Raw genomic sequence first — 461,373 nt, 5'->3', positions numbered from 1 at the left:
CGCAAAATCCTGGAACATGACAGTTACTGGTCGGTGCTGCGCGCCTATGGTTATGCCGGTCTGGTCAGCGGCGGCCCATGGGTGCTTTCCATCCTGAGCATCATGATGATCGGCATCCTCGCGGTCAGCCTCGGCGTGGCCCAGCACGAGGTCAACGCGTTCCAGATCTGCGTTACCTACCTGATGGCCGGATCGCTCATATGGACCGGCGGAATGCAGCTGATGTTCACGCGTTTTGCCGCAGATCGCACCTATGCGGGGGCGCAGGCCGAGGTGCTGCCCAACCTCTTCGGCGTGCTGCTGGTTACCATGGCCGGCGGATTCGCCTGGGCAGCTCCCTTTATTTTCTGGTTCTTTACGGATTCGCTTCTTCAGCAGCTATTGCTGTTGAGCAACTTCATCGTGCTGAGCGGCATGTGGATCACGCTGATTTTCCTCTCGGGCATGAAGGCGTATCGCCGCATCATCGGGAACATGGCTACTGGTTATACCATTGGTATTGCTGTGGCGCTCCTTGCATCGCGATGGGAGCTGAATGGCTTGCTGCTGGGCGTCCTGACCGGCCATAGTTTTCTGCTGTTTTCGTTTTTGCGCCATATCGTGCGCGACTATCCCGGAAAAGATTTGCTCAGATTTGATTTTCTTGAGAAAGGACGAAGCTTTTACAGCCTGTTTCTCATAGGAACCCTTTATTACCTGGCGGTATGGGTCGATAAATTCATATTCTGGTTTGTGCCTTATACTTCCGAGGCGGTCGTGGGGCCGCTGCGGGCTTCCATAATTTACGATCTCCCCATTTTTCTGGCTTATCTTTTCATTCTGCCCGGTATGGCGGTATTCCTGGTCAGCATCGAAGCCGATTTTGCCGACCAGCACGAACGCTTTTACCGCGCTGTTCGGGAAGGCGACACGCTGATGCATATAGAATACCGGCGGGACCGGATGGTTTATGCGGCGAGGCAGGGGATATACGAAATTTTCAAGATACAGGGCCTGACCGTCGTCCTGTGCCTGTTATGGGGGCGCGAACTGTTGCAGGTGGTCGGCATCTCGCCGCTATATATCCACCTGTTTTACATCGACGTCGTCGCGGTCAGCGTGCAGGTGCTGCTGATGGCGATACTCAACGTGCTGTTTTACCTCGACGCCCGCCGCGAGGTGCTTTTCATCACGACGTTTTTCTTTGTCACCAACCTGGGTTTTACTTTCGCCACCCTGCACCTGGGAGCGGAAACTTTCGGCTACGGCTTTGCCGCTTCCGTGACGCTGTCGGCTTTTCTCAGCCTGTTCATTCTTTCGCACAAGTTCAACCGGCTCGAGTACGAGACCTTCATGCTGCAGAATTAGCGACCGGCAAATCACTATTCCCTTCTTGCCATTCCAGAGATTGACTCGCAATCCGGCAGTGCTTGTGTATCCTGCTTTCGAGAAGCTGTAAATTTGCGGGCGGATTAGCGAAGTGTAGTCCCGACCTGGAGAAAGGTCAGCCGGCTCCACGATGAGTCAAGTGCGGCGAAACCATTCTTTCGCTGAAATCCGCCTCCAGGCTTCGCAAAAAAATCCCGGTCGCCATGCCAACCAGGATGAGCAGCCAGGTGGCGGGCTCGGGCACGGCGAAAATATCGAGTTCACCAAATATGCTGAAGGTGAAACGAGGGAAATAGGGTGAGAATCCTGCAACCCGATTGTCGAAAATCGCCTGAACCGCGTGATCTCCGTGGGATTGTGCGCCAATGAAGTGCTGTGGATCACTCCCAAGCAGCGCTCGGAGAAATTCTTGGGGGAGCAGGTAACCGGTATTATTTGCCGTGATATCCGCCCATGTCCTGTTGAGCGTGCTTCCGTCCGGTTGCCTGTCGTTCACGCTCTCAAAAAACGGGCCCGGTTGTATCCCCAGCCAGAGCTGTCCATCGGAAGCCCGCGCATCAGCGTCGGAGGCGGAAGGATCGAAATTCTTGCTGGCGCCTTGTCCCACATACAGATTGAAGAAATCACCCGGCAACAGGCCGAATTCGAGATGGCTGAAATCACTTGAGTGGCCGGTGACGGTAAAGTGAAAATGAGCCGTTATCTCCTTGTTTGCAAGCTGGCTTGAGAAATCAGCGCCGCTCGTGGCGCCGAGGATCCCGGTAACGGATGCCACGCCTTCAAACACTTCTCCAACGTCCGGGCGGTTATTGTTATTTGTATCGTTGAAACGCTCTTGCCCGGTATAACTCAGGCGGGTAACTTCACCAACGGGGAGCATGATAATGGGTGCTGCGAGACAAACGCTGAGCATGCTGCCCAGGACTAATGCGAGAGCACATTTGGCAAACGAGTGATTTCTTCCTGATTTCATGCCACTCCCCAAAAATAACTTCCCGGTCGGACGCCATTTTCCGGAATGCTGTCCGCTGAATGGCTGAGCCTGATTATGCCATGCAGGGGGAAGTGTTTATCCGATCTGTTGACGGAAATTGTTTTCTTCGGGTACCAGGAACGAAAGATTACAGAGGCAAGAGAAATGGAAGCAGTTATTGCCGGAAGCAGGGCCGATGAAGGATCGGAAAATTATTATTTCCAGCGCCATGTTTCCTAGGGAAGCGCTGAACAAATCCTCACTGAGCGCGTTGCTGGTAAAATCGGGATGATCATAAGGCGCGCGACGCAGGTCGTAGCCGGGACTACGATGCCAAGGAGCGCAACGCAGTGAGCGCCCGATTTTACCACAACCCTTATGGGGCGGGGCTTTGCGAGCGGTCTGCCTTGTCAGGCTTCTAGCGAAGGGGATCAACCATTCGCGTCGCCGCCTTTCGCGCATCCCATCCCGCAAAGCCACCGCCGCGCCAGCGGAGATTTATTCAGCGCTTCCCTAGCGACATCGATTTCCCCGGATCCTGGAATAGGGGGGAAGCGGAGAAGCGAGGAAAGACTGGTGCCGCGTTATCGATGCTTCGCCCAGACAGCGCCCCATGCACCTCCGCCGCCACCCCAGTTTTCCACATCCGCGGACCGGACGAGCAACTTTTTATACAAGGGAAAAAGCCGCCGCGAGTCCGTTTTGGTCATGAGGATATCCACACAGTCAGCAAGGAAATAAAGCAGGTAGGAGCCGCTGAAACCGACGATTTTGCGCATTTCGAAAACCCTTCAGATGATTCACGTATTGTCAGGCGACCAACAGGGTACGCATTGGCAAGAAAGAAGGCCCGGAGCAGGATCGCCGCCGCCAGGCCGGATCCCCCTTGTGGAGAGAATGCTGTCGCCTCCCTATCCTCATTGAGGCATAACTCGTGCCAGATGACATATTTCCGCAGTTTCTTGTTTGATTTCAGTACGCTGTGCACGAATTTACTTTCATCGCCTTTCCTTTCTTCACAAATTCATCACAAATTGTAAAGATTTTCGTCAGGCGCACAGGTTGATCACCTTGATGTGAAAGCCAGTTATATCGAGTGCCAGCCGCGCGGGCTGGATCGGCCAGATGATCAGCGCGGCCAGGATGCCAGATATTCTAGGGATGGGCTGGGATTGTGCTTGATCAGCCGATGGACCGGTCCGCCGGTTCATCGGCGACGATGAGGATTTTCATCGGTTCGTCTTGGTCGTCCCTGCCGGTCAACCAGCCGGTTGCGGCGCGCTCTTCCGGGTTTCGCCCGGGGGCGTGCCCGCGCTGCGCACATTGACGAACTTGCTCAAAGTATCGAACCAGAATGGCGCCCCCAGCGACACGGCAAGGACCGAAATCATCAATCCGAATATTTTATAAAATACCCATTTGGCATATTCGGGAGACCATTTGAATTCCATGAACTTGAAATACCGGGGGTCATTCCGATCCAGCGACCACCCTACCGGGAGTTTGACATCCTCCGTGGCTTGCAGCATCCGCTGCAGGCCGACTCCGTCGGTACCCGGTGTGGCCGCTGGGGTTTTTGCCACTTCCTGAGCCGCGGCAGCGAGCGATGCGCGCAGGGCGTTGTCTTTTGAAAGCCATTCCACCAGCATGATGGTGTCTGTATTGGAGACGGCAACCATAATGATGGCCAGGCCGAGCAGCACCCGCTGCGTCCAGCGCTTGTACCAGCCGCCGACACGTTCCATGGCATGGTTGAACCAGCCTTCCAGATTGCGGCGGAAGGCCTCGGCCTGGTGTTCGACGGAGCTTACTTCGCGCCGGGTTTTGTCGATAAGAACCAGCAGCGCTTCCCTGGTATCCCCTTGTGGCAGCCTGTTCAAGCCATCCTGGATATTTTTCAAGGGATCGGGATATTGGGCAGCGAACGTGCGCGCGAAGCCAAGCGCTTCTTTCAAAGTCTCGCCCGCATTCAGGAACAGGGCCATTTCTTTCGGGTTTCTGGCGCAGTCGACGGCAGCGCGCCGGGCATCCAGCATCCGGAGCGCAGCTTTTGCGATCTCGGCATCCTTTTGCGCCTTTGCCGCCAGCGCAGCAAGATCGGCGTCCCCGGGCGAGCCATCGGATGACTGTCGAGCCTGATCATAGGCAGTGCTTACCTGGGTAACGACTGTTTCCAGCGCGCTGCGCGCCTGGTCGCTGGCGGCTTTTGCGCGATCCCGCGTTGCGGCCAGCGCGGCATCGCCCGGTGCTTTCGCCGCGGACTGGCAAGCTTCTTCGTAGTCGTCGTCGGCTTTCTCGGCGCCTGCAAGCAAATCCCCGTATTTATTGGCTATAATTCCCCGCGCGCCGAGGATATCGAGCAAGGCAAGGGAAAAATTGGCTGGCGACATGTAGGATGGTTTGCGGGTCACCTTGTCCGGGTTCGCGGCATGCTGTGAAATGCCGCCTATCAACCCATGGTTGTATAGCTGTTGAGCCAGTCCGGTAAACTGGGGATCATTGAGAAGGTTCTTTATCCCTTCGAAGAGGTTGTCAGACCGTTTGTCCAGGAGTGACGCAATTCCCTCATTGAGCGCCGTGCATACGAGACTGAGAAGCAGATAGATAAATATGACGCCAATTGCGACTTCCAGCACATTCGATCCGAACATGTGTTCCTCCGGCAGGGATATCTCATTGCATCACAATCAAGTTTAGCAGAATACGATGTCCTCGCCGCCCAGGGCGCTATCCGCATAAATCTGCAACTTCGACGAAATGCCACAGTCTCAACAGTGCCGCGGAAATCCGCATTCCTCATCCCTGAAGGCATGAAGAAATTTTTCCCGATGATGGCCATTTGCAGCATCGTGCTTGCGCCAGGCGCCGGGTTTGCCGTGGCAGGAGCGGTCGACGTACCGGATACCATGGCCGAAAGGGTGAAGCCCTGTATTGCCTGCCACGGCTCGGAGGGCGCTGCCGGCAAGGATAGTTTTTATCCACGGCTTGCGGGCAAGCCGAAAGGCTACCTTTTCAACCAGTTGCGCGATTTTCGGGACGGACGCCGCTACTACCGCCCTATGGCTCTCCTGCTGGAAAATCTGTCCGACGAATATCTCATGGAAATGGCCAGTCATTTCGCTGACTTGAAGCAGCCTTATCCTCCACCAGAACCAGCCACCCTCACGCCTGGTGAAGCCGCGCTAGCCCGCGGGTTGATTGAAAATGGAGATCCAGCTCGAAACATTCCTGCATGCGTGGAATGCCATGGAAAGGCGCTGATGGGCACGCCTCCTTTTATCCCCGGCTTGCTGGGGTTGCCGCGCATGTACATGGTGGCACAGTTCGGAGCGTGGCGCAGCGGAGGCTTGCTGCGGGGGCGAAAAGCCGATTGCATGTCCGAAATCGGAAAGCAGCTCACCGTCGAAGAAACCAACGCATTGGCTGCATGGCTCTCGTCCCGCCCTGTGCCCGAGCGCGTTTTTTCCACTGCAATCCTTGCGGCGGAGATGGCGCAACGTTGCGGCGACATCGTTCGATCCAGCGCGGAACGATGAAACGCGGCAGCCTTGCGATCATACTGATGCTTGCCACCGTGCTGGCTATATGGCTGGTGCTGGCGGGGCTGGATTTATCCCGGAGGCCCGCTGATTCAATCTCGGTGCTGCTGGAGGAAAAAGCGGAAACGTCGGCTGCGGATCCCGGCTCGCTGAGGCTGCGTCAGGAACGGGGCAGATACCTGGCGCAACTGGCGAATTGCATGGGATGCCATACTGCGCAGGGCGGGCAGCCCTATGCGGGGGGCAAGGAATTGCCTACGCCGTTTGGCACATTCATTACATCGAACATTACCCCGGACAAACAAACCGGGATCGGGAAGTGGAATGAGCAGGATTTCTGGAAGGCGTTGCATGAAGGCAAATCACGCGACGGCAGGCCGCTTTATCCGGCATTTCCCTACACCGAATACACGAAGATCAGCCGCGAGGATTCCGACGCTATTTTTTCTCATCTTCAATCCCTTGCTCCGGTGGTGCAAGAGAATCCGTCAGGCAGAATCCAGTTCCCGTACAACTTCCAGCCATTGCTCAGCCTCTGGCGTTTCATCTACTTCAAGCCCGGTGTTTACCAAGCGGATTCCGGGCAAAGCGGCGAGTGGAATCGGGGCGCCTACCTGGTGCAGGGACTCGGGCATTGCAGCGCTTGCCATGCGGAGCGCAATCCGTTGGGCGCCGTCGTCGGCGCCGCGGGAGGCGAGACGCTGGGGGGTGGACAAATCATGGGCTCAAACTGGTATGCGCCCTCGTTGACATCCAGTTTCGAGGCTGGCTCCGCTGGCTGGCCGCTCGATGAAATCGCTCGGCTGCTCACTACGGGTGTTTCTTTGAAGGCGGCCACCTCCGGTCCCATGGCGGACGTCGTCAGGCAAAGCCTGCAGCATCTGACAGCAGAGGATGCGCGGGCGATGGCGGTATACTTGAAATCCCTGCCGGAAAGCGCACAGCCGCCATTCCCCCCTCAGACTATCAACGAGCAGGGCAGGGTTTGGCTGGAGCGAGGATCGGCCATTTACGAAAAACACTGCACGGATTGCCATGGGTCATCAGGCGAAGGAGCGCCAGGCATTTATCCGCCGCTGGCGGGCAATCGCGGCGTGGTCATGACTCCGCCTGTCAATGCCATCCGCAGCATACTCATCGGAGGTTATCCTCCCTCCACCTCGGGTAACCCGAGACCCTACGGAATGCCGCCGTTCGCGCAAGTGCTGCGCGACGACGAGGTTGCCATGGTACTGTCATACATACGGACTGCCTGGGGCAATGCCGCTTCTCTCGTCACCAGGGACCAGGTCGACAAAAGCCGGGTGGGGCTGCATTAAGGAGGCGCTGAACGAATCCTCCCTGAGCGGGTTGCTGGAAAAATCGGGATGGCCATAAGACAGGTGCGATACTACCGCCGCGCCAGTGAAGGCCTGTTCAGAGTTTCCCGAGATCAGGGACGCGTTTCAACTGGCCGCGTATCTCGCCGCTTTTATGCTCGCTGCTGTGAACGTTGATGTAGAGGCCGCCCGCCTTGTAAGCATCATATTGCGCATCGGTCAACTTGGCATCAGGCGGGACCGACCATTCGTTATCCCCGGTCTTTTTGAGGGTGATGATATCCGGACCATTTTTTCCGACGGCTCCCTCGTGGATATGGGCGCCGTTGCCCTTGATGCCGTCGGTGGTGATCTTGCCTTTGACGGATTTATCGTCCTCCACCGTAACGCTCCCGCTGCCACTCGCAGAAGTTTGTACCGGCGGCACCTCCTGGTCGCCGCTTAGTTTGACCTGGATTTCGGCTGCGGTGACCCTGCCCGCGAAAGCGGCCAACAGCAATGCCGCCATTGCGTAGCTAGTCAGGGTCACGCGCGATTTCAAAATCGGTCCATTCATTTTTTATTCTCTCCATAAAATTGACTAAAGAAGGCGGAAATCCCGCAGGGTCCACGCTTGCTCCTTTATCGAGCCGTGGATCTAATGATGATGGCAGCATATAGTGCCTGGTTAGGATTTTATCCATCGTGCGGGAGAACCGTCCGTACGGTAGCGTACGTAAGTAAATGCTTATCATTTGCATTGGTAGAAGCAAGAGCATGCCCAGCCGCAAGCCGGATGAGGCTATCGCGCTATTTCAGGGGAATAGATACGCCGTGAGGGATGGAGACGGCGCTGATGCTGTTTTTCGGACTGCCTTCTATCAGCTTGTCCGAATAGGCAAGGTAGACCAGCGTATGGCGTTTCGAGTCGACCACGCGCACGACATGCAGGCGCTTGAACAGGATGGACATGCGTTCGGTAAATACGTCCTCCTGCCGCGGGAGCTTGTCAGCAAAGTGAATGGTATCGCCCACCTGCCGGCAGGCGATGGAAGCCTCCGCCTTGTCTTCCGCGAGCCCAACGGTGCCCGTTACCCCGCCGGTTCGCGCCCTCGAGACATAGCACGTCACGCCATGCACCTTGGGATCGTCATAGGCTTCGACCACGACCCTGTCGTCCTTGCCGAGCCAGCGGAACGCCGTATCGACTTCCCCGATGAGTTCCGCTCTGGCGAGGGGAATGAATGATGCGCCAAGGGAGCAGAGAGCGTAGAGAGCGAGCAGGGCAAAGGTTTTTGGAAAAAAACGAGATTCTTTCATGGTGCGATCCTTTTGCAAGTGTTTGAAAATGACGGATGGCAACGGACTGATGCCCGGTCCCGCTTGTCATGGACGATCGGCGGGGCCATCGAGTGCGGAAATATAACGGATTGCCGTGGCGCTGGGCAGAAAACAGTAGGCCGCTCCCCGGCAAGTGACGAAGCGCGTGAGTCCCGTTAGCGCGGTTGGCCGCTTTTCGCCCTCGACCGGGATCAGGAAAGTACCGCCGGCCCCGTTCTCGCCCGTTGCCATCTGGCCGGCGTGATTGCCGATGACTGGATCGGTGGTATCGCGCAGGCCGGGCGCGAAGCTGCCCTTATTGCCCCATTCCGACATCAAAAATTCGAATTGATCCTTGAGGCTGACGCCGATGAACAGGCCCAGCAGTCCGCGCTCGATGCCGTCGTCCGGACTGGCGGGATCGTAAGGCGGACCGTAGGGCAGGCCGCGGCGAATGATGCGGTGCTTGAGGCCGCCATTTCCCGCCACCGCCGAGCTGCGCGGGTTCATGCGGCGGATATGGGAGCCGAGCGGGCACCGGTAGCCGCGCCGGTCGTCGAATGCATCGGGCACACTCCCGCTCGGAACGTAGTCGAAGCTGTTGCGCTGCTCCAGCGGAATGCGCTCGTCCGGAAAATCCGGAGAAAGAGAGAGCGGGATGCCATTGCGCCAGCGGCCGCACAGCTTGGCGGCGATCAATTCACGGTCAAGCCCCGTTTCCCTCGCGGCCTGCGTGAGGAATTGCTCGAAGCCGTGGCAATCCTGGGCGAGAATTCGAAACGCGACGAAACTGCCATTCCTGCCCAGTTCACCAGGCACTGGCACCGGGTACAGAAAATCCGTGTACTGGCTGGGATATCCCAGCAGGAATGCGCCGGCTGGCGTTTGCGGCAGCATATCCGGCATCGCTGGCGGAAGTCCGCCTTCTATGGTCGGCTGGGCGAAGCCGTCGCGATAGCCGAAGTGCGCGGTATTTCCCGCCAGGCTCCTTCCATCGTGCGCCGAGAGTTCGGATATCACGCCTGTTTCCGCGTACTCGGCACGAAGCCGACTGGCCGCCTGCTCCAGCGCTTCGTCGGTTTGGGCGAAGAGGAACAGCAGGATATGTAAATCGAGACTGGAAAACGCTTCCTCCCAATATTCCGGGCTGCTATTTCCGGTATCGCCTACTCTCTCCGCCCGCGCTGCGGCGCCTTCGACGAACTCTGCCGGAAACGAGGCGAGGGATGCGGCTGGAAGCCCGAGCGCGGCAAGTCCGGCATAAGTCAGCCCTATGTTCAGGCAATACTGCGGCTTGATGTCCCAATCGACGGCAGTGGCGAGCTGCGGCAGTTCGCCGGAACCATTGCCCCCCTCGCGGGCCATTGCCAGTTTGCCGAGGAATCGCCTTGCCGCGGCGGACTGCTCGACTTTCAAAGCCAATACGCGCAGCAGCGGCATGGCATAAGTACGGAGGATGAAACCCTGAATATCAGCGCGGGGAAGATCGGTCATTGCAGGAGGTGTTCCACGATTATTCGATGCCGATTTCAAATCATTCGAGAGCGGCCAGCCGGCCGATGCGAAAGACCACCGCAGTGGCAGTTCAGGTTATTCCGCTGGTCTGGTGGTCCATCTGGCCGCTCATGCCATTGTCAGGTTTCATCCAGCGCTGCCCGGATGTCGAGTACTGTTGCACGCGGATAGGCGCTGTAAAAAGGCTGGATGCATCCCAGGTCATGTGTTTTGACATACTGGTGAAAGGCATCGCGGTTCTGCTGCACGGGCAGCGGCGGCGCCTCATCCATATGCTGGAGCAGCGCATTGAATACATCGCCAATCTCGTCGATGAATTCATTGAGATAATCCTCGAAAGAGCCATCATAAGTGGTGATGATGGCAAGCTTGGTGTTGTTTTCGAGAAAAACGAAGCGTGCGAAATGGACGATCCTGAGCTTGTCCAGGGCAATCCAGATCGGATTTTCTTCCGCCGGGGCCGCCTGGATTTGCTGTATGCGGGTTTCCAGCTTCTGGAAGTCCTCGGGAGATTTGATCCTCATGACCAGGGTGAGCGGATTCTGGACGGTTTTTCCTGTCGGGGATGCTGCGCCTTTCGGAGAGGGCGTGCTGGTATCGCGATGAAATAATCCCATGGGATTTCTCCAAATCCGGGTTGCCCTGCAATGTAATCCTTTGCCCGCCGAGCCGGACGGTGGTATGCGTAAATGCGACTATTGTAGGGTCAGGGAAGAGCCGCTGCAATGCATGAACGCATCGAAAAGAGTGCTTCCGAAGCAGAATCCATCGCATCGGCGGAGCTGAATGCCGCTTTTGCACCAGCATAAGCCGGAAAAAGAAAACCCGCCTTGCGGCGGGTTCAAGGGTTTTCCATTTCTTTTTAGATATTATTGCTTGCGCCTGCGCGTGGCTCCCAGGGCGGCAAGACCCAACCCGACAAGGGCAAGGGTTGCAGGCTCAGGAACCCCGGTATCGGGGTTCTTGGGATCGTAGGTAACATAGTGGCTCAGCCTGCCGATGTTCAGATTGCCTACGCCGCTGGTGAGGTTCTGCACCTGGGAATTGTCCCAGACCAATTTGGTCAGTTCGCCGATATTCTGGAAGAAAAAATGATCGGCCGTGGCGCTGGTGCCGCCAATGCCGAATTTCAGCATAAAAAACCCCGGTTCGGTTGGCGCGACATCTATGTACCAGCCATTCGGCCCATTAGCCACGGCGACAGGACTGGTAATCTTCAGGTCCTGGATCAGATTGCTATTGCCGGCAAACGACTCCATCGCGGCCAGTTCGGTCGCATCCCCCGAGTTGCCCAGAAGCGATTGACCGATCAGGGTATCGACAATGAAGGCGGCTTGCGCTGCCGGCGCGAAGGACAGCGACAGCGCGGCGCTAACGGCCAGTGCGGCGATCCCTCTTGAGAAAGGTATCTTGTTCATATTTGTTTCCTTTTATTTATCCATGTTCCGGTTAAAAGCCGGGTTTCTTGTTATTAGCGGGGTCGCCGCTCGCGTACTGCCGTTTATAAGGTGTTTACCAGATGCTGCTTTTTGCTACGGTTCTGCTTTCTCCCGGATGTTGCTTTTTTGCTGCGTGCTGCTATTCCGCTAGCTGCTACTTTTGCCTCCGCGGCGCTTGACCATATAACCCATCAGGCCCAATCCGGCGAGCAGCATCGCATAGCTCTCCGGCTCCGGTATCGGACTCACTGTCGGAGTCTGGGTTATGGTGAAGGTGTAGGTATTGCCCACGCCGGGATCGAAGGCCTTCAAATGGAAGCTCAGCTGTGTTGTGTCGCCCGCCGCCAGGTTTCCCGTGAAATTGAGGTCGCGCGGTCCCGTCGAGTTGAAGGGAGAGGACTGGCTCATGGATGGGGAATCAAGCGTGAAGCCGCCCAGCGTGGATGAATTGAAGCTGGTGAAAACCACGCCGTTCCCCGATGCGCCCGTGGGCCCGGCAATGCTGAGATGGAAATCCGAAAAGGCTGTTCCCGTGTTGTTGGTGACCGACTCGACCACGTCGTAGGAGCCGCCATTGCCCACCGAATGCGCTACGGTGAACGTCAGCGTGATGGGATTGGCGCTGTCAAAAACCTTGGCAAAGTCAAGTCCCTTGTCGTTGGTGGGGCTTGCCATGACCGAGAACGTGCCGAGGCCGGGTCCGCTTGCGGTAATATCGGTTATGACCGACGACGCGCTTGCAGTGGAAACCGATCCTCCTAACAGGAGGGCGGCTATCATTGTTTTTGAAAACTTGTTCATATCATTCTCCTTGGTCGACCGGCAGGATCTGTCGGGATTTACCGGGTTCACAATATTATCGGCAACGGCTAAACTTTCTCACCCACATGAGCTTATTATTTATGTAAAAACAAGGAATTGAAATGGCACGACAGGTAATGGTTCCATGATCCTATGGGACTATGCATAGGCACTGTCCATGGTAATATTTTGGTTATATGGCTTGTTAGATCCAGGTATATCGAGGTAAAGGAAAGCCCCTGGTTGCGGCAGCGTGGCTTGGGACGGGGATGGGCCTGATTTACCCATGCAGTTTCTGTTCCGTGATCACCGGAGGAGGGCGGCCGCCATTCCCAATGGCTGATCAGGAGAAGGCCAACGGGGAAATATGGCAGGAATAGAGAAGTAACAGAGAAGTAATAGGGAGATTATTCCTTCGCGGACACTGCGGCCTGGCGTGCGGATGGCGATCGGTCGCAGCGCCGACAGGCTAAGAAAGCCAAATTACGGATCGATGAGGGAAGGGGGAAGATGAAATATTCGGCCGGAATAGCTTTGCCAGCCGGATTTACGGTTGCAATCGACGCGCAGGCAGCGCCAAAAATCCGCTACACCGCTACAAGGTTTTGCGCATCCTTGAAAAGACGTGATATCTGTCAGCAGCCCAATGGCGAATTGTCTTAAATTTCCTGGTCCGAATGTCCGAGCGCCAGTTCGGTCCGGTTGCGGCCGGCTTTCTTCGCGCGGTAAAGGGCCTGGTCGGCGGCCGTGATGAGCATGCCCGCATCTTCCCCCTTGTCGCCTCCAATCACCGCCCCCAGGCTTACGGTCATGGGTATCTGCCCGTATCGGCCTTCAACGGGCGCTGCATTGACAGCGTTGCGGATATTTTCGGCGAGCGTGGCGACATGGCTCCACCCGCAGCCCGGCGCAGTGATAAGGAATTCTTCTCCACCGTAACGCCCGATGCGGTCATAAGGGCGAAGCGCGAATTGCATGCGCCGGGCGACTTCCTGCAGCACGGCGTCGCCGGCCGGATGTCCAAAGGTATCGTTGATCCGCTTGAAGTGATCGATGTCTGCGACAATAACGCCCATGGGAGTGGCGTCCCGCGCAGCCTGTTTCAGTTCCATCTGCAGATGATCCAGGATGGCGGCCCGATTCCATACGCCGGTGAGCCGGTCGTGGGTTGCCTGGATATGCAGTTTTTGATGCAGCGCAAGTATGCGGTCGGCAACCCTGAGACGGGCCGCCAGGTGTTCTTCGTCGAAAGGCTTGGTGATGAAATCATCCGCCCCCGCGTTCATGCCCACCAGGTAATTCCCCTTGCTGTCCAGGGCGGTGAGCAGGATGATGTAGGTATATTGCAGACCGGGCTCGGCGCGGATCATCCTGCACAGTTGCAGGCCATCCATGTCCGGCATCATCCAGTCGGAAATGAGCAGCGGGTGCGCTTCGCCGCGCCAGGCTTCCCATGCCTTGTGTCCGTTCTCCACCGCCGTTACCGCGTGCCCCAGCTTTTTGAGCGTGGCGGCGAATAACAGGCGGGACGTAGTATCGTCTTCCGCGATGAGTATTTTCATCCCTGTCGAACTTCCTGGTCGTCGAGCCTGGCAAATTCCCTCTTGACGAGCTCGAATTCGCTTTCGATTTGCGATATCAGAGTCGATCGCATTTCCCACGCCGACGTTTCGGTCATCGGCGCAGCCGCCATCGCTTCCAGTCGCAGGGCTACGCCGGCCATGCGCTGGGCGCCGATAGTGCCGCAGGCGCCTTTGATGGCATGAGCCGTCCTGCGCAGCGCTTCGGAATCGTGTTCCGCCAGCGAATTTTTCAGGATGCGGATGCGCTCGGTCCCATCGCTGATGAAAGACGCGAATATTTGATCCATCAGAGACGGGTCTGTCGCCGCCTGCAGTTCCCGCAGCCGGGTGATCGTGTCGGCATTCAGGATGGCAGCGGCGGGGCGGGCGGGCGCAGCCGATCTTCCTGCCTTCGATTCCGGATCGGGTACATCGGGTACTACGGCAGCGGCGGCAGGCGCTTGGCCGGTGGCCTCCCGCGTTTTTGCCCCCGGGGTTCCGGCACCGTCCTCTGGCATTTCGCTTGTCTGGGATTCTGTATGCCTCGACAGCCATGATTCCAGCACGCGGGCAAAATCTTCCTGTTTCACGGGCTTGCTGAGGTAATCGTTCATTCCTGCCAGGAGGCAGCGCTCACGGTCGCCTTGCATGGCCTGCGCTGTAACCGCGATGATGGGGATCAGGGATTTTTCATCCTTTCTCTGGCGGATCATCGCAGTCGTTTCAAAGCCATCCAGTTCCGGCATTTCGCAGTCCATGAAAACCAGATCGTAAGGGGATGTGTCAATTTTTTGCAGCGCCTGCTGGCCGTTGCCGGCCACATCCACCTTGCAGCCCAGATTTCTCAGCATCATCGTTCCGACGATCTGGTTGGTGATATTGTCTTCTGCCAGCAGAACGCGCATGCCCGCAAAGGGAGCAGGCGTTTCGCCGGCCATTTCCGGCATATGGTGCTTCGGAGCGGGCCGGGGCGGTTTGATGAGATCTGCAGGTCGGAGATTGCAGTGTGCGTCCCAGATGCTCGTCAAAGTGGACAGCAGTTCCGATTGGCGAGCCGGCTTGAGGAGATAGGCTGCAAAACCGATTTTCCTGAGCCTGTCCCTGATATCGTTCTCATGCCCGAGGGAGCTTAACATCACCAGCGGGATATCGTGGAGCAATGGATCGGTCTTGATGGCCTGTCCCAGCATCTCTCCATCCATTTCGGGCATCTGATAATCGAGGATCGCCATTTGATAGGGATCGCCCCCGGCATGGGCTTCCCGCAGCATCCGGAGCGCCTCGATGGCGGAGGCGCAACTCCCTATGCGCATCTTCCAGACGCGCAACTGCTCTTGTAGCACCAGGCGGTTGGCGGAGTTGTCGTCCACTATCAGCACGCGGATGCGCGACAACGACGCGGCGGACTTTGCCACGGGTGGCTGTTTCGCCTGCAAAGGCAGGCGAAGGGTAATCCAGAATGTCGAGCCGATCCCGACGCGGCTTTTGGCGGCGATCGTGCCGCCCATCAGCTTTACCAACTGCTTGCTGATGGCCAGACCCAGGCCGGTTCCCCCGTAGCGGCGCGTGGTCGAACTATCGGCCTGGGTGAATTTATCGAAGAGGCTTTCCAGCTTGTCCGGCGCAATTCCGAGTCCGCTATCTTCCACGCTGATGCGAAGCGATACCTCTTCCGTGGTTTGCGCGTCGGCTTCGACGTCGATAAGCACGTGCCCCTTGTCGGTAAACTTGACGGCGTTGTTGGTCAGGTTTGTCAGCACCTGCCGGATGCGGCCCACGTCGCCGATCATGTAGCGCGGCACGTTTGCCGGATAGCGCACGATCATGTTCACGTCCTTCTTCCTTTGAGGCTGCATGGCAATCATTCCCGCCACCTCTTCGACGACCTGGAGCAGGTCGAAAGGGACGGGGGTAATGACGAGCTTGCCTGCTTCTATCTTGGAGAAATCCAGAATATCGTTGATGATGGTGAGCAGGGTTTCGCCGCTGGCCTGCGCCAGTTGCGCCAGTTCGCGCTGCTGCATGGTCAGCGAGGTGGTCTGCAAAAGCAGGCTGACAGCGCCCAGCACGCCGTTCATGGGCGTGCGGATCTCATGGCTCATATTCGCAAGGAACTCGCTTTTGGCAAGGCTCGCGGCCTCCGCCGCCTTTCGCGCCTTTTGCAATTCCGACTCGATCTGGCGCCGCGCGGTGATGTCCTGCCCGGAAAAATAGAATTCCTGCACATCCCGGGTCGCCGCGATATTCCACAGGACCCAGCGGGAGGAGCCGTTCTGGCACAGCATCTGGCTTTCGAACGATATCGCCGGCGTGCCGGTCGGGAGCTTATCCAGTTCGGAAATGGCTTCCGCGCGGGAACCGATGGAGACAAGACTGATGAACGGGCGGGACAGGAACTCCTCCTGCGAGAAACCAAGACAGTCTTCCCATGCCGGGTTCAACCGCTTGAAGTGGCCATCGAAGCCGGAAATGGCAAGCAGATTACGGGCTTGATTGAAGTAGCGGTCGCGCTCCATCTGGGCTGCATTGAAGGCACGCGACAGGTTGCCGATCTCGTCGCTGGAATCGATGTCGAAACTGGAAACATGGTACGGTTTTCCCACGTTTCTGGTTTCGTATTCGAGCTGGACCAGGTTGCGCACCTTTTGCCGCACCACGCGCGATGACATGGCAAGCCAGACGACGAGCAGGGCAAGCGAAAGGAAAATGGCAAACACATAGAAACTGGTATAACGCTGGGCCACCCGGAGAGCATGGAGGGTGCGGGTATCGAACAACTCGTAGAACTCATTGATCGACCGCATGATGCGAGTCTTCGCAGCATAATAATTTTTTCCATTGAGGATGCTGCGCGCCAGCGCGGGGTCGGGATTTTCCATGATTTCCGTTTCACCATCCTGGTCTTTGTGTTGTCCTTTCATGGCATTGAATGCCGTGCGTTCCAGTTCGACCAGTTCGTTGGAGCGGTTTTCCGCATCGTTGAGTTTTGCAAGCTCATCCGGGGTAAATCCGAGTTCGATTATTTGCCTTCGCAAGGAGATTTTGGTATCCCCGGGAGGTGGCTGGAAATCGGGGTCCCCAATGACGAGATCCCAGTAGCCGCGCTCATAACGAGCGGGACGCGCCGTCTCGCCGTTGCGTATCGCGAGGATCTTCCAGAAATAGCTTTCGAATCGGGGGTCGCCGGTATCGACGTAGGCGCGCGCCATGCGAGTCAAGTCATCGGAGGATTGGCGCAGTTCGTCGGCGACGAGAAAGGAACGATAACGGATATCATGAGCATGATTCAATTGCTTCTGCTCCAGGTAGCGGAGCACAATAAACAGAGCCAGCAGGGAAATCAGAACCCCGGTGACGAGGTAGAAGGTATTGCTCAGTTTCCAGATGGTCATGGTTTTTTTATGTCCGCTGCCGCAGATGCGCGGGGCATGAAGCTTTTGTCGGCCGCAAAGGGGTCATTAAATAGCCAACTTCCATTCCTGCCTAGCTGTAACATCTTACAGTGGGGGCCGGATGTCTTCGGCCATCCGTTGATCTGTCGCGAAGCCGGTCTCCCGAGGATTTGTTCGGCGCCTTCTTAATGGATCGAGGCTGATGGGAGGAGGATCAGAGAATCAAGCTGGGAAGGCTGGCGCCACATGGAGCAGCGTTTCTTAACCTGGCGATCATGGTAGTTGCCACCATCATGATCGCCAGGTTCGATCAACCGGCTAGCGGCTTGCGTGGAGATTTGTTCAGCGCTTTCTGGTATAAACCGCCAATTGAGCGTCGAAAGCCCGCTTGTAGGCAGGCCGCGATTCGCCGCGGGCGACATAGGCGGCGAGGTTCGGATGTTCGTCAAGAATGCCCGATGGATTCAGCCTGAGCAGCACCGACACCATCATCAGGTCGGCTGCGCTGAACGCACCGTCCAGCCAGTCGGCATCACCCAGATAGGTGGAAAGCTGGTCCAGCCGATTTCGGATACGCTCCTTGACTAAAGGCAGGCGTTCCTTGTTCCAGGGCTTGTCTCCCTCCATCAGCCTGGCGGTTCCGAGTTCAAGGATCGGCGGCTCCACCGTATTGACCGCGGCAAACATCCAGGTGATCGCGCGCGCCCGGGCATTGGCATCGACCGGCAGCAGGCCTGCATGGCGTTCCGCGATATGGAATACGATTGCTCCCGTCTCGAACAGGGCAAGATCGCCTTCCTCATAAGTCGGGATCTGGCCGAAAGGATGCAGCGCCAGATGCGCGGGTTCCTTCATCGCACGGAATGAAACAAGGCGAACCTCGTAAGGCTGGCCCGCTTCCTCAAGCGCCCAGCGTACGCGCATATCACGCGCCAGCCCCTTGCCGCCGTCAGGCGATCGTTCAAAGGCAGTAATGGTGATGGTCATCGCGAGGTTTCGAAGGTTAGGGTGGAAAGGCCGGGAATTCGCCAAATACTCAAAATGCCGCTTGATGTCGTATCCAGCCGGGAACCCGGAGCAGCGGTGTGCAAGCGGTTCAGCGCGAAGCCTGCTGGCGCCGGTCACGCTTGCGCCTTTCGGCGTTTCTTCTCTGCTGCATTTGCTCGCGGTGACTGGCAGGTTTTTCGGCCAGATGGGGCCGCGGCGGATGGTCGTCGATACGTTGAATCGATCTCGTCAAGGCGTCGCGGAACTCGCGCGCCTGCTCGATGCTCATGGCGTGCGGCCTCCCTGACAGCGACTCCGCCAGGCTGTCATGTTCCAGTGGCAGATAGGGTAGGCGGACGCACACTATCCCCTCGGAGGAAAGAGTGGTTATTTCCCATCCGATCATCGGGAATGCTAAAAGATCGTCGTGCATGTAACTCTCATGGGCTTGATCAAGGTGCCATTCTAGCGCATATGCCGGATTTTCGGCGGGGTGTCGCCGCTTGGGCGAACCTCCGGAAAAATATCCCCGCGCCGGGTTTGTCCGGTTTTCCCCACGTTCGCGCATCCATATATACTATGGGTAATAATGGAGGGATCATTCATGATAAATCGAATTTTCGCGACAGGCAGTGCTTTTTCCGTTCTGCTCGTCTGTTCCCTGCTGCCGATCAGCGGCATCGCCGCCGACGCGTGCCATTCCATTCTCGCCAATGGATTCTATAGCGAGTATCCGCGACTTGGCCTTCCTCAGCGAGACCGGGCGCTGTATGCGGAGTTGTGTTCTCTGGATTACTCGAAAGCCGAAAGCATAATAAAACGTGCGCAATCGAGCGACCGACTGGTGGGATTGAGGTATGGGCTGATCAATCTGGATGAGGTCGATCCCAATGCGGAACAGAACGGAAAAGCATCGCCTGCTCCACGCGTCAGCGGACAACGGTTCTCGCAATGGCAGAGCGGCTATTGTTCGCAATACTCTGCCGAACCTTCCTCGCAGGCGGCGGAACTTTTCATGCAGCAGGCTGCGAAGGGCAACGCCGGATTGGCGAAATCCGTGGAGGCTTGGTCCGCCTGCATGCGCAAGCAGGAAGGTTTCTCGTGCTGGGCTTCCCCCCACGATTCGCAAGCTGATGAAGTTCTGCTGAATGTCAATTGGACAAAAAGCGTTGCGCAGCCGCGGCAGCCGGAAGTGCGATATTCCTATCTCAACAGGGGCGGAATGTCGAAATTCAAGGGAGCTGAAGCCCGGCGCATTCTGCCGGACGGCTACCGGCTAAGCGCTGGCACGCTCCAGATCCCAGTAACGCGGCCAGACGGCAAGGGAGTTTTTGCGACGTTGACGATAAACCAGGGAGGCAAGGAGCAAAGCTGCAAGGTTTTTCTGACGGACGAGAAGGATTTTCCCCTGCTGGAGCCATTTGTTAACCGGCTGAAGCTCAGGTATCCCGGTTAGGATCTGATCTGTTGACCACCCTGTAGCGAACTCACCACGCAGGTGAGCGTCGAGTATCGCAAAAGTCTTTGTGAATTATGGTTCCAGGCTAAAAAAGAGCGATCAGCAATCGGATTTGGATTCAACGGTCGGCTGGAGCGGGGTGGCCGCTGCGAGGTCCGGCCGCGGTGGAAACAGAGCGGATTTTGGAAATAGCCTGCGTCCGGTTGTATACATCCAGTTTTTTGAAAATGTGCCGGAGATGGTTTTTTACGGTATAGATACTGATTCCCAGAATCGATGCAATCTCGGCGTTGGTCTTGCCCATCCTTACCCAGTGCAGTATCTCGATTTCACGGGCGCTCAGCCCGTGATCCGCAGCCACTTCCTGGTTTTCGCCCGAATCCGCTGAAGGAGCCTGATCGGCCAGTGGCGTGACGCGGCGCATCGCGGTATCCAGATAAGGCATCAGCGTTTCCATGGCCGCGACCGCGGAGTTGTCCAACGCCGCGCGCGAGCTGAACAGGATATACAGGCAATCCTGGCATCCGCGTTCGTCGGTGACGCCATGCACGAGCATGGATTGCATTCCGTCCAAAGCTTTCCCGGACTCGCTTAAGGGGCGGGCATCCTCGAAAGCGAAACCGGATGGTCCGACACCGAGGGTGTAGGGTTTTTTCCCCAGTTCCGCCCAGCAATTGAACAGAGCACGCAGCAGAGCGGAAAGATTTTCTCGTTTGATATGCTGCGTTCTGATGCCCGGTAAGGAGGAAACCAGGTCATGGCGAAAATGGACGGAGCCGAAATCGCCCCAGGCTGCAAGCATGATGTCGTGAGGCAGGTAGTATTGCAGCTCTCCCTGCAGCCAATTCAGCAGATCGGAGTGCCCGTGCACCGCTATTCCTGCGCGAATGATGCGGAAATAGCGTTCCATGTGCTCATCGGAGAGTGTGGAGAGAAAAACCATGTCAGCCCTGATTGATAGTCAATGGTACAAATGGTACGCAAACCACTGCTACTCTAGCAATAATTGTTCCATAAATAAAACCTAGGCGGATCAGTTATTAACAGGTCGATGAAGGTATGCCGGTACTGAATTGTAAAGAAATTCGACCTTCCGTACCCTGATGTATCTTTTCCCGCGAGTTCTTATTCCATTGCCGGCGCGCCCAGGCGGCCGGTGAGATTCTGGATACTTCATCCTGGTTTCGAGCTAAAATTCCGCCCTGAAATCCCATCGATCGCATCTTCGCTTTATTGCAGCTGGCTCGCGATACAAAAATCCGCGGTGCAGGAGATTGTTTCCGGCGGAGGTAAGGACGACGCAGGTCAGCAACCCGATCCTGGAATCGAATCCCATGTGCAAAATTCACGTCGTTTGCGGGACTTTGCTGTTGAACCTGTTTATCGGCAGTTCATCCGCATTGGCGGAAGTCGATACACGAAAGGAAAAGGCCTCTCTCGGCACGATTCAGGATGCGGCTATGGGGGCGACTTCCATGCCGCCCGGCAAATCCGATCCGGTCGAATCTCCCGATAAGAATATACACGTCAAAATCAGGAATGATGGCGAGCAGGTGAAGGTGGATGCGACCTTCGTCGTCCCGGTTTCTCCCCAGCAGGCATGGCTGGTTTTTACCGATTTCGACAACATTCCCAATTTCGTGTCCGGCGTGGTAGCCAGCAAGGTCAACGACCGGTACGGGAACAGGTTGCGAGTATCGCAAAAGGGGGTCACCCGCTATGGCTTCATTGGTTTTTCCTTCGAAACGGTGCGAGAGGTGAATCTGTTACCCTTTCAGAGGATACATGAACGCATGCTGAGCGGAAGCATGCGAAAAATGGAGGAAACGACGCAGTTCCTGCCGGAGGGCAATTACACACGCGTCATCTATCATGCGGATATCATCCCCGGAATGTGGATTCCTCCAGTGGTGGGAAACGTGTTCATCAAGCATGAAGCCCGTGAGCAATTTCAGCAGATCATGAATGAGATCATCAGGCGGAAACAGGCGGGGAGTCTTTAAAAAAGCGTTGAACAAAGGAATCGCCAGCGTTTTTCCAAAGCTGGGCAATTCCGGATCAGTCCGTGGAGACTTGCCGGGAGGCGCGGAGAGTTTATGAAGGCGGCTGTGGAAAGGGCTGAGGCGGAAAGCGGGAAACGGCTCAGCCGGAAGCTCGCGAACCCGGCGCGATAGCCGCTTCCTTTTGCTCATGGAGCGGCTCAGGTTGTGGCTCATCGTTCTGCTCATGAGGCGTTTCGCTGGCGGGATCGCCCCATTTCGCCGGATCCGCTGAATCGCCGGAGCCGGAGGAGGGCGCCTGCGCGGATTTTCCAGCCTCCTGGCCCGCGGGCTCCCCATCCGTGCCGGGTGAGGGGTCGCAATGGTTCTTCCGGAACTGGGAATCCTCTTTTCCGCTGGCCTGCTCTGAATTTCTGCCGGATTGCCTGTGCGTCATGGAGGTGTTGCGCAACGCGCGTGCTTTCATTAGCAGCGAAACGCCCATCCATCCTGCGATCAGCGAAAAGGGGACCACCAGCAGCAGCGGTTGCAGCAGCGCAATCATGGCGAGGACAATGAGCACCACGCCGCCGGATGTCATGATTTTGGCTTCGGCCGCTCCCAGGACCAGGCGGCTGGTAATGGCCGCGCCGACAGTGTTCCCCACGCGGAGCGCGCTGGCCGTGAGGCGGCTCGCGCTTCCGCCACTCCTGCGCAGGCGCCGGCGTTCACGTCCGGCGCCAGTTCCGGCTGGCGATTCCACCGGGCGGACACGATTTTTATCGCCGAGCACTATTTCCGTGGCATTCTCCAGATCCTTCAGGTACATTTCTTCCATCTGCCGCGCGAATTTCACATTTTCCACGGCGACATCCAGTTCCCAGTTGCCAAGCCAGCTCGCCATGTTCAAATTGCTGGAACCGACACGCGCCCAGCGGCCATCAGCCACGGCTGTCTTCGCGTGCAACATCGATCCGTTCCATTCGAATACGCGTACTCCCGCTTCCAGCAGCGGACGGTAGCCGGCACGCGAGATCGGCCGTAAAAAAGTCAGGTCGCCGCTCGATCCCGGGACCAGCAGCCGGACGTCGACGCCATCCATCGCGGCGTGTCTGAGAGCCTGCACATAGCTCGTGCTTCCGACGTAATAGGCATCCGTCAGCCAGAGCGTTTTTTGCGCCAGCACGGTGATCAATTGTTCGAGGCGATACAGGCCCGCGGTACTGGCTACGCTGCCCAATATCCGCAAGTCGACGGGGCCTGCCACAGGGATGGAATCCGGAGCGGGCAATTCATCTTCGGATAATTCCGGCCCCGCTTCCGCCCAGGCGTGGGCGAAAGCTTGTACTACATCGGCGACGACCGGTCCCCATATCTCCACTCCGGTATCGCGCCATGGCGGGATGTTGCGTTCGGGATAGCCTACCCACATTTGGCCGACGCACAAGCCGCTGACGAATGCCACCTGGTTATCCACGCACAGGGATTTGCGATGGAGCCGGCTTATCCACCCGAGAGGGCTATCGAAACGCGGCGGATTGAAGCACCGTACGTCGACGCCCCCTTCCCGCAGTTTCTGCCAGAACCGGGAGGAGGTTTCGGTCAGCGCGCCCAGCCAGTCGTATAGTACCCGTACGCGTACCCCCGATTTGGCTTTCGAAATAAGTGCCTCGGCAAATCGCCAGCCGATGTTGTCGCTGTGAAAGATATAGTTTTCGAAATGGATGGTTTGTTCGGCGGCATGGATGGCGTCCAGCCACGCGGCGTAGTTTTCTCCCGCATCCTTGAGCAGCCGGATATCGTTGCCATGCACCAGAGGAGCGCCCGCCGCGCGCGAAAACGCCTGCGCGGCAAGGATGCGCACCACCGGCATTTCGCGTGCCAATTCCCGGGTTTTCGTCGTTGCTGCCGTAGTTCCTGCTATTTTGTCATCCATGATCGGCGGCCGGGCAGCGGGCAAATGGCTGTGCTCATTGGCGTCCACGGCTGTTTTATTGGTTATTGATTGTTATCGCCTTCGATATTGTTCATTTTACTGCAGGCCCTGGTTCGCCTCCGTACCCGCATTCTTCAGGCCGAGCTTCAATCGGCCACTTCCTCCCCGAACTTGAAATCTACATAGCAGCGCATCGCGGCGGCCAGAGGGGTCAGCCCTTTTTGCCGGTGCCTGCCTGATCGCATGTAGGCCACGCAGTGCTCCGGCCCGGCTTCGATGCCATGGCCGAGGTTTATCCATTCCCGCTCCACGATGGGCCCTCCCTGGGACCAGTCCGATGATGGTTCCCAGCGCACATGTTTTACCAGGCAGTGTCCATCCATCACCTGGATGTCCGCCATATCGTTTGCTTTTGCTACCCAGTAATCCAGTAATTCATCCTTGAGTTCCGAAACCTTCATGTTGCGCTCCGTGGAATCGATTATTATTGTCGGGGGCCGGCGGACCGGCGTTGATGATGATTACAGATTTCTGCTTTCCAGTGTATTGCATCGTGTGATATTACCCGTTTGCAGCCCCTGCCGGAACCAGCGCATGCGCTGATTGCTGGTGCCGTGGGTGAAGCTTTCCGGCACCACTGCGTGCCGGCTCCTGCGCTGCAGGGTATCGTCGCCGATCTGCGCAGCGGCATTCAATGCTTCCTCGATGTCACCCTTTTCGAGCCATCCCTTGGATTGCTGCGAATGATACGCCCAGACTCCGGCAAAACAATCGGCCTGCAACTCGACCCGAACCGATAATGCATTCGCCTGCTCCGGCGACATGCGGGCGCGCGCGTGATTCACCTGTTGCGAAATCCCCATCAGGTTTTGCACATGGTGCCCTACCTCATGTGCGATGACATAAGCCTGCGCGAAGTCTCCCGCCGCGCCCAGCTGGTTTGCCAACGTATCGAAAAACTCGAGATCGAGATAGATTTTCTCGTCTTCCGGGCAGTAGAAGGGTCCCATGGCTGCGCTCCCCCGGCCGCAGGAAGTGAAAGTCGCTCCGCGGAACAGGACGAGTCCCGGTTCGCGGTAGCCGCTTCCCTCCTTTCTCATGATGGTGGTCCAGATATCTTCCGTGTCAGCTAAAACGGTGGATACGAAAGCCGCACGCTCGTCCCCGGGCGGGGGCGCAGGCTGCTCCTGGCGTACCCCGGAGCCGTTTCCAGCCATCATGCTCAGCATGGTGAGCGGATCGATGCCAAAGAGCATTCCGCCAATCAAGGCTGCCAGGAGCGTGCCGATGCCAATGCCGCGACCGCCGAAGCCACCGGAACCGCGGCGGTCCTCCACATTACTGCTTTGCCGGTTGCCCTCCCACTTCATGGGTATCCCTGTGCGTTAGGGAAGCGCTGAATAAATCTCCGCTGGCGCGGCGGTGGCTTTGCGGGATGGGATGCGCGAAAGGCGACGACACGAATGGTTGATCCCCTTCGCCAGGAGCCTGACAAGGCAGACCGCTCGCAAAGCCCCGCCCCATAAGGGTTGCAGTAAAATCGGGTGCTCATCGCGTTGCGCTCCTTGGCATCGTAGTCCCGGCTACGACCTGCGTCGCGCGCCTTGCCTTATGATCATTCCGATTTTACCAGCAACGCGCTCAGCGAGGATTTATTCAGCGCTTCCCTAGCTATGCGAAACACGGACATCGTCCATACGTACTGCGCCATTTTGTTCCCATCCGCCCGCAAGCGACGCTCGGGGATATCAACGAGAACGTATTTAAGTATACTCGTGGTCTGGCATCACCAGTGTATGGCAACGTACAGAGTGGCTGAGGTTCGCCTTGTATGCTTGTGCATGTGCCGCGGGAGAAAGGAACAGGAGTGGTACGGACGAGTTCGGCGGGATGTGCTTTAGAGGGGCTTCAGAGCAGCATATGCGCTGAATGATTCAGATAAATTCACGCGGGAGAATGCGATGAAAACGAAGAAATGGATGGGCTTGGCGGCATTGCTGCTTGTCGTTCCGGCTATATCCGGATGCTGGCTGCTTGCGGCCGGGGGCGCGGGCGCCTATGGCGGATACAAGATGAAGGAAGAAGGCTATACCGTGCAGAACCCGGTGAAGAAGGAAGCGCCGGCCGCCACCGACAAATAGGATGCAGGTGGATCGGGGTTGCCCGAAATGGAATGAGGATCGAGATCAGGATTCCGGTGAGCGGGATTCCGGCTCGCCGGCCTGGTCCGGAATTGGCTGGGCTTGCTTCCAGGTGGCAACCCACGCCTGGAAGGCGTCCGCGGTCATCGGCCGGGCGTAGAAGTACCCCTGGCCTTCCTTGCACAAGGCGCTTTGCAGAAATGCGGCCTGCGCTTCGGTTTCGACGCCTTCCGCGATGATGCGCAAACCGAGGCGAAGCCCCATGGCCACGATTGCCCCGGCTATCGCTTCCGCATCCACATTTCCCGGGAGGTCGTGCACGAAGGATTGATCGATTTTCAAGCGGTCAACCGTGAACTGGCGCAAATAGGACAGGCTGGAATGGCCGGTGCCAAAATCGTCGATGGCCACTTTCACCCCGAGGGTCTCCAGTTCGCGCAGCTTCTCCAGTGTGGATTCCGTTTCTTGCATGATCACGCTTTCGGTCAGTTCGAGCTCGAGGTTGGCCGGGGGCAGGCCGGTATCGGCCAGCACCCGCGCCACGATATGCACGAAGTCGGTCTGGCGGAGCTGTACCGCCGACACGTTGACCGAAACGCAGACATCCAGCAACCCCTGGTCCCGCCACAGCTGGGCTTGCCGGCAGGATTCGCGCAACGCCCATTCTCCCAGGGTGAGAATGATGCCGCTATCTTCGGCAACGGGAATAAAGCGCGCCGGTGAAATGAGCCCGCGCGTGGCGTGGCGCCAGCGCATCAGCACCTCCATGCCGATTATCCGGGAAGTCGCAAGCTCGATCTGCGGCTGGTACACGAGAAATGTCTCGCCGCGTTCCACCGCGCCGCGCAGGTCGTGCTCCAGGCCGAGCCGCTCGATGGCGCGCTGCGTCATGTCGTCCGAGTAGAACTGGTAGCGGTTTCGGCCTCCCTGCTTGGCGGTATACATCGACGCATCGGCGTTGCGCAGCAGGATGGAAGGCTGGGTGCCGTTGTCCGGATAGATGCATATGCCGATGCTTGCCGTCAACAGCAGTTCATGTTCGTCGATACGGTAAGGTTGAGACAATCCAAGGATCAGTTTTTCGGCTACACGGGCAGCGTCGTCCGGCAGTTCTATCTCGCTCAGCAGCACGACAAACTCGTCTCCTCCCACCCGGCTTACCGTATCCACCACGCGCACCGAACCTTGCATGCGCACCGCAACCGCTTTTAGAAGCTTGTCCCCGATATCGTGGCCGAGCGAATCGTTGATGGGCTTGAAGCGGTCGAGATCGACGAACAGCACGGCCAGCCGCCGCGATTGCCGTGCCGCGTGCTGTATGGCGACCTTCATGCGATCCCCCAGCAATACGCGGTTGGGAAGGCCCGTAAGCGGATCGTAGTGCGCCAGATTCATGATACGCTGCTCCGCCGCCTTGCGCTCGGTGATATCGCGCGCAAGAACGATGAACCGCGGTTTCGTTCCCGGGTCGGCATGCCTGCGCGATACGGATAGCTCGAACCACAGCTTGCCTTGCGCGAGATCGAGTTCCAGTTGCTTGCCCGCCGACAACCCCTTTTCCCTGGCTTCCCGCAACGCGGACAAAATGATCTCCACCGCCACGGCCGGAAGCACCTCGGAAATTTTCTTCCCCAGCATGCTTTCGACCGGAATGGCTGGCAGGTCCGTGCGCGCTGAATGGTAGGCATGGCAGGCGCCATCGAGGTCGAGCTCGAACAGCAGGTCGGGTATGGCGTCCAGCGTGGCCTGCAGCTGATTCTGCGCGGCGAGGATTTCGTTCTTCCGGTGTTCCTGCTCGGTGATATCCCTGATCATGGCCACAAAGTAGTCGACGCTGCCGTCATTCCTGCGCACGCACTTGACGTCGGTATTGGTGATGACGATGGTCTTGTCCTTGCGGATGAAGCGCTTATTCAAGGCATAGCCTTCGGATTCTCCGCGCATGACGTTTTCGAATGCGGCAATATCCTTCTCGACGTCGTCCGGATGGGTCAATTCCACCCAGCTCTTTTCCATGAGCTCCTCGCGCGGATAGCCCAGGATTTCGCATAGCTGATCGTTGCATCGCAGCCAGCATTTTGTAACCGGAGAGGTGGTGGCCATCCCGATAAAAGGCATTTCATAAAAATTCTTGAGCAGGCGATCCTGCTCGGTGGTGCGCACCAGCAGCGCCAGACGGTCTGCCTGCTGCTGCTGGCGCCATAGCAGCACCAGCACCAGGCCGACGATGGCCGTGGCGAGCAGGATCACTATGCTTACCCAGTAGATCAGGGTCCATAGCGGCGCCAGCACCTCGCTGCGGTCGATTTTGGAAACGAGATGCCAGCCGGTTCCCGCGATGGGCCCATGGGCGGCGAACACCGGCTCCCCGCGGTAGTCAAGCCCCTGCAGGGTTCCCCGCTGATTTTGCCGTATCGCCGCAATCAGCGCCAGACCTTCCTCCGCGCCCGGCTGTTCGTAGCCTTGGCGCTCCTTCTCTCCCCGATTTGCGGCATGGCGCCTTCTGTTCAGATAAGTAATCGTCCCGCCGTCCTGCCGGACCAGCAGCGTTTCGGCGCTGAGGCTCTTGCCCGGCCATTTCTCGATCAGGGGAAGGAGGAATTTTCTGAGGTTTGCCCGCAGAACGATGACCGTGCCCGCCTTCTTGCTGAATTCGTCGGGAACCAGAGGAGCGACGATATCCAGGCGTGCTTCTCCCTTTTCATCGGAATACATGTCGCTGCTTTGCACCTGTCCGGTTTGCAATGCCGCGGGCACCAGAGCCCGGGCGCGGGCGGACAGAGGACGCTGTTCGCCGAGCGCCAGAGTGGTTTCGTTCTCTTCTGTCCCTTCTGCGAACAACAGCACCGATTCGTATCCATATGCGCGTTGGACCGCGCTCAGCCGGGTGCGCACAAGCTGGCGCAGATGCTTGTCCGCGCGCTTGTGCGGCAGATTGACTATTCGTTCGGCAAGCACCTTGTCGATTCTCAGCGATTCGGCATCACCCCGCCGTTCCTCAAGCCAAAGCTCGATCTGCCCGATTTTGAGATCAGTGATGGTTTGCAGATCCGCGTAGGCTCCCTGTTCCAGTTCCGGTCCATATCCCCTGAAAATTCCCAGGGCAACCAGCGGGGCGACCAATGCAAGCGAAGCGAATATCAGCACCAGTTGATTGAGACGGAAGCGGCCGGCGGCTCCATCCTTCGGGATTAACGCATCGGAAGGTGACTGGCCCAGTCTGAGCAGCAGATAAAACAGCCCGGTGCTGACCGCGATAAGAAGCAGCTCCTTGGCGATATAAGCCTGATTTTGCAGGAGCGGGTCGTATATGGCGTGCGAAATCAGGTAGCCGGCAAGTGCGAGCCAGAGCATCGAAAAAGCGGCGTACAGCAACATGATGGGCCGTGGAGGACGATTCATCTTATAACGGCTGCCGGGCGGAGAACTTTATCGTTGGAATCCAGAAAAGATTTTTTTCGGCAAGGCGAATGATGCGGATCAGCTTCAGAAATTCAGCCGCGCCCCACGAATCCGGTAACCTTGCAGGCTGTCTTCATCCTTGCTGTTTTGCCTGCCGGAAGTGTTATTTGTAAAAATATCCTGTTCATAAACAGTGTGCATGGATACATTTTGCTCCGTCTGCTTCCCGGAAATCGCGGTGAGCGGTCCCGTCCCGGATTTTGAGACGGCTGGGCGGTTATCCCGGCAAGTCCGGCCCATTCTGGAGCCATTTTGAGAAACCCCCGAATTCCGTTGCATTCCGGCCGTCTGTAAATATAGTATGAGCATTATCCTGAATGCGGCAGTTGACCACTCATTTCCAGTTTGAAGCCATGATTCCACAAAGACCCAAGGACCGTCGGAGGCCGCAATGAAATCCGGTATTGTTCTCGCATGCAATATGCTGTGCATGCTGTTCATTTCCCCGCTGCCGCCGGCAATGGCCGCAAACACTTGCTGGAACATTCTCACCAGAGGGTTCCACCATGAATACTCCCGCTCTCGCGTACCGGCAAGAGACCGGGCCATATATGCTGAATTGTGCGCATCGACTTTTCAGATGGCCCGGAATGCGCTTGCGGGAATTCACCAGCCGGGCGATGGCCTTTCTGTCGCCGTTTCGCTCGGGCTGCCCGGTAGCGGGGATGACGAAGAGCCTCCACCCGGGGAGGAGCTGTCCCAGGACCGGTTTCACCAGTGGAAAAGTGTCTATTGCTCGACGACCTCCTACGCCGATGCCTCCCGTGCAGCAGAGTTTTTCATGCAGGAAGCGATATCGGATCCCGCGTCCCCGATACTGGTGGCCTGGCGCGCCTGCATGGAAGACCGGGAAGGGCTTGCCTGCTGGGCGACACCGTCTCCGTCCGGAAACAGGGATATCCTGCTGGGCGTCAACTGGCGAAAGGACGGCAATTCGCAACCCGAGGTGCGGCATTCCTTTCTGTCAAGAAACGCTGTTTCCAATTTCAAGGGCGCGCCTGCCCGGCGGCTCCTGCCCAGGGGGCACAAGCTGGACAACGGAACCCTGAGGATTCCCCTGGCCAGCCTGGATGGCGCCGGAATCGTCGCTAACCTCACCGTGAGCCAGGAAGAAGGAGAATATAGCTGTAATGTTTTCATACCCGGCGAGAGGGATTTTACCCTTCGAGAGCCGTTCGTTGGCCATTAGCGATTTTTCTGTGGATTCCTGCCGCAATTGTCCGGTCTGAAGCCGGAGGAGGCGCAAAGGAATCCGGTTCAGGGCAGATGATTGGCAGGTAATTAGACTGTGCGGACTATAGGGGAAACGTGCGGGATCGAATACAACACTGCAGGCAACGAGCAGCACCCATGGTCTGAAAAGAGGAGGGACAAGAAACCGTTTCCCGCGCTAGCCGAACTTTACCGCGAGCATGGAAATGGATCCGCCGTCGAAGCCTTCGACCGGAAAACTGACTTTTTCCTTGTCGCGGCGTTGCGCGAGGATATAGAGAAAAGGCAGGTAATGCTCGGGGGTTGGCACTGACAGGAGGGCATCCCGTCCCAGCTTTTCGTAGGCAACGAGCGATTCGGCATCCCCCGAGGCCAATGCGCTCCGCACCGTGTTTTCAAAGCGGATAGTCCAGTCGTACGGCTCGGTATTATGCTTGCCCCATGAGTACGTGTGCAGGTTGTGCACGATATTTCCACTGCCGAACAGCAGTACGCCGCGGTCGCGCAAGGGCGCAAGGCGGCGTGCAATGTCGAAGTGCCAGGCAGCGTCGCGGGTTTCATTGATGCTGAGCTGAACCACTGGAATGTCCGCTTCGGGAAAAACGTGCAGTAGCACGGACCAGGTTCCGTGGTCCAGGCCCCAGCCGATATCCATGACTGCGATCGGCCCGAGCAGGTCTGCCACTTCCGCCGCGAGCTGCGGCGAACCCGGCGCGGGATACTGGACCTGGTGAAGCGCCTGGGGAAATCCGCCGAAATCATGAATGGTGCGCGGCGCCGCCATGGAGGTGAGCGCGGTTTCAGGAACATACCAGTGGGCGGATATGCTGAGGATGGCTCTGGGCTTGAAGGGGAGCGAGAGGCCGATGGCTGACCAGCCAGCGGTATAGGCATTGCGGGAGAGCGCGTTCATCGGATTGCCGTGCCCCACGAATATGGCGGGCATGGCAGGCATTGGCGCGGCCGGAGAGGAGCAGGAATCCGAATCGGGCATGAGCTTCAGCAATAGGGATTCGGGGAGGCGATTGCCTTCCTGCTTCTGGTATCGCTCACCGGGTATCGCCCGGGCGCTTGCAAAGGCGTAGCGTCATTACGCCAGGTGGGTGCCAGTTTACAGCTCAAGCGCTTTCCTCAAGAACCGTTCCCGTTTTTCTGCTTCCTTGCGGAATGCTTTTCGTGGTATTCCATGGCTTGCTCCCGTCATTGCCGGCGCTATACTGGAAATAACGGATCATTTTCTGGCGAAAGGCTTCCGATCGGTGATCGGACAGGCCGTGAGGCGCGTAGAGCTGATGTCTGCAGCAAAATTCTCTCATATCGATTCCCCTGATGGATAAGACGTGTTCGAGATGATTTTTCAGATTGCGGCCTGTATCAAACACATCTGAACGTTATCGTGCCGGCCGGGATTTGTCCGGAATTTCAAATACAGCGCGGCATAACCACCTTGATCACTTTAACTCACGTGCTTTACAGCAATATGAAATACCGCTATTTCTCATGGAAAACCATTGTCGTGCGGCCAAGTTTGGTTGTTTGTGCGATACCGAACAGAACCTGCGGCGTCAGGTGGGTTTTATTTGCATTGCATCGGTACTCCATGAATTGTCGCTCTTATACGCTCATTCCCAATGCGGAAATATTGGCATATGATGCGTTAAAGGAAAGACGGTCAGGAGGGTTGCAGGCATTATGAACAGGAATAGAATTATCGAATGATGCGCGCTTGACGGAATGTCTGTCGGTGGGGGCCGGCGGGGCAGATCCGGGTAGGAAGAGAGTGGTGCACGATCCTGAATCGAGGCAAGGGCGGCCTCAGGGATCGGATCGAGAAGGATCGAGAAGTGTCGAGGGTTGAGTCGGTCGAGTGCCGGAATGGATCTTCCGGAGGCCGGGCAATTCCTGTTGGAAAATAAAAAAGCCAGGTGGAATCCATGTACCGGCCGTCGGCATGGCGGTCGGTTAATGACTCGAGACCGCCATGACATAACAGCTACAGCATGAAAATGAGAGTCGATAACCGCTCATCCCGGATGTTTTCGTCCGCCAGTGCCCCCGGAATTCCTGTCAGCCAGCCTTGGTACCGGCCGCGCCGGTTCATCATTTTCCTTTCGGTATTCCTGCCATGCGCGGTGGTCGGCCTGATTTACGACTACTCCCGCCCGGCCATTTACCGCAGTAGCGCCACATTGCTCACTTCCGCGATGACCCCGGTGGATCGGCAAAGCGGCGATCCCGATATCCAGCATGTTGCAATCCAGATGCAGCTGTTGCTGGGGCGCGAACTGGCGGCGGAAACCCTGTTGCGGCTCAAAGCGGCCGACAGGTCGCTGGAAAACCTGACCATCCCGGATATACAGAATTTACTGCAGGTGGAACCTATCCCTGAAACCAACCTCGTCGAAATCCTGGCGGAGGATACAGATCCCAAATTCCTGCCGGTACTGATCAATACCTGGATCGATGTGTACCTCGATGCCCGTGCCGCGGAAGTGAAGGAGCTGACCGGAAATACGGCGCGGATTCTGGAGAGCGAAGTCGATGACCTGGGAAACAAGGTCGAAGCTGCGCGCGAATCACTGGAAATTTTCAGGAAGACACACGACATTTCATCCATCGAAAGGGAGGAAAACGAAGAGCTGGCGCGGCTTAAAGGCTTGAACGAATCCCTCAACAAGGCAAGCGAAGAGGAAGTGAAGGCAAGAGCCAACCTGGATGCGATCAAGTCGGCCATTTCCCGGGGCAAGGCCGTGGTCCCGGATGACGAAAAAGGCAGCCTGCTCGAACTCGAGCTGCGCATGCAGGATCTGCGCGAAAAGCTTGCGGATCTCGATAAGAAATATACCCGCGACTACATCAATCTGCATCCCGAGTTCAAGTTCATCCCCGAGCAGATAAAAGACATGGATAACGCCATTCAACGCAAGCGGCAGGATGGCAAGAACGTGGTATTGACCGATGCGGAAGTCACTTATGCCGCGGCTCGCCAGGCCGTTCGGGAGATTCGTGCCCAACTGGATGAGCATAAGCGGCGGGCCTCCGCATTTACGACCAAGTTCGCGAAACACGATGCGCTGAGAGCCGACCTGGAGAGTCTTGAACAGCTCTACCGGGAAGCCCAGGACCGGTTGATGCAGGTCAAATCGGGCCAAAGGGAAAAATATCCGCAAGTCAATGTCATCAGTCGTGCCTACGAGCCCCGGCATCCGGTGAGCCCCGACTATCGCCATGATGCGTTGCTGGTCCTCGGCGGTTCCCTGCTGCTTGCGCTTTTTGGCGTCTGGATGGCGGAGTTCCTGACGCACAGGAAAGAGGAGCCATCTTCGTCAATCACGGTTGTCGGTCTGCAAGCTTATGCTCCGGCGAAGGCGGAACTTCCGGGTCATTCCCAGTCTGTGGCAAATCAGCTGGACCATAAAGAGCAGGGGGCTGGCAATATGCTTGCCAATCCGTCCAGCCGCGAGTTGTCGAGCCACCACTTGAGGACTTTGCTCAATGCTTCAAATCTCAAGGGAAAACAGCTGATCGCATTGTTGCTGAGCGGCCTGAGCTTCGACGAAGCCGCCTCGCTGCGGCCGGAGCAGATCGACCTGCCGGCGGGGACCATTAGCGTGGACGGACGACGACCACGACTCATTCTCATGAGCCACTTGCTCAGATCTCTGTTCCAGCAATCGGCCAATCGGCCTTGCTGGAATCCGGACGATTCGGGGGTACGCATCGATCTCTCTGCTGCCCTGGTTTGCGCGGCGGTGGACTCAGGCTTGCCGGATCCCCAGCAAATTACCGCCGAGGCAGTCCGGCACAGTTATATCGCCTATCTGGTCCGGCAGGGGTTGCGCTTATCCGATCTCGAACAGGTCATCGGCTACCTGGAACCACCCGCGATGCTGAGCTACAGCGCTTATTCGCCACCGCAGCAAGGACGAAAAATCGGTGAAATAGAGCTGGCTCACCCGGCATTGATGGCTGGATAGCTTTCGCCGCTTGCGCTTCCATCGCTGCCATCGGCGCGATTGCCGATTTCACCGGTTCGCTACCACGCGGTTGCCGGACCCGGGTTTATGGAGGCCGCGCCCATGGCGGGGGGCCTGGCGGAGGCTTCCACCTGCCGTAAAACAGCCGTTCGCTCTGGCGCCGGCAACCTGGCTATTTCCTTCACTTTCTCATAGAACGATCCCAGATTCCCGCCCTGCTGCTGCAGAATCGCCTGAAAGGCGGGCACCAGGCCGGTATAGGTCGAAACTGTCGCCAGATCGGCATTATTGAGTTTGGGCCGGGCGGGCGGAGCCCGAGGGACGGCGGCCCTGGGGGTCTGGAGATTGGCAAGCTTCTCGTCCAGGTCCGCGAAAATGCGCGTTTTGCCCTCGCGCTTATCCGCGTCGCTTTCGCTGGAGGCGAACAATGTCTTTAGCCTGGCCCGGTATTCCAGCAGCGTCGCAGTATAGGCAGCCTTCCTTTTCCGGCCTGCCATGAATACCTCTCGCTGTGCTTCCGTGCCATTTTTGTCCAGCCAGCGGTGGATTCCCTCAAGCTCGACCGCGGTTGCGAAGGATTCATTGAACGCCGTGTCATCGCGCACATGCACCACCTGATGGGCAAGTTCGTGAAAAATCAACTGCCCCAGTTCGGTATCCGAATAACCCAGAAAAGTATTGAGCAGGGGTTCCCTGAACCAGCCCAGGGTTGAGTAGGCACGGACTCCGCCTACCGAAACGTCATAACCTTGCGCCTTGAGCTCCCCGGCAAAGCGCTGCGCTTCGCCCATCGAAAAAAAACCGCGGTAACTGACGCAACCGACCGCCACAAAACACCATTTCTCAGGCTCGATGGAAAGTTCCGGTGCAGCGGAGACGTTCCAGACGGCATAGGGACGCCCCAGATCCGCATAGATGGTAAAGCTCCCATTGTCAGGCAGTTGCAGTTCGCGAACGGCAAATTCACGCAACGAACTGACAGTCGACAAGCTGCGCCTCAGGTTTTCCGCGGTCGCCGGATCGGCGACGATCTCGCTGATGGGGCGGGTGCGTTTCTGTATGGCCAGATGCCCATCCACTGCCTGTGCGTAATAGCCCAGGTTCGCGCATCCGCCGAGCAATATGGCCAAACCGGCGGCGGCAGCGGCGTATCGCCGGCCCGGAGGGTTTCCTGCGGATTTTTCCACTGCCTCGGCTGAGGAGTATTCCCCGGATCTGTTCCGTATCATCCTGAATCCGGAAGTTGAACAGAATGGAGCATGCGGTTTCTGGGGTGCAGGGCAAGGTGCTGTGACGCGGAATGGCCATTCCATTCCAGGGAGTTGCAACGCAGCCATGTGCCGCAAAACCCGCGCAATCCGCCCTGTAGCGAACTCACCATGTAGGTGAACGTCGAATACCGCGGAAAGTCCTTTGTGGATCATGGCTCTAAATCGGAAATGAGTGGTCAGCTGCCGGATTTGGGATCATGGTCTTCCGGTTTCGTTTTCGTGCAGGAAGCGGCCGGTACGCAGGAATGAGCATGCCTGGCGAGCCAGACCGGCCGAGAAAAGCATGCCCGAATGATTCACCTCGAGCACTATACCGTCAGCAATATTCGGCACCTGCGTTTCTTCCACCGTCACCACGCCGTCATTGGGTTTCGGCAGCCGTGATATCAATCGCCCCCCGCCAAGGCTTCTTTGGCCCGCGATAACGCCAATTTCGCATGCCGGGCCGGGACCAGGCGATTTTTGCTCCATCCATTGCAGCATGCTGCGGCCAAGGAAGCGTCTTCCGAGAACAACGCCCGAAATCCTTTGTGCCGCCAGGCTGCCATTGTAAGGGCTGCCTGCCAGTATGATACGTCCGGTTCGCGGTTCCGGGTATTCCGCCAGCATCTGGAGGACCAGAAGGCCGCCGAGGCTGTGTCCGAAGAAGTGGATGCGGGCTGCATCGACCCCTGCAATAAAGCGGGAAAGCAGCAAGGCGTTTTGCGACAGCGTGCTCCGCATCGAGGGATAGGAAAACAGGTGAGGATCGAATCCGCAGCGCCGCAGGCGTCTTCCCAGGGGATGCATTACCCAGCCGGCCATCCATAGCCCATGCACCAGCACGATGCCATCCCGATCGGGACGATCGGGCAACGCCATGGCGCCGTTTGTTTTCTCCGGTTTCCTGGCAGGAGATGGGTCGGGTTTCAAGCCGCGTAAACGCGGCATAGGAGAGTCGGCATGATCTGAAGCACCTTCAGGAGGCGCTGTCAACGGGTGACCCTACCGCGGCCGCGCCAAATCGATGCGTCAGGAAGGAAAGAAATGGAAACGGCAGGAAACGGCAACGCAATGCAAGATGCATATACCGCGATATGCGCGATATGCGCGACGCATCAGTGCCCGCCACTATTTACCGGTTCCGCCGGCAACGGTAACGGGGCCGTGATCGTCGCAGTGCCCGTTGTGCGGATAATGCAGATGGCCATCCACCAGGTAATCGACGTGATTTCCGTGCGGGACGGCTTCGTGACCACAATCCGGCCCATGCTCATGTTCCGGCTGATGCCCGGGACACTGGTGCTCGGGCGTGCAGCGTTCGGGATTGGCTGAAGTGATATCGAGCGCATGCTCATCGACATGTTCGCCATGCACATGATGCATGTGTCCATCATGCAGGTAATCGACATGTCCGGCATGGACGATTCCGGTATGCCCGCACTGCGGGCCATGTGAATGTGAATGGTTTTCGTGCTGTGGCAGGTTACAATCAGACATATTGTTCGTCTCCTTGATTGACTCGGTATTCCCCGATATTCGAGTGATATGCAGACGGAATGACCCGGCAAGTAATCTCCCGGTGCGCCAGCCAGTGTTCGACTCTTGCCTGCCACGATCGTTTGATCGTTTTGCCGGCTGGACAGCAGTTAAAATAATGCCTGGCAAAGCCTCAAGCTTTTCCTGAGGTTGGACCCGTTTCGTGGCGAAAGTTCCTTCGTAGGGACGGCGCATCGTAAACGGCTGGGAGAAGCGTGATCGCTACCCGCTGATAGCGCTGCCAGACTGCTAAAAGATAAAAAATCCATGTAAATGAAAAAAAACGACCCGCAGCCAGTTTTACGAGGAAACCTGATAATGGTAGGATTCGGAAGCATCGGCCAGGCCGTGCTTCCGCTATTGTTCCAGCACTTCCGTATGGATCCCGGGCAGGTAAAGATCATTTCCGCCGACGAGAACGGCAAGGACGTCGCGGGCGCATGGAATCTGGCGATCACGCCTCATGCCCTGACGGAAGAAAATTATCTTGCCCTGCTGGAGCCCAGCTTGAACCAGGGCGATTTCCTGCTGAATCTGTCTGTGGACGTATCGAGCCTTGCGCTTATAGCGCTATGCAGAAGGCGAGGAGTGCTTTATCTGGATACCTGCATCGAGCCCTGGCCCGGAGGCTATACGGACATATCGCTTTCGCCCTCGCTTCGTTCCAATTACGCCCTGCGGGAAAAAGCCCTTTCCCTCGGACGGCACAACGGGGAGTGGCCTACGGCGCTTCTGGCCCATGGAGCAAATCCCGGTCTTGTTTCCACCTTTGTCAAGCAGGCATTGCTCGACATTGCCGCCGATAACGGAGTGGGGATAACCAGGCCCGCCGCCAGCAATGATTGGGCTGAGCTCGCATGCCATCTCGGGATACGGGCAATCCATGTCGCGGAGCGGGATACGCAGGTTTCGAGCCGGCGCAAGCAACAAAATGAATTCGTCAACACCTGGTCGGTCGATGGCTTCGTGGGCGAAAGCCTCCAACCCTCGGAGCTGGGATGGGGCAGCCATGAGCGCCACTGGCCCGAGGACGGCGTCCACCATGAATTCGGCTGCAATGCCGCCATTTATCTCAACCGGCCCGGGGCGGCTACTCGGGTCCGTAGCTGGGTTCCATCCAGTGGTCCTTTCCATGGCTTCCTGATAACCCATGGCGAATCGATTTCCATCGCCAGCTATCTGACATTGAGGCAGAACGGCAGAGTGATTTATCGTCCTACCGTCCATTATGCCTATCACCCTTGCGACGATGCAGTGCTTTCCATTCATGAACTGAGCGGAAGAAACTGGCGTTTACAGTCGAGCGAACGGGTAATGCGGGACGAGATAGCAGCGGGGGCAGACGAGTTGGGCGTACTGCTCATGGGACACGCCAGGGGTGCCTACTGGTACGGTTCCCGGCTATCCATAGAGGAAGCGCGGCAGCTTGCGCCCTACAATAACGCGACAAGCCTTCAGGTCGTGGCCGGGGTGTTGGCTGGCATGGCCTGGGTGCTGGAGAATCCGCGTGCCGGAATCGTAGAGCCGGATGATCTGGACCATGAAGCGATCCTGAAGGCAGCCTTGCCCTATCTGGGAAAAGTGGCCGGAGTCTACACCGGCTGGACTCCGCTTCTCGACAGAGGCTGGCTCTTCAGTGAAGATGTGGATATCGAGGATCCATGGCAATTCAAGAACGTGCGCGTGACATAGCCGTACACAAAGCCGCCGTTCATGGCCGCGCAACCGTCGCGCCAGCGGAGATTTGTTCAGCGTTTCTTCCCAGGCCTGGCTAGGCCTGGCCGATTTTTTCCATCCGGGTTCTCGGCACCGTGGCTTTGCCTCTGCCCTTGCTTCCAGCCAAACTTTCCTTTGTCCTGGACTTCAGATACGTGAACATCTTGTGCATGAATACTTCCGCGCCTTGATCCAGTCTGGCGGAAAACAGGGTGAGGGGATCCTGATGAGGGTGCTTGTTCACGTCTCCTCCTTGTCGGTATGAAGCTGATTGAGCCGGATTACAATCTGTTACAGAGTAAATTTCCGCTCGATGCCAGTAATGCCAGTAATGAGCCATAGTATGGTTAGGCAGTCTCCAGGGGTATTGGTTCAGCAGATTGTTGACGCAGCCTATGCAACGGAAGAAAGAACCTTCCGTGACAATAGTTGCGAGCCTCTCCACCGTAGCGGATGCAGCCACTCGCTTCTTATTGCCCGTCGAACGCTTGTTTGCCTGATTATCGCTATCGTCGTTTTTCAACCTGAATCCGGCAGTCGCCAATATTATAGTCAAATTCCAATTGACAAATTGGCAAATTTTAATTTAAGCTCTGCATTATGTACAGCCACATTTAACCTTACGTATATATATCTGCCTGAAGTTCTGTAAAACATCAACTGAGAGAAATATGGGAGCACGGCTTATCCAATTGCGCCGCAGATACAAGCTTAGCCAGGCCAGGCTGGGAGAACTGTGCGGTGTTTCCAAAGCTGCGGTTTCCCAATGGGAAACCGGCGGCGCCATGCCGGAAATAAAGAAGCTGCTCGAGCTTCGCTTGCACCTCGATTTCTCTCTCGACTGGCTGCTTACCGGAGAAGGAAACCTTCCTTCCCAGGAACCGGCCCATGCTTCCCATCCCGAAGAGCGACGCCATTACCAGAGGCGTGCAATGCACAGGCGCCTGCTCGATCGGCGCTATGGCGACAGGCGCAAAAGCGACGGGACCGGCAACACTTTATAAAATGGGAATGGCATAAGACGCCATTCCTCCTCATCCCTTCAACGAGACCGGCGGCAAAATAACAAGCCCGGCATGGCAATTCTGATTTTCCACATGGGCGGTAACGTACAACTGCCGCCCGCGAAATAACGCGTTTTGGCATGGAGAGAAGTAATGGATGCCTGCTGTCGCAGCTTATCGGGCTCGCGTGCATGGGTTGGCCGATTTCCGGGCGCATTGCCGGGCGGTATAGCGATTCCGGGATTCCTGGCCGTCTTCCTGAGCGCGCCAGGCATTCACCGGCTCAGCTGCCTGCATCCGGGAGGTCCAGGAACGGCTCGCCACCGCCTCTCATGATATTGGCATGGTCATCACCCATTCATGCGGCGCGGCTGGCAAGCGCATCCGCGTTGCCGCCGCCGAAATACTCAAATAGGGAGAAAAGCAATGAGCGATAACTCGTTTGAAGGTTCGCAGGCGTTTAACCGGATTTCGAATGCCTATGAAGATGTGATCCCGAATTCGGGATCGTTGATCCTCAATATACCCATCGTCGATCTCATCGGTAAGCAGGAAGGTATCGGGTTGACTATTCAGCTATCCTACTCCATGGGTGCTTCCGGCAGTCTTGGGCTGCCTGATAACTGGAGCTTTGGCATTCCTTCCCTGGTACCGGGGCAGTCGCTTGAAATCAAGGGCATGCGATACATTATCGACCCCGACTGGACGGATTCGACCGGGTACGCGTCCGGGCTCAAGTATGAAAACAATCACGGGATCGCGTTTGTAAACAATATCGCGGGCGAGCCGCTGCCGTATGGCCAGTACGGTGCCACCTATCAGTTTGCCTTCTCGGACACGGACGGCTCCGCCTATTATTTTGATAGCGCGGGAAAACTGCTGATGAGCGCGGATCGCCACGGTAATTATATTTACTATTCCTACACGAGTAACAACCTGCTCGACTACATAGTAGACAGCTTTGGACAGCAGACCACATTCGGGTACAACCCGAACCAGATCATCGTCACATGCCCGGATGGGCGGGCCACGACGCTTAATTACTCCAGCGCCGGCATCAGCAGCCTGGTCGATCCCCTGGGGCACACGACAAATTTCACCAACAGCTTGCAGGGAAACTTCAATGTCGTCAGCACGATCGACTATCCTTCAGGCAAAACCACCAATGTAGGTTACACGAGTATTGAATTTCAAGACTCGAACAATGCCATTTATGCGATACCGGCTATTTCCGATCTGTATTACATGGATCAGGATAATACGTTGGCGCATTATCAATATGCTTACGGGACGGATACCGGCGGTAATACCTTTACCGGATTGCAGGGAGGCTACACGCTGTCAAGCAGCGCTGACGGCCTGCTGGATAGTAACAATACCCTCTATCAGTATAACGTCGAAGTACGCAGTCTTGATTCGGCCGGTAATATTCTGTCTCTCATCAATACGTTTTATAGCTTTGCCCATGTTCCGGTTCAGCAAAATACCTATGTGATAGATGCCGCCGGCGTGCAGAGCGGCTACTTGCAGGTGAACTCGATCTACGACATTTCACCCGACCGCCACAACCAGCAACCCAATTACCTGAGCCCGAAACAAACCGAACAGCTGTTTTTTCCGGGATCGTTCCCGAATGGGGTACCGCAAAGCAAACGCGCGTTTCAATACGATGATTTCGGAAACACGACATCGAAGCAGTCGAGCTCATACAACCTTTCAACCCAAGCCTACGTAACGGATGTCATCGAGGAGGCCTCGTATTTTACGCAAGCCGGCATGTCGATTTTCACGCTCATCGATACGGTTGCCAAAACGGACAGCATTACTAACCAGGTTATCAAGACCGTCAATACGTTGACTGCCGACTCCAGGGATATTGCGTCGTCGTCGGTAAGTTTCAGTAATGACGGCGGCTCTACGTGGAATGACTGGAAAGTCCGCAATGTTGCGTTCGATGCGTACGGCCGCGAGACTTCGGAAACATTCCGGTGGGTCAAGAAAAATGCGCCGGGAGCGCAGCAGACATCGAGCAGCTATGCCTACGCTTATGACCCTGCAAAATTTACCGTGACAACGACGATCACGGATGCGCTGGGCTTCAACTCCTCGCATGCGGTCAGCACGATGTACGGGAAGAAGGTGGCCGATACATTGCCCTCCGGAGTGACCACGTCATACGCTTACGATCAGCTTGGCCGCATAGTCAGCATGGTCTTGCCGTCGGGTCTGACGACCACCTATGCCTACAAGCTCTTTGGCATAGACGGCGAAAACAGCACCACAACAACAAACCCTCTGGGGTACCTGACCAAATCGGTCTGCGATCCGTTGGGACGGGAGATTGCAACCTGCGACAACGGGAATCCGGTCGATCCGCAGCAACTGAGAATATTGTCCCGGAAGCAGTACGATGTGCTGGGAAATGTGACTGCAGAGACGGATGTGTTCGGCAATACCACCTCCGGCGTCTATAACTCGCTAGGCAAACCGACGCGGTCCATCGATCCGCTGAAGAACCAGACCGACATTGCCTACGATTTTTCTGCCAACACGACAATCACCCGTATCAATGGCATTGCGCAGAAGAAGGTCGTGAATGACAACTGCGGCAGAGCTATCCTGGAAGAGAAATATCCCAATACCAGCAACATTGATCCGGCGTCCCAATACACGCTGAGGCGGGTTTCCACATACGGGGGCTTTGGCAATCTGCTGTCGAAAAGCATCAGCCGTGTTGACGGGACTGTCGCAACCGAACTTTATTCCAACACGTATCGATATGACGCCGAATCTCAACAGATCAGCGATCAGTTCAGCGCACCGGATGGTTCCCAGAGCCTGACGCAAACCGTCTACGATTTGAACAATAAGGAGATAAGCCATACGAAGAAAGTGGCTTACCCGGACAAGAGGACCTATACCGTGCCAAGCGACGTTTGCCAATACGACGCGCTCGGCCAGATGGTCGAGTTGTCCAACAATCTGGATCAGATCGAAGTATATGCCTATAACGGCGACGGTCTTCTGGTAAGCAAAACGCTCTTTGACGGGAGCATTATCAGCTATCAGTACACGGTCGATGGGCAAAAATCCAGGGAATCCTGGACGGAAAACGGCGCAGCTTGCTCCATCGCCTATGCCTACGACGATGGCGGGCGGCTCGTTTCCACGACCGATAAGAATGGCGCCGTGACCAACAGCTACTCCCTCGACAGCGTGCTGACCGGTATCGCCTACCCCGATGGCAAGAAGATTGCCTATACCCTCGACCAATACAGCCGGAAAGTCAGCCAACTGGATGTCTCGGGCGCCACGACGACCTATGCCTACACTGCGCTGAACCAGCTTTCCAGTGTGAAGAATGCCCGGGATTCGCTGACTTACAGTTTCTACGATGACACGAGCAAGAATACGATGCTGGGCGCGCCAAAAAGCGTATTCCTCTCGAACAACTATACCGAAACTTATCAGTACGATGCCCATGACCGAAAAAACGGGACCCGGAAACTGTCGATGGCAGGCACCGTCATACTCGATGAAAGCAATGTCTTCGATGCGCTGAACCAGCTGCGCGCCAGCACGCTGACCTCCACGTTGAGCAGCGACGTCAGCCTTAATCAGCAACGTACCTATTCCTACGATGCATTCAGCCAGCTCTCAAACGACATCATCAGGAATGGTTCCGGCACCGTGGTCAGCGACGATGCATTCCAATACGACGGAAATGCGAACGTCCTGAAAAAAACATCGAACGGCGCGGTGACCAGCTACACGTACAACAGCATCGATCAGCTCACTGCCTACGCGGTCGGGACGGGCAGGCAGCAGACGCAGACTTACGACAAGAACGGCAGGTTGATCATCGATGGTGACGGGAACCGCTATGCCTACGATGTCCGGGGCAAGCTGCTGAGCGCGGAAGGTGCCGGCGAAATCCAGTACACCTACTACGCCAACGAACTGCTGGCAACCCGAGCGAGCCCGGCCTCGACCGTCCGGATGTATTACGACAACGTCCTGCAGGTGGCGAACACCAGTCAAAACGGCGTATCGACGCGGTTTCTGATGGTGGGTTCGAAACGGTACGCGTCTTATAGCGGCAATGCGGCTCCTTACTATTACGGTACCAATCAGCGCCAGGATACGGTGCTGGGATTGTCCCCATCCGGCAACGGCGATGCTTTGATCGGCAGCGCCAGCTATCAAGCCTACGGAGTCCAGACGGACGTGCATCTAGGGTTGGATGCCAGCAATAACTTCGCCTGGAATCAGGAATACGCGGATGCAGACAATGGCCTTGTTTACCTGCGCGCGCGATATTACGACCCCAAAACCATGCGGTTTATTTCCAGGGACAGCAATCGTCTGGATAACCGGTATGCCTTTGGCAATGGGGATCCCGTCAACAATATCGATCCTTCCGGCCACGATGCACTGGAGTATGCGGCATTTGGAGTCTCCGCCGGCCTTGTAGTCGGTGCGATCGGCGTAGCTGCCTATGTAGCCCTAACCTATGGAGCGGCAGTCACCGCGGCAGTGGGCGGAGCGGGGGTAGTGGCATCCGTAGGGGCGGGCGCCCTGGTCGGGGCAGGCGCGTTGGCGCTGGGAGCTGGCGCGGGTACTGTCGGTGCGATAGCGGGAACGGTAACGCTGGCCAGCGCCGCCGTGGCCGCGACCGTAACCGAAGTGTCCATAGGCGCTGCCGTGGGCGCATCCATAGGCGCCGGCTTAGGTGCTTATGTAGGCGCATCGGTAGCAGGAACAGCGGGCATGGCAGCAGGCACGGCTGTAGGTGGTGCAATAGGCGGTTACTTGGGTTCAGCTGCAGGTGAAGCCTTGGGATACGCGGGAGCGACCGTAGCAACTGCGGCGACAGCCGCAACCGAGGCAACATTCGCTGCAGTAACCGCTGCAACGACAATGGCGACAGACGCGGTGGCGGCTGCGGCGGCCGCGGCAGCCGCCGGAGGGGCGGCAGCGGGTGACGCCGCGCTTTCGTTGCTGGGCCTTCTGTTCCTTGTCTGATTCTTAGGTTTTTTGGGATGCATTAAATAACTTGAAAAGGAAATGAACGATGAAAGCAATGAAAATTATGAGTGGTGTCGGGATCTTCGGCTTCACGGCAATGTTCGCGAGCATGGCTCATGCGGGTGCGGGCGCCAATGTTAATGCGTGTATCAATTTGCCGGTCAAGCCGAGTTCGCCCCTGACGGTGAAAGTGTCGGCGGGCGGCTCAGGTACGCATTGCATGAATGATACTGGCAATGACACAACTTTCACGGTCAGCGCCGCCGGCGTAACCTGCAGCTCGGTAGGATATGTCGAGGCCAAAGCTAGCTCCACCAAGGGCGATCTCTGCGCCACCGACAAGTCGACATGGCCATTGAGCTATACCATAGCGAATACGGCCTACAGCGGCTCGACACAAACCTCCTGGAGCGGGGCCGGAAGCACGAACTCCATCAATTTGGACAACCCGTCCAAGGACACCGTTGTCTGCGGGACCAATTCACTCTGCAATTCCACATCCTGGAACTGGAACCACGGAACCCAGGGGCCGCTGTATATCATCTTCCAGCCTCAAGGGCAATGATCCTAAATCCGGCAGTTGATCGCTCATTTTTAGTTTAGAACCATGATTCACCGAGACTTTTCTCGGTACTCGACACTCATCTATCTATATGGTGAGTCGCTACAGGGCGGATTGTGCGATTTTTGCGGCACATGGCAGCGTTGCAACTCCTTGGAATGGAATGGCCATTGCGCGTCGTTGCGCCTTGCCCTGCACCCCAAAAACCGCACACTCCACCCCGTCCAACTGTCGGATTTAGAATAATCGCAAATATCGCTGGGCAGCCTGCAGGACGTTTCCTCCGGCTGCCCGGCGATTGACCGCAAAGAGATAGCAGATAGAAGGCAGATGGGCAGCCGGATTCCACCCAGCGACATGATCATCGCAGGCGCGAGCGGCATTCTTTCGCAGGATGGGAAGCGTGCGCTGGCGTCATCGCCCGTTCTATGCCTGCTCTCCACAGGAATCGGAATGGCGGCCTGGATGGACCAGGAACAGTTGTTCCCCTTGGCATTGCTGCTCCTGTTGCCGATGCTGATTTTTCACGCGCCCAACCGCGCTGGGGCATTCCTCGTCGCATTCGCCTACTATGGAACAGCCACCCGTGCCGTTCCCGGCATTATCTGCTACTTCTTCCCCAATCTTTCCATGGGAGCCAGCCTGTTTCTCTGGGGAGCCCACACGGCGTTGCTGGCACTCCCCTGGGTCATCGCGTTTCCGCCGCATAGGGCAACAGCATGGCGGCGCGCCTTCAGTGTGGCCATGGCACTGTTGATCCTGACCTTTCCTCCCATCGGTCTTTTTCATTGGGGTACCCCGTTGATGGCCTCAGGCCTGCTGTATCCCGGATGGCAATGGATAGGGTTGCTGTTCACAGCGGGCCTGCTTGCGCTGATTGCGGCCAGCGGACGCCGCACGTACGGAATTCATGCCGCCATTGCCGGCGCCGCGATTCTCGCCGTCGTTGCCAATGTTGGCTACCTTGAATCCCGGCCGCCGGCGGATTGGCGGGCGGTGTCGCTGCAGCTGGGCAAGAGCCCCGAACTGTGGTCCGACGAGATGGCGTGGCGGCGCGAGTTCCTGGCCGACAGGGCCATGCGGGATCTCTCGCATGGCGCGAAGGTGATCATTTTTCCGGAATCGATTTCAGGCTCGAACCGGCGCGCGCAATCGGCGATGTGGCATCGCGTTTCCGCGGCGGCAAGAGCGCAGGGCGCGACGGTCCTGGTCGGCGAGGAGACGTGGGACAACGCGCGTACCGGGTTCAAGAATGCCCTGGTTGGATATGGTGCGGAAAAAGATGGCGGCGCCGTCGTTGTCTCGTCCATGGTGCCGATGCCGATTGGAGACTGGAAGTTTGGTTTCGAGGAAGGGGCGGAGACCAATATCTTCGGAAGCGACATCATCGACCTGCACGGAAAAAAAGTCGCCTTCTCCTTATGCTACGAAGACTTCCTGCTCTGGCCTCATCGCGGCTTGCTTGCCGGCCGCGCCGACTTGCTGATCTCGGCGACCAACCAGTGGCCTTCCAGTGGCACCTCGGCGGAAATCGCGCAGGATATTTCCCGCGCGGCGCTCGCCAGAATGGCAGGCGTAGCGTTACTGACCGCAAAAAATCGCTGAGGGTCACCGGATCACGATACCCATGACTGCATCCATTTTGCTCAGGCGTCTGGTCTCGATGCCTTATGCCTTGCTGCTGCCCTTGCTGCCGCTTGCGGTACTGTGCACGCTGGGTTTCCTGTATTCCGGCCCGCACTACCGGATACCCGAGCAAATTCCCTACTGGGTATTCTTCTTCGGATTGCCGCATATCCTGTCCAGCTTTCAGACGATATGCGATGCGGAATACCTTGCGATCTATCGAAAGCAGGCTCTGTTCATATTGTGCCTGTTCTTCCTGCCGTTCGCGCTCCATAAAATAGGCGTGCCTGCTTCAATTATTCTTACCCCTTTTCTTGTCCTCACCGTCCATCATGTCATCGTCCAGCAGTACGGCATCGCCATGTCCGTCGCCCGGTTGCGTCCTTCGATAGCGTCTGCGATCTGCAAGTGGTGCACCATATTGCTCGGCACGGTGGCCTACTTTCAGTGTTATTCCGCAGCCGGTCTCGACGGCAATGAGCATTACGGCATGCTCATGGCTCTGGCGGATGTCCTGATGGCGCCGCTGCTCGCGGCAATTGCCATCTCCGGCGGCTTTCTGGTCTGGCGGGCGCGTGCACAGCGCGCCGGCGCCGCTCTACTGGCGCTCAACATCCTGCTCTTTATTTTTGCGTTGATGCTGATCTTCAGGACGCAATACATGCTGGTCGGGTTGATGCTGGCGCGCATATTGCACGATGCCTCGGGATTCGTGGTCTACATCGGACACGACACTGCCCGCAACCAGATCGAGCGCAAGAATCTGCTATATCGGACCTTTCCCTTTCTGCCGGTCTGGCTTCTCAATCTGGCCTTCGCGCTTGCGATTGCCGCCGGCCTGACCTATCTGTCGAGCCGAATGGCCTTCTTTGGATGGCTGGTGATTGGCATTACGACAGCCCATTACTACATGGAAAGTTTCATCTGGCGAGGCGGCACCCCGCATCGCCAGCATTTCAGACTGTCCGGCGCATGAGATGAAGTAGAACTCCTGGGAATGGAGCGGTGCCGGACGCTTATCCGACTCATCCGCCGGGCATGTTTCCCGCCGCGACGCGACTCGTGCGGCTGATTACTCCAAACTTGGCCGTGAATATCGACGATCCAGGCTTGGCATGCACTTCACCCATGCCAAGCTGGAGGGGTTCAAGTTGCGGGAGTCGCGCAGGGATCGCTGCCCTGGGTGCAATGATGAATCTGGATCTTCAGGCGCTCGAGATCGGTGATGCGTTCCTCGATGCGCGCTATCCACAGTGGTTTCAGAGGTTCCCATTCTTCTTTCGTCGGCTCCCGGTCGGAAGGAAGCATGGCCAGTTGCCCGGCAATTTCCTCAAGCGAGAAGCCGGCGCGCTGCGCCAGCATGATGTAGTTGATTCGCTGCAGCGTTGAACTCTGGTAGCGGCGATGCGAATAGCGGCTCAATCTCCTGGAAGTGATCAGCCCGCAGGTTTCATAGTAGCGTAGCGCCGATGCAGTCACGCCGCTTTGACGGCAGACTTCCTGAATCGTGACCAGTATGTCGGCACTCGTTGACACAATAATTCCCGATAATGCGATAATATTTTCTTTATAGTTCAAGTTGACTTCAACTTCAATATTTTATCATATGGCTGATGAATCGAATGTCCGTTGAATTTTCTGTTCGATTCAGCGCCGGATCTCGAATTCGGCGCTTCGACCCTGGCAGCCTGTCGGACTTAAAGGAAATCGGCCGCAAAAGCGGCTGGCTGGTCTATATTTCACTGCTTTTTCGACCAATAGAACGACTATTGACCTTCAAAATCTTCAAAACTTACTTTCGCTCAGTCACATTTTCGTTTCGATTCTTCAAATCCGACAGGCTGCTAGCCTGGGAATCCATGTGCTCGCACCGCATCATCCGTTTGTTCCAGCCGCTATGCCTAGCCGCACTTCTCGTCCTCCTCATCGCCGGCTGCGGCAAAGGCGGAAAGCCGCCCGACGGCGGTGCGCCCCCGCCCGAGGTCAGCGTAGCGGCGGTCGTGTCGAAGCCAGTGCATCAATGGGATGAGTTTACTGGCCGTGTTGCGGCAATCGACACGGTCGAGCTGCGTCCGCGCGTCTCGGGCTACATCGACCGCATTGCCTTCAAGGAAGGCGACGAGGTCAAGGCCGGCGACCTCTTGTTCGTGATCGATCCGCGTCCATACCGCATCGCGCTCGACAACGCACAGGCGCAGCTCGCACGCGCACGCTCGGCTGCGCAGTTTGCCCATTTGCAGGAAAGGCGGGCGCAACCGCTGATCGAGGAGCAGGCAATTTCGCGCGGGGAGTACGATCAGCGCACAACCAGCCTGACCCAGAGTAACGCCGACGTGCGTGCAGCCGAGGCAGCGGTTGCCACTGCCCGCCTCAATCTCGATTTCACCCATGTGCGCTCGCCCATCGCAGGACGCGTCGGCCGCGCCCTGCTGACTATCGGCAATCTCGCCCAGGCTGACGAGAGTGTGCTGACGACGGTGGTTTCGCAGGATCCGGTCTATGTTTATTTCCAGCCCGATGAGCTGACTTATCTGCGCTACGCGGAACTCGCGCGCAAGGGAGAACGCCCCGGCTCGGCGAATCCGGTGCGTGTAGGCCTCGCCAGCGATACCGGCTATCCTTATGCCGGTACGGTAAATTTTGTCAGCAACCAGGTCGATCCGGCCACTGGCACGATCAGCGTGCGCGCAGTGGTGCCCAATCCCGACCGTGTGTTCACGCCCGGCCTGTATGCGCGTGTACAGCTTCAGGGCAGCGGTGAATTCCACGCGATCCTGATCGACGACAAGGCGGTGATAACCGACCAGGATCGCAAGTACGTCTACGCGCTCGATCCGGAAAACAAGGCGATGCGCAAGGATGTCACGCTCGGCGGCGTGATCGACGGTCTGCGCGTCATAAAATCCGGACTCGAACCCAATGACAAAGTCATCGTGGCCGGTTTGCAGAAGATCTTCTTTCCCGGCGCGCCGGTGAAGCCGAATGAAGTGCCGATGGTTGCACCCCCGGCGGCCCCCGGCAGCGCCGGCGTGCCGGCCGCGACGAGGTAAGAAGACGCAGCAATGGATTTCTCGAAATTCTTTATCGACCGGCCGATCTTCGCGGCCGTGCTGTCGATCGTTATCTTCGTTGCCGGCCTGATCGCGATCCCGCTGCTGCCCATCAGTGAATATCCGAATGTGGTGCCGCCCACGGTAGTGGTGCGCGCGACCTATCCCGGTGCCAATCCCAAGGTAATCGCCGAAACCGTATCGACGCCCCTTGAGGAACAGATCAACGGCGTCGAGAACATGATGTACATGAAGTCGGTTGCCGGCACCGATGGCGTGCTGCAGATGACGATCACCTTCCGCCCGGGCGTCGATCCCGATGTTGCCCAGGTGCAGGTGCAGAACCGCGTCAGCCAGGCTCTGTCGCGCCTGCCCGCCGATGTGGTCAGGCTGGGTGTTACGACACAGAAGCAATCGCCGAGCTTCCTGGTCCTGGTCACCCTGATCTCGCCGGACAGAAAATACGATGCGCTTTACCTGCGCAACTACGTCAATATCAAGATCAAGGACCAGCTCGCACGCGTTCCCGGCGTGGGCCAGGTTCAATTGTTCGGCGGCGGCGACTACGCGATGCGCATCTGGCTCGATCCGAACAAGGCGGCCTCGCGCGACCTGACTGCGGGCGATGTGATGCTCGCAGTGCAGGAGCAGAACATCCAGGTCTCGGCAGGCCAGCTCGGCGCGGAGCCGATGCGGGGCGGCAGCGATTTCCTGATTCCGATCAATGCGCAAGGCCGCCTGCGCACGGTCGAGGAATTTGGCAATATCGTGCTCAAGACGGGGGCGAATGGCGAGGTCGTGCGCCTGGCCGATATTGCGCGCATCGAGCTTGGGGGAGCCGATTACACTCTGCGGGGCGAACTCGATGGCCAGGATGCCGGGGTCATTGGCGTGTTCCAGGCGCCAGGGGCCAATGCCCTCGTGGTGCGCGACGAGGTGATCGCCAAAATGGACGAACTGGCCAGGCAATTTCCACCTGGCATGACCTGGCGTTCCGATTACGACACGACAATCTTCGTGCGCGATTCGATCGACGCGGTGGTGCACACCCTGCTGGAAGCCGTGCTGCTGGTTGTCTTCGTCGTGATCCTGTTTCTTCAGACCTGGCGCGCCTCGATTATTCCGTTGATCGCGGTGCCGGTTTCGGTCGTCGGCACCTTTGCTGCGCTCTATGTGTTCGGCTTCTCGATCAATACGCTGACTCTGTTCGGCCTCGTGCTCGCGATCGGCATCGTCGTCGATGATGCAATCGTCGTGGTCGAGAACGTGGAGCGCAACATCGAGGAGGGCCGTACCCCGCTCGAAGCCGCGCATCAGGCGATGAAGGAGGTTTCCGGCCCGATCGTCGCGATCGCGCTCGTGCTTTGCGCGGTGTTCGTGCCGATGGCATTCCTGACCGGGGTGACCGGCCAGTTCTACAAGCAGTTTGCGGTGACGATCGCGATCTCGACAGTGATCTCCGCAGTCAACTCGCTGACCTTGTCGCCGGCGCTCGCAGCCAAACTGCTCCATTCGCATGCCGTGCCGAAAGACGCGCTCGCGCGGGGCATCGACCGCACCTTCGGCTGGGTATTCGGTCCATTCAATCGTTTCTTCAAAGCCAGCTCCGACAAATATCATGGCTCCGTGGGGCGCATCCTGAGGCGTCGCGGCAGGGTATTCGTGGTCTACGCGCTGCTGCTGGCCGGAACCGGACTGATGTTCAACGCGGTGCCGCGCGGCTTCATCCCGACCCAGGACAAGCTTTACCTGATCGCCGGCGTGAAGCTGCCCGAGGGCGCCTCGCTCGAGCGTACCGACAAGGTCTTGAAAAAAGTGGTCGAAATTGCAAAGAGCACCGATGGCGTTGCCCATGTGCCAGGAATGATCGGCTTGAATCCAACGCAGTTCACCAACACGCCGAACTATGGCGTGGCCTTCCCGATACTGAAACCGTTCAAGGAGCGTCGTCGCAGCGCGAAGGAAATCGCCGACGAGATCCAGGCAAAGATTTCCGCTATCGAGGAAGGCATGGCCTTCGTCCTGATGCCGCCGCCGATCGACGGCATCGGCACCGGCGCGGGCTATTCCCTGTTTGTCGAGGATCGCGCCGGCCTGGGCTACGGCGCGCTGCAGGGCGCGGTCGGCGCGCTGCAGGGCGCGGTGATGCATGATCCGGCCATGGGCTTTCCTTTTTCCGGCTATCAGGCCAATGTGCCGCAGCTCGATGTCGATGTGGATCGCATCAAGGCCAAGGTGCAAGGCGTGGCCCTCACCGAGGTGTTCAGCACGCTGCAGGTCTATCTCGGCTCGGCCTATGCCAACGACTTCAACCTGTTCGGCCGTACCTGGCGCGTCTATGCGCAGGCAGACGGACACTTCCGCAAGACGGTCGAGGATATCACCAATCTGAAGACGCGCAACGTGCGTGGCGAAATGGTGCCGATCGGTTCCGTGGTAAAGATCAACCAGGGTTTCGGTCCTGACCCCGTATTGCGCTACAACGGCTATCCGGCCGCCGACTTCGTCGGCGAAGCGAATCCAAAGCTATTATCCTCGGATCAGGCGATGAGCAGGATCACCGAGATGGCTGGCTCCGTGCTGCCGAACGGTATGAGCTTCGAGTGGACGGACTTGAGTTTCCAGCAAGCTACGCAGGGCAATGCGGCCCTGCTCGTGTTTCCAGTCGCCATCCTGCTGGCCTTCCTTGTGCTTGCCGCGCTGTACGAAAGCTGGGTGCTGCCGCTTGCGGTGATCCTGATTGTGCCGATGTGCATGCTCTCGGCGCTGGCGGGCGTGAAGCTTTTCGGCGGGGACAACAACACCTTCGTGCAGGTAGGCCTGGTGGTGCTGATGGGGCTCGCATGCAAGAATGCCATTCTGATCGTCGAGTTCGCGCGTGAACTGGAGTTTCAAGGCAGGAGTATCGTCGAGGCCGCGCTCGAAGCCTGCCGCCTGCGCCTGCGTCCGATCGTGATGACCTCGGTTGCGTTCATTGCCGGTACGGTTCCGCTTGTTCTCTCAAGCGGAGCCGGAGCCGAAGTGCGCTCCGCCACCGGCATCACCGTATTCTCCGGCATGATTGGCGTGACCCTGTTCGGCCTGTTCCTGACACCCGTGTTCTATGTCGGCCTGCGCATGCTATCGGGACAAAAGCTCGCGCAGCATGGCGCAGGTTCGTTGAAAAGCTCTTAACCATGAAGCCGCCATAACCTCGCATCAGGACCACCGGGGCGAGGCCAGCCGGTTTTTCCGGCCGGTCGCTTCATTTTCGCCCGCATGGTTTGCTCCAATAAAATGAGCTGGCCAGATATCATCAGATATCGCATGCAAGCTTATTTGCCTGTTTTTATTGATCGGTCTGGTAGCGCACTTAAGCGCCATGTGCCATTGCATATCATTAGCGTCGAAGGCGGAACGGTTTCTCCACAATTGCTGTGGATAAGTTTGTTGATAATCCCTGAACAGCAGGGCTAAGTCATCTTTCTGTAACAGGTTTTTTCGACTGGCGTTTTTTTGAACACTTAATATAAATCACTTTTAATCAATTACTTATATGCAGATCGAGCGCTCATGCGGTTCTTCGCCGCGCTTTATGGAATATCTGGAAACCAGGATTTCCGGATGTGGATTATTGGGAAATGTCAATAGTCATTTATTAGTATTTTTAACTCTTTTTTGACCTTGAGGAGGCAGTCATGAGCACGACATGGATCTTGATTGCGGACAGCAGCCGGGCCCGAATTTTTGAAAAAAAAGAGAACGAAAAACATCTGCGGGAAATAAGCGATTTTGTGAATGCCGCCGGCCGCGCTGACGACAGTGAATTGGGTACTGACGAGCGGGGGCGGTTTTACGGGAGAGGGGAGCAATATCAGGGGCATACGGCAGAGCCCGCTGTATCCGCGGTAGAGCATGAGAACGAAATGTTTTCCCATGCCCTGGCTGATTACCTGGACAGCGCGCGCAATGCCCACCGCTACGCCCGCTTGTATCTCATTGCAGGGCCGAAATTCCTGGGGCTGCTGCATGGCAGCCTGAAGGAAGCGGTGCGCGAGCTGGTAGCAGGCGAGCTTGTGAAGGATATTTCCACCAAGGATATCCGGGAGGTGGAGAATTACCTGCACGGGAAACTCGACTATTTTCCTTAAGGAAGCGCTGAATAAATCTCCGCTGGCGCGGCGGTGGGTTTGTGGGATGGGATGCGCGAAAGGCGACGACGCGAATGGTGCGACCGCGCAGGGCGGAGCAGTGTCTTCCGAAAGGAAGATGCGACCCCGTAGCGGGATGCCTGCGCCCCAACAAAACTGTGGTGCGGTCGAAGCATCCCCTCCGCTGCCCGATCCCCGCTCTGCGGGGCCCCTCGGGCGACGCTCCGGGGCGCTCCTTCGCTAGGAGCCTGACAAAGCAGACCACTCGCAAAGCCCCGCCCCATAAGGGTTGCAGCAAAATCGGGCGAGACCGCGCAGGGCGGAGCAGTTTCTTCCAGAGGAAGATGCGACCCCGTAGCGGGCTGCTGGCGCCCCATGTATACTTTGGCGCGCTCTGGCATCCCCGCCGCTGCCCGATCCCCGCTTCGCGGGGCCCCTCGGGCCACGCTCTGGGGAGCCATGGCGTTGCGCTCCTTGGCATCGTAGTCCCAGCTACGACCTTCGTCGCGCGCCTTATGATCATCCCGATTTTACCAGCAACGCGCTCAGCGAGGATTTATTCAGCGCTTCCTTGACTATAAATATCCACTATGCAGGCGCATCCTTGTGGGTGCCGGGGGGCATGGCCGCATCAAGCTTTCTGCACCCAGAACTGATACATGCCGGCAAAGGTATCCGGATTCCCGGTTTCAAATAAATGCCAGTTGTCGAGGTCGGTTTGCGCGCTGTCATCGGGGAACTGCTGCGCATAGCGGGCCATGATATCGGGATCCAGTGAGAAACCGATCAATGACACGCCCAGTTGAGCAAGATATTCCTTGAGCTGGGGGAGCGTATAGCAATTCTCCTGCGCATGAAACAGCAGGTCGCGGCACTCGCTGGTCGTATAAAAATCCCTGGCGGAGAGAACTTGCCGGAATGCGCCTGCATTCCCGGCAGTCATCATTTCCTGGCGGCACCTGCGGATATCTTCCGGCGTCGCATCCTTCGCCTTCCTGCCAAAGCTGGCAAGAAGATTCCTGACAAAGTCTTGCGCAGCTATTTCATTTTTACGGGCAAGCGCGCTGTAGAATCCCAGGCGCATGAATCCACCCGGGCGCAAGAGGCTGAGCAGCTTTCGCCAACCCGCAAGCGGATCGGCAAGATGATGCAGTACACCGATGGATTCGATGAGATCGAAGGTTCGGCCACCTAGGGCGGCAGGGTCGAGTGCCATGATGTCCGCTTGCGCGTAGGCGATATTTTCAAGACTCAATTCATCAGTCTTTCTTTTCGCGTAGCAGAGGCTCGCCAGACTCAGATCGATAGCCAGGACTCTGGCGTTGCGGTAGCGCTGGCCCGTCGCAATGGAATGCTGGCCGGTTCCACAGCCCGCAACCAGGATATCGATCCCGTCATTGGTCTTCTCTCCACCTGGATCACGCGGACTCGTCGGCCCCTTCGGCCCCTTCGGCTCCATCGGCTGGAAGCGCGCAAAGGGGAACCGCTGGCGTAAGTCCTCATCGAGAAAGACCCGCTGGGCGGCGGCCGGCAGCTTCACCCATCTCGGATAGGGATTTTGTTCGTACTGCTGCTGCACCAGGCGAGAACTGTCCGCTATGGATGTGAGGTGCGGGACAAGGGAGCGATTTTTCTGATCTTCCAGCGGTTCGCGCACCTGCTGCGCCAGCAGTGCAGCCATGGCATGCGCGGCTGACGAGCCTGGTGTGTCAGAGGTACTTGAGGAAGCACCGGGGGCGGGGATATCCGGAAAGAGATCGAGAAGCGTTTGGGCTGGAGGCAGGTCGGTCAGGGGGCGGTAGGCGGCAAAAGCGATGAGCCATGGCGCGGGCATCGGCGATTCCGTATCCAGCGCTGCGCCAATGCGTTCCCGTAACAGCTCAGCCTTGTCGCATTCTTCGCTTGTGCATTCAAAAATATATTCGTTGATGAAGCACTGGCGCGCCAGCGCGCAATAAAAAACAAGCGCCCGTTCATTGAAGGCAGCATTGGGCTGTTCGGGATAGATGCTGATCGCCATATCCAGCAGTATGTGCCTTGCCATGGTCAGGAATCGCTCGAGCGCGATATCGCATACCGGCGTATTTTCGAGTAAGCAGCGAAGCAGGATGTCATTGCAAGCCAGGGCCAGGCCCGGCGGCAAGGATGATTGCATGCCTAAGGGTGGGATAACACCGGCCGCATTGCCTGGGTCGCCTGGATGAGGGGAGCTCGCGACGCTGGAAAATTCGGCATCTTCAAAAAGCTCATGGCGCGACAACCTTCCCGGCCAGGCGCAGTTTGCGCGCTGGATAAGGCGCCCGATACCGGGGTCGAGCTTGAGGAGCGACACCGCCGGGTTCGTCAGTTCTGCGGGTCGCCCCCAGGGAGTGGACAGGGCTCGGGCCAGCAAGGGGCGGAGGCCGTCGATTTCCCGAGTGAAGCAAACGTTCTTTATGCACTGGACGAAGCCTTCCGTGGTTTCCGGGTCATCCGTAAGCTGGAGCGCTCGCTGGTAGCTTGCTACCGCTCCTTCCAGATCGCCCAGTTTCCGCAGAAGATTACCCAGGTTTTTGTGCGCTCCAGCATATCGTGGCCTATGGGTGATCGCGGCACGATAGCTGGCAATGGCTTCATCCGTTTTTCCAAGTCCGTTTAGCGCGTTGCCGAGATTGTTGCAGGCTTCGGGAAATGCTGGCTGGCTGGCGAGCGCCTTGCGGTAGTGGACGACGGCATCTTCCCGGTTGCCCGACTCGTTCAGCACATTCCCCAGGTTGTTATGGGCCTCGGCGAAATCAGGCTTGTATCGTAGCGCAGAGCGGTAGCTCGCCGCGGACTCGTGCCGCTTGCCCTGCTGGTACAGGACATTGCCCAGGTTATTGTGCAATTCCGCCAGGTCTGGCTTCAGCGCAAGCGCCCTTCCGTAGCTGGCCACGGCCTCATCGAACCGGCGCTGCTGTATCAGCGCATTGCCCAGATTGGCATGCACTTCCGCAAGATCCGGCTTCAGCGATAGCGCCGTCCGATAGCTCGCGATTGCTGACTCCACTCTCCCGACCAGGCACAGCGCGTTTCCCAGGTTGGCGTGCGCCTCGGCATAAGCCGGTTCACTGGCGATCGACTTTCCGATAAGTTCCAGTGCGGCTTCCAACTGCCCCGACTGCTTTGCTGCCAGCCCCAGGAAGTGAAGTGCACCCGGGTGGCTGGGGGCTACGCGGAGTATCTGGCGGTATATGGTTTCCGCCTGGTGCAAATTTCCCGCCCGATGATACTCGACGGCCATATCCAGCGCCTGCGACAAGGCGGACGCGGAGAAAGCGGCGAGGTCCGCCCCTGTATGCCGGGAAGACCGCAAGGAAGATAGCGCCTGCTGCCTTGCTTCATCCTGCCTCTGGCAGCAGTGTTTGTATTTCCTGCCGCTGTTGCATGGGCACGGGTCGTTGCGCGAGAGCTTCTTCATCGGCGGGTTTCAGCGAATTGATGAAGGATCGTAAAATCCAAATGTTCGGTAACAGGCAGTTTCAGCTTGAGTTTCCTGCCAGCCTGCAAACACAATGCATGTGTCATTCATATGTCATTCATGCCCAGTATTCATATGCAACTCAGGAAAGGAGTATCAGATGAAAAAGTTAAATCTGTTTGTGGCGGTAATCCCGTCGGCCGCGATGGCTGGCTGCATATCGATCGGTTCGAGGGAACCGGATCCCCAGGGACCACCCGGCCCAAAGGAGAAGCGGAAAGCAGCGAGAGAGTGATCGTCGTACCCGAAAAGCAATATTGGGGAAGCGCTGAATAAATCTCCGCTGGCGCAAAGCCCCGTCCCATAAGGGTTGCGGGGAGCCATGGCGTTGCGCTCCTTGGCATCGTAGTCCCGGCTACGACCTGCGTCGCGCGCCTTATGATCATCCCGATTTTACCAGCAACGCGCTCAGCGAGGATTTGTTCAGCGCTTCCTTAGTTCATTTTCCATGTAAACTGTGTCATTCATCATTCATCGGCGGGAGAGGAGCGGATCATGGAGATCGAATGGAAAATCGTTGACGAACATCACCAGGAGGTGTTCGTGGAGCAGCATGTGAGAGGTCTTCTGTGGATTACTTCCGTTGGATTTACCTTCTGGCATGCCTATCCCAACCCTGCCGTGGACCTTTCGCCTGCTAAAAACCTCGGGGAAGCCAAAAGAATTATCGAAGCACTGCTCCGGTCGGCCGGATAGCGGATAAGAACGAGGTTGCGGAATTTCCCAAGAGATGGGATGGCAATTGCGCTCCTGGCATAAAAAGAAAAGCCCGCTGGCAGTTGGGCATATGCCAGCGGGCGGGGTACTTACCAACTGTGGAGGGAAGCAGTACCTTGAGTTGCATGATACTCGCCTAATCCGTATTTTCCATTGGACTGAAGTACGACGCGCACCTTATCATTTACTGGTCGCGAAAGCTTTTGCCATCCGTGCGGCTCATCAATTTTTCGAGCAGCGCATTGCTGGATTTACGAACTGATTCAAGCGCTGCGTGCAGTTCCAGGAGATTCACGCCGATATATTTCTTGCAGTGCGGGCAGGATAGCTTCGGCTCGTATTTCAGACGAGAGATCATCTCATCGAATTTTACCGAACAGTGGGGACACGCGATCGTAATCTTCTCTGAATCCAGATTCAGGGACAAAGCGGCCTCCCACATAATCAAGTTGCTGAGGCAAAAATCTTACCATGATTGGGGATTTCTTTGCACTTTATCGCTGCGTGCTGGCCATTCACGCTAAGGGTCGCGGCAGAGCGCTGAATCAACCGCATCGATTTTCATCTCAAGGTAAAGCCAGCTTGCGCAGGATGAGTGGAGTAAAGCGTAACCCATCATTTTACGGGTTCTGGATAATTTTTGATGGGTTGCGTTTCACCCCACTCATCTGTTCCGGTACTTACTCTTACCCTTGGTTCCCTTCAGTTTCCTCTGGCTTCCGGCCAGATCAGCGAAATTTTTTTGCCCGAGCCTGACCCAATATCCAGTTTGCGATGTAGCGTCACGGCGTTATAAGTGGCATCGAGCGCATATTTGCCTGGAGGAAGCTTTACCAGCAGATAGGGGCCGGCGGAGCCGGTATCGAGAACGATGTTGCCTTTCGCATCCGCTATCCTTACCTGGACATCACTGATATATGCCGCCCGTGGCTGCGCGGCCTGAGCCAGTTCCAGCGTAAGCGGCCATGCCTTGCCCGCCTGCAATATGGCATCCGATTCGTCTTTCCCGATGCCACCGGAAATGAATTCAGTCTGGCTGTACATTTTTGTCGGCGGAAGCGAAGGATTCCCCAGGGGACTTTCTTGTGCGTAGGCCAGGTTCGAAAGTATTGCGCCAATAAGAAGGAAAGGCAGGAGAGAAACTGGAGGCATTTTTTTAGGCATAGAAATCTCGTTCAGTTTGAATCTTTGGATATCGCCCCCAGTCCTGCTTGCACGATTGCCCATCGGTTTTCAGATGGCACGAAAGCATACCGGGGCCGGTGGGCGGCAACCAGCGGACTTGCATCGATGTCACGCCCATCGAGTGGTTCGCAGTTTCCAGAGACGGTTATGGTAAACGATAGCGGAAATCCCGCTAAATGATCCAGAGTCTGATCCAGAGTTGAATTTTTCGATTCAAGTCGAAAAAGGAGATCATCCAGTTGACTTTCCTTTAAAGGATCATTGTCCAGACCGAACAGGTCTATCAATTTCGATTCACGCATATCCTCTCCTTTAATCCAGCTACCCCTGCGACCTTGCCGTGGGACCCAGCGTTTGCGCCCGGCTATTAGCTATTGGTTCTATTGGACCATCCGTCTTTCAGGCAGTTCTGCGACACGGCACCATTCCGGGTTCTTCAATGGTTTTCTTCACTCGGACCTTGCTCCACCCGGTCCCCCCTGTGGGGGCTGGGCGCCGTGATAATTGGCCGGGCTCCCGTCCGCGTTTCGTCTCGGCGATTTCTTTTGGGCTTTTATCCTTGTCGGATTACGCTACGCTAATCCGACCTACTTCTGGCGCTGTTCCAGTCAGGCAAAAAGCAAGGGCGACAGATGGAATGACTGCCCCGGTTTTCTCAAAGGAAAAATGAAATGGAAAAATAGCTCGCATGCCTTTTCCTTGTCTTGATTTTGTAACATTTCATGGAAAGGATAAGTGTTATCCGGGGTTCGGACCGTACGGTACCGCACGTTGCGGAATGTCGAAACTCCTGGATAGGGGGAAGAGAGGCAATGGCAGTAGTCAGCAGTGCAGCAGTATTCGATCCGCCCTCGCAGGCGGTGGCTGCTACCCTTGCCCCTCGGTTACCCGCCTGGCCTGGCGTGCCCTGATTACGGAAAGCCGCCACATCACCGCAAGCAGGCTTCCCAGCGGAGAGTGCATGACTGCAGAAATCGCCCCGACCACCGGCGCGAGCGGAAGCAGCGGAAATGCCTGCTTGGCCAATACGATGGCGAGCCCCGAGTTTTGCATGCCTACTTCGATGGAAATCGTGCGGGCGCTCTGCCGCTGGCAACCCAGCATCCACGCAAAGTAATAGCCCATCAGGAATCCGCCTCCATGCAGCAGCGCAACGGCCAGCAACAGTTGCAAGCCGTGCTCGAGGATGGCTTCGGCATTGGCAGCTATGACGACGGCACAGACGAAGCACACGCCCATGACCGACAGCACGGGCGCAACCGGCATGATGCTCGCCACCAGCCTGGGCGCCCAGCGGTTGATTAAAACACCCAGAATGACCGGAAAGATGACAACCTGCATGGTCTGCTTGAACAGCAGCCAGGCATCCACCGGAACCATCGTTCCCGCCAGAAGCTGGGTCAGCAGTGGCGTGGCGACTACGGCCGCCAGCGTGGAGCAGACGGTCATCACTACCGAAAGTGCGACATCGGCATCTGCAATATACGTCACGAGATTGGAAGCGGTGCCACCGGGACAGCAGCCTACCAGGATCAGCCCCAGGGCGAAGTGGGGTGGAAGGCTCAATCCCTGGGCCACGATCCAGGCCAGCGCCGGCATGATGGAATACTGTGCGATAAAACCGATCAGCACCTCCCGGGGCATGCGGGCAATCCTGCGAAAATCGCCACCGGTGAGCGTCAGCCCCATGCATAGCATGATGAAAGCCAGAAGCAGCACCATCAGCGAGCCCTGGTTCATGCTGGTGAGCCAGGGCGGCCAGCAGAGGGCGACGGCCCCCGAAAGGATCATCCATAAAGGGAACAGAAGGGCCAGCCGCTGCAGCACGACGGCGGTCAGGCTACGGAGTTTTCGGCGCTACCTGCAATCGAGGCGGGACGCGAGAACAGGAGTACATGGTGCTGCGCATGCCGGCTTACCAGCGTGCAGCTGTTCAAGCCTGCATCTTCCGCCATCTGTTTGAGTGTCGACAGGCACTCGGGATAATCATGATCGCGGACATGGATGCATGCCTCTTCCAGTTGATTCGGCGGGACTTCGGTCCAGGTCTCCCGCATGAATTTCAGATAGCCGTCCAGATAGCTTTCGCGATCCTGGCCTTCTTCCCGTACTACATCGACCAGGATCAGGCACCCTTGCCCGGACAATCTGTGACCAGCCGCGTGGAAAAAGCGCTGTTTCTCGTCAGACGATAAATGGTGAATGGCAAATCCCGTGAAAATGACGTCCCAGGTTTCGGAGGCCGACTCGACCATTTCCAGGAGATCGCCATGCGCCAGCACGACCTGGGCCGACAGTCCGGCAAGGTATGTGCGCGCCTCGGCCAGCGCCGTGGGAGATAAATCCACGCCTTCATACGTCGCGGGAGGCGTTTGAGCGAGACAGGGGGCGAGATAGCGCGCATTGCCGCAACCCAGGTCCAGCAGGCGGTACTTTCCTCCATCAGCCCGCCGTGCAAGCAGATCCTTCACTTCGGCATAGATTTCCCGGTGGAACATGTAGTTGTATGCGGTAAGCAGGTCATAAAGCGACCAGGACCGGGTAAAGATGGCTGTGGGCGCCGGTTCAAGAGAGGAATTCATATCTGATTGGTAGGTGGGATAACATCGTTCCGTTCGCCGCAATTGCGCAACCCACCATTCTACCTGCTAAAAAGCCGCTTGTCGGATTGCTGCCGATGTGCAGTTCAGATGGGCAGCTCAATGAGAAGAATTCAGTATGCGGGGCTTGCTGCCACATCCCGAAGAGATCGGTCATACAATCGGGAACACCGATTTCTTTCCTGTCGAAGTACTGATCAGCGTGTTTCGAAATCATGCTCGACGCTACGGGATGATGCGGCTCTTCTGTAGGGTCGTACCACAATCCTGTTTCCGAAAGCGGTCTGTGGAACCATGAATGTCATATGATTTTGCAAAGTGATGGGACCACAGGTTAGCATGTCAATATTCTGTCTGGATCTACCAATATCCCCATAAACACCTAAAATGATGATACCACTACACAGAAAGAGTGATAAAGCAGTTGTCATATCATACATATCCACAATATTTTGATTATGAGCAAGCTTAAAAAAATCAGCGCAAAATTAGGCGCTGAATTTATCTCCTAAATTCAAACCCGCTTCGGCGGGTTTTTTATTGCCTGTTTCTTTCTACCTTGTGCGCGGGCGTTTCGCCACGCCGGATCCGGGGTAGTGGTAAAATCGCGAAGGAGAGAGAAGGAATGGATGAAGAAGAAAACAAGGGGCCAGACAACGGCTATTGGCCGATAACCCGATTTGCCATGCGGTTTGCGTTCTGGACTGTCGTATTTTCCATCATAGGGGCGATAGTCATCGCATTTACCGGATTTCATTTCTCTTTCTAGTGGAGCCATCATCCTGGCATGGCATCAATCGGCATATGGATCGGTATCGCTCTTGCCACACATGGGCTCCAATAGCCTCAATCATTTACTGCGCTCCATCCAGTTTCAAGACTCTGCGCTGTTCGTCACAACGGTTCCGTTTAAAAACCAGGTCCTGTCCCTATGGGGCCTGGCGTACAGATACAGGCAGCAAGAGAGAGAATGATATGGGGGCAATCAACCCCCCATACTCTTGCGGAAAAGCCTTATGAAAAAATATTACTCATATTATTCTCAACATCGTCCCGACAGTCCCAGCCAGCCCGAAAAGCCCGATTATCCGGATAAGCCGATAGATCCCAGGCCATTCGATCCAGATCCGTCTCCGGGATATCCAATCGTGGATCCGGGGGATGAGCCCTTTCTCTGATCTGCAAGCATTGGCCTGGCAAGCCCACGCATAAGAAATAGCTCAAACCGGCGATGCAGGAAAAATTCCTGGAGCGGCAGCGGTGGATCGTGGCGATTCCTGTCCTTGCAGCATGCCTTGCCGGATTCGCGCTGGCCAGCATGTCCGGCAGGAGCAGCGCTGCGGATGCCACCAAGCTGATAATCATCCAGAAAAGCGAACTGGTATTCGATGAGGCAACCCATACCTTTGATACCATGATCATCCTGTCGAACGAAAGATCAACGTCTCTTCTTGAGCCTTTCAAATTGATCGTGTCGATCGACTCCCCCCAGGTATCCCTCATGAATGCGACTGGCACAGCGGGGAACGGCCTTCCTTACATTCAGATTCCCCTGCCGGAGGGCAGCCTGGACCAGGGGCAAGTCGTTCGTGCGCTCCTCAAATTCAGAAATCCCGAACAGGTGAAATTCAACTTGTTGTTCGGGATTGATGCACAGATTCCGAAAACGGATAACCTGCTACCCTATCCAGGTCCTTCAGGCCCAGCGACCTCATTAGGAATCAATTGAAGCGTTCAGGTTTCTGTCTCCCCGGCCAGCTCGCTGCAGTTCCACGGTTCTGGGTCCGCAAAGGGGGCAACGTACCTCCCCCGATACCGTTTTAAATCCCCATCTTTTCTTCTGTCCCGCAGACTCCCGGCGGAAGGGAAAAGCGCGGCCTTTGGTCTGGCGCTCTCCTGAAAACATTTCCATTTAACGAATATTTAACCGTTCCTTTACGACTCTCTTCATCGGCTTGGATATGATCCATTCTTGAATATCCAGATACGCCGTTGTTTTTATTCTGATGAGGACGAAATGCCCGATATTTTCTTCAAAGAACCGGAATCCACATTGCTCGAAACTTCCGGCTTGGAGCCAGCCGTGAGAAATGAGATTCCCGATGATTTTCTGTCAACCGACCTTGCGCCGACCTACTTCAAGGAAATTGGCCAGGGCGTCTTGCCGGGCAGACAGGAAGAAGCCGAGCTTGCCCGGCTCGCCAAGCAAAATGACGATGATGCGCGCCGGAAAATGATGGAGTGCAACCTGAGGCTCGTGGTGAGTATCGCCAAGCTTTACGCCAATCACGGCGTCGCGCTGCCGCATCTTATCAAGGAAGGCAAAATAGGGATGATGCACGCGCTGGACAAATTCGATCCGGAACGTGGCTTTCGTTTCTCCACTTATGCCACCTGGTGGATACGGCAGAACATCGAACGCTGCATCATGAATCAATCGCGCACGATTTGCCTGCCTGTCCATGTCATCAAGGAACTGAACGTTATTCTGCAGGCAGTCCGCCACCTTGAAGCCCATTCAGGCAGGGAGCCTACACCGCAAGATGTGGCCCATCTGTTGGGCCGCCCCCTGGACCATGTGGAGCGCATGCTATCCTTGAACATGAGCATGATGTCGCGGCATACCCTGTTCGATGTGGATCCTTTCCTGTCAGTCGGCGATGTCATGGCCGATGAAAAATCGCCCGGCCCCGATGCGATGCTGGAGCAATCCGGGATCGAAGACCGGGTAAGGGAGTGGCTCAGCCGCTTGAACCACAAGCAGCGCTACATCATCGAGCACCGCTATGGGCTGAATGCCTGCGAAATTCAAACTTTGGGGCAGTTGGGGGCAAACTTCGGGCTTACCCGCGAACAGATACGCCAGATTCAGCTGGAGGCGGCGGAGACATTGCGCGGCATATTAAACCTGAATCCGGCAGCTGATCGCTCACTTCCGGTTTAGAGCTATGATCCACAAAGATTTTCAGCGGTACCCGATAGTCACTGTATGATGAGTTTGCTGCAGGGTGGATTCAGGTTGAATGCGATAGTGTTTCGACGGAGAATATTTTAATTTGATAAAAATGACTCTAATATGGAAACACTGATCGCACCGATTTCCCAGGACTTGCCTGGCGGTCCCAACCTGGAATACGACCCCGATTTCATCGCGCTGGAGCAGGCCAGCCTGGGCAAGCCCGAACGCCAAACCGGTCAGGTAATCGTCCCGGCGGAAGAGCCCGATTGGCCTGATGTTCAGCGCCGCGCTGAATTGCTTCTATCCCGAAGCAAGGACTTGCGCGTCGTCATGTTATTTATCCGCGCCGCGATCCACTGCGAGGGCATGAAGGGGCTTGCCTCCGGCCTGAAGCTGCTGCAAATCCTTCTCGCCGATTATTGGGAGACTATCCATCCCGCCCTCGATCCCGAGGAAGGCGATGATCCGGGGGTGCGCCTCAATGTGCTTGCAGCGCTGTCAAACCCGGATGCACTGCTGCGCGATGTGCGTGGCGTTGCGTTCGCCAGTACGGGAAGCCACGCGCGGCTGTTGGTGCGCGATGTGCTCGTCGCCATGAACAGGCTGCGAGCGGACAATGGTGGAAGCGTGCCGAGCCAGGCGGAAATCGAAGAAATCCTTCGTCTTCCGGAAAACGCGGCTTCCATGCAGGCGTTGCGGGAAGCATTGTCGGCCGTGGATGGAATCCATCTCTTCCTGGGAGTAAAGGTGGGTTATGACCGTGTTCCGGATCTGCAGCCGCTGAAGGATATACTCAAAACCGTGGCGCAACTGGGTCCAGCCGCCGCTTATGTTTCACAGTCGGGAGAAATTTCCCTGGGTACCGAAGGGGTGGCAAAGATGCAGGCTGGCGAGAATAAGGAGCCGATGATGACAATGCCTGGCGAGATTCGCAATCGGGAAGACGCAGTGCGCATGCTTGAGAAAGTATGCGAGTTCATCGAGCGGACCGAACCGGCGAATCCCGCGCCGCTATTCATTCGCCGGGGACAGCGTCTCATGACAAAGAATTTCGTCGAAATCCTGCAGGAACTCGCGCCAGAGAGCCTGAACCAGCTCAAGCAGATCACCGGCGCCGAACCGAAAAAGCCCTGATAGCCCGCGTAGTTATCCGCGCGAAAGGGGCCAGGATCTGTCCGGAAATTTCCGGATATATTCCTTGCGACTGCTTGCGGATACAGTTGCCAGCGTCTACTATCATGTGTATGGCACATTAGAACCAACAGGTTTCCTGGCGAGCTCGCACGGTGGATCATCGGGCATGAGCGCAACCTTAAAACCATCTTCAAGGGGAGGTGCAATCGTGGCACAGAGCAGTCAGAAATTCATCGCACGCAATCGCGCTCCGCGGGTTCAGATCGAATACGATGTCGAACTGTACGGCGCCGAGAAAAAAATCCAGCTTCCATTCGTCATGGGTGTGTTTGCAGATTTGTCGGGCAAACCCACCGAAGCGCTTCCCCCCGTGGCGGATCGCAAATTTCTCGATATCGATGTCGATAATTTCGACGATCGCATGAAGGCAATCAAACCCCGGGTCGCCTTCCAGGTTCCCAATACGCTGACCGGAGAGGGAAACCTCAGCGTCGATATTTCCTTCGAGAGCATGGATGATTTTTCTCCGGCCGCGGTGGCGCGAAAAGTCGATGCCCTGAACAAGCTGCTGCAGGCGCGCCAGCAGCTTTCCAACCTCGTCACTTACATGGACGGCAAAACCGGGGCAGAAGAACTGATAGCCAAGGTGCTGAACGACCCCGCGCTGCTCCAGACCCTTGCCGCGAGCAAAAAACCGGCAGACGAAGCTGGCGCAGCGTGATCCGGCTGATCCGATATAAGAAGACGAGGAGAAAATAATGGCGGAAACGCAACAACAGGCTGCAGAAAGCGAAGTTCCGAAACTCGAGGGAAGCGAGTTTGCCGGGTTATTGCAGAAGGAATTCAGGCCGAAATCCGAGGAGGCGAAGGGTGCGGTCGAGCAGGCGGTGCGCACGCTCGCCGAGCAGGCGCTCGCACAGACTCAGCTCATCGGCCATGACGTCGTCAAGTCCATCGAGGCCATCATCGCCGAACTCGACCGCAAGCTGTCCGAACAGGTGAACCTGGTCATGCATCACCCGGATTTCCAGAAGCTCGAAGGCGCCTGGCGCGGGCTTCACTATCTGATCAACAACACCGAAACCGACGAGATGCTCAAGATACGCTTTATGAATATCTCGAAGAACGACCTGGGCAAAACACTCAAGCGTTACAAGGGCACCAACTGGGATCAAAGTCCCCTGTTCAAGAAAATCTATGAAGCGGAATATGGGCAGTTCGGGGGCGAGCCATTTGGCTGCATGGTGGGCGATTACGCGTTCGACCACAGTCCGCCCGATGTGGAATTGCTCGGCGAAATGTCGAAGATTTCGGCGGCGGCCCACATGCCTTTCATCGCCGGCGCAAGCCCGACCGTCATGCAGATGGATTCCTGGCAGGAGCTGGCCAATCCCCGCGACCTGACAAAGATTTTCACCACGCCCGAATATGCTTCCTGGCGCTCCCTGCGGGAGTCGGAGGACGCCCGCTACCTGGGTCTTGCCATGCCGCGGTTCCTCGCGCGCATTCCATATGGAGCAAAGACGAGCCCGGTGGAAGAGTTCGACTTCGAGGAGGATACCGGGGCGGCCGACCACAACAAGTATACATGGGCCAACGCGGCTTATGCCATGGCCGTCAATATCAACCGCTCTTTCAAGTTTTACGGCTGGTGTTCCCGTATTCGCGGCGTGGAGTCCGGCGGCGCGGTAGAGGGATTGCCGGTGCATACCTTTCCCACGGATGATGGGGGCGTCGATATGAAGTGCCCGACCGAGATCGCGATCAGCGACCGGCGCGAGGCGGAACTGGCGAAAAATGGATTCATGCCGCTGTTGCACCGCAAGAACTCCGATTTTGCCGCCTTCATCGGCGCACAATCGATACAGAAGCCGTTCGAGTACGATGATCCGGATGCGACCGCGAATGCCAATCTTTCCGCCCGGTTGCCGTATCTGTTCGCCTGCTGCCGCTTCGCCCATTATTTGAAGTGCATCGTCCGGGACAAGATCGGCTCCTTCAAGGAGCGGGATGACATGCAGGTATGGCTCCAGAAGTGGATCATGAACTATGTGGACGGCGATCCCGCCCATTCCTCCGAATCCACCAAGGCCCGCAAGCCCCTGGCGGCTGCGGAGGTCGTGGTGGAAGAGGTCGAGGGCAATCCGGGCTATTACACGTCCAAATTTTACCTTCGGCCCCATTATCAGCTCGAAGGCCTGACGGTATCGCTGCGGCTGGTTTCCAAACTGCCATCGGCGAAAGCAGCCTGAGCCTGAGCCAGGCTTATTGCGGCAAGCGGGGAGAGGTGCACAACAAGGAATAGTTTCTTTTACAGGGAGGCAATCATGGCCGTAGACATGTTTCTGAAGCTGGACGATGTGAAAGGCGAATCCTCGGACGACAAACACAAGGATGAAACGGATGTGCTGGCCTGGAGCTGGGGGATGAGCCAGTCAGGCACCACGCATATGGGCACGGGCGGGGGCGCCGGCAAGGTAAGCGTGAATGATTTATCCATCACGAAGTACGTGGACAAGGGCTCTCCCAATCTCATCATTTCCTGCTGCAACGGGAAGCACTACAAGGAGGGCGTCCTGACCGTACGCAAGGCGGGGGAGACGGCGCTCGAGTATCTCAAGATTACGATGAAGGAAGTGCTCATCTCGTCGATCTCCACTGGCGGCAGCGGAGGTGAAGACCGCTTGACCGAAAATGTCACGCTCAATTTCGCGGAATTCAAAGTGGAATACACGCCGCAGAAGGCTGATGGCAGCGGGGATGCCGCGATCGAGGCGGGATGGAAGATTGCAGCGAACGTAAAAGCGTAAGCCGCTGGACAAGGGGCTGGAATGAGCCGGTAGGCCGCTGGGGCTTCTCTCCCCAGGCCGGTTGCAGGATGCGGAATGGAGTATTCATGCGAGCATCCGTCTTTTCCTGAACGCCGGATATCGGCTGCCTGCAGGCTTGCACCTGCTTCCGTGACCCGCACTCCAGCCCATTCATAACCTACCCGTAACCACTCCTCGGATGAAAAGCCATGGCGCTCGGTGATATGTTCCTGAAGATTGAAAGCGCGCGGCAAGGCGCAATCAAGGGCGAGGCGCAGGATGAAAACCACAGGGACGAAATCGATGTAATCGACTGGTCCTGGGGAATGGAGGCGAAAACGGCGCTGAGCGGGGGAGGGGCGAGCCCCAAGGCGACGCTGAGCGAGCTGAATATTGTCAAGCAGGTGGACAGCGCTTCGACCGGACTGATGTCCGCCATGCGCGGCAACGAGCTCATCAGCAAGGCGGTGCTTACGGTGCGCAAGGCAGGTGGGGTGCCGCATGAGTACTGCAAGATCCGGATCGAAAAGGGGCGGATAACGTCCATAGACGTGGATACCAGCAACTTTTCGGCAAGCGGGCAGCTATCGGAAAGGCTCAGCCTGGCTTTTCAGAAAATCAGCGTGGAGTATATTCCGCAGGGCGCCGATGGGAATCCGCGCGGAAGCATGCTGTTCGATGCCGAGATATCCTGATGCAGGACTGCAACCACAAAAGAAACCAGCGATGAGTGCCTCCGCTGCCGAACAGAGTTTGCGCAATGGCGATCCCGCTGGCGCGCTTGCGCAACTCCAGGAAGCGGTTCGGGCGCATCCTTCGGATTCGAAACTGCGGATTTTTCTGTTTCAGCTCCTCGCCCTGATGGGCCAGTGGGAGCGCGCGCTGAATCAGTTGAACGTGGCGGCGGAGCTGGATCCGGCGGCCCTGGCCATGGCCCAGGCTTATCGCGAGGCACTGCGCTGCGAGGTGCTGCGGGCGCAGGTATTTGAAGGCAGAAAATCACCTATGGTCTTTGGCCAGCCGGAGCAATGGCTGGCGCTGCTTATCGAAGCGCTGCTGCTTACAGGGCAGGGCAAACATCGCGAAGCGGGGGCGCTGCGGAACAGGGCATTCGAGGAGGCCAGCGAGACCGATGGCATGCTCGATGGCGAGCGGTTCTCCTGGATCGCCGATGCCGACAGCCGCCTTGGGCCGGTGTGCGAGGCCATCATCAACGGCCGCTATTACTGGGTGCCTTTTTCGCGCTTGTCGCAGGTGATCATCGATGCGCCGGAGGACCTGCGGGACATGGTGTGGATGCCCGCGCATTTCCGGTTCGATAATGGCGGCGAGAGCGTGGCGCTGATTCCCACGCGCTATCCGGGGTCCGAGGCAAGCGAGGACGGGCTGATTCTGCTCGCGCGCAAGACCATCTGGCAGGAAGCCGCCCCGGGCACATATTACGGGTTGGGCCAGCGGCTGCTCGCTACCGATGCTGGTGAAACACCTCTCATGGATGTGCGCAGCATTACCCTGGGGGAGGGTGCGGCCGAACGGGCAAATCCCCACGACAGCAGCTGAAATGGCTGAGTTTACTCCACAGGAGCGGCTTCAGCCCGCGCTGCTCGACCGTCTGGCGGATAACGAGCCGGAAAAAAAACTGGAGGCGCGCGAGGAGCGCGTGATGTCCGCCGCCCGGTTGAGGCAGGCGGTCTTGCGGGATCTGGCGTGGCTGTTCAACACCACCAGGCTGGGCGGCGAAGAGCTGGCTGGTTTTCCGTTCGCGGCGCACTCCGTCATTAATTTCGGGCTTCCTGCGCTGTCTGGTGAAACCGCATCGACGCTGGATATCATCGAGCTGGAGCAATCGATCCGGCAGGCAATAGTTGATTTCGAGCCACGCATCGACCCTGCCAGCCTGCGAGTGGAAGCGGTCGTGACCGACTTGCAGCTGGACCGGCACAACGTTATCAGCGTGCAGATTCGCGGGGATTTGTGGGCTTATCCCGTGCCGCTGGAATTATTGCTCAGGACCGATGTGGATCTGGAAACCGGCCAGGTGGAAATACGCGATCTGGCCCGGTCGGAGCATTAGGGGAATCGCTAGAGGGATTTTGCGCGGCTCCACAGGGACGTTTTGATGATGCCGCCTTGCCCTGCCCAACTGCACGTTGGATCTGCTTGTCGCGCATTCATTTCGAGAAGGTGTTCGCGTCGGCAGAGACCTTGTTCAGAGCTCTCGCGGTCAACAGGCCCTCTTTGATCTGTCGAGTTTTGGGCTAACAGCACTCCTTTTGTAGGATGGGTGGAGCAAAGCGTAACCCATCATTTTCCTGGTGCCGGGTAGATGTTTTTTGATGGGTTGCGTTTCACTCCACCCATCCTACGGTTGCTGAAGGATTCCGAAGGAGGATGGGAATCCCGCAGCGGGCTGTAAGTACCTGTTTCCGGTTTTATCGGTCGGCTAACACGATTATTCACATGGACCCTCGTTTGCTTCGGCACTACAACCGGGAACTCGCCTACCTGCGCGAGATGGGCGCGGAATTCGCGGCCGAATTTCCCAAGATCGCCGGCCGGCTGGGAATGGATGGCATCGAGGTTACCGATCCGTACGTGGAAAGGCTGATGGAAGGGGCGGCATTTCTGGCAGCGCGAGTGCAGTTCAAGCTCGATGCCGAGTTTCCCCGCTTCACGCAGCGCCTGCTCGAAATAGTCTATCCCAACTACCTGGCGCCGACTCCGGCAATGCTGATCGCCCAGCTCCGCCCGCAGCTCGTCGAAACCAATCTTGCTCAAGGCGTTGCCATTCCCGCGGGCAGCGCCATGCGCAGCCAGGTGGGAAAGGATGATCTCACGGCTTGCGAATTCCATACGGCGCAGGAGGTGATGCTATGGCCGCTCGAAATCGTGCATGCGGAGTATTTCAGTTTCGCGCCGGACCTGCCTCTGAACAAGCTGCCGCTGCTGCAGCCGGTAAAAGGCGGGGTGCGCCTCAGGCTTAAAACCACCGCCGGACTGAATTTTTGCCAGTTGGGCATGGAGCGGCTGCGGCTGTTTTTCTCGGGGAGCGACGAGATCGCCTACAAGCTGCATGAGCTGTGCCTGGGCGCGCCACTCGGCGTGGCGGTCGCGCCCGCCGGCCATCCCTGGCCCTGGCATCACTTTCTTCCTCCGCGCATGATCCTGCCCGTGGGTTACGAAGATAAAGATGCGCTGCTTCCCGTCAGCTTGCGCGGTTTTCAGGGATACCGCCTGTTGCAGGAATACTTCGCCTTTCCGCAGCGTTTCCTGTTTATCGATATCGATGGTTTAGGGCCAGCGGTGCGCCAGCACGCAGAGGATGAACTGGAGATCGTCCTGCTGTTTTCGCGCGGCGAAGCGGCGCTGGAGAACGTGGTCGATAGCGGGAATTTTTCACTGTTCTGCACGCCGGCGATCAATCTTTTTCCCAAGCGCGCCGACCGCATCCACCTTTCGGACAATACATACGAATTCCATGTGGTGCCAGACCGTACGCGGCCCGTGGATTTCGAGGTTTTCGAGGTTACCGGCGTCACCGGCTATGGCGCGGGCAGCGACAGCGAGCGCGCTTTTCTCCCGTTTTACGCAGCCTATCATTGGGAAATGCAGGAGAAGCAGGCCTACTTCACCATTCAGCGGGAGCCTCGCCTGCTTCCTGCGGGAAAGAGGCGCACCGGCACTCGCTCCAGCTATATCGGCAGTGAAGTCTTCCTTTCCCTGGTGGACGCGCAGGAGGCGCCGTATTCTGACGATCTCCGGCAACTGGCCGTTACCACGCGATGCACCAACCGCGACCTGCCGCTGCTGATGCCCCTGGGTCAGGGAAAAACGGATTTCACGCTGGATATCGCTGCTCCTCTGGATTCCATTCGCTGCATCAAGGGTCCCTCCAAGCCTTATTCGCCGTTGTGGACCGGCGGCATCGCCTGGCAATTCGTAAGCCATCTTTCGCTCAACTATCTTTCCCTGATGAACAGCAGCGAGCATGAAGGGGCGGCGGCGCTACGCGAAATGCTGGAGCTGTACGCCATGAGTTCCGATGGAGGCATAAAAAAGCAGATCGAGGCGGTGCGAAGGGTATCGGTAAAACCATTGGTGCGGCGGCTTCCCGTTCCCGGGCCCATTACTTTCGGCCGCGGGCTGGAGATCGGGCTGCATCTCGAAGAGCTGGGTTTCCAAGGCGGCGGCGCGTTTCTCTTCGGAAGCGTGATGGAGCGGTTCTTCGCCCGCCATGTCTCGCTCAATTCATTCACGGAAACCGTTCTTTCTTCCGTGGAACGGGCCGAAATAATGCGATGGGAGCCGCGATGCGGAACACGCCCGATCCTTTGACCTATTTTCGCGCGCTTGAAGCGAAGCCGTTCGGTTTCGATTTTTTCCAGGCGCTGCGGCGCATCGACTGCCTGCATCCGCATAAGCCACGACTGGGCGAGGGATTGCGGCCGGTCGACGACGTGATCCGCCTGGGGCAGGAGCCTTCGATGGCGTTCGCACCCGCTTCGCTCGCCTCGTTCCAGTTTCCGGAAAATGGCCGGCCAGCACGGGCGGAAGTCCGTTTTCTGGGTCTTCTGGGCCCCAATGGCCCGCTGCCGCTGCATCTCACGGAATATGCGCGCACCCGGTTGCTGAATTCCGGGGATGCCACCTTCGTGCGGTTTCTGGATATGTTCAATCATCGCTTCCTGTTGCTTTTCTACCGCGCATGGGCCCAGGCGCAGCCGACAGCCAGTCTGGATAGGCCGCGCCACGACCGGTTCACGATCTACGTAGGGGCGCTGGAAGGCATTGCCGGCAGCAGGATGCGGCAGCGCGACGAGATCGGGGATTTCGCAAAATTATTCTTTGCCGGCTGGCTGGGGCGCCAGGTGCGCAATCGCGACGGGATCGCCGCATTGCTTGCTTCCTACTTCCGGGTGGGGGTGGCCGTGGAGGAATTCGTGGGCCACTGGCTGCGCTTGCCGCCCCGCGACCGGACAAGGCTCTGGACGGGGGAGGCTGGCGGCCCGGCAGCGCAACTGGGGGCAGGGGCTGTGCTGGGTTCGCGCGTGTGGGACAGGCAGCATAAATTCCGTATTCATCTGGGCCCGCTCACGCTTAAGCAGTATGAGAGCTTTCTGCCGGGGGGCAAGGCTCTGGACAGGCTGGTGGACTGGATAAGGCAATACTTCTGTTTTGAACTGGAATGGGATGTGCGGCTGGTGCTGGCGCACGACGAAGTGCCAAAGACCAGCCTCGGGCAATTCGGCCGGCTGGGGTGGACCACGTGGCTGGGCACGCGGCCAGCAGCAACCGACGCGAGCGACCTGACGCTGGACGCCGAGCGGCTCGCGTCCCGCAGGCACGAGGGACGCGCAGATTGAGGCGCTCGATGCACCGCGCCGCTGATCCGGGGTTGATCCAGGTTAACGTTGCTGGTCCGGTTTATGGTTCATATAGCCAGATAGCCAGGCAGAAAAACAAGAGAGGGTAGGCAGCATGAGCGAAATCAGCCGCGTGGCATTATTCGGCAAACTGAACAGCCTCGCCTACAAGGCGATCGAGGGAGCCACCGTCTTCTGCAAGCTGCGCGGCAATCCTTATGTCGAGCTGGAACACTGGCTGCAACAGATCCTGGCGAACCAGGATTCGGATCTCCACCGCATCTTCAGGCATTTCGAAATCGACAGTTCCCGGCTTGCAAAGGATCTGACTGATGCGCTCGACCGCTTGCCGCGCGGCGCCACATCCATCTCCGATCTTTCCGAGCGCATCGAGTATGCGGTAGAGCGCGGGTGGGTCTATGGCACCCTGATGTTCGGCGAATCGCAGGTGAGGACCGGGCATCTCCTGGTGGGTATGCTCAAGACTTCCAGCTTGAGGAATGCCTTGTTCGGCATCTCGCGCCAGTTCGATCGCGTGCGTCCGGATACGCTGGCGGATGAGTTCGCCAAAATCGTTGCCGGCTCGCCAGAGGATCAATTGCGTGCCACCGATACCTCAGCCGCCGCACCGGAGGAGGCGAGCGGCGCGCTTGCTCCGGCGCAAATGGGCAGGCAGGATGCGCTCAGGAAGTTTTCTGTGGACCTGATAGCGCGTGCGCGCAAGGGCGAGATCGACCCCGTGACCGGGCGCGATGAGGAAATCCGCCAGATCGTCGATATTCTCATGCGCCGCCGGCAGAATAATCCCATCCTCACCGGGGAAGCGGGTGTGGGCAAGACTGCAGTGGTCGAAGGCTTCGCCCTGCGTATCGCAAAGGGCGACGTGCCTCCGCCGTTAAAGGATGTCTCCCTGCTGACCCTGGATATCGGGCTGCTGCAGGCGGGGGCGAGCATGAAGGGAGAATTCGAAAACCGGCTGCGCCAGGTTATCGACGAGGTGCAGGCTTCGCCCAAACCCATCATCCTGTTCATCGATGAGGCGCACACTCTTATCGGCGCCGGCGGGCCTGCCGGAACCGGGGACGCCGCCAACCTGCTAAAACCTGCTCTTGCGCGAGGCACGCTGCGCACCATCGGCGCCACCACCTGGACGGAATACCGCAAGTATTTCGAAAAAGACCCGGCGCTCACGAGGCGTTTCCAGGTCGTGCAGATACTGGAGCCGTCGGAGGAAAAAGCGATACTTATGGTGCGCGGAGTAGCTTCGACGCTGGAAAAGCATCATCGTGTGCAACTGCTCGACGAGGCGCTGGAAGCTGCCGTCAAGCTGTCCCATCGCTACATCCCCGCGCGCCAGCTTCCGGACAAGGCTGTGAGCCTGCTCGACACCGCATGCGCGCGCGTTGCCATCAGCCAGTATGCCACTCCCGCGGAAGTCGAGGATTGCCAGCGCCGCCTGGAGGCATTGGCGACAGAACTGGAAATCATCGGCCGGGAAGAAGAGGTGGGCTTTAACGCTGGTTCCAGGCGCACCGATGCGGAGCAGAAACAGGTGGCGGAAAAGGCACGCCTGGCCACTCTCGAGGCCCGCTGGCAGGAAGAAAAAGGACTGGTTGACCGCATACTCGAACTGCGCGGAAAGCTGCGCGCAGGCGGTAAGCCGGTGGATGTGAAAGCGCAGGATATTCCCGTTGCGGGTTCGAATACCAGCGGCACCGGTACGCAGGGTACGTTGGCGGAAAATTCCGGCGCCAGCTCCACGGGCACATCCGCAACGGGCGAGAACGCCGGGACCACCCAACTGGCTGAAGGCTCCGGAAGGGAAACAGCGGCGGCGCCTTCAGCCGGAGAGGAAGCTACGTCTGCCGCTTCACCCCAGGCTGGGAGCGCTGATACCGCTGGCGCCGTCAAAGCTGCCGATGCCGCGCTTGCTCCGGAAGAGCGCCAGCAGTTGCTGGCGGAATTGAGCGAACTCCAGCTGAAGCTGGATGCGCTTCAGGGGGAGTCACCCCTCATCATGCCGACGGTGGATGCGCAGGCCGTCTCCTCGGTGGTGGCCGACTGGACCGGCATTCCGGTGGGGCGCATGGTGAAAAACGAGGTGGAAGCCGTGCTCAAGCTGGCGGATACGCTGAACCAGCGCATCATAGGCCAGCGCCATGCGCTGGAGATGATTGCCCGCCGCATCCAGACGTCTCGGGCAAAACTCGATAATCCGAACAAACCCATCGGCGTATTCATGCTTTGCGGCCCTTCCGGCGTGGGGAAGACGGAGACTGCGCTTGCGTTGGCCGAGTCACTTTATGGCGGCGAGCAGAACGTCATCACCATCAACATGAGCGAATTCCAGGAAGCCCATACGGTGTCCACATTGAAGGGTGCGCCGCCGGGCTACGTGGGTTATGGCGAGGGCGGCGTGCTGACCGAAGCGGTGAGACGGAGGCCCTACAGCGTGGTGCTGCTCGACGAAGTGGAAAAAGCGCACCCGGATGTGCACGAGATTTTTTTCCAGGTATTCGACAAAGGCTGGATGGAAGACGGCGAGGGCAGGCACATCAACTTCCGCAACACGATCATCCTGCTTACCACCAACGTCGGCACCGACCTCATCATGGGCATGTGCCGCGATCCCGAGCTGATGCCGGACCCCCAATCGCTGGCGACGGCACTGCGCGCACCGCTGCTCAAGGTCTTTCCCCCGGCCTTGCTCGGTCGGCTGGTGACCATTCCTTATTACCCGCTGAGCGACGAAATGATCGGGGCCATCGCGCGGTTGCAGCTCAGCCGGATCAGCAAGCGCATCCTGGAGAACCACAGGATTCCATTCTCCTACGACGACGACACGGTCAGGCTCATCGTCAGCCGCTGCACCGAACTCGAAAGCGGCGGCCGCATGATCGATGCGATTCTCACCAACACCGTGCTGCCGCGCATCAGCGAGGAGTTTCTCAAGCGCATGGTGGAAGGCAAGCCTGTCGTGCGCGTACAGGTAAGCGTCAAGGATGGGGAGTTCGGGTATGGGTTTGAGTGAAATGCTTTTTTTACTGTAGGTATTATGTGAGCGGAAATTTAATCAGGAATAAGGAGGGGTAAAATGGACGTAGCATCGGGTTGGAGCCTATTTCGTCTCGCGAAAAGCGGCGCTCAGGCGTTAGCTGGCGGAAATCCTCTCGGGTTTAGCATAGGCGCAACACTGTATGTAAAAAAGTGGGTGGACTCAGCCAATGCGGAAGTACTGGACAACGTTAGGAAACGTGAAGGGTGTCCTCACATTATCATGATTCAGGGTTCACCACCCACTCCGACCGCGGCGTTATACGTGGCTCAAGAAGGTGGGGTTGCCTGGCTGACAGATCCGCCAAGCGGAAATGGTTGTAGTGCTTGCAAAAAGACAAACGAGGCACGAAGCGAATCTAAACCCATCAGTATATAAGCTGTACGACTGGATCAAGCAATTGTCTGATCTCCTGGTAAAGCTCTACGAACTACCCGAGCTACCCGATACGCTCGACAACCGGGAAGACGAGGGAATTCATATACGCAGTGCAATGGCTTACGAAAAGCACCAGGTTGTCGACTGGGTGGACAAGCACTTCGGCGGAAGGTGGGCGAGCGAATGCGACGTGGCGTTCAGCAACCGTCCCATCTCATGCCATATCGCGACGGAGCACGGCTTGATCCTGGGTTTTTGCTGCCATGACAGTACCAGCCGGGGCATGGCTGGCCCCCTGGGTGTGCTGGAATCGGCACGCGGGCGAGGCATCGGACGCGGACTGTTGCTCAGCACCCTTCATGCCATGGCTGCGATGGGTTACGCCTACGCCGTGATAGGCGGCGCCGGTTCTGTTGAATTTTATCGGCGTGTTGCCAATGTCATCGAAATCCCCGATTCCAGCCCCGGCATTTATATCGACCGGCTGGCCGAGTAGACGTCGTAGGGTGTGTAAAGCGAAGCGTAACCTACCGCAGAATCGATTAACGATGAGTTTATAGATGGGTGGAGCGGAGCGCAACCCATCAGAATGAAGAAAGGGAAGCTCCGATGATGGGTTGCGCGATGCTCCACCCATCCTACGGCAAACTGCAGGAAGCTGCTACAGATGCCGAATTACGGGATATCTCAGGCGGGTTTGGGCAGAACCATAAGCGAAGTAGCAGCCCAACTATTAAAACAAGGACAGGTAGGATGGGTGTAGCGCAGCGTAACCCATCAAAACCCATCAAAACTCAACTTATTCATCCAGACTCAAACATCAAACATCAAAACATGTCGGAACGATGCACATCATGAAATCATGGCAAACTATCGGCGCAATTTCGTAAAAGGCGGCAGCTATTTCTTTACGGCTGCACTCGCCGATCGCCGCCAGGCCTTGCTCGTGGACCATATCGACGCACTGCGCGAAGCTTTTCGCCAGGTTAAAGCCACCCTCCCGTTTCACCTCGACGCCATGGTGGTTCTCCCGGAACATTTGCATTGCATCTGGACGTTACTGCCCGGCGACGCCGATTATCCTGATCGCTGGCGGCGCATCAAGGCCGCGTTCTCGCGCAGCTTGCCGGACCGCTATCCTTGTTCCTCAAGTCAAATTCGGAAAAATGAACGCGGAATCTGGCAGCGCCGCTACTGGGAGCACACATTGCGCGACGAGGAAGACTATCGCAGGCACGTGGATTACATCCATTACAATCCAGTCAAACATGGGCATGCAGCCCACGTTGCGGATTGGCCGTATTCGACGTTCCGCCGTTATGTTGAAGCCGGCATATATGCCAGCGACTGGGCTGGGGATGGAGAAACCAGGGATCAGGAATTTGGCGAGATTTTAGTTACACCTAATGATGGGTTGCGCCATGCTCCACCCATCCTACGTGAGGGCACAGGATAGCCCTCGGGTACGAATCCAGGATAAAGCTCGGATAGGATGGGTGAAGCGAAAGCGTAACCCATCACAACAATTGACAAATGATGAGCTTGTAGGATGGGTAAAGCTCGGGTAGCGTAACCCATCGAGCATAACAATCAAAAAACCACAGGAAAAAACTGGGAATGGATGTGCATGCTGAAGTCCAGGACGAAGCCCACGGCGAGCGGGAACGCATCTCGGAGCTGAGCCTTCCCGATGCGCTGGCGCTTGCGTTGCAGGTACACCGCCGCGGCCATCTGGTCGAAGCAGAGATACTCTACCGCAAGGTTCTCGCTGCCGCTCCGGACTATGCCGACGCGCATCATTTTCTCGGCGTGCTGCTGCACCAGGGGGGCGACAGCGATGCGGCGATCGATTCCATCCACCGCTCCATCTCGCTGAATCCCGGCGAACCCAATTACTACAATAATCTCGGCAACGTGCTGGTGGAAGCCGAACGGCTGGCCGAGGCGGCGGATGCCTATGAAAAAGTGATACAGCTTGCTCCCGCCCACGCCCATGCATACAACAATCTGGGCGCTTTGTCGAAGGCGCGCGGCCAGTTCGAGGACGCCGCTCGCGCCTACCAGAAAGCCATCGAGCTGAACCCGGATCACGTCGATGCCCATAACAACATGGGCAAGCTCCTCTCCACGCAGGGCAGGACCAAGGAGGCAGTGGCATGGTACTGCAAGGCGATCACGCTGATGCCGCGCCACCCCGATGCCCGCAAGCTGCTGGGCCTTGCCTATTACACACTGGGGGAGACCGGGAAAGCGGCGGAAGTCTACCGGCAGTGGCTCGCGGACGAGCCGGAAAGCCCGGTCGCCATCCACATGCTCTCCGCCTGCTCGGGAGAAAACATTCCGCTTCGGGCGTCGGACAGTTATGTGGAATCCACCTTCGACAACTTTGCGGAAAGCTTCGATGCCAAACTGGGCAAGCTCGCGTATCGCGCGCCCGATCTGGTCGCCGGCGCGCTCGCCAGGGCCTTGCCCGAGCCCGATAGGAATCTCGTTGCGCTGGACGCGGGTTGCGGCACCGGGTTGTGCGGGCCGTTGATAGCGCCGTATGTCAGGCGGTTGACAGGCGTGGATTTATCCGCCGGCATGCTGGCCAAGGCGCGCGGCAGGAACGCCTACGACGAACTGGTGAAGTCAGAATTGACCGACTATCTCCTGGCGCATCCGGCCGCTTTCGATCTCGTCATTTCCGCCGATACGCTGGTGTATTTCGGCTCCCTTCGGGAAGTCCTGGTGGCAGCGCATGGCGCGCTGCGCAGCAACGGCCTGCTGATATTCACGGTTGAAGCCATGCCGGATGAAGCCGTGGTGGACGAAGCCAGCCAAGAAACCGCGAATGGAGCGGGATACCGCATCAATCCCCATGGCCGCTACAGCCACGATGGCGGATACCTGAAGCAGGCGCTCTCATCGGCAGGTTTCGCTACCCTGGGGATGGAGCCGGCTGTGCTGCGCAACGAGGGAGGCAATCCGGTTGCGGGGTTCGTGGTAACAGCTCGCAAACCGGATAAACATTTCGCCTAAAAATGGCGAAACCCCAATTGCTGTGCCACAATAAATATTATGCCTGTGAACTATTCTCTGCTTGGCGCTTACATGGATGGGTAGGATGGGTAGCAACCCATCAAAGCCACATTCGATAACACATCAAGCCATGATCGAATGATGGGTTGCGTTTCACTCCACCCATCCTACTAAAAATGTGTAGAGGCATAATGAACAGCTTACGTAGGAGGATGGGTAGGATGGGTAAAGCGCAGCGGAACCCATCAAAAGCCACCGGAAACCCAGTAGAGGCATGATGAATAATATTTTTTCTCAAGACACGATCTTTCAAGCCAGCTAACGAGACAGGTGAATAGCCAGGACTTTTGAACTAACCACCCCCCTGGGCGCCGACGTGCTGCTGTTTCACCGCCTGTCCGCGCGGGAGGAACTGTCCCGGCTGAGCGATTTCCAGCTCGATGCGCTGAGCATCCGCGGCGATATCAACGTGGACGACATCCTGGGCAAGGATGGGTAGGATGGGTAGGATGGGTAAAGCGCAGCGGAACCCATCAAAGCCGCCGGAAACCCAGTAGAAACATGATGAATAGTTTTTCGCAAGACGCGATCTTTCAAGCCAGCTAACGAAGGCAGGTGAATGGCCAGGACCTTTGAATTAACCACCCCCCTGGGCGCCGATGTGCTGCTGTTCCACCGCCTGTCCGCGCGGGAGGAGCTATCCCGGCTGAGCGATTTCCAGCTTGATGCGCTGAGCACCCGGGGCGATATCAACGTGGATGACATCCTGGGCAAGAACGTCACGGTCAAGGTCGAGCTTGCTGGAGACAAGTCGCGCTATTTCAATGGCTATGTCACGCGCTTTGCCCAGGTGGGAATGCGTGGCCGCTACCACGCCTACCAGGCGACGGTCAGGCCCTGGCTGTGGTTTCTCACGCGCCGCGCGAATTGCCGCATCTTCCAGCAGATGACGGTGCCGGATATCCTGAAGAAGGTATTCAACGACCATCCCGGCCTTGCCGACACCAAGTTCCAGCTTACCACCAGCTACCGCACCTGGGACTATTGCGTGCAATATCGCGAAACGGACTTCAATTTCGTCAGCCGGTTGATGGAGCAGGAAGGCATCTATTATTTCTTTACCTACCAGTTCGGGCGCAATACGCTGGTCATGGCGGATTCATACAGCGCACATTCGGCGCTGCCGGGGTGCGAGCAGCTTCCCTACATCCCGCAGGAGCGCATGACCCGCCCCGAGCAGGAACGCATCAGCGCCTGGAGCTTCGGGAGAGAGATCCAGCCGGGGCGGTATGTCATCGATGACTACGATCCGACCAAGCCCAGCGTGGAATTGCAGTCCAAAACGAGCTTCGCGCGGCAGCATGCGCTGGCGAACTACGAGTTCTACGATTATCCCGGCGAGTACATGGAAAAAAAGGATGGAGAGCAATATGTCCGTACCCGCATCGAGGAACTGCAGGCGCAGTTCGAGCTGGCGCAGGGACAGACCAATGCCCGGGGGCTCAGCACCGGCTACCTGGTCAAGCTGATCGGTCAGCCGCGCGCGGACCAGAACCGCGAATACCTCGTGGTCTCGGCGCAGCACCAGTTGACCTACAGCGAATACGAATCGATGGATGAATCGGGGACTTCTTACGATTGCAGCTTCGCCATGCTCAACAGCCGCCAGCCCTACCGCCCGCAACGCTTGACCCCCAAGCCCTTCGTGCAGGGGCCGCAAACCGCCGTGGTGGTGGGTCCATCGGGCGACGAGATTTATACGGACCAGTACGGCAGGGTGAAAGTCCAGTTCCACTGGGACCGGGAGGGCGAGAAGAACGAAAATAGTTCCTGCTGGATACGGGTATCGCATCCCTGGGCCGGCAAGAATTGGGGCATGATTGCCATTCCGCGCATCGGGCAGGAGGTCATCGTCGATTTCCTCGAAGGCGACCCGGACCAGCCCATTATTACGGGGCGTGTGTATAACGCGGAGCAGATGCCGCCTTACGCGCTTCCGGCGAACATGACGCAAACCGGCATTCTCACCCGCTCCAGCAAGGGCGGCAGCGGAGCCAACGCCAACGAGCTGCGGTTCGAGGACAAGAAAGGCTCGGAACAGGTTTACCTGCACGCCGAGAAGAACCAGGACATCAGCGTCGAGAATGACGAAACCCACTCCGTGGGCCATGACCGCGCCAAGACCATCGATAACGATGAGACCAGCCTCATCAAGCACGACCGCACCGAGACCGTCGGCAACAACGAAACCATCACCATCGGCGTCAACCGGACGGAGAACGTCGGCGCGAACGAAACCATTACCATAGGCGCGAACCGCACCATATCGGTCGGCGCGAGCGAAACCGCATCGGTCGCGCTGCAGCGCACGCACCTGGTGGGCGTGAACGAGACCATCGGGGTGGGGGGTGCGCAGGAAGTCGGCATCGGCGGATTCCAGGCTATCGCCGTGGGTGCCTACCAGACCACGAATGTGGGGGCGTATCAGAGCAACAATATCGGCGCAAACCAGAGTACCAACGTCGGCGCGAATCGGTCGGTATCTGTCGGAGCAAACCAGAGCACGTCTGTGGACGGAAATGCCTCCAGGAGCGTGAAAGGCAACGACTCACTGGGCGTCGATGGCAACCGCAGCGCCGACGTCAAGGGTGATGACAGCGCAAAAATCGGGAAGAACCTGGTGATCGATGCCGGGGATTCGGTGGTGATCAAAACGGGGGACGCCAGCATCAGCATGAAGAAGGATGGAACCATCGTCATCAAGGGCAAGGATATTACCGTGCAGGGGTCGGGCAAGATCAATGTCAAGGCCGACAGCGACATCGTGATGAAGGGCTCCAAGATTCTTCAGAATTAGGAAACCAAGGGCGTATCGGATAGAGGGGGAGAAATGAGCGGAAGGGATGTCATCGAAGCGGAAACAGCGCCAGGGTTGGAGGAAGAGTCCGGTACCGATCTCTTGCGGCCATTGATCGAAGCGGCTCCCCTCAAAGCGCAATCCCCGGAGCCCAGGCAGGATGCCCAAGCGGGCGTCGTAGTCGGTGAGCTGATCGGCATCGCCGAAGGTCGTGTTCCCCTCGTCCTCTATCCGGGCCAGCCCGGCACAGCAGCCCTCAGGGCTCGCACGGTGGTTGATTTGCATGGAGCGCATATTGGCCATTCCATCGTTCTCATGTTCGAAAGTGGCGACCCATCCCTTCCCATTGTCATGGGCGTGCTGCGGGAGGAAGCAGGCTGGCCGCTGGACCAAAAGCCGGGCCAGGTCGAAGTCGATGCGGATGGCGAACGCATGATCGTCAGTGCAAAGGAAGAGCTTGTGCTGCGCTGCGGCAAGGCCAGCATCACGCTGACCAAAGCGGGTAAGGTGCTGATCAAGGGAAGCTATCTTCTGAGCCGATCAAGCGGCGTCAACCGGATCAAGGGCGGTTCCGTGCAGCTAAACTGACCAATAGAGTCTCGTCTATGGAACTCATCAACGCGACACGCATGGTTGCCGGTTATACGATGGGCATGGAACCGTCGGGCCGCGAGTTGCTGGTGGTCGTGGTGAAGGGCACTTTCCGTATTCCCAAACCGGGCGAGGATGTGCGGCTGCACGAGGAACAGTTGCCGCTGATCATGGCGGATACCTTCACTGGCGAGCCGGGTTTTTCCGCGCCGGTATACGAAGTGGATTTTGCTCCGCGCAAGCCGCGCTGCGACATCCTGCTTCTTGGCAGCGCCTATGCTCCCGGAGGCCGTCCAGCGCAAAAAGTGCCCGTCGGCTTGCGGATCGGCAACTGGAAAAAAACCTTCATGGTGGTCGGGAGCCGGCATTGGGAAACAGGCCTTGCCGGAGTTCGCGCCACAACCGCCGAACCTTTTGCCGTTCAGCCTTTTTCGTATGACGTTGCGTTTGGCGGAGTGGACAACCATCATGAGGACCCATCGAAGCATGCCGCCTTCATGCGTAATCCCATTGGTAGAGGTTTTCACAAGCATCTCAGGAGCGAATGGGTGGATGGATCGCCCCTACCAAATACCGAAGAGATCAATCGGCCCGTCGACAAGCTGGACGGCGAATATGAACCCATGGCGTTTGGGCCTGTTGGCCGGGGTTGGGAGCAGCGTTCCTGTTATGCTGGAACCTATGATGACAAATGGCTGGAAGACCATTTCCCGTTCTTGCCGCCGGATTTCGATGAGCAATACTATCAGGCGGCTCCGCTGGACCAGCAATTGCCATTTTCATTCGGTGGACAGGAAGTTTCTTTAGGCAATCTTACGCCGGATGGAATACGCAATTTCATGCTTCCGGCATTCGAAGCGTCCATTAATATTTCCCCCAAAAAGGGTGCACGCGAGGATTATAAGGCGTCACTGGATACCGTTGTGTTTGAGTCCGATCATGAGCGGTTCACCATGACTTGGCGTGTTGTGCGTCCATTGAAAAAAAACATGTTCGAGATAGCGCAAGTGTTGGTTGGCCGGAAGGGCAAGGAGTGGCAGCAGCAGCGTGAGGAAGTGGCTTTCCCAATTCCCTTGTGATAATTCCAGTGCATCAAGAACTACAAGAGCCGATACCCGGATGAGTGCGCCTCTGGCAGTTCTGAGCACTGGTCTTGTCACATCAGTAGGGTTGAGCGCGCCTGCTGCTTGTGCTGCGATTCGCGCAAAGATCAGTAATCCCACAGAGACCCGATTTTTAGATTCCGGCGCGGAATGGATTATGGCGCACCAGGTTGAGTTAGAGCAACCTTGGCGGGGGCTAATCAAGCTTGTGAAGATGGCTACTATGGCGATTGAAGAAGCTTTGAAGGACGTGTCGAGGAGCGATTGGGGAAAAATTCCGCTACTGTTATGTGTTGCGGAGAAAGACCGGCCCGGGCGGATAGACGGGCTGGATGATCTGTTGCTTCTCGACATTCAGAATAAGCTGGGTTTTCGCTTTGGGCCTCAATCGGCTGTGATTACTCAAGGAAGGGTAAGCGTAGCCATTGCGCTGCGTCAGGCGCGTTTTTTGATTTATGAGCAAAAGCTATCGCACGTATTGATTGCTGCCACTGATAGTCTGATCGCGTGGCCCACCCTTGATTACTATGAGCGCCAGGATCGGTTGCTCACGACATTTAATTCTAATGGTTTCATGCCGGGTGAGGGTGCTGGCGCGTTACTTATCGGGCAATCGAGGCCTGGTCAGGCTGAGTTACTGTGTACAGGATTAGGGTTTGGTACTGAGAAAGCGCATATCCAATCGGAGGAGCCGTTACGTGCTGAGGGCCTCACAATCGCAATCAAGGCGGCTCTAGCTGATTCGGGCCGTAAAATACATGATATGGATTTTCGCATAACCGATTTATCAGGCGAGCAGTATTATTTCAAGGAAGTTGCGTTGTCCTTACCCCGTATCCTGCGAAAACGCAGGGAAGAATTTGATCTTTGGCATCCGGCCGAATGTACTGGGGAAACGGGTTCTTTGGTAGGAATATCTATCTTGGCGTTGGCTGATGCTGTTTGCCGCAAAGCGTACACAAAAGGTCCAGCGATCCTTGCACACATGGCCAATGATTACGGCCAGCGCGCTGCGTTGTCATTGGACTTTAAGGCTGCATGATGGGCAACCAAGTTTATGCTAACAAGATGGAAATTTCATGTAAAGCAGCTGATGGTAAGTCAATCTGTGCATTTCCAGATGTTTGTTTTACCCCGCCAGAAAATCCTGCCACACCCCCGGGAGTACCGATACCTTATCCGAATACTGGTTTGGCGTCCGATACAACTGATGGATCATGCACAGTGAAGATTTCCGGTCAGGAGGTGATGCTCAAGAATAAGAGTTATTTCAAGAAAAGCATGGGCGACGAAGCGGGCTGTGCCTCGAAAAAAGGTGTGATTACCAGTAAAAACATGGGAAAGGTGTATTTTAAGAGTTGGTCCATGGATGTAATAGTTGAGGGTGAGAACGTAGTACGTCATATGGATATAACCACGCATAACCATGCGTCAGAAACGGGTCAAACTCCTCCACAGATGCACCTTGACAGTATGGCGGCAGCCCAACCTCCAGAATGTGATGAGTTGAAATCGAAACGTGCATCTGTTAAAAGGAAGATGCCTCAAAGTAAAAAAAGTAAAGCAACGGTTGCAGTTGGAATGATAAAGGGGCCGGGAAGATCCATAAGTATCAAACCGGCTGCTAGCTCGGTCAGGGTTGGGTATAGGTATAACGGAAAATACCGCCAATTTGCGAAAGGGATTAAAAAGGGGGCGGCTTCCAATATACAGACATGCGATAAGCCACCAGAGAGATTTGCCTACCGACGAGGGCAAGGTAGGCCAAAACAAGCTCATGCTGAAGCTAAATTGATCGAGGATTTTTTTAGGGGTTTTAGGGATGGTGGTGGTGGAGGTAAACTTATAATTAGCGTGAGTAACAAGCCGTGCAATGATTGCATGAGACTTATCTACGAAGTTAACAAAGGAAAATCAGGTAATGGGAGTTGCAATAAGATATCGATTTGCATGAATGAATCATGGAGTAAATCGTGATAAATCAGCCGACGTATGTGCCAACTCATCTCCTTAAGAAGTTGCCTCATAAATATGCTTGGGATGATTGGGATCCGTATGAAGTTGTTGGTGAGGTAGACGAGGTTCTCGCGGAAAGACTTCGCAAGTTATCTGAACGGGCAGCGGTGACTTTTGCAATTGGGTGTGCGGAGTGGGTGGTCTATAGTCTCAAAGATCAAATTTCCGACAAAGTTCCTATGGATTACTTAGAGGCGTGCTGGGCTTGGAATATTAGTGACTGCTTTGAGGCTCCGCCAGAGCTTGAGGATGAAGAATGGAAAGGCCCAATCAAGGGAGTGATCAATATGTCATTAATGACGGTGCTTAATTCTATATATGGTGTAGAAGACGAAGATGCGGCCTCGGAATCAGCATATTTAGATAAGATAGTACAGCACGTACTATCTGGTTGCTTACCCTACCTTGAGTGGAAGGATATTGTACTAGATCGATTAGGACGCTACTTTCCCCGCAAACGTCTCAACCCAATAGGCGACTATATTCCTCGGGAAATTCTTGATCCTGAATTTCAGATCAGCGAGAAAGATTTTTCTGTCCTGTTGGAAAGATTGAAAGCTGCCATTAACCCGAGCAATCCTTTTCTAACTCGGCTTGCAGATTAAACCTATTATTAATCCGGCCCTCGGGTAAAAGGGGTCACGGGTAAAAGGGGTCAGGTCTTGTTATTTGCTATAGGTTTTGATAGCCTTTCAACATGTCGAGACCCTTGCGAATCGAGTTTGCCGGTGCACTGTATCACGTGACCTCTCGTGGAGATGGGCGGGAGGATATTTTCCTGGGTGATGAGGATAGGCACCTGTTTCTGGATGTGCTGTCAGAGATCGTTCGGGACTTCAACTGGGCCATTCATGCTTATTGTTTGATGGACAACCACTATCATCTGCTGATCGAAACGCCGGAAGGTAATCTCTCCAGGGGTATGCGGCAATTGAACGGAATCTACACCCAGCGTTTCAACCGCCGGCATGGACGGGTAGGGCATGTATTCCAGGGCCGTTTCAAGGCGATCATCGTGCAGAAGGAATCCTACCTGCTGGAATTGACTCGCTATGTTGTGCTCAATCCGGTCAGAGCCCGTATGGTGCGCACCCCGGACCGATGGTCATGGAGCAGTTATCGTGCGACGGCAGGGCTGGATCCGGCGCCGTCCTGGCTGACGATTGACTGGCTCCTGGCTGCCTTTTCCGAGCATCGTAGCAAGGCCATACGAAATTACATAGATTTCGTAGCCGGTGGAAAAAATCAACCGGGGCCGTGGGAGAAATTGAAGAACCAGATTTTTCTGGGTTCCGATGAATTTGTGGCGAGCCTGCAGCGCACTCTCGGTGCAAATGCTTCCCATCAGGAAATCCCTGCCGCCCAGCGGAGGGTACCGCCGAAGCCGTTAACCCAGATCGCCGGGGAACATGGACGAGACGAGGCGATTCTTGCTGCATACTCCGGCGGGGGTTACAGCTTGAAGGAGATCGGGGACTATTTTGGATTGCATTACTCCCGGGTGAGTCGCATCGTGAAACAGCAGCGATTGGCAATGACAACAAGAAAAAGGGTCGGATACAAAATAAAATAGATGTTTTGATTCGTTCTTGTTATAATTCTTGTCATATATCAACCTCAGGAAGGTACCATGAGAACTACTCTCAATATCGATGATCGGCTTCTGGCAATTGCGAAGCATCGTGCTGTAGAGCAAGAGGTAACATTGACTCGTGTTATCGAGGATGCCTTGCATGATGCCTTTTCCAGAGAAGAAGAAAAAAGCACGAAAATTAAGTTGCTAACGGTAAAGGGACCGGGAGTTAAGCCCGGAATCGATCTGGACCGTACTTCTTCATTGCTCGACACCATGGACGGGCTTTGATGATTTTGATCGATGTGAATGTCCTTGTATATGCGCACAGGGAAGATGTGAGGGACCATCCGGCTTATCGGGAGTGGATTGAATCGGTCATCAATGGCAACATGAAATATGGGTTTTCGGAACTGGTTTTGAGCGGTTTTATCAGGATTGTTACGCATCCCGGAATCTTCGAAACACCCTCATCATTGGCACAGGCGCTGACTTTCGCAAATCAGATCAGGTCTTCGGGCCAGGCGATTTGCATTGCGCCCGGCCCCAAGCACTGGGCATTTTTCTTGCAGTGTGCGAAGGATATAAACGCGACGGGCAATGCCGTAGCCGATGCGTATCACGCTGCTCTGGCGATGGAGTGGAGCTGTCAATGGGTCACCACCGACAAAGGCTTTCGACGATTCAAGGGGCTCAGTGTCAAACATCCGTTGAGGTAGTGAGAAACATTTCACATGCCCAGAAAACTGCGCTTTTATCTGCCGGGTGGGCCTGCCCATGTCATGCAGCGAGGGCGTAATAGAGGGCCGGCATTTTTATCCGAGCAGGATTACCTGGAGTATTTACGGTGTTTGAAGCATGCGGCCAATGATTATGGCTGCAAAGTTCATGCATATGTTTTGATGACGAATCACGTGCATTTGTGGGTGACCCCGGAAACCCGGGAATCCATCGGTGAGCTGTTTCAAGGACTGGAGTGAGACGGAGAATGATGGGATGCGTTTCACTCCACCCATCCTACCCCTACAGAGCTTTCTGAACGTCGTAGCAAGGCCATACGGAGTTACCTATCCTTTCGTCCCACCTCAAGCAGCAGCTCAAGAACCGTTGCGGCTACCGTCAACCACCAGTCTGGTTGAAGAATTGATCAGAACGGCGCGAGAGGGCAAAACGGGAAGCGAGTGAATGAGTGTCGTGCTGGACGGCTCGGCTTTGCTGGGCTTCTTGCATTGAATCATGATGTTGAAATCATGATTCGCCCCCGCACCCAGGCGGGAGTAGGGCATATCGCTGTGCTAGCCGTGCAATAAAGACTCTTTCTCCCGGCGGGTAGCTTTTGAAAAAGGGAACTGATACATATTGGCATATTGATATATCGTTGTGCTATTCTTTGCGCTATATCGATGGAAATCAGGGAGATGCCATGCAAACCGCCCTCAACATGGATGACAGGTTTCTAGCCATGGAATGGGACTGCCAGTGGGTCATCACCGACAAAGGCTTTCGGCAATTTAAGGGGCTCAGTCCAAACATCCATTGAAATAGCGCGGAGCATTTCAAATGCCTAGAAAACAACGCTTTTACCTGCCGGGGGTGCCTGCTCATGTCATGCAGCGAGGGCATAATAGAGAACCGGTATTTTTCTCCGAGCAGGATTACCTGGAATATTTTCGATGTTTAAAGCAGGCGGCCGATACTTATGGCTGTAAAGTTCACGCATACGTTTTGATGACGAACCACGTGCATTTGCTGGTGACTCCGGAAACCAGGGAATCCATTGGTGAGTTGTTTCAGGGATTGGGGCGGCATTATGTGCGTTATGTAAATGAAACCTATAAGCGCCATGGCGGTTTGTGGGAAGGGCGGCATAAGGGGAATATCATCCAGTCCCAAAGTTATCTGTTATCTTGTATGCGTTATATCGAGACGAATCCCGTTAGAGCAGGGGTGGTCGATCATCCCGCGCAATACCGCTGGTCCAGTTATGCAGCCAACGCTTTTGGAATGAGAAATGCTGTTTTGCATCAGCATGATGAATACATCGGCTTGGGGGCATCGCCGCATGTCCGCCAGAAAGCTTATCAGGAATCATTCGTTTGCGACCCCGATTCGGATGTTGTTGGATTATTCAGACAAAGCCTGCAATCCGGGACACCGCTGGGCAATGATCAATTCAAAGCCCGGATAGAGGCTGCCGTTGGGAAGAAAATCGGGTTGATTGGTCCCGGCCGGCCAAGGAAAGAGGAGAAAAAGGGGGCGGATACACGGTTAAACACACTATAAAATAGACGCTTGGATTCCCCTGTGTGTCTTTCCTGACTGCAGGGTGACAATGTTCAGGGGGAACATTTAAAAAATATCAATCAGATCCAGTTTTGCCGTATCGGTAAGAAATACCTTCATTTGCGTTGTCGGGTGCGGCGGGAGCGGATTTCGCCAATAACATCATCAGCCGCTGTCAGCCTCCCATCTTTGGCGTCGTTCAGGCCCTTGCTCTATTTTCTGGTGCAGGACATGATGATAGGCGAAGTATTTGCTATATGGCCTGATTAATCAAGTAGTTGTGAGAGCGATCCATACCAGCGGCAAGCGTGCCGATCTGACTGACCACATCTTTGCTGGTCCGGACGGTAATCGGTTCCGTGGTTTCCATAACTTCCGTGATAAGGATTTTGTAATCTTTAGGGAACGCTGAACAAATCCTCGCTGAGCGCGTTGCTGGTAAAATCGGGATGATCATAAGGCGCGCGACGAAGGTCGTAGCTGGGACTACGATGCCAAGGAGCGCAACGCAGTGAGCGCCCGATTTTACCACAACCCTTATGGGGCGGGTTTTGCGAGCGGTCTGCCTTGTCAGGCTCCTGGCGAAGGGGATCAACCATTCGCGTCGTCACCTTTCGCGCATCCCATCCCGCAAAGCCACCGCCGCGCCAGCGGAGATTTATTCAGCGCTTCCCTAGTAATCATATGTAATCATGGCATAGACTTGGCAACTGCTACCACAAACGTCAGCATTAACAAGATGATCAGGATTTGCCCATGCTGGACAGTCTCCTGAAACCCATACCCCATATTATCCAGCAGCACGCCGAGGAATCCGCGCATTTGCGCCTCATGCGCTCGGTTCTCGTGTCCGCTCCCCACGTCAAGCTCCATCATCTTCGCCGTCTGGATGATCGTCTGGCGGCTCACCTCGACGGATTGGCGGTGGCGGGGGAGTATGGTTCGAGTGTGTGCGAGTCGGCGCTAGGGTCGCCGGGAATGGGTGAGGTGTTCGCGGCAACCGTGCGGGCGATCGAGGAGAAAGACGAGCGGCGGCTGGATAAGCTGTTTGCCTTGGCTATCGCCGTGCCGGCAGCCCAGCCCGGCTTGATTTCTGCTTTTGGCTGGGTATCGGCTTCGCATCTGCAAGGGACCGTTGCCCGGCTTCTTGCCTCGCCGGAACCATTCAAGCGCGGGGCGGGAATCGCCGCCTGCGTGATGCATCGCGTCGATCCGGACGCTTCGCTGAATACGGCAATTACCGATCCTGATGTGCTTCTGCGATCGCGTGCATTGCGCGTGGCGGGCGAGCTGGGGCGGCGTGATCTGCTTGCTGCGTGCATGGCGGCACTGGCCGACGAGGATGCTTCCTGCCGTTTTTGGGCTGCGCATTCAGCGGGTTTGCTGGGCGACCGGGACAAGGCCGTTTACCTCCTGGAAGATTCCGCGCTGCATGGCGGTCCATACCGTATGGGTGCGCTGCAACTGGTGCTCAAGCTGCTGCCGCTGCCGCAAGCGAACGGGCTTCTCAAGATTCTCGCCCGCGACCCGGCGAACCAGCGCCTTCTTGTTCTTGTTCAAGGCGCAGGCATTGCGGGCGATCCTTATTACGTTCCCTGGCTGATCAGGCAGATGGAGGACCTGAAGCTCGCCCGGCTTGCGGGCGAGTCGTTCAGCTTTATCACCGGCCTTGACCTGGCGTATCTCGATCTGGAACGCAAGCCGCCTGAAGACATGGAGTCCGGGCCGAATGACGACCCGGAAGACGATAACGTGGCGATGGACGAGGACGACAGCCTGCCCTGGCCCGATCCGGTAAAAATCCAGGGGTGGTGGGAGGCGAACAGAAGCAGTTTTACTGATGGCCAGCGCTATTTCATGGGGGCATCAGTCACGCGCGAGCATTGCATCCGCATTCTCAAGGAAGGCTACCAGCGGCAGCGGATTGCTGCGGCCCTGTATCTATGCCTGCTCGAACCCGGCACGAAGCTTTTTCCCACCAGTGCTCCTGCCTGGCGGCAGCAGCGCTGGCTGGCGAAGGTGGAATAATTCTAATGACCGCATGCATTCCGTTATTGTCGTACTGTTTGATCTGTATAGCATGTATGGTGAGGCGCGCATTGTCGCGCTCGCTGACCTTGTTAATACTTCCGATACTGCTAAGATTAAAGAAAAATGAATAGTTCCTGTTGATAGGAAAACTAGTGCGGTGAATCGCAATTAATGGTGGTTTTCAATGATGGAAAAAATCTTAGATGTTCCTTATGTGACACAGCCCACAAGCACGACATGTCAATCAACATGCTTAAAAATGTATGGTTTGTATTTAACTGGCCGTCTTCGCTTATCCTCCGTTGTGGAAGCAATGGATATATCTCAAATATGGAAGGAAATTAATGAGAGAAGCGACAGGCCCTCAAAAAATAGAAATTCATACGTAAATATGGCATGGTGGTTAGAAAAATATTTTCCTCCTTACAAATTTCCTATCTTTAATACTCGAGATACTGACCGAGCTATGCGCCACATAGTAGAAAAAATTGATTCTGGATTTCCTGTAATAGTCAGCACCAATCACTCAGGAACATCAGGGCATATAATCCTTGTGTGTGGCTATCGGGGAGCGGAAAAATATCAAAGTACCAACATTAAATTTGTTTGCCATGATCCATATGGAAAATTCAACCCCCAGCTTGGGTCGAAGTTATTTGGGAGTCGTCGCTATCAAGGGGGATCCAGCCTGATGAGTGGAGGGGAATCGGGACCCGGCAAGAAAGTGGTTTACGATTACAGCGGCATTAGACGGATAAGGGCGGATAAACATTCAAATGGCTCATATTTTTTAATTGCCGGCGATGACTAAACTATGTTACTGGCGCGTACGTAGATGGGGCGCATTTGCCCACACATCGTCATGATCCCTTCGATCGTTTATTCCCGGACGGGACTATACAAGTGCTGTGTTGGGTATTCGGTATGAAGCGCTAAGCGCATCATTGAACTGATACAACGTATCAGGGTAATGATGATACGAACTGATGAGTGAGTATAGGGCGGGACGGGGAAACGATGGATTGCGTTTCGCTCTACCTATCCTAGCGGGATCAAACATGTTTTGATGCCCAGTTTACCAGTCTGAGTCCATCGATCCGCTGGAAGTGTTTTGTATTGTTGGTGACCAGCGTCAGGTTATGAGCCATGGCGCAGGATGCGATGATCAGATCGAAGTCATCCAGACGGCTTCCCGCGATTTCCAGTTGTGCCTTGAGCAACCCGAATATTTCTGTTGATTCCAATCCGATAGACAGGATTTCTATCGATTGCTCCAGCACCTTTATCTTCGCCAGGTTGACAGCAACCTTATGGGATTTTCGCGCCCCATAATATAATTCCATTAAGGTGATGACGCTGATGCTGATGGGGTCATTTATATGCTGACGTAGGTTTTCTCGTACGCTCGCGTTACCTTTCATGCTGTAGATGACAGTATCCGTATCAAGTAAAAACATCGATGTTTTCCTTGAATCGCGAAGAATTTTTCCGAGCGTTTTTTATTTCCGTGGCAATCTCCGCCGCACTCTGGTTATCTTCCCAGGATCCTGAAAGTTCCAGAAGTACCTGTGCCGGCATTCTGGCATCCTGGAATCGCTTCTTGTTGGCGATATAGCGCTTTACCAGATACAGGATCTGCTGGCTGACCGATCTGTTTTCCGAAGCCGCAAGTTCCTTGATTTGTGCATAAAGCGCATCGTCGATTCCTTTTATCTGTAAATTCGACATAGCGGTCTCCTCAATTATGGGCTCATGAAATTTTAATAATAGTTCATGAATTCTGCAAGAATGGTGTACGGGCAAATTGTGCCAACTGTGGTGCGGGTTGAGGAAAGGAAGCGGGTGGAGCGAGGAAACGATGGGCTGTGCTTCACTCCACCCATCCTACGAAATCTACTCGATTTTTTAGAGAGCGGTAACCGGTTACGTGCTCAATAGCATTCCAATTCAGAGGTTCCTTGGTTCTATCTGAAAGAAACTCCTCACGTGCTACCGGTTTCTCCAAGTTGACTCTGGTTATTAACTAGACTAAACTTAGTCAGACTTATAACCGCGATCGGTTTCCTGCCATGATAATAATCAATATCCATGAGGCGAAGACTCATCTATCCCGGTTTGTCGAGCAGGCCGCAACGGGGGAAGAAATTATCATTGCCAAGGCTGGCAAACCGATGGCGAGATTGGTACCGTTGCAAGACCCGACATCCCGCAGAAAACTCGGTTTGTTCAAGGGGCAATTGAATGTGCCGGATGATTTCGATGCTCCCCTGGACGATGAGTCAATCGCCCGGTTTGAAAATACCCCGATCGATCCTTCCTGAGTTTGTAAGGTGCGATTCCTGCTTGATACGCATATTCTGCTCTGGTCGCTGGATGCACCGGAGCGCCTGCCTCGTTCGCTGCGGGAGCAACTGGAATCACCGGCAACCGAAGTCTGGTTCAGCGCCGCCAGCATCTGGGAGATTGCCATCAAATCCGCTTTGGGAAAGATCAGTTTTCGTTATCCGCCAGAGCAGATTGCCGAAGCGGCAAGGAAGACCGGGTTCATGGAAATTCCGGTCTCTTCGATGCATGCCGCAGGTGTGGCGCGCCTGGCCATGCATCACCATGATCCATTTGATCGTTTGCTGATAGCCCAGGCATTGGAAATGCCGGCCCGTTTTGTCACAGCAGATGCAGCGTTGGCTGTCTATTCCGGAATGATCGAATTGGTGGAAAAATAAAAGAGATAGCTTCTGGCTTCGGCATTGCTCCCCCACGAGGATCATCAAGAAAAAATGATGGGTTACGTTTCACTTCACCCATCCTACGGCTACTGATATCCCACCCAGTTGATGCAGGAAAAATGATGGGTTACGTTTCACTTCACCCATCCTACACGGTTACCTGGGCTGTTGCCCATCCATCCTTCCTCCTTCGGATATCATCATGTATCATCTGTTTTCCTGCTTCAGTCCTCTTCCGCTCGGGCATGGGCGAATGCGGACCGGGGGTTGGATCAAATTGAATTCCATCGGATACCTGTGGGTTGGATTTAAGCCCATTCATGGTCTATAAACCCGGTATAGGTTACAGAAAATATCTCGCAGCCCTGACCACGGGCTGACTGGATTACCGGGTATCACGGGGGTGAACGACAAAGGTGTGAAATGCATCACCGCATTGCTATGGCGATTTTCATATCGGCCGTCTGCATCATGCAGAAAAGTAGATTATTCAGAGCTGTTGAACGGCGATAACAACGAGGCCAAGGGGAGGCTCGATGCTGGAACAAATCGGTCGCTTCAAGATCATTGAAGAGCTGGGCAGGGGGGGCATGGCGGTCGTTTACAAGGCCTATGATCCCAACATCAACCGCCCGCTCGCGATCAAGGTGCTATTGGAAGAGCGCTGCGCCAACAAGGAGTATCGTTCGCGCTTCCTGGCGGAGGCAAAGGCCGCCGGCCTCCTGTCCCATCCCAACATTGTCACTATCTTCGATATCGGCGAGGTGAACGACCGCCCGTATATCGCCATGGAACTGCTCGAGGGCGAGCCGCTCGACGAGTACATGAAATCCACGCCCCGGCGCTCCCTGCGCGACGATCTGGGCATCGGCATCCAACTGGCAAAGGCGCTGCATTATGCCCACAGCAAGGGCGTGGTCCATCGCGATATCAAGCCCAGCAACATTATCCGGGTCAAGGGCACCAATAACGTGAAAATCACGGATTTCGGCATCGCGCGGGTCGAAGATCCCGAAAGGACCAGGCAGACGCAGATGGGAGAAGTGCTGGGCACGCCCCAGTACATGTCGCCGGAGCAGGCCCTGGGAAAAAATGTTGACGCACGGTCTGATCTTTATTCGGTCGGGGTCGTGCTTTACCAGTTGCTGACGGGAAAAAAACCGTTCGAAGGGAACACCATCGCCACGCTGCTGCTGCAGATCACGACCACGGAACCGCCTCCCATAGATGGACTCGTTCCTGCCTTGCCGAAATCGGTAAAGCTCATCGTCGAGCGGTTGCTCAGGAAGGATCCGGAAAAACGGTTCCAGAGCGGCAACGATCTGGTCGCCGCGCTGATCGATGCCATCGAGGAAATCAGGCAGGACGAAATGCAGCGCGCCCGGCCAAAAATGCTGCCTATCCGGGTCAAATGGACTTTCATCATGATTGCGATCGTCTCCGTCACCATGATCATCGGCACGACCTGGCTGTACAAGCGGCAGTATGCAAGCATCATCCAGCAGGCCACCGAATACGGGAGTTCGCTGGTCCGCTTCATGGCGGCGGAGAGCGCGGAGAAGGTGTACAACGAGGACTGGATCTTTCTGGAAGTGTTCATACAGGACGCGATGGCGGGCCAGCGCTTCGGCTATCTCAGCCTGGTGGACGGCAAGGGCATCGTCAGGGGGAGCAGCAGGCCGGAGCAGATCGGGCAGCCCTATCACAAGATAGAAGGCGGCGAATCGTTCGGCAGCATCGGCGAGGTGGCCATGCAGCGCTATACCGTCTCCACCTCTTCCTCGATGCTGGACTTCGAGGCGCCGATCCTGTTTCGGGAGAAGGATATCGGCCGCATTCACCTTGGCATGCATTGGGACCCCCTGGAAGAACTGAGCAGGCAGATCGTGTTTACCATGCTGCTGCTCATGATCGTGACCGTCGCCGCTGCTTCGGTGGTGGCGTATGCGCTTGCGAGCGCAATGTCCGTTCCCCTGCAAATCCTGAGAAAGTCCCTGGACGAAATGAAAAAAGGCAACTTCGGGTATCGCATTGCGCAATCCAGAAAAGACGAGCTTGGAGAAATCTTCCGGTCTTTCGATGAGATGGCCGACACACTCCAGAAAAACAATGACATTACGATAGACATGAATACTCAAAAAAATAACGATCAGAAAGGGAATACGCATGGCCAGGGCTAGGTTCTTCCTTGCATTTTTTATCGTGGTTTCGCTGGGGGGGTGCGCCAGCCTGCCCCCCGAGTCCCAGGCCACGCTTTCTGTTCTTCGGGGGGAGGAATTCGTGGTGCACCGCGCCGCGCCCGGCGATACCTGGGCTTCGCTGGCCGAGGCTTACCTGAGGGACAGGAACAGGGGGTGGCTGATTGCCGATTTCAATAAAACGGCTGAAATTGCTCCGGGGCAGGAGATCGTCATCCCGCTGGTTCATCCGAATCCAGTCGGAATTTATCCTTCGGGCTACCAGACGGTGACGATTCTTTGCTATCACCGATTTGGCCCCAACAGGGCGAAGATGGCGATAACAGGAGAAGATTTCGATGCGCAGATGGCATACCTGCAGAAGCACGGCTACCGGGTTGTTCCGCTTTCCAGCATTCATGCTTACTTGAAGGGAAAGGAAGTCCTCCCCCAGCGCGCGGTTGTCATCACGATCGACGATGGGTACCGCTCCTCCTACAGCACGGCCTTTCCCATCCTGAAAAAATACAATTTTCCCGCAACCTTGTTTATCTACTCCGATTTCGTCGGTTCGGGTGACGCTTTGGGCTGGAAGGAACTGAAGGAGATGGCCGCATCGGGGCTGGTGGATGTCCAGCCGCACTCCAAGTCCCATGCTTCCATGGTGAAGCGACCGGCGGGCGAAGCGGCGGAAGCGTATCGCAAGAAAGTGGAGGAGGAGATCAGGACTCCCGGCCAGCAGATCAGGAAAATGCTGGGCCTGCCTCTTCATACCTTTGCCTATCCGTTCGGCGACACCAATGATCTCATCATTTCGCAGCTGAAAAGCGCCGGTTATGATGCTGGCGTAACCGTGCAGGCTGGCGGCAATCCGGCTTTCGCTTATCCGTTCCGGCTTCGCCGGACCATGATCTACGGCGACCGGGATATGGGCGCATTCACCAGGAGCCTGCGCGTGTTCACGGCGGAAAACCTCAAATGAGCCCGATATCGCGGCAGTCCGTTTTTCTGTTTCTCATTGCTGTTGGCGCAGCCGGATTGAACGGTTGCGCGCAACCGCCGCAACGCCCGGATGCGAAAGCAGTTTCCGTCGCCGCCGGAAGGGAAAAGCTGGCGCTGGGCCTGCAGGACCGGGGAGAGCTGGCCGAGGCGCTGGTTCAGTGGAAAATCCTTTCAGTCATCGATCCCGGCAATGCCCGCTATGCCAGTCAGGTGGAGACGACAAGGAATCTCATCGAAAGGAAAACCAAGGCCCTTATCCTCGAAGGAGTAGCGAACTCGCGGCAGGGAGCGCGTGAGGCAGCGAGACTGTCTTTCCTGAAAGCGCTGGCGTTGGACCCGAAGAATAAGGAAGCTTTCGATTACCTGCGGCAACCCGCCATGCAACTCCCGGCTGCGGGCGAGAGCAGTGCGCCGAAAGCGGGGGATGGCGCTTGCTGCCAGCCGCGTGGCAAGGTTGCCGGGTCGAGGGAGCGGGCAACGCCATAAAGCCGGGCCATGTTCTGCCGTGCCGAAGCTTGCGTCGGATAGATGGAGCAAAGCGCAATCTATCAAAAAACGTCTATCGGGCACCCGGAAAATGATGGGTTGCGCTTTGCTCCACCCATCCTACAGCCTACTACAGGCTACAGTTGCTTCCGGCTCGCTTCGTGCCTGGGTCAGGATTTTCCGGGAATACCTGAGTTTTACCTGCTTCGTTTCTCCGACTGTTCGCGGTCGATGATCGCCTTTATCTCCGCTCGATTGGATTTTGCCAGCTCATGGCCAGGGTCGATTTCCAGAAGTTTGTCCAGGCTCTGGAGCGCTTCCGAAAAATGCTGGCGCCTGCGCGCGCGAACATAGTCGGTATAATAGGTTTCCACCAGTTGCGGCCGGATTTTTGCTATTGCAGCCCTGGCTCCCGCATGTTCCGGTGCGAGCTTGAGCGCGCGGGTGAACGATGCATAGGCCTGGGACACCTGCCCATCGCTTAGCAACTGGTTGCCTTCCCTGTATGCCTGGTCCGCATAGCGAGCGGAGTTCATATTTTCGCTTTGCCTGTGCAGCCGTTCATTGCCGGGATAGGCTGCGGAGGCTTTTGACAGGATTTTGCCCGCTTCTCCGGCCTGTCCGGTATCGCTCAGTTTCTTCGCGTAAGCCAGGTAGGTTGTAAGCAGGAGGTCATTGTATTCCGCGCTGGCGGCGCCTTCCACATGGGTGCGCTCCAGCAGGTCGATTGCATCCGCGTATCGTTCCTCGCCGTATAACTTCCTGGCTTCTGTCAGCTTCAACTGGGAGATGTCCGCGACTGCCGACTGCTCCGCGGCAGGAATGGGCATTTTGCCCGGTGGTGGTTTTTTGCCGGGTATATTGATGACCTGCCCTGCTTCCAGCCTGTCGGCGCTGCGAATGCCGTTATAGCGGGCGAGCACGTAGAACTTGAGAGGTTCTCCCAGGAAACGCCGGGCGATCCGTGAAAGCGTGTCGCCCGGCTGCACTTTATAGGCAAACTTTTCCTTGCCCAGCATATCGACGGGGTCCACGCCCATCTGGGATAGCAGGATAGCGGCGTTCTTATGTCCGGGCTCCAGCACGAGGGCTTGCTGCAGCAGAGGACGCGCCGCGTCTTCATCGCCGTCCTGGAGGGCATCCAGTCCTCTCAGGAACAATTCCCGGGCCGTGCCCTGCGGCACCTCGACTACCGGGACAGGCACGGGTGCGGGCGCTGGCGGAGCGGGCTGGGGTGCCGGCGTCATGGCGCAACCGCCGAAAACGGCAGATAGTAGAACTATGGCAAATAGTGAAATCGCACGATAAAACCGGCAGCCTCGCATGTCGGACCTCTTGGATATTTCTCTTGGATATTTATCTTGTTATCGGCTTCCCTCGTAATTATAGACGCCTGAAGTCTCCTACAATGCGCCGCCGCGCTATCCGCATCGAGTTTATAACGAAATGAGCAGGCGCATGGCAAAAAATAGCCATTGGCATGACCACTGGCATGACGGAGGGGTGGGTCCTGCCTGAAAGAATGATAGCTACCTATAGTTGCTTCCAGGAGCCGTGCATCTAATCTATAATTTTTAGTGACCTTATGTCTGTGAAAATATTTTTTATCCACCGGTGAATCAAATAGCCGTGGCGCGATAACCGCCAGGAGTTCGGAACTCCCGTTGCCGGCATGCGCGGCCGGATAGCGCTCACTACCTTATTTGGCGAAGGCGGACAAAACTAGGATTGGCGGAGACAGCATAATGACAATTGGCATTCGAATCACCGGTTGCAATGGCATTCCGCCGCCCAGGCCGCTTTTTGCGGAATTTAACGAAATGGGCGGAAATATCGGCCGCGCCGAGAAGAATACCCTGGTTCTGCATGATCCCACGCAGGTCATCTCTCGGATCCATGCTTCCATAGAATTTCGCAACGGCTGTTATTTCATCCGCAATCTTGGCACTGCCATACCGGTTCACCTGAATGGCCAATCCTTGGGAAAAGGGCAGGATGCCGCCATTGACGTTGGTGACGAGATTCGCATCGGGGCGTACGTGATGGAGGTCACGGGCGGCTCCGCCCATGACCTATCCGGTACTGGCGGCCCCGCCGGAGCATGGGGTAACGGACCGGCTCCCGCGCCCGACAGGCACAGGGACGATCCACTAGGCATGTTCGGGGGCTCGTCCCGGCTCGAACCTTCCGGCCGCGATGAGCTATTTGACCCTTTCGGTTTCTCGTCTCAAGGCCAGGATGCTTCTGCCGCAGCCAACGAATCCCGAGGCAGGCATTTCATTCCAGGACTGGCTGATATTCCTGTAGCCGGTCCTCTTGTCTTTCCCCTTATCCCTCCCGATTTTGAACCATTCGGCAAACCCACCGGGGAAGAACTGCAATCGCCTCCTCCGGCTTCCGTGCCATCAAACGCTTTTCCAGAAGATGTCCTGGGCCTCGGGTCCGGTCCCTCGATACTGGAGCAGGACATCGGTAAACTGTTCGGTCTGGGGCCGGAACAGGGCGATGACTTATTTGCCCCCAGCACTCCCATGGCAACAAGGTTTGGATCATTGCCGGGCAACGATTTTCGTGAAAATGCCGATCCGCTTGTTGCTGCGGGTGCCTCGACGGGGCGATCGCCTGGGGTGAATTATGTGCAGCGCGACGATGCTCCCGAATTGAACACGCCGTTTCGTCCGCCCAAAGTCTATCCTGACCCGGCCATGCCCCCGGCTTCATCCATGGAGGGGACGCCGGAAGCGCAAAGTGCAGCCCCGGCGAAACCTGTTTTATCGTGGGAGAGGAGTGCATCAGGTCCGGATTCGGACGGGATCAAAAGCGCGATCATTCTCCCTCCGGCGAGCGGGCGGTCCGAAGTGGAACTGCCGGAAACCGGAATGTCTCCGGGTCCAGGCATCGCAGAAAATTCCGTTCTCCCGGGCAAGCCATCCGGGGCTGAAAAACCGGCACCCATTTCCTCGATAACCCCTCCCACGGATTGCTGCGCAAGTCCGGCAGGGGATGAGGCGGGAAATAGCGGTATTGGCGGCAGTAGCGGCATTGACCATGACAAACTGCTGCGCGCCTTTCTTTCTGGCGCGGGGGTTCCCGATCTTGCCATTCCCGCCGGTCTGACACCCCAGTTCATGGAGATTCTCGGCCAGTTGCTGCGTGAATCCACGCAAGGTACCCTGCATCTGCTGCGCGCACGGACGGTGATCAAACAGGAGGTGCGGGCGGATCTCACCATGATCGCGCCACGGGAAAACAATCCGTTGAAATTCTCCCCCAACGTGGAAGTGGCGCTGGCCCATCTGCTTTCTCCGCACGGACGGGGCTACATGCCGCCCTTGCAGGCGATGAAGGATGCTCACGATGATTTGTGTTCGCACCAACTGGGTTTCATGGCGGGAATGCGGGCGGCGCTGGCAGGCGTGCTGGAACGATTCGACCCCGTGCAGCTGGAGAAACGGATCACGCAGAAAACGGTGATGGATTCCCTTCTTCCAATCAATCGCAAGGCCAAACTCTGGGATCTGTTTGCCGAGAGATACCGGGAAATATCCCAGGAAGCCGAGGAAGACTTCCATCGGCTGTTCGGAAAGGAGTTTCTGCGAGCCTATGAAGCACAGATCGCCAAACTGGAGCAGGACGGCAGGAACAGCAGGAACGGAAATTCCTGATGCTCCCAGGTACGGGGTGAATTGCATGCAGCTCGAAATAACCATACTGTCCAGAACGGGAGGGCGCGAGGTCAACGAGGATGCGTGCGGCTTCTGGTCGGCGCCAGAAGCCTGCTTCTGCGCCTTGTCCGACGGCTTGGGGGGGCATGGCGGCGGCGATGTGGCGTCGAAACTGGTGGTGCAGCATGCGCTCGACTGGTTTCGCGGGACGCCCGAATCCAGCGCCCGGGCAATAAAGGCCTCCCTGGCCGCGGCCAATGCCGCAATCATGCGCGAGCAGCAGCGAAACGCCGCGCTCAGGCAGATGCGGGCCACCGCGGTGATACTTGCCATCGATACCAGGCGCGATACCGCGGTGTGGGGGCATGCGGGGGATTCGCGTCTGTATTGTTTCCGCCAGGGCCGCATCATCGAACAGACGCGGGATCACAGCATGCTGCAGGGGATGGTCGATGCGGGCTATTTGCAGCCGAAGGAATTGCGCGTTTCCTTCAATCGCAGCAAGTTGCTCTCGGCCTTGGGCAACAGCGGGCAATTTGATGCAGATGTCATACCCGTGGCGTTTCCGCTGCTGCCCGGCGATGTTTTTCTATTATGCACCGACGGTTTGTGGGAATACGTGGACGAGGAAGACATGGAGCGGCTGCTCGATGCAGCCCGCACGGCGGAAGCGTGGCTGAAAGCGATGGAGAGCCAGGTGCTGAAGCGCGGAAGCAAGAGGCAGGATGATGATTCCGTTATTGAAGGGCAGGATAATTATTCCGCTATCGCGGTCTGGTGCAGTGCCCCCGGCGCAGCGGCGGCAAGCAGCGAAGCACCCTCGATGACGGAGAGCATTCGCGCATGAGATAGGGATGAGATGGTGGGGGGTGGCGGGCAGCGGGCGCCCGATCATGGCTTCCGGAAAATCGGCGCTGTATACCCCTCGGCAGCCCTTGCCATTTCTGTTCATGATCGATCAGGCGGAGTTGATTAAAGAGCGGTCAACTGCCGGATTCAGGTTCAAGCATCGTGGCAAAATGATTGTCGCCCGGAAGACCGGCAAAACAGCGCAATCGCGTCAACCCACCCTCCGGCGGCACCATCCACCAGAAACTCCTGCCTGTTCCCATATCGGCGAGGAGATTTTCGGCGGCAGTATCGAACAGGTCGCTGAGAGCGTATTCCGTGGAGAGCATCAACGTTTTTGGATTGTCGTCATTGGTTCGCCACCATGTGGCCAGTTCTTCGGCGCCATTGCCCTGTCCTTTCACTGCAGGGGCCGGGAACGGGTTTTCCGCCAGCCTGCGGTCAAGCTCATCGGGTTGTGCATCGTGGTTGAGCATTGCGAGCGCGATTCGTTCCAGTGAGGCGTACCAGGGCTGCGCGGCAAAGACCGCCGCCATCGCGCCGGGACGGGATTCCATCCGCAGTGCGATGGTAAGCGGAAAGTAGCGGCCCACCTTGTCGACGCTGGGCATGAGCACGCCCGCCCACATATCCGCATTCCCGGGCAAGGCCCCGGGCAGTAGCGTGAATCGCCATATCGGTCCCGTAAGGTAGAGATCGAGCCAGCGGTCCTGCAATTGGGCGCGGCTGGCAGCTATCGCATGCTGCAGCCACAAGTCCCATGCATCGATGAAGCCGGCGGGAAGCCGGCGCGAGACGAAGTCTCCCACGCCGGGGATTTTTCCATACCAGCCAGCGGCAAGGGTATTGTCCGCGCCGCTACAGACGCTCGGGGCAGGTGAATCGTTCAAGTTCATTCAGGCGGAACGGGTTCTGAACGCTACTGGTGATGACCTCGAACTGGGCCTTTTTCCCATCGATGCCAAACGTGATCATGAACTTTTCCGGTTGTGAAGTCGGGGTAATCTGCATTCCGTCGAGCATGCGAAATAATGCCCATGGCCCCTCGAACACTTGTCCCGATGCCCCGGCGGCGCTGGGGGGCGAGATCTGGAGGCGCACCTGGGAACTGCCGCGGGGACCGGGCCATTGAATCGTCATCGGCACCTGAGGACCATGGCTGTATTTGACCAGTTGCCCATCGACATCGAGTATGAACTGCGTGATCGTCGCATCCATTCCCACCGGCTTGAAGGTGAGGCTCAACCCCGGTGCCCGTCCCCCGCTGCGGAAAAACACGTCGCGTATTATCTGCGCGCGGTGAAATTCCTGGAGACCTCCTGAAGCCCGTCCCATGCTGGCGTCGCCCATGGAGCGAAAGCGCCAAGGCCGCGCCGACGTATCGACATATTGCGCCAGATTTTTCTGGAAGAATTCATCCAGCATTCCACCCGGCGCGAACAGGCGCGCGAAGTCATCCTGGGTTACATCGCGGGAACTGCGCTTGTCGAACGGATATCTGTCCTTGATGGCTTTCCTGCAGAAATCGCCGATTGCTGCTCCCAGGGACTGATCGAGGTTGGCGCGCGTCGCCCCCAGCGCCTGGCTGACCCCACCGGTGGAGAGGGCCACGAGCATGGAACGTACCGGCTCCGGCATGCGCCCGGCATTGGCCTTGACCCTGGTTGGCACATCGCTGGCCGGAGGAGGGCCACCGCTTTTGAGCGCCACTTCGGTTGCAGTGAGAAGACCGTAAAGTTCGTTGATCTGCGCAGGTATCGCATCGATCGGGGCGGGCTGGCCAGGGGCAGCCGGACGCACCATGGCGCGCAAGTCGCGGAAGCGGTCGTCGACAATGCTTTCCGGCCTCAGGCCCATTGTGGCGGATGTTCCCGTGCCTGTCCTGCCAAAGAGTGTCTCCAGTTTATCACGGGCAATTTTTACCTTGTCGCTGGCCTTGTCGGCCACGGTCTTGTCCTCTTCATCGACGTCGAGGAGGGTGACTTCCCTTACAATGGCGCGCATCAGTGAAACCAGCGGAGAGTCCGCCGCTGAAAGCAACCGTGCCAGCTGGATGCTTTTCTGCAGGTCTTCCGCCGGGGCCAGTCTGATGTCGTTGATGAATTGCGACCAGATCTGCGCATAATCCTCCAGGTACAAGCGGCGCACATCGTCGAGGATGCGGGCTTCCCCCGCCGGGTTGAGCAGCCTGTTGCGATTCTTTTCCTCGATGCCAAGCACCCAGGATTCTTCTTCGGAAAGCTCCCGCGTCACTTCCCTCGCATTTACTGAAAAAACCTTGTAATACCCGTCATGGCTGAACAGGCCGGGCACGCCGTTGGTGAGAGGCTGGCCGCTCGCGCGGGAGAAAACCAGAGCGGCGGAAGGTCCTGCGGCCCGGGCAATGGTGAATTCCGGCATATCGGAACCGGCATGCTGCTGCTTCAATCGATTGTAGATGCGGTGGGCTATCGGGGTTTGGATAACGAGATGGCGCACGTTGGCGATCAGCTGCAGGTTGACCGGGATGGGTGAAGCAACCTGTCCGTGCGCCAGGAGATTATCCAGATGGGCCTCCAGCATCTTGCGCTGCTCCGCGGTAATCTCCTGCGGCAAGGTGGCTTCCCAATCGGCTGTAATGAACGCCTTCAGTTCGGTTGGATCGAAATGGCCGGGCTCGTTGAGCATCAGATAGGCCTTGAGGCCTTCGTACATCAATTCGGGGTTTCCCTGGCCCCCGCTGCTGAGCAGTCGCTCGATCCGCAGTATGATCTGGGGCAAAAACGCATCCTGCAGCAGCTTCCCGTACGCATTGTTCGCCGCCGCGCCCAGCTTTTCTCCCTGGTAGAGGCCAAATTCCATCGACAATGGCACCTTTCCATCCTTACCGGAGGAGGCAGTAGTCAGCTCCCGCACCGATGCCAGGACCGGGAGCAGGCTGATGATGTCCATCCGTTGCAGGACGGGCAGATCCCCGACCTCTTTGAGGATGGGCGGTATCCGGGTTTTTACCTCCGCAATATAGGCCTTGTTGCGGGTATAGCTGACAGTCCAGGCGGCGAGTACGCTGAAGGTGACCAGCAGTGCGATGCTGAATAATCCCCATTGCAATACGTTGCGCCTGCGTTCCCACCGCAGGTTGGTGCCGGCAAGCCCCGCTTCGGCGAAGACTACGTCCTTCAGCAGCCTCGTGAGAAAAAAACTCCTGCCGCTTGGCTTTTGGGGAGGAAGCACTTTTCTGTCGAAATGGAGCGCGCGCCCGAGAGCACCCATGATCCGGTCGATCGGGCTGCCTTCCTGAGTTCCGCTGGTGAAATAGAAGCCGCGCCAAAGCGGCTGCTGCTCATAGCGCGAGGGAGCGAACAACCGGTTCAGAAAATCGCCGAGCAGGGGTTTCAGGCTGCTGAATTGCTGTGGAAAGGCATAGATCAGCGCGCGCTTTTGCATGTCCCTTTCCTGATCCAGCCGATCGACCAGCCGATCGTTCAGCCGCTGCTCCAGGCTTGCGAATTCCGCGTCGAAATTATCGGCCGGCGACGAGAGGGATTTTTTCTCCGTTTTCTCGATATAAGGAAAGGTTGTTCCCCAGACCTGGGCGCGCTCTTCCTTGCCATAATCGCCGAAAAACTCCATGAACCCGGCGAGCAGATCTGTCTTGGTGACGAAAACATAAAGCGGGAAACCGATATTGAACTCCTGGTGCAGCTCCTGAATGCGCTTGCGTATCGCATTTGCCTGCGCTTCCCGCTGCGCCGCATTTTGTTGCAGCAGGTCGGTTACGCTGACCGTCACGATCACGCCGTTGATGGGCCGGCGGGGACGGTATTTCTTCAATAGCTGCAGGAATCCGGTCCAGGCAGCGCTATCCGCTTCCCGGTTGCTCTCCTGGGTGGTATAGCGGCCGGCTGTATCCAGGAGCACGGCCTCGTCGGTGAACCACCAATCGCAATTCCGGGTGCCGCCGATGCCGCGGATTGCTTCCTGGCCGAAGCGCTCGGCAAAAGGGAACTTGAGTCCGGAATTGACCAGCGCAGTGGTTTTTCCCGATCCGGGAGGTCCGATGAAGATATACCAGGGCAGCTCGTAAATATACTGGCGGCGTGTGAGCAACGCGAGCAGGGGATTTTTTCCGGATGCTCCCGCAGGATCGGCCTGTTTCAGCACCGCAACGGCTTCCTCGAAGCGCTTGCGCAACATCGCGACCTCTTCGGCCCCCGCGCCGTCGCTGGCGGGCGGCTGTGATGGCTGATGGCGCAAGAGGCCATCCATGAGGCGCGCGTTCAGTGCTTTCGCCTTGATGGCCTCCCAGACATGTTTTCCAACATACAGAAGAATGGCGAACGCAATGAGCGCCAGCCGGATGCCATCGGGTTCCAGCGGCCGGTATTCCGCTATTGCGATCAGCGGCCCGACAAACCAGATCAACAGGCTGACGGCCGCAAGGCCGAGGAGCGCCAGGGTCCAGCGATTGAACAGGAGATGGACCAGCCTTTTCATCGTGCGGGGCCTGAGAAGTCAAGTGGCTGCATGGGGCTAATGCGCCGGTTTTGCGGTGCGCGGTGCATACAGCGTTATTTCCACACGCCGGTTGCGCGCCCGGCCGGCGGCGCTGTCGTTGGCGGCGATAGGTTCGGCATCGGCCCGGCCTTCCGCCGTGAGGCGGCTGGCAAGCGTTCCTTTTTCCGTGAGAAGCTGCATCACGGATATGGCGCGTTCCTGCGATAAGTGCCAGTTGGAAGGAAAGCGTATCGAACGTATGGGCTGGTCATCCGTATGGCCTGTGATTTTTACCAGCCCAGGGACCGAATTGAGCGCATAGGCAATGCGTTCCAGCACCGGCACGAAGGATGGCGAGATGGTTGCGCTGCCGGGGGCAAACAATCCGTCGCCCCGGAGAGTGACGATGCTGCTCCCATCTTCATCGCGCACCGCCACCAGTCCTTCCCGGATCTCCCTTGCCAGGAATTCCGCCAGGCGTGGCTCGACAGAGGGCAACGGCGCGGGCTTGGGTAGGGGGTTCTTTATCCGGATCGACTCTATCTGGGCAAAGACCGGATCCGAAGCGCTATTGAGAAGGAAGCTGAAGGTCAGATAACCCGCCAGCATCACCAGCCCGCATAACGCCCCCAAAACCCATGCGGGCAGGAGCGCAAGAACCCGTGCGCGCTTGACGGCGGTGGGCTGCCAGCGGGGCGAGAGGTCGCGTTCGTATTCCCCGCGCTCCCTGTCCAGCAGTTGCGCGAGGCGTTCACGCCCCGACTCGAGCTGAGCCTTGCCATTTTCCTGCACGCGATAGCGGCCCTCAAAACCGAGGGAAAGGCAAACATACATGAACTCCAGCAAATCCCGGTTGGCCTTGGGGTTCTCTGCCAGCTTCGCCAGCAGCTGAAAAAATTTCTCCCCGCCCCAGGCTTCGCCGTGAAACATCACCAGCAGGCTGTGGCTGGGCCAGACGCCGCTGCCCCACGGGGTGGAGGCCGCGGTTTCATCCAGGAGCGTGCATAGCGCGTAGCGCGCGCCGATGATCTTTTCCGGCGCGACCCCGGCAGCCCGGGCCTGCATCTCGAATGACTTGATGTTCTGCGCGATGAAGTCCTTGAGGCCGGATGGGTCTGCATACTGCAGGGTTGCCCGCAGTTGCGGCACCAGGTTGAGCAAGGGGTTGGCGGCAGCAATGAGTGGATTCAGCCCGGATGCGGGTATTTTTTCACCGGTTTCCCTTATTGTTGCCGCGGAGCCGGCGCCAGGCCAGCTACTGGTGCTACTGGCGCCTGCGCCAGGTGCGGCCCGTCCTCCGGGCGAAGGCAGGATGACTGTGCTGTCCGGATCTGAAGGTTGAAACGGATCATCCTGGCTCATACAGGGGTCCGTTTCCGGTTCAGAGAGAAAACGTGTGTCATGCTCGAAGGATAGATATCAAGTCAAGGCATGGGTACCCGGGAATGGCTGGTATTTTCAGGTTTCATCCCCTTATCGCCCAGAATTCAAGCTCAAGCCCGGGGAAATCACCGGCGACATGCAGCGCCAGTCCTCCCGACCGTTCGAGCTGCTTCCACATTTCGCCGCCTTGTTCCATCTCGAAGTAATTGAATCCCCGATGGAATGGTATCTGCCGTGGCGCAACAGGCAGGGAGTTGAGCGGAATGCCGGGAAGAGCCAGGTTGACCAGGTCGCGTATGCGTTCCACCGATCCGATTTTCACCTGTGCCGGAAAACGCGTGCGCAGCGCTTCCCCCGGCAACTGGGCGTTGACCGCCAGCACGAAGCGGGCGGTCATGAGCAACCCCTTGTCGGGGATGATTGCGACCCTCACGCCATACTGGCGATCCTGAAGCGGAATGGAAATGGCGCTTTGCTCCAGCACCATGCTCAGCGAACGGCGCAGATCGGCGATGAGCGGAATGAAGCAGCGCGCCAGCGCATCATGCTCATACTCGGGGTACGCGGGCGGCCTGTGCCGGCTGGCGGTGAAGGTGGCGAGATCGCCGGCGAGAGCGAGGCAGGCGCTGAAAAGGCGTTCGGGATGCAGCAACGGATGCGTGGAAAAATGCATGAACAAAGGCTGGTGACGATTTACCGTCTGCAGCAGCAGAAAGTCGGCGATTTCGGCCACGCCCCCGGCCCCTGGCTGGGCAGCCCGGGCTGCGAGCGCTTCCCCGCGCTGATGCAGCAGGCCGCACAATTCGCTCACATATCCACTCAAAGCCGGGTTGCCGCCAGCGTGCAGCATGGGTGGAATGACGTCTTTCTGCAACAACAACTGATTGTCGGCGCGCCGCTCGGTTACCGTCGCCACATCGAGCGTGGTATAGGCGTCGGTCACATCGCGCTTGCGCATCAGGCCCAGGCGCAGCTGTCCCGTCTGCAGAAGCGCGCTGTTATTGGAACCGGAGCTGGAATCGGGAACCTCGCGCTCCTCCACGGAAAAACGGGCGAGGCTTGCGTCCCGGTCTCCATCTGCTTCGGTTTCAGCCATTCCGGCGCGGCGCAAGGGCAGGGCCAATACGATGGGTTCGTTCCGGGCATCGCTGCCCACGTCCAGCGGCAGGGGCGGCGCATCCTCGTGCGGGAAGTCGAATGGTGTCCCGTCCGGGAAGATGCCGCGCGCGGCGGAGAGCTGTATCTTGCCGAGGGCCAATGCGTCGGGATTGAGTTCCAGGTTGCGGAATCCCCAGCAATAACCTGACAACGGAGCGGTCCGGCCTTCCACCATTTTTTCAAAATAGCGGTCCTGCTGTTGAAAGTGTTGTGGCTGGAGGAACAGCCCCTCAGACCAGACAACCTTATTGTTCCACGGCATTGTTATTGCTCCGACGCTCTCTGTTCTCTATGCAGCCCGGATTGCTGCCCAGGATCCGGATTCTTCGCCTTATTTTTCCTGCTGCGCGTTGCCGAGCGGGGGCGGCTTTTTCGACGTGATACCGCAAGGAAACGAACATTCCTGTTCCGCACCCATCAGCACCTTGTTGCCATCCAGCCGGACAATCACCTGGGAGAGTTTGGTTTTCGACGGGAGCGTCAAGGTTGCCCGCCATTGCGAGCGCTCGAGATCGCGAAAGGCCGCAATCGCTGCCAGATGCCGAGTATCAGCGCTCAGCGGCCTGTCGAATTCAAGCGTCTCGCCCGGACGCAACTGGAATACCTCGCTGTTGACAAGCTCGGCACCCAGGGTTTTTTGCTCACTGTCAAAAGTGGAAAAGAAGTCGGCCGCATTGAATGCCGTAACGGATTTGAGTTCGTAAAATTTCAGGATCACTGGCGAAGCCCGGCCATTCATATCCGGATTCACGTTTTGCTGAGCCTGGAGGGTAACCTTGACTATCGTCGGTTTTGGAGTGCTGGCGCAGGCGGCCAGAAAGAGAAGAAATGCAGTGCAAACAGCATGATAAAGAAATGATGACGGCTTCATCTGTTTCCTTTAGGGGCGAATGCCTGCATGTTGGAAAGGCCGATAATCCAGGAAAAGGTAAATCTCGTCGATAGGAGATGAAAGCGTGCAGACTGTTATTTTCCATCCCCAGGTTAAAGCCAGCTTGCGCAGGATGGGTGGAGCAAAGCGTAACCTATCATTTTCCTGGTGTTGGATAGATGTTTTTTGATGGGTTGCGTCTCACTCCACCCATCCTGCAGTCTATTGGCATGACTCCCAGGGAAGCGCTGAACGAATCTTCGCTGACGCAACGGCGCCTTATGCTCATCCCGGTTTTATCAGTAGCGCGTCCAGCGAAGATTCTTCCAGCGCTTCCCCAACTTCCCCAAGTGTTATATTCTCATATTCGCGCTGGCCTGTGTAAGCATGAGTTAGTGCTTTTGAATGCTGCGGTCGCTTCACTCCTGCTTCTGCTGAGCAAGCCAGGCACCATGGCATTCATGGTATTCATGGCATTCGCTGTTTTCAATATAGCACAGGAGTAAAAAAGAACGCGGATAATGGCATCCGGATTTGCCGGATGTGGGATTACAACTTCGCTCCCCATGGGCCAGGCTCGGAAACGATTGGAGATTGCTTTATGAACGTCGTCGAGCAGCGCAAGAGGATCGTTGTTGTAGGTGGCGGCGTGGCAGGCCTTGAGATTGCCACGGTGCTGGGACGGCGGTGGAAGCGCGATCGGCAGGCGCCCTCCATCATGCTGATCGACCGTGACTCGGCCCATATCTGGAAACCGATGCTGCACACGATCGCGGCGGGAACACGTGATATTTCACAGCAGCAGATACCTTATCTCGCCCAGGCCCGGGTTGCCGGGTTCGAGTATCAGCCCGGCGAGATGTGCGGCCTTGACCGGGCGGCGCGCGAAATACGGCTTGCCGCGCTGCACGCCCCCGACGGTCGATTGCTCGTACCTGCAAGGCTGCTTTCCTACGATGCACTGGTGGTGTCGGTTGGCAGCGAAGCCAATGATTTCGGAACACCTGGCGCAAGGGAGCACTGCTTCAAGATAGATTCCCGCCTGCAGGCAGATGGGTTCAATCAGGAAGTGCGTATCCGGATGCTCCAGTGCCTCGCCCAGGATCAGAATCTGTCCATCGCAATCGTGGGTGGCGGCGCGACCGGCGTTGAACTGGCCGCGGAACTGGTGCAGTTGACCGAGGCCGCCGGCGCCTATGGTGCAAAATCCCTGGCATCCCGGATCAGCATCACGCTGATCGAGAGTGGGCCGCGCCTGCTGGCGGCGTTTCCCGAGGATATTTCGCTGGCGACCAAGGCCAGACTTGAGAGCCTGGGTATCAAAGTCATGCTCGGCTCGAAGGTCAGCGCTGTAACCGCGGAAGGTTTCGAACTCGGCGACGGCGGGAAGGTGATGGCTTCCCTGCGCGTGTGGGCGGCGGGCGTGAAGGCGCCCGGTTTTCTTGCGGACCTCGACGGGCTGGAAACGATGCGGAGCAACCAGCTTATAGTCTTGCCATCCTTGCAGACGACGCGAGACTTCGACATCTACGCGATCGGCGATTGCGCGAGCCTCACGCTTCCCGGTGCCAGACGGCCACTGCCGCCGACAGCCCAGGTCGCCCACCAGCAGGCACAGTATCTGATCCGCCATCTTCCCGCCGCCATGCAGCACGGCACTTCGGCTCCGGATTTCACCTACCGGGATTTCGGCTCCCTCGTATCGCTTGCGGAGTATGATGCTTTTGGCTCGCTCGGAAAATTCGGATTGCTCAAGGGAACCACTATCCGGGGAAGATTGGCTCAATTGAGCCACGCAATGCTCTATCGCAGCCATCAGGCCCGGCTGTACGGGTTCTGGCGCGGGGGGCTGGTCTGGCTGGTCGATCTTCTGAATACGCGGTTGCGCTCGACGATCCGTCTCGATTGACCGGACGATCTCACCTCGCACCATCCGGGTATCTCACCTCGCGCCATCCGGGTTCAAGCCGCCAGAGCTGGGGACAGGCCGTCCTGGGTGATCCGTTGCGGGCTAGCGATCTTTGCAGCAAGCTTAAGCGCCTCTGCCCATTTCCAGCATCCGTCCCGCACACCAGCACAGCGATGTACAACGCGTACAACGCATACAACGATGAGGGTCCAGCAATGAGCAGTGAAGCGTTCGTGTCGCCGCGCCCCACGCCAAGCGGGAGAGCGACTGAGATGAGAATGTACGCGCTCTTCCTCTCGGCGATCTCCGTGGCGCTCACGCAAGCGCGATTGACTGGGCGGGTTTCCACACCCGAAACCGCACACGCCACCCTATCCAACCGCCGGATTCAGGATGGAAATTCATTGATGGGATGATCCGATTTTTGCTAGAGTATTGTTATAGGGTATTGTATTGTTACCCGGATTCCGGGAGCCGGTATGCCGGGATTTGTCGAATAGGGCCGCGTCGAAATGACGCTGATGCGCGCGTGCCTGGATGACTTTATTGCAGAAGGTTATCCTGCGCTGGCCTGCGCGGGCGATAGATGCCTTTGTTTGCGAGCGGGTTCCAACAGCTCCGGAATTTGCAGCACCTTGCCTGCTGCTATAGCAGACTATCGTACCCCCCATCAATTCTGCTTGAGATTGCATGGGATTGTCATATTGTTCTTTCCGGAGGAGGTGATATGGGTAAAATAATGCCGCGAGGCGCAGCCTCCGGTTTTCTGCTGCTGGCGACGGTTGGCGCCGGTTTGGCGGCGAACATCGCATGGGCGCAATCCCAGGATTATTCCGGCGCCCCTTTCGCATGGAAGGATGGGGGCCACGCCTATGCCAAAGTCTGCAGCCATTGCCACGAGACCCACGTGGGGCCGGTCATCCGCGGCCGCGATCTTCCGCCGGCCTACATTCGTTCCATTGTGCGCGGCGGACTGCGCGCGATGCCGTCATTCCGCCCTTCGGAAATCGATGACGGCTCACTGGAAAAGCTGGCTGAATATATCTCGAAAAACTGAATCGGCAGCGGGAGACTATTCCATGGACATGTATAGACGCAATCTCATGAAAGGTGTGCTGACCAGTGGCACATTCCTGGCGCTGGGCATTCCTCCGGGCGCATTTGCGGGCGACCCTGGCGAGAGGGCGGAAAGATTTGGGCTGCTGTTGGGAAATACCCGGACGGATGCAGAATTTGCAGCGGGTTTCCGCATGGCGGCCCAATATGTGGCGCGAGGCAGTGGAGAAATCGTGGCCGTCAAAGGAGGGGCGCCCGAAGTAGTGAAATTAAAGGGCGGACTGCTCCGCGATTACGAGATGGCGGCGCGGCTGCTGGAAAAATCCCGTAATACGCGATGGGTCGCCATAATGGATGAGGGTAGCGCGGCGGTTCTCACCGAACTGGTACGCAGCACCGGCGGAAGACTGCTTCTGCTCGGCTCGCACGCGTCTTCCGATGGCGCCTCGATACGGAATCGATCATCAGGCGTTTCCGAGTTCCGCCATGTATGGGCCGCCGCATCCCCTGCCCAGAGCGCGGGAAGCATTCTCGCTTCAAGCCTCGTTGCGGATGAAAGCAGTTTTTCCATCGTGGAGAATTTTTTATCCACGCCGGCACCATCCGGCGCCCCCATGACGGCGTCAAACGGCGTTCCCGGCTTCGTGGGCTATCGTCTGGAGAATGCAGGTGCGGTATCTGGTTCGGAAGCGGATGCGTTCCATCTCCATTGCTCAGGGGTTTCGCTTTCCGACGGATGCGCATCGCTGGGCTGGAACCCGGCGGGCGCATGGCGGCCTGTGTCCCAGCGGGCGCCGGCGCAGGAAGCCGCTGCATTCGCGGCGCAAGGCAAAGGGCAACCGCGATCCGGATGGGTGGAATCGGTAGGATATGCCGTTACGGCTGCGGCGCTGGGAGAGAATGTGATTCAGGAGCCCTGTTGCAGCCGCGCGTTCGTGCACCGATCGGCCATGGGGCCGGGCAAGCGGATGGGCGTGGCCGAGCAGTTTGCCTCATTCGTAATTGATACCTGATTTGATACCTGATGTGACGCCGAGGAGAAAGAATAATGGCCGATAAATACATTGCGCTGCCAAAGGGCGTCCCTGAAAAGCTGTTCGACGCCGCGATAAAGGAATTTCGGAGTGTTCTTGGCGAGGCCGCCGTTCTGACCAGCGCGGCACAACTCGCACCCTACATCAAGACCATGATGCCGGTGCCTGATTCCGAGCATGTGCCGTCCGCGGCGCTGATGGCCACCACTGTCGAGCAGATACAGAAGATCGTGGGAATCTGCAACCAGTACAAGGTGCCATTATGGCCCATCTCGACCGGCAAGAACCTGGGTTATGGAAGTGCCGCGCCAGCCGAGCGCGGGCAGGTGGTGCTCGATCTGAAGCGGATGAATCGGATCCTGGAAGTGAACAAGGATCTGGCCTATGCCCTGGTCGAGCCTGGCGTTACTTATCAGCAGCTCTACGATCATATCGCCGAGCACAAACTGGGCTTGTGGCTGTCGGTACCCGCACCTTCCGCCATCGCAGGCCCCACCGGCAACACCCTGGACCGCGGGGTCGGCTACACGCCCTATGGGGAGCATTTCCTGTTCGCCTGCGGGATGGAGGTCGTGCTGGCCAATGGCGAAGTGCTTCGCACCGGCATGGGATCGCTGCCCAATTCCAACACCTGGCAGGTATTCAAGTGGGGCTACGGCCCCTACCTGGATGGCATCTTTACCCAGTCCAACTACGGCATCGTCACCAAATTCGGCTTCTGGCTCATGCCCGCTCCGCCGGTATACAAGCCGTTCGTCATCCAGTACCAGGATGAGGGCGATATTGTCGAGATCGTGGAAACGATCCGCCCGCTGCGCATCAGCGGCGTCATTCCCAACGCAGCCGTGATCGCACATGCGTTATACGATGCGCCCACCAAGGCGAAGCGCAGCGACTACTATACCGGCCCCGGAGCCATCCCCGACGCAGCAGTGCGCAAGATTTCCAAGGATCACGACCTGGGCATATGGAATATCTATGCGGCCTTGTACGGCACCCAGGAGCAGGTCGACGTGAACTGGAAGATCGTGACGCAGGCGTTCGGCAGGTCAGGCAAGGCCAGGATCCGGACCGAGAAGGAAATGGCGGGCGACCGGGCTTTCGACTATCGGGCCGAAATCATGCGTGGAGGCATGAACCTGGTGGAGTTTTCCTTGTACAACTGGCGCGGCGGCGGGGGTTCCATGTGGTTTGCGCCGGTCTCGCAGGCCCTCGGCAGCGAGACGCTCAAGCAGATGTCGCTGACCAAGCAGATACTTGGCAAGCACGGACTGGATTATTCCGGCGAATTCATCGTCGGCATGCGGGATATGCACCATATCGTCGATGTCCTGTATGACAAGACCAACCCTGAGCAGGTGAAGGCGGCATACCAGTGCTTTGACGAACTGCTGACGACATTTTCAGAGCTGGGATACGGGACTTACCGGGTCAATACTGCATTCATGGACAAGGTCGCCCACACCTATGGGCCGGTGCAGCGCCACGTGCACAAGATGCTCAAGGATGCGCTGGATCCCAACGGCATTCTCGCGCCGGGCAAATCGGGCATACGCTAGAACGCCGATAGATACCCCGAACGAGGATAGGCAGATCGCCGCGACGCGGGGTTTGCCTCCCGATCTTCTCTTCAGCCCTTGCGTTTCGCAGCGGTTTGCCACATGCGCCGCAATAGCAGCACGGGTTCTTTCACAACCCCTTCAAAGGAACAGCAAAAATGAGAGAAATCACGGGAGCGGTAGTTCGCCGGAAGGGCGGGCCATTTGAAGTCGGGAAGCTGACGCTGGAAGACTGCCGTGCAGACGAAGTGCTGGTCAGGGTTGTGGCCACCGGCATGTGCCATACCGACATGGTGGCGCGCGACCAGCTCTATGACGTGCCCCTGCCGGTCGTGCTCGGGCATGAGGGAGCGGGTGTGGTGGAAGAGATCGGGAGCAGCGTAAAAAAGGTGAAGACAGGAGACCATGTGGTGCTCACCTACATGTGGTGCGGACACTGCAAGCCCTGCCTGCGCGGGGATCTGACTTACTGCGAGAATTTTTACCCATTGAATTTTGGCGGTGCGCGCGAGGATGGCAGTACGGCCACGCACGAGACGGGCGGCGGGAAGATTCACGATCATTTCTTCGGGCAGTCATCCTTCGGCACGTTCGCCCTGGTGCATGAGCGCAACGTTATCCGCGTGCCGCGGGATGTCCCGCTGGAACTGCTGGGTCCGCTTGGCTGCGGCATCCAGACCGGCGCGGGCGCAGTCATCAACGCGCTGAAGGTCACGCCCGGCAGCAGTTTTGCGGCTTTCGGGGGCGGGGCAGTGGGGTTGAGCGCGGTCATGGCCGCCCTCGTGGCCGGTGCGACCAAAATCATCGCCGCCGACGTGGTGCCTTCACGGCTGGAACTGGCAAAAGAGCTGGGCGCCACGCATACCGTAAACAGCCGCGAAACCGATCCCGTGGCAGCAGTACGCGAAATTACCGGCGGCGGCGCCGATTTCACGCTGGAATCCAGCGGCAGGCCGGCCGTTCTGCGCCAGGCGATCGACGCGCTGGCTATCGGAGGCACTTGCGGGATTGTTGGCGCCCCCGCGCTGGGTACCGAGGCCAGCTTCGACGTCAATGGCGTGATGACTACTGGAAAGCGCATCATCGGCATTATCGAAGGCGAAAGCAAGCCCGACCTTTTTATTCCGGCTTTGGTCGAGCTTTACCGGCAGGGGAGGTTTCCTTTCGACAAACTGGTGAAATTCTACACGCTGGACCAGATCAACCAGGCAGCGGAAGACAGCGAGAAGGGCGTTACCATCAAGCCCATCATCCGTCTGCAGCCGTAAAGGGAAACAGCCAGAAGGCACGGGGATCGGCCAGCGCCGTCTTCCCCGCAGGGATTTTATGCCACCCCGTTCTCTAATTCCTCTTCAACTTCGGCTTCGATTCAGGCGGTAAGTTTTTTTACCCATTTGGCATAGCGATTCATCCAGCCTTGAAGGAATTTTTTACTGTTCTCATTGGCGATGTTCCCGCCTTCATCGAACAGATCTTCTTTCACCTGGATGAATGTTTCCGGTTGCCCTAGTGCCGGCACATCGAGGAATGCCAACGGTAAATATGATGAATGAGTTCTACCATCCCGCCATCCTTCTGCGGTTGCCCTGGTCCGCTCGTTTAACCAGATGTTTTGCCGTTTGCTGAAAACAATAGGCCGGGATTGCATACATTGGATTCCGGCCGGCAATAACGGAATGTAAGCGGGAATGGGAAATGGCGCTGCTTCATTTTCATGAAAGCTGCACCGAACCGGGTTTGATGCCGGCTTAAAATGGATAAGATGGCTTCGAATGCTGGATGGTTATCCAGTGGTCCCTGGTGAATTCGTTCAGGATCCATTCCCCGCCAAATCTCCCGATGCCGCTGTTTTTCTCCCCGCCGAACGGACCGGTGGTAGTATCGTCCACGGTGCTGTCGTTGATATGGGTCATGCCGGCTTGTACACCCAGCGCGAATCGGAGTCCGCGCTCCTCGTCGCGCGTGAATACGGCGCTCGATAATCCATATTGGGTATCGTTTGCCATCCGCAGCGCCTCGGCTTCTCCGTTCACCTTGATGATGGAAGCGATGGGCCCGAACATTTCCTCCCGGGCAACCTGCATGTCATTCGTGACGTTGACGAAGACGTGCGGCGGCACAACCTGCCCCTCCGGAGCCCCGCCCACCAGTTGATGCGCTCCCGCCGCCCGGGCGCCTTCTATATGGGTAATGTGGGATTTAAGCTGCTTTTGATTGATGACAGGCCCGATCGCGACAGCAGGATCATGCGGGTTGCCATACTTGAGGCCCCTGACATGCTCAACGAAGCGGTCAACGAATTCGTCATGTACCTTTGCATCGACGATGATGCGATTGGTGCTCATGCAGATCTGGCCCTGGTGAAGGTATCTTCCGATCACCGTGGCGCGCACGGCGTGCCCGATATCAGCATCGTCCAGGATGACGCAGGGCGCATTTCCGCCAAGTTCGAGCGCGACGCGCTTCATGCGGGGGCCGCTCATGGCGAGCTGCCCAATATGCTGTCCGACCCGGGTTGAGCCGGTGAAAGAGATGAGGCTCGGAACCGGATGCAAAGTGAAGGCGTCTCCTATGTCTTCCACCGGTCCGATCACGATGTTGAGAAGGCCGGGCGGCAGGCCGGCTTCTTCATAAATTTTCGCGATGAGCAGGCCGCCGGTGACAGGAGTATCCTCGGCGGGCTTGACCACCACGCCATTTCCCAGCGCGAGCGCGGGACCAATGGAACGATGGGACAGATGCATGGGAAAATTCCATGGGCTGATCACGCCGATTACCCCGAGAGGCTGCCGGTAAGCCCGGCTCTCCTTGCCGGCTTCGTCAAGGGGAAGAATGCGACCCTCGACCCGGTGGGGGAACGACGCGGCCTCCAGCATGGTGGCACGAACGAACTGCCACTCCAGTTCAGCCTTGTACCGGATCCCGCCTGCTTCGCGGATCAGCCAGTCCACGATTTCCTCACGACGCGCCTGCATGATCGCGGCGGCGCGCAACATGATTTCGGCGCGCTCGAAAGGAAGGCGCGCTACCCATGCTACCTGGGCTTTTGCGGCGGATTGGTAGGCCTCATCCAGATCGCTTTTATTTCCCATGACGATCTCGGCAAGCGTTTCCCCCGAGTAGGGATCAGTATCCTTCAGGATTTCACCTTGCTTGCCAGGCCGCCAGGCGCCGCCGATGTATTGTCCCTCGAAACCTGAATAGGGCTGGCCGCTGTCGTTTCTCATTCCACCGGATTTCTCTTCCATCATGCCTCGCTGTAGATGATCAAAATAGAACCAATAGACTGCGGACTGCGGTTATCAGGCGAACTCGACCTTCTGCACATTTTCCTTGTATTCGACCATGAGCCAATAATGCAGAGTTGGTACGATAGCATATTCGTGTTTCAGCGGCGCTGACTCAAGCCACACCGTTTGTTTGAGGGTATCACGCCAGATGCGTTTTTATTTCGTAAATAACGCTCTTGCCGGGACTGGCGGCGTAGATGGCAATCGGGGTTATCCACCGCGTCCACACTCTTGCCTTGCACATGAGGCAGCGAGTGCCGCCGCGGATAATCCTATATTCAGAAAGCCCACTTCACAATAACAGATTTTTGTCAAAACAAACGGGACCACTTTTGTTCCTGCGACATTGAGAGTCAGGAGGCGGTAAGTTTTTTTTACGCCTGTTGATTTTCAGTTCATTTAGTATAAAATTTTGTACATAATTATGAGGCTTGAAAAAGAAATCCGGTGGATAGGCTCAGCCTATGATGATCTGCTGGCGTTTCCAGATGACGCTCGGCGAACTGTCGGATTTCAACTGAGCAAGGTACAGGCCGGCTTGGAGCCGGAAGACTGGCGCCCATTCGACAAGATAGAAACTGGTATGCGGGAGATTCGCATTCGGGAGGGCAATGGCATTTACCGTGTGATGTATATCGCCAAATTCGAGGAAGCGATATATGTGCTGCACTGTTTCCAGAAGAAAACGCAGGTGACCAGCAGGCACGACAAGGATATTGCAGAGGCGCGTTATCGTGCCGTAATTAACATGAGAAGAGACGAGAAATGAAGATTGATACCGAGATCCAGCACGTTACCAAACCGGGAGTCAACCTATTTCTGGAATTGGGGTTTGATACGGAAGAAGCTGAGCGGCTGCAGGAAGCCTCGCAGAAACAGATCAATGATACGCGACTGCTCAAGGAACAGCTGATGATGGAGCTGGCGGCGTGGATCTCGCAGCATCACCTTAAGCAGACTGAAGCAGCCAAGATTTTAATGATATCACGCCCGCGCGTATCGGACGTGATCAACAAAAAAACCGGAAAGTTCACCATCGATACACTGGTCGAGATGCTGAGCCGGATCGGGAAGCCAGTGCGGCTGGCGGTAGATTCAAATCTAGGGAAGCGCTGAACAAATCTCCGCTGGCGCGGCGGTGGCTTTGCGGGATGGGATGAGCGAAAGGCGACGACGCGAATGGTGCGACCGCGCAGGGCGGAGCAGTGTCTTCCGAAAGGAAGATGCGACCCCGTAGCGGGCTGCTGGCGCCCCATGTATACTTTGGCGCGCTCTGGCATCCCCGCCGCTGCCCGATCCCCGCTTCGCGGGGCCCTCGGGCCACGCTCTGGGGAGCCATGGCGTTGCGCTCCCTGGCATCGTAGTCCCGGCTACGACCTTCGTCGCGCGCCTTATGATCATCCCGATTTTACCAGCAACGCGCTCAGCGAGGATTTGTTCAGCGCTTCCCTAACTTATCAGTATATGATATATCATATGAATCAACTGCTTAATTACCCTTGGGATCAAATCAGGAATAAATCGTGCAGGGGACAACATTCGAAATAAAATACTCAAATTGCTGTTCAAACGAACGGAATCACTTCTACCGGGTGTACTGTCTACCGGTGGCATCCTTGTTCATAGTGGTGACAATGAGTATTCCACGACTACGGAGGATCTCGATATGGGCAGCTAGGCGGTACGCACCGAATACCGAGAGGGCTTCCAGGGGGGGGCAGGGAGTTATCTGAGAGGAGGTGTTAAAGCGAGAGAGATTCAGGCAAAAGAAAGACCACCGCTAGGGTGGCCTCCTGGGGTGCTGCTGTTTAGGTATTCTTACTACTGGTACCTTCTGAAGTATTCCTTAGGGTCATCCTTTGTATTGGTAGTGTTGGGATTAACACCTGAAGCGCCTAGAGTGAAGCTATGGTTACTTGCTTCATAAGAGGACGGAACACTCTTAGGGGGCGCATAGGTCTTATTTATAGAGTCTTCAGAATGCGGGGTTACGTGGTATTCACCTTTGGAGTCCTGACAAATTATAGAGCCGGGGTCTGGGAAGCAACTGGCAGCAGCTCCTCCTGCAACTAGAAGTAGTACAACGCCTGCTACATATTTGTTGGACTTCATCATGGTGGGGTCTCCTGAAGGGTTGTAAGTCTTCCAATGATAACACTGGTTGTTCAGTATGGAACCAGTAGATTGAGCTTGGTTGTATTTTCCGGATACCGACGACATCATCAAGCTGCCAGTTTTTGCTTCAAGAGCCAAGCCGCGTGATGCTGTGCCGGGTTCTTGTAGCATAACGCGGAGTGGCGGCGTCTCCGGTTATAAAATATCTCGATATAGTCAAACAAATCCCGCTTGGCTTCCTCCCGCGTGGTGTAATCTTCGTGGAACACGCGCTCGTTCTTCAAACTGTTGAAAAAGCTTTCCATCGGCGCGTTGTCCCAGCAATTGCCTTTGCGGCTCATGCTCGCCACCATGTCATATTCGGCCAGCAACGCCTGATAATCACCGCTGTAGTACGATGCCCGAGGTCTCGATCGATGAAGACGATGTGCAGGAGATGGCGTCCCTTTTACGCGATATCGTGACGACCACGGCTGATGAAAAGAAATCGTGACGACCACGGCTGATGAAAAGAAATTGAGGCTATTCTTTTCTTCGTTCATCGACCAGATCGTGGTGAACGATACAGAACTCAGAATTGAGTATAAAGCTGACAAGCTCGTGAACCGTACCGGATTTGACACGGTTCGCACTAAGGCTGGATGGCTCCCCGACCAGGGCTCGAACCTGGGACCTGCGGATTAACAGTCCGTCGCTCTACCGACTGAGCTATCGGGGAATGGGAGAGATGCGAAGAGGTGCATATACTAATGGTTTGGGCTATCCGGGTCAATCGAATAAGGCCGGGAGTCCCGCTTCATCAGCTTTCTGACAAACAAATACGCTCCTTTCTTTCCGGTTTCACTCGTTTCCATTCCTTCATCGATCCGGCGAGCATCTTTGCTACCCATAAGTTTGTACTGTTTGTACCCTACCAGCACGACCCCGCTTCAGGATAGCAAAGCGTTGCGTTAATATATCCGGATTAACGGGGATACAATGCAAAGCGAGTTCTTGATCATCAGCGCCGTGGTGCTGACAGGTTTTATCCTGCTGGCGGTTTTTATTTTCCGGCTGGTGGCGCGCGGAAAAATCATGATGGGCCCTGGAGCGGCGTTGGTCGCTCTGCTGGCGGCGATTCTCCTGGTGCCTTTCGCCATGAATCTTTCCGCCCACTTTCTTTCGAACAAACTGCATGAGACCAGCGTTCCGGAGTCAACCGCGGAGACCGGGGAAGCGAGATGAGGTATCCGCGCATGCATCCGCCTGGCGCTTCAATCGCGAGGACTGCAATCTCTCGGCTATTTCATCCAGCGATATATGCAGCTTCTTGAGTTCGCTCAGCACGACGCTGGCGTTATTGGCATATTCGTGCGGACTATCGGGGCTGCGGGAGCTGCGGGATGGCCAGCTACTTTCCCTGGATGGTCCTTGTTCCGCATGTTGCGCATACGCTGCCAGCAGGGCGGGGAAGATCGACATTATGGTGTTCGGTTCGCCCAGTGCATCCAGGTACCTGGTCTCGCGATAGGCAAGGTTTTCGACGGTAGTGCCCGCCCAGAGCAACCGCTGCTTTTGCGCTCCCATGGCAGCGAGTGCTTCCCAGCGGGGACCGGAAAAAATGGCCTGGAAGCGGCCATAGGCCGCTTTGGCGCTGGCAATAGCAGCCTTGCCAACAAGGCCTCTCAGCGCTTCCCGTTCCAGTGCGCTATAGGTTTTGATGAGGCCGCACTGGTTGAGGTGTGAAGAGATGATGGTATCGATTGCTGTATCGATGGGGGAAAGAAGGAAGCTCGCGATACCGGCAACATGGGCGATGCGTGCAAGGCTGCGAGGACTTGTGTTTTCGCCATCTTCGGGCTCCCTCTCGTTGCAGATATTTGAATTATCACTGGCGGCAAATTTCTCCAGCCCTTCCATTTAACCCAGGGCGGCCTGCTCATATTTCCGCGGAGTAAAAAGCATGGTTGCGTTGACATTGATGCCCTCGGCGACCAACGTGGAGATAGCCGGGATGCCAGCATCCGTGGCGGGAATGGCCAGCAGGAGGTTCTTCCGCGCGATTTTGCTCCATAATCGCCGTGCTTCGGCCAGTGTTGCTTCGGTATCACTGGCAACGGCGGGATCGAGCGGCACCGAGACGTAGCCCTCGCGTCTTCGGGTTCTGATATATGACGGATGAAGGATATCGGCCAGCATTCGGACTTCTGCAATGAAGGCTGTTCTCATTGCATGAAGCGGGTTTCCATGGTTGGGGTCAGGTGTCGCGCGCGCGTCCTGGCCGCCGGGGCAAAGTGCTTCCGCCGTTACGCCGTGCACCTTGCCGCTTTGCACCAGGTTTATCAGTTCGCCGCTGCGAACGAGATCGCGACCGGGATAGTCGAGCCAGATCGATTGCTCTTGTTCCTGTGGTTTGCGTATCATGTGTGATGGCTGATCGGGATTGACGAGGGTATGTTATCAGTGCATCCATGGTACGCTGGTTTCCGGGAAAGCGGCTGCCGAAGCCCGCTGTACTGGAAGCGGTTCTGCCGAGCCACTCATATGACTTTCCTTCTTCCTTGAAAGAACGCATCGAGAAAATCCGGGATCCAATATGTCTCGCCACCTGACGGTCTGGCCGCTGCTGACCGGCACGATCCGCTACGAAAAGACTATTTCAACCCGCAACCGGGGATACGGCGAATACATCGATGCGCCGATTCTCGCCTACCTCATCGAAACGTCCAATGGCCGCATTCTCTATGATGTGGGATGCGATTATCGAAAGGTGGTCGACATGCGCCAGCGCGCAAGATATTTCGACCCGATGCGTCCCGTGGTCGAACCGCCAAGAATGAGCGAAGACCAGCGCATTCCCCATTATCTGGCCCGACTCGGATTGGCGCCCTCCGATATCGACCTCGTGTTTATCGGCCACCTGCATTTCGACCACGCAGGTGGATTGAACGACCTCGCCGGCTGCGAAGTGCATGTCCAGGCCGACGAGCTTGCCGCGGCGCGCACCGGACTCGACCCTACGGTATTCGCCGATGAACTGGCTCACGCGGACAAGTGGCAGGTAAAGACGGGAGAGTATCTCGTTACGCCCGGCGTGCATGCGGTTGCGACTCCCGGCCATACCGCCGGCCACATGTCGCTGCTGGTCGAGCCTGGATATGGGCGAAGAAGCGGAAAGGGAAAGGATCGCGGTGGAACGGCGAATGGAATGGCATCGCCCAGCGCTGTCATCCTGTGTGGCGACGCGGCTGACCTGGGCGAGAATATAGCGGATGAGATTGCGCCGGGCTATTGCTGGCAGGATAACGAAGCGTTGGCGCGGGCGAGCATTCGCAAGCTCAAGTCGCTCGCCCGCGAGGAGAACGCAGAGCTCTGGCCCAACCACGACATGCAGTTTTTCCTGGGTTTGCCGTACTTTCCGGCAGGAAGGGGGCTGGAATAGGAGCAGCCAACGCTGTCTTGGGCTGCCGGCAAAGGAAAGAATGTAGCCTAGGGAAGCGCTGAATAAATCTCTGCTGGCGCGACGGTGGCTTTGCGGGATGGGATGCGCGAAAGGCGACGACGCGAATGGTTGATCCCCTTCGCTAGGAGCCTGACAAGGCAGACTGCTCGCAAAGCCCCGCCCCATAAGGGTTGCGGTAAAATCGGGCGCTCATGGCGTTGCGCTCCTTGGCATCGTAGTCCAAGCTACGACCTGCGTCGCGCGCCTTATGATCATCCCGATTTTACCAGCAACGCGCTCAGCGAGGATTTGTTCAGCGCTTCCCTAGCGCAAGTCCTTGCCTCTCCGGTGCCTCCCGGCGGAAAGTCAAGGACTACTGCTGCGCTTCGTTGAGCCGCACGCCTTACTACTCTGGCTCGACGGCTGCATGGGACCCGGCCAGGGCCGGCAATTCAGTCTTAGGTAATCTCCGGGCGGGAGGCATCCACCACCCTCATCCGTGCGCGGAACGCCAATAGGCCGAGGAATAAAGTGGCGAAAAATGCCCTTGTTTTCATAGGGACATCTCCTTTAAAATCGCTGACCGACATCAATGGATCGCTTTGAATCACACTATCGATTAAGCGTACCATAGATAAGAATACGTATTTTGTCAACTATTTTATGGAGAAAGTGTCATAAGTAAGGCAATGGTTTGAATATTGACCTATAATTATCTTGACACTCCGATTCGCTTCGTATTCCGATAAGGAGAAGGGAAAAATCATATGCTTAAGATGGGTGATCGGCAAAAGCAGTTGCTCAAGCTGTTGCGTGGCAACAAGGCCGGCCTGAGCGTGGATGAGCTCTCCAAAGGACTGGAGATCACGCGCAACGCGGTACGCCAGCATCTTACCTCTCTGGAAGCCGAAGGGCTGGTCGAAGCGGGCAACATGCGGCCTTCCGGCGGGGGACGTCCCCAGCAGCTTTATGTGCTCACCGAGAAGGGCAAGGAATCCTTTCCCCGCCAATATTCCTGGCTGGCGCAACTGGTGGTGGCATCCGTCCAGCGGGAAGAGGGTACGGAAAACATGGGCAAGCGCCTGAACGACATAGGTGTTGGCGTGGCGCAGCAGATACGCATGCAATATCCGAATTTGACCACGCATAAGGAAAAAGTCGAGAAGCTTGCGGAGGTAATGGATCAACTCGGCTACAACGCCCGGAATGTGAGCCAGCCGGGGGGCGAGTCGATGATCGAAGCCGACAATTGTGTATTCCACCGGATGGCGATCAAGGATACCGAGATTTGTCATCTCGACCGGGGCCTGATGGAAACCTTTACCGACAGCAAGATCGAGCACGATGAATGCATGGCGACCGGCGGCAATCTGTGCCGATTCAAATTTACACCAAAGAAGGATTAATATCCTGAACTGGAAATAGCCCCCAGGAAACACGTATCCACCATCCCCTTGCTGCCCCACGTTCTGAGGTCCTGAGGAAGCCTCTATCGCTATCTGGAACGTAGCCCCGGCTATCCTATTCCAGCAGCGAGGATTCCACCAGCACATCGACACCGGCTTCCGGCATGATCGCGCGCGCGGGAATAGGGTTCCCCGCCCGCCAGGCTGCGACCGCCTTGCGTTTCGATTCGCCACTGACAAGAAACATCACTCGCCGTGAACGGCTCAGGCGGGCTGCGCTCAGGGTAATGCGCTGGGGCGGCCGCTTGGGCGAATTGAATACCGGCAGCACATCCGGTGAATCCACCGCTGTCCCCAGTGGATTGCCGGGAAACAGGCTGGCTGTGTGGCCATCCTCGCCCAGGCCCAGCAGCGTCAGATCGAACAGGTCGACCCCGGCCAGGAGCTGCGCATATTCGGCTGCCGCCTTGTCGGCGCGAATATCACCCCGGATTACATGTATCTGTCCTTCCGGGATGGGTACGTGGCTGAGCCAGGCTTCCCCCGCCATGCAGGAATTGAGCTCGGGTTCGGTTGGAGGCATGGAGCGTTCGTCTCCGAAATAGATGTGCCACGCGGACCAGTCGGTCGGGGCTTCCCGCACCCGTTCATAAATACCGCGAGGGGTCTCGCCGCCCGCGAGCACGATATTGAAGCGCCCGCGCTCACTGATCGACGTGGCCGCGCTATCGAGGATGATGCCCAGCGCCGCCTCTTCCAGTGCCGGCCGGTTGGGGACGGAATGCCAGCGGTATTGCTCGGGATGAAGAGCGTTCATGAGCTAAATCCTTACGTTATTCATGTTATTTGTTCTCTTTATTGATCGATTGATTTTTCATCCCCAGATTAAAACCACCAGCTTTGGCCGGACAGTTTTAGCTTTGGTGGGATGAGTGGAGCAACGTGTAATCCATCATCTTCCTGATGCAGGGTAGATATTTTTGATGGGCTGCGTTTCACTCCACCCATACGACAAGATGCAGCCGCTATCGATGATTTCAAAATGAAACCTGATAAGGGTCATTGAGGCGATGAAGGGTCGTTAAGGCGATGCGTATCCGGACTTTCAGTTCGCAACCCTAACCATGGCAAAGCTGCACCTGATCGATCATTGCCGATATCGGAGGCATCAGTATTTTACGCTATTCTGACCGGGCGGTTGGCTCGTTCCGGCTGAAAAAGAGCTGGAAAAAAGCCGCAGGAATATCGCCGTCGCGCCGAATGGCAAGGCAATGAGCGGATGATTGCCAAGGCCAGTTAACAGCCCTGATCAACAGACCCTGATGAACAAGCCCTAATCCGGCTTGGCCGCGAATCTGCCGCTACCGAGGAGTGCGACTGCGAGACTGCCGAGGAGAAAAAGACCCTGTAGTTCGATTGCCCAGCTTCCGTTACTCGTCAGGTCGAATAGCTGGGGCTGGTGTGCCAGGACAATCGCAAATATCATGTTGACGACCACGATGAGGCCGCCCATGCGTGAAAAAATACCCAGAATCATCATGAGCGGGCCGACCACTTCTCCCACATATACGCCGTAGGCCACCGCCGGGGGAAGATCGATGTCCGCGAGCATGTTGCTGATGAAATCGAGGGATTCCGGATGCTGTATCTTATAGATGCCATGCATCAATATCATGACACCTACCGCGATGCGCAATACCAGCTTGCCCAGGGAATCAATGAAAAGCGAATTATGCATGGCTATCTCCTGTTTTCGTTTTTTTCTGAATAAAGATGAACCTGCGAATTTTAGCGCCGGATTACCTGAATGATAATTCTTTCACGATGCGTAAGCAAATGCATGTGTGTCTTGAGGAGGAAAGAATGTGCCGAGGCAATGCAAAAGAAGATTTATCCTGGCATCTCCTGGGTGTTTCGGGAGAAATGAAGGAGGTATTCAGAGTGGAACCCGATCGGGAACAACGTTCAGGCAACGCATATCCGGACTTTCAGTCCGTAACCTCAACTCCCAGCTTTAGCTGGGGGTTGCTGAGTTTGGTCTATTCCGGGGAGGTATCCTTACGATCGGGCGCGTTGGCTGAGCTCAGCTTTTGCGAGCTCAAATCGGGCAGCCGCTGGGCCAGTTTCCGGTGCAGCGCAGCCTGCTTGATGTTCTCGTCCACGGTACGCTCGAGCTTGCGTATCATGGCATCCGTCTGCGCTTGCAGGTCCTGGGCCTGCCTGCCGTACAGATAGCTTCTGTTTTCGTACTGCTCAAGCAACTGCTTTTGCTCGTCCAGCTTTGCCCGCGCTTCCCCTGCAGTATCTTCGTAATACTTCGCGACCATTTCATGATCGCTGCGGGTAGCGATATTTTGCGTGCCGGCACGAACCTCGCCGTTGCCGGCCACGGCGGTTCCGGCCGGACCAAGTCCGCCGAGCAGGCCCAGCAATGATAGCGCTGCCGCAAAGTTTCTTATTCTCACCATCGTACTCCTTTCGCATCCAGATCGAGCCCAACCGTGACGTTGTGAAGTTCTCGTCCGCATGAGGTAAAGAATACGTGAAGAGCACTACTTTGTCAACTTAAGTATGTAAAAAGTGTTGAATTGAATGCCGGGCCTGTCATGGCCCGGCGAAGGCATCCGGTATCCGGTTGGTCAAACCAAAGCTCCGTTACCCGGTCCTGTGCGGAAGGCATGGCATGCCGGATGGAATCATGTCTTTTTCATTTCATGTCCGCCAAACTGATTGCGCAGGGCGGAAAGCAGCTTGTTGGAAAAGGATTCCGCGTCGCGCGATTGCAGTCGCTGCAATAGCGCCAGCGTGATGACGGGCGCGGCAACGTCGAGGTCGATCGCTTCCGCGACAGTCCAGCGGCCCTCGCCGGAGTCGGCCACATAGGGGGCGATGCCTTCGAGGCGAGGATTTTCCGCGAGCGCGGCGGATGTCAAGTCTAGCAGCCAGGACTGCACCACGCTCCCGTCACGCCAGATTTCGGCCACCTGATGTAGGTCGAGGCCGAATTCCTCCTTGCGGCGCAGCAGCGCAAACCCTTCGCCATAAGCCTGCATCATGCCGTACTCGATGCCGTTGTGGATCATCTTGGTGAAATGGCCGGCGCCGGAAGGGCCGACGCGTCCCCAGCCCTTGTCGGGCGCAGGGGCAAGTGTTTCGAAAATGGGGCGAAGCTTTTCTATTACCGCTTCTTCCCCGCCTGCCATGATGCTGTACCCATTTTCAAGACCCCAGACACCACCGCTGGTGCCGGCATCCACATAATGGATCCGGTATGGCTTCAGCATTCGGGCGCGGCGCTGCGTTTCCTTGTAATTCGAGTTGCCGCCATCGATCAGGATGTCATCGGGGGCGAGCAGCGGGAGCAGAGAGGCGATCATCTCATCCACGGGAGCGCCGGCGGGAATCATGAGCCAGATCGCGCTTGGCGGTTCAAGCGCGGCGACAAGCTCTTGCAGGGTCGTCGCCGGGACCATGCCTTTTTCCTCCAGCCGCGAAAGGGTTTTCGTATCGCGGGCAAAGCCGACTACCCTATGGCCGCCCCTCATGAGCCGCTGCGCCATGTTGCCACCCATGCGTCCCAGGCCAACCATGCCGATTTCCATGCTTTTTCTCCCCTTGGTGGAATAGAAACCGAGCGGCCCCCGGTATTCCAGTCTGATTATGGGCCGCGCGTGTAAGTTTTTCCTATGCCACTATCTTCATGCCGGCGCGGGAGCGATCTCCTGCCGCTTGGCCCTGATGGATGCGAGCAGGCTATCGTACGATTTGATAAAGGAATCCACGCCGTCATCCTGCAGTTGGACGGTGATGGCGTCCAGATCGATGCTCAAGTGCTTGAGCCGGGCAATGTCAGCTTCCGCTTGTGCGACATTTTCCATTATGGTTTCACGAGCTTGCCCGTGATCGCGAAATGCCGCTAGTGTTTTGGGCGGCACCGTGTTGACCGACTCGGGGCCAATCAATTGCTCGATATACAGCACGTCGGAGTATGCAGGGTTCTTGGTGCCGGTGCTTCCCCACAGCGGCCGCTGGATGTGCGCGCCCTTGCTGAGCAAGGGCGCGAACTGGTTTCCGTGAAAGATTTCACGAAAACGGTGATAAGCCAGCTTGGCGTTCGCGATGCCTATTTTGCCGCGCAGCCCGAGCGCTTCCGCGGTGCCTATCTTTTCGAGGAGCTTATCCACCGCAGTGTCGATCCGGCTGACAAAGAACGAAGCGACGGAAACGGGCCAGTTGCCGCTTCCACCGGATGGCGTATAGCGGTTAAGCCCATCGATATAAGCCCGCGCCACGGTCGCATAATGATGGAGCGAGAACATCAGGGTAATGTTGACATTGATGCCCTCGCTGATCAATTGCTCGATTGCAGGAATGCCTTCAGGAGTAGCCGGGATTTTTATCATCAGGTTGGGCCGTTGCACCGCTTTCCACAGGCGGCGCGCCTCAGCGATGCTGCCTTTTGTGTCATGCGCGAGATAAGGGGAAACCTCCAGGCTGACAAAGCCGTCGACGCCGCCGGCTTCATCGTAAACCGGGCGAAAGACATCCGCAGCCATGCGAATGTCTTCGATGGCAATTGTTTCGAACAGCGATTTGTCTGTCTGCTCGCTGTTGGCGCTCAATGATTGTCGCAGGGTATCGTCGTAACTGTTGCCGTGCGCGATGGCCTGCTCGAAAATGGTCGGGTTGCTGGTCAGGCCGCGCAAGTGATCTTCGTCCACCAGACGCTGTAATTCGCCGCTATTGATGAGATCACGGCTGATGGAATCGAGCCATATGGATTGGCCGCATTTCAATACTTGTTCCAAGGGATTCATAATCGTCCTCCGTAGCGCTGCGGTTTAACAAGGTAACAAGGTGAACCGCGGCAAAGCCTCTTCCCGCTAATTGTGCGGCCTGCCACGATTCAGATCTTCCTTTCATCCCCCCATGATATTGGAATACTGAGGCTGCAAGCTGCCCAATATGCCTTCGCTTCGATTTCATGCCATCCGCCGATTGCGCCCGCCGGTCGCCCCCGGTGGGGCATGCGCAGGAATATGACATAAGGAATAGAGAAGCATAAAGGCCAGGATGGAAAAAGCAAAGGAAAAAGGAAGCGAGGTACAAGGTATCCTGGTTGCGACAACATTGGTTGTGACAACACAAAGCCGCGAACATTCCATGTGCCGGCAATAAAACTTGCACCTTTCTGACACAGGTCGGAGTATCGCAGGAACTGGGAATGCCACAATCCAACGTCTCCCGTCTGGAGAAAGGATCGGACATGCTGCTTTCTACCTTGCGTCAATATGTTGAAGCGATTGGCGGCAAGCTCAATCTCACCGTTAAGCTGCCAAATGAACCTCCGGTCGAGCTGAACGTATTGAGTGATCTTGTAGATCACAGTCAATCTTGAAAGATTCGCGGCACCAGGCAGGGTAACCCACTGTCGCTTTTGAGGTTAACTGCTGAGTGAAGTCTTCATGTTAAAAACCTTCAGTACGATCCGATGCAGGCTCTTGGAGCCGGGCAATTTTCTCAGCAAGCGCGGAGCGAATGCGCAGCTTGGGCTAGAAACGGTTCTTCCAGTCACGCAGCGCCGCAAAAACGCTGACTGGATCGTTTAACGGTTTATTCATCTTAGCGCTCGCGCTGCTGATCACTTCCGGCTCGTCGCAGCGCAGGAAGGGGTTGGTGGCTTTTTCCAGCCCGATAGTGGAGGGCAGGGTGGGAACGTGCTGCTTCGCCAATGCTTCCACCGCTTTTTCGCGTTCCAGCAATTCCTGATTGCCCGGCTCGACGGTTCGCGCAAAACGGATATTGTTGAGAGTATACTCATGGCCGCAATAGACTTCGGTATCCCTGGGCAGATCCGCGAGCTTTTGCAGCGACGCGACCATTTGGCCCGGGGTGCCCTCGAAGAGTCTTCCGCATCCGCAGGCAAACAGGGTATCGCCACAAAAGAGCATGTTTCCGCCATAATACGCAATATGACCAGCGGTATGGCCGGGGATATCCAGCACACGGAAGCTGAGCGTGAATTCGCGAAGATAAACCACGCCTTCGTCGCTCTCCCTGCCGGCGCACTCGCGCAGCGGATGGGTAACGGTGGGGATGGCTTCCGTGGCCGGCCCATAAACGGGAACAGGAAATTCACGGAGCAACTTTTCGTTGCCTCCGACATGGTCGCGATGGTGATGAGTGTTCAGGATGGCGGCGAGCTGTAATTTTTCGTGGCGCAGATAGTCCAGGATGGGCGAGGCATCGCCGGGATCGACTACCGCGGCGTGGCGGTGATCGCGAATCACCCATATGTAGTTATCGGCAAATGCACGAACCGGAACGATGCGCGGCAAGGTCATGTCAATAAATTATCGAGTCACGCGGGCTGTTTCAATCAGTCAATTAGCTTGGATTCGATGCGGTAAAGCATAGTGTAGCCCATTCTCCATGCGATCCCATATGGATTTTCCCTGCATATCTCTCGCCTTTGGACGATCCCATGCATAAAAAAAATAAACTGGAATGGTTCGAAAGCTGCCTGGGCCAGTATCTGCTGGAGCGGGAGCAGAACTATTTCGACCAGGCGGTGGCGGATGTGTTTGGGTATCATGCCATGCAGATTGGTTTTGCCCAATATGATTTCCTGCGCGCCAATCGCATGCCGCTGCAATTTCGCATAGGGGCGGAGGAAGGCGTCGCCGTGCGCGCGACTCCTGATTTTCTGCCTATCGAAACCAACAGCATCGATCTGGTGCTGATGCCCCATGTCCTCGAATTCAGTGTCAATCCGCACCAGATCCTGCGGGAGGTGCAGCGGGTGCTGATGCCTGAAGGTCACGTCATCGTCTCCGGCTTCAATCCCCACAGCGTCTGGGGCATGCGCGGTTTTTTCGGATCGGCCAGGGGAGGCTATCCATGGCGCGGCAATTTCATTTCGCGCCCGCGGCTGAGAGACTGGCTGACGCTGCTGGATTTCGAGATCACCCGGGACCGCATGTGCTGTTTTGCTCCTCCCTTCAGCCAGGAAAAATGGTTGAAGCGCTTCAGCTTCATGGAAACCATGGGAAATCGGTGGCCGCTTTCGGGAGGGGTTTATTTCTTTACCGCCGTGAAGCGGGTCCATGGGATGCGCGTTATCAAGCCGGAGTGGAAGAAAGTGCGCGCTGCGCGAAAAGGCATGGCCCCTGTCGCCCAGCGGCTGGATGCGCACGATGGCATCCGCCGCCCGCGAAGGGCGGCGCGCCTGAGAATCGTGAAAACAACGGCTCAAGGCGGGGAATGAAGGTGGAACAACCGGCAATGGTGGAAATCTTCACCGACGGCGCCTGCAAGGGCAACCCGGGAATCGGCGGATGGGGCGCGGTGCTGCGATGCGAAGGGCGTACGCGGGAATTGTATGGCGGCGAAAGGCTGACGACCAACAACCGCATGGAGCTGCTGGCGGTGATCCGCGCGCTGGAAGCGCTCACCCGGCCATGCACCGTCAGCCTCCATACCGACTCGCAGTACGTGCACAAGGGTATCAGCGAGTGGATCCATTCCTGGAAAAAGCGGGACTGGCACACTGCGGACAAGAAGCCGGTGAAGAACGACGACTTATGGAAAGAGCTGGATCGTCTGGCGAAGCGCCATGAAATCCAGTGGCATTGGGTACGGGGCCATTCGGGGCATGAGGGCAATGAGCATGCCGACCGCCTCGCCAACCTCGGGGTCCGCTCTGCAATGGAAGGCACGGAAGGCGTGCGCGGCGTGGAACGTGCGAGGGGAACGCCGATCCTGGGGAACGGCTGAAGCTGGACGAGGTTTGCGGCGATTCCCGGCAGATTGAGGGTGGCTGAAGGAACATGCGACAGATATTTATCGATACGGAAACGACCGGCCTGGAGCCCAAACTCGGACATCGCGTGATAGAAATCGCGGCGGTCGAGATGCACAGCCGGGGATTGACCGGCCGCCGTTTTCACTACTATCTGAATCCCGAGCGGGATATCGAGGAAGGCGCGTTGCAGGTGCATGGCCTCGATGCAGAGTTTTTGCAGGATAAGCGCAAGTTCCGTGAAGTGGCGCAAGAGTTTCTCGAATTCATCGCGGGCGCGGAGCTGATCATGCACAATGCAGCGTTCGACGTCGCCTTTCTCGATCACGAGCTGGTGCGGGCCGAACTGCAGCCGCTCGCCGAATATTGCCATTCCGTGACCGATACCCTGAAGATCGCCAAGGAACTGCATCCGGGCAAGAGAAATAATCTCGATGCACTATGCGAGCGCTACGAGGTGGATAATACGCGGCGCACGCTCCATGGCGCCTTGCTCGATGCGGAGCTATTGGCGGAGGTCTATCTTGCCATGACGCGCGGCCAGGACAGCTTGCTGATGGAACTGGAGGCGGCGGAGCCGCTCGACGCCGCGACAGCGCTTGCCCTGCGTGAGGTGAAACTGGCAGTCGTGACAGCGACTGCGGAAGAGCTCGAAGCACACGCGCAGCAGCTGGAGATGATCGAGCGCGAAAGCGGGGGCAAGTGCATCTGGAAGAGGTTGGAACCGGTTGAGCAGACCGCGGGACCGGAAATTGGCTAGCACGCAATAAAAAGAGCATCGCCGCGAGTTGGTGAACGATATCGATGTGCTGAAATTTCTCGGGGCTGTGCCGTGGCAGCGGGTTGGGGTATTTCCGCTATGTTTACTGCTGGCTTTGTGGGGGACGCCGTTGCGGGCGGAAGATGCGATCTCGTTTGCGCCGCATGTCTCGCTTACCGAAAAAGAAGCCATAGCGCTTTTTTACCAGCGTAATCTCGCGCTGATTGCGTCAAGCCTCAATATCGATAACGCGCACGCGGAAGAGATCATTTCAGCGGCAATACCGAATCCGGTATTCAGCCTGACCGTGCATGAACTGAGCCCGAGAATCTGGCGGCCGGAGGCTCGTGGCCAGGCGCTGCCTGCGGTGACGCCGCAGATACAGCAGCTCATCGAGACTGCCGGCAAGCGGCGGTTGCGCATAGAAAGCAGCGAACTGGCCACCGAGGCGGTCAACTTCGATGTGGTCGATGTTGCGCGCGTCCTCACCAATACCGTGCGGCGCAGCTATTATAGTCTTTTGCTCGCACAGAAAACCCTCCAGGTAGCCGGTGATAACCTCGAACGATACCGGGAAATCCTCCGGGTCAATGAACTCAGGCTCAAGCTGGGAGATGTCGCGGCCATCGATTTCATTCGTATCGAGGTCGAAAGCCTGAAGATACAGGGTGACCAGGATCAGGCTCGCGCAGCCCTGGACCAGGCGCGGGCGGATCTGCTGCTGTTACTGGGCTGGCCGGCAAACAGCATGGATATCGCCGCTGTCGAAGCCTGGCCCGAAGCAGCTCCGGAGATCGCGATGGCCGGGCAGGAGCGGCTGGTCGAGCGGGCGCTGGAAAGCCGGCCGGATATGAAAGCCGCAAGGGTGCGCATTGCCCAGGCCAGGAAAATGCTGACCCTGGCGCAGCGGCAGGTCATTCCCGACGTGACTGTCAGCGCGTTCTACGACCACGATGCCGGCAATTTCTTCCCGGATACCGCAGGCGTGGGGATCAGCTTGCCCATTCCGCTGTTTTATCAGCAAAAAGGCGAGATTTCCAAGGCTCGCGTGGGAGTCACCACTACCGAGCTGGCGCTGGCGCAGGCCGAACAGGGGGTAAGGACGGAAGTGCTGAAGGCTTTGGCGGCCTGGCAAAGCGCGGATGCAATAGCGCGGCGTTTTGAAACATCGGTAATCAAGCGGATCGAGAAATTGCGCTCGGCACAGGAGCTTGCCTATCAGAAAGGGGCGATCGGCGTTCTCGATCTGATCGATGCGCAGCGCAGCTACCGGGCGATAATGCTGGATTATTACAATGCCCTGGCCAACCGGAGCAAGGCGTGGGCGGATTTGCTGATGGCCTATGGAGAGGAAACCAGGAATTCGCTGCGTGGCGCGAGACGCCGCGATGGTTAACTGCCTGCACCATGATGCCCGCTGCCATTCCCGCGTGAACCAATGAGTTCGATCCTGGCAAAACGAACGGGGAGGAGCCGGCTCATCGCCCGGTATATTGCCACGGGGTTATTGGGCCTGTCGCTGCTGGCGTGCCAGCGCCAGGATGGCGGACAGGTGCCCGCCGCTCCCATCCACCCCAGGGATGAGGTCGTTCTTCCCTCGGATTCCCCCAAGCGCGACTTCATAAAAGATGTCGCCATCGAACTGGTGCAGCGCCCGATTCTGGACGCCGTGACGGGCAAGATCACTTATGACGAGACCCGGACCGCGCGCGTGTCCTCGCCGATCGCGGGGCGTGTCATTGGCGGCATTGCCGCACTGGGCCAATCCGTCCGGAAGGGCGATGCGCTGGTCGAGCTGGATAGCCCGGAGCTGGGCCAGGCGCAGTCGGACTATGCGAATGCTGCATCAGACCTGAATCTCGCCAGCCGCGCTTTCGACCGCGTGCAGGAGTTGTATGATAATGGCATTTCCTCGCGCAAGGAGCGGGAACAGGCGGAAGATGCGCTGGTGCGCGCGCGCAGCGAGGCGGAACGGGCGCGTCTGAAGCTGGCCAACCTGGGAGCTCGCGCCCGGCGTACCGACAACCGCTTCATCCTGCATGCGCCGCTTTCGGGGATCGTCACCGAGCGCAATATCAATCCCGGCATGGAAATACGCCCCGATCTGGCGGAGCCGCTGTTCGTCATTTCGAACCTGGATCAGCTATGGCTGCAAATGGATATTTTCGAGAAGGATATCGGGCAGATTCGCACTGGCGCGACGGTCACGCTGCGGGTTGCCGCGTACAAGGGAGAAAATTTTTCCGCCACCGTCAATTACATCAGCCAGGTGGTGGATGAAGCCACGCGCACCGTAAAAGTCCGGTGTGTGTTGCCCAATGTGGGGAACAAGCTGTTGCCCGCCATGTTCGCCAGCGTCATGGTACAAAGCGAAGCGAACGATCTGGCCATTGTCGTGCCGCTTACCGCGATATTTCCCGAACATGAATCCGATTGGGTCTATGTGAATATCGGCGATTACCATTATCAGAAGCGACAGGTCACTCTGGGCCCGCGTTTCAGGGACCGGGCGGTGGTTCTGGATGGGTTGAAGCCGGGTGAGCGGTTGGTGGTGGGAGGTGCGCTGCTGTTGCGTACCGAGCAGGATACGGAGCAGCAAAGTGGCGAAAGCGCACGATGATCCATAGAATCATTGCTTTCTGCCTGCAGCAGCGCCTGTTGATCATCAGCACGTCGTTATTGCTGGCCGCCTTCGGCATCGTTTCTTTCGAACGCCTCCCTGTCCAGGCTTTTCCCGATGTCCAGAATGTATTCGTACAGGTGGTGACCCAATACCCAGGCCAGGCTCCGGAAGAAGTGGAGAAACTGATCAGCCTGCCGATCGAGAAAGAAATGAACGGTCTCCCGCATATGATCAATATGCGTTCGGTGTCCATTTTCGGACTGTCCGTGGTCACCCTGATATTCGATGACGATGCCGAGGATTATTTCTCGCGGCAGCAGGTGCTGGAGCGCTTGAAGAGCGTCAGCCTGCCGGGAGACGTCAAGCCCATGCTGGGACCCCTGACGACCGGTATCGGCGAAATTTTCCGATACCGCATCGAGGCTCCTGGCGTCCCCCTGGTGGAACAGCGGGCCCTGCAGGACTGGGAGATCGAGCGGACCCTGCGGTCCGTCCAGGGGGTGGCCGACGTGGTTGCCTTTGGCGGAGGCGTCAAGCAATACCAGGTGCAGGTCGATCCAGTCAGGCTGAGGAATTACAAGCTGACCCTTCCGGACGTTTACCGGGCCATTGCCATGAATAACGCCAATATCGGCGGCGGATACCTGGATTATGGCCATGAGGCGCTGATGGTGCGCGGGACAGGTTTGCTGAAATCCGAAGACGAAATCGGAAATATTGTCGTTGCCAGCCGGGACGATGTTCCGATCTTCGTCAGGAATATTGCCGAGGTGACGATAGGCCCACAGCCACGTATCGGCATTGTCGGCTACAACGAGGCCGATGACGTGGTCCAGGGCATCGTCCTGCTTATCAAGGGCAGGAATGCCATGGAAGTGCTGAATGGCGTAAAGGAAAAAATCGACTACCTCAATAGCCATGGCTTGCCCCGCGGGGTCAGCATCGTGCCGATATACGACCGCACGGAATTGATACAGCACACCGTGCAGACGGTCGAGAAGAACATGGTGGAAGGTGCCGTGCTCATTCTGGTGGTGTTGCTTGTTTTTCTCCGCCGCGTATGGGCCTCGGCGATAGTCATCATCGTCATTCCGCTGTCGCTATTGTTTGCATTCATCATGATCGATGCGATGCATGTCTCCGCCAACCTGATTTCCCTTGGAGCGATCGACTTCGGCATCATCGTGGATAGCGCCGTGGTGCTGGTGGAGGCGATTATGGTGAAGATCACGCTGGCAATGCGGCAGCAGGCACCCGTGGCGCACATGCGCCAATCCATGCTCATGACCACCGTGGAGATGGCGCGGCCCATACTGTTTTCCAAGGCCATTCTGATTATTGCTTTCCTGCCTATTTTTACCTTTCAGCGCGTCGAAGAAAAAATTTTTTCTCCAATGGCCTTTACACTCACGTTTGCCTTGCTCGGTTCACTGCTCATCAGCCTGACCCTGATTCCCGTGCTGCTGAGCTATCTGGTGGGGCCGCGGCTGACCGAATCGCACAACCCCCTCGTGCAGGCCATGGAACAGCGTTACCACGCGCTGCTGGAAGCCGTGCTGCGCCACCCTCGCAGGCTGTTCCTGGGTGCGGGCCTGATGTTGGCTTTGTCTCTGGCTTCCTTTCCGTTGATAGGCACGGAATTCATGCCCAAACTGGACGAGGGCAACGTCTGGCTGACCATTACCCTGCCTACCCCGATTTCCCTGAGCAAGGCCAAGGATCTGGAAAAGGAAGTGCGTGCCCGACTGCTCGAATTCCGCGAGGCGAAGTCGATACTGACGCAATTGGGACGTCCCGAGGATGGTACTGACCCCAAGGGTTTCAACAACCTGGAAGTGCTCATCGATCTCAAGCCGAAGAACACCTGGCGTTATCGCAGCAAGGACGAGCTTGTCGAGGCCATGCAGAGGCGCCTGGAGGCATTTCCCGGGCTGCAGTTCAATTTTTCCCAGGTGATCCAGGATAATGTGGAAGAAGCCATTTCCGGGGTGAAGGGTGAAATTGCCATCAAGATATTTGGCGAAGACCTGGATATTCTTCAGGAGAAAGCCGACCAGATCACGGGTATCCTGCGCTCCATGAAGGGGGCCACCGACGTGGCTGCCGAACAGCAGGCCGGACTGGCGCAACTGGTGATTTCCATCAACCGGGAAAAGGTTGCGCGCCACGGGATCAATGTGGCGGATGTGGAAGATGTGATCGCCATGGCGGTCGGAGGTAAGGCCGCGACGCAAATGCTGGAAGGCGAACGCCGTTTCGACGTTTCGGTACGGCTCATCAGCTCGGCGCGCGATTCGGTTGCGGCCATCGAGGATATCACCGTGCTGTCCGCCAACGGGAGCCGCATTCCGCTGGCCGACCTGGCGGACATCAGCCTGACCCAGGGGGCTTCGCGCATCAGCCGCGAAAACAACATGCGGCGCATCGCGATCAAATGCAATCTGATAGGACGCGACCAGGGGAGTTTCGTGGCTGAGGCGCAGAAAAAGATCGGCCGGCAGGTGCATCTGCAACCGGGCTACAGGATGGTCTGGAGTGGCCAGTTCGAAAATCAGGAACGCGCGATGAAGCGGCTTTACTTTATTGTCCCCGTTAGTTTTATCCTGATTTTCGTGCTACTGTTCTGGGCATTCCGCTCGATCAGGAATGCCTCCCTGATCGTCATGAATGTTCCATTTTCGCTGATAGGGGGATTGGTAGCGCTGCTGCTGACCGGCATCCACCTGAGCGTTTCAGCGGCGGTGGGATTCATTGCGCTGTTCGGCATCGCGGTGCAAAATGGCGTAATCCTGCTATCCCAGATCAATTTACTCAGGCGCGAAGGCGTTCCGCTCGAAGACGCCATCATGCAAGGTTCCGTCAGCCGGCTGCGTCCCGTGGTGATGACGGCCCTGATGGCAATGCTGGGATTGCTGCCCGCGGCGCTATCCACCAGCGTGGGATCGGAAACGGTCAAACCCTTTGCCGTGGTGATCATCGGCGGGCTGGTCACTGCGACGCTGCTGGTCCTGACCATGCTTCCCGCCCTCTACCGTAAATTTGAGAATCCACCCTCCTGAGGCCTCTCGATGAAAGAGATCCGCGCTTATATCGAGCCTTTCATGCTGCTGAAGGTTACGCAGACACTGCTTGAGATACCTGATTTCCCCGGCATGAGCGTGACCGACTGCGAAGGCTTCGGGCGAGTCAAGTTCATCGTTGGCCGGGATTTTTCGCCCTATGTGCCAAAAAAGCGCATAGAGATTTTTGCCTCCGATGATCTGGTGGAGCGCATTGTCAATGAAATCATGGTCGTAGCCAATACGCATCAGCACGGCGCGGGCAAGATATATGTTCTCGATGTGGTCGAAAGCGCGCGTATCAGTACCGGCGAACGAGGGAAGGAGTGTACTTAGGGAAGCGCTGAATAGATCTCCGCTGGCGCGGCGGTGGCTTTGCGGGATGGGGTGCGCGAAAGGCGACGACGCGAATGGTGCGACCGCGCAGGGCAAAGCAGTGTCTTCCGAAAGGAAGATGCGACCCCGTAGCGGGATGCCTGCGCCCCAACAAAACTGTGGTGCGGTCGAAGCATCCCCTCCGCTGCCCGATCCCCGCTCTGCGGGGCCCCTCGGGCGACGCTCCGGGGCGCTCCTTCGCCAGGGGCCTGACAAGGCAGGCCGCTCGCAAAACCCCACCCCATAAGGGTTGTGATAAAATCGGGCGCTCACTGCGTTGCGCTCCTTGGCATCGTAGTCCCGGCTACGACCTGCGTCGCGCGTCTTATGATCATCCCGATTTTACCAGCAACGCGCTCAGCGAGGATTTATTCAGCGCTTCCCTAGGACTCCTTACATTTGCAGGCCCCGGATGAAGTCAATTGCATGACAACCGGATCGTTTTCCGCATGCCGGTTCTTTCCACCCGCGGAGCTGGGGCCATGCCAGATCAGAACCATTCAGAACAATTCGATTTGCCCATCCGTCTTCGCGGCCTTGCGGCCTCCACGCCCGGCGGGAAAAGCTGCTCCGGCCGGTACCGGTCCCACTACCGGCCGGAATAGCGGAGGGCTAAAATGCGAGACATCGAGCGCGGCGAAGCGGTCTTGGCGCACATTGAGGCCGATCCGCGCCACACATTTTTCGAAGCGCTGGCGTATCATGTCCGCCCAGACACCCTCACCGTGCATGCGCCTCCCAAACGAGGCATCGTAATCCTTGCCGCCACGCATTTCGCGCACCCGGTTCATGACACGTTGCGCCCGCTCCGGAAAGTGCGCCTCCAGCCACTGCTGGAATAGCGGGCTGACTTCCCATGGCAGCCGCAATACGACATAGCCAGCGCTGACCGCCCCGGCTTCTGCCGCTGCCGCCAGCACTTTTTCCAGTTCGGGTTCGGTGATAAAGGGAATTACCGGGGCGACGCTGATCCCCACGGGAATCCCTGCATCGGTCAGCGTGCGGATCACGCGCAGGCGGCGTGCCGGCGCTGCGGCACGCGGTTCCAGCGTCCGGGAAATGGAATGGTCCAGCGTGGTGATCGTGACCGCCGCGGCGACCAGCCGCTTTGCCGCCATGTCGCGCAGCAGGTCGATGTCGCGTTCGATCAGCGATGATTTGGTGATCAGCGCGACCGGATGCCCGCACTCGTGCAGCACTTCGAGCACGCGGCGCGTCAGCCGCAGCTCGCGCTCGCAGGGCTGGTAGGCATCGGTATTCACGCCAAGGGCGATCGGTTCGGGAATATAGGATTTTTTGGCCAGTTCCTGCCGCAGGAGCTCCGGGGCATTGATTTTTGCGTAAATTTTGCTCTCGAAATCCAGTCCCGGCGACAGGCCAAGGTAGCTGTGCGTGGGCCGGGCAAAGCAGTAGATGCAGCCATGCTCGCAGCCGCGATAAGGGTTGAGCGAAATGCTGAAAGGTACGTCGGGAGACCGGTTGCGAGTCAATATGGTTTTAGCGCGTTCCTCGATGACTTCTGTCTTCAGAGCTGCGGGCTGTGTATCTTCCTGTTCTCGTCCGCTTGCTCCGCTTGCCCCTGGTTCTGCGTCGCCTCGGGCATGGCTGGGATCACCGGGCGGATGCGCTGCTTCCAGTGCGGACCAGCCGTCATCCACCGCTTCACGTGCCAGCGCCTCATACCGCCCTTGCAGGTTGGAAACGGCACCACGGCCCTTGCGGGCTTTCAGGGGCCGCGGGATGAAGGCTGGGGATTCGATAGTGGGATCGTCGTCAGACATGTCGGGTTCGTTGCTATATATCTGCATTCGTGACGTTACCATGGCAGGCAAGCGAAGGAAACCGGGACCGGGAGCTCAGCTGCCTTCAGCCATTTTCCAGGGAATGTGGCGCAATGGCTGGCTCTCTGGCCGATGCTTGACATTGCGGCGGGTTCACAGCAGGATGATCAAGGAAGCGCTGAGCCAATCCCGGCTGGCGGCGGCTTTGCGGGGTGGGATGCGCGAAAGGCGGCGACGCGCATGATGGGCTCGCGATATGCTACGGTTGATGGGGGAAATCATCATGAAGCTGACAACTTTTGCCGTCCTGTTATTGAGCGCAAGCCTGGCCGGCCAGGCTTGCGCTCAAAACACCTCCTATCCGAAAGATGTCCGTCCAGCGCGTGCTCCGATGGAGCGCCCGCCCGCCGATCCAAGGATCGCAGAACTGGAGATGGTGCTGAAGCAGGTGGACCAGGAGCGGCAGGCGGTGTACCAGCAATTCCAGATGACGCAGGAGTTGCGGCGCAACGAGATACAGGATAACAATCCACAGGTCATCCAGGGGGCAAACATGACCTCGATCATGCCCTACGCCAGCGGCGGCCTGAGCGGCAATCCACCGGTCAGCTACGATGATCAGGTGCGGCTGCTGAGAGAGCGCCAGGAACGCATTCAGCAATATGGCCAGGACTTGAATCGCCTGTATTCACGTTATGCGGAACTGGGCGAGCAGCGGCGGGCTCTGTTCGATCAGCTCATGGAACTGACGAGGAGCAGCGCCGGTGGGCAATAGCTCCGTGTCCCATACGGATTATCCTGAATCCGGCAGCAACTGCAGAATGGGTGGAGTGAAACGCAACCCATCAAAAAACATATACTCAGCGCCAGGAAAATGATGAGTTACGCTTTGCTCCACCCATCCACCCATCCACCCATCCACCCATCCACCCAGGCTAAAGCTGACCGGCTAAGCCGATAGATTTAAAACTTGGAATGGAAAATAAAAAAGCGGGCAACTACCGGATTTGGGATCATGTGCCGCAATCCTGGTCCGGCGATCTCATTCCTTTGGTTTTTCGCCGTTGTTGCCGAGAAACAGCGATTTCAGGTCAAGATGAGGCGGAGGTTCTTCCGGCAGCGGCTCGGGGCTGACTCGTGCAAGCTCTTCCTTGAGCCTGGCCACGCGCTGCTCCAGTTCGGCCTTGTCCGCTTCCAGCTTGTTCACCTTGCGCCGCAATTGAGAACTTGACCACAGCCTTTTGATCATTCCCGGCCAGGAAACCAGCAACGCGATAGCTGCCCCGACCGCCATCGCGAGCAGCAATACCATGGCGAGCGAGCTGTCGAAGCTCCACAGGCCCAGGGTGACGGTCACAGTCATATTGTTCTGCAGAGCAAAGGCCACTGCGGCGATGGCGACGGCGATGCCCAGTATTAACAAAAGCTGCATGCTTGTCCCCCGGCCCTGGTTGTCTTCGTGCTTCCTGTCGCGCATGAGCAATTTCCTGTTTTGGCGGAGCGCGGCTCCTTTCTTAGAATAGAGAATAGCGGACTCCGGCATGCGGATATCCCGCGATGGATCAGGGTACGCCTGCAGGGTCGTATTTGGCAATACTCATGGCTTTCAGATAAGCGATGAGCTCCTCGATGACCTGTTCGCGCCGGGGTATTTCCTTGCCCAGACCCGGCATCGTCGTATTGTACCGGATGCTCTGCGGATTCTCGATCCAGCGCTTCAGGTAGCCAGACTGGATATACTCTGTCACGCTGACCGGAAAATTGAGTTCCGGCCCTTTGGTTCCGCCCTCGCCATTGATGGCGTGGCATGCCGAACAGTATTTCCGGAAATGGACGAACCCGCGTCGCGCCTGTGAGGATGCATCCTGAGGTGGGGTCATTTTCGGGAAGGAATCGCCGGATTTGAGCTCCACAGCCCTGATCTGGTAGGGCATGTCCGATGCGCCGGATTCGAGCAGCGCTTCCGAATTCACGTTGTCCCATACCAGGTAAAGCGGTCCCAGTTGTACCAGTTCGTTGTTTTGCAGCGTATTGACCATCATGAAGGGCCTGCCATCGTCATGCGCGAAAGCCAGGAAGGCTTCGTGTTCGGCAAACTTTGCCACGGGGACGCTGGCCCGGTATCCGTCGCTGGACAGGAATACAATCTCCTTCGCTTCTTTCCACTTATTCCCGAAAACCGCATCGAATACAGACCGGGCCGGAAGCACCCGGTAAACATGTTTCCCGCCTTCGTGCGGTTCGAAGACCTGCAACGAGAGGGGTGGCGCGATAGCCTCCAGGTCGCCGAGCGACAGTACCTTCACGATCTGGCTGTTATCCATGAATTCGATATTCCCGCCATCCTGCACGGAGGCCGGCGCGGATGCGGGAGCAGGCGCGGGCGGGGAGGACTGGGCGGCCTGGGCGGGTAAGCCGTAGAGCAGCAGGAGAATGAGTGGAATTCGCGATATTCCTGTGTTCATGGCATTTCCCTTTTTCCGTTCATTTATCCGTGCCCCTGCATGTCCCGCTTTCCGTAAGCGGAAAGCGCATCCAGAAACGCAACATTGCCCGTTATCGCACGGATGATCAAGCGCAGGCCGCCGGGGCGCCATTTCGGCAAAGCATGCGGATTCAGGCATTCCCCGCAATCGCCATCATCACCATCATCATCACCATCACCATCACCATCACCATCACCACCAGCGCCAGAGATATGTTTTTGTCATAATCCAGGCTCGACAGCGTTCCATGCCCGGTTCAATGATTCAGAGAATACCTTTGAACATGCAGGAGCAATCGAATTGCATTCACATCGCGCCACGGAATAATCTGGTTGGCATTAAAACATGTTTTAATTGGAATAGCGTGATTTCATATGCATGTAACATGAGTATGCGATGCTTGTCATGTGTTCTGATGATTTGGACGGCCTGAACCGGAGTTCGACGCCAAGTCCACACAAAAATCTCTTTTGCATAGAGAACCCTCACCAGGCAGGTTTTATCCTGAAGCCTGCCGACCTCGACGAAACACCACGTTTCGAAATAAAAACAATAGCTTAAAAAACGGATAAGGCGGAAGCTTTCCGTCTCCGCCAGGCTCGGTCCTGGCATAGGGGCCCGTATTGCCGGAACCTTCATGACGACGCCTGCAAAAACCGTATTCGGTGCCTGTCAGGTCTATTATATGACAAATAGATTTATTTGCTGAGGAACGCCTGGTAATTCAATGCATGCTGTTTTTTTATAGAGAGGAAAATCCCATGAATATCAGATATCGCACATTTTTGATCGCAGCCATTGCTGGCCTCCTCGGCGCAACCGGAGCGAGCGCGCAGGAATCCTATTTTGAACGGGAACAAAGGTTGAGAGAAGAGCATGCGAATGGTGGATGGAAGTCTTCAGGGCTGGAGGAAACACGCAGGATAGCGCGCAATTCCACGCATGAGGCGCATGAAGTTTGGGCAGCCGTCGCGGACAACACAGTGTACACGCCAGAAGCGCAACGGATGGCCAAAAGCAATGGGGATACCGGCCATGAAAGCGTGAAACCGGAGGAAACACGCAGGATATCAGGAAGTCCTGCCCAGAAGAATCGGATAACCCCTCCCGATACGCGCGAGTACTCCTATGCCGGCGATGTGACCCCGCACAGGGCGGAGATCCGGGAGCACAAATCATCAAAGGGCCTTTGATCATTGCATCCACCAGGTCCTGTCCGCGTCAGGCCGAAAGCGAGGCATCGAAAACGCAAATCGGCTGCGGCAGGAACATGATCCGGGTTGAAAAGGGTTCGTTAGCGAACAGAAGCCAGCATGGCGCGGTTCCCGTCAGGAAGCCGCCCATGGCGGGTTCTTTCAAGCAGTTGTCATTGATGCATCCATAACACCATCAATACTTTTTATTTTCAATTTTTCAGGGGATTCATATGTTTTCGATTAAAAGAATATTGCGAATGCTTCAACTGGTTGCAGCATGCATCCTGGCGCTATCCACCGGCGCGGGCGGCGCAAATGCCCAGCCGCCACTGCCGCTTTATGATTATCCGACTGTTTACAACAACTATATTCAACCCATAGCCACCGCCATCGATTACCACACCGCCATGATCTATCTGTTCAACTACGAGCGGGACAAATTGATCATCGTGGATCCAGCCAGCATCCACGGCTGGCCGGGGGACGTTCCGCTGCAGCATACGGTGGTCATGCCAGAGGGAAACAGGATATACATCACGTCGGACAATACCCAGGATCATCCATCGTACATCATCGCCCTGAATGTCGACAATATCAACTGGGATGCGGGAACGGCTTCACTGTCGCTGGATTCGTTGATAGCGGCGGATACCCCCAACAAACCCGGCGAACTGCCTTTCGTCCAGCCTACCAACCGTAACCAGGCGGTTCCCAACTGGCTGATCGGGCGAGGCACCCAGATACATGGCCCCACGTTGTTGCCATACTCGGATTTTCTCTATTTCACCGAGTTCACATCGGACAGGGTGCGCGTGGTCAATCATAAAACGAATCAGCTCGCGAGCGTGGATCCTATCGTCATACCGGGATATACGGAGCAGACGCACGGCGTCAATTTCAACAAGTCCGGCACCGTTGGTCTGGGCACGGGCTATTTTTTTGACAACAGCGTGATCGACGTCTACCGGTCCAACAGGGAAACCGGAGAGCTGCACGCCGTCGGCCAGATCATGCTGGGAGATGAGAAGAAGCATGCGGCATTCACCCATTTCGTGTACTGGCTGGACGAGCGCTATGCGGTAACCGCCTCGATGCAATTCGACAAGACTTCCCTTACGCCATCGAGCACCAGTTCCATCATTCCGCCCAGCGTCTGGCTGCTCGATACGCTGGAAGGAACCGCGAAGAAAATCGTCGAGACCGCCTATAGCGCAAACGACAACGGAGTATTCCGCTCGGCATCGGATATTGCCGTTGTGAACGGCAAGCTCTATATCGCAGAAGAGGATACGCTGGACTACACGTTCGCGAATGACGGTTATATATCGATATTTGATCTGACCGATCGCACCAAGCCCAGATTCATAAAGAGGCTCAAGCCGGGATCCGGATTGCCGAACGGCTATACCGTCGCGCACACAATCAGCCCGACTCCGGATAACCGCTATCTGATGGTGGCAAGCTGGGTTTCCGGATATGTGCTCAAAATCGACACCGCGACCGATACCGTCACCAAGGTGTGGGGACCGAGCGACGGCCTTGTGAAGCCGCATGGCATATTCAGCGCGGGCAGCCTTCGCTGATTCTCTCCTTATCTTCATCCGACTCATCCGTTTTTCCTCCGCGGTTAAATCCCGCCGCGGCGGGGATGGGCCGGCTCGGACGGCACCAATCCGGACATTCCATTCAATAGAAAGGGACACAAAGGACTTCAAAAATGAAACATGGAACGATGCGTTGCCTTTTTCACGCCGCTGTCATGCTATCTGTTTTTTTCTTCGCCGAAATCATGGCGGCACCGGTTGTCTTGCAGCGTCCGGTAGCTTTGCGGGCTGAAACGATGGCGCATTTGAAGCAGGTACGCGCGGGCGATGGCAATCAATGGCAACTGCTGGTTTTTGGATTCACGCACTGCAAGGATGTATGTCCCATGTCACTTGCCAATACGGCGATGCTGGTCAACGCCGCCGCGGCTGAGCGAATCAATCTGAATGGGATATTCGTAACCGTGGATCCGGACAGGGATACCGATGCCATCTTGTCCAGATACACGAAAAGCTTCGGCCCCGACATTGGCTATCTTCGCTTCGAAGGCGAGGCGCTGGAGCGCTTCAAGGCCGCGTTCGGCGTGGAGGCTATTTTCTATGCGAAGAATGCCGGCAACCACCTTCATTACCAGGTTGACCACAGCACTTCGGCATTCCTGATCGACCCGGAAGGGAAAATGCGGGTGATATTCGATGTATTGCAGGATGCGCAGAGCATCACCAGGATGATGAAGGAAAACAGGAGCCTCTTCAAATCATGAGATGGGTGCCGGCACTGTTGTTCCTGATTGCTGCCGGGAGTCCATGGGCCATGCAGATCGATGCTGATCCCCGAACCATCATATCGTCCATGGATAAAGCCCTGCTTCCGGAACTTGATATTCTGCGCGTGACAACCGCCATTTCCGGGGATGGTCAGGTGGTATTCCAGGTCAAGACCAGGGGAGAGAGGATAGACGGGGACGATGGCGATTATCTGCTTCTGCAGGTATCCGGAGAACGCGCGCATATTCTCCTTATCCCGATAAACCAGCCGAAGGGAGATGGCCTGATCTACGAGGGGCTGCTCCAGCCAGAAGATCGGAGATTGCCGCAAACATTCGATAAAGCTGACGAAAAGGGACTGCATCCGGGGTTCAGCGCCAAACACATATTGCACGGCGGAGAATTCAGCATCCCTGTCGAGTGGATGGATTTCGGCAGCGATTTCAGTTTCGATGCGTATACCGTCAAGGCGGATATCCGTGGAAATACGCTGACAATTGGTGAAATACATGATTGGGCGAGAAAAGGCCGCGAGGAAAAACGGATTTCCGCCATCGCGCTGCTCAATAAGCTCTGCGCGCCGGGACGGGCTGGACGGTTTCCTTCCGCTGGCGCTCCCTACTCCGGTTCATTTTCCCTGCAACAGAATCCGATCGCGAAATAAGCGTCGTCCCGTTCCCCGAGGCCCGTGCAGCCTGGGATGAGAGCCAAGGGCGGTCAATGCCGGATTCAACTCGACACATGATATGCGAACGGCATTAGTGGGCAAATTCCCTTCACCACCGATTCTTTGGGAGAGACATCATCATGACTGACAGAAGATCGTTGCGGAAACCGATGAAAGAGCACAGGAGATCGACAGATTCGTCAATACGGGGGTTTGGCATGAGCAAGGAAAAAAACCGGTCCCCCGTCCGCGCCTTGATACTGGCAAGCCTGGTCACGGGGATGCTGGCTACTGCTTCCGAAGTCCATGCGCTGAACGGCCTGGGGCATGCGAATACCAAACCCCGGTGGACTATCGATGAAACCAAGTGGTTTACGCTCGGCGCCGGTTTCCGCGGCTCAGGCGTATGGGCGGAAAACCCGGAAACCGGCAATTTTCATAATACCTTCCGGATCGACAACGCCCGCGTCTTTCTCAATGGGCAGATCCATAGGTATATCAAATTCGAAAGCTACACCGACTGTATTTTTTGCAATAACACCCATCCGAACGATAATCCCAGGATGTCCTATAACATCCTGGCCGCGATAGGCAAGGTCGAGATCAACCGTTTCATCAATATCTGGGGCGGGCGCATGCAGATACCCACGGAACGCGGTGAACTGAGCGGTCCATTCCACCAGTCCACCCACGATGCCTTCAAGACGCCTTTTTTTCCACAGGATTTCAGCACAAAATTTGGCAGTGGCGGCGCCGGCCGTTACGGACATGACGATGGCGTCACCTTTTGGGGAAATATCGAGCCTGGCTTCGTGAGGGGTACGCTCGGTTATGCAGGGGGCATATACAGGGGGTTGCAGTCTTCCACTCCCATGCAGAAGGGGCCAAACCAGGGAAACAGCATATCGTGGGCAGGGCGTCTCACTTACAATTTCTGGAACCCGGAAAAAAATCCGGGCTATTACACTCGCGGTACTTATTTTGGCAACGCTGGCGATATCCTTGCACTGGCGGTCGGCGCTTCGTACCAGAAAGAGGGGGCAGGTTCATTCGCGCACCGCAGCGATTTCCTGGGCCTCGTAGGGGATGCGGTGCTTGAAAAAGTCCTTCCCAAAAACATGGGCGTGGCAACGATCAACGCGGAATACAAGCAATTTTATGCCAATTATTCTCCCCTGGCCTTCGCCGACCCGGATTGCTTTTGCATATTCGATGGAAAATCATGGACAGTTACCGGTCTTTATCTAGTTCCTGTCATGATCGGTATCGGCAAACTCCAGCCCTATGGAAGATACACCAGTATTCAACCCGACCATAGCAGCAAACGAGAGGAAATCGAGGGGGGCGTGAATTATGTCATCGATGGCTTCAATGCGCGAATAGCGGCCTATTATCAGCACGGCGATCTTCGCACCAAGGGCGCGGACTATTCGCCCGATGCGGCTGGTGGAAAAGCGGATGTTTTCAAATTTTCCTTCCAGTTGCAGATGTAGCAGGCACATTTTTCGTACCCTTTTCACTTTTTATCATGCAGATGTATTCAGCAGTGTGACATCCCCCCCCACGGCGGCGGTATTGACCGTTATGGTTTTTTCATTGGCAAAGCGTTGCAGGTAATGGGGTCCGCCCGCTTTGGGTCCGGTTCCCGAAAGACCCCGGCCTCCGAACGGCTGAACGCCGACCACGGCGCCAATCATGCTGCGATTGATATAGACGTTGCCTGTTTCCACCTGCTGCGCTATTTTCGCGGCTTCCTGTTGCAGGCGGCTGTGGATTCCGCAGGTGAGGCCGTATCCGGTTCCATTGACCTCCCGGATGATGCGGATACGGTCTTTGGCCGCATAGCGGATGACGTGCAGGATGGGGCCGAACACTTCTCCGGGCAGGCGGGAAATGCAGTCGATTTCATACGCTGCCGGTGCGATATACCATCCCGCCAGCCCTGTTCCCGCGGGCAGGGGCGCCTGCCCGATCAGATTGCCGAAGCCTTTGAGCCGCTCCACATGGCGGGCGAGCGATTCGAGCGCGGCGGCATCGATAACCGGGCCGATGTCGGTCGAGATTCGGCGCGGGTCTCCGATGTGCAGTTCCTGCAATGCGCCGCGCAACAGCTCCATCACCCGGCCGGCGATTTCTTCCTGGACATAAAGCACGCGCAGGGCGGAACAGCGCTGCCCGGCCGAGCCGAAAGCACTGAGCATCACGTCATCCACGACCTGTTCCGGCAGGGCGCTTGAATCCACCAGCATGGCATTCTGGCCGCCAGTCTCAGCGATAAAGGGAACGATGGGGCCGTCTTTTGCCGCCAGCGCCCGATTGATGAGGCGCGCCACTTCCACCGAGCCGGTGAACGCCACGCCATCCACGCCGGCGTGGGCGATGAGTGCCGCGCCGACATGCCCGTTTCCCGGCAGCAGCGCAATGGCGGCGGGCGGAATGCCGGCTTCCAGCAGCAGGCGCACCGCCACGAAGGCGATCACCGGGGTCTGCTCGGCAGGTTTTGCAATGACGCTGTTCCCTGCCATCAGGGCGGCGGCGATCTGGCCTAGAAAAATCGCCAGGGGAAAATTCCATGGGCTGATGCATGCGAAAGTACCGCGCGCCTCCATCACCAGGCGATTCTTTTCGCCCGCGGGACCTGGCAGGGTCAGCCCCGCTTCTTCGAACAGGCGCTTGCCTTCGGCGGCATAGTATCGGCAGAAGTCGGCGGCTTCGCGCACTTCACTAAAGGCATCGAGCAGCGTTTTCCCGCCTTCGTATTGCAGCAGCCCCGCGAGGTGCGGCCCATCGCGTTCGATCAGGTCTGCCGCGCGGCGCAATGCCGCAGCGCGTTCCACGGCAGGCGTTGCCCGCCAGATTCCGCATCCTTCGCGCGCTGCCGCAAACGCCGCCTCGATATCGTCCGGTTCGGAATTCCATACCTGTGCGATTGTTTCCCGCGTATCGCAGGGGCTAAGGTGCTCGTGCCTGGTCTCGCCGGGATGTCCCCAATGCCGGGTTTTTCCGTTGATGAGAGGCGTCACCGTGAGGTTGCGCCATGAAGGGGAGGGTGGGATCTGAGCCAGAAAACCGGTTCTTGCCGTTTCCACAGAAAAATCGATTCCCGCCGAATTCCTGCGCATCGTCCCATACAGATCCCTGGGCAAGGGAATCCGGGAGTTGCGGCGCGGGTGAGCTTTGGCCGCTTTTTCTACCGGATCTTCCAGTGCTGTAAACGCCATGGCCTGTCCGGCTGTATCCCTGCTTTCGCCGATCTGATGCACGAAAGAGGTGTTTGCGCCATTTTCCAGCATGCGGCGGATCAGGTAGGGCAGCAGGTCCTCATATCGGCCCACCGGTGCATAAATGGTGACAGGAACGCCGCAGTCGGCCAGCACCTTTTCATGCAGTGCTTCACCCATGCCGTGCAGACGCTGGAATTCGAAGTCCCATGCCTTCTCGTCATTTTCTGTCCGATCTCTCCCGATTCCCGCCATATCCAGCACGGCAGCGACGGTAAGGGCGTTGTGCGTGCCGAACATCGGGTGGATGCGGTCGCGCAGCGCCAGGAGCTTCTGCGCCGCCGCCAGATAGGAGAGATCGGTGTTGGCCTTGCGCGTAAAGACGGGGTAGTCGGGCAGCCCCGCAACCTGGGCACGCTTGATTTCCGTATCCCAGTAGGCGCCTTTCACCAGGCGCACCCGCATCTTCCGCCCGGCCTCGGCGGCCAGATTGCCTATGGCGTCGATCAGCCGGAAACAGCGCTTGTCGTAAGCCTGTATGGCAAGCCCGAAGCCATTCCACTCCCTCAGGTCCGGCAGCATGGCGACGGCGGAAATGATCTCCCAGGATATTTCCAGCCGCTCCGCCTCTTCGGCATCGACCGTCAGCGAAATATCATATGCCGCAGCCTTGCGGCAGAGTTGGCCCAGCCGCTCCACGATCTCCGGCACGCACCGGTCCCGTTGAGTCCACACGTAACGCGGGTGAAGCGCGGACAGCTTGACCGATATGCCTGGGTTTGCCTTGGTATCCTTTGCCGCACCGATGCTTTCCGCCGCCTCCAGGTACCTTTCGAAATACCTGTCGGCATCCGCGGTGGTACGCGCCCCTTCGCCCAGCATGTCATAAGACAGGTGGTATCCCCGGCGTTCCCATTTTTTTCCAGCGCAAAGTGCGCCGCCGATATCTTCGCCCAGCACGAACTGCTGCCCGATGCGACCGATCGCCTCTTCCATGCCCTTGCGGATCAGGGTGCGTTCGAAATCGCCGGGCGCATCCCTCAGCACCCGCCGCGCCAGGCGCATGCCGATGCCGGCCAGCCTCAACATGCCCCCCGCCTTGCCTCTCGTTTTCCACTTCGCCGCGGCGACCTTTTCCGCGATCAGCGCATCTGCGGTGGCGGCGTCGGGTATCCGCAGCAGGGCCTCGGCCAGGGTCATCAGCGCCAGGCCTTCCGGGCTATTCAGCGGATATTGCGCAAGCACCGTTTCAATATCGCCCAGCCCGCACTTGTGGCCACGAATGTGGTGAATGAAGCTTTCCGACTGAAGCCGCACCCGCTGCACGCGGGCGCCATCCCATCCACCCTGCCTGTCCCATTCAAGGGCGGAAAGCAGGATATCCACGCAGGCGGTTTCGTCATGGAGATGGTCGGCTGCAAAAGGAGGGTGAAATGAGGAATCCATAAGGATTAAGATAGCATTTTCGCAAGGAAGTTACCGTCGAACGCATGTTCGATCATCCGATAATCAGGGGAGTCTGACCATGAGCACAATCAAAGCCGGCAACATCAAGCTGAAACGCGCCTACGAACAACCGGAAGCCGCGGATGGCGCCCGGATACTGGTCGACAGGCTATGGCCGCGCGGGGTGAAAAAAGAGGACGCGGCCATAGACCAGTGGATGAAGGAACTTTCTCCCAGTACGGGGTTGCGCAAATGGTTCGGCCATGACCCCGCCCGCTGGGATGAGTTTCGCGAGCGCTATGCCAAAGAGGTGGATGAGCATGCGGATCAACTGGAGCAGCTTCGCGCCCTGGCGCGCGAAGGCACGGTCACGCTGGTGTATTCGGCACACGACGAAGAACACAACAATGCGGTGGCATTGAGAGACTTGATCCTTGGCGATAAATAAGCCGGGGAGGCCGTGTTAGCACAGCGTAACCCGACGACGGAGAGGGGTGCTCCAGTTTCATTCCTAAATAATATTCAGTATGATATATCGTCATACTAGGAGGTGCGTCATGAGTAAAGCAAAAATAGCCATTACCCTTGAAGAAAAAACTCTGAAGAAAGTGGACCGCCTGATCGGCTTGCATGTTTTTCCAAACCGCAGCCGAGCTATTCAGGAAGCGATGGAAGAGAAGCTTGAACGCCTTGAGAAAAATCGTCTCGCGACGGAATGCGCCAAGCTGGACCCGGTTTTCGAACGGAAGCTCGCTGAGGAAGGTCTTTCCGAGGACCTGGCGGCATGGCCCGAATATTGAGAGGCGAGATTCGCTGGGCCGACCTGAATCCCGTACGTGGCCGGGAACAGGCAGGGCTAAGGCCTGTGCTTATTCTTAGCCAGGATATCTTCAATGAGCGTTCGGGCACTGTTATTGCCGTGGCGCTAACCACCCAAGCTCAGCGAGCAGGGTTTCCGCTAACATTTGAATTGGAAAGTGCTGAAGGGACGAAGAGGTCATGGGTCAAGATCAGCCAAATCAGGACACTGGCCGTCGAACGTATCGGAAAGAAAACGGGGAAAGTCTCTCCCGAACAGCTTGCTCGAATAATCGAGGGGCTGAATGAAATTATTGGTGCGTGATACGAATAGCATTTTTGGTTATGGAGATTTCCGAAGCTTGTTCTAAGTTCGGGCAGATCCATGAGTTAGCGTAGCGTAATCCGACAAAAGGTTTTATAGCCCTGAATTTTCAAGAGTCCTGTTCCAAAGCATACCTGGTTTATGGATGGGTATTACAAGGGAAAGAATGGCACAAATCAAACTATCCCGTTCCAGGGAATTGGCGGCAAACGTAATTTTCGCAGCACTACAAATCCTTAGGGATAAAGGTGGAGAAGCGCCAGGCCGCGTTGTAGTTGCGGAAGTGGAGAAACGCGTTCCGCTCGATGATTGGGCAAGAGCTACTTATGAGAAATCGGGTTATGTGAGATGGCAGTCCATTCTCCATTTCTTCAGTATCGACTGTATCAAAGCCGGGTTTCTCATCAAGAAGAGCGGGGTATGGTATCTGACACCTGAAGGAGAGAATGCTTTACAGCTCGGTCCGGTGGGTCTTCTCGGCGCCGCGAATAGCGCGTACAAAAAGTGGCGGGATGAAAATCAACCGGTGGAATCAAAAGATGGAGATATCACGGTAGCCGAAGAACAACAGGGCCAACAGGAGCAAGAGGCCACCATTCATGAGATCGAGCAGTTAGCCATCGAGGGATTGAAAAAGCAGATCAATCTCAAGAATGCATACGAGTTTCAAGACCTGATTGCTGCATTGTTACGTGGGATGGGCTATTACACGCCTTTTGTAGCGCCGAAAGGCAAGGATGGTGGAGTGGATGTCATAGCATACCGCGATCCACTGGGCACCATGTCGCCGAGGATCAAGGTTCAGATCAAGCATAGGGAGGTTTCCGCAAGCGTGCATGAGGTTCGTCAACTGATGGGATTGCTGCAAAAAGACGGGGACGTGGGAATTTTCGTTTCCTCCAGCGGTTTTACGCCTGATGCGAAGACTACCGCCCGCGGATCGCATGTCCATGTCGAACTCATAGACCTGGATCGCTTCATTACCTTATGGCAAGAGTTTTATGCCAAGCTTACCGATGAAGATAAAAATTTTCTGCCACTCAGGCCGATCTTCTTTTATGCTCCGTCGGTTTAATGTTGCTATTGCGCATCATGGCGCCGATTTCCTCTTCTGTCGAGATCACAATCAATAGCGGATCCAAGTTCGGGTCAAATTAGCGTAATCCGACAAAAATATTCAGGCTCTCCAAAGATTCCCCCGCCTTCTCTCTCAAATCCCGGTAATTTATCACCAGCTTCTCGCAGATAGCAAAATCCCCTGCGTCATAATAATATACAACGTACAATAATTAACAATGTATAATTAATTTCAATTAGTGGTGATCTGAGCGGTCGGGGAAGAAACATGGATGAAACTGCTTTACGGAGCCTTGAAACGGGCGAGGTCGGCCGCCGCGAGCGCAAGCGCCTCAAACTGCTCGACACCCTGGCTGATACGGCATGGGAGCTATTCGAACGCGAGGGTTATGCGGCGGTGACCATGGAACGCATTGCCGAGGCTGCCGATGTGGCGAAAGGTACGCTCTACAAGTACTTCCCCGCAAAGGAGGCGTTATTGCGGCACCGCTTCCATCGTGAACTGGAAAAGAATTCCCCTGCAATCCTGGCTGAGATTGGCCCTCTGCCGGCTTACGCAGATCAGCTGCGGGTTTTCCTGGAACGCAGCGCCGACTGGGCGCAAGCGCATCGCAAATATCTGTTGCCTTATATACAGTTCCGATTGAGTGAACCGCGCAAGCTGGATATCAGCGCGCGCAGCGGCCTGGAAAACATCTTTGGCCGTTTTATCGTTAAAGGGCAGACAGCGGGAGAATTCCGCGCCATACAAGAGCCCGCCATATTGGCCAGTTACCTGGAATTTCTCTACCTCGCGGCACTGCTGCGCTGGCTGCTGCATGAGAATCTCTCGCTGAGGGAGGAATTTTCGCAAATGCTTGATCTGTTCCTGCTCGGGCTGAAGCCAAGGTAGGAGAATGACTATTTCCAGCGAGATGTTCGACTGGGCTGGCGTGTTGAAGGCAGACGCTGCGGCGGTCGGCGGCAAGGCCTGGCAACTGGCGCGGCTCTGGCAACTGGGCCTGCCCGTGCCCGACGGGTTGGTGATCAAGGTGACGGCTCTCCCTCAAGGTGCATTTCAGGGCGGCACTCAAGGCGAGGATATGGCGGATGAGGTTTCAGTGGAGAGGGTGGAAGCGTTGCGCCAGGCGCTGGGTTCCCGCGGCTGGCTGGACCAGCCGTTGGCTGTGCGTTCTTCCGCCTTGGGCGAGGACTCCACCAGGGCTTCATTTGCTGGGATTTACCGTTCCTGCCTGAATGTGCGCGGGTTCGACCAGCTTCGGAAGGCGATTTCCGAAGTATATGCCTCGCTGCATTCTCCCGCCGCGGTGGCGTATCGTCGCAAGCTGAATCCGGACCAGCCCGGCGCGGTGCCGGCAATGGCGGTGATCGTCATGCCGCTGTTGCCGGCAATAGCTTCCGGTATCGCCTTCACCTGTGACCCGGCTAGCGGCCGTGACGACAGGATCGTCATCCATGCACATTGGGGATTGGGGGAATCGCTGGTCGGCGGACAGGCGGCGGGGGATGAATATATATTTGCGCAAGATGCACTCGACGACCACTGGGCACTGCTGGAGCAGGGCAAGGGCGGCAAGCTGGTCAAGGCCCTTGCCCGGCCGGATGGTGGAACGGAAATGGTTGCCACCTCCGCGGCTGAAGCAGGGAATTTCGTGCTTTCCCCTTCACAGGCCTCTCAGTTGGCTGAGCTGGTGCATGACGCCTCGGTGGCATTGGATTTCAGCCATCCTTTTCATGACCTGGAGTGGGTATGGGATGGAGAGTGTTTCTGGCTGACCCAGGCGCGGCCGGTTACGGCAAGGCCCCGCTACACCTATGCCGCGCTGCAGGACCAGCCCGCCTACTGGACGCGCGGAAACACCTGTGAGGTGGTGCCGGACCCATTGTCGGCGATCGACTGGAGCAATTCGCGCAAGCTGGTCAATGGGCTGCTTACACAGGGATACACGATGGCGGAATACCCGGTGCTGCCGGGCGCGCAGCGGGCCGGTCTTTTCGGAGGGCGGCTTTACCTGGAACTTTCCTTGCTGCAGTGGGAATGTTTCGATGCATTGGGCGTGCTTCCCAAAGCGGTGAATGCGCTGGTCGGAGGCCAGCAGCCGGAAATCGCGATACCGCTGCAAACGGTTAGCGACCGGCTGGCGCGCTTGCTGAGATTGATGCGTTATATGCTGCGTTCGCCAGCGCGCCGCCGCAAGGGGATGCAAGCCGTCCAGCGGGCAATGACCCAGGCGGCGCAGTGGCGAACGCAGCCACTTCCTGAAAATGCAGCGGGCCTGAAGGCCGAGATTATTCGCCGGTTTCATGCGGGCAGGGGAGCGGTGGATCTATTTTTCCTGCAGGGTTCGAGTGGCGCGGCGTTGTCCATGCTGGTGGAACATTTGGATAAATGCTTTCCCGGTGAAGGCCATGCGCTGGCGGCCGCCCTGCTGGCCGGCGGCGAGCCGAGCGTCACCGCGCGCCAGGGCTACGACCTGATGGCGCTGGCCCGGCTGCGGTCAAACGTATTGAAGGTATTGCATGAGGGTAGTAATTCCCCTGACTCCCCGGATTCGGGCGCTGACCTGGTGTCTGGGGAAAACCATCGGTTTCAGCGCGCTTACGATGATTTCCTGGAGCGCTACGGCCATCGCGGAATATACGAAACCTATTTTCGCAATCCGCGCTGGCGGGAGATGCCGGAACATCTGGATTCGTTGCTGACGCAGTTGGCCGAGGTCGACGATGGCGCAATGCGGTCACGACAGCAAGCCGCCGTGGAAGAGGCGATGGCGCGGATCAGCAAAGGAGTTCCGTTCTGGAAACGCGCATTTATCCTGCATCTGGCAAAAACCGCACGCGAGGAATGCAATCAGCGGGAGGCTGCCCGCAGCGCTCTCTCCGCCTACATGGAACCGGAACGCCAGGCTTTGCTGGCCGCCGGGCGCTATCTGACGGGGCAAGGGGCGCTGGCGCGGGAAGAGGATATTTTTCAGCTCATGCTCTCGGAAATTCTGCGCGCCCTTGACGGGGATATCCCGGCGACTGGCATTAAAGCCCGCGTGGCGGAGAGAAACAGGCTGTTTGCGCAATGGTCGCGCGAAACGCCGCCGGATCTTGTGGTCGAGGCGCCAGCAAGGCAAGCGGCGCAGGATGCGCCGCAGCCGGTCGATAATGCCGCCAATGCTCGCGATGCCGGCAACGCAGCCTATGTGGACGCAAGCCGTGCACGGCGCTACAAGGGCATACCCACCGGCACCGGCTGTGCCAGGGGCCGGGCGTGTGTCCTGAAGCACCCTTCCCAAGGGCACAAGCTGCAGCCGGGCGATATTCTCGTCGCCCGCTCTACCGACCCCGGATGGACACCACTTTTTCTCAGTGCGGGCGGATTGGTGGTCGAAACCGGTGGCTATCTCTCCCACGGCGCAATCGTCGCACGTGAATTCGCCATTCCGGCGGTGGTCAATCTGCCAGGCATCCTTGCAATACTCAAGGATGGGGACCTGGTGGAGGTCGATGGCAGGAACGGGGAAGTGACATTATTCGGAGAGCAGCAGCTTTTGCCAGCAGTACCTGTTTGAATGTGACATCAAATAGAGCGGTATCCACCATCAGGTAAGGATGGTTTTTGAAATAATCTATTTGCGCCGGGTTAGGCCCCTCACCCAACCCTCTCCCCGAAGGAGAGAGGGCCTCATCCCATTGTTGTTCCGATCCTGTTTTCCGAAGGAGAGAGGGCCTCATCCCATTGTTGTCCCGATCTCTTTTTCCGAAGGGGAGAGGGCTTCATCCGTTGTTGTCCCGGTCCCTTTTTCTGAAGGAAGAGGCTTCATCCGTTGTTGTTCCAATTCTTTCGCCGAAGAGGAAAGGACTTTTTTGCTCCCTCTCCCCCTCGGGGAGAGGGTTGGGGTGAGGGGGAGACTCCATCCAGTTCCAGCAGAATCCGCTCCAGTACGGCTTCGGTCTGTTGCAATACATCATTATTCCAGAAACGCAGTACCCGCAAGTTGCGTTCCGCCAAAAAGGCATTGCGTTTTTCGTCCGCTTGTTGTGTCAGCAAATCGGCATGCTGGCCCCCATCCAGCTCTATGACCAGTCCTGCGTCGATACATATAAAATCGACGATATATTTTGCAATGGGATGTTGCCGGCGAAATTTCCAGCCTGCCATTCGACGATTCCGCAAAAAATGCCACATCCTGGCCTCGGCATCGGTAGGAGCCTGGCGCATTTCCCGGGCGGAGGCTTGCAAGACCCTGGAGCGCTCTTCCTCATGCGGCATTTGTGTTTTTCACCCGGCCCCTCACCCCGGCCCTCTCCCCGAAGGGGAGAGGGAGTAATCGCTTCCCATAGCTTGGCTGTTCACTCACCCGGCCATTTTCCAGAAGCGAGAATACTCCAACTCTACTCCCATCCCGTACGAGTCTGTAATGAATCTTCTTGATCTTCTTCTGACATAAAAAAAGCCCAGGAACCTTGTATTTATTACGTTTCCTGGCTTTTTCTGAACTTCTCTGGACTATCTTTTGGTGGCGGGTAGACACCGACCGCAAGGGTCTTGCGCTTCCCGGCAAATCGGTAATCAAAGCGCCAGTATTTCCCAGCGGTATTGATGAGCAGGTAGAGGCCGCTGCTGTCGGTCAGCTTATATGGCTTGCTGCCTGGCTTGGCGTTGCGTACGGCGGTATCGGTGAGAGGCATGACGGTATCTCTATCTGACGGTATATAACCTACCGCCAAAAATACCGTCACTTAAGACGGTATGTCAAGGAATATTTTGATACGGTGTGATACGAACTATTTCCTGTATCCCTTGTATTTACTTGGTTTTCGCTACGTCCTGATATCTGTTGAAACCTTTATTTGGTGGGCGGTACTGGGATCGAACCAGTGGCTTCCACCGTGTGAAGGTGGCACTCTACCGCTGAGTTAACCGCCCGCTGGGCAAGCCCGTGAATAACGGGAATAACCGCTGGGGAGGCGCAATTAAAGCATGAATTTGCATTTTCGGTCAACGCGGTGGGAAGCAATGGTGTGGCCTGTGTGATCTGCTAAGGACTTATAGTCGCCCGTTGAGTGAGTCCATATTAGAGATCCGCTTGGCGGCAAATGCCAGGGCACTAAAAACCGAGGCACGGAGGGGTCTTGCTTTTTCCCCCTCCGCTCCGTTAGGACAGCCTTATTAAGAAGCGTTGTGGCGACGCCCCATGAAACCCATCAGGCCCAGGCCCGCCATGAATAGTGCATAGGTTTCCGGTTCGGGAACAGGAGATGCTATGTTGATATAGCTCTCGCTGGCATTCCCCGGGTATGCCTGGACGTGCAGGCCAATGCGCAAATCTCCATCCCCGCCATGATTCGGCAATGCAAGCGCGTTGATAACGCTATTGTACGACTGGCCTGGCTTCAGGTTGAAATCGATGGAGAGCCACTCACCCATGCTAACGCCATTATGGGAGACAGGCGCATCGGAATCCGCGAGAAAGCCAGCGGTTGTGACAAAAGTGGGGCTAACCAAATTGCCCCCGGGAAGATTGGGGGGGCTAGCCCCTTGTGAAAAGCTCACTCCCGCTGAAGAGGTGATGGATGCGATTCCAAGAAGCGCGCCGTCATCGAAATAGACGTCCGCCAGGGAAGAACTGGAATTGTTGGTAAAGGTGAAGCGTACTTGATTGCCGCCAAGATCTACTACATCAACCTTCAGATTTGTTTCGCCGTCGGCTTCGGCTCCAGCATTACTATGTGTAATATCTTCGAATAAATAAGATGTTACAGTAGGGGCTGCTCCTGCTATCGACGGGTAGAGAGTCACTGCAAGGGCAAGCAACAAGCCCCGCACTGGCACGGTATGATTCATGACAGGTCTCCAGTAGCTGATTTGTTGTTGGGTATCAATGATGTGCTGGTATTCCGGCTATCTGCCTGAAATAGTTGGCTCAATTCGTCTTGCAGCTTCGGCAGATCCTGGATTTTCCGGCCCCGGCTCGCAGCGGGTGTGGCTTTACGGCACGGTGCGGAGTCTACCCATGGAAAATGACAGGAAATGCTGTGCCAGGCTTCCCAAAGATGAGCTTTTAGGTGCACTTCCAGGGTGTGGATATATGCAATAAGGTCTTGGGCATAAGTGCCGAAAGCTTGCATCCGTGCACCTCCTGGCATTTTTTTCGCATGAATGCTTGCTACAGCTGCTTCAGATTATTGATGAGGGAGCAGAACGAAAGAATCTCGCTACCAGCAGATAGCTCGATCCCTATAAGTCGTTGTGGCGTGTTGACAACGGCTGATATATCGGCGTTGCGGAGGGGCTGGATGCCCGGAGCCGCGGAATACATTCAACCTATTTGATGCCGTTGTGTTATGCAGTCCACGATCATCTTCATATTTCCACCTGATGTGTAGGTTATCGCACAGAAGATTTTCAAAAAAGAGTGCAAGTATGGCCTACACCCCGGAATGAAGAGGTGCAGCGAATTTTTAAATCAAGGAGCTCAGAATGAACAATTTAATGATTCTGACCATAGCTTTAGTGGCGCCTGCCCTGGCAAGCGCGGCTGATAAGCTTACCGATGCCCAGATCGCCGCCATCGTGGTGACCGCCAACCAGATCGATATCGATGCCGGCAGGCTTGCCGAATCGAAATCCACCAACCCGGAAGTCAAGGCTTTTGCCCATCGAATGATCGCCGACCATACCAAGGTTAACAAGCAGGCAACGGATCTGGCGACCAGGCTTAAAATAACCCCCGAAGAATCGACGCTTAGCAGAGCCATGAAATCCGATGCCAAAAGACATATGGACGAGATGGAAAAACTCAACAGCGAGGATTTTGACAAACTGTATCTTAATGACGAATTTTCCTTTCATAATGAAGTAATCGATGCCGTTGACAGCAAGCTTATGCCAAGCGCGGAAAATATCGACCTGAAGTCGCTTCTGGCAAAAGTGCGCCCAGCGCTGATAGCGCATCGCGATCACGCGGACAAATTACTGTCCATCGTTCATCAAATGAACTATAAATAAAAAGTTGACACAATCGATTCAAGACCGCTTCAATACTTTTGCAAAATTCCCTCTTTTATTGGCCGGGAAATCACCCAGAACTGTTTTCCGGCCAATTGTCTCCCCGAATATCCGTTTCAATATCTCCTTGGGCATCTCCCCGATAGCGACCTGGGCGGCTAGCGGTGGCTGACTATGTGCTGCAGCTCAAGCGGAAGATTGACCTCTATATTCACGTATCAGATAAGATTGGCTGTAATTCGCTGTAATATGGCCGGATCAAATGAACCGGGCAGGAACGCCCGGGCTCGCGTAAAATGGCATACTTTGTATACCGCTTCTACGCTAGCATTCCGTTATCCCATGGTTCGTACCCGTTTTGCTCCCAGCCCTACCGGCTACCTCCATATCGGCGGCGCGCGCACCGCGCTATTTTCGTGGGCTTATGCCCGCAGGCATGGCGGCAAGTTCATTTTGCGGATCGAGGATACCGATCTCGAACGTTCCACCGCGCAATCCACCCAGGCGATACTCGACGGCATGGCATGGCTGGGACTGAACTACGATGAGGGACCCTTTTATCAGATGCAGCGGCTGGCGCGCTATCACGACGTGGCGGACCAGTTGCTGCGCGCGGGCAATGCCTATTATTGCTATTGCAGCAAGGAAGAGCTGGACGCCATGCGCGAGCAGCAGCGTGCCGCGGGTCTGAAGCCCCGCTATGACGGACGCTGGCGCGATTCGAAGGAAAAGCCGCCATCAGGCGTGAAGCCGGTGGTGCGGCTGAAGAACCCTTTTGATGGCGTGGCAGCATTCAACGACCTGGTCAAAGGCGAAATCATCGTGGCCAACAGCGAACTGGACGACCTGGTGCTGCTGCGGGCGGATGGCGTGCCGACCTATAATTTCGGCGTGGTCATCGATGACCTGGACATGAATATCACCCACGTGATCCGGGGCGACGACCACGTCAACAATACTCCGCGGCAGATCAATATCCTGAAGGCGCTGGGCGCTCCACTGCCGCACTATGGGCACGTGCCGATGATCCTGGGGGCGGATGGGGAACGCTTGTCGAAGCGCCATGGAGCGGTTTCGGTCATGCAATACCAGGAAGACGGCTATCTGCCGGAGGCGCTCGTCAATTACCTGGCGCGGCTTGGCTGGTCCCATGGGGATGAAGAGGTATTCAGCCGCGAACAACTGGTCGAATGGTTCGATCTATCCGCCATCAACCGCTCGCCGGCCAGGTTCAATCCGGAAAAACTGCAATGGCTCAACCAGCAATATCTCAAGGGCGCCGATGACGAACGCCTGGCTGGGCTGGCCCTGCCTTTTCTGGAGGCTGATGGATGCGATGTCCAGGCTGGACCGGATCTTCCCAGGGTAATCAGTCTGCTCAAGGAACGGGTGGCGACGGTCGCGGAACTGGCTGATGCCGCAGTCTATTTCTTTCGTCCGCTGGATCCTTCGGAAGAGCTGAAGGCGCAGCATTTCACCGCGGAAATCAAGCCGGCGATCCTGGCTCTCAGAGAGAAGCTTGCTCAGGTGGATTGGGATAGCCATGCCATTCACGATGCAATCAAGGCTGCAGCGGTTACCCACGGGCTGAAGCTGCCCAAGGTAGCCATGCCGCTGCGGGTGATGGTGACCGGCGAATCGCAAACGCCTGCCATAAACGCAGTGCTGGAACTGCTCGGCAGGGAAGAGACCCTGAAGCGGATGGATTGCCGTCTCGCGAACTTCCCGGCTTGATCGTTTCCCATACAGCCGCCGCGCAGCTATCGCCGCTTCACATTGACTGAAAATGCGCGACTCCGTATAATTCGGCATCTTTTTTGCCATTTATCTGATGGCATCCGGTGGTAATCTAGTGGTTTAAAGGGGGGTATAGCTCAGCTGGGAGAGCGCTTGCATGGCATGCAAGAGGTCAGCGGTTCGATCCCGCTTACCTCCACCATTTCACTGTCTTAAGAAGTCCTGGCAAGTCCGAAGAAATTCCGAAAGCCTGCATCATGCAGGCTTTTTTATTGGCTTTATGTCCCGGCAAGCCCGATCCGCTTCTGGCCCTGTCACAAGCGGCATATCGCTGGGGCGGTATTTCACTGCCCTGGCTGGCGCATCCTTCCAGTTACGCAGCCGACTCGTTTTTATATTCCTTTTTATGTTAGTGCAGGCCGTTTACAAATTCCGTTACTCAGGTAGCCATTTTTGGTAGAATATGAGCTGCTTCAAGCTGGGGGAGTATAAAAATAATGGCGGCTTGTAAATGAAGATTTCGAGCCGTTCCAGGAGTCTGTCCGATCCTGCTTGCATTCCAGATGGCCCGGTTTGAAGAAATTCCGCAGTCCCCATCGTCTAGTGGCCTAGGACATCACCCTTTCACGGTGAGTACAGGGGTTCGAATCCCCTTGGGGACGCCAGTTCTCTCTAATAGCTTGATTACAAATTTAAATCAAGTAAATCAATAGGTTCAATTCCAAGTGTATCGCTAAACCGTTACACTTGGGGTATGGACTTGCCTCTACAAATTCATGTATTCAACCGCAACGGAACCTATTATTTCCGTAGGCGTATCTCTAAATGTAGTTTCTCACCACGTTGTTCATGTTAAAGCCGAGACGTGAATCGGGGGGAATAGAGTCTTCAGACAGCAGGCCGGGCTCGACAAAAAATTCTAATTCCCCCCATAAGTCAAACCACTCATACCACCCCAAAGCCCGTCCCGAGCGGGTTTACTCCCCTCCCCGTACTCAACCGAGGGCTTTTTTCGCTTGCCAGGTTGCTTGGTTTCGATACCATAGACCTCATGCATCGTTCTCCTATAATTCGCTTACTATGGTGCGCGCTGGGCGCCGCGGTGGGCATTGGTTTGGCGCTATTTCTATCCTCTCCACCAGCCTCACCGCTTTTCTTCGCCTCACTCGGTGGTTCCGCAGTCTTCTTGTTCGGTCTTACCCGCGCTCCCGCAGCGCAGCCCCGCGCCCTGCTCGGAGGGCACCTCGGTGGCGCTCTCATTGGCATTGCCTGCTATCAGCTCTTCGGCGATACGCTGTGGGTTTACATATTGGCTCAGGTTTTAGTCTTGTGGTATATGCTTTTCACCGGAACTGTACATCCTCCCGCGGGAGCCAATCCCATCATCATGATCCACGGCCACTGCAACATTCTGGCGCTTTGGGAGCCCGTTCTCGTCGGCGTGCTGAGCCTTGCCTCGGTGGCAGCTATATGGAGCCGCCTCTATCCCGGCCTCTCGCATTATCCTGTTGCCTGGCTCGACCGATCTCCTCCCTCCTTGTTCTGGGGTGGATGGGATAAGTAGGAAAATCCTACAGATCAGTCGCTAAGCATTCCTCGCGACTAATACCCTTTCCCAACTCTCCCGTGAATCCATCGAGTGGGAGATGGAGGATTTCTGCGAGTATCACCTGACCTGCTAGCTTGGGAGGGCGAGTATCCAGAATGCAAACGGGAGCTTCAGCTCCCGTTTTTGTTGACTCACACTTGTTGATTAAGCGCGTGGCTTGCGACGAATTATCGCGCCTATCATACCCAGCCCTGCCAGCAGCATGGCGTAGGTTTCCGGCTCTGGAATTGGTGAAATACCGATCGAGGGTGAAACACTGATTGAGCCGCTATATAAACCACCAAATGAACCGTTCGCAATCCCGGAGATGCTTATATACATGCTCCCTCCCAGGCTTGGGGCCCATGAAAAGCTGAAGGTGTTGCCTCCGGGAACCAGGAATGATGAAACATTCGCATCGTCGCCGTTGAAAAGAATCCCATCGGCGTTCGAGTATAGCGATATGGAAGAGATTACGGTATTAAAGTTTCCTGCTCCCGGAATACTGAGCGGGAAATTGAGAACACTATAACCTGAGCCACTATTGGGTGGCAGGATGAAGCTGAAAACGTCATTAAAAGGACCGGGGGATAAAACGCTGCCGGTGAATGTTGTTGGTACTGCCGGGTTCACATTACCTAAATCGGTTACGGTAGCGTTGGCACCAGCAGCGCCGGCCAACATCAGGACAAAAGCGATATTCTTATAAAAAGAACTAATCATATCATTACCTTTGATTATTTTTAGGATGAGTCGTAAATTCAGCTAAGTAGATCTGGCTCAAGGCCGTGATTACTCAGCCGGGGGATGTTGCCACATTAGTTCAAGCAAATATTGTTCCAATTATTTCTATTATTTAAAAACAATTTGTTGTAATGTAATTTTTGTGAAACAGGCAGCAAATGTAAGAGTTGATGACATCTTCTCGCTGGATGATTTTCAATAAGGAATTCAAGCTGCAAAAAAGCCCTCTGGCGAGGACAGGGAAGGGGAGAGAAGGAAAAATCCGCCGAAGTGGGTTAAGGGGGCTGTTAGCTTGGTGACCCGCTGAACATCAGTATCCGGAAGAGTGATGGAGCGGATTTAGGGGAAGCGCATCACGTACACCGGGTTTGACGATGATGAGGTGCCCCAGCCAGGTGGAGTTCAATGACGGGCAACTCGATAAGCCGGAATCCACGATGTGGATAAAATTCAGGTCTGTCGGATGGAAAGGGTTTGCCGAAGCGCGACTGGCCAGGGGGACACCAGGCTTTGTGATGGGAGCGAACCCGCATCTGCTGTCCCTGGACAACAGCCCGCATATGCTGCTAATCCTGAAAATGATTCCAGTCAGGACGGCCCCAACGCTCGCGGCCAAGGTGATTCAACTTATCCCAGGAAGACCCCAAGTTCAACTGGGAGAATATTGATGAAACCTGCTGGTATCCTGAACCGGAAATACATTGAATAAATACCTGGGTCATTTCCGCGAAGACAGAAATCCGGTAGCTTGAAAAAGCTCTGGATTCCGGTTCACTGCTGGCATGGCATCCGGAATGACGGGGAAGTCGCTGCAAGGCGAAATGGGTAATTTTTGCAGCCGGAGGTTTCTTCTAAGAACAAGATTGCCTCCGGGATGCACAGCCCGGACGAATCGCAATCGGGCCATACATAATGGAACGGGCATTTTATACCGATTTACTTTTGCGGCGAAAAACAAGAAGATTGGCTGTCATGGTCTGCACAACTTCGCCATTCTGGTTTTTGGTTTCAGCGCGAATTGTGACAATGCCGCGGTCATCATGCGACCGCGAAGGTTTGACCGCGCTGACTTCGCCTTCGATGTGAATGGAGTCATTGGCGCGCACCGGATTGGGCCACGTCACTTCGCCGCCAAGACCAATCGTGCCTTCCCCTATGGGGAAGGCTTCGAGCAGCAACCGCATCGTCATGGCTGCCGTGTGCCATCCGCTGGCGATCAGGCCGCCAAACAGAGTCTGATCCGCCAGGCTGGTGTCAATATGGAAGGGCTGGGGATCGAACTGCCTGGCGAACGCAATGATTTCCCGTTCCCGCACCACGCGCACTTTTCCAGCGAAGCGCAACCCTGTTTTCATGTCGTCCAGATAGCGGGCAGGCGGTGCGTCTTGAGGAAGGACCATTGTCGTTACCTCATTTTCCAGTTTGTTCAGCTTGTTCGACAGGCCGCCATCATGTCGTGCATTGCGCGAACAACTTGAGGCGACGGACCATCCTGGAAAAGCACGGTCTGAATCAGTGCGAACCAAGATGGGTTAAATCCTGGAGTTCCTCGACATTCAGCGTTATTTCACGATTTTCCCGGCGTATTGCAAAACAATCAGAAAAAATCAGGTGGGAGATTGAACTGATGACTGATCATGAAGGGACCTTTTTTCAGGAGATCTGCGCAACTCCAGGTCTTCCTCGTTGCCCGCCACGGTTAATTTGCACCAGGGACAATCTCCGATGATTATCCGCTTGTAGTGGATCAGGCCTGGCATATCACTAGCCTTGGGATATTCGATTCTTGTCGAATAAACTGCTGGAATACTGGCCTTGCAATCAGGGCAAGTCAGAAAAAGTCGTTGAGCATTCATAGTTTGGCAGCTCCACTATGTACGTCATTGATGATGAGCTTACGCGAGTAAGCCATTAGTGCGATGAGCGTAAATCCATTGCATAAGAGATATCGGTCATTCTGGACGCCGCGCGAGCGGTGAGCCGGAATTCAGGATTTTTCAAGCTACTGGATTTCCACCTTCGCGGGAATGGAACGAGGTGCAAGCCGCGCAGCAGAGCATGTTCTGCAGGCAACGAATAACGATAAGCAGCGACGCGCGCGCAAAACAGGTGTTAAGGAAGCGCTGAACAAATTCTCACTGAGCGCGTTGCTGGTAAAATCGGGATGATCATAAGGCGCGCGACGCAGGTCGTAGCTGGGACTACGATGCCAAGGAGCGCAACGCCATGAGCGCCCGATTTTATCGCAACCCGTATGGGGCAGGGCTTTGCGAGCGGTCTGCCTTGTCAGTCTCCTGGCGAAGGGGATCAACCATTCGCGTCGTCGCCTTTCGCGCATCCCATCCCGCAAAAGCTTCCGCCGCGCCAGCGGAGATTTATTCAGCGCTTCCTTAACTACCCATACACAATATAGGATATTTGTTACAAAATTGTGACTCAACATTAACTGCGATTCCTTCTAAAAATTGCCCGATTTTCCGGAAAACCGTCATGAATGTATTCATTATAGATGATCCCATCAACTATGCATTCCGCCCGGAAATCGAAGAGCATGCATGAGATCGGTTTTCAGGCGGCAATCGAGGGAGGCAACCGATCGCCCGGAGAGAAGGAAACGCGACGCGGCCGGATCGTGCATGAAGGATAGCGATTCCGGTAAGCCTGTCCTGCAGATATTATTTTGTCATATATTGCCGTAAATGCCTAAAAACAGGGTATATGCATGCGAATTATCCTGTTTGAAGGCGTTTTAATGCATCAATTCGTACTGTCTGCACCCTTCAACCGGTATTCGTCAAGTATTTCTTGTTTTGTGTTACGGAATTGTTAAAAAAAGGATCCCCGACAAGTTTGGAGTGATGCCCATACAAGTTTTCATAGAAACATGGAGGCAAGAACAGATCTTGTCGCGCATTTGGTGCCGAAATAGCGCAAGATCAAGCCAGAACTACTTATAGAGAAGGACGCGCCGGAGAATCGGGCAAGGCCGTGGAACGGCCGGATCACAAGCTTGATGGACGAGTCAGGTGGTGAGAGAGGTGCAACGGGAGGTCTGAATGGAGAAAAAAATGCCGGGCAGCCTGAGGGAAAGCGGCTGCCCGGACATGCGACGGGGCGATGAAGCCCGTCAAGGGGCATATTCACTATATCGGAGTTGTGTGTAGGAAATATGACGCATTCACACACAGGGGTTCCTTTTCACCGCCAATAATGACTGCCGGACGAGCCTGGGCATCGCACGGTTCAGCGAATGAGATCGGAATGAGACCGGTAGGCCGGCTTCGGATGAAGCACTCCGGGTTCCGTGGCCAAGCCAGCAAATTTTTCGCATCCCTGCCCGGACTTCATGATTTTTCGCACAAGCCTGCAAAGGCGCTTTTATTGTGGAAGGTCATTGCTCATCCTCTGCAATCCGGTATTCGACGATGTCGAATTTGCTCAGATTATTGAAGGTCCAGCAGAAGAGCATGGCTTTCGTACGATAGAGCTTGCGGCCATCCCTGTATTTGACGTCCACCAGCGTTTCTTCCGGTACCGGCATTTCGTTGCCTGTAAACTCGATCCATTCGCTCATGACAATTCTCTATGTAGTAATACCGCTTCCGATACCCCAACACGTGTACAGGGTTTTGGTCCCGCGATCTGCCGGAAACCTAACAATCGTTGCTGAGCGGCTACATGCCGTGGCACAACCTCGCATACCAGATCAGTGGTGCCATTAAGGAGGCGAGTGGTGTAATAAACGCAGTGAAACATGGCGCCGATCACGGACCGGGTACGTTGTCCCGGGAGGACGGCAAAGCGGGATAACTCGGCCAGTTTCCTGCCCTGGTTCCGCAGTAAATCAAGCTCGGCCGAATAGGATTCATCCGCCGATAATCCCCGTGCCCCATCCAGTTTTACCAGCACCGTGCCCACCACGGAACCGTAGAGTTCCGCATCTATAACGACGTCGTTTCCGGTGAGTATGTGATTCGATGTGTATCCCTGCTTCCAGTAGGCAGCGCTTATCAGCCATTGCGAGCGTGCCAGCGATTTGCCGGTGCGAACAATATAGGGGCCGAACCTTGCCTTCACGACTCCATCCCAACTGGTGTATTCATTTCCGCTGCCGGCGCACATTCCAGAACCCGGCCGGCCTCGTTTCCATTGGCATTGCTGGTTATTTTTCATTCCAAGGTATAAAACCAGCTTGCGTAGGATGGGTAGACCAAAGCGTAACCCATCATTTTCCTGGTACTGGATAGATGTTTTTTTGATGGGTTGCGTTTCACTCCACCCATCCTACCGTTGCCACAGTTGTTACAGTTGCTGCCAATGATTTCAAAATGGAACCTGATCAGGACGCGTCGTTCAGGCAACGCGTGTCCGGACTTTCAGTTCACAACCCCAACCCACCAGCTTTAGCTGGTGGTTGTTGAGTCAAGGCTCGGGATGCCGGGCCCGCCAGGTTTTTACGAAATGCTGCAAGGATCACGCAGCCCGCACCTCGATTATCATGTCCTGGTAACACTTATTACGGCCGATAAATACGATTTCATAACCCCTGGATTGAAATTTGTCGATAGTCTCCACGACTTCGCGGGGGCCGCTGCCCGGATGCTTCCGCGGAAATGCAGAGAACCAGTCTGGCCAGGAGCATGACTTCCACTCAGATCTGAAACGCAATGAGATCGAGGCGAAACTGAAAGGGCACTATCAGGGCAGATTGCCGCTGGAGGAATCCATGGTCGGGAATCCGGGATAATGACTGGTGCAGGCCTTATCGAACGTCTGGTACCCGGGCCGCGCGGTATCAGCCGGAGCTTACCGGGAAGAGGGCGCTCAGGGAGCAGGCCCTAAAGCGGTGGAATATGGATGACGAATCCATGGCCGGGCTGAATTGACTGGTGAAGAAAATGTACAGGCGGGTAAAACAGCAAGAAAAAAAAACCGGACAGGCTCATGGGAATGATCTCTGTCCGGTGGATGACGACATTAAGTTCGTCGAAAGGGCATCTTCACTATACAAGCATTATGTGTAGGAAATATGACGTGTTCCCGTTCAGGGATTCCTTCCGGCTGCCGTTAATCTTTTCGGGTTTAATCCTTGCTTCTTGGGGCGAAGGCTGGCTGAAAGCCGGCGATTTGTAAAAGTGCAGTCAATACCCCGCTGCTTGCGGCGGGGTACCTCATTGCCGGGTCATGAACTCATCGGGTGCCGTTCGCTACCTGTATGCCACCTGTACCATGGTACAGGATGTACTTGAGTCCAATAGCTATATGGCATGGCGCGCGTAAGATGACTCCAGGTTCTGTTGATTTCATGTCATCATTCGTGGAGGGGATGTGAGTAAATTTTTTCGTACGACAATTGTATCCGGGATTCTTGGCGCTGCCATATTGCCTGCCCAAGCCGCGCCAATCTATGTGGGGGCTGATTTCTCCGGCACGATCCTGACTACCGGCGGCCTGGCCAATAGCCTGGGCCTGCAGGGGACCAACACATGCAATAGCTGCGCCGCGGGCACCGTGAGCGGGCATGTCCTGTTTGATTCAAGCCTCATACCGGGGAGCGGCACCGGCACGGTCAACATTGCGCTCACCCCTGTCAGCGGCGTTTCAAGCAGCACGATTTTTGATATTGTATTTGGAAGCCAGCCATTGGGATTTGAATTCGGGGACTCGAACGTGTTAAGCGGTCCATCGATACAATTCCAGAACGGCGTGTTCAATGGGTTTTCCTTCGTGGAAGATTTCGTGGTCAACGGAAAGACCTACGAACTCAACATGCAGGGCCCAAGCTGGACTCTGAACTGGTTGAAAAACAATTTCTCCACGGATCTCGTCGCATCGGGATCGGTGATCGTGGGGAACCAGGGGTTGATGCATCAGGCGTATCTTGATCCGGCGCCGTCGCAATTACCCGTAAACGCCGTTCCGGAGCCGGCGAGTATCGCTCTTGTCGCCCTGGGAATCTGGGGCATTGTCATGACCCGCAGGCGCGAAGCGCGTTTACAGGCTGAAAGCACCATCGCGCGCGAGAATGCGAACCAGGATGATAACGACCAGGTTCGTTATCCGGGAGAGGGCACAGGAAAATCCGCTCTTACGACCGCATAGCTTCCGGTTTTAACAATAAGGCGACAAGGTATGGAATTTCGCGCTCGAGGTGTGGGAATTCAGTCTTGGAGGGCCTGTCAACACTTGTTTTGCGCCCAGGAAACCTTCGTCATTCCGGACGCCGCGCCAGCGATGATCCGGAATCCAGGGCCGTTTCAAGCTACTGAATTCCCCTTTTCGCGGCAATATGGAATAGCTGAGGATACCGCCTCCGGTTGTGCACACACTCGTTCACCGCTTATTCCCATTCCACTGAACCTCTCCTATACTTTGCTCCTGGCTCGATTGTCTGAAAAGCGGGTGAATTCCGGATTTATCCGGTCACTATCGATCAATATGGGATCGTTTGTCGGATTTACGAGGCAATCCAGAATCGGGATAAATTCCATGAGTTGCCAGATGCGCCCCTGCCAAATTTTGATCCGGAACCGGAGGTTTGTTCTAGGGAAGCGCTGAATAAATCTCCGCTGGCGCGGCGGTAGCTTTGCGGGATGGGATGCGCGAAAGGCGACGACGCGAATGGTTGACCCCCTTCGCCAGGAGCCTGACAAGGCAGACCGCTCGCAAAACCCCGCCCCATAAGGGTTGTGGTAAAATCGGGCGCTCACTGCGTTGCGCTCCTTGGCATCGTAGTCCCAGCTACGACCTGCGTCGCGCGTCTGTCTTATGATCATCCCGATTTTACCAGCAACGCGCTCAGCGAGGATTTGTTCAGCGCTTCCCTAGACTACCAGCCTGTTCCCGGAAACTGCTCGTGACTATCAGAAATCACACTATCATCTTCATTCTGGTGGCGGGAATTTCCGCTTGCAACTCGGTGCCGCGGGCGCCGAGTATCAAAATGGACGATTTACCGCCTGAGCAGCTCAACGCTGTCCGCGCAGTAAAACTCTACAACCAGGCGAAAATCACGCTGCAGAAATTTGCTATCCTGAAAGGGATCGAAGGTGTTTCCTGCAAGGATTCATTCTGGGGCCGCGCTGCGACAAAAAGGGATGCGATCCTCCAGGCCCAATATGTGGCGCAACAGGCAGGCGCGGATGGAATCATCAATTTGCAATGTGAAATCCCCCGGAATGCCAGCGCCAAATATGATTGTTCGAAGGTGGTGATATGCACTGGCGACGCCATCAAGTTCGTTGCGGGCGAAACCCGTGACCCGCCTGTGCCTGCGCAATGATTCGGTCGATCCATCGCTCTGGTGAAACGGTGTGGAAGGGCGAGAATCCAGTAGCTTGAAAAAACTCTGGATTCCGCCTCGCCGCTGGCGCGGCGTCCGGAATGACGGGGATTTTTTATGCAATGAATTTACGACTCAGCGCTTCGCTGGCCTGTCAGGCTTTAAAGGAAGTAAGCTGCAAAAGCGTCTGGCTGGTCTATATTTCGCCGCTTTTTCGATCAATAGAACGACTTTGGCCTTCAAAATCGTCAAAACCCACCCTCGCCCGGCCACATTTTCGCTTCGATTCTTCAAGCCCGACAGACTGCTGGGAACGGCAAACAAAAAACCCGCCGAAGCGGGTTGGGAGGTACATGAGGGAAGACGGCTTAAAGCTTGTCTGCCGCGTCCTTGACGGCTTCCTTGGCGTCCCCATATTTCTTTTGGGCCTTGCCGGAGATCTGTTTGCCAAGTCCCTTGGCTTCCTGCTCTTTGCTTCCTGTCACCCTTCCAGCTTCTTCCTGGATTTTTCCTGCGATGTCTTTGGCCGTTCCTTTCACTTGATCTTTATTCATTGCTCATCTCCTGTCAAAAAAGTTTAAAGTGGTTTGCCGCATCAGGTAGCTTTCGATACGGCATTGGAAACCAGCTTAATGCTTTTGGGCGGCTCATGCTGTGCGGTATCGCACACTGGTTTTCCCGGCCATAAAACCAGTACAAAAGTGCTATCCGGCTTGCGGCGGAAATGCAAGGCCCGGGTTTTAGGGAAGCGCTGAATAAATCTCCGCTGGCGCGACGGTGGCTTTGCGGGATGGGATGCGCGAAAGGCGACGACGCGAATGGTTGATCCCCTTCGCTAGGAGCCTGACAAGGCAGACCGCTCGCAAAGCCCCGCCCCATAAGGGTTGCAGTAAAATCGGGTGCTCACCGCGTTGCGCTCCTTGGCATCGTAGTCCCGGCTACGACCTGCGTCGCGCGCCTTATGATCATCCCGATTTTACCAGCAACGCGCTCAGCGAGGATTTGTTCAGTGCTTCCCTAGCGCCCTGGTGCTGGCGGCGTGCCACTGGAGGATGATCCGGTGTGGTCGGCAGTATTGGCCCTGTTCGTGCAAGGGACGAGAGGCGCAATTCCCAGGCTGGGTCCGGAGTGCGCTGCCCAGAAAACCTTCGATTCTGGAAAACCCATTAGCTGTTCCTCATACACATAAAACTGTACCGGGCCATCCGGATAATTCGCAAAGGCGTAGTCCACCCGCTCGATCCTGCCGTCCTGCTGCCTCATATATACGACATATTCCGCCATTTTATCGGTCTCTCCGCATTATAGGTGTTATAGGCTTTCGGATACTTGAGGGGTGAGCCGGTTGCTGGAAAGATCGCCCGTGGCCTTGCGCCATAGGCTAGCCACTGTTTTTACGGTAATTTATCGCGACCCCAGACTTACAGACCGATACCGGCATCATTGTTTTCTGCCAGTATAGTGCCAATATAGTGCCAATGATCGGGATTGCAAGTTTCTTCTGGCACTTTCGTATTATCAAAGTGGGATTTTTCTTCCAGCGGCGCTGGCATGGCCGCTGACATGGTTTTTCGGAAGGCGGTTTTCACCCCCCCGCTCGAATAGAATGGGTATCAGAATCAGCCGTTCAGGCATATACTCATTGATGAAAACCACCATGGGGAGCATTCGCGCTTTCCGATATTCAATATCGTGCGCATCCGAACGGAACATCGGGCAGACGTATATTATATTGAGGTCAATGCTATCTAGGCGAGGTGCATTATGAAGAGTTCTTCCATTATCATCCGTGGAGCACGCATGGCCCTGCTTGCCGGCCTGTGCGGTGGAATGGCCGGCGTGGTGTGCGCGCAAATACCGGGGGCCGGGCAATTTGGCAGCCAGGGGCAGGGAGGGGCGCCTGCGGGACAGTTTGAAGATGTGAGAAACGTTCCCATGACCCAGAGAGGTTCCGTGGGGACAGGATATGGGACGGATACCCGGAATAGTCCGGTTGGGCAACGGGATGCGGACAGGGGGCTGACTGGAGGTGGCCAATACCCCTACGATTCGTACGAGCGGCGAAACAGATCCGTTAATCCCCAGCGCGCGTACGGCGGCGCGGGCGGGCAGTATCCCGCCGATCCGAGAAACACTCCCCTTGGGCAAAGCGGCGCCTATGGAAGCCAGGGTGCCTCCAGCACCTACGGCGAGTCCGGCTATGGCGCTTACGGGACGAGCGGCGGTTATGGTGCATATGGTGTAACAGGCACCAATACGAACCAGTCGATAATGGATTCGCTAAATGCGCCTGTCGATCCGTTGCACACATACGGTGGCCCGGCAGCAGGCCAGTATTCATCCGACTCGCGGAATCCGGCAACCGGCTCGCAGGATTTGCAGCAACCCTACCGTCCTTATGGCGGTGCAACGGGAACGGGAAGGGAAGAGAGACAGACCGTGTCGGGGACAAAGCACATGCCCGGGGAACCGAAGCGCATCTACGGTGGTGCCAGGACTTCGGATAATCTTGCGCCCGGCACCGAAAGGGCGGCTATCAGGCAACCTGGGGCGAAAGGAAAGGAGGCAGCCACAACCGCCATGCCTTATCCAGGCGGTGTGGAAAATGCCACTGCCAGAAAAACCGATGTAAAAGGACGGGTGGAGTCGGAGCAGGAATCGGGTTCGCAGCCGGGCTTTGGCAGGCAAACTGATGTGAAGGGGGGAGAGCGCGGGTTTGAGCGCTCGTCCGCTACGAACAGCGCACTGGGAAGGGATCGGGTCCAGCGGGGCGTGAGGCCGGGGACAGGCGGCACGATTCCGCGCAGTGAAATGCCTGAGGAATCCTTGAAAAAACGGGCTCCCGCCAGCGGTGAAGGCGCGGGAGAGGGTACGGGTTCCGTCAGCAACCAGCCGGGCAATGCCCGATAAGGAGTGAAGCGCGCAGGATCCTGGGCGATCAGTCCGGGGATGAGTTGCCTGAGAGGGCGAAACCTACGGTCGGGCCTGACTTCTTTGCCCATACCACCTTCGATTCCGGCCACCCGGTCAACGGTTCCTCATGCAGGAAAGGCCCAAGACGGTCGTCAGGAGAGTCGAAAAATGCATCGGCAACGCGCTTGATCGTGCCATCGGCAGTTCGGAGATAGGGGATATATATGTGCGCCATATGTCCTCCTCGAATCAGCATTGCGAAAAAAGGTTCTACGTAAAAAGAGTCTGAACAAACAGTAGAACAAATCTTTCGCACTGAGTAGGGGGAATGGTCCCATCGTGCCAGGGTTTTAGTTCCATCGTGCTGCTTTGGAGCGAAGGCGGCATCGCGATGGCGTCAGGATATGGGGAAAGACGCCTGGTGCGTGGGCATGGCGAAGCAGGCCGGATTGGCGTGGGCCAACCGTCGGTCCGTCGGCCCTGTCCACCAGCAGAAAGCAGGAACAGAAGCAAGTGCGATACAGACGGCCCGCGTGTGGAGGATGTATGGACGCTCGGCTAATCCAGTCTAGAAAGGCCGCGAAGGGGAGCAATGCCTATGCTGGGGCCGGTTGGCCTTGCCCAGAATACTCTCGCTTCAGGCCATCCGCTCAGCAGTTCCTCGTGCCGGTAAGGAATGAGCGATTCATAACACCAGAAAACAGGATGACTGCTCCTGCGCCGGACAGTTCCTTCCCCGGTGCGGATATAGAGCACGTATCCGGTCATTTCGTTTAAAACATCGGGTGAAGCAGAGTTTGTATTCATCTCTCCCTTGGACAGGCGTAAGGAAGGGAAGAGGGGATGCAGGCGAAATTCCCTTTCTGGATACCATCGGGTTTTTCGGGCGCAAAAGCGAGTGTGGGACGATCGGGATAATTGCGGGCAACCCGCAGCCCGTCAATCGAGGCGTTGTTACCCGGCGAAATGAGAGGCAAGCGGGGCGATGCCCACGGCAGGCCCCGTACTGGTAGCCCACAACACTACTGACTCGGGAAATCCTTCGAGTGGCTCTTCATGGGTGTAGGGAGCCATGGCGCCGTAGGAGTCTTCTGTCGCATGCTGAAACCCGTAGACTACATTCTTCATCCGCATGATATGGCCCCCTTCGGTTCGCACATAAACAATATACCGCGACATTGCATGCTCCTGCTGGTGAATAAAACAAAAGTAGGAGCTTGAATTGTAGCGAGGGTTTGTTGCAGGATTTATACGATAATTCGATAAGCTTATGGTTTTTTCGTATTACAACCGGAAAGAGCGAATGGATCAGGGCTTGCCTGCGCACATCCCTACGCAATCGATGCCACCCTTCGTGGGATCGCAGTTATCTGCCGTGTCATCCACGCAGGCCATGCCCGCGGGACAGGTAATGCTGGTGGTTCCGCCGCAGGACTGTTTTGCTTTGCTGACGGAGACCCCCGCTGCGCAAAGGCCGGGACAGTTGATTCCATCTTTTTCCGGATCGCAGTTGTCTGTGGGGTTGTCGATGCATCTCATCCCGCCAGGGCAGGGAATAGCGCCCGGCCCTCCGCAAGGTGGATGGGAGATTCTGGAGGACTTTGGTGTTGCCGCGCTTTTCTGTCCGGAGGAATTTCCGTTGTCCTGCGCAACAGCAGTCATTCCGCTTGCCAGGACAAAGATGAATGCGGCGAGGGTGATAAGACAGTTTCCGGTTTTCACATCAATTTTCATCGGATTTTCCTCGATTTCGCGGCCAGGAATACAGGAGCCTGCTGGCCGCTTCACAAAATGTGGCGTTGCAGAAAATGCGGTAAGGCATTAGTGTATGTCCAGGGATTATTGGGATGAAAGTATTTTTTCGAGCGGAGTGGAGCAGGGCCGGGGTAGGGCATGGGCGTATATGGCGACGGACAAAGACTGGGATAGCGAAGAGCTGAGAGCGACGGTGGAAGCCTACGTCGAAATGCTGGAGCACGAGCGGGCGGGAAACATTTTCGTAAAGAAGCAGTACTGCAAAAAACTCGCGCGGACGTTTGGCCGGAGCGAAAAAGCATACGAAAACAGGATGCAGAATATCTCATACGTGCTTTCGTTGGTCGGGCGAAGCTGGCTGATGGGCGTCAAGCCCGCCAAAAATGTCGACACCGATATTGCGGCGAGAATCGAGGCATTACTGGAAGAAATCGGAGGATATAGCGATCTGCCCATCGTGGCTTTCGAGATCGCGGCGCGGGAAGGAGCCGGTCAAAAAAATCTTGCCCAGCCGGACGGCATGCCGGTCCCGGAATCGAGGCGGATCAGCGTGACACAATTTCAACGCAATCCCCTGGTCCAGGCCTGGGTTTTGCAGCAGGCGAAAGGAGTTTGCGAAAGCTGCGAAAAACCGGCACCCTTCCGGGGTACTGACGGCCTGCCCTACCTGGAACTTCATTATCTGCAGCCACTGGCGGAAGGGGGTGGCGATACCGTAACCAATGCGGTCGCGCTGTGCCCTAATTGCCATCGCGAAATACATCACGGCGCCAATGCCCAGGCGCTGGTCGCATGGCTATACGACACCGTTGCGCGGTTGATGCGCGGATAACGCAGTCTGCCGGATCCGGTTCAATATTCCTCTCCCTCACCAGTCTTGGATTCCAGTTAAAGATTGCTTTAAACATATTTTTTTCCGGAACTCCGCGGTTAAACCATGGTCCCATGAGGGAAATGGGCTGCAAATTGGAAATGGTAATAGTAAGTGGAAGTGGTAAGCGTTTCCGGCATATCACTTCGTCATGAAGTAATGCGGGATTCGCTATTCCACCGATATTCAACTGGTTGGAGTGACAACAAGAGGAGAATCGATGCGCGCTACTATCGTAATACTGGCTATCGTAGGTTTATCAAGTTTCGTGCTGGACAGGGTGTATGAAGCGGAACCGGCGGAGAACGTGGCAGCGCTATCCGTTCCGATATTCGAGTCCGTGGTTTCCATCGATGAGGATATCGCGCTTGAAACTGGAACAAGCCATGGCGCGGGCCAGAGCGTGACGCATTTGAAGGACATACAGGCGATAGCCGACCTGGGCAGTCTTCTCCTTATCGGCGTGGCGCTAGCCGGACTGATTGCGGGTCCCAGGCGGGAAAGCAGGAAAGCGCGGACTGCACGGCGGATAACATGATGGCGTGCCGCTGATGCGCCGGGGGTCGATCGGACGATCGGTTCCCGTGGCGATGTTCTTCGAAGGTCCTATATACGGGAAATTTCATGGCGATCACCCTGAACCATACCATCGTGCCGGCAAGGGACAAGGTTCAATCGGCAAAATTCTATGCAAGAATCTTCGGCTTCGATTATATCGGCGAATTTTCGCATTTCATCGTGGTCAGGGTAAACGATACGCTATCGCTGGATTTCGATGAGCGTACAGATTTCGAGTCGCACCATTATGCATTCAAGGTATCCGAGACGGAATTCGACGAGATATTCGGGCGCCTGAAAGGGGAGAGCATCAAATATGGCAGCGGCCCTTTCAATTCCGAGAACATGAGCATCAACCATAATGATGGCGGTCGCGGTCTTTATTTCCGCGACCCGGGCGGGCATCTACTGGAAATCCTGACAGTTGACTATGCCATGCCCTGAGTAAAGCGCCAAAGGCAGGAGTGAAGAGCCATCCGGCGCACCGCCAGGCCTGCTATCCTCCAGCAGGGATTTTCGCAATCATCGCAGCGAAGCCATAAGTATCAATGTAAGTCATTGGTTAAATCCATTTTATGGAATACCCATAACGTTTGCATGAGTTTTTAACCACTTTACAAATATGGTTTTGTGTGATATAAAGAATCGTGGGCCAGCGTCACGCATGGCCGAGGCAGTTGGTCGGGTCTGGCGGCAAATGCTTTGGGCCTGTGGGGTTTGTCAGTAATGGATCACGCTGGTTATTCATGTTGTGATACGCCTGATCGAGGAGGTTCAAATGAAAACGCTCAATTCATTCAGTCTGGCATTGCTGCTGGCTATTGGCTCGGCCGCTCCCTTATCCTGGGCCGGGGAACCCAATCCCGATGCGCTTGGAAGCGGGCAGCCCAAAACGCATGCCCCCAGCGACGATGCTTCAGCAGGAGCGCCGCAACGCGAGTGCTAGCCCGGGTTTTCGAGAGTAACGCTCTATGACGTTGGGAGATGGCGCAGCGCAGGTAAGGAGGCAACGCAAGCACCTTGCGTTGCCAGCCGCAAAGATAGGATGGTAACTGGCTACTCGGGGACGCCCGCCCCGGCTTTGACCGGCAAGCGGGCGTTTCTTATTTCCGGTATTTCCCATTTCCATAATCCTGTATTCGAATAATCCCATTCGCCGCTTCAGTTTTTTTATCCGATCATCATTGCCGTTTTTCTGCCATCCGGGTTGCCGCAACGCGATCCGTTTCAGGAACTTAATGGCTCAGTACGGCTCAGACACTTAGTGGCGATACGCGGCAATTTCCGGTTGTCCCGCTTCCTCATATTTATTAGAATCAATACATTCCAGGGAATGTCCTGAATAATTCTTCGCGTGCAAAAACCCGTTCCGGGTTTCCCCTGGCATGATTTGGCATGATTTGGCATGAGTATGGCCGCAACATCGGCACAATTTGCTGCCGATGTGCCGAGTGTCCTGGCAGGGGATGCAGGCGGCTGAAACATAACGAATGGTCCCGCCACTCCGGCAGCACGCAGTACGCGAGAGGGAGTTCCAGTCGGAGCGCTCATGAAAACATCCCTATCCCTATGTATTCTCGGCCTGATTACACTGACCGCTTTCGTGGGCTGCAGCAGCGTTCCACACAAGGCAAAGGTAAAGGCGGTAGCCATACCCACTGGTGCGAAAGTGGACCTGGATAATGTGCAGCAGGTGAAGAAGAATCTGTATGCGCAATATGAGCAGTGGAAAAACACGCGCTACCAGCTCGGCGGATTGAGCCGGGATGGGGTCGATTGCTCAGGTTTCATTTATGTTACGTTCAAGTCCAGGCTGGGGATAATATTGCCGCGCTCGACGGAATTTCAGGCGGAACTGGGCGAAAAGATCGATAAAAGCAAACTGAGAGCGGGCGACCTGGTTTTTTTCCGCACGGGCTGGTCAGTCAGGCATGTGGGTATTTACCTGGAACACGGCAAATTTCTCCATGCCTCTACCAAGTATGGCGTTACCATATCGGGCCTGACCGAGGATTACTGGAAGTCAGCTTACTGGAAGGCGAAGCGACTGGATAGTTAAGGAAGCGCTGGACAAATCCTCGCTGGCGCGATGGTGACGTTGCGGGATGGCTCGCGATTCCTGCTCGCAGATTGGCAACTGCATGGAAAACAGCATGGAAAGTACATCGCAAGGAGCGTTCATAATCATGTGCAAGCAGATGATCGTGGCAGTGATAGGGCTCGGTTTCGCCATCCTGGGGGGCTGCAGGAATACGCCTCCGCTCATGCCCATGCCGCGCACGGCGCAAGCGAGCGCGGCGCCGGCGAAAGCCGAGGTGGGAGAATCCGCAAGGAAGGCCGCGAAGGATTACTCGGTCTGCGTCTGGTCGAACGCGGAAAAGATGAGACTGGGCTCGACCGATGTCCGGCTGGTCGTGGACACGGCGGAGAGCACCTGCAAAAAACGCGCCCAGCAGCTTCAGCTTGCGTTGGCGGCCGATAAGACCGACTCCGCTTTCGCCCGTTCCTACATGGACACCATTGTTGAAAACGCCAAAACCGAGGCAACTGCCCTGGTCCTCAGGGGCAATGCGAAAGACGCAAGGAACAGGGAGGGGAATCTTCTGCAGGAATAGGCAGGCAGCCTACTGCGAGCTTTTTCCCCTGTGGTCCTCGCGAGGCTTCACCGTCAGTACCGGGCAGGGGGCATGGCGGACCACATATTCCGCAATGCTGCCCAGGGTCAAACGATTCCATCCGGTGTAGCCGTGGGTGCCGAGGATGAGCATGCTTGCATGGTGCTCTTCGGCAACGCGAACGATTTCCTTGCCGGTCTGTCCTTCGGCGAAGATGGTTTCGACCTGCATGTCTAGGGATTCCGCCAGATGCTCCAGCATTTTTCTCCCTTCCACCCGGGTTTTTTCGACGCTTGCGTCCACCCACTGCTCGAACCCGGGAGTGAAATAGTAGGGGGAGGGCACCATCCACCCGCTCGGCTCGAACACATGCAGGAGCTTCAGTTCGGCCTTCAGGGAGCGGGCCATCCATACGCCATAGCGCACGGCGTCTTCGGATGCCTCGGAAAAATCGGTGGTGAGAATGATTTTGTGGATAAGCGAGTTCATTAGTCAGGTCTCATTCAAAGGCGCCCGCCGGAATATGCCGATATTCCGGTGCGGATGTCAAGCCGGATGTTCACGGGTTGGGTAGAAATTTCACGGGTCTGGGACAAATTTCAGCACGTTGCCATTGATGCAATAGCGCTTGTAGCTGGGGGGCGGTCCGTCATTGAAAACGTGGCCGAGGTGGATGCCTGAACTTGCGCTGCGCACTTCGACCCGCCGCATGCCATGCGAATTATCCGGATGCAGGGTAACGGCGCCTTCCAGAGGATCGAAGAAGCTGGGCCACCCGGTGCCGCTTTCAAATTTCGCCTTGCTGAGAAAGAGTGTTGCGCCGGTAATGGGATCGACAAACTTGCCTGGCCGCTTTTCATCGAGGTTGGATGCGGTGAAAGGGGGCTCCGTGCCTTGCTGGAAGGCGATCTTGCGCTGCTCCGGCGACAACAGGTGGAAGCCGAGCCATTTCCAGAAATTGGCTTTCTCCCCGTTATAGCCGGTATAGCGCGCAACCTCCCTGCCTTTTTCGAACAGGACGATAGTGGGGGCGGCGAACAGCGGTTTTTCCAGCGCCCAGCCGGCGGGCGCGCTGCTGTTCATGGTGGCGATGACCGGTACGTCGGCTTTCCACTGGTTCAGCACATCCTTGTCGAACTGTTTGCAGAACTCGCAATTCTCCGACTCGAATACCACCAGTTGCCGTACCTGGTTCAAATCGCTTCCGTTCAGGGGTTTGGCCGAAACGCCGGCATCGGATGAGGCTGCCGGCGCCTGGGCGATTTTTTGCGGCGCGGCAGGATATTTCACGCCTGTTCCGCCCAGGCCGCAATATCCGTCCGGGTTCTTTTTCAGGTAATTCTGATGGTATTCCTCGGCGGTGATGTAATTTTTTAGCGGCAGGATCTCGGTGGTGATCTTGCCATATCCCGCATCCGCCATGGCTTTCTGGTAGACGGATCGGGTCGCGAGCGCCGCGTTTTTCTGATCCTCGTCATGATAGTAGACAGCGCTGCGGTAGTTGCTGCCGACATCGTTTCCCTGACGATCGCCTTGGGTGGGATTATGGTTCTCCCAGAACTTGGCCAGCACCGTTTCCAGCGGCACCCGTTGCGGATCGAACACGACCTTGACCACTTCCGCATGGTTGCGCGCCGTGGTCTTGCCCGCGCGCAGCGTTCTTTCGTGGGCGAGGATATCCTGGTAGCCTGCGCCGGCGCGGTCTCCCCCGGCATAGCCGCTTTCCACGTCGACGACGCCGGGAATTTCTCCCATGCGCTTTTCGGCTCCCCAGAAGCAGCCCATGCCCAGTACCACATAATCGGTTTTCTGGTTGCCCGAGGTCACGGTTTTCTCCTTTCCTCCCATTGCATAGGCGGCCATTATAATGCCGGCGCCCGCGAGGGCCGCAACCGTGATTTTCATTATTTTCGTCATCTTTCTGCGCTTCCTTCCTTGAAGCATAGACATTTTTGCCGCGTTTTGGTTGCACGGGCGCGGAGCAATATCGCAGAGCCGCATGCCGTGGCGGGATGATATGATTGATGATGATAGGCAGCGCTCGCTTGCCGGCATCCGGTTTCCAGCCGGATTCCAGGCGCCCCGGTATTTTTCAACACGATTTTGCTTCATGCCATGTCCCTGACCTGGATAGTGATCCTTCCTTTCGCCGGCAGCCTGTGCGCCGCGTTTTTGCCGTCGCACGCGCGTAATGCGGCGGTGTGGCTGGCGGGCCTGGTGGCCGGCGCCTGCGCTGCCCTGACAGCGTCCTTCCATGGCCGGGTGGCGGATGGAGGGGTGGCGCGCGAGGTGGTGCAGTGGGCGCCCAGCCTGGCGCTGGATCTCATATTCCGCATCGATGGCTTCGCGTGGCTGTTCGCGATGCTGGTGACGGTGATGGGGGTCCTGGTCGTAGTATATGCGCGCTATTACATGGCGGCGCAGGACCCGGTTCCGCGCTTCTTCTCTTTTTTCCTGGCATTCATGGGCGCCATGCTCGGGGTCGTCTTATCGGGCAACCTGATCCAGCTGATCGTGTTCTGGGAACTGACCAGCCTGACATCATTCATGCTGATCGCCTACTGGTACCAGCGCATGGATGCGCGCCGCGGCGCGCGCATGGCGTTGACCGTAACGGCAGGCGGGGGGCTGTGCCTGCTGGGGGGCGTGCTGATACTGGGACGCATCACGGGGAGCTACGATCTGGACGTCGTGCTGTCCTCTGGCGATGTGGTGCGCGCGCACCCCTGGTACTTGGGAGCACTGATCCTGATCGGCCTTGGGGCATTGACCAAGAGCGCTCAATTCCCGTTCCACTTCTGGCTGCCGCACGCAATGGCGGCGCCGACGCCAGTATCCGTTTACCTGCACTCGGCTACCATGGTGAAGGCGGGTGTGTTCCTGCTGGTGCGGCTATGGCCAGTGCTTGCCGGCACCGATGCATGGTTCTGGATGATAGGCACCGCCGGCCTGCTTTCGCTGGTGGCAGGCGCCTACATGGCCATATTCCAGCGGGACATGAAAGGCGTGCTGGCCTATTCCACCATCAGCCACCTGGGATTGATCACCCTGCTGCTGGGGCTGAACAGTCCGCTCGCCCTGATAGCGGCCATTTTCCATATCATCAATCATGCGACGTTCAAGGCTTCGCTGTTCATGGCGGCGGGCATGGTCGATCACGAGACCGGCACGCGCGACCTGTCGCGCCTGAGCGGCTTGCGCCACGCGATGCCTATCACCGCCACGCTTGCGCTGGTGGCCGCGGCCTCGATGGCTGGCGTTCCCCTGCTCAACGGCTTCATCTCCAAGGAAATGTTCTTTACGGAAACGATATTCGTCAGCGGCAATCTTGTCACGCGCATTGGCTTGCCCCTGATGGCCGTGGTCTGGGGAACATTCAGTGTCGCGTATTCGCTGCGCTTCATCATGCAGGTGTTTTTCGGCGCTCCCGCGACGGACCTTCCAAGGAAGCCGCACGAGCCGCCGCGCTGGATGCTTTTTCCCAGCGCGGTGCTGGTTATCGCCTGTCTGGTGATCGGCATGCTGCCGGCGCAAACCATCGGCCCCTACCTGGACATGGCGGCGTTGTCCATCCTGGGGGCAGGCATGCCCCAGCATAGCCTTGCCGTGTGGCACGGCTTCAACCTGCCTCTGGCGATGAGTCTCGTGGCCATGGTCGCCGGGGTTTTGCTGTACGGCGCGCTGGGAAGATACCAGCAGGGAACGGGCAGCGTGCCGCTGCTGGACTCTCTGCGCCTGGATGGCAAGCTCATTTTCGAATTCTTGCTGCTGAAAGCCGATTCGCTTGCGTGGGTGGCGATCCGGATGCTATCCACGGAGCGCCTGCAGGTGCAGCTCCTGCTTCTCGTCTGTGCGGCGTTTGCCAGCGCGCTGATACCCTTGTCATACGGAGGGCTGCCGTCGGGCGACATGGCGGTGACGCCACTGGAGCCGGCATTCGCGCTGATGTGGCTGGTGGGCTCGGCCTGCGCGATTGGCGCCGCTTTCCAGGCCAAATATCACCGGCTGGCGGCCCTGAGCCTGTCGGGCGCGGCAGGCCTCGCCACCTGCATGACGTTCGTCTGGTTCTCCGCGCCGGATCTCGCGCTGACGCAGCTCGTTGTCGAAGTGGTGACCGTGGTCCTGCTGCTGCTGGGGCTGCGCTGGCTGCCGCTGCGCCAGAAATCGATCGATGACGAGCTGATTCCGCTACGGGTGCGGGTGCGTGCCCGGACCCGGCGCCTGCGGGATCTGGTTTTGGCGGCGATTGCCGGCGGCGGCCTGGCTCTCCTGAGCTATGCTGTCCTGACGCGGCAGGCGGGGGAAGGCATTTCTCCTTTTTTCATCGAAAACGCTCTTCCGCTTGCCAGCGGCGCCAATGTCGTCAACGTGATCCTGGTGGATTTCAGGGGATTCGACACCCTGGGGGAAATCACCGTGCTGGGCATCGTGGCGCTGACGGTATTCGCGCTGCTGCGGCGGTTCCGCCCCGCGCCGGAGAGCACCGGCCTGCCGGTGCAGCAGCAGGAGCAGGATGGCGAAGACGAAACGTCCTTGCCGGACCCGCATGTATTGCTGCCCCAGGGTCCGATGATGCTGCCGGGAGTGATTGCGCAACTGCTGCTGCCCGTTTCGGGCATGGTGGCGATATTCTTCCTGCTGCGCGGGCACAACGATCCGGGCGGCGGTTTCGTCGCCGGCCTGATCGTGGCGACTGCGGTCATCCTGCAATACCTGGTGGGTGGGACTGCCTGGGCGGAGTCGCGTACCCGGATCTATCCGCAGTACTGGATCGCGCTGGGCCTGCTGTGCGCGGCCGGAACGGGTTTGTCGGCCTTGCTGGCGTCGCGTCCCTTTCTTTCTGCCCTGGCGTGGCATGTGGCGCTGCCAGTGGTGGGCGAGCTGCACCTTTCCACCGTGCTGCTCTTCGACCTGGGAGTTTTCCTGCTGGTGATCGGCGCCGCGGTGCTGATCCTGGTGGCGCTGGCTCACCAATCGCGGCGCGGGCACCGCAAGCACGCAGCGCATGCTTTTGGGATACACGTGGGGGGCGCGGATACGCCATCGGCGAGAACGCGGGAAAATAAGGCGGGCGCGATGCCGGAGGCGAGTGCGGTTCATGCCGGCTCGGGCACACTCAGGGAGAATTTCAGGGAGGATTGATGGAAATCGTTTATGCACTGGCAATTGGTATTCTCACCGGATCAGGCGTATGGCTGCTGCTGCGGCCGCGTACCTTCCAGGTCATCATGGGCCTTTCCCTGCTTTCGTATGCGGTCAACCTGTTCATTTTCGGAATGGGGCGCCTGACGATAGGGCGTGCTCCGATCATCGACACGCTCCAGCAAGCCGACCCGTCTCTTTATGACGATCCCGTGCCGCAGGCGCTGGTGCTGACCGCGATCGTGATCGGCTTTGCCACCACCGCCTTGTTCCTGGTGGTGCTGCTGGCCTCTCGCGGGCTGACAGGGACCGACCATGTGCAGGGGGAAGAGCTGGAACCATGAGCGGTTGGGCGCAGCATCTCCCTCTCTTTCCGATCGTCATTCCGCTGCTGGCCGGCGCAGGCATGCTTTTGTTCGCGGATGCACAGCGCACACCGCGCACCGTCGTGGCGCTGGCGGCGGCGCTGGCCAACCTGCTGTCCGCCATTGCCCTGGTGGACATGGCCGGCGGCGGGATGGCAGACATCTGGCCGGAGGGCATCGCCGTATACCTGCTGGGCGGCTGGCAGGCGCCATTTGGCATCGTACTGGTGGTCGACCGGCTGTCGGCAGTCATGCTGCTGTTGAACGCGGTGCTGGCGCTGGTAACGCTGGTTTACGCGCAGGCGCGCTGGAAGCGGATGGGGCCGCACTTCCAGTCGCTATTCCAATTCATCGTCATGGGGATAAACGGTGCATTCCTGACGGGCGACCTGTTCAACCTGTTTGTGTTCGTGGAAGTGCTGCTGGCCGCGTCCTATGGCCTGGCGCTGCATGGCCTGGGCGTATCCAGGGTCCGGGCTGGCCTGCACTATATTGTCATGAACCTGGCCGGGTCGTTTGTCTTCCTGATCGGCGTTTCGTTGATCTATGGGGCGAGCGGAACGCTGAACATGGCTGATCTCGCGGCGCGGGCGCCCTTCCTGGCCGACGGCGATCGCATTCTGTTTGAAACTGGCGCGGCGATCCTGGGAGTCGCGTTTCTACTCAAGGCGGGTGCCTGGCCGTTGAATTTCTGGCTGCCGCAGACGTATGGCTCGGCCGCGCCGCCGGTGGCAGCCATGTTTTCCATCATGACCAAGGTGGGCGTTTACGCCATGCTGCGCCTGGGGTCGCTCTTGTCTCCTTCCCCTGGTATGCCCGGTCTTCCCGGGGTTCCGGGGATTCCGGCGCCTTTCGGAGAGGAATGGCTGTTCGGAATAGGTATCGCGACGCTGGTTCTGGGCACTGCAGGCACCCTGATTGCCCAACAGCCGCAGCGGCTTGCCGCCTATTGCATCATTGCTTCGTCCGGGACGCTGCTCGCGGTGCTGGGCCTGGGAGGAGCGGAGATCAAGGGTGCCGCGCTGTTTTACCTGATCAGTTCGGTCCTGGGCACGGGAGCGCTTTTCATGCTGAGCGAGATGATCGAGCGGACTCAACCGCCGGGCGAAGCCATTGCGGGAAGCGCGGCGGATCCCCACGAATCCGAAGGTGAAGACGAGCTGTATTCCGACTGGCCGGACGAGGTTGTCGGAATCGTCATTCCCGCGGCAATGGCATTTCTCGGCATGGGCTTTACCGCGTGCACGCTGCTGGTGGCCGGGCTCCCGCCGTTATCGGGGTTTGTCGCGAAATTCCTGCTGCTGGCGGCGGCGCTCGATTCTGTCCAGGGAACGATCGTTCCGGGATTGGTGTGGGTGTTATGGGCGGCGGTGCTGGGGTCGAGCCTGATCGGCGTGATAGCGCTATGCAGGATGGGTATGCGACTGTTCTGGAGCCAAGGCGAAATCGTCACGCCGCAATTGCATCTGATCGAAGCGGCGCCGGTCGCCACGCTATTGCTGCTGAGCGTCGCGCTGACGGTGGGGGCCGGTCCGGCGATGGATTACCTGGGGCTCGCGGGACAATCGCTTTCCTCTCCCCGCGACTATATCGATGCGGTGTTGAGCACCAACCCCCTGTTCTCTCCCGCTTCAAGAGGCGCCGGACAATGAAGCGCTGGCCGCCCCTCACACTGTTTACCGCCGCGCTGTTTGCCTTATGGCTGCTGCTCAACGACACGGTGGCGCCGGGCCAACTTGCGCTGGGCATCATCCTCACCATCGCCATCGCCCTGGGAACCGCCGCCATGCGCCCGCTGCGCGCGCGCCCTCATCACTTGCTGGTGGCGATCAGACTGTTTTTCATCGTGCTGACGGATATCATCCGCTCCAATTTCGCGGTGGCCGGGATTATCCTCAGCCCGCCGGGGCGAGCCGCCACGCCCGGATTCATGACCTTGCCCATAGACCTGCGCGACCCATACGGGCTGGCGCTGCTGGCTTGCATCATCACTGCCACGCCAGGCACCGTCTGGGCGGGTCTGTCTCCGGATGGCTGCCTTCTGAAGATACACGTGCTGGATCTGAAGGATGAGGATGCCTGGATCCGCACTATCAAGCATCGCTACGAACGTCCATTGATGGAGATTTTCGAATGACTGCCTTGCTGCCCTGGGCGCTCTGGTTCGCCCTCATTGCCTTCGCGCTTGCCGCGATATGCGCGGGACTGCGCCTGCTGCGCGGCCCGTCCGCCGAAGACCGCGTGCTGGCGCTGGACACGCTTTATGTCAACAGCATGATGATGGCCCTGGTGCTGGGCATGCAGCTCGGCCTTCGGTTCTATTTCGATATCGCACTGCTGATCGCGCTATTCGGGTTTGTCGGGTCGGCCGCCATGGCGAAGTTCCTGCTGCGCGGAGAGGTGATCGAGCCATGACCGCGCCCGAACTTCCCGCCTGGGCGGATCTGCTGGCCTCATTGCTGGTGGTGGCGGGCAGCCTCCTGGCGCTCATCGGCTCGTTCGGCCTGCTGCGCCTGCGCGAGCTGTTTGCCCGCATACATGCGCCCACCCTGGGCGCCACGCTCGGGCTGGGCTGCATCCTGCTGGCGTCGATGCTGGTGGCTTCCATGCAGGAGCACCGCTTCATCTTCCAGGAAATACTGATCGCGCTGTTCATGGTGGCCACTTCGCCCATCACCGCCATGCTTCTGATGCGCGCGGGAATATATCGCAGGCGGACCGATCGCAAGAAGAAATGAATCCTGCTGCCCGAACCGGCGCGCGGCGCGTTCCTGAAGCGTATCCATCGGACCGTGCTCCGCTCGCATCATGTTTCCACCGGCCGGCACGGCAGTTCTTCGGGCGCGACTTCGCGCGAGCGGGCCATCAACCGGCATGTCTGGCTGGTGAAGGCCTTGTCCATCTCATCCTTCTTGCCGGCGGCGCTGACAGGCACAAAAGACTGGTGAACCGAAATGGGCGCCATGCCGGTGGTCGTCTGCTTCGCCACATCCACGTTTTCCGCGGCGGCAAGACTCCATGCCGCTGCCTGCAAGGGCATGAACAGGCTGGCTGACCGCACCCCGAGGATCAGGTCGAAATCCATCTTCCAGAAGTAGCGGGAAAGCACGAACGGCCCCCGCACGGGATCGGGATAGCGCATCGGAAAGCCGGTGCCCGGCCGGTCGGAGATTCGCACCGTGCCGCTGGCGGAGCCGGTGCTGGCGAGCACGAGACTCCTGTTGTCGATGCTGAAGGAGCTGGTGGCGTCCAGCACATCGCGACAGGGAAGCACCGTGTTGCATCTGCCGTAATCGAGCAACAACTCGCTCCCGTCCTTTTCCGATGTATAGAGCCCGATCCGCTGGTCGCCGGTAAGTAGCTGGTAGAACCCGATGGAATCGCCGCTGAACCCGGTAAGATCGACATCCGCCTCGGCGGCCATGGCGAAGTGGACGCGCGAGAACATGTTGGCGCTTTTCCTGAAGGAAGGCGGCGATACCCCCCCTGTTGACTTGCCGATCTTGATTTTGTTCACATTGGCGGCCACCAGCGCCCCGGTGATATCGGCAGTGACCGTGGGAACGAAAAAGAACAGTTCCACCCGGCGGTTTCGCGCCATGTTTTCCGGCGAGGTTTCGTCGGCCAGCGGAAACTTCGCCCCGAGGCCTGTTATCGTGATGAACGATGCGGGAATGCCCTCGGATTCCAGGAAGGTTTTCACAGCCTGAGCCCGATCCAGCGCTATTTTTTCGTTGCCTGCCTTGCTGCCGCTGGCGCTGGCCGTCCCCTGGATTTTAATACGCAGGTCGGGCCGCGTCGCCGGTGTTTTTCCGCTGCCTGCCAGCAGCCCTTTCCAGCGTGCCGTGTCCTGTTTCAGGCTTAGCCGGTGCTGCTCCCGCAACTGGTTTTCGCCCACGCAGAAATTCCACAGGATGGCTTCTGTGGGTTCCTTCGGGTTGTCCCCTGACTTGAATATCTTTCCCTCGTTCTGCCCGGCCCACCTCGCTTCGTCCGAACTGCTATCCAGGCAGGTATCCTTTCGCTGGATTTTTCCAGCGGCTTGCCCGCCCGTGAAGGTTAATCCGTGCCCCGCGGTTGCCTGACTTGCTTGAGCGGAGGGGATGCGGGCGATCCGGGGGAAGGGTTGAGGAAGCTGATTCCGCAGAGCCGGGCTTTTGGCGGGGTGGTTTTCCATAGGCGATGGCAGCGAAGCCTGCGGGTGGCCGTGGGCGCCCGGCGCATCGGCATTATTCAGAATATCGCCAGTCAGAATATCGCCGGTGGGACCGGTTTCCTGCCCGTGCCGCTCTTTCGCCGCACCGGGAAGTGGTTTGCGCTGGGTGCTGGAAATCCTGCCTCCCGCAGTGATATTTCCTCCCCGTATCATGCGCGCCACGCGCTGGTTGCCGAAAAGGCGCTGCAACTGGAGAACAGCGGAATAGGGTCCGTTGCGGCGCAGCCGCACCAGCGGCAGGCCGCGTGAGGCGGCCTGCGGTCCGGTATTTACCTTGGGTTCAGTCAGAAATTGCGCCGCCATGCTCCGCTCCCTGAGCTGCGTTCTTTGTCTTTATGTCCGGTTGCATTGCGGCACCATTCCGTTCGTTCCGTTACAGGCACTCCCTCTTCTGCTCCCGCAAGTTTAATGATATGCGATTCTTCGAATAATACCAGCACGGATCGCAGCGGGAGGGTGCCATTCCCATGCCAAGCTATGCCAAGCACGGCAGCCGGTACGCGACGAAGATCCAGGCTGATTTCCAGATATTTGCGGGTCCCTGACGATCATATACGGAGGAGCGAGGGAAGGGGTGGAATGAGTGGAATGAGCGGTGGTGGCTTACCCGCTCTCCAGGTGATATCATCCTCCGATTCGCGCCCGCTGCGTCACGCTTATCGCCCCCTGCCGCTTTCCTTCAAAACACCTGCATCTGCTGTTCGGTACCCTTTTTACCCATTTTCCCTTTGCAAGAGGTTGATCCATGCTGCCTTCCATCGAACAACGCCTTTCCCTCGAACTTGCCGCCCGGCCGGAACAGGTTGCCGCCGCCATCGTCCTGCTGGACGAAGGCGCCACGGTGCCGTTCATCGCGCGCTACCGCAAGGAAGCCACTGGCGGCCTGGATGACAGCCAGTTGCGCCTGCTGGAAGAACGGCTGACCTATCTGCGCGAGCTGGAAGACAGGCGCGCCACGGTTATCGCTTCCATCGAGGAACAGGGGAAGATGACGCCCGCACTGCTGGTTTCGCTCCAGCAGGCGGAAGACAAGACGCGGCTGGAAGACCTCTATCTGCCCTACAGGAAAAAACGCCGCACCAAGGCGCAAATCGCGCTGGAAGCGGGGCTGGGGCCGCTGGCGGAGGCCTTGCTGGGCAACCCGCTGCTCCATCCCGAGGAAGAGGCAGGCAAATACCTGAAGCCCGCTTTTACCACGGAACAGGGCGAGAATCCGGGCGTGGAGAATGCCCAGGCCGCGCTGGAGGGCGCGCGCCAGATCCTGATGGAGCGCTTCGCGGAGGACGCGGCGCTGCTGCAATGGCTGCGCGAGTACCTGCTGACGCATGGCGTGGTGGAATCGGGCGTGATCAAGGGGAAGGAAGAGGCGGGAGCCAAGTTCAGCGATTATTTCGCCTATGCGGAAAAGATAGGCACTATACCCTCGCATCGCGCCCTGGCGATGCTGCGCGGCCGCCGCGAGGAAGTGCTGCGCATTGACCTGCGGCTCGAATCCGAGGCGGAAAAACCCAAATGGGATGCGCCGCCCAATCCATGCGAAGCGCATATCGCGGCATATTTCCTTATAAAGGATCAGGGCCGTCCCGCCGATGCTTGGCTGGCGGAGACGGTGCGTTGGACCTGGCGCGTGAAAAGCTTCCCGCACCTGGAGAACGAACTGATGTCCGGATTGCGCAAGCGCGCCGAAACCGAAGCCATCGCCGTTTTCGCGCGCAACCTGAAAGCGCTGCTGCTGGCGGCGCCTGCCGGACCGCGCGCCACCATGGGCCTCGATCCGGGCATGCGCACCGGCGTGAAGGTGGCGGTGGTCGATCCCACCGGCAAGGTCCTCGACACTGCAGTGATTTATCCCCACCAGCCGCGCAACGATTGGGATGGTTCCTTGCACACGCTGGAAAAGCTGGCGGAGAAACATGGGGTATCGCTGATTTCCATCGGCAATGGGACCGCATCGCGCGAAACCGACAAGCTGGCGCGGGACCTCGTCAAGCGGCGGCCGGATCTGCGGCTGACTTCGATCGTGGTTTCGGAAGCAGGCGCCTCGGTTTATTCCGCCTCGAAATTCGCCTCGCAGGAACTGCCGGACATGGATGTCTCGCTGCGCGGCGCGGTTTCCATCGCCCGGCGCCTGCAGGACCCGCTGGCGGAACTGGTGAAGGTCGATCCCAAGTCGATAGGCGTCGGGCAATACCAGCATGACGTGGCGCAGACACAGCTTGCGCGCGCGCTGGATGCGGTGGTGGAGGATTGCGTCAATGCGGTGGGGGTGGACGTGAATACCGCGTCGTTGCCGCTGTTGGAGCGGGTTTCGGGGCTGAACGCCAGCGTGGCGCAAAGCATCATCGCCTACCGCGACAAAAAGGGCATGTTCGCCTCCCGGGCGCACCTGCGCGAGGTGCCGCGCCTGGGCGACAAGACCTTCGAACAGGCGGCCGGCTTCCTGCGCATCATGAACGGGGATAACCCCCTGGATGCTTCGGCCGTGCACCCCGAGTCGTATCCTCTCGTCGAAAAAATCATCGCCGGCCTCAAGCAGGATATCAAGTCGGTCATCGGCAACGGCGGGATATTGAAATCGCTGGACCCCTTGAAATATGCAAACGATAAATATGGCTTGCCTACGGTCACCGATGTTTTACGCGAACTGGAAAAACCCGGTCGCGACCCGCGCCCCGAATTTACTACTGCCGTCTTCAAGGAGGGCGTGAACGAAATGAAGGACCTGCGCCCGGACATGATCCTCGAAGGGGTCGTCACCAATGTCGCCGCCTTCGGCGCTTTCGTCGATATTGGCGTGCATCAGGACGGGCTGGTGCATATTTCGGCTTTGGCAGATAAATTCGTGAAAGACCCGCACACCGTCGTCAAGGTGGGGCAGGTGGTCAAGGTCAAGGTGGTGGAGGTGGACGAGAAGCGCAAGCGCATCGCCCTCACTATGCGGCTGGCGGAGGCGGCAGGGGAACAGGGGCAGCAGATGGGACGGGAACAGCAACAGGGACAGCCGAGGCAGCGCGAGAATTTATCAGCGCAAGGGAACGGGAAAAAGACCTTGCCGCCAACACAGGATCGACAGCTGCAGCAAAAGCAGCAGCAGAAACGGAAGGAAGAGCCCCGACCGGATACCGCCATGGCAGCGGCTTTTGCGAAGTTGAGGGGGTAGTCACCTACATTTTCATGTTGAGAGCATCCTTTTGCATACAGAAGGTACAAATAATTTGTAGTTTATGCAGGATTTAAGAAAAAAATTAGTAGAGTCCACTCTTGAGTGGGAGCGGATATTTGGGGTAGCACCATGCATAACTTCAGCAATTTCCGAATTGGATGCCGCGCTTATTGTAGGCGCATCAGCTGATGAGTATTCCAATTCAATGCAGGGAGTGACGTCAGTCAGAAAAGGCTACGACTTCATATTTAATGGAGCACGTTATCAAGTCAAAGCCAACCGTCCCAGTGGTAAGCCTGGTAGTCCTGTTACACTTGTGGGAAAGGTAAAAAATTATGAGTGGGATTATTTAATTTGGGTTCTTTATAACCCACAATACGAAATTCAAGAGGCGTGGCTTTGGCAGGTTTCCGAATACAAGGCAGCATTCGACCTCATAACTCGTCTATCTCCATCACATTATCGGCAAGGCAAGAGACTTGTTTAAGCCGTAGAAATAGTGTTCTACCAGCACAAACCGGTCTGGTTTCTTCGATAGAAGAGGTGCTTATCAGTTAGCGGACGGAGTGCGCCGCCTTGGCGCGCGACGAGGCATCTGCTCTACCCTTTGCGCCGGTGGTTCCGCAAGACGGCCGGTGACATACTTGTGCAGCACGCTGGCAATAAGCGTCTGATACGGAATACCTTCTTCGAGTGCCTTGACCTGAATATCGCTGAGATCGCCAGACGAAAGACGAATATTCACCCGCCGATCCTTCAGGCCAATGGCGCGCGCCGCTGCCTTGAGCCGTGCAAGCTCTGCTTTGGTTGCAACCGATTCGAGTTTTCCTTTCTCGAACGCATCGAGCATTTCCTGTTCGTACGCATCAATCTTCGGCATCCGATTCACCTTTGCTCAAATAATCACTTGTCGCCTTGCGGCTCGGTATGATGGTTTTAAGGAAGAGACAGTCTTCTTCCTCGGCGAATGGAATCAGGTAGGCACGATACTTTCGAAGGAAATTTCGCGATCCGCTATGAGAAGCTCATTCTTCTCCAAACTCCATCGAAAGGGTTTCATTCAGGCATGTTATGCCGCTGTGTGCCTTTTGTCATCACTTGTTGCTCCGGCGCGTTCTGCTGACCTCATGCCGCAAAGCGCCATTGCCTTTTTCCGTCAACTCCATCCCGTCCGAAAAATTCGTTGCCTGAAAAGCGATTGCATACTGCCGAAAGTTCGTTATAGTAAGGCGAATTGCTTTTCGCGTGATCGCTCCGCGGGATAGGAAGTGGATGAGTGAAGAATCAATGCTGCGAGAGCCGCTTTCCAGCTGCTGTGCGGGATTACCAGGGAGGAAAATAATGACAGACGAGAAAAAATCGTATGACGGCAGCTGTTTTTGCGGAGCGGTGCGATTCACGGTAAGCGGCGAACCGGAGGCGATGGGTTATTGCCACTGCGAGTCGTGCCGGCACTGGTCGGCTGGGCCGGTCAATGCTTTCACTTTGTGGAAACCGGAGGCGGTGCAGATCACGCAAGGGGCGGAAAACATCGGCACCTACAACAAGACGCCTAACAGTTACCGCAAGTGGTGCAAAACCTGCGGAGGCCACGTTTTCAGCGAGCATCCGGGTTGGAAACTAATGGATGTATATGCGGCGGCGATCCCCGGTTTTCCCTACCGCCCGGGCATTCATGTGCACTATCAGGAGACGGTGCTACCCATCAAGGATGGCCTGCCGAAGATGAAGGATCTGCCGAAGGAAATGGGTGGATCGGGAATAACTGTAGAGGAGTGATAGCCAGACAGGTTGGTCGGGAACGCGCAGCGCCGTCCTTCAAATTGCGTTTGTCCAAAAATGAAGAGCCTCTGGAAGGAAATGGGCGGAACAGACGCCTGTTCCGCCGTGTCCGGAAATATCCGGAATGATTGCCGGTTCTGCAAAAACAAAGCCTCCGCGTTCGGCGGAGGCTTTGGGGTCGCGGAAGACAGGAAGGTAGGGGGATAAATCTATTTCCCGGCGAATTTCCTGCGGCGGGCAATGCCACCCACCAGGGCCAACCCGGCCAGCATCAGGGCGTAGGTTTCTGGCTCGGGAATGGCGGAAATCGACTGTGCCGTATAAACCGCGCCCACATTCGCCAGATCCGCGTCACTGACGGCGAAGACAAAAAATTTGTTGTCGCCGGCCACGCCGGGAACGAAATCGTTATCGTTGGCCACGAACAGCGTGTGCATGGTGACGCCATCGATGACTACATCCTGGCCAAAGGCCAGGCCTTCGATCTTGGCGGGAATCTGATCGAATGCGATGCCGCTGGCATGCAGCTTGTCCACGACGTCGAGAAACAGCGTCTTGCTCACCGCCTTGGATGACAAGTCTACGCTCAGGCTGGTGACATCCTGCGCGCCATCGAGGTCGATCTTGAACAACTGCTTGACCGCGGCCGAGGTGCCATCGCCGAGGCCCTTGCCGTCACGCTCGTCGACCAGGAACTGGTGATTGTTCAGGGCGACGATTTCGCTGACGCCGGAACCCGTGGTCAGCTTGTAGGCGTACTCATGCGTGGTTCCGGTGGCGATATCGATGGTGACGATCCTGACATTCTTGTTGGTATCCTGCAGCAGGGGGGCCTGCATGACGCCGACCAGCGTGGTGCCATCGGGAGTGATCGCCAATCCTTCCATGCCCTTGTTCGCGACGCGTCCGGTGGTATTGAAGGGGCTGCCTTCCGAAGCGGTGGTGGGACCCGGCGTGGCGACCGCGAGGTTGGCGGGCAGCGTGAAGGTTTTGATCCGCTCGCCGGTGGCGCGGTCGAACTGGTAGACGTAGGGGCCGTATTCGTCCGAAACGAATACGCTCTTGCCATCGTTGGAAACGCGCACGCCCTCGGGATCGAGGCGCGCATTGCCCGGGTTGGTGGAGGATCCGGGGCCGAACCCGTCCGAACGGCCGGTAAAGTAGTTGGTTCCGTTGATGGCGTTGAGCGTAGGCACACCGCTACCCAGAGTGTGGGTGGCATCGGTTCCCAGGGCGCCGGTGCCATAGGTGAGCGGCGTGGGGCTGGACAGCAGGGTGGTTGCCGTCAGTACAGGGGTCAGCGTGTAGGGCAGCGATCCCGATGGGGCGGCTGTCAGGTTCATCTGGAGCGTCTGGAAGCGGGCGATATAGGAAGTGGTGTCGTCCACCAGTGAATTGTAAGAGGTTGCGTTGGGTCCGCGGTCGGGGGTCGCGAGAAAGGTATTCCCGCCCGCCCAGGCGATGCCTGAGCCCAGGCCGCCCAGTATATTGCCGGCTACGCCGTTTTCCAGTGGCCCCGAAGTCTGGCTCGCAAGGTCGGAGAAGGTTCCGCTCAGGGAACCAATGGCGATGAGATCGATACTGGCGTGTGCAGCCGGCGCCACGAACAGAGAAGCGCAGATGGCGGCAATGAGTTTCTTATTTTTCATGTTGGCACGACTCCTGGCAATGAGTGGATGAGTGGAAGAGGTTGCTTCTATTGTTGCGATCTCTCATTGCAGAGTGATGTCATCGATATGAGTCTTTTCAACTATCCTGGAGCGGTCCAGGTGGAAAATTACGTGCAAGTCTGATAGCCTGATACCATGGATACCACGAATCCCACGGTACGGCCCGAACTCGTCCCTCCCGGCGGCCACAGAAAAGTCCTGCTGCACTCCTGCTGCGCGCCATGCTCCGGAGAAGTCATGGAGGCGATGCTGGTATCGGGCATCGACTACACTATCTTTTTCTACAACCCGAACATCCATCCCCAGCGGGAATATCTGTTGCGCAAGGATGAGAATGTCCGGTTCGCGCAAAAGCATGGTATCGAATTCGTCGATGCCGATTACGATACGGAAAACTGGTTCGCACGCGCCAAAGGCATGGAATGGGAGCCCGAGCGCGGCATGCGCTGCACGATGTGCTTCGATATGCGTTTCGAGCGCACCGCGCTCTACGCGCACGAGAATGATTTTCCCGTCATGACCAGTTCCCTGGGCATTTCGCGCTGGAAGAACATGGATCAGATCAACGATTGCGGCCATCGCGCCGCATCCCGCTATGAAGGGCTGGCTTACTGGGATTACAACTGGAGAAAGGGCGGCGGTTCGGCGCGCATGATCGAAATCAGCAAGCGGGAGGAGTTCTATCAGCAGGAATATTGCGGCTGCGTCTATTCCCTGCGCGACACCAATCGCCACCGCAAAAGCCGGGGCCGTCCACTGATCGAGTTCGGTACCCAGTTTTATGGGTTCTCGCCAGGTAAGGATGAGCCATCGGGAAAGGATGAGCCATCAAAATAGCGGCCTGCCGTGTTTTTTAGCAGCTGCTGAGCCGGATTCAATCGCCTCTATAGGAATAGCTGATTTGTATCAAAATGCGATGTCGCGAAGGAGGAATGCATGAGTGCGCTTCAGGGTAAACGTGCACTGGTTACCGGGGGCAGCCGCGGGATCGGGGCCGCTATCGTCAGGCGCCTCGCAGCTGAAGGCGCCAATGTCGCCCTGACCTATGTCAGCAAGCCGGATCTGGCGGCGGAGACGGTCAAGGCAGCACAGGAATCTGGCGTGAAGGCAGTAGCAATCCAGGTCGATAGCGTGGATGCGGACGCCACGGTGGCCGCCGTGGAGCAGGCGGCAAAGGAGCTTGGGGGTATCGACATTCTGGTGAACAACGCCGGCATCGGAGTGATGGGACCTATCGACAGCTATCGTCTGGAAGATTTCGATCGCACCTGGGCAGTGAACGTGCGCGCCGTGTTTGTCGCTACGCAAGCAGCCTTGCGGCATATGCAGACCGGCGGGCGCATCATCAATATCGGCAGCTGCAATGCCGAGCGCATGCCCTTCGCCGGAGGCGCGGCGTATGCCATGAGCAAGGCCGCGCTTGTCGGGCTGGTGAAGGGGCTGGCCCGCGACCTCGGCACGCGCGGCATCACCATCAACAATATCCAGCCCGGGCCGGTGGATACGGACATGAACCCGGCGGACAGCGCTTTCGGAGAGATGCTGCGGACGCAGGTCATGGCGCTTCCACGCTACGGCACCACGGAAGAGATTGCCGCGATGGTCGCCTATCTTGCCGGGCCAGAAGCGGGTTTCGTCACCGGCGCGAGCCTGACGATCGATGGGGGATTCACCGCCTGACCGCCTCGGGAAGAGGCAGCCGCGCTTTTCCGCCAATCCTGTCTGCGTTTCATCCATAATTCTTCCAAGCCATATCATTCCGTATTCGTCTTGTGGCGCGGCATAGGCGTATTATTCCCTATATACCTTCTCCCATTCTTATGGCATTGATGGAAAACAAATGACAAAAACAGGATTATTGCGCATACCGGCGGTGGGAGCGGTAATCTTCTGTTCCCATCTTGCCGCATCGCCTGATGACCGGAAGGGCGAAACCGTCACCACCGCCATGGATCAGAAGGAGGTGGCCGTCACGATTTATAACGATGATCTCGCCCTGGTGAAGGATGCGCGCCGGGTCGGGCTGGAGCGCGACTTCAACAGGCTGGCCTGGCGGGGGGTTTCAGCGCAGATGCGGCCGGAGACGGCGCTGTTGCGTAATGTCGGCCACCCAGGCGGATTTCGCCTGCAGGAACAGAATTTCGATTTCGATCTGCTCACGCCGGAGAAGCTGCTCGAGAAGAATTTGAACAAGACGGTGACGGTGATTCGAACCAACCCGGCCACCGGCGCGGAGACCAGGGAGGCGGCCACGGTGCTGGCAACCAGCGGCGGGACCGTGCTCAAATTTGCCGATCGCATTGAAACCGGTGTACCCGGCCGCCTGGCATTTTCCGGCGTGCCGGAAAATCTTCGCGACAAGCCGACATTGGTGGTTTCGCTTGTCAATGCGGTTGCGGGTGAACAGGACCTGGAACTTTCCTATCTGACAGGGGGAATGTCCTGGCATGCGGATTATGTGGCGGAACTGAACGAGCGCGACGACCGCCTCGACTTCAGCGGGTGGGTTACATTGACCAATCAGAGCGGCGCGGCCTACCCGAACGCGAGATTGCAGCTGGTGGCGGGCGATCTGAATCGCGTGCGCAGGCAGCCTTACGGACCGCGCGAGCCGATGGCCATGGCGGCAAAAATGGCGGAGGCGGAAGATTTGAGGCAGGAATCGCTGTTCGAATATCATCTTTACACGCTGCAGCGTCCTACTACCTTGTCGGAGAACCAGACCAAGCAGGTCGCCTTGCTCTCGACGACGGGTGTTTCCGTCCGCAAGGAATTCCTGCTGGCAGGCGCAAGCCATTACTACTTCGGCCAGTACGGAGACATCGGCCAGAAGCTGAAAGTCGCGGTATTTGTCGAATTCCGGAATAAGGGGGAGGGGTTGGGGATTCCGCTGCCCAGGGGAGTGGTGCGGGTTTACAAGAAGGATGCTCAGGGCAATGCGCAGTTCGTGGGAGAAGACCGGATCGATCATACCCCGAGGAACGAAACCGTTCGCCTGAGACTGGGAAATGCATTCGATGTGACTGCCGACAGGAAGCAGACGGATTTCCAGCGACTGGCGCCGGAAAGCCGCCATGCCGCAGTATTCGAAACGGCGTACAAACTGGTATTGAAGAATGCCAGGAAAGAAGCGGTGGATGTCGTGGTACGGGAACCGGTTCCGGGTGACTGGACCATGGTATCGGAATCGCAGCCACACACGAAGGCGGCTTCGGGCATCGCCGAATGGAAAATACGCGTACCAGCCGATGGAGAAGCCACGCTGACCTATCGCGTGCGTGCCAGGCAGAGAGGTTAGGGATGGAGGCAGCCACTCCGCGGCCCTGGATGCACCGGCCCTGGGCGTATCTCATACCCCGCAAATAACCCTCTTACCAGAGGTTTTTTACTAAGGGAAACCCTTAGTAAAAAACCAAGGTTTCCCCAATATACTCATGGCGTTGACTGCGATAGGATGTCATCACTTTCATCCTAATGGTATTAATCGCCATCATGAAAAAACAATTTGGGAATCTTCTGGCAGCGATATCGGTAGCGGGTTTACTGGCTTCCGCAACGGTTTCCGTCAACGCCGCGCAACCTGTGGATACCCCGGAAATTCGTGCGGCAGCACAAAACGCGGTAACCCCTGGGGATCATCTCGCCGTAGCCAAGTCCTACGAGGATATGGCCACGCAATTGCAGGCAAAGGCGCAGGAACAGCAAGCCCTGTTGGAGCAATATCAGAACAAGAGCTACATGTACGGCAGGCAGGCGCAGGATTTGCAGTCACACGCGGAAGCGCTGGCCCGGAAATACGAGGCGACTGCCAACGCAACCATGAAAGAAGCTGCCTTGCACCGGCAGATAGCTGGCAAGCTCGAAAGCAACCCTGTTGTTTCCGACGCACAGAAGCTCAACATCGTCAGCGGCTCGTATCAGAGCAATACCACGATACGCTGACCCGCACCTAAAGGCTGACTCTGCAGTGAGCCCCATCCGGCACAGTCGGTTGGGGCTTTTTTATATGTCTCTCGAAAACCTCTTGGCCTGGGCCGGATTCAACTGAATCCGGCGGTTGACCGCTCGGAAAGCCACCGCCGCGCCAGCGGAGATTTATTCAGCGCTTCCCTAATCCACAAAAGCTTTCTCAATACCCGACATTTACCTGTATGGTGAGCTTGAGTAGGTTGGGCGGAGCAGGGTGTAACCCATCATTTTCCTGTCGGGCAGATGTTTTTTGATGAGCTGCATTTCACTCCACCCACCCTTTTATGATTTAAATTTGTTCCGCGTGTCGATTTTCCTTCGCTCATTCGATTATGATCAGGGAATCTCTGAGCAGCCACCGGCTTCTGGGCCGGATGATCCGGAGATTTCTCGAAATCCACCTCCTGGCAATTGAATCTGTCTGGAAAGTTTAAAACTCAAGGAGATACGATAATGCGTTTCATGGTGATGATCAAGGCGGACAAAAACACCGAGGCGGGCGTGATGCCCAGCGAAAAGCTGCTGACAGAAATGGGAAAGTATAACGACGAACTGGTGAAAGCCGGGGTGATGCTTGCCGGCGAGGGGTTGCAGCCAAGCTCCAAGGGCGCGCGAGTGAAATTCTCGGGGAAGAAACGCACCGTCGTCGATGGGCCTTTTACCGAAACCAAGGAGTTGATCGCGGGGTTCTGGATATTCCAGGTCAAATCAAAGGAGGAGGCGATCGAATGGGTCAAGCGCTGCCCCAATCCATTGGAAGGAGACTGCGAAATCGAGATCCGTCAGGTGTTTGAGGCGGCGGATTTCGGCGTCGAATTCACCCCTGAGCTTCGCGAGGCGGAGGAGCGGATGCGCGAACAGATCGCTACGCGGAAACGACCGAAATAAACCCAGGCACGCGTCCCCATCTTTACTCTCTTGAAACCGAAAAGGAGAAACAATATGCAAATCCAGCCTTATCTGTTCTTTGATGGCCGTTGCGAGGAAGCGATCGAATTCTATAAAAATACGCTGGGCGCCGAGGTGGTCATGCTCATGCGCTTCAAGGACAGCCCCGAGCCTCCCGGACCCGATGATTCCTGCAGGCCCGCGCCGGGAACGGAAGACAAGGTGATGCATGCCAGCTTTCGCATCGGCGACAGCACTATCATGGTTTCCGATGGCGAATGCAAGGGGCAGGCTGCTTTCCAGGGTTTTTCACTGTCCCTCACCGTGCCCAACGCGGCGGAGGCGGATCGCTTGTTCGCTGCATTGTCCGAGAGCGGGCAGGTGCAGATGCCCTTGATCGCCACATTTTTCTCTCCGCGCTTCGGCATGGTCGCAGATAAGTTTGGGGTTTCCTGGATGATTTATGTCGAGCCCAAGGCTTGATTTTTCATTCCAAGTTTTGTAGGTCGGATTAACGAAGTGTAATCTGACAACAGAAGGCAAGTGAATGCGGGTAGGCCGATCGTAGAAGGTTTTTATCTCATGCAATGGCAATACCGAAAAACGTAAGCCGTCGTTATCTTGCATGGTTCGTCGGATTACGTTTCACTAATCCGACCTACAAGCTACAAGCTTATGAATTATTGGGCCTCGACTAAACATGATTACCAGTCAATTTTCTTTTCATTTCCCCATTTTTCAGGTCCTGTCCGCACGCCCTTGTGTTCCATCGACGCCCTGAAACGGAAAATAATTCTTCCGTTAAATTCCCCATCCTGCTCAAGGCGAAAAGAAACGATTTTTCCTCCGAAGTGCGAAGATTTGTCTTGACCTTTATGAAGATAAAGATCACCACCCACGAGACGTTCGGCTGTATCTTTGCTAACGGCCCAGTAACCACTCTCCTATTCCCCCGATCCATCAGCAACGCGTTTAATGTAGTCTTGTCGCTCTACCAAATGGAGTGAAGGCATTATGGCTCCTCCCATACTTCAATTTGCAATACAGTATATAGAAGAGCAATTGGTATGAGGAGAGCGGATTAAGCAAGCGATTCTCTCTTATCTACATTCATGTATGTCTTCACTTCGCCCGCCGCTTCACCGCATAGCCATACTGGATGGGCCACGCAGGCTCCTCACCGAGAGCGTGCTGTGCCTTGATGGCCCAGTATGGTTCGCGTAGCAGTTCCCGGCCGATAAAGACCAGGTCCGCTTCGCCGCTGGTGATGATTTCGTCTGCCTGTTGGGGATCTGTGATCAACCCCAGGCCGCCGGTGCGGATCTGGGCTTCTTCCCGGATGCGCCGGGCAAAGGGAATCTGGTAGCCTTTCGATACCGGAATTTTCGCATCCGGTGTTGCTCCGCCGGAAGATACGTCGATCAAGTCCACTCCCCGCGACTGGAGTTCCCGGCAAAGCACGATCGATTGTTCGATATCCCAGCCGCCCTTCGCCCAGTCGGTCGCGGAAATACGCACGAAAAGCGGTAGCTCCTGGGGGATGATTTGCCGCATTCGCCCAGCCAGGCGCAGCAACAGGCGCATGCGGTTTTCCAGGCTGCCGCCGTATTCATCGGTACGCTGGTTGCTGATGGGCGACAGAAATTCGTGCATGAGGTAACCATGGGCGGCATGAAGCTCGATGACCTTGAAACCCGCCCCGAGCGCGCGGCGAGTGGCGGCTTCCCAGGCTGCGATGCAGTGCTCGATATCCTCCGCGGATAGCGGTTGGGGCACCGGATCGCCCGTATCGAAGGGCAAAGGGCTGGGTCCGACGACGGGCCAGCCACCCTCGGCAGCGTTTTTGAGGCTGCGCCCACCATTCCATGGCCTGTCGCAACTGGCCTTGCGCCCGGCGTGCGCAAGCTGGATGCCGGGAACTGCTCCCTGCGATTCCAGGAAGCGCGCGATCCGCGCCAGCGGCTCGATATGCTCGTCCTTCCAGATTCCCATGTCGGCGGGCGAGATGCGCCCCTCAGCCGTAACTGCCGTCGCCTCGACGATGATAAGGCCCGTTCCCCCGATTGCCCGGCTTCCCAGATGAACCAGGTGGAAATCATTGGCAAAGCCATCCTCGGAAGAATACATGCACATCGGCGACATCGCGATGCGGCTGCGAAAGGTAACGCCGCGCAGTGTTAAGGGAGACAACAAGTCCACTTCCGGAATTTCGCGGTCGTGGTCGCTCTGGCATTGCGTCTGGAAGGAAGCGTGGTTTGTACTTTCATCGGCGGCCGGGCCGCTTGCAGAATCAAGGGAAAGGTGGTTGATCCTGTTGGGGTCGTATTGGGACATGGTTTTCTCCTTGGAAATGCCGGAACTGGAATTCCGCCAGGCATGCGCAGCCAGGAATCGCGAGGGATTCCCGGCGGTTACGTCACTATGTCTTACCTCTGCTGTCCTTGCTGCCCTGGTCCGGACGCTCGCTATGCGGAAAATACAAGAATACAGTTTTCCAGTGAGGGTCGGAAGCGCGACGGATATGAGCGGCGCATGAGTTATGAAGGCCTGCCGTCTACCGGCGCCAGCATGTTGGCGTCACGCGCCAGAAAACGGGGATAAGGCGGAGCAATAAGCGGGGAACAGTATGTCTCTCCGGGAGAACCGCCACAGCCCGGATGGAGCTAAATATTCATTTGACAACCTAAGAGGGCTTCAGTAAATTCAACTTTATCCAGAAGAAATTGTTTATTCTCTCTGGATTCCGTTGATTGATTAAATTTTAAATGTTTTGAAACTATCGACGAGTCATCGGATCGTCTATCCGGATTTGCGGCGATGGTTTTTTCTAGGGAGAGAATTATGGGACGATTTGGTCGGATTGCCGTAGCAGCTTCTCTGTTTTTGCTTCCTGTTTCTGTTTTTGCCGCCGGATATGGTCCGGCAGGTTGCGGACTAGGTTCCATGGTTGTAGGGTCGAAGCCAGGTGGCGAGCAAATCTTCGCCGCAACGACGAATGGAACATTCGGGTCCCAAACTTTCGGGATCACGTTCGGCACTTCCAATTGCGGAGATAATGGACTGATAAAGCTGAGCAAGGAGCGGGAAGTCTTTGCGCAGGAGAATTACACCAGCCTGGTCAAGGAAATGGCCCAGGGCGAAGGTGAAAGCCTGAATACCCTGGCCAGTTTGTATCAGTGCTCCACGGCAAGCCACAAGGAATTCGGGGCTCTGGTTCAGGCGAAATTCGATGATCTGGTTGTGAACGAGCAGACAACCTCGACCGAATTGCTCGGCCGTCTTGAAAATCAGTTGGGCAATCATCCCACGCTGGCGAAATCCTGTAATGTGCAGGTATCGGCATTAAACTAAAAAAAGATAAACGGATACGGGCGAAAGTCTGTATCCGTTTCCGTATCGCTGTCCCTATCCCCCTTATTCCCATGGTTACAACGTGCGGTCTGCTTGTCTTGTAGCTGGCTTGCTTTTCTGGTTTTCCTTTTTTCCTGCAACCGCCCATTCCCAACCTGATTCCACCGCTGATTACCTTGCTGAATTGCAACAGCAAGCGAGAAAACAGAAGCTTGCCCACGAACGCGTCTGGCACCTGCTTTTAAAATACGACAAAAGGCCCCTGGCCGGCGTGATCAGCGAAGCCGATGGGATGGAATTTTTCAATTCTCCCCAGGGGAAAATCGATCCGGAAGCGGAGCTGGCGGCCACGCTGGCCAGTTTCTTCGTTCCCTTAGCCAGTATTCCGGAGGGCAAGGAGCATCCGCAGTGCAATTTTCCCGCCCGGTTCAGATGGCTGAACCAGCGGCTGGCGTTCGATTCCCGCCTGAAAGTGCAGACCTGCGAGCGGCTCGACCGCTGGATGGAGTCTCTGGATCCAACCGGGGCGACGCTGGTATTTGCATCCTATTTCATGAATAACCCGGCGTCCATGTTTGGACATACGCTGCTGCGCATCGATAGCCGGAGAACGGGCAGCGGTAATAACCTGATGAATTATGGCGCGAACTACGCGGCGAATCCCGATACGGACAATGCATTTCTCTATGCCTTGAGGGGCCTGATAGGCTCGTTCCAGGGGCGCTTCGCGATATTTCCGTATTACACGAAGGTGCAGGAGTACAACAACTGGGAGAGCCGCGATCTCTGGGAGTATGAGCTCAAGTTCACCGAAGACCAGTTGACCATGATGCTGCTGCATTTGTGGGAATTAGGCGGCACCTATTTTGATTATTATTATTTCCAGGAAAACTGCTCATACCACGTGCTTTCGCTGCTGGAAGTCGCCAACCCCGATTTGCGGCTGAAGGACTCGTTTTTCTTCAGCGTGATTCCGACCGATACCGTAAAAATTGTGATGGCGCAGAAGGGGCTGGTGAAAGATATCGTCTATCGGCCCGCCGTGCTCAGCCAGATGAACCATAAGCGGCTCAAGATGGCCGACGATGAAAAGCGCATGCTGCAAGGCATGATCAAGAAGGATATCTCGCCGGAAAGCGCGGCTTTCAAGGGCCTTTCGATCCGATCCCAGGCGCTCGTGCTGAATGCATACATGGATTACCTGCAGTATCAAAGCATGCAGGAAAAGAGCGACAAGGAAATAAAAATCCCGCTTTCGGTCTTGCGGGCAAGAAGCCGCCTGCCCAATGCGATCGATAACGCTGAGGATGAGCTAAGGGGCGCCATCACGCATTTTTCCAGCCGTCCGGACCATGGCCATGGTACTGATCGCTTCCGGGTGGGAGTGGGACACAATGCCCACGAGCCTTTCATGGAATTCGCCTATCGCCCGGCTTATCATGACCTGATGGCGCGCGATGTGGGATACGACAAGAACTCGGAAATCATTTTCATGGATTTCAAGCTGCGTTATTATCTTGAATCCGAGAGGTTGAGGCTGGATCAGGCAAAATTCCTCTCCATCACGGCGCTGAATCCTTACGATTCCCTGTTTGCCAAGCCTTCATGGCGGGCAGAAGTGAAAATCGACACGCTGAGAGACCGCAAATGCGGTTATTGCAACTCCTTCAATGCCAGCTATGGCCGGGGCGCTTCCTATCGCCCGGAATTTTTTTCGCCGTTGCTACTGTTTTCGTTCATCGACCTGAAAACCGAATTTTCAGGCCACCTGAAGCAGGATTTTCGCCTTGGCGGCGATGCCGAGGTGGGTTTGTACTATGACATAAGCGAGAATTTGAGAATCAAGCTTGCAGGCAGTTACCAGATTTTTCTCCTCGGCGACAGCAAGCGTTTTTTTACTTCTCAATTCATCACCCGCTACGCCCTCTCGCAGGATCTCGATGTGCGGGTGGAATTGAATCGCTACGACCACAACAATGAAGGCGTTTTTTCGGTCAATTATTTTTTTTAATAAAAAACCTGCGCCCGGAATAATGCAAGGGTTGTGAAATGGTTAGTCCTTTTCGACCGCGATGAGCTTGCCATCCTCACCCACTTTGATCTCGATCTTGGAACCGTCTTTTTTTCTTACTTCGGCTTCATAAATCGGCATCTTCTTCCCGTTGATCGTTTCGGTTTCTTTCTCGATCTCTTCTATCTTACCCCCGCCAGCGTTTTCGGTTATCGTCTTCTGCACCGCTGCAGGGACGTCGGACCATTGAACTTTTTCATCGGCAAAAGCTGTCGCGGCAAGCCCTACCGTAATGGAAAAAACCAAACCCGACAGGATGCTCGTCTTCATCTTATCCTCCCGTTATTAAGAAAGTGTGGTTATGTTACCTTCTTCATAGGTAGCGGCATCTGTGCGATAACCTACAAACCGGAAAAGTTTTTTCCTCGGCATTGTTTATCGATGTCATATATTGCGCATGTTTGAAAAATACCTGGAACGATGGCAACTGACGCCGGACGGCGATCCGATCATCACCCGTGGCAGCAGGCTTCTGCCGGTAAGAATGGCGGGTGTGCCCGCGATGGTCAAAATAGCGCTGGATGCGGAGGAAAAATTCGGCGGTGCGCTGATGGCATGGTGGGGTGGGCAGGGAGCCGCGCGCGTATTCGCGCATGAAGAAGATGCGCTGCTCATGGAGCGGGCGGAAGGCCCGTCCTCGTTGCTGGATATGGCGTTGGCCGGACGGGATGATGAGGCCAGCCGGATCGTTTGCGACGTGGCGGCCCGGCTCCATGCACCCAGGTTGCATCCACCCCCGGCCCTGGTTCCACTGGCGCAGTGGTTTCGGGCGCTGCCGCTGGCAGCCGTCAGCAGCAGCGGCAGTGGCGAACACCATGGAAGTTCCGGCAATATTTTCTCGCTATGCGCCGCAATGGCTGCCAGGCTGCTGGAATCGCCGCGGGATGTGGTGGTGCTGCATGGCGACATCCATCACCGCAATATTCTCGATTTCGGGGCACGCGGCTGGCTGGCGATTGATCCCAAGCGCGTGATCGGCGAACGCGGTTTCGATTATGCCAATCTTTTCTGTAATCCGGAGCTGGCGACGGTCAGGGCGCCTGGCCGGCTGACGCGGCAACTGGAAGTGGTGGCAGAGGCGGCCGGACTGGAGCGCAAGCGGCTGTTGCAATGGATAGTGGCGTATGCGGGTTTGTCCGCCGCCTGGTTTCTGGAGGACGGTGATGCGGAGTCGGCAAAAGGCGATCTGGCTGTCGCCGAGCTGGCCTGGGTAGAGCTGGGAGAACTGGGCTGTTGAGCGCGATTCAGGCACGCGGAAGGTGCTGATGGGGCGTTCCAGGAAATGCCGGGATTTTGTTCAGCATTTCCCTAAGGGTTTTCCTTAGTATAAAACCAAGGTTTCCCCAATATACATATTTTTATGCCTAAAGTAGGATAAAGCCATCTTAAATAAATCCGGCTTTACTACTGCCATGAATACTAAATCAGCAAACATCATTGCCACACTGTCGATGTTCGCTCTCCTGGTTTCGGCAAGCCCGATGGCATCGGCTGCCGATCCTACCGATACGCCTCAAATCCGCGCAGCCATTCAAAGCGCCGTAACCCGTGGCGATCACGAGGCCGTGGCAAAACATTATGAAGATGCAGCGATCGAGCTGCAAGCAAAATTGAAGGAAAAAAAGGAGCTGCTGGAGCACTACGAGGATAAGAGCTACCTGTATGGCAGGCAGGCTCAGGATCTGCAGTCGCACACCCAGGCGCTGGTTCGCAAATATGACGAGACCGCCAAGGCGAATATAAGGGAAGCGGCCCTGTATCGGAAACTGGCTGTGCAATTGCCTGAAGATGGCCCCGTGCCAGATACGCAAAACATGACCGCTGCCAGTGAGCACGTGGGGCAGTATTGATCGGGATTTGAATCTGGGTTGAGTGGTGTTAGCGGGCCTGGGGCGATTGCCGTTTCAGGCCCGTTTTACATGTATGGCGATACGCGGAAGATGCGGTTCCCCATGCTTTCCGCTGGAGTACCGTTGAGGTTGGCGGCGAGATAGGATGTCGCCGCATAAGCAACACAGCCATGAAGCTTACTGCTGGCTTGCCCGCGTGAGCGTTACTGGCCTGTCTGCCGCATTGTCGGCCCTGGCCAGTTCTATCGCCTCGTAAAGCTTTGCGAGATTGTCCCTGCTGGTTTTCACGTTGGGATGGTCAGGCCCCAGGCTCTTCTCGAAGGCTTCCAATGCCCGTTTGTAGAATGGTTCCGCCTGGGCATATTGTCCGCGCGTGTGATAGATCAGGGCCAGGTTGTTGAGGCTGGTCGCCATGTTCGAATGATCGGGGCGGGCTGTTTTCTCCAGGATGGCCAGTGAGCGTTCATACAGTGGTTCGGCCTGTGCATATTTCCCCTGCGCGCGGTAGACCTCGGCGAGATTGCTCAGGGCTCTCGCGAGATCGGGATGGTGAAGGCCAAGCGCCTTTTCCCGTAAGGCAAGCACCCGCCGGTACAGCGGCTCGGCTTGCGCGTATTGCCCCTGGTCGTGATAGACCGCTGCAAGATTGTTCAGGCTGATTCCCACGTGGGGATGGTCAGGCGCCAGGTTCGCCTCGTAGATTCCCAGGGCGCGGCGGTAATGCGGCTCAGCCTGCGCATACTGGTTTGCGGTATGGTAGATCAATGCGAGATTGTTGAGGCCGGTGGCTATCTCGGGGTGGTTGGCGCCAAGGGCTTTCTCGCGTATCGCGAGCGAGCGCTCGTACAGCGGCCTGGCCAGCGCATACCGTCCCTGGGTGCAGTAGAGTTCCGCGAGATTGTTCAGGGTCTGGGCCACGTCCGCATGGTTGGGCCGCAGGTTTTTCTCGCGGATATCCAATGCGCGCTTGTAGCGCGATTCGGCCTCGGCTGCGCGTCCGTCGGCGCGGTAAACCTCTGCCAGGCCGTTCAGGCTGGTGGCGACGAGGAGATGGCTGGAGCCAAGAGCCTTCTCGCGAATTGCGAGGGCGCGTTTGTAAAATGGTTCGGCCTGGGCGTACTGCTTCTGGTCGCGGTAGAGCTCCGCGAGATTGTTCAAGCTGGTCGCTACGTTGGGGTGGTCAGCCCCCAGTTTTTTTTCCGCCAGCGCAAGCGATTTCTTTACGGTTGCCACCGCCTGATCGTATTGCCCCTTGTCGTAAAGCGAAATGGCTTCCTTGCTGATCATTTGCCATTTCGAGTCCTCGGCGTGGACTGGATAGACCACATGAAATGCCAGAAGAGCAAACAGCGCGATTCGCGTCATCTTCATAAATTCCGGTCCAAAAAAGTGGAGGGGCGGGGAGGCAAATCCATCCAGAATTACTTCGTTTTATTCGGTTTTTTACAAACGCGATTTTCTCATAAAATTCAGACTTTATGTGTCATCGCATATTCGTTTTTATCCACATTTCCAGCAGGAAAACGGCATGCGGAAGGCAATGCCGATGTCGATATCGGTATCGATCCATGGCGGTATATAATCGCACCGTCTTCATTTCCCCCAAAACTCATGCATCTGTCGGCCGGCATTCCCATTCTACGTATTTTTTCGGAGGAAAAAGCGAGGGAGTTTTATCTTGATTTCATGGGTTTCAGTCTCGAATGGGAGCATCGGTTTGGGGATAACTATCCGTTATACGCCGAGATAAGGCGATCGGACCTGATTCTCCATCTAAGCGAACATCACGGGGATGCTACTCCAGGCTCGACAATTTTTGTGCCGATACAGGAAATTGGTGTGTTTCAAGCTGAACTCCAGGCGAAATCTTATCGTTATGCAAAACCTGGAGTCGAGGCAATGCCGTGGGGCCGGGTCATGGAAATTACCGACCCATTCGGAAATCGACTCCGGTTTTGCGAGCGGTCGAAATAAACTGCGTGGCGCGATCTGCCATCTGGAGCCAGGGCAGAGCTTTTACTGCGCCTTATCGGGTTGCTGCGGACGAGCCGCGTTCAATATTCGATGCCCTTCTTGCGCAGTTCAGCCTTCGCTTCCTCGCTTTTTTCCAGGTCCAGTCCCATGAATTTCAGCACGGCGGGCGTTTTGGTGAATTGCAGGTCGCGATATTCCACCACCTGGATTCGATTGCCCCAGGGATCGAGAAAATCCATCCGGCTGTCCTCCAGCATGGTCGCCCCGGCTGCCTCGGCGAGTTCCCGCACGCGGGAACGATCGTCCACCACGAGGCCAAAATGCCGGCCGTCGTCCGTGCTCTGCTTTCGTCCTTCCATCAGCGCGATGAACTGATCGCCCATGTCGATGAATGCGGAATGCTGGCCGCGGCCCCGCAGCGTGAAAGTGAAGATGCGCCCGTAAAATTCCAGCGCCTCGTCGATGCTTCCCACCTCCAGCGCGATGTGGTTGACGCCGACCAGGTGCGGTCTGGTTTGCTCGTTCATGCCTCCTCCTGTAATCTTTATAGCGGAAACAGGTTTCCACCGGATTTTTTCAGCCCACTGTCAGATTACGCTACGCTAATCTGACCTACCGGCTACCGCCAATCCGGATCTGCCGGCGCGGATCCGGTATCATTCAGAATGATATCACCTTGTGCCGTGGCTCCTTGCGGGCAAACCGCACGTTCACTGACAAATGCCGATTGCTCCGCAGAACAATGATCGGGCGGCGTCCGGCACGACGGATGCCAGGGAGGCGATAGATGCCATCTATTGCATGCATTCGCGCCATGTCTTCGCCACCCTCATTCGCCTGCTCGGGGATTTCGATGTGGCGGAAGAGGCGTTGCATGACGCCTTCAGGGCAGCGCTGGAGCAATGGCCGCGCGATGGAGTTCCGGAGAATCCGCGTGCGTGGCTCGTTTCGACCGGGCGCTTCAAGGCTATCGACGGCCTGCGGCGCCGGGCACGATTCCAGCCTTTGCCTGAAGACATCGAAGAGCATCTCGCCGCCGAGGAGGATGACCCGGATGGCGAGGGGGTCGAGGACGATCGCCTCAGGCTTATCTTTACCTGCTGTCATCCCGCTCTCCCTCCCGATGCTCAGGTAGCGCTCACCTTGCGCGAAGTATGCGGGCTGACAACCGAGGAGATCGCTCGGGCATTCCTTACCGCTGCACCCACGCTTGCCCAGCGTATCGTTCGGGCCAAGGCAAAAATCCGGGATGCCCGTATCCCTTACCAGGTGCCTTCGGCGCCTGAACTGCCGGATCGGGTGGAGAGCGTGCTGCGGGTGATTTATCTGGTTTTCAACGAGGGCTATTCGGCATCGTCCGGAGAATCGCTTACGCGTGCCACCCTTTCGAGCGAGGCGATTCGTCTGGGCAGGCTGCTGGTCGAATTGCTGCCGGAGCCCGAAGCGCTGGGACTGCTTGCACTGATGCTGCTGCAGGAGTCGCGGCACGTGGCGCGCAGTTCCGCGGAAGGCGATCTCATCCTGCTTGAAGACCAGGACCGCTCGCTCTGGAATGCGGAGCATATTGCCGAAGGGGCGGCGCTGGTGGAGCGGGCATTGCTGTCGCGCCGTTTCGGTCCTTACACCTTGCAGGCGGCGATAGCTGCGGTTCACGCCCACGCCGCCCCGGCCTCGGCGACGGACTGGGCGGAGATTGTCGTGATCTACGATATCCTGCTGCGCATCGAGCCATCGCCCGTGGTGGAGTTGAACCGCGCGGTGGCGGTGGCGATGCGGGACGGCCCGGAGGCAGGGCTCGATCTCGTCGATGCGATCCTCGCAAAGGGTGAACTCGATGACTATCATCTGGCGCATTCGGTGCGCGCCGACCTGTGCCGGCGGCTGGGACGGACAACGGAAGCGCGCGCTGCATACGAGCGCGCTTATGCGCTCGCCCGGCAGGAGCCAGAGCGCCGCTTCCTGGAGCGAAGGCTGAACGAACTGGGCGGTTGAGAGGGCTTCCTGCTGGAGGCGTTATCGCGCCTATCGGATGGCAAGGCGACACCGGTTTCCGGGTCAGGGCCCGGAATAACGTCCATCCACGAAATTTTTCCTCTGGATAAAACGGTTCTTGCGGGATAAAGGAAATAAAAAAATGTTCCTTGAATCTATCTCATGTCGAATTCCGCTTTCCCCAAACGACCAGCAGTATTCACTATTTTTTTAAAACTGAAGCCGGAGGTGACAATATGAAGTACCTGTGCCTGATCTGCGCCGAAAAGGTGATGGAACAGATGAGTGCGGCGGCCGCGGAGCAGCATTACGAGGAATATGCGGAATTTACGAGAAATATCAGGGAAAGCGGGCACTTTCTCGGATGCAACCGGCTGCAGCCTCCCGACACGGCAGTCACCGTGCGGGTGCGCAACGGTAAAATCGGTATCACGGATGGGCCTTTTGCGGAGACCAAGGAGCAATTCGGCGGGTATTACCTCATCGAGGCCAGGGATTTGAATGAGGCGATACAGGTGGCCTCGCGCATTCCCGGCGCAAGGATGGGCTGCGTGGAAGTGCGTCCCGTGGCGGAGGACGAACGCACTATCCGCGCGCTCGGCTTTGATCGATGAAGCGTTCCCACTTGCGCGTAGCTAAATGATTCGCCGGCCTCAGGCAGCATCGTGCCAATGGTGCGGACGTAGCGCGCCGTTTCTAATGAAACCGGAGGCAACTGGCGCAGTCTCCCCACCGATAGCAAAAATAGCAATAAAAATTTTCCTCAGCTTGTCGATTCGAGCTCCATTCATTCGATTATCAGTCAGCAATTACCCATTGTCCGGCTGCGCAGCTGTCGGGTTCGTGCGGGAAGAAGGTTTTTCCTCCCTCCAATCTCACCGGGCTATAGCAGCTTGACTTGATCTTGATCTTTGACAGGAGAATGCCATGAATACCAAAACCAGGCCTATACCAGATGGGTATCACACGCTTACCGCATACCTGACTGTCCGCGGTGCGGCGGAAGCTATCGATTTTTACAAAAAAGCCTTTGGCGCGACCGAACTGTTTCGCCTCACCATGCCGGACGGGAAAATAGCTCATGGTGAATTCAGGATCGGCGATTCGATTTTCATGATTTCGGATGAGAATCCCGAATGGGACTCGGCCTCTCCTCAAAAGCTGGGCGGTTCGCCCGTGACCCTGCATCTTTATGTCGAGGATGCGGACCGCACCTTCGCCGATGCTGTCAAGGCGGGAGCCCGCGAAGCGATGCCGGTCGCAAATCAGTTCTGGGGCGATCGCATGGGCAAGGTGGTCGACCCGTTCGGGCATCGTTGGCTCATTGCGACGCATGTGGAGGACGTCGCCTCCTCGGAGCTTCAAAGCAGGATGGATGCTTTTTGTGGCGGGAACAAGCCGTGACCAGCCGTGACGAATTGGGCCACGATATTCACGATGGTCACGATGATTACGATGGGAGGTGATGTGAAATACATGTTGCTGATTTACGGCGATGAGACCGCGCTGAATGAGACTGAAAGGGAGGCGTGCTATGTGGAATCCACCCAGCTCGCATACGCGATTCAGTCGAAAGGGCAGTATGTTGCCGCCAATCCGCTGCATCCGACAGCGATGGCGACCAGCGTGCGGGTGCGGGAAGGCAGGCGGCTGGTGACGGATGGTCCGTTCGCGGAAACCCGCGAACAACTGGGTGGCTATTTCCTGATCGACGCTCCCGATCTCGATGAGGCAATCGGCATTGCCGCCCGTATCCCCATGGCGCGCAAGGGCGTGGTCGAGATCCGGCCAGTGATGGAAATCGCGGGCCTGCCGGGTGACGAAGCCCTGAAACAGAGAGCGGAAAGCATTGCGAGATGATGTATATGACTTAAAGATTTTAATTCGAGGAGACCATATGAAGACGGAACCGCAGAAAGAACATGCCTGGCTGCAGCAACTGGTGGGAGAATGGGTTTATGAAACCGAATGCTCGATGGAGCCGGGCAAGCCAGCGGAAAGATTCTTTGGCGTGGAGACCGTGCGCCCGCTTGGAGACTTCTGGATATTATGCGAGGGCCGGGGCCAGATGCCCGGCGGAGGTGAAGCCACCACATTGATGACCCTGGGTTATGATACCGCGAGGAAGCAGCACGTAGGCACCTGGGTCGGGTCGATGATGGCTCATCTCTGGGTATACGAGGGATCCATGGATGCGGGAGAGCGGGTGCTGACGCTGAGCGCCGAAGGCCCGAACTGCATGGAAGAGGGGAAGATGGGAAAATACCGGGATGTGATCGAGATAAAAGACCGCGATCACCGGTTGCTCACACCCCACATGCTGGGCGACGATGGGGAATGGCGTCCCATGATGACCGTGACCTATCGGCGGAAAAAGGAGAAATGATCCTGAATCCGGCAGTTGGACAGGATGGAGTGGGCGGTTTTTAGCTTGCAGGGCAAGATGCTGCGACGCGGTATGGCTATCCCATTCCAGGGAGTTCCGACGCAGCCATGTGCCGCAAAGTGTTGCGCTGGGGCCTGTTAACACTTGTTTTGCACCCGGATTGCTACGTGCTACGCGGATCGCGTCTCGTTCCGGCTGAAACCAGCTACCATCCTGGGTCATGGGTGCGAAACAAGTGTTAACGGCTCCTAATTCTTGTTGGCTTCCCCAAGCCGCCTGCCAGGGCGGCCCAGGTTTCGGGTATTTCATTCTCTGCGCATTTTCCATTGATTCGGCGCTGGCCTGGTTTTTCTGTTCTTCCCGTTCAAGCAAAGCCTTTTCTCTTTACATTAAAAATAGTGTCGTTTTTCAACGACAGTGCGGCCAGGAGAGGGTTGGATTAAGTTTATGTTTTAACATATTATTTTTCTGGCATGAAAGATGCTCGTAAATATTGGATAAAGTGAGTCGGGAAATAAGGAAATTACAGAGCCCCGTTTATCCAACCGCAAGTGCCCAGGAGAAAAAATGAGGACATTATCCAAAGCCATCATCGCTGCTTTCATTTTGGGTGGTTCTGTTTCTGCTGCGAGTGCTGCGGATGCTATGACTGCCATCACCGCCACAGACCCGCCCGAAGGAACCTTCGATTCAGGTGTCATCAACGGCCATGATAGCGATCATGACAGGACTTTCAGCAGCAGCAATCCCACCCCGTTGACCTTCACAGTTGTCCCCGAGAATGGCATGGGGGAAAATCCATTTTCGTCCAGCGAGAACGCGATCAGCGATACCCGGCGAGTGGGAACAGATTTTCATCATGGCATTATCGAGCCAGACCAGGGACAAGAGGTCGTATTGACGCAACTCGACACGGATGCAACATTTGAGGATCTTGCGCCCGATGATCCCAACGCAAGCAGTCTACAGAATCTCGATCTGACCGGAAATCCCGCACCGGGCAACTCGGCCGACACCACGTTAGGCATAAGCCTATTCGATCCCCGCGCTGGCACTACTTTTGCCGTGGCCCAATACTCGCCATCCCTTGGCCGGATACCCACGCAATACCGATCCCGGCTGCGGGCCTGCTGTTGATGGGGTGGTATCGCCAAATATAAAAAAAAACGTAAAGATGCCTTCGTATTTGAATGCCTTGCTGCAAACGAACTCACTGCTCTGGATCGTCACGGAATTGTTACTGGGGTACTGCTAACTGCTGCGCCACGTGTGTATAAACCTAAATCCGGCAGTTGACCGCTCATTTCCAGTTTAGAGCCATGATCTAAAAAGACTTTTCGCGGTATTCGACGTTCGCCTATATGGCGAGTTCGCTACAGGGCGGATTGCGCGATTTTTGGGGCACATGCTTGCGTTGCAACTCCTTGGAATGGAATGGCCATTCCACGTCGCAGCACCTTGCCCCGCACGCCAAAAACCGCACACTCCATCCTGCCCAACTGCCGGATTCAGGATAAATTTTGTTTCCACTGTTCTGGTTGCTGATAGCGAGCTCGTAATTTGCGCAAGCGGTTGATCGGTAAGTTGGCAGACATAAAAAAAGCCGCGATAAACTCGCGGCTTTTGAGATCTGACAACTAATATTTTCTATTTTTCCGTTCCGCTTACCCCATGCGTTTACGGGATTTGCCGAAGAAGCCCATGAAGGAAAGTCCCAGACCGATCAGCACCAGCGATGCGGGTTCCGGCACTGTGAAAGATTGGTTTCCATCTGCCTGCATGATGAAGTCGGGACCGCTTATGCCATTCACCGCGCCAAGCGTGCCCAGCGTGTTGACAAACTACATGTAACGCTTCTCGACAATATGCGCCGCCTGAATAAATTTCCGCGATGGTTCGGTAGTGGAAGAAGGGGAGGGCGAAAGGCCGTGGTCCGGATAGCGCGGGGCAGAGCCGAATCTGCCGCGGAAAGCGCCGCAATATCGAGCTACAGAATCGGCGATTCCCTGGATTGCTCAGGTAAACAGGCAAACAGGCAACCGAACGCAAGCGTCATTCCGCGCCTGGCGGGATTTACCGGGCTTCCCCCGGGTGTTTTCCATATTGTAGCGTTATAGCTTGCTATGTTTGATATCATAGCGCGTCGTTAAAATATGGAATGGATCAGCTGATGAAATTGAATCAGAAGAAGACAGATTTTTCCTGGGCGCCAGTATTTGCCTGGGTGCCCCTGGTATGCGTGCTTGGTCTTGCTGGCTGCGGCGATGGCGGCGATAAACCCACGGCAAGCAGCACGGGCAGCAGCAGCGGCAGCGGAAAAACCGAGACAGGGCCCGCGACGGGAAGGTTTCTGGATGCGGCGGTAAGCGGGCTGGCTTACGCTGCGTCTTCCGGATCCGGCGTCACAGATGAAAAGGGCATTTTTAAATATAACCACGGCGATACGGTGGAATTCAAGCTCGGCGGTCTCAGCCTGGGGAAGGCAAAAGGCGCCGCTATCGTCACACCGATCGATCTGGCGGGGGCAGATAACGAAAACAGGCTGCAAAACCTGCTCATTCTGCTGCAATCCCTGGATGCGGATGGCGATCCGGCAAACGGCATTTCCATCCCCGCCAGCGCGGCATCCGCTATCACGGCCACGCTCAATCTCGATGGCGATCCTGCTGCATTTGCCGCTTCCCCGGATTTGCAGAAAGCGAGAGAGGCGGGCGGCGTCTCCGGGCCGGTAAAAACGGCCGCGCAGGCAAAGGCCAATTTTCTTTCGCAGGGTATCGGCATGCTCGGCACCCATATATGGATAAAGCAGCATGACGGCACGGCTTCTGTCATACGCCTGTCTCGGGATGGCTCCGGTGAATATCTGGAGGGGGAGGCGACGCCGGACGATTCGTGCGACACCAACCGGGTTTGCGGCGGCAGCCTGGTCAGCAAGGCTGGCGTGGAATATGGCATGGCGCGCCTGTCAGCGGTGGACGGCAGGGGTTTCAAGGTTGCGGTGGAACCCGCGATCGATACCAATCTCCATGCGGGACTGTCGCATCCCCGGCCCAACTGGCGAGTGCGCACCAATGGCTCGGACCTGATTACCTCGGACATTTTCACTGTCCAGAGAAAGCGCGAGCAGAAAAGTCTCTTCGGCGAGCTCTTCCATATCGCCGGCACGCTGGAGATCAGCTCGTCGAAGGAACCCATCAAGACAGAGGTCCGGGAAGTCCGTTTCGAGCCGCTGGAGAACGATCCCAAGGGCCTGATGGGGGCATGGGCAGCCGATCCGGCCGCGATCAAGACCCCGACCTACTTTTTCTTTTCCAACGGGAAATTCATGCTGGTCGATCCCATCGGCGATCCCGCGCGCGAAGGGCATGAAAGCTGCGGCGGACCCGGAGTTGAATTCGCTTCGTACACCTATGATGCGGGCAGCAACGCATTCGGCATCAAATCATTTACTTACGATACTAACGGCTGCGCCGGGTTTTCTGAAAACGAACCGGTTTCGCTCAATATGAGCGCCGATGGCAATACCGCGACGGTGGAGACAAAAAACAAGAGTGGGAAAGGTACGGTCACGCTTTACCGGGTATCGAAATAGCGCGACCTGCGGCGGGTCCTGCGGCCAGCCTCTCCCCGGCGCATCGACGGCGGCCTGCCGCCTCAGGCTGACCTGGCGTGCCGTGCGGAATCGCGCAACTGGCGTACGCGATCGTGGTTTCTTTTTGCGCCGTCGCACTGCTGCTCGAGCAGTGCGCGCAATTCCCCCGGCAGTTCCTCCCGCAGGGCATTTTCATAAGCTACCACGGCTGCGGCCTCGCCGCGTTCACATTCTTCCAGCACGGCCCGATTGTCACGGCTGGTGACTGCGGCCTTGAGGTCCACCCAGGCCCGATGCATCGAGCCCGTTATGGTGCCGCTGGTATCGGGGTTGCCGCCGTGCCGCCTTACTTCGGTGTTCAATTCACGTACCGCCCTTCTGCAGCTTTCGGCGCGGTTGCGGAAATAAAGCTTTAGCGCTTCGTCATCGATGTCAGCCCCGCAGGTTTCGAATCCGTCGGCGCCGTCGCGGGAAATCTCGATCAGTCCATTCAAGGTACTGACAATTTCATCGTTGGTCATTTTCATATTCCTGGAAAAGGCCGGGTTCACATGCTAGACCGTGAAGAGCGGGATGGTCTGTGCGTTGAGGCACATTGGCTGCGTTGCGGCTGAAGAGGTCGCGCCGTCATTTCTTCTATTTTTCGGGTTGGAGGTGCGTTTTTCGGGAATACCTACAACGCATTCTGGGCGAACGATAACGGCAATATCACTTTTGGCGGCCCGCTGGGGACCTATACTCCAAGGCCGTTTCCCATTTCGGGTCAGCCCATGATCGCGCCGTTCTGGGCGGATGTCGATACCAGAAACGGCGGAGCGGTTTACACTGCCTCGCCCGATGCCAATACGCGGGGGATCGTGCCCGAGCCGGAAACCTATGCCATGCTGCTTGCCGGCCTCGGCGTGGTGGGGTTCATCGCGCGCCGAAGCAAGCGCCTGCAACGCTTCGCGTAATCCGTATCATGACGCCATCTGGTACCTTCTGGCGCCGTCAGGAATTCCTTTTACCGGATTTCCTGTTCGGCGCCAGGCGCCAGGTAACTCGTCCCACTTCCTCATCCTCGTAGAGCTGGCGCGCGTAAAGCTCGAATTCATGGTGGCGCATGGCTTCGTGTATTCTTGCCAGCAATCGCAGCGGTATGCGTGCCTTCGCCGGGAACACCACCTCGGGAAATAGCACCGAGCCGCAATAATTGACCGGTATGTGGACCACCCGGCATCCATGGTTCCCGGTCTTGAATTCCAGTGGCATGGGGTGGGGGTGCGCCCGCAGGAGTTCCGCGAATTCGGGGGTCAGTTCGAACACGATTCCGGAACCCGCCGGGAGGCGGGACACGATTTCCAGGCGCATGCGCCGCGCCCTGTCGGGCGCGCCCGACGCCATGAAAGGCAGCGCAACGTAGCCCAGCGGCTCGGCATCCGGCGGCGGCATGTTATCGACCACGTTGAAATTGCGCCAGGTGACATTATTGTTGTTGCGGATGTAGGTGATGAAGTTGTTCCAATCCATCAGGTCACCCGGAGAGGGGCCGGGATCACGCGGTGTGTTGAGTATGCTGATGAAGCAATAATGCCCTGGCGCCGGTATGGCCGCGGCTCCCCAGGTTATGCCGTTCGAGACGGTCAGCAGGTTGCCGTTCGGCACGCTGGGCAGATTGATCGATCCTGCCAGGGTCCAGAGATCGGGTGTGATCAGGGTCGAGGGGGGCGCCCAGTATACGGTGGCGGCCACGTTGGCAGCGGCGGAACCACCCCGGTTGAGCACCCGCACGTAGATGAAGTTATCCTGTCCCGCTTCCGCCTCGTAACCGAGGGCCATGTCGTTTTCGGTGCCGCTGCCGGCGCCGAAAGCACTCTGGGGGTCAGGCACGGCGGCCGGCCGCAGGATGATGTCAGGGCTTGAGGAGATCGAACCGAAATGCGGATCGCCGTTATCGCCGACGAAATCCCGGAGATAAATGTCGGGGGACAGGTTGAGCACGGTGCTGTCGATGATCAGGCGCAGGTTGGGCATGACGCCTATGCGGTCGGTGGCCGGATCCTGGGATGAAGTTCCGTATGAGGGCTCGCCCAGGATCATCCGCATTTGCCAGGGAGCAAGACGGTTGCCGGTTGCGGCTTCCATCAGGCCCTGGACGGCGAGCGCGGCCCCGGCGACGATAGGCGTGGCACTCGAAGTGCCGTTGAACCCGGTCGTATAGAGATTGGTCGCGGTATTGGTGGAGTCGGAAGAAAGGGTGTCGACGTTTTCGCCCCAGCCGTAGCAATCGACGCGGCCGCCATGGCATGAGAAGCCCAGCCGCGCATGCGGCGCGGTGGAACTGGCCGCGCCCACGATGATGGCGCCGGAATCCAGGAAATCCGGGCTGGCGCGGTTGAATATCTGCTGGCCGGCGGGGTTGACGACGGTATCCAGATCGACGCCGCCATTGCCCGCCGCCTCCACCACCACGATGCCCAGTGACGTCGCCAGGCGGATCGCATCGTAAACTGCGGGCTCGATCTCCACCGGCACCAGGCTGTAGCCGAACAGGGTGGTTTGCGCTTCCAGCAGCAGCACATCGCCAAAATTCATCACGGTGATGGCGTCGAGGATAGGTTGCGCGGTGCTGTAGCCGCCGCCCGGCTGGTGCTGGCCAACGCAGCGGACAGAAGCCAGCGCGGGCGTAATGCCAACGCAGCCGACAGTGTTGTCCACCGCCGCAATTTCTCCCAGAACGCCGCTCCCGTGAAAGAAATAGGAATGGTTCAGGCCCGAAATAAGGGTGATGCCGTGTGCTGCGAGATCTTCATGATTGAAGGTCCACCCCCATTCCATATCCACGAGCGCTTGCCCGGCGCCATCGCCTCCGGGAAAATTCCAGGCATACTCGGCATCGATGCCATCGGGGGCGGGGTCCAGATAGCCCTGGTTGCCGCTGCGAGGGTCATCCGCGGCATTGACGAGCGGGGGCTCGACCGGCGGCGGCTCGACGTAGGCGGTGGCAACTGAATCCCATCGGGAAAGTGTCGCGGCCAGTGCCTCGACATCCGTCCCCCTGGGAGGTTCGACGACAAAATAAACATCCAGGTTGGGCGCGCGCGCCGCGGCATCGAATGCCTGCGCGCGCTCGGCGAGAATACGAAGCTGATCGGGCTGCTTCACGGAGAAGAGCGGCGCCAGCGTGATGCCCGGAAACTGCGCCGCGAGTTCGCTCCATGGGCCGGCGCCCAGACTTTCCGCCACCCGGGCGGCATTCTCCCGCGGCAACCGGACATGATCCTTGAATTTGATGACGACGCGGCGGCGGTAGCCTGCAACAGGTTGCCGGCGCGCATCGGAAGGGTTGCTGCTTTCGTTCTCTGTCATGAAGATCTCCCTGATGATTCTCCGATTCTGTATAAATGGCTCGGGTCAATAAAAAATAGCAGGTATGGCCAAAAGCTCAAGGGCTGGGCCGTGTAAAAGCCTGCTTGATTTTCACCATCCTCCTGTATCCGTATTAACACTTGACCGCATTATCATCCTGCCCATGCAGGAGTTAACGATAGCCGAAATCAATCAAAAAAGAAAATGACACTAATTTGACGAATATTTAACCATTCCTTTACGACTTTCCTTTGTGGCTTACCTATCATTCATGAATGCTTATAGATCCTGGCCACCCTGCCGAAATGCCTGAGCTTGGCGATAGTAGGAATCTGACCTATAAAAATTATAGGCAGAGTGAATTTTCCCACAGGAGCTTTGCCTACCGAAGCTTAGTGAAGGAAGGCTGGGGGTGGTGCGTTCCGGCGCGTTCCCCAATAAAAAACATGATCCTGTAACAGTCTTTTACTCTTTTCGAGCAGTCGTTTTCAGCCTTTCATGGGAGGAGAGCATGAAAAAAATTCTTGGCTTTTTATTGATTGGAACTGTCCTGTCGAGCTCGATCGCCTTTGCCGAGGACCGTGCGGTAAATATCAGTATCAGCAGCAAGGGAGTACCGGCTGATGCCTCAGCCATCCAGAAAGTCCGCAAAATCACAGCACAAGCGCTCGCCCAAGGCACGGTCGATACTTTCTATGTTTATAACCCAAGGGTGGATGGGCTTCATTTTATTGAAGGCGGTTTATCGGCATGCGCCGAGGCAGGATTCAACTCGACGCCCCAAAAATTTCAGGCGTTTATTGAGCAATTGCGTTCTGTTCATCCGAAGCGGCTCACTGTCTACAAAGTGGAGCAAGCAGCAAGCTGCAAAGCAATCGAGCCGACTGAACCCCAACGATGTGGAGGATTTGCAGGAAGAAAATGTTCCGAGGAGCAACAGTACTGCGATTTTGGCAGTACAGGCCAATGCGGCGTGGCTGATGGGCAGGGAGTCTGCAAGACCAAGCCTGAATTCTGCCCGGAAATATTCAAGCCGGTTTGCGGTTGCGACGGCAAGACATATGGAAATGCATGCGAGGCAGCCAGAGCCGGCGCTTCCGTCAAACACGAGGGTAAATGCGGCGATGATCAATAGCACAGGAGACTAAAATGAAATTTACGCTGAAGGGACATCATATTGAAATTTCATATACCCCAGGATCCACTCCGGGCCTCACAACATTGACTTATAAGGATGATTCCTTGTCTCGCAGCTTCACGAAGGATGAGGTCCACACTGACTCAACAGCGCTTGGCTCGCTTGTTTCTATTTCCTTGAACCCCAAGATCATGCCCCTTGAGGGAAATACAGGTGGACCGGGAATCACCTTCGCATTTTTACTCCCGGAAGATATCAATGTTCCCCATGGTCAGACAGCAGAGTTCACAACTGCTGCCATACGAGAGGAGCGTCCTGTACTTCACATACAGCCGCCGCCTCCTACAACTTGGCATACGTTCGTCATGCACGGGACAGCGCAAAACATACCCATTCCACTATAGTGGGTTTTTGGAGCAACGTTGCCTGCCCCATCCTCAGGCAAGGCAAAAAAGGAATTGGATGCGTATATATTTTTTAATCAAATACAAAAAGGAGAGTTAAAAATGGCTGCATTTAATGGTTCATGCCAAATCCGGCGCGCCGGAATAAACACAGCCGACGGGCGAGTTAATCTCGACCTTAAAGCTGTCGATGGTACATTCGACTGGAATTGGTTCTTATGTAAACAGGAGTTCAATCACGAAATATTGGAAATCGCACTTGCAGCGATTTCTTCCAACAAGAATGTCTATATGCAAACGAACGATACGGTTGCCTGGAGCGAAATATACTTTTTTGATCTTGAAAAATAAAAAACGCACTCACTGATGGTAAACGATTCAAAGAGCCATGGAGTTTCGCTGGTAATTGAGGGTCACTGGGGTAGCGAGGGCGGTAGATGCTGCGGATCAGCTTCCCGGACTTGAAGATGGCCCGCGAGGCCGTCGATGTCCTGTGCGGATTAGTGCATCGCCCGCGGGCCGCAATGCCATGGCTCATCCCTTGTGACCCAACGTGGCACGATGCCACTGGATTGTATTTCCTTACGCATAAACTATATTGAATTTGAATTGGACTTTATCCCTGGCGCGACGACATGGCGCACAAGTCTTTTGAATTCGAATTTTACTCCGGGAGGGAAGAGCGATGGCTATATCAGATATTAAAAAAATTCGTCTCCTGCCGCCCCTGGCTATCGCGAGGCTTGGTTCTTCTCCCCAGCCGATGGATAACTACGACCTGGAGGATCCGGCCGATATCACGGGTTTCCGAAAGCTGGTACCGGCACCGACCATGGAGATCGTTGATAACAAGATAGCACGGTTAATAAAGCCCGCCAAAGTTCAGTTTCGTGATCAGGAAAACCGCATCAGGCCAGTGTCTCCGTTCCTGGAGATTTGGGCGATCTTCGATGACCAGGACGATTTCGAGCCCTTGACGAAGACGCATCTCTCGGAACTGGGTTTATCCCCCGATGACGTGCGCTGGCGCGTCAATGTCGGCAACCTGAAAGCCTACCGAAGAACGGGCGATGAGAACGACAAAATAATTGCCGATACAGGATTTTTTAGTGACCACGTCCGGCATACGCTTTCGGGCAAGTGTAAGAACTTCAAGCCCAATAAAAATATTCCGTTCGGTACCGTGCAGTACATCGAACAGACCGATGACTTCCCGGAATTCAGACTGCGCTTCGTTCCTGCTTCAGGCAAGGTATATGGGCCAAATTCAAGTGACCCCAATCTTGCCGATGATGTCTATGATCGTGGCCGGGGAGGTTGGGATGATCATATGGATGGCGCTCCCGGTACCCCCGAACCAACAACGCCTGCACAGATTTTTCGCGGTCATGTCAACAGCCAAAGCGGTGAATATATCAGCGATGGATACCTGGATGATGCTTGTGACGGCATCGTTGAATGCTCCATTACAGTGAACGGAAAAACCTTGAACAGCTTTGCCCGCATCTCATCGGGGCCGCCGGATTTTGCTCCGGATAGCTATCCCGTTCGCACCGTGGCCGACGAACTCGAGCAGATCGTGCTGGGACCGAGGGTCCTTGGCGCTGTCGAGCCCGAGGACGTGAAAGGGATCCTGCGCCGGGCTTTGGAGACGGTGCGGCTCATCAATACGGCTGTAATGAATGGCAATCAGGACGTTGGGAACGTGAACAGAAATAACATGGCGGGACAGGACACGGGAAGCGGCAGGGCCCTTGAGCCGATATTCAATCCCGCGCTCACCGACGCAACCACGGTACGCGCGTTCCATGCAGGAGCCTTGACCAGGCTGGCTGTAGGAACACCGCCGAATTTCCTGGATATTGTCCGCAAATACGATGAAGTGGGTAATCTTACGGATAACGGCAGACATAAAATGCCTGCCATGATGCGGGGTAGTGATGGGCAGCACCTCGCATTAACGCGGAGGCAGCGAGACACTATTCGGGCCGCAAGTGAGGCCAGCCCTTCAGTTGGCGGAACGCCTGAAGAAGATATGGCGTCACTCATCAGTTTTTTCCAAAATCGCGCACCGCTGCATAGCGGCATAGATGCGGGTGACGGCAAAAAGCTTAGCGACCTGTTTACCAATCCTGCAGTGCTAATGAACTATCTGATCAGCTCGAACGCCAAGGGATCGCTCGCGGGAGCCCAAGCCGGCCAGCACCTGATCGTTCCGGGAAATCCGGATGCGTCTGCATTCATGCAGTTGATTCGCCGCCCGGGCCATCCAATGCAGGAGCCTTTCTCCCGCGAAATTCCTGGTACCGGACGCACCGGGGCACAGATCGTGGAGCGCTGGATCCGTTCCATTCGCGCCTGACGACTGATTTCCTGTTGTTCTCAACAAACCAGAAAACATATCGGCGGAGGGAAAGATGGAAAAAATAAATCCCAAAAACAAGACAGCACAGCTGAATTACCGTGCTCAAGGAAATCCGCCCAGCACGGTTCCGGATACGGCGATTTCAAATTGCTTCCCGGGTCTTGAATTCGATTTCCGCAATGTCTGGAGACGGCTCTTCGTTGGCATCACCCTGCACGAAGCAAACTTTCTGGTAACGGCGGTGGATGAGGATGCGGATCCCGCTCTGCGTCCGCTGAAAGGCGCTTCATTGATCAGGGTGGATGGAAATAACGTGTGGGCGCCTGTAACTGGCCCGCAGCAGCCAGGCGGCCCCAATGTCGGCCTGGGTTCGACCCACCTCGAGTGGGGGAATGCGCTGGCCGATATAGTCGGGCGCGCTGGCATGCAGGTACGCTGCACTTTTCAGACCGGATCTGGAAATTCAATACAAACCGTGGAGCACAATCTAACGGTCCGCCATCTGTTTGACCAAACAGCGGACGCGGATGGCATCGCGTTAAACCGCGAACTGCTCGAACCTGGCGAACTGACGCAGAGCCTGTGCTCCCCATGGCAGAATGATTATAAAGAATGCGCCTGCTATTACTGGGCCGCAAGCCGTCCCGATTTCGTCAATACCGAACTCAACAATGAGGGAAAGACCGAAGGCCACAACTGGCTCCAGAAGAACCGGAATCCGCAAACTCCCTTGGGTTACACCTTGCGGAGTGGGGACCTGGTAAGTTACGAGGATTTATTCCGCAACTGGGAAAAAGAGCTGAAATTCATAATAGAGGGAAAGGATGAAGACCGCTGATCACCCGCTATCGGCTGACTTCGATGATTCGGATATCGTCAGGGCAGAGGATGTGTTTGTTTTCAGTGCCGGGGCAAGCTCTTATCTGTTTCTGGTCAATGGGTCCCAGATATTTCACATCGATGAAGATGTTGCGGCTGAATTCAGGCACTTCATCGATTCGAAAAACAGCGGGGAAGTCAATGTCCTGTTCAGAAAGTACGGTCTGAATACCAGGGCTTTAATCGACGACAAGCCTCCAGATTCCCTTCCGATACGCTCCTTGTCGCTTGCCATTGCGCAGAAGTGCAATCTGGGTTGCAGCTACTGCTACGCCCAGGAAGGGAGCTTTGGCGGTCCGGCCAAGAACATGACGACTGAGATCGCCATGGCCTCCGTGGAACGCCTCATAGGAGGCGCGGGTCCCGGAGAACGCGTGAATCTGGCTTTCATGGGAGGCGAGCCTCTGATCAATCGCCAGCTTCTGCGCGATGCTACCCGATACGCCACCGGCCTCGCTACCGAGCGAGACGTCAGGATCGGGTTTTCTGTCACGACCAATGGGACCTTGCTCTCTCCTCAGGATGGCGAATTCTTCGAGGAACACGGCTTTGCCGTCACCATCAGCCTGGATGGAATAGGTTCCGATCACGATCAATTGCGGCCGTTCAAGAGCGGCAGAGGCAGCTTTGATCACATCATGCAGCGAATCGATCCCCTGCTGAGAATGCAGCATCGAATGCAGGTTTCAGCAAGAGTGACTGTCACGCCAAGAAATCTCAATCTTCTCGATACGCTTCAATCTTTAATCGACAAGGGGTTTCACAGCGTGGGATTTTCACCCATGCTGGCTGCCCCCAATGGAAAGGAAGAGATGAGCAAAGCGGATCTGCAGCGCATGCTGGCCGAGATGATCAAATGCGGCGAGCGCCTGGAGCAAAGCATACTGCACGGTCGCCGCTTTCCTTTCTCCAACGCTATCAACGCCCTGCGGGAAATCCACCTTGGCACGCATCGTCCCTATCCTTGCGGTGCGGGCGCTGGCTACCTTGGGGTATCCGCAGATGGCGATCTTGCCGCCTGTCACCGCTTTGTAGGCAACCCGAAGGGCGCCATGGGCAATATCCGATCCGGACTGGATGCACAGGCCAGGCAGCGCTGGCTGAGCGAAAGGCATGTGCATCGCCAGCAACCGTGCAATCAATGCTGGGCGCGATATCTGTGTGGTGGCGGTTGCCATCACGAGGTGATCGAGAGAGGGCGTCCTGCTTGCGACTATATTCGGGGATGGCTGGCCTATTGCCTGAAAGTTTATGCTCGCCTGATCGACACCCGGCCGGATTATTTTAGTCCTGCCGTTGCCTCCAGTTCGAATTGATCCCTCTCGCTGGACCATATGAACCACATCCACACGGAAGTTTGCATCGTTGGCGGAGGCCCTGCCGGCGCGTGCACAGCGCTCGAACTGGAAAAGCGTGGCCATGATACCTGCATCATTGAATCGGCTTCGTTTCCCAGGCGCCAGATAGGGGAATCGCTTCCAAGTGGGATACTGCCTCTACTTGAACAGCTTGGAGTGCGCGACCATGTGGAGAATGCCGGGTTTTTTCGTCCCGATTCGGCATTTATTTACTGGGGCAAGCTGCAGGGACGGGTCGCGCGATCTCGCGAAGAACGAGGCTTTCAGGTTGATCGCGGTAAATTTGATCAATTACTGATCAACGCGGCAACCCGAGCCGGGGCAAGACTTCTGCAACCCGCCATGGCGAACCGTCCAATGGAAACACGGGATGGATGGAAAATTCCCGTCAGAATTGCCGATAAAAGCAGCGTCACCATTTTTTCCAAGCATCTGGTTATTGCGACAGGACGAAGACATTACCTTAAAAGATACCGGTGCCGTCTTACATCTCCCCTGCTTGGAATATACGGTTACTGGCGAAACTGCAAGCTGGGAGGTATCGAAAGTCGCGTAGAGGCTGTTTCTGATGGGTGGCTTTGGTGTGCCCCTCTTCCCGGTGGGCTGGTCAATGCGGCAGTTTTTCTCGACCCCAGCTCAGCATTTTTCTCCAATCGGGAGCAAATCAGGCAGCATTATTTAAAGCGCCTGTCAGAATCGAAATCGTTTCGATCTTGTGTCAAAGGTGAGCTGATTGAGTCATTGAAAGCCTGCGATGCCTCCAGTTATGTCATGCGGGAACCCGCTGGCAGCAACTGGATATACGTGGGTGATGCGGCGCTTGGCATCGATCCGTTGTCTTCCCAAGGCGTGCAAACCGCAATCAAAACGGCAATACTTGCCACAGCGGTAATTCATACACAGCTTTGTAAAAGCTCCGGTCATGCGGCGGCATCGAATTTCTACAAGGACAGGCTAACCGAGATTGCTCATCGTCATCGAATCATCACGGAACAGTTTTATTCCGATCAAGCTGCAATTTTTGATACGGAATTCTGGCGCAAAAGGATGGCGCCATCAGCACTTCGCTCCGAGAATCCCCCAACGCCGTCAAGTACGGGATTCAGGCACGTTCCAAATCTTGCTACCTGTCTACGGCTGGCAAGCGGCGCCAGGTTAATCGATCAGCCAGTTCTTGCCGGGGATTTCATAGAGAGCCGCAAGGCCTTGCAATATTCGCATTTTCATCGTCCGATAGCTTTTATCCAGAATATTGAGCTTGCGCCACTCATTCTGCATATAGACGGTCATCGCACCGTCAAAGAAATAATCGCCGGGTGGACCCGTATTATCGGGCTCGAATCCGCTTGCCGAATTCTTGCGTGGCTGCTCGAAGCTGGAGTGGCGAGGCCGGTCGAGGACGGATCTATTCATGAAACGCTAAAAAATTCAGAAAGCATCAGGACGGTGAGCGAGGCAGTCTCAGGAGAGACTGCTCAATATTTCGAGAGTGTAAAGATTCCTGAAACAAGAACGGATTCCTGAATATATTTTGGATTGCCGTAAAACCATCCTGGATAAACCATGTCCTTCATTTCCTCGATCCGCTCCTGCGGAGATAAGCCTGAAGCAGTTGCCCTGAACCTATGCCTGGGGGATAACCGGGATAGTATATCTCCCGGCCTCGATCCGGAGCGTGGCCTGAAGGCTGGCCAGGGGTGGTGGGAAACCCTGCTGCGTGGGGCCAACCGCTGCGAAACGGTCCTATTCATCATTCCCGGCTTGGGAAAAAACGGCTTGTCTTTTTCTGCCGCGGGGTCTCCAAGACCATGCCCAGCATCTTCCTGAGCTATTCACGCGAGGATCTTCCTCTCATCGAGAAACTCGAGGTGCAGCTCCGGAAACATGCCGGGATTTCGATCTGGCGCGACCAGGAAAAGCTGTATGGCGGCCAGAAATGGCCAAAAATCCTCGGAGAGGTTATTGCAGAGCAGGATTTTTTCCTGCTTGCGTGGTCGAAGCGTTCCGCCAGCTCGCACTTTGTGGAATTCGAATGGTGCACCGCCCTCGCGTTGAAAAAGACCATCATTCCCTGCCTGCTGGATAGTACGAAACTCCCGCCCTCTCTTGCCGCAACGCATGCGATTTCCGTAGAAAACATTCCGGATATTGTCGCCGCGGTGACCGGATCCCTCCCCCCACCGGATGCAGCGCGGCAAGCGGAAGTGATCAGCAGGCTCAATCAGATCCAGGACACTCAGCCGGAAGATGTGCTCGCGCATGTAAAAACGGCTTTTCAACAAAAACAGTGGGTCGTGCATGGCAATGTCATCCAGGGCGACCATGTCACGGTAACGTTTGCGGAAGCACAAAAAGAGCCGTCCAAGGGACTGCTGGACAAGTGGCAAACCTGGGCAGGGCTGGCGGTAACCCTGCTTACGGCGATCTCGCTCATGGCCGACCTGCCGGGCAAATTCAATGCTGTTTCTCCAAAGAGTGCTATAGAGAGCGAGGCGGACCAGGAGAATCAGATGCTGGAGCAACCCCTTGAAGGGTCGATTCGCGATGAGGATGATCCCGTCGAAGGCGTAAAAGTGTCGCTGCTCAAGTTCAACCAGACCGTTACCACCGATGCGCTCGGGCAATTCCGCTTCCGGGTCCAAGCCCCCAGGCAGGAAACCGTGACCTTGCTCGCGCAAAAAAGCGGTTATCAATCCTATGAGAATGACTTTACCCTGGGTAATACCGACATCAGTTTCACTCTGAAGAAAAAACCATGAAGTGTCTTGTAATTGTTCCATGCATTATTTTGGGAATGCTGTTTCCTTGCACGCTCCAGGCAAAGGACAGGATGCTTCAGGGGCGGGTCCTGCTGGTTGGCGAGCAGGACGAGTTAAAGCCTGCGGTCGGGCAGGATGTGATGCTGGTGGAATCGGGAGATACCCGGCGCACCACCGAAGGCGGCAGGTTTCGCCTCTTCCTCAGGGACAGCTTCAAGGCTGGCGCAAAGATTACCCTGGCGGTGGAGAGGAAGGATTGGCGCATACAGTATCCGCTGGACGGAGAAGCCCTGGTGCCGGCCGATCTGGAAAGGGATCTCATCGAAGTCCGGCTGCTTCCGGCCGGTTCGAAGAAATTCTGGTCGGCCGACCGCTTTGAAAAGTTTATTGCTGATACCGCCGCGAAGTCCAAGGAGCAGGTGCGCCCTGAAGGCAAACCCCGGGATATAGACTTGAGCCGCTATATCAAGGACTGGGCAGTGAAGTATGGGTTCAGCGCCCAGCAGGCACGGGACGAGATCGAAAAATGGGCAGCCGAGGCGGAACAGGGAAACGATCCGCGTCAGCTTGGCTTTGCGGCCTTTGCCAGGAAGAATTTCGGGGAAGCCGGGAGGCAGTTCCAGGAATCGGGCGAAAACAAGGTCAAGGCGAGTGTGGAAGCTGCCGCGAAAGGCCAGCGGCTGCGGGAAGAGGCGATTCAGGATTTCCATCTGTCTGGGGATGCCAACTACAACGGCTATCTTTTTTCCGATGCGCTGGCTGCGTATCGGAAAGCAGAGCAGCTTGTCTCGAAGGAAAAAGAGCCGCAGCTCTGGGCAGCGATCCGGGTTGACATCGGAACAGCGAACATGGAGATCGGGACACGAGTCCAGGGCTCGGCTATTCATGAACACCTGGCCGAGGCGGCCAGCGCCTATCGCGAAGCCTTGACTATTCTTACCAGGGAACAGCTTCCCCGAGACTGGGCCGTGACGCAGAGCAAGCTGGGAAACGTGCTGCAGGAGCAGGGAATCCGTAGCAGCGGAGAAGCCGGTGCGCGACTGCTGGCCGAGGCGGCCAGCGCCTTTCGCGAAGCCTTGACTATTCAGACTAGGGAACAGCTTCCCCGAGACTGGGCCATCACGCAGAACAACCTGGGCAACATGCTGGCGAAACAGGGCATCCGCACCGAGGGGGAGGCCGGTGCGCGGCTGCTGGTCGAGGCGGCCAGCGCGTATCGCGACGCGTTGACGGTCTACACGAAAGAGCAGCTCCCGCAGAACTGGGCCGGGGCGCAGAACAACCTGGGAGCCGTGCTGCTGGAGCAGGCCATCCGCGCCGGCGGGGAGGCGGGTGCGCGGCTGCTGGCGGAGGCGGCCAGTGCCTATCGCGACGTGCTGCAGGTCTCTACCCGAGAGCAACAGCCGCAACAGTGGGCCGCGACGCAGAACAACCTGGGAAACGTGCTGCAGGAGCAGGGCATTCGCACCGAGGGGGAGGCCGGTGCGCGGCTGCTGGCGGAGGCGGCCAGTGCCTATCGCGACGCCCTAACGGTTCGCACGAAGGAGCAACTGCCGCAAGGCTGGGCCATGACCCAGAACAACCTGGGAGTCGTGCTGCAGGAGCAGGGTAGTCGTACCGGCGGAGAGGCCGGTGCGCGGCTGCTGGCCGAGGCGGCCAGTGCCTATCGCGACGCCCTAACGGTGTATACGAAGGAGCAGCTGCCGCAAGACTGGGCCATGACCCAGAACAACCTGGTAAATGTGTTGACAGACCAAGGCACCCGCGTCGGCGGGGAAGCGGGCACGCGGCTGCTGGCCGAGGCGGCCAACGCGTATCGCGACGCCCTAACGGTGTATACGAAGGAGCAGCTGCCGCAACAGTGGGCCGCGACGCAGAACAACCTGGGACTTGTGCTGCGGGAGCAGGGAATCCGTACCAGCGGGGAAGCGGGCACGCGGCTGCTGGCCGAGGCGGCCAACGCGTATCGCGACGCCCTAACGGTGTATACGAAGGAGCAACTGCCGCAACAGTGGGCCGCGACGCAGGACAACCTGGGAACCGCGCTGCAGGAACAGGGCGTCCGTACCGCGGGGGAGGCCAGCGTGCGGCTGCTGGTCGAGGCGGCCAGCGCGTATCGCGACGCGTTGACGGTCTACACGAAAGAGCAGCTCCCGCAGAACTGGGCCGGGGCGCAGAACAACCTGGGAGCCGTGCTGCTGGAGCAGGGCAGCCGCGCCGGTGGGGAGGCGGGTGCGCGTCTGCTGGTCGAGGCGGCCAGCGCCTATCGCGACGCGTTGACGGTCTACACGAAAGAGCAGCTCCCGCAGAACTGGGCCGGGGCGCAGAACAACCTGGGAAACGTGCTGCGGGAGCAGGGCACGCGCACCGGCGGGGAGAGGGGCGCGCGTCTGCTGAATGAGGCGGCCAGCGCGTATCGCGACGCGTTGACGGTCTACACGAAAGAGCAGCTCCCGCAGAACTGGGCCGGGGCGCAGAACAACCTGGGAAACGTGCTGCGGGAGCAGGGCAGCCGCACCGGCGGAGAGGAGGGCACGCGACTGCTCGGTGAGGCGGCCAGCGCCTATCGCGACGCCCTGTCGGTTCGCACGAAGGAGCATCTGCCGCAAGACTGGGCCATGACGCAGAACAACCTCGCAAGGGTATTCGTGCTTCTGAAGGACTGGCGCGGGGCGGCCGAGGCATACGGCAAGGTATTGACTCTCTACCCGGACCATATCGAGGGATATTCCTCGGCCGTAACCCTGTACCAGGAAATACTGTTTGCCTACCCGGAAGCTTTTGCGCTCAGCCAGCAGTGGCTGGAGCGGCATCCGGACGATGTCTCCGTTCAAGCCAACCTTGCGGAGGCGCACTTCACGACAGGCCGGTTCGGAGAAGCCGAAATGCGCATAGCGTCGCTGCTTGGCAACCCCAAACTGGATCCCTCCATCACTTTCGGCTTGCGAACGTTGCAGGTTGCTACACTGCTGGCGATGAAAAAGCCGGAGCCTGCTTCTTCCGCGCTTGCCGCATTGCGTGATTTCCTCGAAAGCCAGCCTTCCGATTTTGATGTAACCTGGAGCTTCAAGGGCAGCAGGCACTTTATTGAAAACGAACCAAGTCTTGCTGGCTACCGTACCTGGCTGCTCGAGCTATTTTCCGCTGTTGAGGAGAAGGACGCGCAGAAAAGACTGGCAGCGCTGGAGCACGTCCAGGGGCGTCTGGCCGGCGGCCTCGATCGGTAGCTATGAGGTCGATTTCCGTGGTGAAGATTCACTTGATTTCCAAAAAAGCTTGGCTACACTGAATCGACGGCGGACAGTTTGACTCTTGCGGGTACGCCCGCCTCATGAAGTTCGGGGAGGATCGCGCAATGGCGGTGCAGGTTATCGCGAACGACGACCAATACATTCTGAATCACTGCACGCGGTTCCTGACCCGCCGGAATACGGATGCGCGCCACAATTTCGGCCAGTACGATCCTGCCGATCCGCGCGCCCGCATTTGCGAAGCATGGCGCTTTCCCATCATCGACAGCCATGCCCAAATGGATGGCGGGGACGATGGGGACAATTACGCGTTCAACAGGGTCACGTTTGTCTATCGTGCGGGCGAACCCGGCTCATCCGGTGTCGCCGGAGCGGGCGGAACGCCAAGCCAGGTCGGTGTAATCGGTACCTTCGCGAAACTGTACGAGCCTATTGCGCTTTCGCCGGTTCGCTTTCTCGGCGAACCGACCGGCTACTTCGCGGTATCCCTCAGGGTTCCCAAGGGCCAGGCCTACCGCTACAAGTTCATGGTGGATGGCAAGGCCATGCTCGATCCGGTCAACCCCCAGCAGATCCGCGAGCCCAACGGCCACGCATGGTCCCGGTTTTTCACCCATCTCTGCACCCAGCCGCTGTCGTTCGAGAGCTGGGAACTGGCGATACTCGAGCGGCTGGTCGATCACATCATGCCCTTTCGCACCAAGGATGGCCAGGATTTTCTCCAGTTTTTCTACAACCAGCTCGACGCACAGCAAAAAAAGCAGCAGTACCTGTTTTCGTACCGGCTCGACCAGTCGGTCGGGATCGTCAACTTCATGGACAATCTCGTGGCGCGCGAGGAGCGGCATCATCTCATCGACTACAAGATCTGCCTGGAGCTGATCGCGGATATCGTTCGCCAGCGGGCAGCGGATATCGAGCCCGCGAAGGCTCCCAAGGAGATATTCATCGGCCTGTACGGGGAAATGGCATCCGGACAGGTGGCGGGCTGGGATACTTCCCGCTACAACGATCCCACCTATTTCCTGCAGATGCTGCGGCGCCACGCGTTCACCGGCGCCTTTTCCCACCCGAAATACGGCGGCAATGCCAGCGCGCTCGGATGGCGCTACCTTGCCGATCGCTTCAGGAATGGGGGCGGGGAGACGCTCTTCGACTGGGAGCGCGCCATCGAGCAACCCCTGGGAACCAATACCGACTATCACGGATAATCCATGGCTTTGCAGACCGACTTCGACGTGGTGATCATCGGCAGCGGCGCCGGTGGCGCGCCGATAGCGCACGAGCTTGCCCGGCAACAGAAATCGGTGCTCGTCCTGGAGAAAGGGCCGCTTTTCCTTTCCCAGGCGCAAGCCGCGAATGGGCTGAGCGATTTCAAGCGCGACGAGCTTTATGCCTATGGCGCGGAGAAGCGGCTTACCCACGCGGCGGTGGACAACAAGCAGGCGGCTTTTTTCTCCAGCCACGTGGAACCGGATATCAACGACGAGCCGCATATCTACCGCGACGGGAACGGCAGGGACCGGGCCACCATCGAGGGCTATACCGCGCAGGTGATCGGCGGCGGGACGCAGATCTACGGCGGCGTGTCGCTGCGCTTCACGCAGCGCGACCTCACGCTCCAGAGCTTCAATGCCGGGCGGACGGATCTGGCCGCCACCGATCCGGCCGGGGATATCGAGCGCGAAGCCCGCGACTGGCCGGTTTCCTATGCCGAGCTGGAGAAATACTATTGCAAGGCGGAAAAGCTGGTGGGAATCAACGGTGAGCAGGGCAACCAGCTCAAGCCCTTCACGGAGAAGGATACCTACCAGACGCCCCTTGCGCCTAATGCGATCAGCCGCTACGCTCATGACGGCATGGTGTATGTGGGCAGGGGAAAAGGACCTGGCGGGGCGGATGTGTTGCCTTACCGCACCCCGCTTGCCGTCATTACCGAAGACCATGCTCCCAGCGGGCGCAAGATGATCGCGGCGCCGGACGACCTCAAGACCAGCTATCTCAACCGTTTCGGCGACCCCCTCGGTTTCAAGTCGAGCACCTGGAACGCGCTGCTAGCCCCGTTGCGGAATGAGCCCGGCCTCAGCATCCGCACCAACTGCGTCGTGACCCATCTCGTGAGCGATGGCGCCCGCGTGAGCGAGGTGCGCTATATCGACCCTTCGGGCAGCGAGCGGATCGCGCGCGGAAAAGTCGTGGTGGTGGCCTGTTCCGCCATCGAGTCGATCCGTCTGCTCAAGCTCTCCGCCGGGCTCGATCCCACCGGTTTTGGCCGCATTCTGGAACAGCAGAATGACCTGCTGGGAAAATATTTTCTTACCCATGCCTTCGGCGGCGCCAGTTCGACCATGCCGGAACGTTCGGACAAGACGCGCTCGCTGGATGCCGACTGGGCGACAGACTACTGTTCCACCGACGATTTCCTGAAAGCCAGCCATCTCTGGGCGGGCGGCGCGGTTTACAACAACACCTCCGACGAGGCGCTGCCGCTATCGCTGGGGCGCACGCATTCGGCGACGGACCTCGATACGCTGTGGCATGGGTTCGCGAACGATTTCGGCCTCATCGGGCAGGGCATGGTCGATTTCATCGACAACGACATGGGGCGCGGGCTCTCGGTGAGCTTCATGGCGAACCAGGTGCCGCAGAAGGATAACCGCATCGAACTGCACCCCACGGTAAGGGACAAATGGAACCGGCCCGTCGCCTACATCATCAAGAACTGGCACAGCCATGATAAATACCTGATGGATACGCTTGCCCAGGAATGCGCCAATATCCTGCGTGCCGGCGGCAACACCACGCATGACTATCCGATCCGCGGATTCGGCGGGGTATACAACGGCGAAAACGGCATCGCGCGCATTGCCAACCACATCCTGGGCGGCGCGCGCTTCGGCTCGGACCCGCGCGATTCCGTGCTCGACCCGGATTGCCGTGTATGGGGCTTCGATAATTTGTACGTTACCGACGGCGCCTTCATGCCGACTTCCGGCGGGGCGAATCCCACGCTCACGATCGAAGCCAATTCGTTCCGCGTGGCGGACAAGATAGGAGGGCGCTTATGAGCAACGGCATGCCAGGCAGCCTGGGAGGCCAGGCCGGGGGACCGGGCGCGATCGCGACCGCGGAAAAGGCGACGCCGCACGCCGGATCGTTCTCGTCGGCATTTACGGATGTCTATAACGAAATCTTCAAGGTCGTCTTTTTTCCCGACCGCATCTACCATGAACGCTACCTGAACGCGACGCGCAGCCCGCGCTACCGCTACAACGTGCGGGAGGTACGCAGCTACCTGGATATCACCGCGATGAAGAGCCAGGTGTATCTCGACGGCAAGCTCATCGGCAATGTGCTCCGCATCGAATATGGGGCAAGCCGGCTGGTGGAGCAGATCCGGGAGAAGGAGCGTTTCCTCCAGGACGGGCTGGTCATGTGGATACAGCCGCTTCCCGATGGGGTTCCCAACCCGCCGCAGGCCAGGGTGAGGCTGGCATACGACATCTGGACTCATACTTTCCAGGTGGAGATCTGGGAAACGCTGGAGGCGCCGGAGGGGACCAACCATGCCTTTCCGGTGCTGGACCAGATGGGCCGCAACGCCCCGATCACGCGCGTGCCGCAATTCGATGGCGTGATGGCGCAGCTTGGCTCGCTCAACAGCATGCAGCTCGCCTTCCGCGAGGACACCCGCGACCTGCCGTTCGGGTTTCCGATCACGGATGAGGATGCCGCCTGGGACAACGCATTCCTGCGGTCCCACCAGGAGCCGGTCACTTCCGACCCGAGCAGCCCGCGGAATACGATCCTCGACCAGAGCTACCTGCTCGATTTCCAGCGCGGCTGGTACGTGCAGGTACCGGAAATCGTGCCGGTGCGCTACCTGAACGCCATGATGGACAGTTCCGGCAATCCGGATGCGAAGCCCGATAACATCATCGACATGCGCTGGATTTTCCAGCGGGAGTTTGGCGGCTCGATGATCTTCTTCCACCATGTCACGATTCCGCCCGGGCATGTCGAGGGCAATCACCAGCATATCGGATCGGAAGAGCTGTATTACATCGTCGAAGGGGAGGGAGTCGCCTATCTCCGGGTAGGGGACGACCCCGCGACGGACGCGAAGACGCCGCAAGGAGCGGACGTGTATCCCGTCGAAAGCCGGATGACCATGGGCCTGGGGTATTACGACTACCGCCGCCTGCCGGTGAAGCCGGGCAGCGTCATTTTCACCAAGAGCGGCGGGATGCACGGGATACGCAATACCGGAAGCGCCGACCTGAAGTTCGTCGCTTTTCTGTATCACAGTACCTGAAGAGAAGACGTCCTGGCAAGGTGTGGCCCCATCCGGCACTGCGCCGTGCCGGTTCAGGAACCGAAATAAGGGAGAATGGCAATGGAAATTGTGCATGGGGACGCCTGTTTTCGCGTCGAGCCCGGCACGTCGCCGAATTACGACGCGGGAAACTCGCTGGTCAAGCTGATGGGCCTGGTGGAAACGGTGGCATTGGCGGAAAGCCGGGAATACTACGATGCGGATCAGCTTCAATATCTCTTTCCCATCCGTTCGCTCGAACTCTATGGGCCGCAGGGCCAGGATGCGGATGTGCTGGACCCCACCCGGCAGGATAACAAGACCGATTTCCAGAAGCAGAATGTGCGGGATTTCGTCGTCACGGATGCATTCCTGGTGCGGGGCATCGCCGCCGCCGGGGACTGGAGCGGCCCGTTCCTGCGGCTTTCCTATGCCGGGGGTCCGGATTCCGCGCTTGCGGCGGCGGGCGGCTACCCGCTGGGCGAACGGATCGGCCTGTGGCTCAAGGTCGGCGATGCCGCGACGGCGGGCATGCTGCCTGTTCCCTATAACCCGCGGTCGCACCGCTATGAAATCGAATTGTGGGGATATCCGGCGGACGACCTTCGATCCCGGCTCGATGCGAGAGGGCAGGCGGCGCTGGATAGCGGCGAGTTGACGGTGAATCTGGATCTGGTCCATGGCGACGTGGCCAATTTTTCGCGCGCAGCCCTCGAAGGCCGGCTGGTGACCGGCGTTGCGCCCACCGACGCCATGCATCCGGTATTGCCGCTCGCCATCGAGGTGGCCTGGGCCACGGCGGACGGCAAGGCGTGGGATTCGCAAGGCGGGGCCAATTACCGCTATGCATTCAACATGATCAAGCGCGGCTGGGACAATTATCTCGGCGTGGGCGCGAGCCCCAATCCGCATGGCGGCGTCGGTTTTCTGGAATACCGCAATCTTCTTTCCAACTATGGCCGGTATGCGGGAATGAATGAACTTGCCCGAGCGCTGGAACCGTGGATGTTCGATGCGTTCAACAGCAAGCAGCACGCGCAGGCGACGGAGCCTTTCATGGCGGTCAACTATGTCGATCTGCATATCATGAAAGGTGATTGCGGCATCGGCCTGCACCGGCATCGCGATAATTCGGAAATTTTCCTGATGATGCGGGGGCGGGGGTGGATGGTGGTGGGCGACTGGTGCAAGATGCCGGACCGCGAGCGCTGCTTCGAAGTCAGGATCATGCGCTCCGGGGACATGGTGATGCTGCGCGGGGGCAACCTGCACGGGCTCATGAACCCGACCGACGAAGACGCCTTTCTTTCGATGTTCGGCGGCTACGACTGAGCATTGAATCTGAATCCACCCTGTCCAACTGCCGGATTTGGGATAAAGGAGGGAGAAAATCATGCCCGTCTCAACAAGACCCTACATGGGCGCTACCGCGTTCGACGGCGGCGTCACTTTCCGTGTCTGGGCGCCCAATGCGCGCGCGGTCTACGTCGCGGGAGAGTTCAACCAGTGGAGCAAGACCGCATCGCCGCTTTCCAGCGAGGACAACGGCTATTGGTCCACGGATGAAACCACCGCAAAACCCGGGCAGCAGTATAAGTTTGTCGTCGTCAACCGGGATAGCGGGGCGGAATTGTGGAAAAACGACCCGTATGCGCGGGAGTTGACCCAGTCCAACGGGAACAGCATCATCGCGGCGACCGATATGGTCGGGGATGTGCCGGGCTACGGCACGCCTTCGGCAAACGAGGCGGTGATTTACGAGCTTCATGTCGGTTCGTTTCTTTTCGACAGGACGTTCCCGGACCCGCACGGCACTTTCGCCACGCTGATAACCCGGCTCGACTATCTGCGGGACCTGGGCATCAACGTGATCGAAATCATGGCGGCGGGAGAATTCGCCACCGATTTCTCGTGGGGCTACAACCAGGCTTACATGTTCGCCATCGAGCATGCCTACGGAGGCCCCAACGGTTTTCGCGACCTGGTGAGGGAGGCCCACAAGCGCGGCATCGCGGTGCTCTTCGACGTGGTCTACAACCATATCGGGCCGGAGGATTGCGACCTCTGGCAATTCGACGGCTGGAATGAGAACAGCCAGGGCGGGATCTACTTCTACAATGACAACCGCAACCAGACTCCCTGGGGGATGAACCGGCCGGACTATGGCCGTAATGAGGTGCGGCAATATCTTCGCGACAATGCGTTGCGCTGGACCGAACAGCGGTTCGTGGACGGCCTGCGCTGGGATGGAACCGGCTGGATACGGAATATCTTCGGGAGCAATGATTATCCTCCCAACGACATTCCCGATGGCTGGAGCCTGATGCAGTATATCAATAATGAAATCCGCGGGCGGCAGCCCTGGAAGTTCAGCATCGCGGAGGACATGCAGCAGAACGAATGGCTGACACGGGATACGGATGCGGGTGGCGCCGGTTTCACCACGCAATGGGATGCGGGCTTCGTGCATCCGGTGCGCGCAGTCATCGTGCCGGGATATGATGACGGCCGCGACATGGGCACAATGCAGCGGGCGCTGGAGCTGCGCTATAACGGCGACGCATTCCGGCGCGTGATCTACACCGAATCGCACGACGAAGACGCAAACGGCAGCGCGCGGGTGCCGGAAGAAATCTGGCCCGGCAATGCGGACAGCTATTTTTCCCGGAAGCGCTCCACCCTGGGCGCGGCGCTCGTTTTTACGGCACCGGGCATTCCCATGATCTTCCAGGGACAGGAATTTCTCGAAGACCGCTATTTCCGCGACGACGTGGAGCTCGACTGGAGCAAGGCGGTGCGCAACGCGGGCATCGTCGATTTATACCGCGACCTGATCCGCCTGCGCCGCAACTGGTTCAACAACACGCGCGGCCTGCGCGGCCAGGGGATGCATCTCCATCATCGCAATGATGCGGACAAGCTGATCGCGTTTCACCGCTGGGACCAGGGGGGGCCGGGGGACGACGTGGTGGTCATCGCGAACTTTGCCAACAGGAGCTACGATTCGTATTCGATAGGGTTTCCTCGCGAAGGCCTGTGGTGGGTCCGCTTCAATAGCGACTACGCCGGGTACAGCCCGAATTTCGGCAATCAGCGGGGGTACGACACCGTCGCCGGGCCGGGGGGGAGAGACGCCATGCCCTGCACCGGGAATATCGGGATCGGACCTTACAGCGTCCTTATCCTGTCGCAATGACGGGATGCCGGAGGCATGCTGCGGGACACCATCGCGTTGTGCTCCCGATCCGGTACCCTGAACCGGAAATATGATGGGTTACGCGTTGCTCTATCCATTCTTCCACGCAAGCTGGATTCCGGCTCGCCGCTGGCGCGGCGTCCGGGATGGCGAGGTTTTTTATGCAATGAATTTACGATTCACCACCCTAAGGAAGCGCTGAATAAATCCTCGCTGAGCGCGTTGCTGGTAAAATCGGGATGATCATAAGACGCGCGACGCAGGTCGTAGCCGGGACTACGATGCCAAGGAGCGCAACGCAGTGGCTCCCCAGAGCGTGGCCCGAGGGCCCCCGCGAAGCGGGGATCGGGCAGCGGTGGGGATGCTTCGACCGCACCACAGGTTTGTTGGGGCGCAGGCATCCCGCTACGGGGTCGCATCTTCCTTTCGGAAGACACTGCTCCGCCCTGCGCGGTCGCACCATTCGCGTCGTCGCCTTTCGCGCATCCCATCCCGCAAAGCCACCGCCGCGCCAGCGGGGACTTGTTCAGAGCTTCCCTAGCTAGAGCAGTGCGGAAAATCCCCGATACTCAATGACGGTGCACCTCGAAGCAGCGCTTCAAGCGAGCTCCCCTCCAGACGCCCCGTGCATCGGGCCACCATGGTAATGCGTATTGCGCGGTTTCCAACACCCGCACGCTCCAGTCCACATCATCGATAAATCGGAAATGCACCGTGGCCGGTGGATCAAGATGCAGATCTGAGAACGATCCTGTTGTGTAAGGACCTCCTATACGCGCAGAATCAAGTAATTTCCCTTTGTCATCGAGTAGATGAATTGCCAGCATTTCTTCAAACGGTGTGTCGTCAGTTACAAATAAGAGCCAGCCTCTAGCACACCGTACCGCAGCTTTAAGCATACACCCTGAGACAACCGAACCGGTTGGATGGCCCGCTATCCAAACATTACTGCGAGGTCCATCTTTTCCTGTTGAATGAGCACGCAACTCAACCTCATCGGCCAGTCGCATCAATTTTTCCAAAAGAAATCGACCCCCATTGCAGCTGCCGCTCCACCAACGAAAGCACCAATCGTAACGCACACGGGTGCGCCTGGGCCGCATGCCAGACCAGCGAGTGCGCCACCAGCTATCCCGCCCGCAATACCTGCACCAGTGACTGCACCTTCATGCAATGCTGCTGTCACTTTATCATCGGCAGTGGCAACGATATAGACTGAAATGCCTAGTGACAACACGATGAGCCCGCGTCCTGCTCGCGATACCCTGCGCATGGTTCTTGTAAGAATTTCATTGGACTTACCGGATGATTCAACTATAGCCGCGTAGACCCGATTTTGTTGCTCCGTAGTCAGTCGGAGGAAGTTGGCATCCTTGCCAAACAGGTTAATTGTCTTATCTGCAATCAATCTATTTAATGTGGGACTTTCCGGCTTTAGCCACTCGGCTACTGATCGGCCAACAGGAGTGCTGCGGCGGCGGAGCAGTTGCATAACCTCATCGCGTACTCCATGAGCCTGTTCTGCAGCTTCCTGCCATGTGAGTTTGCCAGCCCTGACAAGCGCTTTAATCTCATCCCGGAATTCGCGCGCGAGTTGATCGTATCGTGCACGCAATGCACCGTCCAAGGTGGCAATGAAGGCAGAATTTGACAATTCCGCTTTTAACAGATTGAACTCAGCTTCGAATTCCTGCTGATAATTGTGAACCCCAACCGGTCCGGATAGTGGCGATGCCGAACGTACCAGCGTTCCGTCATCCACTACTGGAAGATTGATACTTGTTCCCACCGGACCTGCAACTTTTACGCTACCCACGAAGGTTGATCTCTCAATTCATCTTTATTTTGGTTGGGTCTATATTTCGCCGCTTTCAACTCTCATACACCAATAGAACAACTATTAGCCTTCAAAATCGTCAAAATCTACCTTCATCCAGTTACATTTCACTTCGACTCTTCACGGCCGTGATCTAAGGAAGCGCTGAACAAATCCTCGCTGAGCGCGTTGTGGGTAAAATCGGGATGATCATAAGGCGCGCGACGAAGGTCGTAGCCGGGACTACGATGCCAAGGAGCGCAACGCAGTGAGCGCCCGATTTTACCGCAACCCTCCTGGGGCGGGGCTTTGCGAGCGGTCTGCCTTGTCAGGCTCCTGGCGAAGGGGATCAACCATTCGCGTCGTCGCCTTTCGCGCATCCCATCCCGCAAAGCCACCGCCGCGCCAGCGGAGATTTGTTCAGCGCTTCCCTAACGTTTCCTTAAAGGATGATCGGGTTCGAGACGACCCGGCATCGCCAATCGAAGGCAATGTTCGGGTCAGCGTCTCCGCCGGGCTTCCAGGTGAAGGCCGTAATTTCGACGTCATTGAAGGAATTCGGATTGTTGGGGTCCTTGATCAACTGGTGCGTCAAGGTGATGAAGCATGGGTTCGCCGTCTTCGGCGTTGCAAGCAGGAACACCGGTTCGGAAAAAGAATTGAGATTGCTGCAAATGAAATCGCTCAGGCGGAAGACGCGTTTTCCGTCGGTTCCGGTCGAAGTACGGCCGGTTGCATCCAGAAGAGTGCGCGGACTCGTGCAGAATTTTCCTGGAAATATGACAAATCTTGAGGTGATCTGGCTATTTTCTTCATAGAATGCCGATCCGACGGGAAAAGAGAAAAAAGCCAACTGGTCCGCGCTCGCCTCGATTTGCGTACCTGAGATCTTCTCGAGTTGCGTCTTGAAGTCGCCGAGCGCTGCCGACATTTTTGGGTCGATTTCCATGTGAACCTCCTTAAATTCAAAGAATTGAGAATCGGAACCAAACAGGTGTTGAACCTAAATCCGGCAGTTGACCGCTCATTTTTAGTTTAGAACCATGATTCACCGAGACTTTTCGCGGTACTCGACGTTCATCTATAGGGGTGAGTTCGCTACAGGGCAGATTGTGCAATTTTTACGGCACACGGCTGCGTTGCAACTCCTTGCAATGGAATGGCCATTGCGCGTCGCAGCACCTTGCCCTGCACCCCAAAAACCGCACACTCCACCCCGTCCAGCTGCCGGATTTAGGTTAACAGACCTTAATGCATGGAATGCAATCCGATCATGTTGCCTTCGGGATCGGAAACGAGCGCGATATAGCCATATTGGCCGATGGACATTTTTTCCTTGACAAGGCGCCCACCGTGTCCGGCGGCACGTGCGGCTTCCACGGCGCAATCTTCGCACTTGAAGTAGACCAGCGTGGTGTTTCCGCCGGATGGACCTCCTTCCATTTTCGCCAGCGCGCCGGCTGCGCCATAGCCTTCGTGCGACATGGGGAAGGCCCACATTTCCAGTTCCGTGCCAGAGGCGGGAGCAGGCAGAGGCTCGAGCTTGCCCTGGAAGACCGTTTCGTAGAAAGCTTTGGCGCGCTCCATATCCTGCACGTAGATTTCAAACCATCCAACGGGATTGGCATCCATGGGGTAGCTCCTTCGATAAGGGATAATAGGGATAAAGGGGTCCGGATATTTACAGGATAGCTCGTTTCTCCATGTTGTGCCGGGAATTCCACCCTGCATGCCGCGGAAACAGGTGGCGCATGTTGCGAAGCGCTCCGCCCATTCACCTATTCGGCTATCCGCCTAACCGGGGAGCCAGTAGGTTACGCCGCCGAAATCGACGGAGTGGCAGTCCTCCCTGCAAAGCGCCTTGCCTGTTCCTTCCGCATTCTTGCCATTTGCATGATTTTCGAATGCGCTGTCGCGGATCAGGTTCACTCCGCTGTCATAGGTGGAAACGGATGCGGCGGCTTCGATATTTCTCGCAAATGCGTTCAGCGCTTTCAGCTCTTCCGAATAATCATCCGAGCAGCGGTAATTCAATTGCTGCTCCAGCCAGTTGATGCGCGTCAATAGTTCCTTGGAATTGATTACGTTTTGAGTATTGGTTATGGGCTTGTGTTCCATGTTTTCATCCGCATGAGGGTCGTATCGAAGTTGGGCGGTAAATGCCCGATCAGGAAAATAATGCTATAAATAAAGGGGTAAATGATGAGGCAATGGCCTGTCTGGTTCCTCCCTCCCACTTTTCAGGAGAATAAAAATGCTCGGTGATGGAAAATCCGTTGTGCTGTCGTTTGATGACGGACCCGCACCCGTCGGTGCGCTCGAAAGCATACTGCAAACGCTGCAGGACAATCAAATCAAGGCGGAGTTTTATGTTCTCGGCAACGAAGTGGAACTGTACCCTGATGCTGCGAGGAAGATCGTGCGCGACGGACACGACATCCAGAACCATTCCTGGAGCCATGCGGATCTGGCTGCGGCACAGGCGGAGGATGTGCGTTCGGAGCTTGAAGAAACCCAGAACGTGATCGAGGATACCACCGGGTTTATTCCCACGAAAATCCGCCCGCCATATGGCGCCGGCGGTTTTCGCGGCCACCTCGATGCGGATCTGGTCGAGGCGGCGCGTGAATTGTCGCTGGAGATCGTCACGTGGGATATCGATACGGAAGACTGGAAAGCTCCCCAGGGATTGGGGCCTGAAAAGATACGCAATATCGGGAGCCAGTTTGTGCAGCAATCGCGCAAGACTTCCTTCAACATCCTGATGCACGTGCAGCCGGGCACGGCGCGGGATCTGCCATCATTCATTGCCCAGTTGAAGGAATGGGGTTTCACCATCGCGGTACCATGAGGTCATGAGGGGACATTCCCGGAGGGGGTGCGGGAGACTGGCCGGCGGGGCCTCCCTGATCCTGTTTTTGTCATTGGCGTCGCGCCCGGCCGTGGGCGCGGACGTGGATACAGACGTGGCGGAGGCGCACCGGGAATACCGGTGCACGCCGGAGGTCAAGCATGAGTGCAGCATGGAGCGGTGCGAAAAGACTGCCCATGGGTTCCAGGATGCGGAATCTTTCATTTATGACACGCGCACTGGAAAAATCTCCGCCTGCCTGTGGACGAATTGTTATGCGGGCGCGGCCACGCTGTTCAAGGATGCGGTATCCGGCACGACAACCGCCATTGCCCGGCTGAAGCCGGCAGCCCATCCGGGAAATGAGCCGATCACGGTTTCGTTGACGGTGGATGATGCTGGCATGGAAGGGCGGAGAGATGCGAAAGAGGATGAAAACGGAAAAGGAGATAAAGGGAGTGAAAGCCGTTTTACCGCCGTATGGGGTTATGGCAGCGACCGGCTGACTTTCGACATGGGCCGTTGCGCGCTGCGGCATGTGCGCTGATCGCGATATTTCGCATCAGGGACCAGGATCGCGGGATTGGATTATAATGCCCGCATGCGGCCAGCCGGCGCGCCTCCACCCCCGCCATGCAGCAGGGAACTGCGCTCATGGCCCGATATGTCCGATGCACCGATGTGCCGATATAATCGACGGATTGCAACACTTTGCCACCCTGCATCCTGCACGGGTTGGGGCCATATAATCATAAGCAAGGCAGGGAAGGATGATCCTGAATCCGGCGGCTGATCGCTCATTTCAGCTTGGAACCATGATTCACAAAGACTTTCCTCGGTATTCGAGATTCACCTATAGGGTGAGTCCGCTACAGGGCGGATTGCGCGATTTTTGCGGTCCATGGCTGCGTTGCAACTCTCTGGAATGGAATGGCCATTGCGCGTCGAGGCGCCTTGCCCTGCACTCCAAAAACCGCACACTCCACCCTGTCCAACTGCCGGATTTAGGATGATGCGCAAATTATCAGGCAGCCGTCGCAACCGTCGCGGTGGTCGCGGTGCCCGCAGTGCCTTGGCGCTGCGGGCCGTGCTCGCCGGAGTTGCTTTTACTCTCGCATTGCTATTATCTGTAGCCAGCGCAAGCGAGATCAGGGTATCGCTGACGGGCAAAGTCACCACCACCGGGGTTTCGGGCGTTGCCGGCACGCCCGTTGTGCTGGGCACGCCGGAAGGCACCCAGGGCGTCTATGGAATTCGTTCGCTGGAGCGCGACGATAAGCCCTGCTATGTTGCATCGGTGACGGAGGAAGTGAATAACTACGGCAAGGATTCGGGTTTTGGCAAGAATCTCTGCGGCAAAAACCCGGGTGGGGCGGAGATGCAGGTCAAATTCGGCGATATAAAATTTGCGAGACGCACTTTCGTGCGGGCAGTACGCGTATGCATGACTAAAAACGACTCGAAGGTCAAGGGTATCCAGCTCCGTGGACGCCAATTCGGGCGCGATGGCAGGCTCAGCGATCTTCCTCCGCGCTATGCGGAACAGCCAAGCTCGGCCGCACTGGAGGATTTGCTCGATCTCAACGCGCCCAGTGACTTGCGCCTCAACTGCAGTGTGTGGAAGGAATGGGTGGAGTGTCCGCCGGGTGAGATTGCCACGGCGCTTGTCGCACATTTCGACTCCGGCCCGTCTCCCAACAATCTCATGGGAATCGCGCTCCAGTGCCGGGCGATCGGCAGGGAACGATAGCAGGCTCCCGCTTCTTGTCCGCTCCCGTCGCATCCGGCTTTCACGGATATGATGGGCCGGCGATCAGAAAGTCGTTGCCAGATATTCGATCAGCAGCACGATGCCATACGCGCCGGAGGGCATGGCAACGGAAGCCCCGAACACCGGGTGCCTGGTAAAAGGAAGGAATGCGCCGGTCTGGTTGTTTCTGATGGCTTCGATCGCCCATTCGATCTGGCGTTGCTGCCTTGTTTCATCCGGTGTTTCGCCGGAATCGCCGGACAACCGGTTCCGCTGCTTTTCCAGCCGTTTTTGCAATCGCGAGAGCGCCTCCTTTTTCGCCACGGCGGCGGCACGCCGCAAGATAAGCGCGGCGATGACGATCAGTGTCGCCTCGACGGTAAAGACAATGACCAGCGCCGTAGGGAAATCCCAGTTGTCGAAATAGGTGTGGCGCGCGATGGCCAGGAGGAACATGACCGCGAACGGAAAGTAGATGAGGTTGCCGATTATCCCGGTGCGCCGGCCAATGAGCTCGATGCCCAGCCATTCCTCCAGGTAATGCGTGCGGGTTCCCACGGGCCGGCCATGTTCGGCGGCCATTTCCGCGACGGTTTTTTCCGGCCATGCGACGTCGCCGGCGGCAATGCAGTTCACCCACCTGCGGCAGAGCCGGGTAGTGTCGATCACATAGAATACCAGGAAGGTCATCGCGGCAACGCCAAGCATGACAACCACATGATTGATCTCGAAACAGGCTTCGCCCCGGCAGGGCGTATGGGGAAAGCCGAGCAGCGCCATGGCCAGGAATGCGAAGAGCAGTCCCAGCGCGGCCTGCGGCAGGCAGCGAATGGCAACGCCGGGCAAGGCTCCCAGCGCCTTGTATTCATGCCATAGGCGGGCGGCATCCATGCCCGCCGCGGCCCCGGCGCCTGCCCTTGCACTGCTGCCTGCCTGCACGGTACCCGGCACGGGCAAAGGCCAGAAGTGGAGCCCGGCAATGCGCTGGAAGAAGCCATGCCCCCTGAAGGGCAGGCCGGGGAATTCGTGCTTGGGAGTGGAGGAAGAACTGGAATCAGGAGCCGGGCAATCCAGCCTGCCCGGCCTGTCTGTTTCCGCCGTAGCGCTGGCGGCAGGGCCTGGACCGAGATTGAAATCGCGCTCCAGCGCATTTTCGTTTTTCTTCAATTTCCACCACGAATAGGCCAGGAAAATCAGTGCCGCCGCCAGTGCGAGCAGGCGGATCGCCGCTGTCGGCCATGCGCTGATGCCTTCCGTCAGGGTCATCGGTTCGGCGGCCGCGTCGGGCAGCGATTTTCTCAACCAGCCGAGCAGGCCATATGAAACAGCCGCAGCAGCGGCCAGACCCAGCCAGAAAAGCCTGTTCGACGCGAGGCGGGCCAGGGCCTGGGTCACGGTGCTGCTGAGCAGCACCGCCATGAGCAAAAGCAGCATGACGATGCCCGCGGCTGCCGCCATCCATTCCAGGCCGCCGGACTGGCTCGACCAGCGGCCCCAGCGCTCGATGTCGGGACGCGCGGCATGTATGCTGACAGCATTATCCGGCAAACCCGACGATTGGCGCTTGTCGACGCTGATATCGAAGGCGCCGCTGCGGCCCACTTCAAACAATCTTGGTTCCGCGTTGGGCGAAAAATAGATGGTTTTGGTTTCGGGCAGGTTGGCCGCCCTGAGCCGGAAACAATCCGGGCAATCGGGTTTTTCCGCTCCGGCCGGCATGAAATGATCCAGCGTCCACAGCGCCGTATAAAACAGCGAGGTCTGGTAGCCATCGCGGAACGGCGGTATAGGCGCCTGCAGCCGGGGATTGAGCTCCTGCCCATAGTGGGAGGCGATCACGACATTGCGCGTCCATTGCCACTGGCCCGGCCAGGCCAGCCGGGTATTCAGGTCGGTGGTAAAGAACACCGCCCGGGGGAATTGCTGGCGCAGCGCCTGCAGGAGCAGGAGCTTGTCGTATATGTCGCTTCCCAGTATGCCGATTGCCTTGAATTCCCCTCCATTGCGCATTTCCTCCTGTTTCAGGGAAGCCGCCAGCCTCAGAACATAGTCGAGCTGGCTTCGCCCCTCGGGCCGCTGGCCCGCATTCTGCTCGCTGCCCTGTGGCGGCTTGCCGCTCCATGCCGGTATGCCCGTCTGTGCCGCGGGGATGGGTTCATCGTTGTCCTTGGCGGGCAATTCGCCATCGAGGCCGGCCAGATACGAATGGGTGTAGATCCATCCGGGCCATTGGTCGTGGCGCAGCTTGTCCACCTGTGCCTTCAACCCGGGTCCGGTCTCGCCAGAGCCATTATTCATCGCCACTGCAGCAAAGGTGCGCGGCAGCGCCCGCCCATAGAGCGTATCCCATTCCGAGATCAGCGCGACCTTGGGGTTGCAGTGTTTTTCCGCACAGGGTTTCAAATCGACCTCTCGCCGCCTGAGCTCCTGGAGAAGCTGCTCGGCCAGCAGAGCGTCGGTTTTTATCGTCCTGATGAATTCGAGCCGGGGGTAGGCAAACAGCTCGTCCACCGTCTGCTCTGTTCCGGGCTTGCCCGGGCCGATTGAATAATCCAGTAAAAATGTGTCCTCCGCCGTGGCCCAGGGCGAGTAAAACCGGATATCTTTTATGGTGCGGAAAGGCGGGTTCGAGAGCGGGCTGGACTGGATATCCTGCAGCGTCTTGAGCATGGCGCTGAGCGTGGCCGAGCTTCTCGGGCCGAGCACGCGATAGGACACCGCCGCGTCACCCAATGCGAGCCGTTCCCTGAAAGCGCCATCCAGGTAGGCGAGGAGATCATCCAGCAAACCGAAGTCCTGATCCTTGAGCCACATGACCAGGACGCGCTTCCCGTATTCTTCGTTGCGCAGTTCCGCCTTGGGAATGAAAAATTCGACCGGGACCAGCATGGCCTGGGAGCCTGTGCCGGGCGCCTTCGCGCCGGCCTCGGCCGCCCTTTCCCTGTCCCACCGGAAAACGCGGATGAATTCGCCTGACTCCGGCACATATCCCGCCGCCCCCAGGGCGGAAATCATGGCGTAACGGTCCTTGAGGCGCGATTCCACGCCATTGACATAGGGGCTCCCGTCCACGAAGACCGGCAGCACCCGCAGCCCGGACTGTATGCCCGAGTTGCGGATGACCTCGAGGAGGGTATGAAGGGTATGGAGATCATTCCCTGCCGGCGGGAGCGCAGGCTGCTTTTCTTCCTTCCCTTTGCCTTTTTCCTCCTGGAAGCGGTACGATTCGACCGCTTCGAATGGATCCTGCCACAGGCGCGACTGTATCAATCCTTGTCCAAGGAATACATGGCTGGGCGTCTCCTTGTCGATGGGCCGGGAAGTCTTGAGCGAAATCCCCTCGTAGATGAGGAAGCTGCCTGCCATCGCCAGCAAGGCAAAGATTCCGGTCAGCGGCAGTCTGGATTTGTCGTCTTGTTGTTCCGCCATTGAATAATGGATAAACTTTTTGGAATTTTTGGAAGGGGGCGCATGGCAGTTATAGCATGGCCGGGGATAAAAACACATCCCGCGGACCGGGAAGTGCTTTGCCGGGTTACGCTGCGCTAACCCGACCTGCTTCAGTTTGTAGGGCGTCAATAAGCGTAGCGCATTGCGCCGAATGTCCGAATTGCGGGTGGGCTATATAACGCGGACAATATCGCGTCAACGGGCGCGACTACATGGATGAGGCAAGGCTGACATGTTCAATGCCCCGTTCGAGAACCTGCCACTGCGCGATGCCGTGGATTTCTACAAGCATGAACGCGGCTGGGCCAACCGGCTGGTGGCGGTCGATTTGCTGCTGCAAAAGGGGGGCGTGGCAGGGCAGGTGCAAATGATCTATATCGACCCGCTCCATGGCATCTGCCATTCGACGCCGCAGAAAACCGCAAGGAGGCGGTTAAATCGCGGATGATCGCGGCATCGAGTCATTGAAAGTTGTTTCGTTGGAGTAAAACTATGCTGGTTGTTAGACTTAAGCTCAAAAATTGGCGGAATTTCAAAGAAGTAGAAGTCAATCTTCGCGAGCGAGTTTATATTATTGGGCCGAATGCTTCGGGGAAATCCAATCTGCTGGATGTGTTACGTTTCTTACGGGATGTGGCAAAACCTGAAGGTGGAGGATTGCAGCGGGCAGTAAAAGATCGCGGGGGGCTTTCCAAATTGCGCTGTTTGCTGGCGCGAAAAGACCCTGAAGTCCTGATAGAAATCGACCTTGCCGAAAAAATAGAAACCGATGCCATATGGCGCTATACACTAGCTTTCCGCAGCGAGGGAAAGGGCGCGCAACGCTTAGTGGTAAGCCAGGAAAAAGTGGAAGACATGCGAAGTGGCAAGAGACTAGTAAATCGCCCCGATGAGGACGATAAGAATGATCCCGAACGATTAACTCAAACATATCTTGAACAGATCAATGCTAATCAAGGGTTTCGAGAAATTGCGGATACATTCGGCACGCTGACTTATCTGCATCTTGTACCACAGTTGCTGAAATATTCGGAACAGCTTGGAAATTATCGCCTGGAAAATGATCCGTTTGGACAGTCGTTCCTTGAGCGTATTGCTAAAACCCCGCAAAGAACGCGTGATGCCCGTCTCCGCAAAATTGAGAGCGCGTTACGTACGTGTGTACCTAACATGCGTGATCTCAAGTTTGAACGTGATGACAATACGGGAAAACCACATCTGGAGGCCCTTTATGAACACTGGCGACCAGATGCTGGATGGCAGCGTGAGGATCAATTTTCAGATGGGACGTTGAGACTGCTGGGTATTATGTGGAGTTTGCTGGATGGTGATTCCGTCCTGTTGCTGGAGGAGCCAGAGCTATCCTTGAATGAAGATATTGTGCGAAAGATTCATCCGCTGATATGGAAGTTGCAGCGACAAGCAAAATATAAGCGCCAAATTTTTATTACAACACACAGTGAAGCGCTATTGCAGGACAAGAGTATCGATCCGCGCGAGGTGATCAGGCTGGAGCCCACTCGAGACGGCACGAGGATCGTGGAGGCATCAGAGGAAGATCAGAAGATGGTGGAAGCCGGATATTCAGTTGCTGAAACAATGTTGCCAAAGGTAAGGCCCGCCGATCTTGAACAGCTTCTATTGCTGTAATGACAAGCAGATGTTTGATTCAATTGGTGGTTGAGGATGAACTGAGCGAAGCGGCGCTTCGTAAGTTGATCGACTATTCCGGTCGCGAATTCACTATCCACAGGGTACTACGGATGGGTGGCTTCGGTCAGATTAAAAGCCGGGTTCAGCAATTCAAGAATGCAAGCCATGCGACACCACATATTGTTCTGACCGATCTCGATCAATATGCTTGTGCACCCGAATTACTCACGGATTGGGGCGCAAACACATTGCCATCGGCTTTGCTATTTCGCGTAGCTATACGCGAAATAGAGGCATGGTTGCTCGCTGATCGTATTGGTATTGCCGAGTACCTGACTATTCCTCTGACCAAAATTCCACTGCGACCAGAAGACGAGCCAGATCCAAAGCGAACATTAATGAACCTTGCGCGCAGAAGCAGAAAGAAAAGATTGACCGAGGAAATTGTTCCGGCCATTGGCTCCAGGAATTCTGTCGGGCCGTTATATAATCTGAGAATGGGCGAATTTGTCAGAAATGTTTGGAACGTGCCGCGTGCGATAGAAAATTCAATACAGCTTGACCGTACACTCGAAAGAATTTCCACTTTTATGATCGAATGACCGTGCAGCCGATTTCATATTACGGTCAATGCAATGCCTATGCAGCGCAGCGCTTCGTGGATGCGGTTCGTGCCGCGGAGCAAACCATCCGGGATTTTCCGGAGGTGGCTTGCTTGGCGACAAGTTGCGCCTATTGCGAGTGGAGAGATTCCCTTATTCAGTGGTATATCTTCCAATTGGCATTGATCGTGATGTTCTGATAATTACCGTGGCTCACCACAAACGCCGCCCGGCATACTGGAAAAACCAGTTGCGCGACGTCAATTGATTGCTCCGGCTTTTCTCATTATCAATTCCCCCTTACGCACGCCCGGTGCGGCACCAGGAACAGGCACGCGATGGTTCGCTAAAAATCATTCCGGAAAGACGCCCGGCCGGGTATGCCGGTATGTAGGGCGTCAATAAGCGTAGCGCATTGCGCCGGATGTCTGCGGAGCACGCACGCGTGGGGCTGCTGGTAATGCTTGTCGGGTTACGCTGCGCTAACCCGACCTACGGGGTTGATAAGGATTAACGATGATAGTGAGGATCGGGATATAGGTCGGATTAGTGAAGCGTAATCCGACAGCGGTAATTCCGCCAGGAAGAATTGGATATGAATGGATCGTTACGAGGTTCCATCATTCTCGTGGCATGTGCCATGGCCACCGGCTGCGCGGGGTTTCGCGGCGGATGGGAGAGCGCAGCCTACATGGGCGATGCGCCTGCGGCGACGCATGCCGAACCGCAGCCAGGCAAGGTCGAACTGGCGCTGCCGGGGCTGAAGCTGCAGGTCAGCATGGATAACCGGTTGCGGACCTACGATACGCAGGTTTTCTTCGGCCTGCCGCTCTCGGTCGATCCGCGCCGTGTATATCCGAAAAATCATCAACCGGGGAAAACACGGGTTTTCGTCAATGTGACGCCGGGAACGGGTGCGTTCGTGTTTCGTCCGCGGCTGGCTTTACTGATGATCGGCGGCCAGCGCTACGCTGCGGCGCGGGGATACGAGTTTGGCATGTGGGATATAAGTAAGCCAGGGTGGCAGCGAGTGGAAAGCGGCGGCAAGTGGGAGCATCGCGATGTCGGCGCTGAACTGGCGCTCGCGGGGGCAGGGGTTCGCTATCTCCTTTCGCTGGACTTCGATTTGCCCGCGCCTTCGCCTGAATCGCCGGATATTGCCCTCGACCTTTCGGGGGCGCTGAAGGATTCGAACGCCGGGAGCCCGCCGCTGCCCTTGATCCGGTTCGCGCCGATTCGCTGGAAGGAGGGGTATACTTGATCCTGCGAAACTGAAAAGATGGCGCATTTGAATCAATCCCCCGCCTCAAGCCTTGCAATATTTCTCCTTTATTATTCTTCCATCATCGGCTATGGTAACAAATGTGGACTGGATTCCGGAATGACGAATGAGGATTGATGGACCACTGAAGGAGCATTGATGAGCCTGATTCGTAAATTCATGCTTGGCGCCTTGTCGATGGCGCTGGCTGTCGCGGCCGACGCAGTCGTCATCGACGCGGATGGCTCGGGTTCCGGCTCCGCGAGAGACGTAAACACCCTGCAGTGGACCCCGGGCAATACCCTCATCACGCCGGTGGGCAGCGCTTCCATATTTTTTCATCCGCTGGGCGACGTGTTCCAGTTCTATGCCCAGGCTTCGCTCGGCAGCTTCGATGGCAGTATGAGCGGGGCAGGCAGATGGACTTATGTCGCGGGCTACCAGGAGCAGGTGGTCTCCACAATGGGCGCGAACGTCGTGTTCAATACCCTGGCAGGGGGCGACAATTTTTTCAGGATTTATTTCGATCCGACCCCGGACGCCAATCCGGGCAACGGGACGGGATATGGGCCTGATGCCACCAATAGCGATGCCTCGCTCATCCTGTCGGGAAGCTATACCGGCGGGCAGACCGCGATATCCGGTCTGAATATCGCCCCGGGAGGTCTGGACGCTTTCGGCCCCGATAATTATCCGGGGGTGGGCAGCATCACGGCAACTGGAAACAGCGATCTTGCCATTGCCATCGCGAGCTTTGATCCCGCCTATTTCCCGGCCGGCTTGCCTCCCGGATTTACGCTGGATTTTCAGTCCCTGTTCAGCGCACCGTTTTCCCAGGTCGATCCATCCTCGTGCTTCAAGAATGGAAAAGGCGCGCTGATCGATGGGGCCGGCCCGAACACCCTGGGCGGTCTGGAATGCGGTATCAACACGGTGGGAAGCCTGAACGGGGTGGACGGGAGGAACCTGATCCTGATGAGCAGTTCGTCAGGCGTTTTCAGCTCAGCAGAGCCGGTGCCGGAACCCATGTCTCTGGCATTATTGGGAATAGGGCTGGCTGCGATGGGAGCAGGGCGGCTGCGGCTGGAGATGGGGAGGCAGCGTCGTCATTCCGGCAGGAATCCGTATTCGACCGGGAACCGGGCATAGAACAGGTCGATATTTTCCGCCTGCAGCATCTCCAGGAAACGCCGCGTTTCATCCTCGCTCAGCACAAAGCTGACTTCCACCGGCAGATCCGCCGCCAGTTCCAGAAAAGTCTCCTCGTGCAATACGCCATGCCGGCCGAAGCCGGCGATTGCCCGTATCGCGGTGCCGCCATGGAAGCCCATCTTTTTCGCGCGTTCCAGCAGCCATTCGAACAGGAGAATGCCGTTGTGCTCGCGGTATTCTCCCACGTAAAACTTGAGAAATATGCCTTGCATGTCCGGCCTCCTGTTGCTTTTTCCTCCTCACCAATGATTTTCATTTCGCGCTGCCTATTCTTCATTCTATATCGCCTGGCGATATTTTTTTAACCTATCAGGGCTGCCAGGTCTAATGCTGCGCCAGCCACTTGATGGCCATTATGCCGAGTATGGTCATCGCCAGCGAACCGGCGACATGCGCGAAAACAAGGATTCCGGCCCAGTGATATTGTTCCCGCAGGATGAGCGTCACGGTTTCGGCGGAAAAGGTCGAGAATGTGGTCAGTCCGCCAAGAAACCCGGTAATGGCGAACAACCGCGCTTCAGGCGGCAATATGGCATTGCGATGAAAATACTCCAGCGCGATGCCGACGAGGAGGCCGCCGATGAGGTTTGCCGCAAGAGTGCCCAGGGGCAGGGTGGGGAATACGGGATTTAGGGAAGCGCCGAACCACCAGCGCAGCCATGCACCCAGCGCCGCTCCCGTTCCCACTGCCGCAACCGCGTAAATGCCCATTCGCGCGCACTTTTGTTCTGCCAAAGCTGAAGCATACCTCACTTTTCGTATTTCCCTGCAGCAGGTTCGCCGAAGCATGATATTGGAATGCCAAAGGATGGAGCGGCGGGCGGCGCGGCGGCATGCGAATCAGAGCGTGAAGATGCCGGGTAGATGAATGGGCCGGATCAGGCGGGTTGCGTGTTGCTCCATCCCTACGGCGTTGGAAGGTGGTGGGTTGCGCGCCGCTCCACCCACCCTGCGTTGGAAGGCGATGGGTAGCGCGGTGTTCCACCCTATCCTACGGATCTATGGGCGAGAGACGGAACAGGTTAGGGCGGTTGGTCTGCTTGATATCGATGCCGATCCAGGGGTGCATGCCTTCGCTGATCACCAGACCTTCCGCCTTGTCCATTCCCTGGGGGAGCCGCCAATAAGCGCCGTGTTCCACATCGACCTTGTGCTCGGCGGGCTTCAGGGTTTTTTCCAGCCGGATCAGGGTGGCGCTTTCCTGCGATAGCAGGTATACGCGTCCATCCGGGCCAAGCGCGATTTCGCTCGCATCATGGGCGAGTTCATGCAGCTGATCGGAGAATTCCCACACCTTCAGCGCAACCAGGCGGCGCGCAGCGGGTTCCTCTGACCGGTTTGCGCGGTAAACAGGCTCTCCGCTGCTACTGACCAGTCCGGCAAAAGCCTCATCCGGCGCGAGGAATGTATCGGAACCGTAGCCCATCGGCTGGTCGCCCTCCGGTCCGAATTCGATCAGCATGGAGGGCTTCTTTTCCTTGAGCACGAGCACGTGGCCTTTTTTCATGAGTATCATGCCTTCGCCCCTGGAGTTGGGAAATTCCTTCCAGGCTGAATCGAGCTGCGGGAAGCCGGATACATCCAGGCTGAAGAGCGCCCTGGCGTGCTGCAGATCCGTATCCAGGCAGGAGATCTCCGCACGGGTCTCGCTCAGCATGCAGACCGACTCCTTGCCATCGACCGCCACGGCCTCCCACTGGGAGTCGTTGCCTGCTTTTCTGCCCAGAACGTGCGCCGCATCCTGAATCCGGATATCCGGCCCCTGGCTGGCATGGTTCGCGCCACCCGTGCGAAAGCGCGCCACCTGATAGCTTGCATCGCCAATGGCATAAAGATCGATCCCGCCGTTCTTCTCCATCTCGAGGGAGGAATCGCGGATTTTTGCCAGCCCCGACACCTCGGCGATCGGGAGGATGTAGCTGCTGACAATCGCCAGTTGCCTGCCTGGCGCTTCTACCGCGTCGTGCGCGCCGGCGTAAGCCCCATTGCCAGAGCTGCCCAGGACAGTACAAACGCAGATGACGGCTGCCATGGCGCATGCCGCCACGCCGGTGCGTGCCTTATTGGCGGATGTGGATGTGTTCATTGGCATCTCTTTCCATTGCGGCGTAACCCTGTCAGGATGAAAGGAAGAGCCACGCCGATTTCGTTCATATTAGCGTTCATATCGAAAACAACCTCCTGGATGTACTTCAGTCCAATAGGCAGCGTGCGCCAAGCGTGTATGATTCCAATCAGGCAATGCGATTTTTCATCTGCTTTTTCCTCCTAGGCGATAACGCCTTTTGACCCGGCGGCAGGTTTTGCCTCCGGGTTTTTATTTGCCCCTATCTGATTTTGCCCTATTTGTCCTGCGGCGCGGGGCAATCGCTCAGGTTTCGAGCGCGGCGCTCATGGTGATGGTGGCCTTGAATAGCCGCGACACCGGGCATCCCGCCTTCGCCTTGCCGGCGACCTCGTCGAACCTGGCTTTATCCGCCCCCGGAATTTTTGCTTTCACGTCGAGATGGCTATGGGTAATTTCGAAGCCTTCGCCGATTTTCTCCAGCGTGATGGTCGCGCAAGTCTCGATCCTTTCGGGCACCATGCCTGCCTCTCCCAGCATCAGGGACAGCGCCATGGAAAAACAGCTCGCGTGGGCCGCACCAATCAGCTCTTCCGGATTGGTACCCTTGCCGTTCTCGAATCTTGATTTGAAGCCGTAAGGCGCATCCTTGAGCACGCCCGTCTCGGTGGAAATGGTCCCGCTGCCATCCTTGATGCCGCCCTGCCAGACTGCGTATCCTTTTTTCGTTGTCTTCATGATCGCTCCTTGTCCTTTTGCTGCATTAAAAACACGCTATCCCAAAACCTGGAGAATTCCGCGAACAGCGCGAGCCATGGTGATCCAACTGCCGGATTCAGGTTGAAACCGGAAATCATACATGGATGTCATTTCCCTTCTGTGCGGCATATCACCAAGGAAGCGCTGAACAAATCCTTACTGGGCGCGTTGCCGGTAAAATCGGGATGATCAGACCGCCGCCGTTGCCGGCAATCGCCTGGCGCAAATCACCTGGTATCACTTGGTATCACCCGCTCTGGCCGGGAATCAGGAGGCCCCATTCTTGCAAACCACAGTATTGCCGTTCCCGTCAGCGCGGAAAGTACCGATCCCACAAAAATCGCGATCTTGGCAGCGGCAAAATCGGCCTCGACATGGAAAGCCTGGCCTGCAATGAAAAGGGACATGGTGAAACCGATTCCCGCGAGCGCTCCCGCCCCTGCGAGTTGGCGCCAGGTATACGCCCTGGGTTTGGCCGCTATTCCCAGTTTTACCGCGAGCAGGGTTGCGGCGATGAACCCCAGCGGCTTCCCGGCCACGAGGGCGGCGGCAGTGCCCAGCATGAGCGCCTCGCGCCCGGCAAGCGCGGCGGCATCCAGCACCACCCCTGCATTCGCCAGCGCAAACAGCGGCAATACCAGGTAACTCGATCGCGGGGCCACGTAGCGCAACATGCGCTCCGCGGGCGATTCCAGCCGGTCGTGGATCGCATCCAGCGCTTCGAGAGAGGATACGGAGGGCCCGTACCGCATGACTTCTCTTCCGCGCTTCATTTCCGCGCTCAGGATGGCGTCGGCTTGCAGCATCAGCGTCTTGATATTGGGTGGCGGGCGAGTGGGGATGAAGAGTGCGAGAACGACGCCAGCGAGGGACGCGTGCACGCCGCTGCTGTACACGCACACCCAGAGGCCGATGCCCAGCAGCACGTAAGGCGACGGCCGATAGATCGCAGCACGGTTGAGCACGGCCAGCAGGCCGGTAATGGCGGCGGCGCCGGCAAGGTAACCTGCCTGCAGCGTGTCGGTATAAAAGGCGGCGACGACAAGAATCGCGCCGATATCGTCCACGATGGCCGCGGCGGTGAGAAAGACTCGCAGCTCAACCGGAACGCGTCTGCCCATCATGGCGATCAGCGCCACCGCGAAGGCGGTATCGGTCGCCATCGGCACGCCCCAGCCCCACCGCCATGCGCCTTCCGAGCCTTCCGGCCCGGCGGGAACCAGCATCGTGTACATGACAGCGGGTACCGCCATGCCACCGATAGCGGCGGCGACGGGCAGCATGGCCGACTGGCGGGTGGCAAGGTGGCCCACCGTGAATTCCCGCTTGATTTCCAGGCCTACGACGAGGAAAAAAATAACGAGCAGGCCGTCGTTTATCCAGTGGCGCAGCGAAAGATTGAACTGGCCTCCGTCGAATACCACGCCCAGTTGCAGATCCCAGAACTGGTTGAAGTACGGCCCTGCCGCCGTATTGCTGAGTATCACTGCCAGCGCCGTGCCCACCAGCAGCAGCAGTCCGGTGGAAGGCGCCCACTTGGCAAAGTCCAGCGCGGCGGCGTGAACCACATGGCCGAGCGAACCCAGCATGGCCTCGGAAAGCGAAATCCCGTCCCATGGGCCGTCATAGCGCCGATCATTGATGAAAAACGTAGGCGTGACGAGCACGCCGCTGTCGGCGGCACTCTGTATGTCTGCATCCACCCGTGCTTTAGCCCCAAGAGTCCCTTCTTCGCTATCGGGGGCATTCTGCACTTCCAGGACCTGGTCAGCCGCGATGGTATTCAGGTCATCTTCGGTCAGCACATCCGGGTGTGTCATGAGCGCGACATGCACATTCCAGAAACGTGCCGGATCGGCATAGGATTCCACCAGCTCCGCCGCGCGGCGGGCGATATCGTTTCCTGGCAGGGGGCGGTGACGGAACACGTAGCGCAGGCGGTTGCCAAACTGGTGCCGCAGCCGCGCGACGCGCTCATGGGCAGCGCGAGAGGAAGCATCCGCATAGCTGCCATATTCGACCAGCGTTATTTCAGCGTCGGGGGGGCCCAGAATATGATCGTATGCCTCATCCACCGGCCGGTCGAGCCGGTTTGGCGGCGCATCTGGCGTCATTTTTCCCGGTTATCGTCTGGTTTGCGCATGAGACAGGCATGAGGCAGGCATGAGGCAGCGAAGATGCACAGGAATTCAACTTGAATCTGGCAGTGGAAATAAGCGGTCAACTGCCGGATTTAGTTCAAGTAAGGAATCGCAAATTCGCTGCTCCGGTGCAGTTGTAAAAGGGGATGGAGCAGGCGTGAGAAAACCTTGCAGTGGCCGATGAAGGATATCCAGACCGCCCCAGGATAATCAGCGGCTATTTATTGATTGACTATTGATTGATCGATTGATCTGCGAAGCACGCACCGATCAGCTTGATCTGCCCGAGCAGGTGTGGATCGATCCGCAGTTTGCCCATCGTATCAGGCGAGGCCAGGATAGGATGACGCTGGGAGCTGCCTTATGTGAATCCAGACCGGCATTCCGCACTGTCCCACGACGGAAGGGTGCGCTCAATAAATGAGCAGGCTGTTTCTTAAATCCGCGCTCAAGGGAGAGTCGGGGGAATCCTCTTCGTGGTTATCCAGGTATTGCAGCGCCCTCGATAACCCATCCCGAAGTTCCCGAGCCTGTTCCGCCCGCATTACATACGGTCTGCCCGGATCGGCTTCCGCGAGCTTTTGCTCCTCATGGGAGAGGAAAGGGAATCGCACCGAAAGCACGCCCTCATCCGGCGCTGTTTTGATTTCCCATCCGGTAATGGGGAAAGAAAAAAGATCGTTGTTCATGGAACACCCGCGAGAAATTTAAGTTTGAATGATCAAATCTAGCAAAAAATAGCTGTTTTATCCGTTAACCAGCGCACATAGGAAAGCAGTCCGGAATTTCCCTAAAAGGCGCCAGTCGGGTACGAATGGGGAGTACCAACGGATACCAATGGGCAATCATCGGGACTTTCCCTCCTGTACTTTCGTCCGCGCTTTTGCCGTTTTCCCCGTGGACATCGGTCCAATAGTTATTCCCTCCCAACCCTGTAAAGATACGCATCGAACCCTGGATAGGCCCTCCAGCGGAAGGCGCGTCCTGCAGCGCGGCCCGGCATCCCCCTGAAACATCCGCCGGGTACGAGTGAGCAGGAAAGTGTTCCCTGCAGTTAAAGGAATGCTTTGAAGTGCCGTTATTGATTTGCCAGGCTTCGGACACCTGGCAGGTCAGTGATCCGCTTCCGCGCTTTTTAGCAGCATTGCGGGAGAAGCATGCCCATTCCCGCAATGTGGAGGGCTTATCTCAGCGGTTCAATGAATATGTTGGACTGCTTCAATCTCATTGTTTCAGTCTGGCTATGAACATGACATTTCCGCGGACGCGAATCGTGATGATCGCGTTGATGGTTGGCCTGGCATGGAGTGAAGGGCGCACGCCGGGTTTTCCGGCGGGAGAAGAGCCGGGAAAAGCATTTGACAGAGCCCCGGATCATGGAACTGGAACGGATTCCCCGGTTCTTTTGACCCTTCCTGGCCCTGCCGGCATCGATATAACCCTTGCTCCGGAATAGTTGTAACGGCTGAGCCGGGGATTTAGACTATCTGTCTTTATCCGTCAGGTTTATGCCGAGGCCCATACCGTGGAGATTTTGCGAGTGAAACACGCGGCGCAACAGATGCCATGACATTCGAGAATGCAAAAATGCAGTCAGATTACGCTTCGCTAATCTGACCTACAATTGAGCATGATTTGAGCATGATTTGAGCATGATCTTGGCTGGGGTTTATAACTTCTTTCCAGAGGAGAAGTGACGGTTAAAGTGGACCCCTCAGTCAAGACAATATCAGGTTGAGTTTAAGAGGGTAGCTGATCACATGCAGCGGAACGGCGCTGCTCCGATTCGGTTTCTGAGTGAGATGTTTCTCGCTCACTGAATTTATCCACAATTCTTGCCCCGCCGCCCCTTGCTGTCTGGTAGACCTCGTTGGGCGTGCGATAGTCCAGCGACTGGTGTGATCTTTCCGTGTTGTAAAACACAAAGTATTCTGTCAATCCCAGCAGCAGTTCAGGCACGGTGGCATACCCTTTCAAATACACGTCCTCGTGCTTGACGCTGCGCCAGAGCCGTTCCACGAAGATGTTATCCAATGCCCGTCCGCGTCCGTCCATGCTGATGGCAATACCATGCGCCTTGAGCACTCTGATGAATGCCTCTGAGGTAAACTGGCAGCCCTGATCGGTATTGAATATCTCGGGGGGGCCACAGGTCTGCAATGCCTGCTCCAGGCAGTCTACACAGAACCCGCTATCCAACGTGTTCGACACGCGCCACGTCAGAACTTTGCGGCTGTACCAGTCGATCACCACTACCAGGTACACAAATCCCCGCGCCAGGCGAAGATAAGTAATATCGCTGCTCCACACCTGGTTGGGCCGTGTCACCTCTACCCCGCGCAGCAGGTACGGATAGACCTTGTGCTGCTGGGTGGCGCGACTGGTATTCGGCCCCGGCGCCATGCCCGCCAGTCCCAGCTTGCCCATGAGCCGCTGCACTCGCTTGCGGTTGATGCGATGCCCCATGCCGCGCAAGTACACCGTCATCTTGCGGCTACCGTAAAAAGGATGCCTTGTGTATTCGGCATCGATCTGCACCAACAGGATCAATTCCTGTTCGTCCGGTTCAACAGCCCGGTGCGGTGCATAGGTGGCGGAACGAGCGACCCCCGCCAGCTCGCATTGCCGGGTCAGTGCCAACTGATCATTGGGACTGACCCAGCGCTTGCGCTCTCCTATAGACTGATCCCGGACTTTTTTTTAAGCCAGTCCAGTTCCATCTTCAGCCGCCCGATCTCAGAGTAGAGTCGCTCCGGGCTGGCGGATGGGTCAACCGGCTTGGGGCCGCGCCTAATGTCGAATATCCCGGATGCCTGCCCCTGCAACTCCTTCTTCCACAACCCCACCTGGGTCGGATGCACCCCAAACTCCCGGGCAATCTCGTTTACCGTCTTGACTCCCCGGATCGCTTCAAGCGCCACCTTGGCCTTGAACTCACCACTGAAATTCTTGCGTTTCTTCTCACTCACTGCCTACTCCTTTTTATAGCAGGCTACCATCTTAAATCACTGTCCAGTATCTGGGGTCCACTATAGGTCGAGCCGGGCAGAGGGTATTCTGGCACGTTGCGTATATCCGGTTTATTCATGTCGAATCCATTCTTTGATCGTCCCATCCTGAACTCACCCTATGCGTACCCACTCCGTCACTGGGAGCTGGATGAGCACGGGCAACCCACGCAGAAAATTATCGAAACCCGCCGCCGTGCGGAGTTCATCACGCCGATCCCGAAGCCGAAGAAGCGGAAACGTGCCGCCGCACAGGAGGCCTTCGTTTTCGATGATGGCAAGGGGCTTTCAACAAAAGCACAGCAATACGACCCCACATCTATCATCAGAGAGGTGCGCGGCCAGGTGGATGTCTGGCGATCCTTGCCCAATCCCAATCAATGGCAGGTCACGCCCGAGACAGCCCGTCTTCTTCAGCATTGGCGACATCACACGTTCAGCGCTATTCGCCCGTTCTTCTGCCAGGTCGAGGCGGCGGAAACCGCCATCTGGCTCACCGAAGTGGCGCCCCAATCCAGGAACGGGAAGCGCATGCTTGAGCATCTTGTGTCAGCGAACCGGGATGCCAATCCGCAATTAATGCGATTCGCGCTGAAGCTGGCTACCGGCGCCGGCAAGACCACGGTGATGGCGATGCTTATCGCCTGGCAGACCATCAACGCCGTACGGCGCCCCGCGAGCAGGCACTTTACGCGCGGTTTCCTGATTTGCGCGCCCGGCTTGACGATCAAGGACCGTTTGCGCGTCCTCCAGCCTAACGACCCCGACAGCTACTATAAAGACCGCGAGCTGGTGCCGGGCGACATGCTGGATGACGTGAACCGCGCCAGGATTGTGATCACCAACTATCACGCCTTCAAGCTGCGCGAGCGCATCGAGCTTTCCAAAGGCGGACGCCAGCTTCTCCAGGGCCGCACGGGCGAAGAACCCAGGACGCTCGAAACCGAAGGCCAGATGCTCCAGCGCGTGATGCCCGAGTTGATGGGCATGAAGAATATTCTCGCGATCAACGACGAGGCGCACCACTGCTATCGCGAGAAGCCGAAAGACGCAGACGATGAGGACCTGAAAGGCGACGAGAAGAAGGAGGCCGAGAAGAACAACGAAGCGGCTCGGCTCTGGATTTCCGGTCTCGAAGAGCAGGAAGGTAGTGTTCGACTTCGCGGTCGTGGATGAGGCGCAGGATATCAGTGTCGCCCATCTCAGGTTCCTTGCCGCCCTGGGTGACAGTCGCGCCAATGCACTCTTTTTCGCCGGCGACCTCGGCCAGCGCATCTTCCAGCAGCCTTTCTCATGGAAGGCCATCGGTATAGACATCCGGGGGCGCTCGCGCACCCTGCGCATCAATTACCGCACTTCCCATCAAATTCGCGCGCAGGCAGACCGCCTGCTCGGCCCTTTGGTCACCGACGTGGATGGCAACACCGAGCGCCACTTGCTGTACGTTGCCTGTACACGGGCGAGGGATCACCTGCTGGTGACAAGTACCGGACCGGCGTCGGAGTTTCTCGATGACATGCGAGTTTAGAACTTTAATGAACGAATCATAATTTATTGGTTTTCAGCACGCAGCAGATTGCCGTAGATTCGTTGTTGGAAATACGATGAATTCGATATTCGCTGCATTATGGAGTCCTTATGGAACCAGAGCACTTTGATCTGAACGATATCGAGAACGAACCCACCGACGAGCAATTGGAAGCCCTTATGATATTGGTAGCTGCGGAGGCTCGGCGGCGGGCGGAGATCGCAGCCGCTAACCGGCCCCCGGAATCTACATGAACGAAAGCTTGAAGCCACGCCTGATCGTGGTTGCCGGACCTAACGGGACAGGAAAAACCTCACTTACCGAGCAGCTCCTCAGACACGAATGGATGGAGGGTTGCGTGTATATCAATCCGGTAGTGCCCGTACCTTCGCCGGACAAACCCAAGCGTTTTCATGGCACAGTCCATCTTGATCCTACCCGCGTGGGCCGCGATGCCAGCCGCATAGCAGATGAAGTGATTGCCCATCTATCGGGTCTTGTGGGTGCCGAGGTAAAAGTGACGCTTGAAATAGAGCCGCGCATCCCGTTAGGAGCTACCGACCAGATTGTGCGGACTGTTACCGAGAATGGGCGGACTCTCAAGTTTGTGAGCCAGGGGTTCGAGAAGGAGTGAATGTTCCAGCCAAGGGGAATCCAGTTCAGTATCCTCCAATTTTAGCGTGAAGCGGGAGGAGCGCTTGCAGGTTTTCAATAAGACTTGCACAATACATGTTGTTAACGTTAAACATCGGGCAAATCATGCGGAGCATGACACTTGAACAGCTTCGTGCAGCCAATAATGCCGGCGGCGTGACTTCCGTCACTCTTAAAGGGCAGGGCGGGGTGTTTCTCGTCCAGATTGCCACTCGTAGCGGCGTCGACGCCACACTGGCGAAAGCCCGCAGCAGCGAACCGCGCCGCTTCGGCAATCTAACCACCGCCTTGAATGTGCTGCGCGACTTGGGCATTACCATCGGCCAGTTTGACGCCAGTGAGTGGAATCCGGCGGAGAAGGAACTTGCCCCAGGCACAAGCAGCCGGGCCGAAGCGTTGCGCAAGGCCCACCAGGCCGCCGCTTATTCTGAGTGGCTGACTGCCGAGATCCAGGAGGCTATCGACGACCCCGGGTCAAATCTCTCACATGAGAATGTCATGGCCGGAATGGAGGCTGATATTGCCGCCCTTGCAAAGCCGGCCAGGAAGGTGCGCGCATGAAGGGAGGGACATCGCCGCCGATGGGTAAGGAGTGTTCGCCTTCATCGCTCGCTTGAATAGCTGCCTCGATAATCTGGGCTACCGGGTCGATTTCAAGGCGATTGTGCGCTTCTGGCGCCTCGATCTTACCGATTAACCATGACGAAGGGCGGGACCCTTTACCGCATCGAATGGCGGCCGAAGGCACGTGAGGATGTGCGCGCCATCGTGGCCTACATCGGCCAGGACCAGCCGGCCAGGGCGCGCAGCTTTGGCCAGGAGCTGCGCGACAAGATCAAGCCGCTTGCACAGCACCCGAGGCTTGGCCGCAGCGGGCGGCCCGGCCTGCCGGGCTATGCGCGCGAGCTGGTAGTGCACCGGAATTACATCATTTTTTATCGTGTATTGGCCGAAGCCCATACCGTGGAGATTTTGCGAGTGAAACACGCAGCGCAACAGATGCCATGACATCCGGGTGTGCAGAATGTTGTCAGATTACGCTTCGCCAATCTGACCTATAAAACCATATGTCATAATAGAATGAAGTTGTCGGATTACGTTTCACCAATCCGATCTACATTTGTTCAGGTAAAGGTGTGCAGCGGGGGGGCATTTCTGATTGGGTTTAAAAAGAGATCTTGCAGGGTCTATATCGAGTTATTACAATTGTAATAACAGTGGAGGCACTCCCATGATTGAGCTCAAGGTCAGGAAATTTGGAAATTCACTGGGGGTTGTTCTCCCGAAAGAAGTCATCAACCGCCTCCATACCGGAGACGGCCAGCCGCTTTTTCTGGTCGAGGCCACCGATGGGAGCTATCTCATCACGCCCTACGATCCCGGCTTCGAGAAAAAGATGGAAAAGGTTGAGGATATCGCCAGCCGTTACCGGAACACGCTGCATGTCCTGGCGAAGTGAAAGAGATCAAAGTAAAGGAGATCATCTGGCTGGAAGAGCGGGATGTGCTCACTATTCATGAACGCCTGCTTGCGCTGGATGGCGGCGCGTCCGGTCTTCGCGACAAAACGCTCCTGTCATCGGCTCTGGCACGGCCGCGCCAGCAACTGGCGTATGCCCTCGATGCGGACATCATCGGCATGTCGGCTGCTTATGCCGCTGGAATCATTGGCAATCATCCCTTCGTGGACGGCAACAAACGCACCGGGTTTGTCGCCGGAATCCTTTTTCTTGAGCTCAATGGCTATCGGTTCACCGCCAGTGAAGAAGATGCAGCGCGGGCTGTGCTCTCGCTGGCGGGGCGTGCGATGGATGAAGAAGGATTCGTGACATTTCTTCGGGCGAATGCCATAACGGAAACCTGATTTGCAAAAAAGGCGGCTTAATCCGACGGATGAGCGGGTTGCCAGATTACGCTTTGCTAATCTGACCTACGCCAAATATGTCATAACAGAATAAAGTTGTCGGATTACCTTTCACTAATCCGACCTGCAAAACTGGTCCATCGTGGCGGTGTCGCTGTTGGAGGGCGCCAGCAGCGCATCGGGAGAGGCGAGCCGTGGGTGCATGGAACCTCTCCAACCTGATGTACAAAATGTTGTCTGATTACGCTTCGCTAATCAGGCCTGCAATCCACGCCGCAAAGAGCAATCCACAGACACGATTTTGCCGTTCTTCAGTTTCCTTCGCCGGCAGACGAGGGGCCGGCTTTGGATGCCAGTTTCATCGCAAGTCGCTTGAGCTCTTCAATTTCTTCCAGGCCATCCAGGAATCGTTGGGGAATGCCGGATAGGCCGGTTTGGGCGCCCACCAGCGCCCCGGCCAAAGTGGCGCGCGCCTGGTTTTGCCCGCCGCCATTCACGGCGTTGAGCACGGCCGATTCGAAGTCGCCGGAGAAGCGGGCGGCGAGATAGTAGGCTGCCGGAAGCTGGTGATAAATGGCGCAAGGCATGCCATACACGATGGATACCTTCCACGCGGGCTCTATCCGGATATCCGGGTCTACCGCGGCGGCAGCCACGTACGAGGGCGTGAGCAGGGCATCCGGAGAGGCGAACCGCCCAATGCGCGGCGGGTCGGCATCGCCCGGCTGCGGCGGTTGCAGATCGTCGTGAGTCACCGCGTGGAAAGGCAGCTTTCCGTTCTTGACCAGCCGCATGAGCTTGCCAGAGAGGCTTTTATTGAGCGTGTGCCCCTGAACCAGGAGGCCCAGCACTGCTCCATAAGCGACTGTCATCGACAGCACGGTATCGTCGATCTGGGTGAGGCGGGCATTGCTGGAGATGGCAGTTGCCAGTTCCTGCGGCTGGAAGGCATAGCGCACCGCCAGGGCGAGGGTGCGTTCGATCGCTTCGGTAGTATCGGCGTGTCCACCGGTTTGCCCCCAGGGCAGTTTCTGCTGGACGCGCTTGCGCCAGGCGTCGCGGATCGACTGGCTGGTGTATCCTCCCGGTCCGTTCGCCGGCGTGCCGTCGAGCAGGGGGAAGAGTTCTTCATCCATGCGCCGGCAAAAATCCGTTTCGTCATAGCCGCCGCGCTCGACCAGCGAGCGCAGCATCAGCTTGAGAATGATGCCCGCCTGGGAGAGTTGGCCCGCCTTGAGGCCACTATGGTAGCGGCCGGGTTTGGGATCGGTGTAGGTCGTGATCCACTCGCCATAGTCGCGGCGGAGTTCTTCCAGGTCATAGTACCAGTGGGGGCCAAGGCCCATGGCGTCGCCGATGAAGGCGCCCATGATGGCGCCGGCGGCGCGGTCCTGGATTTTGGAATCAGTCATGGTGTGATTCTCCTTCGCATGGTCATGGTATGTGCGTCGGATTACGCTTCGCTAATCCGACGCTACAAAACCACAAACTCAATAAGCGGAATTTCAGCCGGGAGTTGATCATCTCATGATTTGCCCATACCATGCGCAAGGAAGTGCCAAATAAATCCACCGAAAGGTGAATCCAATAATTTCCCATAATCGATTTTTGCCGACAATCATGAACAAACTCATATTCACTGCAATCTTCTTATTCTTGAGCTCGGGGGTGCAGGCAATGGTGCAGGGAAAGGAAGTGACGTACAGCAATAACGGAGAAACGCTGAAAGGGTATCTCGCCTATGACGATGCAATCAAGGGGAAGCGGCCCGGCGTGCTGGTGGTGCACGAATGGTGGGGGCATAACGAGTATGCGCGCAAGCGCGCCCGGATGCTGGCGGAGCTGGGTTATACCGCCCTGGCGCTGGATATGTACGGGGACGGGAAGCAGGCGCATCATCCGGATGAAGCCGGAAAATTTGCCGGCGAGGTGGCGAAGAACCTGCCGCTGGCCAAGGCGCGTTTCGATGCCGCGCTGGAGTTTCTCCGGCGGCAGGTGAGCGTGGACCCCGGTAATATCGCCGTGCTGGGTTATTGTTTCGGCGGCAGCGTGGCGCTGCAAATGGCGCGGCTGGGCGAGGACCTGAAAGTGGTAGCCAGCTACCACGGCGGCCTGGCGACGCAGACCCCTGCGCAGCCGGGCATGGTGAAGGCGAAAGTTATTTCCTTTACCGGCGAGGATGATCCCATGATTCCACCGGAGCAGGTGGCTGCGTTTCGAGAGGAAATGGAAAAAGCCGAGGTCAGCTATAAAACCGTGGTTTTTCCCGGCGCGAAGCACAGCTTCACCAACCCCGCCGCGGATGAGATTGGACGCAAGTTCAACCTGCCTCTCGCCTACAATGTCGTGGCGGACAAGGCTTCGTGGGAGGAAACCAAAAAAGTCCTGGCCGAGGCTTTCAGGCCGGAAAAGAAAAGCAAGGCAGAAAAGTAGAAAAGTAGGGCGCAATAAGCGCAGCGCATTGCGCCACATGGCTTCCCACTATCCGCACGATCTTACCAAATGAGCGGTCAACTGCCGGATTCAGGTTCAATTTTTTGAAAGGATCATCATGTGCTTTGCGAATTCCCGCGTAAATGGATTGCGCCGCTGGAACTGGGATGGAGAACGCATCATTCACGATTCCATCGTTCCCTCTTCGCGGCCCGTTGTCATGAAACAAACGGGGGGGTATGACATCGACGTGCGCGAGTTTCTGGTGACCAGGGATAACGCCATCATGCGGCGTACCCTGAAGGGGGACCTGCGCAAGTTCATCGGGAAGTTGAAAGGCGCTTCGTGGGACCTTTTCGTGTCGCGCGATCCCGGCTCATTCGACCTGCGTGCCTACGTCATCACCGAGTTCGTTTCGCAAAAAATCGAATACCGGCTCACCGAGGGGCTCGACCCCTGGCAGTTTCCGGATGAAACGCTGAATTTGCGCTCCGGCGACTGCGAGGACCGCGCGCTGCTCATCGCTTCGATGCTGCTGGCGAGCGGCGTCAGTTCATTCAACGTGCGCGTGGCGCTGGGCAAATTCCGCGCCTGGTTCGGCAGGAAGCACGAGGATATCGACCATGTGTGGGTGATGTACAAGGACGAGGCCGGCAAGTGGCAGGTCATCGAGCCGGCGCATGCCGCCCATTCGGAAAAAGCGGAGGAAAAGGGGAGCAAAAAGGTGGGTACGCGGGGAAAGATGCCGCATCTGCCGGACAGTGCCGAATATATTCCGCTCTTCATTTTCAACGATGTGCACCTGTGGACGATGCAGAGCCACACGCTTTACGAGGGGAAAAAAGCGGTGCGCCTGAGGCGCGACTGGTCCAAACTCGATCCCAGCTTTGCGGGATGGGTCCATAAAACCATACTCAACGAAGCGCTTACGCCGGACATTTGCCCGGATTGGGTATTGAAGTCCCTGAATGGGCATTTTACGAGCTTCCTGTGGAGAAGAAGCCTTACCGTGGATGATGTGGATCTGCCGGGGAGCTACGACCCGAGAGACCATTTCGATAATGGCTACATCGAAGAAAGCTGGAAGCAGGTTGCCGACCGCCTGGCGCAATTCAAGACAGATGGCGTCCGGAACCTGGATTTGTTTCACCGCGCCGCGCATGCCATCGGCGATTTTTATGCGCACAGCAGCTACGGGCAGTTTGGCGCAATCCGGAATGGCATACTGGCTCTGTATGACCCCGGCAATCCTGCGGCATCCCTCCCGCAAGCGCCGGAATATGGAGCGGGCTCGGATTTCGACATCGCTTCGGGAACGTTGAAATTCACTATCAATGGCCGCTTATGGAAGGGGAGCTCCCAGGAAGCCGCGGCTTTGTGGAAAGGCAAGCTGATTTCCGGGCGCTACGCACAGAAGGACGATTCGAAGAAGATCGTGGAGGCGATCACATTCATTCCTGCGGCGCTGACAAAAGACAAAAGTTTTCGCTTGCGCGGATCGCTTCCCCACCATAACGAAATTGCGGTGGACGAGGACCAGGGCCGCAATATTCTCTATGACAAAGGAAAGTTTGCGGCGCAGTACCAGCTCAGGAAGGATGCGGCGGTGCGGCATATCCGGCAGGCATTTGTCGAGAACTGGAAGCAGCCTTGATGAAATATCCGATATGAATGCCTGTTAGCCCGGGCGGTCGAATGCCGGATTGCCGGCAGGGTTCCTCTTTTAATCTCTGCGGGTTTAATTCCCCGCCTCCTGGGGCGAAGGCTGGCTGAAAGCCAGCGAATTATGAAAGCGTAGTTAATACCCCGCTGCTTGCGGCGGGGTGCTTTATTCGCCCCGGCTCCTTTGCAGCCCTCATCTGCCGGCAATCTTCTCCCGCCGCGCCATAACGGCAGGCACGTTCTTATCACCAGTGCGCCGCGTGTAAACCCCTACCCCGGATTTGATCGGGCTATCCAAAAAACAAAAAAATGGCCTCGATAGGCGGGGTGTATGAGGCTCAGCCCTGAAATACCCCTACTCAGCAGTAGGTGTACCATGGTCCAATGGCTTTAGCCTCTCAGGTCCTTAGAATGAAAACACCGGTCAATGAGCAAAATCGTGGATTATCACGGAGAGGTGATCGCGTGTCGGTGCTATTTATTCATGCAAACATTTTACTGAATGGTTGGCAGTGCTCGACATGAGTAAGTGAGTCATTGATGAAAACGCATTCGACGAACAAAATGGCCCGAGGCATAGAACAGGGAGACGTAACGAACAAACCGCTGTTCATCGCTCACCATCGTGAGTCGGATGGAGCTACGCAATCACTCGCGATCCATTTGTGTAATGTGGCGATGCTGGCGAACAAGTTCGCAGGGAAAGTCGGTTTGGATAAACAGGGGGAGCTGATCGGCCTGCTCCATGATTTGGGGAAATTCAGTGCTGCGTTTCAGGCTTACATCAAGTCTGCCGTCGGCTTAATCAACCAAGATGAGGATGAAGACTTCGTCAATGCAGCCGGACTAAAGGGCAAGATAGATCACTCGACCGCCGGAGCCCAACTGGCATGGCGAGAACTTTCCAAACAGGGACAGCTTGGGCAGATCGTTGGACAAATTCTCTCACTTTGCATCGCTTCCCATCATTCCGGGCTGATCGATTGTCTATCTTCCGATACGAACAGCCTTGGCGAAGATGTTTTTAGTAGGCGCATGAGCAAAGCCGATGACCGCAGTCACTTCAATGAAGCGTGTATCAATGCTGACGAAATTATCCTTGCCCGGGCTCGCGAGCTCATTGGCAGACCGGAAATGCTCAAAGCCATGCAAGCAGTAATTTCCGGGATCGTGCGCGCCGCACCGGAAAAGAATGATAAGAGCATTGTGGTGCAACAGCAGATAGGGCTGCTGGTGCGCTTTCTGTTCAGTTGCCTCATTGATGCTGACCATATCGATAGCGCCGATTTTGAGAACCCAAAGAGAAAGAAACTCAGGGAAAATAGGGGATATGCCGCGTGGGACGTTTTGATCGGTCATCTGGAAAAGCATATTGAAACCCTTCAGCCCAAGCATCCTATCGACACTCTACGGCAAGACATCTCCCGCCATTGCCTGCAGGGCGCATCCCGTGACAAAGGTATTTACACTCTGACAGTGCCCACTGGGGGTGGTAAGACTTTAGCCAGTCTGCGATTTGCGTTGCATCACGCAAACAAGGAAACAAATGGCATAAAAATGGATCGGGTGATCTACGTTATTCCATTCACGTCCATCATCGACCAGAACGCCGACGTGGTGCGAAAAATTCTTGAACCGGATGGCGTGGAGCCGGGCAGCGTAGTTCTCGAGCACCATTCCAATCTCACCCCAGAAGAACAAAGCTGGCGCGGAAAAATCCTGACTGAGAATTGGGATGCACCCGTCATCTATACCACCAGCGTCCAGTTTCTCGAAACCCTGTTTGGCGCCGGCACCCGAGGCGCGCGGCGGATGCACCAGTTGGCGAATGCCGTACTTATTTTCGATGAAATCCAGGCCTTACCCATCAACTGCGTCCACCTATTCAATAATGCGATGAATTTTCTGGTCGAACAGTGCGGCAGCACCGTAGTCCTGTGCACCGCCACTCAACCGCTACTGGACAAGGTTGATGCAAACAAAGGAGCCATCCGAATACCTGAGGGTAACGAACTCATGCAGGATGTAAAAAAATTGTTCGATGACCTGAAGCGCGTTGAAGTGAAAAACCAACGCAAACCCGGTGGGTGGACGGGCAACGAGATTGCCGCGCTGGCGCTGGAAGAAACCCGTCGCGCAGGAAGCTGTTTGGTAATCGTGAACACCAAGAATTCCGCACAAACCCTGTATCGCTTGTGTAAAGAACAGAAGGATACGCCGGTTTATCATCTAAGCACGAGCATGTGTCCAGCACATCGCAGGACGATCCTGGCCGAGATACGGGAACATCTTGAAGTGCAGCAGCCGCTACTTTGCATCAGCACCCAGTTGATCGAGGCCGGCGTAGATGTGGATTTCGGCGCTGTCATTCGCCTCACCGCCGGACTGGATTCCATCGCTCAAGCGGCTGGTCGTTGCAATCGCAACGGCAGCCGCGAAATTGGTCTGGTTCATGTGGTTAATCTGCAAGATGAAAATCTGAGTATGCTTCCTGACATCCGCGTTGGTCGGGACAAGGCTGAGCGCGTGCTGGACGATTACGAGAAAGATCCGATCAGGTTTGACGGAAACCTGATCGGTCCAGCCGTGATGACGTGGTACTACGAGAATTATTTCTTTGCCCGAAAAGAGGAAATGGGCTACCCGGTTTCCGCCAACCTGTTGGGGCATGATGACACCTTGCTGAACCTGCTGTCAGTCAATTCGATAGCCACAACTCAATATGGTCAGCAAAACGGCCGGATGCCGAGCCACTACCTGCGCCACTCCTTCATGGCCGCTGCCAAGGCGTTCAAGGCCATCGATGCGCCGACACGCGGTGTTATCGTGCCCTATAGTCAAGCCGGGAGTGCAGTCATCACCGAACTTTGCTCAGCCTACCTACCCGATAAAGAATTTGTTCTGCTGCGCCGGGCACAGCAATTCACCGTCAACATCTTCCCGCAAGTCCTGGAGCGGCTGACCAAGGCCGGTGCAGTGCAAGAAATCGTGGAAGGAACAGGCATACTGTTTCTGACCGATTCGCGCTACTACAGCGCCGAGTTTGGTCTGAGTGAAACACCGGAGGGAAAAATGGAGGTTCTCTATGGCTGAAAGAAACAGTATCGAGTTCAAAGTCTGGGCGCGGCACGCCTTATTCACCGATCCAGTGACACGGGTCGGCGGTGAGAAGTGCTCATACCACATTCCCACTTACGAGGCGCTCAAAGGAATCGCCAAGTCAATCTACTGGAAGCCCACCCTTGTCTGGGTGATCGACGAAGTGCGCGTGATGAAGTGCATCCGTACCCAGACCAAAGGCACCAAACCATTGGAGTTTGGCGGTGGCAATACTTTAGCCATTTACACATTCTTGGCCGATGTGGAATACCAGGTACGTGCTCATTTTGAATGGAACACGCATCGACCTGAACTGAAAGAAGACAGGATCGATGGCAAGCACTACGCCATCGCCCAGCGGATGCTGGAGCGTGGCGGCCGACAGGATATTTTTCTTGGCACGCGAGATTGCCAGGGCTATGCCGAACCCTGCGGGTTTGGCTCAGGCGATGGTGACTACGACGGCACAGGTGAACTCGCCTATAGTCTGATGTTCCATGGTTTCGACTATCCTGACGAAACCGGCTTGAAGGAGCTGCATGCCCGTTTCTGGCGACCCACCATGAGCGATGGCCGTGTCCGGTTCCTCCGCCCGGAGGACTGCACCATTCGCAAGTTCGTGCGGAATATGGGCGCAAAGAAGTTCGGCAAGGAAAATTTGCGCAGCGTCGAAGATGAAGCAGTCATATTGGAGTGCTGACATGAGCTGGATTCAGAAACTCTATGAAACCTATGAGCAGTGCAGGGGACATGAACCGCCAGCGTCGGAACGGTTGATGCCAGTTAGCCACACGCCGCAACAAGCGCATATCGAGATCACGCTGGATGCCGATGGCAGTTTTAAAGGCGCCAGAATCGTTCAGAAAGAAGAAACAATAATACCCGCCACCGAAAAATCGGCGGGCAGGACAGGCAAAATTCCACCGCCTCATCCCTTGTGTGACAAGGTTCAGTACTGTGCTGGTGATTACACAGGATACGGGGGTGGAAAACCTTCATTTTTTAAGGAATATGAAGAGCAGCTTGGCAGATGGTGCGAATCCGAATTCAGCCACCCCAAGGCCAGGGCGGTCCTGGCATATATCCGCAAGGGCTGCGTGGTAGCCGATCTGGTCGGGGAAAAAATCCTTCATACTGATTCAGCAGGAAATCTGGTAACCCGATGGACGGACGGGAATCAAATCCCTGACCTTTTTCGTTTACTTACCGCAAAGGCTGGTGAGCGGGATCAAGGAGATGCTTTTATCCGCTGGCATGTCCGGGAAGCTGGCAACCTGTGCACTGCTGTTTGGGAAGACCCCTTCTTGCAAAATTCCTGGGCAAGGTACGACGCGAGCACGAAAGAGTTGATAGGCACATGCATGGTCACTGGCGATGACAAGGCCGCCCTCGCTATGAACCACCCCAAACGAATTCGGGATGCGGGGGATGGCGCCAAATTGATCAGCGCTAACGATGCTTCCGGCTATACGTTCCGAGGCAGATTCACGGACGATACTGGCCAGCAGGCATGCAGCATCAGCTACGAGGTGACCCAAAAAGCACACAATGCCTTACGCTGGCTCATCCGCCGGCAGGCATATCGAAACGAAAAGCAGGTGATCATTACCTGGGCCGTTGCCGGGAAGCCCGTACCTGACCCATTCAAAGACTCGCTCTCGCTCTTTCTCAGCAGTGAAGAAGTCACTACACCAACAGTGGAACCCGAACAGATTGATGTTGGCGATGTGGGTCAGGCATTCGCACTAAGGCTGAAAAAAGCCATTGATGGTTATCGCGCACAGCTCGACCCAACCGAGGGTATCGTCGTCATGGGTCTGGACTCAGCAACGCCAGGGCGCATGGCCGTTACTTTCTATCGCGAACTGCTGGGCTCCGAATTCCTGGACAGAATTCAGGCCTGGCATGAAAAGCATGCGTGGTTGCAAAACTTCGGCAAACAATCCCGATTTGTCGGCGCGCCCGCGCCACGAGATATCGCCGAAGCCGCCTTCGGTCGCCGCCTCGACGACAAATTGCGCAAAGCCACGGTGGAACGGCTTCTGCCCTGCATCGTCGATGGCCGTTCGTTGCCCCGTGATCTCGTTGGCTCGGTAGTGCGCCGAACCTGTAACCCGGCGAGCTTGGAACACTGGGAGTGGGAGAAAAACCTGGGTATCGCCTGCGCCCTGTTCAAAGGATTTTTCAATCATATGGAGTATCAAATGACGTTGGAAACTGACCGGAGATCCCGGGATTATCTGTATGGCCGCCTCCTGGCCATCGCCGAACATATTGAAGGTAGAGCGTTGTATGTTAGCGGTGAAACACGTGATACGTCCGCCGCCAAGCTGATGCAGCGGTTTGCCGACCGGCCAGTGAGCACCTGGCGCACTATTGAACTTGCCCTGACGCCAGCAAAATCACGTCTGCGTGCCAAACGAGCCGGCTTTTTATACGAAATGGAAAAGCTGCATGACGAGGTTGTTTCCAGCTTTTTGGGGGAAGATTTTCTGGATGACCGAAAGCTTACCGGTGAATTCCTGCTCGGCTATCACTGCCAGCGACAGGTCCTGAATCCGCCCAAAGGCAATATCACCGCCATTGACGAAGATACCCCTACCAAATAAGCCACTTTAAGGAATCAGAAATGACCACACTGCAAAACAAAATAGACTTTGCCGTTATCCTCCGAGTAAAGAACGCAAACCCAAATGGCGATCCACTCAATGGCAACCGCCCGCGCACTGATTATTCAAACTTCGGGGAAATGACGGATGTTTCAATCAAGCGGAAGATTCGGGATCGGTTGCTGGAACGCTGGATAGCCAGTGGTAAGAGCGATGACGGAAACATGATCTTCGTTCAGTCGGATGATCGAAAAGCGGATGATGCAAAAAGCCTGCGGGCACGCGCTGAAATGGTTTTGGGTGACAAACTGGGGTCTGACGAGACCGCCACGCTTGCCTGCGAGAAGTGGTTTGATGTACGTGCCTTTGGTCAATTGTTTGCGCTAAAGAGCAACAAAAAAGCCGGGAAAAAGAAAGAAGATGGCAGCGACGATGAAGGCGATACTGGGGTATCGATTGGCATTCGTGGTCCAGTCACCATCCAATCGGCCTTCAGCGTGGAGCCTATCGACATCACTAGTATCCAAATCACCAAGAGCGTAAGTGGCGAAGGCGATGGGACCAAGCGCGGCTCGGACACAATGGGCATGAAACACCGCGTCGATCAGGGCGTGTATGTGTGCTATGGCAGCATGAACCCGCAACTCGCCGAAAAAACCGGTTTCTCCGACACCGATGCCGAAACGATCAAGCAGATACTCCCCAAGTTGCTCGAAAATGATGAATCATCTGCGCGTCCAGCGGGCAGCATGGAGGTACTGAAAGTCATTTGGTGGAAACACCACTGTAAATCGGGTCAATATTCCTCCGCCAAGGTTCATCGCACACTGAAAGTTCAGAAAGACGGTAACGTTGAGATAGATCAGCTCAACGGGCTTCAACCCGAACTCCTTGAGGGCTTTTGAGGGGATTGCGGGGCAGTTTTTTTCCAAAAAATGGGAAATGATTTTAAGTGTCTGATCTGGCAGATGAAGTTGTCGCGCTCTCTGCTCTGCAACACTGGATTTATTGTCCGCGTCAGTGCGGGCTGATTCATCTGGAGCAGGCGTTCGAGGATAACATCCACACGATGCGCGGGCAGGCGGTGCATCATCTCGTCGATACGCCGGGGTACGAAATCAAATCCGGCGCGCGGATCGAGCGCGCCTTGCCTGTGTGGTGTGATCGGCTCAACCTGATTGGCAAGGCTGATCTGGTCGAGTTTCATCCGGACGGCAATGTTTACCCTGTTGAATTCAAGCATGGCGCCAAGCGGCAGAAGTTGCACGACGATATCCAGCTTGCTGCGCAAGCTATTTGCCTGGAAGAAATGCTGGGCTGTCCCGTACCCAGAGGCGCAATTTTTCATGCCACCAGCCACCGGCGGAGGGAAGTGGTTATTACCTCTGAACTGAGGAAACTGGTCGAAGAAACCGTCGATGCCATACGTACCATGCTGACTTCCGGAAAACTGCCGCCCCCGGTAAACGATGCGCGTTGTAAAGAATGTTCCTTGAAAGACATTTGCCAGCCAGAGGCGCTGGCCGGACAAGATAAACAGCGCCAACAAAGGCAAAGCTTGTTCAATTCGGAGGAGTAAGGTGCATACCGTCCAGAATACCCTCTATGTCATGACACCCCATGCTTACGCGCATCTGGAAAACGCCACCCTGCGCATCGACGTGGAACGGGAGAAAAAACTCCAGGTGCCACTGCATCACCTGGGTGGGCTGGTCTGTTTCGGCAATGTCATGGTCTCACCGGCGCTCATGCACCGCCTGGCAGATGAAGGCAAATCACTGGTTCTACTGGATAATTCAGGTCGTTTCAAGGCGCGGCTCGAAGGTCCGGTCTCTGGCAACATCCTGTTGCGCCAGGCGCATCATCGTGCGGCCTCGGAGCCCGTTTTTACCTTGGAGTTTGCCCGTGCGGTGGTTGCGGGCAAACTCAAAAACAGCCGCATCAATCTGCAACGCGGTGCTCGTGAAGCCGCCGATCCGGATGAGGCCGCGAAACTCGTTCGTGCTGCCGACAACCTTGCTGCCTCGCTACGCGCGGCAGCCGTTGCCAACACCATGGATGAGCTGCGCGGCGTGGAAGGTGAAGCTGCTCGCGGCTACTTTGTCGCTCTTAATCTCATCGTCAAATCCCAGGCGCGTTCATCATTTGCACTCAATGGCCGCACGCGCCGCCCACCGCTGGATCGTTTCAATGCCTTGCTTTCCTTTCTCTACGCCATGAGCATGAATGACTGTCGCTCGGCTATTGAAGCTGTCGGACTGGATGCGCAACTCGGTTTTCTCCACGCCGTGCGCCCCGGTCGAGCCGCACTCGCGCTGGATTTGCAGGAAGAATTTCGGCCAATATTTGCCGACCGGTTGGCCCTTACCCTTATTAACCGTGGTCAAGTTACAACCGCTGATTTTGACGAACGTGAAGGTGGCGCGGTCATGCTCAACGATAGAGGCCGTCGCACTGTCATCACAGCCTGGCAGGAACGCAAACAGGAAGAGATTACCCATCCACTCACCGGAAACAAAATCCCCATCGGTCTGCTGCCCTTCATCCAGGCACGTTTCATCGCACGAACTATCCGGAATGAGATGGAAAGCTATCTGCCTTATCTGGCGAAATAATCGTTGTTCCCTTTCCCTGTGGGGAAGGGTCTAGTGAGGGGTAAGATGTTGATTATCGTCACCTACGATGTTTCCACCGAAACTGCTGCTGGACGGAAACGTTTAAGACGGGTTGCAAAAGCCTGCGAGAAGATGGGACAGCGCGTACAGAAATCCGTGTTCGAATGCACCGTCAACGAAATGCAGTTTGAACAACTGGAACGTACACTGCTCGCTGAAATCGACAAAAATGAGGATAATTTACGCTTCTACCGTATAACCGAACCGGTGGAAGTGCGGGTCAAAGAACATGGATGCTTCCGTTCTGTGGATTTTGAAGGACCTCTCATTGCCTAAATGCGCGAACCCCTATCAATAGCTAATATCCGTACCTTTCGCGCAAAAATTATTCCATGATTAATATACTTTTTTCCCAAAAAATTATTTCTCTGCTGCAAATTAACAGCTTTTCAGAAAGGATTTGCGGGAAAATAAAGAATTCTTCTTATGTAGGCACAGCTTACATAAGAAGAGTATCGCCCGGCCAGTAGGCCGGGCGTGGATTGAAACAGAGTAAAATAACACAATTGCGTTGCTGTGTCAAGCGTATCGCCCGGCCAGTAGGCCGGGCGTGGATTGAAACGCGTTAGTGGTAACGCTACTGCCAACTATCGTTGTGTATCGCCCGGCCAGTAGGCCGGGCGTGGATTGAAACGATCTGCATCTGGCTCTGAAGCTTTGCCTGTTCCAAGTATCGCCCGGCCAGTAGGCCGGGCGTGGATTGAAACAAGAGTTCAAGAGCAGGCCCGATCAATTGCTGATGTATCGCCCGGCCAGTAGGCCGGGCGTGGATTGAAACGCATTATAAAGAGTCGCGGCATAGAACACTATTTGGTATCGCCCGGCCAGTAGGCCGGGCGTGGATTGAAACATGGCAGAGGCTTGCAAAAGCATGGTCATTTGAGTATCGCCCGGCCAGTAGGCCGGGCGTGGATTGAAACAGAGAGCGTTATATAGCTACTCTCAGCAACTTGGGGGTATCGCCCGGCCAGTAGGCCGGGCGTGGATTGAAACGCGGTTCAAGGTTCTGGACTATGACGGCGACGAAGTATCGCCCGGCCAGTAGGCCGGGCGTGGATTGAAACTCAAATAATCTGAAGCAGATAAATCCGAACATGGCGTATCGCCCGGCCAGTAGGCCGGGCGTGGATTGAAACCTCTTGATCCTGAATCCACTCGGCGAAAATCTCCTGTATCGCCCGGCCAGTAGGCCGGGCGTGGATTGAAACTTCCCTGTTTGTTTGTACCCACGGCATGACTACCGTATCGCCCGGCCAGTAGGCCGGGCGTGGATTGAAACCTCGTGATGACCTTTGGTACAAGCTGAACGAACAGCGTATCGCCCGGCCAGTAGGCCGGGCGTGGATTGAAACACTCCAAATACTGCAACATCATAGCGCCACAACAAGTATCGCCCGGCCAGTAGGCCGGGCGTGGATTGAAACGGTTTTGGTGGGCTGTGGCTGAGAATAGGCCCACGTATCGCCCGGCCAGTAGGCCGGGCGTGGATTGAAACGATTCGACCTCGGCGACTTGATTGAGGGGGATAGTGTATCGCCCGGCCAGTAGGCCGGGCGTGGATTGAAACGAACAGATAATTCCCAGTATCTCCTGTTGATGTTGGTATCGCCCGGCCAGTAGGCCGGGCGTGGATTGAAACATGGCAACGCCGGTCGAGGTCGGAAGTATGCTGGGTATCGCCCGGCCAGTAGGCCGGGCGTGGATTGAAACGAGAATGCCGGAAAGGATAAGCCAAGTGACGATACGTATCGCCCGGCCAGTAGGCCGGGCGTGGATTGAAACACCATTCCTGGCATTCCAGTTGGTAAAGGGCGTGCGTATCGCCCGGCCAGTAGGCCGGGCGTGGATTGAAACATCCTGATTTCGCCGGGGCTCTTACCGATTGCACGGTATCGCCCGGCCAGTAGGCCGGGCGTGGATTGAAACGGGAGTTACAGACACCGCCAGCGCAGGAGGATCAATGTATCGCCCGGCCAGTAGGCCGGGCGTGGATTGAAACATTGCGCGACCGATACGATCGCGAATGCGGCCGTGTATCGCCCGGCCAGTAGGCCGGGCGTGGATTGAAACTTCGCGATGGCCAGATGCGCAGCCTTCAGCTCCGCGTATCGCCCGGCCAGTAGGCCGGGCGTGGATTGAAACCACAGCGCCGCCGCCGCGTCTTCGTTGTCGGATGTGTATCGCCCGGCCAGTAGGCCGGGCGTGGATTGAAACCATCAAAGATCCCCAGCAGCGTGCCGCTGTCGCCGCGTATCGCCCGGCCAGTAGGCCGGGCGTGGATTGAAACCCAAGAGTCGCCGCTTCTTTTGCTAACGAATCGATGTATCGCCCGGCCAGTAGGCCGGGCGTGGATTGAAACAGGAAGAATCCCTAGCAAAGGCCAAGGCCAGCGAAGGTATCGCCCGGCCAGTAGGCCGGGCGTGGATTGAAACTTGGATAGCCTGCCAAGAGCCGCGCTGGTAAACAGTATCGCCCGGCCAGTAGGCCGGGCGTGGATTGAAACGTCACCTGATACTGGTAGGTGATACTGTAATGGTGTATCGCCCGGCCAGTAGGCCGGGCGTGGATTGAAACTTTTTTCCCTTGTTGCCGTTGGATGGTTACTCGACGTATCGCCCGGCCAGTAGGCCGGGCGTGGATTGAAACATCAGGACATTGATATCCGGCAATCCGCCTTGGAGTATCGCCCGGCCAGTAGGCCGGGCGTGGATTGAAACATGGACATTTATAGGGACCGTCTTGAACACCCGCCGTATCGCCCGGCCAGTAGGCCGGGCGTGGATTGAAACATCAGGCATGAGTGCCGGTATGGTTCGTATCAGGGTATCGCCCGGCCAGTAGGCCGGGCGTGGATTGAAACAGGTAAGCCGTATAGTTCGCCGAACTTACGATGCCGTATCGCCCGGCCAGTAGGCCGGGCGTGGATTGAAACGCAAGCAAATCAACGACGCACTTAAACATGGAGGGTATCGCCCGGCCAGTAGGCCGGGCGTGGATTGAAACTCGTGCTCGCAGTGGCACAGGTAGATCTTAGATCGTATCGCCCGGCCAGTAGGCCGGGCGTGGATTGAAACATTTTACGTCGGCGTTGAATGTCTTTTAAAGGATGTATCGCCCGGCCAGTAGGCCGGGCGTGGATTGAAACGAGCTCCTCGTTAAATCCGGGAAGGAGATCGCCCGTATCGCCCGGCCAGTAGGCCGGGCGTGGATTGAAACGACCTGATCATTACCATGGAGCGGGAGAAGTCGGGTATCGCCCGGCCAGTAGGCCGGGCGTGGATTGAAACACCTGAAGCTCGACGCATCAAAACTCACCCGCGATGGTATCGCCCGGCCAGTAGGCCGGGCGTGGATTGAAACGGCTAACGTAACGCTCACATGGGGCGGTCATGACGTATCGCCCGGCCAGTAGGCCGGGCGTGGATTGAAACCATTTTTGTCGGTTTATCCTCCCGCTTGTAGGATTGTATCGCCCGGCCAGTAGGCCGGGCGTGGATTGAAACATGCTGAACGATTTGTCTGTCGCTGTTGTGTCGAAGTATCGCCCGGCCAGTAGGCCGGGCGTGGATTGAAACCCCTATAGTCCCGCCTGTTTCAACCCATAGGCACACGTATCGCCCGGCCAGTAGGCCGGGCGTGGATTGAAACGTTTACCTATTGACAGTCGATACGATATCGAATAGGTATCGCCCGGCCAGTAGGCCGGGCGTGGATTGAAACCTTGAGTGTCACAAGCTCCTCATGTTCCTCCTCAGGTATCGCCCGGCCAGTAGGCCGGGCGTGGATTGAAACGATAGCGTAGTGATTACCTTAAGGAGAATTGAAATGTATCGCCCGGCCAGTAGGCCGGGCGTGGATTGAAACAAGACGCGTATGGTAAGGGATACTGCTTGTATAAGTATCGCCCGGCCAGTAGGCCGGGCGTGGATTGAAACTCTCTCAGCGGAAGCCATCTGAACCCTAGCGAACGTATCGCCCGGCCAGTAGGCCGGGCGTGGATTGAAACGCCCCCGGTATTGCTCCACATCGCCCACGGCAAGGGTATCGCCCGGCCAGTAGGCCGGGCGTGGATTGAAACCACTATCTCGTGAATCAAAATATGCTTCGGTGCATGGTATCGCCCGGCCAGTAGGCCGGGCGTGGATTGAAACCTCACAACAGGCCGAACTCGAGAAAGCGGTCACCGTATCGCCCGGCCAGTAGGCCGGGCGTGGATTGAAACAGCGAAGCATCAATTGAATGTTGACAGCCGTATTGTATCGCCCGGCCAGTAGGCCGGGCGTGGATTGAAACCTGATATGCATTGAACTCGTCAACTATGGCATCAACGTATCGCCCGGCCAGTAGGCCGGGCGTGGATTGAAACACCTTTGACCATTACAGCATCACCTACCAGTATCAGGTATCGCCCGGCCAGTAGGCCGGGCGTGGATTGAAACAACTATCGTGGTTTACCGTGGTTGCGAAGCTCTGTATCGCCCGGCCAGTAGGCCGGGCGTGGATTGAAACTCTGGATATCTGGGGCAGGAAAAGAAAATGAAAATGTATCGCCCGGCCAGTAGGCCGGGCGTGGATTGAAACATGGGCTTTTGGGTGGGGTGGATCTTCCCTTCCCGTATCGCCCGGCCAGTAGGCCGGGCGTGGATTGAAACGTTTCGGGCTGGAGGTGGTGGGGCAAACTCGGACAGTATCGCCCGGCCAGTAGGCCGGGCGTGGATTGAAACCTTTTGCACTGAGTGCCACCATGGAGTGCTCCACGCATCGCCCGGCTAACCCGCATATTTCACCAAGAGCCAAATGAGGCCGTGAAGCGCCCGTTGGGATGTGCATTTTGGTCATAGCGATGTCCACGCGCCGCGCTCAAGGCGATTTGTCTGGCCTGCGGCGATAGCTCCCCCTTTCCCCCATGGTTTTTCAACATGCCGGGGCAGCACTCGGAACGGGTTATGGCGGCGCCAGCGCTTGGGCGGCGATAAGAAAGACGTGGCGTAGCGGGTGGTGGGAGGCGAGTAGCAGGCGCACGCGGCGCGTGTTGCGTACGATGACGGCCCCGATCTTGAGCAGCTTCACGCGGATCGTCGCCGCGCAGGCGCGCTCCAGTTCGGTGCCGGCCAGGGACAGCGCGCGCAAGCGCTCCATCAACGTATAGGCCAGGGCCGCGAACAACAGCCGCAACTGGTTGGCGGCAAACCGGTGGCAGGAGGCACGCGTGCCGAACAAGTCGAGCTGGGCTTCCTTGATGCGGTTTTCGGCTTCGCCGCGCACGCAGTAGAATTCGTCATAGAGCCGTGCCGCATCCCAGCCGAGGTTGGTGACGACAAAGCGCGGATTATTGCCTTGGGCGCCGTATTCAAGGCGCGTGATGATGCGCCGCTCGCGGTTCCAACTGTCGGCCGCGTAGCGCAGCTCGCCGACCGAGCGCTGCTTGACCTGGGTCTGTTCCCAGGCGCGATGCAGCGCTGCCTCCTGGCCGGCCATCAGTTTTTCGAGGCGCCTGTTGCGCGCCACGCCGATCGTGTAACCGACGTTGTGGCGTTCGCACCAGCGCAGCAGGCGCTGGCGGCAAAAGCCGGAGTCGGCACGCACGACGATGCGTACCTCGGGCCAGCTCTGGCGCAGCCGCGTCACCAGCAGTTTGATCACGGCTGCCGCGTGCCTGGCGCCATCGATCCTGCTGTTGCGCAGATAGCAGGCCAGCATCGACTGGCCGCAGAACACATACAGGGGAAGGTAGCAGTAGTGGTCGTAGTAACCGTGGAACTGGCTGCGCTCCTGATCGCCGTGCAGGGGAATGTCGGAAGCATCGATGTCGAGCACCAGCTCCTGCGGGGCTGTTTTATGACTGGCCACGAACTGGTCGACCAGCACCCCGTGCAGCGCCCAGGCCTGCGCTCGCGTGGCGCGGTTCTCCAAACGGCACAGGGTCGGTGCCGACGCTAGCGGTGCGGTCGTGCCGATCGCCGTTTGCATGGCCAGGTCGTGGCGTAGCATGGCGTGGTCGCTCAAGTCTTCCCAGCCTTGGCACTGCGCGTACACCCGTTGCGCCACCAGAGCGCGCAGGTCGTGCTTGATGCGCGCCGGGTAGCGGCCGTCCGACAAGATCCTGGCCACCGCCATGGTCAACCCGATCTTGCGGTCGACCTGCCGCAGCAGAAGAACCCCACCCTCAGTGCTGATATCTCCACCATCGAAATTGGCGATGATTTCGCGCCGCCCGAGGCGCCCCAAACGTATTTCATTACTGGTACACTTTGGCATCGGCTCAGTGCTCGCTATTTCTTGTGTGGAAACTTGATTTTAAGCGGGAATTACACTGAGCCGATTTCTTTTTGGTGAAATATCCGGGCTAATTGGCCGGGTCTTCCCCACGCCCGTAAGGGTGTTTCCGCACCGATTACTGCTGACGTTTCTGTAGAGGCAAGATGTTGTCAGATTACGCTTTGCTAATCTGACCTACAGGTCTACAAAACTGATGAGTAGAAGCAAAACACTAAGTAGTGTATAGTAGTGCAGGGCGTTACTTGGAGATACTCATGGCTACTTCAACTTCTATCAAGCTGGATGATGAACTGAAAGCGCGCATTCAGGCTCTTGCCGATGCGCAAAAGCGGACCTCGCACTGGATCATGCGTGAAGCCATCGAGCAATACGTGGACAAAGCGGAAAAACGCGCGGCATTCCTGCGGGAAGCGCAGAAATCATGGGTGCATTACAAGGAAACGGGATTGCATATAACCGGGGATGAGTTGAGTGCGTGGCTTAAGACCTGGGGGACGGATGAAGAAACCAGTCCGCCGCAATGCCACACGTAGTTGTTACTGCCTCGGCAAAGGACGGCATAATCCGCTGCCGCGAATTTTTGGCAATAAGGAATCCTGCTGCAGCAGTTCGCGCCGGGGAAATGATTAACAACAGAATGGCGCTCTTGAAAACCACTCCCGAGATGGGGAAACCGCATCCTCTGTTCCCTTTGTTGCGGGAATTGACCATACCGTTCGGGGATTCCGGCTACATCGCCTTGTACATCCATGAACCGGCTGATGATGCGGTGTATGTGCTGGCCTTTCGCCATTTGAAGGAAGTGGGATACTGATGCTCGCCTTGCTGTATCTCTTCCTAAGCATTGGCATGTTGGTCTTTATGACAATAAGTTTCGTGGGCGGGGTCTATGCCAACTGGCATCCCCGTGGAAGCAGGATGTTGTCAGATTACGCTTCGCTAATCTGACCTACAAAATTACTGATTTAGATAGTAGGGCGCAATAAGCGCAGCGCATTGCGCCGCATGGCGTCCCCGGTCCCGCTACGGGGATTCGCGGCGTTGCGCCCCCTGGTATCCCGGTTCCATAGCCTTCGCTGCTCCCACCCAGATGCCCAAACCGCTTTTCATATGAAGTCTTCCCCACGCCCGTGGGGGTGTTTCCTTACCGATTACTGCTGATGTTTCCGTGGAGACAAGATGTTGTCAGATTACGCTTCGCTAATCTGACCTACAGATTACTCGTCTGGAAAACCTGGCCTTGCAGCAATTCCTGCCCGGCAATCTTGTTTTCATTATCTTATCTGCTACAAACATAGAGGAGCTTATTGATCGGTGTGGAGAAGGCAATGCGATTGGGGATTGGAGATTGGGCACAGGTTAGCGGAATCGCCATGGGCAATGGAGATGACAATGGCGGCATACGGTCCGGCCGAAAAAATCGCTCCTTGAGGATCAGGTCATGTGAACAAAAACAGGGTAGGGGAAAAGCCAGCGAATGCTCTTCAGTGTTTTTCCGCGAGTTCCTTTCCATTCTTGAGACAGCGAGGTAAGCCATGTCGCACGTAACCGGCTCGGTCCAGACCGCGCCAACCGCAAATATCGGGCCGGACTTCGGTCCGGCCACCGGCCCGTCCGATACCTGGACGCTGAACTTCAACCCGCCGCCTTCTCCCGCTCCCGGCGGGACCAAGCTCCTGATCCTGCATTTCACCGGGGCGAGCCTTCCCGCCGCCAACCGCCTGGAAGTGGATCTGGGTTATGACACCGATATTTTCACCTCCGCCGACGGCAACGATTTCTGGACGCGTCCCATCAACATCTACGCGCTGGGCGGCCCGGTGCCCATCCGCTACATCACCAATGGCGCGGCTACCGGCGGCGTCCAGCTCGACCGGTACGGCCGGGGGGAGCGGCACGCCGGCATCCAGGATCCCACGGCGCTTTCCAACTGCGACCCATTCCAGGGCGACGCGAGCTATACGGAGCCGAAGTACGATCCATTCTGGTTCTGCTCCACACCGCCGAACTGGGAAAATGTGGGCTGCATCAGTCCTCCGGGAGATATCCGCAATACCATCGAGCCCGCCATAGGCATGGTCATGCATGTGGATTTCGACAAGAACCTGGGTTTCTACGTTTCCACTTGCAGCGTGACCCTGATCAGCCCCGATACCATCATCACCGCCGGGCATTGCATGGCCAGCCCCATCGACGATGCGAAGAGCGCCTCTGTCATCTTCAATTACCGGACGCAATGCAACGGCGACCGGCCGGGAAGTTACAGCGGTCGTTTTTTCAAGGTGAAAGAGGTCATCCGGCAGCGCTTCGCCGATGGCAGCGCCAACGACTATTGCCTCTTGCGCCTCAAGGTGCCGCCCGGCGGGCTGGGCATCACTCCCGTGCCGATGCGCATGGATATTCCCGCTGCCGGGGAGCAGGTGTTCGGCATCCATCACCCCAACGGCGCGGTCAAGAAGCTTTCCATTCCGCATCCCGGTTTTGCCTCGGTCATCTCCAGCGGGCCGACTTCCATCAGCGTGAACCTGGATGTCTCCGGCGGAAGCTCGGGCTCCGGCCTGTTCGACACCGCGGGCCGCATCACCGGCGTGCTCAGCAATGGCTTCAAATGCGGCCTCAGTTATTTTCCGGCCGCCACCATCCAGCAGGATATCGCGACGCCGCCGGCGATCAAGCGCGACGTGATGCTGGTGTTCGACCGTTCCGGCAGCATGTCGCTGCCGGGAACGAGCGGCATCAGCAAGATGGAAGAAGCCCGTGCCGCCGCTTCGTTGTTCGTGCAACTGGTGCGTGCGGGCACGGGCAATCGCCTCGGCCTCGTCTCCTTCAGCACGACTGCCAGTTCGCCGGTGGATTTCGCGCTGGATGACGTGACCGCGGCCAACAAAGCCACCCTGACGGGACCGACAAAAATCGGCGGGCTCGCAGCCGGCGGATCGACCACCATTGGCGGCGGCCTCAATGCCGCTTACGGGCAATTGACCACCGCGGCAAACCTGCGCAACGTCCTGCTGTTCACCGACGGCCTGCAGAACACGCCGCCCATGGTGAACCCCACCGATACTTCACCCACCGACATCTTTATCGACGCCATCGGCTACGGTACGCCGGCGAGCCTCGACGGCGCCATGCTGACCGCCCTGGCCTCGCTGCATCGGGGGCAGTATGTGCAGGCCGATACCAATCTCAAGCTGCAGAAGTTTTTCTCCCTGGCCTTCGGCAACATCTTTGAGGCCGGGCTATTGCTCGATCCGGAGTTTGTGCTTCCCCAGGGGCAGCAGGCCGCGGCGCCGCTGCCGTTCAACGTCTGCGAAGAGGAAACCATCACCGTGGTGGTAGGCTGGGACAACCGCGAAGCCCGGCTGGAGGTGGAACTGACGACGCCCCTGGGCGCCAGCGTTACGGCTGCCACGCCTGGCGTGGAGTCTTCGTCCGCTCCTACCTGGACATTCCTGCGGGTGCCGCTGCCGCAAAACGGCGAGCGCGACGGCACATGGCAGGCCCTGGTCTTCCGCCCGGGGGTTGTAGGCGTGGAATTTGCGGCGCTCGCGCCGGAAACCGCCTATTTCGTGAATGTGGTGGCCAGTGGTGGCGCCATCCTGCGCCGCATGCCGGATACCGCCAAATACTATACCGGCGACGTGATCAATCCGCTCGTCGGGCTTCAATACCTGCAGGGCGGACTTCCGCCCAATGCGCAGGTAAAGGTCTCTGTCTCGCGGCCGGATGCGAGCATCGGCAACCTGCTCTCGCAGGAAAAGCTCGGCGCGGCGACAGTGATCGATGCCGATACCATCCCCGCGCGCCAGGCCACCCTGATGGCGATCGAGCAGCGTACCGGCCGCCCCGTGGTCGGCTATACGCAGCAGAGCTTCTCCCTGTTCGACGATTCCCAGCATACCGGCTCTCCCGAAGCTGCGGGCATCTTCGGCAATCCGCTCGCGGACCTGCTGACCGTGGAAGGGGACTATACGTTTCGCTTCCAGGCGGCTTACGGGGAAGGCTGCACCGCTACCCGCGAGCTGCTGTGGTCGGTGCACGTGGATACGGGCGTCGATCCCTCCCGCACGGTGATTACGGTCAATGTCAGCGGGGGCACGGGAACCATCATAGTTATCCCGAAAGACAAGTATGGCAACAACCTGGGTCCGGGCCGCGGCGATGGGTTCACGATAACTGGCACGCCTGGCACAACAGTAACCGGGCCGGCCGTCGATAATGGCGACGGTTCCTACACCGTGCCGGTCACCAGCGATCCGTCGGCTGGCGGCAATCCGGGCGTGGTCATCGGCCAGCCTGGCCGTCCGCCAATCGTCGTGCCTGGGCCCGCATCCGGCAAGGATCATTGCGGACACTGGAAAAACCTGTTCTGGATCATGTTGCTGGCGGCGGCAGTCCTGCTGCTGTTCTGTATCCTGAAATAACGGCTGCGGATGCTGCGCTGGCATTTGCCGGCATCGGCTTGAAGCACGCCGGTTTTTTGGATAGCATAATGTAGCCGGCCATGCTCCTGCGTATCGCTCCATCGCCGTATCACGGTGCGGGCGCCGGATATTCACGCGACTTTGTACCCAATGCCGCCGGTCATTGGTTGTTGGCCATTGGCCGTTTGTAATGATTGGAAGGCCGCAGCAATTTTCCGTAATTCCATGAGAACGCTATTCTTCGCCGTATTTTCCGTATTGATTTCCTCGCAGGCATTTGCGCAAAAAGAGGTGCGGGAGCCGCAGGAATACCCCTGGGAGCGGGCTGCCAGGCGCATTGAAGCCGACCAGGCGAAAATGCCGCGTTCCGCGAAGAAGGAGGACAGGCGCGAAAACGGCACGCGCAAGCCGGAGACAAAAACCGGAAGCGACGACAAGGAAAGTAAATAAAAAGGCAAGCGCGGCCTTTTCCAGGAGGTGCTCCATTCCGGCCAGGGGGCCGGGCATCCGGGTGACGGCATGCCGCTCCATTCAGTCAACGAAGGGATTTCCATGAAAAAATTGCTTATCCTGGCTGTCGCCCTGGCGGCCCAGGCTTTTGCCGCTTTTGCCGACACCGGCATGCCGTTGGACGACGGGGAGATCGTGGGTATCGTCATGGCGGCGAACCGGGCTGAAATCGATGCCGGCAACCTGGCCTATTCGGTATCCACCAACAGGGATGTAAAGATGTTCGCGCGGGATCTGGCGGAGGAGCACCAGCGCTCCAGTTCACGATTCGGCGACTGGGCGGCCTGGCGGGGAATCACGCCGAGATCCGGTCCGACAAGCGATGAGCTGAAGGCGGAAGAGGAGAAGTTTCTTGAGAATCTCGGGAAGCAGAGCGGCATACTGTTCGACCTGGATTATATCAATCACGAGGTCGAATCCCACCAGCATATGCTCGATCTGCTGGAGAACAAGCTGATCCCTGCTGCCCAGAACGAGGGATTAAAGAAATTGCTGCGGGAAATGCGGCGCTCGCTCACCGATCATCATGAGCGAGCGCGGCTCATCAAGGTTTCGCTGGGAAGAAAGAAGTAGCCTGAGCTTTCGCCGTTATGCGGAGGATGTCGGATTACGCTGCGCTAATCCGACCTACAAATTCTCAAGAGTGGGAGCCCATTTCATTGACCTGTTTCCTTTCGGCGCAATGCGCTACGCTTATTGACGCCCTACATGTTGGGTAGTTGGGCAGGTCGGATTAGCGCAGCGTAATCCGACAGCATCGAATACCGGCAATACGGATCATCGTTATTCATTTGCTTCCTTCCATTTCGCTGCGGCGAGACAAACAGCTTCGCGCAGGGTGGCGCCGCTTGTCCGGATATCGTAGCAATAGAGGGTGAATTCACCCCGGGATTCCGGCGAGGGACGGCGATATATTGCCTGGTCGCAGTATTCGCCCAGCCAGTCGAGGATCTGGGTGTCGGTGAGATTCAGGGGCGCGGGCCGATGCTCGGTCCAGGCTTCGGACCAGCTTGCCCGATTCATGCCGTATGCATCACCATTTTCCATGTTCCCGCGCCTCTGGTTCCTGACGTTTTCCGCTTCGAGCCAATGCGGTTTTCTGTTCTCGCCCTTTCAAATCGGGCGGAGTTCCGCGCCAGGCACGGCCTGGACATTTCTTCGCGCCTGTTCCTCGCGGACCGCTTGTCTTTCCACGCCACAGGGGGACTTACAGGGCCGAGGCTATGCCAGCTTGGACTACGCATCTGTTTCGCGGGAAGCCGCGGTATTCCCTACGGCATTCAGTAGACAGTTTACAAGTAATACTTGTAATTGTCAATGTGCGGGGACGAATGCCGCCTGGCGCGTGGTTTCAGCGGCTTTTGCCTGAAAAAAGAGGAGCTGATACAGGCGGATTTTTGCTGCTCCTGCTTTATTTTCCATTCCAAGGTATAAAACTACCGGCTTTAGCTGGTCAGATTTAGCTTGCGCAGGCTGGGTGCAGCAAGTCGTCACCCATCATTTTCGTGGTAATGGATGGACATTTTTGGTGGGTTGCGTTTCACTCCACCCACCCTACAGTCTGAAAAAAGGGAGGAACTACAATACGGACGGACTTTCTCTACCTGGTTGTTTTATTGCTTTATTGCTACCGAACGGGAACCCGGACGAAAGGAGTGGGGTCGGCGTCACGGCGATGTGTCCTGCCCGGGCCATACTCCACGACGTGATCGTCCCTCAGGATGACTGAGTAATCCGTCAGATCCTGTATGCCTCCTGAAAAATAGGACCAGGCGTTGGTGCGCCGCTCGATGTAGAGCAATACTTCGTACTCGCCGCTGCGCTGGTAGCCATCAGGTGGACCCACAGTACTGATGACCTGCGCCCTGGTCTGGCCCTCGCGCAAACCAGCCATCTTGCTGGCGCAGGAAGAGAGAACAAGGATGCTGAGCAGCGCGAAAAGGATGGTTTTCATGGTGACTCCCTGGATAAAGCAGAATTATATGTCTTTGGCAGCATCTTGCGGAAGCCACTTGGCATCGCAGTCCAGGCTGCGGCCTTCGTCGCGCGCCTGGTGATCATCCGGTTTTACCCGCAATGCGCTTAACGAGAATTTATTCAGCGTTCCTTAGCTCTCCAGCTCCCTGATGAGCAGGCTGACTTCCGCCACTTCCCCCAGCACTTCCTTGACCGCATGCTCCAGGGTATATCGGCGCCTTTCTTCTTCCCGAAGATCCGGAGGAAACCGCAGGATATGCTGTTCGCGCCTGGTTCGCGCTTTTTCCGAAATATGAAAGGCGAATATCATCTCCAGGTTGTCGTAGGGTGTGCGATTTGCCATGAATATCTCCTCCTGCGGATGCCGCTCCTGGCTTTCCTGGCGGCCAGACGGGCGGGTGCCGGCGCCGCTCATCTCTTGTTATCGCCCAGGCTTTCGCAGGCTAGCCGCTGCGCCTTCTTCCCCGCCTCTCGAATTTCCGGCGGTTCGGCTGATGCCTGCTGTACGCTCTTCTATCGAACTGCCGTCTTTCCGCGCGCCTTTCCAGTTGCCCGGGGCACCCTGCGCGGAGGAAATGCCGAAGCCGGGTGCGCCGCCAGGTCCGGCACCGGCAGTTTCTTCGCGCCGGTCACTGCAGACTGCGGTTCTTCGCGCACCAGCGCCTTGCTGAGCGTCACCAGCAGAGCGGCATCTTCCTTGGACATTCGTTGCATTGCTTTCACTACTTCATTGATTAGCACATCGTTGGGGGAAACGGATTTTTCCACGATGGTTCGGGGAGAACCGCCTGGCGGCGACTCCGGAGGTTTGGCGATGTCTTTTTTTTCCGGCACGTCCTCCAATATGCCGAAATGCATGAGAATGGATGGCAGTTTGAGTACTTCAGCTATCTTGTTCAGCCTTTTTCCGCGCGGCTGGGTGGCGCCGGATTCCCATTGCTGCACCGCCTGCGGCGTCACGCCAAGCAATTCAGCGAGTTCTGACTGATTCAGATTCAGTTTTTCGCGCCCTTCGCGGATTATTTTCGCGATGTTCATGCATTCATAATACAAGCAACGCTTGCGCCACGCTTACAAGAATAGCTTGACATTAACAAGTTATACTTGTAATAATGGGGGTAATGCGGGTTGCGCAGAAGCCTCTGGAGTAAACCTGCAGGGATAGCCTATGAGACTCCATAGGATCTGAATGCCAGCGCGAGCAAAGGAGCATATCGATGAATTATTACGAACGATATTGTGGAGACTATCAGCGCGATACAGCGCACCTTTCGCTCGCCGAGCATGGCGCCTACACCATGCTGCTGGATACGTATTTCAGTGTCGAGAAACCGCTGCCGGAGGACCTTTCCAGTCTTTATAGAGTTTGCCGCGCCATGACGCGCCTGGAACAGCAGGCTGTCAAGTCGGTCGCGGAACAGTTCTTTCCGATATCGGGCGGCGACGGACTGCGCCACAACCAGCGGGCGGATCGCGAGATCGCCAAGGCAAGGCCAAAAATCGAGGCGGCACGCATCAATGGCAGAAAGGGCGGCAGGCCAGCCAAGGCGGCCAGCGCAAATACGGAAATCCGGCAGATGCAGCCCCGTGGTGCGGATATACCTGACGGGTTATCCATGGGTTTCGACCAGGAACCCTCCGGGAGCAGGCCCGCCCCGTACACCGAAATCCACGACGAACCCAGCGGCGAAGCTCACCAGCCCCATCACCAGCCCCATCACCAGCACCAGCCCCATCACCAGCGCCAGCACGAACTGCATCGCCAGTCTCGCCCGTTCCGGGAAGAGGCAAGCGCGGATTTCAATTCCTGTGGGACGGGCGATCCGGAAAAAGGCCAGCCGGAACCGGAAATGGCTGCCCGTCAGCAGGGGCAGGAGCCAGCCCCGGACCATGGCAGCCTCCATTCCCGTCCCGGCAACCATGGCGATAGCGGCGGGCGGACTGGCTTTCACGCCGGCATTGGCAGCCTGGGAGCTTCAGTCGCTCCGGGTACCGCCGGCGCGTGCTGCAAGGCGCTGATGGGCCAGGGGGTGACAGGCTGCAATCCCCATCATCCGACACTGCTGGCGCTGCTGCAGGCAGGCGCGACCGAAGAGGAGTTCCTGCAGGCGGCAGGAAATGCCGCGGCCCGGGGAAAAGCAAATTTTCCCTACGTGGTCGGAATGGTGAGGCGCCAGCGTGAAGAGGCTGCAAAACTGGTTCTGCACCAGGGGCGTATGCCCAGCGGCCAGAAACTGCTGCAAGCGGCCAGCCATACGGAGACCGCGGGATGGATGCCGCCGGAATTGCGGAACGCCCCGGCGGCAGAACCGGCAGAGCCAGGGGAGCCGGTGGAACCGCCGGGAGAGGAACCCGCCGGGACGGGCAGGAGGGTTTCGCCATGCGGGTAGACGACTTCCAGAAATTTCACGACGGCATCACCGGTGTAATGGGATTTTATGGCAAAAGCCTGTCCCGATTCGCGCTGGATGTCTGGTGGACGGCGCTTGGAAGCCATGAGCTGCCTGCAATCATCGATGCATTCAATCGTCATCTCGCGAATCCGGATTCAGGCCAGTTTGCTCCCAAACCCGCGGACATCATCCGCATGCTGCAGGGTTCCACACAGGATTCCGCATTGCGCGCCTGGGCAAAAGTCGACCGCGCGGTCCGCTCGGTGGGTACTTATTGCGATGTGGTGTTCGACGATGCGCTGATCCACCGCGTGATCCAGGACATGGGGGGGTGGATAGGGCTGGGAACGAAATCCGAGGCGGAGTGGCCATTCGTCGCGAAAGAATTCGAGAGCCGCTATCGCGGCTTCCGCTCGCGCAACGAGCGCCCGCCTTATGCCCCGGTCCTGATCGGCATTGCCACCGCGCATAACGAGCTCAAGCGTTTCGAATCGGGAAAGCCGGTGCTGATCGGAAACAGGCAACTGGCGGAGCGGGTTCTGCGGGAAGGTGCCAGCCAGCCCGTGCCCGGCTTCAGCAGCCTGAGGCATATAGAGGAAAAAAGGGAACAGGGAGACGAAGGCGTGGGCGGCGCCCTGGATAGCGATGGCAAGTCCGGCAATGCGCAGGCCACATCATGATGCATCGACCTGGGCCGGCTATAGAAGGGACTATGGAGAGAGGAGGGGTGGCAAGCATGGCAAAGGTGACAAAGGTGACAACGGTGACAACGGCGCCAGGGGGAATAAGAGCAGTGGAGGCGAAATCCGATTATCCCTGCCTGGGCGGGTTCGGTTTTCCTTTCGCTTTCCCGCAGCTCGAGCGCTGGGAATATGGTGATCCGCAGAAGGTGTTGGAGCGCAGGCAGGCGAAGTCCTGCCACGGCTGCGTCCATGAGGCGGCGCTCTATTTTGCGGAAAATAATCTTTCCTGGGAAGTCGTGAAATATTGCGCGAAAGGACGCCGCCACGGAAAGCAATGTGGCCTATATCAATCGAAAAGGAGCCGCAAATGAAGTTCAGCAGCCCGGAGCACGCCCTGAAATGGGCCTACGAAACCATCAGCAGGCCGATCGTGAAGATTTCTTCCGTCAACGACATGCGCGAAGCCTGCAGGGCAGGCGGGAGTAACGGAAACGGGGAACTGACCGCGCACGACCGGCATGCGCAGGCGGCGCTGATACTCGCGCTGTGCGAGCGGGTCTTGCCGACGCTGCACATGGCCTACGTAAGAATCCAGTTCGGCAGGGAGGCGGCCGGTTCCGATATCCTTGCGCATCATCTCGCGGCGAATTTCGGCACGGGCGTGCACAGCCGCAGAAGTATCGACCAGATCATCCGCGCATATTGCGGCGAAAGGATAGGGCTGCGCGAGATCAGGGCGTCCTTGCGCTGCGGCATGCTCAAGGCGGCATCCCTGCGCAACAGATCCTACGATGCGCTGGATGCGATACATGTCCAGGCGATGGACAGGCTGCGCATGGAAATGGAGGCGAGGGGGCTGCTGGGCGCCGCTTCTGGCGCCCGGATGTGACGATCCTGAATCCGGACAAGCAGTTTGGTTATGCGGTTCGATTATGTTGCTCGGTTAACCGCTTCGATTAAGCAGTTAGATTGCCAGCATGAAATCCCGCTCCTTCCCGCGGTGTTTCGCCCGGTTCATCATTCAGCGCCTCCTGGATCTGCTGGGCCTGCTCCAGGTGCAGCGACAACGGGGCAAACAGGTTGTACAGCAGCGTTTTTAATTCTTCGCGGCGGGCATTGGGCATCAGGCGGTTGTCGATGGTATCGAGCACGTCCTGGTACAGCACGATTTCCTGCTTGACGTAAGCCTCGTCGAATGCCTTGCCATGGAGCGAGCGCAGTTTTTCGAGATCTGCCTTCCCGTCGGCCTTCAAGGCGCTGCTGATGGGATTGTTCTCCCGCACGACATCGATTTTTTTCACGAGCCGCGACAGGGAATCATTGACGTGCCCATGCTCGGCAATTATTTTTCCAGCATACTGGCGCACTGCCGCGCTACGCGCCTTCAGCCTCGCGAGCTGCGCGGCTTCTATCGACAGGCTGCTCGCGGTAAGTATCACGTCAGCAATCTGGCCATCGTCGAGCTGCAGTTTATAAGAGTCATGCGTATCCGCAAAAGCGGAAACAGCCGCCGCCATGAGACCGGCGGCCAGGATAAGCAGATGCCTCACTTTCGTTCCTCCACGATTTGCATCCATAGTGAAAAGAGCCATTTTAAGGCAAATTACACATAAAGGCTCCGTGAACTGCCGGGTTTGAACCGTCGGCCGCAGCTCGCGAGCCGCGGATGCCGGGTACCGCGGAATGGAACCTCACGATGAAGAATGAAGGAAAACAGCCTGCGTGGGCGGCAGCTTTGCGCCAGCAGGCAAGGGCAGGGACGGGAAGCAGGCCGGACGCTTTTCCCGCCCCGCTACATGGTGCGGATCTCAGTCGGATAGCGCTTTTTGCAGTTGCTGCTCCTGTGCCGGAGAAAGTGACGTGCGCAGCACTTTGCCCTTGACGTCTGAAAGCTCGGCCAGAACTTTTTCGGGCTGTGCCTTGCGCACAAGTATGAACAGGGCCGATGAGTTGGCGGGAATGGTTTCGCCCAGCGACCGGATGAAATCATCGTTGATGCCGTAGTCGGTCAACGAACCCGACAACGCGCCGCCCCCCGCCCCGAACACGCCTCCGATCAGAAAACCGGCTACGGGATTGAGAAACATCATGCCGACCAGCGCGCCAAGGAGGCTGCCAGACAGCAGTCCGGAGCTGGCGCCGAGTTGCGTGAGGTTGATACTCTGCTTGAGATGGACCTCGCCGGACGCGTCGCGCTCAACCACGACGGCGTCCTCGAGGTCGATGAGGTACTCCCTTTTCAATCTTTTGAGCCTTAGCAGGACCAGATCGGCTGTTTCAATTTTATCAAAACCCACCACCACTAAATCCGACATGTTTTCTCCTTATTTACCGTTGTTGTCTATTTTGGAGGAGCCGCCGCCGCGAATAGTTCCGTCTGAGCTGTCCATGGCCAGCGGGCAATCACGAAAATCAGAGGCGAAGCACTGGTTTCCAGGTGGTTCGCCTCCGCCGCATTATTTGATCCCGCAAGCAAGCAATACGCCATACCGGCAGAAGCCGGTATCCAGTGGCGTACGAAGCAACCTATCTGCTGGCCGGGAACTGAATTCCGGGCCACGCCCGGAATGGCGTATTCATGGTATTTTCCAGCCGAATCAATAGGCAGACTGGCTGACGGCCTGCTTTGGACGGTCGAAGTCAGTGTTGAGCCACGGTGCCGCGCCAGGCTCCCGTTTCCTTTCCCTGCTCCTCGATAAACTTCTTGAAGCGTTTCAGGTCGCCACGAGTGCGTGCTCCGACCGCGCCCAAGGCGTTGCCGAATCCCTCCACGAAGCCTTTCGGGCTGTAATCCATCTGCAGCATGATGCGCGTCCTGGAATCGGCGATTTTATGAAAGGTCATCACCCCGGCATTTTCCGCTCCGCCTGTGCTGTGCCAGGCGATTCGCTGATCAGGCGTCTGCTCGGTGATTTCACAATCCCACTCTTCCTCCCTGCCTCCAATCCTGGCGCGCCAGTGCAGATGGGTATCGTCGATCTGATGAACCTCGGTAACGCCTTTCATGAACTTCGGAAAATCCTCGAACTGGGTCCACTGGTTGTAGGCCGTGCTTACCGGAACATTGACCTCTATGGACTCTTCCACTGTGGATTTATCCGGGTCGTAAGATTTACGAAAATGCTTCGACAGCATGATTCCGCCCGCAGCGGCTGCGGCTATGGTGACAATTTTTCCTAACATTTTCTTTTCCTCCTATCGGGAAGAGCCGTTTCACCGGTTGGGAAGTATCTGGTTCCCATCCGCCGCAGGTTGGGGTCTGCAGTAGAAACGGCCGAGGCTTATAAAAAATCCGCGTTTTCTGCCTTGCAAAGGGGTAACTGGGATACAGCAGAAGTGAAATACGCGAACAGCGTGCTGCAATGATGCCGCATGCAGCAGGATGGTTCTGTGCGGTGGGGAACGTAAACGCCGATTGCGGAGATCGCGGATATTGCGCGGCCACGCCCATGAATTGATCCCGAGGGAATAGATCGATGAGGCCGCGCCAGTAATTCGGGAAGAGTGGGAAGCAGTTTCGAGTATGCCCGGGATTGCGACGCAAATCAGTAGATGTAGGTCGGATTAGCGCAGCGTAATCCGACGGGGCGGCTTTTGTGCCAAGGGTGGAATGGGCGTGACAATAACGAACAGTCGGAATTGTCGGATTACGCTGCGCTAATCCGACCTACAAAAATGATGCCGCAACGCGGATACATTGAATGAACAGAATTGTTACCCCGGCCGTGTTTCGTGTTGAATTGCTGTGACAATGCCATCTTTATAGCCATGAAATGAGTTGGCATGCCATATGAGTTGCTCCGTTTTTCCGGACTACCCGAATAACTTGAGATACTCGCCGGCAAAAAGACTGATAGAGGCCAGTACTATCAATAACGCCTGCATCACGGGCTGCTCGAGCATGGGCTGGAATGCGCCTTCGTCGATCGTATCCAGTCTCTTTAGCGTATCCTTTTTTCTATCCCAGGTGCAACTCGCGTTCACGGTCCTGTTCTGCACATCCTTCCTGATGGAAAGCCTGAGCTTGTTGGCCTCGTGGCGCAGCATGAAGCCGGAAAAGAAGAGAACCGAGATGGCGACCCCAAAGGTGAGGGCCTTGCTGAGCGGGAGGTCCTGGTTGTCGAAATAGGTGATCTTGGCAAACAGCATGAGGACAATGCAAAGCATGGGGTAATAGATGAGCTTGTCCACGGCCTGGGTACGTTTCGCGACCACCTCGACCATGTCCTCAAGGGACTCGAGCAGACTATTCGTGCATGCTTGCCTAGGCCACGGAGCGTGCATCCGCGAATGGTGCTTGCGCAGCTTTTTGATCCAGTAATAGTTGAGCCTTACCGCGTCCAGTACGAAAAACAGCAGGAGCATGGTCACAACAAAGCTGAGGACACCTATCCAGGAAGCCGGATCACGATCCCCTCGCCAAGGCAATGGCCAGGGTGGCAGCAGGTAAACCAGCAGGGTTTCGATGACTGCAAAGATCAGCCACATAGCGATAACGCGTGCCAACCGGTAACCAAAGCGGCCTAAGTAGAAATATCTCAGCCACATTCCGGATCTATTATCTATACGTTTGTCATTTTCAGCCCAATGCTTGATGGAGACTTTCTCCCAAAACCATACAACATAAACGATTGCAATGGTCACGAGGATTACCAAGCACGCCAACAAGGTAAGTTCCGATGGGTAAACGTCATTCCATGCGTAAGCAATAATCGTCACTGCAAGAACACCGAATGTTAGCCATCCCCTTAAGCTGCGCACCCTGCTTGACCAGGTGGTGTATGGGCGTATGCTTGTCCACAACTGACATTGATCCTGTCCCGGATCATAAACGCCATAAACTGAAACAGGCCGCAGCCAGCCCCGAAAATACTGGTCGCTCAGGCGGTAAAAATTTTTGTCGAGGTCGCACATGGTTAAAACAAAAAAGGCACCCGCCCATAGCATCGCAATGATTTGCAAGAGTACGGTGGGCCAGAGGCTGACGCCATCGCTAAAGCTGAGCGGTTCTCCTGATTCGTTTGTCCACAAAATATCCGTGCCTAAACCAAAAGCGATGGCGAATACCCAGAAGGTGCCAACAAAAAAGTATCTGGATAGGATTCCGGACCAGGGACGAATGGCCCAGTGAAACCCGAGAAGGGAAACCGCGATCCCTAACAGGAGCCAGAGCCGGTTTTTGGTATTTACCCGAGAATTATCGGGAGGATGGTAGCCTAAATCCTCTGGAGGACCCAGACGAACAAAACCGTTCCGGCCGACTTCAAAAATCCCGGGAAAGGTGTTTTCTGATTGGCTGATACTACTGGCATTGCCATCCGCAATGCTGCGAGTGCGGTAAAAGATATTGGTCTGCTGGCTATCCCGAAAGGGAGGAAATTGTGCCTGTAATGCTTCGTTAAGCAGCAGATCGAAGTGCGAGGCGACAACGAGGTTACGAGTCGAGCGCCAATGCTTGGGATAAAGCATCTGCGCATCCAGATCGGTGGTGAGAATCAGCAGATGCGGCATCTTCTCGCGCAAGGCCTCGATTATCAGCAGCTTGTCATTGAAGTCACTACCCAGGATGACTACCGCCTTGGCGCCGCTATCGCGTTTATCAAAATCCACGGTATCGTGCACATTCCTGATTTCCTCAGCCAATCGGTGGAAGTAATCCATCTGGCCCGGCCCGACAGGCAGCGGTGGCGGCCGATGCAGATCGATTACGGATACATGTTCAGGCTTGTCTGCCGACTGCTCTTCATTTTTATCTTTTTTATCCTGGTTGCCGGTCTTTTTCGGATTGCCATCCGAACCTTTCAGGTAGAAAATTTTTCTTATTTTATCTGAGGTGGTTGCGCCACTTGCGTTACTACATCTCGACTTGCCAGACTCTTTTTTTTCAAAAGATTCTCCAAGGAGTTTCGTGAGGCCGCTGGCAAGTTTGTCTGCATTCCCCGAACCTTGTTCCATTATGATCATCAGCTCCGACGGGTTTTTAATGCAGCGAAGCTCCATCTCATCAGCAAGCTTTTTAGCAAGCCCCTGGTTGTCTGTTTCACTTTCCATTCCGGCGGGTTTGATGAGTTCGATGTTCCTTTTAAGGCAAGGGATTTTTTCTTTTATCTGTTTTGAGCGCTCGTCCCCAAGAATGCTGTTCACATCAAAGATATAAAGTTTTTCCAGTGGAGGGATTATTTTTTCTGATGAAAGCAGTTCTTCGAGAGCGTGATTACGGCTGGCGAATACTTCACTGTCGATCCAGGCAACAACGATATCCGGTCGGGAATTGCTTTCGGGACCATATTTATAATGCTCCAAGCGCATGTCATATTCGCGACTGTTCTCCCGGATGGAGCAAAAATGCAGCCGGTCGGGTTCTTGCGGACGGTAGCCCGATTCTATGAGGCCTGCAACGACAGCGTAGCGTTGCCGGGTCCGCATCTCCTTGTTTTCCACGGTGCCCGGTGTGACTTTTACCAACGGGGCCAGAATTTTTACCGATCTCTTCTTGGCAGAAATGTCAGAAATTATTTTTTCCAGCGAGGCCTGGCACGTCAGATCCTTTTTGGCTTTCTCAGATTTTTTATCAGGTTTTGTTTCCTTCACCGCCCGGTCCCATGCTTCAAATGCGCCGCCCGACTCGGCGGCGGGATCGAATCCGAAAGGATCCTTCCACAGCCAGGCTTCATAAGTATCTCCCGTGACGCGCGGTGCTTGGCGCTGGGGATAGGGGTCGAAGGGAGGGGAGCTGTCGATCGGGCGGTTGTACCAGATCAGAACGCCGAATATGACAAGCAGAGCCAGTCCCGCAAGCGGCTCTTTTACCGGTGGCATCATCTGGCGGTAACCCCCGGATCATGATTTTTGCTTGGTGCGAATGGCGGCATGATCGGGCGATAATCTTTCCAGGATCAAGGGCGAAAGGCGACGGCATCTCTTCCAGGCAAACAAGCGTAGCAATCTCAATATAGTTTATTTCCCAGGGAGTATCAGTGCCGTTGTCGGGTTACGCTGGCGCTAACCCGACCTACAAAATCTATTTGAGGGGGATATCGAGACCCGATCCCCTTTCTTCAGATTTCGATGATGCCCTTCAGGGGAAGATGGTGGGAGGCGATGCGGGCAAGCTTGCTGACATGCGCTTCCACTGCGGTGAGCTTGCGGCGCGGGTGCACCCAGACGCGATCGAGCGCCATGAACGGCCGGCGGGAAGGGAAGGTCGCCCGGTGCGGGGTTTGCTTGAAGTGCGCCTGCAGCCAGCGCAGGGGCCTTCCCCACAGGAACCACTCATTGAGGTCTCCCAGCAGCACGTAGACGTCCTTGGAGCCGATATCGAACAGGTTCAGCAACTGGCGCACCTGCTGGCGCCGCTCCCAGGGCTTCAGCCCAAGGTGTGTCGCCACGACCTGCAAGCGGCGCCCGTTCGAACCAAGAGTCACGTCGAGCGCGCCGCGCGCCTCGTGGCCGGGCAGGGTGAGATCCACCCGGTTTATCGCCAGGATAGGCAGCCGCGTCAATAGCGCATTTCCGTAATGCCGCGTATCCCGCAGGAGGGTAGGGCCGGCGATAGGGGTCAGGCCTGTTTTTTCGGCGAGGTAGTCCAGCAGGTCGGAGCCATTGATTTCGTGATGCTCGACTTCCTGCAGCGCCACGACATCGGCATCGAGTTCGCGCAGCACGTCCACGGTGCGGTCCGGCTCGAAGCGGCCATCCGCGCCGATGCAGGCATGGATATTGTAGGTGGCGAGCGTCAGGTTCATATGCCTTCTCCTCTACGCTTCTTATATGATACCCGTGAATTCCCAGGGTTCACGGTTTTTATGCCGGTGTGCCGCAAGGCTGTGCCCAGCGGGTTTTCGCCGGATTTGCCAGAGTTGACGGATTTGCCGCCTGGGGATTCATGGCGTCCCGCGTTCAGATTTCCACCGGCTGTATGGATGACGCACCAGGCTGGCGTTGTAATAGCGGGGGTCGTGCGTCACCTCCACGTCAACCCACGGCGGCCTGGGGAAAGCCTGGTTCGCGCTTTCCAGCTCGATCTCCGCTATGATCAACCCGGCGTTGTCTCCGTAAAATTCGTCAACCTCCCACAGAAACCTCTGGTGCTCGACACGATGCCTGCGTTTCTCGATTAAAGGGTGCAGGCACAGAAAATCCAGCATTTCCTCCGCATCGGCAATGGGAACGGGATATTCGTATTCGGATCGGGAAGCTTCCCGGGTAATACCCTTGATAGTGAGCCAGGCGTCGCCGCCGGCGATCCGCACGCGGACGGTACGCTCCTTATCGAGCGAGAGATAGCCCTGCCGTATCTCCAGACAGGGGGCTTTCCGCCAGGCTGCGGATTCATTTTCGTCCACCCGGAATTTCCGCTCGATTTCCTTGCTCATGATGTCCGTTTTCAGCTCGTTGCCGTTCGGGTACGGGAGGTATCAGGCTTGATCATCGCTGATTGGGCTCGGGCGAAGGTTCGGCAATTCCGTTGAAAGGGGTTCGAGCGTCATTATGATTGCTGGCGGACTGACGACATGGACCATTACCCCTTCCGCCGGCAGGCCATCGGCAATCCGGGCGATCCCCTCCAGTCCCTTGATCGATGCGACCGTGGCGAGCAGTTCCCGCCCTCCGGAAACATCCACCGCCTCGGGATGGCCGGGCGGCGCGCCGGGATGAAATACGCTGAACAGCGAGTGGTTATAGTTGGCCGGCAGCGTGATCTTCACCTGCCTGGCCTGGTCCAGCAGCCGCGGCGCATTGGCGATGGTTTCCTGTCCATGCCAGGGCAGTTCGATCAGCGGTTCCTTGTCCATTTTCGACTCCCTATCCTGTTCGGGTTTCATCGCTCTTGCACTGCTCCGTCCTGCCCAGGCTGCCGGCACCCGGATCATCCCGGCGAAAACTCTTCAATAATATGAAGCTTCCGCTGGCCATTTCCGTTCGCTGCCGTACACAGGGTATACAGGGTACACGGGGCATGGATACGGCTTCATGGAATAGGGGGAGATATGGGGAGATTGCAGCGAGGCAACGTTTGCCGGCGTATCGGAATGGATGGGTGCTGGCGATTCCGGCGCCAGTGCTGCCTGCCTGCGCCCCGCAGGTTCCGAGGCGGCTTGAGATGACCTCGGGCAGCCCGGGGCAGCCTGGGGTGGCTTGACGTGAAGACGGCAAAGGGTAAACTATTCCCTGGCAGCAATGGATTGCCGCACTTCCCCGCACCTTTCGTGCGCATTTTGCGCATCTTCCGTGACAGGAGGCCGCATGACCGACCAGACCAGGGGCAAGCAGCTATATAGTCTTCATCCTGCGCCCGACCTTGAAGGGTACGATTCTCTGGCGGAACTCGCGCTCGACATGCGGACTTCATGGAACCACAGCGCCGACCACATATGGGAGCAACTGGAATCCGCACTGTGGAAGCTCACGCGCAATCCCTGGGTGGTGTTGCAGACTGTCTCCCAGGAAAAACTCGGGCAGTGCCTTGCCGATCCGGCTTTCTCCGCCAATCTGGCCGACCTGGTGCAGGACCGGCGCGGCACGCTGGCTGCGCCAACCTGGTTCGAGCAAAATCATCCGCAAGCGCCGCTGAAATGCGTCGCCTATTTCTGCATGGAATTCATGCTGAGCGAAGCGTTGCCCATCTATTCGGGGGGGCTGGGCAATGTGGCGGGCGACCAGCTCAAGACTGCCAGTGAACTGGGCGTTCCGGTAATAGGCATCGGCTTGCTATACCAGCAAGGGTATTTCCGGCAGGTGATCGGCAAGGATGGCGAACAGCAGGCGCTTTTTCCCTACAACGATCCGGGCCAGCTTCCGATCACGCCGCTGCGCCGCGCCAACGGGGAATGGCTGCGGCTGGAATTCCGGTTGCCGGGATATTCGCTCTGGTTGCGCACCTGGCAGGTCCAGGTGGGAAAGACGACGCTTTATCTGCTGGACAGCAACGACGCTGCGAATTATCCCGCTTATCGCGGCATTACCAGCGAATTGTACGGCGGCGGCCCGGAATTGCGCCTTCAGCAGGAAATAGTGCTGGGAATCGGTGGGTGGCAACTGCTTGCCGAACTGGGCATCAAGCCGGAGGTTTGCCATTTGAACGAGGGCCATGCGGCTTTCGCTGTCCTGGAGCGTGCCTGGTCGTGCATGCGGGAGACCGGGCATGATTTCAGGACTGCCCTGGCCATCACGCGGGCGGGCAATCTGTTCACTACCCACACGGCAGTTGCCGCCGGCTTCGACCGCTTCGCGCCGGAACTGATCGAGCATTATCTCGGAGATTACGCGACGCGCAAGCTTGGCATCAGTTGCCGCGAGTTGCTGGCGCTGGGGCGCAGGAATGCCGATGATGCATCCGAGCCTTTCAATATGGCCTATCTCGCCATGAGCGGCAGCGCGGCGGTGAACGCAGTCAGCTGCCTGCACGGCAGGGTGAGCCGGCACCTTTTCGGGTCTTTTTTCCCGCACTGGCCGATCAACGAAGTGCCCGTCGGCCATGTGACCAATGGCGTGCACGTGCCAACCTGGGACTCGGCGGCGGCGGATCGGCTCTGGACCGATGTTTGCGGCAAAGACCGGTGGATCGACACGACAGAGCCGCTGGAACCGAAGATCCTGAACATGTCCGATGCCGATCTCTGGCAGTTCCGCTGCGATAGCAGCAAGAAGCTGGTCGAATTCGTCCGGCGGGAGCTGTCGGTGCAACTGGCGGTCGGCGGTGAGCCACCTGAAGCGGTCGAGGCGGCGAAGGGACTGCTCGATCCGGATGCCCTGACTCTCGGATTCGCCCGCCGCTTCGCCACCTACAAAAGGCCCGATCTGCTGCTGCACGATCGTGAGCGCCTGCTGGCGCTGTTGTCCAATCCCCGGCGCCGGGTGCAGCTCATCATAGCTGGCAAGGCGCATCCCGCCGATGAAGCGGGCAAGGCCCTCATCCGGGAATGGGTAGACTTCATCCGCCATACCGGAGCGCGGGCTTCCATCACCTTCCTCAGCGATTATGACATGCACTTGACGGAGCAACTGGTGCAGGGCGTGGACGTATGGCTGAACACGCCGCGCCGCCCGTGGGAAGCATGCGGGACCAGCGGGATGAAGGTGCTGGTCAACGGCGGCATCAATCTTTCGGTGCTGGACGGATGGTGGGCGGAAGCCTATACGCCGGAGGTGGGCTGGGCGTTGGGGGACGGCAAGGAGCACGGCGACGATCCCGCCTGGGATGCATTCGAAGCCGACCAGCTTTACGACCTGCTGGAGCAACAGGTGATACCCGAATTTTATACGCGCGACCAGCAGGGAATCCCCACCGCCTGGGTCACGCGCATGCGCAAAAGCATGGCGCAACTGACACCGCGTTTCGCGGCCAGCCGCGCGGTGCGGGAGTATACGGAGCGCCACTACCTGCCATCCGCTTCAGCCTACCTCAAGCGCAGCGCCGACAATGGCGCGCTTGGCGCGCGGATAGCCGGCTGGCAGTCGGAGCTCAGGCAGAAATGGGGAGGGCTGCATTTCGGCGATGCGTCCGTGGAAACCGAGGGCGGGCAGCACGTATTCGTGGTGCATGCCTATCTCAACGGCCTGGACCCTGAAGCGGTCCGGGTCGAGCTCTATGCAGAGGAGCTTCCAGGTGACGCTCCCGTGCGCCTGGAGATGCAGCGCATGCATCGGCTGGTGGCCGCGGCCACGGGTTATGCCTACGTCGCACACGTACCGGGGGAGCGGCCGGCATCGGATTACACTGCCCGGCTCATTCCGCGCCATGACGATATCTGTATCCCGCTGGAAGCCTCCCAGATCCTGTGGCAGCGCTGATCGCGGACACGCATGACTTGTTCAGAAGTTCCCTGGCATCGGTAATCGTGCCCTGCCGCACAGAGCCCGGGAGTTTATCGTGAGAGTCTGGATGCAACTCTAGACGCAACCAACGGGGGAACAATATGGCGATTCAATCAAGCGCGGACCAGGCGAGAGACCAGGCGTCAGCAGAGCAGAAATCCGTTCAAGCCGGCAAGGCGCTGGATGAGCTGTGCATCAATACCATTCGCTTCCTTTCCGTCGATGCGGTGCAGAAGGCGAATTCCGGCCATCCGGGTTTGCCCATGGGAGCGGCCGCCATGGCCTATGTGCTATGGACGCGCTACCTGAAGTACAACCCGCGCGATCCGCAGTGGCCGGACAGGGACCGTTTCGTGCTGTCGGCCGGGCATGGTTCGATGCTTCTCTACAGCCTGCTGCATCTCACCGGCTATGATTTGCCGCTGGATGAAATCAAGCGCTTCCGCCAGTGGGGCAGCCACACGCCGGGGCATCCCGAGCGCAGCCATCACACACCGGGCGTGGAGGTTTCCACGGGCCCGCTCGGGCAGGGTTTCGGCAATGGCGTGGGCATGGCTATTGCCGAAGCCTGGCTCGCAGCCCGTTATAACCGTCCGGATCACACCATCGTGGATCATTACACTTATGCGCTCGTCTCGGATGGCGACCTAATGGAAGGCGTGGCTTCCGAGGCTGCCTCGCTCGCGGGGCATCTGCGCCTGGGCAAACTCATCTATCTCTACGACCAGAACCACGTGACGCTGGCGGGAGGGACCGGCCTCACGTTTACCGAAGATGTTGCCCGGCGGTTCGAAGCCTATGGATGGCATACCCGCAAGGTGCCGGACGGCAACGATACCGATGACGTGGCCGCCGCGCTGGCCGAGGCGCGTGCGGAAAAGGACCGGCCCTCGCTGTTGCTGATGCATACCCATATTGGCTATGGCAGCCCGGATAAACAGGATAGTTTTCATGCGCATGGCTCCCCGCTGGGTGAGGAGGAGGTGGCGAAGACAAAGAAGGCGCTGGGCTGGCCAGAAAGCCCCGATTTTTACCTGCCGCCCGAGGCGGTATCGCACTTCCGGGAGGCCATCGGCCGCGGGGCGCAAGCGCAGCAGGCGTGGCAGCGGCGCCTGGATGCCTACCGCAAGGCTTTTCCGGCGGAAGCAGAGGAATGGGATGCCGTCATGGAAGGACGATTGCCTGCGGACCTCGAATCCGGAATGCCCCAATGGAAGCCGGGGGACAAGCCGGTTTCGACGCGCGTGGCCGCCGGGCAGGCGCTGAACGCGTTGGCCGCGCGCATTCCGAACATCGTCGGCGGCTCGGCCGATCTGAACCCCTCGACCAATACGGCGCTGAAAGGGCAGGGCGATTTCCAGCCTCCCGAGGACCCGGCTGATCCGGTCAATCCGGCTGATTCCGCTGCTGCTGGCAAGGTGGAAGTCGAGGGGGCGGTCGGGGGGACATGGAGCTATGGGGGCCGCAACATCGCGTTTGGCGTGCGCGAGCATGCCATGGGTGCGGCCGTGAACGGCATGGCGGCCCACGGAGGCGTGCTGCCGTTCAGCGCGACGTTCCTGGTTTTTTCGGATTACATGAAGCCATCCATACGTCTGGGCGCGCTCATGGGTTTGCGGGTGGTTTACGTTTTTACCCACGACAGCATCGCAGTGGGGGAGGATGGCCCGACACACGAGCCCATCGAGCATCTTGCGGGCCTGCGGGCGATTCCCGGCCTGACGGTCATCCGTCCAGCGGATGCGACCGAGGCTGCGGAAGCGTGGGTGCTGGCGGTGCAGCGCGCGACACCGACTTTGCTGGTGCTGTCGCGCCAGAATCTTGCCATCCTCGACCGTTCGCACTCCCGGAACACGGGAGTGACAAGGGGAGGCTATGTCCTTGCCGATGCCGGGGACGGCGCGCCGCAGGTGCTGCTGATCGGGACGGGTTCCGAGGTCGGCCTTTGCGTCAAGGCGCAGGCGCGGCTGAAAGAGCTGGGCGTGGGGGCGCGGGTAGTGAGCCTGCCGAGCTGGGAAATTTTCGCCGAGCAGGATGAGGCTTACCGCGAGCAGGTGCTTCCAGGGTCGGTGCGGAAACGCGTGACCGTTGAAGCGGGCGCAACGCTGGGATGGGAGCGGTTCGCCGGAGCGGAAGGGACCATGATTGGCATCGACCATTTCGGCGCTTCCGCTCCCGGCGAGGAGAACATGAAGCACTTCGGCTTCACGGCAGAGCATGTCACTGCCGCGGCGCTGCGGCTTCTGGGTCGCGAGAACGATGCGGCGCGGGAAGGCGGCCAGACTCAACAACCACCGGCTAAAGCTGGTGATTAGGGTTGCGGACTGGAAGTCCGGATACGCATCGCCTGAACGACGCGTCCTGATCGGGTTTCATTTTGAGATCGTCCGTAGCGGCAGTGGACTGTAGGATGGTTGAGCAAAGTGTAACCCATCATTTTCCTGGTGCTGGGTAGCTGCTTTTTGATGGGTTGCGTTTCACTCCACCCATCCTACGTAAACTGGGTCGCAAGAACGATGCGGCCAGATAAGGGGAGCGGATAAAACCTGACGGGATCTCATCATGAAAACAAAGTTGGAAATCATTTTCGTTGCGGTGGGCGCATGCGCCGCTTTAGTGGCGGGGTGCGGCACCCGCAGTGGAGAAGGAACAGTGCGTCCGGTCGACTGGTACGAAAAAAATGCCGCTGAGCGCGAGGCCAAGCTGGCCGAATGCAGGGCCAATCCCGGTTTGCTCGACGGAACCCCCGATTGCATCAATGCCAGCCGCGCGGCCAACAACGCAAACGCCGAGGCTAAATGGGCGACCGAAAAGGAAGGCGTAAGAACGGAGCCGTCAATTCCGCCGCCATAATCGGAGGGCGCGGCCTCGCTCAGAATTGCGGGACGGGCGAGCAAAGCGCAATCCACCAAAAACATCTATCCAGTACCAGGATGGGTAGCGCTTTGCTTCACCCATCCACGCAAGCTATGCAAGCTGGAATCGCCACGGCCCGCGGGAGCGCAAGGTTCGAGCCCTGGCCGGGGAGCCAATGAATCAAGTGGCTTGCCTGCTCATTTCCTCCCATTGCCCGCGTCTTTTTTTCTTCTTTTGCTGACACGTCCCCGATCTTGAACTATCCTGATGGCATGGCGACAAAGTTTCACACGCCTGTCATCTCTTGATGGGGTTTATCCGTTTATGAATACTGAAAGCTCAGGTGGTTTCTGAACAAGTCCGTGGGAACCTGCATGGAGTTGCTTGAATATCCTGGATCTCCGATGCTTCAGTACCGGCGCCTCAAGTGCCCGGGCGCTCCAGAGCTTCGGTACCCTGAGTGATCCGGCTATCTCCTGTATCCTGTGTTACCGTGCCCGAAGTATCCTATGTATCTGATGACCTGACGATATGGCAAGAACCCATCGCTTTCCGCTCCGCCCGCCGGCAGACGATCCGGGGAGGAGTTCCATGAGCGTGCAGCCGGACAACGAGGCGCGGTTTTGCGCGCTGGTCGAGGCTTCTGCCCAGATCGTATGGGCAACGGACGCCAACGGGCTCATTGTCGAGGATTCTCCCTCCTGGCGGACTTACACGGGGCAAACCTTCGAGGAATGGAGAACATCCGGCTGGCTGGATTGCGTTCATCCGGACGATAGGGAAAGCGCGGAGGGAAGCTGGCAGGAAGCGGTGAGAAACCAGCGGCCGTTTTACCACGAGTACCGCATCCGCCATGTGAGTGGCGAGTGGCGCTGGACCGCGGGAGGCGCTGTGCCGCTGACGGCGCCGGACGGAAAAACGTCGGGCTGGGTTGGAATGAACACCGATATCACCGAGCGGAAGAATGTCGAGATGGAGCGCGACCGGGCCAATGCCCTGCTTACCACCATACTCGACAGTAGCCCGGATGTAATTCTTGCCAAGGATCGCGAAGGGCGCTACCTTGCGCTGAACGAGGCGACGGCACGGATCCTCGGGCTTCCCATGGCCGAGGTGATAGGCCGAACCGATGGGGAAATCTCGAAGCCGGAATTGGCCGAACCGATCATGGAAGTAGACCGCGGGGTGATGCAGTCGGGGAAGACCATATCGATCGACGAGCAGTATCCCGACCCGGGCGGCAAGGTCCATTTCTTTCAATCCATCAAGGCCCCGCTTCGCGACGAGGCCGGTACGCCGATGGGCATCGTCGTGGTTTCGCGTGACGTGACCAAGCAAAAGCAGGCGGAAGAAGCCCTGTGCAAGAGCGAAGAAGAATTTCGCACGCTCGCCGACAACATTTCGCAGCTCGCCTGGATGACGGATGAATCAGGCTCGGTATTCTGGTACAACCAACGATGGTATGACTATACCGGCACCACATTCGAGACCATGCGGGGGTGGGGCTGGCGGGCTGTTCATCATCCCGGGCACGTGGAACGGGTCGTCGCGCATATCAGGCACTGCTTCGAAACCGGCATGACCTGGGAGGATACGTTTCCGCTGCGCGGCAGGGATGGAACCTACCGGTGGTTTCTCTCCCATGCGCTGCCCATCCGCGAAGGGGACCGGATCATCCGCTGGTTCGGAACCAATACCGATATCACCGAGCGCCTGAAAACCGAGCAGGAACTGCGGCGCGCCAATGATGACCTGGAGCAGTTCGCCTATTCCGTGAGCCACGATCTGCAGGAGCCCTTGAGAAGCGTCAGCATCTACAGCGAGCTTCTCATCAGGCGATGCGCGGACCGGCTGGATGGCGAAGCGCAGGAGCTTCTCAGGTACCTGGCCGAAGGGGCGGCGCGCATGGAGGTGCTCGTGGGCGACCTGCTCGAATATACCCGCGTCGTCAAGCTCGATGTCTCCACTGATAAAACGGACGCCAACTCCGTGCTGGCGACCGTGCTCTCCAATCTCGCCGAGACCATGGCCGGCCTCGATGCAAAAGTAATATCGGGTGAGCTGCCCGAAGTGCGGGCATCTCCCGTCCACCTGCAGCAGATTCTCCAGAACCTTATCTCAAATGCGCTAAGATATCGCGGCAGGGAATCTCCTGTCGTGCATGTGGATGCCACGCAGCATGATGGCGGGTACGCGCTATTCTCCGTAAAGGACAATGGCATCGGTTTCGAACCTCAATTCAAGGAGCAGATCTTTGGACTCTTCAAACGACTTCACACCAGCACGGAATATCCGGGAACCGGCCTCGGCCTCGCGATCTGCCGGCGAATCGTGGAACGGTACCGCGGCCGCATCTGGGCCGAATCCACGCCAGGGGAGGGATCAACTTTTTACTTCACGCTGCCGCGACGGCTCCCAAGAATGCTTTCCCATCATGCTCGTCGAGGACAACCAGGCGGACGTGTTTCTCATGCGGGAGGCGCTGGAAGCGGCTGAAATTGCCGCCAGCCTTCATGTAGTGAGCGACGGCGAAATGGCAATGCGGTATATCGACGAGCTGAATGCAGACGGCTCGGGCGACTGCCCGGCCCTCGTGCTGCTCGACCTGAATCTTCCCAAGGTTTCAGGAATAGAGGTGCTGGAATACCTGCGGCGCAGCAGCAAATGCAGGCAATCCCTGGTGGTGGTGGTTTCCTCATCGGACTCGGTGATAGATCGCGCCGAGGCTGCCAGCATGGGCGCCGACGCCTATTTTCGCAAGCCTTCGGGCTACGAGGCCTATCTCAAGATAGGCGAGATCGCCAAGGACCTGCTGCTGATGGATCCACCGGCGGAATCGCCGGAAATGTCCTATTGAAACATGTTTACCGCGCCTTACTACCATATCGGCATGGTCGTCCACGATCTCCAGGAGGCCGCCGCGTATTATTCGAAGCTGCTCGATATCACATTCGCCGAACCGACCGACAGTGTGCTCTGTATCGAAAATCCGCAGCAGGGGCAATCCGAGAGCATAAAGGTGGTGGCGGCCTACTCCCGCACCCGCGCGCCCTACCTGGAACTGATACAGGCCAATGGAAACGGCATATTTTCGGCGAGGAATGCGGGCGGAATTCTCTATTTCGGCGTATGGGAATCCGACATGGAAGGCCGGATGCAAAAGCTGAAAGAGCAGGGAATAGGCATCGAAGCGCTCATCAGTTCCGAATGTGGCAAGCCTGCGAATGCGATCATTACCGCTCCTGATGCCATGGGCGTGCGCATGGAGTTCCTGAGCACGATATTGCGGATTCCTACCGAAGTGTGGGTGCTGACCGGGAAATATCCGCTGGCCGAGCGGATGTAGGGAGCGACAGGTTTATTTCATTTCCAGACAGGTATGTCAGAGCTTGCGCAGGATGGATGGAGAAAAGTATTTCTTTTTCTGAATCAACAGGGTATGCCTTGCATGGCATGATACTGCCGACAGGTTCCGTCATCTTCGATTATTTTTGAGCCTCTTCGGGTATTTCCGGACTCTCCTGTATTTCCTGCTCCCTAGGCACATCCGGTATTTCCGCTTGTCGCAGCCTGCGGCTGCGCGCGACGGGCCTGCGGCCTTTGCCCGCTGCCTTTTCCGCCGCTTTCTCCGGTGATGAAATCGAATCAGCCGGTGGGCTGGCCGGTGCTGCTTCCTGCCGGGCGGTTGTTCCGGTTTCCGCAGGAGCGGACGGCGACAGAGGCTCGGCATTCTTTTTTTCCGGCCTGCCCGGATGCTTGCGGCGGAGTGGTTTATGCCCGTTCGCCGGTCCGGCATCAGGTGCCGGCTGGACCGAAGGCTGGGCTAAGGGGTGGGTCGTGGGCTGGATTGTTTCTTCCGCCGGCGCCGTGCCCGTTTCCGCATGCGCCGGGGGTTTGGCGGTACCTCCATTGTCGCTGCGGTAAACATAGGTGCCCGACTTCTCGTCTCGGCCCAGTTGGAGCAGCCCCCGTTCCTGCGCCTCTTCCAGCAGATTGCCGAATGCGCGGAAGCCGTAATAGGACTCATTGAAGCCGGGCCGGCGGCGCTTGATGGCCTGCTTGAGGGTGGAAGCCCAGATTTTCCCGCTGTCGCCTCTCTCGGATACCAGCGCATCAAACGTTTCCACCGCGATTTCTATGGCCTTGCGCTTGCGCGATTCCCATTCTTCCCTGCCGCCTTTTTCAACCTGGGATGGCGCCCTGGCGGCAGGCTGCATGGGCTTCGAATCATGCTGTTCTGCCTTGCTTCGCTGGCTTTCGCGCACCAGGTCGTCGTAGAAGATGAATTCGTCGCAATTCCCGATCAGCAGATCGGAAGTGGATTGCTTGACGCCGACGCCGATCACCTGCTTGGCATTTTCGCGCAGCTTGGAAACCAGCGGCGAAAAATCGGAATCGCCGCTGATAATGACAAAGGTATTGACGTGGGACTTGGTGTAGCAAAGATCGAGCGCGTCCACCACCAGGCGGATATCCGCCGAGTTTTTTCCCGACTGGCGAACATGCGGAATTTCGATCAATTCGAAACTGGCCTCGTGCATGGCAGCCTTGAAGGTCTTATACCGGTCCCAGTCGCAATAGGCCTTTTTGACCACGATGCTGCCCTTGAGCAGCAACCGCTCCAATACCGGCTCGATATCGAATTTCTCGTATTTTGCATCACGCACGCCGAGCGCCACATTCTCGAAATCGCAGAATACAGCCATGCTGATGTTTTCGTAAGTCGAAGCCATGACGCTTTATTTCTCCAATGATGGGTTGGGCGGGTGATGAAGGCAGGGCGGCTGACGGGAGAGATCGGCCAGTGATTTTTATCATGATACAGGATCATGCAGCCGAAAATGGACGGCTTGTAATATGATAAGCTGGATTTGATCTGGCTTGTCATAGGGAATGGGGAATACTATGCGCAAGATCGGCGCCTTCGAGGCCAGGAATAAACCGGGGACTTTGCTACTCAGGGCATCCCGGTTAAATCTTGGGAATGCGCAGCGTCCTGCTGATCATGAGTGTGCCGGAAAATACGAACAGCAGGGCCAGCGGATGCAATTCCCATGGGCCGATCATCCATGTTCCCCAGTACAGGTTTTCGCCGACATGGCCGGTCCATGCCGCGAGCGCCAGTACACCCGCAAGTGCAATGCTGGTCGGGATGGGCGTGCCTTCGAAGTAGGCGACCTTGCCGGTTCCCGCCGACAGGCTCTCGGCGGTGACATTGAAGCGCGCCAGGCGGCTTACCCCGCAGCAGACGAAGTAGATCAGCGCCAGCCAATCCCAGCCGCCGCGCAACCCGGCAGCGAAACCGAGAGCCGCGGGCGCCATGCCAAATGAAATCACATCCGCCAGGGAATCGAGCTCCCTTCCCAGTGCGGAATGCTGATGCCGCCAGCGCGCGATCCGCCCATCCAGCACATCGAATACGAAAGCCGCCGCCATCATGGCAGCCGACGCATGAATATGCCAGGTCAATTTGCTATCCATGTGGAGCATGGCGAACAACACGGCTGCCACGCCGCAGCCCGCGTTGCCCAGCGTGAAGAAATCCGCGAGCTGGAACCCGCGTATCATGGAAAAATGCTCGCGCGGATGAGGGAGCGGCATCGGTTTCAAATGGCCAAATGACCCTGTAGCAGCGGGGGATTCAGGTTTAAGGTAGATCGACGCGCAAATGGCGTCGGGGCCGCCCGCGATATCCTGAATATCCGGACACAATCACGCGGGGAGAGCCAGTCCCGCCAATTCATCAAGAAACTTTGCGTGCAGCCACCCGTTCGGATTCCTGTTTACAAACTCGTGTTATCCATGCGGAACCCCATGGATCAGCAGTGCTTTTCCGGATGACCGAAAGCTGCCTTCTCCGTAGCTGTGAAAGCCGGTTCAATACGATTTTTCCGGAACTACAATCACCTTTTCGCTCGTGCCTGGATCGCCCTGGGGTCCTTGAGGTCCCTGCGGACCCCGCCCCGTCGAGCTGATCGACAAGCAGCCGGCCAATACCGAAATCATCGATGCTGCCAGCAATATTTTTAGCGTTCTCATCAGTGTTCCTTTTTAGTTGATTTGATTGCCGGAATAATTCGGGCCACGATAAAAGATAACGTGAAATATGCGGCTAATCTGTTCGTTACCACACCGTTTAGCTGATGGCGTCCCCGGTCATGCTTGTACTTTAGGTTATCAAGAATGTTTCCCCCCGCACCTGCGGGAATTGCCATGTCGGGCATGGGGATGGGATAGGGTCTGCACATGTCGGATTACGTTTCACTAATCCGACCTACAACTACTATCTTCATACGAAAGCGTGGGCTATCTCACGCTTCGCTGCAGGCGATGTTATGGATGCCGTCCTGATCGATTATTACTGGCGAAAGGGGAATGAAGCTGGCTACCTATGCGGAATCTCCGCATAGGTAGCCAGCTTCAGCACCATGCCGGATTACGTTTCACTAATCCGACTACAAACTTGCTCGCCGGCGGCACAGCCAGGAAGTGCGAAGTGCGGGGATGAAATGGGATGATGAGCGCTTCCCCGGTCCGGGGACGGCGCTCACCTATCCGTTTAGCCGTTAACCGCTAGCCGCGATAGCGGGTCAAAACATCGACTTCGCCTGGTCGAGTATTTTTCCGCACAATTGTTTCGTTGCCGCGGCTTTCAGGCCGGCTGTGCTGAGATCCAGAGTCTGGCCATTGCTGCCGCTCAGGATCCCGTTCGTGCCGCTGACATAATCCGGATTGCTTTCCGCGGGCTGGCCGCTGCTGGCGGTGAGCTTGCTCATCAACTGATCCTTGACAGAGACTGCATTTCCACCGCCGAGGTAATTGTTCTGGACGCAATACTGGAGAATGCCAGCGGCATTGCCCATGCTGCCGGGCTGTATCGATCCCAGCGAACCGAGTGCTCCCAGCGACCCTGCTGCTCCCCCCAGCGCCCCCTGGCCCGGCACAGAGGGCATGCCGCCCGCGGCGCCACCCAGCGTATTGGTAATCTGCCCGAGATCCTGCGCCGCGACGGAACCGGAAAAGGCTGCCATGGCAAGGCTCAACAGGATATGACGTTTAACGACGTTCATTCGATTCCTCCGGATTGTAAGTAGTAGATGATTCCCGGCATCTCCCCTGCGATCCGCCCCGATTGCCGGGTCCCCTGTAAAAATGGACATGCCCGCATGACTATGCGGGTAGCGATGCGCCGAGGTGCCGCCATTCGACAATACGCTTACTTCGAATCATAATCCAGCGCTTCCTCGCGGTTTGGCAGTTGAATGATTCCAAATCCCGGCAGTTGGATGGATCAGCCTAAATCCGGCAGTTGGACAGGGCGGAGTATGCAGTTTCCGGGGTGCAGGGCAAGGTACTGCGACGCGGAATGGCTATTCCATTCCAAGGAGTTGCAACGTAGCCATGAGGCGCAAAAATCGCGTAATCCGCCTTGTAGCGAACTCACCCTATAGGTGAACGTCAAATACTGCGAAAAGTTTTTGTGGATCATGGCTCTAAAAACTGGAAATGTGCGATCAGCTACCGGTTTTAGGATCATGGTTCCAAACTGAAAAAGAGCGGCCAGCTACCGGATTCAGGATGTTACATCGGAGCCTGCCCGCCGGGCGCCCGGCCTGCTTATGCGCACGATCCCCTTCCTTAACTCGCTCAGCCACAGCACCGAACTGCCCGCCAGCGTGCACAGCAGCCAGTCCTCCAGGCTCAGGCTGACGGTCGAAAAGGCGTGCTGGAGAAAGGGGATATGGATCACCGCCAGTTGCAGCAGCAGGGACAGCGCTACCGCCCCCCAAAGCCATTTGTTGGAAAATAATCCGGCGAATGCGCTCTGCTCCTCGGAACGCGCATTGAAAAGATTGAACAATGAGAGCAGCACCAGGGTATTGAACGTCATCGTCTGGGCATAGCGCATGCTTCCCGAGCCTTCGATAAAACCGCCTGGCAGGCTGGCGTCCAGTACCAGCAGCGCACTTACCCCCATGACCAGGCCAATATAGGCGATGCTGAGCCACATCCGTGGCGTGATGACACCCTCTCCGGCGGGGCGAGGCGGCTTGCGCATCGCGTCTGCGTCCGGCGGGTCCATGCCGAGCGCAAGCGCGGGAGCGCCATCGGTCACCAGGTTGATCCACAGGAGTTGCGTTGCCAGCAGCGGCAGCACGACCATTTCTTCCCCGGAATTTCCTTCTGCCGCCAGTCCAATGAGATCCGCCAGCAGAACGCCAAAGAACATGGTAATCACTTCGCCCATGTTGGAAGAAAGCAGGTAGCGCAGGAATTTGCGGATGTTGGAGAAAATGGTGCGTCCTTCCTCGACCGCGGCCACGATGGTGGCGAAATTATCGTCCCCAAGTATCATGTCCGCCGCCTGGCGGGAAACATCGGTTCCCGTCAAACCCATGGCGATGCCGATATCCGCTGTTTTCAGGGCGGGTGCATCGTTCACGCCATCGCCGGTCATTGCCACCACCGCCCCTTGCCGTTGCAACGCCTTGACGATGCGCAGCTTGTGCTCGGGGTTGACCCGCGCGTAAACCGATACCTCATGGACGGCCTGGGCGAGCGCTTTATCCGGAAGTTTCTCGAGATCGCTGCCGCTGAGCGTTCGTCCGTTTCCGGCTATTCCCAGCATCCGGGCGATCATGCCCGCGGTTGCCGGGTGATCGCCCGTGATCATGATGGGCCGCATCCCTGCGGCCTTTGCGCGCGCCACTGCTTCCTTCGCTTCCGCACGCGGCGGATCCATCATGCCGATCAATCCTGCGAAGATGAGATCGTGCTCGATGCGCTCATCGGCTTCAATCCGCGATGTGGTTCTCGTTACGGCCGGGCCTTCCGCCGGCAAGAAGCGGAATGCGACACCCAGTGTACGCAGGGCTTCGCCCCCGAGCTGCTCATTCACTTTCAGGATCTCCGCGCGGCGGCTTTCCGCCAGGGGGCGGGGCGCATTCCCCACCAGTTCGCGCGTGCAAAGGTTCAGCAGCAGATCGGGCGCCCCCTTGGTAAAAACCACCAGGCGTCCATTCTCCTGCGCATCGGCATGCACTGTCGTATGCAATTTGCGTTCCGAAGAAAACGGCACTTCTCCTACGCGCCGGAAACGCGCGTTGAGTACGTTATCGTCCAGGCCCGCCTTGCGCGCGGCCACGAGCAATGCTCCCTCGGTGGGGTCTCCCTGCACGGCCCAGCGGCCATCCTGCTCTTGCAGGACGGCATTGTTGGCGCACCTGGCGGCTACCAGCGCGCGATCCAGCTCGATTCGCAATGCGCCATCGACCACGGCGGTGCCGTTCCCAGGCGGGCTTCCTTTCCCCTCCTTATCCTGATACCGGCAAATCCCGCCTTCCGGCGCATAGCCTTCGCCGCCCATGTCGATGCGCCCGCTGGCTGTGATCACGGTTCGCACCGTCATTTCGTTCTTTGTCAAGGTGCCGGTCTTGTCGGAGGCGATGACCGTGGCCGAACCCAGTGTTTCCACCGCGGGAAGATGCCGCACAATGGCATTTCTGCGGGCCATGCGCTGCACGCCGAGGGAAAGGGCCGCAGTCACGATCGCCGGCAGGCCTTCGGGGACTGCCGCGACGGCAAGCGCCACGCCCAGGATGAGCACATCCAGAATGGCGGCGAAACTACGCACCTCCTCGACCAGGACAATGGTTGCAATCATGATCGCGGCAATGGCGATAACGATGATTCCAAGCAGCTTGCCCATGTGCGCGAGTTCTTTTTGCAGGGGTGTGATCTCTGCAGGCGCCTGCTCCAGCATTCCGGCAATATGGCCCAGCTCGGTGTGCATGCCAGTGACGGTGACGACGGCGCGCGCCTGTCCGGAAGTGGCTGCCGTGCCGCTGAAGACCATGTTATGGCGATCTGCCAGTTCGGTATTTTGAGCGATGGGGAGCGTGTTCTTGGGAACCGTCAGGCTTTCCCCGGTAAGCGGGGCCTCCGCGGTCCGGAAGGCGGCAGAATGGATTATCCGCGCATCCGCGGGTATGGTATCCCCCTGCTCGATGATGATGATGTCGCCCGGTACGAGCTCCGCCGCGGGAATGCTGCGCCGTTGGCCATTTCTTATGACGCTGGCCCGTACCGCCGATATCTCGCGCAGCGCCGCCACTGCTTTTTCCGCGCGGGATTCCTGGATGTAACCCATGGCCGCATTGAGCAGGACCACGGCGAAGATGGCCATGGCTTCGTAAGGCAGGGCGGTTTCATGCTCATACAGCCACAGGCCCATCGATATGGCGGTGGCGGCAAGGAGCAGGATGACCAGCACATTCTGGAACTGGGCGAGAAATCGTTTCCACCCCGGAACCGGTTTTTCTTCGGCCAGCTCGTTCCGCCCATATTTCCCGAGCCGGGCGCGCGCTTCCTCTTCGTCCAGGCCATACTGGGGATGAGTCTCCAGAACAGCCAGCACCTCCTCGACGGATTGCCTGTAAGGCGGCACTGGCTGCGGCGCTGCCGGAGGTTCGCCCGCCTGCAGCTCTGCTTCCGGGGTAGCTTGCATGGATGGGGAGAAGGGATGGAAGATTTAGGTTTAAAGAAGCGCTGAATAAATCTCCGCTGGCGCGAGGTGTGTCAGGCGGCCGCTCAGGCCGGCACTCAGGCCGGAAACGGCAGGACGCCAGGCTTGGCAAGGGGCAATCAAGGAGCATATCGAAGGACGGCGCCTTGCCCTGCCGCAAGCGTTATTTCCGTTTGTTTCCGTTTATGCCATGGAGAAGTGCTTGCAGGGCCTACGTGGCGTCGATTGCCTTCACCCGCATGCGCAGAACCTCGACTTCATCCAGTAGCTGCAGGGCGAGCGCCACCCCGGCAAGATTGATTCCCAGATCGCTTTGCAGGTGAGCGGCGATCCGGGCCTGGCGCATATGCATGCCGGTGAAGCGCCAGGACTGCAGCTCATGTCCTTTCGCAGCATGGAGGGCATCCACCGGCTCCACTTGCGGCGTGATCAGGCCCTCTTCGACCAGTTCCTCGATATATTCGATTCGCACCGCGCACACCCGGCAGACATCCTCCACCGTGAGCAGGTGCTGGTCATCCAGAAGGGTGCCGCTCAGTTCTGGGGTATCCGCCGCTGATCCCGGCGCTTCCTGCGTCCCCTGCACCCCATGCACCCCATGCACGTAAGGCGGCGATGAACCCTGGTGTCCGTTTTTGCTTTTCATCCCGTTGCTCCCAGCCCGGCGCGGGGGTTGAACGACTTGAAATGCTCCGACATGCGGCGGTAGAAATCCTTGTCCTCTTCAATGGGTGCGGCAGGCAGCGCGATCTGCAGGACGACGAAGAAATCCCCCGGTGTTTTTCCCGGGATGCCGCGCCCCTTCAGCCGGAGCTTTTTGCCGGCAGCCGAATGAGGCGGTATCTTGAGATCGACGATGCCGCCAGGCGTAGGCGTTTTCACGGTAGCTCCCAGTTCAGCCTCCCAGGGGCTGACCGGCAGATCGAGATACACATCCGCGCCATCGACACGATAATACGGATGGGGACGGAATTCAATCTCCAGGTAAAGGTCGCCGGCGGGCGCCTGTCCATGTCCCGGCGCGCCCTGGCCGGCCAGCCGGATCTGCTGGCGCGCGCGTATGCCCTTCGGAATCTTTACGTTGAGCGTGTGCTCGCGGGTGGAGACATGGCCGCTGGCATCCACCTGGGGAATCTGCAATGTGATCGCGCGGGTTGCGCCCTCATAGGCATCTTCCAGCCCGATCAGGATCTTGGCATACCGGTCCTCGCCCTGGCGATGAAACCCCTCCGGGCTGCCACCTCTGCCACCGGATGCGCCTTCCGCGCCGAATCCAGCCCGGAAATTCCCCCCGAACAGCGATTCGAAGAAGTCGCTGTATTTCGCCGCGTCCGCCTGGGAGAATTCGTGCCCGGAAAACTCGAATCCCGCGTTCCAGTCCGGAGGAGGGCGGAATTCCTGGTTCGCTTTCCAGTTGGCGCCTAACCGGTTATAAGCGGCGCGTTTTTCCGGGTCCTGGAGCACTTCATAGGCTTCGCCGACTTCCTTGAAGCGCGCTTCCGCGTCCGCTTCCTTGCTTACGTCCGGATGATACTTGCGGGCGAGCTTGCGATAGGCGCGCTTGATGTCCTCCTGGGGCGCATCGCGCGCCACCCCCATGATTTTGTAATAATCCTTGTATTCCATCCAGGCTCCCGATGAGCGGCCGGTACATTTGCGGCATCGACTCTTCTTTATGGGGTCGCGCCGGTATTATTCAAGTAGCGTTTCATAAGGCTGGCAGCCGAGATGAGCGAGATAGGGCATTTTGCAGGACTTTTTCCTGGATCGTACTGTCTCACCGCTTCCATACGGATTAAAGCAATGCCTGCATTATTCATTCCGGCATGAGTACGGAAGAACCGTGGTAGATTTGGATCCTTCCGCAAACAGGAATCCCAAGATGTCTTACGCCTGCAAGGTCATCGACTCGCCCGTCGGCAAGCTGACGCTGGTTGCAAATGGTTCAAAACTTTCCGCCGTCCTGTGGGAAAACGACAGGCCGGAACGGGTGCGGCTGGGCCCGATGCGCGAAGAGCCGGACAATCCGGTATTGGCAGAGGCGGAACGCCAACTGGACGAATATTTCGCCGGGAAAAGAAATGGCTTCGACCTCGAACTCGAATTTCACGGGACCGAATTCCAGAGGAAGGTATGGGAGGCGCTGCTGACCATTCCCTTTGGAGAAACCCGCAGCTACCGGGAAATCGCCATGCAGATCGGCAACCCGAAGGCAGTGCGGGCGGTGGGTGCCGCAACCGGGAAAAACCCGATCTCGATCATCGCTCCCTGCCATCGCGTGCTTGGTGCATCCGGCGACCTCACCGGATTCGCGGGAGGGCTCGGAACAAAAAGGCGGCTGCTTGCCCAGGAAGCGCTGAACAAATCCTCGCTGAGCGCGTTGCCGGTAAAATCGGGATGATCATAAGGCGCGCGACGCAGGTCATTCCGCAAAGCCGCCGCCGCGCCAGCGGAGATTTGTTCAGCGCTTCCATATGGAAGGTGGCGAGGCGCAGCATGCCGGTATTTGACCGGAGATTATGCCACCTGTGAATGGAAGCCAGCAGGAATGCCACTGATTATGCAATGACTATGCAATGACCTCGGCCAGCGGTCCGGATACGTCAACGGTGCAGCTTCCCTATCGTCCGCCCTATGACTGGGCAGGCGTGCTGGCTTTTTTAAAGGCGCGGGAATTGAAAGGGGTCGAATGGGTTACGGAGAGCTTTTATTCCCGGACTATTCATCTCAAGGGATGCAAGGAAGAGGGGGGAGGGGAACATAAGGGCTGGATCAGGGTAACGCAGGACAAGAGCAAGGATGCCCTCGTGCTGCAGTTCAACCGTGGCCTGGCGCCTGTTCTCCCGACGCTCCTCACGCGGGTGAGCAATCTGTTCGACCTCGATGCGCATCCCGATATCATTGCCGCGCAATTATGCAAGGACAAGCTCCTGGCTCCGCTGGTCGAGGGTAATCCCGGCATGCGCGTGCCGGGGGCTTTCAACGGATTTGAAATGGGATTGCGGGCCATCATCGGCCAGCAGGTAACCGTGAAGGCCGCAACCACGATTGCGGGCCGCGTTGGTGCGGCATTCGGAGAACCCTTCGTCACGCCATACCCGGAATTGAACCGCCTGGCGCCGGTTTCCGCGTGCCTTGCCGGGTCCACCATCGATGACCTTGCCAGGCACGGCATTGTAAGCGCGCGCTGCAATGCCATCATTGCCCTCGCGCAGGCGGAAGCTTCGGGTACCTTGCCGCTCGACAGCAGCATCCCTCACGATCCAGCCGAGGCAATCGCGCGGCTGACCGAATTGCCCGGAATTGGGCATTGGACAGCGCACTATATCGCCATGCGGGCCTTGCGCTGGCTCGATGCCTTTCCCAAGGGCGATATCGCCATTCTCAACAACCTCGGCGGCGTCACCGCCAGACAGGCGGAAGAGATGTCGCAGGCGTGGCGGCCCTGGCGCAGTTACGCGGTGCTGCATATCTGGAACATGAAAAGAAAGGCGCCAGCGCCGTAGACCCGGAAAAGCGATATGAGGGGTATAGGTCCGGCTTTCCTGAGTTCTTCACCGATATGGCAATTTTTGCTTTACCTCATTCTCAATAGCCTGTTCGGACTATTGCACAGCCCTGGCATGAAGCCTAAGTTGTCTGAGTAGGGTGCTTGCTCCACCATATAAAAGCTCAGATTGCGGTCGATCTGGGTGCTGTTTCTTCAACCGTCCGCGCACCCCTTTCGTTTTTGAAAACTTCAAGAACCGCAAGAGGTGCAACGTGAAAATAATCCCTGGATTCAATCTCCGCAGCTTTTTCTTTGCAGTCGCGCTCCTCGCCGGCACGGCATGTGCTACTCGCGCATCAGCACAACAACAAGCATTTCTCGTCGACCTCAACAGCGAGACAGCAACCAGTCTGGGCATGCTGGACGGGAATTACGGCACTGCTTCTGGCATCAACGACTCCGGGCAGGTGGTTGGTTCAGTCGAGAATCGCGCCTTCATCACAGGTCCCAATGGTGTGGGCATGAGAGACCTCGGCACGCTAGGCGGGGATTATACCTCCGCTTCTGCCATCAACGATGCCGGGCAGGTGGTGGGAGAGTCTGGGGGCACGCCTTCATCACAGGCCCCAATGGTGTGGGCATGAGAGACCTTGGCACACTAAGCGGGGTAGGCGGGGATTATACCTCCGCTTCTGGCATCAATGATGCGGGGCAGGTGGTGGGAAGGTCTGGGGACCACGCCTTCATCACCGGCCCGGAAGGGGTAGGCATGAGAGACCTGGGTACGCCGAGTGGAGATTACAGCGAGGCTTATGCCATCAACGATGCCGGGCAGGTGGTGGGACAAACGACTGCGGGAGGCGGTTATGGCCACATCTTCATCACAGGCCCGGATGGGGTAGAAATGACCGATCTCAATTTGCTGATCGCTTCCTCGAAGAGGGCTCTGGTCGGGGAACTCGGCCCCATGGGTATCAATAACTCAGGCCAGGCCATTGTCAACGGCTACATTACCGTTGTTCCGGAACCGGAGAGCTACGCGCTGCTGCTTGCGGGGCTGGCTCTGCTCGCAGCGTTCGTTCACTGGAAAAAAGGGGCTGGCCTGCTTCCGGTTCCATCCTGAGTGGCGAGCGGCAAACTGCCTTTGATCACACTTTGATCTTGGGCGGCAGAAGATCAGTTTTCGCAGGATGGGTGGAGCAAGGCGTAACCCGTCATTTTCCTGGCGCCGGGTGAATATTTTTTGATGGGTTGTGTTTCACTCCACCCATTCTACAGCTGCTACAGCTGCTACTGATGGTTTCAAAATGAAACCCGATCAGGACGCGTCGTTCAGGCGATGCATATCCGGACTTTCAGTCCGCAATTCCAATCCACCAGCTTTAGCTGGTGGTTGTTAAGTTTTTCGATAGTCCTGCATTCCATCGTTCTTGAAATTTCAAAAACCTCAGGAGGTGCAATATGAAAGCAACGTCTGGATTCAACCTTCGCAGCTTCCTGCTCGCAATCGCGTTCCTTTCCGGGTTGGGATGCATTTCCCCCGCATCGGCCGAGCGTGCCTATCTCATCGATCTCAACAGCAAGACAGCGACCGACCTCGGCACGCTGGGGGGTGATTCCAGTTCCGCCTGGGGCATAAACGATGCGGGACAGGTGGTGGGCGAATCCTTTACGGCTGCAGCCCCTGGCTCTTCCGGCATTCTCAGTCCCCACGCCTTCATCACCGGCCCTGGCGGAACGGGCATGAGGGACCTGGGCACGCTGGGCGGCGATTCCAGCCGGGCTTTTGGCATCAATGATGCGGGAAGGGTGGTGGGGTCGTCCGACACCCAGGACGGCGTCCCCCATGCCTTCATCACGGGTCCGAACGGCGCTGGCATGAGCGATCTGGGGACGCTGGGCGGGGATAGCAGCGCTGCTTCAGCGATCAACGACGCAGGGCAGGTGGCGGGATCGTCCGATGCGGGACTCGGGTCTTCGCATGCTTTCATCACCAATCCCGGCGGAACGGGCATGAAAGACCTCGGTACCCTGGGTGGAGATGCCAGCTTTGCCAATGGCGTCAATAATACGGGGCAGGTGGTAGGGTTTTCTTATACGGCTGATGGCGCCGGCGCCTTCATCACCGGTCCGGATGGCGCCGGCATGAGAGCCCTGGGCGGCGGTTCCGCCAATGCTTCGGGCATCAATGATGCGGGACAGGTCACGGGCTATTTTTCAACCACTGGAGGCAGCCACCATGCCTTCATCACCGGCCCGGACGGAACGGACCTGAGAGACCTGGGCACGCTGGGCGGAAATACCAGCAACGCCAGCGGCATCAACGAGGCCGGCCAGGTCGTGGGAACGTCTTCCACAGCCGAGGGCGCCGCCCACGCCTTCATTACCGGCCCCGACGGCGGGAGCATGACCGACCTCAATTCGCTGGTCCATCTGCCTGCTGGATGGGTTCTGACAGAGGCCAGAGGCATCAATGACGCGGGCCAGGTGATTGCCGCGGTGATTCCCGAGCCGGAGAGCTACGCGCTGCTGCTTGCCGGCCTGGCACTCGTCGGCGCGATTACGTGGAGAAAGAAGCATACCGGTTCACTTCCGGTTTCCTGACACCTTGATGGGTTGCGCTTTGCTCCGCTCATCTTACAGCGTGCTTGCCAAAGACCGGATTTAAGGAAGCGCTGAACAAATCCTCGCTGAGCGCGTTGCTGGTAAAATCGGGATGATTATAAGGCGCGCGACGAAGGTCGTAGCTGGGACTACGATGCCAAGGAGCGCAACGCAGTGGCTCCCCAGAGCGTGGCCCGAGGGGCCCTGCGAAGCGGGGATCGGGCAGCGGAGGGGATGCTTCGACCGCACCCCAGTATTGTTGGGGCGCAGGCATCCCGCTACGGGGTCGCATCTTCCTTTCGGAAGACACTGCTCTGCCCTGCGCGGTCGCACCATTCGTGTCGTCGCCTTTCGCGCATCCCATCCCGCAAAGCCACCGCCGCGCCAGCGGAGATTTATTCAGCGCTTCCTTAGGTTCAACCGTATCCGGTCTTTTCGTTTCGATGAAAATGGCGATAGCTGGCCGGATGATTTCGATGCGAGATGCCTTACCAGCCTTGCTGATCCGAATCAGTTCCCCGATTTGCGTGTCGGTTATATCTACCAATCTACCTGTACACGCATGCTGTCCTCCTATCTATCCCCACTGGCACACTTCGCCGCTTGAAATACCAAAAAAGCGCGCCCGTTCATGTAATCGGCATTGCATCCGCAATCATTATTGATCATTATGTTGCTTTAAGTTGAGCAGGAGTGATACGGGATGTTCAATTTAGGCTCCATGTTCAATCTGGGCCCTGCCGATCCAGTGGTCGGCAGGAAGAGCATTCTGGTCAAATCGTCCGCTGCGGAGCTTTACAGGTTTATTGGCGACGATCTATTTCACAATTATCCCCGGTGGTCGCCGGAAGTACAGGAGCTCGAGTGCCTCACCGCCGGGCCTGTAAGACTGGGAACGATGGTAAGGCAGGTACGCGTGGATCATGGCCAACGCTCTGAATCGACATTCCGGATTACGATTTATGAACCTTGCAGGCGGCTGGCCTTTGCGGGGGTGGTCGAGCCTTATCGCTGTCTTTACGAATTACAACCCGGCAGCACGGGAGATATGACCGAATTGAGTTTTACCTTTGAACTGCTCGAACTCAAGGTGTTCATGCGGCCTTTCGAGCAGATGGTGCGCAGCGCTGTTCAGGATGGCGCGAGCCGCACCGTAGGAAATATAAAACGCCTGGTTGAAAGTGAAAGCGGCAAATCCGCTGCCGCTGCCCGGCTCTGACCGAAGCATGCTGATAATTTCTAGAAATCTCTAGAGAACATGTTGCCATCAAGGCAGGAAATTTTTCATGCGCACATTGTCGCCTGCGGGTGCTGATTTCAGCATCCGGACCGCAACGAGGATTTATTCATGACAAAAGAAGTTTCTGAAGAAGCCCAGCAATCGCAGATACCCGATGACCGGAAACTATGGGATGTCATTCTGGGGGTCTATGGCTATCCGGCGGTGCTTCTCGCGCATAAGCTAGGGGTTTTTTCCCTGCTGGAACACGGCGGGCTTTCACTGCCGGTGATCTGCGAGAAGCTGGACGTCAAGCCGCGCCCCGCCGAGGCGATGCTTACCGCGGCGGCAGCGCTGGGCTTCCTGTCGATAAAAGAGGGAAATTATTCGCTGACGCCAGTCGCCGAATGCTATCTGCTCAAGAAAAACCCGAGTTATTTTGGCTATATGTGGGACCTGATGATTGAAAATGATCAGGTGCATTCATTCAGAAGCCTGGAGAAGGCGGTGCGCACGGATACTCCCCAGGTTTATGGCGGGACGGAAATTTACCATCCCGAAGAGGTGCAGGCTGAACTCGTACGGAGATTTACGCGCAGCATGTACAGCATGAGCATCACATCGGCCTTCCACTGGCCAGAGGTGCTGGATCTATCGGCTCACCGCATCATGCTCGACATCGGGGGAAGCTCAGGCGCGCATTCCATAGGCGCTGTGTCGAGATGGCCGGATCTGCGGGCCATAATCTTCGATTTTCCCATGGTATGCCAGATCGCCCAGGATTTCATTGCTCAGCATGGCATGCAGGACCGCATCGCAACGTGCGCAGGAGATATGTGGAGCGATCCGCTGCCTGCCGCCGACCTCCACTTTTATTCCACCGTTTATAACGACTGGGCTTTCGATAAATGCAGTTTCCTGACGGCCAAGAGCTTCAACAGCCTCCCTTCCGGGGGGCGCATCATTATCCATGGAATGCTCTATAACGAGGACAAAACCGGCCCGTTTGCCGCAGCGGCATTCAGCATGCTGATGATGGGATGGACGGAGGGCAAATCATATTCGTCCGCGGAACTCTCGGCCATGCTGGCGGACGCCGGATTTCATGATATCCAGGTCAAACCGGCTTTTGGTTATAACAGCATAATCACCGGCCTCAAGCCTTGAACGTAATTTTTACGGTAGTTGCTTCCTTTGCCGAGCGTCCATAGCGGGAGCGATATCCCGGCAATCCGGGAAAATTTTGGAGCCGGACATGGGTTGAAACGGATGGAAGCGGCTGAGCAGCTAAGCGGCCTTGCGAAGACGCGCGGTAAAGCCTATCAGGGCCAGACCGGCCAGCAGCAGGGCGTAGGTTTCGGGTTCGGGGACGCCAGCGACGGTGACGATGACCTGCCCATGATTATTGATCCCATTTGCTGTCTCTATAAAGGTTCCGCCCGCCGGGTTCACCACCAACGAGTTGAGGTCGGTCATTCCCACGCCATTGGGACCGGTGATGAAGGCGTGGTAAGAACTGTAATCGTCTTTGACCGTGAAAGAATATCCGACCACCTGTCCGGCATCGTTGATGCCATAGGCGAAACTGTCGATTCCACCCAACGTACCGAGATCGGTCATTCCCACGCCATTGGGGCCCGTGATGAAGGCGTGCTGAGAACCATCGGCCGTGCGAGAAACTCCGGCCACCTGTCCGGCATCGTTGATGCTATAGGCGAAACTGTCGATTCCACCCAGTGTACCGAGATCGGTCATTCCCACGCCATTGGGACCCGTGATGAAGGCGTGCTGAGAACCATCGGCTGTGCGAGAAACTCCGGCCACCTGTCCGGCATCGTTGATGTCCGAGGCGTAGCTATTAGCCCCACCCAGCGTGCCGAGGTCGGTCATCCCCACGCCATTGGGGCCCGTGATGAAGGCGTGCGTAGAACCATCGGCCGTGGCAGAAACTCCGGCCACCTGTCCGGTATTATTGATGCCAGAGGCATTGCCGTAGCTTCCACCCAGCGTGCCGAGGTCGGTCATCCCCACGCCATTGGCACCTGTGATGAAGATATACTCGGAACTTTCTGTGAAAGAATATCCGACCACCTGCCCCGCATCGTTGATGCCAGTGGGGTAACCGTCAAACCTACTCAGCGTACCCACGCCATTGGGGCCCGTGACGAAACCATGGCCGACGATATCTCCTGTCACTTGTCCGGTATCGTTGATGCCACTGGCGGTAGCGGTGTTCACGTCGAGATAAGTCAGTTTGCCGTCAGGATTCAAGATGGCGTCTCTGGCGAAAGCCGGAGCCGCGAAACCCAGGGTTGCGATCAGGGCTATTGCCGCGGCCAGAAAGTTGCGGGCTTTAGAGCAGGAGATTGTTTGCATGGCGAAAATTCTCCAGTCAACGGGGATGGGATTTTTACAGTCTCCACCAATCGATCAATAGTGCAATAGGACAAGCGGGCTATTCCTCGGGTATTTGCCTTGAGATCTTCGTCGGCGCATTTCTCCGGGGCTGCGCCGGCATGAGTCAAACGCGCGGTTCCATTCCTCCATCTTGCGCTCCCTCTCATCGCATTCTCCGCCAGCCGCTTCGTGGCTGCCATGGCAACGGTAACAACGGTAGGATGGGTGGAGTGAAACGCAACCCATCAAAAACATCTGTCCAGTATCAGGAAAATGTTGGGTTACGCTTTGCTCCACCCATCCTACCTACTATTAACTAACTTGTGCGGTAGCGCACCGGCTGTTTCCGGAATCAGGGGTAGCATGCCCCCTTTGTTAGTGCCCCGCTGATTGGCGCATGAGACCGGCTGGACCGCGACAGGGGAACGGGGCAAGTCCGGGGGTGGTCCAAGGTCCAACGCACTCATGTAACATAATCTGCGGTGATAATTCTGCGTCGCGGTAAGCAATCGGCAACATGAAAAAAATCATCGCCAGTCCTTATTTCAGAAAAGTGGCATGGATCGGCGCGGCATTGCTGCTGGCCTATACGCTGGCAGGCTTCGTGATCGCCCCTTCCTGGCTGGCGCGCGCCGTCCCGGACTATGCGCAGCGATATCTGGGGAGGCGGGCGAGCGTGGGCGATATCCGCATCAATCCCTACCTGTTCTCGCTGGAGGTGTCCGGGCTTCAGCTCGATGATGCTCCCGGCCAGCCACTGCTCAAGCTTGGCCGTTTGCATGTCGATTTCGAGTTGTCGAGCATTTTCGGGCGGGCCTGGACATTCGCGGATGTGGCGCTGGAAGGACTGGAACTATCCCTGGTGATCGACCGCGAGCGCCGGCTGAACATCATGGAGGTCATCGAGCGCTTCAAGAAACAGCAGGAACAAGAGATCCGGGAGCCGCCTTCGCCACCTCCCGGCGTGGTCCTGGAACGCGTGTCGCTGAGCGATAGCAGCGTGTACTTCAGCGATTTTTCCGAGGAAGCGCCGGGGGATGAAAAATCTGCGGCCGCGACGATCACGCTTTCTCCCATCAACCTGACGCTAGCCGGGGTGAGCACGATCCCCGACCAAAAGGGACGCTACCTGCTGGAAGCGCAGATTCCCGGCGGGGGCACGCTGGCATGGAAGGGCGACGCCACGCTCATTCCGCTCACCTCGAACGGGGAAGCAAGCCTGCGCGAATTGAAGCTGGCCAGCATCTGGCAGTTTTTTCGCGGGAAAGTGCAGATGACGCAGCCGCGCGGCGCCCTGTCTCTTTCGACAAATTACGGATTTTCCTACGGGGAGGGCAAGGCCGCACTTGCCCTGACGAGCATGGAGCTGGATCTGTCGGATCTTTCCGTTGCGCTGCCGGGCAAGGCTGGGAATGCGCCGCTGCTGGAATTGCACAGCATGCAGGTGAAGGATGCGCAGGTTTTGCTGGACCAGCGGGAAATCGCCATTCCGGTATTTAGACTTTCTGGAATCCGGGCGAGTGCGAACAGGCAGGGCGATGGCAAGCTGGACTGGCAGAATCTGCTGCCGCCGTCGCAAGATATCCGGAATGGGGAAGAGAAAGCGGCGCCCAGAAATGAAACCCCGCCGTGGCGCGTGCACATCGGGGATATAGTCATCGAAAAGACCGCGCTTGCCTATGCCGACCATACGCTGTCGCCGCCGCTTGCTTTCCGCGTCGGCAATCTCGACAGTCATTTCGGGCTGGATATTGCCGGGGAGACTGGAAAAACCGGAAAGACGCGGGTGGGAGCAAAAGCTTTGAAGCTCTCGGTCGAGGACGTGGTGCTGGCCCCGGTTTCCGATGATGCCGCACCGTTTGCGGCAATCGGCGGTTTGCGCCTGGATGGCGGCAATCCTGGTACAGCGGCACGAACCGTTACGCTGCCGGGCAAGGCTGGGAATGCGCCGCTGCTCGAATTGCGCAGCATGCAGGTGAACGATGCGCACGTTTCGCTGGACGAGAGGGAAATCGCTATTCCGGTGTTGAGACTCTCCGGCATCCGGGCGAGCGCGAGCAGGCAGGGCGATGGCAAGTTGGACTGGGAGAATCTGCTGCCGCCGCCGCAAGATATCGGGAACCGGGAAGAAAAAGAGGCGCCCGGGAATGAAACCGCGCCGTGGCGCGTGCATATCGGGGATATGGGTATCGAAAAGACCGCGCTTGCGTATGCCGACCATGCGCTGTCGCCGCCGCTTGCTTTCCGCGTCGGCAATCTCGACAGTCATTTCGGGCTGGATATCGCCGGGGAGGCTGGAAAAACCGGAAAGACGCGGGTGGGGGCACGGGCATTGAAACTCTCGGCGGAGAACGTGGTGCTGGCTCCTATTTTCGATGATGCCGCACCGCTTGCGGCGATCGGGGGTTTGCATCTGGATGGTGGCAATCTCGATACAGCGGCGCGGACCGTCGCGCTGGAAAGCGCCGTCATGAACGGCGGCGGCCTGGCGTTGACGCAGGGTGCGGATGGCCCGGAGGGCTTGTTGCGTTTGCTGATGAACCCTGTCAAGGCATCGCCTTCCAGATCGAAGGAAGCGAAAGCCGGATTGCAATCGCATCGCGAGGATGCCGCTCCCGCGACCCCCGCAGCCTTAGCGGAACCGCCATGGAAATACCGGGTAGGGACGCTGGAACTGAAGCAGTTCAAGATGCAGCTTGCCGAGCGCACCTATACGCCTGCCGTCGCCTACGGTATCGACGCCGTATCCATCGCACTGGAGGGAATCGACAGCACTGCCGGCACACCTGCCAGGTTCAAGGCCGAGCTCGGAGTGAACGGCAGGGGAACCATCAAGGCCAGCGGCACCGTGGGGCAGGATTTCAAGCAGGCGAAGATCGCGCTCGATGCGGCAGGCATCCCGCTCGTGCCGCTGCGCCCGGTGGTAACGCGCTATATATCGGCCGATCTTGCATCGGGTCTGATGGGGGCCTCCACGGAACTGAATTACCGCTCGGGCGCTTCCCCTGAAATGACCGTGACGGGTAGCGCGGGCATCCAGGATTTCCGCATGAACGAGACGGAAACCGGAGACCGCCTGATCTCGTGGAAAGCGCTCCTGGCACAAAAGATCAACCTGAGCATGGCTCCGAACCAGCTCCTGATCAAGGAAATCCATTTGCACGAGCCCGGCCTGAAGCTCGCGATCGATAAGCAGCGGAACGTGAACCTGAACCAGGTGCTGAAGGACCGCAGCACGGGAAAGGATGCGGTGGAATCCCGGCCGCCGCCATCTTCCGGGCCCGGGGAAAAGGATGGAAAGAATGCGCCTTTTCGCGCCCGGATCGCGCTGGTGCGGGTGGAGCAGGGCACGCTGGATTTTTCCGACATGAGCCTGGTTCTGCCATTTTCCACCCGGGTGCAGGAGCTGGAAGGCTCCATCGCCGGCATTGCATCCTCGCCCCGCAGCCGCACGGAACTCCGGTTGAATGGACAGGTGGAGGATTACGGGAAGGCGAGTGCAGCAGGGAGGCTGCTGACTTCCGATCCTAAAAAGTTTCTCGATATCGAGGCGAATTTCGGCAACATCCGCATGCAGCCGCTCTCGCCGTATTCCGCGACCTTTGCCGGCCGCAAGATAGATGCGGGCAAGCTCTGGCTCACCCTGCACTACAAGATCGTGAATGGCAGCCTGTTGGGCGAAAACCGCGTCGAGCTGGCCGATTTCAGGCTTGGCGAACAGGTGGAGGCGCCGGGCGCGCTCGACCTTCCGCTGGATCTCGCAGTCGCCTTGCTGAAAGGGCCGAACGACAGGATAAATCTGGCCGTGGAGGTGCGGGGAGACGTGGGCAGCCCCACGTTCGATTATGGCAAGGTCGTACGCGCCGCAGTGGCAAACGCGATCCGCCGCGTGGTCACCGCCCCTTTCCGCGCGCTGAAGGATCTGGGAGGCGGGGAGGACGCGGAGCAATTACGAAAAGTGGAGTTCGAACCGGGCAGCGACGATATCGAACCGTCCCAGCGCGAACTGCTGGATGAGCTTGCGCAGGCCATGAAGCAACGTCCGGGAGTCGGGGTGATCGTGCGCGGCCCGTACGATCCCGAGCGCGATGGCAAGAGCCTGCGCCGCCAACAGGTGCATCGCGACCTTGTGATCGTAACCGGCGGCGTGGTCGAGGAAAGAGGAGATCCGGGACTGATCGGGTATGGAGACGCCGAAACACAGAAAGCACTGGAACAATTGCTTCGTGAGCGTTCCGGCGGCGGCGAGGCGGTATCGAAATTCGCGGAGACCTACAAGCAGCGGACAGGCCAGGAACCTCAGCGCGTCAATCCCGTGCTGGGGTTGTTCGGTCGCGGCAGCAGGGACCGCGAGTTCTACTGGGCGATGTTCGATCGGCTGGTGGAGCTCCGGCCACTGGAAAAAAAGGAACTGGAAGAACTCGCCGCAAGCCGGGCGCGGGCCGTGTCGGACGCGCTGCGCAAAGCGGGAATCGACAGCCAGCGCATCACGGTGGGAGATATCCAGGTGGTAACAGGCAAGGCCAGGGCTGGAGAAGAGGGAAGCGATACCGTCGCGGGGGAACTCGCTCTCAGCGCAGTGCCTGCGGAAAACTGATACGCATGCATATTCATGACGAGCATGCTGGATAGCGGTACTGCAACTACACGTCCGGGAATATCAGTGGAGATTTAAGGAAGCGCTGAACAAATCGGCATTTGATCAAAGATGGCATGATCAGGCGAGACTCATTTGTCCATGTTTTCCTCGTCGAAATCCCCCAAGCCCTAAGCCATGCGCCGGAAAAATATGTCATCCTGCTATACCGCGCGCTGGAGCGATGTGCCGGTGACGCGGGTATCGTGAACCAAGCTGGAGATACCCGCATGGCCGGCTATGCAAGCGTGGCGATTCCTCACTTTCGATCAGGAAATCACCAATGCGCGGCCAGGTCACTGCGTCACGCTCGATTCATGCTTGGGCAAAAACGTCCAGGTCGGCCAGCGCTACCACATTCAATAATGGATGCATACTCTTGCTGGCTATACAGATCGCACGGAAAGGCGCAGCCCCATTGCCTTGAGAATCGCCGAAAAACTGCTCAGCGCAGGATTGCCTTCGGGCGACAAGGTACGGTAAAGCTGAGTCGGGTTCAAGTGCGCCTGCTCGGCTACGGCCTGCACGCCGCCGAAAGCTTTTGTCATCTGCCTGAGGGCAATCAAAAGCTCGCTTTGATCGCCATCTTCAAGAATGCTATTGAGCAGCTGGATGGCGTAGGCCGGGTCTTCTCGGTATATCTCAGCCATTGCTCCATCATGCGTTCTATCTTTCATCGTTGGTTCTCCTTTGCCAGTCCTGCCAGTTTTCACAGGCGCGGTCGATATCGGCGCTCTGCGTCCGTTTGCCGCCGCCACACAGAAGCAACAGAATTTCCTTGCCCGCGATAGCGTAATACACTCGATACCCTGCATTTACATCAATACGCAATTCCCATACACCATCCCGGCAAAATTTGTGATCGCCAAAGTTACCCAACTCGATACGGTTCACGCGCCGGTCTATTGCAATCCTTGCCGTCGTATCGCGCAGCTTGCGAAGCCAGTCAAGATAAATATCCTTGCCCTCATTGGTCAGGTAGTGCCGGATTTCATACATAGCTTATATTCGTTTATAAACGAAATTATGTCAAGGCTAATAGATACATCCTTTCGCCCCCCTGATTGATGAGTCATTACATCGCGGCATTTCATATCCAAGGAGGAGTTACTCGAATCGCAAGTCCCTTTCCGGGGCTGCGGGCGATCAGGCCCCGCCTGATGCGCAGCTGCAAAAAGCAGCCTGAATCGCCTCGGGTTTGGTGGAGGCTCCGATATCTGAGAGAATGGAGCGATGAACAAATCAAACAGGTTTTCCCCCGAAGTACGTGAACGCGCGGTATGCATGGTGTTCGAACACCGTGGCGAGTATCCGTCCTTGTGGGCAACTGTTGAATGGAGTTGACTCTTTTTCGTGGATATTTAAGTTTACCTGTCGTTCATGTTGTGCCAATTTGATTTCAAGCAAACACGCCGCCTGCTGGCTGCGGTGGCGTTTCCATTACTGTTTTTGCCGGTCTTCTACCCTGGCGATAGCATTTTTGCGGCTGAGCCAGCGGCGGATGCTCCGGCAGCTCCGGCAGCGGAGAATTCCTCTGCTCCCGCCGCCCCGGCAATCACTGTGACACCGGTACAGGCCCGGCAGGCGCTCGCTATCCTCCAGGATGAAAAAAAGCGCACCGAGCTTGCGGAAACGCTCAATGCCATTGTGCTGGCGATGGAGATGCGGGAGGGAGTGGAGCCCGGCCCGGCGCCCCCGGTTCCCGCCAAACCCGCGGAGGAAAAAGGGCCTGAGGCGCCTATCGAGCTGACCGAAGGCGGCCTGGTTGCGCAATTGTTCGATTCCATAGGAAAGCGGCTGGACGCGATTGGCGATCAGGCTCGGCTGACTGCCCGCACCATGCTGGAAATCAGGACGGTGGGTGAGTGGTGGCAATACAACCTGGGCGATGCGGAGCGGCGCGCGGTGGTGCTCGGTGAATTGTGGAAGGTGGCCGCGATACTTGGAGGCGCGCTACTGGCGGACTGGCTGTTGCGATGGGCACTGGCGCGCTCGCGCGGACTGGTCGAATCCCGTGCCGCCGCGCGGCAGGCGGCGATCAACCGCAAAAAGGATGAGGTCACCGCTAGTACGCTTCCCGCCGCCTTTCCATCCGCCGCAACCGTGGATTCCGGGTCTTCCGGACCTCCGGGGACGGCTGTCCGTGGCGGAAACGCCGCCGACCGCCACCTGAGCCTGTTGCGGCGTTTTCCTTTTGCTTTGGCGCACTGGCTGCTGGAGCTGGTTCCGCTGGCTGGCTTCGTGGCGGTGGCAACGATACTGCTGAATGCCTTCGGCGGCCGTGCGGCGGTATTTTACAGCGTGACGCTGCCCCTCATCGACGCCTATTCGACTACCCGCATCGCGCTCAGCGTGGTTCATCTCATGGTGTCACCGCTCGGGCAGGGGTTGCGCCTGATCCACATCAGCGATGGCGGAGCGGCCTATGTGAATGCCTGGCTGCGAAGAATCATCATCGTGGCCGTATTCGGCTCCGCCATCGCCGAGGTGGCGCTGCAGACCGGCGCCATCCCGAGTACGGGAATCGCCCTTTCCAAGCTGGTGGGTCTGGTGATCCACGCGATGCTGCTCATCATGGTGTTCCGCAGCCGAAAAGAGGTCGCGGAGGCGATTCGGGGAATGGACACGGCAAACCCGGCCATGGCCGGCCTGCGTGCGGCAGCGGCCAGCGCATGGCCTTTTGCCGCCACGGTTTTCATTGTTGCCACCTGGGTGCTATGGTCCGTAGGCGCGGAAGACGGTTTTCAACGCGCGCTGGAAATTTTTGGATGGTCTGCGGCAGTGGTCGTGGGCGCCAGTCTGGTGTCGATTTTTGCGCTGGGCGCGATCGACCGCGCATTTATCGCGGATCGCGAAAATATGCAGCAGCAGACGAACCATGCGGGGCAGCCAGGTCAGGCGCGGCAGGAAGCGTCCGCGGTGCAAAGTCCTTATCACCTGCTGGCGCTTCGCACCGTGTCGCTTGTCATTGCCATAAGCACCCTTATCGTATTGCTGCAAGTATGGGGAGTGGATACGCTTTCGTGGTTTCAGGCTGGTTCGATCGGTCGGCGGCTGGCTGCCGCGCTGGCCACGATTGCGGTAACCTGCGCCTTGGCTTTTGCTGCCTGGGAAGCATTGAACATGACGCTGCACCGGCGCATCGAGCGATGGACGGCAGTTGGAGATACGGCGCGCGCCGCGCGGCTGCGGACTTTGGTGCCCATGCTGCGCACGACACTGCTGTTTGCCATCGGCACGGTGGTGCTGCTCGCCGCGCTGGATCAACTGGGCATCAGTATCGGTCCCCTGGTGGCGGGCGCCAGCATCATCGGCGTTGCTCTCGGCTTTGGTTCGCAAAAGCTGGTGCAGGATTTCATCACCGGGATTTTCCTGCTGATGGAAAATGCCATCCAGGTGGGCGACACCATCACCGTTGCGGATGTTTCGGGAACGGTGGAGTATCTCTCCATACGCACGGTGCGCCTGCGTGCCGGCGACGGCTCGCTGCACGTGGTGCCGTTCAGTTCCGTCTCGACTGTCACCAATACCAACCGGGGCTTCGGCAATGCTTCCATCAGGGTGAGCGTGAAAGCCGACTCGGATGTGGACAAGGTGTTCGCAGCTATCCGCAGCGTCGGAGAGGAGATGCGGGCGGATGCTGCTTTCAAAAACCTGATCCTGGCGGATGCGGACATATGGGGGGTGGATCAGATCGATGGGGCGACCATCACGGTGCTGGGGCAAATACGCACCGTGGACCGGGGCCGCTGGCCGGTGCAGCGCGGTTTCAACCGGCGCATCCTGCAGCGCTTCCGCGAAGCGGGAATCCAGTTGATGAATCCACAGGAAAGAAAGGTGGCGGCGCAGCCACGCGTTCCCGTTCCGGAGGCACGGACGCAGGCCGATGATGACGGAGGCTGATGACATAATGACATATGACGCGGGTTGCCGATATGTGCGCTACTGCACAGCCCATCATGCGATGCCGGCGTAGGGTTTGCCCAATGATTGAAACGATTTTTCATTTCGCCATTTCATCCATGCGCTTTCAGCGCTGGACCATGGAGCAGCAACCATGAAAAAGATATCGATGTTCGCGCTGTTCTGCCTGGCTTGGTCACTTGATGCCGGCGCCCAGAGCATGCCGCTGACCAATGCGCAGATCGTCACCATCGTGGCCGATCTCAGCGAGATTGATATCGAAGCGGGGAAGCTCGCGCAATTCAAATCCAAGGACCCCGAAGTGCATTTCTTCGCGCACCGCATGATAGCCGACCATGGCACTGCCAGCCAGTCGGCGGCGGAGCTCATGCGCAGGCTGAAGCTCGCGCCGCAGGATAGTTCCATCAGCCAGGACCTGAAGATCGAAGGGCGGCGGAATATCGCGAAACTCACCCCTTTGCGCGGCCTGGCATTCGACCGTGTCTATGTCGCGCATGAACTCGCCTTCCACGAGCAGGCGCTGGATATGATCGACAAGACGCTGGCACCGCAGGCAAAAGACGATGGGATCAGACGTCTGCTGGCGAAGGTGCGGCCCGCGTTTCATTCGCATCTTCTCCACGCCCGCCGGCTGCAGGAATCGCTGGTTCGCGCGGATGGGAGCAAGCCCTGAAAGGAGGATTTAGGAGACTACCCACGCTGGCACAGAAGAACCTCGACCAACTGGATCCTCAAACTACGCGCCGTATATTGAATTTCTTAAATGAACGAGTTGCATCCCTGGCTGATCCGCGCAGCATTGGAGAATCCCTCAAGGGTTCACATTTGGGTGAATTCTGGAAGTACAGGGTTGATGATTACCGGGTAATTGCCAAAATTGAGGATAACGCGCTTTGCGTCCTTGTGGTGAAAATAGGCAATCGCCGCGAGGTATAGCGTTAAGGAAGCGCTGAATAAATCTCCGCTGGCGCGGCGGTGGCTTTGCGGGATGGGATGCGCGAAAGGCGACGACGCGAATGGTTGATCCCCTTCGCCAGGAGCCTGACAAGGCAGACCGCCAGCAAAGCCCCGCCCCAGGAGGGTTGTGGTAAAATCGGGCGAGACCGCGCAGGGCGGAGCAGTTTCTTCCAGAGGAAGATACGACCCCTAGCGGGCTGCTGGCGCCCCATGTATACTTTGGCGCGGTCTGGCATCCCCGCCGCTGCCCGATCCCCGCTTCGCGGGGGCCCTCGGGCCACGCTCTGGGGAGCCATGGCGTTGCGCTCCCTGGCATCGTAGTCCCGGCTACGACCTGCGTCGCGCGCCTTATGATCATCCCGATTTTACCAGCAACGCGCTCAGCGAGGATTTATTCAGCGCTTCCTTAAGCATTTCGGACCTTAAATGCAGAAATGAGCATCGAATATCCGGCATCAGGCAAAAGTGTGACCAGCATTCGGCATTTTCCGTAACACTATTTTACTTTAGCAAGCTCCCCCTGTCCTGATCCAATTCCCCCATGCCCTATGGGTCCAACCGGAAGGCAAGGAATGGCGACCTTCTTCGTCCGCCTCCAAGGATATTCAAACGGAGAAAACAATATGAAACTGGAATCGCTCGCACTGCATCATGGATATGAATCCGACGCGACCACGAAGGCGGCCGCGGTGCCCATCTACCAGACTACCTCCTATACGTTCGATAATACCCAGCATGGCGCGGATCTGTTCGACCTGAAAGTCGCGGGAAATATTTATACGCGCATCATGAATCCGACTACGGCCGTGCTGGAGAAGCGTCTCGCTGAAATGGAGGGCGGAGTGGGGGCGCTGGCGGTGGCCTCGGGGATGGCGGCGATCACTTATGCCATCCAGTGCATTACCAGTACCGGCGAAAATATCATCAGCACCAGCCAGCTTTATGGCGGCACCTATAATTTATTCGCACATACGTTCCCGCGCCAGGGGATAGATGTCCGCATGGTATCCCATGACGATTACGAAGGCGTGGAAAGGCGGATAGATGGCCGTACCCGCGCAATATTTTGCGAATCCATCGGGAATCCCGCCGGAAACATCGTGGATATCGAAAGGATGGCGGATATCGCGCATAAGCATGGTGTGCCGTTGATCGTGGACAGCACGGTATCCACACCCTACCTGTGCCAGCCTTTCCAGTTCGGCGCGGATATTGTCGTCCACTCCCTGACGAAATACATTGGCGGCCATGGCACGACCATGGGCGGGATGATCATCGATTCGGGGAAATTCGACTGGGCCGCGAACAAGGCGCGCTTTCCGCTATTGAACGAGCCGGACCCATCCTACCACGGAGTGGTTTACACGGAAGCATTCGAGAATGCAGCCTACATAGGCCGCTGCCGCGTGGTGCCGCTGCGCAATACGGGCGCGGCCCTGTCGCCGCATAGCGCGTTCCTGATACTGCAAGGGCTGGAAACGCTGGGTCTGAGGATGGAGCGGCATTGCGACAATGCACTGAAGGTCGCGCAACACCTGGAAGCGCATCCGAAAGTGGAATGGGTCAACTACGCGGCCCTGCCGGGCAGCAAATTCCATGATCTATGCAACCGGATAAGCAAGGGAAAAGCTTCGGGAATACTGAGCTTTGGAATCAGGGGCGGGGCGGCGGCCGGAAGCCAGTTCATCGATGCGCTCAAGATGATCCTGCGGCTGGTGAATATCGGAGACGCCAAATCGCTAGCCTGCCATCCGGCATCCACCACCCATCGCCAATTGAGCCCGGAGGAACTCAAGGCCGCCGGAGTGACGGAAGGATTGGTCCGGATCTCCGTCGGCATCGAGCATATCGACGACATTATTGCGGATGTGGCGCAGGCGCTGGACGCGATCGATTGAGCGGCAGGAAAATGGCAGGGATGGATGGGGGCTGCGTTCTGTTGTTTTAGCCGGCTGAGAGGCGCGGATGCTACCGGGATTCATACATGAACATTATGCGGATGGCGGAATCAGAGAGAAGTCTGGAAAATAGGGATGAGTAACTTGTTTGACATTTCCCGATGACATGCGGGTCGCTCCGCGACGATCATGGCACATGGGTGGCGATATACCCCCGCCATCCCATCAAGGTACCTGCTGGCTGGCTCCGGAGTGATCCGGTCCAGCACGAATCGCTCTGCGCAAACGGAACGCCGGAGCCGTTTGATGTTCTAATCGAGCATATACAAAGCATATAGAGAGCGTATACATCCGGGTGCTCATCTGGCGTTTGAAGGAGGATTCACTCACATGGACACTCTTGAATCTTGCCGCATTCGTGCCGCACATCCTTCAGCGGAATGAATGCATTTGGAAATGCGCGCAATACGCAGGGAGCTTACGTGAATAAATTGAAATTGGCGGGCTTTGTACTGATGGTGTTCGGCGCAATTTCGGCAGATTCCGCATGGGCCCGCTGGGGGCACCATGGACATGGCGGCTTTTATCCAGGCCTGGGTATTGGCCTGGGGTTGGGTTATGGCCTTGGCTATGGCGGTTATGGCTGGGGCGGCGGCTGGGGATATCGCGGCTGGGGGGGCTATGGGGGGTATGGTTATGGCGGTTATGGGGGCTATGGCGGTTGGGGGTTTGGCGGTTATTACCCTCCTTATTATGCCTATCCCCCGGTAGTTACGGTGCCGGCGGCGCCGCCCGTCTATATCCAGCAACAGCAACAACAGCCGCCGCAGCAGGTTATGCAGCCCGCGCCGCAGCCCCAGGCAAATTACTGGTATTATTGCCGCAAGCCGGATGGCTATTATCCTTACGTAAAAAAATGTCCGGAGGGATGGCTGCAGGTCGCTCCGCAGCCTCCGAATTAGCAGTTTGAACCGGCCGTTGAATAAATACCTGGGTCGTTTCCGCGAAGGAGAAATCCAGTAGCTTGAAAAAGCTCTGGATTCCGGCTCACCGCTGGCGCGGCGTCCGGAATGACGGGGGTGGGGTATTTATGCAATAAATTTATGATTCACCACACTAGGCCTAGCGGCCTGGAATAGATCGCATGCCGAACCCGAACATGGCCAGAATGCCCCGTTTTGCCCCTTTGCTTGTGCTGCTTCTGCTTGCCTCGTGCGCTACCATTCCCAGCGGCCCCGGCGTGATGGTGCTGCCGGGCTCGGGGAAGAGCTTCGAGCAATTCCGCCAGGACGATATGTCCTGCAGGCAATATGCGAGCGAGGCGTTGAGCAACGAGACGCCGAATGATGCCTCGATATATAGCGGCGTGGGAACAGCGGCCCTGGGTGCCGGACTGGGCGCCGCCGCAGGTGCGATTATCGGTGGCGGCAGCGGCGCCGCCATAGGCGCAGGCAGCGGGTTGCTGGCAGGGGGACTGATGGGAACCGGCACGGCTACCGCATCGGGAAATATCCGGCAGCAGCGTTACGATATCAGCTACACGCAATGCATGTATGGCAAGGGCCATAACGTGCCGGTATCCGGCCAGATCGCCAACGATCCACGCAACCAGCCAATGGGCATGCCAACCCAGCCCCAGCCCACTTATTCGATCCCGCCTCCGCCGCCGGGGAATCCCCCCATGTCGCCGCAATGACCAAGTCGATCGAAGAGAGAATGGGGTGAATGGGGTAAAGGGCAGCGCGATGGATAGGATTTCTGTTCCTCAACGGGAGGATTTGCCGGGCCGGCGCGCGATTCTGTCCAGCGCCTGCAGCATGTTCTTATTGGCCCGCTCGGCATTTTTGGTCAGTTCTTTCTGCACCATGTCGGCGAACGGGATCAGGTTCTGTTCGGGATAGGCTTCCATTACACCCGATTCCTCAAAAAACTCCGCGATCCAGCGGGCGTCCAGTTCCGTTTGCCCGACCTCCTGCATATATTCGCTGGCTGCCATCCTGGCATAGTCCGTCAGCTTGAGCATTTTTCATCCTCCCTTCAGTTCGAATTGCCGAGGCAGGTTTCATGCGTTCCCTGTAGAGTAGCTGCCAGGGAACATTGTGTCGATGAATGACTCCAATTTCCGGCAGACTGTTCCAGGGATTCCTTATATTCTCAGGGATTCCTTATATTCCCGATAGAGCTGGAAAAATCATACCCATGAGCCAAAGCAATCTCAAGCGCAGCAGCACGATGGAAAGTTCAATCAATCCGCCTGTGCCTGGCCTTCGAAACCTCTCCGAGATGCAGTTCGACAACCGGTTTGTGCGCCGGTTGCCGGCGGACGAGGATATCCGGAATATGCCCCGCGCGGTGAGAAACGCCTGCTATACGCGGGTGGAACCCACGCCGGTGCGCGCGCCGCGCCTTCTCGCCTGGTCGGATGCGGTGGGTGAATTGCTCGGCGTATCCCGGCCGGCGGAGACAGCAGATCCGGTAATCGAAACGCTTGCCGGCAATCGCATCCTGCCCGGAATGCAACCGTATTCCGCACGCTATGGCGGGCATCAGTTCGGGCACTGGGCGGGACAGCTCGGCGATGGCCGCGCCATCACGCTGGGCGAGGTACTTTGCCCGGATGGGATTTATCGCGAGCTGCAACTGAAAGGGGCGGGAAGGACGCCTTATTCCCGCACCGCCGACGGACGGGCGGTGCTGCGGTCCTCCGTGCGGGAGTTTCTCTGCAGCGAAGCCATGCACTATCTCGGCGTGCCGACCACGCGGGCATTGAGTCTCGTCGCAACAGGCGAATCGGTAGTACGCGACATGTTCTACGACGGCAACCCGAAAGCCGAGACCGGCGCGGTGGTGTGCCGCGTCGCCCCCTCTTTCGTGCGTTTCGGCAACTTTGAAATACTGGCCGCGCAGCAGGAGCTTGAGACGCTCAGGCAACTGGCCGATTACATCATTACCGAGGATTTTCCCGAACTGGGCGTACCCGGTCCCTCCATGCCATCCATTTATGTGCGCTGGTTCGAGGAAATCTGCCGGCGTACCGGTGTCCTGCTCGCGCACTGGATGCGAGTGGGATTCGTGCATGGCGTGATGAATACCGACAACATGTCCATCCTGGGGCTGACCATCGATTATGGGCCTTATGGATGGCTGGAAGGCTTCGACTTCAACTGGACGCCGAATACCACCGATGCGCAGGGGCGGCGCTACTGCTACGGCAACCAGCCGGATATCGCGCTATGGAACCTGGCGCGCCTTGCCGGGGCGCTCGCTCCCCTGGTTGCGGACCATGCCGGGCTGGAACGAGGCCTGGCCGTCTTCGGCAAAGTGTTCCAGGATACATGGGGCCGCATGCTGGCAGACAAGCTGGGACTGGCGACGCTGGGGCGCGAAGGCGATGACATGCTGCTGAGCGATCTGTTCGATTTGCTGCAGCAGACCGAAACCGACATGACCCTGTTTTTTCGTGGCCTCATGGATATCCCGGTGGACCAGGCTGCCGGGTCGATGGACGATATTGCGCTTGCCGGGTTGCTGCGAGATGCTTTTTACGACGAGAACCAGGCCTTCGAGTCCATGCAGCTTGCGCGGCTGGGTGGCTGGCTGCGGCGGTATATCGCGCGGGTGCGGCTGGAAGCGGATGCGGGTCCATCGGCGGCATCGATGAATCCATTGGCGGATGCGAGCACAATAAGTGCGCCCGGCGCAATAGGGACAGGCCGAATCGAGCGGATGCGCCGCGCGAATCCCAAGTATGTGCTGCGCAATTATCTGGCGCAGCAGGCCATCGAGGCCCTGGAGCAGGGCGATGCTTCCGTCATCGAACGGCTGATGGAAGTGCTGAAGCACCCATACGATGAGCAGCCGGGACAGGAAGCGCTTGCGCAGAAGCGACCGGAGTGGGCGCGCAACAAACCCGGATGCTCGGCCTTATCCTGCAGTTCCTAAATCGGAAAGAACAGGCCAAACAGGCCAGGCAAACCATATGTACACATGGCAGGATGTAGCTCCTTCAGTTGTCATCAGGACGGACCTTGTTCAGCGATTTACGGAACGGGCCGAGTTCCGGCGGGTAGGGGAGATCGGTCCTCGTGAACGAAATGAAGAACAGTATGGTGTAGTTGTTGTAATAGCTGTCCGCCATGAATGAAGGGGTCGAGCCCACGAACCTGCCTCCGGGCAGCTCATAGATGTTCAGGTGGAACTTCGCGTAACCGGTCTGGTACTGTGACTTGAAGAGTGCCAGTTCCGGAAGGGAAAAAGGAATGAACTGGCTCTGAACCGGGGGCATTCCCGCAAAATTGCCTGCGAACTCGGTTCCCAGCGCGTCCACCACGACATTGACGCGATGCGAAGCTTTGGTTGCGTCGGCCTGGATGGAATATCCTTGTTTTCCGATCCAGGCGAGCAGGATCTGCTGAAGCAGGGCCTGATCCGGACCTCCACCGCCCAGGCCGGCAGTCTCGAGCAGGACGGATGAGCCTGGCGGCATGGGAAGAGTGCCGGCAGGTTGCGGCGGAAGGCTTCTTGCGACGGCCTCGCTGATGAGCAGTTGCTCGGTCACGGTCCGCGCCGACTGGGTATATCTTTGTGTCGTGCTGCAGCCGGACGCGAACAGGATAAAGACGGCGCCGAGGATGAGCGCTCTGAATAAATGGGTCATTTGCCATCATCCTTTTGTTTTTTTTGAGGGGTTTTACAAGCAAGGCAAGACATTAGCACAGCCGGGAGTGATCGGCAAAGCGCGGGCGAGGCATCCGGCAGGGCCTGTCTTCCCGGGCCGGTATGCGGCATGGGAGCCGCAAGCCTATAATTCAGGGAGGTTGCCTGAACCGCCATCGCTGACGGCCATCCTGACACGGTTGCGGCCCGCTTTTTTGGCCTCATACATGGCCGCATCGGCACGCTCAAGCAATGATTCCTTGCGCTCGTCTTCCATCAGCATGGCCACGCCAAGGCTGATTGTAATCCTGATGCTGAATTCCTTCAGGTGCAAGGGTGTGTCCATGACGACCTGGCGCACCCGTTCGGCAATATTCTGCGCGACCTGGAGAGTCGTATCCGCCATGATGATGACGAATTCCTCTCCTCCGAACCGGCCCACCATGTCGAAATCGCGCACCGCCGCCTTTATCCGTTCCGCCACGTGGCGGAGCACGAAATCGCCTATGACGTGCCCATAAGTGTCGTTGATCTTCTTGAAATGATCCAGGTCGATCATCGCCAGGCACAGGTGCTGGCGGCGCTTTCCGCACCCGGCATGGTCCTGCGCCCGGTCTATGTGCTGCTGGAGCGCGTCCATGAGATTTGCATAATTCATCATTCCCGTGAGCTGGTCGGTGGAAGCATCGTGCCGCAGGCGGGATATTTCCCCCTTCAGTTCGTTCACCGTGTCTGCCAGTTCGTTGATTTCCGGCAGGTGGTAGCCTTCGGCGGCCAGGTACAGATCAAGGGAAGTCAACCTTGCGACGCATTCGAGAGCCGGGAGCAGAATTGCGGCCGATCCGGTGCATTTCTCCGCTATTCTGCCGATCAGCACGCCATGGGTGACGAGGTGTTTCGCCTGCAGGAGATTCAAGGGGATTTTCGCGCGGGCAAAAGTCGCCGCGATGGCGAGCCGGTCCGTAAAATACGCCGGCGTGTCGAAGCCGTGGCCGTAGGATAGCAGCTGGCCGCGCCACTCCCGCATGAAGCGGTCGATCCCGGGTTGCTTTTCCACCCGGAGGAAACGGGAATTTTCCGCAAAGGCGCTGAAGCAGGCATCGACGAGCGCCTCGCTATCGGGGCCGATGACCTCTTTCCTGATCTGCTCCGCCTGGGCGTGATGTGCCGCTCCAAGCCCCAGGATCGAAATCGTTTCCGCTACGCGGGCGTCATCGAATCCGAACGGGGCGCAATCGGGGGTGCTGGTGAAGTCGATATCCTCTGGCAATGATGTCATGATCATCTCTGGAAAGGGAAGGCGGCGCCTGACAATATAGACACTTCCTGCCGCCGTTCTGTTCGATGGCCCGATGAATCTGATGAAATGGAGTTGCGGCTTGATGAATTATCCACTAATCTCAATACATGCTCATGCCCAGCATGAGCCAGGGAATCACCTGGACGGCCATGGAGCCGTCCAGCGCGATTTATCCAGGAGGTTCCCTGGTTTCTCAGCACGTTTCCTCTTACCGATGTGATATATGCAGATGGATCACCCATGAGCCTTCGCAATCGCGCCGCCCTTGCCACCCTGGCTGCCTCTCTGGCTCTTGCGGGCTGTGCCTCCCCTACGACGACATCATTTCTCGGAGCATCCTTTCCGAAGGTGGAGTACAGCGACGTGAGAAAGAGCGCCAAGCCGCCCCGGCTCAAACTCGTGGTCGAGTTCCAGAGAAACGGCGAGCATTTTCCCAAAGGGGATGTTCCTCTGCGGGACTATGCCGCCGCGATCCTGAATGATACCGGCGTCATTTCCATCTCCGACGTGATTACCGAATCCGAAGAACGGGAGCAGGGGGAGGTAAGAATCGTCCTCAATAACATTGCCGACAGCGGCACGGTCGCCGCGGAGACGTCTGCTTCCAGTCTGCCGCTCTGGATGGTGGGAAAGACGATTACGGATGCCTATGAAATGTCCCTGTTCATTACCGCCGGAGGAAAGACCGTGAGCCAGACCGGCATCCAGCAGGCCATCCATACCGCGATAGGAAACATGGTGGTGCCCGCGGGAATCGAAACCTTTCCTCATGACAAGGCTTTCGGAAAAATGCTTGAGCAGATGCTGCTCAAGGCGCTCGTGGATCTTCAGAACGGGGGGGAGCTGGCCTGGCTGAGCCGCGCATCCGCCCCGGCCGATCCGGCAGGAAAATGGACGGAGCGCGTCCGGAGGGCGCGCGCGGCAGCGGCAGGCGGCCCCGTTCAGGGCTTTCCTATGTTTCCACCAGTGGTTTTTGTTGCAGGGCCTCGGTAGCCGGTCCTTCTATTACCGTGCCGTCGGGCGCGAAGCGGCTCCCATGGCAGGGGCAATCCCAGCTGCTTTCCATGTCGTTCCAGTGAACCTTGCATTTCATGTGAGTGCATACCGGCGAAACTGCGATGACTGTTCCGTCCGGATTGCGGTAAGCCGCCAGCAACTCGTTCTCCACCTCCACGATCGCGCCTTTGCGCAGCGGAAGCTGGCTGAGAGGAATCGACTCGCGGTCGGTCACATAATCCTTCACCAGGGACTTCAATGTGACCGCCGTTTCCTCGGCGAGGCCCCTGGCGCCTTTCACCGGGGAAAACCGGCTCGCCCAGACGAGAGGGGCAAAGAGATTGTCACGGCCGGCAATCTGGTCGGAAATGATGGAAGCCGCCACGGCGCCGTAGATCAGGCCGTCGGTCTCGAAGCCCGTGGCTATGAAGCAGCCGCTTGCATCGCGGCCGATATAAGGCAGGCCATCGGCGGGGCTGTAGTTCTGGGCAGACCAGCGAAACACCGCTTCCCCCATGCCAAAGCGCGCTTGCGCGGCTGATTCCAACCGCTCGATGCTGGCATGGGTATCCTGCTGCCCGGTCTTGTGCTCTTCTCCCACGCAAACGAGGAATGACTCTTCGCCCATATCGGCATTCCGTACCGAGAGGCGCCCGGTTCCGGTTTCCCAGAATATGCCGGGAGGAAATGAACCCCGCGGAATGCGCGCAGCCAGCCCATATTCCCGATTCACGACCATTTCCGCCTGCACAGCGTGAAATCCCTTTGGCGAGTGGGTGGCAAGCACGATTTCCCTGGCGGCCACCTTGCCGCTCGCGGTTCGAACCACGCGCCGGTCGGTATCCACTTCCAGGATCTGCGAGTTCTTGAAAATGCGGCAGCCGAGATCGGCGGCGCGGCGGGCAAGGGCGCGAACGTAGGCCTGCGGGTGAAACTGTGCCTGGCCGTCGAGCACCATCGCCGCTCCGCTCGGTTGCGGAAGGGGAGCAGGGAGTGTCTCCACGAGGTGTACGGACAATCCCGCATCGACCGACCCTTCATACTCGTTTTCCACGAATGCGCGAGCGTTTTCCGTGGCGGCGTAGCGGTACAGCCTGCAGCGGCGGAAGCCACATTCGATGCCGAGTGCCTGCACGCGATGCTCGATCTGGTCCATCGCCTGGCGCCGGGCGGCGGTAACGGAGCGTGCGACGTCCTTGCCCCAGCTATCCACAATGCGATGTATGCCACGGCTGAGTGTTTCGTACAGATTGCCAGTCGAATTGCCGGTGGCTCCGAAGCCGATATCGCGCGCTTCCAGCAGGATGACCGGGCGGCCCTGCTCGGCCAGATTCAACGCCAGGCTGATACCTGTCATGCCGCCTCCCACGATCACGATGTCGGTAGTGCAATTCTCGTGCAGTGCCGGGAAATCTTCTTCAGGCGCGGTACCGCGCCACACAGAAGTCGTATTCATATTGGTCATGCTGGTCATGCTGGTTCCTTTCAACGATTTGGCGGAGAGGATCGCTTGCATAAGCGCCAGAAAAGCGACCGGAAGGCCGGGAGGTGACGCCTGGGGCAGATGGTATGTCCGGTATGTCCTATAGTCGGACATAGCCCCAAAGTTCTCTGTGCGCCACGGCACATACCAGGCGCATCCGGCATCGATGGAGAGACGCCTGGCTTTGCCGGCCAGTTCCTTTTTCCTTTGTCGGCCAGTCCGATCCGGCTGCGGGCACAAGCAGTAGTGCGGAGCGGTTGCGCCGCTCTGCAATATCTGCAGCCAAGTATCCGGTTGTGCTAAGATCAAGGCAGCGCGGGGCAGATCCACAACAGCATGTTTCAATAATACGACCAATGCAGCCCTGTTTCCTTTCGTTCAACCCATGGTAGCCGACTCTTTGCTGCACCCGGCAGGCGGGCGCCACTTTTCGCATTGCGAGTCTTTTCGATGAAAGTCTGGCCTGGCAACGCTTATCCGCTTGGCGCGACCTATGACGGGATGGGGACGAATTTCTCGTTATTCTCCGATGTGGCGGAACGTGTCGAGCTGTGCCTGTTCGATGAGCAGGGGAAGGAGACACGCGTCGCCCTGCCGGAAAACAGCGGCCATTGCTGGCACGGCTACTTTCCCGATATCGAGCCGGGGCAGCGTTATGGCTATCGTGTCCATGGGCCGTGGTCGCTCGGGCAGGGCCATCGCTGCAATCCGGCGAAGCTGCTGCTCGATCCCTATGCGAAAAGCATCGATGGGGATATTGACTGGAATGAGGCCGTATTTCCCTATCCGTTCTCCTCGGGCCCCGACGCGCGCAACGACGGGGACAGCGCGCCCTTCATGCCGCGGTGCATCGTGCCGCAACCCTTCTTCGACTGGGCGGGCGACCGGCGCCTGCATCGCCCCTGGCACGAAACGGTCATTTACGAATTGCACGTCAAGGGCTTTACGGCGCAACACCCGGATATACCGCCTGAGCTTCGGGGCACCTATGCAGGGCTTGCCCATCCCGCCGCGATAGGCTACCTGAAGCAGCTCGGCGTCACGGCGGTCGAGTTGATGCCGGTGCACTATTTCCTGCAGGACAAGCGTCTCGTGGAACAGGGGCTGCGCAATTACTGGGGCTACAACACCATATGCTACCTGGCGCCCGAGGGAAGGTATGCAGCCGACAAAAGACCGGGCGCAGCGGTGGCCGAATTCCGGCAGATGGTGAAGGCCCTCCACCACGCGGGTATCGAGGTGATTCTCGACGTGGTGTATAACCATACTGCTGAAGGCAATCATCTCGGCCCGGTGCTGACCTTCAAGGGGATCGACAACGCCTACTACTATCAACTGGAGGATGACGCCCGCTACTACCGTGATTACAGCGGTATCGGCAACTGCTTCAACATGAGGCAGCCGCATGTGCTTCAGCTCATAATGGATTCATTGCGGTACTGGGTGGTCGAAATGCACGTGGATGGCTTCCGGTTCGATCTGGCTGCCACCCTCGCGCGTGAGCTGCACGAAGTGCAGCGGCTGTCTGTCTTTTTCGACATCATTCAGCAGGATCCGGTCATCAGCCAGATCAAGCTGATCGCGGAACCATGGGATCTCGGGGAAGGCGGCTACCAGGTTGGCAATTTTCCTCCGGGCTGGTCTGAATGGAATGGCAAATATCGCGATTGCCTGAGGGATTTCTGGCGCGGAAGGGACGAGACCTTGCGTGAATTCGCGCACCGCTTCAGCGGAAGCTCGGACCTCTACGCCGGAAATTCGCGCAACCCGTTCGCCAGTATCAACTTCGTTTGCGCCCACGATGGTTTCACCCTGCGCGACCTGGTGTCCTACAATGAAAAACATAATCTTGCCAACGGGGAAGATAATCGCGACGGTTCCGATGATAACCGCTCCTGGAATTGCGGCGTCGAGGGCCCCACGGATGATGCCGGAATAGTTGCGCTGCGGGCGCGGCAGCAGCGCAATTTCCTGGTGACGCTCATGCTGTCGCAGGGAGTGCCCATGCTGCTGGCGGGCGACGAGGCCGGCCGCACGCAACAGGGGAATAACAATGCCTATTGCCAGGATAACGAAGTTTCCTGGTTCGACTGGTCCGGCATGGATGAGGATCTGGGCGAGTTTGCCCGGCGCCTGATCGCGTTTCGCCACCATCATCCGGTATTCCGGCAGCGAAGCTGGTTCCAGGGCAGGGCGATTCACGGTGCGGATTGCAGCGATATCGCGTGGTTCGACCATACCGGAGAACAGGCGAGCGAAGAATCATGGGATGGCTGGTCTGCCAAGACGCTGGGGGTTTTCATCAATGGCGAGACCATTCCCAACCCCAATGCCCGCAGCGTTCCCGCCACCGACGACAGCTTTTACCTGATCTTCAATGCCAGCCACGAGATGCTGGAGTTCACGCTGCCCCCCGAGCGCTGGGGGCAGCCATGGGTCGCTGTCCTGGACACATTCCGGGGGTGGCTCGACGATTCCCCGCCGCTTCAGGCAGGAGCCCGCCTGAAGGTCGAGCCACGTTCCATGGTCGTGCTGCGGCGCGAGGACTGAAACGCCGTCTCTTTCGGCATTATCGACCTGGCAGGCGTATCGCGCCGAACCCATTGTTCCCACACCAGGCGGCGAACTCTACTGCCGCCCGGGCGCAGGCCTTACGCGTGTTGGGGTTATGAATGTTGGCGGTGAAGAACTCGATGAAGCGTTTGCCTGCATCTGGGCTCGGAGCGAACAGCGTCGGCAGCGCCAAAGTGTCTGTGGCGAGGAGAAAGTTATCGGGCATGGTTAATCACCAAGCAAGGTGAGGCCAAGCGCGCCGGCGGCAACGCGCAGTTCCTGATTGAGCGTGGCCAAGGGTAGATCGAGGCGTTGGGCCAGCTCTAAATACGCCGAGTCATAGAGAGTGAGCCGGTAGCGTTCGGCAAGCAAGGCCGTTGCTGTCCATGCCTGGCTTGCAGTTTCCGGATCGAGATTAATCGGCAGATCACGGAGAAATCCGGCCAGCTGACGACGACGTGTCGCGTCAAGCCGGCCACGCCGCTCGGCCATGGCTAAACCATTAAGTATTTCCAGAGGCCACAACGAAGGAGCCATTGCACCGGTTTCAACGATCTGATTCAGCAAATCAAGGGTGGCGGGAGTATGTTTATCCTCAAAACACCAAGTCAGCGCCACTGAGCTATCAAGAACCAAGCTCACAGACGACCTTCATTGATGAGATCCTTAATCTTGAGGCCGCCCGAAGTAACCCCACGGCTGGCATCCAGTAACCCTCGAGCCACTTGACGCGCTTTCGCACGATTAAAGCCAGGCTCGGCGGGGACCAATCTTGCTACAGCTTTGCCATGTCGAGTGATAAGAACTTCTTCACCATTCTCGACCCAGTAAAGCAAAGTACCCAGTTTATTTTTGGCTTCGAACGCTCCGATCTCACGCACATAACCTCCGATATAAGCTAGCCCGGATATTTCACCAAAAAGAGATCGGCTCAGTGTAATTTCCGCTTAAAATCAAGTTTCCACACAAGAAATAGCGAGCACTGAGCCGATGCCAAAGTGTACCAGTAATGAAATATGTTTGGGGCGCCTCGGGCAGCGCGAAATCATATTTTCCGTTTCCGCGCCGAGGCGGCAGGAAAATTCGTGTTGCATTTTATCTACGGCCGGATCCGGGTTTAAACTTTTTATCAGGTACATGCTGCTTAAGAGCGCTACCGCACAGATGATTATCTGATTCGCGTCTATCCTACAATCGCGCCCGTCATTCCAGCTAGGTTTTTACAAATCGAATGTTCTGGCGACTATGTTTCCTAAATGAATGAACAGGAGGCCGCAAAATGGAAAAGAAATCAGTTGTGTCAGCTATTCTATCCACTGCGATGGTATTCGCAACCTCGGCTTTTGCCGGAGAAATGGAGAGAGTTCGCTGGGCGGATGTACCGCCTGCAGTCCAGAAAACGATAACCGATAACGCAGGTGGCGGAAAAATCGAGGAAATCGAGAAGGAAACGAGCATACAGAAGGTTCGGGTCCTTCATTTCGACGGCACCAAAACCGTTACCGTTTATGAAGCCGAGGTAGAAAAACCAGACGGCAAAGAGATTGAGATCAAAGTCCGTGATGATGGCAAGCTGATCAAGATACAGCATCACTCCGGAATTTCAAATCCCTATACCGACGGCGTTTAAGCGAAGATGGCAGGCTCATCAGGATAAAAGGCCAGCCGTGTCCGGCAATTCAATCGAGTAGATTCAGTAGCCGGAATCCCCATGCTGGCCTTGGGGATAGATTCCGGGCCAGGCCCGGAATGACGAGATTTTTGGTATTTTCTGGCTGGATCAATAGTTGATCATCAATCCGCAGCTTGATGACGCTGCGGCAGAATCGACACGCTGCTTCCTCCGCCTCTTCCTCTTCCGTTGTCCCGGACATTTTACCCGATAGGAACCCCATTATTCGGCGCTGGTGCTTCCGGGCTGCGAATCTTCCATAATAGTTTATTGTTTTAGGATTTGATTCAACCATTTGCCACAACCTGGAACATGAAGATGTGGGTATGATGCGCAACTTTCACGGTTGAGGGTACCCGGTGTGATTCATGACCCAGGATGCAAGCTGCTTATGTTTCCGGGGTTTCCGGGCAGTGGCAGGTATGGTCAATTCCGGAAACGCTTGCTTGACGGGTCAGAATAATCCGGCAAAAGAAATGCCAATAGATTCGAAGCGCCGGCCCTGGTGGCTGGAACCGCTGCGAGAGGAAGAAGCCGCGCGCATCGCCGGGTATCCGGGCTTATCGGATCTCGAAGCGAAAGCCCGGCTTATCCAGTTTGGTCCCAACCTGTTCCGAAAGCGGCGGGAAAGATCGCTGTTGCTGCAGTATCTCACCCGCTTCAAGAACCCTCTGGTCATTATTCTTCTTGTCGCCAGCGCGGTATCCGCATTGAGCGGGGAGGTCACCAACTTCCTGATCATCAGCTTGATAGTGCTGCTCAGCGTCACCCTGGATTTTTTGCAGGAGTACCGTGCCAACGAGGCGGCAAAGAAATTGCGCCAATCCGTTTCCGTGCGTGCACTCGTAATACGCGAGAGCAAACCGTTGGAGGTCCCGGTTACCGAGGTTGTGCCTGGAGATGTGGTGCTGCTTTCGGCAGGCGATCTCATTCCGGCCGATGGAAAAGTGTATGAATCACGCGACTTCTTCGTCAAACAGACATTGCTGACTGGCGAATCCTACCCGGTGGAAAAGCGGCCGGGCATGCTGCCGGACACCGCCACCGAGTTTCAGGAGGCAACCAACGCAGTGTTCATGGGTACGTCCGTCATCAGCGGGAGCGCCCGAATCCTGGTAGTCAAGACGGGTGCAGATACGGCTATCGGAGAAATTGCCGATAGCCTTTCCCGGCCACCGGAACCGACTTCGTTCGATCTCGGCACCCGCCGCTTTGGCATACTGATCATGCGGCTGACCATCCTCATGGTGCTGTTTGTTCTACTGGTGAATGCTTATTTTCACAAGCCCTGGCTGGACTCTTTCCTGTTTGCGGTGGCCCTCGCCGTCGGGCTGACACCAGAACTGCTGCCCATGGTGGTATCGGTCACACTGTCGCGGGGCGCCCTGCGCATGGCCAGTATGCAAATGATCGTCAAGCGGCTATCCAGCATTCAGGATCTCGGGTCCATGGATGTCCTCTGTACCGACAAGACCGGTACCCTCACCGAGGCAAAAATCCGACTGGAAAGACATGTGGATGTGGCGGGCCGGCCCAGTGAGCGGGTGCTCGAACTGGCCTATTTCAACAGTTTCTTCGAGACGGGCCTGAAAAGTCCCCTCGACGAAGCCATTCTTTGCCACCAGCACATCGAGATCAGGGCGTGGCAAAAGATCGACGAGGTTCCCTTCGATTTTGAGCGCCGCCGCGTCTCCGTATTGATTGATAACGGCGAGACACGCTGGCTGGTGGTAAAAGGCGCCCCGGATGAAATCGTCGGGCTGTGCACGCACTACGAAGCGGAAGGGATTGAACTACAGCGGCGCTCCATGGATGAAACGGCGTTGGCAGCGATTCGCAGCCGGCACCACGCGCTCGAGGAAGACGGCTTCCGGGTGCTGGGCATCGCCTGGCGGCAGGTGCCCATGGACCATCCTCATGCCGTGGTGAGTGACGAAACAGAACTTGTGCTCGCCGGTTTTGCAGCCTTCCTCGACCCGCCCAAGGCAAGCGCCGCCCCTGCATTGGCTGCCCTGGGCGGGTTGGGTGTTGCCATCAAGATCGTGACTGGCGATAGCGATCTGGTTACGCGACATGTTTGCACCGAGTTGAAAATACCCGTGGCTGGACTGCTGACGGGGAAAGAGATTTCGCAGATGGACGATTACGCTCTGCAAGCCCGGGTCGAAACGGCGAACTTGTTCTGCCGGGTTAATCCCACGCAGAAAGAACGCGTGATCCGGGCGCTCAAGGCTCGCGGCCATGTGGTCGGCTATCTGGGGGACGGCATCAACGACGCGCCATCATTACAGACGGCGGACGTCGGCCTGTCAGTTGATTCGGCGGTGGATGTCGCCAAAGAAGCGGCCGACATCATTTTCCTGAAACAGGATCTGCATGTTTTGCACAAGGGCGTTCTGGAAGGCAGACGCACCTTTGGCAACATCATGAAGTACATCATGATGGGTACCAGTTCCAATTTCGGTAACATGTTCAGCATGGCTGGCGCCGCGTTATTCCTGCCTTTCCTGCCGATGTTGCCAACCCAGATTCTGCTCAACAACATTCTTTACGATATCTCGGAAATTCCGATCCCGCTGGACAAGGTGGATGCCGGCGACCTTCGCAGCCCGCGTGTACTCGACATGAATTTTGTTCGTGATTTCATGCTTGTGATAGGTCCAATCAGCTCCCTGTTCGATTTTCTGACCTTCTATGTCCTGCTGGTCGTTCTGCAGGCCGGCGAGAAGCTGTTTCAGACTGGCTGGTTCGTTGAATCGTTATGTACTCAGGTGCTGGTGATCTTTATTATCCGTACCCGTGGAAACCCGCTGAAAAGCCGTGCCCACCCGCTGCTGACAGTAACCTCGCTGGTCGTTGTCGCCAGCGCGATACTGTTACCGTTAACATCTATCGGAACGTATTTCGGCTTTGTGCCGCCCCCTCCCCAGTTCTATTTCCTCCTCGGGGGCATGACGCTCGCCTATCTTTTCGTTGTTGAACTAACCAAGCAGGGTTTCTACCGGTGGGCAGCGGTGGGAAGGCAGTCGTCATACGCCACCATCCACAGAAAACCGTAGTTCCTTCATGTTCGCGTATATGGAGCATTGATATTCGTGCTTCCCTGGGTCCCGGGTATCTATCGATCCCGCCCATGCGTTTCGAGCAACGCATAAGGAAACAGGCTGAACAATCGGGCCAGCGCCAATCCGCTCATTCCATCCCGTGCATCCGCGCGCAGGGTCCCGGCGGTAAAAGCATCGATCCATTCTTCCTGCATGAATTCCGCCGGCAATTCGAGCCAGGTATCGCCCCAGGCCGTTGCGCCCACGGGCAACTGCCGTCCATCCTCGCCCAGGAGTCCGCGCAGCAGCCGGGGCACGGCGACAAGAACAATCTCGTTCCCCTGGCGCCGGGCAAAGGCGCAAACCTGCTCGGCGTGCTCGCCATGCGCTTTAAGCGGCAGATAATCGCCTTCCCGGAAAAGGGATTCGCGCTCGTGCCGCAGGGCCAGGGTCTTCCAGGTCAGATAAAGCTTGATCCTGCCGTCCGGCAAGGCGCCAAGCAGCCGCTGGGCGCATGCTGCCGGACCCTCTTCGGCATGGATGGCCTTGATCTCTTGCAGGGCCGCCTGCCGCGCGGCGTAATCCACCGGCCGCCGGTTATCCGGGTCCACCAGGCTGAAGTCCCACAGTTCGTTGCCCTGGTATATATCCGGCACTCCTGGCGAGGTGAGCTTGAGCACCAGTTGCGACAGGCTGCTGAACGCCCCCGCTCGCGCAATCCGTCGCTGGAAAGCCGTGAAATCAGGCAGGAACCGGTTCGCAAAATCACGTGTAAGCAAGGCCTGGATAAAATTTGCCATTGCTTCCTCATAGGCGGCATCCGGGTTGATCCATGAGCTGTGAATTTTCGCTTCGCGTGCGGCCTTGATCATATAAGCCGTGGCCCGTTGGAAAAGGAGAGCCAACTCATCCGCATCCGGGATATCTCCCCCAGGCGCATTTTCGTGCGGGTTTTCCGCATCCGGGGGCGCCTGTAGCTGGTCCTGAGTCTTCCCCGGATCTCCAAAGGGCCATATGCCGAGCAATGTCTGGTACAGCAGATATTCGTCGTTGCGGCTGGGCGACAGCTCCCAACCGGGCTCTTCGTGCTCGCCACCGTCGTCTGTTTCATTGCGCTTGCCGCGGTTGAGACTGCTCCAGCGTGAGAGCGCGCCGCGCCACTCCTCCGGCACTTCGGAGAGCACGCTGATGCGCGCTCTTGCATCCTCGGAACGCTTGTTGTCGTGAGTCGAGGTAGCCAGCATGGCGTGCGGCCAGCGGCGCGCGCGTTCCTGGTTCTGGCGGTGAAATGCCGCAAGCGATGCTCCGAAGCGGGCAGGCTCTCCGCCGACTTCATTGAGGCTCGCCAGCCGGTTGTATTGGTAGAAAGTCGTATCCTCCACCGCCTTGGCCATGACCGGCGCCGTATATTGCTGGAATTTCATGGCAAAGGCGCAAACGGCTTCCTGCAGCGCTTCGCTCTTGCCCCTGGCATAGCGCGCCAGAAGCACCCCGTGGATGAAGTCGTAGATGCTCGCATCGGCCGCCGGGCTGTATTTCTTCGCCCGCTCCACGGCCCAGCTGACATAGCGGGCGTCTTCTTCCGAGCTATCCTCGCCCGTTACATAGGTGCGATAGACCGGAAAATTGGCCACGATGCCGATCAGCGCCCGGCGCAGGCCGTTGAAGGTGAAATCCGAGGTCTGGCGATCGCCTTTTGCAATGCGCGTCAACTGGATGGACAGCACCTGGAGTTCGCTTGCGAGCGAGGTTTCCATGATGAGCCGCTTGTTGGCGCGGCTCGCCGCTTCGAGGTCCATGGATTCGCCGATGAAGTCTTCATAAATATGGGTGAAGGCGTCAGTGGCGCGGCTGTCGACAAACAACTGGCAGCACGCCGCCAAAAAATCGTAGCCCGTCGTTCCGTGGATAGGCCATGATTCCGGGAGGCGCTCATGATAAGCAAGAATTTTCTCCACCACGACGTACATCGGCGTGCGCTTTTTTTCTTCTTTTTCCGATTCCGGCAAAAGCGCTGCCATCATGTCCTGCAGCCGCTCCAGATATTCTTCCGGGTCATACAGGCCGTCCGGGTGATCGATGCGCAATCCGTTCACGTCGCCCCGGGCCAGCAGTTCGCGCAACAGGCGGTGGGTGCGTTCGAATACCTCCGGATTGTCCATCCGAAGCGCGGCCAGATGATTGACATCGAAGAAACGGCGATAGTTGATTTCATCCGCAGCCCGCCAGAATGCCAGGCGATAGGCCTGTGCCTGCAGCAATTCGTGCAGAGCATCGAAGCTTGCCGCCTCGGCGGGCTTGCCATTGAAGGCCGCCATGTTTTCCTCGATGAATTGCGCGATATCGGCACTCATGGCAGACAGCGCGGCGAGGTGACGCTTGTACACTTCCTTGTCGCGCGCGCGCTCCGCCACAGCTTCGGCGGATGCGGGATCGCGCGCCGGAAGATGGCCGAATGCCGTTATCAGGGATTGGAGTTCCAGAAACTCCGGATGCGCGTTCCCCAGGCGGGTGGCGAGGCGGGCTATGCCATGGCACAGGATGGCCGGGTATTCCCTCGGGTCCACCGGGAAGCGATGTTCATGGTAGAAGATGCTGAAAGATCCCTCTTCCTGGTCGAAGCGGAGCTTGAGCTCGCCATTCTCCAGGATGATGCCGTAATGGTCGCCGAGAATAGGCAGCAGCACTCTGCCGGGCAGATCTCCGGAAAGGGCGTACCAGTCGATGTCGAAGTAGCTGGCAAACCGGGAGGCGGGCCCATTCTCCAGCACATCCAGCCACCATTCGTTGTCCGTGCCCATGACGGCCATGTGATTAGGCACGATATCCATGATCAGGCCCATGCCGTGCCGTTTCAATGCCTCCACGAACAGCTTGAAATCCCCGTCGCCCGCAATTTCGGGATTGAGGCTGCTGTGGTCCGTGATGTCGTAGCCATGGGTGCTGCCGGGCCGGGCCTTGAGCAGGGGAGAGAGGTAGCAGTGGCTTATTCCCAATTCGTGCAGGTAGGGGATCAGCCTTTTTGCCTGTTCCAGATTGAACTCGCGATTGAGCTGTAGTCGGTAGGTTGCACGAGGCCAGGGTGATAACGCCGGTTGCGGCAGCATGCCCCCTTCAGGCGGGCGGGAAGGATGCTGCAGTGGGCGCTCCCGGCGCAATGCGGCCACGATCCCCTGCAGGTGCGCGTTGCCCTGCCATTCCTCCAGGTTGAGCGCCATCTTCAGCCGCCAGTTCGGGTAGGCCGATCCGGAGGTGCCCGGCAGATTGGGCTGTCCGGTAAGTCCGAAACCGTCTTCCATCTGCACCAGCAGCAGCTTGCAGGGAGAACGCGCGAGATAAGTATAGACTGCTGCCGCAAGTTCCGCCGTCATCTCGGGAAAGCCGACCTGATGCAGCGCGCCGCCAGCCGGAAGCACTTCCTCGTTTTTCAGCGCCACCAGCAGTTGCGCGCGATCGGCGGCGCGCTCGATGACCTGGCGGTTGCGTATCCCGTCGTCGGGAAACAGGTGCCGTTCCTGGCGCAAGTCGATATCCAGCCCCTGCCAGAACCCCGCCAGGGTCGGCAGATCGTGGGTGGTGACGGCGGCGACGGCATTGGCCGGATATTCGCGCGGCGGCTTCAGGCGGCCATCCTGGTATCGCTCGAAATACAGCAGGCGCGTGGACAGGACGTTCATGGGCTGCAAGGCATGGCGCACTTCATCGGGCACGGTACCCAGGTCTTCGCCGATGATCAGGCAGCGGTTGCGCTGGCTTTCGAGCGCCAGGATTCCGAGGAGGTCTTCGAACGGATAAAGCACATAGGCGCCCTCCGTGGCGGGAAGGCCGCGCATTACCCAGAACAGCCGCCGCAACCCCATGACGTGGTCCATGCGCAAGGCGCCGCAATCCCGCATGTTGGCCCGCAGCGTTTCGATGAAAGGCGCGTACGCGGCGGCGGCCAGCTTATGGGGAATCCAGGGTGGCAGCCCCCAATCCTGGCCGCCGTGGTTGAATTCGTCCGGCGGCGCGCCCGCGCTTGCCTGCAGGGCGTACAGTTCCGGCTGCATCCACGTGGCGGCGCCACCCTCCGCCACGCCTATGGCCAGATCGAACATCATCCCGATCCCGAGTCCCAGTTCCGAGGAACGCGCACCGGCTGCATCCAGTTGCCGTGCAGCCTCCCACTGGAGATATTCGAAGTACTCAATCCGGACCAAGTGGGTCTGCTCGAACGTCGCCACTTCCGGACTGCGATGGTCGCGGCAGGGTTCCGGCCAGACGGGCCAGCCCCATACCGCCTCATCCTGCGCGCTGAAATGTGCCTGCATCGCATCGAATAGCGCCTGCTTGCGCAGGCTTTCCCCCCGTTCGGCCTGGAAGGCGCGAAAGGCCGAAGCCCGGCTGGTGCCGGATGCCAGGTGATGGTCGCGAAAGTGCTGGTAGAGCACGCCGAAGACCTTCCATTTCATCTCGGCGACGCCGCTATAATCGACATGATCCGTGGCACGCAACGCGCGAAGCTGCGCCTGGAATTCGGGCGTGCCCGTCATGGTGCGCGCCTGCTGGCATTCGAGGAAATCGGGAATCGATTCCACATCCAGGTAAAGCACATTGAAATGGGCGCGATTGGAGGGGCTGTAAGGGCTTGCATGCTCTGGCGCATCGGGAAAATTGGCGTGCAGCGGATTGAGCAGCAGCGCGCTTGCGCCGGCTTCGGCGCAGAATTCGAGCAGATGGCGCAGATCCCTGAAATCTCCCATGCCATAGTTGCGTTCGGAGCGGATGCCATAAAGCTGCGCCGCGAATCCCCACGCGCGACCATCCTCTCCTTCCACGCGCAGTACGGGAGGCATGTAGCAGGCGACGGGGGCGACGATGAAAACCATTTCGCTGGAAGAGCCGGCTAAACCCGGTCTGTCCGCGCGCTCGAGCGAGAAATGGTGGTAGCCGGGCTCGACGGCCAGATCCAGCATCAGAACCCGCCGCACGAACTCCCGCCCATCCAGAAGGCAGCGCTCAGCCTCTTCCAGCGTGGCGGGGATGAATTCCGCCTGATCCGTGGCGCCGCATTCTCTATGCAGGCGCCAGCAATACCGTTCCCCATCCTCGCTTGCCGGCAAGGCAAAGGCAACGCGGTATGGGCGTGCGGGTTGGCGCACCACCTGCACCGGCGGCAATGGCCGCTCCCACTGGCGCCGGGTCCAGGCATCCAGGGCGGCCGCCGCCTGGTCTTCATTATCCGCTGGCACGCCCATTGCCCCGAGCAGGCGGCGCCTGGCATGTTCCGGAACGGAATAGGTGTTTCCCCAGATATCGTGGTACCAGGGGAGCACGCCATGGAGATCGCACAGCCGATCAAGCAGGTTGCTCATGGGTTTCCTTAATCCTTGAAATCCTTGAAATCGGTATCCTTGGCGTCCTCATGTCCGGTGCTTCCGGAGTTCGGAGGGTGGAGCATCCAGCGCACTCCCCATGACGGGAGATGACCGGGTGAGCTAACTTCTGGCATGGTTTCGAACAGGGTTTCTCCTGGCGTTTCTTCCGATCCGGGCACGTAAACTTCCTCGTTCGCAAGATTTGCCGTCAACTGAAGCATCGAGCCGTCGCCCAGCCGCCATCGTGCCCGCAACGCGGATGGCGCGAAGACTTCAGCTTTTCCGCAATGGCTTTGCATTCCCCGCAGCCGTGGCACGATGACTTCGTGCCGCAGCGCCAGCAGCCGCTGGTGATAGGCAAGCCAGGCTGCGTGGGCAGCGCCGTCGAGCATGTTCCAGTCGAGCTTCGATGTAAGAAAAGTTTTCTCCGCGTTGGGATCGGGGATGGCCAACGCTGCCGCCGGGCCGGAAAATCGCGCAAATTGCGCAAACTCGCGCCGCCGGCCTTGGGTGACGGTTTCGCCCAGCTCGCCGCTGAAGTCGCAGAAAAAAAGGAAGGGGGAGGATGCGCCGAATTCCTCGCCCATGAACAGCATGGGAATGGCGGGCGCCAGCAGGACGATGGCTGCCGCTGCCCGCACTGCCGGCGCGGAAGCGATCTGCGTGATCCGCTCCCCGAAGGCGCGGTTCCCGATCTGGTCATGGCATTGGAGAAAAGCGATGAAAGCCTGCGGCGGAAGGTGGGCGCTGGGCTCCCCTCGCGGCGCACCGTCGCGATAAGGCGAAGGTTCTCCCTGCCAGGCAAATCCTTCCGTAAGGCAGCGGCCGAGAAGGCGCATGGGGTGATCCGCGTAGTCCCGGTAGTATCCATCCTTCTCGCCGGTGATGAGGACATGCAATGCGTGATGCATATCGTCATTCCATTGCGCGATATAACCGTGGCGGAGATAGCGCGCTTGATTCCGGTCATTTTCCAGGATCAGGTACACCTCGCGCCCGTTCCCGATACTGGCCCTCACGCGTTGCGCCAGTTCGGCAAGGATATGCGGCTGCGAATCGTCGGCGATCGCATGCACGGCATCCAGGCGCAAGCCATCCAGATGGTACTCGTGCAGCCAGTACAGCGCATTATGAATGAAGAACTCGCGCACATTGCGGCTGCCAGACCCATCGAAATTGATTGCCGCGCCCCAGGGAGTATGGTGCCGCTCCGTAAAAAATGCTTTTGCGTAGGCGTGAAGATAGTTTCCATCGGGCCCGAAATGGTTGTAGACGACATCCAGCAGCACCATCAATCCCCGGGCGTGAGCAGCCTGGATCAGCATTTTCAAATCTTCCGGCCGCCCGTAACGGCTGTCCGGCGCATAGGGCAGCACGCCATCGTAACCCCAGCCGCGCGCGCCGGGAAAATCCGCTACCGGCATCAGCTCTATCGCCGTCACGCCCAGCGCCACGATATGATCGAGCCGCTCCGTCACGCCGGTGAAGGTCCCGGCGGGGGAGAACGTACCTACGTGCAACTCATAGATCACTGCCTGTTCCCATGGACGTCCCTGCCAGTTGTCGTCCCTCCAGTCGAAGGCTGCCGGATCGACCACTTCGCTGGCGCCATGGACGTCACCGGGGTTGAAGCGCGACGCCGGATCCGGCACCCGCAGGTCGCCGCTTACCTCGAAGCAATAGCGCGTACCCGCAGCGGCGGCAGCCGTCGTGAGCTCGAACCATCCACCCTCGCAGGGATCCATCGGCAGCATATGCCCGGACTGTGCACAGCCGCCATCCTCGCCATGCTCCGGCATGAGCGACAGCGAAATCCGGGCACGGTCCGGCGCCCACAGGCGAAAATGCACGCCTTGCGGTGTGATGCGGGTGCCAAATGGCATGTCATGCAACCTTGCCACCATATGGTCTTCCTGTTCCTCTTATCCTTCCTGTTTTTTGCGCGGCGATATCCGGCTGAGCCGGGTCAGTTCCCGCATGAGGTGCCCGATGGTTTTTGCCTGCTGCGAGAGCGCACTGCTCAGCCCGGCTGCGGCTTTCCCTATCGTGAAGAGCGTCACCAGCGCCTCCGCCTCGCCCGGTCCGGAAGGAAACAGATCGTATCCGGCCATGGTCTTGCGGTAGCTCCGGTAAAAATGGCGGGCCGCCAGCGCATGCCATTCTTCGGCATGGCGCCGGAGCATGCCGGCCGACTCCGGAGAATCCGCGGCCACCTCGCCGAGCGCTGCCGCCGCGGCTTGTGAAAATGAAAGCAGCATGCCTGCTACATCGCGCAATGGCGACTGCTTGCGGCGCCTTTCCTCCCAGGTCAGGCCGGGGCCGCTGCCATAATTGGCAATCAGGAAATCATTGCTGGACAGCCACACCTGCCCGAGGTGATAGTCTCCATGAACGCGCGCTTTGGTGATCCCGGCAGTTCGAGCGGAACCGGAAAGCGAAGCCGCGATTTTCACGATGCGCCGGGTGAGACGGGGGCGGGCGGCCGCCAGACTGGCACCGATGCTGCGCAGTTCAGCGGGCAGGCGCGGCAATTCCCGCATAAGCAGCGCGTACGCCGCATCCAGTTCGGTCCGCGTGCCATTGATCCATTCGGCAATATCATCTTCTGTAACCGGCTCGCGCCCGAACTCTTCGGCAACACCAGCTGTTGGCGCAGCCGCAACTGCAAAAGCTCCGCTGACGCCGGGTAGCGCCAGCGCCTGGTGGAATTGCGCGGTACGCACGCCCAGCGTCTTCATGAGGTTCATATAAGCGGCGTGGCGCGCCTGCAGCCCATGCTCCGGCCGTTCTGCCAGCCGGGATTGCTCCGCAGGTTCCTCCCGTTCGGGACGAATCAGGCATTCATCCAGGAAACGCTCCAGGTAGCTCAGGGTATACGCCCAGGCATTGCCCTGATTTTTTCCATAACTTTCAAGAATGGCCAGGGTCGATTCATGTCCTTCGCTATCCGCGTATTCCACGGTGCCCGCCAGTTGCGCTATATGGCTGAATTTCGCCGTTTCCGTGAGGAAGCGGGATATCTCGAGTTCCGGGTGGATGCCGGGAAGCATCCAGCGATAACTCTTCAGTATCAGTTGGTCGCCCAGGTTCACCACCAGCCGTCCTCTCCCGGTCACGGTATGCGTCACCGCCGCTTCCGGGGCCAGATCACAAAAGGCGCTGGTTGCGCGAAACTTCAGCAGTCCCTGTTCGAACGCCAGTTCCGTTCCCTGTTCCATTCCCGACACGATGGCGCGGCAGAATGCATTGTCCCAGAATGCGTCGAGCAGGATTCCTATCCGGGCGCGCCTCCGGACCTTGGCCAGCGTGGCATGCAACAGGCTGCCGGTATCCGTTCCTCCTTCATCTTCCCAGACCAGCGCCAGCGGGAGTGCATAGCGATGTGTCCCGCCTCCCGCCAGTGTAACGATCACGGTCGCCAGCAGCCAGCTTTCCAACTCTGCCGGCCACTCGGACATCTCGCCAAACTCGAACTTTTCCACTGCCGCGTCCTTGTCCTGGAACCATGCCTGCGAGTTGAAAAAGCGCGGAATGATCTCCCGCTCGAGTTGATCGCGCGCGCGGCGTACCATCAACTGATTTACCGGTTCGCTGTCCTGCTTGCGGCTGAACACGCGCCATCCCGTCCCCACCAGCACCAGGACTGGCAAGTCCGGCGGCGCCAGCCGTTCTTCGTGCCAGGCTGGCGCGTCCACGTCCGCGGCCAGGCGAAAGGCGTAGAATCCATGGCCGGCGAGGGTGAGCAGATAAGGCAGGTCGCCGATGGGCGGGAAGCGGCTGCGCCCCATCAATTCCACTGGCACTCTGCTTTTGAAAAGGCTCAGATCCAGTTCGACCGCCTGCGGAGCCCGTGAGAGATTGGCCACGCACAGAATGGTTTCGCTCTCGTACTCCCGCAGGTATGCGAGTATCTTGCGGTTGCCGGGGCGCAGAAAATGCAGGGTGCCGCGGCCAAAGGCGGGGTGCGCCTTGCGCACCGCCAATACCCGCCGCATCCAGTTGAGGAGCGACGAGGCATTGCGCTGCTGCGATTCCACGTTTACGGCGCCATACCCATAGACCGGATCAGTGACGGGCGGCAGGAACAGACGACGGGCATCCGCAGTGGAAAACCCGCCATTGGGCCCGCTGTTCCATTGCATCGGGGTGCGGACGCCGTTGCGATCGCCCAGCATGACATTGTCGCCCATCCCGATTTCATCGCCGTAGTAGAGTACCGGCGACCCCGGCATGGTCATCAGCAGCAGGTTCATCAGTTCGATGCGGTGGCGGTCGTTATCCAGCAGCGGTGCAAGCCGCCGGCAGATTCCCAGGTTGAGCCGGGCATCGGCATCGATCGCATAGGTCTGGTAAAGATAATCCCGTTCGCGGTCCGTAACCATCTCCAGGGTGAGTTCGTCATGGTTGCGCAGGAATATGCCCCATTGGCAATTCTCAGGGATATCCGGCGTCTGCTCCATGATCTCCACCACGGGGTGGCGATCCTCCTGCGCGATGGCCATGTACATGCGCGGCATGAGGGGAAAATGGTAAGCCATGTGGCATTCGTCGCCATCGCCGAAATACTCGCGCACATCCTCGGGCCACTGGTTGGCTTCGGCCAGGAACATGCGGCCGCGATAATGCCTGTCCATTTCGCTGCGCATGCGCTTGATCACATTGTGGGTCTCCGGCAGGTTTTCGTTGCTCGTGCCTTCGCGCTCGCACAGATAAGGCATGGCGTCGAGCCGCATCCCATCCACCCCGGCATCGAGCCAGAATCGCATCACGTGCATGATGGCCTTGAAGACATGCGGGTTGGCGAAATTCAGATCCGGCTGATGGGAGAAGAAGCGATGCCAGTAATACGCCTGGGCATCCTCATCCCAGCTCCAGTTGGACTTTTCGGTGTCGCTGAAGATGATGCGCGTTCCTGCATACCGGGAGTCGCTATCGCTCCAGACGTAGTAGTCGCGCTTGCTTGAACCGGGCGGAGCACGCCGCGCCGCCTGAAACCAGGGGTGCTGGTCCGACGTATGATTGACGACCAGTTCCGTGATCACCCGCAGGCGGCGGCGATGGGCCTCTTCGATGAATTGACGGAAGTCCGACATCTCGCCCACCGAGGGATGAACGTTGTGGTAGTCGGAGATATCATAGCCGTCATCCCGCCCGGGGGAAGGGTAGAAGGGCATGAGCCAGAGCGTGTTCACGCCCAGCTCCTGCAGATAGTCGAGCTTCGAGATCAAGCCCGGGAAATCGCCAATGCCATCCCCGTTGCTGTCGAAAAATGTCTTGACGTGCAACTCGTAGATGATGGCATCCTTGTACCAGAGCGGGTCCTCTTTCAGCTCCATTCCTATTCTCTTTCTTCAGGTTGATGACCTGCCCGTTACGTCGAAAACGGGAAGTCCGGACTGGTTTCGACTCAGGTGGATAATGAGCTGCATCGCCATGGTACTTGAATGCCTGGTTCAGCAACAGGGCGTGACAAGGGCCTGGGAGCTACTTTAAACATAAAAATATTGACAAAGTGCCGCTTGGTAGCTAATCTGGATTTCATGCAGCGCTTTTCATTTCACCAGGAAATATTGTTCACAGCGGATATTGCCAGAACTGGCAGCGGAGATATGCGGTGCACCGAACAGATGCGAAAGCCTATTTCTCTTTAAAGTATGCTCCGGTTTTTGTCGATTGTCGCGCTCCTGCCGTTCAGGAGGGTATGCAGGAGCCTTTTTCGTGCTTGTTCAGGATTTAACGGGGGAGACAGATGTTGGGATCGGATAGGAGCTGGGGTAGCGATTGGTGCGGCGAAGCCATGGAAAATCGGAGGGGAGGGGCTTTCATCGCTGATGGCCGGGAAGCCGGAGAACTCTCCGATGAACTGAAGGAGCCGGTTTTTGAGAGTTCCGTGGTGTACAGGATTCATCATGGAGATAGAGAAGTTCGCGAAGCCAGCCATGAGGAAGATGAGAAGGTGGCGGGACATGGCGTGCGTGTAGCCGACGACCGGAAAAGAAAGAAGGATGCAAACGACATCAGCGAAGAGCCTCTGGCGGATAACGACAACGAGGATGTCGATGCGGTGTGGCACCGTGGTGTCCCGCCGAGGAATTTTTGAAACTTCGCCAAAGATAATTGGTCTTCCTGCAGAGGCGTGCGCGCGGTTCCCGGATTTTCCGCAGGTTCTGCGCGGAGAGAGCTATAGCCGGAAATTCCGTTGGGTCATGTCTCCTGTTGCAGAGCGGATGCTGAAGATGGCGGCAAGGGAAATTCCTCGAATACCGAAACGGAATAGTCGAGGAAGAGTTCGATCTTTCGCCTGAGATCGTCCGACATTCCTATCCGTTTCGAGCGCAGATCCTGTGGATCGATGCATTCGACCAGCAGCCCATGATCGATGGCCGTCTGGATATATTTGATTGCCGTGCGCTGGCTGACATTCGGCATGAGCTGGTACAGCTCCGACTTGCAATATGCACCGTCCAGTTCCAGCCACATCCGCGTGAAGAGATCGTAATAATTCAGATCGTGGAACAGCGTATTCCCCAGAACTTCTATCCAGTACCGGTCGGTACTGTCGAGCAATTGAATGAACTGCCGGCGCCGGGTATCGCGATGCATGTCCGGACTTCCGTTGCAGTCTTCCGCCAGTTCCGCCAGTAAAGCTGCTTTTTTCTTCATATTCCGTTACCTCGTTATCACTCCTGCTTCCATTCAATGGGAGCGCGCGGCGGCTCAAATCGTCACCGTTCGGCCACCGCGCGGCTGCGAGTGCGATAGCCCGGATAAAAATCATTATCCTGAATCTGTCCGGTAGCAAACTCACCATATTAGGTGAACGTCAAGTATGGAAATGAGCGTTCAACCACCAGATTCGGGATTATACTTCTTTTATACATGAAAGTTTACATGTATAATTGCTATCTCAGCGATGAAAGCACCGTGGTGCGGGAGTGGCGTGATGGCAAACTTGCACGATGCAATGATAAGCAAACTGGAGAAGAAATGGTTTCGCAACGAAGGCGGCCTGATTCCCAGCATGGCCGTCCTGGCATACTGCATTCTGGCCTTTTTTGGCGGCGCAGCAATGATTTTTTCCCTGCAGCTTGCATGGATGGCGCTTGGCACGCTTGCCCTGGCACACGGCATGGTGATTGCCGCCTACATGATCCACGATTGCGCTCACAACGCCATATTCCGGGCGCCCCGGCACAACGCCGCATGCGGGCGCGCGTTGAGCTGGCTTACCGGAGGCTGCTACGCCACTTATGACGACATCCGCGCGACACATATGCGCCACCACGTGGAGAATTCGGATGCCACGGGGTTCGATCACCGCGCCTGCCTCGCCCGCCATCCGGTTTTGCGCCGGGTGGTGGAGGTGGCGGAATGGCTTTACGTGCCCGCTGTCGAGTTGCTGATGCACGCCATGGTGATTCTGGCGCCATTCCTTTTTGAGGAAAGACGCGCGCAGCGCTGGCGGGTGGTGGCGATAACCATCCTGCGGTTCGGGCTGCTTGCCGGGATATTCCTGTACTCGCCCTGGGCCTACCTGTGCTATCTGCTTGCCTATCTTCTCTTTCTGACGGTGCTGCGCTTCATGGATGCGCTGCAGCACAACTATGGCGATGACATGGCAGGGCACAAAGGTGACCGGATTTACGAGGAGTCCCATACCTTCAGCAACCCGGTTTCCCTGCGGCGCCCCTGGCTGAATCTCCTTACCCTCAATTTCGGCTACCACAACGCGCATCATGCCCGGCCCACCGCGCCCTGGCATACGCTTCCTTCGCTGCACGATGCGCTTCACGGAGGAGATGCTTCCGCCGTCATTCCATTCGGCATGCAGCTCGCCAGCTTTCACCGGAACAGGGTGGCGCGCATCTGGGGCGATGCGGGCGAAACGCAGGGAGACCGGTTCCTGCGGCGGCTGCATGAGGGTCGCGCCGTGGGCGCGGATGGCGTCTCGTTCCTGACGCCGTTTTAAAACGGGCGCAGGCGGACAGCGGACCGCGCATTTCGCCCGTCCGCTTCGCAGATTGGGGTAGACCCAACAGTCGTGTCATCAGCCGCCATTTCGGTCACAATAGAGCTAATCGCACATTCATGTTCAGATCAAACCGTCCATATGGGTTCACGTGCTCCCATATCAGCGGAGTCAGCGCAGCATAGTCGCGGAGTGTCAGCCTGCCTTGCCAGTGTGGCTGCGCCAACACCTTCTAAGGTCCACCCTCCGCGTCGCTTGACTCGGCGCGGCGCACGATGACCGAGAGTGGGGGTGTAAGCCCAAACCGCCGAAATTTCCGTCAGTGCGAAATACCTGCCCCTGCACGGAAACGGCCCACGCAATTGACCGTCCAAATTTAGGCTGTGACCGGTCCTTTTGATTTTCTCGGCCGACCGCCTAGTTTGCCATTCTGGCGTGCGGCGGTCGCCTTGGCGTCGGTCGAGGTGGTTCCGCCTCGCTTTCCAAGCTCCGCCATCCAGCGCTTTGAGCCGAGAAAACCCTGCAGTAATCCCGGAATATAGAGATCGGCATCAATACGCGGAAAGTGAATACCGAAACCGTCGGGACTGATTTCCGCACCTGCCAGGTCGTCAGGGGCCGCGTTTTCCAGCCCCTGGGCGTCTCGCGGAGAGAATGCCAGGTCCAGGCCGGAAGACAGTGACACGACCACGCGGGCAAGGTGTGGGTCGTAGCGCACCGCCACGGCGGCTGGGAAGCGCGCCTTCATCGCTTGTCCGCGTCGGTTGGCCGCCTCAAAGACTTCATTCGTAATTTCCATGTCCTGCCGCCATGCCTTGCACAGCACTGACAATTCGGCCGCCAGTGCCTCGCCAATCCGTGTCAGATCCTTTTGGGAGAATCCGTAATTCACCCGCAGCTCCGGTGGTCCTTTCGGACAATGCAGGTTAAACACCGCAGTACAATCGTTCCCGATGACGTGAACATGGGCGGGCCGATGATCATTAGGGTAGATGACAACGCGCAACCCGAAAATCGTGATCACTGTTGGCATTATAGCAAAACCTAAGCGGCCTTGGGTTTATTGTTAGCCACCTGCAACCCGCGTTTGTTGATGTAGGTATTTAACGCGATGTGACTCGCATAACCCAAAACCTTGGCGATCTTCTGGACAGACAGGCCATAGCCAAGCAATTCCTTGATCCGCGCATTCATGTCCAGATCAAATCGTCCATAGCTATCGCGTGTTCGCTCTTGATGACAGCCCATCGATTAAATAGGCACCCCCTCGATTACGCTGTATGCCGATTTAGTTGGAAGGATTCTGGTCAAATTGAAACCTGATTGGTTGAACAGTTCACGATATTCGGCTTCGGTGCGCTCATAAGAATGGAGCAGTACCAGCATTTCCAGATCCATCAGCTTGCCAAACGAAGGTGCGTTGCCTTCTGGAATCACCATCTCCACGACAAGAAGCCTGCCTTCTCTTGACATCTGCCGACGACAGCACTGGAGGATTGTCGATGCACGCTCCTCGTTCCAGTCGTGGATGATGTGCTTCATGATGTAGGCGTCTCCACCCGCTGGAACCGAGGTAAAGAAGTCACCGGCGACTGCTTCACACCGTTGCGACAGTCCGCGCGCAGCGATAGCCTCTTTTGTTCCCGTGATGACGGAAGGCGCGTCGATGAGTATTCCATTCATTTGAGGGTATTTTTCCAGGATCGAGCAAAGAAGCATGCCATGGCCGCCTCCTACATCGACGAGCGTGTTGATCCCCGAAAAATCATAACCGTCGATGATTGCCGCACTGGCTGCGGTACTCATACTGGTCATGGCGTCATTGAACACCTGGGCTGGGCCGGTATTCTCGCCGAGATAATCGAAGTAGGCCTTGCCGTAAATTCTTTCGAAGGCCGGAAGGCCAGACTGAGCGCTACCGAAGAGATCGCCCCATGCCCGCCAGTGCCAATCCGCTCCGATAAAAATAGAAAAATCACGCAGACTATGGGGCGTATTGCTGCGCAAAGGTTCGGCTAATGCAGTCAGGCTGAAGCGTCCCGCAGCGTCCTGAGCAAAAATGCCGACGCTGGCAAGCGCGCGCAGGATGCGATAGAGAGGACGTACCTGGGTTCCTGTCGCCTGCGCCAGTTCGTCGACGGTTTTCGCCCCATCATTGAGCAAATCGGCGAGATTTAGCCTTGCCGCGACGGATATCGCTTGTGTAGTCACAAACCCGAAGATCATCTGCATCAATTGCGCTGCCGGTGGAATTTCTGCGGAAACCTGCTCAGGCTCGTCGTGTGACATTTATTTTCCTCTCGGGAAGTGAGTAAAAATTATTCCAGATAGTACTGCATCAGCAAGAATATTACTCACATCTTCCCTTGGTTGGGGTGCATACATGTAGCGATTCAAGGGTCATTGCAAGGTTTAAAATCACTTGCACAAGCGGCTAATGAAGCAAGCAGCAATAGCAGGGCTGTTCCAAGCTCGAATAGCTCCAATGCACCATTACCCATTTCTGGTTCAAGCTCGAGTATCTCCAATGCTTCGCCATCCATCGTTGGTTCAAGCTCAAGCAATTTTGGTCTTCCGGTAAAAATGGGTCCTATAAAATAAGCTTTCAGGATAAGTAAAAGGAGATCGTAAATCAGGTAAATTTACATTTACATGATCGAAGCCGTAATTCTCGGCCTGTTAGATTCATTCATGATATCGATTGTGGGTAATGAGAGTAACTTACGCTTAGTTGTTGCTTTTATATACATATGGTTACTATGGCTGGTAATGAGGAAATTTGGAAAGCCATGATCCATGTGTCCAGGAAGTAGAACTGCTTCCAACACTTTGGAAAATGCGGCTCACGAATATCGTGAATAAAGGACCACCATGGCTTTGAATACACGGGGCCGCATGCTGCTCGAACATGCGAATCGGTTCTTGGAAGATGAAGATATCAGTCTTGCCAGGGCGCGAATCCAGGAGGCAATCGCGCTGGAGCCGGAGAATAAGGATGTCGTTCCACCCGCGATAGGGCAGCTACTGTACCTGGAACTCTATAGCAGCGCCCGCCGGGCAGCCGAAAATTACGTAGCGCGAACCGGGCTGAGCATTTCTCCCGGTCTGGACTGTGAAGATATTGCACAAATGGAGAAGGATAATTTGGTGGTGGACAATGTGCCGGTCTTCGCTCTTGCCGCGGGGCCGATACAATTTAAGAGATTGTCGAATGAAGAACTTGACATTGCTCCCAGTTATATCAGGAGTTACAGACCGGTCGAGTTCATCGAGGCTACGGAACAGGGATTGAATATTACCCAATCCGGAATAAAACACGCGGTCAAATGGAAAGAGATCACGCGAGCAAGCATCGTTCACCGGCGCATCGTCAGAGATCCAGAAGTATCCGATAGACCTATAGCACAAAGAATCTGCACCCTGGAGGCGCCGGGGAAACGGTTTCAATTCGATGTTTCGTCGATAGTTGCCGATTTCAAAGGCGCGCTGCTGCTACGCTCAATATTGGATCGGTATCTGGATGTGGAAAGGATTGATGCCTGGAAGCCGAATTTCAAGGCGGCAAAGGATTATCCTATCCGCAACCTGGAACGTGGTGGCTTGATTCAGGCTAATCTTAAGCTGGCACTTGCCATTGCCTTATTGATCGTGGTCTGGTTTATGAACAGCCCTAAATAATTGGGATTTTGAGCGCGGTGGAACGTAACTAGGCCGGCTTTGGCGCGAGCGTTACGGCTGTATCTCATCAATGCAAGCTCATTTGCAGATAATGTGAGCATAAGCGCCCCGTCATTTGCAATTACTGTGAGCCAGAAATAGTGTCGAATGCGAGCACGGCCATTTTCAAACGCGAGCCGCTACACCTATCAGAAAAGCTCTGTTGAAACGGGGGTGAATTTGCCGCGCATGCTCCAAGGAAAATCTGGGCAATTTCAGTTGTGCTGATGATGCAAGAACGAGCTTACTTGAAAGACCGGCACGATAAACCAGCATGCAGCGCATCCTGATCGATGAGCTATGTGGCTGCTACCGTGCCGGTGATGTGGCTGAAATCTTGATTAGTCGAGGGAAACAGGCCCCCATGGAGGCGAGCCTGGAGGCGCAACATTGATCAATTTCTCGTTGATAAATTCGCCGAAGCCCAGCTCCGACAGTTCGCGGCCAAAGCCTGAATTCTTGACGCCGCCGAAGGGGAGCTGCGCTTCCGTCCATACCGGCTGATTGATGAAGACCATGCCGCTCTCGATCTTTGCGGCGACCTTGCGGCCATGCGCGGTGTCAGCCGTGAATACCGAGGCGCCGAGCCCGTACGGCGTGGCGTTTGCCAGCCGGACGGCCTCATTTTCATTCTCGACGATGTGGAAAGAGACAACCGGGCCAAATAACTCCTGAACATGAACCGGGTTGTCCTCGCTGACCCCGGCCAGCACCGTCGGCTCCAGGTAAAATCCAGGGCAATCGATTCTCTCTCCGCCGAATACCACCTTTCCTCCTTCATCCCTGGCCAGCTTGATTTGGTCCAGGAGAAGATTCAATGCCTTCTCCGAAGCAAGCGGCCCCAGGGTGGTGGCGGGATCACTGGGATCCCCGGCCTTCAATGAGGCCATGCGTTGGATGAAACCATCCAGGAAAATCTCTCCCCGCTCCTTGCCGATGACAATGATACGTTTTGAGCCAACGCAGCATTGCCCTGCATTGAACATTCTGCCGAACAGGGCGGCATCGAGCGTGGATTCCATGGGGGCGTCTTCAAGCACGATCAGCGGGTCGCTCCCTCCCAGCTCCATCACGGATTTCTTGAGGCTGCGGCCAGCGCACCCAGCCACTGCCGCGCCTGCGCGCTCGCTGCCGGTCAGGGTAATACCCCGAATTCGGGGGTCCTCGATCAGCCTTTCGATCTGTTGAATACTGGCAAAGATGTTCGTGTAGACACCGGTTGGTGCGCCGGCTTCCTCGAAAAGACGGGCAAAAGCCAGTGCCGATTGAGGAACGATTTCAGCGTGCTTGAGAAGCAGCACGTTGCCCAGCATCAATTGCGGCCCGGCCACCCTGGCGACCTGATAGTAGGGAAAATTCCACGGCTCGATGCCAAGCAGAACCCCGATCGGCTCGATATGCAGTTCAGCCCCGGGAGATTCGGAAAGCAGGCGTGGTTCCAGGTAATGCTCGGCTTTCTCTGCGTAGTAGTCCAGGATATCGGCGGAAAGAGCCACTTCTGCGCGCGCTTCCGCGAAAAGCTTGCCCATTTCCAACGTCAAATACTGGCTGTATTCTTCACTTCTTCTCCGAAGAATGGCAGCCGCGGTGGACATGATCTTGCTACGCCCGGCTACGGAACGGTGCCGCCAATCACTGCGGAAGACCTCGTGGGCATTCGCAACTGCGATCTCCAATTCCTGGTCGGAAATAGTTGGATAAATCTTGATCAGCTTGCCTGTTGCCGGATTAATCGTTTGATAAACCATGGTGCCTCCATCGGCTGGATGTGGATGAGTGCGTCCATCCTCACGGAAAGATGGGGATGATGAGTTCGTATTCCCTGGCTGCATGCATGCCGCCGGACTCAGGGAAACTGGCCGCCCGAACGAGGACGGCCACCCGGATCTAACTATCCGTTATTCCCGGAGTAAACAGCAGATTGACAGGGAGTTTTTCCGCCGAAGTGTAGGGACTCGCCTTGTTCTCCTTGACCCATCTCTTCTCGGCCACGGATTCGAAAGGAGGTGGAATTTCTCCCTGGAGCGACCAAAGATCGAATGGCGTCTCGTCGATAGAGATCTCCCAGTCGTAGCCCCTCTCCTTTACGAAGGGGGCAATAAGCTCATCCAGCGTTCTCACCCACCATTCCCGCATGACCGGGCCGGGCACCGTCCTTGCAATTTGATCGACCTTGAAGCGGATGAATTTGTTATTCGGCTCGCCGCCCACAAAACATGAATCCTTGGCTATTTCCTCGAAAATGACAACTACATAGAACTTCGGAATGGGAACGCGCGCATACATGCCGGTAATCTTTTCCGAGAGATCTTTTTTATCTTGAGCGGTATATGCTCCAGCGGGGTGATAAACTTTCCATAATGGCATGTTTTTTCTCCATAAATTAGGCTATTGATTACCAGTATATTTACTTGCAATTAGCAAGTGATTAAAGTATAGACTTGGAGACAGCCGGACGTGTAGTCCACAAAATCCATAATGAGAGTTCTATTTTTAGAACGATAAGGTGGATCCTGTGCGAGACCTGAATGACCTTTACTACTACGTCCAAGCCGTGGATCATGGCGGCTTTGCTCCCGCCGGCAGGGCGCTCGCCATGCCGAAATCGAAGCTCAGCCGTCGTATCGCCAGGCTGGAAGAACGCCTGGGGGTTCGCCTGATCCAGCGCTCGACACGTCACTTTGCAGTTACCGATGCCGGACAGGCTTATTACATGCATTGCAAGGCGATGCTGGTGGAAGCCGAGGCAGCCCAGGAAGCGATAGACACGCTGAAAGCCGAACCACGGGGTGTAATCCGGATGACATGCCCCATACCACTGGTGAGTGCTTATGCGGGAACGATGCTGGCCGAATTCATGGCCCGCTATCCGCACGTCACCGTGTACCTGGAGGCGACCAACCGGCGTATCGATCTGGTCAGCGAATCGGTAGACGTGGCTCTTCGTGTGCGGCCGCCACCGCTGGAGGATAGTGATCTGGTCATGCGCGTCCTGGCTGATCTAAGCCAATGCCTGGTGGCCAGTCCCGCTCTTGTCCGACGGTTCGGCTTCCCTGTGGCGCCAGCTGTGTTGACCGGTTGGCCGAGCCTGGGCTTGGGAACCGCGCAACAAATCCATAGCTGGGTGCTGAATGGGCCGGATGGCGCACATGTAACGCTTCGTCACATGCCACGCTTCGTGACGACGGACATGATTGCGCTGAGAGATGCCGCGGTGGCCGGCGTGGGTGTAGTGCAGCTGCCGATGGTCGTAGCACGGGATCAGCTGGCGGCTGGCTTACTCGTCAGGCTTGTGCCGGACTGGTCGCCGCGCCGGGAAATCATTCATGCGGTGTTTCCATCCCGGCGCGGTCTTCTGCCATCCGTGCGGGTGTTGATCGACTTTCTCTCCCAGCGTTTCGAGATGCTGCGTGAGGACTAGACCTTGTGGGTACTGGCCGAGGAAATACGCCGACGGGAAAGAGTGATTCGCATCTTCCCCAATGACGATGCCGCCCTGCGCCTGATCGGCGCCTTGCTGGCTGAGCAAAACGAGGTCTGGCAGGAGCGCCGCTACCTGGATATGGACGAATTCGCACAGTGGACTGCCGAACGAACCACTACCGGTGATGACAATAACATTGTTGCCATCACCAGCTAAAACAAAACGTCATTGAACCGAGCAAAGTGAATTTACAGCAAAATTTGGACTTGACTGAAAGTTGTTGCCGTCTACATGTACTCCGAAATTCCACAAGAATGACTGAAGATCAAAACTAGCCCCGTCAAATAATCTCTCTGACACGACATCCGAGGTTCGCGAATCGTGTATTCATCCCTATGGGCCGTGTCGCCTGCCTGATCAAACTGTTTAGCTTGGGCGAGCTGACTTTAGAATTTATCTACAGGAGCTCGAAACGCAAATAATTGCTACTGCATTTACCCTTGATAACCTATTTTGTCATGGGTAAAATCCTCTCATGAGGGGCGACCGGCGCCGAACTCAACGCAGAAGATGGGTGGGCAGTCATGAGCAATCGCTTCCTGAGGTGGGCCAACACATGGATCGAGGAAAACATCCCTCCTGGTGCCAATTTCGACATAGAGAGTCATGAAGTAAAGGCAAAGCGGCTGTCGGAGAAACTGTTCGCCGAGGCAGCTGCGGCTAACTTCACAAACTTCGAGACCGAAGAGGAGCGGGAGCGCGTTACGCCCCTGGTATTGGCCGCGGTCTCGAACAGCAAAGACTTTGACATCGATGCCTATCATCTCAAGTCGCAACTTGCGCAGGAGAATGAAGATGGCGACTGAGCCCCGCATGGTTGATCTTCAGGGCGGCATCGCGTTGGTTGCTTGTCAGCTGTATTCATGAATATAGATGAGTTCGAGAAATGGCCTAAGAAAACCCACTGAGCATTCCTTCCTTCTCGCACAGCTCGCGATTGTCTAGAAAGTGAAAGCAAGCACAGCACACGAAAGATAAGTAGTAATACAACCCCATTTTCGCAGGATTCGTTGCGAGAACTTGGCCTGCCACGAGCCAATCGAAACAGCATCCGGATAGCGGCTAGGTGTTGCATCACGGAAGGGGCTGACAATCGCTGCCAAAGAATCTCAATGTAGGCTGCCACGTGAACAGGCTCAATATCGCTGAGTTCAGTTAGTCCATTAGCTTCGCACCAATACCCAAATTCTCCTACGGCCCAGGCGTATGCCTTACGTGTGTTGGGATTGCGGATATTTGCGGTAAAAAACTCAATGAAGCGTTTACCTGCGTCCGGATTGGGTGCGAACAGTGCTGGCAGCGCCGACATATTTTTCGAGGAGATGAGAAGATTGTTGTTCATAAATCAGCTTCCCAACAGAGGGACGCCGAGCTCGCTCCCAATAGTGCGCAGTTCCTGATCAAGCGTGGCCAGGGGAAGCCCCAGGCGTTGGGCCAGTTCCAGATAAGCGGCGTCGTAAAGAGTGAGCCCGCAACGTTCGGCCAGGCGCAGCGTCGCCGACCAAGCAAAGGTATCGGTATCTGGATCGATGTCGATATTGAGGAGCGCAAGATCGGTGAGAGCGGCATCACGGAATTCCCCGCTGATGCGCCGGCGCCGAACAGCATTTTGTAGACTATTGGCAACTTCAAGTCGCCAGAGCGACGGTACCCATGCGCCGTCACTGACGACGCGATCAAAAACCTGCTGTGTAGCAGGAGTCAATTCATCGCTGTAGAGCCAGGATAATGTGACCGAACTGTCCGGTACCAGACTCACACACGGCCTTCATCACGATAAGCTTTCCATTCCTGCCAGTCAAAGACTCCGCTTTTGAGCACTTTTGCCCGAGACCGGATGCGCTTGGCAGCAGCCACCGCTTTGTTGGGATCATGCGCGGCGGCATTGGGAATCAACCAGGCTACAGCTTTTCCGTGCCGGGTGATAATAACTTCTTCACCATTCTCGACCAGTCGAGCAAGGTGCCGAGTTTGTTCTTGGCTTCGAAGGCGCCTACTTCACGCATCGCTTCATCCTCTAATAAGCTAGGGCCTGTTAACACATATTACATATATCATTGTTTGCAAAAGTTTTATTTAGATGTGAGGATTCTGAGTAATGCTTCGAGTTCAATGAGTTACTTTGAAGTGTTAACAGGCCCTAGATAATAAAGCTAGATTAGTTTAAACCTTAGCAGATAGTCAATAACAACTCATTCGCTTTCTATTCGCATTTTTATGAATGATAACGTCCTTTATCATTCAGAAAGCGTTTCATAAAAGTTTCCCTCAGGACTCCTTAATCTCTGCGGGTTTAATTCCCCGCCCCTTGGGACGAATGCTGGCTGAAGCCCGCCGGATTATAAGAGCGCAGTTAATACCCCGCTGCTTGCGGCAGGGGGCTTGATTAATGAAAAGAATTTTCTCTCCACTGCTTGATGACGACTCAACAACCACCAGCTAAAGCTGGTGGGTTGAGGTTACGGACTGAAAGTCCGGATACGGGTCGCCTGAACGGTTAGGCTGAGCGAGGTCAATGACTTTCTCGATCAGCAGTCGGGCATCGCATCAGTGCATGATCTTCATATCTGGCCGATCAGCACGACCGAAATGGTTCTGACCTGACATTATCTGATGCTCGCAGGCCATCCGGGCGACGAGTTCCTGGCGAGAGTCGCGCACGAATTGCGTGAACGCTTCGATATCGGGCACACCACTATTTAGGGAAGCGCTGAACAAATCCTCGCTGAGCGCGTTGTGGGTAAAATCGGGATGATCATAAGGCGCGCGACGAAGGTCGTAGCCGGGACTACGATGCCAAGGAGCGCAACGCAGTGAGCGCCCGATTTTACCACAACCCTTATGGGGCGGGGTTTTGCGAGCGGTCTGCCTTGTCAGGCTCCTGGCGAAGGGGGTCAACCATTCGCGTCGTCGCCTTTCGCGCATCCCATCCCGCAAAGCCACCGCCGCGCCAGCGGAGATTTATTCAGCGCTTCCTTAGATCGAAATACACGAGCATATCGAATGCGCTCGAACCGGAGCATATCGTATAGCCAGGCTGCCAGCTAATCCTCCCCCCGTATATAGCGGCCGAGGAAGCCCGATATGCGGTCCTCGTATTCCCTGCCGGCATAGGCGTGCATGTTGAAATGGCCGCCTCCCGGCACGATCCATATCTCTTTCGGTTGCCGCGCGGCATCGAACAGCCGCTCGGTTTCGGCCACTTTCGTATGCCTGTCGTCGGTCCCCGAGATCAGCAGCAACGGCGCATCCAGCTCACCTATGCGTGAGATGGGATTCAGCGCCGCCGGTGAAATATCCAGTCGACGGGATAGCAGCGAAAGCAGGAGCGGGGAAAGCGCGGGACCGGCTTCGCCGAGATGCAGCCTCAGCCGGTTTTCCGCCGCTTCTTTGATCGTCGGGTGCATCGATTCAAGAATCACGGCATCCAGCCGTACGCCTGGTCTGGCAAGCACGATGGCGGCGGCGCCCAGCGAGACGCCGATTGCGGCAATTTTCTCGGAGGGGAAATTGTTCCGCAGAAAGGCCAGCGAAGCTTCCACGTCTTCGGATTCACGTGCCCCGAAAGTGATGCGGTCGCCCGGTGTTTCTCCATGAGCCTGAAGATCGATGAGCAGGGTCCCATAGCCGATCCTGTTCAGGAAGCGCGCACGGCCCAGCATTTCCACGCGATTGCTGCGGATGGAGTGGACGAGCAATACCATGCCCCCGCCGCGAACCCCGCGAGCCAGCCAGCCGTGCACGCTTCTTTCCGCACTGGCGGTATCGGCGCCATTTCCCTGCGCCGCGGCCATGACGGGGATCTGTACCGCTTCGGCCGGGAAACCGGTGGATAGGGTGCTGACTGCAGTGGGCGCCGGGCCGGTCAGTAGTTCGCTCACCCCCATCGCGGCGAGGATCAGCAGGGTGCAGCAGGCAAAAAGGGAGATGAGAAGCCGGCGGTACATGGTCCGGATAGCTTGGAAGAGTGACGGGTGAGGGGACAGGACGAGGATTTATTCAGCGCTTCCCTAATTACCCGACAGCATTTTCGATACAAGCGCTGTTCCCAGCACGCGAGCCCGGATTTTTGCAAACGCGGTATCGCGGCTGGTCGAGGTATCATCGCAAAAAGGCGAGAAGCCGCAATCGTCCGTCGTACCCAACTGATCGACAGGAATATAGAGCGCGGCTTCGAGAATTTGATCCCGGATTTCTTCCGGCGTCTCTATGCGAGGATTGATGGGGGCGGTTACTCCGATAAAGATGCGCTGGTCGGGCTTCATATGCGAACGTATGATTTTCAGCACCCGCTGGCGATCCCGTTCGCCTGCCAGCGCAATATAAAAGTTATGTACTTTCAGTTGAAACAGGCTTGGCAGCAGCTCGGCGTAATCGACTTCCGCGCTGTGGGTGGAATCGCAGTCGGCGCCGGGGCAGGTATGCACTCCAAGCCGCGTAAGCTCTTCCGGCGTAAATCGCGACAGCGCGAGATTATTCAGGTCGATAAAGCTGTTAAGGAGCTTCCCGCTGGGGTCGAGCTTTATTGCCAGCCGTCCCTCGGTGAAATCGATCTGGACTTTATGCGCTCCTCTGGCAAGGCAGCGGCGAATTTCGGCTTCATGCTCGGCCAGCAGGTCGTCAATGAATCTCGAGCGGGGATAACCCGGAATTTCTTCCGCGGGATACATCAGGCTCAAGGCAGAGGGCGAGATGACGGCCTGCTTGACAGGCACCTGAGCGTAGCGCATGGCGGCATCCAGGTACTCGTCCGCATAGATCCGGTAACGAAACGGGCCGGCTACCAGCCTGGGCATGCGCCGGTCGTGGCCGGCTTCGAAAGGAATGGTGAAGCCATCGGGATCGGTATTGGGGAGCCCATGTACCGAATAAGTCCAGAAGTTGTGATACTTTCTTTGCTCCCCATCGGTGATCACCGGGGAGCCGGTGGCTTCGAATTGCGCTATCGTATCCCGTATCGCGACATCATAGAGCGGGAGCATTTCCGGCCCCAGCGGGTCGCTATTGGCAAGCGCCTCGATCAGTTCGGGGGGACGAGGAATGCTGCCTATAGGTTCAGTCGGTATGATGACGGCCATGGTTTCGATTGGGGTGCCCATGCAAATTAGCGGCGGAAGCAGTTAGCAGATATCAATAATGCCATAATTAACCTGAATGCAGGTGAACATCGAGTATTGCGGAAAGTTTTTGTGAATCATGGCTCTAAACTAAGAATACGGTCAACTGCCGGATTTGGGCGTACGGAAAGGTCGCGGGACTTCAGCGTGCCCCATGCTGGCAGAGGCTGGCAAGGACTGGCCCCGGTGGGAGACTGCCTCATTCCTGAAGGATTTTGCAGGTTTTTCCGGTTTCCTGAAAGAATGGCGAAGCGATTAAGGTTGAATAGCTGAAAAGAGAGCAGGGATCGCCAGTGCGGTTTTGCAGCGAGGATTATTCAGTTTTTTGATGGGCTGTGCTTCACTCCACCTATCCTGCAGGCTGCAGTTGCTGCCTGCTCCTCCAGCTTTGGCCGATAGTTATTGAGCCAGCGCTTCCTCGAGCGCCGCTGGTTCTGTAACCCGGCAATTCCAGATTCCCTAATGCATCCACTGCGTAAATGCGGCCACGGTTGCAACCAGCTCATGAGGTTCGACCGGCTTGGAGAGATGCATCTGGTATCCTGCCATCATTGCCCTGGTCCGGTCCTCGGAGCTTGCAAAAGCGGTAAGGGCAATTGCAGGTATTTTGCCACCGGCGCTTGCAGGAAGCTGCCGTATCTCGCGAATAAGCTGATATCCGTCCTTGCCCGGCATGCCGATGTCGCTGATCATCACATCCGGGCTGCGGGTCTTCAGTATCTCCAATCCTTCCGCGGCGTTTGCAGCGGCAACGACCTCCGCTTCGCAACCTGCCAGCACCTCCCGGATAAGTTCACGGGAATCCTTCTCGTCATCGATGACAAGAATCCGGACTCCCTGGAGCGTGAAATTCACCCCGCCGGCATGCAGCAACGCGCGTGCCTCCTCGCGCGGGTGGTTAACGGGTGCAAGGGGAAAGCTCACGATGAAGGATGCGCCATTTCCTTCTCCCGGGCTTTCCGCGCGGACTGCGCCTCCATGCAATCCCACGAGCTGCTGGACGATGGCGAGCCCCAGGCCGAGCCCGCCGTGCTGCCGGGTAAGCGAAGAATCCGCCTGGCAAAAACGATCAAAAACATGCGGGAGGAACTCGGGCTGAATGCCGACCCCCGAGTCTTTTATGTTGACCTCGATCCGGGAGCCCGCCTGCATGACGGCAATCTCGATATTCCCACCCCTGGGAGTAAATTTGATGGCGTTGGAGAGGAGATTCCAGATAACCTGCTGGAGCCGATCCTGGTCGCCGGACACGAATCCTGCCGCTGGATCGATTTTCTTTTTCAACCTGACTCCCTTGGTCTGCGCGGATGGAGTAACCGATTCGACCGCCGCTTCGGCTATGGCCGAGAGATCCACTCGCTGCATATCGAGATGAATCTTCCCCGAAATGATGCTGCTCATTTCGAGAAGATCCTCGATCAGCTTATTCTGGACGCGCGCATTTCTTTCGATGGTCGCCAGGCCGCGCTGAATATTTTCCTGGCTCATGATTCCCTGCTGGATGAGCTGCGACCAGCCCAGAATCGCGTTGAGCGGCGTCCTCAGCTCATGCGACAGCGTGGCGAGAAATTCGTCCTTGAGCTGGCTCGCCCGCTCCGCTTCAGCACGCGCGATACGCTCGTTCTCGAGAAGCTGCTTTTTTTCCTCGTCGGTTCGCTTGAGCCCATCGATATCCGTGCTTGAACCCACCCACATCGAGATATTTTCATGGATATCGTATTTGGCATGGGCGCAGGTAAGATGCCACTTATACTCCCCATCCGCTCTTTTAACCCGATGCTCGATAAGGAAAGGCTTGCCGGTGGCAAGACAATGCCGCCATTGCCGGATATTTTCTTCCACGTCATCCGGATGGATGAGCCTGGTCCATTCCCAGCCCAATAATTTGTCGACGGTTTCCCCGGTAAAATCCAGCCATTGCCGGTTTATGTAGTCCAATTCGCCGTCGGGCCGGCACATGAATATTTTCAGGGGCATCGAGTCCGCCATGAACCGCAGGCGCTCCCCGCTTTCGCGTACCGCTTCCTCGGCGCGCCTGCGCGCTGTGATATCACGGAAGGTCCAGACGCGGCCGATATTCTGGCTTTCTATATACTGGATCTTCGAAAACCGCTCGATCACCCTGCCATCGGTCAGCTCCAGCACGTCGTAGGTATCAGGGGGCCAGGATGCGTAAATTTTCTCGGTCCTGTCAAAAAAAGCCTGCGGGTCTTTCATCGATCTGCCGCAGAATTGCAGCAACTGGCGATGCTCGCTGAAGTAGGATAGATCGCGCCTGATTTGCCACATCGTCAGATAAAGCTCGTTGAACCGCAGTACGGTGCCTTCCTCGTCGGTGACCAGGATACCCTCAGCCGTCGCTTCTATGGTGGCGCGCAATATCGAAAGAGAGTGGTCGAGTTGCCTTGTCTTATCCTCCAGATCTCTCTTCGCCTGCCTGAGCTCATGTTCCGCGCGCTGTCGTGCCAGCAGAATTGCGCTGGAGGTCTGCAACGCGACAGAGCGCAATAAAGCTTCTTCGTTATCTTCCAATCTCGCCATGCTCATTTCCAACCGGTGTTTTCCATAATGGCAGCAAACCTGAATTAACTGAAAAGGGTTTTACCTTGCCGCGTAAAGATGGACGGTTCGGTAGCGCACAGATAGCGTCCGCTACGGCTGACATTCAAAAAAATGACCGGATCACGGCAAAAACGCCCGGGTAGGCAGATGATCCCCCGGAATCCAGCATTGCTGGCGCATTATGCTATGTTGAATATAACGGGCCATGCCACATCGAATGGCATGATGACAATCCAATCACCGCGCGTCCTGAGGTAATCATTCCTATGGCGAACCGCATATCGCTGACTCAAGGGGAGACAAGCAAACCTCTCTGGTTGAACCAGAGCGGCATGGGCGCGCTCATTCGCGACCATGACTGGAATGACTCGGATCTGGGTCCCATCTCGGCATGGCCGCTTACCCTGCAAACCGGCGTCCGCATCATGCTGTCGCTCCCCACGCCGTCCATGCTGCTGTGGGGACCCAACCTGATACAAATCCATAACGACGCCTGCCGTGACCTGATATCCATGAAACAACCCGGGAGCCTGGGGAGGCCGGCAAGCCAGAACTGGTCCGGGATTTGGGATTTCCTGCAGCCGGCTTGCGAAGGGGTGATGCAGCGTGGCGAATCGTTCATATTCGACGACAAGCGGCTGATCATCGAGCGCAGCGGAAAGCTGGAGGAGGCGTTTTTCAGGCTGACGTGCAGCGCCGTGCCAGGCGAAGCAGGAACAGGTAATGCGGATCGCGAGGAAACGGGCAGCGAGCGGATGGGCACCGGGGAAAAGGGCTCTGCGGGAGGCGTGCTGGTAACGATGACTGAAATGACTGGACCGACGCGGGCGCCCGTCCTGGCGGCAGAAGGAGAGAGTCTCGAGCAGGCGCTGCGGGAGCGCGAGGAACTTTTTCGCCGAGCGCTCGAAATTGAAACGATAGGCATTGTTTTCTTTGACGCGGAGGGAAGGATTACCTCGTCCAATGAAGCCTTTCGCGAAATGAGCGGTTTCGTACGCGAAAAGGGAAGGGAGAAGCCGCATGGTGGGAGTGAAGCGGCGCCAGGGAACTGGCTGGAGGACTGGAAGGAGTGGATATCCGCCTTGCCGCAAACCATTTTCGAAATCCAGCCTGGCCAATGCGCGCTTCCCCAGGAGAAGGAGTTTGCGCGCAAGGACGGTTCCCGCTGGTGGGCGCTGATTCTGTCGAAAAGACTGAACGAGCGCGAAGGCGTGCAGTATGTGATCGACATAACCGGGCGCAAACGCGCGGAGCAGGCCCTGCGCGAAAGCGAAGCGCGCTTTCGCGCCATGGCCGAGGCTTCGCCCGCCCTTGCGTGGCGCGTCGACGCAGGAGGAAACGCCGTCTATCTCAACCAGCGATTCAGGGAATTGATCGGCATGACGCTTGAAGAACTGATGCCTGTCGGATGGCGTTCCATCATTCATCCGGATGATGCGAAGAGGTATCTTGCGGCATTCGAGGAAGCATTGCGCAAGCACAGCCGTTTTCAGCAGCGGGTGCGCATCCGCGTTGCAAATGGCGAGTGGTGCTGGCTCATATCCTACGCGCTGCCCTGGTTCGCCGCGAACGACGAGTATGCCGGGCATGCGGGGGTGTCGATCAATATCACGGATGCCGTTACCGCGGAATCCGCTTTACTGGAAGCCGATCGCCGCAAGGATGAATTCCTGGCGACGCTGGCGCACGAGCTGCGAAATCCGCTCGGCCCCATCAGCAATGGGTTGTCGCTCATTGCCAGGCCAGGGGGCGCCGCATTGCTGCCGCGGCTGCTTCCGGTGATAATCCGGCAGGTGCGCTATATCGAGCGCCTGGTGGACGATCTGCTGGAGGTGTCGCGCATTACCAGCGGAAAGATCGAATTGCGCCAGGGCCCCATGCGCCTCGCCACGGCATTGCGCGATGCGCTCGAGGCGAGTATGCCGCTGGTGAAGGAAAAAGAGCATGAACTGACCGTCTTCATCCCCGATCGGCCACTGGTGGTCTATGCCGATCCCGTGCGTCTTGCGCAGATATTCAGCAATCTGCTCAATAATGCCGCCAGGTACACTAAAAAAGGGGGCCATATCTGGCTTACAGCGCGCCAGGAAGGCGATGAAGCTGTCATATCGGTGCGCGACAACGGTATGGGGATTCTGCCGGGGATGCTGCCCCGCATATTCGACATGTTCGCCCAGGAACGCCGCAATGGCATGGGACACCAGGAGGGCCTGGGCATTGGGCTGAGCCTGGTGCATCGCCTGATCCAGATGCACAGCGGCATGATCGAGGCCCGAAGCGAGGGCAGGGACGCGGGGAGCGAATTCATCGTGCGCCTGCCGCTCTGCGAGACAGCCGAAGCAGTGGAAAGTCCCGGACCGGGAAAAAATTCTCCGCCGCCGCTTGGCTTGCGCGTATTGGTGGTGGACGACAATCGGGATGCGGCGGAAGTGCTGGCCATGCTGCTCGAATCCATCGGAGTGAATGCCCAGGCGGTGAATGGCGGGCCGGCGGCGCTTGCAGCGATACCCAATTACCAGCCGAACGTCATCCTCATGGATATCGGGATGCCGGGCATGGATGGCCATGAGGTGGCGCGGCGGATTCGCAGCCAGCCCCAGTTCAACGGCATCAAGCTGATAGCGCTAACAGGCTGGGGACAGGAAAAAGACCGACGCGACTCGAGCAAGGCCGGGTTCGATCATCATCTCACCAAACCGGTGGATTTCGGGGTACTGAAGGACCTGATCGCGGGCATGCAGAATACCAGCCTGGCTCCATCCTGACGGGCGTGGCAACTGCAGACTGCAGACTGCAGGATGGATAGAGTGAAACGCAATCCATCAAAAAACATCTATCGAGCTCCAGGAAAATGATGGGTTACGCTTTGCTCCACCCATCCTACCCAAGCTAAAGCTGACCGGCTAAAGCCGGTGGTGTTCAGCGTTTCCTTAAATCTTGGAGTGGAAAATCAAACCAGTCGGAGGCTAATCCTGCCGCAGCGTATGTTCACATCGGGAGTTCTGTTCTACAATGGCCAAAACTCGCGCGACCTCAATATCGCCAGACCCATGCCGAAGAACATTCCCCAACCGCAAGCCATTATCAGTCCAGTCACGCCGAGCGCGATCTTCATTGTCGCAACGCTCGCTGCGGGCGGCAATCATGCGGATAGAGTTCGCGCCTTTTGCGGAAATATCGCCGCTCTTGTCCGAGCCGTTGGCAGGCGTGTGCCTTCCGGCAATCTCTCATGCGTTTGCGGCTTCAGTTCCGGGGGATGGGATAAGCTGTTTGGTGAGCCACGTCCCGTGTCCCTGCATCCTTTCCGCGAATTCAGGGCGGATGATCGCCATGCCATGGCGACGCCGGGCGATCTCCTTCTGCACATCCGCGCCGACCGCATGGACCTGTGCTTTGAGCTTGCCATGCAGGCGCTGGGACAACTGGGCGATGCGGTCTCCGTGGCCGACGAAGTGCATGGTTTCCGCTACTTCGATTTGCGCAGCATGGTGGGGTTCGTCGACGGTACCGAAAATCCCACTGGCCAGGAGGCTGTGGACTTCACCATCATCGGCGATGAGGATGCGGCTTTCGCGGGCGGCAGCTACGTACTGGTGCAGAAATACCTGCATGACATGGCGGGCTGGAACTCGCTGTCCGTCGAAGCCCAGGAATGCGTGATGGGGCGCACGAAGCTCTCCGACATCGAACTCGACGAAGGAATCAAGCCGTCATCGTCGCATAGTTCATTAACGACGATCGCCGAGAACGGAAAAGAAGTCAAGATTCTGCGTGACAACATGCCATTTGGCCGTCCTGGCGCGGGTGAATTCGGGACTTACTTCATTGGTTATGCCCGCTCTCCCGCGCCTATCGAGCAGATGCTCGAAAACATGTTCGTCGGACGGCCGCCGGGTAATTACGACCGGTTGCTCGACCACAGCCGTGCGGTCACGGGCGGTCTCTTCTTCGTCCCATCCGCCGATCTGCTCGAAGCGCTCGCGGAGCGCAATCCGGAGTCGTCCGGCGCCAGCCGGGCTGATTCGGTGCCATCTGTCCAGGCGCACCATGATGGCTCACTCCACATCGGCTCTCTCAAAGGAAATTCTCAATATGAATAATCTGCATCGCGAGCTTGCCCCCATCTCCAGTGCCGCCTGGTCGCAAATCGAAGAGGAGGTGGCGCGCACCTTCAAGCGCTCCATTGCAGGCCGGCGCGTGGTCGACGTCAAGATGCCCGGCGGTGTCGAACTGGCGGGAGTGGGAAGCGGCCACAAATATGCCATCGCTGCGCCTCAGCCGGATGTCGATGCGAAGCTGCGCGAAGTCAAAGCTCTGGTTGAGCTGACCGTGCCTTTCGAGCTACAGCGGGATGCGATCGACGATGTCGAGCGCGGCGCGAATAATTCCGACTGGCAACCAGCGAAGGACGCGGCGAAGCAGATCGCTTATGCGGAAGATCGGGCGATTTTCGATGGCTACAAGGCTGCCGGGATCGTCGGCATCCGGGAGGCCTCGTCGAACGCGAAGCTTGCATTGCCGGATAGCGCCGGCGGCTATCCGGCCGCGATCAGCAAAGCGCTCGAACAATTGCGCCTCGCTGGCGTGAATGGTCCCTATTCCGTCCTGCTTGGCGCCGATGCCTATACGGCGCTCAGCGAGGGATGCGAGGAGGGGTACCCCATTATCGAGCACATCAGGCGTATCGTTGACGGCGAGGTCATCTGGGCGCCCGCGCTCAGCGGTGGCAGCGTGTTATCCACCCGGGGTGGAGACTACGAGTTGCATCTCGGCCAGGATCTGTCGATCGGATATGAAAGCCACACCGACAGGATTGTGCGTCTCTATTTGCGCGAGACATTGACATTCCTGATGCTCACCAGCGAGGCGTCGGTATCGGTGATGCCACAATGAGTGCTGAAAAAATTTCGAACCCCGCAACCAGCCGATTGCCCGCTGACCAGAACAGGGAAATGAAGGGTGGACAAGCACTTTAAAGTCGGTGATCACGTAAGCTGGAATTCCGAAGCCGGATATGTCAGCGGAAAAATCATCAAGGTTCATGTCCAGGATGTGAACTACAAAGGATACATTCACCATGCCAGCCAGGACGAGCCGCAATACGAAATCCGGAGCGACAAGACGGACCATGTCGCCATGCACAAGAGGTCGGTTTTAAGGAAGCTGGAATAGGATTCCTCGGACGCGAGGTCTGAGGTAGGCAATTCTCCGCCTTGCACGGGGCTCCATGCAGGCGAACGCCGCTACAGCGGAAAGTCTTTGTGGGTCAGAGTCTTAAACTGAAAATGAGCGATCAAATACCGGATCTGGATTATGCCAGTTGAACTCCCAGCAAGCCCAGACCCGCGAGCACGATGAGAAGATATACGCTCCAAAACAGGAATCTTTCATTCATGAGGTTTCTCCCATGTCTAATATCAAGGGTGTCTTTATATTTGGACCGCGAGAGGTGCTGGTGATTGCAGCGCCCCGGCTCAGTTTCAGTACGTTTCGATATCCTTCCCCATGTTCCGCTTTGCCGGGATTCTCTCCCCGGACCACTGGCCTTTCGTCCCTCCCCAATTGGCTGGCTTGTTCTGGCGATAGGGGAGGGTGATTCTGGAAATCATGCCTATCGCAACGCCTTTATCCATGCAGGCTTTCAGCAGCGCCTCTTCCTGAAAACCGCCTCCACCCGAATAGGGTTGACCTGGAATTCCCGAAAACGGAAATTCCGGACCGGTTGCGGTCAGCTGTAACGTGCCTTGAAAGCATTTTCGCACCTGCTTGTGCAAGGTCGATGCGGGTCCTTGCCGGAATGCGATGCGTCCGCTCGTGCCATTTCCAGAAGCAGACCAGGCCAGCACCTGGGTATCGGCATCATAGCGGGGATTTCGCACGCTGCAGCCGTCCAGGGCTACCTGTCCATCGGAAAGAATGACCAGCTCCGGCCCATTCGCATGATGCCCGCCGATCTCCTCGATCATGGTCTGGCCGTAGACGCCTACCCAGCCGCAAAGCGAAGTGGGAGCCGACAGCTCCCCCTGGTATGACAGGACAGGACTATCGTCCGCCACCTGTATGGTTCCGGAAAATCCGCCAGGCTGATTCATATTTGTACAGGCAGGCCCGTTTCCAAACGCCAGGCAGCCCGCTGTCGCGTTATAGTCCAGTCCCCAGCTCAGCATGTGCCCAACCGAACTGTAGTTGAAATTCCTGATGGGGGTTCCATCAAGAAGGACAAGACTGCGATCCTGCACGATCAAGTCCGGCCCCCTGGTTTTGCTGGCCACCGAAGCTGTCCAGGTGGTATAAGCGCCTGACCAGTTATCGAGCGGCCACGTGGTAACCGGCCCGATCCGGCCGGTATACGGCAGCGGGGGTGCACTCGGTTCGCATTGATTTTGTATCAGGGAACCATTGAACACCTTACGGGAACCTGAACCGGACAGTTGAGCGGGCCCGTCGGCGGTTCGCATCTCGTCAAACCGCAAATTCCCCGCGGACTGGCTGTTGCCCTTGCCCCAGGTGAGATTCCTGTTTGAAAACTGGAAATCCGAAATGGGAACGTTGTCGAGCAAAATCGTTTCGTCATCGATTATCGCCAGCGGCGGCCCTCCTGGCGCTGCTTCACCCGGCTTTTCCAGAACTGTTTCCCCATATATGCCGGCCCAATACGACAGATGGGAATCCCGCAGATGCTCCAGCCCATGCAGTATATGAGTGGGGGTGGTGCGGTATCCGTGCACGGACAGCCATTCCATCAAGCTGGCCGGGCGCAGCTGTCCCCGTACTTTTTGCCCTATTTCATAATAGCCATGGGCAAGGGATGGGGAAGCCAGGACATCCAGTAAAAATCGCTGCGCATCGGCGAAAGATCGCTGAAGTTTGTTCGACATGGGGAAGTCCTATCGATACGCGTCACTGACGTGGGGTGTTCAACCGTTCCGGGAATTTCTGCATAAATTCTCCTTGTGCCGAGGAACCTGTTCAGGGGGATTCGCAAGGAGCTATTGAATAGGAGAAAATCCGGCTTGGCTAGCTGTAAGAAATTACAGGTACGGCCTACGATTCGAGTTCATTTATAAAAGTGAAAGATGCGGGGGCGCAAGCCGGGCACTGCGTTTGTGGCTGGACACCTGTGCTGCCGCTGAAAAAATTGGGGAAACACTGAGGAAACATAAGGAACACCGGCTTCCGTACCTGCGCCGCAAAAAAAAGTGGCTGGCTGGCCCGGGGGGCTTGGCTGGCTAAAACGCCACTGTCAAAGGAGAAAGCAGTGACGACGGATGGAGTTCTGGCAAACGGAAATGCTTCTGGCGCTGTTAAGGAAGCGAACCATTCCGTTTGAGGGTGGCTGAAATTTAATTAATATTAATTATAATAACTATAATAATAATGATTCGTATTATCTATTAATAAAAACAGGAAAGCAAGCGTTTTTATCCGACCTTTATAACCCGGCAAAAGGATTTTGTATGCGTGTTTTCGCACAGAGTTTCGTCCGCGCCGGGTGATATAAGGAATGCAAGCGGCAGGGAAACCCCGATGCGGCGGTTCAGAAGTTCCTGTAACCATCGGAGAGCATTGTGAGCGAGCACAATAGTGTTGATGCGCGGTATCCGCCGTTCGAGAAGCATCATGGGACGAAAGTGCTGGCGTCTCGGCTGTCGCGCGCCAGGGATTACGAGGGCGAGAACCGCGCGCTGGTTGCGCTCGCCGACGAACTCGGTAATCATCCCCGCAATCTTTTGCAAAAATTGGCGGAAATCACTCTCGAGCTATGCCGGGCGGATTCCGCTGGGGTCAGCATAATCGAGTCTGATGGAAAATCGTTTCGCTGGCATGCCTGCGCCGGGATATATGCCAGCAATCTGGACGTTCTGACGAACGGCGCATCCAGCCCATTCGGGGCGGTCGTGACACGGGACGAACCGGTATTGTTCGAAGACCCGGCCAGTCTGTTCCCGCTTTCTGCCGAGATCGAGCCGGCCATAGCCGAAGTGCTGCTAATCCCGTTTCACGACGGCAGAAAACCGGTGGGATTCGTCTGGGTCATCGCACATTCGAATGAACGCAAATTCGACAGCGAGGATTTACGCCAGATGACCAGCCTGTCCAGTTTTGCCTCGGCTGCCTATCATGCGAAGCGCACCCTCGACAAGAGCGTGAATCTGCGCGATCTTCTTGAGAAAAGGATGGATGAGCGCACCAAGGCGCTGTCGCATGTGAACAACATGCTGCGCCAGCATATCAGGGAGCGCGAGCACATCGAAGGTGCGCTTCTCACAGCCCGGAATCAGCTTGAAGCGGAGGTTTCGTCCCTTAACCGGCTGCATGAGCTTGGCACCCGGCTGTTTCATGCCACCGACCTGCAGGCTGCGCTGGAGGAGATACTTCGCGCGTCCGTTGCCCTGCTGGGAGCGGACATGGGGAACATCCAGCTCTATGATCCTGTCGACAAGGTGCTGAAAATTGCCGCTCAGCAAGGGTTCGATGCGGATTTTCTCGATCGTTTCCGTACCGTGGAGATGGAGAGCGATACCACCTGCGGGCGAGCGCTTCGCAGCGCGCAACGGGTGATCGTTGAAGATGTCGAAGCTGAGGCTAGCTATGCGGCGTACCTGAAAGCCGCCAACAGGGCGGGATATCGGGCGGTCCAGTCCACGCCTCTGTTGAGGCGGGATGGCAGACCGCTAGGCGTGCTCTCGACGCATTTCCGCGGGCCCTGGCAACCCGATGAGCACCAGTGCCGAGTTCTCGACCTGTATGCGCGACAGGCATCGGATTTTATCGAACGCCTGCGCATGGCGGAAGGAATGCAGGAGGCCGACAAGCGCAAGGACGAATTCATCGCCATGCTGTCCCATGAGCTGCGCAATCCTCTATCCGCCATAGAGAATTCCGCGGTGCTGCTGGAATTGCCTGAAATTGGCAGTGATAAGCGTCAGTGGGCCGCAAAAGTCGTTCAGCGCCAGTGCAGGACCATGAAAATTCTGCTCGATGATCTGCTGGATGCTTCACGCCTGTCGCTCGGCAGACTGACACTGCACAAGCAGAATGTCACGCTCGTGTCCGTCATTGAATCCGCTGTCGAAACCACCCAGCCTTTGATGGATTCAGCAGGCCATGCTTTATCGGTCGCGAAACCCCCGCCTGTGGTGACCATTTACGGGGATCCGGTAAGGCTCGCGCAGATCTTTTCCAATCTGCTGTCCAATGCGGCCAAGTATACCCATCCAGGAGGCAGGATTGCGCTGGATGTCAAAATGACCCCTGAAAACGTGGAAGTGACGGTTACGGATAACGGCATGGGTATTGAACCGCTATTTATCGAGCAGATATTCGGCATGTTTTCGCAAGTGGAAAGCAGGTATGGCAGAACTGCAAGCGGCCTGGGGATAGGGCTTGGCCTGGTACGCGCCATCACGGAGCTGCATGGCGGGTGGGTAAAGGCAGCCAGCGATGGACGAGGGCGAGGAAGCGTCTTTACCGTGAGCCTGCCCTTGGGGGACCCGGTGGAATTCACGGCGACGCAGGCTTCCGCCTCACAGGGGTCAGGAACGAAAACGGGTACGAAATCCTGCCGTATTCTGGTTGCGGATGACAACAAGCCGGCCGCCATCGCGATCTCAATGTTGCTCGAACGCGATGGCCATATTGTCCATGTCGTCCATGACGGTCTCGCGGCACGACAGGAAGCGGAGCAATTCCTGCCCGACATCATGTTGCTGGATATCGGCATGCCCCATCTCAGCGGCTATGAAGTAGCGCGCGCCATTCGGACGACCCCATGGGGCGCCGGCATTTACCTGATTGCAGCAACCGGCTGGGGCCAGGAAAAAGACAAGAAGCTCGCGGAGGAGGCGGGGTTTGACGTTCACCTGACCAAACCCATCAATTTCAAGCAGCTCAGAGAGCTGGTCGAAAACCATGCGAAAAAGAGCATCCCAGACCCCTTTTGCCATTCCCGCGAAAGCGGGAATCCAGGAGCCGAAAATTGGGAATGACGGAATGCAGGAACTGCCAGTTCGCCTCGCTTGTCACCTGGTGCGTGGTTTCCGTGTGGTTTCGAGCAAACGGCGCCTGGTGCCGGCCTGAACCTGGGAACATGTAAAATGGGCACACGTAAGATTTTTCCATAGGTGGCTTGCATGCCTCGGGTTGGCGCCTTGCTTTCGTTGTCACGCGAACATCATACTGCCCTGGTGCTGGCGCGGACCGCGCTAAGGGTCGCGGACACGGGCGAGGCCGATGCCATGCGCAACGCAACGCTTGAGATCGAAGCGCACTGGCACGCGGTCATGTCCTCCCATTTCGAACAGGAGGAGCAGTTGATACGGCTTGCGGGGGGCGCCCTGGATACCCAATCGGCGCAGCGGATCATGGCGGAGCATGCGCAACTGCGCATGCTTGCCGCGGGTCCCTGCGGCCTTGAGCCAGCCGATCGCCTGCGGCGCTTCGCAAACCTTATCAGGACCCACGTGCGTTACGAGGAACGCGTTCTTTTTCCACAGTTGCAGACGTTCGCCGATGCTGGCGGCGGCGATGAACGGGAAAGATAGGCTTGTCGCCATGGCGGAGCGGTATTGCCTCCATTCCTTGCGGGAGCACTTGGGAGAGAAAATGGCGGCAAGCTGAACCTTTGCTGGCGGTGATTGTCCGACAGGCGTCGATCGGTTCCCAACCCAACAAGGAGATTTGCGTGAATTTTCCTGACTTTTATGACCAGGCGCCGGTGGTGCGAACCATTGATCCCTTCGCCGCCATGCTGGGCGCGGCTGCTGACGGTGTGCTCGATTATCACTATGTGGATGCGGTGCGTCTGGCCGGACACTCCTGCCCGACTGTCGCTGGTGCTTTCCTGATGGGGCGCGCGGCGCTGGCCGCGCTGTATCCGGATCAACCGGCGGAGCGGGGAGCCATTTCCGTCCGTATGCCCGCCCCCGAAAGCGAAGGAACTACCGGGGTAGTGGCGCAAGTGCTGACGCTGCTTACTGGCGCAGCGGGCGATAACGGTTTTTACGGCATTCAGGGGCGCTTCAAGCGTAGAGGGCTGCTCAGCTTTGCGTCGCAACGCGAAGGCGAAGCCATTCACTTCACGCGTCGCGATAATGATGCATCAGTCTCGGTAAGCCTGGATGTTTCCCTCATAGCGGGCGATCCCGCCCAGGGCGCTCGCATGGCGGCCATATTGCAGGACAGGGCGGATGATCAGATACGCGCGGATTTTGCCGATGCATGGCAGGACCGGGTGCGCCGCCTGCTGCTGGAGTTCGCTGACGATCCGCGCGTGGTACGGGTGGTGCAAACCTCGCAGTAACTCGGGGCGTTGGCCGCCATGTCGCGCCAGCGGAGAATTGTCCAGCGCTTCCCTGGCTTGCGTAGGTGGATGGAGTAAAGCGTAACTCATCATTTTCCTGGCACTGGATGATATTTTTGATGGATTGCGTTTTACTCCACCCATCCTGCAGTCTATACCAGTCTGTACTCGTGGCAGAAAGTATCCCTTTCAGGCAGGTTTACCGTTAATCGTCGCGGCATCAGAAGCCCTCGTTGATTTTTTTCTCCCAGGCTGCCTGCTTTTTTTCCATGGTGCCGTGCTTGGTTTCCTTGTCGTATTGCGCCTGCTTCTTGTTCAGCAATTCCTTGTTGGCTCCATAACTTTTCTTCAGCTTCTTCAATTCGCCGGCAAGCAGCTTTTTCGCGTTTGCTGTGGCTGCCTTCTCACCACACCCTTCTGCTTCCACCGGGAAGGTGCCGATCAATTCCTTGAGGTCGTTCTCCGTTTTTTTTGCCATGGCGTCGGTCAGGTCGAAATGAGCCTGCTCATGCCCGAGAAGCGCATTACTGCCGGTTTCCAGAAAATCCGTCGCACAATCGTCCACGAGTTGCTTTCGGCAGTCCTCGCGCGATTTTATCGTGGTCGTCTCATCCGTGACCGTTATTTCCCAGATGGCCTGATCTTTTAATAATTTTTCAAACTCAGGGGCAAATTCGGTCTTGCATCCGGCTTTGCTGGTGGCGGTTGCCGTTTCGCCGTCTACGGAGACAGAGAATGTTCTTTCTTTCAGGGTCTCGGTCACGCAATGCGCCAGCACGATGGAGGTGCATTCTTTTGCCGTGGCCGCCGTAATTTCGATACCATCAAACTGGATGGAAAAACTGGCATCACCACCTTTCAAAGCCGATTTGCACTCGTCCTCGAGCGGCTTGCATTGTTTTTTGGCATTCTTCTTCATTTTTTTCTCATCCAGCTCTTTCTGGCAGCGGGTTTTTTCCTTGGAAACAGTCTTTTTGATTTTGGAAAATTGCTTGTCAAAGCCTTTTTCACATTTAGGCGACCACTCCTTTTCACATTTCACCCGTCGCGCGGGTTCGTCGGTCGTCCATGGCCTGCGCCAGGATTTCTCCTGATCCATGAGGGACTTGATTTCGAGTTGCGCCGGATCGATGGTGATGTCCACGGTGAACCGGGTCTGGTCCTTGCCTTTCGCCCTGCAGGGTTCGCCAGTATCCACGGGGGCCTTGCCGGGTATCAACGCTCCCAGATCCGGATCCTCAAAAAATGAATAGGTGACAGCGTCATATTTTGACGATTTGGGCGCCTTGCCCTTGAAATCCTCCCAGGTGAGCGCGCCATGAGGAATTTTGTCCCGCTGAATCATGGCTCCCGTTGAGGTGTCATAAAACCGGCTGATTACGCGGGTTTCCTGGGGCGGGAGTTTTTTTTCCTTCTTTTCCGCATGGCGCTGCAGGGGAGCTTCCACATTTGCAAGGTGGCTTCGCTGCAATGCCGCTTCCTTTTCCGATTCTTCTTCCGGCTGGCGTCGGAGTTGCTGCGCCAGGGGGATAACAGCCGTGCCAAGCGAACCGAGCCGGCTGGGCTGCAGCAGCTTGTCCCTGTTCTTGTCTTTTTTCGCTTCTTCCGGCGTTTGATTCCCCGGGATGCCTGCACGCTGGACGGAACCGGCCACGAAGGATGGGGAAGCATCGGGCATGCTCATCACCTGGCGGGCAACGCGGTCGGCTTCCTGTTCGTACTGGTCGTCGGCAGCCCCCACGGTAAGCTTGGGCTGGATGCGGTTTATCTCGATCCCGCGATCCATGATCCTGCCTTCGGGAGTGAGGCGCTTCGCCTGGATCAACTGTGCAACCCGCCGATTGCCCAAGGTACGCTGCAAATGAAAGATGAGGGAACCAGCAGACCGTACCTGAATCGGAGCGAGGCAGCGGGATGATGCCGGTTGTGGCACTTTTTTTTGCAAGGAAGGGATCGATGATAGGCGAGACATCTGCTTTTCCCCAGGTTCGGGTATTTTTTCTCTGATGGCTGGGCAATGCTTAGCCTGCCAATCCCGCTGCCTTCATGAAATCATTGGTGAAAACCTGCTGCACCGCTGCATCGTCCAGCAGTGTTTTGCGGCTGGCGAGCCATTGGTCCACTGCGGCGTCGCCATAACGGTTGCGCACGCGCTCGGGAGTGAGGAAAGCATTGTATTTTCCCCAGTGTAGCGTGAACGGTATGCCCGCCGCATCGAGCCGCTTCCAGACTTCGTTGAAATAGGCGCGCGTCTCCGGCGTGTTCACCGCGTCCATTTCCATGACTGCCGTAACCGGAAAACGGGTAAACCCGAGCAGAGCCTGGGTGCCTTTGACAAAGCGATGAGACAAAACCAGCGGGAGCACGATATTCGCATCCCGGTACGCCCCGAAGGCAATTTCCATGGCTTCGACCGCCTTTGCGACAGGCATGCCAATGCCACAGGCAAGCGTCTTGCCCAGCGTTTTCTCTCCCCGGAAAAGATCACGAATGATTGCCTGCTTGAAGTAGGGCGCGAACTCCTGGTTAACCTGGCTATTCAGGAATGGCACCGCCAGCTTGTTCAGCGGGCTGGGAATCTTCCCCACCAACGTGCCCATGACATCGAGCCCTGATGCACCCAGTCCGGCCCCGCCCGCATTCCAAACCGGTGGCGAGTAATGATCCGGGTCGTAGGAGGATTCATACATGATATGAACGATGGCTTCGGCGGGGGGCGTGCCTTCGTTGGGGTTGAAGAAAATCTCGAAATGGTAGGGCTTATTCCTGGGAAAGCCAGAAGCCTCGGCAGGCAGGGGAATGAGGGTAGGGTCACAAATTGCGATTGCGTGCTTGAGGGTGTCGTCGTAGGGGCGCCGGAAACGAGCGGCATTGAGGAGGAACAGTTCGCGCGTTTCGATCAGGACGCCATGCACGATGCCGAAGGCGCCGAGGCTCACGAGGGCGGCGTTGAACAGCGTGTCGTCTCTTATGAAATCCGCCCCTATGCTTTCGGCAAAGGCTGCCTCCATGACGGGAGCGGATTTGCGCTCGAGGTAGACGTGCCTGCCTGGTGCGGTAACGAGATGCAAGCCCACTACCATTTCCTGCATGGCGCCGAACTTATATGCGCCGCCATGCGTACCGGTGGATATCGCGCCCGCGATGGTCTGGCCGTTATTGGAACCGCATCCCTTAATGGATAGGCCGCTACTGAAAAGATGGTCGTTCAGGGCGGCGACCGAATTTCCGCATTCGATGAAACGTAATTTGGCCGTTTCTCCTGCATAGGCTGGTTCGGCAAGATCAGCCGGCACTTCGAATGACAGCCGCAGCGCGGTGTTATCGATGAGCCTGCCCGCGGTGACGGCAACCGTACTCAGCGACCACAGGCTGCCGTGTGCTCGCAGCAACTTCCCTTCCCGGACGCAGGCCTGGATGATGCCCTGCAATTCCGCCGTCGCCTGATTGTAGGTCTCCAGCGGGGGATTATTGCCGCGATCGACGCCAAACACATACTCGCCTTCCATGGCCTGCTTATAAGCCAGGTGCCGTCCCTGCTCCATTGGCTTTGGCGTGAAAACACTGCGTCTACTTCCGTTCGTCATGATCTGTCCTCAAGCCATCTGCGCGCTTTCCTCTTTTTGCGCGACTCCGTGATCGCGGCCGTTTCGACGGCGAGGGCAGCATCCCGCCTGGCCTGGTTGGTGGCGCCTTGCACCGGAAGTAGACTTCGGTGGGCATCCATAAACCCAGGGTGAACACACCCGCGAGATCATGCGCGAAAGTACGGTATATGATGACGTCATTTATGCCCTGGCCGTAGCATTCGGCGGCGAGAACCTGCGGATCGAGCAGCAGGCCCCAGAAGTAAGCGTGCATGATTTTCTTCTGGTATCCGTCCGTATAGCCCGGCTGCCGCATGGGATCGGAATCCGGGATAGTGATCTGGAAGCTGGCGCAGCCCTGCAAAAACAATGTGGCTACCATGCAGGCGGCGGCAAGCAGGGCGCTGAAGCGGGTGGGGATTAGCGTTGTGTTCCGGAACTTCATCGCGGTTTGCTCTTGTCAGGGTGGTGGATTTCGAGTGGCGGACGGCACATTCGTGGTCGTGTAGTTTTTCGTCTTCGGAACTTCACCATCGATGGTATAGACGGGGCAGGGCTGGGTATCACCGGGCGCTGCAAGTGATCTCGTCGTCGTGATCTTGACCATTCGCTTCCCCGCTGCCGCTGCCGGAGGGTCGCACACGATATAGCCGTTATACCGGTGCAAGGGCGTGCCGGCCGGCAGGTAGCTCCCCGGATACTGAAATCCATACCGGGTTTGCGATCCCCATAATGGGCCGTTGATGGGCAGCGGCAGCAGCATTCGCGGAACCGAGGAGGATGTTTCCAGACCACTGCTGCTGGAAAGCAAGTGGGAACCGAAGCCGGAACTGGAATCGAGGGAAAAAGAGGGGAAAGAGCGAATAAAGGGACTGTCCAGGCCCATATTCGCATGCAGGGCCGAAGGAATATGGCCCAGGCCATGGTCCACATCATGGCCCATGTGGCCTCCGAATGTTTCCTGCGCAGATGAGGGATCCGAGATGCCGAGCGCTGCGCTGACGATAATCAGTGATGCCGGAAATTTGATCATGCTATCGATTACGGCAATAAATGATGGAAAATCAATGCCAACGAAGCATTCGAATAATTATAACGCTACTCCTATTTTTAGCACCGGGATGAAAATTTTCCATTCAGAAATGACTTGAGTGGAGGAAACAAGAAAAACTTTAAAAACTGCTTGACAAATGCTAGTTACACTTTATAATGCGAAACCATATAGTGAATAAGTGTGCTTGTACTGAATCCGTTTCTTGATCCATTTCGTGAAGTTGGCGCAGCCGCGCTAATTTAATTGATCAACTGGGAATACCTGGATTCTGGATGAATAACCCGCCTGGAGCGGGTTTTTTGTTTTTCAGCCCCACATAGGCTCGCCGAAAACCTTCAAACTGAAAGTCAGCAATTTGCGGCTTGAGTTGCATGAACTCCGACGCTGCCACAAGCAACACAAAATGAAATCCCCAACCCGCCCTATGGCGGGTTTTTTTATGTCCGATCACTTCATGTGATCATTTTTCCGGATCGAGATAATGATTTGGAGTCCTGCAATAACAGCAGTATTGATAGGCATTGTTGCCGCCTTTTCCTTCGGTGGCGGGTTTGCACTGGGAGACTGGCGCATGGCTTCCCGGGTGGCGCGCCTGAGCTCGGACAACGCATTGCTGTCAGCGGCCAACGATCGCTGCGCAACGGATATCGAAAAGGTGCGTCTTGCCATGGATACGCTCAGGGCTACGACAATCGCCAGGGAAAAAAACGCTGCCAAGGCAATGCAGACCGCATCGAAAGCGGCCGTGCGGCACACGAAAGCCGCCCGGAAAATACAATCCCTGCCGCCCGCGAAGCCCGGGCATCTGTGCGAGAAAATGGCTGCTGAACAAATGGAGTATGTGCGTGACCGTCGCCAAAATGAGTAGGCGAGGCTGCCTTGCCATGCTTCTGGTCCTCATGGGGGGATGCGCCAGCAAGCCGATCATCCAGACCCGCGTGGTGGAGAAACCCATAGCCGTGCCATGCCGTATCGGGATGCCGCCAGAGTGCAAATCGGCCTATGCGGTGGACCGCGTATCGCCGGGCGACGATGCCCTGACGATCAATCGGGCGCTGCGAGCGGAAATAGAGGAACGCTGGGCGTGCGAGACGAAGCTGCGTGCCGCCCTGGCGGGTTGCAACATCCCACCGTTTTCGCCAACTCACTGAGAACACGCAGGATTGCAAGGAACCATGAAAGCATATCCATTGGAAAACAGACCTGAAAACGGAACCAGGGAAAAAGCGTGTATATCTGCCGTGGCCGCAACCACTGAAAAAATGAACGCGCCGGCACAGGAGATCCGCACGATGCTGGATAGGATCTGCGCCGGCATTTCCCTCGGAAAATCGACACGCGCAATGTGTATCGAAACCGGAATCAGCCAGCGTTTGCTCTGGAGCTGGCTGGCAGGCAGCGCGGAATTCATGGAGCAATATCTGCGCGCGAAGGAGTTATGCGTGGATGCGTATGCCGAGGAAATCATCGAAATTTCGGATGACCGATCACAGGATCTCCATCTCGATGAAAAAGGGCGGGAGATAACCAATAGGGAGGCCATAGCGCGCACCCAGCTGCGCATCGATGCGCGCAAGTGGTATACATCCAGGCTGGCGCCCAAAAAATACGGCGACAAGGCAATGGAAGCGCAAACTGGCAACGACAGGAAAACGCGCATGGCTCCCAGCATCGAAATCGCCTTCGTGCCGGCCGGGCGCGGGGATGGAGCCGCCGGCCTGTCGTGATCACCGTAGCGGCGGCAGCACCCATGCGGCATGACATGCGTGGCGAGGTTTCATGATGGCTGCGCATCGGGCCGAATTCCCGGAAAAGCTGCGCTTCCTGTTCGCCCCGGCAAGATACAAGGTCCTGTATGGCGGGAGAGGCGGCGCCAAGAGCTGGGGCGCCGCCAGGGCGTTGCTGATCCAGGCGGCAGCATCGCCATTGCGCGTGCTGTGCGCCCGCGAATTTCAGAACTCGATCGCCGATTCCGTGCACCACCTGCTGCAGGCGCAAATCACCGCGATGGGCCTGGAGGCATTTTATGAGGTACAGAATAGCGCGATCCGCGGGGCCAATGGATCGGAATTCCTGTTTGCCGGATTGAGGAACAATATTTCCCGGATCAAATCGTTCGAGGGCATTGACAGGGTCTGGGTCGAAGAAGCGCAGGCAGTAAGCAAGACCAGCTGGGATACGCTGATTCCGACCATCCGCAGGGAAGGTTCGGAAATCTGGGTAACTTATAACCCCGAACTGGAAACCGACGACACGCACCAGCGATTTGTGATCCATCCCCCGCGGGACGCGATGGTGGTCAAGATCAACTGGAGCGACAACCCCTGGTTCCCGGAAACACTCTGGCGAGAAAAAGAAGAACTGAAAGCAAGGGATCCGGATGAATACCAGAATATCTGGGAGGGCCATTGCAGGACGGCCCTGGAAGGCGCGGTGTACGCCAGGGAATTGAGACGAGCCCAGGAAGAAGGACGCATCGGAGGCGTTCTCCATGATGCCGAAAGGCCCGTTCATACATTCTTCGATCTGGGGTGGGCCGACAACACCGCCATCTGGTTCGCGCAGACCGTGGGCGCCGAGCTCAGGCTGATAGATTATTACAGCAATGCCCAAATGCCGATTCAGCATTATCTCGGCGTGCTGCAGGACAGGGGATATGTCTATGGCATGGACTGGCTGCCGCACGATGCAAAAGCCAAAACCTTGGCGACCGGACGAAGCCTGGAGGAAATCATGCTCGCGGCCGGACGCAGGGTCAGGATAGTGCCGAATCTGTCCATTACGGATGGAATCAATGCAGCCAGAACAGTGTTCGATCGCTGCTATTTCGACGCGACAAAGTGTGCGGAAGGATTGCAGAGCCTGCGCCGTTACCGGTTTGACGTCGACGCGGAGACCGGGCAACTCAGTGGCAGGCCTTTGCACGATTTCCACAGTCACGCGGCGGATGCATTCAGGTATTTCGCCATCTCGGTCGAAGAGGACAAGCCCATGGTCAGCGCGCGCGGCATCAGCATGAAAGGATGGCGGGGATGATGGAATTTCCGATAACGGCGGATATACCGGTCGAAGCCTACGACAAAATCTGCAGGGATATACGTGACCAGCCCAGGTGGCGCCTCGAAGCAGATACCGATTGCGACTATTACGATGGCTCGCAGATAAACAAGGAAGTACTCAGGCGGCTGAGGGAGGCTGGCATTCCGCCGCAGGATTCGAATCTCATCAAGCCCACGATCAATGCAGTGCTGGGAATGGAAGCGCGCAGCCGCACGGATTATAAGATCACCTCAGACGACGAGCCCCAGGCCGAAATAGCGGAGGGCCTGTCAGCCCGGATCAAGGAGGTGGAAACGGAATCCCGGGCGGATCGCGCCATGTCCGATGCCTATTCGAGCATGATCCGCGCGGGTATCGGATGGGTCGAGGTATCGCGCGAGTTCGACCCGCTCCGGTATCCCTATCGTGTGCGGGAAGTACATCGCAACGACATCTACTGGGACTGGACATCCAGGGAGCCGGACCTGTCGGATGCCCGCTATCTGCGCCGCGACAAATGGGTGGACCGGTTGCAGGCCGTTGCGATGTTTCCCGAGAAGGAACAGCTCATCGCCAACAGTTGGAGCGGATGGAGCCGGACGGATGTGTATGAGGGAACCGATACCGGCATGGCAAGCGCCTTCGAGATCGAGCAGACGTGGGGCCGCAACCACGATGAATACCTGAACCGAAGCTCGGGGATGGTGCGCTTATCCGAATTATGGTATCGGCATTTCGAGGACGGCCATGTTCTGGGGCTGCCCGATGGAAGAATCATTGAATACCGCGAAGACAATCCGGTTCACCAGGCTGCGGTAGCCAGAGGGCTGGTGCGGGTGCAGAAATGCCTGCTCACCCGGGTACGAGTCGCCATCTGGCTGGGGCCGCATAAATTGATGGACGCACCCAGTCCATTGCCGCATGCGGATTTCCCGTATGTTCCATTCTGGTGCTTCCGCAAGGACCGCTCGCGCGCACCCTACGGGCTGGTAAGGGATATGCGCGGGCCGCAGGACCAGATCATCGATCTGGATATTCTGCTTTACGAAGTGCTGAACTCCGTCAAGGTGGAAATAGATAACGACGCGCTCGATCTCAACCAGAACACCTATCAGGAAGTCGCGCGCAATATCAGCAGCCTGCGCTCGATGACGGTCCTCAACTCGCAGCGCAGGAATGCTGGTGGATTCAAGGTGACGCGGGAACATCAGCTTGCCGTGCAGGTATTTCAGCTGGTGCAGGAGCGCAAGCGAAGAATCGAGGAAGTTGGCGGAATCTACCGCTCGATGCTGGGAGCGGACACTTCCGCAACCAGCGGCGTGGCCATCAACAGCCTGGTGGAGCAGGGTTCCACGGTGCTGGCTGAGCCGAACGACAACTTCCGGTATGCACGGCGCATAGTGGGGCAGCAGCTCCTGGCGTTCATCAGGCAGGATATGCTGGGCAGGGAATCCGCCGTGGCGGTCAGGCATGGAAGCGGCCGCAGGATGGTGGTTTTCAACCGCCCGGTCATGACTCCTGCCGGCCCTGCCATTGAGAACGACATCGAGACTGCCCAGGTCAAGGTCGTGCTGGAGGATGTGCCGGCCACGCCGAGCTTCCGCGCGCAGCAACTGCAGGCACTGGCGCAGATGGTGCAGGCGGCGCCTCCGGCATACCAGGGGGTCATGTATCCGGCCATGCTGGAGCTGTCGGATGTACCCAACCGGCATGAGCTGGCGGATCAGTTGCGCAGGGTTGCGGGCATGGGCGCCATGGCAGCCACGACCGCCACGGCCGAGGCGACCGGGGGACGGATGATTCCGCCGACGCCCAGGTAAAACCATAGCGTCATGAAAAGTCACGAAAGCAGGTCTGGTTGCCAGAGTCCGTTAACACTTGTATTGCGCGCGCGAGGCTGAGGATTCGAGGCACGGTGCAAGTGGCGCCACACTGCCAGTTTGATCTGAAAATGTGAAATGAGCAATCCAATCAGCAGGTAAATTCCTAAATAACCATCGAGGAGATGACATGATCAGTCTGGTGTATGATAAAACTATTGGTGTTTTTCAATATGGAGCAGGATCGGTTCTCAATCTCGCTCCGAGTGTCGAAGCAAATCTCGTCCAGGCAGGTAGCGCGAAGATCGTGCCGCTCATCAGGCCCATCCTGCAGTCCGGCGTGCGCTGCCATTCGGACGCGGTCGGCACCTGGTCTCTGGCAGGAAGCGTGATAACGATTTCGCGTACAGCCCACGGCGCGCTTACCGGAGACAAATATGCCTTTTCGCCCACCGCCGGAACCGGGACCACCCCCGCTGCAGGCATATACGCAGTAACCGGCACGCCCGATGCGAATACCCTGACGCTCTCCGCTGATGCCAGCACTACGGGCACCGCGGGAACGGGGACCATGACGGGTATTGGCGCCCAGACTCTATTCTCGGGCACTGTTCCGGGCGGCAGCATGGGAAAGAACGGTTCGCTCCGGATCATGTGCCGGCACCGCCACGCCAACAGCGCCAACACCAAAACGTTCGAGGTGTTTTTTGGCGGCGTCAAATTCACTCAGTATGGTGCTACGACCACACTCAGCAGCGGGGTGATGGCCTGGATCCAGAATACCAACAGCGATCAACTACAGCAGTTGTCCACCTCCCCCGGATCGGGGGTCGTGGTCGGCGCCGGTTCCTATAACGCCACAGGAGCCGACTGGAAGACCGCGAACATCGATACCTCCGTCGATCAACAGCTGGTGCTCAAGTGCACCAAGGTAAACGGGGCCGAATTTGCTTCGCTTGAAAATATCATCGTCGAACTTATCCCTTCCCTGGACTGATCATGAAAATTTATCCAATCAATGAAGCGAATTTGCCGGTATCGCAAGCATACCGGCCGCAACTCGAACGATTTTTTCAGGGCGGAAATATTTACGTGGTGGAAGCGGCAGGGGATTACGCGGGATTGCCGCAGCCGATTCTCGATTTGCTGAAAGGCAGAACATCAACGGCATTTCTGAAGTCGCCAAGCTTCTATCCCATGTACTACAAAGGCTTGCTGGCGAAATTCCTGATTCATCCGGAAACCGACCTGACCACCATGACAATCGATTCCAATGGCACCACGGCGGCTGGCGTAAGCAGTACCGTCGGCAAGGCAAACAGGGTCTACAGTATTCCCGGGGCAGTCGTCTCCAGAATAGAACCCACTGACACGCCGGTTGCCCATGGCTATCGCGGAGAAATATTTTCGCCCACGCTCTATGCCCAGAAGCTCGCCTTTGGCACGCCCTACAACATCGCCGTGGGTCTCAAACTATGCTCATGGGATTTCATCAACAGCCCTTCCACGCGCATGATCATTTTCCAGGTGCGCCAGACGGAAGACCCCGGCGACTATTCCGGCATTCCCCCGCTTTTCCTGTCGGTGGTCGGATCGAAATTCCGCATCAGCTATGCGTATAACGAAGCCGCCATCACCACCGGCCCGGTAACCGAACGCATACTTTATGAATTCGATGCAATCAGCGACCAATGGGTGTATTTTGGCTTCCGGGCGATTTTCAGCTATACAGGCCAGGGGTATCTCGACGCTTACGTGAATGGCAGCCTCGTAGGCCGGTACGATGGCTCGCTGGGGTATAACGACAGGCTTGGAAACTACGCAAAGATGGGCTGCTACGACGGGGCGGGGGATGGATTTCCTGCTGGCGTCGCCAGCCGGGAAATCCACTACAAGGGCTGTATTGTGATAGAGGAAAAAGCCGGCTACTCGCTCCCTGACATGTACGCGGACCTGCAGGCCGTGTGACGATTGGAACAGGTAAAGCTTTAGTGACTTGAATTTCAAATGGAATGACGCATGATCAAGTTTCGGACCGACAAGACGGTGAGCCTTATCCGTTATGGTGCGGGAACGATCGCCAGCCTGCCCCGGGAGATCGAGGCGGCATTGATAGAGCAGGGCGCCGCCGAAAATTCCCTGGTGGTTTCCAAACCAGTCGAGGTTTTGTCGAGCTCTGCCGCGCCGGTCGGAAGCGCATGGACGGGAGTCGACGAAGTGCTTGCTTCATTCGTCATTCCTCAGGGAATGTTCGGCGTGAACAGCATTCTTCAGATCGAGCCGCTATGGACATTTGCCAGCAGCGCGAACAGCAAGATCTGCAAGGTGAGGGTGGGAGGCATCCTGGTTTATTCCGCGACGCGCACCACCTCGACCAGGGAGGCTCCGCTGATCATCCTCGCCAACCGCAATTCCCTAAGTTCCCAGATACAGCCATATGATACGACTTACGCCACTGCCGGGTCGGGAACTCCCGCTACCTATGCCATTGATTTTTCCATGACAACCACTGTCGAGATCATGGGACAGAGGGCAAATGCGGGAGACGCCTTGACGCTCGAGTATTTCCGTGTTTTGCACTTTGTGGGCGATTGAAATGACTACCTGGTATTTCGATTCACTCTACGGCTTAGACGCAAATAACGGAAAGAGTCAAGATAAGGCAAAACGATATTATGAGGTCTTCGCTAATGTGGGATTTCCTGGTGCGGCACAGGGGGATACCTATCTTTTCAAGCGTGGAACCACACAAGCAATTTCTATTTTAAATATAGGAGTAGCATCTGGGGCAGGTACCACGCAAAGGACGCGGTATGGTGCTTATGGCATTGCGCAAGTTCCTTATTCAATCTGGACTCCTCCTCCAACTGGAACGCTGAATAATAGCTTTATTCTGAACGGCAGCGGAAGGAGTTATATCGATTTTGAAGATATGTATTTCGATGCGCTGAACCGCGCTACTTATACTCTTTATCTTGTCGCTAGTGGTGGCACAGGGAATTCGGGTCACAGATTTCAGCGATGCTATTTTGCCAATACTGCCCCAGGCGCTAATGGAACAGGGCTATTTTTCGGAGGTACTGATACATCAACGGGAGACACGAGCGACTATCTTTTCGAAGATTGCCACTTCCTCAACAATCCCGTCCATGGAATGCTTGTCAATGGCGCACATGGGGTCGTTGTCAGGCGCTGTAAATTTTACGGCAATGGTTTCAATGCCCCAGCGGGAGGTCACGGATTCTCCAACAAATACCGACTCCAGGAGTTTACCCCGTCAGGATGGATGCAGGCTGGACTGGTCTGGTATAGAGCTTTGGCTGCGTATCAGGCCGATGTGTACTATGTCACGACGAAAGTCAGCGGGTATGGCAGGCTCAACAAAAATACAATCACTCCAACTACCCCTCGTGACGGCGAATTTGGCGTTTCCGGCGGAAATCTTTATATCAATATCAACTCGGCAACAAATCCGGCTAGTCAATCCGTAAAATATGCCTGGGGGCGCTGCTGCAATTTATTGGTAGAGGACTGTGAGGCTTATGACAACGTCAACGACCCGTCTTCACCTTTCGTTGAAGGTCATGGGTTCGCTTTTGATAACTGGACTGACGACTCGGTATTCCGGCGGAATAAGTCATACAACAACGGTGGCAGTGGATTCTCCGTTAATATGGGCGACCGCAACATCCTCGAGTCCAACATCGCATACGGGAATCAGGCATCGGGAGCGGTGCTGGCATCTTCGTGGGGAAGTGTCCTGCGCCACAATACATTTTTCGATAATAATCTGGGCCCATCCGGCATCCGGAATAATGGGGAAATAAGCGCTTTTCCGAACTGCAAGAATGGCAACATTACGAACAATGTTCTGCGCCATATTGGTGACCGGTTTTATGGTGTCGATATTTTCCCTGACGTGACCGGATTTACTGGACAGAACAATTGCATATGCGGCTACCTGAACACGGACCGTGGCTCGGCATTGACCGGCACCATTACCGACAATCCTCTGCTCGATGCCCGTCACCGCCCGCAGGCAGGCGCGATCAAGCGTGCCGGGGCCTACCTGGGCGGCAGGGATTTCAGCGGCAGGACGTTCCATAACCCTCCGAGCATTGGCGCGGTGGACACTGCGGCGGAACCGCCGGCACGCTATCTGTTTGTGAAAGCATGAATTTGTAAATCATAAATCCTGCGTAAATCCTGCAATGGCCACCTCCGGGTGGCTTTTTGTTTTGGTATGCAGCAATCATGACAACCATTCGATTCTATCAATTCCGCGCAGCGGACCCGCTCACTGGGTTAAGCAGTTGGAGGAAAAGCCAATGACAATGAAAACCGATGACTTCACGGATGAAGCAATCGCAAATCCTGCACCGGAGGATGTAGAGACGCTGGAGAACGTGACTCCCGCTCCAGACGAGCAGATGGCGAGAGACGAACCCAGATCGGAAGAGCAGCAAGACGTGGCTAACGGCGCGGGGGAAGACGAGCCGATCGTCCACACGAAGAATGGCAAGGGGATCATCCCCTACGGGAGGCATAAAGCATTGCGTGTGGAAAACTCGGTGCTGCGCGAGCAGCTTCAGGCTGCTCAGCTGGAAAACAGAAAGGCGGCCGAAAAGCTCGAAACGCTGTTGAAGCAGAAGAATGAGAATGCGGAAGGAATGGACGGCGAAATCTCCGATGAAACCCTGGCAAAGCATCTGGAAAGGCTGGAAGCGGATATGCCGGAAGTCCATCAGGTAATCACTGCTGTACTGGAGGGAAGCCGAAAGCAAGGCAAAAAACTCGAAAAAACGCTGAATGAGCTGAGATACGAACAGGAAGCATCGGCTCGCGCCCGGCAACTCACCGTGGAGGAGCAGATTGCCGAAGCCAAGGATGGCAACCCGGACCTGGTGCACTGGGAAAACAATGATCCGCATGCATGGGAGGAAGCGCTGAAACAGGACGAAATTCTCCGGACCAGCAGTAAATGGATGGGAAAGTCTTTTGCTGAAAGGTTCGAAGAGGTTGCGCGCCGCGTGAAGGCAATCATGCCGGAAGCTTCCATGCCAAAGCAAGCCGACCCGGAGCAGACTAAGGCTGAAGTGCGAGCCAGGCTTGAAAATGCTCCGGCAAGAAAACCCACAACCTTATCGGATATCCAGGGCGGAGCCAATCCCGCTTCCGAGCGCGACCAGATCGAAAACCTGAGCCCGCATGAACTGGCCAGGCGATTGATGAAGATGCCCTCGCAGCAGGCAGCAGCCTTGAGAGCCGAACTCGATTAAAAGGACCCCAACGAAATGGCTGAAACAAATGTTCCAAGCGGCAGCCCGATTGCCGTGAAACACTATAGCGCCGCGCTCTTCGCCAATACCCTGAAAGGTACCTCAGCCCTGGAAAACCTGGTGGGGCCGGTCGAACCTTCCGCCACCATGGAAAAATTTGCCGGCCAGACCCAGCCCGGAATGCCCCTGGTGAGGATAGACAACCTGATGAAAGGCGCAGGCGAGGTGGTGTCGCTCGACCTGGTCGATACCGTTGGCGGGGAACCGCTGATGGGCGATGTCAACCGCGAAGGCAAGGGCAGCACCCTCTCGTTTTCCTCCATGGAAATCAAGATCGATCTGGCAAGCAAGGTCATCGACGCGGGCGGCAGCATGTCTCAGCAACGCACCAAGCACAACCTGCGCGAGATCGCCCTGGCGCAATTATCCGGCTATTTCCCCAGGCTGGATACGCAGGAATCGCTGGTGCACCTCGCCGGCGCCCGCGGGTCGCAGATCGGTACGGATTGGACCATTCCCCTCCAGAGCGCCCCGAATTTCGCTTCAGTCATGGTCAATCCCGTCAAGGCGCCCACATTCAACCGGCATTTCGTGGTGAATGGCGCAAACCTGGTTCAAGGCGGGCAGCAACTGGGCGCCATCGTTTCCACGGACCAGCTCAAGCTCAGCCATCTGGATAATTTGCGCAAGCGGATCGACGACATGGACCAGCCCCTGCAATCGGTGAAGCTGGCTGGGGACAGCGCCGCGCAGACTTCGAGGATGTGGGTGTTCCTCGCCACCCCGAACCAGTATTCCATCCTGCTTACCGAAGGCTCCCTGCGGGCATTCCAGCAAAACGCGGTAAACCGGGCGGCATACCTCGATGGCCGGCATCCCCTGTTCGCCGGAGAAGTGGGCATGTGGAATGGCATCCTGGTAATCAAGAACGAGCGGGCAATCCGCTTCATGCCGGGAGATACGACCAAAATCGTGACCGCCGCGAACGCCCCCACGGCCACCGAAACCGATCAGGCAATCAATCCGGCCCTGGCTGCGGGTTATGCAGTAGAGCGGGGTCTCCTCCTGGGGGCGCAGGCGCTTGGCGTAGCCTACGGCAGAACCAAGATCAGCGGAATGCAGTTTGGCTGGAAGGAGCACTGGTACAACTTCGAGAGCAACCTGGAAGTCATGGGGGAAAAAGTATGCGGCAAGGCCAAGGTCCGGCTTTCCATCGATGATGGAACAGGAACCAAAGTGCCGACTGATTTTGGCGTGATCGCAGTCGATTCCGCAGTATCGCTGTAATCCCCGCAAGCGCTGTTTTCCAGCCTACCAATGCCATTCTTCAAGGAGTGTATCGATGGCCACTTTCAACGCACCAGATCTGATTACTAAAAACCGCCACATGGGCGGATATGGCAACGCCGTGGTGGTTTACGGCTCCGTAACCCCAGCGGCAGCTGCGGTCGGGGATGTGTACCGCCCGGTCATCATCCCTGGAGGCCTCGACGTGACCGATATCGATATCGTCAACGACGATCTCGATACCGCCGGAACGCCCGCTATCGGATGCAAAATCGGTTTTGCGCCGGTCAATGCGAACGAGGGGCCGACGGCCGATGATGCCTATTTTTCCGCAAGTGGCAACGCCCTGTTTCGCAATGCAGGGCGTACCACGCTGGCTTTTCAACCTCTCAAGTTCGAAAGGCCGGTATTCCTGACCATCACGGTTACCGCAGCCGCAGCCACCTTCGCTGCCGGCAAGGTAACCGCGATCGTCAAAGGCGACGGCATAGGCATCAAGTAACAGGGCGGGTGAAAAGCAAACCAGGGCGGCCGCCCCCATACCACACCAAGCACACCAAGCACGCTAAGCACGCTAAGCACGCTAAGCACATCAAACGGAGGCCGCTCCTTTTATGGGAGCCTGATATGCCATTAGTGAAATATATCGGCAAGACCGTCAAAACCGACAGCATCGGCCGGATCGGCCTGCGCTGGGAACCGGGTCAGGTTCGCAGCGTGACCGCCGAGATGGCGGAGCGCCTGCTGCCGTTTACCGATAGCTGGGCGAAAGCGGACAAGCCCGTGGATAACGGGAACGATGACCACCCGGCGGACGGCGCTATCGGCCTGCTGGCGGAAGAAGCGCGGGTGGAAGAACCGATCCCCGTGGTCGATTTTCACGGCATGGATAAAGTAGCGCTGGCCGATTTCGTTCAGCGCAACTACAACCAGAAGCTGGACAAGCGCCAGAGCAGGGAGGCGCTGCGGCAAAAAGTGGTCGCCCTGTTTTCGCAGCACGAGCTGGATAAGTCATCCTAAATCCGGCAGTCGGCCGCTCGTTTTCAGATTAAAGCTATGATCTATAAAAACTTTTCTCAGTACTCGGCGCTCATCTATATGGTGAGTTCGCTACAGGGCGGATTGTGCAATTTTTGCGGTACATGGCAGCGTTGCAACTCCCTGGAATGGAATAGCCATTCCGCGTCGTTGCGCCTTGCCCTGCACGCCAAAAACCGCACACTCCATCCTGTCCAACTGCCGGATTCAGGATGATGGCATTCACCTATCGGTCGGCGGTCGATCTTGCACGCATCCCGCTGAACGACGCAAGCAAGGACAGGTATCCGGATGAAATACTGCTGGCATTCGCCAACCAGGGCGTGCTGCAGATACTGAAGCGCCGGCCTGATCTTTTCTCCCAGCAATTCGTCCCATGGCCCGATTGGGCCGACGGCGAAAGGCTGCTGGACGATGCTTTTCCGCTGCCCGCCGGGTACCTGCAAACCGTGGCGGATTACATCACCTTCCGGGCTGAAACGGTGGATGACGAACACGTCAGTTCGGGACGGGCATCGGCATTCGGCCGATTCTTCGAGGGGGAGATTCCGCTATGAAATGGAAAATGCGCTGGCTCCATCCGGAAGGGAGCGCGTACCCGTGAAGCCCTGGAGCGAATTCTACGACCTGGTTGCTCCGCATCTGCCCGGCTGCCCATTTGCGGCGATGGATAATGCATTGCGCCAGGCGGCAATTGCCTTCTGTGAGCAATCGCTTGCCTGGCGGTTCGATCATCCGGCCATAGCGATCGAGCCCGGCGTGCCTGCCTATCCTTTCACCCTGCCCACCGAATCGGCGCTGCATGCGATTCTCCATGCGGTGCTGGATGGCAGGAAAATCGCATGCTTCGCTGCCGGCAGGGATATGGAGGAACGCAACAGGACGATCAACCTCCTGCAGGGGGTGCCCTCCTGTATTTTTGGGGGCGCCGATTCTTTCACGCTCACGCCCGAACCCACCGCAAGCGGGGTTTTGATCCTGAGAGTTGTCCTGAAACCGTCCCCGGCCAGCACCGGCCTGGGCGACAGGGAATTTGACGAATACCGGGAAGCGATAGCCCATGGGGCGCTGTTCCGGTTGATGTCTTCGCCCAAGAAGCCTTATACCCAGCTTCAACTCGCGTCATACCACCAGGAGCAGTTCGGCATCAAGACCGGCGCTGCTGCCATGAATGCGGAGAGAAGCTACATTCGCCTGCCGCTGCGCACACGAATCAGGGATCGGGCATAAGCTGCTATGAATAAGCCGCAATGAGGTGGACAAGCGCGGATAGACAGGGAGGAAGATATGGGGCTCAAGTTTTCCAATTTTGGCAAAGCGGTGGTCAGTTCCGCGCCCGCCGGCAGCGCCGGCCTGAATTTCACCGTCGAGGCAGGCAAGGGTCTGCTTTTTCCGGCGCTGGGGTCGGGGGATTATTTCTATGGAATATTCAAGGATGCATCGGGCAATCGTGAAATCGTGAAGGTCGAGGCGCGCAATGCCGACAGCCTCACCATCGCCGCGGGCGGCCGGGGAATGGATGGCACCGCCGCCCGCACCTGGGCGGCAGGCGATTATTTTGTCGCGGGCATCACCAGCGCCGCGTTGCGGGAATCGCTTTCGAATTCCAACCTCATCGCATTGGGCGGCCTTGCTTCCGCAGCGGACAAGGTGCCGTACTTCACCGGCCCAGGCACAGCCGCGCTGGCCGGACTGAGCGCTTTCATCCGCACCCTGCTGGTACAGGCCGATGCGGCGGCGGCAAGAGCAGCGCTGGGAGCAGCATCAGCCGACCTGATTCAGGCAGGCACCGTCATGCTGTTTTTCCAGGCGGCCGCCCCGGCAGGCTGGACACAGGTAACCACCCACAACAACAAGGCCTTGCGGATCGTCAGCGGAGCAGGAGGAGGCTCGGGCGGTTCGGTCACTTTTACGAATGCTTTCACGACCCAGGCTGTGAGTGGATCGAATAGTGCGACGACACTAACCTCGGGCCAAATACCGTGGCATACACATAACACAATATTTTATGGAACGTCTGGAAGTGGTATCTCTCCGTCCAGTGGTGGTTCTCCTTTGGGTGGCACATCTATAGCCACTGATGGGGGTATAGGAGGCGGTGGCTCTCACAATCACACTTTCACGGGCACGGCCATCAATCTGGCAGTGCAATACATCGACCTCATCATTGCGAGAAAGGACTGATGGAGACACGCATGGCAGACTGCCCGCTCGGGGCAAAATGTGAAGAAGTCAAGCTGGACCAGTCAAGACCGATACTCTATCGCTGTCCCTGGTACGTGCAGGTTCGCGGCGTTAACACGAACACGGGAGAAGAAACGGATAGCTGGCACTGCGCCATTGCCTGGATGCCCACCCTCATGATAAACACCGCCAATGAATCGCGCAAGGGGACAGCGGCCATCGAATCATTCCGCAACGCAATGGCCGGACAGCGCGCACAGGCCCGGCAAACGCCCGGGCAGGAACTGCTGGCCGCCGCCCGGAAGGCGGAGAAACGACGGGTGGAATGGCAAAAGGAGGACAGTTGATGCGCATAACCATCATTCGCGATGACGGCCTGGTCGGCATCGGAGGCACATTCCGGATGGTTGATTTATCCGCTTTGCCTCCCGGCATCCGGGCAGTGCAGTGGGACGGAAAAAAAGGCCATGTGGAGCATGACGAATCCGCCAATACGCAGCTCGATAATGTCGAGGATTTCCAGCCCTTCATCGAATTGTGGAAAGAGGCGGCGCCGCGGCCAACGACTCCGGCTGCCGCTGCGCCCAGGCAGGATGCGTTCGCCCGCATCGATGCCGCCTACCAGGACGCCATCAGCACCTTGAAGGCCGGCTATCCGGATGATGAGACGAGGAGCTGGCCCATGCAGGAAACGGAAGCGCGCGCCTGGCTGCAGAACCCGGATGCCGCCACGCCCTGGCTCGATGCCGCCGCAAGCGCACGCGGCCTTTCCAGGGCGGAGCTGGCCGGCAGAATCATGGCGAACGCGGCAGCATTTGCATCAGTCCACGGGCGGCTGACTGGAAACCGGCAAAAACTGCGGGATCAAATCATCGCATTGGGCGATAGTGCACCAAAGGAACAGATGGACGCGATCCAATGGCAAATGGATAAATAAGCCAGGCGGATCCGCCTGCCAGGACGCGGCCATGCCGCGTTTTTTTTATTTTACGAGCCACCATTTTCGTGGAGGAGCAATCATGACTATGTATCAGCGTAATCGCATCAAGCAGGAGTTCGATCGCCAGAATGCGGCAGCCGACGCGGAGGCCGATGGGCTGCTCGACAAATTGAAGGCATCGAAGTGGACTGCCGCCATCCTGCTCGCGTCTGCCGTGGTTTTGATCGTCATTCTCTGGAGCCTGTTCTGAGATGAACGAGGACGATAGCGAGCATAAACCGGAACGGGTGGAGCGGCGCCGGGGGCCATCCACCTATACTCTCTCTTTCAGCGGGATCATCGCGATCGCCGGACTTGCTGCATCCGGCATCGCTACCTACAACGCGGTGCAGAATGATATCGCCAGCCTCAAAAGGGGTGAGCTGTACCAGGAGCGCACCAATGAGCGCCTGAGCGACGAAATCAAATCCACCCGCGCGGAACAGCGTGAAACGATGAGAGAGTTCAATGAAAAACTCGACAGGATCATCGATCAGTGGCCCTATGGAAGAGACGGGAGAAACGGGAGAAAACCATGAGGCCTTATCTCGCAGCCCTGTTTCTCTCGTCCTGCGCCATCCTGGGGCCCACCCCCGGCGGAGATCGTCCTGCCGGCGCGCCTTTCCCCGCGGTCGATCCCGATTCGGGGCCGGATATGGATCCCGGAACCGGTTCGGAGACCCAGGCAGGCAGGACGGATGGGCGCAAAGCCCGATCCAGGCTGCCCTCGGCTACTGCGCCCGCACCGGCGGTCTCTTCCTGCGCCAATCTGGACGCGGGCGACCTCAAAGAAACCATAAAGGCGAAGCTCGACTGTATCAAGGAGAATGCCAAATGATTTTTCATGGCTCCGTCCCTCATGACTCTACCCCGCCTGATCCGCGCATGCAGCCTACGGGGGCAGGGCAGGATCGAGAAGCGGAAAAGGATAGCAGATGATCAAGCCGACTCCGACCCAGGCGCGCGCCACCGTCGCCATGATGGTGCTGGCCGCCTCCACCCTGGTAGGAATTGCGGTCCATGAGGGTTACCGGGAGGAAGCCTACATTCCTGTACCCGGCGACGTGCCAACCATCGGATTCGGCTCCACCACCGGCGTCAGGATGGGCGACAGAACCACGCCCACGCGCTCGCTGGTGAGGCTGCTGGATGAGATCGAGGGAGTCTATGCCGCCGGGGTCAGGCGTTGCGTTACAGTGCCGCTATACCAGTACGAGTACGAAGCCTACGTGCGGCTGGCGTACAGTGTCGGCGTTCCCACGTTCTGCCGCAAGGCCGCACCCGGCAAACCACCCAATCTGATCGATCTGATCAATTCCGGCCGGTATGCCGAAGCATGCGCGCGCATCGAGGCATTCAAATATGGGCCCGGCAGAAAGGTGCTGCCCGGCCTGGTGAAAAGGCGGGCCGAGGAACGGGCAATATGCGAAGGCAGGAAATCCTCCGGGGATGCCGTGCCTCCCGCGCCCCCCGTACCCTTGGCCGGGGATGAGGCCAGCAGCAAGGTTTCGCCCGGATGACCGCATTCCGTATCGCCGGGTTTTCCGGATTGGTGCCGCGCCTGGCAAAACAGCTGCTGGCGCCGAACCAGGCGCAGGTGGCGACCAACTGCAGGCTTACTTCCGGTGATCTCCGTCCCCGGAACGGTCTCCTGCCGGTGTATATGCCGGCCGTCGAAGGCGACATCGTATCCCTGTTCCGCATGGAGAAGGAAGACAATGGAAAATGGCTTGCCTGGGACAAGGATGTGGACGTGGCGCGCTCGCCCATTGCGGATAATGTATCCCGGCGCTTTTACTATACAGGGGATGGCGAGCCGCGCGTGTCGGATTATGACATGGCAACCGCAGGCACGGGACCTTACCCGTCCGGCTGCTACGTATTGGGGGTAACGCCGCCGAAGACGGCGCCTGCCGTCCTCCCGGCAGGGGGCCCCGGCGCCGGAGGAATGGTGATTTCTCGCGCCTATGTCTACACCTTCGTCACCCAATGGGGCGAGGAGTCGAGGCCGTCTCCTCCATCTTCCGCAATCAGCGGGGGCGATAACGGTAGCTGGATATTGTCGGCCATGGATGGCGCTCCGCCGAATTCAGGAACCCTGGCAGATGCGGTGGCAGATTCGCCGCTCCCGGGCCAGGCTGAGGTCGCGCTCGATACGGTTTTCGGCCTGCGCGCCGGTGAAGAAATCCAGTTTGCGTCGGTGGCCGGCATGACTGACCTGAATGGCAGGTTCCGGATTGTGGGGGTGGATACGGCCGCAAAGAAGATAGCGGTGGCGCTCGCGACCAGCCAGGCATACTCGGGTGGAGGGATCTGGGCCCGCGTGGCGCCGCATAACACATCAGGCATGAGCAAGCGCATCTACCGGACTGTCACTGCCTCGAGCGATACGGAATATCATTATGTAGCCACTATCCCCGCGGCGGCTTCCACCTTCAATGACACCGTCGCCGACGGTGAGGTGGCGCTGGCGGAAATTCTGCCCTCCGCCACATGGGAAATGCCGCCGGCCAGCACGCAGGGCATCATCATCCTGGCCAACGGCATCGCGGCTGGCTTTGCGGGCAACGAAGTTTTTTTCTCCGAACCCTTCAAACCCTACGCCTGGCCCGTCGCCTACCGCCAGACCTACGACCAGGATATTGTGGCGATAGCGGTGAATGGCACTACCCTGATAGGCATGACGACTGGAAATCCGTTCACCATTACCGGCGTGGAACCGGCAACGATGGGTGGCGGCATGGAAAAGCTCGGGGTGGCGTGGCCATGCATGGCCAAGCGCGGCGTCGCAAATTTCGCATTCGGTGTCGGCTATCCCGCGCCGCAAGGCATGGTGATCATCGGGACGGCCGCCGGAACAAGCGATATCGTCACCAAGGATTTATTCACCCAAAGCGAGTGGTCGGCACTGAACCCGGGCACATTCATCGCCGCCGCTGCGGACAACCGGTATTACGCCGGTTATTCGGCTGATGGCGGTTCGCTCATGTTCGTGATCGACAAGGCGGAGAGCGCCTCGTTTCTGAAGGTAAACCAGAAAATCACCGCCATATGGGCGGACCCGGCCACAGGCAAGCTGTATGTAGCGGCGGACCGGAAGATATATGAATGGGAAGGGGATGCCGGGACAAAATTGATCTACGAGTGGAAGAGCAGGAAATTCGTTACCGCGCCCCCTCTCAATTATGGCGCAGCCAGGATCGACGCGGATTTCGAGATGTCCGAGGAGGAAGTGGCTTTGGCACGGAGCGCAAATGAGAGCGCCGTGGCCGCCAACCATGCGCTGGCTGTTTCCGGCGCGATGGATGACGGACTGGCCGATTCAGCAGTGGGAGAGCATGAGATAGGAGGCGATGCGATGAGCCCGATTCCACCGTTGCGGCTTGATTCGCTGCAATTTCAGCTATGGATCGACGACACTTTGAAATTCAGCAAACAGATTGGCAGCAGCCGCGCTTTCCGCCTGCCAGGCGGCTACAAGGCCGATAACGTGGAAATCGTGCTGTCGGGCAATGTGAAGGTATCTGCGGTGACACTGGCGGAAACCATGGATGGGTTAAGACAGGCCTGAGGCTCGGGCGGGCCGGGCCAGGCGGGTCCGGATAGCCAAGTTCGCTACAGGGTGGATTCAGGTTGATGGATTTATCGGTTCGCACCCGGGAAACCAGGACAACCAGGCGGAAACCAGAGGACTAGAGGAGGCATGAAATGGCAAAATATGCACACGCGGACGTGCTGGACGGGGGGTTGAATGCGATCAGGAGCGGCAGCCTGCGCATGCTGCTGCTCAAGACGTACGCTGCGGGCGACAGCTATGCAACGGTGACCGGCAATGCCATATGCACCGTCGCGATGGGAAGCGATGACTTCACCCTCTCGGGGGCCGATGGCGCGGCGCGCGTCCTGGCTACGGCTGCCAAGAGCGCAACGGCGGCGGCCAGCTCGGGCGCGGCGCCGGATTTGCACATCGCGTTCACCGACAACGCCAGCAGGGTGCTATGGGTCACCGATGAAACGTCGGACCAGGTCGTCACCAGCGGCAACACGGTCGTATTTCCGTCCATCACCTACACCAGCTCCCAGCCTTCATGAAGAACCGGACGGGAGGCAGATCATGGCATTGACGAAAACCGCCCGCACGCTCGTGGCGAACGGACCCAATCCTCCCGGTGGCACGACGCGCGGCACACTGGACCTCAATGCGGTGCAGGGGCCCAGCAGGCTTACCCTGAGCATAGCCAATGGCGCCATCGGTCCTGCCACGCAATGCACGGCGCGGGTATTGATCGCGCACAGCGCGACCCTGCCGCCTCCCGGCAGTGCGGGGCCGAGCTGGAAAACGCTTTTCCCGGCGGTTGGACCCGGCATCGGGGCGAATGCGGCGTTGGGCTGGACCTATCCCATCGGCCGGGAGATCATGTGCCTGGAGGTCGAATTCACGGGCAATACGGGACAGGCGGTTACCGTCGAGGCATATCTCAGCGAACTGACGACGGTAGCCTGAATATTCCTCCGAAGATATTTGACAAATGCTGACCAATCAGCCGCTGTATCCGGCCGCGCCTGATACGACGCATCTCGCGCTTGCGGGAGTCTCGGCATCGATCATCGCCGCGGGCGATCCAAGCGGATGGATGAGGAATGCCGGGAGCAGGATAAGCGCCCCGGCTTTGAACGGGGCCATTGCCCTGGACACAACCGCGCTGGGCAACGCGCTCGTATTCGATGGCACGAGCACCTATTTGAGCTATGGCGCGGCGAATATCCCGGCAGCGGAATTCACCGTGCTGTTCGGTGGAATTTTCGACTCTTTCGATAATTACCGGGGTGTCGCCGACTGCACGGTAAACGGGGCAAGCGGCTGGAATATATTCCAGACAGCAGGCGGGGGCTTATGGTTCTCGGTCAATGGGTACGCAGGCAGCCTGCTTTCCTCAGGCTGGCCGACGGGCACGGTGGTGCACGGCGCATTGCGAAACAGGAACGGCGCAACGTGCGACTGGTTTCGCGACGGCGTTAATATCGCGAGCGCCTCGGGAAAAAACCCGGGCGCCGTGACGAATCCGCTATGGATAGGAAACCAGAGGGGAAGCGGGCTGCCCTTTTTATCGGGCAGGTTTGCCTATTTCTATCTCCTGGACAAATACCTGGATGACTTGTCGATAGCGGCCATCGCGGCAAATCCGTGGCAACTTTTCCAGCCGGAAGGAGAAGATGCCTGGGTGCCTTCGAACGGACGCGGCCTGTCCGCCACCGGCCCGGTCCAGAAAAATGCTTCCGGCATTGCTGGGATAGGTCAGGTACAGCCGCTTGCACCTGCTGCGTCTGCACAAATCCAGGCCACCGGCGGGGAGGCAGTCGCGCAGCGCCACATGCTTGCCGGCGCCGCTTCCGCACAAGGCAATCTCGGCGTCGCAATGCCGGCCTTGCAGGGCCATTCGCTCCTGCCGGTTCCGGCAACCCAGGCAAACAGGGGCGAAGCTGGCGAAGTGGAGCTCGTCGCCGCATCCGGGCTCCTGGTTGCAGGCTCGATGCAGCGCAATACGGTCAGCACGACGGCCGTGATAATGCAGAAGCATTTGCTGGCGGTACCATCCTGGTCGATGCAGGGCAATGCGAGTGGCGCCGGCCTCATGCTTTCGACGCATTACCTGATCACTGCAAATCCGGCCCAGGCCAATACCTGCGGAGCAGCCATCATAGGTGAAACGTTCCTGCTGGCCGTTGCTGCATCGCGTCAATCCAATCGTGCGCAAGCAGCGGCGATGGCCGGCGCGATGATCGAATCCGCGCTGGCGAGAGGCCATGTCCAGCAAATGCGCATCAAAAAGCCCGGCATACCCAGCGGTACTCCCGAGTGGCTGAAAACAATGATGGAAATACTGACCGGGCGGCGGGGAAACCGGATCGAGGCGCCAAAATTTCAGCAGCTTACCTTTTCACCGACTCCGACACAGGCGGAATGCGAGGCGTTGTACTCCTATACCAATGCGGTACGCACCGCGCTGGAGCAGGTGATTGCCCGCACGGACGGATGATGCCGAGTCGGGCAGGGCGGTACCGCCATCGCCTGTCCGCATTCCATTGCGCAAAACCGGTATCGCGCCTGCAAGCCGTTTGCCAGTGATTCAGAGATTCCCGGACATGATGAATGAATAATACGCTGGTGGCATTGCTCGCAGCGAACATGGGCGTTACCCTGACATCCGAGTTCGCCGCCGACATCTGCATCGCCGCTGAATGCCTCGACAGGCTCGCGCCAAGAGAAAGTATCGCGCTGATCCGGCCGGAGAAATGCGGGGATTTCGTGTTCTCGCGGGAACGGATCGCGGATATCGGGGAAGAGATCAGGCCGCTGCACCGGGCGCATTGGGATGAAACCGAGGGGCATCGGCATGGGCTGCCATTCGATCCGGATTACGCGACATTTATCCGTTATGAGCATGCCGGGCGCTATCTCCTTTTTACCGTGAGAAAGGAAAACAGGTTGTGCGGAAACTGCGCCATGTACCTGGATCGGAGCGCGCATACGCAAACCCTCCTTGCGACCGAAGATACGCTTTACCTGCTGCCGGTGGCCCGCACAGGCAGGGTGGCAAGATGTTTCGTCGGCTATGTGGAGAATGCCATGCGGCTGCTTGGCGCGAGCGAAATCCATATCACTGTCAAGACAGTCAACAAGGCAGGAAGATTTTTGCGGATGCTGGGCTACAGCCATGTCGAAAATGGACTGGCCAAAATACTGGAGACTGAAAAATGTGCAGCGCCAAACCCCCGAAACCCGATCCGCTCATAGGCCAGGCGGCAAAACAGAACGCCGATATCGCCCAGCAGCAGCTCGAAGCAGCGCAACAGCAACTGGCATGGGAGAAAGAAAGGGCGGCGGTACAGGATCCGTTGATCCGGCAGATCGTGGATCAGCAGATCGGCCTGGGCGACGCCAACGCCAGCCGGGCGGAATCCCAGTGGCAAATCTACCGCGATCTTTTCGCGCCAGTGGAAGCCCGCATGGTCAAGGATGCCAATGAGTATGACACACCCGAACGCAAGGAAAGAATGGCGGCGGAAGCCGCGGCCGACATTGCGCGCGGATACCAGGGCGCGCTGGAGTCCAGCCAGCGGGCCATGGAACGCCTGGGGGTCAATCCAAATTCGGGACGATTCCAGGCATTGTCCGGCGACATCAGCCTGGGGCTTGCCAGGGATACCGCCGGGGCGATGAACAAGGCCCGCCGGAATACTGAATTGCAGGGCATGGCCATGCGCGAAAGCGCGGCAAAATTCGGCCGGAACATGCCGACCACGGGAATTTCCGCGGATGCCGCCGCTCTCAACGCCGGGAACTCGGCCACCGGGAACATGACAGCCGGCACGGCGCTGCATAACGCGCAGCTCGACGCATGGGCGAAGCAGCAGCAGGCAAATGCGCTGTCCGCTGCCGGGCTGGGCAGCCTGGCAGGGCAATTGGGCAGCGCCTATATCGGCAGGCCGAAATAATCGGTCCGAAAATGGCAGATGGAGGGAAGGGCTTCATGTTTAATTTTGGCACTTTTGCAGGCGGACTGGCGGAGGGCCTGCGCAGCGGAGGGGAAATGGAGGCCAGGCGCAAGACGGCTGAGCGCCTGGCAAAAGCAGACGAACGGGATGCGCAGATGCACGAGGCGAGCATGGACAAAGCCCGTTTCAAGCAGGACAGGCGGGAACGCCTGCGGGCCGCCAACGATGAAATCGTGAGCGCCTGGGAGCCGGGGGAATCAGGATTTGCCGCCGGAAACTCCCCCGCATCAGCGGCTGGTTTGTCCAGCCCGGGCGGATTTCAGCCGGAACTTCCTGTTGCCGCTTCCGTACCGTTCCCCCGAACTGACAGCCTACCCGAAATGCGGCCCAATAGAATTGGCAGTCCCGACGCCGGCCTCATGGAACGTTACAGGCGCAATGCGGGACCGCGCGCATTGGCGGACATGCCAGCCGATGAAACGATCGCCCGCCGCATGCTGACGGGCAACCTGCTGGAAGATTCGGATGAACTTACACGCATGGCCAACATCTACAGGAAGCACGGCCTCATCGAGGAAATGGCCCCATGGATGAACAAGGCGTGGGAAGCGAAGAAAAAGCGCATTCCGGATGCACTGCGCTTTCTTTTGACGGGCGATGCGCAAGCCGCGAGAAAAGCCCTGGAAAAAGGAGGCATAAGACTGGCTGATGATCCCGTAGCGATGAAGCCAAATGATCCCCACGGCCCGCGGTGGCAGCTCAGGTTCGAGGATGGCAGGCAGCAGGATATCGATCTGAGGGAGCTGGCTGGCAGATTTTTCCCTTCATCGATATTCAAGCCATACTATTGATCCGGCCAGAACTACTATCAATCCCGTCATTCCGGGCCATTCCTGGCTTGATCCGGAATCCAGCCCAAACCAATAATCCCAAATCCGGTAGTTGAACGCTCTTTTTTTAGTTTAGAACCATGATTCACAAAGATTTTCGCGATACTTGACGTTCATCTGCGTGGCGAGTTCGCTACAAGCGCTGGTATCCTTACCATCCTTATCTGGATTCATCGTATCTGTTCTTCTTTTTTTTCACCACTTCCTCCAGAAGCTTAATCACTTCTCCGGCATATCTCTCCCGATGGAAGCGATCTTTGGCCCAGTTGCGCGCCGTGGTCCCGAGCCTCGATTTTTGCTCGGCATTCTCGTACAAGTACCGTATCTTGGCAGCCAGCTCAAGATAATTTCCGGGCGAGTAGAGCAATCCGGTGCTGCCATCGTGGATAAGCTCCATGGTTCCTCCCCCGGCCGCGCCTATTACCGCCTTTCCTGCAAGCATTGCCTCGATAGTAACGCGTCCGAACGACTCAGATCGAGAACAAATCAACACCACGTCAGCAGTACCGATAAGCGGCATGGGGTTTGTTGCATACCCATGGAAGATAACTTGCTGTTCAACACCACAACGCTCTGCCAGCCCCTCAAGCATTAGTCTGAAGGATCGATCTCCTTCCCCGATCAGGAGCAGGATTGCCGGGATTCCTTGCCTCCGGGCTTCAGCCAGGGCGAGAATGGCTTCATCCTGTGCTTTCGCTTCCTGCAATGAACCAACAATAATGCACTTGAACGCCGTTATCCCCGCTATGGATGGTGGAGGATTATTGGTGAATTCCTTTAATGTTACCGCTTGATAAATTACACGAAACTTTTGAGTGTCCACATATCTGGCATATTCCTGCTTCAAGGTACAGGAATTCGCAATGATCACTGTAGAGAGATGATCGATAAGCCATGTCACCACACGTCGCCCCAGGTCGAACTGCTCCCTGGGATCAACGTAGCCAAACTCATGCAAATGCCATACATGCGGCCTTCGCGCGAGTAGGGCGGCGAACGCCCCCGTTATGATCATAACGGTATTGGTATAGACAACATCGCATTTCCATTCCCGGATTGCTCTTGCCATGGGAAATGCATACATCAGCGCTCTTATAATACGAACGATGCGATTTCGCACTTTTCGCCGGCGCGGCCGCCATTTCGGAAATTCCATCAAGCGCCACTCGATTTGCAATCGGTCGAGTTCAGCAAGAAGGGGGCCTTTTTCCGGCACCAGGACCTTGCACTCGATGCCGCATTTGACCAGACCTTCCAGCAGTTCCAGCAGTGCAAGCTCCGCACCGTATCCACCCGCTGAATGAGATATAAAGCACACACGCATTAGAGATGGGTTTTCGGTTAACCGGTAGTAGTGTGCCTGATGTGCTCAGCGAAGTTGATAAGACGGTCTTTCTGCTAGCATGCCGGCTTGCTTGGAAAACTGGTACCAGGCACCAGACCTCAACAGCTATACTTTGTTAGATGATATTTCCATAAATACTAATATCATAAACAGAATTACTTCTCGCAAGTGTTGCAGAAATTTCTTCGATACTTACACCCTTTTTTATGACAAGACTTTTTTTGATAAAAGGGAAATCGAGTTCGGTAATGAGAGGTTTCCATAAATGAACAGTCGGATCGATCCACTTTTTCGGCCGGGCATCATATTTTGTTTGACCCAGAAGAGTTTCCAAATCGTAAAGTGCGGACAGCTTGAATCGGCGTTGCAGTAATCGCGAGAAGCCTACTTCATATTTTCTTATTATGGCCATCTTAAATTCGAGTGCATCGACGCGGGTAAAAAACTGGATGAATTCTCTGGAGACGATGACCTGTTTTTTACAATAAAGGAAATAGGATTGAAGATGCGGATAGTATTGATAGCAGTCGGTCATGCCGAGCACATCGGCATCATCCGTTTCCAACCTCTCGATGATCCTGGAAATATTGAAAAGCGGACCTATGACGCTATCGTTAGCCAGCAATACAGCCGCATGTTCGCGGAAATGAGGATATTTTTCCAATCCGGTTTTCCAGCTATAAAAATCATAGCCCTTGTTATCCCGATTTATTATTTTTATACAATAATTTGATAATTTGCCCAGATCCTCATTGGAAATCGCATTGCTCGAGCTTATAAATACAATGTCAAATCCAGCCTGTACGAGCTCATCAAGGTAATGGATAACGCTAGACCTGACAATGTCTTTGCTATCGTATGTGCTGAAAAAACATACCGGTTTTTTGAAAGATGGGGATAGGGTTCCCGCCTGGCAATATCTCACACACGGCTTTTTGCCTGTTTGTTCCCGTGACATTAAATAAAGCGATAAGTCACGAAAATAACTCACGTCCTTTTTTATTGCCTTTATAGGCCATTTCATAAATTTCTTCATGGGAAGAGCCGTTTATTTTTTTGTTCAATCTCGGGTAGATAAGGAAGTTGGTATAGTACTTTAGTATAGTTTAAGCGTACTATAGAAATTATTTAACCCCTCACCACCCGCCCTTCGTACGGTTGCAGCCGGTGCGCTTCTGTCTGATGGTGCGTCGAAATCGCTATCTCGTCGTGTCCCACGGGATTCTTCACCGCGGACCCGGACATGTTCAGCAATACCGCAAGCCTCTTATTGCCGAACGTTCGGTAATATGCCAGCACCTTTTTGTTGCAGATGTCATTCGCGATCTCCATCTGGCCTTCACTCAGTGCCGGCGTGGCATTTCGCAGGCGAATCACCCGCCGGTAGAAATTCAGGAGCGAATACGGGTCGCTGCTCTGCTTCGCCACATTGATTTCCCTGAAGTTTTCAGCCAGAGGCAGCCAGGGCTTTACCGAATCGGAACAAAAGCCGGCGTTCGGTTTTTCATCCCACAGCATGGGTGTGCGGCACTCGTCGCGATTGAGAATTTCCTTGCTGCGGTCGACCAGGAACTGCGGAACCCACCGGTGCTGCATGGCGAGGGCATCTTGCCCCTGCTTCAGGGGAATCCGGACTCTTGGCATCCCGATCTCATCCCCGTAATAGGTGAAGGGAATGCCTCTGCAGGTGAACTGGAACAGCGCAAGCAATCTTGCCTTTTCGATATTTCCTCCAAGGCGGCTCATCACGCGATTGCGGTCGTGATTGGCAAAGACGAGGGTCGGCACCAGGGGCGGCGGGAAATGCTTTTCGAATGTTTCGAGCAATTGGCGGTAATTTTCCGCCTTGAACGGGGTGGAGATCGCCTTGAAAAGAAAGATGGCATTGAGGCCCCGTTTACCGTTGTCATGGCAGAATCGCCTGATCAGTTCCTCTTCTCCGTGGGATTCACCGATCAGGACCCGTTTTGGATTATCGAATTCGTCCGTCACCTTCCTCAGCTCGGCGGCGAATTCGAAGCTTTCCGTCTGCAGAAAATTATTCTTCAGGTTCTGGAAAAAAATGGTGAGCGCTTTGTCCGATGGAGTCAGGCGCAAGCTTGGAGGATTGTGCCGCAGCTCGGGATCTTCGTAAATTGCGCTGATAATGTCGAGCCGGAAGCCATCCACGCCTTTATAGAGCCAGAACCGGACGACGTCGAACATGGCCTGCTTGACTTCGGGATTGCGGTAATTCAGGTCCGGCTGGAAAGGCAGGAAAGCGGTGTAGTTGAACTGCTTGCGCCCGGGATAATAGATCCATGCCCTGTTGCCCGCCATTGCCCGCCAGTTGTTCGGGGGCTTTCTGCCGTCCCTGCCTTTTCCATCTTTCCAGATGTACCAGTCGGCCTTGGGATTATCGCGGGAGCTGGCGGATTCCTTGAACCAGTCATGTTCATCCGACGTGTGGTTCAGCACCAGGTCGAACACGATCTTCATTTTCCTGGAGTGCACCTCCTGCACCAGTTTTTCAAAAAGCGGCATGTCTCCATACTGCGCTGAAATGGAAAGGTAGTCGCTGATGTCGTAGCCGAAATCGCGTTGCGGACTTTGGGTAAAGGGAGAAATCCAGATTGTTTCATAGCCGAGATCCGCCAGATAGTCGAGTTTCTCGATCACCCCCTGGATGTCGCCGATGCCATCCCCATTCGCATCGTAAAAAGAGCGCAGGTAGATGTGGTACACGGTGGTTTTCTTCCACCAATTCGGGTCTGAGCAGATGGGCGATGGATTTGCAGGGGATTTCATCCGCGTTTCATCACTGGCATGCCGGATGAGACGAAGCCGGCCGGTAATCTACCGGGAACCCCTCCGGCCGGGACCGGGGACCAGGCGGAGGGTTTCGTTGCGGCTTGGTACGGTTTTACTTGAGCGTGGATTGGAGTTGTTTGGCGTGCTCGGTGTGCGAGACAAATGCGGGACGCACTTTGATCAGCAGGGCTTTCAGTTCTTCATTTTTGGCGCTGGGGATGAGCGTTTTGTCGACTGCATCGAGGACTTGCTGATGATAGGCTACCTCATGATCGATGTAGGCCTTGTCGAATGCGGCACCGCTCAATTTCTTGAGGTTGGCGATATTTTTCTCGCCTCCGGCCTTGAGGCTTTCGCTGGTCGGATTATTCTGGGGCGTGACCTTGAGCTTGGTAACGAGCTCGACTGCCTGCTTGTTCACATCGGCGTGGTCGGTGGCCATCCTGTGGCCAAATGCCTTGACGTCCGCGTTGGATGCCTTGGATTCAGCCAGTTTTCCCGCATCGATATCGACCTGGTTGGCCGTGACGACAATAGATGCAATTTGCGCATCGTTGGGCGCCTCTGCCTTGGCGGCTGTAGCGAACAGGGGTGCAACCAGGGCGAACATGAGCGTGCTCTTTTTCATAAATCCTCCATAAATAAGTCGAATATCGAAAAAAATACCTCCGCTTTCTTGAGACCGTGCCGTTGCGCTTGCGGGAACCTTCGAAGCGCTTCCCGCGCCGGCGCAATAATCGCACGCCGAGGTCGGTGGCGACGGCCTCAAGAATGATACGACTATGATTCATGCGGTCGAGTTCAATGCCGGTGTGATATTTCTGGCAGAGAAATTCAATGGAAGTCCATGTTTAAAAAATGGTTTTTAATTTCGCTCTCTGATCCTGCCCCAATCAGGCGTGCGGGAAAACGCCAGCCGGGTTCGATATGGAAAACCCGGTGTTTCGGATTTTCCCGATGAGGATCAGCAGTATTCGAACTTATTCCTGTCATCCTACTCATAAAAGTATCTGCTCTGTTTCAGGGAATTCCTGAACAATCTCTCGCAGCGCCTGGTCGCTCGCATGAGACTGATTCAGGCATTAGTACCTAAGTCCGATGGCAAAAATGAAAGCAGCTCGTAAGATAGAACCCGTCCATTCGTGTGGATTGAAAACCACTTCCAGGAAAGGGGGGTTACATGAAGAACCTGAGCGGTCCCTTATCGGTAGTTGCTTTGCTGGCAGAACCTTTTGCGGCCAACGCCACGCTGGTTGGCCCGATTCCCTATCATTGCTTTGCGGACTATCCTTCGGTGCGCGCGGCGTTCAGCGCTTTTCCCATGGAGGATTTCGAGGATAATGCTTCGGGTGGGTCTGCCCCGACTGCAACGCCATTTGAAATGCGGCCTGCTGCGTCCAGGGATAATCCGTTCGATCCGGCCGATATCGATGACATGATGGAAGATGGGTATGCCGGGTGCGGCCATACCTGGTTCGCGAGCAGCGACGCAAGCCTGACCTTCACTTTCAGCACGGCATTGCTGGGTTCGCTGCCGACCGATGCCGGATTGCTATGGACCGACATTGGCCTTGCGAACGTCCGAGCGGGCTCCGATAGCGTTCTTTTCGAGGCTTTCGATGCTTCGCACAATCTTCTGGGCGTCATTGGCCCCGCCTCGCTGGGGGATGGCCTTTTTGCCGGGCAAACCGCCGAGGACCGATTTTTCGGAGTCACCAGCCCTGGCGGAATTGCCTCGATACGTATCACTTCGCTAAGCAGCACCGAACGGAATATGGACGAGCCGCAGCATGATCCGATGGAAGCCATGAAGGCCATGGGGCTGGGCGGGGATGGCGAATCGCCCACTTTTCTTGCCCTGCTTATTGTCGGAAGCGCCGGAGCCCAGTTCAAGCGAAGGCGCCTGCAGAGCTGAAGGAGGGGAGGCAAACAAGGTTCCGTGCGGGCTATCGTTGAACTGCTTTCGAGCCGCGCTCTGCCGCTTCGCTTTTGCGCGTCCCATCCCGCAAAGCCCACCGCCGCGCCAGCGGAGACTTATTCAGCGCTTCCCTAGAAGGCTGTGCCTGCGGGCATAGCCGAAATAGATGAATAGCCCGATCGCCGCCCAATAAAGAAACAATCTGATGGTCTCCCAGCCGAGACTGAAAAACAGCAGCACGCATCCCGCCGCTGCCATGGGTCCTACGATGCCGATCATGGGTGTTTTGAAAGGGCGATGAAGAGTTGGGTCGCGGCGGCGTAGAATCATGACGCCCATCGCCACTGTGAAGAAGGCGAACAGCGTGCCCGAGTTTGAAATATCCGCCAGCATTCCCACCGGAAACATTGCGGCAAAGAGCGCGACCGCTATGCCGGTCACGCCGGTGACGACATGCGGAGTATGAAAGCGCTCATGCACGCGCGAGAATACGCCCGGCATGAGGCCGTCCCTGGACATGGTGAAAAGAACCCGCGTTTGCCCATATATCATCATCAATACCACGGAGGGGAGGGCAATGATGGCGGCGGACGCCACCCAGTTTCCGGTCGCGGGATACCCCACGGCGCGCAGTACGTACGCGAGCGGCTCCCTGGATTGCGAAAGTTCGCCGCCCGGCTGGGCGCCAACCGCTCCGACGGCAGCATAGGCTACCACCAGATAGAAAAGCGTGCAGATGGTCAGCGAGCCTATCAGTCCGATAGGCACATTCCGGTTGGGATTGACTGTCTCCTCGGCGGCAGTGGATACCGCGTCGAAACCGATGTAGGCAAAGAAAATCGAGGCCGCCGCTCCAAGTATGCCCACCCCGGAAAATGGCGTACCCCAGCCGTTGGGCAGCAGAGGGTCAAAATTGGCGGCACTCACGGCAGGAACGGCAAGGACGATGAATGCGGTAAGCGCGACGATTTTTACCACGACCAGCACGGCTGTGAATCTGGCGCTTTTTGACGTGCCGATGATCAATAGCACCGTAACGAACAGGGAGATGAGGAAGGCCAGCAGATTGAATCCGCCTGACGAGGTGGCGCCCATGCCTGCGCCGGAGCGCAGGACAATGGTATCGTAGGGTCCTGCGGTCAGAACCAGGGGCAGTCCATAGCCTATCTCATGAAGAAATCCGTTGATATATCCCGACCATCCGACGGCTACCGCCGCGGCTGCCACGGCATATTCCAGAATAAGCGCCCAGCCGACCATCCAGGCCGTCAACTCGCCGAATACCGCGTAGGAATAGGTATAAGCGGACCCTGCTACCGGCACGATGGCGGCAATCTCCGAATATACCAGCGCCGTCAGCGCGCACACGAAGCCGGCGAGGACAAATGAAAACATCATGCCCGGGCCGGCTTTCTCGGCAGCGACCGATGTCAGCACGAAAATTCCGGTGCCGATAATGGCCCCGATCCCCAGCATGGTAAGGTCAAATGCGCCAAGCTGGCGCTTGAGTCCCTTTCGCTCCGCCGATTCGATAATATGCTCAAGAGGTTTGACGCGCTCGAACAGCATGAAAATTTCTCCGGTTAAAAAGATTGAACGCGCTGCCGTTCCCGGCGGCTTCCGGTCATTCCGGAGTAGTCAACACGTTCGCCACGCGAAGAACGAGCGCTGTTTTTCCTCGCGGCTTTCTGCCGGCGGCACGCGGCCGGCGATAGCTGATCCGTTCAAAGCCACGCTATTTTAAACCACCGCGAAACGGATAAAGCTTGTTTTGGCATTTTCATTTCATGAGACAGGAGGATGGGACCGTGGTGAAGAACCTCGCGGATCGCCAGCGGTCAAATTGCTAAGGAAGCGGGATGAATCCCGTATTTTGCGAGGATTTTCGGGAGCTTTCCTTTCATAGGAAATCCGAGGAGGTCTTCCATGGATCGACGGGCTGCGCTGCGAAATCTTGCCATGCTGGCCGCCTTCCCATTGGTTTCAGGTTGCTCGCGCGGTAAAAACCTGAGTGCCACACCCAATCTCATTACCGTCAAGCCCTTGAACAAGCCTCATGAGGAATGGCGCGGCCTGGTTTCGCCGGCCGCATATCGCGTGCTGTTTGAAGGAGATACCGAGCGACCGGGCAGCAGTGCGCTGAACAAGGAAAATCGGGCCGGCACCTATCTATGCGCGGCGTGCTACCTGCCATTGTTCGATAGCGCAGATAAATATGAAAGCGGCACCGGCTGGCCCAGCTTTACCCAGCCTGTCGAGGGACACATGGGAACCGGGCGCGACTTCAGTTATATCATGCCGCGTACCGAATATCATTGCGCGCGTTGCGGCGGCCATCAAGGCCACGTATTCGATGATGGTCCGCGTCCCCGCGGCGAACGCTGGTGCAATAACGGGGTCGCGCTCAAATTCATTCCGAAAGATAACCCGCTCCCACCGCTGAGGAGCTGACGTCTGATCCTGTTTTTCTGTCTTGCCGGATTCAGATTCAATCCTGCGCAATCCTGTGGATTGCTTCACGCTCCACGCCACCCGCGTCGCTGCCTGTCGAGAATGCTGCGCAGCAAAGAGACACCGGTGAATTGTTGTTACGGTAGACGGCGATAAAACTGCTTGGTCCGCCGCCGGTATGTCCGGCAACCCATGTTCCCCCTTCGGTTTTCCCTGCCATGATGCCAAGCCCGTATCCCGGCGATAGCCAGGGCCGGCCGGCTATGGCTTGACCAACACACCGGCTGTCGAGCATGGCAGCCAATAAATCGTCGGGAAGCAGGGGGCCAGTCATCAGCCGGTCCAGTAACAACGCAGCTTCATGAAGCGGCCCAACCAGCAACCCGTGGTAAACCCAGCCTGGTTCGTAGGTGGCGGCCTTTCCCATCTCAACCTCGATCAGATCTTCCCGCGACCTGGCCAGCCGCACATGGCCGAGTCCCAAGGGGCGAAGGATCAGTCGCTGCAGCGCAACCTCGAATTCCTCGCCGGTCTCAAGCTCGATAAGGCGCCGCACGTACAGATATCCGATATTGGAATACGTCCAGCCACTGCCAGGCGGGTAGCACAAGCTTCCTGCATTCGTGCGCGCCAGCATCTCCTCATCCGGCCAGGGCAACTGATTCTGATCCACCGCTATATGATAGTCAGGCAGTTGCCCGTAGTCCGGAAGTCCCGCCTCGTGGCGTAGTAGCTGCCGAAGGGTGAACGGTTGATTTTCGATTGTTTTGTCCAGCGACAGCAGTTTGTCGCGCACCAGGGCGAGTGCCGCGGCAGCGATGACGGTTTTGGTGAAGCTCCACCATGGCACGGCCATGGCCTTGCCTGCTTGCGAGATTACCTTGCCGTTCCGGACAAGCGCATGAAACATGACAGGCATTCAGCGTGGCGGGGAAATGGAGGGTCGTTTTTCCCCGGATTCGGAAGGCCGGGAAGTTCCGGGGTGCGGTGAAATCTGCTGGCGGCTGGCAGGCTGGAACTATGGAACGGCATTCAAGGTGGGAGCGGATACCGGCTTCGTGGCTTCATCCCGCCTCTGCCTCAATTCCTTCGTATTGAGATCGATGACTCGTGGATCTTTACCCTCCCGTTCCCCGGCCTGCAGATCCAGCGCCTGCTTATCCCTTTCCTTGTTCTTCGATGCTGCGGTTCTGGAACCGGCAGTTTTCGAATCCTGACCCTTCACTTCCCCTTGTCTGGTTTCCCTGGTCCTGGAATCCTTGAGTTTGCCATCCTTTCCCTTCGTCTGCTTTGCCTTTGCATCCTGCTCCGTCTTCGAAGCATTCGTATCACTGTATCTGTTCTTCAGATCATGGACGATCGCGGCATAGCTTCGATTTTCATTTTGCATCTGCCCATGCAACTGGGCATATTGCAGGTTATAGGTTGTGCGTGCGCTCTCGAGTTGGCGTAATTTGTCTTCCAGCACACGTTTGTTATGGGCGCTGCTCTTTACTTCCGCAGCCTTGGCTGCCACTGTGACATCCTCGATTTTCTGGCTCAATTGCTTGAATAGCTGAGCCACGCTAGTGGCGGCAGCGCTATAGCGACGGTAGTGGAGTTCCATCCGCTCCAGCTCGGTCAGCGGTTCGCTGCCGGATGGGGACGGGGCGGGTATGGGCGTGTTCCCCGCCGCCTGGTCATGCTCCACCCGCGATGTTTTCTCCACCGGCGCCGCGCTTGCGCTCGGCATACCCGGCAAGCACGGGCCATATGCCGCTATCGCCAGGATGGCCAGCGTCATCGCGCTGGTTTTTCGACCGGATGAAGTCCTGCTGTGGAAAGCCATGATAAACTCCTGAATGTAACGTTCTTCGGGATCACGCGCTGCCCAACGCGTTGCAATCACATTGCAATCGCATGGCATTCGAGGCGCTGGCAACATGGTATACCCATTCGCGAGGCTGACCAAGGGCGCCACGACGATTCTAGCCGAATCGCCTTGTTCTTGCCCTTCCCTCATGAAAGCCCTGGCGACCCTGGCGAAAGGATCAAAAGCCGGATCGATATCCCCCGCCCGAGCGGGATCATGCCCCACCGGCGCCAGTAACCGGCTCAGGGGCTGGTTGCACGCAAATCAAGCATAGGATCTTTACATCCACCTTACACTTTATCAAAAATGACCTCGACAACGTTTTCCGGCAAGTTCATCACCCTTGAGGGCATGGACGGAGCGGGCAAAAGTACCCAGTTGCAAGGGATCGAGAAATTTTTGCTCGAAAATGGGAAACCGGCAATCGTCACCCGCGAACCCGGCGGCACGCCTCTCGGGGAAAAATTGCGAGAACTGCTGCTGGACACTGACCAGCCGATGCATCCCGAAACGGAGGCGCTGCTGATGTTTGCGGCCCGCCGCGAGCATCTGGACAAGGTTATTTTCCCGGCCCTTGAAAGAGGCGACTGGGTGATCTCGGATCGATTCACGGATGCGAGCTTTGCATATCAGGGCGGAGGCAGGGGAATGTCCCTGCGCAAACTCGACGATCTGGAAGCATGGGTTCAGGGGAAATTTCAACCCGACCTCACGCTTTATTTCGATGTGCCGGTCGAGGTAGGCAGGCGGCGTGTCCATGCCGCGAAGCCTCCGGACCGGTTTGAAAAAGAACGGGATGAGTTTTTTCGCGGAGTGCGGGCCGCCTATCTGGAGCGGGCAAGAAAATTCCCTTCGAGAATACGGGTAATCGATGCCAGCGTTCCTCTGGACGAGGTCACGAAATCGGTGAGTGATTTTCTTTCCGCCATCTGTCATGAATGGTCATGAATGATATTTTTTCCTGGCAGCGAGATGTGTGGCGACCGCTGGCGCTTGCCGGTCAACCGGGTCCGGGAAAGGCTTCCCTGGGGCACGCGTTGCTCTTGAGGGGCAGGAAGGGCATCGGCAAGCTCGCATTCGCCCGCTGTCTGGCCAAGTCGCTGCTATGCCGCAACCCAACGGTCGAACGCCTGTCCTGCGGGGCATGCGCGAGTTGCGCGTGGTTCGAAATCGGCGGGCATCCCGATTTCCGCCTGATCGAACCGGAGATCCTTTCGCAAACGGCTGATTCGCCAGAATCTTCGGAAGCCGTCGGCGAAAAAGCGGCTGCCGAGGCAAGTGCCGGGGATGAAATTACGGACGGAAAGAAAGCGGCGAAAAAACCCAGCAAGCAGATTACCGTGGAGCAGATTCGAAATGCGGTCGATTTCGTCAATATATCCAGTCATCAGAGCGGCTACAAGATCGTGCTGATCCATCCGGCTGAGACGATGAATGCCGCCGCCGCCAATGCCTTGCTGAAAAATCTGGAAGAGCCGCCGGCGTACACCTTGTTCATGCTGGTCACGCATCAGGCGCAATATCTGCTTCCGACCATACGCAGCCGCTGCCGCCAGGTCGCCATGCCTGCGCCGGACCGCGCCGCCGCGCTTGGCTGGCTAAGGCAGCAGGGAGTTAAAAATCCCGAAATCTGTCTTGCTTCCGCCGGCTATGCGCCGCTTGCGGCGCTGGAATTCAGTCATGGCGATTACCTTGATTTGCATGGCAGCTTCATCCAGCAAGTCAGCGCGCGCGACCTTAATCCAGTCGCTCTTGCGGACAGGATGCAGAAAACGGATATGGCGATAGTGGTGAGCTGGCTGCAGAAATGGAGCTACGATTTAATGAGTTTTCGCGTTACAGGGGAGATACGCTATCACCTCGACAAGGTGGAGGCCATAAAATCCCTGGCGTACGGCATCGATCCCCGGCAACTGAGCGTTTATCTGCGCAGCTTGAACGAAGCACAGCAGCTTGCGGCCCATCCTCTCAATCCGCGCCTGTTCCTCGAGGATCTGCTGATTTCCTATCTCCAGGCGCTGCCCCCCCGGCCGCCGGCGACAAGCGCATTTGCGTGATCGATATTCGGTGGCAACGAGTTCCCGATAGAGCTTTATTTGCCGGCCATGCGCCATCTCTTCGCAATCGACCGAAAGCCTTTCCCGAAGGAAAGGCTTCTGGTGGAACCGGTCAAACCGGAATCTATCCGAATCTGCGACGCAGGGTATGGGCTAGTCCCAGCAAACCAAGGACCAGCAGCGGGATCGTTCCGGGTTCCGGCACGGTACCGCAGGACGGCTGTCCCGGTTCGCCGCACTGGAATACTGTTCCGGCGCCGCCACCAATTACCACGGCCCCGGGGAAAGTGCCGCCCGTCTGGCCGAAAATTGGTCCGGTGACAAGAGTGCTCAAGCCTCCAAAGTCGCCCGAAAACCAGGCATGCCAGGGAGTCGCGTTGCTGACATCGCTATTGGTCAGGCCGGGAAATGCGGCATTGCCTGCTGCGGTAATCGTCAGGGAGCCGGAGTTGAAATTGGGACCGCCGTTATCTCCCTGAACTACCAGTCCAGGCAGCAGGGCCGAGAGCCATCCGTAACCGATACTCGAGTTGGCTTGCTCCTGCGTGAAGAGTCCGCCGCCACTCACCACGAAATTGTTGAGGATGCCGGAATTGGCATTGACGATGCCAAGCTGCGCATCAGTGATGCCCCCCGATACGTTACTGCTTACGGTAGGCATATAAATGATGCCCGTGTTGCTGGCGTTGGTGGTGCCAGTGCCATTGAAGAAGTTGGTGATATCGGATAAAGTGGACAGGGCCACGAAGCCCCACGAACCATCCAGGCTGGATTTCGAGGTAGCGGAGTTGAATGCCGAAAGCGCGGAGCTCGAGTTGCAGCCAATACATGCCACGGTGTGCTGCCCATTGGTTACCGCAGGCGCAAGATTCTCAAAGGCCTTCTGCATGAACAGCCAACCCGTGAAATTGGTAGTGGAGCTGGCGGAACCATGATCATCCGCATCCGTCCCCGCAATGATGATGGGGCCGGCTGAAGCGATGGAGGCGGCGCCCAAAAATAGCGTCCCAAAAAACATCGAAATTATTTTCTTCTTGGTTTTCATTTGATTCCTTTTTGAGTTATGTATTACACGAAGTACGAATTTCCTCACACACGATGTTACCGGTCAGAGATTTAGCAATTTTCATGCCTTTTTTAAATACTGGAAAAAGATCATATAAAATCATTTGACTATAAAGAATGTGCGTTAATACTGGCATATTTTGATAGCTTGGCTCATCAGTTTTGTAAAAAAAGCCGACATCTGCGTCCCTGATCGCAAGACTGAGCAATGCCTGGTTTCATTCACTTCATCGCAGATTTAAACTTTGTCATCATGCTTGTTGACTCCCACTGCCACCTGGATTTTCCCGATCTCGCAAGCCGCCTCGACGACGTGATGGCAAGCATGCGGGATAATGGGGTCAGCCATGCCCTGTGCGTGAGCGTGAATCTCGAGGATTTTCCACGCGTGCTCGCCCTGGCGGAAACCCATTCCAACCTCTTTGCCTCCGTAGGGGTTCATCCCGACTATGAAAACCTGGAGGAACCTCAGGCCGCGCAACTGGCGTCTCTTGCAAGGCACCCCAGAATTGTCGCTATCGGGGAAACAGGGCTGGATTACTTCCGCCTCACGGGAGACCTGGAATGGCAGCGCGAGCGTTTCCGTCAGCATATCCGCGCGGCAAGGGCGTGCGGCAAGCCGCTCATCATTCATACGCGCGCAGCCGCGGAGGACACCTTGCGCATCATGGCGGAGGAGGGCGCCGACCGGGTCGGGGGAGTGATGCACTGCTTTACCGAAAACTGGGAAGTGGCGCAGCAGGCGATGGAAATGAACTTTTATATTTCGTTTTCGGGTATCGTTACCTTCAAGAATGCGGTAGCGCTGAAGGATGTAGCCAGGAAAATCGGACTGGAGAGAATGCTGATTGAAACCGATTCGCCCTATCTCGCTCCCGTGCCGCATCGGGGTAAAATCAATCAGCCTGCCTTCGTGCGCCACGTGGCGGAGGAAATAGCCGCGCTGCGGGGCATCAGACTGGAGGAAGTTGCCGCCGCCACTACAGCCAATTTCTTTAATCTTTTCAAGGTTGCATGATGATATCTCCAACCAGATCCTGGAATTTTTCCTGCTTGCTGCTTGTCGTCGGCTTTTTCCTGGCATCCCCAGTCTCGGCAGGCGTGTATGAGGAGCTGCGCTCGGCGGTGGAGGTTAATCATACGGGAGACATAGCAAAGCTGCTTGCCCGCGGCGCCGACCCCAACACGCCGGATGAGCAAGGAAACACGCTGCTTATGATCGCCATCCAGAACAATAATCCCGAACTAATCGACATCCTCCTGAATGCGGGCGCCAAGCTCAACCTGCGTAACCGGTATGGCGAGACCGCGATAATGCTCGCTAGCTACAATGGACTATACAACATCGTCGAAAAGCTCTATGTCAAGGGAGCGGAAATCAAGCATGACGGCTGGAATCCGCTGCTCTATGCAGCGACCAACGGCCATGTCAGGGTAATCCAGCTGCTCCTGGACGGAGGCGTTCCAGTCGATTCGACTTCTCCCAACGGCACTACGCCGTTGATGATGGCGGCACGGGGAAACCACACGGATGCCATTACTGTCCTGCTGAAAAATGGGGCGGACCCCAACTTGAGAAACGATGCGGGAAAAACCGCTGTTGCGTTTGCCCTGGGACGGAATCATTCGCAAGCCGCCGAGCTATTGCAATCCAGCGGGGCAAAAGAATGAAGCAGCGGCGTCTTGACGAAAGCATATGGCGGCGATAGCCTTCAACCACTACAATCTGCGAGCGCCGCGGGAACTCATGGACCGGCTCAGGGATTTCTATTGCGATATCATTGGCCTGCGGCAGGGCAGGCGACCTGACCTGGGAAGCTTTGGATACTGGCTTTATGCCGGCAGCGACTGCGTTCTTCATCTGAGCGAGACGAGGGCGGGAGAATCGCGCCTCACGCATACCTCCACCACATTCGATCATGTCGCTTTTACCTGTACCGGCCGCACTGCGATGGAAGCAACCCTCGATGGGCACGATATCCCGTTCTCTCGCGGCCAGGTGGCGGAATTGGGCATTTATCAGCTTTTTTTGCAGGACCCGGCCGGGAATGGCGTGGAGTTGAGCTTTAAGGAAAATCCAGGGATTCCGGCTTTCGGGTGATCCCTGGCATCGGCGGTAGAGTTGGCGGCAGGTCGACCGGTCCAGGCTGCGCAGGGTGCGCTCGACCATCCTGCGTATCAGCGTATTTCAAGGGAGAGGAACATGACAAAAATTCTCGTACTCTATTACAGCATGTACGGCCATGTCGAAACCATGGCCGGGGCGGTCGCCGAAGGCGCCCGCAGCCTCGATGGAACAGAAGTCGTCATCAAGCGGGTGCCGGAACTGATGCCGGAAGAAATTGCGCGCAAGGCAGGCGCAAAACTGGAGCAGATGGCGCCTGTCGCAACGGTGGACGAATTGCCTTCCTACGACGGCATCATTTTTGGTACGCCGACCCGCTTTGGCAACATGTGCGCGCAAATGCGCAACTTCCTGGACCAGACGGGGAAATTATGGTTGAGTGGCGGATTGATTGGGAAAGTGGCCAGCGTTTTTACCTCGACAGCTACTCAGCATGGCGGGCAGGAAACCACCATCACCTCCTTCCATAACACCTTGCTGCATCAGGGCATGATCATCGTCGGAGTGCCTTATTCCTGCCAGGGATTGCTCAATATGAGCGAAATCACGGGGGGATCGCCTTACGGCGCGGCCACGCTTGCCGGCGGCGACGGTAGCCGGAAACCATCGGAGAACGAGCTGACCATCGCCCGGTTCCAGGGCAGGCATGTGGCAGAAATCACAAGAAGACAATGCACATGACCCTCTCGCGTGCTGTATGGATTGCATGGACCGCATGATGGCGAAACCGCTCGAAGGCAAGATCGCCATCGTCACTGGCGCATCCCGCGGCATAGGCGCGGAAATCGCCCGCTCGCTGGCGGGTGCGGGCGCAAAAATCATCATCAACTATTTCAGCAATCGCCATGCTGCCGAAACGGTCTGCAGCGAGATCATGGAGGCGGGAGGAGAAGCACTTTCTGTCCGGGCGGATGTGAGCCATTCAGCAGAAGTGCGCATACTTTTTGATGCCGCTATCGGCAGGTTCGGCCGCGTGGATATCCTGGTCAATAACGCCGGCATCCTTCTCTCACGGGAAATTGCCGACATCCGGGACGAAGAGTTCGACCGCGTCTGGAACATCAATACGCGCAGCGTTTTCTATGCCTTGCGGGAAGCGGCCACGCGGCTGGCAGACGGGGGGCGCGTGGTCAGCCTGTCGAGCACGGTCACGCGGCTGATGCTCCCCAACTATGCCGCGTATGCTGCCAGCAAGGGCGCGGTCGAGCAGTTGACGCGCATTTTTGCGAAAGAAGCAGGGGGGCGTGGCATTACGGCCAATATCGTTTCGCCCGGTCCGGTAAACACGGAGATGTTCACCACGGGAAAAAGCGAAGAGACGATCAAGCGCATGGCTGCGATGTCGTTCCAGGGACGCGTGGGCGAGCCGCGGGACGTCGCCAGCCTGGTGCTTTTTCTGGTAAGCGACGAAGCAGCCTGGATTACCGGACAGAACATCAGCGTGAGCGGCGGCGCGGCGTGATATCGCGCTTTCCCCCCCGGAAATGGGAACGTCGATTTTCGCGCTGACGACCCCGCCTTGGCCGGTGCCATATGAACGACTATCCGGTCATCGCGCTTAATCTGGCGGCGGCGCTGGCGGCAGGCGCGGTGATAGGCCTGGAAAGGACTGTCCATGGGCATCCCGCCGGCTTCAGGACCCATGCGCTCGTATGCCTGGCCTGCAGTCTCCTCATGCTGATGACTTCATATCAGTCCCATTGGCTGCACGGCGCGCCGGTCGGTTCGATAGGAGCGGATACGAGCAGGATGGCGCAGGGGATAGTGACGGGTATCGGATTTCTGGGCGCCGGCGTGATTTTCAAGGAAGGAATGACCATTCGCGGCCTGACTACTGCCGCTTCCATCTGGACCACCGCAGCCATCGGGATTCTGCTGGGACTGGGATTCTACTTCCCCGCGCTTTTGGGAACCGGCCTCATGCTGGGAGTGCTCACCTTGTTCAATTCGATTGAAATGAGGCTGCCCCGCGACTCCTACGCCCAATACCACGTAAGCTTCGACAGAAACGATATCATGCCGGAAGACCAGGTTCGAAGGCTCGTCGCCGACCATGGGTTTGAGATTGCGAACATGAGCTATCGCATTACGCCGACGGGATTGTTCGAATATCGCATGGATATCCGCACCAAGCGGGATCCGGACAGGACCGCCGATCTCGCGGAAACATTGCGTAAATCCGAAATAGTGCGGGAATTCCGCATTTCCACGACTGGCAATTAAGGAAGCGCTGAACGATTTTTGCTTCGAGAAGGATTCGGGATTCAGGAAGTCTTGTGGAATATTGTCTCACAAGGTGGCGATAACCATTCTTGCTCCTGCCGCTGCGCTGCCACCGCTTGCCTGAATTGCATGAATGCCTTCGCTTTTCACCTTGTCCATGGCCATGCAAAAATCCCGCATTTCCATGCAATCCGTTGCCCATTCTCCAGGTTCAGTTTCATATGCCGCATCGTCCATGGTCATCGCCGCCGCTTCCCAGTGACCATGCGCTATTTCCAGCATGGCGATCTTGCATCGTGTGATTTGTTCGGGCGGTGCTGCCATCAGAATTTCGAATATGTTTTTCATGATGTGCCTCCACTCTTTTTACGTTCCTCACATTACTCTTTTCACTTTCTTCACAATAATAAGACAGCAATTTTTCATCGAGGTGCCGTCTTTTTTTCTTATTTTTACCATTCGAGGATTTTCCATGGCGAGAACGAGAACACCCAGCCGGAGCGGTGTCGCATCAAGTTTTTCCCCGAAAATCCAGGCGGGAGTAATGTGGATTTGGCGCCGTTAATTGCCTGGTGCCGTGGATGCTATCTTATGGATGAATGAAGGAAATGTACTGTCAGGACAACAGGGGGCTGTCCAGGGCATCGAGATTCCCTTCCTTGCTCATCGCGGCTGCCTCTTGCCTGTCTACCCAGCCGATCATTTTATCCTCCAGCATCGGCCTGGAAAAAAAGAAACCTTGCAGTTCGTCGCATTTCAGTTCCTCAAGAATCCTTCGCTGCCCCTCTGTTTCGACTCCTTCGGCCACGACGCTCAGATCCAGGACGTGCGCGAGGTTGATCACTGCCTTGACTATGGCGCGTGCGTCGCTGTTCTTTTCGAGGTCGGTGATAAAACTGCGGTCGATCTTCAACTGACGGGCCGGCAACTGGCGCAGGTAGTTCAGGCTGGAATACCCGGTGCCAAAATCATCTATGGACAAGCGCACGCCTATGGCTGCGAGTTTCTTGAAAAAACACTGGGTTGCGTCGATGTCTTTCATTGCGGCCGATTCAGTCAACTCGCATATCAACTGCGATGGTTCAAGCTGGTGCCGCTTCAGCGCCTGCCGGATGCTATCTGCCAGATCATCCTGGCGCAGTTGATGCATCGACAGATTGATCGCAACGCTCATCCGCATGCCTTCTTGAGACCATGTCCCCATCTGGCGGCATACTTCATTGATAACCCAGTTGCCCAGGCCATTGATCAGGCCAAAGCGCTCGGCAAGAGGAATGAATATTTCGGGGCCGATGATGCCGCGTTCCGGGTGATTCCAGCGCAGCAACGCCTCCATGCCTCTGACTCGCCCATCGGTCACGCCCACCTTGGGTTGATAATACAACTGCAACTGGCCAAGCTCGACCGCGCTACGCAAATCCCGATGCAGGCCAAGCTGATCCACTGCGCTGTCTTCCATCCGGGATTCAAACAACGCATAGCCGTCTCCGCCAGAATGCTTGGCGGAATGCATCGCAGCACTGGCGCAGGACAACAACCTGGTTCTCGGACCCTGGTCCGGATAAATCACCACGCCCACTGAACCGGAAATCTCGATTTGCTGGCCGCCTATATCGAAGGGTTGCGCCAGCGCCTTTACCAGCCGGTGGGCGAGTTGTGCACAATCGCCCATGTTGCGGACATCCTCTATCAGCAGCACAAAATCGTCGCCCCCCAATCGGGCAACCATGTCCGTGGTACGGGCCAGTCCGCGCAATCGCCATCCCGCTTCCTTCAGCACCAGGTCGCCAATAGCATGGCCGAAGGAATCGTTGATGGACTTGAAGCCATCCAGGTTGGCTACCAGAACGGCGATTCTACCGGGTTTATGCTCGGCATCGAATTCTTCCCGGCCCTGTTCCTCCGCCCGGTCGCAACGCGACGTAAGCTTTACGAGATAATTTTCGAACTGGATGCGGTTGGGCAACCCGGTAAGCGGATCGAGGTGGGAGCGCTTCTGCAATTCTTCGTTGGCGCTTTCGAGTTCCGCATTCGCGGTTTTCAGCGAACGGGAGTATTGCAGGCGAGCTGCAAACGCGCAGACCAGGAGTGCCAATAGAGTCATGGCGGTATCCGCAGTATAGAGAGAAACAATCGCAACAGTTGCAGCGGCAATGACTACCAGGTTGCTGCCTAGCATCGACGGGGGCATGACCATCCTCCAGATCGGATCGAATTATCTAATCAATACGGCCTGGTCACGGGAAACTTGAGGAATAAACAGGAAGCAATCCGGAAATTCCGTTTCAAGGCAAAGCTTGTGGAAGATCTTTCACGGGATTCCAGCGAATCCGGAATGGGATTATGAGGATGCGGCACGTCCGGCAGCGGTGACAAGGACGATCTTTCCGATGTGCGCGCCGGATTCCATCAGCGCATGCGCCGCGGCAGCTTGCTCCAGGTCGAAGGTCTGGAAGATCACCGGCTTGATCTGTCCCTGCCGCAAGAGAGGCCAGACGTGCTGTTCCAGCTCCTGCGCGATCTGCGACTTTTCCCGCACAGTGCGGGATCGCATGGTCGAGCCGGTATGGGTCAGGCGCTTGGCCAGCATGGGCATCAGGTTCAGTTCGGGTGCGGAGCCATGCTGCACCCCAATCTGGATAATGCGCCCGTTCATCGCCGCCGCCCGGTAGTTTCGCGCCACGTAGTCGCCCGCGATGATATCCACGATGATATCGGCCCCCTTGCCCTGCGTGAATCTTTTCGTCTCTTCCACGAAATCCTGAGTCGGGTAGTGGATCGCCAGATCCGCTCCCAGCGCCAGGCAAGCTCGACATTTCTCTTCCGAACCGACGGTCGCCAGCACGGTGGCGCCGAATGCCTTGGAAAGCATGATGGCAGTGGTGCCGATGCCGGATGAGCCGCCATGGATCAGTACCGTTTCACCCGCCTTGAGGCCGCCGCGCTGGAACAGGTTGGCCCATACCGTAAAGAAGGTCTCCGGTAATGCCGCCGCCTCGATCAGGCTGAAACCGCAGGGTACGGGGAGGGCGTTGCTTTCATGTACCGTGCAAAACTCGGCGTAACCGCCGCCGGGAACGAGCGCGCATACCTTGTCGCCAATGCTGAAGCGGGTGGTCCCCGCACCAGGCGAAACCACTGTCCCGGCAATTTCGAGTCCCGGAATTGCCGATGAACCGGGAGGCGGAGGATACATTCCCTGTCTTTGCAGAATATCCGGACGATTGACGCCCGCGGCTTCCACCCTGACGAGAATGTCTTGCTCTCCCGTTTGCGGGATGGGACGCGTGCAAGCTGTCAGCACTTCCGGGCCGCCGTAACGCGGGATATCCATGGCCAGCATGCTCTGCCCGTTAAAAGATCTGGAATCCATTCGCGGTCCTGCCCCTGATGGAATAACGATCATAGCAGCAATGAACCGCCGCCAGGAAGAACACGAAGCGCGGCGCCATCTTTTCATTTCTGAAATTGCATCGAATTCTCATCCGTGGCCGCCCTGGAGATTGCTTTACGGCCAGTCGGATATTATGACATAATCCTGAAAATAAAGGATTGTAAATATCACAGGATTTTATATCACATGAATGATATATATTTTATATGTTAATTATCAATTATATTAAGTAATAACATGAACCATTATATTAGCGTGAAACTTATTTATATATCATTATTTTTCCGGTAAAGCATTTCGCAGTCTGGAAATCTGCGGAAGCCAGAGAGGGAATGTGAGATCAAGGAATCGCCAAATCGGAAAAAGGCGGCCAGCCTCTCTCTATCTCTTTTCCCTCAGTCCACGTTACGCCTATTCCCCGGGACGGCTGGCCCATCCTCCTGGCGCTGCGCCAGGCAGGCGAACAGATGCCCGTATCTGTCCTGACCACCCGGGATACCGTGAACGACCAGGTAAAAATAGGGTCTATAACGCAGGGTGTAACGAAGAAGCTTCCACAATTACTTGTCCCTGGATATATCCCGTGGAGCTCGATTTACCCCTGCGCGTTTACGAAAATGTGCCCAGATACTGCGTGTAAAACATGATCTTGACTCATCCGTTCTGCAGTGGTGGGATGAGGCGGGCCATTCGGGGGAAGGCGGTTTACTGAATCCGAAGGCCCGGGAAAGGCGGCAAGGGAGTTGGTTTCTCCGAAAGACAGGAGGTCGATATGAATGCGACTTGTGAGGAGGAGCAAAGAAAGGCAAGGGAAGCGTATGAGGCGTTGCAGCAATTAATAGGCAATTCGAATCCTCATGACGGCAGTATTGCCAGACAGCATTGGCAGGATGCCGAAAAGGCCTACGAGGATTGCCTGAGAAATTCTTCCGTTCCCGGTGACATCCACTAGCGTTTGCCAGAGCCCGCCTGTTGGCTGAAGATTCCTGCAGGCAGTTCTTCGCTTGATGGAGAGCGGGCTCTGCAAGCGCGCAATGACGGGAAGGAGAAGAAGGTATTGAAATACCGTCCCCGAGCGGTCACCGCCTGCCAGGCAAGGCGCGTGGCCGCCCATTCAAGATCCGCCAGGAATCATCGGTAACGGCTATGGAGTGTAGATACTCTGTTTGCCGTCAAGCATATTGTTCAGGGGTTCCGGCTGCGCCGCGCTTGCGTCCGTACCGCTATTGCAGCCACAATAACGCGGCATGAAAACGTTTCCCTTCAAGCGGTCGCTGATCATCCTGCTGGTTCCCGCGCTGTTCTCCTTGACGGGGTGCAACATTGTCCGCTTCGGATACAACCAGGCGGACCATGTGACCTATTGGTGGCTGGACCGGTTCGTGGATTTCGACGAAACGCAAGGGTCGCGTGTCCGCGCTGCCTTGGCCCGCTGGTTTTCCTGGCACCGGCGCGAGCATCTGCCCCGGTATGCGGGCTTGCTGACCCATTCCAGGACCATGGTGCTGGAAGATACGACTCCGGAACGCACCTGCGGCTTGTGGACGGAGATACGAGGATATATGGATGAAGCGTTTGAGCACGCATTGCCGATTGCCGTGGATATCACGTCAACCCTGACCCCCCGGCAGATCCAGAATATCGAGCGGAGGTATGCCAGGATCAATGAGGAATTCGATGAGGACCATGTTCGGGGCAACGCCGAGGCGCGCCTGAAGAGATCGATCAACCGTACCGTCGAGCGTGCCGAGTTCTTCTACGGCAAGCTCGACAGCCAGCAACGCGAATTTATTAAACAGCGGCTGGCGGCCTCGCCTTACGAAGTGACTATCTGGAATGCGGAGCGCCACCGGCGCCAGCAGGATCTGGTGCAGTTGCTGCGCCAATTGACGTCCGTCACGCCGGATCCGGACAGGATACAGCAAGCGCTGCGCGCCTACATGGAGCGCGTCTACAACTCGCCCAACGAAGCCTACCGCAAGTATTCGGATAACTTGTGGGCATATAACTGCGGCTTTGTCGCGGGCCTTCACAATACCGCTACTCCCGCACAACGCGCGCATGCGGCGAAGAAAATCAGGGGATGGGAATCGGATATCCAGCTGCTGCTCATGCCAACGGAAACAGCCAGGGCGGATTCGCTGTCTTCGCGGCCGGGTTTTCCCGCTTTGAGATAGCCCCGATACCGGCCCGGCCAGGAAGAGGGAATCGCTTTTGGACAGCAACGAATGGTATTTCGAAGGCGCATATACCGAGCTGTTTTATACAGCGCTGGTGATCGCCATTTTTGCCGCCTTATACCTCTTTGCCCGGCGCTACCGTCCATCCGATCAGGCGACCCGCCTCATCGAAGAAAACACGCCTTTACTGGGGTTGATTGCTCTCGCCATCGTTCTCTTCATCATCAACAGACTGCTGGGCGATTTGTGGTGACGCTAGCGTAGCGTTGCAATCGGTGTCCAGTTTGCTCTGGAATGGCTGTCCGGTTTGAACCGGAATTCGCATACACCACTGGATCCGGTCAGAATTTTCATTGATTTTGTTCCGAACGCGAGAGGCATACTCAAACGTCTTGGGCTTTCGTACTCGTACATCGTGAATTCTCCCCCTCGTGTGTGCCTGGCGGCTCACACTTCGGAGTTTCCTCGATGGACTCCCGTATCTGTCAAACTTCGAATGCCTCCCCGGCATAGCCGGGGGGCCTCCTGCTGTAGGCTAGCTATTTCTTTTGTCCATGTTCTTGTTCAAAGCGCCCATGCATTTTACCCACCATTTTGTGTAGATTTCTCATTTCATTGGTATCAAGCTTACCGTTATGGTCTTTGTCGTTTTGGTCAAACATCCACTCGTGGTGTTTCATGAATTCACTTTTACTAACACTACCGTCTGGTTCTCTTTTCATCACAGAAGCATCGCTTTCTCCATCATGTCCACTCGCATTGGCACTGGTTGCGAAACTACCTGTGGTCATTAAAAAAGGAACGATTGCAATAATGAATCCCATTTTTCGTTTTTGTGTCATAGTGATATCTCCTTGGTTAGATTCATCCAATACCGATCACCAAAAATCATGAATCATAAATTTCTGCGATAGTCTTTTGAAAGACTATTTTTAATATAGGTCAGAATGTCGTTGATATCAGTTGGGCGAGAAAATTATAGTTGTCTATAGTTGTCAATTTGAGGTGATCCTAAGTAGAGCCATGAACCGCCACTTTATCGTGGGCACGCTTCTCTGTTTCTGCTGCGCGTTTCCCTCGTATGGCGAGGATTACAGCGCGAAGCGCCACAAAATGGTGGCGGAGGTGCTGGCCGATCTCGCCGCCAACGGCAATCCCGCTCCAGGTCCCGGCGTGGTGCAAGCCATGGAGAAAGTGGAACGCCACCGTTTCGTGCCGGACTGGCTGATGAGGTTTGCCTATATCAACCGGCCTCTTCCCATCGGCCACGGGCAGACGATTTCGCAGCCTGTCATCGTGGCGATGATGACCGATCTGATCAAGGTGAAAGCTGGCGACAAGGTCCTGGAAATAGGCACCGGTTCCGGCTACCAGGCGGCTGTCCTGGCGGAAATCGTCAAATCGGTCTACAGCATGGAGATCATCGAGCCTCTTGGCAAAGAGGCTGCCGAGCGGCTGGCCGCGCTCGGTTACGGCAATGTGCAGGTAAAGGTGGAAGACGGCTACTACGGCTGGCCGGCGGAAGCGCCGTTCGACGCCATCGTGGTGACTGCCGCCGCGAGCCATGTGCCCCCGCCGCTAATCGCGCAACTGAAGCCGGGCGGGCGCATGGTCATCCCGCTTGGGGCGCAATTCATGACCCAGTTCCTCATGCTGGTGGAAAAACACCCTGACGGTTCGGTTACCAGCCGACAGATCATCCCGGTGGGTTTCGTCCCGCTCACCGGCGGACACTAGCCATGGCGGCGCCGAGGCCGCCATTTTTCGCCATCGGATTGCTGTCCGGCTGCCTGCTGGCCTATGAAATAGCGCTGACCCGCCTGTTCAGCATGGTGCTATGGCATCATTTCGCGTACATGATCATCAGCGCCGCGATGCTGGGTTATGGCGCGAGCGGCACCGCGCTTGCCCTGCTTCGGGAAAGAATAGCGCCATGCTTCAATGCCACGTTTCTCGCCACCGCGGCAATGCTGGCCCTCGCCATGCCGCTGTCGTTTCTGCTGGCGCAACAGGTTCCCTTCAATCCGCTCGAACTCCTGTGGGATACCAGCCAGCTGCCGAAGCTGCTGACTATTTACCTGCTGGTGGCTTTGCCATTCTTTTTCGGCGGAGCAAGTATCGGCCTCGCGCTGTGGCGCTTCGGAATGCAGGCAGGCCGCGTTTACGCCGCTGATATTTTCGGCGCGGGAGCAGGCAGCCTGGGTGTCGTCGCCGTGCTGTTCTTCATGTCCCCTGGCGACCTGCTGATGATCCTGGCGGCACTGGCCTTGTTCGCCGCTGCGATTGCCGCCATCGAGTTGAAAGTGCAGCGCCCGTGGTTGGCAAAACTCTTTTCCGGGCTCGCATTGCTGGCTGTCGTGGTGGCGCATGCCGGTTGGCTCAAGATCCATCCTTCGCCTTACAAGGATCTGAGCCAGACCCTCAACATTTCGGGAACCCGGATGATCGAGGAACGCACCGGCCCTCTCGGGCAGGTTGCGGTGGTGGAAAGCACCCGCATTCCCTTTCGCTACGCGCCGGGAATGAGCCTCAACGCCCTGTACGAGCCGCCGCCCCAGCTGGAAATGTTCGTCGATGGCAACGGCCCCACGGTGTTGACGCGCTTCGACGGCAACCTGGCTCCGCTCGCCTACCTGGGCCAGCTTACTTCCGCGCTGCCTTACCACGTGCTGGGATCTCCAGCCATACCACCGCATGGGCCGCGCGTGCTGGTGCTGGGAGCTGGAGCGGGCGCCGATGTATTGCAGGCGCTTTATTACCGGGCGGGCAGGGTGGATGCGGTTGAACTGGATCGCAACATCATCGACCTGGTGCGCAACCGTTTCGGCGATTTCTCCGGAAAGCTCTATGGGCGGCCCGACGTCCGGGTGCATGAGGGCGAAGCCCGCGGATTCGCCAGTGCCGGCACCGGCCAGTATGACCTGATCCAGGTCGCACTGCTGGATTCCTTCGGCGTCGCTTCCGCAGGGCTTTATGGACTCAGCGAAAGCTATCTCTATACGGTGGAAGCCCTGCAGATTTACCTTGGCCGCCTCGCGCCGGATGGCATGCTGAGCATCACACGCTGGCTCACCCTGCCGCCGCGCGATTCGCTGAAGCTGTTCGCCACGGCAATCGCCGCACTGGAAGAATCGGGTGTTCCCGACCCAGCAAGACGGCTAGCGATGATCCGGGGCTGGAAGACCGTCACGCTGCTGGTAAAGAACAGCGATTTCTCTCCGGACGAAATCGCGGCGATCAGGGAATTCAGCCGCACGCGCTCTTTCGATCCTGCCTACTATCCGGGCATGCTCGCGGAAGAGACCAACCGCTATAACCTGCTGGCCCGGCCCTATTTTTACGAAGGCGCTGTCGCGCTCCTGGGGCCGGAAAGGCAAGACTTTATCGACCGGTACAAATTCCATATCGAGCCGGCAACGGATGACCGGCCCTATTTTTTCCGCTACTTCAAATGGGATGCAGCGGTCGAGCTGTTCTCCTTGCGGCAGCAGGGCGGCATGGCGCTACTCGACTGGAGCTATCCGTTGCTGGTCGCGACCCTCATACAGGCGGTCCTCGCGAGTATCCTTCTCATCCTGGCGCCGCTGGCCGCATCCCGAGCCCGCGAAACCCTGCCTCCGGCAAGCGCAACGCTGTATTTTCTTGCCATCGGTTTCGCATTCATGTTCATGGAAATCGCGTTTATCCAGAAATTTATCCTGTTTCTTTCCCATCCGCTTTATGCGCTGGCGGTGGTTTTGTGCGCATTTCTCATATTTGCCGCGCTGGGAAGCTGGCTGGCCGGCCGAAAGCAGGGCAGGGCGGCCGGGGTGCGCAGCGTCACCACAGCTATTGCCGTGCTGGGAATGGTGGCGCTGCTCTACCTGGCCTTGCTGCCGGACCTGTTCGATGCGCTCATCCACCTGCCGGACCCGGCAAAAATAGGCATTTCCGCAGCGCTGATTGCCCTGCCGGGCATATGCATGGGTATTCCATTTCCCACCGGCATGGCGCGGCTCGCCTGCACCTCGCCGGATGCCATTCCCTGGGCATGGGCGATAAACGGCTTCGCCTCGGTGGTAGGCGCCGTCCTCGCCAGCCTGCTGGCTGTCCACCTGGGTTTTACCGCCGTCATCCTGCTGGCCGTGGTGTTATATGGCGGGGCGTGCGTTGCGATAAGAGGGTTTGCATAAGAGAGTTTGCCGCAGAGCGACAAAACGTTTCCGACATCGCCGCGCCGATGCGGTATATTTGGCACATGCGCCATAAGGACAGGTATCGAACCAGGTATCGGGCCTTGCCGGGATTTTAATGCATGCTTTTTTTCTAATCTGGAGATGATATGGGCGACTTGGGGCTGGTACCCTGGCTGATTTCATTCGCCGTTTTTTTCGTTTTTCCATTCTGGAGAATTCTGGACCGGGTAGGCTTCAATCCGGTATTTTCGCTTCTGGCACTCATTCCAGGAGGGGTGCTGATCCTCCTGTGGGTCGTCGCGCTGGCGAAGTGGCCTGTGCTGCCCCAGGTCAAAAGGAACAAGGCGCCTGCCGATCCGCCCAATCCTCCCGCGTTGCCCGGCCCCGATCAGACTCCCTAACGCCTGCCATCGTACCAGACGGACAGTTGCTTCCTATCCTGTAATGCCTTGCGCGGATGCAGCATGAGGCGCAGCATCTGCGCAGCCATTTCGGGTCCCGAGTAGAGCTTTACCTTGCGCGCGGAGGTTTCCAGCGGATATTGCGTCAGGATCACGAAATCCAGGCCGCGCTTCCGCCCCCATTTTTTCAGGAGCTCGCTGAGGTCTATTTCGTCGGCGGCGTAAAGCTCCTGATTGAAGCCGCCGACATCGCGAAACGCATCGGCGCGGCATACCACCAGCGCCCCGGCTGCCCAGCGGAAGAGGGTGGATATGCGGGTCCACAACCGTAATCCGCCATCCGCCCACCAGGGCAATCCCTCCATTCTGATGGTGCTGCCGCAGCCGACGCTCTTTCCTTCCTCGATCAGCCGCAGGATATCGGCCAGCAATTCAGGATTCAGGATGCTGTCGGCATCCACGAACAGCAGCCAGTCGCCAGTTGCCACCGCAGCGCCGGCATTGCGCGCCCGGCCGATCTGGTTGACCGGCTCGAAAACCACCTGGGCACCAGCCTGCCGCGCAAGGCACGCCGTGGCATCCGTTGAATTGTTATCGACGACGATGACTTCGGCGCTGAAGCCCGGCTTGGCGTTGACGGCGAGGGCGGTGGAAATCGAGCACAGGCAGTGCTCGATCAGGCGCTCTTCATTGAAGGCGGGGATGATGATGGAAAGGTGCATAAAAATAATCGAATTCCGGTTTGACAGGCTTGGGCTGCAATTATCCGTTGCTTCGGCGAGACTGGAAAAACGTGCGCATAATTTTCGCCCTTTACTGTCAAACGATGCTTCCATGGCTCATCAAACCGCCTTTTATAGCCGTGAGGTAATCAAAAGTATATACTTGGTTAGTATTATACGTAAGAGGTGTACTCATGCCAAAGGAAGCCGTTTTTACAATGAAGCTGGAGCCCGAACTGCGTGCCGAGTTTATAGCTGAAGCAGAGGCTGTTCATCGGCCTGCATCTCAAGTCCTGCGCGAGTTGATGCGCGAGTTCGTTCAACGGCAGCGCGAAGCAAGGGAATATGACGATTTCCTGAACCGCAAGGTGGAGGTTGCCAGAAGCTCGATGCGCTCTGGCTCAGGCCGGTCAAATGACGAGGTTGAAGCTGGATTTGCTGCACGGCGTGCCAATGCGACGAACCAGACGTGAAGGTTATCTGGACACCAGAAGCACAGCAAGATCGTATCGACATATGGGATTACATTGCAACCGATAATCTGCCTGCAGCCGCATGGATGGATGAGCTGTTCAGTAATGCTACCGCCAAACTGGCTACTTATCCTATGCTGGGCCAACCGGGAAAAATACACGGCACCCGTGAATTAGTCCCACATGGAAACTATCGGCTAGTGTACGAGATTGATGACG

At 57.1% G+C, this 461,373-nt stretch carries 421 protein-coding genes, 4 tRNA genes, 2 pseudogenes and 1 CRISPR repeat array (2 of these 428 running past the window's edge); of the genes and pseudogenes, 266 read left to right on the top strand and 161 right to left on the bottom strand.

What is annotated here, in order from left to right:
• On the top strand, positions 1-1,347 hold the 3' portion of the coding sequence (gene pelG, locus ACZ5CE_RS09565; RefSeq protein WP_464574677.1) for an exopolysaccharide Pel transporter PelG. It extends 24 nt beyond the left edge of the window; 1,347 of the gene's 1,371 nt are visible here — the last part of the coding sequence; its start codon lies beyond the left edge, outside the window; it ends in the stop codon at positions 1,345-1,347.
• Between the two features lie 136 nt (positions 1,348-1,483).
• Here the strand turns inward: pelG and ACZ5CE_RS09560 are convergent, their stop codons facing one another.
• The 3 genes from ACZ5CE_RS09560 to ACZ5CE_RS09550 all read right to left on the bottom strand — a co-directional run bounded on the left by ACZ5CE_RS09560 (position 1,484) and on the right by ACZ5CE_RS09550 (position 4,992).
• Positions 1,484-2,341 (bottom strand): PEP-CTERM sorting domain-containing protein, encoded by an 858-nt coding sequence (locus ACZ5CE_RS09560; protein WP_464574676.1) that lies wholly within the window; start codon positions 2,339-2,341, stop codon positions 1,484-1,486.
• Positions 2,342-2,925: 584 nt separating this feature from the next.
• Positions 2,926-3,120 (bottom strand): hypothetical protein, encoded by a 195-nt coding sequence (locus tag ACZ5CE_RS09555; protein WP_464574675.1) that lies wholly within the window; start codon positions 3,118-3,120, stop codon positions 2,926-2,928.
• A gap of 480 nt (positions 3,121-3,600) precedes the next feature.
• Positions 3,601-4,992 carry a hypothetical protein gene (locus tag ACZ5CE_RS09550; protein ID WP_464574674.1) on the bottom strand — a complete coding sequence of 464 codons (1,392 nt, stop codon included), beginning with the start codon at positions 4,990-4,992 and terminating at the stop codon, positions 3,601-3,603.
• Positions 4,993-5,151: 159 nt separating this feature from the next.
• Between ACZ5CE_RS09550 and ACZ5CE_RS09545 the strand changes: the two genes are divergently transcribed.
• Together ACZ5CE_RS09545 and ACZ5CE_RS09540 are read left to right on the top strand one after the other, a co-directional pair.
• Positions 5,152-5,877 (top strand): c-type cytochrome, encoded by a 726-nt coding sequence (locus ACZ5CE_RS09545; RefSeq protein WP_464574673.1) that lies wholly within the window; start codon positions 5,152-5,154, stop codon positions 5,875-5,877.
• On the top strand, positions 5,874-7,199 hold the full coding sequence (locus tag ACZ5CE_RS09540) for a c-type cytochrome (RefSeq protein WP_464574672.1): 1,326 nt from the start codon (positions 5,874-5,876) through the stop codon (positions 7,197-7,199). The genes ACZ5CE_RS09545 and ACZ5CE_RS09540 overlap by 4 nt, the downstream gene beginning before the upstream one ends.
• Positions 7,200-7,296: 97 nt before the next feature.
• Here the strand turns inward: ACZ5CE_RS09540 and ACZ5CE_RS09535 are convergent, their stop codons facing one another.
• From ACZ5CE_RS09535 to ACZ5CE_RS09490, 10 genes are all read right to left on the bottom strand, one after another.
• The gene (locus ACZ5CE_RS09535; protein WP_464574671.1) at positions 7,297-7,755 is read right to left on the bottom strand and encodes a CHRD domain-containing protein; all 459 of its coding nucleotides are present in this window, start codon (positions 7,753-7,755) and stop codon (positions 7,297-7,299) included.
• Positions 7,756-7,988: 233 nt separating this feature from the next.
• Positions 7,989-8,498, bottom strand: coding sequence for a CreA family protein (locus ACZ5CE_RS09530; protein WP_464574670.1), 510 nt, complete (start codon positions 8,496-8,498; stop codon positions 7,989-7,991).
• 66 nt (positions 8,499-8,564) lie between these two features.
• Positions 8,565-9,992, bottom strand: coding sequence for a Dyp-type peroxidase (locus ACZ5CE_RS09525; RefSeq protein ID WP_464574669.1), 1,428 nt, complete (start codon positions 9,990-9,992; stop codon positions 8,565-8,567).
• A 140-nt stretch (positions 9,993-10,132) separates the two neighbouring features.
• Positions 10,133-10,630 (bottom strand): hypothetical protein, encoded by a 498-nt coding sequence (locus tag ACZ5CE_RS09520; RefSeq protein ID WP_464574668.1) that lies wholly within the window; start codon positions 10,628-10,630, stop codon positions 10,133-10,135.
• Between the two features lie 252 nt (positions 10,631-10,882).
• A complete protein-coding gene (locus ACZ5CE_RS09515; RefSeq protein ID WP_464574667.1) occupies positions 10,883-11,431 on the bottom strand; it encodes a PEP-CTERM sorting domain-containing protein in 549 nt (182 codons plus the stop codon).
• A 168-nt stretch (positions 11,432-11,599) separates the two neighbouring features.
• Entirely contained in the window at positions 11,600-12,253 is a 654-nt protein-coding gene (locus ACZ5CE_RS09510; protein ID WP_464574666.1) for a PEP-CTERM sorting domain-containing protein, read from the bottom strand.
• Between the two features lie 659 nt (positions 12,254-12,912).
• Positions 12,913-13,815, bottom strand: a complete 903-nt coding sequence (locus ACZ5CE_RS09505; RefSeq protein WP_464574665.1) for a GGDEF domain-containing response regulator — start codon at positions 13,813-13,815, stop codon at positions 12,913-12,915.
• Entirely contained in the window at positions 13,812-17,207 is a 3,396-nt protein-coding gene (locus tag ACZ5CE_RS09500; RefSeq protein WP_464574664.1) for a hybrid sensor histidine kinase/response regulator, read from the bottom strand. Before ACZ5CE_RS09500 ends, ACZ5CE_RS09505 begins: the two co-directional genes overlap by 4 nt.
• Positions 17,208-17,549: 342 nt before the next feature.
• Positions 17,550-18,194: a glutathione S-transferase family protein gene (locus tag ACZ5CE_RS09495; protein ID WP_464574663.1), complete on the bottom strand. Its 645-nt coding sequence runs from the start codon at positions 18,192-18,194 to the stop codon at positions 17,550-17,552.
• A gap of 109 nt (positions 18,195-18,303) precedes the next feature.
• On the bottom strand, positions 18,304-18,627 hold the full coding sequence (locus ACZ5CE_RS09490; protein WP_464574662.1) for a hypothetical protein: 324 nt from the start codon (positions 18,625-18,627) through the stop codon (positions 18,304-18,306).
• A 171-nt stretch (positions 18,628-18,798) separates the two neighbouring features.
• Between ACZ5CE_RS09490 and ACZ5CE_RS09485 the strand changes: the two genes are divergently transcribed.
• Positions 18,799-19,650 (top strand): hypothetical protein, encoded by an 852-nt coding sequence (locus ACZ5CE_RS09485; protein WP_464574661.1) that lies wholly within the window; start codon positions 18,799-18,801, stop codon positions 19,648-19,650.
• Between the two features lie 121 nt (positions 19,651-19,771).
• On the opposite strand, the gene epsA is transcribed toward ACZ5CE_RS09485, so the two are convergent.
• Positions 19,772-20,596 (bottom strand): XrtB/PEP-CTERM-associated transcriptional regulator EpsA, encoded by an 825-nt coding sequence (gene epsA / locus ACZ5CE_RS09480; RefSeq protein ID WP_464574660.1) that lies wholly within the window; start codon positions 20,594-20,596, stop codon positions 19,772-19,774.
• A gap of 391 nt (positions 20,597-20,987) precedes the next feature.
• Between epsA and ACZ5CE_RS09475 the strand changes: the two genes are divergently transcribed.
• Positions 20,988-21,656 carry an SRPBCC family protein gene (locus tag ACZ5CE_RS09475; protein WP_464574659.1) on the top strand — a complete coding sequence of 223 codons (669 nt, stop codon included), beginning with the start codon at positions 20,988-20,990 and terminating at the stop codon, positions 21,654-21,656.
• A gap of 139 nt (positions 21,657-21,795) precedes the next feature.
• Here ACZ5CE_RS09475 and ACZ5CE_RS09470 read toward each other — a convergent pair whose 3' ends face one another.
• The 3 genes from ACZ5CE_RS09470 to ypfJ all read right to left on the bottom strand — a co-directional run bounded on the left by ACZ5CE_RS09470 (position 21,796) and on the right by ypfJ (position 24,938).
• Positions 21,796-23,616: a phospholipase D-like domain-containing protein gene (locus ACZ5CE_RS09470; protein ID WP_464574658.1), complete on the bottom strand. Its 1,821-nt coding sequence runs from the start codon at positions 23,614-23,616 to the stop codon at positions 21,796-21,798.
• 98 nt (positions 23,617-23,714) lie between these two features.
• Entirely contained in the window at positions 23,715-24,029 is a 315-nt protein-coding gene (locus ACZ5CE_RS09465; RefSeq protein ID WP_464574657.1) for a phage protein NinX family protein, read from the bottom strand.
• Positions 24,030-24,089: 60 nt separating this feature from the next.
• Positions 24,090-24,938, bottom strand: coding sequence for a KPN_02809 family neutral zinc metallopeptidase (gene ypfJ, locus ACZ5CE_RS09460; protein ID WP_464574656.1), 849 nt, complete (start codon positions 24,936-24,938; stop codon positions 24,090-24,092).
• A 591-nt stretch (positions 24,939-25,529) separates the two neighbouring features.
• Here ypfJ and ACZ5CE_RS09455 point away from each other — a divergent pair.
• The gene (locus tag ACZ5CE_RS09455; RefSeq protein ID WP_464574655.1) at positions 25,530-25,709 is read left to right on the top strand and encodes a hypothetical protein; all 180 of its coding nucleotides are present in this window, start codon (positions 25,530-25,532) and stop codon (positions 25,707-25,709) included.
• Positions 25,710-25,754: 45 nt separating this feature from the next.
• Here the strand turns inward: ACZ5CE_RS09455 and ACZ5CE_RS09450 are convergent, their stop codons facing one another.
• Positions 25,755-29,111, bottom strand: coding sequence for a bifunctional diguanylate cyclase/phosphodiesterase (locus tag ACZ5CE_RS09450; RefSeq protein ID WP_464574654.1), 3,357 nt, complete (start codon positions 29,109-29,111; stop codon positions 25,755-25,757).
• Positions 29,112-29,562: 451 nt separating this feature from the next.
• Between ACZ5CE_RS09450 and ACZ5CE_RS09445 the strand changes: the two genes are divergently transcribed.
• The gene (locus ACZ5CE_RS09445) at positions 29,563-30,360 is read left to right on the top strand and encodes a hypothetical protein (protein ID WP_464574653.1); all 798 of its coding nucleotides are present in this window, start codon (positions 29,563-29,565) and stop codon (positions 30,358-30,360) included.
• Between the two features lie 201 nt (positions 30,361-30,561).
• Here ACZ5CE_RS09445 and ygiD read toward each other — a convergent pair whose 3' ends face one another.
• Positions 30,562-31,377, bottom strand: a complete 816-nt coding sequence (gene ygiD / locus ACZ5CE_RS09440; protein WP_464574652.1) for a 4,5-DOPA-extradiol-dioxygenase — start codon at positions 31,375-31,377, stop codon at positions 30,562-30,564.
• A gap of 1,006 nt (positions 31,378-32,383) precedes the next feature.
• Here ygiD and ACZ5CE_RS09435 point away from each other — a divergent pair.
• Positions 32,384-34,360, top strand: a complete 1,977-nt coding sequence (locus ACZ5CE_RS09435) for a GumC family protein (protein ID WP_464574651.1) — start codon at positions 32,384-32,386, stop codon at positions 34,358-34,360.
• A gap of 59 nt (positions 34,361-34,419) precedes the next feature.
• Here the strand turns inward: ACZ5CE_RS09435 and ACZ5CE_RS09430 are convergent, their stop codons facing one another.
• From ACZ5CE_RS09430 to ACZ5CE_RS09420, 3 genes are all read right to left on the bottom strand, one after another.
• Complete coding sequence (locus ACZ5CE_RS09430) at positions 34,420-35,589, bottom strand: aminopeptidase (RefSeq protein ID WP_464574650.1); 1,170 nt, start codon at positions 35,587-35,589, stop codon at positions 34,420-34,422.
• Between the two features lie 237 nt (positions 35,590-35,826).
• Positions 35,827-36,561, bottom strand: a complete 735-nt coding sequence (locus ACZ5CE_RS09425) for an esterase/lipase family protein (RefSeq protein WP_464574649.1) — start codon at positions 36,559-36,561, stop codon at positions 35,827-35,829.
• Positions 36,562-36,741: 180 nt separating this feature from the next.
• Positions 36,742-37,110, bottom strand: coding sequence for a hypothetical protein (locus tag ACZ5CE_RS09420; protein WP_464574648.1), 369 nt, complete (start codon positions 37,108-37,110; stop codon positions 36,742-36,744).
• A gap of 357 nt (positions 37,111-37,467) precedes the next feature.
• Here ACZ5CE_RS09420 and ACZ5CE_RS09415 point away from each other — a divergent pair, with 357 nt between their 5' ends.
• On the top strand, positions 37,468-38,841 hold the full coding sequence (locus ACZ5CE_RS09415) for a homospermidine synthase (protein WP_464574647.1): 1,374 nt from the start codon (positions 37,468-37,470) through the stop codon (positions 38,839-38,841).
• A gap of 79 nt (positions 38,842-38,920) precedes the next feature.
• Here ACZ5CE_RS09415 and ACZ5CE_RS09410 read toward each other — a convergent pair whose 3' ends face one another.
• A complete protein-coding gene (locus ACZ5CE_RS09410; RefSeq protein ID WP_464574646.1) occupies positions 38,921-39,109 on the bottom strand; it encodes a hypothetical protein in 189 nt (62 codons plus the stop codon).
• 427 nt (positions 39,110-39,536) lie between these two features.
• Here ACZ5CE_RS09410 and ACZ5CE_RS09405 point away from each other — a divergent pair, with 427 nt between their 5' ends.
• The 5 genes from ACZ5CE_RS09405 to ACZ5CE_RS09385 all read left to right on the top strand — a co-directional run bounded on the left by ACZ5CE_RS09405 (position 39,537) and on the right by ACZ5CE_RS09385 (position 48,061).
• Complete coding sequence (locus ACZ5CE_RS09405; RefSeq protein WP_464574644.1) at positions 39,537-39,869, top strand: helix-turn-helix domain-containing protein; 333 nt, start codon at positions 39,537-39,539, stop codon at positions 39,867-39,869.
• Positions 39,870-40,295: 426 nt separating this feature from the next.
• Positions 40,296-44,894, top strand: coding sequence for an RHS repeat-associated core domain-containing protein (locus ACZ5CE_RS09400; RefSeq protein WP_464574643.1), 4,599 nt, complete (start codon positions 40,296-40,298; stop codon positions 44,892-44,894).
• Between the two features lie 49 nt (positions 44,895-44,943).
• Complete coding sequence (locus ACZ5CE_RS09395; RefSeq protein ID WP_464574641.1) at positions 44,944-45,462, top strand: hypothetical protein; 519 nt, start codon at positions 44,944-44,946, stop codon at positions 45,460-45,462.
• A 327-nt stretch (positions 45,463-45,789) separates the two neighbouring features.
• Positions 45,790-47,064 carry a carbon-nitrogen hydrolase family protein gene (locus ACZ5CE_RS09390; RefSeq protein ID WP_464574640.1) on the top strand — a complete coding sequence of 425 codons (1,275 nt, stop codon included), beginning with the start codon at positions 45,790-45,792 and terminating at the stop codon, positions 47,062-47,064.
• Positions 47,065-47,086: 22 nt separating this feature from the next.
• A complete protein-coding gene (locus ACZ5CE_RS09385) occupies positions 47,087-48,061 on the top strand; it encodes a hypothetical protein (protein WP_464574638.1) in 975 nt (324 codons plus the stop codon).
• Between the two features lie 170 nt (positions 48,062-48,231).
• Here the strand turns inward: ACZ5CE_RS09385 and ACZ5CE_RS09380 are convergent, their stop codons facing one another.
• Positions 48,232-48,621: a MerR family DNA-binding protein gene (locus ACZ5CE_RS09380; RefSeq protein WP_464574637.1), complete on the bottom strand. Its 390-nt coding sequence runs from the start codon at positions 48,619-48,621 to the stop codon at positions 48,232-48,234.
• A 323-nt stretch (positions 48,622-48,944) separates the two neighbouring features.
• Between ACZ5CE_RS09380 and ACZ5CE_RS09375 the strand changes: the two genes are divergently transcribed.
• The 3 genes from ACZ5CE_RS09375 (at position 48,945) to ACZ5CE_RS09365 (ending at position 54,265) form a co-directional block, all read left to right on the top strand.
• A complete protein-coding gene (locus ACZ5CE_RS09375) occupies positions 48,945-50,135 on the top strand; it encodes an efflux RND transporter periplasmic adaptor subunit (protein ID WP_464577472.1) in 1,191 nt (396 codons plus the stop codon).
• A gap of 12 nt (positions 50,136-50,147) precedes the next feature.
• The gene (locus ACZ5CE_RS09370; RefSeq protein ID WP_464574635.1) at positions 50,148-53,309 is read left to right on the top strand and encodes an efflux RND transporter permease subunit; all 3,162 of its coding nucleotides are present in this window, start codon (positions 50,148-50,150) and stop codon (positions 53,307-53,309) included.
• A 503-nt stretch (positions 53,310-53,812) separates the two neighbouring features.
• Entirely contained in the window at positions 53,813-54,265 is a 453-nt protein-coding gene (locus ACZ5CE_RS09365) for a host attachment protein (protein ID WP_464574634.1), read from the top strand.
• A gap of 631 nt (positions 54,266-54,896) precedes the next feature.
• On the opposite strand, the gene ACZ5CE_RS09360 is transcribed toward ACZ5CE_RS09365, so the two are convergent.
• Positions 54,897-57,704, bottom strand: a complete 2,808-nt coding sequence (locus ACZ5CE_RS09360) for a tetratricopeptide repeat protein (protein ID WP_464574633.1) — start codon at positions 57,702-57,704, stop codon at positions 54,897-54,899.
• A gap of 160 nt (positions 57,705-57,864) precedes the next feature.
• Between ACZ5CE_RS09360 and ACZ5CE_RS09355 the strand changes: the two genes are divergently transcribed.
• On the top strand, positions 57,865-57,999 hold the full coding sequence (locus ACZ5CE_RS09355) for a hypothetical protein (protein ID WP_464574632.1): 135 nt from the start codon (positions 57,865-57,867) through the stop codon (positions 57,997-57,999).
• Positions 58,000-58,259: 260 nt separating this feature from the next.
• On the top strand, positions 58,260-58,460 hold the full coding sequence (locus tag ACZ5CE_RS09350) for a hypothetical protein (protein ID WP_464574631.1): 201 nt from the start codon (positions 58,260-58,262) through the stop codon (positions 58,458-58,460).
• 205 nt (positions 58,461-58,665) lie between these two features.
• On the opposite strand, the gene ACZ5CE_RS09345 is transcribed toward ACZ5CE_RS09350, so the two are convergent.
• From ACZ5CE_RS09345 to ACZ5CE_RS09320, 6 genes are all read right to left on the bottom strand, one after another.
• The gene (locus tag ACZ5CE_RS09345) at positions 58,666-58,908 is read right to left on the bottom strand and encodes a hypothetical protein (RefSeq protein ID WP_464574630.1); all 243 of its coding nucleotides are present in this window, start codon (positions 58,906-58,908) and stop codon (positions 58,666-58,668) included.
• Between the two features lie 275 nt (positions 58,909-59,183).
• On the bottom strand, positions 59,184-59,645 hold the full coding sequence (locus ACZ5CE_RS09340) for a hypothetical protein (protein WP_464574629.1): 462 nt from the start codon (positions 59,643-59,645) through the stop codon (positions 59,184-59,186).
• Between the two features lie 11 nt (positions 59,646-59,656).
• Positions 59,657-59,968 (bottom strand): hypothetical protein, encoded by a 312-nt coding sequence (locus ACZ5CE_RS09335; protein WP_464574628.1) that lies wholly within the window; start codon positions 59,966-59,968, stop codon positions 59,657-59,659.
• Positions 59,969-60,533: 565 nt separating this feature from the next.
• Positions 60,534-61,457 (bottom strand): bile acid:sodium symporter family protein, encoded by a 924-nt coding sequence (locus ACZ5CE_RS09330; protein ID WP_464577470.1) that lies wholly within the window; start codon positions 61,455-61,457, stop codon positions 60,534-60,536.
• A gap of 44 nt (positions 61,458-61,501) precedes the next feature.
• Positions 61,502-62,248, bottom strand: a complete 747-nt coding sequence (locus ACZ5CE_RS09325; RefSeq protein WP_464574627.1) for a class I SAM-dependent methyltransferase — start codon at positions 62,246-62,248, stop codon at positions 61,502-61,504.
• Positions 62,232-62,531, bottom strand: a complete 300-nt coding sequence (locus ACZ5CE_RS09320; RefSeq protein WP_464574626.1) for a hypothetical protein — start codon at positions 62,529-62,531, stop codon at positions 62,232-62,234. The genes ACZ5CE_RS09325 and ACZ5CE_RS09320 overlap by 17 nt, the downstream gene beginning before the upstream one ends.
• Positions 62,532-62,891: 360 nt before the next feature.
• Between ACZ5CE_RS09320 and ACZ5CE_RS09315 the strand changes: the two genes are divergently transcribed.
• From ACZ5CE_RS09315 to ACZ5CE_RS09170, 30 genes are all read left to right on the top strand, one after another.
• Positions 62,892-63,035 carry a hypothetical protein gene (locus ACZ5CE_RS09315; RefSeq protein WP_464574625.1) on the top strand — a complete coding sequence of 48 codons (144 nt, stop codon included), beginning with the start codon at positions 62,892-62,894 and terminating at the stop codon, positions 63,033-63,035.
• A 462-nt stretch (positions 63,036-63,497) separates the two neighbouring features.
• Positions 63,498-63,995: a hypothetical protein gene (locus ACZ5CE_RS09310; RefSeq protein ID WP_464574624.1), complete on the top strand. Its 498-nt coding sequence runs from the start codon at positions 63,498-63,500 to the stop codon at positions 63,993-63,995.
• 288 nt (positions 63,996-64,283) lie between these two features.
• Positions 64,284-65,210: a sigma-70 family RNA polymerase sigma factor gene (locus ACZ5CE_RS09305; protein ID WP_464574623.1), complete on the top strand. Its 927-nt coding sequence runs from the start codon at positions 64,284-64,286 to the stop codon at positions 65,208-65,210.
• A 132-nt stretch (positions 65,211-65,342) separates the two neighbouring features.
• A complete protein-coding gene (gene tssA, locus ACZ5CE_RS09300; protein WP_464574622.1) occupies positions 65,343-66,359 on the top strand; it encodes a type VI secretion system protein TssA in 1,017 nt (338 codons plus the stop codon).
• 208 nt (positions 66,360-66,567) lie between these two features.
• Positions 66,568-67,080 (top strand): type VI secretion system contractile sheath small subunit, encoded by a 513-nt coding sequence (tssB, locus tag ACZ5CE_RS09295; RefSeq protein ID WP_464574621.1) that lies wholly within the window; start codon positions 66,568-66,570, stop codon positions 67,078-67,080.
• A gap of 37 nt (positions 67,081-67,117) precedes the next feature.
• Positions 67,118-68,611, top strand: a complete 1,494-nt coding sequence (gene tssC / locus ACZ5CE_RS09290) for a type VI secretion system contractile sheath large subunit (protein ID WP_464574620.1) — start codon at positions 67,118-67,120, stop codon at positions 68,609-68,611.
• 75 nt (positions 68,612-68,686) lie between these two features.
• Complete coding sequence (locus tag ACZ5CE_RS09285) at positions 68,687-69,169, top strand: Hcp family type VI secretion system effector (protein WP_464574619.1); 483 nt, start codon at positions 68,687-68,689, stop codon at positions 69,167-69,169.
• A gap of 209 nt (positions 69,170-69,378) precedes the next feature.
• Complete coding sequence (locus ACZ5CE_RS09280) at positions 69,379-69,864, top strand: Hcp family type VI secretion system effector (protein ID WP_464574618.1); 486 nt, start codon at positions 69,379-69,381, stop codon at positions 69,862-69,864.
• A 31-nt stretch (positions 69,865-69,895) separates the two neighbouring features.
• A complete protein-coding gene (locus ACZ5CE_RS09275) occupies positions 69,896-70,729 on the top strand; it encodes a type VI secretion system accessory protein TagJ (RefSeq protein WP_464574617.1) in 834 nt (277 codons plus the stop codon).
• Between the two features lies 1 nt (position 70,730).
• On the top strand, positions 70,731-71,243 hold the full coding sequence (gene tssE, locus ACZ5CE_RS09270) for a type VI secretion system baseplate subunit TssE (protein WP_464574616.1): 513 nt from the start codon (positions 70,731-70,733) through the stop codon (positions 71,241-71,243).
• A 386-nt stretch (positions 71,244-71,629) separates the two neighbouring features.
• A complete protein-coding gene (gene tssF / locus ACZ5CE_RS09265; RefSeq protein WP_464574615.1) occupies positions 71,630-73,504 on the top strand; it encodes a type VI secretion system baseplate subunit TssF in 1,875 nt (624 codons plus the stop codon).
• On the top strand, positions 73,480-74,532 hold the full coding sequence (tssG, locus tag ACZ5CE_RS09260) for a type VI secretion system baseplate subunit TssG (protein WP_464574614.1): 1,053 nt from the start codon (positions 73,480-73,482) through the stop codon (positions 74,530-74,532). Before tssF ends, tssG begins: the two co-directional genes overlap by 25 nt.
• A gap of 115 nt (positions 74,533-74,647) precedes the next feature.
• Positions 74,648-77,563, top strand: coding sequence for a type VI secretion system ATPase TssH (locus ACZ5CE_RS09255; RefSeq protein ID WP_464574612.1), 2,916 nt, complete (start codon positions 74,648-74,650; stop codon positions 77,561-77,563).
• Positions 77,564-77,987: 424 nt separating this feature from the next.
• A complete protein-coding gene (locus ACZ5CE_RS09250; protein ID WP_464574611.1) occupies positions 77,988-78,461 on the top strand; it encodes a GNAT family N-acetyltransferase in 474 nt (157 codons plus the stop codon).
• 366 nt (positions 78,462-78,827) lie between these two features.
• A complete protein-coding gene (locus tag ACZ5CE_RS09245) occupies positions 78,828-79,421 on the top strand; it encodes an REP-associated tyrosine transposase (RefSeq protein WP_464574610.1) in 594 nt (197 codons plus the stop codon).
• A 161-nt stretch (positions 79,422-79,582) separates the two neighbouring features.
• Positions 79,583-80,986 carry a tetratricopeptide repeat protein gene (locus ACZ5CE_RS09240; RefSeq protein ID WP_464574609.1) on the top strand — a complete coding sequence of 468 codons (1,404 nt, stop codon included), beginning with the start codon at positions 79,583-79,585 and terminating at the stop codon, positions 80,984-80,986.
• 376 nt (positions 80,987-81,362) lie between these two features.
• Positions 81,363-81,485, top strand: a complete 123-nt coding sequence (locus ACZ5CE_RS09235) for a hypothetical protein (RefSeq protein ID WP_464574608.1) — start codon at positions 81,363-81,365, stop codon at positions 81,483-81,485.
• Between the two features lie 120 nt (positions 81,486-81,605).
• Positions 81,606-83,843, top strand: a complete 2,238-nt coding sequence (locus ACZ5CE_RS09230) for a type VI secretion system Vgr family protein (protein WP_464574606.1) — start codon at positions 81,606-81,608, stop codon at positions 83,841-83,843.
• 33 nt (positions 83,844-83,876) lie between these two features.
• The gene (locus ACZ5CE_RS09225; protein WP_464574605.1) at positions 83,877-84,431 is read left to right on the top strand and encodes a DUF6484 domain-containing protein; all 555 of its coding nucleotides are present in this window, start codon (positions 83,877-83,879) and stop codon (positions 84,429-84,431) included.
• A 17-nt stretch (positions 84,432-84,448) separates the two neighbouring features.
• Positions 84,449-85,513 carry a DUF2169 family type VI secretion system accessory protein gene (locus tag ACZ5CE_RS09220; protein WP_464574604.1) on the top strand — a complete coding sequence of 355 codons (1,065 nt, stop codon included), beginning with the start codon at positions 84,449-84,451 and terminating at the stop codon, positions 85,511-85,513.
• Positions 85,514-85,553: 40 nt separating this feature from the next.
• The gene (locus ACZ5CE_RS09215) at positions 85,554-86,579 is read left to right on the top strand and encodes a hypothetical protein (protein ID WP_464574603.1); all 1,026 of its coding nucleotides are present in this window, start codon (positions 85,554-85,556) and stop codon (positions 86,577-86,579) included.
• On the top strand, positions 86,576-87,514 hold the full coding sequence (locus ACZ5CE_RS09210; protein ID WP_464574602.1) for a DUF4150 domain-containing protein: 939 nt from the start codon (positions 86,576-86,578) through the stop codon (positions 87,512-87,514). Before ACZ5CE_RS09215 ends, ACZ5CE_RS09210 begins: the two co-directional genes overlap by 4 nt.
• Positions 87,511-88,158, top strand: coding sequence for a hypothetical protein (locus ACZ5CE_RS09205; protein WP_464574601.1), 648 nt, complete (start codon positions 87,511-87,513; stop codon positions 88,156-88,158). The genes ACZ5CE_RS09210 and ACZ5CE_RS09205 overlap by 4 nt, the downstream gene beginning before the upstream one ends.
• Positions 88,159-88,250: 92 nt before the next feature.
• A complete protein-coding gene (locus tag ACZ5CE_RS09200) occupies positions 88,251-89,126 on the top strand; it encodes an REP-associated tyrosine transposase (RefSeq protein WP_464574600.1) in 876 nt (291 codons plus the stop codon).
• Positions 89,127-89,183: 57 nt separating this feature from the next.
• Entirely contained in the window at positions 89,184-89,417 is a 234-nt protein-coding gene (locus tag ACZ5CE_RS09195) for a hypothetical protein (protein WP_464574599.1), read from the top strand.
• The gene (locus tag ACZ5CE_RS09190) at positions 89,417-89,845 is read left to right on the top strand and encodes a TA system VapC family ribonuclease toxin (protein ID WP_464574598.1); all 429 of its coding nucleotides are present in this window, start codon (positions 89,417-89,419) and stop codon (positions 89,843-89,845) included. The genes ACZ5CE_RS09195 and ACZ5CE_RS09190 overlap by 1 nt, the downstream gene beginning before the upstream one ends.
• Before the next feature lie 15 nt (positions 89,846-89,860).
• Entirely contained in the window at positions 89,861-90,106 is a 246-nt protein-coding gene (locus tag ACZ5CE_RS09185) for a transposase (protein ID WP_464574597.1), read from the top strand.
• A gap of 580 nt (positions 90,107-90,686) precedes the next feature.
• Positions 90,687-91,409 carry a transposase gene (locus ACZ5CE_RS09180; RefSeq protein ID WP_464574596.1) on the top strand — a complete coding sequence of 241 codons (723 nt, stop codon included), beginning with the start codon at positions 90,687-90,689 and terminating at the stop codon, positions 91,407-91,409.
• A 756-nt stretch (positions 91,410-92,165) separates the two neighbouring features.
• Positions 92,166-93,437, top strand: a complete 1,272-nt coding sequence (locus ACZ5CE_RS09175; RefSeq protein WP_464574595.1) for a TIGR02270 family protein — start codon at positions 92,166-92,168, stop codon at positions 93,435-93,437.
• 187 nt (positions 93,438-93,624) lie between these two features.
• Positions 93,625-94,251, top strand: coding sequence for a C39 family peptidase (locus ACZ5CE_RS09170; protein WP_464574594.1), 627 nt, complete (start codon positions 93,625-93,627; stop codon positions 94,249-94,251).
• A 241-nt stretch (positions 94,252-94,492) separates the two neighbouring features.
• Here ACZ5CE_RS09170 and ACZ5CE_RS09165 read toward each other — a convergent pair whose 3' ends face one another.
• Complete coding sequence (locus tag ACZ5CE_RS09165; RefSeq protein ID WP_464574593.1) at positions 94,493-94,897, bottom strand: PIN domain-containing protein; 405 nt, start codon at positions 94,895-94,897, stop codon at positions 94,493-94,495.
• Complete coding sequence (locus ACZ5CE_RS09160) at positions 94,884-95,168, bottom strand: ribbon-helix-helix domain-containing protein (RefSeq protein ID WP_464574592.1); 285 nt, start codon at positions 95,166-95,168, stop codon at positions 94,884-94,886. The genes ACZ5CE_RS09165 and ACZ5CE_RS09160 overlap by 14 nt, the downstream gene beginning before the upstream one ends.
• A 341-nt stretch (positions 95,169-95,509) precedes the next feature.
• Between ACZ5CE_RS09160 and ACZ5CE_RS09155 the strand changes: the two genes are divergently transcribed.
• The 5 genes from ACZ5CE_RS09155 (at position 95,510) to ACZ5CE_RS09135 (ending at position 99,831) form a co-directional block, all read left to right on the top strand.
• On the top strand, positions 95,510-95,761 hold the full coding sequence (locus ACZ5CE_RS09155; RefSeq protein WP_464574591.1) for a type II toxin-antitoxin system Phd/YefM family antitoxin: 252 nt from the start codon (positions 95,510-95,512) through the stop codon (positions 95,759-95,761).
• Between the two features lie 9 nt (positions 95,762-95,770).
• Positions 95,771-96,163 carry a type II toxin-antitoxin system VapC family toxin gene (locus tag ACZ5CE_RS09150; RefSeq protein ID WP_464574590.1) on the top strand — a complete coding sequence of 131 codons (393 nt, stop codon included), beginning with the start codon at positions 95,771-95,773 and terminating at the stop codon, positions 96,161-96,163.
• Positions 96,164-96,702: 539 nt separating this feature from the next.
• Positions 96,703-98,346 carry a protein kinase domain-containing protein gene (locus tag ACZ5CE_RS09145; protein WP_464574589.1) on the top strand — a complete coding sequence of 548 codons (1,644 nt, stop codon included), beginning with the start codon at positions 96,703-96,705 and terminating at the stop codon, positions 98,344-98,346.
• Positions 98,333-99,325, top strand: a complete 993-nt coding sequence (locus ACZ5CE_RS09140) for a polysaccharide deacetylase family protein (protein WP_464574588.1) — start codon at positions 98,333-98,335, stop codon at positions 99,323-99,325. Before ACZ5CE_RS09145 ends, ACZ5CE_RS09140 begins: the two co-directional genes overlap by 14 nt.
• On the top strand, positions 99,322-99,831 hold the full coding sequence (locus ACZ5CE_RS09135; protein ID WP_464574587.1) for a hypothetical protein: 510 nt from the start codon (positions 99,322-99,324) through the stop codon (positions 99,829-99,831). Before ACZ5CE_RS09140 ends, ACZ5CE_RS09135 begins: the two co-directional genes overlap by 4 nt.
• A 197-nt stretch (positions 99,832-100,028) precedes the next feature.
• On the opposite strand, the gene ACZ5CE_RS09130 is transcribed toward ACZ5CE_RS09135, so the two are convergent.
• On the bottom strand, positions 100,029-101,078 hold the full coding sequence (locus ACZ5CE_RS09130) for a LysM peptidoglycan-binding domain-containing protein (protein WP_464574586.1): 1,050 nt from the start codon (positions 101,076-101,078) through the stop codon (positions 100,029-100,031).
• A 498-nt stretch (positions 101,079-101,576) separates the two neighbouring features.
• Here ACZ5CE_RS09130 and tagH point away from each other — a divergent pair, with 498 nt between their 5' ends.
• Both tagH and ACZ5CE_RS09120 read left to right on the top strand, forming a co-directional pair.
• On the top strand, positions 101,577-103,496 hold the full coding sequence (gene tagH, locus ACZ5CE_RS09125; RefSeq protein WP_464574585.1) for a type VI secretion system-associated FHA domain protein TagH: 1,920 nt from the start codon (positions 101,577-101,579) through the stop codon (positions 103,494-103,496).
• Positions 103,497-103,521: 25 nt separating this feature from the next.
• The gene (locus ACZ5CE_RS09120) at positions 103,522-104,343 is read left to right on the top strand and encodes a PP2C family protein-serine/threonine phosphatase (protein ID WP_464574584.1); all 822 of its coding nucleotides are present in this window, start codon (positions 103,522-103,524) and stop codon (positions 104,341-104,343) included.
• 136 nt (positions 104,344-104,479) lie between these two features.
• Here ACZ5CE_RS09120 and tagF read toward each other — a convergent pair whose 3' ends face one another.
• The 5 genes from tagF to tssJ all read right to left on the bottom strand — a co-directional run bounded on the left by tagF (position 104,480) and on the right by tssJ (position 112,233).
• Positions 104,480-105,235, bottom strand: a complete 756-nt coding sequence (gene tagF / locus ACZ5CE_RS09115; protein ID WP_464574583.1) for a type VI secretion system-associated protein TagF — start codon at positions 105,233-105,235, stop codon at positions 104,480-104,482.
• Positions 105,204-108,821: a type VI secretion system membrane subunit TssM gene (gene tssM / locus ACZ5CE_RS09110; RefSeq protein WP_464574582.1), complete on the bottom strand. Its 3,618-nt coding sequence runs from the start codon at positions 108,819-108,821 to the stop codon at positions 105,204-105,206. Before tssM ends, tagF begins: the two co-directional genes overlap by 32 nt.
• 36 nt (positions 108,822-108,857) lie before the next feature.
• Positions 108,858-110,183: a DotU family type VI secretion system protein gene (locus tag ACZ5CE_RS09105; RefSeq protein ID WP_464574581.1), complete on the bottom strand. Its 1,326-nt coding sequence runs from the start codon at positions 110,181-110,183 to the stop codon at positions 108,858-108,860.
• Positions 110,184-110,286: 103 nt separating this feature from the next.
• Positions 110,287-111,624, bottom strand: a complete 1,338-nt coding sequence (tssK, locus tag ACZ5CE_RS09100) for a type VI secretion system baseplate subunit TssK (protein WP_464574580.1) — start codon at positions 111,622-111,624, stop codon at positions 110,287-110,289.
• Between the two features lie 69 nt (positions 111,625-111,693).
• Positions 111,694-112,233, bottom strand: a complete 540-nt coding sequence (gene tssJ / locus ACZ5CE_RS09095; RefSeq protein WP_464574579.1) for a type VI secretion system lipoprotein TssJ — start codon at positions 112,231-112,233, stop codon at positions 111,694-111,696.
• 601 nt (positions 112,234-112,834) lie between these two features.
• Between tssJ and ACZ5CE_RS09090 the strand changes: the two genes are divergently transcribed.
• From ACZ5CE_RS09090 to ACZ5CE_RS09070, 5 genes are all read left to right on the top strand, one after another.
• Positions 112,835-114,142: an NAD(P)/FAD-dependent oxidoreductase gene (locus ACZ5CE_RS09090; protein ID WP_464574578.1), complete on the top strand. Its 1,308-nt coding sequence runs from the start codon at positions 112,835-112,837 to the stop codon at positions 114,140-114,142.
• Between the two features lie 727 nt (positions 114,143-114,869).
• A complete protein-coding gene (locus ACZ5CE_RS09085) occupies positions 114,870-115,199 on the top strand; it encodes a c-type cytochrome (RefSeq protein ID WP_464574577.1) in 330 nt (109 codons plus the stop codon).
• A 22-nt stretch (positions 115,200-115,221) separates the two neighbouring features.
• Complete coding sequence (locus ACZ5CE_RS09080) at positions 115,222-116,211, top strand: hypothetical protein (RefSeq protein WP_464574576.1); 990 nt, start codon at positions 115,222-115,224, stop codon at positions 116,209-116,211.
• 35 nt (positions 116,212-116,246) lie between these two features.
• Complete coding sequence (locus ACZ5CE_RS09075; protein ID WP_464574575.1) at positions 116,247-117,791, top strand: FAD-binding oxidoreductase; 1,545 nt, start codon at positions 116,247-116,249, stop codon at positions 117,789-117,791.
• A 158-nt stretch (positions 117,792-117,949) separates the two neighbouring features.
• Positions 117,950-119,059: an NAD(P)-dependent alcohol dehydrogenase gene (locus ACZ5CE_RS09070; protein WP_464574574.1), complete on the top strand. Its 1,110-nt coding sequence runs from the start codon at positions 117,950-117,952 to the stop codon at positions 119,057-119,059.
• A 101-nt stretch (positions 119,060-119,160) separates the two neighbouring features.
• Here the strand turns inward: ACZ5CE_RS09070 and ACZ5CE_RS09065 are convergent, their stop codons facing one another.
• Positions 119,161-119,325, bottom strand: coding sequence for a hypothetical protein (locus ACZ5CE_RS09065; protein ID WP_464574573.1), 165 nt, complete (start codon positions 119,323-119,325; stop codon positions 119,161-119,163).
• Between the two features lie 214 nt (positions 119,326-119,539).
• Positions 119,540-121,018, bottom strand: coding sequence for an aldehyde dehydrogenase family protein (locus ACZ5CE_RS09060; protein WP_464574572.1), 1,479 nt, complete (start codon positions 121,016-121,018; stop codon positions 119,540-119,542).
• A gap of 487 nt (positions 121,019-121,505) precedes the next feature.
• On the opposite strand from ACZ5CE_RS09060, the gene ACZ5CE_RS09055 reads away from it, so the two are divergent.
• Positions 121,506-121,850, top strand: coding sequence for a type II toxin-antitoxin system RelE/ParE family toxin (locus ACZ5CE_RS09055; protein ID WP_464574571.1), 345 nt, complete (start codon positions 121,506-121,508; stop codon positions 121,848-121,850).
• Complete coding sequence (locus ACZ5CE_RS09050; RefSeq protein WP_464574570.1) at positions 121,847-122,197, top strand: helix-turn-helix domain-containing protein; 351 nt, start codon at positions 121,847-121,849, stop codon at positions 122,195-122,197. The genes ACZ5CE_RS09055 and ACZ5CE_RS09050 overlap by 4 nt, the downstream gene beginning before the upstream one ends.
• Positions 122,198-122,666: 469 nt before the next feature.
• Here the strand turns inward: ACZ5CE_RS09050 and ACZ5CE_RS09045 are convergent, their stop codons facing one another.
• The 3 genes and pseudogenes from ACZ5CE_RS09045 to ACZ5CE_RS09035 form a co-directional block, all read right to left on the bottom strand.
• Entirely contained in the window at positions 122,667-122,792 is a 126-nt protein-coding gene (locus ACZ5CE_RS09045) for a helix-turn-helix domain-containing protein (RefSeq protein WP_464577468.1), read from the bottom strand.
• A gap of 511 nt (positions 122,793-123,303) precedes the next feature.
• Positions 123,304-123,543: pseudogene (locus ACZ5CE_RS09040) on the bottom strand (IS3 family transposase); the annotation flags it as partial.
• Positions 123,544-123,838: 295 nt separating this feature from the next.
• Positions 123,839-123,914, bottom strand: a tRNA-Asn gene (locus tag ACZ5CE_RS09035).
• A 260-nt stretch (positions 123,915-124,174) separates the two neighbouring features.
• On the opposite strand from ACZ5CE_RS09035, the gene ACZ5CE_RS09030 reads away from it, so the two are divergent.
• On the top strand, positions 124,175-124,420 hold the full coding sequence (locus ACZ5CE_RS09030; RefSeq protein ID WP_464574569.1) for a hypothetical protein: 246 nt from the start codon (positions 124,175-124,177) through the stop codon (positions 124,418-124,420).
• Here the strand turns inward: ACZ5CE_RS09030 and ACZ5CE_RS09025 are convergent.
• A complete protein-coding gene (locus tag ACZ5CE_RS09025) occupies positions 124,391-125,095 on the bottom strand; it encodes a transaldolase family protein (protein WP_464574568.1) in 705 nt (234 codons plus the stop codon). The two genes, ACZ5CE_RS09030 and ACZ5CE_RS09025, sit on opposite strands and share 30 nt — an antisense overlap.
• On the bottom strand, positions 125,096-125,599 hold the full coding sequence (locus ACZ5CE_RS09020; protein WP_464574567.1) for a transaldolase family protein: 504 nt from the start codon (positions 125,597-125,599) through the stop codon (positions 125,096-125,098). It lies immediately after the preceding gene.
• Between the two features lie 172 nt (positions 125,600-125,771).
• On the opposite strand from ACZ5CE_RS09020, the gene ACZ5CE_RS09015 reads away from it, so the two are divergent.
• Both ACZ5CE_RS09015 and ACZ5CE_RS09010 read left to right on the top strand, forming a co-directional pair.
• Positions 125,772-126,617, top strand: a complete 846-nt coding sequence (locus ACZ5CE_RS09015) for an N-acyl homoserine lactonase family protein (RefSeq protein WP_464574566.1) — start codon at positions 125,772-125,774, stop codon at positions 126,615-126,617.
• Between the two features lie 767 nt (positions 126,618-127,384).
• A complete protein-coding gene (locus ACZ5CE_RS09010; RefSeq protein WP_464574565.1) occupies positions 127,385-128,023 on the top strand; it encodes a helix-turn-helix transcriptional regulator in 639 nt (212 codons plus the stop codon).
• A 115-nt stretch (positions 128,024-128,138) separates the two neighbouring features.
• On the opposite strand, the gene pgl is transcribed toward ACZ5CE_RS09010, so the two are convergent.
• From pgl to tal, 5 genes are all read right to left on the bottom strand, one after another.
• Positions 128,139-128,840, bottom strand: a complete 702-nt coding sequence (gene pgl, locus ACZ5CE_RS09005; protein ID WP_464574563.1) for a 6-phosphogluconolactonase — start codon at positions 128,838-128,840, stop codon at positions 128,139-128,141.
• Between the two features lie 516 nt (positions 128,841-129,356).
• Positions 129,357-129,761: a DoxX family protein gene (locus tag ACZ5CE_RS09000; RefSeq protein ID WP_464574562.1), complete on the bottom strand. Its 405-nt coding sequence runs from the start codon at positions 129,759-129,761 to the stop codon at positions 129,357-129,359.
• Between the two features lie 301 nt (positions 129,762-130,062).
• A complete protein-coding gene (locus tag ACZ5CE_RS08995; protein WP_464574561.1) occupies positions 130,063-130,491 on the bottom strand; it encodes a hypothetical protein in 429 nt (142 codons plus the stop codon).
• A gap of 228 nt (positions 130,492-130,719) precedes the next feature.
• Entirely contained in the window at positions 130,720-131,625 is a 906-nt protein-coding gene (gene gnd / locus ACZ5CE_RS08990) for a phosphogluconate dehydrogenase (NAD(+)-dependent, decarboxylating) (RefSeq protein WP_464574560.1), read from the bottom strand.
• A 96-nt stretch (positions 131,626-131,721) separates the two neighbouring features.
• On the bottom strand, positions 131,722-132,840 hold the full coding sequence (gene tal, locus ACZ5CE_RS08985) for a transaldolase (RefSeq protein ID WP_464574559.1): 1,119 nt from the start codon (positions 132,838-132,840) through the stop codon (positions 131,722-131,724).
• Between the two features lie 407 nt (positions 132,841-133,247).
• On the opposite strand from tal, the gene ACZ5CE_RS08980 reads away from it, so the two are divergent.
• Positions 133,248-133,421, top strand: a complete 174-nt coding sequence (locus tag ACZ5CE_RS08980) for a helix-turn-helix domain-containing protein (protein WP_464574558.1) — start codon at positions 133,248-133,250, stop codon at positions 133,419-133,421.
• A gap of 154 nt (positions 133,422-133,575) precedes the next feature.
• On the opposite strand, the gene gloB is transcribed toward ACZ5CE_RS08980, so the two are convergent.
• Positions 133,576-134,367 carry a hydroxyacylglutathione hydrolase gene (gene gloB / locus ACZ5CE_RS08975; RefSeq protein ID WP_464574557.1) on the bottom strand — a complete coding sequence of 264 codons (792 nt, stop codon included), beginning with the start codon at positions 134,365-134,367 and terminating at the stop codon, positions 133,576-133,578.
• A 140-nt stretch (positions 134,368-134,507) separates the two neighbouring features.
• Between gloB and ACZ5CE_RS08970 the strand changes: the two genes are divergently transcribed.
• The 7 genes from ACZ5CE_RS08970 to ACZ5CE_RS08940 are packed head-to-tail and all read left to right on the top strand — an operon-like array spanning position 134,508 to position 142,602.
• Positions 134,508-135,290 carry a class I SAM-dependent methyltransferase gene (locus tag ACZ5CE_RS08970; protein ID WP_464574556.1) on the top strand — a complete coding sequence of 261 codons (783 nt, stop codon included), beginning with the start codon at positions 134,508-134,510 and terminating at the stop codon, positions 135,288-135,290.
• Positions 135,287-135,799, top strand: a complete 513-nt coding sequence (gene rnhA, locus ACZ5CE_RS08965) for a ribonuclease HI (RefSeq protein WP_464574555.1) — start codon at positions 135,287-135,289, stop codon at positions 135,797-135,799. The genes ACZ5CE_RS08970 and rnhA overlap by 4 nt, the downstream gene beginning before the upstream one ends.
• A 53-nt stretch (positions 135,800-135,852) precedes the next feature.
• A complete protein-coding gene (gene dnaQ / locus ACZ5CE_RS08960) occupies positions 135,853-136,584 on the top strand; it encodes a DNA polymerase III subunit epsilon (RefSeq protein ID WP_464574554.1) in 732 nt (243 codons plus the stop codon).
• 31 nt (positions 136,585-136,615) lie between these two features.
• Positions 136,616-137,980 (top strand): TolC family protein, encoded by a 1,365-nt coding sequence (locus ACZ5CE_RS08955; RefSeq protein ID WP_464574553.1) that lies wholly within the window; start codon positions 136,616-136,618, stop codon positions 137,978-137,980.
• Positions 137,981-138,022: 42 nt separating this feature from the next.
• Entirely contained in the window at positions 138,023-139,204 is a 1,182-nt protein-coding gene (locus ACZ5CE_RS08950; RefSeq protein ID WP_464574552.1) for an efflux RND transporter periplasmic adaptor subunit, read from the top strand.
• The gene (locus ACZ5CE_RS08945) at positions 139,201-142,266 is read left to right on the top strand and encodes an efflux RND transporter permease subunit (RefSeq protein ID WP_464574551.1); all 3,066 of its coding nucleotides are present in this window, start codon (positions 139,201-139,203) and stop codon (positions 142,264-142,266) included. The genes ACZ5CE_RS08950 and ACZ5CE_RS08945 overlap by 4 nt, the downstream gene beginning before the upstream one ends.
• A 9-nt stretch (positions 142,267-142,275) precedes the next feature.
• Positions 142,276-142,602 (top strand): P-II family nitrogen regulator, encoded by a 327-nt coding sequence (locus ACZ5CE_RS08940; protein ID WP_464574549.1) that lies wholly within the window; start codon positions 142,276-142,278, stop codon positions 142,600-142,602.
• A gap of 539 nt (positions 142,603-143,141) precedes the next feature.
• Here the strand turns inward: ACZ5CE_RS08940 and ACZ5CE_RS08935 are convergent.
• Positions 143,142-144,422 (bottom strand): PA0069 family radical SAM protein, encoded by a 1,281-nt coding sequence (locus ACZ5CE_RS08935; protein WP_464574548.1) that lies wholly within the window; start codon positions 144,420-144,422, stop codon positions 143,142-143,144.
• A 283-nt stretch (positions 144,423-144,705) separates the two neighbouring features.
• Between ACZ5CE_RS08935 and ACZ5CE_RS08930 the strand changes: the two genes are divergently transcribed.
• A complete protein-coding gene (locus ACZ5CE_RS08930; RefSeq protein WP_464574547.1) occupies positions 144,706-145,197 on the top strand; it encodes a hypothetical protein in 492 nt (163 codons plus the stop codon).
• 267 nt (positions 145,198-145,464) lie between these two features.
• Here the strand turns inward: ACZ5CE_RS08930 and ACZ5CE_RS08925 are convergent, their stop codons facing one another.
• Positions 145,465-145,899: a LapA family protein gene (locus tag ACZ5CE_RS08925; RefSeq protein WP_464574546.1), complete on the bottom strand. Its 435-nt coding sequence runs from the start codon at positions 145,897-145,899 to the stop codon at positions 145,465-145,467.
• Between the two features lie 85 nt (positions 145,900-145,984).
• Positions 145,985-146,887 carry a c-type cytochrome gene (locus ACZ5CE_RS08920; RefSeq protein WP_464574545.1) on the bottom strand — a complete coding sequence of 301 codons (903 nt, stop codon included), beginning with the start codon at positions 146,885-146,887 and terminating at the stop codon, positions 145,985-145,987.
• 29 nt (positions 146,888-146,916) lie between these two features.
• Between ACZ5CE_RS08920 and ACZ5CE_RS08915 the strand changes: the two genes are divergently transcribed.
• From ACZ5CE_RS08915 to ACZ5CE_RS08890, 6 genes are all read left to right on the top strand, one after another.
• A complete protein-coding gene (locus ACZ5CE_RS08915) occupies positions 146,917-147,135 on the top strand; it encodes a hypothetical protein (protein WP_464574544.1) in 219 nt (72 codons plus the stop codon).
• 534 nt (positions 147,136-147,669) lie between these two features.
• Positions 147,670-148,101: a hypothetical protein gene (locus ACZ5CE_RS08910; RefSeq protein ID WP_464574543.1), complete on the top strand. Its 432-nt coding sequence runs from the start codon at positions 147,670-147,672 to the stop codon at positions 148,099-148,101.
• 260 nt (positions 148,102-148,361) lie between these two features.
• Positions 148,362-149,687, top strand: coding sequence for a YncE family protein (locus tag ACZ5CE_RS08905; protein ID WP_464574542.1), 1,326 nt, complete (start codon positions 148,362-148,364; stop codon positions 149,685-149,687).
• Positions 149,688-149,821: 134 nt separating this feature from the next.
• Complete coding sequence (locus tag ACZ5CE_RS08900) at positions 149,822-150,412, top strand: SCO family protein (protein ID WP_464574541.1); 591 nt, start codon at positions 149,822-149,824, stop codon at positions 150,410-150,412.
• Positions 150,409-151,080: a DUF1292 domain-containing protein gene (locus tag ACZ5CE_RS08895; RefSeq protein WP_464574540.1), complete on the top strand. Its 672-nt coding sequence runs from the start codon at positions 150,409-150,411 to the stop codon at positions 151,078-151,080. The genes ACZ5CE_RS08900 and ACZ5CE_RS08895 overlap by 4 nt, the downstream gene beginning before the upstream one ends.
• Before the next feature lie 221 nt (positions 151,081-151,301).
• Positions 151,302-152,576, top strand: coding sequence for a hypothetical protein (locus tag ACZ5CE_RS08890; RefSeq protein ID WP_464574539.1), 1,275 nt, complete (start codon positions 151,302-151,304; stop codon positions 152,574-152,576).
• Positions 152,577-152,609: 33 nt separating this feature from the next.
• On the opposite strand, the gene putA is transcribed toward ACZ5CE_RS08890, so the two are convergent.
• Positions 152,610-155,750 carry a bifunctional proline dehydrogenase/L-glutamate gamma-semialdehyde dehydrogenase PutA gene (gene putA / locus ACZ5CE_RS08885; RefSeq protein ID WP_464574538.1) on the bottom strand — a complete coding sequence of 1,047 codons (3,141 nt, stop codon included), beginning with the start codon at positions 155,748-155,750 and terminating at the stop codon, positions 152,610-152,612.
• Between the two features lie 79 nt (positions 155,751-155,829).
• Between putA and ACZ5CE_RS08880 the strand changes: the two genes are divergently transcribed.
• The 6 genes from ACZ5CE_RS08880 to ACZ5CE_RS08855 all read left to right on the top strand — a co-directional run bounded on the left by ACZ5CE_RS08880 (position 155,830) and on the right by ACZ5CE_RS08855 (position 161,510).
• Entirely contained in the window at positions 155,830-156,198 is a 369-nt protein-coding gene (locus ACZ5CE_RS08880; RefSeq protein ID WP_464574537.1) for a DUF488 domain-containing protein, read from the top strand.
• 109 nt (positions 156,199-156,307) lie between these two features.
• Entirely contained in the window at positions 156,308-156,550 is a 243-nt protein-coding gene (locus ACZ5CE_RS08875; RefSeq protein ID WP_464574536.1) for a ribbon-helix-helix domain-containing protein, read from the top strand.
• Positions 156,535-156,873: a type II toxin-antitoxin system PemK/MazF family toxin gene (locus ACZ5CE_RS08870; RefSeq protein ID WP_464574535.1), complete on the top strand. Its 339-nt coding sequence runs from the start codon at positions 156,535-156,537 to the stop codon at positions 156,871-156,873. Before ACZ5CE_RS08875 ends, ACZ5CE_RS08870 begins: the two co-directional genes overlap by 16 nt.
• Positions 156,874-157,039: 166 nt before the next feature.
• A complete protein-coding gene (locus ACZ5CE_RS08865) occupies positions 157,040-157,948 on the top strand; it encodes a restriction endonuclease (RefSeq protein ID WP_464574534.1) in 909 nt (302 codons plus the stop codon).
• Between the two features lie 270 nt (positions 157,949-158,218).
• Complete coding sequence (locus tag ACZ5CE_RS08860) at positions 158,219-158,842, top strand: TetR/AcrR family transcriptional regulator (RefSeq protein ID WP_464574533.1); 624 nt, start codon at positions 158,219-158,221, stop codon at positions 158,840-158,842.
• Positions 158,843-158,846: 4 nt separating this feature from the next.
• On the top strand, positions 158,847-161,510 hold the full coding sequence (locus ACZ5CE_RS08855; protein WP_464574532.1) for a PEP/pyruvate-binding domain-containing protein: 2,664 nt from the start codon (positions 158,847-158,849) through the stop codon (positions 161,508-161,510).
• A gap of 248 nt (positions 161,511-161,758) precedes the next feature.
• Here ACZ5CE_RS08855 and ACZ5CE_RS08850 read toward each other — a convergent pair whose 3' ends face one another.
• From ACZ5CE_RS08850 to ACZ5CE_RS08835, 4 genes are all read right to left on the bottom strand, one after another.
• Entirely contained in the window at positions 161,759-162,211 is a 453-nt protein-coding gene (locus ACZ5CE_RS08850) for an endonuclease domain-containing protein (RefSeq protein WP_464574530.1), read from the bottom strand.
• A gap of 203 nt (positions 162,212-162,414) precedes the next feature.
• The gene (locus ACZ5CE_RS08845) at positions 162,415-162,630 is read right to left on the bottom strand and encodes an Arm DNA-binding domain-containing protein (RefSeq protein ID WP_464574529.1); all 216 of its coding nucleotides are present in this window, start codon (positions 162,628-162,630) and stop codon (positions 162,415-162,417) included.
• A 163-nt stretch (positions 162,631-162,793) separates the two neighbouring features.
• Positions 162,794-162,868: transfer RNA gene (locus ACZ5CE_RS08840), tRNA-Val, on the bottom strand.
• 243 nt (positions 162,869-163,111) lie between these two features.
• The gene (locus ACZ5CE_RS08835) at positions 163,112-163,786 is read right to left on the bottom strand and encodes a PEP-CTERM sorting domain-containing protein (RefSeq protein WP_464574528.1); all 675 of its coding nucleotides are present in this window, start codon (positions 163,784-163,786) and stop codon (positions 163,112-163,114) included.
• Positions 163,787-164,422: 636 nt separating this feature from the next.
• On the opposite strand from ACZ5CE_RS08835, the gene ACZ5CE_RS08830 reads away from it, so the two are divergent.
• The 5 genes from ACZ5CE_RS08830 to ACZ5CE_RS08810 all read left to right on the top strand — a co-directional run bounded on the left by ACZ5CE_RS08830 (position 164,423) and on the right by ACZ5CE_RS08810 (position 168,251).
• A complete protein-coding gene (locus ACZ5CE_RS08830) occupies positions 164,423-164,950 on the top strand; it encodes a DUF4142 domain-containing protein (RefSeq protein ID WP_464574527.1) in 528 nt (175 codons plus the stop codon).
• Between the two features lie 342 nt (positions 164,951-165,292).
• Positions 165,293-166,684 carry a glutamate--tRNA ligase gene (gene gltX / locus ACZ5CE_RS08825; protein ID WP_464574526.1) on the top strand — a complete coding sequence of 464 codons (1,392 nt, stop codon included), beginning with the start codon at positions 165,293-165,295 and terminating at the stop codon, positions 166,682-166,684.
• A gap of 129 nt (positions 166,685-166,813) precedes the next feature.
• A tRNA-Ala gene (locus tag ACZ5CE_RS08820) sits at positions 166,814-166,889 on the top strand.
• Positions 166,890-167,276: 387 nt separating this feature from the next.
• Positions 167,277-167,352 (top strand) — tRNA-Glu (locus ACZ5CE_RS08815).
• A 386-nt stretch (positions 167,353-167,738) separates the two neighbouring features.
• Positions 167,739-168,251 (top strand): HPP family protein, encoded by a 513-nt coding sequence (locus ACZ5CE_RS08810; protein WP_464574525.1) that lies wholly within the window; start codon positions 167,739-167,741, stop codon positions 168,249-168,251.
• A gap of 189 nt (positions 168,252-168,440) precedes the next feature.
• On the opposite strand, the gene ACZ5CE_RS08805 is transcribed toward ACZ5CE_RS08810, so the two are convergent.
• The 4 genes from ACZ5CE_RS08805 to ACZ5CE_RS08790 all read right to left on the bottom strand — a co-directional run bounded on the left by ACZ5CE_RS08805 (position 168,441) and on the right by ACZ5CE_RS08790 (position 173,096).
• Positions 168,441-168,998 carry an FxDxF family PEP-CTERM protein gene (locus ACZ5CE_RS08805; protein ID WP_464574524.1) on the bottom strand — a complete coding sequence of 186 codons (558 nt, stop codon included), beginning with the start codon at positions 168,996-168,998 and terminating at the stop codon, positions 168,441-168,443.
• A gap of 947 nt (positions 168,999-169,945) precedes the next feature.
• Positions 169,946-170,419, bottom strand: coding sequence for a MaoC family dehydratase (locus ACZ5CE_RS08800; protein WP_464574523.1), 474 nt, complete (start codon positions 170,417-170,419; stop codon positions 169,946-169,948).
• Positions 170,420-172,410: 1,991 nt separating this feature from the next.
• Positions 172,411-172,593 carry a hypothetical protein gene (locus ACZ5CE_RS08795; RefSeq protein WP_464574522.1) on the bottom strand — a complete coding sequence of 61 codons (183 nt, stop codon included), beginning with the start codon at positions 172,591-172,593 and terminating at the stop codon, positions 172,411-172,413.
• Complete coding sequence (locus ACZ5CE_RS08790; protein WP_464574521.1) at positions 172,590-173,096, bottom strand: N-acyl amino acid synthase FeeM domain-containing protein; 507 nt, start codon at positions 173,094-173,096, stop codon at positions 172,590-172,592. The genes ACZ5CE_RS08795 and ACZ5CE_RS08790 overlap by 4 nt, the downstream gene beginning before the upstream one ends.
• A gap of 481 nt (positions 173,097-173,577) precedes the next feature.
• Here ACZ5CE_RS08790 and ACZ5CE_RS08785 point away from each other — a divergent pair, with 481 nt between their 5' ends.
• The 4 genes from ACZ5CE_RS08785 (at position 173,578) to ACZ5CE_RS08770 (ending at position 176,695) form a co-directional block, all read left to right on the top strand.
• Positions 173,578-173,766 carry a hypothetical protein gene (locus ACZ5CE_RS08785; RefSeq protein ID WP_464574520.1) on the top strand — a complete coding sequence of 63 codons (189 nt, stop codon included), beginning with the start codon at positions 173,578-173,580 and terminating at the stop codon, positions 173,764-173,766.
• A gap of 581 nt (positions 173,767-174,347) precedes the next feature.
• A complete protein-coding gene (locus ACZ5CE_RS08780) occupies positions 174,348-175,121 on the top strand; it encodes a PEP-CTERM sorting domain-containing protein (protein ID WP_464574519.1) in 774 nt (257 codons plus the stop codon).
• Positions 175,122-175,875: 754 nt separating this feature from the next.
• Complete coding sequence (locus ACZ5CE_RS08775; protein WP_464574518.1) at positions 175,876-176,301, top strand: hypothetical protein; 426 nt, start codon at positions 175,876-175,878, stop codon at positions 176,299-176,301.
• Between the two features lie 55 nt (positions 176,302-176,356).
• Positions 176,357-176,695, top strand: coding sequence for a hypothetical protein (locus ACZ5CE_RS08770; RefSeq protein WP_464574517.1), 339 nt, complete (start codon positions 176,357-176,359; stop codon positions 176,693-176,695).
• Here ACZ5CE_RS08770 and ACZ5CE_RS08765 read toward each other — a convergent pair.
• The 3 genes from ACZ5CE_RS08765 to ACZ5CE_RS08755 form a co-directional block, all read right to left on the bottom strand.
• Positions 176,670-176,855, bottom strand: coding sequence for a CsbD family protein (locus ACZ5CE_RS08765; RefSeq protein ID WP_464574516.1), 186 nt, complete (start codon positions 176,853-176,855; stop codon positions 176,670-176,672). The genes ACZ5CE_RS08770 and ACZ5CE_RS08765 overlap by 26 nt on opposite strands.
• A 463-nt stretch (positions 176,856-177,318) precedes the next feature.
• Positions 177,319-177,585: a hypothetical protein gene (locus tag ACZ5CE_RS08760; RefSeq protein ID WP_464574515.1), complete on the bottom strand. Its 267-nt coding sequence runs from the start codon at positions 177,583-177,585 to the stop codon at positions 177,319-177,321.
• Positions 177,586-177,722: 137 nt separating this feature from the next.
• Positions 177,723-177,890, bottom strand: a complete 168-nt coding sequence (locus ACZ5CE_RS08755; protein WP_464574514.1) for a hypothetical protein — start codon at positions 177,888-177,890, stop codon at positions 177,723-177,725.
• A 175-nt stretch (positions 177,891-178,065) separates the two neighbouring features.
• Here ACZ5CE_RS08755 and ACZ5CE_RS08750 point away from each other — a divergent pair, with 175 nt between their 5' ends.
• Positions 178,066-179,211: a hypothetical protein gene (locus tag ACZ5CE_RS08750; RefSeq protein ID WP_464574513.1), complete on the top strand. Its 1,146-nt coding sequence runs from the start codon at positions 178,066-178,068 to the stop codon at positions 179,209-179,211.
• A gap of 28 nt (positions 179,212-179,239) precedes the next feature.
• Here ACZ5CE_RS08750 and ACZ5CE_RS08745 read toward each other — a convergent pair whose 3' ends face one another.
• The 4 genes from ACZ5CE_RS08745 to ACZ5CE_RS08730 form a co-directional block, all read right to left on the bottom strand.
• Positions 179,240-179,449 carry a hypothetical protein gene (locus ACZ5CE_RS08745; protein ID WP_464574512.1) on the bottom strand — a complete coding sequence of 70 codons (210 nt, stop codon included), beginning with the start codon at positions 179,447-179,449 and terminating at the stop codon, positions 179,240-179,242.
• 323 nt (positions 179,450-179,772) lie between these two features.
• On the bottom strand, positions 179,773-180,021 hold the full coding sequence (locus ACZ5CE_RS08740; protein WP_464574511.1) for a hypothetical protein: 249 nt from the start codon (positions 180,019-180,021) through the stop codon (positions 179,773-179,775).
• A 147-nt stretch (positions 180,022-180,168) separates the two neighbouring features.
• Entirely contained in the window at positions 180,169-180,393 is a 225-nt protein-coding gene (locus ACZ5CE_RS08735; protein ID WP_464574510.1) for a hypothetical protein, read from the bottom strand.
• A gap of 129 nt (positions 180,394-180,522) precedes the next feature.
• Positions 180,523-180,948, bottom strand: coding sequence for a hypothetical protein (locus ACZ5CE_RS08730; protein WP_464574509.1), 426 nt, complete (start codon positions 180,946-180,948; stop codon positions 180,523-180,525).
• A 94-nt stretch (positions 180,949-181,042) separates the two neighbouring features.
• On the opposite strand from ACZ5CE_RS08730, the gene ACZ5CE_RS08725 reads away from it, so the two are divergent.
• The 6 genes from ACZ5CE_RS08725 (at position 181,043) to ACZ5CE_RS08700 (ending at position 185,013) form a co-directional block, all read left to right on the top strand.
• A complete protein-coding gene (locus ACZ5CE_RS08725) occupies positions 181,043-181,801 on the top strand; it encodes an HNH endonuclease (protein WP_464574508.1) in 759 nt (252 codons plus the stop codon).
• Between the two features lie 259 nt (positions 181,802-182,060).
• Positions 182,061-182,378, top strand: a complete 318-nt coding sequence (locus ACZ5CE_RS08720) for a hypothetical protein (protein ID WP_464574507.1) — start codon at positions 182,061-182,063, stop codon at positions 182,376-182,378.
• Between the two features lie 86 nt (positions 182,379-182,464).
• Complete coding sequence (locus ACZ5CE_RS08715) at positions 182,465-182,842, top strand: VOC family protein (RefSeq protein WP_464574506.1); 378 nt, start codon at positions 182,465-182,467, stop codon at positions 182,840-182,842.
• 334 nt (positions 182,843-183,176) lie between these two features.
• Entirely contained in the window at positions 183,177-183,344 is a 168-nt protein-coding gene (locus ACZ5CE_RS08710; protein ID WP_464574505.1) for a hypothetical protein, read from the top strand.
• A gap of 603 nt (positions 183,345-183,947) precedes the next feature.
• A complete protein-coding gene (locus ACZ5CE_RS08705; RefSeq protein ID WP_464574504.1) occupies positions 183,948-184,457 on the top strand; it encodes an NlpC/P60 family protein in 510 nt (169 codons plus the stop codon).
• A gap of 94 nt (positions 184,458-184,551) precedes the next feature.
• Positions 184,552-185,013, top strand: coding sequence for a hypothetical protein (locus ACZ5CE_RS08700; RefSeq protein ID WP_464574503.1), 462 nt, complete (start codon positions 184,552-184,554; stop codon positions 185,011-185,013).
• Positions 185,014-185,022: 9 nt separating this feature from the next.
• On the opposite strand, the gene ACZ5CE_RS08695 is transcribed toward ACZ5CE_RS08700, so the two are convergent.
• Positions 185,023-185,502 carry a universal stress protein gene (locus tag ACZ5CE_RS08695; RefSeq protein WP_464574502.1) on the bottom strand — a complete coding sequence of 160 codons (480 nt, stop codon included), beginning with the start codon at positions 185,500-185,502 and terminating at the stop codon, positions 185,023-185,025.
• A gap of 90 nt (positions 185,503-185,592) precedes the next feature.
• Positions 185,593-186,930, bottom strand: coding sequence for a peptide-methionine (S)-S-oxide reductase MsrA (gene msrA, locus ACZ5CE_RS08690; protein WP_464574501.1), 1,338 nt, complete (start codon positions 186,928-186,930; stop codon positions 185,593-185,595).
• Between the two features lie 198 nt (positions 186,931-187,128).
• Here msrA and ACZ5CE_RS08685 point away from each other — a divergent pair, with 198 nt between their 5' ends.
• From ACZ5CE_RS08685 to mnhG, 6 genes are read left to right on the top strand one after another with little or no spacing between them, the layout of a single operon-like run.
• Positions 187,129-190,155: a monovalent cation/H+ antiporter subunit A gene (locus ACZ5CE_RS08685; protein ID WP_464574500.1), complete on the top strand. Its 3,027-nt coding sequence runs from the start codon at positions 187,129-187,131 to the stop codon at positions 190,153-190,155.
• Complete coding sequence (locus ACZ5CE_RS08680; RefSeq protein WP_464574499.1) at positions 190,155-190,499, top strand: Na+/H+ antiporter subunit C; 345 nt, start codon at positions 190,155-190,157, stop codon at positions 190,497-190,499. The genes ACZ5CE_RS08685 and ACZ5CE_RS08680 overlap by 1 nt, the downstream gene beginning before the upstream one ends.
• Complete coding sequence (locus tag ACZ5CE_RS08675; RefSeq protein WP_464574498.1) at positions 190,496-192,172, top strand: monovalent cation/H+ antiporter subunit D; 1,677 nt, start codon at positions 190,496-190,498, stop codon at positions 192,170-192,172. The genes ACZ5CE_RS08680 and ACZ5CE_RS08675 overlap by 4 nt, the downstream gene beginning before the upstream one ends.
• On the top strand, positions 192,169-192,657 hold the full coding sequence (locus ACZ5CE_RS08670; protein ID WP_464574497.1) for a Na+/H+ antiporter subunit E: 489 nt from the start codon (positions 192,169-192,171) through the stop codon (positions 192,655-192,657). Before ACZ5CE_RS08675 ends, ACZ5CE_RS08670 begins: the two co-directional genes overlap by 4 nt.
• Entirely contained in the window at positions 192,654-192,935 is a 282-nt protein-coding gene (locus ACZ5CE_RS08665; RefSeq protein ID WP_464574496.1) for a K+/H+ antiporter subunit F, read from the top strand. The genes ACZ5CE_RS08670 and ACZ5CE_RS08665 overlap by 4 nt, the downstream gene beginning before the upstream one ends.
• A complete protein-coding gene (gene mnhG, locus ACZ5CE_RS08660; protein ID WP_464574495.1) occupies positions 192,932-193,258 on the top strand; it encodes a monovalent cation/H(+) antiporter subunit G in 327 nt (108 codons plus the stop codon). The genes ACZ5CE_RS08665 and mnhG overlap by 4 nt, the downstream gene beginning before the upstream one ends.
• A gap of 68 nt (positions 193,259-193,326) precedes the next feature.
• Here mnhG and ACZ5CE_RS08655 read toward each other — a convergent pair whose 3' ends face one another.
• Complete coding sequence (locus ACZ5CE_RS08655) at positions 193,327-195,039, bottom strand: OmpA family protein (RefSeq protein ID WP_464574494.1); 1,713 nt, start codon at positions 195,037-195,039, stop codon at positions 193,327-193,329.
• 442 nt (positions 195,040-195,481) lie between these two features.
• Here ACZ5CE_RS08655 and ACZ5CE_RS08650 point away from each other — a divergent pair, with 442 nt between their 5' ends.
• Together ACZ5CE_RS08650 and ACZ5CE_RS08645 are read left to right on the top strand one after the other, a co-directional pair.
• Complete coding sequence (locus ACZ5CE_RS08650) at positions 195,482-197,896, top strand: Tex family protein (RefSeq protein WP_464574493.1); 2,415 nt, start codon at positions 195,482-195,484, stop codon at positions 197,894-197,896.
• Between the two features lie 64 nt (positions 197,897-197,960).
• Positions 197,961-198,386, top strand: a complete 426-nt coding sequence (locus tag ACZ5CE_RS08645; protein ID WP_464574492.1) for a hypothetical protein — start codon at positions 197,961-197,963, stop codon at positions 198,384-198,386.
• A gap of 63 nt (positions 198,387-198,449) precedes the next feature.
• Here the strand turns inward: ACZ5CE_RS08645 and ACZ5CE_RS08640 are convergent, their stop codons facing one another.
• Entirely contained in the window at positions 198,450-198,779 is a 330-nt protein-coding gene (locus ACZ5CE_RS08640) for a hypothetical protein (RefSeq protein WP_464574490.1), read from the bottom strand.
• Positions 198,780-199,240: 461 nt separating this feature from the next.
• On the opposite strand from ACZ5CE_RS08640, the gene ACZ5CE_RS08635 reads away from it, so the two are divergent.
• The gene (locus ACZ5CE_RS08635) at positions 199,241-199,678 is read left to right on the top strand and encodes a GFA family protein (RefSeq protein ID WP_464574488.1); all 438 of its coding nucleotides are present in this window, start codon (positions 199,241-199,243) and stop codon (positions 199,676-199,678) included.
• 212 nt (positions 199,679-199,890) lie between these two features.
• Here ACZ5CE_RS08635 and ACZ5CE_RS08630 read toward each other — a convergent pair whose 3' ends face one another.
• A complete protein-coding gene (locus ACZ5CE_RS08630) occupies positions 199,891-201,330 on the bottom strand; it encodes an esterase-like activity of phytase family protein (protein WP_464574486.1) in 1,440 nt (479 codons plus the stop codon).
• Between the two features lie 156 nt (positions 201,331-201,486).
• Between ACZ5CE_RS08630 and ACZ5CE_RS08625 the strand changes: the two genes are divergently transcribed.
• The 6 genes from ACZ5CE_RS08625 (at position 201,487) to ACZ5CE_RS08600 (ending at position 206,691) form a co-directional block, all read left to right on the top strand.
• Positions 201,487-202,188: an epoxyqueuosine reductase QueH gene (locus ACZ5CE_RS08625; RefSeq protein ID WP_464574485.1), complete on the top strand. Its 702-nt coding sequence runs from the start codon at positions 201,487-201,489 to the stop codon at positions 202,186-202,188.
• A gap of 99 nt (positions 202,189-202,287) precedes the next feature.
• Complete coding sequence (locus ACZ5CE_RS08620) at positions 202,288-203,031, top strand: 3-oxoacyl-ACP reductase family protein (RefSeq protein WP_464574484.1); 744 nt, start codon at positions 202,288-202,290, stop codon at positions 203,029-203,031.
• Between the two features lie 160 nt (positions 203,032-203,191).
• The gene (locus ACZ5CE_RS08615; protein ID WP_464574483.1) at positions 203,192-204,649 is read left to right on the top strand and encodes a DUF4139 domain-containing protein; all 1,458 of its coding nucleotides are present in this window, start codon (positions 203,192-203,194) and stop codon (positions 204,647-204,649) included.
• Positions 204,650-204,843: 194 nt separating this feature from the next.
• A complete protein-coding gene (locus tag ACZ5CE_RS08610; RefSeq protein ID WP_464574482.1) occupies positions 204,844-205,293 on the top strand; it encodes a hypothetical protein in 450 nt (149 codons plus the stop codon).
• A 480-nt stretch (positions 205,294-205,773) separates the two neighbouring features.
• Positions 205,774-206,208 carry a YciI family protein gene (locus ACZ5CE_RS08605; RefSeq protein ID WP_464574481.1) on the top strand — a complete coding sequence of 145 codons (435 nt, stop codon included), beginning with the start codon at positions 205,774-205,776 and terminating at the stop codon, positions 206,206-206,208.
• A gap of 54 nt (positions 206,209-206,262) precedes the next feature.
• A complete protein-coding gene (locus ACZ5CE_RS08600; protein WP_464574480.1) occupies positions 206,263-206,691 on the top strand; it encodes a VOC family protein in 429 nt (142 codons plus the stop codon).
• Positions 206,692-206,912: 221 nt separating this feature from the next.
• Here ACZ5CE_RS08600 and ACZ5CE_RS08595 read toward each other — a convergent pair whose 3' ends face one another.
• From ACZ5CE_RS08595 to ACZ5CE_RS08585, 3 genes are all read right to left on the bottom strand, one after another.
• Positions 206,913-207,107 (bottom strand): hypothetical protein, encoded by a 195-nt coding sequence (locus ACZ5CE_RS08595; RefSeq protein WP_464574479.1) that lies wholly within the window; start codon positions 207,105-207,107, stop codon positions 206,913-206,915.
• A 223-nt stretch (positions 207,108-207,330) separates the two neighbouring features.
• Positions 207,331-208,542 carry an NADH:flavin oxidoreductase/NADH oxidase gene (locus ACZ5CE_RS08590; RefSeq protein ID WP_464574478.1) on the bottom strand — a complete coding sequence of 404 codons (1,212 nt, stop codon included), beginning with the start codon at positions 208,540-208,542 and terminating at the stop codon, positions 207,331-207,333.
• Positions 208,543-208,871: 329 nt separating this feature from the next.
• Positions 208,872-209,153, bottom strand: coding sequence for a hypothetical protein (locus tag ACZ5CE_RS08585; RefSeq protein WP_464574476.1), 282 nt, complete (start codon positions 209,151-209,153; stop codon positions 208,872-208,874).
• Between ACZ5CE_RS08585 and ACZ5CE_RS08580 the strand changes: the two genes are divergently transcribed.
• Positions 209,152-209,559: a DUF3015 domain-containing protein gene (locus tag ACZ5CE_RS08580; protein ID WP_464574475.1), complete on the top strand. Its 408-nt coding sequence runs from the start codon at positions 209,152-209,154 to the stop codon at positions 209,557-209,559. The two genes, ACZ5CE_RS08585 and ACZ5CE_RS08580, sit on opposite strands and share 2 nt — an antisense overlap.
• 109 nt (positions 209,560-209,668) lie before the next feature.
• Positions 209,669-211,570, top strand: coding sequence for an Lnb N-terminal periplasmic domain-containing protein (locus ACZ5CE_RS08575; RefSeq protein WP_464574473.1), 1,902 nt, complete (start codon positions 209,669-209,671; stop codon positions 211,568-211,570).
• 42 nt (positions 211,571-211,612) lie between these two features.
• On the opposite strand, the gene ACZ5CE_RS08570 is transcribed toward ACZ5CE_RS08575, so the two are convergent.
• Positions 211,613-211,900, bottom strand: a complete 288-nt coding sequence (locus tag ACZ5CE_RS08570) for a PepSY domain-containing protein (RefSeq protein WP_464574472.1) — start codon at positions 211,898-211,900, stop codon at positions 211,613-211,615.
• Between the two features lie 127 nt (positions 211,901-212,027).
• Between ACZ5CE_RS08570 and ACZ5CE_RS08565 the strand changes: the two genes are divergently transcribed.
• A complete protein-coding gene (locus ACZ5CE_RS08565) occupies positions 212,028-212,867 on the top strand; it encodes an aminoglycoside phosphotransferase family protein (RefSeq protein WP_464574471.1) in 840 nt (279 codons plus the stop codon).
• A gap of 175 nt (positions 212,868-213,042) precedes the next feature.
• Positions 213,043-213,480 carry a hypothetical protein gene (locus tag ACZ5CE_RS08560; RefSeq protein WP_464574470.1) on the top strand — a complete coding sequence of 146 codons (438 nt, stop codon included), beginning with the start codon at positions 213,043-213,045 and terminating at the stop codon, positions 213,478-213,480.
• 177 nt (positions 213,481-213,657) lie between these two features.
• On the opposite strand, the gene ACZ5CE_RS08555 is transcribed toward ACZ5CE_RS08560, so the two are convergent.
• A complete protein-coding gene (locus tag ACZ5CE_RS08555) occupies positions 213,658-214,851 on the bottom strand; it encodes a tetratricopeptide repeat protein (RefSeq protein WP_464574469.1) in 1,194 nt (397 codons plus the stop codon).
• On the opposite strand from ACZ5CE_RS08555, the gene ACZ5CE_RS08550 reads away from it, so the two are divergent.
• Entirely contained in the window at positions 214,807-215,454 is a 648-nt protein-coding gene (locus tag ACZ5CE_RS08550) for a glyoxalase superfamily protein (protein WP_464574468.1), read from the top strand. The genes ACZ5CE_RS08555 and ACZ5CE_RS08550 overlap by 45 nt on opposite strands.
• Positions 215,455-215,534: 80 nt before the next feature.
• Here ACZ5CE_RS08550 and ACZ5CE_RS08545 read toward each other — a convergent pair whose 3' ends face one another.
• Entirely contained in the window at positions 215,535-215,981 is a 447-nt protein-coding gene (locus tag ACZ5CE_RS08545) for a VOC family protein (RefSeq protein ID WP_464574467.1), read from the bottom strand.
• 193 nt (positions 215,982-216,174) lie between these two features.
• Between ACZ5CE_RS08545 and ACZ5CE_RS08540 the strand changes: the two genes are divergently transcribed.
• From ACZ5CE_RS08540 to ACZ5CE_RS08515, 6 genes are all read left to right on the top strand, one after another.
• Positions 216,175-217,446: an RNA polymerase sigma factor gene (locus ACZ5CE_RS08540; protein ID WP_464574466.1), complete on the top strand. Its 1,272-nt coding sequence runs from the start codon at positions 216,175-216,177 to the stop codon at positions 217,444-217,446.
• Between the two features lie 236 nt (positions 217,447-217,682).
• A complete protein-coding gene (locus tag ACZ5CE_RS08535; protein ID WP_464574465.1) occupies positions 217,683-218,060 on the top strand; it encodes a YciI family protein in 378 nt (125 codons plus the stop codon).
• Between the two features lie 313 nt (positions 218,061-218,373).
• The gene (locus tag ACZ5CE_RS08530; RefSeq protein WP_464574464.1) at positions 218,374-218,850 is read left to right on the top strand and encodes a VOC family protein; all 477 of its coding nucleotides are present in this window, start codon (positions 218,374-218,376) and stop codon (positions 218,848-218,850) included.
• A gap of 72 nt (positions 218,851-218,922) precedes the next feature.
• Positions 218,923-219,306: a YciI family protein gene (locus ACZ5CE_RS08525; RefSeq protein WP_464577467.1), complete on the top strand. Its 384-nt coding sequence runs from the start codon at positions 218,923-218,925 to the stop codon at positions 219,304-219,306.
• Positions 219,307-219,343: 37 nt separating this feature from the next.
• Positions 219,344-219,832, top strand: coding sequence for a DUF1579 domain-containing protein (locus ACZ5CE_RS08520; RefSeq protein WP_464574463.1), 489 nt, complete (start codon positions 219,344-219,346; stop codon positions 219,830-219,832).
• A 567-nt stretch (positions 219,833-220,399) separates the two neighbouring features.
• Positions 220,400-220,969: a hypothetical protein gene (locus tag ACZ5CE_RS08515; protein ID WP_464574462.1), complete on the top strand. Its 570-nt coding sequence runs from the start codon at positions 220,400-220,402 to the stop codon at positions 220,967-220,969.
• A 527-nt stretch (positions 220,970-221,496) separates the two neighbouring features.
• Here ACZ5CE_RS08515 and ACZ5CE_RS08510 read toward each other — a convergent pair.
• Positions 221,497-221,613 (bottom strand): PEP-CTERM sorting domain-containing protein, encoded by a 117-nt coding sequence (locus ACZ5CE_RS08510; RefSeq protein WP_464577465.1) that lies wholly within the window; start codon positions 221,611-221,613, stop codon positions 221,497-221,499.
• Positions 221,614-222,002: 389 nt separating this feature from the next.
• On the opposite strand from ACZ5CE_RS08510, the gene ACZ5CE_RS08505 reads away from it, so the two are divergent.
• Positions 222,003-223,424 carry an adhesin gene (locus tag ACZ5CE_RS08505; protein WP_464574461.1) on the top strand — a complete coding sequence of 474 codons (1,422 nt, stop codon included), beginning with the start codon at positions 222,003-222,005 and terminating at the stop codon, positions 223,422-223,424.
• 62 nt (positions 223,425-223,486) lie between these two features.
• Here ACZ5CE_RS08505 and ACZ5CE_RS08500 read toward each other — a convergent pair whose 3' ends face one another.
• Entirely contained in the window at positions 223,487-223,945 is a 459-nt protein-coding gene (locus tag ACZ5CE_RS08500; protein WP_464574460.1) for a ferritin-like domain-containing protein, read from the bottom strand.
• Between the two features lie 108 nt (positions 223,946-224,053).
• On the opposite strand from ACZ5CE_RS08500, the gene ACZ5CE_RS08495 reads away from it, so the two are divergent.
• Positions 224,054-224,377 (top strand): nidogen-like domain-containing protein, encoded by a 324-nt coding sequence (locus tag ACZ5CE_RS08495; protein WP_464577464.1) that lies wholly within the window; start codon positions 224,054-224,056, stop codon positions 224,375-224,377.
• Positions 224,378-224,414: 37 nt separating this feature from the next.
• Here the strand turns inward: ACZ5CE_RS08495 and ACZ5CE_RS08490 are convergent, their stop codons facing one another.
• Positions 224,415-226,772: a S8 family peptidase gene (locus ACZ5CE_RS08490; protein ID WP_464574459.1), complete on the bottom strand. Its 2,358-nt coding sequence runs from the start codon at positions 226,770-226,772 to the stop codon at positions 224,415-224,417.
• A gap of 511 nt (positions 226,773-227,283) precedes the next feature.
• Here ACZ5CE_RS08490 and ACZ5CE_RS08485 point away from each other — a divergent pair.
• The 15 genes from ACZ5CE_RS08485 (at position 227,284) to ACZ5CE_RS08415 (ending at position 246,680) form a co-directional block, all read left to right on the top strand.
• Positions 227,284-227,907 (top strand): Kazal-type serine protease inhibitor family protein, encoded by a 624-nt coding sequence (locus ACZ5CE_RS08485; protein ID WP_464574458.1) that lies wholly within the window; start codon positions 227,284-227,286, stop codon positions 227,905-227,907.
• A 14-nt stretch (positions 227,908-227,921) separates the two neighbouring features.
• Positions 227,922-228,314 (top strand): hypothetical protein, encoded by a 393-nt coding sequence (locus ACZ5CE_RS08480; protein ID WP_464574457.1) that lies wholly within the window; start codon positions 227,922-227,924, stop codon positions 228,312-228,314.
• Between the two features lie 18 nt (positions 228,315-228,332).
• Complete coding sequence (locus ACZ5CE_RS08475) at positions 228,333-228,665, top strand: hypothetical protein (protein WP_464574456.1); 333 nt, start codon at positions 228,333-228,335, stop codon at positions 228,663-228,665.
• Between the two features lie 334 nt (positions 228,666-228,999).
• Entirely contained in the window at positions 229,000-230,676 is a 1,677-nt protein-coding gene (locus ACZ5CE_RS08470; protein ID WP_464574455.1) for a hypothetical protein, read from the top strand.
• Between the two features lie 55 nt (positions 230,677-230,731).
• Complete coding sequence (locus ACZ5CE_RS08465; RefSeq protein WP_464574454.1) at positions 230,732-231,517, top strand: hypothetical protein; 786 nt, start codon at positions 230,732-230,734, stop codon at positions 231,515-231,517.
• The gene (locus tag ACZ5CE_RS08460) at positions 231,504-232,874 is read left to right on the top strand and encodes a radical SAM protein (RefSeq protein ID WP_464574453.1); all 1,371 of its coding nucleotides are present in this window, start codon (positions 231,504-231,506) and stop codon (positions 232,872-232,874) included. The genes ACZ5CE_RS08465 and ACZ5CE_RS08460 overlap by 14 nt, the downstream gene beginning before the upstream one ends.
• Positions 232,875-232,892: 18 nt before the next feature.
• Positions 232,893-234,440 carry a flavin-dependent monooxygenase QhpG gene (gene qhpG / locus ACZ5CE_RS08455; RefSeq protein ID WP_464574451.1) on the top strand — a complete coding sequence of 516 codons (1,548 nt, stop codon included), beginning with the start codon at positions 232,893-232,895 and terminating at the stop codon, positions 234,438-234,440.
• A 284-nt stretch (positions 234,441-234,724) separates the two neighbouring features.
• A complete protein-coding gene (locus ACZ5CE_RS08450; protein WP_464574450.1) occupies positions 234,725-235,675 on the top strand; it encodes a TIR domain-containing protein in 951 nt (316 codons plus the stop codon).
• Positions 235,672-238,902, top strand: coding sequence for a tetratricopeptide repeat protein (locus tag ACZ5CE_RS08445; protein ID WP_464574449.1), 3,231 nt, complete (start codon positions 235,672-235,674; stop codon positions 238,900-238,902). Before ACZ5CE_RS08450 ends, ACZ5CE_RS08445 begins: the two co-directional genes overlap by 4 nt.
• Positions 238,903-239,030: 128 nt before the next feature.
• On the top strand, positions 239,031-240,137 hold the full coding sequence (locus ACZ5CE_RS08440; RefSeq protein ID WP_464574448.1) for a hypothetical protein: 1,107 nt from the start codon (positions 239,031-239,033) through the stop codon (positions 240,135-240,137).
• A 3-nt stretch (positions 240,138-240,140) separates the two neighbouring features.
• The gene (locus ACZ5CE_RS08435; RefSeq protein ID WP_464574447.1) at positions 240,141-241,994 is read left to right on the top strand and encodes a GMC oxidoreductase; all 1,854 of its coding nucleotides are present in this window, start codon (positions 240,141-240,143) and stop codon (positions 241,992-241,994) included.
• Positions 241,991-243,241, top strand: a complete 1,251-nt coding sequence (locus ACZ5CE_RS08430; RefSeq protein ID WP_464574446.1) for a cupin domain-containing protein — start codon at positions 241,991-241,993, stop codon at positions 243,239-243,241. Before ACZ5CE_RS08435 ends, ACZ5CE_RS08430 begins: the two co-directional genes overlap by 4 nt.
• Positions 243,242-243,322: 81 nt before the next feature.
• Positions 243,323-244,573, top strand: coding sequence for a cupin domain-containing protein (locus tag ACZ5CE_RS08425; RefSeq protein WP_464574445.1), 1,251 nt, complete (start codon positions 243,323-243,325; stop codon positions 244,571-244,573).
• Between the two features lie 61 nt (positions 244,574-244,634).
• Positions 244,635-246,437 (top strand): alpha-amylase family glycosyl hydrolase, encoded by a 1,803-nt coding sequence (locus tag ACZ5CE_RS08420; protein WP_464574444.1) that lies wholly within the window; start codon positions 244,635-244,637, stop codon positions 246,435-246,437.
• Positions 246,438-246,452: 15 nt separating this feature from the next.
• Positions 246,453-246,680, top strand: a complete 228-nt coding sequence (locus tag ACZ5CE_RS08415) for a hypothetical protein (protein ID WP_464574443.1) — start codon at positions 246,453-246,455, stop codon at positions 246,678-246,680.
• Between the two features lie 326 nt (positions 246,681-247,006).
• Here the strand turns inward: ACZ5CE_RS08415 and ACZ5CE_RS08410 are convergent, their stop codons facing one another.
• The 5 genes from ACZ5CE_RS08410 to ACZ5CE_RS08390 all read right to left on the bottom strand — a co-directional run bounded on the left by ACZ5CE_RS08410 (position 247,007) and on the right by ACZ5CE_RS08390 (position 250,371).
• On the bottom strand, positions 247,007-247,447 hold the full coding sequence (locus ACZ5CE_RS08410; RefSeq protein WP_464574442.1) for a hypothetical protein: 441 nt from the start codon (positions 247,445-247,447) through the stop codon (positions 247,007-247,009).
• On the bottom strand, positions 247,447-248,253 hold the full coding sequence (locus ACZ5CE_RS08405; protein WP_464574441.1) for a hypothetical protein: 807 nt from the start codon (positions 248,251-248,253) through the stop codon (positions 247,447-247,449). The genes ACZ5CE_RS08410 and ACZ5CE_RS08405 overlap by 1 nt, the downstream gene beginning before the upstream one ends.
• A gap of 442 nt (positions 248,254-248,695) precedes the next feature.
• Positions 248,696-249,202 (bottom strand): hypothetical protein, encoded by a 507-nt coding sequence (locus tag ACZ5CE_RS08400; protein WP_464574440.1) that lies wholly within the window; start codon positions 249,200-249,202, stop codon positions 248,696-248,698.
• A gap of 299 nt (positions 249,203-249,501) precedes the next feature.
• Positions 249,502-249,885 (bottom strand): VOC family protein, encoded by a 384-nt coding sequence (locus ACZ5CE_RS08395; protein ID WP_464574439.1) that lies wholly within the window; start codon positions 249,883-249,885, stop codon positions 249,502-249,504.
• Positions 249,886-250,047: 162 nt separating this feature from the next.
• Positions 250,048-250,371: a hypothetical protein gene (locus ACZ5CE_RS08390; RefSeq protein WP_464574438.1), complete on the bottom strand. Its 324-nt coding sequence runs from the start codon at positions 250,369-250,371 to the stop codon at positions 250,048-250,050.
• A 136-nt stretch (positions 250,372-250,507) separates the two neighbouring features.
• On the opposite strand from ACZ5CE_RS08390, the gene ACZ5CE_RS08385 reads away from it, so the two are divergent.
• From ACZ5CE_RS08385 to ACZ5CE_RS08375, 3 genes are all read left to right on the top strand, one after another.
• On the top strand, positions 250,508-251,104 hold the full coding sequence (locus tag ACZ5CE_RS08385) for a polysaccharide deacetylase family protein (protein WP_464574437.1): 597 nt from the start codon (positions 250,508-250,510) through the stop codon (positions 251,102-251,104).
• Between the two features lie 4 nt (positions 251,105-251,108).
• The gene (locus tag ACZ5CE_RS08380) at positions 251,109-251,651 is read left to right on the top strand and encodes a hypothetical protein (protein ID WP_464574436.1); all 543 of its coding nucleotides are present in this window, start codon (positions 251,109-251,111) and stop codon (positions 251,649-251,651) included.
• Positions 251,652-252,113: 462 nt separating this feature from the next.
• Positions 252,114-252,854 (top strand): hypothetical protein, encoded by a 741-nt coding sequence (locus ACZ5CE_RS08375; protein WP_464574435.1) that lies wholly within the window; start codon positions 252,114-252,116, stop codon positions 252,852-252,854.
• Positions 252,855-252,917: 63 nt separating this feature from the next.
• On the opposite strand, the gene ACZ5CE_RS08370 is transcribed toward ACZ5CE_RS08375, so the two are convergent.
• On the bottom strand, positions 252,918-256,283 hold the full coding sequence (locus tag ACZ5CE_RS08370; protein WP_464574434.1) for a hypothetical protein: 3,366 nt from the start codon (positions 256,281-256,283) through the stop codon (positions 252,918-252,920).
• Between the two features lie 253 nt (positions 256,284-256,536).
• Here ACZ5CE_RS08370 and ACZ5CE_RS08365 point away from each other — a divergent pair, with 253 nt between their 5' ends.
• The 5 genes from ACZ5CE_RS08365 to ACZ5CE_RS08345 all read left to right on the top strand — a co-directional run bounded on the left by ACZ5CE_RS08365 (position 256,537) and on the right by ACZ5CE_RS08345 (position 260,969).
• On the top strand, positions 256,537-256,752 hold the full coding sequence (locus ACZ5CE_RS08365; RefSeq protein ID WP_464574433.1) for a hypothetical protein: 216 nt from the start codon (positions 256,537-256,539) through the stop codon (positions 256,750-256,752).
• A gap of 44 nt (positions 256,753-256,796) precedes the next feature.
• Positions 256,797-257,954 carry an AAA family ATPase gene (locus tag ACZ5CE_RS08360; RefSeq protein ID WP_464574432.1) on the top strand — a complete coding sequence of 386 codons (1,158 nt, stop codon included), beginning with the start codon at positions 256,797-256,799 and terminating at the stop codon, positions 257,952-257,954.
• Between the two features lie 14 nt (positions 257,955-257,968).
• Positions 257,969-258,559 (top strand): hypothetical protein, encoded by a 591-nt coding sequence (locus ACZ5CE_RS08355; RefSeq protein ID WP_464574431.1) that lies wholly within the window; start codon positions 257,969-257,971, stop codon positions 258,557-258,559.
• A gap of 595 nt (positions 258,560-259,154) precedes the next feature.
• On the top strand, positions 259,155-259,820 hold the full coding sequence (locus ACZ5CE_RS08350; RefSeq protein WP_464574430.1) for a hypothetical protein: 666 nt from the start codon (positions 259,155-259,157) through the stop codon (positions 259,818-259,820).
• A 159-nt stretch (positions 259,821-259,979) separates the two neighbouring features.
• On the top strand, positions 259,980-260,969 hold the full coding sequence (locus ACZ5CE_RS08345) for a PEP-CTERM sorting domain-containing protein (RefSeq protein WP_464574429.1): 990 nt from the start codon (positions 259,980-259,982) through the stop codon (positions 260,967-260,969).
• On the opposite strand, the gene ACZ5CE_RS08340 is transcribed toward ACZ5CE_RS08345, so the two are convergent.
• The 6 genes from ACZ5CE_RS08340 to ACZ5CE_RS08315 form a co-directional block, all read right to left on the bottom strand.
• A complete protein-coding gene (locus ACZ5CE_RS08340) occupies positions 260,927-261,244 on the bottom strand; it encodes a DUF190 domain-containing protein (protein ID WP_464574428.1) in 318 nt (105 codons plus the stop codon). The two genes, ACZ5CE_RS08345 and ACZ5CE_RS08340, sit on opposite strands and share 43 nt — an antisense overlap.
• Before the next feature lie 112 nt (positions 261,245-261,356).
• Positions 261,357-261,743, bottom strand: a complete 387-nt coding sequence (gene crcB / locus ACZ5CE_RS08335; RefSeq protein WP_464574427.1) for a fluoride efflux transporter CrcB — start codon at positions 261,741-261,743, stop codon at positions 261,357-261,359.
• 280 nt (positions 261,744-262,023) lie between these two features.
• Positions 262,024-263,118, bottom strand: a complete 1,095-nt coding sequence (locus tag ACZ5CE_RS08330) for a hypothetical protein (protein WP_464574426.1) — start codon at positions 263,116-263,118, stop codon at positions 262,024-262,026.
• Positions 263,119-263,403: 285 nt separating this feature from the next.
• Entirely contained in the window at positions 263,404-263,835 is a 432-nt protein-coding gene (locus ACZ5CE_RS08325) for an OsmC family protein (protein WP_464574425.1), read from the bottom strand.
• Positions 263,836-264,083: 248 nt separating this feature from the next.
• Entirely contained in the window at positions 264,084-265,970 is a 1,887-nt protein-coding gene (gene nhaA / locus ACZ5CE_RS08320) for a Na+/H+ antiporter NhaA (RefSeq protein WP_464574424.1), read from the bottom strand.
• Between the two features lie 440 nt (positions 265,971-266,410).
• Positions 266,411-266,686, bottom strand: a complete 276-nt coding sequence (locus ACZ5CE_RS08315) for a hypothetical protein (protein WP_464574423.1) — start codon at positions 266,684-266,686, stop codon at positions 266,411-266,413.
• A 560-nt stretch (positions 266,687-267,246) separates the two neighbouring features.
• On the opposite strand from ACZ5CE_RS08315, the gene ACZ5CE_RS08310 reads away from it, so the two are divergent.
• Positions 267,247-267,453, top strand: a complete 207-nt coding sequence (locus ACZ5CE_RS08310) for a hypothetical protein (RefSeq protein ID WP_464574422.1) — start codon at positions 267,247-267,249, stop codon at positions 267,451-267,453.
• A 284-nt stretch (positions 267,454-267,737) separates the two neighbouring features.
• Here the strand turns inward: ACZ5CE_RS08310 and ACZ5CE_RS08305 are convergent.
• Positions 267,738-268,966 (bottom strand): IS3 family transposase gene (locus tag ACZ5CE_RS08305; RefSeq protein WP_464574421.1). Its coding sequence is split into 2 segments (ribosomal slippage): positions 267,738-268,690 and positions 268,690-268,966, totalling 1,230 coding nucleotides; the frame shifts between segments, so codons are not numbered across the junction.
• Between the two features lie 117 nt (positions 268,967-269,083).
• Here ACZ5CE_RS08305 and ACZ5CE_RS08300 point away from each other — a divergent pair.
• The 7 genes from ACZ5CE_RS08300 to ACZ5CE_RS08270 all read left to right on the top strand — a co-directional run bounded on the left by ACZ5CE_RS08300 (position 269,084) and on the right by ACZ5CE_RS08270 (position 273,050).
• Entirely contained in the window at positions 269,084-270,181 is a 1,098-nt protein-coding gene (locus tag ACZ5CE_RS08300; protein ID WP_464574420.1) for a DEAD/DEAH box helicase family protein, read from the top strand.
• Positions 270,156-270,533 (top strand): hypothetical protein, encoded by a 378-nt coding sequence (locus ACZ5CE_RS08295; protein WP_464574419.1) that lies wholly within the window; start codon positions 270,156-270,158, stop codon positions 270,531-270,533. The genes ACZ5CE_RS08300 and ACZ5CE_RS08295 overlap by 26 nt, the downstream gene beginning before the upstream one ends.
• Before the next feature lie 250 nt (positions 270,534-270,783).
• Entirely contained in the window at positions 270,784-271,167 is a 384-nt protein-coding gene (locus tag ACZ5CE_RS08290) for a hypothetical protein (RefSeq protein WP_464574418.1), read from the top strand.
• A 134-nt stretch (positions 271,168-271,301) separates the two neighbouring features.
• The gene (locus ACZ5CE_RS08285; RefSeq protein WP_464574417.1) at positions 271,302-271,748 is read left to right on the top strand and encodes a hypothetical protein; all 447 of its coding nucleotides are present in this window, start codon (positions 271,302-271,304) and stop codon (positions 271,746-271,748) included.
• A gap of 138 nt (positions 271,749-271,886) precedes the next feature.
• On the top strand, positions 271,887-272,195 hold the full coding sequence (locus tag ACZ5CE_RS08280; RefSeq protein WP_464574416.1) for a type II toxin-antitoxin system RelE/ParE family toxin: 309 nt from the start codon (positions 271,887-271,889) through the stop codon (positions 272,193-272,195).
• A gap of 223 nt (positions 272,196-272,418) precedes the next feature.
• Positions 272,419-272,646 carry an AbrB/MazE/SpoVT family DNA-binding domain-containing protein gene (locus ACZ5CE_RS08275; RefSeq protein WP_464574414.1) on the top strand — a complete coding sequence of 76 codons (228 nt, stop codon included), beginning with the start codon at positions 272,419-272,421 and terminating at the stop codon, positions 272,644-272,646.
• Positions 272,643-273,050 (top strand): type II toxin-antitoxin system death-on-curing family toxin, encoded by a 408-nt coding sequence (locus ACZ5CE_RS08270; RefSeq protein ID WP_464574412.1) that lies wholly within the window; start codon positions 272,643-272,645, stop codon positions 273,048-273,050. Before ACZ5CE_RS08275 ends, ACZ5CE_RS08270 begins: the two co-directional genes overlap by 4 nt.
• Before the next feature lie 311 nt (positions 273,051-273,361).
• Here ACZ5CE_RS08270 and ACZ5CE_RS08265 read toward each other — a convergent pair whose 3' ends face one another.
• Positions 273,362-274,462 (bottom strand): ADP-ribosylglycohydrolase family protein, encoded by a 1,101-nt coding sequence (locus ACZ5CE_RS08265; protein WP_464574411.1) that lies wholly within the window; start codon positions 274,460-274,462, stop codon positions 273,362-273,364.
• Positions 274,463-274,670: 208 nt separating this feature from the next.
• On the opposite strand from ACZ5CE_RS08265, the gene ACZ5CE_RS08260 reads away from it, so the two are divergent.
• The 9 genes from ACZ5CE_RS08260 (at position 274,671) to cas2 (ending at position 285,804) form a co-directional block, all read left to right on the top strand.
• Complete coding sequence (locus tag ACZ5CE_RS08260; protein ID WP_464574410.1) at positions 274,671-275,483, top strand: dienelactone hydrolase family protein; 813 nt, start codon at positions 274,671-274,673, stop codon at positions 275,481-275,483.
• A gap of 118 nt (positions 275,484-275,601) precedes the next feature.
• Complete coding sequence (locus tag ACZ5CE_RS08255) at positions 275,602-277,137, top strand: transglutaminase-like domain-containing protein (RefSeq protein WP_464574409.1); 1,536 nt, start codon at positions 275,602-275,604, stop codon at positions 277,135-277,137.
• A 548-nt stretch (positions 277,138-277,685) separates the two neighbouring features.
• Positions 277,686-280,238 carry a CRISPR-associated helicase Cas3' gene (gene cas3, locus ACZ5CE_RS08250; protein WP_464574408.1) on the top strand — a complete coding sequence of 851 codons (2,553 nt, stop codon included), beginning with the start codon at positions 277,686-277,688 and terminating at the stop codon, positions 280,236-280,238.
• Entirely contained in the window at positions 280,231-280,944 is a 714-nt protein-coding gene (cas5c, locus tag ACZ5CE_RS08245) for a type I-C CRISPR-associated protein Cas5c (RefSeq protein ID WP_464574407.1), read from the top strand. The genes cas3 and cas5c overlap by 8 nt, the downstream gene beginning before the upstream one ends.
• Positions 280,919-282,853 carry a type I-C CRISPR-associated protein Cas8c/Csd1 gene (cas8c, locus tag ACZ5CE_RS08240; protein WP_464574406.1) on the top strand — a complete coding sequence of 645 codons (1,935 nt, stop codon included), beginning with the start codon at positions 280,919-280,921 and terminating at the stop codon, positions 282,851-282,853. The genes cas5c and cas8c overlap by 26 nt, the downstream gene beginning before the upstream one ends.
• Positions 282,854-282,873: 20 nt before the next feature.
• Entirely contained in the window at positions 282,874-283,758 is an 885-nt protein-coding gene (cas7c, locus tag ACZ5CE_RS08235; RefSeq protein WP_464574405.1) for a type I-C CRISPR-associated protein Cas7/Csd2, read from the top strand.
• 47 nt (positions 283,759-283,805) lie between these two features.
• Positions 283,806-284,432 (top strand): CRISPR-associated protein Cas4, encoded by a 627-nt coding sequence (gene cas4, locus ACZ5CE_RS08230; protein WP_464574404.1) that lies wholly within the window; start codon positions 283,806-283,808, stop codon positions 284,430-284,432.
• A 1-nt stretch (position 284,433) separates the two neighbouring features.
• On the top strand, positions 284,434-285,468 hold the full coding sequence (gene cas1c / locus ACZ5CE_RS08225) for a type I-C CRISPR-associated endonuclease Cas1c (protein WP_464574403.1): 1,035 nt from the start codon (positions 284,434-284,436) through the stop codon (positions 285,466-285,468).
• Positions 285,469-285,513: 45 nt separating this feature from the next.
• On the top strand, positions 285,514-285,804 hold the full coding sequence (cas2, locus tag ACZ5CE_RS08220) for a CRISPR-associated endonuclease Cas2 (protein WP_464574402.1): 291 nt from the start codon (positions 285,514-285,516) through the stop codon (positions 285,802-285,804).
• A gap of 176 nt (positions 285,805-285,980) precedes the next feature.
• A CRISPR array of direct repeats spans positions 285,981-290,252; the repeat unit is 37 nt; unit sequence GTATCGCCCGGCCAGTAGGCCGGGCGTGGATTGAAAC.
• 220 nt (positions 290,253-290,472) lie between these two features.
• Here the strand turns inward: cas2 and ACZ5CE_RS08215 are convergent.
• The gene (locus ACZ5CE_RS08215) at positions 290,473-291,786 is read right to left on the bottom strand and encodes an IS1380 family transposase (RefSeq protein ID WP_464574401.1); all 1,314 of its coding nucleotides are present in this window, start codon (positions 291,784-291,786) and stop codon (positions 290,473-290,475) included.
• A gap of 275 nt (positions 291,787-292,061) precedes the next feature.
• On the opposite strand from ACZ5CE_RS08215, the gene ACZ5CE_RS08210 reads away from it, so the two are divergent.
• The 5 genes from ACZ5CE_RS08210 (at position 292,062) to ACZ5CE_RS08190 (ending at position 297,314) form a co-directional block, all read left to right on the top strand.
• The gene (locus ACZ5CE_RS08210; RefSeq protein ID WP_464574400.1) at positions 292,062-292,340 is read left to right on the top strand and encodes a CopG family ribbon-helix-helix protein; all 279 of its coding nucleotides are present in this window, start codon (positions 292,062-292,064) and stop codon (positions 292,338-292,340) included.
• On the top strand, positions 292,328-292,621 hold the full coding sequence (locus ACZ5CE_RS08205) for a type II toxin-antitoxin system RelE/ParE family toxin (RefSeq protein ID WP_464574399.1): 294 nt from the start codon (positions 292,328-292,330) through the stop codon (positions 292,619-292,621). Before ACZ5CE_RS08210 ends, ACZ5CE_RS08205 begins: the two co-directional genes overlap by 13 nt.
• A 721-nt stretch (positions 292,622-293,342) precedes the next feature.
• Positions 293,343-296,231: a trypsin-like peptidase domain-containing protein gene (locus ACZ5CE_RS08200; RefSeq protein ID WP_464574398.1), complete on the top strand. Its 2,889-nt coding sequence runs from the start codon at positions 293,343-293,345 to the stop codon at positions 296,229-296,231.
• 225 nt (positions 296,232-296,456) lie between these two features.
• Positions 296,457-296,681, top strand: coding sequence for a hypothetical protein (locus ACZ5CE_RS08195; RefSeq protein ID WP_464574397.1), 225 nt, complete (start codon positions 296,457-296,459; stop codon positions 296,679-296,681).
• Between the two features lie 102 nt (positions 296,682-296,783).
• Positions 296,784-297,314 carry a DUF4142 domain-containing protein gene (locus ACZ5CE_RS08190; RefSeq protein WP_464574396.1) on the top strand — a complete coding sequence of 177 codons (531 nt, stop codon included), beginning with the start codon at positions 296,784-296,786 and terminating at the stop codon, positions 297,312-297,314.
• 210 nt (positions 297,315-297,524) lie between these two features.
• Here the strand turns inward: ACZ5CE_RS08190 and ACZ5CE_RS08185 are convergent, their stop codons facing one another.
• The 4 genes from ACZ5CE_RS08185 to ACZ5CE_RS08170 all read right to left on the bottom strand — a co-directional run bounded on the left by ACZ5CE_RS08185 (position 297,525) and on the right by ACZ5CE_RS08170 (position 299,756).
• Positions 297,525-297,788 (bottom strand): hypothetical protein, encoded by a 264-nt coding sequence (locus ACZ5CE_RS08185; RefSeq protein ID WP_464574395.1) that lies wholly within the window; start codon positions 297,786-297,788, stop codon positions 297,525-297,527.
• 580 nt (positions 297,789-298,368) lie between these two features.
• Positions 298,369-298,695 carry a hypothetical protein gene (locus ACZ5CE_RS08180; protein WP_464574394.1) on the bottom strand — a complete coding sequence of 109 codons (327 nt, stop codon included), beginning with the start codon at positions 298,693-298,695 and terminating at the stop codon, positions 298,369-298,371.
• Between the two features lie 153 nt (positions 298,696-298,848).
• Positions 298,849-299,061, bottom strand: coding sequence for a hypothetical protein (locus tag ACZ5CE_RS08175; RefSeq protein ID WP_464574393.1), 213 nt, complete (start codon positions 299,059-299,061; stop codon positions 298,849-298,851).
• A 170-nt stretch (positions 299,062-299,231) separates the two neighbouring features.
• Positions 299,232-299,756, bottom strand: coding sequence for a helix-turn-helix transcriptional regulator (locus tag ACZ5CE_RS08170; RefSeq protein ID WP_464574392.1), 525 nt, complete (start codon positions 299,754-299,756; stop codon positions 299,232-299,234).
• A 179-nt stretch (positions 299,757-299,935) separates the two neighbouring features.
• On the opposite strand from ACZ5CE_RS08170, the gene ACZ5CE_RS08165 reads away from it, so the two are divergent.
• The 4 genes from ACZ5CE_RS08165 to ACZ5CE_RS08150 are packed head-to-tail and all read left to right on the top strand — an operon-like array spanning position 299,936 to position 302,683.
• Positions 299,936-301,108 carry a YdaU family protein gene (locus ACZ5CE_RS08165; RefSeq protein ID WP_464574391.1) on the top strand — a complete coding sequence of 391 codons (1,173 nt, stop codon included), beginning with the start codon at positions 299,936-299,938 and terminating at the stop codon, positions 301,106-301,108.
• Positions 301,099-301,791, top strand: a complete 693-nt coding sequence (locus ACZ5CE_RS08160) for a DUF6475 domain-containing protein (protein WP_464574390.1) — start codon at positions 301,099-301,101, stop codon at positions 301,789-301,791. The genes ACZ5CE_RS08165 and ACZ5CE_RS08160 overlap by 10 nt, the downstream gene beginning before the upstream one ends.
• 56 nt (positions 301,792-301,847) lie before the next feature.
• Complete coding sequence (locus ACZ5CE_RS08155; protein ID WP_464574389.1) at positions 301,848-302,165, top strand: hypothetical protein; 318 nt, start codon at positions 301,848-301,850, stop codon at positions 302,163-302,165.
• Entirely contained in the window at positions 302,162-302,683 is a 522-nt protein-coding gene (locus tag ACZ5CE_RS08150) for a hypothetical protein (protein ID WP_464574388.1), read from the top strand. The genes ACZ5CE_RS08155 and ACZ5CE_RS08150 overlap by 4 nt, the downstream gene beginning before the upstream one ends.
• A 67-nt stretch (positions 302,684-302,750) precedes the next feature.
• On the opposite strand, the gene ACZ5CE_RS08145 is transcribed toward ACZ5CE_RS08150, so the two are convergent.
• From ACZ5CE_RS08145 to ACZ5CE_RS08115, 7 genes are all read right to left on the bottom strand, one after another.
• Complete coding sequence (locus ACZ5CE_RS08145) at positions 302,751-303,344, bottom strand: DUF4142 domain-containing protein (protein WP_464574387.1); 594 nt, start codon at positions 303,342-303,344, stop codon at positions 302,751-302,753.
• Between the two features lie 258 nt (positions 303,345-303,602).
• Positions 303,603-304,109 (bottom strand): DUF1269 domain-containing protein, encoded by a 507-nt coding sequence (locus ACZ5CE_RS08140; protein ID WP_464574386.1) that lies wholly within the window; start codon positions 304,107-304,109, stop codon positions 303,603-303,605.
• Between the two features lie 325 nt (positions 304,110-304,434).
• Positions 304,435-304,977: an SRPBCC family protein gene (locus tag ACZ5CE_RS08135; protein WP_464574385.1), complete on the bottom strand. Its 543-nt coding sequence runs from the start codon at positions 304,975-304,977 to the stop codon at positions 304,435-304,437.
• 630 nt (positions 304,978-305,607) lie between these two features.
• Positions 305,608-308,616: an energy-coupling factor transporter transmembrane component T family protein gene (locus ACZ5CE_RS08130; RefSeq protein WP_464574384.1), complete on the bottom strand. Its 3,009-nt coding sequence runs from the start codon at positions 308,614-308,616 to the stop codon at positions 305,608-305,610.
• A 236-nt stretch (positions 308,617-308,852) separates the two neighbouring features.
• On the bottom strand, positions 308,853-309,539 hold the full coding sequence (locus ACZ5CE_RS08125) for an endonuclease/exonuclease/phosphatase family protein (protein WP_464574383.1): 687 nt from the start codon (positions 309,537-309,539) through the stop codon (positions 308,853-308,855).
• Between the two features lie 138 nt (positions 309,540-309,677).
• Positions 309,678-310,169: a CYTH domain-containing protein gene (locus ACZ5CE_RS08120; protein WP_464574381.1), complete on the bottom strand. Its 492-nt coding sequence runs from the start codon at positions 310,167-310,169 to the stop codon at positions 309,678-309,680.
• A gap of 42 nt (positions 310,170-310,211) precedes the next feature.
• Positions 310,212-310,619, bottom strand: a complete 408-nt coding sequence (locus ACZ5CE_RS08115) for a hypothetical protein (protein WP_464574380.1) — start codon at positions 310,617-310,619, stop codon at positions 310,212-310,214.
• A 421-nt stretch (positions 310,620-311,040) separates the two neighbouring features.
• Here ACZ5CE_RS08115 and glgP point away from each other — a divergent pair, with 421 nt between their 5' ends.
• The 6 genes from glgP to ACZ5CE_RS08085 all read left to right on the top strand — a co-directional run bounded on the left by glgP (position 311,041) and on the right by ACZ5CE_RS08085 (position 319,813).
• Positions 311,041-313,587, top strand: a complete 2,547-nt coding sequence (gene glgP / locus ACZ5CE_RS08110; protein ID WP_464574379.1) for an alpha-glucan family phosphorylase — start codon at positions 311,041-311,043, stop codon at positions 313,585-313,587.
• A 125-nt stretch (positions 313,588-313,712) separates the two neighbouring features.
• A complete protein-coding gene (gene tkt / locus ACZ5CE_RS08105; protein WP_464574378.1) occupies positions 313,713-315,926 on the top strand; it encodes a transketolase in 2,214 nt (737 codons plus the stop codon).
• A 247-nt stretch (positions 315,927-316,173) separates the two neighbouring features.
• Positions 316,174-316,464 carry an EexN family lipoprotein gene (locus tag ACZ5CE_RS08100; protein WP_464574377.1) on the top strand — a complete coding sequence of 97 codons (291 nt, stop codon included), beginning with the start codon at positions 316,174-316,176 and terminating at the stop codon, positions 316,462-316,464.
• Between the two features lie 594 nt (positions 316,465-317,058).
• A complete protein-coding gene (locus ACZ5CE_RS08095) occupies positions 317,059-318,963 on the top strand; it encodes a PAS domain-containing sensor histidine kinase (protein WP_464574376.1) in 1,905 nt (634 codons plus the stop codon).
• Positions 318,902-319,324: a response regulator gene (locus ACZ5CE_RS08090; protein ID WP_464574375.1), complete on the top strand. Its 423-nt coding sequence runs from the start codon at positions 318,902-318,904 to the stop codon at positions 319,322-319,324. Before ACZ5CE_RS08095 ends, ACZ5CE_RS08090 begins: the two co-directional genes overlap by 62 nt.
• A gap of 3 nt (positions 319,325-319,327) precedes the next feature.
• Positions 319,328-319,813, top strand: coding sequence for a VOC family protein (locus ACZ5CE_RS08085; RefSeq protein ID WP_464574374.1), 486 nt, complete (start codon positions 319,328-319,330; stop codon positions 319,811-319,813).
• Between the two features lie 139 nt (positions 319,814-319,952).
• Here ACZ5CE_RS08085 and ACZ5CE_RS08080 read toward each other — a convergent pair whose 3' ends face one another.
• From ACZ5CE_RS08080 to ACZ5CE_RS08055, 6 genes are all read right to left on the bottom strand, one after another.
• Entirely contained in the window at positions 319,953-321,200 is a 1,248-nt protein-coding gene (locus ACZ5CE_RS08080; RefSeq protein ID WP_464574373.1) for an NYN domain-containing protein, read from the bottom strand.
• Between the two features lie 238 nt (positions 321,201-321,438).
• Positions 321,439-322,035 (bottom strand): CDP-alcohol phosphatidyltransferase family protein, encoded by a 597-nt coding sequence (locus tag ACZ5CE_RS08075; protein WP_464574372.1) that lies wholly within the window; start codon positions 322,033-322,035, stop codon positions 321,439-321,441.
• 1,022 nt (positions 322,036-323,057) lie between these two features.
• Positions 323,058-323,537 carry a YjjA family protein gene (locus tag ACZ5CE_RS08070; RefSeq protein ID WP_464574371.1) on the bottom strand — a complete coding sequence of 160 codons (480 nt, stop codon included), beginning with the start codon at positions 323,535-323,537 and terminating at the stop codon, positions 323,058-323,060.
• Positions 323,538-324,040: 503 nt separating this feature from the next.
• Positions 324,041-326,974, bottom strand: a complete 2,934-nt coding sequence (locus ACZ5CE_RS08065) for a cation-translocating P-type ATPase (RefSeq protein ID WP_464574370.1) — start codon at positions 326,972-326,974, stop codon at positions 324,041-324,043.
• Between the two features lie 229 nt (positions 326,975-327,203).
• Positions 327,204-327,638, bottom strand: coding sequence for a chaperone modulator CbpM (locus ACZ5CE_RS08060; RefSeq protein ID WP_464574369.1), 435 nt, complete (start codon positions 327,636-327,638; stop codon positions 327,204-327,206).
• Positions 327,635-328,618, bottom strand: coding sequence for a DnaJ C-terminal domain-containing protein (locus ACZ5CE_RS08055; RefSeq protein ID WP_464574368.1), 984 nt, complete (start codon positions 328,616-328,618; stop codon positions 327,635-327,637). Before ACZ5CE_RS08055 ends, ACZ5CE_RS08060 begins: the two co-directional genes overlap by 4 nt.
• Before the next feature lie 256 nt (positions 328,619-328,874).
• Here ACZ5CE_RS08055 and ACZ5CE_RS08050 point away from each other — a divergent pair, with 256 nt between their 5' ends.
• The 7 genes from ACZ5CE_RS08050 to ACZ5CE_RS08020 all read left to right on the top strand — a co-directional run bounded on the left by ACZ5CE_RS08050 (position 328,875) and on the right by ACZ5CE_RS08020 (position 335,472).
• Entirely contained in the window at positions 328,875-329,393 is a 519-nt protein-coding gene (locus ACZ5CE_RS08050) for a methylated-DNA--[protein]-cysteine S-methyltransferase (RefSeq protein ID WP_464574367.1), read from the top strand.
• A 175-nt stretch (positions 329,394-329,568) separates the two neighbouring features.
• On the top strand, positions 329,569-330,498 hold the full coding sequence (locus tag ACZ5CE_RS08045) for a DNA-3-methyladenine glycosylase family protein (RefSeq protein ID WP_464574366.1): 930 nt from the start codon (positions 329,569-329,571) through the stop codon (positions 330,496-330,498).
• 256 nt (positions 330,499-330,754) lie between these two features.
• Positions 330,755-331,126, top strand: a complete 372-nt coding sequence (locus ACZ5CE_RS08040) for a hypothetical protein (RefSeq protein ID WP_464574365.1) — start codon at positions 330,755-330,757, stop codon at positions 331,124-331,126.
• Entirely contained in the window at positions 331,123-331,605 is a 483-nt protein-coding gene (locus ACZ5CE_RS08035) for a PEP-CTERM sorting domain-containing protein (RefSeq protein WP_464574364.1), read from the top strand. The genes ACZ5CE_RS08040 and ACZ5CE_RS08035 overlap by 4 nt, the downstream gene beginning before the upstream one ends.
• Positions 331,606-331,943: 338 nt before the next feature.
• Complete coding sequence (locus ACZ5CE_RS08030; RefSeq protein WP_464574363.1) at positions 331,944-333,086, top strand: PEP-CTERM sorting domain-containing protein; 1,143 nt, start codon at positions 331,944-331,946, stop codon at positions 333,084-333,086.
• 703 nt (positions 333,087-333,789) lie between these two features.
• The gene (locus ACZ5CE_RS08025) at positions 333,790-334,305 is read left to right on the top strand and encodes an SRPBCC family protein (RefSeq protein ID WP_464574362.1); all 516 of its coding nucleotides are present in this window, start codon (positions 333,790-333,792) and stop codon (positions 334,303-334,305) included.
• 129 nt (positions 334,306-334,434) lie between these two features.
• A complete protein-coding gene (locus tag ACZ5CE_RS08020; protein ID WP_464574361.1) occupies positions 334,435-335,472 on the top strand; it encodes a methyltransferase in 1,038 nt (345 codons plus the stop codon).
• Positions 335,473-335,592: 120 nt separating this feature from the next.
• Here the strand turns inward: ACZ5CE_RS08020 and ACZ5CE_RS08015 are convergent, their stop codons facing one another.
• Positions 335,593-336,681, bottom strand: coding sequence for a PEP-CTERM sorting domain-containing protein (locus ACZ5CE_RS08015; RefSeq protein WP_464574360.1), 1,089 nt, complete (start codon positions 336,679-336,681; stop codon positions 335,593-335,595).
• Positions 336,682-337,219: 538 nt separating this feature from the next.
• Here ACZ5CE_RS08015 and ACZ5CE_RS08010 point away from each other — a divergent pair.
• Positions 337,220-341,299: a DUF748 domain-containing protein gene (locus tag ACZ5CE_RS08010; protein ID WP_464574359.1), complete on the top strand. Its 4,080-nt coding sequence runs from the start codon at positions 337,220-337,222 to the stop codon at positions 341,297-341,299.
• A 177-nt stretch (positions 341,300-341,476) separates the two neighbouring features.
• Complete coding sequence (locus tag ACZ5CE_RS08005; protein ID WP_464577462.1) at positions 341,477-341,548, top strand: DUF4113 domain-containing protein; 72 nt, start codon at positions 341,477-341,479, stop codon at positions 341,546-341,548.
• 176 nt (positions 341,549-341,724) lie between these two features.
• Here ACZ5CE_RS08005 and ACZ5CE_RS08000 read toward each other — a convergent pair whose 3' ends face one another.
• Together ACZ5CE_RS08000 and ACZ5CE_RS07995 are read right to left on the bottom strand one after the other, a co-directional pair.
• Positions 341,725-342,015 carry a helix-turn-helix domain-containing transcriptional regulator gene (locus ACZ5CE_RS08000; RefSeq protein ID WP_464574358.1) on the bottom strand — a complete coding sequence of 97 codons (291 nt, stop codon included), beginning with the start codon at positions 342,013-342,015 and terminating at the stop codon, positions 341,725-341,727.
• The gene (locus ACZ5CE_RS07995) at positions 342,005-342,337 is read right to left on the bottom strand and encodes a type II toxin-antitoxin system RelE/ParE family toxin (protein ID WP_464574357.1); all 333 of its coding nucleotides are present in this window, start codon (positions 342,335-342,337) and stop codon (positions 342,005-342,007) included. Before ACZ5CE_RS07995 ends, ACZ5CE_RS08000 begins: the two co-directional genes overlap by 11 nt.
• A 381-nt stretch (positions 342,338-342,718) precedes the next feature.
• Between ACZ5CE_RS07995 and ACZ5CE_RS07990 the strand changes: the two genes are divergently transcribed.
• From ACZ5CE_RS07990 to ACZ5CE_RS07965, 6 genes are all read left to right on the top strand, one after another.
• Positions 342,719-345,241: a mechanosensitive ion channel family protein gene (locus ACZ5CE_RS07990; protein ID WP_464574356.1), complete on the top strand. Its 2,523-nt coding sequence runs from the start codon at positions 342,719-342,721 to the stop codon at positions 345,239-345,241.
• 154 nt (positions 345,242-345,395) lie between these two features.
• Entirely contained in the window at positions 345,396-345,935 is a 540-nt protein-coding gene (locus tag ACZ5CE_RS07985; protein ID WP_464574355.1) for a DUF4142 domain-containing protein, read from the top strand.
• Positions 345,902-346,198 (top strand): type II toxin-antitoxin system RelE family toxin, encoded by a 297-nt coding sequence (locus tag ACZ5CE_RS07980; protein ID WP_464577460.1) that lies wholly within the window; start codon positions 345,902-345,904, stop codon positions 346,196-346,198. The genes ACZ5CE_RS07985 and ACZ5CE_RS07980 overlap by 34 nt, the downstream gene beginning before the upstream one ends.
• A gap of 644 nt (positions 346,199-346,842) precedes the next feature.
• Complete coding sequence (locus tag ACZ5CE_RS07975; protein ID WP_464574354.1) at positions 346,843-348,117, top strand: O-acetylhomoserine aminocarboxypropyltransferase/cysteine synthase family protein; 1,275 nt, start codon at positions 346,843-346,845, stop codon at positions 348,115-348,117.
• A gap of 482 nt (positions 348,118-348,599) precedes the next feature.
• Complete coding sequence (locus tag ACZ5CE_RS07970; protein ID WP_464574353.1) at positions 348,600-349,079, top strand: hypothetical protein; 480 nt, start codon at positions 348,600-348,602, stop codon at positions 349,077-349,079.
• 182 nt (positions 349,080-349,261) lie between these two features.
• On the top strand, positions 349,262-349,813 hold the full coding sequence (locus tag ACZ5CE_RS07965; RefSeq protein WP_464574352.1) for a hypothetical protein: 552 nt from the start codon (positions 349,262-349,264) through the stop codon (positions 349,811-349,813).
• 69 nt (positions 349,814-349,882) lie between these two features.
• Here ACZ5CE_RS07965 and ACZ5CE_RS07960 read toward each other — a convergent pair whose 3' ends face one another.
• Positions 349,883-350,140: a hypothetical protein gene (locus ACZ5CE_RS07960; RefSeq protein ID WP_464574351.1), complete on the bottom strand. Its 258-nt coding sequence runs from the start codon at positions 350,138-350,140 to the stop codon at positions 349,883-349,885.
• Positions 350,141-350,316: 176 nt separating this feature from the next.
• Between ACZ5CE_RS07960 and ACZ5CE_RS07955 the strand changes: the two genes are divergently transcribed.
• Positions 350,317-352,059, top strand: coding sequence for a protein adenylyltransferase SelO (locus ACZ5CE_RS07955; RefSeq protein WP_464574350.1), 1,743 nt, complete (start codon positions 350,317-350,319; stop codon positions 352,057-352,059).
• Between the two features lie 64 nt (positions 352,060-352,123).
• On the opposite strand, the gene ACZ5CE_RS07950 is transcribed toward ACZ5CE_RS07955, so the two are convergent.
• Together ACZ5CE_RS07950 and ACZ5CE_RS07945 are read right to left on the bottom strand one after the other, a co-directional pair.
• On the bottom strand, positions 352,124-352,774 hold the full coding sequence (locus ACZ5CE_RS07950; protein WP_464574349.1) for a hypothetical protein: 651 nt from the start codon (positions 352,772-352,774) through the stop codon (positions 352,124-352,126).
• A 144-nt stretch (positions 352,775-352,918) separates the two neighbouring features.
• Positions 352,919-354,052, bottom strand: a complete 1,134-nt coding sequence (locus ACZ5CE_RS07945; RefSeq protein WP_464574348.1) for a diguanylate cyclase — start codon at positions 354,050-354,052, stop codon at positions 352,919-352,921.
• Between the two features lie 261 nt (positions 354,053-354,313).
• Here ACZ5CE_RS07945 and ACZ5CE_RS07940 point away from each other — a divergent pair, with 261 nt between their 5' ends.
• On the top strand, positions 354,314-355,066 hold the full coding sequence (locus ACZ5CE_RS07940) for a hypothetical protein (protein ID WP_464574347.1): 753 nt from the start codon (positions 354,314-354,316) through the stop codon (positions 355,064-355,066).
• On the opposite strand, the gene ACZ5CE_RS07935 is transcribed toward ACZ5CE_RS07940, so the two are convergent.
• Entirely contained in the window at positions 355,026-356,543 is a 1,518-nt protein-coding gene (locus tag ACZ5CE_RS07935) for an FAD-dependent oxidoreductase (RefSeq protein ID WP_464574346.1), read from the bottom strand. The two genes, ACZ5CE_RS07940 and ACZ5CE_RS07935, sit on opposite strands and share 41 nt — an antisense overlap.
• A 459-nt stretch (positions 356,544-357,002) precedes the next feature.
• Between ACZ5CE_RS07935 and glgX the strand changes: the two genes are divergently transcribed.
• On the top strand, positions 357,003-359,102 hold the full coding sequence (glgX, locus tag ACZ5CE_RS07930) for a glycogen debranching protein GlgX (protein ID WP_464574345.1): 2,100 nt from the start codon (positions 357,003-357,005) through the stop codon (positions 359,100-359,102).
• 19 nt (positions 359,103-359,121) lie between these two features.
• On the opposite strand, the gene ACZ5CE_RS07925 is transcribed toward glgX, so the two are convergent.
• From ACZ5CE_RS07925 to ACZ5CE_RS07915, 3 genes are read right to left on the bottom strand one after another with little or no spacing between them, the layout of a single operon-like run.
• Positions 359,122-359,331 (bottom strand): hypothetical protein, encoded by a 210-nt coding sequence (locus ACZ5CE_RS07925; RefSeq protein ID WP_464574344.1) that lies wholly within the window; start codon positions 359,329-359,331, stop codon positions 359,122-359,124.
• A gap of 2 nt (positions 359,332-359,333) precedes the next feature.
• On the bottom strand, positions 359,334-359,747 hold the full coding sequence (locus tag ACZ5CE_RS07920; protein ID WP_464574343.1) for a type II toxin-antitoxin system VapC family toxin: 414 nt from the start codon (positions 359,745-359,747) through the stop codon (positions 359,334-359,336).
• Positions 359,744-359,986, bottom strand: coding sequence for a type II toxin-antitoxin system Phd/YefM family antitoxin (locus ACZ5CE_RS07915; RefSeq protein WP_464574342.1), 243 nt, complete (start codon positions 359,984-359,986; stop codon positions 359,744-359,746). Before ACZ5CE_RS07915 ends, ACZ5CE_RS07920 begins: the two co-directional genes overlap by 4 nt.
• A 398-nt stretch (positions 359,987-360,384) precedes the next feature.
• Between ACZ5CE_RS07915 and ACZ5CE_RS07910 the strand changes: the two genes are divergently transcribed.
• Positions 360,385-360,735, top strand: a complete 351-nt coding sequence (locus ACZ5CE_RS07910; RefSeq protein WP_464574341.1) for a hypothetical protein — start codon at positions 360,385-360,387, stop codon at positions 360,733-360,735.
• Between the two features lie 518 nt (positions 360,736-361,253).
• The gene (gene mgtA / locus ACZ5CE_RS07905; protein ID WP_464574340.1) at positions 361,254-363,836 is read left to right on the top strand and encodes a magnesium-translocating P-type ATPase; all 2,583 of its coding nucleotides are present in this window, start codon (positions 361,254-361,256) and stop codon (positions 363,834-363,836) included.
• A gap of 59 nt (positions 363,837-363,895) precedes the next feature.
• On the opposite strand, the gene ACZ5CE_RS07900 is transcribed toward mgtA, so the two are convergent.
• From ACZ5CE_RS07900 to treS, 3 genes are read right to left on the bottom strand one after another with little or no spacing between them, the layout of a single operon-like run.
• Positions 363,896-369,175: a malto-oligosyltrehalose synthase gene (locus tag ACZ5CE_RS07900; protein WP_464574339.1), complete on the bottom strand. Its 5,280-nt coding sequence runs from the start codon at positions 369,173-369,175 to the stop codon at positions 363,896-363,898.
• A gap of 8 nt (positions 369,176-369,183) precedes the next feature.
• A complete protein-coding gene (treZ, locus tag ACZ5CE_RS07895) occupies positions 369,184-371,082 on the bottom strand; it encodes a malto-oligosyltrehalose trehalohydrolase (RefSeq protein WP_464574338.1) in 1,899 nt (632 codons plus the stop codon).
• Between the two features lie 18 nt (positions 371,083-371,100).
• Positions 371,101-374,514 carry a maltose alpha-D-glucosyltransferase gene (gene treS / locus ACZ5CE_RS07890; RefSeq protein ID WP_464574337.1) on the bottom strand — a complete coding sequence of 1,138 codons (3,414 nt, stop codon included), beginning with the start codon at positions 374,512-374,514 and terminating at the stop codon, positions 371,101-371,103.
• A 413-nt stretch (positions 374,515-374,927) separates the two neighbouring features.
• On the opposite strand from treS, the gene ACZ5CE_RS07885 reads away from it, so the two are divergent.
• On the top strand, positions 374,928-375,278 hold the full coding sequence (locus ACZ5CE_RS07885; protein WP_464574336.1) for a hypothetical protein: 351 nt from the start codon (positions 374,928-374,930) through the stop codon (positions 375,276-375,278).
• Positions 375,279-375,382: 104 nt separating this feature from the next.
• Here the strand turns inward: ACZ5CE_RS07885 and ACZ5CE_RS07880 are convergent, their stop codons facing one another.
• The gene (locus tag ACZ5CE_RS07880; RefSeq protein ID WP_464574335.1) at positions 375,383-375,841 is read right to left on the bottom strand and encodes a MarR family transcriptional regulator; all 459 of its coding nucleotides are present in this window, start codon (positions 375,839-375,841) and stop codon (positions 375,383-375,385) included.
• A gap of 280 nt (positions 375,842-376,121) precedes the next feature.
• Between ACZ5CE_RS07880 and ACZ5CE_RS07875 the strand changes: the two genes are divergently transcribed.
• Positions 376,122-377,147, top strand: a complete 1,026-nt coding sequence (locus tag ACZ5CE_RS07875) for a fatty acid desaturase (protein WP_464574334.1) — start codon at positions 376,122-376,124, stop codon at positions 377,145-377,147.
• Between the two features lie 376 nt (positions 377,148-377,523).
• On the opposite strand, the gene ACZ5CE_RS07870 is transcribed toward ACZ5CE_RS07875, so the two are convergent.
• The 4 genes from ACZ5CE_RS07870 to ACZ5CE_RS07855 all read right to left on the bottom strand — a co-directional run bounded on the left by ACZ5CE_RS07870 (position 377,524) and on the right by ACZ5CE_RS07855 (position 379,711).
• Positions 377,524-378,180 carry a DUF2442 domain-containing protein gene (locus ACZ5CE_RS07870; RefSeq protein WP_464574333.1) on the bottom strand — a complete coding sequence of 219 codons (657 nt, stop codon included), beginning with the start codon at positions 378,178-378,180 and terminating at the stop codon, positions 377,524-377,526.
• Positions 378,181-378,191: 11 nt separating this feature from the next.
• The gene (locus ACZ5CE_RS07865; RefSeq protein ID WP_464574332.1) at positions 378,192-378,395 is read right to left on the bottom strand and encodes a hypothetical protein; all 204 of its coding nucleotides are present in this window, start codon (positions 378,393-378,395) and stop codon (positions 378,192-378,194) included.
• A 3-nt stretch (positions 378,396-378,398) separates the two neighbouring features.
• Complete coding sequence (locus tag ACZ5CE_RS07860; RefSeq protein ID WP_464574331.1) at positions 378,399-379,436, bottom strand: methyltransferase; 1,038 nt, start codon at positions 379,434-379,436, stop codon at positions 378,399-378,401.
• 104 nt (positions 379,437-379,540) lie between these two features.
• Complete coding sequence (locus ACZ5CE_RS07855; RefSeq protein WP_464574330.1) at positions 379,541-379,711, bottom strand: hypothetical protein; 171 nt, start codon at positions 379,709-379,711, stop codon at positions 379,541-379,543.
• Positions 379,712-380,018: 307 nt separating this feature from the next.
• Between ACZ5CE_RS07855 and ACZ5CE_RS07850 the strand changes: the two genes are divergently transcribed.
• Positions 380,019-380,825: a hypothetical protein gene (locus ACZ5CE_RS07850; protein ID WP_464574329.1), complete on the top strand. Its 807-nt coding sequence runs from the start codon at positions 380,019-380,021 to the stop codon at positions 380,823-380,825.
• A gap of 380 nt (positions 380,826-381,205) precedes the next feature.
• Here ACZ5CE_RS07850 and ACZ5CE_RS07845 read toward each other — a convergent pair whose 3' ends face one another.
• Entirely contained in the window at positions 381,206-382,612 is a 1,407-nt protein-coding gene (locus ACZ5CE_RS07845) for an NAD-dependent succinate-semialdehyde dehydrogenase (protein WP_464574328.1), read from the bottom strand.
• Between the two features lie 139 nt (positions 382,613-382,751).
• Positions 382,752-383,231, bottom strand: coding sequence for a tautomerase family protein (locus ACZ5CE_RS07840; protein ID WP_464574327.1), 480 nt, complete (start codon positions 383,229-383,231; stop codon positions 382,752-382,754).
• A gap of 148 nt (positions 383,232-383,379) precedes the next feature.
• On the opposite strand from ACZ5CE_RS07840, the gene ACZ5CE_RS07835 reads away from it, so the two are divergent.
• From ACZ5CE_RS07835 to ACZ5CE_RS07825, 3 genes and pseudogenes are all read left to right on the top strand, one after another.
• Positions 383,380-384,285: a LysR family transcriptional regulator gene (locus tag ACZ5CE_RS07835; protein WP_464574326.1), complete on the top strand. Its 906-nt coding sequence runs from the start codon at positions 383,380-383,382 to the stop codon at positions 384,283-384,285.
• Positions 384,286-384,297: 12 nt separating this feature from the next.
• Positions 384,298-384,504, top strand: a pseudogene (locus ACZ5CE_RS07830) (transposase); the annotation flags it as partial.
• Positions 384,505-384,872: 368 nt separating this feature from the next.
• Positions 384,873-385,154: a DUF768 domain-containing protein gene (locus tag ACZ5CE_RS07825; protein WP_464574325.1), complete on the top strand. Its 282-nt coding sequence runs from the start codon at positions 384,873-384,875 to the stop codon at positions 385,152-385,154.
• Here ACZ5CE_RS07825 and ACZ5CE_RS07820 read toward each other — a convergent pair.
• From ACZ5CE_RS07820 to ACZ5CE_RS07800, 5 genes are all read right to left on the bottom strand, one after another.
• Positions 385,109-385,657: a phage integrase N-terminal SAM-like domain-containing protein gene (locus tag ACZ5CE_RS07820; RefSeq protein ID WP_464577459.1), complete on the bottom strand. Its 549-nt coding sequence runs from the start codon at positions 385,655-385,657 to the stop codon at positions 385,109-385,111. The two genes, ACZ5CE_RS07825 and ACZ5CE_RS07820, sit on opposite strands and share 46 nt — an antisense overlap.
• A 36-nt stretch (positions 385,658-385,693) precedes the next feature.
• Entirely contained in the window at positions 385,694-386,107 is a 414-nt protein-coding gene (locus ACZ5CE_RS07815; RefSeq protein ID WP_464574324.1) for a type II toxin-antitoxin system VapC family toxin, read from the bottom strand.
• 1,285 nt (positions 386,108-387,392) lie between these two features.
• Complete coding sequence (locus ACZ5CE_RS07810; protein WP_464574323.1) at positions 387,393-388,295, bottom strand: alpha/beta hydrolase; 903 nt, start codon at positions 388,293-388,295, stop codon at positions 387,393-387,395.
• A 63-nt stretch (positions 388,296-388,358) separates the two neighbouring features.
• A complete protein-coding gene (locus ACZ5CE_RS07805) occupies positions 388,359-389,447 on the bottom strand; it encodes a cobalamin-independent methionine synthase II family protein (protein ID WP_464574322.1) in 1,089 nt (362 codons plus the stop codon).
• A gap of 477 nt (positions 389,448-389,924) precedes the next feature.
• Positions 389,925-392,006: a PAS domain-containing hybrid sensor histidine kinase/response regulator gene (locus ACZ5CE_RS07800; RefSeq protein WP_464574321.1), complete on the bottom strand. Its 2,082-nt coding sequence runs from the start codon at positions 392,004-392,006 to the stop codon at positions 389,925-389,927.
• Between the two features lie 287 nt (positions 392,007-392,293).
• Here ACZ5CE_RS07800 and ACZ5CE_RS07795 point away from each other — a divergent pair, with 287 nt between their 5' ends.
• The 4 genes from ACZ5CE_RS07795 to ACZ5CE_RS07780 all read left to right on the top strand — a co-directional run bounded on the left by ACZ5CE_RS07795 (position 392,294) and on the right by ACZ5CE_RS07780 (position 397,199).
• The gene (locus ACZ5CE_RS07795; RefSeq protein WP_464574320.1) at positions 392,294-394,792 is read left to right on the top strand and encodes a PAS domain-containing hybrid sensor histidine kinase/response regulator; all 2,499 of its coding nucleotides are present in this window, start codon (positions 392,294-392,296) and stop codon (positions 394,790-394,792) included.
• A gap of 219 nt (positions 394,793-395,011) precedes the next feature.
• Positions 395,012-396,127: a Dyp-type peroxidase gene (locus ACZ5CE_RS07790; protein WP_464574319.1), complete on the top strand. Its 1,116-nt coding sequence runs from the start codon at positions 395,012-395,014 to the stop codon at positions 396,125-396,127.
• Positions 396,120-396,920 (top strand): family 1 encapsulin nanocompartment shell protein, encoded by an 801-nt coding sequence (locus tag ACZ5CE_RS07785; RefSeq protein ID WP_464574318.1) that lies wholly within the window; start codon positions 396,120-396,122, stop codon positions 396,918-396,920. The genes ACZ5CE_RS07790 and ACZ5CE_RS07785 overlap by 8 nt, the downstream gene beginning before the upstream one ends.
• A gap of 66 nt (positions 396,921-396,986) precedes the next feature.
• Positions 396,987-397,199, top strand: coding sequence for a hypervirulence associated TUDOR domain-containing protein (locus tag ACZ5CE_RS07780; RefSeq protein ID WP_464574317.1), 213 nt, complete (start codon positions 396,987-396,989; stop codon positions 397,197-397,199).
• Positions 397,200-397,507: 308 nt separating this feature from the next.
• Here ACZ5CE_RS07780 and ACZ5CE_RS07775 read toward each other — a convergent pair whose 3' ends face one another.
• Positions 397,508-398,905: a hypothetical protein gene (locus tag ACZ5CE_RS07775; RefSeq protein WP_464574316.1), complete on the bottom strand. Its 1,398-nt coding sequence runs from the start codon at positions 398,903-398,905 to the stop codon at positions 397,508-397,510.
• A gap of 690 nt (positions 398,906-399,595) precedes the next feature.
• On the opposite strand from ACZ5CE_RS07775, the gene ACZ5CE_RS07770 reads away from it, so the two are divergent.
• From ACZ5CE_RS07770 to ACZ5CE_RS07760, 3 genes are all read left to right on the top strand, one after another.
• Complete coding sequence (locus tag ACZ5CE_RS07770; RefSeq protein WP_464574315.1) at positions 399,596-402,016, top strand: hybrid sensor histidine kinase/response regulator; 2,421 nt, start codon at positions 399,596-399,598, stop codon at positions 402,014-402,016.
• Between the two features lie 144 nt (positions 402,017-402,160).
• Positions 402,161-402,571 carry a hemerythrin domain-containing protein gene (locus ACZ5CE_RS07765; protein WP_464574314.1) on the top strand — a complete coding sequence of 137 codons (411 nt, stop codon included), beginning with the start codon at positions 402,161-402,163 and terminating at the stop codon, positions 402,569-402,571.
• 140 nt (positions 402,572-402,711) lie between these two features.
• On the top strand, positions 402,712-403,329 hold the full coding sequence (locus tag ACZ5CE_RS07760; RefSeq protein WP_464574313.1) for a hypothetical protein: 618 nt from the start codon (positions 402,712-402,714) through the stop codon (positions 403,327-403,329).
• Between the two features lie 220 nt (positions 403,330-403,549).
• Here ACZ5CE_RS07760 and ACZ5CE_RS07755 read toward each other — a convergent pair whose 3' ends face one another.
• From ACZ5CE_RS07755 to ACZ5CE_RS07735, 5 genes are all read right to left on the bottom strand, one after another.
• A complete protein-coding gene (locus tag ACZ5CE_RS07755) occupies positions 403,550-405,178 on the bottom strand; it encodes a hypothetical protein (protein ID WP_464574312.1) in 1,629 nt (542 codons plus the stop codon).
• 172 nt (positions 405,179-405,350) lie between these two features.
• Positions 405,351-406,916: an FAD-binding protein gene (locus ACZ5CE_RS07750; protein WP_464574311.1), complete on the bottom strand. Its 1,566-nt coding sequence runs from the start codon at positions 406,914-406,916 to the stop codon at positions 405,351-405,353.
• The gene (locus tag ACZ5CE_RS07745; protein ID WP_464574310.1) at positions 406,900-407,361 is read right to left on the bottom strand and encodes a Bor/Iss family lipoprotein; all 462 of its coding nucleotides are present in this window, start codon (positions 407,359-407,361) and stop codon (positions 406,900-406,902) included. The genes ACZ5CE_RS07750 and ACZ5CE_RS07745 overlap by 17 nt, the downstream gene beginning before the upstream one ends.
• 15 nt (positions 407,362-407,376) lie before the next feature.
• A complete protein-coding gene (locus ACZ5CE_RS07740; RefSeq protein ID WP_464574309.1) occupies positions 407,377-407,949 on the bottom strand; it encodes a hypothetical protein in 573 nt (190 codons plus the stop codon).
• A 268-nt stretch (positions 407,950-408,217) separates the two neighbouring features.
• A complete protein-coding gene (locus tag ACZ5CE_RS07735) occupies positions 408,218-408,343 on the bottom strand; it encodes a hypothetical protein (protein ID WP_464574308.1) in 126 nt (41 codons plus the stop codon).
• Positions 408,344-408,451: 108 nt separating this feature from the next.
• On the opposite strand from ACZ5CE_RS07735, the gene ACZ5CE_RS07730 reads away from it, so the two are divergent.
• From ACZ5CE_RS07730 to ACZ5CE_RS07590, 29 genes are all read left to right on the top strand, one after another.
• Positions 408,452-408,838, top strand: coding sequence for a hypothetical protein (locus ACZ5CE_RS07730; protein WP_464574307.1), 387 nt, complete (start codon positions 408,452-408,454; stop codon positions 408,836-408,838).
• A complete protein-coding gene (locus ACZ5CE_RS07725) occupies positions 408,816-409,121 on the top strand; it encodes a hypothetical protein (protein WP_464574306.1) in 306 nt (101 codons plus the stop codon). The genes ACZ5CE_RS07730 and ACZ5CE_RS07725 overlap by 23 nt, the downstream gene beginning before the upstream one ends.
• Positions 409,122-409,262: 141 nt before the next feature.
• Positions 409,263-409,697, top strand: a complete 435-nt coding sequence (locus tag ACZ5CE_RS07720; protein WP_464574305.1) for a terminase small subunit-like protein — start codon at positions 409,263-409,265, stop codon at positions 409,695-409,697.
• A gap of 52 nt (positions 409,698-409,749) precedes the next feature.
• Positions 409,750-411,006, top strand: coding sequence for a PBSX family phage terminase large subunit (locus ACZ5CE_RS07715; protein WP_464574304.1), 1,257 nt, complete (start codon positions 409,750-409,752; stop codon positions 411,004-411,006).
• Positions 411,003-412,829: a portal protein gene (locus tag ACZ5CE_RS07710; protein WP_464574303.1), complete on the top strand. Its 1,827-nt coding sequence runs from the start codon at positions 411,003-411,005 to the stop codon at positions 412,827-412,829. The genes ACZ5CE_RS07715 and ACZ5CE_RS07710 overlap by 4 nt, the downstream gene beginning before the upstream one ends.
• Positions 412,830-413,019: 190 nt before the next feature.
• On the top strand, positions 413,020-413,826 hold the full coding sequence (locus ACZ5CE_RS07705; RefSeq protein WP_464574302.1) for a hypothetical protein: 807 nt from the start codon (positions 413,020-413,022) through the stop codon (positions 413,824-413,826).
• 2 nt (positions 413,827-413,828) lie between these two features.
• On the top strand, positions 413,829-414,797 hold the full coding sequence (locus ACZ5CE_RS07700) for a heparin lyase I family protein (RefSeq protein WP_464574301.1): 969 nt from the start codon (positions 413,829-413,831) through the stop codon (positions 414,795-414,797).
• 51 nt (positions 414,798-414,848) lie between these two features.
• Positions 414,849-415,424: a hypothetical protein gene (locus tag ACZ5CE_RS07695; RefSeq protein ID WP_464574300.1), complete on the top strand. Its 576-nt coding sequence runs from the start codon at positions 414,849-414,851 to the stop codon at positions 415,422-415,424.
• Between the two features lies 1 nt (position 415,425).
• On the top strand, positions 415,426-417,006 hold the full coding sequence (locus ACZ5CE_RS07690) for a right-handed parallel beta-helix repeat-containing protein (protein WP_464574299.1): 1,581 nt from the start codon (positions 415,426-415,428) through the stop codon (positions 417,004-417,006).
• Between the two features lie 151 nt (positions 417,007-417,157).
• Positions 417,158-418,108, top strand: a complete 951-nt coding sequence (locus ACZ5CE_RS07685) for a hypothetical protein (RefSeq protein WP_464574298.1) — start codon at positions 417,158-417,160, stop codon at positions 418,106-418,108.
• Between the two features lie 15 nt (positions 418,109-418,123).
• A complete protein-coding gene (locus ACZ5CE_RS07680; protein ID WP_464574297.1) occupies positions 418,124-419,395 on the top strand; it encodes a phage capsid family protein in 1,272 nt (423 codons plus the stop codon).
• A 55-nt stretch (positions 419,396-419,450) separates the two neighbouring features.
• The gene (locus tag ACZ5CE_RS07675) at positions 419,451-419,897 is read left to right on the top strand and encodes a hypothetical protein (protein WP_464574296.1); all 447 of its coding nucleotides are present in this window, start codon (positions 419,451-419,453) and stop codon (positions 419,895-419,897) included.
• 125 nt (positions 419,898-420,022) lie between these two features.
• Positions 420,023-420,415 carry a hypothetical protein gene (locus tag ACZ5CE_RS07670; RefSeq protein ID WP_464574295.1) on the top strand — a complete coding sequence of 131 codons (393 nt, stop codon included), beginning with the start codon at positions 420,023-420,025 and terminating at the stop codon, positions 420,413-420,415.
• 230 nt (positions 420,416-420,645) lie between these two features.
• Positions 420,646-420,990 carry a hypothetical protein gene (locus ACZ5CE_RS07665; protein ID WP_464574294.1) on the top strand — a complete coding sequence of 115 codons (345 nt, stop codon included), beginning with the start codon at positions 420,646-420,648 and terminating at the stop codon, positions 420,988-420,990.
• A gap of 1 nt (position 420,991) precedes the next feature.
• The gene (locus ACZ5CE_RS07660; RefSeq protein ID WP_464574293.1) at positions 420,992-421,663 is read left to right on the top strand and encodes a phage adaptor protein; all 672 of its coding nucleotides are present in this window, start codon (positions 420,992-420,994) and stop codon (positions 421,661-421,663) included.
• 57 nt (positions 421,664-421,720) lie between these two features.
• Positions 421,721-422,617: a hypothetical protein gene (locus ACZ5CE_RS07655; RefSeq protein ID WP_464574292.1), complete on the top strand. Its 897-nt coding sequence runs from the start codon at positions 421,721-421,723 to the stop codon at positions 422,615-422,617.
• A gap of 11 nt (positions 422,618-422,628) precedes the next feature.
• Positions 422,629-422,964 carry a hypothetical protein gene (locus tag ACZ5CE_RS07650; protein WP_464574291.1) on the top strand — a complete coding sequence of 112 codons (336 nt, stop codon included), beginning with the start codon at positions 422,629-422,631 and terminating at the stop codon, positions 422,962-422,964.
• Positions 422,964-423,554: a hypothetical protein gene (locus tag ACZ5CE_RS07645; RefSeq protein ID WP_464574290.1), complete on the top strand. Its 591-nt coding sequence runs from the start codon at positions 422,964-422,966 to the stop codon at positions 423,552-423,554. Before ACZ5CE_RS07650 ends, ACZ5CE_RS07645 begins: the two co-directional genes overlap by 1 nt.
• Positions 423,555-423,636: 82 nt before the next feature.
• Positions 423,637-423,807 (top strand): hypothetical protein, encoded by a 171-nt coding sequence (locus tag ACZ5CE_RS07640; protein WP_464574289.1) that lies wholly within the window; start codon positions 423,637-423,639, stop codon positions 423,805-423,807.
• A gap of 1 nt (position 423,808) precedes the next feature.
• A complete protein-coding gene (locus ACZ5CE_RS07635) occupies positions 423,809-424,135 on the top strand; it encodes a hypothetical protein (RefSeq protein ID WP_464574288.1) in 327 nt (108 codons plus the stop codon).
• On the top strand, positions 424,132-424,434 hold the full coding sequence (locus ACZ5CE_RS07630; RefSeq protein WP_464574287.1) for a hypothetical protein: 303 nt from the start codon (positions 424,132-424,134) through the stop codon (positions 424,432-424,434). The genes ACZ5CE_RS07635 and ACZ5CE_RS07630 overlap by 4 nt, the downstream gene beginning before the upstream one ends.
• Positions 424,435-424,531: 97 nt before the next feature.
• Positions 424,532-425,116: a glycoside hydrolase family protein gene (locus ACZ5CE_RS07625; RefSeq protein WP_464574286.1), complete on the top strand. Its 585-nt coding sequence runs from the start codon at positions 424,532-424,534 to the stop codon at positions 425,114-425,116.
• Positions 425,113-427,167 (top strand): hypothetical protein, encoded by a 2,055-nt coding sequence (locus ACZ5CE_RS07620; protein ID WP_464574285.1) that lies wholly within the window; start codon positions 425,113-425,115, stop codon positions 427,165-427,167. Before ACZ5CE_RS07625 ends, ACZ5CE_RS07620 begins: the two co-directional genes overlap by 4 nt.
• A gap of 137 nt (positions 427,168-427,304) precedes the next feature.
• Entirely contained in the window at positions 427,305-427,688 is a 384-nt protein-coding gene (locus tag ACZ5CE_RS07615; RefSeq protein ID WP_464574284.1) for a hypothetical protein, read from the top strand.
• A 22-nt stretch (positions 427,689-427,710) separates the two neighbouring features.
• Complete coding sequence (locus ACZ5CE_RS07610; protein ID WP_464574283.1) at positions 427,711-428,100, top strand: hypothetical protein; 390 nt, start codon at positions 427,711-427,713, stop codon at positions 428,098-428,100.
• Between the two features lie 25 nt (positions 428,101-428,125).
• Entirely contained in the window at positions 428,126-429,634 is a 1,509-nt protein-coding gene (locus ACZ5CE_RS07605) for a hypothetical protein (RefSeq protein ID WP_464574282.1), read from the top strand.
• A gap of 113 nt (positions 429,635-429,747) precedes the next feature.
• Positions 429,748-430,392 (top strand): hypothetical protein, encoded by a 645-nt coding sequence (locus ACZ5CE_RS07600; RefSeq protein WP_464574281.1) that lies wholly within the window; start codon positions 429,748-429,750, stop codon positions 430,390-430,392.
• Positions 430,353-431,093: a hypothetical protein gene (locus ACZ5CE_RS07595; protein WP_464574280.1), complete on the top strand. Its 741-nt coding sequence runs from the start codon at positions 430,353-430,355 to the stop codon at positions 431,091-431,093. The genes ACZ5CE_RS07600 and ACZ5CE_RS07595 overlap by 40 nt, the downstream gene beginning before the upstream one ends.
• A 35-nt stretch (positions 431,094-431,128) precedes the next feature.
• Complete coding sequence (locus tag ACZ5CE_RS07590) at positions 431,129-431,944, top strand: hypothetical protein (protein WP_464574279.1); 816 nt, start codon at positions 431,129-431,131, stop codon at positions 431,942-431,944.
• A 199-nt stretch (positions 431,945-432,143) separates the two neighbouring features.
• On the opposite strand, the gene ACZ5CE_RS07585 is transcribed toward ACZ5CE_RS07590, so the two are convergent.
• The 4 genes from ACZ5CE_RS07585 to ACZ5CE_RS07570 form a co-directional block, all read right to left on the bottom strand.
• Positions 432,144-433,307, bottom strand: a complete 1,164-nt coding sequence (locus ACZ5CE_RS07585) for a glycosyltransferase family 4 protein (RefSeq protein ID WP_464574278.1) — start codon at positions 433,305-433,307, stop codon at positions 432,144-432,146.
• A 136-nt stretch (positions 433,308-433,443) separates the two neighbouring features.
• A complete protein-coding gene (locus ACZ5CE_RS07580) occupies positions 433,444-434,364 on the bottom strand; it encodes a rhamnan synthesis F family protein (protein WP_464574277.1) in 921 nt (306 codons plus the stop codon).
• Positions 434,365-434,456: 92 nt separating this feature from the next.
• Entirely contained in the window at positions 434,457-436,115 is a 1,659-nt protein-coding gene (locus ACZ5CE_RS07575) for an alpha-glucosidase (protein ID WP_464574276.1), read from the bottom strand.
• A 115-nt stretch (positions 436,116-436,230) separates the two neighbouring features.
• Entirely contained in the window at positions 436,231-436,746 is a 516-nt protein-coding gene (locus ACZ5CE_RS07570; protein WP_464574275.1) for a DUF4142 domain-containing protein, read from the bottom strand.
• Positions 436,747-437,298: 552 nt separating this feature from the next.
• Here ACZ5CE_RS07570 and ACZ5CE_RS07565 point away from each other — a divergent pair.
• Positions 437,299-438,033 carry a hypothetical protein gene (locus ACZ5CE_RS07565; protein WP_464574274.1) on the top strand — a complete coding sequence of 245 codons (735 nt, stop codon included), beginning with the start codon at positions 437,299-437,301 and terminating at the stop codon, positions 438,031-438,033.
• A gap of 123 nt (positions 438,034-438,156) precedes the next feature.
• Here the strand turns inward: ACZ5CE_RS07565 and ACZ5CE_RS07560 are convergent, their stop codons facing one another.
• Entirely contained in the window at positions 438,157-439,605 is a 1,449-nt protein-coding gene (locus tag ACZ5CE_RS07560) for an amino acid permease (protein ID WP_464574273.1), read from the bottom strand.
• A 357-nt stretch (positions 439,606-439,962) separates the two neighbouring features.
• On the opposite strand from ACZ5CE_RS07560, the gene msrB reads away from it, so the two are divergent.
• Positions 439,963-440,487, top strand: a complete 525-nt coding sequence (gene msrB, locus ACZ5CE_RS07555) for a peptide-methionine (R)-S-oxide reductase MsrB (protein ID WP_464574272.1) — start codon at positions 439,963-439,965, stop codon at positions 440,485-440,487.
• A gap of 37 nt (positions 440,488-440,524) precedes the next feature.
• Here msrB and ACZ5CE_RS07550 read toward each other — a convergent pair whose 3' ends face one another.
• Together ACZ5CE_RS07550 and ACZ5CE_RS07545 are read right to left on the bottom strand one after the other, a co-directional pair.
• Positions 440,525-441,406 carry a serine hydrolase domain-containing protein gene (locus ACZ5CE_RS07550; RefSeq protein ID WP_464574271.1) on the bottom strand — a complete coding sequence of 294 codons (882 nt, stop codon included), beginning with the start codon at positions 441,404-441,406 and terminating at the stop codon, positions 440,525-440,527.
• A gap of 99 nt (positions 441,407-441,505) precedes the next feature.
• On the bottom strand, positions 441,506-442,315 hold the full coding sequence (locus ACZ5CE_RS07545) for a hypothetical protein (protein ID WP_464574270.1): 810 nt from the start codon (positions 442,313-442,315) through the stop codon (positions 441,506-441,508).
• A 330-nt stretch (positions 442,316-442,645) separates the two neighbouring features.
• Between ACZ5CE_RS07545 and tmk the strand changes: the two genes are divergently transcribed.
• Both tmk and holB read left to right on the top strand, forming a co-directional pair.
• The gene (tmk, locus tag ACZ5CE_RS07540) at positions 442,646-443,287 is read left to right on the top strand and encodes a dTMP kinase (protein WP_464574269.1); all 642 of its coding nucleotides are present in this window, start codon (positions 442,646-442,648) and stop codon (positions 443,285-443,287) included.
• Positions 443,284-444,396, top strand: coding sequence for a DNA polymerase III subunit delta' (gene holB, locus ACZ5CE_RS07535; protein ID WP_464574268.1), 1,113 nt, complete (start codon positions 443,284-443,286; stop codon positions 444,394-444,396). The genes tmk and holB overlap by 4 nt, the downstream gene beginning before the upstream one ends.
• 124 nt (positions 444,397-444,520) lie before the next feature.
• On the opposite strand, the gene ACZ5CE_RS07530 is transcribed toward holB, so the two are convergent.
• On the bottom strand, positions 444,521-445,441 hold the full coding sequence (locus ACZ5CE_RS07530; protein WP_464574267.1) for an MYXO-CTERM sorting domain-containing protein: 921 nt from the start codon (positions 445,439-445,441) through the stop codon (positions 444,521-444,523).
• Positions 445,442-445,714: 273 nt separating this feature from the next.
• Between ACZ5CE_RS07530 and ACZ5CE_RS07525 the strand changes: the two genes are divergently transcribed.
• The 6 genes from ACZ5CE_RS07525 (at position 445,715) to ACZ5CE_RS07500 (ending at position 449,809) form a co-directional block, all read left to right on the top strand.
• Positions 445,715-446,479, top strand: a complete 765-nt coding sequence (locus ACZ5CE_RS07525; protein ID WP_464574266.1) for a TatD family hydrolase — start codon at positions 445,715-445,717, stop codon at positions 446,477-446,479.
• Positions 446,476-447,132, top strand: a complete 657-nt coding sequence (locus ACZ5CE_RS07520; RefSeq protein WP_464574265.1) for an ankyrin repeat domain-containing protein — start codon at positions 446,476-446,478, stop codon at positions 447,130-447,132. The genes ACZ5CE_RS07525 and ACZ5CE_RS07520 overlap by 4 nt, the downstream gene beginning before the upstream one ends.
• Before the next feature lie 25 nt (positions 447,133-447,157).
• A complete protein-coding gene (locus ACZ5CE_RS07515) occupies positions 447,158-447,562 on the top strand; it encodes a VOC family protein (protein ID WP_464574264.1) in 405 nt (134 codons plus the stop codon).
• 102 nt (positions 447,563-447,664) lie between these two features.
• Positions 447,665-448,267, top strand: coding sequence for an NAD(P)H:quinone oxidoreductase (gene wrbA / locus ACZ5CE_RS07510; protein ID WP_464574263.1), 603 nt, complete (start codon positions 447,665-447,667; stop codon positions 448,265-448,267).
• Positions 448,268-448,301: 34 nt separating this feature from the next.
• Positions 448,302-449,048, top strand: a complete 747-nt coding sequence (locus ACZ5CE_RS07505) for an SDR family oxidoreductase (protein WP_464574262.1) — start codon at positions 448,302-448,304, stop codon at positions 449,046-449,048.
• 71 nt (positions 449,049-449,119) lie between these two features.
• Complete coding sequence (locus ACZ5CE_RS07500; protein ID WP_464574261.1) at positions 449,120-449,809, top strand: MgtC/SapB family protein; 690 nt, start codon at positions 449,120-449,122, stop codon at positions 449,807-449,809.
• A gap of 66 nt (positions 449,810-449,875) precedes the next feature.
• Here the strand turns inward: ACZ5CE_RS07500 and ACZ5CE_RS07495 are convergent, their stop codons facing one another.
• The 3 genes from ACZ5CE_RS07495 to ACZ5CE_RS07485 all read right to left on the bottom strand — a co-directional run bounded on the left by ACZ5CE_RS07495 (position 449,876) and on the right by ACZ5CE_RS07485 (position 453,182).
• Positions 449,876-450,157, bottom strand: a complete 282-nt coding sequence (locus ACZ5CE_RS07495; RefSeq protein WP_464574260.1) for a hypothetical protein — start codon at positions 450,155-450,157, stop codon at positions 449,876-449,878.
• A 268-nt stretch (positions 450,158-450,425) separates the two neighbouring features.
• Entirely contained in the window at positions 450,426-452,000 is a 1,575-nt protein-coding gene (locus tag ACZ5CE_RS07490) for a putative bifunctional diguanylate cyclase/phosphodiesterase (protein WP_464574259.1), read from the bottom strand.
• A 150-nt stretch (positions 452,001-452,150) separates the two neighbouring features.
• The gene (locus tag ACZ5CE_RS07485) at positions 452,151-453,182 is read right to left on the bottom strand and encodes an NAD(P)H-quinone oxidoreductase (protein ID WP_464574258.1); all 1,032 of its coding nucleotides are present in this window, start codon (positions 453,180-453,182) and stop codon (positions 452,151-452,153) included.
• A gap of 793 nt (positions 453,183-453,975) precedes the next feature.
• On the opposite strand from ACZ5CE_RS07485, the gene ACZ5CE_RS07480 reads away from it, so the two are divergent.
• The 3 genes from ACZ5CE_RS07480 to ACZ5CE_RS07470 all read left to right on the top strand — a co-directional run bounded on the left by ACZ5CE_RS07480 (position 453,976) and on the right by ACZ5CE_RS07470 (position 455,636).
• Positions 453,976-454,155: a hypothetical protein gene (locus ACZ5CE_RS07480; protein ID WP_464574257.1), complete on the top strand. Its 180-nt coding sequence runs from the start codon at positions 453,976-453,978 to the stop codon at positions 454,153-454,155.
• Positions 454,156-454,450: 295 nt separating this feature from the next.
• Positions 454,451-455,380: a DUF6279 family lipoprotein gene (locus ACZ5CE_RS07475; RefSeq protein ID WP_464574256.1), complete on the top strand. Its 930-nt coding sequence runs from the start codon at positions 454,451-454,453 to the stop codon at positions 455,378-455,380.
• Positions 455,381-455,417: 37 nt separating this feature from the next.
• Positions 455,418-455,636: a hypothetical protein gene (locus ACZ5CE_RS07470; RefSeq protein WP_464574255.1), complete on the top strand. Its 219-nt coding sequence runs from the start codon at positions 455,418-455,420 to the stop codon at positions 455,634-455,636.
• A gap of 286 nt (positions 455,637-455,922) precedes the next feature.
• Here ACZ5CE_RS07470 and ACZ5CE_RS07465 read toward each other — a convergent pair whose 3' ends face one another.
• Positions 455,923-456,225, bottom strand: a complete 303-nt coding sequence (locus ACZ5CE_RS07465; protein ID WP_464574254.1) for a hypothetical protein — start codon at positions 456,223-456,225, stop codon at positions 455,923-455,925.
• 181 nt (positions 456,226-456,406) lie between these two features.
• On the opposite strand from ACZ5CE_RS07465, the gene ACZ5CE_RS07460 reads away from it, so the two are divergent.
• The 3 genes from ACZ5CE_RS07460 (at position 456,407) to ACZ5CE_RS07450 (ending at position 459,959) form a co-directional block, all read left to right on the top strand.
• Positions 456,407-457,120 carry a protein-L-isoaspartate(D-aspartate) O-methyltransferase gene (locus tag ACZ5CE_RS07460; RefSeq protein ID WP_464574253.1) on the top strand — a complete coding sequence of 238 codons (714 nt, stop codon included), beginning with the start codon at positions 456,407-456,409 and terminating at the stop codon, positions 457,118-457,120.
• Positions 457,121-457,122: 2 nt separating this feature from the next.
• Positions 457,123-459,555: a spermine/spermidine synthase domain-containing protein gene (locus ACZ5CE_RS07455; protein WP_464574252.1), complete on the top strand. Its 2,433-nt coding sequence runs from the start codon at positions 457,123-457,125 to the stop codon at positions 459,553-459,555.
• Positions 459,556-459,704: 149 nt separating this feature from the next.
• Positions 459,705-459,959 carry a hypothetical protein gene (locus ACZ5CE_RS07450; protein WP_464574251.1) on the top strand — a complete coding sequence of 85 codons (255 nt, stop codon included), beginning with the start codon at positions 459,705-459,707 and terminating at the stop codon, positions 459,957-459,959.
• On the opposite strand, the gene ACZ5CE_RS07445 is transcribed toward ACZ5CE_RS07450, so the two are convergent.
• The gene (locus ACZ5CE_RS07445; RefSeq protein ID WP_464574250.1) at positions 459,956-460,795 is read right to left on the bottom strand and encodes a glycosyltransferase; all 840 of its coding nucleotides are present in this window, start codon (positions 460,793-460,795) and stop codon (positions 459,956-459,958) included. The genes ACZ5CE_RS07450 and ACZ5CE_RS07445 overlap by 4 nt on opposite strands.
• Before the next feature lie 80 nt (positions 460,796-460,875).
• On the opposite strand from ACZ5CE_RS07445, the gene ACZ5CE_RS07440 reads away from it, so the two are divergent.
• Both ACZ5CE_RS07440 and ACZ5CE_RS07435 read left to right on the top strand, forming a co-directional pair.
• Entirely contained in the window at positions 460,876-461,154 is a 279-nt protein-coding gene (locus ACZ5CE_RS07440; RefSeq protein ID WP_464574249.1) for an antitoxin of toxin-antitoxin stability system, read from the top strand.
• Positions 461,151-461,373, top strand: the 5' portion of a protein-coding gene (locus ACZ5CE_RS07435; protein ID WP_464574248.1) for a type II toxin-antitoxin system RelE/ParE family toxin. Its footprint extends 77 nt past the window's final position; only the first 223 of its 300 coding nucleotides appear in the window; it begins with the start codon at positions 461,151-461,153; its stop codon lies beyond the right edge, outside the window. Before ACZ5CE_RS07440 ends, ACZ5CE_RS07435 begins: the two co-directional genes overlap by 4 nt.

The sequence above is a fragment of the Nitrosospira sp. TNL200 genome (genome assembly GCF_055386305.1).
This window is presented reverse-complemented; position numbering and strand designations above follow the sequence as displayed.

Bases quoted from the DNA above. Each gene is read 5' to 3' on its own strand.
- ACZ5CE_RS09560 (WP_464574676.1), bottom strand. From the start codon at position 2,341: ATGAAATCAGGAAGAAATCACTCGTTTGCCAAATGTGCTCTCGCATTA.
- ACZ5CE_RS09555 (WP_464574675.1), bottom strand. From the start codon at position 3,120: ATGCGCAAAATCGTCGGTTTCAGCGGCTCCTACCTGCTTTATTTCCTT.
- ACZ5CE_RS09550 (WP_464574674.1), bottom strand. From the start codon at position 4,992: ATGTTCGGATCGAATGTGCTGGAAGTCGCAATTGGCGTCATATTTATC.
- ACZ5CE_RS09545 (WP_464574673.1), top strand. From the start codon at position 5,152: ATGAAGAAATTTTTCCCGATGATGGCCATTTGCAGCATCGTGCTTGCG.
- ACZ5CE_RS09540 (WP_464574672.1), top strand. From the start codon at position 5,874: ATGAAACGCGGCAGCCTTGCGATCATACTGATGCTTGCCACCGTGCTG.
- ACZ5CE_RS09535 (WP_464574671.1), bottom strand. From the start codon at position 7,755: ATGAATGGACCGATTTTGAAATCGCGCGTGACCCTGACTAGCTACGCA.
- ACZ5CE_RS09530 (WP_464574670.1), bottom strand. From the start codon at position 8,498: ATGAAAGAATCTCGTTTTTTTCCAAAAACCTTTGCCCTGCTCGCTCTC.
- ACZ5CE_RS09525 (WP_464574669.1), bottom strand. From the start codon at position 9,992: ATGACCGATCTTCCCCGCGCTGATATTCAGGGTTTCATCCTCCGTACT.
- ACZ5CE_RS09520 (WP_464574668.1), bottom strand. From the start codon at position 10,630: ATGGGATTATTTCATCGCGATACCAGCACGCCCTCTCCGAAAGGCGCA.
- ACZ5CE_RS09515 (WP_464574667.1), bottom strand. From the start codon at position 11,431: ATGAACAAGATACCTTTCTCAAGAGGGATCGCCGCACTGGCCGTTAGC.
- ACZ5CE_RS09510 (WP_464574666.1), bottom strand. From the start codon at position 12,253: ATGAACAAGTTTTCAAAAACAATGATAGCCGCCCTCCTGTTAGGAGGA.
- ACZ5CE_RS09505 (WP_464574665.1), bottom strand. From the start codon at position 13,815: ATGAAAATACTCATCGCGGAAGACGATACTACGTCCCGCCTGTTATTC.
- ACZ5CE_RS09500 (WP_464574664.1), bottom strand. From the start codon at position 17,207: ATGACCATCTGGAAACTGAGCAATACCTTCTACCTCGTCACCGGGGTT.
- ACZ5CE_RS09495 (WP_464574663.1), bottom strand. From the start codon at position 18,194: ATGACCATCACCATTACTGCCTTTGAACGATCGCCTGACGGCGGCAAG.
- ACZ5CE_RS09490 (WP_464574662.1), bottom strand. From the start codon at position 18,627: ATGCACGACGATCTTTTAGCATTCCCGATGATCGGATGGGAAATAACC.
- ACZ5CE_RS09485 (WP_464574661.1), top strand. From the start codon at position 18,799: ATGATAAATCGAATTTTCGCGACAGGCAGTGCTTTTTCCGTTCTGCTC.
- epsA (WP_464574660.1), bottom strand. From the start codon at position 20,596: ATGGTTTTTCTCTCCACACTCTCCGATGAGCACATGGAACGCTATTTC.
- ACZ5CE_RS09475 (WP_464574659.1), top strand. From the start codon at position 20,988: ATGTGCAAAATTCACGTCGTTTGCGGGACTTTGCTGTTGAACCTGTTT.
- ACZ5CE_RS09465 (WP_464574657.1), bottom strand. From the start codon at position 24,029: ATGAAGGTTTCGGAACTCAAGGATGAATTACTGGATTACTGGGTAGCA.
- ypfJ (WP_464574656.1), bottom strand. From the start codon at position 24,938: ATGAAGTGGGAGGGCAACCGGCAAAGCAGTAATGTGGAGGACCGCCGC.
- ACZ5CE_RS09455 (WP_464574655.1), top strand. From the start codon at position 25,530: ATGAAAACGAAGAAATGGATGGGCTTGGCGGCATTGCTGCTTGTCGTT.
- ACZ5CE_RS09450 (WP_464574654.1), bottom strand. From the start codon at position 29,111: ATGAATCGTCCTCCACGGCCCATCATGTTGCTGTACGCCGCTTTTTCG.
- ACZ5CE_RS09445 (WP_464574653.1), top strand. From the start codon at position 29,563: ATGAAATCCGGTATTGTTCTCGCATGCAATATGCTGTGCATGCTGTTC.
- ygiD (WP_464574652.1), bottom strand. From the start codon at position 31,377: ATGCCCGATTCGGATTCCTGCTCCTCTCCGGCCGCGCCAATGCCTGCC.
- ACZ5CE_RS09435 (WP_464574651.1), top strand. From the start codon at position 32,384: ATGAAAATGAGAGTCGATAACCGCTCATCCCGGATGTTTTCGTCCGCC.
- ACZ5CE_RS09430 (WP_464574650.1), bottom strand. From the start codon at position 35,589: ATGATACGGAACAGATCCGGGGAATACTCCTCAGCCGAGGCAGTGGAA.
- ACZ5CE_RS09425 (WP_464574649.1), bottom strand. From the start codon at position 36,561: ATGCCGCGTTTACGCGGCTTGAAACCCGACCCATCTCCTGCCAGGAAA.
- ACZ5CE_RS09420 (WP_464574648.1), bottom strand. From the start codon at position 37,110: ATGTCTGATTGTAACCTGCCACAGCACGAAAACCATTCACATTCACAT.
- ACZ5CE_RS09415 (WP_464574647.1), top strand. From the start codon at position 37,468: ATGGTAGGATTCGGAAGCATCGGCCAGGCCGTGCTTCCGCTATTGTTC.
- ACZ5CE_RS09405 (WP_464574644.1), top strand. From the start codon at position 39,537: ATGGGAGCACGGCTTATCCAATTGCGCCGCAGATACAAGCTTAGCCAG.
- ACZ5CE_RS09400 (WP_464574643.1), top strand. From the start codon at position 40,296: ATGAGCGATAACTCGTTTGAAGGTTCGCAGGCGTTTAACCGGATTTCG.
- ACZ5CE_RS09395 (WP_464574641.1), top strand. From the start codon at position 44,944: ATGAAAGCAATGAAAATTATGAGTGGTGTCGGGATCTTCGGCTTCACG.
- ACZ5CE_RS09390 (WP_464574640.1), top strand. From the start codon at position 45,790: ATGGGCAGCCGGATTCCACCCAGCGACATGATCATCGCAGGCGCGAGC.
- ACZ5CE_RS09385 (WP_464574638.1), top strand. From the start codon at position 47,087: ATGACTGCATCCATTTTGCTCAGGCGTCTGGTCTCGATGCCTTATGCC.
- ACZ5CE_RS09375 (WP_464577472.1), top strand. From the start codon at position 48,945: ATGTGCTCGCACCGCATCATCCGTTTGTTCCAGCCGCTATGCCTAGCC.
- ACZ5CE_RS09370 (WP_464574635.1), top strand. From the start codon at position 50,148: ATGGATTTCTCGAAATTCTTTATCGACCGGCCGATCTTCGCGGCCGTG.
- ACZ5CE_RS09365 (WP_464574634.1), top strand. From the start codon at position 53,813: ATGAGCACGACATGGATCTTGATTGCGGACAGCAGCCGGGCCCGAATT.
- ACZ5CE_RS09360 (WP_464574633.1), bottom strand. From the start codon at position 57,704: ATGAAGAAGCTCTCGCGCAACGACCCGTGCCCATGCAACAGCGGCAGG.
- ACZ5CE_RS09355 (WP_464574632.1), top strand. From the start codon at position 57,865: ATGAAAAAGTTAAATCTGTTTGTGGCGGTAATCCCGTCGGCCGCGATG.
- ACZ5CE_RS09350 (WP_464574631.1), top strand. From the start codon at position 58,260: ATGGAGATCGAATGGAAAATCGTTGACGAACATCACCAGGAGGTGTTC.
- ACZ5CE_RS09340 (WP_464574629.1), bottom strand. From the start codon at position 59,645: ATGCCTAAAAAAATGCCTCCAGTTTCTCTCCTGCCTTTCCTTCTTATT.
- ACZ5CE_RS09335 (WP_464574628.1), bottom strand. From the start codon at position 59,968: ATGCGTGAATCGAAATTGATAGACCTGTTCGGTCTGGACAATGATCCT.
- ACZ5CE_RS09330 (WP_464577470.1), bottom strand. From the start codon at position 61,457: ATGATCCTTTCGGGGGCCGTCGCCCTCTGCTGGCCGCCCTGGCTCACC.
- ACZ5CE_RS09325 (WP_464574627.1), bottom strand. From the start codon at position 62,248: ATGAATTCCTCTCTTGAACCGGCGCCCACAGCCATCTTTACCCGGTCC.
- ACZ5CE_RS09315 (WP_464574625.1), top strand. From the start codon at position 62,892: ATGGATGAAGAAGAAAACAAGGGGCCAGACAACGGCTATTGGCCGATA.
- ACZ5CE_RS09310 (WP_464574624.1), top strand. From the start codon at position 63,498: ATGCAGGAAAAATTCCTGGAGCGGCAGCGGTGGATCGTGGCGATTCCT.
- ACZ5CE_RS09305 (WP_464574623.1), top strand. From the start codon at position 64,284: ATGCCCGATATTTTCTTCAAAGAACCGGAATCCACATTGCTCGAAACT.
- tssA (WP_464574622.1), top strand. From the start codon at position 65,343: ATGGAAACACTGATCGCACCGATTTCCCAGGACTTGCCTGGCGGTCCC.
- tssC (WP_464574620.1), top strand. From the start codon at position 67,118: ATGGCGGAAACGCAACAACAGGCTGCAGAAAGCGAAGTTCCGAAACTC.
- ACZ5CE_RS09285 (WP_464574619.1), top strand. From the start codon at position 68,687: ATGGCCGTAGACATGTTTCTGAAGCTGGACGATGTGAAAGGCGAATCC.
- ACZ5CE_RS09280 (WP_464574618.1), top strand. From the start codon at position 69,379: ATGGCGCTCGGTGATATGTTCCTGAAGATTGAAAGCGCGCGGCAAGGC.
- ACZ5CE_RS09275 (WP_464574617.1), top strand. From the start codon at position 69,896: ATGAGTGCCTCCGCTGCCGAACAGAGTTTGCGCAATGGCGATCCCGCT.
- tssE (WP_464574616.1), top strand. From the start codon at position 70,731: ATGGCTGAGTTTACTCCACAGGAGCGGCTTCAGCCCGCGCTGCTCGAC.
- tssF (WP_464574615.1), top strand. From the start codon at position 71,630: ATGGACCCTCGTTTGCTTCGGCACTACAACCGGGAACTCGCCTACCTG.
- tssG (WP_464574614.1), top strand. From the start codon at position 73,480: ATGCGGAACACGCCCGATCCTTTGACCTATTTTCGCGCGCTTGAAGCG.
- ACZ5CE_RS09255 (WP_464574612.1), top strand. From the start codon at position 74,648: ATGAGCGAAATCAGCCGCGTGGCATTATTCGGCAAACTGAACAGCCTC.
- ACZ5CE_RS09245 (WP_464574610.1), top strand. From the start codon at position 78,828: ATGGCAAACTATCGGCGCAATTTCGTAAAAGGCGGCAGCTATTTCTTT.
- ACZ5CE_RS09240 (WP_464574609.1), top strand. From the start codon at position 79,583: ATGGATGTGCATGCTGAAGTCCAGGACGAAGCCCACGGCGAGCGGGAA.
- ACZ5CE_RS09230 (WP_464574606.1), top strand. From the start codon at position 81,606: ATGGCCAGGACCTTTGAATTAACCACCCCCCTGGGCGCCGATGTGCTG.
- ACZ5CE_RS09225 (WP_464574605.1), top strand. From the start codon at position 83,877: ATGAGCGGAAGGGATGTCATCGAAGCGGAAACAGCGCCAGGGTTGGAG.
- ACZ5CE_RS09220 (WP_464574604.1), top strand. From the start codon at position 84,449: ATGGAACTCATCAACGCGACACGCATGGTTGCCGGTTATACGATGGGC.
- ACZ5CE_RS09215 (WP_464574603.1), top strand. From the start codon at position 85,554: ATGAGTGCGCCTCTGGCAGTTCTGAGCACTGGTCTTGTCACATCAGTA.
- ACZ5CE_RS09210 (WP_464574602.1), top strand. From the start codon at position 86,576: ATGATGGGCAACCAAGTTTATGCTAACAAGATGGAAATTTCATGTAAA.
- ACZ5CE_RS09200 (WP_464574600.1), top strand. From the start codon at position 88,251: ATGTCGAGACCCTTGCGAATCGAGTTTGCCGGTGCACTGTATCACGTG.
- ACZ5CE_RS09195 (WP_464574599.1), top strand. From the start codon at position 89,184: ATGAGAACTACTCTCAATATCGATGATCGGCTTCTGGCAATTGCGAAG.
- ACZ5CE_RS09190 (WP_464574598.1), top strand. From the start codon at position 89,417: ATGATTTTGATCGATGTGAATGTCCTTGTATATGCGCACAGGGAAGAT.
- ACZ5CE_RS09185 (WP_464574597.1), top strand. From the start codon at position 89,861: ATGCCCAGAAAACTGCGCTTTTATCTGCCGGGTGGGCCTGCCCATGTC.
- ACZ5CE_RS09180 (WP_464574596.1), top strand. From the start codon at position 90,687: ATGCCTAGAAAACAACGCTTTTACCTGCCGGGGGTGCCTGCTCATGTC.
- ACZ5CE_RS09175 (WP_464574595.1), top strand. From the start codon at position 92,166: ATGCTGGACAGTCTCCTGAAACCCATACCCCATATTATCCAGCAGCAC.
- ACZ5CE_RS09170 (WP_464574594.1), top strand. From the start codon at position 93,625: ATGATGGAAAAAATCTTAGATGTTCCTTATGTGACACAGCCCACAAGC.
- ACZ5CE_RS09165 (WP_464574593.1), bottom strand. From the start codon at position 94,897: ATGTTTTTACTTGATACGGATACTGTCATCTACAGCATGAAAGGTAAC.
- ACZ5CE_RS09160 (WP_464574592.1), bottom strand. From the start codon at position 95,168: ATGTCGAATTTACAGATAAAAGGAATCGACGATGCGCTTTATGCACAA.
- ACZ5CE_RS09155 (WP_464574591.1), top strand. From the start codon at position 95,510: ATGATAATAATCAATATCCATGAGGCGAAGACTCATCTATCCCGGTTT.
- ACZ5CE_RS09145 (WP_464574589.1), top strand. From the start codon at position 96,703: ATGCTGGAACAAATCGGTCGCTTCAAGATCATTGAAGAGCTGGGCAGG.
- ACZ5CE_RS09140 (WP_464574588.1), top strand. From the start codon at position 98,333: ATGGCCAGGGCTAGGTTCTTCCTTGCATTTTTTATCGTGGTTTCGCTG.
- ACZ5CE_RS09135 (WP_464574587.1), top strand. From the start codon at position 99,322: ATGAGCCCGATATCGCGGCAGTCCGTTTTTCTGTTTCTCATTGCTGTT.
- ACZ5CE_RS09130 (WP_464574586.1), bottom strand. From the start codon at position 101,078: ATGACGCCGGCACCCCAGCCCGCTCCGCCAGCGCCCGCACCCGTGCCT.
- tagH (WP_464574585.1), top strand. From the start codon at position 101,577: ATGACAATTGGCATTCGAATCACCGGTTGCAATGGCATTCCGCCGCCC.
- ACZ5CE_RS09120 (WP_464574584.1), top strand. From the start codon at position 103,522: ATGCAGCTCGAAATAACCATACTGTCCAGAACGGGAGGGCGCGAGGTC.
- tssM (WP_464574582.1), bottom strand. From the start codon at position 108,821: ATGAAAAGGCTGGTCCATCTCCTGTTCAATCGCTGGACCCTGGCGCTC.
- ACZ5CE_RS09105 (WP_464574581.1), bottom strand. From the start codon at position 110,183: ATGAGCCAGGATGATCCGTTTCAACCTTCAGATCCGGACAGCACAGTC.
- tssK (WP_464574580.1), bottom strand. From the start codon at position 111,624: ATGCCGTGGAACAATAAGGTTGTCTGGTCTGAGGGGCTGTTCCTCCAG.
- tssJ (WP_464574579.1), bottom strand. From the start codon at position 112,233: ATGAAGCCGTCATCATTTCTTTATCATGCTGTTTGCACTGCATTTCTT.
- ACZ5CE_RS09090 (WP_464574578.1), top strand. From the start codon at position 112,835: ATGAACGTCGTCGAGCAGCGCAAGAGGATCGTTGTTGTAGGTGGCGGC.
- ACZ5CE_RS09085 (WP_464574577.1), top strand. From the start codon at position 114,870: ATGGGTAAAATAATGCCGCGAGGCGCAGCCTCCGGTTTTCTGCTGCTG.
- ACZ5CE_RS09080 (WP_464574576.1), top strand. From the start codon at position 115,222: ATGGACATGTATAGACGCAATCTCATGAAAGGTGTGCTGACCAGTGGC.
- ACZ5CE_RS09075 (WP_464574575.1), top strand. From the start codon at position 116,247: ATGGCCGATAAATACATTGCGCTGCCAAAGGGCGTCCCTGAAAAGCTG.
- ACZ5CE_RS09070 (WP_464574574.1), top strand. From the start codon at position 117,950: ATGAGAGAAATCACGGGAGCGGTAGTTCGCCGGAAGGGCGGGCCATTT.
- ACZ5CE_RS09060 (WP_464574572.1), bottom strand. From the start codon at position 121,018: ATGAGAAACGACAGCGGCCAGCCCTATTCAGGTTTCGAGGGACAATAC.
- ACZ5CE_RS09055 (WP_464574571.1), top strand. From the start codon at position 121,506: ATGAGGCTTGAAAAAGAAATCCGGTGGATAGGCTCAGCCTATGATGAT.
- ACZ5CE_RS09050 (WP_464574570.1), top strand. From the start codon at position 121,847: ATGAAGATTGATACCGAGATCCAGCACGTTACCAAACCGGGAGTCAAC.
- ACZ5CE_RS09030 (WP_464574569.1), top strand. From the start codon at position 124,175: ATGCAAAGCGAGTTCTTGATCATCAGCGCCGTGGTGCTGACAGGTTTT.
- ACZ5CE_RS09025 (WP_464574568.1), bottom strand. From the start codon at position 125,095: ATGGAAGGGCTGGAGAAATTTGCCGCCAGTGATAATTCAAATATCTGC.
- ACZ5CE_RS09020 (WP_464574567.1), bottom strand. From the start codon at position 125,599: ATGATACGCAAACCACAGGAACAAGAGCAATCGATCTGGCTCGACTAT.
- ACZ5CE_RS09015 (WP_464574566.1), top strand. From the start codon at position 125,772: ATGTCTCGCCACCTGACGGTCTGGCCGCTGCTGACCGGCACGATCCGC.
- ACZ5CE_RS09010 (WP_464574565.1), top strand. From the start codon at position 127,385: ATGCTTAAGATGGGTGATCGGCAAAAGCAGTTGCTCAAGCTGTTGCGT.
- pgl (WP_464574563.1), bottom strand. From the start codon at position 128,840: ATGAACGCTCTTCATCCCGAGCAATACCGCTGGCATTCCGTCCCCAAC.
- ACZ5CE_RS09000 (WP_464574562.1), bottom strand. From the start codon at position 129,761: ATGCATAATTCGCTTTTCATTGATTCCCTGGGCAAGCTGGTATTGCGC.
- ACZ5CE_RS08995 (WP_464574561.1), bottom strand. From the start codon at position 130,491: ATGGTGAGAATAAGAAACTTTGCGGCAGCGCTATCATTGCTGGGCCTG.
- gnd (WP_464574560.1), bottom strand. From the start codon at position 131,625: ATGGAAATCGGCATGGTTGGCCTGGGACGCATGGGTGGCAACATGGCG.
- tal (WP_464574559.1), bottom strand. From the start codon at position 132,840: ATGAATCCCTTGGAACAAGTATTGAAATGCGGCCAATCCATATGGCTC.
- ACZ5CE_RS08980 (WP_464574558.1), top strand. From the start codon at position 133,248: ATGCCACAATCCAACGTCTCCCGTCTGGAGAAAGGATCGGACATGCTG.
- gloB (WP_464574557.1), bottom strand. From the start codon at position 134,367: ATGACCTTGCCGCGCATCGTTCCGGTTCGTGCATTTGCCGATAACTAC.
- ACZ5CE_RS08970 (WP_464574556.1), top strand. From the start codon at position 134,508: ATGCATAAAAAAAATAAACTGGAATGGTTCGAAAGCTGCCTGGGCCAG.
- rnhA (WP_464574555.1), top strand. From the start codon at position 135,287: ATGAAGGTGGAACAACCGGCAATGGTGGAAATCTTCACCGACGGCGCC.
- dnaQ (WP_464574554.1), top strand. From the start codon at position 135,853: ATGCGACAGATATTTATCGATACGGAAACGACCGGCCTGGAGCCCAAA.
- ACZ5CE_RS08950 (WP_464574552.1), top strand. From the start codon at position 138,023: ATGAGTTCGATCCTGGCAAAACGAACGGGGAGGAGCCGGCTCATCGCC.
- ACZ5CE_RS08945 (WP_464574551.1), top strand. From the start codon at position 139,201: ATGATCCATAGAATCATTGCTTTCTGCCTGCAGCAGCGCCTGTTGATC.
- ACZ5CE_RS08940 (WP_464574549.1), top strand. From the start codon at position 142,276: ATGAAAGAGATCCGCGCTTATATCGAGCCTTTCATGCTGCTGAAGGTT.
- ACZ5CE_RS08935 (WP_464574548.1), bottom strand. From the start codon at position 144,422: ATGTCTGACGACGATCCCACTATCGAATCCCCAGCCTTCATCCCGCGG.
- ACZ5CE_RS08930 (WP_464574547.1), top strand. From the start codon at position 144,706: ATGAAGCTGACAACTTTTGCCGTCCTGTTATTGAGCGCAAGCCTGGCC.
- ACZ5CE_RS08925 (WP_464574546.1), bottom strand. From the start codon at position 145,899: ATGCGCGACAGGAAGCACGAAGACAACCAGGGCCGGGGGACAAGCATG.
- ACZ5CE_RS08920 (WP_464574545.1), bottom strand. From the start codon at position 146,887: ATGAACACAGGAATATCGCGAATTCCACTCATTCTCCTGCTGCTCTAC.
- ACZ5CE_RS08910 (WP_464574543.1), top strand. From the start codon at position 147,670: ATGAATATCAGATATCGCACATTTTTGATCGCAGCCATTGCTGGCCTC.
- ACZ5CE_RS08905 (WP_464574542.1), top strand. From the start codon at position 148,362: ATGCTTCAACTGGTTGCAGCATGCATCCTGGCGCTATCCACCGGCGCG.
- ACZ5CE_RS08900 (WP_464574541.1), top strand. From the start codon at position 149,822: ATGAAACATGGAACGATGCGTTGCCTTTTTCACGCCGCTGTCATGCTA.
- ACZ5CE_RS08895 (WP_464574540.1), top strand. From the start codon at position 150,409: ATGAGATGGGTGCCGGCACTGTTGTTCCTGATTGCTGCCGGGAGTCCA.
- ACZ5CE_RS08890 (WP_464574539.1), top strand. From the start codon at position 151,302: ATGAGCAAGGAAAAAAACCGGTCCCCCGTCCGCGCCTTGATACTGGCA.
- putA (WP_464574538.1), bottom strand. From the start codon at position 155,750: ATGGATTCCTCATTTCACCCTCCTTTTGCAGCCGACCATCTCCATGAC.
- ACZ5CE_RS08880 (WP_464574537.1), top strand. From the start codon at position 155,830: ATGAGCACAATCAAAGCCGGCAACATCAAGCTGAAACGCGCCTACGAA.
- ACZ5CE_RS08875 (WP_464574536.1), top strand. From the start codon at position 156,308: ATGAGTAAAGCAAAAATAGCCATTACCCTTGAAGAAAAAACTCTGAAG.
- ACZ5CE_RS08870 (WP_464574535.1), top strand. From the start codon at position 156,535: ATGGCCCGAATATTGAGAGGCGAGATTCGCTGGGCCGACCTGAATCCC.
- ACZ5CE_RS08865 (WP_464574534.1), top strand. From the start codon at position 157,040: ATGGCACAAATCAAACTATCCCGTTCCAGGGAATTGGCGGCAAACGTA.
- ACZ5CE_RS08860 (WP_464574533.1), top strand. From the start codon at position 158,219: ATGGATGAAACTGCTTTACGGAGCCTTGAAACGGGCGAGGTCGGCCGC.
- ACZ5CE_RS08855 (WP_464574532.1), top strand. From the start codon at position 158,847: ATGACTATTTCCAGCGAGATGTTCGACTGGGCTGGCGTGTTGAAGGCA.
- ACZ5CE_RS08850 (WP_464574530.1), bottom strand. From the start codon at position 162,211: ATGCCGCATGAGGAAGAGCGCTCCAGGGTCTTGCAAGCCTCCGCCCGG.
- ACZ5CE_RS08845 (WP_464574529.1), bottom strand. From the start codon at position 162,630: ATGCCTCTCACCGATACCGCCGTACGCAACGCCAAGCCAGGCAGCAAG.
- ACZ5CE_RS08835 (WP_464574528.1), bottom strand. From the start codon at position 163,786: ATGAATCATACCGTGCCAGTGCGGGGCTTGTTGCTTGCCCTTGCAGTG.
- ACZ5CE_RS08830 (WP_464574527.1), top strand. From the start codon at position 164,423: ATGAACAATTTAATGATTCTGACCATAGCTTTAGTGGCGCCTGCCCTG.
- gltX (WP_464574526.1), top strand. From the start codon at position 165,293: ATGGTTCGTACCCGTTTTGCTCCCAGCCCTACCGGCTACCTCCATATC.
- ACZ5CE_RS08810 (WP_464574525.1), top strand. From the start codon at position 167,739: ATGCATCGTTCTCCTATAATTCGCTTACTATGGTGCGCGCTGGGCGCC.
- ACZ5CE_RS08805 (WP_464574524.1), bottom strand. From the start codon at position 168,998: ATGATTAGTTCTTTTTATAAGAATATCGCTTTTGTCCTGATGTTGGCC.
- ACZ5CE_RS08800 (WP_464574523.1), bottom strand. From the start codon at position 170,419: ATGGTCCTTCCTCAAGACGCACCGCCTGCCCGCTATCTGGACGACATG.
- ACZ5CE_RS08795 (WP_464574522.1), bottom strand. From the start codon at position 172,593: ATGAGCGAATGGATCGAGTTTACAGGCAACGAAATGCCGGTACCGGAA.
- ACZ5CE_RS08765 (WP_464574516.1), bottom strand. From the start codon at position 176,855: ATGAATAAAGATCAAGTGAAAGGAACGGCCAAAGACATCGCAGGAAAA.
- ACZ5CE_RS08760 (WP_464574515.1), bottom strand. From the start codon at position 177,585: ATGGCGGAATATGTCGTATATATGAGGCAGCAGGACGGCAGGATCGAG.
- ACZ5CE_RS08750 (WP_464574513.1), top strand. From the start codon at position 178,066: ATGAAGAGTTCTTCCATTATCATCCGTGGAGCACGCATGGCCCTGCTT.
- ACZ5CE_RS08745 (WP_464574512.1), bottom strand. From the start codon at position 179,449: ATGGCGCACATATATATCCCCTATCTCCGAACTGCCGATGGCACGATC.
- ACZ5CE_RS08740 (WP_464574511.1), bottom strand. From the start codon at position 180,021: ATGAATACAAACTCTGCTTCACCCGATGTTTTAAACGAAATGACCGGA.
- ACZ5CE_RS08735 (WP_464574510.1), bottom strand. From the start codon at position 180,393: ATGTCGCGGTATATTGTTTATGTGCGAACCGAAGGGGGCCATATCATG.
- ACZ5CE_RS08730 (WP_464574509.1), bottom strand. From the start codon at position 180,948: ATGAAAATTGATGTGAAAACCGGAAACTGTCTTATCACCCTCGCCGCA.
- ACZ5CE_RS08725 (WP_464574508.1), top strand. From the start codon at position 181,043: ATGTCCAGGGATTATTGGGATGAAAGTATTTTTTCGAGCGGAGTGGAG.
- ACZ5CE_RS08720 (WP_464574507.1), top strand. From the start codon at position 182,061: ATGCGCGCTACTATCGTAATACTGGCTATCGTAGGTTTATCAAGTTTC.
- ACZ5CE_RS08715 (WP_464574506.1), top strand. From the start codon at position 182,465: ATGGCGATCACCCTGAACCATACCATCGTGCCGGCAAGGGACAAGGTT.
- ACZ5CE_RS08710 (WP_464574505.1), top strand. From the start codon at position 183,177: ATGAAAACGCTCAATTCATTCAGTCTGGCATTGCTGCTGGCTATTGGC.
- ACZ5CE_RS08705 (WP_464574504.1), top strand. From the start codon at position 183,948: ATGAAAACATCCCTATCCCTATGTATTCTCGGCCTGATTACACTGACC.
- ACZ5CE_RS08700 (WP_464574503.1), top strand. From the start codon at position 184,552: ATGGAAAGTACATCGCAAGGAGCGTTCATAATCATGTGCAAGCAGATG.
- ACZ5CE_RS08695 (WP_464574502.1), bottom strand. From the start codon at position 185,502: ATGAACTCGCTTATCCACAAAATCATTCTCACCACCGATTTTTCCGAG.
- msrA (WP_464574501.1), bottom strand. From the start codon at position 186,930: ATGACGAAAATAATGAAAATCACGGTTGCGGCCCTCGCGGGCGCCGGC.
- ACZ5CE_RS08685 (WP_464574500.1), top strand. From the start codon at position 187,129: ATGTCCCTGACCTGGATAGTGATCCTTCCTTTCGCCGGCAGCCTGTGC.
- ACZ5CE_RS08680 (WP_464574499.1), top strand. From the start codon at position 190,155: ATGGAAATCGTTTATGCACTGGCAATTGGTATTCTCACCGGATCAGGC.
- ACZ5CE_RS08675 (WP_464574498.1), top strand. From the start codon at position 190,496: ATGAGCGGTTGGGCGCAGCATCTCCCTCTCTTTCCGATCGTCATTCCG.
- ACZ5CE_RS08670 (WP_464574497.1), top strand. From the start codon at position 192,169: ATGAAGCGCTGGCCGCCCCTCACACTGTTTACCGCCGCGCTGTTTGCC.
- ACZ5CE_RS08665 (WP_464574496.1), top strand. From the start codon at position 192,654: ATGACTGCCTTGCTGCCCTGGGCGCTCTGGTTCGCCCTCATTGCCTTC.
- mnhG (WP_464574495.1), top strand. From the start codon at position 192,932: ATGACCGCGCCCGAACTTCCCGCCTGGGCGGATCTGCTGGCCTCATTG.
- ACZ5CE_RS08655 (WP_464574494.1), bottom strand. From the start codon at position 195,039: ATGGCGGCGCAATTTCTGACTGAACCCAAGGTAAATACCGGACCGCAG.
- ACZ5CE_RS08650 (WP_464574493.1), top strand. From the start codon at position 195,482: ATGCTGCCTTCCATCGAACAACGCCTTTCCCTCGAACTTGCCGCCCGG.
- ACZ5CE_RS08645 (WP_464574492.1), top strand. From the start codon at position 197,961: ATGCAGGATTTAAGAAAAAAATTAGTAGAGTCCACTCTTGAGTGGGAG.
- ACZ5CE_RS08640 (WP_464574490.1), bottom strand. From the start codon at position 198,779: ATGCCGAAGATTGATGCGTACGAACAGGAAATGCTCGATGCGTTCGAG.
- ACZ5CE_RS08635 (WP_464574488.1), top strand. From the start codon at position 199,241: ATGACAGACGAGAAAAAATCGTATGACGGCAGCTGTTTTTGCGGAGCG.
- ACZ5CE_RS08630 (WP_464574486.1), bottom strand. From the start codon at position 201,330: ATGAAAAATAAGAAACTCATTGCCGCCATCTGCGCTTCTCTGTTCGTG.
- ACZ5CE_RS08625 (WP_464574485.1), top strand. From the start codon at position 201,487: ATGGATACCACGAATCCCACGGTACGGCCCGAACTCGTCCCTCCCGGC.
- ACZ5CE_RS08620 (WP_464574484.1), top strand. From the start codon at position 202,288: ATGAGTGCGCTTCAGGGTAAACGTGCACTGGTTACCGGGGGCAGCCGC.
- ACZ5CE_RS08615 (WP_464574483.1), top strand. From the start codon at position 203,192: ATGACAAAAACAGGATTATTGCGCATACCGGCGGTGGGAGCGGTAATC.
- ACZ5CE_RS08610 (WP_464574482.1), top strand. From the start codon at position 204,844: ATGAAAAAACAATTTGGGAATCTTCTGGCAGCGATATCGGTAGCGGGT.
- ACZ5CE_RS08605 (WP_464574481.1), top strand. From the start codon at position 205,774: ATGCGTTTCATGGTGATGATCAAGGCGGACAAAAACACCGAGGCGGGC.
- ACZ5CE_RS08600 (WP_464574480.1), top strand. From the start codon at position 206,263: ATGCAAATCCAGCCTTATCTGTTCTTTGATGGCCGTTGCGAGGAAGCG.
- ACZ5CE_RS08590 (WP_464574478.1), bottom strand. From the start codon at position 208,542: ATGTCCCAATACGACCCCAACAGGATCAACCACCTTTCCCTTGATTCT.
- ACZ5CE_RS08580 (WP_464574475.1), top strand. From the start codon at position 209,152: ATGGTTGTAGGGTCGAAGCCAGGTGGCGAGCAAATCTTCGCCGCAACG.
- ACZ5CE_RS08585 (WP_464574476.1), bottom strand. From the start codon at position 209,153: ATGGAACCTAGTCCGCAACCTGCCGGACCATATCCGGCGGCAAAAACA.
- ACZ5CE_RS08570 (WP_464574472.1), bottom strand. From the start codon at position 211,900: ATGAAGACGAGCATCCTGTCGGGTTTGGTTTTTTCCATTACGGTAGGG.
- ACZ5CE_RS08565 (WP_464574471.1), top strand. From the start codon at position 212,028: ATGTTTGAAAAATACCTGGAACGATGGCAACTGACGCCGGACGGCGAT.
- ACZ5CE_RS08560 (WP_464574470.1), top strand. From the start codon at position 213,043: ATGAATACTAAATCAGCAAACATCATTGCCACACTGTCGATGTTCGCT.
- ACZ5CE_RS08550 (WP_464574468.1), top strand. From the start codon at position 214,807: ATGAAATGCCAGAAGAGCAAACAGCGCGATTCGCGTCATCTTCATAAA.
- ACZ5CE_RS08555 (WP_464574469.1), bottom strand. From the start codon at position 214,851: ATGAAGATGACGCGAATCGCGCTGTTTGCTCTTCTGGCATTTCATGTG.
- ACZ5CE_RS08545 (WP_464574467.1), bottom strand. From the start codon at position 215,981: ATGAACGAGCAAACCAGACCGCACCTGGTCGGCGTCAACCACATCGCG.
- ACZ5CE_RS08540 (WP_464574466.1), top strand. From the start codon at position 216,175: ATGCCGATTGCTCCGCAGAACAATGATCGGGCGGCGTCCGGCACGACG.
- ACZ5CE_RS08535 (WP_464574465.1), top strand. From the start codon at position 217,683: ATGAAGTACCTGTGCCTGATCTGCGCCGAAAAGGTGATGGAACAGATG.
- ACZ5CE_RS08530 (WP_464574464.1), top strand. From the start codon at position 218,374: ATGAATACCAAAACCAGGCCTATACCAGATGGGTATCACACGCTTACC.
- ACZ5CE_RS08525 (WP_464577467.1), top strand. From the start codon at position 218,923: ATGTTGCTGATTTACGGCGATGAGACCGCGCTGAATGAGACTGAAAGG.
- ACZ5CE_RS08520 (WP_464574463.1), top strand. From the start codon at position 219,344: ATGAAGACGGAACCGCAGAAAGAACATGCCTGGCTGCAGCAACTGGTG.
- ACZ5CE_RS08515 (WP_464574462.1), top strand. From the start codon at position 220,400: ATGAGGACATTATCCAAAGCCATCATCGCTGCTTTCATTTTGGGTGGT.
- ACZ5CE_RS08510 (WP_464577465.1), bottom strand. From the start codon at position 221,613: ATGCAGGCAGATGGAAACCAATCTTTCACAGTGCCGGAACCCGCATCG.
- ACZ5CE_RS08505 (WP_464574461.1), top strand. From the start codon at position 222,003: ATGAAATTGAATCAGAAGAAGACAGATTTTTCCTGGGCGCCAGTATTT.
- ACZ5CE_RS08500 (WP_464574460.1), bottom strand. From the start codon at position 223,945: ATGACCAACGATGAAATTGTCAGTACCTTGAATGGACTGATCGAGATT.
- ACZ5CE_RS08490 (WP_464574459.1), bottom strand. From the start codon at position 226,772: ATGACAGAGAACGAAAGCAGCAACCCTTCCGATGCGCGCCGGCAACCT.
- ACZ5CE_RS08485 (WP_464574458.1), top strand. From the start codon at position 227,284: ATGAAAAAAATTCTTGGCTTTTTATTGATTGGAACTGTCCTGTCGAGC.
- ACZ5CE_RS08480 (WP_464574457.1), top strand. From the start codon at position 227,922: ATGAAATTTACGCTGAAGGGACATCATATTGAAATTTCATATACCCCA.
- ACZ5CE_RS08470 (WP_464574455.1), top strand. From the start codon at position 229,000: ATGGCTATATCAGATATTAAAAAAATTCGTCTCCTGCCGCCCCTGGCT.
- ACZ5CE_RS08465 (WP_464574454.1), top strand. From the start codon at position 230,732: ATGGAAAAAATAAATCCCAAAAACAAGACAGCACAGCTGAATTACCGT.
- ACZ5CE_RS08460 (WP_464574453.1), top strand. From the start codon at position 231,504: ATGAAGACCGCTGATCACCCGCTATCGGCTGACTTCGATGATTCGGAT.
- qhpG (WP_464574451.1), top strand. From the start codon at position 232,893: ATGAACCACATCCACACGGAAGTTTGCATCGTTGGCGGAGGCCCTGCC.
- ACZ5CE_RS08450 (WP_464574450.1), top strand. From the start codon at position 234,725: ATGCCCAGCATCTTCCTGAGCTATTCACGCGAGGATCTTCCTCTCATC.
- ACZ5CE_RS08445 (WP_464574449.1), top strand. From the start codon at position 235,672: ATGAAGTGTCTTGTAATTGTTCCATGCATTATTTTGGGAATGCTGTTT.
- ACZ5CE_RS08440 (WP_464574448.1), top strand. From the start codon at position 239,031: ATGGCGGTGCAGGTTATCGCGAACGACGACCAATACATTCTGAATCAC.
- ACZ5CE_RS08435 (WP_464574447.1), top strand. From the start codon at position 240,141: ATGGCTTTGCAGACCGACTTCGACGTGGTGATCATCGGCAGCGGCGCC.
- ACZ5CE_RS08430 (WP_464574446.1), top strand. From the start codon at position 241,991: ATGAGCAACGGCATGCCAGGCAGCCTGGGAGGCCAGGCCGGGGGACCG.
- ACZ5CE_RS08425 (WP_464574445.1), top strand. From the start codon at position 243,323: ATGGAAATTGTGCATGGGGACGCCTGTTTTCGCGTCGAGCCCGGCACG.
- ACZ5CE_RS08420 (WP_464574444.1), top strand. From the start codon at position 244,635: ATGCCCGTCTCAACAAGACCCTACATGGGCGCTACCGCGTTCGACGGC.
- ACZ5CE_RS08415 (WP_464574443.1), top strand. From the start codon at position 246,453: ATGCTGCGGGACACCATCGCGTTGTGCTCCCGATCCGGTACCCTGAAC.
- ACZ5CE_RS08410 (WP_464574442.1), bottom strand. From the start codon at position 247,447: ATGCGACTGGCCGATGAGGTTGAGTTGCGTGCTCATTCAACAGGAAAA.
- ACZ5CE_RS08400 (WP_464574440.1), bottom strand. From the start codon at position 249,202: ATGGAAATCGACCCAAAAATGTCGGCAGCGCTCGGCGACTTCAAGACG.
- ACZ5CE_RS08395 (WP_464574439.1), bottom strand. From the start codon at position 249,885: ATGGATGCCAATCCCGTTGGATGGTTTGAAATCTACGTGCAGGATATG.
- ACZ5CE_RS08390 (WP_464574438.1), bottom strand. From the start codon at position 250,371: ATGGAACACAAGCCCATAACCAATACTCAAAACGTAATCAATTCCAAG.
- ACZ5CE_RS08385 (WP_464574437.1), top strand. From the start codon at position 250,508: ATGCTCGGTGATGGAAAATCCGTTGTGCTGTCGTTTGATGACGGACCC.
- ACZ5CE_RS08380 (WP_464574436.1), top strand. From the start codon at position 251,109: ATGAGGGGACATTCCCGGAGGGGGTGCGGGAGACTGGCCGGCGGGGCC.
- ACZ5CE_RS08375 (WP_464574435.1), top strand. From the start codon at position 252,114: ATGATGCGCAAATTATCAGGCAGCCGTCGCAACCGTCGCGGTGGTCGC.
- ACZ5CE_RS08370 (WP_464574434.1), bottom strand. From the start codon at position 256,283: ATGGCGGAACAACAAGACGACAAATCCAGACTGCCGCTGACCGGAATC.
- ACZ5CE_RS08365 (WP_464574433.1), top strand. From the start codon at position 256,537: ATGTTCAATGCCCCGTTCGAGAACCTGCCACTGCGCGATGCCGTGGAT.
- ACZ5CE_RS08360 (WP_464574432.1), top strand. From the start codon at position 256,797: ATGCTGGTTGTTAGACTTAAGCTCAAAAATTGGCGGAATTTCAAAGAA.
- ACZ5CE_RS08350 (WP_464574430.1), top strand. From the start codon at position 259,155: ATGAATGGATCGTTACGAGGTTCCATCATTCTCGTGGCATGTGCCATG.
- ACZ5CE_RS08345 (WP_464574429.1), top strand. From the start codon at position 259,980: ATGAGCCTGATTCGTAAATTCATGCTTGGCGCCTTGTCGATGGCGCTG.
- ACZ5CE_RS08340 (WP_464574428.1), bottom strand. From the start codon at position 261,244: ATGCAAGGCATATTTCTCAAGTTTTACGTGGGAGAATACCGCGAGCAC.
- crcB (WP_464574427.1), bottom strand. From the start codon at position 261,743: ATGGGCATTTACGCGGTTGCGGCAGTGGGAACGGGAGCGGCGCTGGGT.
- ACZ5CE_RS08330 (WP_464574426.1), bottom strand. From the start codon at position 263,118: ATGAACACATCCACATCCGCCAATAAGGCACGCACCGGCGTGGCGGCA.
- ACZ5CE_RS08325 (WP_464574425.1), bottom strand. From the start codon at position 263,835: ATGAAGACAACGAAAAAAGGATACGCAGTCTGGCAGGGCGGCATCAAG.
- nhaA (WP_464574424.1), bottom strand. From the start codon at position 265,970: ATGACGCCAGATGCGCCGCCAAACCGGCTCGACCGGCCGGTGGATGAG.
- ACZ5CE_RS08315 (WP_464574423.1), bottom strand. From the start codon at position 266,686: ATGAACAACGATCTTTTTTCTTTCCCCATTACCGGATGGGAAATCAAA.
- ACZ5CE_RS08310 (WP_464574422.1), top strand. From the start codon at position 267,247: ATGACATTTCCGCGGACGCGAATCGTGATGATCGCGTTGATGGTTGGC.
- ACZ5CE_RS08300 (WP_464574420.1), top strand. From the start codon at position 269,084: ATGTCGAATCCATTCTTTGATCGTCCCATCCTGAACTCACCCTATGCG.
- ACZ5CE_RS08290 (WP_464574418.1), top strand. From the start codon at position 270,784: ATGAACGAAAGCTTGAAGCCACGCCTGATCGTGGTTGCCGGACCTAAC.
- ACZ5CE_RS08285 (WP_464574417.1), top strand. From the start codon at position 271,302: ATGACACTTGAACAGCTTCGTGCAGCCAATAATGCCGGCGGCGTGACT.
- ACZ5CE_RS08280 (WP_464574416.1), top strand. From the start codon at position 271,887: ATGACGAAGGGCGGGACCCTTTACCGCATCGAATGGCGGCCGAAGGCA.
- ACZ5CE_RS08275 (WP_464574414.1), top strand. From the start codon at position 272,419: ATGATTGAGCTCAAGGTCAGGAAATTTGGAAATTCACTGGGGGTTGTT.
- ACZ5CE_RS08265 (WP_464574411.1), bottom strand. From the start codon at position 274,462: ATGACTGATTCCAAAATCCAGGACCGCGCCGCCGGCGCCATCATGGGC.
- ACZ5CE_RS08260 (WP_464574410.1), top strand. From the start codon at position 274,671: ATGAACAAACTCATATTCACTGCAATCTTCTTATTCTTGAGCTCGGGG.
- ACZ5CE_RS08255 (WP_464574409.1), top strand. From the start codon at position 275,602: ATGTGCTTTGCGAATTCCCGCGTAAATGGATTGCGCCGCTGGAACTGG.
- cas3 (WP_464574408.1), top strand. From the start codon at position 277,686: ATGAAAACGCATTCGACGAACAAAATGGCCCGAGGCATAGAACAGGGA.
- cas5c (WP_464574407.1), top strand. From the start codon at position 280,231: ATGGCTGAAAGAAACAGTATCGAGTTCAAAGTCTGGGCGCGGCACGCC.
- cas8c (WP_464574406.1), top strand. From the start codon at position 280,919: ATGAAGCAGTCATATTGGAGTGCTGACATGAGCTGGATTCAGAAACTC.
- cas7c (WP_464574405.1), top strand. From the start codon at position 282,874: ATGACCACACTGCAAAACAAAATAGACTTTGCCGTTATCCTCCGAGTA.
- cas2 (WP_464574402.1), top strand. From the start codon at position 285,514: ATGTTGATTATCGTCACCTACGATGTTTCCACCGAAACTGCTGCTGGA.
- ACZ5CE_RS08215 (WP_464574401.1), bottom strand. From the start codon at position 291,786: ATGCCAAAGTGTACCAGTAATGAAATACGTTTGGGGCGCCTCGGGCGG.
- ACZ5CE_RS08210 (WP_464574400.1), top strand. From the start codon at position 292,062: ATGGCTACTTCAACTTCTATCAAGCTGGATGATGAACTGAAAGCGCGC.
- ACZ5CE_RS08205 (WP_464574399.1), top strand. From the start codon at position 292,328: ATGCCACACGTAGTTGTTACTGCCTCGGCAAAGGACGGCATAATCCGC.
- ACZ5CE_RS08200 (WP_464574398.1), top strand. From the start codon at position 293,343: ATGTCGCACGTAACCGGCTCGGTCCAGACCGCGCCAACCGCAAATATC.
- ACZ5CE_RS08195 (WP_464574397.1), top strand. From the start codon at position 296,457: ATGAGAACGCTATTCTTCGCCGTATTTTCCGTATTGATTTCCTCGCAG.
- ACZ5CE_RS08190 (WP_464574396.1), top strand. From the start codon at position 296,784: ATGAAAAAATTGCTTATCCTGGCTGTCGCCCTGGCGGCCCAGGCTTTT.
- ACZ5CE_RS08185 (WP_464574395.1), bottom strand. From the start codon at position 297,788: ATGGAAAATGGTGATGCATACGGCATGAATCGGGCAAGCTGGTCCGAA.
- ACZ5CE_RS08180 (WP_464574394.1), bottom strand. From the start codon at position 298,695: ATGAAAACCATCCTTTTCGCGCTGCTCAGCATCCTTGTTCTCTCTTCC.
- ACZ5CE_RS08175 (WP_464574393.1), bottom strand. From the start codon at position 299,061: ATGGCAAATCGCACACCCTACGACAACCTGGAGATGATATTCGCCTTT.
- ACZ5CE_RS08170 (WP_464574392.1), bottom strand. From the start codon at position 299,756: ATGAACATCGCGAAAATAATCCGCGAAGGGCGCGAAAAACTGAATCTG.
- ACZ5CE_RS08165 (WP_464574391.1), top strand. From the start codon at position 299,936: ATGAATTATTACGAACGATATTGTGGAGACTATCAGCGCGATACAGCG.
- ACZ5CE_RS08160 (WP_464574390.1), top strand. From the start codon at position 301,099: ATGCGGGTAGACGACTTCCAGAAATTTCACGACGGCATCACCGGTGTA.
- ACZ5CE_RS08155 (WP_464574389.1), top strand. From the start codon at position 301,848: ATGGCAAAGGTGACAAAGGTGACAACGGTGACAACGGCGCCAGGGGGA.
- ACZ5CE_RS08150 (WP_464574388.1), top strand. From the start codon at position 302,162: ATGAAGTTCAGCAGCCCGGAGCACGCCCTGAAATGGGCCTACGAAACC.
- ACZ5CE_RS08140 (WP_464574386.1), bottom strand. From the start codon at position 304,109: ATGTCGGATTTAGTGGTGGTGGGTTTTGATAAAATTGAAACAGCCGAT.
- ACZ5CE_RS08135 (WP_464574385.1), bottom strand. From the start codon at position 304,977: ATGTTAGGAAAAATTGTCACCATAGCCGCAGCCGCTGCGGGCGGAATC.
- ACZ5CE_RS08130 (WP_464574384.1), bottom strand. From the start codon at position 308,616: ATGATGCCACCGGTAAAAGAGCCGCTTGCGGGACTGGCTCTGCTTGTC.
- ACZ5CE_RS08125 (WP_464574383.1), bottom strand. From the start codon at position 309,539: ATGAACCTGACGCTCGCCACCTACAATATCCATGCCTGCATCGGCGCG.
- ACZ5CE_RS08120 (WP_464574381.1), bottom strand. From the start codon at position 310,169: ATGAGCAAGGAAATCGAGCGGAAATTCCGGGTGGACGAAAATGAATCC.
- ACZ5CE_RS08115 (WP_464574380.1), bottom strand. From the start codon at position 310,619: ATGAAACCCGAACAGGATAGGGAGTCGAAAATGGACAAGGAACCGCTG.
- glgP (WP_464574379.1), top strand. From the start codon at position 311,041: ATGACCGACCAGACCAGGGGCAAGCAGCTATATAGTCTTCATCCTGCG.
- tkt (WP_464574378.1), top strand. From the start codon at position 313,713: ATGGCGATTCAATCAAGCGCGGACCAGGCGAGAGACCAGGCGTCAGCA.
- ACZ5CE_RS08100 (WP_464574377.1), top strand. From the start codon at position 316,174: ATGAAAACAAAGTTGGAAATCATTTTCGTTGCGGTGGGCGCATGCGCC.
- ACZ5CE_RS08095 (WP_464574376.1), top strand. From the start codon at position 317,059: ATGAGCGTGCAGCCGGACAACGAGGCGCGGTTTTGCGCGCTGGTCGAG.
- ACZ5CE_RS08090 (WP_464574375.1), top strand. From the start codon at position 318,902: ATGCTCGTCGAGGACAACCAGGCGGACGTGTTTCTCATGCGGGAGGCG.
- ACZ5CE_RS08085 (WP_464574374.1), top strand. From the start codon at position 319,328: ATGTTTACCGCGCCTTACTACCATATCGGCATGGTCGTCCACGATCTC.
- ACZ5CE_RS08080 (WP_464574373.1), bottom strand. From the start codon at position 321,200: ATGGCTTCGACTTACGAAAACATCAGCATGGCTGTATTCTGCGATTTC.
- ACZ5CE_RS08075 (WP_464574372.1), bottom strand. From the start codon at position 322,035: ATGATACGCGGGTTCCAGCTCGCGGATTTCTTCACGCTGGGCAACGCG.
- ACZ5CE_RS08070 (WP_464574371.1), bottom strand. From the start codon at position 323,537: ATGAACGTCGTTAAACGTCATATCCTGTTGAGCCTTGCCATGGCAGCC.
- ACZ5CE_RS08065 (WP_464574370.1), bottom strand. From the start codon at position 326,974: ATGCAAGCTACCCCGGAAGCAGAGCTGCAGGCGGGCGAACCTCCGGCA.
- ACZ5CE_RS08060 (WP_464574369.1), bottom strand. From the start codon at position 327,638: ATGAAAAGCAAAAACGGACACCAGGGTTCATCGCCGCCTTACGTGCAT.
- ACZ5CE_RS08055 (WP_464574368.1), bottom strand. From the start codon at position 328,618: ATGGAATACAAGGATTATTACAAAATCATGGGGGTGGCGCGCGATGCG.
- ACZ5CE_RS08050 (WP_464574367.1), top strand. From the start codon at position 328,875: ATGTCTTACGCCTGCAAGGTCATCGACTCGCCCGTCGGCAAGCTGACG.
- ACZ5CE_RS08045 (WP_464574366.1), top strand. From the start codon at position 329,569: ATGACCTCGGCCAGCGGTCCGGATACGTCAACGGTGCAGCTTCCCTAT.
- ACZ5CE_RS08035 (WP_464574364.1), top strand. From the start codon at position 331,123: ATGAGAGACCTTGGCACACTAAGCGGGGTAGGCGGGGATTATACCTCC.
- ACZ5CE_RS08030 (WP_464574363.1), top strand. From the start codon at position 331,944: ATGAAAGCAACGTCTGGATTCAACCTTCGCAGCTTCCTGCTCGCAATC.
- ACZ5CE_RS08025 (WP_464574362.1), top strand. From the start codon at position 333,790: ATGTTCAATTTAGGCTCCATGTTCAATCTGGGCCCTGCCGATCCAGTG.
- ACZ5CE_RS08020 (WP_464574361.1), top strand. From the start codon at position 334,435: ATGACAAAAGAAGTTTCTGAAGAAGCCCAGCAATCGCAGATACCCGAT.
- ACZ5CE_RS08015 (WP_464574360.1), bottom strand. From the start codon at position 336,681: ATGCAAACAATCTCCTGCTCTAAAGCCCGCAACTTTCTGGCCGCGGCA.
- ACZ5CE_RS08010 (WP_464574359.1), top strand. From the start codon at position 337,220: ATGAAAAAAATCATCGCCAGTCCTTATTTCAGAAAAGTGGCATGGATC.
- ACZ5CE_RS08000 (WP_464574358.1), bottom strand. From the start codon at position 342,015: ATGAAAGATAGAACGCATGATGGAGCAATGGCTGAGATATACCGAGAA.
- ACZ5CE_RS07995 (WP_464574357.1), bottom strand. From the start codon at position 342,337: ATGTATGAAATCCGGCACTACCTGACCAATGAGGGCAAGGATATTTAT.
- ACZ5CE_RS07990 (WP_464574356.1), top strand. From the start codon at position 342,719: ATGTTGTGCCAATTTGATTTCAAGCAAACACGCCGCCTGCTGGCTGCG.
- ACZ5CE_RS07985 (WP_464574355.1), top strand. From the start codon at position 345,396: ATGAAAAAGATATCGATGTTCGCGCTGTTCTGCCTGGCTTGGTCACTT.
- ACZ5CE_RS07975 (WP_464574354.1), top strand. From the start codon at position 346,843: ATGAAACTGGAATCGCTCGCACTGCATCATGGATATGAATCCGACGCG.
- ACZ5CE_RS07965 (WP_464574352.1), top strand. From the start codon at position 349,262: ATGCCGAACCCGAACATGGCCAGAATGCCCCGTTTTGCCCCTTTGCTT.
- ACZ5CE_RS07960 (WP_464574351.1), bottom strand. From the start codon at position 350,140: ATGCTCAAGCTGACGGACTATGCCAGGATGGCAGCCAGCGAATATATG.
- ACZ5CE_RS07955 (WP_464574350.1), top strand. From the start codon at position 350,317: ATGAGCCAAAGCAATCTCAAGCGCAGCAGCACGATGGAAAGTTCAATC.
- ACZ5CE_RS07950 (WP_464574349.1), bottom strand. From the start codon at position 352,774: ATGACCCATTTATTCAGAGCGCTCATCCTCGGCGCCGTCTTTATCCTG.
- ACZ5CE_RS07945 (WP_464574348.1), bottom strand. From the start codon at position 354,052: ATGACATCATTGCCAGAGGATATCGACTTCACCAGCACCCCCGATTGC.
- ACZ5CE_RS07940 (WP_464574347.1), top strand. From the start codon at position 354,314: ATGAGCCTTCGCAATCGCGCCGCCCTTGCCACCCTGGCTGCCTCTCTG.
- ACZ5CE_RS07935 (WP_464574346.1), bottom strand. From the start codon at position 356,543: ATGACCAGCATGACCAATATGAATACGACTTCTGTGTGGCGCGGTACC.
- glgX (WP_464574345.1), top strand. From the start codon at position 357,003: ATGAAAGTCTGGCCTGGCAACGCTTATCCGCTTGGCGCGACCTATGAC.
- ACZ5CE_RS07925 (WP_464574344.1), bottom strand. From the start codon at position 359,331: ATGCCCGATAACTTTCTCCTCGCCACAGACACTTTGGCGCTGCCGACG.
- ACZ5CE_RS07910 (WP_464574341.1), top strand. From the start codon at position 360,385: ATGGAAAAGAAATCAGTTGTGTCAGCTATTCTATCCACTGCGATGGTA.
- mgtA (WP_464574340.1), top strand. From the start codon at position 361,254: ATGCCAATAGATTCGAAGCGCCGGCCCTGGTGGCTGGAACCGCTGCGA.
- ACZ5CE_RS07900 (WP_464574339.1), bottom strand. From the start codon at position 369,175: ATGAGCAACCTGCTTGATCGGCTGTGCGATCTCCATGGCGTGCTCCCC.
- treZ (WP_464574338.1), bottom strand. From the start codon at position 371,082: ATGGTGGCAAGGTTGCATGACATGCCATTTGGCACCCGCATCACACCG.
- treS (WP_464574337.1), bottom strand. From the start codon at position 374,514: ATGGAGCTGAAAGAGGACCCGCTCTGGTACAAGGATGCCATCATCTAC.
- ACZ5CE_RS07885 (WP_464574336.1), top strand. From the start codon at position 374,928: ATGTTGGGATCGGATAGGAGCTGGGGTAGCGATTGGTGCGGCGAAGCC.
- ACZ5CE_RS07880 (WP_464574335.1), bottom strand. From the start codon at position 375,841: ATGAAGAAAAAAGCAGCTTTACTGGCGGAACTGGCGGAAGACTGCAAC.
- ACZ5CE_RS07875 (WP_464574334.1), top strand. From the start codon at position 376,122: ATGGCAAACTTGCACGATGCAATGATAAGCAAACTGGAGAAGAAATGG.
- ACZ5CE_RS07870 (WP_464574333.1), bottom strand. From the start codon at position 378,180: ATGCCAACAGTGATCACGATTTTCGGGTTGCGCGTTGTCATCTACCCT.
- ACZ5CE_RS07865 (WP_464574332.1), bottom strand. From the start codon at position 378,395: ATGGGCTGTCATCAAGAGCGAACACGCGATAGCTATGGACGATTTGAT.
- ACZ5CE_RS07860 (WP_464574331.1), bottom strand. From the start codon at position 379,436: ATGTCACACGACGAGCCTGAGCAGGTTTCCGCAGAAATTCCACCGGCA.
- ACZ5CE_RS07850 (WP_464574329.1), top strand. From the start codon at position 380,019: ATGGCTTTGAATACACGGGGCCGCATGCTGCTCGAACATGCGAATCGG.
- ACZ5CE_RS07845 (WP_464574328.1), bottom strand. From the start codon at position 382,612: ATGGTTTATCAAACGATTAATCCGGCAACAGGCAAGCTGATCAAGATT.
- ACZ5CE_RS07840 (WP_464574327.1), bottom strand. From the start codon at position 383,231: ATGCCATTATGGAAAGTTTATCACCCCGCTGGAGCATATACCGCTCAA.
- ACZ5CE_RS07825 (WP_464574325.1), top strand. From the start codon at position 384,873: ATGAGCAATCGCTTCCTGAGGTGGGCCAACACATGGATCGAGGAAAAC.
- ACZ5CE_RS07820 (WP_464577459.1), bottom strand. From the start codon at position 385,657: ATGTCGGCGCTGCCAGCACTGTTCGCACCCAATCCGGACGCAGGTAAA.
- ACZ5CE_RS07810 (WP_464574323.1), bottom strand. From the start codon at position 388,295: ATGTACCGCCGGCTTCTCATCTCCCTTTTTGCCTGCTGCACCCTGCTG.
- ACZ5CE_RS07805 (WP_464574322.1), bottom strand. From the start codon at position 389,447: ATGGGCACCCCAATCGAAACCATGGCCGTCATCATACCGACTGAACCT.
- ACZ5CE_RS07800 (WP_464574321.1), bottom strand. From the start codon at position 392,006: ATGGCGAGATTGGAAGATAACGAAGAAGCTTTATTGCGCTCTGTCGCG.
- ACZ5CE_RS07795 (WP_464574320.1), top strand. From the start codon at position 392,294: ATGGCGAACCGCATATCGCTGACTCAAGGGGAGACAAGCAAACCTCTC.
- ACZ5CE_RS07790 (WP_464574319.1), top strand. From the start codon at position 395,012: ATGTTCACATCGGGAGTTCTGTTCTACAATGGCCAAAACTCGCGCGAC.
- ACZ5CE_RS07785 (WP_464574318.1), top strand. From the start codon at position 396,120: ATGAATAATCTGCATCGCGAGCTTGCCCCCATCTCCAGTGCCGCCTGG.
- ACZ5CE_RS07775 (WP_464574316.1), bottom strand. From the start codon at position 398,905: ATGTCGAACAAACTTCAGCGATCTTTCGCCGATGCGCAGCGATTTTTA.
- ACZ5CE_RS07765 (WP_464574314.1), top strand. From the start codon at position 402,161: ATGCCTCGGGTTGGCGCCTTGCTTTCGTTGTCACGCGAACATCATACT.
- ACZ5CE_RS07750 (WP_464574311.1), bottom strand. From the start codon at position 406,916: ATGACGAACGGAAGTAGACGCAGTGTTTTCACGCCAAAGCCAATGGAG.
- ACZ5CE_RS07745 (WP_464574310.1), bottom strand. From the start codon at position 407,361: ATGAAGTTCCGGAACACAACGCTAATCCCCACCCGCTTCAGCGCCCTG.
- ACZ5CE_RS07740 (WP_464574309.1), bottom strand. From the start codon at position 407,949: ATGATCAAATTTCCGGCATCACTGATTATCGTCAGCGCAGCGCTCGGC.
- ACZ5CE_RS07735 (WP_464574308.1), bottom strand. From the start codon at position 408,343: ATGCAACTCAAGCCGCAAATTGCTGACTTTCAGTTTGAAGGTTTTCGG.
- ACZ5CE_RS07730 (WP_464574307.1), top strand. From the start codon at position 408,452: ATGATTTGGAGTCCTGCAATAACAGCAGTATTGATAGGCATTGTTGCC.
- ACZ5CE_RS07720 (WP_464574305.1), top strand. From the start codon at position 409,263: ATGCTGGATAGGATCTGCGCCGGCATTTCCCTCGGAAAATCGACACGC.
- ACZ5CE_RS07715 (WP_464574304.1), top strand. From the start codon at position 409,750: ATGATGGCTGCGCATCGGGCCGAATTCCCGGAAAAGCTGCGCTTCCTG.
- ACZ5CE_RS07710 (WP_464574303.1), top strand. From the start codon at position 411,003: ATGATGGAATTTCCGATAACGGCGGATATACCGGTCGAAGCCTACGAC.
- ACZ5CE_RS07705 (WP_464574302.1), top strand. From the start codon at position 413,020: ATGATCAGTCTGGTGTATGATAAAACTATTGGTGTTTTTCAATATGGA.
- ACZ5CE_RS07700 (WP_464574301.1), top strand. From the start codon at position 413,829: ATGAAAATTTATCCAATCAATGAAGCGAATTTGCCGGTATCGCAAGCA.
- ACZ5CE_RS07695 (WP_464574300.1), top strand. From the start codon at position 414,849: ATGATCAAGTTTCGGACCGACAAGACGGTGAGCCTTATCCGTTATGGT.
- ACZ5CE_RS07690 (WP_464574299.1), top strand. From the start codon at position 415,426: ATGACTACCTGGTATTTCGATTCACTCTACGGCTTAGACGCAAATAAC.
- ACZ5CE_RS07685 (WP_464574298.1), top strand. From the start codon at position 417,158: ATGACAATGAAAACCGATGACTTCACGGATGAAGCAATCGCAAATCCT.
- ACZ5CE_RS07680 (WP_464574297.1), top strand. From the start codon at position 418,124: ATGGCTGAAACAAATGTTCCAAGCGGCAGCCCGATTGCCGTGAAACAC.
- ACZ5CE_RS07675 (WP_464574296.1), top strand. From the start codon at position 419,451: ATGGCCACTTTCAACGCACCAGATCTGATTACTAAAAACCGCCACATG.
- ACZ5CE_RS07670 (WP_464574295.1), top strand. From the start codon at position 420,023: ATGCCATTAGTGAAATATATCGGCAAGACCGTCAAAACCGACAGCATC.
- ACZ5CE_RS07665 (WP_464574294.1), top strand. From the start codon at position 420,646: ATGATGGCATTCACCTATCGGTCGGCGGTCGATCTTGCACGCATCCCG.
- ACZ5CE_RS07660 (WP_464574293.1), top strand. From the start codon at position 420,992: ATGGAAAATGCGCTGGCTCCATCCGGAAGGGAGCGCGTACCCGTGAAG.
- ACZ5CE_RS07655 (WP_464574292.1), top strand. From the start codon at position 421,721: ATGGGGCTCAAGTTTTCCAATTTTGGCAAAGCGGTGGTCAGTTCCGCG.
- ACZ5CE_RS07650 (WP_464574291.1), top strand. From the start codon at position 422,629: ATGGCAGACTGCCCGCTCGGGGCAAAATGTGAAGAAGTCAAGCTGGAC.
- ACZ5CE_RS07645 (WP_464574290.1), top strand. From the start codon at position 422,964: ATGCGCATAACCATCATTCGCGATGACGGCCTGGTCGGCATCGGAGGC.
- ACZ5CE_RS07640 (WP_464574289.1), top strand. From the start codon at position 423,637: ATGACTATGTATCAGCGTAATCGCATCAAGCAGGAGTTCGATCGCCAG.
- ACZ5CE_RS07635 (WP_464574288.1), top strand. From the start codon at position 423,809: ATGAACGAGGACGATAGCGAGCATAAACCGGAACGGGTGGAGCGGCGC.
- ACZ5CE_RS07630 (WP_464574287.1), top strand. From the start codon at position 424,132: ATGAGGCCTTATCTCGCAGCCCTGTTTCTCTCGTCCTGCGCCATCCTG.
- ACZ5CE_RS07625 (WP_464574286.1), top strand. From the start codon at position 424,532: ATGATCAAGCCGACTCCGACCCAGGCGCGCGCCACCGTCGCCATGATG.
- ACZ5CE_RS07620 (WP_464574285.1), top strand. From the start codon at position 425,113: ATGACCGCATTCCGTATCGCCGGGTTTTCCGGATTGGTGCCGCGCCTG.
- ACZ5CE_RS07615 (WP_464574284.1), top strand. From the start codon at position 427,305: ATGGCAAAATATGCACACGCGGACGTGCTGGACGGGGGGTTGAATGCG.
- ACZ5CE_RS07610 (WP_464574283.1), top strand. From the start codon at position 427,711: ATGGCATTGACGAAAACCGCCCGCACGCTCGTGGCGAACGGACCCAAT.
- ACZ5CE_RS07605 (WP_464574282.1), top strand. From the start codon at position 428,126: ATGCTGACCAATCAGCCGCTGTATCCGGCCGCGCCTGATACGACGCAT.
- ACZ5CE_RS07600 (WP_464574281.1), top strand. From the start codon at position 429,748: ATGAATAATACGCTGGTGGCATTGCTCGCAGCGAACATGGGCGTTACC.
- ACZ5CE_RS07595 (WP_464574280.1), top strand. From the start codon at position 430,353: ATGTGCAGCGCCAAACCCCCGAAACCCGATCCGCTCATAGGCCAGGCG.
- ACZ5CE_RS07590 (WP_464574279.1), top strand. From the start codon at position 431,129: ATGTTTAATTTTGGCACTTTTGCAGGCGGACTGGCGGAGGGCCTGCGC.
- ACZ5CE_RS07585 (WP_464574278.1), bottom strand. From the start codon at position 433,307: ATGCGTGTGTGCTTTATATCTCATTCAGCGGGTGGATACGGTGCGGAG.
- ACZ5CE_RS07580 (WP_464574277.1), bottom strand. From the start codon at position 434,364: ATGAAGAAATTTATGAAATGGCCTATAAAGGCAATAAAAAAGGACGTG.
- ACZ5CE_RS07575 (WP_464574276.1), bottom strand. From the start codon at position 436,115: ATGAAATCCCCTGCAAATCCATCGCCCATCTGCTCAGACCCGAATTGG.
- ACZ5CE_RS07570 (WP_464574275.1), bottom strand. From the start codon at position 436,746: ATGAAAAAGAGCACGCTCATGTTCGCCCTGGTTGCACCCCTGTTCGCT.
- ACZ5CE_RS07565 (WP_464574274.1), top strand. From the start codon at position 437,299: ATGAAGAACCTGAGCGGTCCCTTATCGGTAGTTGCTTTGCTGGCAGAA.
- ACZ5CE_RS07560 (WP_464574273.1), bottom strand. From the start codon at position 439,605: ATGCTGTTCGAGCGCGTCAAACCTCTTGAGCATATTATCGAATCGGCG.
- msrB (WP_464574272.1), top strand. From the start codon at position 439,963: ATGGATCGACGGGCTGCGCTGCGAAATCTTGCCATGCTGGCCGCCTTC.
- ACZ5CE_RS07550 (WP_464574271.1), bottom strand. From the start codon at position 441,406: ATGCCTGTCATGTTTCATGCGCTTGTCCGGAACGGCAAGGTAATCTCG.
- ACZ5CE_RS07545 (WP_464574270.1), bottom strand. From the start codon at position 442,315: ATGGCTTTCCACAGCAGGACTTCATCCGGTCGAAAAACCAGCGCGATG.
- tmk (WP_464574269.1), top strand. From the start codon at position 442,646: ATGACCTCGACAACGTTTTCCGGCAAGTTCATCACCCTTGAGGGCATG.
- holB (WP_464574268.1), top strand. From the start codon at position 443,284: ATGAATGATATTTTTTCCTGGCAGCGAGATGTGTGGCGACCGCTGGCG.
- ACZ5CE_RS07530 (WP_464574267.1), bottom strand. From the start codon at position 445,441: ATGAAAACCAAGAAGAAAATAATTTCGATGTTTTTTGGGACGCTATTT.
- ACZ5CE_RS07525 (WP_464574266.1), top strand. From the start codon at position 445,715: ATGCTTGTTGACTCCCACTGCCACCTGGATTTTCCCGATCTCGCAAGC.
- ACZ5CE_RS07520 (WP_464574265.1), top strand. From the start codon at position 446,476: ATGATGATATCTCCAACCAGATCCTGGAATTTTTCCTGCTTGCTGCTT.
- ACZ5CE_RS07515 (WP_464574264.1), top strand. From the start codon at position 447,158: ATGGCGGCGATAGCCTTCAACCACTACAATCTGCGAGCGCCGCGGGAA.
- wrbA (WP_464574263.1), top strand. From the start codon at position 447,665: ATGACAAAAATTCTCGTACTCTATTACAGCATGTACGGCCATGTCGAA.
- ACZ5CE_RS07505 (WP_464574262.1), top strand. From the start codon at position 448,302: ATGATGGCGAAACCGCTCGAAGGCAAGATCGCCATCGTCACTGGCGCA.
- ACZ5CE_RS07500 (WP_464574261.1), top strand. From the start codon at position 449,120: ATGAACGACTATCCGGTCATCGCGCTTAATCTGGCGGCGGCGCTGGCG.
- ACZ5CE_RS07495 (WP_464574260.1), bottom strand. From the start codon at position 450,157: ATGAAAAACATATTCGAAATTCTGATGGCAGCACCGCCCGAACAAATC.
- ACZ5CE_RS07490 (WP_464574259.1), bottom strand. From the start codon at position 452,000: ATGCCCCCGTCGATGCTAGGCAGCAACCTGGTAGTCATTGCCGCTGCA.
- ACZ5CE_RS07485 (WP_464574258.1), bottom strand. From the start codon at position 453,182: ATGGATTCCAGATCTTTTAACGGGCAGAGCATGCTGGCCATGGATATC.
- ACZ5CE_RS07480 (WP_464574257.1), top strand. From the start codon at position 453,976: ATGAATGCGACTTGTGAGGAGGAGCAAAGAAAGGCAAGGGAAGCGTAT.
- ACZ5CE_RS07475 (WP_464574256.1), top strand. From the start codon at position 454,451: ATGAAAACGTTTCCCTTCAAGCGGTCGCTGATCATCCTGCTGGTTCCC.
- ACZ5CE_RS07465 (WP_464574254.1), bottom strand. From the start codon at position 456,225: ATGACACAAAAACGAAAAATGGGATTCATTATTGCAATCGTTCCTTTT.
- ACZ5CE_RS07460 (WP_464574253.1), top strand. From the start codon at position 456,407: ATGAACCGCCACTTTATCGTGGGCACGCTTCTCTGTTTCTGCTGCGCG.
- ACZ5CE_RS07455 (WP_464574252.1), top strand. From the start codon at position 457,123: ATGGCGGCGCCGAGGCCGCCATTTTTCGCCATCGGATTGCTGTCCGGC.
- ACZ5CE_RS07450 (WP_464574251.1), top strand. From the start codon at position 459,705: ATGGGCGACTTGGGGCTGGTACCCTGGCTGATTTCATTCGCCGTTTTT.
- ACZ5CE_RS07445 (WP_464574250.1), bottom strand. From the start codon at position 460,795: ATGGAAGCATCGTTTGACAGTAAAGGGCGAAAATTATGCGCACGTTTT.
- ACZ5CE_RS07440 (WP_464574249.1), top strand. From the start codon at position 460,876: ATGCCAAAGGAAGCCGTTTTTACAATGAAGCTGGAGCCCGAACTGCGT.